This is a genomic window from Acinetobacter sp. GW821-FHT09D10 (assembly GCF_059416285.1).
In genome coordinates this window covers 173,015-634,387 of the sequence record NZ_JBWKOW010000001.1, presented here as the reverse complement: position 1 = coordinate 634,387, position 461,373 = coordinate 173,015, and the positions used below count along the sequence as shown (strand labels likewise).

The window sequence follows — 461,373 nt, the reverse complement described above, 5'->3', positions numbered from 1 at the left end:
CTAAAGTTGCAATTCTAGCTGAATGAATGTCTAAACCTTGCATCATAAATAAGCCACCTACGCGTGCAAGTAGACCAGGGTGATCAAGTGTTGAAATTTCGACCATGTTTTGCTGTAACGCTTCATTCAATGTAACGTCGACTGTATTTTCAATATCAAAATGACGTAGTTGACGTGGAATTCGGCGTTGCATGAGTCCTGGATATTGGTCTGGCTGACTAAGCGCTTTCACTAATGCAGTTTTAACTGTTTCCTCGCGTTCAGGGTCGGTCAGCAATGTACCAAACCGATCAAGTACAACATAGGTATCTAAGCTAAATGCCGTACTTGCCGTGATAATCTTTGCATCTTGAACGTCTAAATTCATTTTGTCCAAAACTGCAACAGTGGTGGCAAAAAGGTTGGGTTGGTCACGTGTATATATAAAGATTTGCACTGCATCTTGGGCAGCTTTACGGTGAGCACGCAACAGTACTAATGGCTCTGGATTATCACCGTGTTTCAAAATTGCTTGAGTGTGCCATGCAATTTCATCTGCTGATTCTTTAATGAAGTATTCATCACCCAGCTCTTGCCATACTTTTTCGACGTCTGCTAATGAGAAGTTATTTACCAGTAATTCACTTGCTGCAAATTTGGTGTCTTCAATCAGCATTTGATAGTCAACAGGACGGCTTAAACCTGTACGAATTACATCACGGGCATGCGTATAAAGTTGGCGCATAAGTGAAGCACGCCATGTGTTCCATAGTTTTGGATTTGTTGCATTAATATCGGCAACCGTTAAGGTATATAGATAATCAAGATGTTCCATATCGCCAAGTTTTTCAGCAAAATCTTTAACAACATCCGGATCGGAAATATCCTTTTTCTGAGCAGTCAGTGACATGAGCAAATGGTTGTGGATGAGCCATGCAATTAATTTGCATTCACGCTCTGTAAAGCCATGCGCACGCCCAAACTCAATCGCATCTTCTGCACCGAGTTCACTATGGTCTCCACCGCGGCCTTTAGCAATGTCATGAAATAATGCAGCGATAAATACAATATCTTGACGTGCGAGACGTTGGAAAACAGAGCTTACAACAGGGAACTCTTTAGCAAACTCAGGTTCTTTAAAACGGTTTAAGTTGCGCAGCAATAATAATGTGTGAGCATCGACTGTATAGATATGGAATAGGTCATATTGCATAAGACCCATAATTTGACCAAATGCTGGAATATAGTTTCCTAAAACACCATAGCGCTTCATCGCAACCAAAGTATCGTATAGGCGATAGGGTGAGCGAATAATAGACATAAACAGTGCTTGATGTTCAGGATTATCTCGATAATTTTGGTTAATCCGTTTTGCAGCAAGAATAAGTAAGCGTAAAGTACGAGCGCGAATGCCTTCAATATCTGGTCGATTAGCCAAAATATAGAATAATTCTAAAATAGCACTTGGATGTTCTGCGAATATTTTGTGGTGCTGTACGGCAAGCTTGTTATCAACGATTTTAAAATGATTATTAACTTCTTCAATTTTACGTTCGTAATTGGGTAAGCGCGGAGTAATAACCGATTCGCTAAAATAGGCCAACAACATTTCATTGAGAGTAGAAACCTGTTGTGCGGTACGGTAGTAGCGTTTCATGAACTGCTCCACACCGTAATTTACAGGTTGACCTTCTTTACGGACATAACCAAATTGAGCCGCAATTTCTCTTTGATGATCGAACAAAAGACGGTTTTCATCACGTTTCGCTAAGCGATGTAAATGGTGGCGAATTTCCCAAAGAAAACTTTCAGCTTCTTCTAAAACTGTTAATTCAAACTCTGAAATAAAACCTAAATGTACTAAGTCATAAATGCGGTTTACGCGGAAATGACGCTTGGCAATCCAGCCAATCTGGTTAATGTCACGAATGCCACCCGGTGCATTTTTAATATCGGGTTCTAAATTGCTTTCTGTATTGTTGTGTTGGTGGTAACGCTTGGCTTGTTCAGCCATTTTTGCATCAAAAAATGTTTTATCTGTCCACGTTTGCGAAACAATACGACGCGGCCATTTTGCAAGTTGACTATTACCAGTAATTAAACGAGCTTCAATTAAAGTCGTTGCAACGGTTAGATCTGTCGCAGCTTGTTCAACACAGCTTTGGATGGTACGAACGCTAATTCCGGGTTTGAAATTACCAACGTCCCATAAAGAGGAAATAAATGTAGAAATACGCTTTTCGTTTTCTTCGTTAATTTCATGTTCTGACAAAATCATGATATCAACATCGGAATAGGGCAACATTTCACGGCGCCCATAACCACCTACTGCAAAAAGACCTAATCCTGTCTGGTCGAGTTCGGCATGTTTCCATAAAAAGATCAGTGCTTCATCAACTAGGTCTGAGCGTGCTTTAATGACTTCCCGAATAGATTGCCCATTTTCATATGAATCCTGCAATTGCTTTTCTACATCCGTTCGCCATTGATTAATGGCTTTAATATCATGATGGCTTGTAACGTAGTTCAGCAATGGCGATGTATTGATCATGAAAATGGGTCTACCAATAAGTAAATATTAAGAGTTGGTTTTTACGCTTACTTGATCAGCGGTTTCTTTCGCTAAAGTACGAGCAAGATCAGTATTTTCTGCACGAGCAGTTGCCACACCCATACGACGTCGTTTGAAACCTTCTGGTTTACCAAACAGGCGTAGGTCAGTATTTGGATTGGCTAACGCCGTATTTAAGCCACTGTAGCTTAAGTTGTTGGCATCTACCCCCGCATAAATGACTGCACTCGCGGCAACACTATGCCGGGCTGTGTTCACTGGTAATCCTAAAATTGCACGAGCATGCAGTTCAAATTCGCTTTGAAATTGCGATGCTAGAGTCACTAGACCTGTATCATGTGGGCGAGGTGATACTTCACTGAACCAGACTTTATCGCCTTTAATAAACAGTTCTACACCAAAAATACCACAGCCACCTAGTGCTGTTGTCACTTTATTTGCAATACGTTTTGCTTCTTCAAGTGCAGCAGGTGTCATTGGTTGAGGCTGCCAGCTTTCTACATAATCACCTGCATCTTGACGGTGACCAATTGGGTCGCAGTAGTGAGTTTCGATTTCACCAGTTTCAGGGTTTTTAGCGCGAACGGTAAGTAATGTAATTTCAAAATCAAAATCAATTTGAGATTCAATGATGACCGTACCTTGGTTAACACGACCACCTTGCATCGCATATTCCCAAGCAGCATCGACTTCATCGAAACTTTTTACACGAGATTGGCCTTTCCCTGAAGATGACATCACTGGTTTTACAAAATTTGGATAACCAATATCATCAGAAGCGGCACGGAAGCTTTCTAATGAGTCAGCAAAGCGATAAGCAGAGGTAGGTAAACCAAGTTCTTCAGCAGCAAGACGACGAATACCTTCACGGTTCATTGTCAGATTTACAGCTTTAGCAGAAGGAATAACTGTTGCAGTTTGGCTCGCTTCAATTTCAACGAGAACTTCTGTAGCGATGGCCTCAATTTCTGGAACAATTAAATTCGGTTTAATTTTTTCGATGAGTTGTTTTAATTGAATAGGATCAGCCATATTTAACACATAAGAAAAATGTGCAACTTGCATGGCTGGCGCATGATCATAACGGTCGGCTGCATGTACTTCTACACCAAGGCGTTGTAAGGAAATTACAACTTCTTTGCCAAGCTCTCCTGAACCTAACAATAAAACTTTAAATGCAGAAGATTGAAGGGGGGTACCGAGTGTCACGCTCATGCGAATCATCCTGACAAAATTATTTTTTTAAGCATAGCAGAACTTATGGTGGAGTTAAGCCTTATAACGCATAAAAAATAAATTTTGTCGGACAATTAAGAATGTACTTTATTTAGACATTAACTTGATAGTTTAAAAGTAGCTCGTCGGCATTTTTACCACGAATACCCCAATTTTCTTTAGGTGTTTCAAAAATCGTAATTTCGATATCTTGAGGTGCTATTTTGCATTGTTCTTCAATATTGCGAAATAACGTTTGGATGAGTCTCTTTTTCGTTTCTGTACTACGGCCTATAAACATTGAAAGCTCAAGGATGATGTAGTGTTGGCTACGGTCAGAAGGATAGATAAAGTTTCCTGGTTTAAGGCTAATAAAACGTTGAAATCTTTTCTCAACCGGATATTTTAATTCTTCAATGAGGGCTTGATGGATTGCATGAGAAAGCAATTCTCGATACTGCATAATGGTTTGTTCATTTGCGTAAATTTTAACTTGTGACATTTTTATCTCTAATGGGTAGATGAAGTTATCTTTTTAATCAATTTAAAAAATTAGTTTTTAAAGCCAGATGTCTAAATAATTCTGGCTGTGATTTATTTTATATAAAGAAGATGAGTTTATCTATTTATAAAGGTAAATAAGTATAGATCAGGCCATAAACAATTGCGGCAGTTAAAGTTGCTGGAACAATTTTCTTTAATTTAAAATAAAGGCCTGCCAAAACTAAAAAGCCAATTAACATTGCCAAGCTTTTATTAGGATCTTCGAGTAATGGTGGAAGAGTGGCAACGACAAGCATGGCACTAATTGCAGATATACCAATACAGCCCAAAGCAATTTTTAACCAGACTGAACCGCGTCTTTGCTGCGTACCTTGCAGCTTTTGTATAACAAAGAATGGTCCAAAACGTGAGGCGAAATTAGCAATACCCACAATTATGCCGACCAGAATAATCTCTAGGTTCATTTTAAACTTCGACCTCTTCTTGTTGTCTTAAAACATAATGTTTAAACAGGCCTGCTAAAATGCCTGAAAGAATACCAATAAAAATGGCAGCAGATAAGTTAATCCAATAGCAGGCTAAAGCTGAAACGACTAAAGATACAGCGACTACAAGGCTATGTTTTCGCTCAAAAGCCGCTAACAAGAAACTCAAAAATAAAGCTGGAAGTAAAAAGTCTAATGCTGCTTGTAAAAATTTTGGAAGATGAGTGACCTGATCTGCAAATAATCCGCCTAGTAAAGAGCCACTTGCCCAAGCCATCCAACTAAATAGGCTAAGTCCTAACATCCAAGATTCAGACCATTGCTGACGACGTTGTGAAAGTTGGATCATGCCACTTGCAAAAACTTCATCGGTTAATCCCCATGCCCAAACCGCCGTTTTTTTTAGATTTAACTTGTTGGGAATAAGGTTATATAGTGCTGGCCCATAAAGCACATGACGAATATCTAGTGCAATGACTGTTAATGCCGTTAACCAGATGGATGAACCACTAGCCAAAAGTGCGACAACCAAGAACTGACTGGCTCCAGCATACATTGAGCAAGATAGGAAAAAAGCTTCCCATGGTGTAAAACCAAACTGAGATGCAGAAACACCGAAGGCAAAAGAAACGGGTAAATAGGTGAGTACGATAGCTTGACTATCTTTGGCACCTTGCCAAAAAGTTGCCGTTTGATCAGCTATCAATTGTTGTTTGGACACAATACACCTTGGCAATAAACCAAATGATAAAAATACTTGAAAGATTGAGTATTGTAGCCGAATTTAATAGCATAGTGCCGAAATGTTTAATCGGCAGTTTGATATGTTCAACGCAAAGATTCGTTTGGTTTATATTGCCATGTTGAGTGCATGTATTTTTGCATTACAGGGTTGTGATAATGGTAATCAGAGTGCAGACAAAAAAGTAGAAATTAAACCAGCACCAAAATTGACTAATGATGCAACTGTATATGCCCAAAAAGCATGGACATTAATCAATACGGTTGATCATTTAGTTTATGAAAAACAGCTCAGCCAAATTAATGACAATGTTCGTAAACCTCTACGTCAATTAAGTACGGACTGGCGTATTAATGTGAAAATGACTGACTCAGTGACAGAAGGGAAATATGCACTTTGTCGTAAAGCATTAACCAGTTTAGATGTATGGGCGCGTGAAACATTGGAAAATAATAATTCAGTTGCTCAGAAGCAAGTAGATTATGAGCGTGATAAAGCTCAGTGTAAGGATGCAATTGATAACCCTAATCTTGGCAATACCTCTCCAAAATAAAAACTTATAAATATAAAAAGCGAGATGATCAGTCTCGCTTTTTTGCTTTTAAACGATAATGAGTGAATGTTAATTATGGTTTGGTTGCCGCTTTAGCTGTGTTAGCAGTTTTTACTGCATCTTGTTTCATTTGATGAGTCATTTGTTGAGATTCATGCTGAGCATGAGTCGCGCTGGTCATTGCATCATGTTTTTGCGTGGTTAAATCCTTTTTCACATCCTGTTTAGTTTTAGTTGCTTCTTTCTTCACTTTTTGAGCGGCAGTTTTTCCATGTACCGCTACACATTTTCCACCTTTGTGATTTGGTCCTGTACCGCCTTGTAATTGAGTTCCTTTAGGACATGCAAATGCCGAAACACTTAACATAGCCAATACGCCTGCTGTAAGAATTGTTGATAATTTTTTCATGTTAATCAGTGCCTTGTTGAGTATTATTGCTCAGCTTGAGTGTAGGGTGAAAATATCTGCTTTAACACATTTATTTTGTGGAAATAGAGTTTGAACAATGTGTTGTTTTGCAGTGTTATCTAATTTTTTAATTTAATTTTAAGTTTTTATTATTTAGCCGCTTTTAAAAAATTAGGATTGTGCTTGAGCAACTACTTTCAATTTCTCAATATCTAGAATCTCAATTTTTCTAAAAGCAATTTTGATGAGTTTCTGTTTTTCGAGCAGACTCAGCTCATGGTTGATAGTCTGTCTAGATGTGGTCAGCATATTTGCCAATTGTTCTTGAGAAATATGAATGTGATGATCTTGAATAAGAATATGATTCCCATATCCTTCTAAAATGAATAAAAGACGTTGAGCAAGCCTTTGAGAAATACTGCGTGTTTGGATAGCAATCTGTTCTAAGAAAACGTACCTGAGTTTTTGGCTGGTTAAACGAGCAAAGTAATACCAGTAATATGGATTGTCTTTGAGTAATTCATTTAATGGTTTTGCAGGAATATGCAGAACGGTACTTTTTTTCAAAGCAATCGCATCGTGCGAACGTGGTTCATGGTCAATGAGGGAGATTTCTCCAAACCACATAATAGGCTCAGCAATAGCAGAAAGAGCTTCATTACCATTTACATCGACATAACCCAAGCTAATTGAGCCTTCAAGCACGGTATAAATGCCATCAAACATATCTTGGGCACGAAAAACATAACTGTTTTTTTCAAAGGTTATTTGCTTACCATGTTCTAGAATAAAGTTTTGGAATGCTTCTGGAAGCGCACTAAACCATGTGTTTTCTTTTAATCGGTTAATATAAATAATATCCAATATTGGGCCATCCATGAAAAAAATCATTACTTTGTCAAATAGCTGACAACTTTAAGTTTTCCTTATTTGTAGAGTATGACTATATGTAGATGAATAGGGAACCACTCATGTCGAATCTGGAGCAACAGCTTAGCAAATATGCGGCTTACCACTTAAATCATAAAAATATTTTGACGCATTTTATTGGTATTCCACTCATCGTGTTTTCAATTTTATGTTTAACAGCAAGAGCTGGGATAGATATTGGTAGTTTTAAACTTACTTTAGCCATGGTGTTGATTGCAGTTAGTACGATTTATTATTTTATTTTAGATAAAGTATTTGGTTTACTCATGCTAATTCTTTTAGTCGCTGTGTATCCACTGGCGAGCCAAATTGCCCAATTATCTTGGGGAGAATGGTTAGCAGCAAGTATTGGTATCTTTGTGGTGGGATGGGTCTTTCAGTTTGTGGGGCATTATTTCGAAAAGAAAAAACCAGCTTTTGTCGATGATGTGATTGGACTTGCGATAGGACCGTTATTTGTATTGGCAGAATTTATATTTATGCTGGGTTTTAGAAAGCCATTGCATGAGCGAATTTTGAAAGAAGCACGTAGTAAACGAGAGATGATGGATCTGAATCATTCCTTATAAATATAAAAAAAGCCCCAATATGTTGGGGCTTTTTCTTAATCTTTGACTTAAACGTTAAAACGGAAGTGCATTACATCGCCATCTTGAACGATGTAAGTTTTACCTTCTAAACGCCATTTACCAGCTTCTTTAGCGCCGTTTTCACCGTTGTATTGTACGAAGTCATCATATGCAACAACTTCAGCACGGATAAAGCCTTTTTCGAAGTCAGTGTGAATCACACCAGCTGCTTGAGGAGCGGTTGCACCAACTTTTACAGTCCATGCACGTACTTCTTGTACACCAGCAGTGAAATAAGTTTGTAAACCTAAAAGTGCATAACCTGCACGAATAACCACATTTAAACCTGGTTCTTCCATGCCCATTGCTTCTAGGAACTCAGCACGATCTTCATCTTCTAATAATGAAATTTCAGCTTCGATCTGGTTGCAAAGAGGAACAACAATTGCGTTTTCTTCCGCAGCTAGTTTTTTTACTGCATCTAAATGCGGGTTATTTTCAAAACCGTCTTCAGCAACGTTTGCAATATACATCGTTGGTTTTAAAGTCATTAAACCAAAACCACGAACTAATTTACGTTCGTCATCAGACAAATCAGCAGCGCGTGCTGGTTTACCTTCGTCTAGTAATGGTTGGATTTTTTCTAAAACTGCTTTAGTTGCAACAGCTTCTTTGTCACCACCTTTAGCGACTTTAGTCAAACGTAAAATTGCTTTAGCAACAGTTTCAAGGTCTGCAAGTGCAAGTTCAGTATTGATGGTTGCGATATCATCTAACGGATCAATTTTACCGTTTACGTGAATCACGTTTTCATCTTCGAAACAACGTACCACGTGAGCAATTGCATCAGTTTCACGAATGTTAGCAAGGAATTGGTTACCCAAGCCTTCACCTTTTGATGCACCAGCAACAAGACCTGCAATATCTACAAATTCCATTGTAGTTGGCAAAATACGTTGCGGTTTAACAATCGCAGCAAGTTTGTCTAAACGTGGATCTGGTACAGGAACAATACCTGTGTTTGGTTCAATGGTACAGAAAGGGAAGTTTTCCGCTGCAATTGCTGCTTTCGTTAATGCATTGAAAAGGGTAGATTTCCCTACGTTTGGCAGACCAACAATACCGCAATTAAAACCCATGAAAACCACTCACAAATGTGTAAATTAAAAATTGTCGCTGATTTTACATGAAAGCCATGACAAAGTCATGGCTAGAGCAGGGTTCTGTTGAGTTTAAACTTTACGTTTATCAAGTTGCTGGGCTAATGCATCACCAGTTGCTTGTACTAACATGACTAAAACAATCAACACTAAAATTACAGCGACCATAATTTGCATATCAAAACGTTGATAGCCATAACGATACGCAATGTCTCCTAGACCACCCGCACCAATAGCACCGGCAATAGCCGAGGAGTTAATCATAGTCACAATAGTCACGGTAAAGCCCGCAACAATACCAGGTAAGGCCTCAGGTAAAAGTACATGCCAAATAATTTGTTTGCGGTTACAGCCCATCGCTTGTGCTGCTTCAATTAAGCCTTGATCGACTTCACGTAAGCTCACCTCTGCAATACGCGCAAAGAAAGGAATTGCAGCAATAGTCAGCGGAACAACCGCCGCCCATACGCCGTAACTTGTCCCGACAATCCAGCGAGTCAGTGGAATCAGGGCCACCATTAAAATAAGAAAAGGTACAGAGCGCGTAATGTTGATTACCCAGCCCAATGCTTGATTAATTTTTTGTGATGGGTGAATGCCATGCTCAGAAGTACTTACTAGAACAACAGCAATCGGTAAGCCAATTAAAAAAGCAATCAATGCAGATGCACCCACCATCAGTAAGGTATCTACAGTTCCACTAATTAATAGATCAATGAGCTGGTCGGGCATAGCCAAGTACCTCAAATTGTGCAATTGCAGTTAATGCGTCTTGTCGTATGGAAGAAATATCAATTTCTACATTAGGAATACCCACTAAAAGTGAGCCAATAATGTGCCCTTGAATGGTGTCGACCTGACTTTGATATAAGTTGACTGGTGCTTTAAACTTAGTAAGTAGTTCTTGTATATCGGGTACTTGATGTGCTTCAGCCTCATATTTAAGTTTTATAATAATATGAGTCGAATTTTCATCGGGTAACGGACTGATCTTAAAAGGCAGGGTGATTTGTTCAAGATTCAGCAATTCTTGAGTAATTTGTTGCTCTGGTCGTGAGAACACAGACCAAACTTGTCCAGTTTCTACAATCTCACCTTGATCAATCACTACGACTTGATCGCAAATTTCTCGAATGACCTGCATTTCGTGAGTGATTAATACAATAGTTAAGCCAAGCTCCTGATTAATCTTTTTAAGCAAAGCTAAAATAGTGGCTGTACTTTCTGGATCAAGTGCTGAGGTCGCTTCATCACAAAGTAAAATTTCAGGGTGGTGAACCAGTGCGCGTGCAATACCGACACGTTGCTTTTGCCCACCAGAAAGTTGTGAGGGATAGTAGTTCGACTTATTTGCTAATCCCACCAGTGCCAAAACTTCATTTACACGTTGGTCGATATCTGGTTTGTTATAGTTCGAAACTTTTAAGGGCAATGCCACATTTTCCCAAACTGTTTTTGCAGACATTAAATTGAAATGTTGAAAAATCATTCCAATCCGTTGACGGGTTTGGATGAGCTCGGCATGACTCAATTCAGCAATGTTTTGTTGATGAATATGAATACTGCCAGTATTCACTTGTTCCAAGCCATTTAAAGTACGGAGCAAGGAAGATTTGCCTGCACCACTTTTCCCAATAATGCCTAAGATTTTACCTTGAGGAACATCAAGGTTAATTTCTTTTAAAGCATGAAGTTTTTGACCTTGTGATTGGTAAAACTTATTTAAACCACGAATTTTGATATGGGGTAGAGAAAAATCAACTTGTGATCCAAAACTCACCATCGTCATTCTCCTTATTTCCAGCCTTGAAACCACATACCTTGGCCAAAGTCTTTATCCAGAATATCCTGCGCTTGTTTTGAGTTCTGGAATGCTTTGACGAAGGTTGCCAGTTTTTGATTTTTATCTTGGTAATCACGACGGGTCACAAACAAAATTGCATATTTTTTATCAATCGGATCTAAAAATAATGCGCTATGCGGGTCGGTTACCTTTGCCATTTTTAAGTAGTGAGGGAAGCCGAAAATTAAATCGACATCGTTATATGCATGTGCTGTCTGAGGGCCTTCAACTTCAACAAAATTTAGCTGTTTAGGATTCGCAATGATGTCTTGGGTCGTTGAAAGTTCATTGTTGCTATCTTTAAGCTGAATTAAGCCAGCACGGTGCAATAAAATTAAAGCGCGAGCTAAATTGACTGGGTCGTTTGGAATAGCAACACGTGCTTTTAAAGGTAAATCATCAAGTGTTTTATATTTTTTTGAATATAAACCTACGTGACTTCCTGAACCCACAGCAAATGCGTGTAAGTCATATCCTGTTTCTTTAACTGCATTACGTAAAAAAACGCTTTGCTGGAAAAAGTTTGCATCAATATCGCCGTTTTGTACGGCAACATTCGGTGCTCGCCAGTCAGAAAATTCAACAAGCTTGACATGAACACCTTGTTTTTCGACTTCATTAGCAACGCTTTGTAGTAGCTCAGCATAAGGTGGGCTAATGCCAATCGTTAAAACATCATCGGTTTGCTTATTTTTAATATAGCGATAACCGACGAGACCCAGAATCACGATTAAAATCGTAATTCCGAGTAACCAAGGTTTATGCTTTTTGAACTGAATAGCCATAATCTTTCCGTTATTACTTCCAGCCAGGGAACCAAAGTGTTGGCCCAATCTCAGCATCTAAGACAGCTTTAACTTTTGGTGAGTTCTGATAAATCTCAACAAATTTCTTCAATTTGTCGCCCTTGTCCTGATAGTCATCACGCACTACAAACAAAATGGCATAACGTTTATTGGTATTGTCATCAAGTAAAAGCGCACTTTCAGGGTCAGCTGTTTTTGCTAAGCGTAAGTAATGTGGGTAGCCAAAGGCCAAGTCAACATCATCAATTGCACGAGCAGTCTGTGGTCCTTCAACCTCGATGAATTGCAAATTTTTAGGGTTTGAAACAACATCTTTGAGTGCAGATAAATGATTGTTTGAATCTTTAAGCGTAATTAATTTAGCTTGCTGTAAGAGTAGTAGAGCACGACCTTGGTTAACTGGATCATTTGGAATGACTACACGTGCATTTTGTGGCAATTCATCTAAGCTTTTATATTTCTTTGAATAAAGTCCCACATGTGATGCTGCACCCACTGCAAATGCCTTTAATTTAAAGCCAGTTTCTTTAATTGCATTATCTAAGAAAGGTTGATGCTGGAAAAAGTTCGCATCAATATCCCCATGATTTAAAGTAATGTTTGGTGTATTCCAGTCAGAAAATTCAACCAGTTTCACATTTAAACCCTGTAGCTTTGCTTCATCGGCAGCAGCTTGTAAAGTTTTTGCAAATGGTGGACTAATGCCAATTACAAGTTCATTTGAGCCACTTTGACGGTGTTTATTCCAAAAGAATAAAGCAACAAAAAGGACTACAACGACTAAGCCTACGCCTAGCCATTTTTTAGAGGCTGTTTGAGCCATGTCTATCTCCAAATTTAAGCGGTTATTTCTTCAATTTTTGTTAAGTTTTTGCTGTTGTTATAGGGACTACATCGGAACGCTTGAACAGGGTGCTGTTTCGGTAATTGATCACCCCGATTAAAGATTTTGTTCCGCAAAGAGCCCGTTTTATATGCAGTTTTATAACGCCCACGTTGTTGTAGCTCAGGAATGACCAAGCGAATAAAGTCGTGGTGAGACTCAGGTGCAACAGTACGTGTCAAATTAAAACCATCAATATCGGTCTCATCTAAAAGATGAATTAAGTATTCAGCAACCTCTTCGCCACTGCCAACAATGAGTGGATAACGGCCGCCTAAAACATGTTGAGCTTTTAAATCATTTTTAGTGATTTGCTGTTCTTTAAATTTTTCGGTAATGGAAACAATGCTGTTACTTTTCTGATAAGGAATAGCTTCATCATCGTCAAACTTACTTAGGTCAATACCAGTTGAACTTGCATAATGAGCTAAGCCTGCTTCAGGACTTGCGTACTGACGATATTCATTAAGTTTTTGTACTGCGAGGTCATGTGTCTCAGCAACAACAACGGTTATGCCGACAAAGATTTTGATGTCATCAGCTGCACGGCCTTGCTGTTCGGCAAGATTACGAATCTTTTTTACTTGCTCACGAATTTTTTCGGGCTTGTCACCACCAATAAATACACATTCGGCATGACGAGTCGCAAACTGCATACCTTTAGGCGAAGCACCTGCTTGGAAGAGCGTTGGAGTGCGTTGCACCGAAGGAGACACCTGAAACACACCTTCACTTTGGTAATATTTTCCATGGTGGTGAATGGTGTGTACCTTAGTTGGGTCTGTAAAAACACGATTTACTTTATCTTTTTTTACAGCGTCGTTTTCCCATGAACCTTCCCAATATTTATAGCAAAGCTCTAAAAATTCTTCGGCTTGTTCATAACGTGCATCGTGGTCTTTCAAACCTTTTTGACCGATAAGACGTTCCGCACTATCTAGATAACCGGTAACAATATTCCAGCCAATACGACCTTGAGTTAAATGGTCAAGACTCGCAAAGCGACGAGCAAACTGATACGGATGCTCATAGCTTAAGTTCACAGTGACCCCAAAACTTAAGTCTTGAGTGACTGCTGCCATAGCTGAAATGAGTGTGGATGGGTCATGGCTCGGGAGCTGAATTGACTCTTTTAAAGTCAGATCAATGCCATTTTGATAGACGTCATACACACCTGTAATATCGGCAATAAACAAACCATCAAACAGACCACTTTCTAAGGTTTTGGCTTGTTCTGTCCAATAGCTCAGTTCATTAAAACGGTGTGACTCATCACGTGGATGTGTCCATAGACCATGATTAATATGCCCAACACAATTCATATCAAAGGCATTCAGCAAAATCTCTTTAGCTTTAAAGTCTGTCATTACAATGTCCCCCGACGAGGTGGTAGAACACCGTTTAAAACATAGTTGCCGATAAAGTAATATTTCCAGCGTGCAGCATCATGCAACGTATGCACGCGTGCATTGCGCCAGAAACGGTCTAAGCCATCTTGTGCTTGACTACCACGGCTACCAGCAAGTTCAATCAGCTTCGACGATGCTTTTAGTGCGATATCACTACTATGAGCACGGACTTTGGCAACATCAATTGAAGCCTTAGCAATCCTTTCAGGTGTGGTTTCAATTTTTGCGGCATCAATTGATTGAGCAGCTTGTTTTAATAAGACTTCACTTGCGCGTACATCTACGGCAATGCGTCCTAATTCATAAATTGTTAAAGGATCTTGGTTTGCCGCTTCTACTTGTGAATCAATCCATGGGCGAGCTTGATGCACTCTTTGCAAGCTTTCCTCAAAGGCTGCACGCGCAATACCTACCTCAATAGAGGCGTGCATAATTTGGGCAAATGGACCAACTAAAGTTGGCTGTAAGAATGCAGTATCAAAAGGAATGACATCATCTGCATCGACAAAAACCTGATCAAACTTGACTGTGCCACTACCTGTAGTTTTTTGTCCAAAGCCAGACCAGTCATCGACAAGTTTTAATCCTTGCGAACCACTTTTCACAAATGCCAGATATTCTCGGCCAGCATCGTCTAGAACTAAAGTTGGAATACGGTGAGCAAATAAGCTTCCTGTGCAATAAAACTTTTCGCCTTGAATGAGATATCCATTTTCGTGAGGACGGATATTGGTTTGTTTGTGAGTCGAAGTTTTTGTTTTAAATTCAGCAAGTGCATTACCAAAGCGAGTGCCATTTAATACTTCGCCATATAAGCGTTGTTTTTGAGCTTCTGTTCCCGTGTTGCGTAAGACTTCCAAAGCATAGAAATGGTTTTGTGGAATTTGACCGATTGAACCATCTGCACCACTTAATAGTGCAATTACTTTAGCTACCGTATGGCTTGAAACTTCGGCACCACCATATTGTTTGGGTACTGTAATTGCCCAAAGCCCAGACTGGCTTAAGGCATCAATTTCGGTATACGGTAAAATTCGCTTGGTATCCCGTTCTACTGCGGTTTTTTTAAATTGCTCAGCAAATTGTTTAGCAATTTCTAAAGCTTCAGCATCATTTTGAATAATGTGTGCTTGGTTAGATGCCGATGTTTGTTTAGTTTGAACCGATTGATATGAAGTCATGACAATTTCTCCTTAAATCCAAGCATGGCGGGCAGGGAAATGACCATTCAGGTAATAATTGCCAATGGCATGTAATTTCCAACGGACAGGGTCGTGTAATGTATGTACACGGGCATTTCGCCAATGTTGATCTAAATTGTGCTGGCTTAAACTTGAGCGACTTCCACCAAGTTCCAGCAATTTTTCAGAGATTTGTAGAGCGGCATCATTGGCATAGACTTTCGCTTCAGCAACCAAAATTGAAGCTTTTGCTACTTGTTCATCAGTCACATTTTGAATTTGGTCAAGTTCATCTAAATATTCAGCAGCTTCATCAAGTAATAAAATTGCAGCGTCGAGCACAATATTTAACTTACCAACCTCTTGTAGGGTGTAATGCTCAAAACTGGCTTTTTCAACATTTGCATCAATAATTGGACGCGCTTTATGAATAGTCGATAAGGTATCTTCAAAAGCGGCTTCTGCAATTCCAACATCAATTGCAACTTGTAATAACTGCGAATAAGCACCGCGATAAGTTGGGACTTGTGTTAATAAGCGTTCATCAAAAATAAGTTCAGGATTAACTTCAACATCATTTAATTTAACTGTGCCGCTCGCAGTTGTACGTTGGCCAAAGCCATTCCAGTCATTAATGACTTCAATGCCTTGGGCTTCTCGGTTAACAATCACTAAAACGACATGGCCTTCAGGATGAACGGCCTTAATTGCAAGCCAGTGAGCAAAACTTGTTCCTGTCGAATAAAATTTCTCACCGTTTAAAATATATTTGCCATTTTCAATGGTGAGCGTGGTTTTTAGTGTTTTTGAGTCATGTGTATTACGTTCTGGGCCACCGTTGGCAAGACGTTTTCCTGCTAATATTTCTGAAAAGATAAATTGTTTTTGTTGTTCTGTACCTAAGATTTCGATCAGGTTTAAAAGGCTAATCTGATTTTGTGGAATCTGACCAACATTCGCATCGCCTTTACTTAAAATACGGAAAACTTGTGCCAAGGTTTTATTCGACACAAAAGCTCCGCCATATTTTTTTGCAATTCGGATTCCGCCTAAGCCTTTTTGGCTAAAGCTTTCGATTTGCTCATGAGGTAATAAGCGTTGTTGATCACGTGTATTACGACCCTCTAAAGCATAATCCGCCACTTGATAAGCGGCATTAATGGCTTGTTGATCATTTTGAATGACTTGGACGTATGCCGTCGTTTTAGATAGAGAATTAGACATAATGACACCTTGTATTGCTGTCATTACCTTACAAAAGAAATATTTTTCCACTAAACGAGGACTTATGCTCAGCTTATGAAATAAAGTGCAAAGCATTTTTTTTGATTTTTAATGGAAAAATAAAGATATTAAAAGTTATTGTAAATCAATTGGTTGTTGTTTTTATGCAAAAAATTAATAATAAAATTAGTTTTAATATGAAAAAGAGCAATAAGTACGGTAAAAAAAGATATAAAAAAATAGACTTAACTGTCAGCAAAAATGAGCACAATATCCATTGTTTTCACTAAAAATAGCTTCTAAAGTATCTACTTACCATCGACCATTTTTGTACAAATAGTCAAATAAAAATAAACGTGGAGATTTTATGCGGGTTTTGTATCAGTTCCCTTTGTCCCATTATTGTGAAAAAGCTCGCTGGTTGTTAGACCATAAAGAACTTGATTATGTGGCTCATAACTTGATTCCAGGGTTTCATCGTGCTTTCGCACAACTCAAAACAGGGCAAAATTTGCTGCCAATTTTGAAAGATGATCATCAATGGATTGCTGAATCAACCAAAATTGCACTTTATCTGGATGATACCTACCCAGAACATGTGCTTTTACGTCGTGATGAGCAACTTAGACAACAAACACTGAAAATTGATAGTTTGGCTGATGATCTTGGGATACATGTGCGCCGTTGGGCATTAGCACATAATTTAGCCCAAGGGGACCATGCTCTAGAAATTATGATGGGTGAACAAGGTTATTTACGTCAGTTTGAAAAAATATCAAAACCTTTTCTCAAAACACTCGTAAAGAAGAACTATAAGCTTGAAGAGGAGTTAGTGAGCCAGTCCAAAGAGCATATGGATGAACTCATAAATGAACTAAACCTGTATCTAATAGAAAATCAAGCGCGCTATATGGTGGGCGATCGATTAAGTCTTGCCGATATTTCTGTCTGTTCGATGCTTGCACCACTATTAGAGGTAAAAGGTACGCCGTGGGAGCGTGAAGAGGCAGAAGAAGTTTCAGTCGAATGGAGCAATTATCAAAAATATTTACTTGATTTGCCTCTAGGCCAATATGTTTTAAGAATATATCAAACCGAAAGAAACGCGCGCGTAGATTGGCGAGGAATTTAAACTTTATAAAATGCCCTGATTTTCTCAGGGCATTTTTGTAATATTTCTAAGGTCACTCATTTATCTAAATATTACTATCAATTTTCTAAATGATTTTTATTAAACCATTTGTATATATTATTTTGATGCTTAAGTTGCTTTTTACAATGTGAATTTAATGTTTAGCTAAATCTTTAATAATTTTAATTTTTATAATTTTCTAGAAAATATAATTTTTCTAAAAACAGTTTTTAGAAGAAGTTAAGCCTCTTTATTGTGCATGTGTTTACAATGTAATCAATAATTGCCACATTTAAGTGTAATTAGGTGAGCTTAATAATAGACAGAAGATTAAAATATAGATTAAAGTAGAAACATGTGAGCAGTTTTAAAGGTATTAATTCTGCAAAACAGATTGAATAAAATAAGTGAAGCAAATGGATGTGTCCTACTTGGAAAAGTTGGCTCGATAATTGCAATTTAATAATAAATCACTCTATTTCTCTATATGAATGATTCTATAGATAAATAGAGAGAATGATCATCAAGGAGTTCTTATGAAACGTTCTGCAACCTCTCTCATTGTTTCAACAGTTATGCTTTGTACGGTTGGTGCTACTTCTCAAATTCAGGCAGCAGATACATTAGCTAAAATTAAAAGCAGCGGAAAAATCGTCATTGGCCACCGAGAATCTTCTGACCCAATTTCATATGTTGTTGCAGGTAAACCAGTAGGTTATGCAGTCGATATCTGTAACCAGTTTGCAAATGACATTAAAAAAGAATTGAAAATGCCTGGGCTAAAAGTTGAATACAAGGCAGTAACTTCATCAACTCGTATTCCTGAACTTTTAGCAGGCAATATCGATATGGAATGTGGTACGACCACAAACTCTAAGCAACGCCAAGAACAAGTTGGTTTCTCAACAAACTACTATGCGACTGAAGTACGTATGGCAGTTAAAGCGAACTCTGGCATTAAGAGTTTGGCAGATTTAAATGGCAAGGCTGTTGTAACAACTCAAGGTACAACATCTGATAAATACATCAAGATGAATGAAAAAGGCCAAGCACTTACTATCCAAAACATCTATGGTAAAGATCACTCAGACTCTTTTGCAATGATGGCATCAGGCCGTGCTGCTGCATTTGTCATGGATGATAATATTTTAGCTGGTTTAGTTGCCAAGTCTTCTACACCTAAAGCTTTCGCAATTGTTGGTCCAGTACTTTCATCAGAGCCTTATGGCATTATGCTTGCTAAAGGTGATACAAAATTTAAAGCGATTGCTGACCGTACTGTAAATAATCTATGGAAAACTGGTCAAATGGACGCTTTATATAAGAAGTGGTTCTTATCGCCAATTCCACCAAAAAATACAAATTTGAACATGCCACAAAGTTCATCTTATAAAAAATTAAAAGCTCACCCAACAGATGCAGGGATCTAACAAGATCTTTTTGTCCTAAATTTACTTAAGCAAGTGAAACCTCACTTGCTTAAGCGGTCTATTTTCCTAAAGATATTCATTTAAGGGGCAAACATGTCAGTCGGCTCGCTAAACTGGACTATATTCTGTGCGGAGTCTAATGAATATGGTGTCGATAAAGCCGCATGGGCAGAATCAGTCTGTAGAGTAATTGGTAGCTCAAGCTACAATGCTCATGCTGAAGCGCCCACATGGTTACAAATGTTAGGTTCAGGCGTCTTTACTATGGTTTGGACAGCTGTTATAGCCTTTCTTATCGCATTTTTATTAGGTTCTCTCCTAGGGGTAATTCGTACATTACCCAACAAACCTCTCGCATTTATTGGCAATTGTTACGTTGAAATTTTCCGTAATATTCCACTTATCGTACAGCTATTCTTCTGGGCATTTGTTTTTCCGGAATTTTTGCCGGATAGCATAAGTGCAGGCAGTGGGGATGTTGTTGCTGGTGGATGGTGGAAAAATCTTTTAAATCAGCAACCTGCGGTTATTGGTGTTTTTGCATTAGGTCTCTACACAGCTGCGCGTGTATCTGAGCATATACGTGCTGGTATTAATACTGTTTCAACAGGACAAAAATTTGCTGCTTCCGCAGTAGGTTTTACCACTGCACAAAGCTATCGTTATGTCATTTTACCTGTTGCATATCGTACTGTGTGGCCCACGATTACTTCTGAAGCAATGAACGTTTTCAAAAACTCAGCTGTTTTATATGCTTTGAGTGTTTTGAACTTCTTCGCTTATACAAAAACCATGCGGGAAGAAACTTCTCAGGACATCATTATTCTTATTCTCTCTACACCTGTTTATTTGATCATTACTTATAGCATTAAATTTGTAATGGCATGGATTGAGAAACGAATGGCTGTACCTGGCTTAGGTTCGGGAGGGAAGTAATTATGGATTTTTCTTTATTACAGAACCCTGACGTGATTGCGGCACTCAAAGAAGGTTTCGTTTTTACCCTTACCGTAACTGTATTGGCGATGCTGGGCGGTATTCTGATCGGAACCCCATTGGCAATGATGCGTTTGTCTAGCAATGCCATCGCAAGTAATTTCGCAAAATTTTATGTCGATCTGTTTCGTGGTATTCCATTGATACAGGTAATCTTTATTTTCTACTTTTTGTTGCCGAAAATATTTGAGTTTCAATCGGATACATATTGGGGACCGTTGTTTTCGAGTGTTGTGACTTTTGCTATTTTTGAGGCTGCATTTTTCTCGGAAATTGTACGCTCAGGCATTCAGTCTATTTCAAGAGGTCAGGTAAATGCAGGTTACGCGCTAGGTTTTACCTATGGTCAATCAATGCGCTATGTGGTTTTACCTCAAGCTTTTCGTAACATGCTCCCAGTATTGTTAACTCAAACAATTATTTTATTTCAGGATATCTCATTAGTTTATGTGATTAGTGCCCCAGACTTTTTAGGTCGTGCAGATACATTGGCTAATACTTATGGTCCTGAAACGAAAGCAACATTCTATTTAATCGTCGCTGTAGTGTACTTCTGTAGCTCGTTTGTGCTATCGCAATTAGTCAAACGCTTACAGCAAAAAATTGCCATCATTCGCTAATTGGAGATTTTAAATGCCAATGATAGACATCCAACATATCTCTAAATGGTATGGTGATTTTCAGGTTTTAACAGATTGCACGACGAGTATTGAAAAAGGTGATGTCGTTGTTGTTTGCGGGCCGTCTGGTTCAGGAAAATCAACACTCATTAAAACAGTAAATGCGTTAGAACCATTTCAACAAGGCGATATTATTGTTGATGGCGTTTCTCTGAAAGATCCAAAAACAGATCTTGCTAAATTCCGTTCACGAGTGGGAATGGTCTTTCAGCACTTTGAACTTTTTCCACACATGACTGTTTTGGAAAATTTAACAATTGCTCAAGTTAAAGTGTTAAAGCGTTCAGTTGCCGATGCTCGTGCAAAAGGTTTGAAATATTTAGAACGTGTAGGTTTGCTTGCGCATAAAGATAAGTTTCCGGGGCAATTGTCTGGTGGACAGCAGCAACGTGTAGCGATTGCGCGTGGCTTGTCCATGGACCCAATTTGTATGTTGTTTGATGAACCAACTTCTGCACTTGACCCTGAAATGGTCGGTGAAGTACTTGAAGTAATGGTGCAACTTGCACATGAAGGTATGACCATGATGTGTGTTACACATGAAATGGGCTTCGCTAAAAGAGTATCTAACCGTTTAATTTTTATGGATGAAGGTAAGATTTTAGAAGACTGCCCAACACATGAATTTTTTGATAATTTAGATGCTCGCCACGAGCGTGCTAAACTTTTCTTAGAAAAAATTCAAGCCATGCATTAATACCGCTAATAAAAAAAGAGCCTTTTGAAAGGCTCTTTTTTTACATCCAATTTTTAGAAACTATATTTTGCTAATAAATTAATACGAGAGTAATCACCCTTATCGCCTGCGAAAGTTTCTCGTTGGCCATAAGTATATTCTGCACCTAAATCAATATTTTTAACTGGATTCCAGATTAAATTGACCAAGGCATTATAAATTTCTTTGTTATAGCTGGTACTGGTTAAATTGCTATTTGCGTAAACGCTATCATCTTTATATTGAATACCGCCTATTGCAAAAGTAGAGCGGAGGATAGGGCTCCATTTTCGTTGATATCCAATCACTGCACTATCAAATTCGCCTAAATTAATATCCTGTGTTGTTGTGTCATAGGCATAAGCAGAATTGCTATAAGATAAATAACGGCCGTCTCCTTTTACATGATAGTAGTTAGCAACCAAGCTATCTTGAGGCGTTAAATCATATTTACCTCCAACGCCTACACCCCAACCAAATTTTTCTTCAGAAGCGCTATCTTTTGGAGCTACACGGTTTTCATGGGCAAGACCATGTAGTTGTAATAGGCCTTTGTTATCAGCAGTTTTAAAATCATATCGGGTTGTTAGAGCAGGGAAGCGACTTCCACCAGCAGCATTACTCACTTTTTCAACATCACCACCTTCTAAAGCAACTAGTATTTTCTGTTGGGCATTAATCGGCTGAGTATAACGAACTTGTACCGTACGTGTAGTGCCTGTACCAACAGCTCCGGTGAAATCTAGAGTTTCGGGTGATGTATCGGTGTTCACAAAAGGTGAAGTGGTTTGACCAGCTAACCATTTTCCTAAAGACATATAGGCATGGCGAACACGGAAGGTTCCATTGCCATTGTCTCCATTTCCACCCATGAAATCGGCTTCAATTTTCCCTGTTAAATCTCCATATTGAGTTGGACGAGTAATATCTAGGCCAATTCGTGAGGTCGCAGCAGATACATTTAAGGAATCTTGTCTTGGATCATCTTTATTTAAGGGGTAGTTAGCGCCATTTGAAATGCTACCATTTGAACCTTTAAAGTCGTAGGTTGCATCTACTCGGACATTACCATAAAGCTTAACTTGGGTTTGACCATCCGTCATTGCCATCCAACCTGGTTTTGATACGGGAGAGGTAGAAGCGGCAGGTGTTGCGGGAGATGCTGGTGGAGCACTGACCGATAAAGCTGTTTTTTGTTGATCAGATAGTTTCTGGACAAGTTGTTTTAATTCCTTTACTTCATCACGCAACGCATTAACTTCAGCATCTGTAGCTGCATGCACAGGCATCGTCACGCTAATTACACCTAAATAACTCATTGCTAGCACTAGTGTTTTGATCTTATTCACAGGAATTCCCCGACATGGATAAAAATTTTCCTGCAAATACATAACAATAATAATGCCAACTTTAAGCATTTAGAAAAATAGTAAAATTTCTATTTTTATCATTGGCTTATGTTAAAATAGAAGTGTAAATAAGCCCCTACATTGAAAAAAATAAATGAGAGCATGAAATTGATTCTCTAAAATGAGTCATATGATCTATTATTTGCACGGTTAAAATGCATAACTGCAATAAAATATGTAAAAGAAATAAATGTTTTAGCTATTTTTAAACCTTCGTATTTTTCAATGCGTCGGAGTTGTATAGGGTATACTGTCCTCATTGTAAAATTCTGGCTGGAGATAGGAATGGAGTTAGATCGTTTTGATAAACAAATTCTAGAAATTTTGTCTCATGAAGACTTAAATTTGAATGAACTTTCAGAACGGATCAATCTGTCAGTCAGTTCTGTGCATCGCCGGATTAAACATCTGATTGAAGCCAACGTTATGGGGCAACTCAAAAGGGAAATTAATTTTAGTAAACTCGGCTTTACCTTGCACATCTTATTGCAAGTTTCATTGAGTAAGCATGACACTGAAACATTTGACAAGTTTCTTTCCGAAATAGAAGCAATTCCAGAAGTGACCAATGCATTTTTAGTGACAGGGCAAAGTGCCGATTTTATTTTGGAACTTGTAGCACGCAACATGGATGACTACAGTGAAATTTTATTAAGACGTATTGGAAAAATTGACAATGTGGTTGCTTTGCATTCCAGCTTTGTTATTAAAAAATATAATGTTTTTAACTGCTATAACCTATTAAATAAACTATAAAAAAACGCACCCAATGGTGCGTTTTTTATTCAAATGTTTGATTTAGGCATCAAGTTGAGCCAAAACCTCATCTGTGAACTCAACGTTGGTATAAACGTTTTGCACATCATCGAGATCTTCAAACATATCAATCATTTTAAGAATTTGTTTTGCTTGGTCGACATCAGTAATTTCGGCTTTTGTTGATGGACTCATAACCACTTCTGCATTGTCAGATTTTAAACCAGCAGCAGTCAGAGCATCTTGAACTTCACCAAAAGTTTCTGGTGAGGTGATTACCAAAATTTCATCTTCAGAAATTTCAATATCTTCAGCGCCAGCTTCTAAAGCAACTTCCATGATTTTGTCTTCTAAAGAAACATCTTCAAAAGTAATTTCACCACGTTTAGTAAATAGATAAGCTACAGAACCCGCAGTTCCTAGGTTACCATTTGTTTTACTAAAACAGTGACGTACATCTGGTACTGTACGGTTTAAGTTATCTGTCATTGTCTCAACAAGAACAGCAACACCGCCAACACCATAACCTTCGTAAGTTACTTCTTTTAAATCATCATTATCTTCACCACCAGCACCACGTTGGATTGCACGGTTGATGGTGTCACGTGTCATATTAACTGAAAGAGCTTTTTCAACTACTGCACGCAGACGAGGGTTGCTAGCAGCATCTCCACCGCCAAGTCTGGCAGCAGTCACAATTTCACGAATATATTTAGTAAAAACTTTACCGCGACTTGCATCTTGTTTCGCTTTACGATGCTTAATATTGGCCCATTTAGAATGACCCGCCATGGACGTGAACTCCAAAAAAGAAAATGCAAAAGTGCTGGAATATTAGCATAGGCTTGGTTTTGTTGAAAACTGTTGCCCTGCGTTTTGTTAGCCAATTGAATAAGAATAATAAACTTAAGACCCAATGAGTAAGATTAGGCCGAATCAAGTCCAATTTGATTTAGTTAATTTTGACGTCTATGTCAAATTTCGCATATAGCTCTTTAATTGTTTCCAAATCTTTTTGTAAGTCTGTTGGGTAAATTTTGCCTAGAATCCCGCCTTGTTTACTTCGCGCGTTAGCATACATGAGTACAATAGGAACATTAGCTGCTTTGGCAATATGCCAAAAACCTGTACGGATAGGTTTACGTTCAGAGCCATCTTTGGCACGAGTAGCTTCAGGAGCAATCACCAAGTTAAAAGTTTCATGATTTTGAAATTGTTCAACCATTTGAGAAACAATATCTTTACTCGCTTTGCGGTCAACGGGAATGCCACCAAGTTTTTCTAGAATTGGCTTAAGGGGACCCTTAAAAAGTTCTTTCTTTATTAAAGTATGAATCTTAATGTCTAAAATTTGGAAGAGAGCAATAGATAGCACTGCATCTAGATTTGATGTATGTTCAAAGCCAATAATAACTTGTTTTTTCTCAAGAATTTCTGGATCTACATTGTAGGTCCAGCCAGCAGCTTTAAAGATAGAGTTACCTAGAAATTTTTTCATAGATCAGTGCAAGGTGATAAATTTTCAGGATTCTAATATGAGTTTGTAAAAAAGCATAGAAAAATTATGAAAGCTAAAGTAAGGCATCAATAATGAAGATTATCTAAGCTGTAGAAGATTTAAAAAGTTCTTTTTATTTTTCTTTTAAACTTAATAAACTTAGATAATTTTAAAATTAAGAGATCTGCTGAGGTATCTCTTCATTAATTAAATATTCAATATATTGCCAAATTTTTTCAGAGTTAATAAGCGCTTTATCTGTTGTTCCATCAATAATCATCCCATCAATAATAGAAATAATGATGTGAGTAAGTGGAGTAGGGTTTTCTATCCCTAATTGAGTGAGCTGTTCTTGTAATAAATGAGTCAACCACTTCGTATATTCGTAAAATGGTTCACGAATTGAAGTATATTGTTTAGATACTTCAATAAATGCTTTTTTAAATAAACATCCATTAAATGTTTCACTATTGATCCATTCAATATACCAATTAAAAATAATATGAATTTTCTCAAGTGGGTTAGTATCTTGATGTAAACTTAGTTGTTCATTAATTGAATTTTGAATATTTAAATTTCGATGTTGCAAGCATTCCATAATTAAATTTTCTTTCGAAGGAAAATATTTATAAAATGTCATCTTTGCAACGTTAGATTCAGCAATAATACGGTCAACACCAGTAGCATTGTATCCAATCTGATTAAATAAATTTAAAGCAGTATTTATAATATCTTCTTTTTTTGACATTACTATTCCATATAGTTAGAACTAATTATAACTTAATCTAAAAAATTAAAATTTTAATATGAATTATCATAATAAAAAAAGGGATTGGATACAAGTTTATATTGTGATAATGATTATCATTATCTGAGTTTTTTTTGAAAATTTCTATTTGATTTCGTACGATTTTAATTCTAATATTGATTGATAAAGGAACATATTTAAATATTAGTTTAAGTCATTGTTTTTATAATAAAATATGTAAAAATCGATCAGGCTTCAATAAATTTAATGAGAGTGGATATGCCTAAGAAATTTGAGAATTTTAATAATCCTAGAAAGAAAGCACTCGCAGGGATGAAGCAAAGCATTTCAGCCGAACTATGGGAAAAAAATTCAGACTTTTTGACCCGTTTAAGAGCAAAAATTGCTAACCATGCCGTGTCAAATCATCCAGCAATTGATATTTTAAATAACGGAAAAATTAATAAAGAAAATTTAAAAAAAATTCACTTAGAATATCGTCACGCAATTGTACAAACTTTTACTGATGCACTGCTCATGGCTCAATTTCAAACTAAACAATTAGAGCCAAGATTGCATGCTGGTGCAAAAATGTTTCCACGTTTTCTTTTAAGCCTAAATATTTTTGATGAGTTTGGATTTCGACCCGGTTTAGACAAAGATGGTTATTATCAGGGAAACCCAGAATATGCTCACTATCCTTTATTTGAAGATGTATTAAATGATTTCGGTATTACGGAAGAAGATCGTCTGACTTTTCAACCAAGTGACATTGCAGATCAAGTTAGAGTATTTTTAGAAAATGCTTATCATGACTATAAAGCTGTTTCAGCCTTATTAGCAGTCGCGGAAGAAGAGGTTATCCTTTACAGTCCACCTTTACGTAAAGCAACTAAAGCCGTCGGTTTGGAGGTGGAGGGTGGTGGTTATTATCATGTACATGGTATTTCTGAGGATGAAAGTGCCGAAGCCGCGGATGATGATCATGAAGAAGACTTATGGTATGTCTTGATGCAAGCTTGTACAGAAGAAGATTATAACTATATTGAAAAGATATGCTTAGAGTATTGTGATTTATGGAAAAAGTTCTGGGATATTCAATTAGAACATTCCGAGCCTATGCGGAAACAAATCTTAGCTTAATAGATGAAGTAGAAATATTCAGTGCACAAAGAAAATTTATTTTAAAAAAGCTGAAAAGTTTGGGGATAAAAATAAATTTTAAAATTTGATAATTAAATTTTAAGTATTCTTTATAACGGTGAACCAAATTCTATTTGAATACATATTAAAAAACCCCATAAACTTTTAGTTTATGAGGTTTGGTATTTGGTGGGCCCACACAGACTTGAACTGTGGACCAACGGATTATGAGTCCGCTGCTCTAACCAACTGAGCTATAGGCCCTATAAGCAAGAAAAGCTTTTAATCTCAAGGCTTTTCAGTGCGTGCAATACTAATCAATTTTTTAATTAAACACAAGTCATTTTCTAAAGTAGGCACATCGTAGCCCAAAAAATATTGTGTTGTTTTGGTTAAATATTACAAGCGATAGTGATTCTAGCGTATGAGTACTTCGTGAGTAAAGTGAACTAAGTTATTTATCGATCAATTAGAACTTATTCCAGCCAGCAACTTATAGTGGTAGAGGCTTAATTGTCTTTTCGATTCGAATTATTAATTCTTTTAAAATATATATTGTTTGAAATACAACCAAGTTGTGGGAGGTTATTTGAATAATACTGACAAGAATAAGTTAGATAGGTTTACCGAAAAATAGTAGAGCACAAGCAGATTTGTGCATGTATGTATCGTGTGCAATTTATAAATTTTCGATCGAAAATTATTTTAATAAAACTATGAGAATGTTTTGAATAAAATTAATTCCTGAAATTATATTTATAGGTTAAATCACTTCTTATCCTAGTCAAGTTTACATCTTTCTAATGGGAATTATTCTTTGGAATTTGATGAAAAACTGTAATAAATATATTGATGATGAGTAAATTTTCTTCTAAGTAATCTAAGTCAGGATACATAATTAATATTTAAAAAAAACTAAGAATAAAAAATGATAATATTTATAGGATTAATTTTTTTAGAATTCATAAAGGACTTGTCCTTTAATTTTTGGAAGTCTGGATATAATCGAAAAATTACTTATAAAATATTGAGAGTCAAAGTAATTCGAAATAAATAATCTAATATATAGGATGAATAAAGCTTTAAAGATGAAAAGCGAAAAGAGATGAATAAAGGTGAGCTTATTTTAAAATTAAGTACTTTATCTAATTTTATTAAAAAAATAGAACTTTTAAGTGGAAAAGTTCGAAATTTTTATCATTGAAATTTCTGTCTTTTTCTAATGTGTTTTCTATATAAAACTTAAAGTGTGATTGCTTTCACATGTAATACAAATGATTGTATTTTATTTGATTTTATTCTTGACTAAAATGCTAGGTTTTAATAAAGTATAAATGTATTTTTCCAAAATAAAAAACTATTGCTTAGTCCTGAAATACAGTAAGAAGCCTGCTTTTTAAGTAGGCTTCTTGCTTTGTATAATATTGACGGAAATAAGGGCTGAACAATAAGCTAAATTTTTAAAGCAAGTATATTTAATTTGAAGTAAAACTATAAAAAGAGATCAGATGTACTCGGAACTAAAGTATAAGAAATTATAAATTTTCTTGAATAATTTGGATGAGTTCTCGAGCCGCTTTAGATAATGGGCGGTCTTGAAGCCAAATTAAGTAAATGGATAGAGGTAAATGATTTTTGGTATTTTTAAAATCTAAAAGAACTAAATGACCTTGATCGATTTTTTCTTGTACTAATGATAAAGGGAAATTTCCCCAGCCGAGTCCTGCTTCAACCATATTAATTGCTGTTTGTAGACTATTCGTTTTCCAGTACATTGCACCAATAATTGAACGAGAATCTGTCATTTCATGGTCACTACTCGCTACTACAATTTGCCTAATATTGATTAACTCTTCAATAGAAAACTGCTTTGTTTTTTCTTTTAGAAGACTATGATTAGACGAAATAGTGGCAACTACTGTTTCAGTCATTACCAATTGCAGATTTTCACGCATTTTTATATTTAGGTCTGACCCCGCTAAACAAAGACTAATTTCTTCCGTATAAAGTAAATTTACGATGTCATCTTGAGGGGCAGTAATAACTTCTATATTAAGTAATGGGAATTTATCGGCTAATTTTTTTATTGAATAGAATAATAATTTGGTATTTACATCAGAGACAACACCAATACGTAATTTACTTTCAAGACCTAAAGAAAGTTCATGGGCATGAGTACTAAATAGCCTAAGCTGTTCAGAAATAATGCGAGCCTGTGGTTCTAAAGCTAATGCTGTAGAAGTTGGAATGACCTTTCGAGGAGTTCGTTCAAATAAGATATAACCCAATTCTGCTTCCAAATTAGCAATGGCCATGCTGACTGCTGAGGGGACCCGATTTAGTTTACGAGCGGCCGCAGAGAAAGATCCCGTATCTAGTACGGTGATGAAGAGTTCAATATTTTCACTGTTAAAATTCATTTTGATATCAGTCAAACTGAAAGCTATTAACTTTATATATGATTTTAACTGAAATTAAAATATAAAGAATTAAGCAGAGTTTATTGATTATGCAAGGTGTAAAGCGTCGAATCGTATATGTTTCTTCTTATGAAGTGATTGGAATGATTATTTCATCAGTAGGGTTAGCTATTTTGGCAGGTGATAGTGTGGAACATACTGGGCCTCTATCTGTCATGATTACGACCATCGCTGTAACTTGGAATTTTATTTACAATGTTATATATGAGAAGTGGGAAGCTAGGCAAAGTAGTAATATCCGTACAGTCAAACGTAGGGTTGTGCATGCAATTGGTTTTCAGCTTACCTTAGTTTTATTTTTGATTCCTCTTATTGCATGGTGGATGGATATTTCTCTGATTGCTGCTTTTTGGTTAGATGTAGCCTTTATTATCATTATTCCCATCTACACTTTTATCTTTAATTGGGGCTTTGATAAATTATTTGGGTTACCTATTTCCGCCCAAGGTAAAGCACTACAAGAATAGCCCTCAAATGATATTAGTAAGCTATCAAGGTATTCGACTTTGATAGCTTATTAAGTTGTGCTATTTGGTTTGATCAATGACGAATTGCTTTGAAAATTTTAGTTGAGCTTTTTTTGCGAAAATATAATAAATCAGTGCTGTAGAGATAAGTCCCACTAACCATGATAGATCTATGCCTCCCAACATTGCCGCGATTTGACCTGTATAAAATTTACTATCAATGAATGGTAGTTGAATTAAAATACCTAAAAAGTAGCAAGTAATACCGATTCGATTCCAGCGGCCATACTTGCTATTTGGATCATAGAGCGCATCTACATCACATTCTTCTTTAGAGATAAAGTAGTAATCAACCAGATTAATTGCGCTCCATGGAATAAAAAAAGTAAGTAAAAACAAAATAAATGCTTTAAAAGCACTTAAGAAAGTGTGCTCGCCAATAATTGCTATAAAAGTCGAGATCACAACCATAGCAAGGACAATGAGCAATCTTGTTATTTTTGAGATTTGATTTGTCGATTTGAAACTGTTCCAAACCGTAGCAACACACATGAAACTACCATAAGCATTTAAGGTCGTCAGAGTAACTTTGCCAAAAGCAATACTAAAATATAAGAAGGTAACAACTAAGGCGATGGGGTTCATTCCAACCACATATTGAACCTCATTTCCAACAAAATTTCCGTTTGCAACCTGAGCAATCAAAACTCCTAAGGTCATGGAAATTTGTGAACCTAATAAAGAACCTAAGCCAACGGCCCAGAAAACGCGAGATGAAGACGTTTTAGTTGGAAGATAACGAGAGTAGTCCGCAACATAAGGTCCAAAAGAGATTTGCCAAGAAGCAGAAAGTGAAACTGCTAACAAAAATGAAGACCAACTAAAATGACGTACTGCTAAGAGTTCTGAGAAATCAGAAAGAGCTAAAATTTGAGTCAGAATAATAACAAAAGCAATCAAGCCAATAATACTGGCTACTTTGCCTACCACATGAATTAAGCGATATCCAATCGTTGCAAATAAGATAATAAAGCAAGCATAAATTAAGATGCCAGTTGTATTGCTGACATGTGTTAGATGTGCAATAGCTTTACCCGCTAGTACCTCACCAGTTGCAGTAAACCCCAGATACATGAGACAGACGAGTATGATTGGAATACATGCGCCATAGACACCAAACTGAACACGACTTGAAATCATTTGGGGAAGGCCTAGTTTTGGACCTTGAGCAGCATGTAGAGCCATGACAGCAGCACCAAAACACTGTCCCACAAATAAACCAATAATCGACCAAAAAACATCACCACCTAATACGACTGCTAGTGCACCCGTCACAATGGCCGTGATTTGCAAATTGGCACCAAACCAGAGGGTGAATTGAGCAAACACTCCGCCATGTCTTTCATTCTCTGGAATAAAATCAATGCTTCGGTTTTCAATAAAACTACTATTTGGTTTCTCAGCCGATGAGTCCATTACACTCTCCTTGTCCTTTAAGAGTCCACTCTATTTTTATTAAGTCAGTATTTGTACAAACAAATACAAACATGTATATACAAGTAATTTTAAAAAGAATCAAATCCTTTTTGAGGCTGTAGAACCTAAAAGTGGCTTAAATATTTCATAGATAAATAAAAAAAATAATTAGACTGATTTTATTTTTTAATAGAGTTAAGTGATAGAAAAATAATATATAAAAAAGCCCTCTATTGAGGGCCTGACTTTATACATTCGTGTCTAAGATAGCTTGAAAAAAAGTTGGAAGTTCAGAAAATTGGACGAGTTGGGTTTTATCTTCTTGTTTATAATAATACTGATAGTTTGGAGCTTCTGAATGATTATCTAAATATTGAGTTGCATCGGTAAATTGTGCTTTTGCAACTGGTTTGTCTTTTTTAAATTTCACAATAATAGGGTTTACTGAATTTAATTTTACCGGAACACCATTCTCAAATTTAGCAGTTTCAATTAATAAAGAAATTTTAAAATTTCCGAATGTTACACAACAGTGGCCTCCATTTTCTGTTTTAATTTCTTGATCATGAAAAAGCTCTTTAAATAAATTCTTTAAAGATTCTCTATGCTTATCTAAAGCGATTTGAAAATCATGATCTTGTTGCCCAATTTTTTCTTGCTCTTCTTGCAACAATTGGGCTTGCTTTTCAATGGTGGTGAAATCCAGCTTCATTTTAATATCTCCTTGGGTTGTTTTAAAACTATATATGGCAATATTTTATTAAGTTTTAGAGAAACATATATTATTTGTTACAACGCAATAATTAAGATGAGCTTTTGTGATAAATAATTGGAAATGTAAAAATATATTTATTAAAAATAAAAATTATAAAATTAAAGAGTTTATTAAGTAAATATTTTTTCTATTTTTTTTATTTGAAAATGCTGCTACATGATAAACATATGATTTTTAATGTAGCAGCAAATTTCCTATTTTGTACAATGTTTCACTATAAGTGGGGTGCCTTTAATTTTAAAAAAACCTCCGCTACTCATTACACCAAACATCACTAAAGCTGTTCCTATCAATTGCCAGATATTGAGAGACTGCCCTGTAAGTAGGGCGATCAGCATACTAAATACTGGTACAAAGTTAAAAAAGACGGAAGCACGTCCGGCTCCTAACTTTTGTATGCCATTAAACCAGAATAGATAAGCAATCATTGTAGAGCAGATAATCACATAACCCATGGCCAGATGTGCATTTACAGGCGCAGAAGTGATGGCTGTAAGAGGATCTTCAAATATCATACTCAACACGCCAAGTGTTATTGCCCCGAACATCATAGAAAAAGTCGTTGTTTCTAAAGGCGTGGCATTTTTTACATAGCGGCGAGATAGAACGTTTGCTAAGCAAAATCCAAAAGCCCCTAATAATATAAATAGATCTCCAATGTCTATTTTCAGGTGAAGTAAAGTTGTTATATGCCCCTGACTAATGACGAGTAACACACCACTTAAGCCGAATAAAACGCCTAAAAATTTACTAGGGGTGAGTTTTTCACCGTTCAAAATAATTGTCATTAATAAGGTCATCAATGGTGTAGTTGCCATAATTAAAGCCCCATTCACGGCAGATGTAGTCTGTAAGCCATAAAAACAACCTATGTTGAATCCTGCAATGCCGACAACCCCAATAATAAGATAGATAAATAAATTTTGACTTAAGGCTGCCCATCTTAGTTTGCCTGTTATTGAAAAGATCAGAAGTAAGCTTAGGCTTGCAATTGAAAACCGTTCAGATGCGGCAGATAGCGGAGGCATATGTTGAATAATATAAGACATTGCATTAAATGCTGATCCCCAAAAAAACATTGTTAATACAACACCAGCATAGGCATAAGCCACCGTTCTGTTCATCGACAGGCTCCCACTAAGAAAGGTTTTATTCTGGGCAATTATATAAAGGTGTACAATTCCGTATTAATACACTTCTAATGTGAAAATTTGCACAATGATTGATTGGGAAAATTTACATTACTTTTCAGTTTTTACCGAAGAGAAATCACTGTCAGCTGCCGCAAGAAAGTTGGGGGTAGACCATGCAACTGTATCCAGAAGAATTGCTCAACTAGAACAAAACTTAAAACTCAAATTAGTGGATCGTAGACCACGGACCTACATTCTTACTCCGGATGGAGAGCGTCTTGCACAAGTAGTCGCTCGTATGATGGAAGAAACGTTTTCTATTGAACGTTTAACTCAGGCTGGCCAGCAAGAAGTGATGGGTAGTGTTTCTATTAGTATGCCTCCTTTAACGGCTGCGCATCTCATCATGCCTCATCTGGGAAGATTTTATCGTCATTATCCCCAATTAAAGTTGCGTGTACTTGGTGATGTTCATTATGTTTCTTTGCAGCATAGTGAGGCTGATATTGCTGTACGATTTGGACGTCCTAAAGATGAAAACTTAGTTGCTCGTAAAGTAGGTGAAATTCCTTTTGGAATATATGCTGCTCCAAATTATTTAGCTTCAACTGATTCTGAAAGTTATGAATGGATCAGCGTAGAAGTCGGGGGTGTACATGGTCAAAAACAGCAGAAGTTAAAAGAAAGATTAGGCAATAAAGAACCTATAATGGTTACAAATCATCCTGAGCTTCAGTGGAGAGCCGCATGTGGCGAAGCTGGATTAGCTGTGTTACCTGATTTTTTAGGCACACTGAGTAACTTGGTAAGATTGCAAGATGATCACCCCATGAGTGCTGAAATCTGGTTGGTAACCCACGAAGATCTAAGACATAGTCCTGCAATACGTGTAGTAATGGATTTTCTGGTGAGTTGTTTCGAGTCTTTTAGAACTTAAACCTGGTTAGTTAAATGCTAACTCTTAGACGTCTGTTTAAAGAAGCTGCCATTTTTCCCGCAGCTTCTTTTGAATTTAGTTAGATCAATACGCTAGGTCAGACTAACTTCTATACCTTCACGTAAATTAGATTGATCTTGACGAGAGTTTAAATCAATTTTGGCAAAAGACTTAGCAAGTAAACGTCTAGCCGCTGAATTAATAGGTTTTTCTACCCATTTAGGTAATTTTATCCCTAAAGGATTAGTTTCGGTTTTAGATACTTCGGTGGTTACTCTTGTTCCCATAATATAGTCAAACCAAGGTCTGGTAACGCACCAATTAGCATTCTGATTACTTGTCATATGGTGATCATAATGCCAAGGAATACGTTTTTTTGCATATTCTGGATATAAGTGAGACTTGGCATGCACGCGCCAATAATTCCATAAACCATAATAGAGTCCAGCTGTAAAAAAAGGAGCTACAGGTAAAAAAATGGTAGCAGCACCTGCTAATCCAATTAAGGCTGTTTTTTCATTATAAATTTCAGCATTTTTAAGCATAGATTCGGCATAGCCTTCATCATGGAAGCCATTTAAACGGGCACGTTTATGATGTGCGATATGGGTGAAAAATGGACTATTACGATACTGGCTTGGAAACTCATGCAGCCAAACTTTATGAAAGTACCATTCCAAGCCATTTGCTACAAAAACACCTACAGGAAATCCAAGCATATTGGTCACTTCTTCTAAATTACAATTTAAAGCCATTGTAAAAGAAGAGCGTTTTATCCCTTTGACCTAATAGGCAGTAGACCAATTGCCTTTAGAATCAATTTGATTGTTTTTGTTTACGTTGTCGATAAGCACTTGGAGTTTCATTGGTCCATCGTTTGAATGCACGTGTGAACGCAGAGGGCTCTGAAAAACCGGTTAAATAAACAATTTGATCAATAGTTTCTTGTGTATTAGCAAGCAAACGTCTGGCAAGTTTTTCTCGATGTTGATTTAGAATCTTTTCATAATTTGTATTAATAGCTTGTAAATCAGCGCGAAGAGTACGAGGGTTGCGGTTTAATTGTTCTGCAATCAATTTTTGATCAAATTGCCCAGATTCAAGTAATCCATTACTAAGTAAACGTTCAATTGCATGAATCAGTTGATGCTTTTCTAATGTTAATAACTGCTGTTCAGCAAGAGTTTCATGGATTTTTAATAATTCTGGCTCAGCAGCTGGTGATGTCTTATTTAATAGTACACTCGGAAAAACTATAGCACCTTTTGTTTGGCCTAAAATGACGGGGCATTCCCACATCTCTTGATAAGTTTCAGTCGAGGCGCCTTGTTGATAAGGTAGAGTAATGTGACTAGGCCTGAACTCATTATTAGTAATATATTTAAAAAAATTAAGAAAAATACCAATTCCACATTCTAAATAATGCCTTACCGGATGCTCAAAACCCCATAATATTGCTTGATCTTCATTAATGGTTAAGGAAAGGCTAAAGACATCTGTAAGTAGTGCTTGATATCTTATCGCGCGCTGCAATCCTTCACCAAATGTAGAGCTGCTCAAAAATAGATATTCAATGACCAAACCCCGGAAAGGGGGCATTTGTTTACCTACATGTAAGCCAATATCAGGATCTTGGCTGATTTCTTCAGCAGCTGTCCAAAAACGGTGTTGGGTAGAATTATCTCTACGAATATTTTTATCAGGTGGGTGATTAGGCAAATTTACACTTGCAAAAATAGATGCTGCATCTAAGCCCATCTTTTGCATAGTCTGGTAAGTCATCCATAAAAAAATTCCAGCGTCTGAAGAATTTTTAGACATAATTTGATGACAACTCTATAAACTATAGCGCATATTCAATCATGATTTTATTGCTGATTCTATATCTCAGAAACTTATATTAGTTTAATTATCAGGAAAGAAACCCGCATCTTCACGTGCTTGTTTTAAAGCTAAGATAAAAGAGGTTAATAAAAGCAAACCTATAAAAAAAAGAAAAAGATCGATGTTACTAATCGCAAAACCTATACTTGTAGCGCCTAGACTTAGTAATAAGATACATAATATTTTCCAAAAAATGAGCATGTTACGTTCTGATAAAAAGTCTAAAACATATTATTTGCAATTGAAGGGGATTTCTAAATTTATTTATGTTTTTTTTATTATAAATTATGTAATTTTTTAAAATTTAAATTTTTATGATTTTAACATAACTATTTGAATTTAAAGTAAATTTAAATTTATCCGACTTGACGAGTGTCTTTTAATTTTTCTTAAAATTAAGTTTTTATTAATTATATAGAATGATAATTCTTTAGAAGCACTATAAAATAGCGTTTATAAATTAAATTTATTTTTTTAATTTATTTAAAACAGTATGTTATGGTGGTTTTTTAAATTTTTGTTAAAAAAAAGACTTGATCTTTAAGCCGAATTTTGAAATTATACCTATGCAAATTGTGATCTATTTCCCACAATTTGTATTTCAGGTTAAGTGGTTATCACTAATGCTCATTTGCTATTTTTGCTTATGAGCATTTTTTTATGTGATTTTTTAATAGAACTACAAAGTTTGAAAAAAATTAGTTTTTTGAGTTCTCTTGGTAGCAGTAAGCTTATTTGTTCTTAGTAGTTTTTTTATAGAGAATAGTTAATCATATTGAATCGTCACCGTCGCTGTGGCTTTAACCTCACCTGCGGTCACATTGGTGGCAGTCTGATAGTAACGAGCAGTTAAAGGTATATCATATTCAACAGTTTGGTTGGAACTCACCATACCTATATTTAGTTTGGTTGATTTTTGAATCGGCTGATTTGCTCCATTCATATTCCATAACAGTTCAACACCCACACCGTTGGCTTTGATTGAATTCGCGGCACTGTTGTTAATCACCTGATTATTGGAGGTATCAGAATTATAATCAAAACTTAAGCTGATCGTATTGCTCGTAGCGATACCAGAGTTGTTTTCGCCACCATTACATAAGATTGATAGATTAAAATTCTGTTCCCCTTGGGTTGACCCAATCGCTCTAAAGCCTGATTTCATCACGGTTGGAAGTTGAACTAGTGAATCTACACCGTTTTGAATTTCACAAGATGAAGACGCAATAAGAATAGGGGCATTACTTAATACGGTAGTAGTTAAAAATGGGCGGTTCTGTTGTCCTGATACGTAATAGGTACTGTAACGGCCTGCGACTAGTGCTCCGGAGCCTGTTGTCATGGCAGTTTTAATAACTTCCATAACAAAATACCCAGGGGAAAGTGTATATGTTTGATTGGGTGTTAATGTACGTCTATAAGGATAATATCCTGAAAAATCTGAAGCATCGGCAGCTTCGCGATAAAGTCGAATACCAATACCCGGAATATTGGTGGCATAAACATTATTACCTATAGGACTAATTGGATAATTTAAGGGGAGAGCTGCAATAATTTGATCACTCGCTCGATTACAAGTTGCAGTCGAATTATTAGGAGATACTGTAAAAGTATTCTTTTGTAAGATCGTTCCTATTGGATCATTTGGTTTTACTACGATTTTACCTATATTCATCGGAATATCGACGGTAGTAAATCCTTTACTTAAATTACAATTTGCATTTGTATGGCTATAAGCAAATAGACTCACTGCCAAAAATCCAATTTTTTTTAAAATATTATTCATTTACAGACTGCCTTTGTCATAATAATTGGTTGGTTGTTTTGCTTTATTTGATCCGCTATATCGTATTCAATTTCACATTTTTCAGTACTCGTATTTCCCCATTTCACATATAAACGGTCATGGGTTAAGGGTGTTCGTAAATAAATGCGACTGCCTTGCGCGACAATACCTATTACTTCGTTATTCTGGTTGTACACTTGTGCGGCAAAAGGTAGATGTGAGCCATCTAATGTTGTTGTACTAATAAAAAGTGCATAACCTTTTTTTGTTGAGAATTGAACTTTAGTGATCGAGCCTGCATAGGGAGCAATCCGTAAACTGCTCTCACCAAGTTCAACTTGTGTGGACATATCTTGTGGATCAAGACTGATGTCATTCATACGATAAGGCGTAACATAAGGAATAACGGCATATCCCTTTTTGTTAATACTGAGCCCTGGTATATTACCGACTTGTGCTCCCGTAGCATCCGGTGCATAGACCAACACCATAGTTTGAGCCTGATCTGGCCCAAACAGAATTCCTTGGGAATGTGCAACAACATTGCCACTGAAGTTAAGCATTTCTTGTTGGTATGAATCTGCGTGACTTAATGAAGCACCAAGTGTTGTATAGTTTGTTTTATAGGTACCATTAATATTCAGGTTGGTTTGACCATGATCCTGATTAGAAATTGATGCGCCGTAGTTTAAGCGACTTCCTGTAAAGCCACTGAAACTTAAAGTCTGGCTATCCTCACCAATAACACTATTAAAAGTCAGAGAATTTTTCTTAAAATCTAATGGAAAAGATAAAGAAGCAAGGTACTGCGTATCTTGACCTGTGCGAGTGCCGCCTTCATTAATCTCACTGCTAATTGCGGATAAACTATAAGTTAAATCTTTAAATTGATTGCTATAACCTAATTGGAACTGTTTATTGGTCGTGGGTTGATTCCAATAGTTTGTCCATGAACCCACTAAATAAAAATTTCCCCATTGCTTTGGAAGAACTTGATTTAAAGTAATCTGGAATTCACTTTTTTGTTTTCCTACGGAAAAGCTATCAATATTTTGTTGTTGTAAATCTTGAATTAAAATTGCATCACGCAATTTGAGGTAGTTCTCTGTTGAATAGCGATAAGTAGCTAATGTTAAATTAGTATTTGTTGGAGAAAATAGTCGACTGTAGCTTAAACGATAACTTTGCCCTGTCATTTTAGATTGATGATCAAACTCAGCTTTTGATTGAGTGGCATCAAAAGAGACAGCTCCAATTGGTGTTGAAAAAGCTGTACCTAGTAATAAAGAGATATATTGCTGGGTCGCTTGAACCGCACTGTAAGTTGTGAGGTAATTATTAATTCCCCGTTGATACTTACCCTGTATCAGCCATGGAGTTAGGCTAAGGTTTGAATCTCGAAGCTGCCCTAAAGTAAAAGAGTATCGACTCATTTGAGGGCGTAGCATTTCGACGACAGAAGCATAGGGAATAGAGAATTTTTGAATTATTCCATTAGATTCAATTACCAAAACTTGTAGCTCGCCTCCAAACCCCGTTGGGTAAAGATCATTAATTTCAAAGTTTCCGGGTGGTACCGTTGTCTGATAAATTAAATTGCCTTGTTGCCTAACCTCGACTTTCGCATTGGTTTTTGCATAACCTCTCACTCTGGGAGCGTAACCGAGCATACTGTTTGGAAGCATTCGTTCATCACTTGAAATATTTACCCCGCGATACGGTAACGAATCGATAAAATCACTATTAGTAAAATAATCGCCTAAAGTCACAACGCCATGAATTTTCGGAAATGCTTTTTGTATATATGTATTCGTTGAAGTATAAGAAGAATTATCAGTTTGAAAATCAGTATGGTCTTGCCATTTCCATTGTCCATTATGGCGAAATTGCCAACTCGCTAAATTTGCTCCAAGATTCGTCCCCATAAAAGCATATGTACTTTCATGTTGTTCGTTAACTATCCGATAAGCAGTTGCGTTATATGTCAAAAAAGCTGCATTAATACCTCGATCCCAAAAATGTGGGTCGATATAGCCTTGTGCATTTTTTTCTAATGTGGCTTGGGGGATAGAAATATCAATTCTTAAACGGGAGCTATCAAATAAATAAAAAGCATTATCTATCCAAGTCCCAAGTGTGTCACAAGAAAGAGATGATGTATGAGAATGTTGGCTAAGCACCTCAGCTTTTACGCCATATTCTAGTAACATGGCTTCTGTGAAACAGGTTTCGGCATTTGCATTGGGAGTGTGTGCGTTAAAGCGCATACGTCGTTTACCCAGCCATTGACCATTAATATAGACATCTAAGCTATATTCACCAGCTAAGATGGGGTTTCCATATTTGAAACGGCCAATATCAATTTTTTGCGCATTACCTACTAAAAAATTACTATCAAACTCTGCTTTTGAGAAACCTGAAACATCGGTACTATTTTCGGCATATGCAGCCAAAGGCATAAATACCGCAATACTTGAGGCCACATAACAAGTAAAAGGGCTTTTTAAACATATATAAGGTATAAACCATTTAGACATAGTTTTAGAGCCTATTCATGATAGGTATTTAGGTTTTCTTAAGTAATACAGTAAGGTTAGAACTTTATTGGGTGCTCAGCTCTTCCACCATAATCATTGATATATACAAAGCTCATGTCTGCTAAATTTTTAGTTTTTAGTTTTATTTTATCTTCGGAAAAAGGGGCAACCATTAATCCTTGCTGTAATAAGTCTGTTTTATGGCCTTCACTTCCTTGAAAAATGGAGCTAATAGTTAGGAAAAAGGGTGTCGGGTTCTTTACTACTAGATATTGATCATTCATTTTCCATTGAACTTTCTCACTTAGTTGTTCAATATTTTCTTTTAGATTTATAGGGCGATAAAAAAATTTAATACGCGAACGAACAGCAAGCTGTAAAAAATTATTAGAAATAGAGGTATTTTGGTCTTGTTGAGTTTTTCCTTCCGGTTTAGGAGGTATATCTAAAACATTAAGCCAAAAAATAGATTCTTGTTGCTGATTTAATTGAGAAGTATTAGGCAGAGCTGTAATTCTTAAGGTCTGGCCTTTATTCGCTTCTACTCGTGAAATCGGGGGAGTAATAATGAAGGGCACATTTGCTTCATCGGGAGTCAACTTTGCATTTCCATCATCGATCCAAGCTTGAACAAGAGAGGGAGCTGTACCGTTATTACTCAGTTGCAAAGTGATCTCACGTGCATTGGAAGGATAAATGACACGAGTTCCATGTAAAACAATTTCAGTATGCCCTGTGGTAGTCAGTGCTACCTGTAGACAAACTAATCCCCAAAAAAACTTACGACCACGAAAAAGCATGAGTCATATTCTCAATAATGAATAATAGATAGGAGATAGCTTCTATCTTTAAATAGAAGCTTCAATTTTAATTTTATTGATAAATAATGGTGTATTTTACTTGCGATGTTACCGCACCCGCAGTTGAAGCACCTGTAGCATAGTATTCAGCATAATAGTTAAGGTCAGCATCACCACCTGCCGAAACATTCACCCATTGTGAGTTGGTCTGAGTCGCATTCGTGCCTGTAGCGAGTACAGGGATTACAGCATTATTACTGCCTAGCAACTGGATATTCACGTTTGTTGCCCCGCCCGAGGTTGCTTGGTTTAATAAACGACCAGTATTAAAATCAACGGTAGCACCAGGCTCAAAATAGGTGGCTACTTTACCAGCCGAAGCACAGTTCGTTAAATTAATTTGAAATGGGGTGCGGCCAGCTACATCACCTGCATTTTTTAAGGTTTGAGATGAAACTGTAGGCAGGTTAATTGTTAGATTTTTATCTCCAGTATCAATCGTACAAGTATTATCCGTGACAAGACCATTAATAGTAATTGTGCCATCTGCAGCTTGTGCATTTGTTATATTTAAGACAGAAACCGCCGCCATAAAAATAAATCTTTTCATAAAATCCCCAGAATAGCCTTTTAAAATAAATTCCATTACTTTTCAGCAAGTTTATTCTGCTTAAGTAAGGCGAAGGAAATATATCACTTTTCAACCAAAAAACAAGAAAAACATTATATTTATATATATTCTGATTGATTATTTTTATTATTTAATATTTTGGAAATATATTTTTTATCAGTTGGTAAAATAATGTGTGATTCATTTTTAAAATAAAATGAAAAAACTCGTAATATTTAAGTAATTGTATTTTATTAAATTAATCTAACTTTAAGACATTTAAGATAAAAGTTGCCCATATGTATGGTATAAATTATTGTTTTTTAACAATAAAATTATTTTTTAATTTATCTTGTGAATATATTTATTTTTTAAGAATTTTTTAAGATTCAATTCCTACTGTTTTAGTTGTAATTTAATAAAAGATAATCTGGAGTTTCGTTCCATGAATAGTATGAAGTATAGCTATAAACCTAATTACTTTTTCTTTGCTCATAAGCTAGTTTTGTTTTTAAAGGATTATCTCATTAAGCACCCAACGGAGCAGCAGACAACGTTTAACTTGCAAACGATTTATGACATCTTTAGTCATGATCTTGCTTCGAGTACAACTAATCTTGAGGGTATCTTAAATATTGCAGATGAATACGTCTTTGAAACAGAAGAAGGTTTACTTCCATTGATCAGTAAACACTCTGTTAATCTCAAGAATCATGTGCTTTCATTGGAGTTTTCACCACAAGCTTTGACAAGCTTATTGTCGGGTCGTTCTTTAGTGAACCCTAAAGCAGCTTAGATTCTCTTTTAAGGTAGAGTTAACTCATATAAAATTCATAAAATTTATTTTTAAGAGTGATTTATGAGTAAAGACTTTAAGGCTTTAACTTATATTGTGGATGATAATATAGCAGATACAGTGATTTGGCTCTTACACCATCAAGATGTTTTCGATTCTTTTAATTTTGATGTGTTGAGCCAAGAGTTGTCTGTAACACATGCAGCAGGAAAAGACATTATTCGAGTCGGGACATTTCTTAATGCCACTTATGGAATTTTAGTTACTTCTGTTTAAATAAAAAAGCCCTGAAGAATCAGGGCTTTTTTATTTTACTGCCTTGAGTTATGCGCTCATAGCATTTACTGATAGATCAGCAACTGTTGGTTTTGGTTTTTCTGCGGTTAAGCCGAGTTTGTTAAACAACGCTTGGTCTTTACCTTCACCTGCATTTGGTGTGGTGAGTAATTTATCACCAGAAAATAATGAGTTTGCGCCTGCCATAAATGCTAATGCTTGATCTGAATCACTTAATGACTCACGACCAGCGGATAAACGAATATAGCTATGCGGCATAATAATACGCGCAACAGCAATAGTGCGGATCCATTCAATTACATCAAGCTTCTCAACATCTGCTAACGGCGTTCCTTCAATTGGAACAAGCATGTTAATTGGCACAGATTCAGGATGAATTGGTAGGGTAGCTAATTCATGTAATAAACCAACACGGTCATCACGGCTTTCGCCTAAACCTACAATGCCGCCACTACAAACTTTCATGCCAGCTTGGCGAACATAATCTAGGGTATTTAAACGATCATCAAAAGTACGCGTGCTAATGATGTGTGAGTAGTACTCACGAGATGTATCTAGGTTGTGATTGTAATAATCTAAACCAGCAACTTGTAGACGCTCTGCTTGAGATTGGTTAAGCATGCCTAACGTCATACAAGTTTCCAAACCCAAAGCTTTTACTTCACGTACCATTTCTAAAACATAAGGCATATCGCGTTCATGTGGGTTACGCCAAGCTGCACCCATACAAAAACGAGAAGAACCTGAATCTTTTGCAGCTTTTGCTTCGCTAATCACTTTTTCTACAGCAATACGTTTTTCTGCTTCTAATTTTGATTCGTAATGTGCTGATTGTGAACAGTACTTGCAATCTTCAGGGCATTTACCCGTTTTAATCGATAAAAGGGTGCTGACCTGAATCGCATTGGCAGTGAAGTGCTCGCGATGTACTTGCTGAGCCTTGAAAACTAAATCCAAAAAGGGTTGTTCATATAAAGCTTGGATTTCTTCACGATTCCAATCATTACGTAGAGTCATTGTCATATCCATGATGATGGCATTAATTCACTACACATAATCATACAGAATTCGTATTAAAGCTATAGGGCAAAAAACATCATTTTTTTAATTTCATGACTGAAGTTGATTAAGTTGCTGTTCAATTGCCCAATCAATATGCACGTTGACAATATCATCATGCAAAATTTTGCCATTTTGTAGTTGAGCTACAATTTCCTTTGAATAAGGAGCATTTCCTAAACCGATAGCAATATTGCGTTTAAAAGATTGATAACCTGTCCGGCGGATTGGGCTGCCTTCCGTATTTGCCAAAAACGTAGTCTCGTCCCACTGCCAGATATCGAGTAGGCTGATGCTGTCTAATCCATTTCTAGGATTGAAATCGCTAATGGACGCAGTTTTGGCAAAACTGTTCCATGGGCAAATTAATTGACAGTCATCACAACCAAAAACTCGGTTACCAATACCGGCACGTAATTCTTCAGCAATAATTCCTTTATATTCGATAGTTAAATATGCAATACAACGCCGTGCATCCAGCATATAGGGTTCCACAATTGCTTGCGTCGGACAAATATCAATACAAGCACTACATGAACCACAATGAGAGGTCGTTGGGCCATCAAAAGGTAAATCGAGTGATGTAAATAGTTCACCCAATACAAAAAAAGAACCTGACTTTTTGTGAATGAGCAAAGTATGTTTACCCGTCCAACCCATTCCAGCACTTTCAGCCAATGATTTTTCAAAAATAGGGGCTGAATCGGCAAACGGACGCGATTCAAAATCACCAACTTTTTCACGAATTCGTGTGGCTAAAGTTTTCAATCGTCCCCGCATTACTTTATGGTAATCACGGCCACGTGCATAACGAGCAATAATCGCAGAATTTGGTTCGAAAGGTACATATCGAGGTTTTGGAGATTCGACAAGATAGTTCATGCGAACGCAGATAATACTTTTTGTGCCAGGAACTAATAATGTTGGATCAGCCCGCTTTTCTAAATTTTCTTCTAAATAGGTCATATCTGCATGATAGCCTCGTTCAAGATACTCTAAAAAACGTGGCATTTGCTCTTGAGCATCTGGTTTTGCAATGACACAATCAGCAAAACCCAAGTCTAAAGCTTGAGCCTTGATCCATGCTTTTAATTCATGAAGATCAAGTTGTTGCAACGCAATGCGTGATGTATCGGAAGATGTCATAAACCAAAACAGAAGAGGATAATAAAATGCAGACAGTAGTTTACCATAGCGATGATATTCAAGCATGGGAGCAACGCTGGTTTGCTGCGCAAAACTCATCATTAGGTTTAATGCAACAAGCGGCTTGGTCAATTGCTCAACAGTTAATTGAACTTTTTAAAGAGCAGTCTGTTAAAAATATTGCTGTTTGGTGTGGGCAAGGCAACAATGCTGGTGATGGATATTTTATTGCAAGCTACCTAAAGCAAGCGGGTTGGAATGTTGAAATCTTTGCTTCAAAAGTAGGAGCTTCAGCAGATTTACATCAAGCTGTGCAATTTGCAAAAGATCAACTGGTGCAAATTCATCAAGGTTTTGAACTTGCAAAGCATTTTGATTGTCATATTGATGCTTTATTTGGTATTGGTTTAAATCGAGAATTAAACACTAATTGGCAACAGGCTATTCAACAATTTAATGAACAAACTGGCCTAAAAATTTCTGTTGATATACCCAGCGGTTTGCAGGCAAATACAGGATGTGCTTTACCTTGTGCAATAAGGGCTGATCATACATTTACAGTTTTAGGGCTTAAAGCTGGATTATTTACAGGTCAAGGCAAAGAATACGTAGGCGAGCTTCATTTAATTGATTTAATTCCTATAGACCAAGAGCTGAAACCATTAGCTTATTTAACATCAACAAATATTAAACTTCCTAAGCGTATGGCATTTGGTCATAAAGGGAGTTATGGGCATGTTTTAGTCGTTGGTGGGCATGAACAAATGGGCGGTGCTGTAATTATGGCTGCCGAGGCTGCTTTTCATGCAGGAGCAGGTAAAGTCACGGTGAGTTGTCATCAAAACCATCATCAGGCTATTTTGTCTCGTTCACCAAATATTATGCTCCGTGATATGAATGCCTTAACTGAAAAGTCTATTAAAGATATTTTATCTCAGGTTGATGCAGTGTGTTTTGGAATGGGGTTGGGGCGTGATGATTGGGCAAAGCAGATCTACCGACAATGGTTTAATTTATTAAATCAGAGTGAACATCTGGAGATTGTTTTAGATGCAGATGCTTTATGGTTTCTAGCAAAGCAACCTCAAAAATTGAATACACATATTTATTTAACACCTCATCCTGGAGAAGCTGCAACATTGCTTGAGTGTTCTACTACTCAGATTGAGAATGACCGAATCTCTGCGATTTATGCCTTACAACAAAAATATGCAGGGCAGTGGGTGCTTAAAGGAGCAGGTAGTCTGATTTTAGAAGATACTCTTTATATTTGTCCCCAAGGAAATGCGGGTATGGGAACTGGAGGAATGGGCGATGTACTTGCAGGCATGATCGCGAGTTTAAAAGCACAGTTCCATAAAACAATTGCATTACATGAAATTGTTACCCTTCATGCTCAGGCTGGTGACCAACTTGCAAAACAAGGTATGCGGGGTTTACAGGCTTTTGAGATGAATCAGACAATTACTCAAGTAGTGAACCAATAAAGCTTTAACGTCTGCGACTGCTAGAGCGGCTTCGTCCACGTGCCATACCACCTAAGGCATTAAGGACCGACAGTTTGCTCATACTTCCAGATGCATGAGCATGGCAAATTGCTGCTGCTAGTGCATCTGCTGCATCTGCCTGAGGTTTAATGGTCAGGTTAAGTAATCGCATGACCATCATTTGTACTTGTTCTTTGTCTGCGGCTCCATAACCTACAACAGATTGTTTAATTTGGCGCGCAGTATATTCTGCAACTTGCAAATCTAAATTAACTAAAGCGGCTATCGCTGCACCCCGTGCTTGACCAAGTTTTAGAGCCGAATCAGGGTTTTGAGCCATAAACACTTGCTCAACGGCAGCTTCAGTTGGACCATGAAATTTAACAATACGTTCAATACCAGCAAAGATACGTTTTAAGCGTTCGGGCATTTCCTTAGTTTCTGTTCGAATAGTACCTGCATCGATAAAACGTAGTTTGCTCCCATCTTTTTCTATGATTCCATAACCTGTTAAGCGTGAACCAGGGTCAATCCCAATAATCAAAGACATGCGAAGGCTTACATAAATAATTTAAAGGTATTGTTACATACCAAAATATGATCTGCATGAGTTATTTAAGCAAGTTACTTATGAATGGTTATTTTTCGTTTTTTTAATAGATTCTATTTTGGTTACTACAAAGAATAGTTTTTCAAGATTTCTAAAAAAGATAAAATTCTTTAATAATTGACAGAATTCTAGTTTAGTGGAATATTTGTCTATAATTTTGGAAATGGAATCTGTGGGTGCATGGAAGATATTAATATTCGCATCGCACAGCAAGTACGTGAACTGCGTTTAGCTCGTGGATATACCCTTGATGTTCTTGCTACACGATGCCAAGTGAGCCGTTCCGCAATTTCGTTAATTGAAAGAGGTGAGGCCAGCCCAACAGCGGTTGTCCTTGAAAAGCTAGCAAATGGTTTGGATGTACCTTTGACTCAACTCTTCGCTAACCACCAAGGTAATCAATCACCTCAGCCCATTGTTCGGCGTAGTCAACAATCAGAATGGAAAGACCCGGAAACTGGCTATATTCGCCGTCAAATTTCACCTCCAAATTGGAAGTCTTCATTTCAGATTGTTGAAATTGAGTTTCCAGCTCATTCACGAATTACTTATGAAATTAGTGAAACCTCTAAGGTGGTACAACAGCAACTTTGGGTAGTCAAAGGGAAAATTGATATTCAATTAGGTGAATCTTCTTATGCTTTAAGCACAGGGGATTGTTTGGCAATGCAACTCAACCAGCCCGTTATATATAGTAATAATTCATCTCAAGTCGCACGCTATATTTTAGTCGTCTCTAGTCAACTCGTCTCTGCTATTCAGGAATCTTTATGACCTTTTCCCTCAATTCCAATTTTCGTTTAATTGATTGTAATGAAGCAGAACATTCAGCGGCTATATTAGAGATTCTGAATGAAGCAATTATCAATTCTACCGCTCTATATGACTATTTACCGCGCTCTGAAGAGTCGATGAAAAACTGGTTCGCAGTTAAAAGACAAAATGATTTTCCCGTCATTGGTATTGTTGATGAGACTGATAAGTTATTGGGTTTTGCGAGCTGGGGAACCTTTAGGGCTTTTCCTGCCTATAAATATACCGTTGAACATAGTATTTATATTCATCATGAGCATCGTGGTAGCGGACTAAGCAAAATTTTAATGCAAGAGCTGATTAAGCGAGCTCAAGAGGCCGAGCTACATGTATTGATTGGTTGTATTGATGCGACCAATCAGGCAAGCATTGGCTTACATGAAAAAATGGGCTTTATCCATGCAGGTACTTTTAAACAAGTCGGTTTTAAGTTTGGTGAATGGCTGGATGCTGCTTTTTATCAGTTAAATTTAAATACGCCATTACATCCAGTTGATGGCTAATAAATTAGGTTCAACTTTTAAAATTAAAGAAATAGCCCAATCTATGCTTGGGCTATAGAGTTCAACTTATAAGATACCCAGTTGTTCTAAGCCTTTATAAGCAATTTCTTTGCGAATAGAGCTAGGAGTTCCTTTTTTCATTTCTAAATTAAGTGAGAATGCGACAATTTCTCCTTGTGGTTGAACGACCCAGCCTGTTAACCAACCAACTTGTGGTTCAACATCCCATCCCCAACCACTTTTGGCATAAATTTTACTTCCATTTTTTTCTTCTATGAACACCATAGATTGAACTTGTTCTTGTACATTTTTGCTAAATGGAAGCGTTTTATGGGCTAATTGATAAGCAAATTGGGTTTCTTGTTGAGGTGTAATTTTTAGAGGGCCAACGAGCCAAAAATTATCTACTTTTGAACCAATGTTAGCATTACCGAAAGCAATTCGTTTCACCTCTTTGGACATAAGATTCAGACCAATTCGTCGGGCTAATTCTTGATAAACTGGAATAGCAGAAGCTTTCATGGCATCGCCTAGTGTCATGTCCTTTTCCCAATCAGGAAATAAACGTTTTTGCCCATCCCATTTAAACACTTCAGTTGTCGTTACCTTATGATGTTCAAGTCCAATCAAAGCATTTAACATTTTAAAAGTAGAAGCGGGAACATATTCGGTTGATGCTCTTTTAAGATCATTGCCATAAATTTCTTCTGTTTGCCCGCGCTTAATCACCAAAACACCTGTGGTTTGTGCTTGATCAAACAGTGATTTAATTTCTTCTGAATTTTTATTGGCAGAAATAGAATGTATTTGATGTTGTTTTACCGAATTGGAAGAACAAGCGGATAAAAATAGGAGGTTTATTGCAACGATAAGGGCTTTTTTATACATAATCTGACTAAATTTAATTTGAAGTATTACTAATTAATTTAACTTGAATAGAGCTGTCTTTAGATAGGTGAAATGTAAGCTATCTATGAAGGTTTATATGTAGGTATTACTTTTAAAGTCCTCCAAAAGTAAAGCATAAACAAAGGAATGCTCCTAACTTTGCTAAGCAAATAAGACTTTATTTGACTAAAGAAGTTCTTTTTTGAACGAATTCTCGCTCAAATAGAGTAAAAAAATTAAAATCTGATTGAAGTGGCACTTGATAAAGTTGATACAGCACTCATTAATAATAAAGCATGTTTGTTTTTATCGAGTTAAAATCAAATATACTCCAGTATTGCAGACTCTTGCCGATGCGATAGTTTTTGTTAATTTTTAGAAATTAGACAGAACAATCGGAACTAAGAGGAATGTTTAATCCTTATTTGAAACTTAGATAAGGTTAGGTCAAATAAAACTGCAATGAATTTTCTTTTTGAGATAGATAAAGTTTTACATGAATTTACTTCTTATTGTAGTTCTGGGCGCGATTGTTGAAATTGCCGTATGGATTGGCGTAGCACAGTTCATCAGTGGATGGTATGTGTTCTTTTGGTTCATTATTGCTTTCTTTATTGGTTTGGGGCTTATTCGCAGAAGTACTGCCGGTATTATGCCTCAATTACAGCAAATGCAGATGACAGGCCAATTAGGTAGTGACCCAACAGTAACTAAAAAACTTGCTTATGCTTTTGCAGGTTTCTTATTAATGTTGCCGGGTCTTGTATCAGATGTTTTGGCTGTTTTAATTTTGATTCCTGGTGTTCAAACCGCATTTCGTAATATAGCGATGAGAACTCTTGCAAAACGCCAGCAAGCTATGATGAATAAAATGATGGGTGGTATGGGGGGTAATGCTTCGGGACAAAACCCATTTGCTGATTTAATGCGTCAAATGCAAGATATGCAGAACCAGCAGGGTGGTGGTCAAGGCCAATACCATGATTCAAACATTATTGATGGTGAAGCGCGCGATGTTACGCCAAACCACAAAAAAATTGAGCATAAAAATAAAGATTAATAAGTGTGCTATGAATATAAAAAAGCTTAAACCTCATGGGTTTAAGCTTTTTTTATTTTTAAATGATTATTTATTCTGGCAATCCGAAGTCGATGAATCAATATCGTCTATTTCTAATTTAGTTTCTTCTTGTGGTTTAGAATGCGGTTGATATTTATTTGAAGGTAGAGCGGTTTGCTTATTTTCAGATTGTTGATAACCTCGACTTCGGTTGGCTCTTTCGCGAAAGCCACCTTTATTAATGAGCTGTGTATCTGACATGCATTTGCCTAAAATGTGAGATTATTCGCTTATTTTAGCAAATTTGGCAAAATATCAAAATAAGAAAAATAGTGCCAAAAAAATAATATTTAACTTATCTTTTTGTATTTTAATAATATTTTTTAATTGACTCAATTGTTCATTCAGATTGAATTATCTTTTCATTTCACATAGGATAAATATAAAGGATGTATAAATTAAAAATGTAGCAAACCTATTAAAACAACAACGGTTGAAATGAGGGAAGGAGGGTTACCTATGCTATATCAATACCATTGTGCGTGTTGCGACAAAGTTGTGGCATCAACTGATAAATCATGTCCACATTGTGGTTCGCAACATATTCGAAGCCCGTATGGTTTGTGGATATTTTGTGTGATGGCTTGTTTAGCAGTTGTCGTGGTATTTAAAGTTGTCCATATATATGTACAGGACCATCAAGATACTCCTACACAGTCAACAATACTTGATGTGCTAAATCAGGATGATAAAACGACAAGACAATAATTTTGTTCAAAGTTATAAATGATATGGCATCAAGGATGGTTGCTAGAAGAGTAAACCCTACATACTATAAAATTTAAACTATAAATAAAAAAGCCCGCTCATTGGCGGGCTTTTTTATGACATTTTCTTAGAGACCAGCAGCATCTTTAAGGGCTTCAACTTTATCAGTTTTTTCCCATGTAAATGCAGAGTCTGATCCTTCGCGACCAAAGTGGCCATAAGCCGCAGTTTGTTTATACATTGGTTGAAGAAGATCCAACATACGAGTAATACCAAACGGTCTTAAATCGAAATGATCACGTACAAGTTGAATAATCAACTCATCAGAAACTTTTGCTGTACCAAAGGTATTAATTGAAATTGAAGTAGGCTCAGCTACACCAATTGCGTAACTCACTTGAATTTCACATTTGTCAGCAAGACCAGCTGCTACAATATTTTTTGCAACATAACGACCTGCATATGCAGCAGAACGGTCAACTTTAGATGGGTCTTTACCAGAGAAAGCACCACCGCCGTGACGAGCCATACCACCGTATGTATCAACAATAATTTTACGGCCTGTTAAACCACAGTCACCCACAGGTCCGCCAATAACGAACATACCCGTTGGGTTAATATGGAACTTAGTAGCGGCATGGAACATTTCAGCAGGAATGATCGGCTTGATAATTTCCTCAATGATCGCTTCTTTAAGCTGGCTTTGAGTAATTTCAGGATCATGTTGAGTAGACAAAACAACTGCATCTAGACGTACAGGTTTGCCATTTTCATATGCAAAAGTAACTTGGCTTTTTGCATCTGGGCGTAACCATGGAAGTGCGCCTGAGCGACGAAGTTCCGCCTGACGTTCCATTAAACGATGAGCATAAGAAATCGGAGCAGGCATTAACACATCTGTTTCACGGCTTGCATAACCGAACATCAAACCTTGGTCACCGGCACCTTGATCTTCAGGTTTTTGACGGTCTACACCTTGTGCAATCTCTGGTGATTGTTTACCAATCATATTGATTACAGCACATGTTGATCCATCAAAGCCAAGATCAGAGTGGTGGTATCCAATACCGTTAACGGTATTACGAACAACAGCTTCAACATCAATATTAGCAGTCGTTGTTACTTCACCAGCAAGTACAACAGCGCCTGTTTTTACCAGTGTTTCACAAGCAACACGTGCGTATGGGTCTTCTTTTAAGATTGCATCCAAAATAGCGTCGCTAATTTGGTCGGCCATTTTATCGGGATGACCTTCGCTTACAGATTCCGAGGTAAAAACAGCGTACTCGCGCATGAAAGTCCTATCTTGGTTATTTCAAAAGACATAATATGTTACATCGACTTGAGCTTGAGGACCAGTTCATACTGACCAAAAAGCATGAATTTGTTTCATTTATACTGTGTTTTAATTGATAAGTGTATTAGTAAAATTGATATAAAGAGTATTTATTTAAAGTATTGGTATTTTAATAATTTGTTGTTAGTACGTTTTTTAGACATATGGTTTAACAAAAAGATGATGTCTTACAAGTTGGATTTTAAAGAAAAGAAACATGATCGATCTAGATAGAGATTTCACAATATTTTATCTATATATCAAAGTCTAATAGAACTGCCTGCTCGCATATGGGAGCAGTATTTAAAAAAATGAGCACTGTTTTGTATAACTTAAAGGTTCAAATGTTTTTTGTGTAACCAAGAAACGGTTAAAAATAAAGAAATATACTATGTTGGGGTTTACCCTCAGCCTTTTTTTTAAGACAATATAGCGGCATTGAATTGTTATTCATCTTCTTCTTTTCATCAATCTATTAAAATTGGATTCTGATCTTATGGCGACCCCTTTAAACGAACGTCGTATTGCAAATGCAATTCGTGTATTGGCAATGGATGCTGTGCAACAGGCAAACTCAGGGCATCCTGGTGCTCCAATGGGGATGGCAGATATTGCTGACGTCGTCTGGCGCGAGTTTTTAAATCACAACCCAACTAATCCACAATGGGCAAACCGCGACCGTTTCGTTTTATCAAACGGCCATGGCTCAATGTTGCAATACGCTTTGCTTCATTTAACAGGTTATGATCTTTCAATTGAAGATTTAAAACAGTTCCGTCAATTACATTCAAAAACTCCTGGTCACCCTGAATATGGTTATGCACCAGGTATCGAAACAACGACTGGTCCTTTAGGTCAAGGTATTGCAAACGCTGTTGGTTTTGCATTGGCAGAAAAGACTTTAGCTGCCCAGTTCAATAAAGATGATTTAAAAGTTGTAGATCATTTCACTTACTGTTTCTTAGGTGATGGCTGTTTAATGGAAGGTATTTCTCACGAAGTATGTTCTTTAGCAGGTACTTTACAACTTGGTAAATTGATTGCTTATTATGATGACAATGGCATTTCAATTGATGGTGAAGTAGAAGGCTGGTTCAGCGATGATACGGAAGAGCGTTTTAAAGCCTATGGTTGGCAAGTTCTTCGTGTAGACGGTCATGATGCTGATGCGATTCGTCAAGCAACAATCGAAGCAAAAGCTGAAACTCAAAAACCAACCATTATTATGTGTAAAACCATTATTGGTTTAGGTTCACCAAATAAGCAGGGTAAAGAAGACTGTCATGGTGCACCATTAGGTAAAGATGAGATTACTTTAACTCGTAAAGCATTAGGTTGGATTGAAGAAGCATTTGTTATTCCTGCTGACATATATGCTGCATGGGATGCCAAAGCAAAAGGTAGTAAGGCTGAAGCAGCTTGGGATGCGGTATTTGCACAGTATCAAGCAAAATATCCAACTGAAGCAGCTGAGTTACTTCGTCGTATTAGTGGTGATTTACCAGCAGAATTTGCAGCACAAGCAGATGCATTCATTCGTGAAACAAATGCGAAAGGCGAAACAATCGCAACACGTAAAGCGAGCCAAAACACATTACAAGCATTTGGTCCTTTATTGCCTGAATTGCTAGGTGGCTCTGCTGACTTAGCGGGTTCTAACTTAACGCTTTGGAAAGGTTGCCAAGGTATTCAAGAGAACCCAGCTGGTAACTACGTATATTATGGCGTACGTGAGTTCGGTATGACTGCAATTGCCAATGGCGTTGCATTACATGGTGGTTTTGTTCCTTACGTTGCAACATTCTTAATGTTTATGGAATATGCGCGTAATGCAGTACGTATGTCTGCATTGATGAAACAACGTGTAATTCATGTTTATACACATGACTCAATTGGTTTGGGTGAAGATGGTCCAACTCACCAACCAATCGAACAAATTGCTTCTTTACGTGGTACACCTAACCTAAATACATGGCGTCCTGCTGATACTGTAGAAACTGCTACTGTATGGAAATCTGCTTTAGAGCGTAAAGATGGCCCTACAGCACTCATTTTCTCTCGTCAAAACTTACCATTCCAAACACGTTCTGAAGAACAAATTCAAAATGTTGCAAAAGGTGGTTATGTTCTTGCTCAAGAAAAAGGCGAATTAAAAGCAATTATTATTGCAACTGGTTCTGAAATTTCTTTAGCAATGGAAGCTTATGCTCAACTTGACGGTGTGCGTGTAGTTTCTATGCCATGTGCAGAAGAATTTATGAAACAAGACGCTGCATATCGTGAAGCTGTATTACCAGCTCATATCCGTGCGCGTGTTGCAGTTGAAGCTGCTCATGTTGACTACTGGTGGAAGTTTGTTGGTCTTGATGGCAAAGTAATTGGTATGACAACTTATGGTGAATCTGCACCAGCAAAAGATTTGTTCCAATTCTTTGGTATTACAACTGAAGCTGTTGTTGCAGCAGTAAAAGAATTAACTGCTTAAATATTAAAGTAGTGTAAAAAAGCGCTTCATAGGGAGCGCTTTTTTCATATCTGAAAGGTTAAATGCTAAGTTCGGTTTGAATATTAATTTGAGAAGTGAGTAACTTATGAATGGGGCAGTTTTCGGCAACTTTTAATAAGCGCTTGTGTTGGTCCTCACTGAATTCACCTTTGAGCGTGATTTTGCGTTCAATATTATTTTGGCCTTTCTCTGGTTCACCATTTGGGTTTAATGTTAAATCAACTTGAACATGATCAAGCTTAATACCTTTAAGATTCGCATACATCTCTAGTGTGATGGTGGTACAAGCGCCTAAAGCAGATAGTAAGATTTGAACTGGGTTTGGAGCAGTATCTAGACCACCTTTGTCTGTAGGTTCATCAGCAAACCATTGGTGACCCGAAGGATCGGTCAGAGTTACTCGATATGGAGTGGAAGTACTTTGTGCTTGAGCAGTATTAGCCATGTTTTACCTTGTTATTGATTAATAAAGTCGAAATAAAAACGAATTAATTTGAGAGTTCGGAAACGGTATGACAACACCGATATCTTATAATATTGTTTTTAAATAATAACTGTAACGCTTTTATTGTTGCATGGATGAAACATATCGTTTTATAAAGAATAGTGAATTAAATTACTTGATGTATACACTAACGACTATATCAATAAAGGATACGAAAAATGCATCTTAAAACACTAAGCTTTGGTTTGGCAGTAGCATTGGCTAGTTCAGTTACTTTAGCTGCGCCAGTGGACTACAAAATTGATCCTACACATACAGCTACTGTTTTCTCGTGGAATCACTTTGGTTTCTCTACTCCAAGCGCTAACTTCTCAGATATCCAAGGTGTAATTAAAGTTGATAATGCTAAACCAGCAAACTCATCTGTAAATGTGACTATTCCTTTAAGCAGTGTAAATACAAACGTTCCTGCTTTGGATAAAGAGTTCCAAGAAGAAGCTTGGTTTAATGCTGCTAAATATCCAAACATTACGTTTAAAAGTACTAAAGTTGAAACTAAAGACAAAAAGCACTTTAAAATTACTGGTGACTTAACTGTTAAAGGTGTAACTAAGCCTGTTGTACTTGATGCTGTTTTAAACAAGCAAGGCGAACACCCAATGGCAAAAGTTCCAGCGATTGGTTTTAATGCTACAACTTCATTCAAGCGTTCTGACTTTGGTTTAGGTAATTACGTTCCGAACGTTGGTGATAAGATCACTGTAAACATTACGACTGAAGCAACTGCCGCTAAAAAATAAGTTTTAAGTTTTCTAAAAGCCCTCATATTTGAGGGCTTTTTTATTAAATTGGTTCTTTTTTATCTGGATCTATAAAGACTAAAGGGACTGAAGGATCAATATTCCTTTTTTCAGATTTTTCTCTAAGAAATTGATAAGTAGGGACCTTCATTTTGGCCTGATCACGTAATTTCTTTTTAATATAAAGAACAAGAGCAAAACATGTCGTTGCAACAGTGAGCATCATCCCATTCATATAACTCATGATTGAACTTAAATAACCAATGGTCGTTAATCGATGCATCATACGTTCAACTTGAGTGCTACTTTCGATTCCGGTAATTGCCCAACTACATAAATGTTCACAGTTATTAATAATCAGATGGTAGTGGTTTTCATGCATACGTGAACGCATCCGGCGCACGACAGCTCTTCCTTTATAGCGTGGCGTGTCATAAGAGCGAATGTGTATTTTTTTGCCATGCGAGAATGCATCTATTGAGGTAATTTCAATGGGACGTTTTTTGATGAAATGCGCTAAGCCTGAATAATGGATGACTCGACCTCTCCCTGCGTATATACCATGATGGCTATAGCCGAGATGCCTTACGATGAGATGAGCCCCTAAAGGGTAGCGCTTATTCGGTTGTTGCATGCTTACGCTGATCCAATAAAGTGTAAATGGCTTTTATTGAAAAGCTGCTAACCATTATAACCAATATAGACATTTTCGAGTGTATTGATTACGTCGAATGGATGAGTTTGGTACATTGCCAATCTATTTGTGTTTATTGTACCTAACTTAAAGATTTAATATGAAGAAAAAATGTCATGTATGGTGGTATTAAATGAAGCGTTTGATGTGGTGCTTAACTATATATGGGCTTTTGATTCAGTCTGTCTATGCGATAGAACACCAGCAAGTTAAAACAGCGGAAGGCGACCAATATGATGTGGTTGCAATTAGCAATTTAAAACAGTTACGTTTGTTTCTTCAGAATTCTAATAATCAGCAGTATTACAAAAGCTTTAATAGTGTGCAGGAACATTTAAAGCAATGTGAGCGACTTTCTTTTGCAATGAATGCTGGGATGTTTCATCCGGGATTTTCTCCAGTAGGGCTGTACATTGAACAAGCTAAGGTGATTCAGCCATTAAATACAAGTAAAGGATTGGGCAATTTCTTTTTACAGCCTAATGGTGTGCTAGGTTGGAATAAAAAACGGGCATTTATTTTAACAACGCAGCAATATAGTCGACGAGATTTCGACGTTGATTATGCGACACAATCTGGCCCGATGTTAGTGATTGATGGAAAGATAAATTCCCTTTTTTTACCAGATTCTCAATCAAATAAAATTCGTAATGGAGTCGGTATTCGAAATAATAAACTCTACTTTGTAATATCGAAGAATAGCGTGAGTTTTTACAAGTTTGCTCAGTTTTTTCACAGAAATCTTAGGGTAGAGCAGGCTTTATATCTTGATGGCTCTATTTCTAGTTTATATGTTCAAAAAGACAAGCGTAATGATCAACAATTTGAAATGGGACCAATTGTTGGTTGGGTAGATCAGACAGAGTGTAGATTAAAGTGAAATATAAAAAAGCCAGTACAAGACTGGCTTTTTAATTAATGGATAGATGGTTTTTGAGTGAGTTCATTTAACTCTTTTCGGCTATAACCACGGGAAATAAGAACTTTCTTTATTCCCTTAATGACATCTTCATCTGTTGCTAGTGCAAGAGCACTTAGAAGTTGTTCATTTGTTTTACATGAGCAGTCATTTTCAACACAAGCAGTTTGGTTTTTATGCTCGTTATGCTGTTGATCTGCTAAGAACAGCTTTTGCCAAAAACTCATAGAGCCTTCATATACAATCTAACATAGCTCGAAATATAGCCAATTTAAAATAAAATACAAGTCTCTATAAGTGATAAATCCATCAATTGAACTCAAGAATTTTCGATAGGAATGCGTGAGTTAAACGAAATTATGACGGATAGATGACTTGATATTTTTTGAAAATTTAAATACTTAAACAAAAAATCATTAAAAAATAAGGAGGTATGTAACCCCCTTTGATTTTAAATTTACAATGAAAGATTTTGTTTAAATCTTCTCAAGTAATACACCCGATTCCACATGATGGGTATATGGGAACTGATCGAATAATGCAAACTTGGTAATACGATGAGTTAAACCTAATATTTTTAAGTTCTCATACAATGTATCTGGGTTACATGAAATGTAGATAATACGTTCAAAACCTTGTAAAAGTTTTAAAGTTTCATCATCGATCCCTGCGCGTGGGGGATCAACAAATACGGTATCAAAGTCATAACTTTGGATATCAATATTCGCTTCTTGTAAGCGGCGGAATTCGCGCTCACCCTGATAGGCTTGGGTAAATTCTTCAGCTGAAAGACGAGCTACTTGAATATTATCAATCTGGTTTTGCTCGATATTCCATTGAGCAGCATAAACGGAAGATTTCGCAAGTTCTGTTGCTAGAACACGTTCAAACTTTAAAGAAAGAGGTAGAGTAAAGTTACCATTACCACAATAAAGTTCTAATAAATGTTTTTTCGATCCTTCAGCTGCATCACACGCCCATTGCAGCATTTTTTTGCAAACTTGTGCATTAGGCTGAGTAAAGCTACTTTCGATTTGTTTGTATTTAAATGAACGATTTAAGAGTTCAAATTCTTCTACGACAAAGTCATCGCCAATAATAATTTTTTGACCACGACTACGGCCCATAATCTTAATGTCTAACTTCTCAGCAAGCGCTTTAGCTGCTTGTTCCCATTCTTGATCAAGTTTACGGTGATAGATTAATGTAACTAACATTTCCCCGCTAAGTGTTGCAAGAAAATCAGCTTCAAATAAACGGCTAGAAAGCTTAGGTTCTGCTTTGAGCTCTTCCAAAAGTTTTGGCATTAAATGATTAATGCTTTGGTCTGCAATAGGGAATTCATCAATGCGTACAACGGTTTTTTGTTTGTCATCATCGTTACGTTCAAACATGGCATAGAACATGTCATTTTCTGTATGCCAGATACGAAACTCAGCACGCATACGGAAATGTTGTTCAGGTGACTCAAACACTTCTAATGCAGGTGGAGTAAATTCAGAAAATTGGGCAGTAATGCGGTCAATTTTAGTTTGAAGTTGTTGATGATAAGAAGAGGTCATAGACAAAGAAAATTTAGACAGAATCAAATAGTGAATGGTATCAAAAAAAAAAGGGTTACAGGAGCCAATTTTAGCTAGATATCAATACCGACACGTAGCTAAACCTTAGGGTGATTTAATACACGGCTAATAAAATCTGATTTTATTGCTCTATATTGATCGGGGTGTAAATGATTACACTGTAATTTTAATTGATTATATTCATCGACCAGTGTTGGAGAGGCGATAAGCTTATTTCTAAATGTTAAGAAAAATGTGAATTTCGAACCTGTGACTACAATTTGAAAAGCAACATCATCGTTATTGAGTGACTCAAGCATACAAAGCTCATTTGTCCTCAGTGTGTTTTGTTTTTCTATAAAGTTTAGCTTTTTTAATTGTTCGATTGCGAATTTGAACTGATCAGGCTTAACTTCAATATAAATATCTAAATCACCCTTTGAAATTGCATTCGGTATTGAAGATGAACCAATATGCTCAATTTTGGCAAATGGTAGTAATGTGGAAATATCTTTGTGATATAAATTAAAAAGCTGAGCGCATTTTTGTTGATATTGTTCTGGTTCTAAAAAGATCATTATTAGAATCTCGAATTGATAAAATTTATATATTTAAGAAAAGATTACTTCATTATATAAAAAAGCCCAAATACTAAGATTTGGGCTTTTTTTTAGAAACTTACGTATTAATCAGCCATTGTCATTAAGCTTGCATTACCGCCAGCCGCAGCTGTATTCACACTAATTGCACGTTCAATTACTAAACGTTCAAGTGGAATAGTCTCATTTGGCTCAACATGGGTAATACCCACAATTGCACCAGAACGAGTAGCAACTTCTTGCTGTAATGAGAAGATTTCTTCGCGGTTACCATGATGTAAAACTGCATCAAAATCATCTGAACTAATGTTTTTAACCGTAGTAATTGCGGCAAGCACATCTTTCGGCAAGGTTTGTTTATATTTTGCCAATAATGGACTATTTGGCATTACCGCAGCTTGACTGCCAACCGCAAAAATTGCGAGCAATTGATGCAATTGATTTTGTTCTGTGTCAGCGATTGAAAGAACACGATGACGTGGCAGAATAATATATTGGTTACTTTCCCCAGTAGGGCCTTGTAACTCATAGAATTTACCAACACCAAATGGTTCAATATCACGATTTGCTTGCGGTAAATGCTGTTTCGCCCAATTTTGTAAGCTCTGATAAACCTCTCGGTTAAAGCCTTCAAAAGCAGTTTGTTCATTTTTCATGGCAAATGGTGTTGCCAATACTTTATTTGAACAATGTTGCATTAAGCGGTACATGTAAAGCGGACCACCAGCTTTTGGACCTGTACCAGATAAACCTTCACCACCAAATGGTTGAACACCAACAACCGCACCAACAATATTTCGGTTGATATAAAGGTTACCAACTTCAGCATGTTGAATCACTGTTTGGATCGTTTGATCAATACGGGTGTGTAAACCCATTGTTAAACCATAACCTTTGGCATTAATTCGCGTGATGAGTTGCTCAAGCTCGCCATACTTATAGGTAATGATGTGTAAAACTGGACCGAAGACTTCACGTTGTAAATCATCAAGGTTAGGTAACTCAATTGCTGTTGGTACAACAAAAGTTCCTTTATCTAATTCATTCTGTCTCGTTGCGCCAAACATTAGCTGATGTACTGGATAGCCTTTAGACTTCATTTTTTGGATGTGCTGATCAATCGTCTGTTTTGCTTCAACATCAATAACAGGACCAATGTCAGTTTTTAAAATGGCAGGGTTACCTACGCTCAACTGTTGCATTGCACCTTTAAGCATTTTAATAACGGTTGCAGCACTGTCTTCTTGCACACATAAAATACGTAAAGCAGAGCAACGTTGACCAGCGCTATCAAAAGCTGAACTTACAACATCAAGTACGACTTGTTCAGTTAATGCAGATGAGTCCACAATCATTGCATTTTGACCACCAGTTTCTGCAATGAGGGGAATTGACTGGCCATTTTCCGATAAACGTTTCGCAACGGTTTTCTGTAAAATTTTTGCAACTTCAGTTGAACCAGTAAACATGATGCCATCGATACGGCTATCTTGGCTGAGTTGAGCTCCAACTGTTTCACCACGACCTGGCAATAACTGCACAGCGCCATGAGGAATACCAGCTTCCCATAAAATTTGCACTGCTTGAGCTGCAATTAATGGAGTCTGTTCGGCAGGTTTAGCAATAACACAGTTACCACTGACTAATGCAGCCGCGATTTGGCCTGAGAAAATCGCAAGAGGGAAGTTCCATGGGCTAATGCAAAGTACAGTACCTAAAGGCTGAATAGTTGTATTAGCTGGAAGGTTCTCAACTTGAGTTGCATAGTAACGTAAGAAATCTACAGCTTCACGAACTTCAGCAATCGCATTGGCATAGGTTTTACCACTTTCACGGCAAAGCAATACCATTAACTCTTCAATACGGCTTTCCATTAGGTCAGCTGCACGTTTTAAGTATTGAGCACGTTGATCTTTAGGAGTATTAGCCCATTCAGACTGAGTTTGTTCAGCTGCATTAAGTGCAACTTCTACATGCTTAAGATCAGCTTCTTGTACATGCCCAACAATTTCATCATTTTGTGCTGGGTTTGTAATTGCAACAGAATGACCTTGCTCTAGAGAACCGTTATCTGCCAATAATGGATGGCTTTGCCAAATACGACTACGCAGTTGTTGAGCTGTGCTGTCTAAAGCTTCAAGTGGAGCATCATTTGCTAAATCATATCCTTTAGAGTTTTTACGGAGCGAGCCATACATGTCTAAAGGTAATGGAATAGACGGGTGCTTTAAGCCAACTGAACCTTCAAGTTTAGCTGCATTGCGAATATCGTAAATTGGAGACTGAATCAGATCTTCAACTTTAAGTGTTTTATCGGCAATACGGTTAACAAATGAAGTATTTGCACCATTTTCAAGTAAACGGCGAACTAAGTAAGCCAACAAAGTTTCATGGTTACCAACAGGAGCATAAATACGGCATGGTACGCCTAATTTATTTTGCTCACGTGGGCCAACAACTTGTTCATAAAGTGGCTCACCCATACCATGCAAACATTGGAACTCGTACTGACCAGCATAATATTTGCTTGGATCAGCTAAGTGATAGATCGTTGCTAACGTTTGAGCATTATGAGTTGCAAACTGCGGATAGATGAACTCTGGTGCTGCAAGTAATTTTTTAGCACAAGCGATATAAGATAAATCTGTATGCACTTTACGAGTGAAGACAGGATAGTCATCCATACCTTCGATTTGTGCTTTCTTGATTTCGCTATCCCAATACGCACCTTTCACAAGACGGATCATGAGGCGCTTTTGGCTGCGCTTAGCAAGATCGATAATATAATCAACCACGAAGAAACAGCGTTTTTGGTACGCTTGAATAACGAAGCCAATGCCTTTCCAATTTGCAAGTTCTGGTTCGAAGCAAAGACGTTCAAGTAATTCAAGAGAAATTTCTAAACGTTCTGATTCTTCTGCATCGATATTTAAACCAATATTATACTTCTTAGCTAAAAGAGCGAGGTCAAATACTTTGCCGTATAGTTCTTGATGAACACGTTCAATTTGCGAGCGTTGATAGCGAGGGTGTAAAGCAGAAAGCTTAATTGAGATACCTGGGCCATCATAAACGCCTTTACCGTTAGACGCTTTACCAATTGCATGGATAGCTTGTGTATAATCATTGAAGTAACGTTCAGCGTCATGCTCGGTTAGAGCAGCTTCACCCAACATGTCGTAAGAATAGCGGAAACCTTTGTCTTCAAGCACTTTTGCATGATCAACAGCTTCTTCAATGGTTTCACCAGTAACAAACTGTTCACCCATCATACGCATTGCAACATCGACTGCTTTACGAATAATGCCACGTCCACTACGTGCTAAAAGCCCAGTAAGTACACTTGAAAGACTGGTTTGCTTTGGAGTTTCCATGAGCTTACCAGTTAACATGAGGCCCCATGCGGCAGCATTTACAAACATTAAGCTGCTTTGGCCAACGTGTTCTTTCCAGTTACCTTGATTGATTTTATCTCGAATAAGTAAATCACGTGTTGCTGAGTCTGGAATACGAAGCAAAGCTTCAGCAAGACACATGAGCGCCACGCCTTCTTGTGAAGAAAGGGAGAATTCTTGTAGTAACCCTTGAACAATACCTGCTTTACCCGAAGAAGTTTTACGTTCACGTAAGTTATGGGCAAGATTAAAGGCAAGGTCATAAATTTTATGATCTAAATCATCAGATACCGCGGCAGCTTGTAATAGCTCTTCTACAGCTTCTGGTTCAGCACGACGCCAAGCTGTGTTAATGCGTTGTTCAAACTCACTTTTATCGTTGAATTCGGTGATATAGCCTTGGTGAGATTTATCCATTTGATGAAAAGTATCCATTGTATTCATATCTGTTTCCGCCAACTAGCTCTCATACTATTTATCTTGAGTAGAGAGGTTTAGATAATTTATCATTACAGAAGAAACACCGAATAACTCACTATATTTATCCCATTTTTTAGAGGAAAATTCAGATGAATGGCCCATTATTAAGCCTTGATCGCACTGATTTAAAAATTTTGGATATTCTTCAAACAGATGGGCGTATTTCGAACAGTAAATTAGCCGAACTTGTGAATTTATCTCCAACTGCTGTGATGGCACGAGTTCAAAAGCTGACGAAAGATGAATTCATCTTGGGATATGAGGCTAAGTTAAACCCTGTTAAGTTAAATGCTAATTTTTTGGTGTTCGTTGAAGTATTACTGGATAAAACGACACCTAATGTTTTAGATGAGTTTATTGATGCCGTAGTTCACTATCCAGAAATTGTTGAGTGCCATATGGTCAGTGGGGGCTTCGATTTTTTAATTAAATTACGAAGTGCCAGTATGGAAGAGTTTAGACGTATTGCAGGGCAAGTGTTATGGCAGTTACCTGGGGTAAAAGAAACCCGTAGTTACCCAGTGATGCAAGTCGTGAAGGATACTTCAAAAATTAAAATCAAAAGTAAAAATAAATAAAGGGGCCGAAGCCCCTTAGTTTATTTAGATGGATTATACGCTTTCTTTGTAGAGTTTATCTGCTTGTTCAAAGCGTCCAGTTACTGTCGTATTTGGCGCTTTAGTTAAAAGACTCACAACAACGATGCTAATAAATGCAAGGATAAAGCCAGGAATAATTTCGTAAACACCAGTGTCTGCGAAAAGATTTTTCCAGCCAATAACCACAACTGCACCAACGATCATACCCGCTAAAGCACCTTGTAAATTCATACGTTTCCAGAACAATGACAAGATGATAAGCGGACCAAACGCTGCACCGAAGCCAGCCCATGCATAAGCAACAAGACCAAGAACCTTACTATCTGGGTTACCTGCAAGAGCAATGGCAAGAACAGCAATAACAAGAACCATGACACGGCCAACCCATACAAGTTCTTTTTGAGATGCATTTTTACGAAGGAAACCTTTGTATAAATCTTCAGTTAAAGCACTTGAACATACTAAAAGTTGACAGCTTAACGTGCTCATAACAGCAGCTAAAATTGCAGCCAAAATGATACCCACAATCCATGGATTGAATAAAATTTTAGTCAATTCCATAAATACAGTTTCAGGGTTTTTGCTCACAACTGCCGCTAATTCAGGGTGTTGCTCAAAATAAGCAATACCAAAGAAACCAGCACCTACAGCACCCATTAAGCATAAAATCATCCATGTCATACCGATACGGCGTGCAGCAGGAATAGATTTTACTGAATCAGCCGCCATGAAACGTACAAGGATGTGTGGTTGACCAAAGTAACCAAGACCCCATGCCATGGAGGATAAAACTGCTACCACACCAAAATCTGAGATGAGATTAAATGCATGCGGACGTGCAGTTTCAATGAGAGTAACAAAATGAGTTGTGTCCCCGATCGCAAGGTAAGTCACGATTGGCGTTAATATCAGGGCAAAAATCATCAATCCAGCTTGGAATGTATCAGTCCAGCTAATTGCTAAGAATCCACCGATACAAACATAACTGATTGTCGCAATAGCACTAAGCCAAATTGCAGTGTTGTATGACATACCGAATAAATTTTCAAATAAACGGGCGCCCGCCACCATGCCTGAAGCACAGTAAATAGCGAAGAAAACCAAGATGATAACGGCAGAGAAAATACGAAGTACTTTTTTCTGGTCATCAAAACGGCTTGTAAAATAATCTGGCAAAGTTAATGCATTGTTTTGAATTTCAGTATGAACGCGTAATCGACCAGCAACCAGTAGCCAGTTAAGCCAAGCACCGATAATAAGACCAATTGCAATCCACGCTTCAGATAGACCAGAAAGATAAATCGCTCCTGGTAAGCCCATGAGTAGCCAGCCACTCATGTCTGATGCGCCTGCGGATAACGCAGTAACGAAACTGCCTAAACTACGACCACCAAGAATATAATCTGAGAAGTCGCTTGTAGCACGGTAGGCAAATAAGCCAATAAGTACCATTGCTACGATGTACACCATAAACATGATGAGGGTGGGATCAAAATAACTCATGATGGATGTGTGTCCTTATATCCATAATCCGTGATTGTAACCTAATCCAGGTCGCTGTTTTCTTGTACGGCATTCAAGAGGTTGAGATTCAACCACAAAAGAATTTTTTTGCTCTGTTATTTTTATATTGTATTTTTGTATCTTTGTGTAAATTGGTGTAGTTTAAATTACAATCTAAAAAATATATTATTAATCATTTACTTATAATTTTTTAATATTTTATTTTTTTGAATTTTCTTGAGAAAAATAAATTTTTTTAAAAAATAACTCTATATTTGGTTACAAAGTGAGTGAAGGGAAAAATTTTATTGCGCGAAATTAGAACAAAATTAGAAAATTTGACAAAATTTTGTCCAAAAAATAATAATTTTTATTCAAATTAAATTGATTTTGTACTTAAAAATAGGAGTCAATTGGTTAAATTCTTAAAAAGTTCATGCATTCCTTGAGTAGCTGACATCTTTAACAATTCGTATTGTTGGGGAACACGCACATGATCTGCTTTGGGATCTATATAGTAAGCTTTACATTGCGCTGCAATTTCATGCACTAAACCTGCAACAGGATATACGCTTAATGTTGACCCGATTACAATAAAAATATCTGCACTTTGCACTAATCTAATTGCTTCTTCATAAGCTGGTACAGCTTCACCAAACCAGACTACATGTGGGCGAAGGGAATATCCATCTGGGCAAAGGTCGTGTTCTAAATCTAATTTCCAACCCTTAATCTCATAAAACTGAGTTGTGAATTGTGCATTTGGGCCCGAACTTTTTGCTAACCGAATGTTTCCATGCAAATGCAAAACGTTGGAACTTCCTGCGCGTTCATGCAAATCATCAATGTTTTGAGTAATAACTTGTACTTCAAAATAATCTTGTAGTTTGGAAATATATTGATGAGCTGGATTAGGTTGAGATTCTAAAATATTTTTGCGTCTTTCATTATAAAAGCGTTGAACTAAAGCAGGGTTCTTTTGCCATGCTTCAGGTGTGGCAACTTGCTGAATGTCATAATTTTCCCATAGACCATTACTGTCACGAAAAGTGCTAATTCCACTTTCGGCACTCATACCCGCGCCAGAGAATACAACGAGTTTTGTCATATAGGTCACCGAATCAGATAACTGATTTTAAATTAACTGCATAAACAAAGAAAAAAACCAGTCTAAATCTAAACTGGTTTTTATTAAATCTTGAAAACTATGCCTATCTTATAAGCCAGCTTCATATTCTGCATTTGTTAAAAGTTTTTCAACATCTGCAATATTGTCTGGTTTGATTTTATAAATCCAGCCTTTGCCGTATGGGTCGTCATTTACAAAATCAGGATCATCTTCAAGGTCAGTATTTACTTCTACTACAGTGCCTGAAACAGGAGCATGGATGTCCGAAGCAGTTTTCACTGATTCAACAACTCCAGCTTGTTCGCCAGCTGTAACTTGACTACCAACTTTAGGAGTTTCGACGTACACCAAATCGCCAAGCTCATCTTGTGCGTGGTCAGTAATCCCTGTAATAACAAGATCACCTTCAATTTTTACCCACTCATGTGTACGTGCATACTTCAGTTCCGAAGGGTGATTCATGGTAACTCCTTAAGCTTGTGTCCAATAGTTTTAAACATTATAAGTATGGGTCTTTACGCCAGTTGCTTGGGCTGCGGCCACTCCAGCGTTTAAAAGCACGGCTAAAATTTGCAACGTCTGAATAGCCAAGTTCATCGGCAATCTGTTCAAGACTATAATCTGTACGCGAAAGCAGAGATGTTGCATGCCGATAACGGACTTCATCAACTAATGTAGAAAAGGAAGTTCCTTCTGCTGCCAATTGACGTTTAAGCGTGCGGTCCGACATATGTAGGCATTCTGCTACATTTTCTATGCTTAAGTAATGTTGTTCAGAATTACTTAAAATATCACGAACTCGCATTGCTAAACGGCGGCGTTCACCCAAAGCGGAAAGTTCAGCTTCACATTGGTTAATGGCAACTTGACTTGCAATAGGGTCGGCGTTGACTAATTTAAGTCCTAAATACTTTTTATCAAAACTGGAAATTAAATGAGGCTGATTAAAGCGAATTGTACTGCTTAGTTTATTTCTATATTTTTCAAAACCTTCTGGCTCTGGGAAATCTAAGTCTACATCTCCAGCTAAATCTTCAATGCCAGTCATAGCTTTCGCCATGCTCATAATACCAATAGTTAAACCTAAAACGATTTCTGTGCGTAAAGGTTCTAGTTCAATATCACATTGTAATTGTAAGGTGGCTTTGGGACCAAAAGTTGAGAAATATAATTGTAAAAAGGGCAAGCGTAGCTGAATAAAGCGTGCCGCAAGGGCAATTGCTTCTGTAATATCTTTGGCTGTCATAATTGCATAGCCAATGAAACCATGAATTGAAATACGCATTTGAGTACCAAGATGGTAACCCAAAGTAGTTTCACCAGTTAGTTTAAGAGCGTGTTTCACCAGTTCATTTGCTACTGGTGTAGAAATACGATAGTCAGGGTCAGCCAGTTGCTCGCTTGTAAGATGAAATGGGGCAAATAATGTTTCATCGTTGTATCCCCAACGTGAAACGACATCTAATAGCAATAAGCCATAGACACCCGGAATACCCTGATCTTGACGAGCTGAGGTAATTTTCATATGCGTTCCATTGCTCTCATCAATTTTTCACATGCATTTCTTACACATCTTGTCATGAAATATAATCTGAATTTATAAAAACTGTTAGACAATCATATCAACCATTTTTAAACATTCTTTTTAAAGACAACAATTTTTGTTGTTGAAATAAGTAAGACATCCCCATGTTGATTTAAGGCTTGTGTAACGTAACTTACAATACCACGATCTAATTTTGTTTTGGATGGTGTGATAGCTGAAATTTCAGTTTCAACATGAATTCTATCACCCGGTCGAGTGGGGCGTGGCCACCGCAAACTAGATTCTGAACCGATCAAACCTCCATGAATAGGCATGCATTCGGTCCATAAACGCATAGTGATGGCAGAAGTGTGCCAACCACTGGCAGCAATCCCTTGAAAAATAGGATCATGCTTAGCTTGCTCTTCATCTATGTGAAATGTTTGAGGGTCATAGGAATTTGCAAATTTTTTGATTTCATCTAAGGTGATTTCATATTCACGACTAATAAAACGATCACCAATTTTCAAATCTTCTAAATAAAGCATTAGTCTTGACCCTGTAAAACTTTTTGTTCAATTAGGAAGCCGCCTGTTTGACGTTTCCATAATTGGGCATATATTCCATTTTGCGCAATTAACTCTTCATGTGTTCCTTGCTCAGCAATTTGGCCTTCATCAAGAACAATTAAACGATCCATTTGTGCAATAGTAGATAATCGGTGTGCAATTGCAATAACAGTTTTATCAACCATAAGGTCATTTAAACTTGACTGGATAGCTGCTTCAACTTCTGAATCTAATGCACTAGTGGCTTCATCTAAAATGAGAATAGGAGCATCTTTTAAAAATACACGTGCAATAGCAATACGTTGTCTTTGACCACCAGAAAGTTTTACACCACGTTCACCAACTTGAGCGTCATATCCATTACGACCCTTTAAATCTACCAATTGAGGTATAAATTCGGCAGCTTTTGCTTTCTTTACAGCATTTTTCATATCGGCATCAGATGCATCTGGACGTCCATACTTAATATTTTCAGCGACTGAGCGATGTAATAAAGAAGTATCTTGTGTTACTAAGGCAATATTCGCTCTTAGACTATCTTGAGTCACATCTTCAATATTTTGCCCATCAATTAAAATTGCACCTTGCTTAAGATGATAAAAATGTAAAAGCAACTGAATAAGCGTAGATTTGCCTGCTCCAGAACGTCCAACAATTCCTATCTTTTCACCAGCTTTAATTTTTAAGTTGAAGTGATTAATCACATTTTTATTGTTATAAGCAAAGCTAACATCTTTAAATACAATCTCACCTTGGCTTACTTCAAGTGTTTTTGCATCAGGTTTGTCTTGAATATTAATTTTTTTACCTAATGTTTGCATACCATCTTGAATGGTTCCAACATTTTCAAATAATGCGGACATATGCCACATCATAAACTCAGCCATACTATTAAGTTTTAAAATCATGGCAGTAGTCGCTGCAATTACACCTAATGCTGCTAAACCTTGAGTCCATAGCCAAACTGAGGTGCCAATAACGCCAATAAATAAGACGGCTGATAGCATGTTGATACTTATTTCAAAAAGAGTGCCTAAACGCATCTGAGCATAGACTGTTGTCATAAACTCTTTCATTGATGCTTTTGCATATTGGCTCTCACGTCCCGCATGAGCAAATAATTTAACTGTTTGAATGTTGGTGTAAGCGTCGGTAACGCGACCAGTCATAATTGATCTAGCGTCGGCTTGCTGCTGAGAAACTTTACTTAAACGTGGAATAAAGAACCACGCACTTAATAAGAATAAGGTTAACCAAACTAAAAGTGGTATCAGCAAAATTGTTGAAATTGAGCCAAGAACAATACTAACGGTAATAAAGTAAATAGCGACGTAAGCCAGCATATCGCCCAAAATAATCCAGAATTCACGGATGGCTAGAGCCGTTTGCATAACTTTTGCAGAAAGTCGACCAGCAAAGTCATTATGGAAAAAATCTAAGCTTTGTTTTAATAAAAGATTATGAAAACGCCAGCGCAAACGCATTGGAAAAGTACTATATAAAATCTGATGTTTTACAATAGATTGAATATTTACAAAAAAGATATTGGTAAATAAAACACCAATTAAAAGTAGTAAATCAGTCGTGTGCTGACTTAAAAAACTTTCAGGGCGACTACTACTTAACCAATCTACGAGTTGTCCAATCTTTGAAAAAAGTAACGCTTCAAAGCTTGCCGCACCTGCTGTAAAAAGAATAAGTAAGAATAAGTAAGGGCGTAAGCCTTCCGTTGCTTGCCAGACAAATGGAAAAAAACGAGTTGGTAAAGGTTCATCCAGACCTTTTGTTGGGTAGGGATCTACAAGTTTTTCAAACCACTTCAGCATGAATTACTACCTTTAAGACAAAAGCCACTTAATTAAGTCTTTGCAATTAAATTTACAAAAAAGTCAGTTAGATCAATATCACTTCGGTTTTCGATCTTTTGAATATGTGCAAATACACATGAACTGATTATGTTGTACGTCATTCATTCGTACATGACGTAAATTTGGATGCCTGAAGAAATCTTCAAGAATGTCGCGAAGACTTAAAAAATTATGATTTATTATATCGGGATTAATAGATAAAGTGGTGAAGGAATTTATTCTTTAAGTATTTTTTCTTACTATTTTGAACAATTGTTAAATTAACACTTTTTAAATCCATTTGAAAAAGGCCTTTATATTTGCATAATAAAGGCCCTTGTATGTCTTACCACATTAAATCATCAGGAATAACATAAGCTGCATATGGATCTTCTTCATCTGTAGTCTGTTCATTGGACTCAGCATTGTTCAATAAAATAAAACCTTTCATCTTCTGATCAATTTTTTCAGCTAATGCTTTAGGTAAGTAAGCATATTGATTTTGATCTTTAGCAATGACTAGACTGCCTGAAACAAGGGCATTATATACTTGCTGAGAAATATATACCTTCTTGATCTTACTCTCATCAATAAATTGATAAACACTATCACCATCAGTATTTGAAATTTTATGATGTTTAATCATTTGAATGATTGATGCTTTGAGGGCTTTTTCCTCAAGTTGTTGTTGTTTTTCTAAGTTTAAAGCCTGATCTTTAGCTAACTTTTCTTGTTGAGCTTTTTCAATATTTGCTTTGATTTCGGCCTCATTACTTTGACCGATACGTTGTTCGTGATGAGCTTGTTTTGTTAATTTTTTTGCTTTTTTATTATCCACTAACCCAGCTTTTAGTAGCTGTGCTTGTAAGGCATTTTTAACCATGACTTAATCCTTATGTGAAGTTGAAGGGCTATAGAAGTAAACGACCCAGTAAGAAATACTTAAGACTAAGCTTAAAGTTGCTGGCAATAAAAATGCTTGTAACTTTAATTGCGGATGTACCAGCGCGGCGAGAATTCCACCCAGCAGAAAACCTGCAAAAATTAGTAAGTGTAAAACTATACGTCGGTTTTCTACAGGTAAGCCTCTAGCTTTATATCCAAGTGCTAAACCAATATCTGTTAAAACGCCAGATAGATGGGTAGTTCGAATAATGGTTCCTTTATAATGGCTAACCATTGCATTTTGTAGGCCCATCGCTGTACAAGCCCATAATAATCCATAGCGTGGAAAATAAGGAAGTAATAGCCAACAAAGAAAAATGAATAAAGCAACAAGACTCAAAGGTAAGCCATAGCGACGACCTAGTCGAAAATGGCTGCTGCCTAAAATAAAACCACTATAAAATGAACCGCAAACATAACAAATGATCACCAGAAGCAAGAAAATGATATGTTCTGGTTGCCACTCTACCAAACTCATAGCTAGGATACTAACGTTGCCAGTCATGTGTGAAATAGATTGATGCAAAAGGGTAATTAACCCTAATACATTAATCATTCCGGCATTGAATGCCAGTAAAAAGGCTCCGAGTTGGAACCAGTTTGGTAGACGTTGAAATGGCATTTCGTTTAGGAAGCTTGTTTCGAACGAATATCTACAGCTGCGGTAAATAAAACGTCTGTAGAAGAGTTAAGCGCTGTTTCTGTAGAGTCTTGCAATACACTAATAATCATACCAATAGCCACTACTTGCATCGCAATTTCAGTTGAAATGCCAAATAAACTACAAGCTACTGGAATCAGAAGCAAAGAACCACCAGCTACACCAGAAGCACCACATGCTGAAACTGTAGCAACAACTGATAAGATGAGCATTGTTGCAAAATCAACATGAATTCCAAGCGTATGAACAGTGGCTAGTGTGAGTACGGTAATTGTCACTGCCGCACCAGCCATATTTACTGTCGCACCTAATGGAATAGAGACACTTGCTGTAGATGGATTAACACCTAAACGTTCTGCTAAATCTAAGTTAACTGGAATGTTGGCTGCTGAGCTTCGTGTAAAGAAAGCAGTAATCCCACTTTCTTTAAGGCATTTAAACACGAGAGGGTATGGGTTCCCACGTATAGTAAGCGCAACAAGAATTGGATTGATAACTAAAGCAACAAAGAACATCGTACCTAACAGTACTACTAATAATTGCGCATAACTTTCAAGTGTTGCGAGACCCGCATCTGCAAAAGTTACTGCAACCAATCCGAAAATACCGACAGGTGCAAAAGCAATTACTTTATGAATAATAGCACTAACAGCATGTGCAACATCCTGCATGACTTCTTTTGTGGTGTCTGAGCTATGGCGCATTGCTAAACCGAGGCCAATTGCCCAAGCTAAAATACCAATAAAGTTTGCTTCGCTAATGGCTTGAACAGGGTTAGCAATAAAGCTTAAAAGCAAATTTTTCAGAATGTCAGCTAAACTTCCTGGCGATTGCAAATCATTATGAGAAACTGTGTTGAGGAACAAAGTGCTTGGAAAAGAAAGACTAACAATCACAGCTGTGAAAGCAGCAAGCAACATACCTACCACATATAAAATCATGATTGGACGTAAATTCGCACTATGGCCCACCTGAAAATTGGCAATAGAAGAAAGTACTAATACAAAGACTAAAATAGGGGCAACAGATTTTAACGCTTTGATAAAAAGCTCACCAAATAAACTTAAATATGGCGTAATGTCTGGAAATAGTAATGCAACGCCAATACCTAAAATAATGGCGATAATAATCTTGGCTACCAAGCTTAATCGAGAAAAGAATTCAAGCATATAAAGACCTTATTAACCTATTCATGGCTAAAGGTTGAACAAGCGGAGTATTTTATACTTAAGTTATGGGAATCTTAAGCTTTTTTATATCAACTAGACGTTTTTATAGTAGATGGTAATATTAAGTCATTGTTTTAGTTTTGGTTAATTTTTAATTTTAAATTTTTTTATTGGAGGCTTTGCTTGTTAATTGTTCGTCAAGAAAACGAATTATATCAAAAGGGGTAAAAGTGCCGAATGAACTCCGAAGAAATAAATTGATAACAGATTAAATGGCATCGGTGAGGCTTTGGAAAAGCTACGCGAATTTTCAAAACTTTGTGCTTCGACTAGGCTCTAAGCTTTCAAGCTGAAAAATCGCATATTTCAGGAAATTACTACTATTATTATAAAATTATAATTTAAAAATATTATTTACTTGCACAGTACAGCTGATGAAGCGTATTTAAAATTGAATGCATATTGTCATCCTTAATAGAATAAAAAATTTGCTTGCCATCACGACGAGTTGATACAACATCACTTTTACGTAACATCATAAGCTGTTGTGAAAGAGTGGGCTGTGTAATTTGGGTCTTCTCTTCAATCTGTGAGACATTTAGCTCCTCGTAAGCTAAGTGACATAAAATTAATAAACGATCTGTATTAGCCAAAGATTTTAGAATTCCCACGACTGAATCAGCCGCATTTTTCATTTCTTCAATTTGGAGTCCATCTTTCATACTTTATACCTATATCAATATAGCGGGCATAGTATAGATTGATCTTGCTCAAATGAATGTAGCAAAACTAATCAATCCAATTGTTTTTGTTGAAAAGCAATATAAGGGGAATTGATAAATAAGTAGTATTTTTAATTAAAAACAGTTGTTTGTATTTCTTTTGTGTTTAAAATGTTGCATTGTGTTATAAGTTTAATTGTTAAGTATAAGTGAATTGAAGTCAACATGAAATAAGCCTTATTTCATGCCGATAAATAGTTAAATCTAATTTATCTTTAAATGAAACAAAAAAAATGATTGAGTTTTTATTTTTTAAATATATAATCTGTTTTGTACAGACAGGTCTGTATATTTTGGTTTAGTAAGGTCGAAAAAAACGTCTAATTTTGAACCAAAATGACTTTCAGACGCAGCGTGATAGATAAGAAGAATATTAATATAAGAAGAAGAATGTCACGCTTTATTTTTAAGCAGCTCTTTCAAAGTCAATTAACTTTTCAACTCGATTCCAATAATCATAAATTTTTATTGAACCATGCTCGACCTGAGCTTGAATGGTCATACCTTCCAATATATTAACGAGTAGTAAAGATAAAGGACCTGGTTCTTTTACATTATATTGGTTGAGAAGGTTTTGCATAAGTTGAGTCAACCAAGCTTTATACAAAGTGGCAGGTTGATGTGTTGATGGATATTGTTTTAAAACCTCTTCCAAAGCTTTTTGAAACATACAGCCATTAAAGTCTTCACTATTAAACCAGTCGGAATACCATAAAAATACTGCTTTAATTCTCGCAAGAGGGTCTAACTCATCATGTTTTGATAAGGCCGAGGTAAGAGAGTTCTGTAAAAGCGTGTTTCGTAGAAGTAGACATTCTTCAATTAATTTTTCTTTTGATGGAAAATGCTTGTAGAAAGTCATTTTTGCAACGCCAGATTCATTAATGATGCGATCCACACCTATAGAATTATAGCTATACGAGTTAAAAAGTCTTAATGCGGTGTTAATAATGTCATCTTTCTTCGACATATTTTTAGCCTCTCACAAATGAATTGCTATTAGCTTGTGAACTGTGATCTGTATTAATGAAAATCTGGATATTTAATTTTACAAGGTATTGTTTGTTATTGATAGAAAAAAGATATTATTTTTTTAAACTGTAACGTTTAAATTTTAAGGAAAAAGTAAGTAAGAAATGTATCGTTTTTTTAATCATGAAGCTTTTCTATTTTTAATTCTCATTTCAAGATTTTTTAAAGTTTAATAATCTTAACCACGTATTATTTAAGATTTTTTTAGATAAATTTAACGAATAATAATTGAATGTATTTTTGAGTTTGCTTGCTAATTTAAAAAGTAGGTTTTTCCACTTTCATGAAAAAACCTACTTTTATTAAAACATTTACTCTGCAGGGGGTAAAAGCATCAGAATAGATTCATTTAATAAGTGAGCAACGTTTTCTAGTGTTTCGTCATCATTAAATTGGCTATCAAATGGCAGACTCTCTCCATTGGCAATCGCTTTTAATTTTGGCTCAAAGGGTTCAGCTATAAATAGAACTTCACCATTTCCCCAAAAGTTTAGGGTTCCGTTTTGTTCTGTATAAAGTAGTCGAGAGGCTGGCTCTAAAAGAACTTCGTATCCTTCTTGTAAAATTTCTTTCAAGTCATCGGCTTCGATTTCATCAGCTTCTGGAATATTATCTGGATATTTAGGTTCACTCATATAAGACATGATAGCGGCGTCAAGTACTGATGAATCTTTTAATTGAGCTAAAACTAAATCTTTTAAGTGGCTCAGTTCAGTTGCGTTAATTTCACCAATTTGCCCCATCTGTTTGCGTGCAATGTCTACAACAGGATTTTGCAATAAAGTATTAGCTGAAAATTGATCACTAATACGTTCCATCATTCCTGCAACGTTTGGCATGCGAAAGCCAAATGAGAAAGTTAAGCAATCATCTTCGGCAACGCCATAATGTGCCATTCCAGGCGGAACATACAGTAAATCACCTGGTGCTAGAACTTCATCAAATTGTACGTCTATTTCTGGTAAAAGTTTTAATGGTTGATTAGGTACAAATGCAGTATTTACATCGCACATTTGTCCTATCTGCCAGCGACGATGTCCGTGACCTTGAACTAAAAACACATCATAAAAATCAAAATGTTTTCCAACTGAACCACCTTTAGGTGCATAAGACACCATAATATCGTCACGGCGCCATTGAGGAATAAAAGGAAATTTTTTCCAAAGCTCAGAAAGGTCAAAAGAGTAGTGGTCTACAGCCTGTACTAAAATAGTCCATAATTTTGGTAGCTTTTGAAAGTCACCTTTGGTTAGAGGTGAAGACTTGACGTGCCATTCATTTGGATTTCTATCTTTTTGGCGAATGAGTCGTGCACTCGCATGTTCCTCCAAAGCAAGTTCTTGCACATCTTGCGGTTCTAAAAGACCTACAATCTCTGGCAATCCGTTACGTACCAGCAAAGGTTTTTTCTGCCAATATTCTGCTAAGAATTGTTCGGCAGTAATACCGCCTAAAACTGCTAAAGGTTCTGTCATGGAAATAACCTATTTATAAAAATATCTAAAATTAAGGAATCTGTAGACCAAGCTGCCTTAAAATATGGCAAAGTTGAATCATGGGTAAACCCATAAGAGTCGTCTGGTCTTGGCCTGTCATTTTTTCGAACAAACTAATTCCTAAACTTTCACACTTAAAGCTACCAGCACAATGGAGTGGTTGATCTAATGCAATATATCGTTCAATTTCGGCTTGATTTAAGGTTCGGAATTTAACTTGATAATGTTCAATAAGCGTTTGTTCAAAATTCATGTCAAGCCATTGCACACTGAGTGCGGTACTAAAGTAGACAGTTCGACCTGAGTTTTCTGCTAACTGTAATTTGGCATTTTCAATGGTCATCGGTTTACCAATAAAGTCATTGGGAGCATGTTCTCGCCATGCGACTTGATCGGAACCAATAATAATTGCATGTGGGTTTTGTGCAGCAATTACTTGGGCTTTTGTGAAAGCCAACCTTTTTGCAAGTTCATCTGCATGGATCTCATCCCGAGGGCTCTCATCAATATCTGGACTAACACAGATATAGTTAATCCCTAAGCGATCCATTAAGGCTTTGCGTGTTTGACTGCTTGATGCCAAAATAATTTGTGGCTGTACCATTACACTGCAAATTCCATTAAAACATCTAAAGGCACATAGCTTAATACAGCTTGATGACATGCATGTATTTTAATGGGAGGGGCTTGACCTGCTTGATAAGCTTCTACCCAACGAGTTACACAGATACACCAGAAATCACCGGGCTTTAGGCCTGGGAAATCTACTTCTGGTAAAGGGGTAATAAGATCATTCCCAATTTTTTGTGAAAAATTTAAGAAATCAGAGGTCATTTGCGCACATACAGTATGCTGACCAAGGTCTGTGACTGCTGTGTGGCAAAAGCCATTTCTAAAATAGCCAGTAATAGGGTCGAAACAACAACTTGCTAAAGGTTCCCCTAAAACATTTAAACGGTTGATTTGTGGATCTGGATGAATAGACATAATGGATGAAATATCAAATGACTATCTCTATCATAATCAAAACTCGGACTTTCTACAGCTTTTATGCAAAAAAACTAACCTTTTTTGATGTAATCATTTAAAATTGGCGCGTTTTTAAAATCATAAAGAGAGCTTTACATGAATTTTCAGCGTATGACTGACCTTAACTTAACAGGTAAACGTGTCCTTATTCGTGAAGATTTAAACGTTCCTGTCAAGAATGGTGTGATTACTAGCGATGCTCGCTTGCGCGCAGCATTACCAACTATTAAAGCTGCTTTAGAAAAAGGTGCAGCTGTGATGGTGTTTTCGCATCTAGGTCGTCCTGTTGAAGGTGAACCAAAGCCAGAACAATCACTTGCTCCAGTTGCTGCTTATTTAACAGAAGTATTGGGCCAAGACGTTAAATTGTTAACAGATTACCTAGATGGCGTAGAAGTTGAAGCTGGTCAAGTCGTACTGCTTGAGAATGTGCGCTTTAACCATGGTGAAAAGAAAAATAATCAAGATCTTGCACAAAAATATGCTGCATTATGCGATGTATTTGTTATGGATGCATTTGGTACTGCTCACCGTGCAGAAGCTTCTACTGAAGGTGTAGCTCGTTTTGCTCCTGTTGCAGCAGCGGGTCCTTTATTGGCAGCTGAATTAGATGCACTTGGCCGTGCAATGCAAACTCCTGAAAAACCGATGGTTGCAATTGTTGCTGGTTCTAAAGTTTCAACTAAACTTGATGTTTTAAACTCACTTTCTAGTATTTGTGATCAACTTATCGTTGGTGGCGGTATTGCAAATACATTCTTGGCAGCTGCTGGTTTTAATGTTGGTAAATCATTATACGAAGCTGACTTGGTTGAAACTGCAAAACAAATTGCTGCGAAAGTAAGTGTTCCACTACCTACAGATGTTGTGGTTGCCGATGCGTCGCAAATTAATTTTGAAGATTTCTTAGGTTCGTTGGCAGCAGCGCAAGCAGTTGTGAAGAAAGTAGAAGATGTAACATCAAACGATATGATTTTAGATGTCGGTCCGGAAACAGCTAAAGCATTTGCAAATATTTTAACAACATCAAAAACGATTCTTTGGAATGGTCCTGTAGGCGTATTTGAAGTTGATCAGTTTGGTGAGGGTACTAAAGCACTTTCTTTAGCTGTTGCTCAATCTGCTGGTTTCTCGATTGCTGGTGGCGGAGATACTTTAGCTGCGATTGATAAATATAACGTTGCTGATCAAATTGGTTATATTTCTACAGGTGGTGGTGCGTTCCTTGAATTTGTTGAAGGTAAGACTTTGCCAGCAGTTGCTGTTTTACTTGAGCGTGCTTAATACTGTTATCTAAAAAATAAGAAGGGATTGGGCTACCAGTCCCTTTTTTCATGGATAGGTCATTAAACTGTCATATATCTGCAATAAAATAGCGAGCATTAAATCACCAACTGTGGACAATAGTGATGAATTTAAAGCTTACATTTGCTGCTTTGTTAATTGTACCGATGATGTTGACTGCTTGTGCTAAGAAAGATGAAGCATCTCAGGCTGGACAAGAATCGGCAGCTTCTACTGCTATTTCTGAAAAAGTAACGCCTGAGCAACAAGCAGCAATTGATGCGATTGATAAGCCAGTTTTAGATGAAAAGAATACCGATGTGGTTGAAGGTAGTGCACCGAGTGAGGCTGCTGCTTCAGAAACACATTAATTTGTTGTTTTTTGTTAAAAAATCCCTGCATATGCGGGGATTTTTTTTGAAATACTGTGATTTGTTGCTGAATTGAAATAAATGAAAGGGTAGAATAACCCGCACTACCTGGGAGGATATTATGGCACTCATTTCAATGCGCCAGCTCTTGGATCACGCTGCTGAACATAACTACGGCGTACCAGCATTTAACGTAAATAACTTAGAACAAATGCGCGCAATCATGCTTGCCGCGGATGCAACCAATTCACCTGTAATTGTTCAAGCATCAGCTGGAGCTCGCAAATATGCAGGCGCTCCATTCTTACGCCATCTTATTTTGGCTGCAATTGAAGAATGGCCACATATTCCAGTGGTAATGCACCAAGACCATGGTACAAGCCCTGATATCTGTCAGCGTTCAATTCAGCTTGGCTTTAGCTCAGTAATGATGGACGGTTCATTAGGTGTGGATGGTAAAACACCTACATCTTACGAATACAATGTTGATGTAACTCGTAATGTTGTTGCTTTAGCACATGCATGTGGTGTTTCTGTCGAAGGTGAGATTGGCTGTTTAGGTAGCCTTGAAACTGGTATGGCAGGCGAAGAAGATGGTGTGGGTGCTGAAGGTGTGCTTGATCACTCACAACTTTTGACATCTGTTGAAGAAGCGACTCAGTTTGTTGCTGATACAAATGTTGATGCACTAGCAATTGCAGTTGGTACTTCACACGGTGCATATAAATTTACGCGTCCACCTACAGGCGATATCTTGGCAATTGACCGCATTAAAGAAATTCATGCGGCATTACCAAATACTCACCTTGTAATGCATGGTTCGAGTTCTGTTCCACAAGAATGGTTAAAGGTAATCAATGAGTTCGGCGGTAATATCGGCGAAACTTATGGTGTACCTGTTGAGCAGCTTGTAGAAGCAATTAAACACGGCGTACGTAAAATCAACATTGATACTGATTTACGCTTAGCTTCAACTGGTGCGATTCGTCAGTTTATGGCTGAGAATCCATCTGAGTTTGATCCACGCAAATACTTTGCTAAAACAGTTGATACAATGAAGCAAATTTGTATCGATCGTTATGAAGCGTTTGGTACAGCTGGAAATGCTGACAAGATCCGCCCAATTTCTTTAGAGAAAATGGTTGATCGTTATAAATAATTCCCGTTAGGGTTTAATTTATAGAAACCGGTTATTTATATAACCGGTTTTTTATTAGTTAAATTTTATTCATAAAAAAACCTGTGATAGACACAGGTTTTGATGACGATAAAAGAACTTATTTCTGTAAGTTCTTTTTGTCTAGACTTGGATCTTTGATTTCTACATATGCATTTGCACGGACTTCACGCAACCAGCTATCGATTTCAGTGTTAAATTGGCGTTCACCTAAAATTTGACGTGCCATACGCTCTTGATATTCGTGAGTCATATCTTTTTCACGTTTTTCAGTTACTTGTAAGATATGCCAACCGAATTGAGTCTGGAATGGTTCGCTGATTTCACCTACAGGAATTTCCTGCATTTTTTTATCAAATTCAGGGACCATCGTACCCGGAGTTACCCAACCTAAGCTACCACCATCGCGCGCTGAACCCGTATCATTTGAATAGGTAGCTGCAAGTGTTGCAAAATCATCGCCAGCTTTTAAGCGTTTATAGATGTTGTCAATAATTTGCTTGGCATTTTCAAGGCTAACCACTTCAGATGGTTGAATGAGAATGTGGCGAGTTTGAAATTGAGGTACTAAAGCTTTTTGCTCATTTTGTTTACGCTCAATAAGCTTTAAAACATGTACACCATCACGTACTGAAATTAAGTCAGTTGTTTGGCCGTCTTGTAATGGAGTAATACGTGCTGCAAGTTCAGCAGGAATGTCTGAAAGTGGACGGAACCCCATGTCAGCACCATCAACTTTTACATTTGCAGTTGAAAGTTTTTTCAATGCGTTTATATCATTACTTTGTGCAAGCTTTGAACGTACTTCTTGAGCCACAGATTGAACTTCCTGTGAATTATCACCAGCAATACGCATATGAATTACATGTGCTTGGTTGCCTAAAGCAGCTTGACCCTGAGGTGATTTTAAGAAGTTTTCTACATCTTGATCACTAATTTTAATACGAGACATGACTTGTTGTTGGCGCAAACGACTAATTGCTAAATCTTCAGCGATTCGACCGCGTAAACTCTCATAAGTCCCTGGTGCCATAGCGTCTAACTTTTGTTGGAAGGCTTCTAAGCTTTTAGTTCCAGATTGACTTGCTACTTTTAATACAGCTTCATTTAAGCTTTTTTCATCAGGTTTGATACCATATTTTTTAACTTGCTCAAGTTGTGCCTGACGCAAGATTAATTGATCTAACACCTGAAATTGTAAATATTGCTGAGGTGGAACCTCTTTTTTTTGTGCTTGTAGTTCGTGAGCGGCTTCAGCCATCCCTTGTTGAAGATCGCTTTTTAAAATTACGCTATTGTCCACAATTGCCACAACTTCATCAGCGGGTTGGGCAAAACTATGCATTGATGAAGAGATTAGGGCAGCAAGGGTAGTTGCTTTAAAAAACTGTTTAAGATGCTTTGTCTTCATTAACGTTGTGTCCAAGATTGATTAATTTTGTTAAAACCTAAAACGCGATTTTCAAGTAAAGACGCGAGTTTATTGTTTAAACCACCTAAACCTTTTAGTGTAATTTCGGCCATAATGGCGCGTTTTTCACTAACATCTGGAGATTTTGGATCATCTAGGTCGTTGTAATATGAGCGGCCATAGACTGAAATACCCCAGCAACATGATTCATAGTTAACGCCTAATAAAAGTTCACGCGCAACATCGTTATCCATGTCGTATTGTACGTGGCCCATAATACGCCAATTGTCTTTAATTGGTTGTATAAACGATGCAACAACCTGATCGTAAGTATCTTGACGGCCAGCAATATCTTTACGATAGAAATAGCCTAAGTTATATAGATTTCCTTTATCTCCAGTATAATAAACCTGAAAATCACGCTGAGCATTATCACCATTAGACATCCATGCTGAGTTGGCTGCGATAGTGAAGTTTTGATTTAACTGGCTTGTTAAACTTACAACCGGACCAGTATTGCGTTCGGTATCAATCTCGTCTTGTTGCTTTAATGTCACACGACGATCTTCAAAATAATAACTTTGACCAACACTTGCACGTAAACGTTCTAAGCCTACTGTGTCAAAGAGACTATAACTTACACCGAGTGATAGAAAGTTGTTGTCTTCAAGACGGTCATGTCCGTAGAAGCGGTAAGGGTTAAATAATTGATCGTAACTTACTGATGCTGAAGTTGAGTCAAAGTTTGGAGAGCTGTCTTGGTTTTTGTATGGAGCATATGCATAAAATGCACGAGGGGTAAGTGTTTGTAAATACTTGCCCTCACGTTCAAAATTCAGTCCAGTGTCCAATGTAAATTGAGGTACAACGACTGATTTATTTTCAGAACCGCCATCTAGACCTTGAGATGCGATACTGTCCTTATCATAGAATGTTTGAATAGAGCGTACGGAAACTTCAGGTATTACAAATGCTGCTGGTGTGCGATAGTTGTAGCGCGTTGCAAACTGGTTGTAGATACGTGTACCACTACTTTCCTGAGCAGAATCATCAGTAATTGATTTCTTGAAGTATGCAGTATCATTATTGAATTCGTATTGTAAGCCTAATGGATTGCCTGTGACATAATTCAATAAGAATTGTGGTAAACGCGCATAAGGCTTATCAACATCCGCAATTTCCGGATCAAGTGTCTGGAAATCTTCGACTTTAAGTTGAGCTTTTAAACCCGGGATACCATGTTGGTAGTTAAGTTCCCATGCTCTACGTAAGTTTAGGTCTGTTTTAGAGTTAGGGCTGCTATCTAAATCTGAAAAATAGTCTTTATCTGAAGCGTAGTTATATTCGAGATTAGTTGACCATTGATCGTTGATATCCCAGTTATGTAAGAAATGGAAATCTTTACGATCTTTATCATCGTATTCTTTGTCAGATGGCAACATGCCACCCCACATTTCACCCGCACCAAAACCATCGGTTAAGTATCGAAAATCACCTTTTAGCATTGCACCGCGGTCTGCTAAATAACGCGGAGTCAGTGTCAGATCATAGTTAGGTGCAAGGTTTAAATAAACTGGAACAGAAAGCTCAATACCACCATCGTTTGAGAAACCAAACTGTGGGTTGAGAATACCTGTAGTTCGGCGATCATCAATCGGGAAGTTAAAATAAGGAACTGCTAGAACAGGAACGTCTTTAACATACAGTTTTGTCCCGCGAGTTACACCACGCCCAGTTTCCTGATTTAACTCAATTTTATTTGCCTGAATTTTCCAGCCCGGTTTTTGGCCTGGTGGGCAAGTCGTATAGGTTGCATCGTTAAGAACCATGACATTTGGCGAGGTTCTTTCGATTTTTCCTGCATGACCATGGGCATGTTGTTGTTCAGAAATATAAAAACTATTTTCTAAATTACCAGTCTGGTTTTTTAGGTTGTAATTAATTTCGTCACTCTGTGAAAGTAACCCGCCTTGAGCGAGTTGTACTCGGCCTTGTGCATGTGCAAAGGTTTGGGTCTTATCAATCGTAACCTTGTCAGCACGAACCGTGCGTCCTTCCTGATCAATAACGACGTCGCCTTCTAAAACAGAGTCACCGGCAGGATTATAATGTCCATAGTTAGCCGTAACGACAGAAGTCGTTTTGTCGGCATCTAGAGCTTTGGTCTCAGGGTTAATCGGTGTAACCCATGTACCCTGGCAAAATGCCGAGCTTAAATACTTATTGTCACGAAGCTGTGCCTCAGGTGCTGATTTATCAACATAATACTGTTGAAAGAATTCTTGACCCGGGTAGGCTTCTTTGATGCTCGCTTTAAGTTGATTATTGTCTATATTGGAGACAACATCAGCTGACTCAGCATAACTTGATTGTATGGAGCCACATAAGAGCGTAAAAATAGCTGTCGCTAAAGGATTAAATTTAAACTGATGCTTCATTGTCTCATTAACCAAGTATGCTAATTCACAATTAATTATTGTCGCATCATAGAGAAAAAGTTTATAAGTGGCTACACTTAACCCTTCAAAAATCTCAGCTTGTTTTAGATTTTATTGCAAATGAATACACAACGTGAACAATTGATATATACATGGCTTACATCTGTTCTTGAAAATGATCAATTTAAGATCGCTTTTTTGGCAGGTGATGCAAGCTTCCGCCGTTATGCGCGTATCCAGTTACAAAATAAAACGTATATGCTCATGGATGCCCCTCCAGAAAAAGAAGACTGTGTTCCGTTTGTGACCATTGACGAATTTTTTGCAGGCCATGGTGTACGCGTCCCTCAGATCGTCGCGAAAGATTTAGCTCAAGGTTTTCTGTTATTGGAAGATTTTGGTGATGTGCTGTTGTCGACATTATTAAATGATGAAACAGTCGATAAATATTATGAACAAAGCTTTAAACAGCTGATTCATTTGCAGTCTGTGAATGGTCAGGAGCAATTTCCAGCATACTCCTATGAGAAATTGTTAACTGAAATGAAGCTGTTGACTGACTGGATGCTGCCATCTTTGCAGATTACTCCGAATGCGAACCAGCAACAGGTGATTGACGATGCTTTCGATGTGTTAGCAAAAACTGCATTGGCTCAGCCGCAAGTGATTGTACATCGTGATTTTCACAGTCGTAATTTGATGAAAATTGCAAATGAACCAGAGCTTGGAGTTATTGATTTTCAGGATGCAGTGATTGGTGCAGATACTTATGATCTAATCTCGATTACTCGTGATGCTTATGTTCAGTGGAATGCAGAGCGTGTGTATCAATGGTTTAGAGTCTTTTATGACTTATTACCAGAGTCTGCGAAACAGAACCGTAGTTTTGAGCAGTTCAAACGTGATGCAGATTTAATGGCTATTCAGCGTCATATTAAAATTTTGGGCATCTTTGTGCGTCTGTTTGAGCGCGATGGTAAATCAGGTTATTTAAAAGATTTACCACGTGTAATGTGGTATTTGATCGAAGAAAGCCGTGGTTATGCTGAACTTGATGAGTTTATGTTATTCATAAATGGCATAGTTATGCCGAAGTTTATCGACAAATATGGTAACTACGAGGTAGCAGCATAATGAAAGCAATGATTCTTGCTGCTGGCTTGGGTAATCGTATGCGTCCACTCACGCTATATACACCAAAGCCTTTGCTTGAGGTAGGTGGTAAGGCGCTTATTGTGTGGCATATTGAAAAACTTAAGAAAATTGGTGTGACCGAAATCGTCATCAATTCTGCTTGGTTGGCCGATAAACTCATCAGCAGCTTAGGCGATGGCTCTCAATTTGGTGTGGATATCCGTTGGACACGAGAGGATGAGGGTTTAGAAACAGCTGGTGGAATTATTAATGCTTTGCCACTGCTTGGAACAGATCCGTTTATTTTGGTAAATGGAGATGTATGGACCACGATGGATTTTGAAGCTCTACGCCATATTAAGCTAAATGATGATTTAGCACATCTTGTGTTGGTTGATAATCCTAAACAGCATCCTGAAGGCGACTTTACATTGTTCGATGGACGCGCTTTTACATTCGATCAAGATGTGACGGGTGAGAATCTCACTTTTAGCGGTGTGTCTGTTATCCATCCTAAGCTTTTTGATGGATTGGAACCTGGTAAACGTCCTTTAGCTCCACTATTGAAGCAAGCGATGCAGAATCAAAAAATATCTGGTGAAAAACTTAAAGGCGCATGGGTAGATGTGGGAACGCCTGAGCGTTTAATGGAGCTAGATTTGCAAATTCGTGAAGGCTTCTACGATTAACTGTGTAATCCCTAATCGTTAACTAGTGTTCCACGATGCATAAATGGGTATACTTTGTTTTAAATTTTACTTAGATGTTATCTGTTTATGCATCCGTTTTTTCAAGAGTTACAACAGGGTAGTCAAAAATTAGGTTTATCGCTTAGCGATGAAGCTTTGGCATTATTGTTAAAGTATCAAGATGCTTTGGTACTTTGGAATAAAGCATATAATCTGACAGCAATTCGTGATCCGAAAGAAATGTTAGTGAAGCATTTGTTGGATAGTCTAAGTATTTTAAATGACTTACCTGAAGGTAGACTGCTTGATGTGGGTACAGGTGGTGGTATGCCTGGCATGATTATTGCTCTTTGTCAGCCACAACGCCAATGTGTTCTTTTAGATTCTAATGGTAAAAAAATTCGTTTTTTGAAGCAATTTATTGCTGATCTTAAATTGAGTAACGTTGTGGCAGTACAAACACGTGTTGAGAATCAAGATACAATTGATGAGCTTGGCCAGTTTGACGTCATAACAAGTCGAGCTTTTGCTTCTTTAACGGACTTTGTAGATGCGGCTCAGCCATACCTTCATCAGAGCAGTATAATCGCAGCGATGAAAGGTGTGGTGCCAGTTGAGGAAATTGAGCAGCTCAAGCAGGACTTTTCATGTAAAGTGATTGAACTGCGCGTCCCAAGACTTGATGAACAACGTCATTTACTTTTACTTCAACATATCTAAATAAAAAGTATTAAGGTTACCATGGCTCAAATTATTGCGATTGCAAACCAAAAGGGTGGTGTTGGTAAAACAACGACTGCAGTAAATCTTGCAGCGTCTCTAGCTGTATTAAAAAAACGTGTATTACTTGTAGATATGGACTCACAAGGTAATGCTACGATGGGGTCTGGTATTCAAAAGAACGATCTTTTGTATTCAATTACAGATGTTCTTCTTGGTGAAGTTCCAATTGAAACAGCCATTCAAAAAGCAGAAGTTGGATATAAAGTTCTAGGCTCTAATCGTGAGCTTTCAGGTGTAGAGCTTGCTATTGCAGAGCAAGAAGGTCGTGAATTCATTCTAAAGAATGCTTTGAATGAAATCAGAAACTCATTTGACTATATCATTGTGGATTGTGCTCCAAGCTTGAGCTTGATTACTGTCAATGCTTTGGCAGCTGTAGATAGTGTAATTATTCCAATGCAATGCGAATATTATGCGCTAGAGGGTTTGGCTGATTTAACTCAGACCATTGATCGTATTCAAAAAGCACTCAATCCCGATTTAGAGATTATTGGTGTACTGCGTACGATGTACGATGCACGAAATGCTTTAACACGTGATGTATCTGCAGAACTAGAGCAATATTTCGGCAAAAAACTTTATGATACTGTTGTTCCACGAAATGTTCGCTTAGCAGAAGCACCAGCACATGGTTTACCTGTTATCTATTTCGAAAAAAGTTCTAAAGGTGCAGTTGCATACTTAAATCTTGCAGCTGAGATGTTAAAGAGAAGTAAAGTGAAGAAAGGAAGTAAAGTATGAGCATCAAAAAACGCGGATTGGCTAAAGGACGTGGTTTAGATGCATTACTTGGTTCAATTCAAAAAGAAAAACTACAACTTGAAGCACAGGCGTTAGACCATGGACAGTTAAAACAAGTTGATGTGAATTTACTGAAACGTGGTGAATATCAACCACGTCGTTTTATTCATGAGCATGATTTACAAGAGTTAGCGTCGTCTATTGAAAAACATGGGGTGATGCAGCCTATTGTAATCCGTCCAGTTGATGATGAAACTCATCCATTTGAAATCATTGCGGGCGAACGTCGTTGGCGTGCAGCACAAATTGCGGGCTTAACTGAAATTCCAGCAATTGTTCGTGATTTAAATGATCAAGTTGCAATTGCATTAGCGTTAATTGAAAACATTCAGCGTCAAGATTTAAATCCAATTGATCAAGCAATAGCTCTACAGCGCTTTCATGATGAATTTGGTTTAAGTCATCAAGAAATTGCTGACACGGTTGGTAAAGCACGTACTACTGTGAGTAATTTGTTGCGATTATTGAGTTTAGCTGATGACATTAAAGATTTCATGCAGCAAGGCCAGCTTGATATGGGGCATGCTCGAGCAATTTTGACATTGAAAGGTAAAGATCAATTAGAAGTTGCTAAAATTGTAATTGAGAAAGGATTGTCAGTTCGTCAAACAGAGCAATTGGTGCGTGATAGAAGTGAGCCTAAACAGGAGAAGGAAAAAATGCCTGTAGCACCAGATATTGAGCAATTGACACAAAAATTATCAGAGCGTTTTGGCGCTAATGTAAAAATTGATCATAACCAAAAGGGTAAGGGTAAACTGGTTATTCATTATCATACCTTGGATGAGTTAGATGGCATTTTAAATATTTGTTTGCCAGAATAATTTGCAGTTGGGTCATGTATTTCTAATTTTATATTCTTGGGGAAGAACATATGTGGGAACTTGTGAGAGCGGGTGGCTGGTTGATGCTGCCTTTAATTCTATGCTCGATTTTAACTGTTGCGATCAGTATTGAACGTTTTGTTCGGTTAAGACGTTCACAAGTTCTACCCGAAGCATTAAGCGGTAAGGGCTCTTTAAGAGCTGAAGATATCGTGGAAAGTTTAGAACAAAATGTAGAAGCGCAAAGTAGCGCATTAGGACACATTTTAAAAGCAGGTTTTGAGCATCGCGAGCATGGTGAGCAATTTGCTCGTGCGCAAATGGAAGTGGCAGCTTCTCAAGAAATTTCCTATTTAGAAAAAAATATTAATTTTTTGGGCACTCTAAGTGCTGTAGCACCGCTGTTAGGGTTGCTTGGTACTGTAGTGGGAATTATTGAGTCGTTTCTTGTTATTGATTTTGGATCGGCTGGCAGTCCAAGTTTAATGATTCCTGGTATCTCTAAAGCACTCATTACTACAGCTGTGGGGATGTTAATTGCAATTCCTGCTTTAATTGCTTATCGCTATTTTCAAAGAGTAGTGCAAGATTATATTGCCGAATTAGAACAGCAATCGACCTTATTTCATGCCTCATTGTTCTATAAGCGTTCTTCGTCTGTAGCTGAACACCGCCGTGTTGGTTAGGAGGTGAAAACCAGATGAAATTTAAACGTTCTAAGGTTGAAGACATTCATATCAATTTAACGCCTATGATTGACTGTTTGCTGTTCATTTTGGTTTTTTTATTGCTGTCGACCACTTTTAATCAGCCAAGTCGCATCAATCTAACATTACCAGATGCACAAGGTGTTCCACCAAAACAGTACGATCATAAAATTGAAGTCGTGGTAGACTCTGCTGGTCATTATGCTGTGAATGGTCAAGCACTTTCGTCTAAAGAGGTTGCTGATCTGAGTACTGCGATTAAGCAAGTTGCTCAAGAGCACCGTGATTTTATGTTCATCATTGCTGCGGATGCCAAAGCGTCTCATCAGGATGTAATTCGCGTTATGGATGTGGCAGGACAACTCGGTTTTGTTAACATCAATATTAGTACCAAAGTTCCTTCTAGAGGTTTTTCTGAGTGAATCAAGATTTTAAGGTTTATAAGCGTCTCATAGCCTATTTAAAACCTTATTGGGGCGCCGCCTTATTAGTACTTATCGGGTTCGGTATAAACTCAGCAACAGAAGTTTCCGTTGCTAAATTGATTAAATTTATTATTGATGCAATCCAAAACAGCAGTAGAGCAGATTTGGATTGGTTCCCGTTATTAATTATTTTATTAGTATTCTTTCGCGGCTTAGGCCTATTTATGGGCGGCTACTATACTGCGGTGATTTCACGCAGTTTGGTTTTTAGTATTCGCCAGGAAGTTTATGCGAAACTTTTAAAACTCCCAGCACAATATTACTTAGATAATTCATCTGGCCATATTACTGCCAAAATTATGTATAACGTTGAACAGCTAACAGCTGCTTCTTCTGAATCATTAAGAACCATCGTTAGGGATGGAATGATTACTATTGGACTATTAGGCTATCTGTTTTATACCAATTGGCGTCTTACTTTATGCGTTTTTGTGTTTTTGCCTGTGATTGGTGTATTGGTACGTAAAGCTTCGAAACGTATGCGAAAGCTTTCATTGCAGGTACAAGATACTATGGGTGATGTGAACCACGTTGTCCAAGAAAGTATTAATGGTAATGCTGTTGTAAAAAGTTTTGCTGGTGAAGAGTCTGAACAAAAACGTTTCTATAAGTCATCGGAAGAGAACTTAAAACGCGGTTTAAAAATGGTAATTGTACAAAACCTGAATAGTCCGGTTGTTCAGGTGGTCATGGCTTGTGCTATGGCTCTTATTGTATGGTTAGCTTTACGACCTCAGATTTTGGGTACTACAAGTGCTGGTGAATTTGTAGCTTACCTTACAGCAGCTGGTCTGTTAGCAAAGCCAGTTAAAAGCTTGACTGATGTTAATGAAAAGTTACAACGTGGTTTAGCAGCAGCTCATTCTGTTTTTGAATTACTAGATTTACCTGAAGAGCAGAATAGTGGTCAACTGAAACCTAAATTAAATGGGGCAATTCGTTTTGATCATGTGACATTGAATTATGCTGATGGCGTAGCAGCTATTAAAGATTTTTCTTTGGATATTCTTCCAGGTCAAACTGTGGCATTGGTTGGTCGTTCAGGGGCAGGTAAAAGTTCATTAGTTAACATGTTGGTACGTTTTCAAGAAGTATCAAGTGGACAAATTTATTTAGATGATTTGCCAATTAATGATATTGAGCTTTCTTGTTTGCGTACGCAAATTGCAATGGTAAATCAACAAGTTATATTGTTTAACCGTACTGTTCGTGAAAACATTGCATATGGTCAGTTGGAAGGCGCATCAGATGAAAAAATCTATGCAGCGGCAAAAGCAGCATATGCACATGACTTCATTATGAATTTACCAAACGGTTATGACACTGTTTTAGGGGCACAAGGTCTAAACCTATCAGGTGGTCAGCGTCAGCGAATTGCAATTGCTCGAGCAATTTTAAAGAATGCTCCAATTCTAATTTTAGATGAAGCTACAAGTGCTCTCGATAATGAATCTGAACATTTTATTCAGCAAGCATTTGATGAAGCAATGCAAGATCGCACAACAATTGTTATTGCTCACCGGTTGTCAACAATTGAAAATGCTGATCGTATTGTAGTGATGGATCAAGGGGAAATTGTTGAGCAAGGTACTCATCAAGAACTTCTTGAAAAACATGGTGCTTATTATCAATTACATCAGCGTAATTTTGAGGATAACTAAGCATGTCATTGGCCCAGCTGATCCAGAATGCATGGAATAAGCAATCGAGTTGGTTGATTGCTTTACGTCCATTATCTTGTTTGTATCGTGCTGGGTTTCTATTAAATCGTAATTTTTATACTGCTGGTTTAAAGAAAGTCTATAAAGCACCTGTACCTGTCATGGTGATTGGTAATATTACCGTGGGTGGAAGTGGAAAAACTCCATTATTAATACAATTGGTGAATTATCTACAACAGCATAATGTCAAAGTTGGGGTAATTAGTCGGGGGTATGGTGGTACTGGTCCTTTTCCAATGTTGGTTACTTCGGGGGCTCAAGCAACTCAGGTCGGAGATGAGCCTGCATTAATTGTTCAATCGACGAGTGTACCAATGGCGGTGGGTCCTAATAGGCAGGCTGCAATAGAGCTCTTGATTGCATCAACACCACTAGATTTAATTATTAGTGATGATGGCTTACAGCATTGGGCTTTGGGACGACAAATCGAGTGGATTGTGCTCGATCAAAATCGTGGTTTAGGAAATCAAAAACTATTACCTGAGGGGTATTTGAGAGAGCCAGTTGAGCGTTTAGAAACTGGAACAGTAATTGAACATGCATATAAACCAACTACAGAATTAAATATGCATCTCGATACAGGGCGGCCATATTTACTCAACCCATCCTCAATGGATGAGCACAATTTCAATCCTCAAAATAGTTATCATGCTGTAGTTGGTATTGGCTTTCCACAGCGCTTTTATCAAACACTTAAAGATTTAGGCCTGAAACAATTTCAAGAGCATGCGTTTCGTGACCATCATAATTACTCAATCAATGATTTAATTTTTAATGATGAACTGCCACTTATTACAACTGAAAAAGATGCAGTTAAATTATTACCATTGCTTGAAAAATATCCGGAATTTAAACAGTCTATTTGGGTTGTTCCTGTTAAAGCTATCCTGTCTGTAGAGTGTTATCAGGTTTTAAAACTGCAATTGCAAGAACTTGATATCCAATTATCTTAGGAAGAAAAAATGAAACACATCGTCATTCCAGCACGCTTCTCAAGTTCGCGTTTGCCCGGCAAGCCCTTGTTGCTTATTCATGATCGCCCTATGATTTTGCGTGTTGTGGATCAAGCAAAAAAAGTCGAGGGCTTTGATGATCTATGTGTGGCAACAGATGATGAGCGTATTGCTGAGATTTGCCGTGCAGATGGTGTGGACGTTGTGCTTACGAGTCCTGATCATCCGTCAGGAACAGACCGATTAAGCGAAGTTGCTCGTATTAAGGGGTGGGCAGCAGATGATATTATTGTGAATGTTCAGGGGGATGAACCTTTATTGCCAGCTCAACTTGTTCAACAAGTTGCAAAACTCTTGGTTGATAAACCAAATTGTTCAATGTCTACGTTGTGCGAGCCTATTCATACCTTAGATGAATTTCAGCGTAATAGTATTGTAAAAGTAGTCATGTCTAAGCAAAATGAAGCGTTATATTTTAGCCGGGCAACCATTCCGTATGACCGTGATGGGGCTGCGCAGGCAGAGCCAAGTTTACATAACCAAGCATTTCGCCATTTAGGTTTATATGCCTATCGAGTGAACTTATTACAAGAATATGTGACTTGGGATATGGGTAAGCTTGAAAAGTTAGAAAGTCTTGAACAATTACGTGTTTTAGAAAATGGACATCGCATTGCGATTGCTGTCGCTCAAGCAAATTTACCTCCTGGTGTAGACACTCAAGCTGATCTTGATCGCTTAAATAAAATGCCTGTCGAATCTTTTGAATAAGCGTTAATTTTTAATGAATCCGAATGTAACCTCAAACATTTATCCCTGGCAAAAAACAACATGGGATACCTTAACAACAAGGTTTCCCAATATTGGACATGGCCTATTATTTTATGGCAAGCAAGGTTGTGGGAAACATGCTTTTGCTAAGCATTTTTTGGCATGGGTGCTTTGCCTTAATAAGCAGCCTCATAGCGCTTGTGGTGAGTGTAGCAGCTGCCAATGGTTAAAATCAGACACTCATCCCAATTATGTCCATATCACAACAGATGAAGAAAATAAAAAGCAGAATGCAAAAATAAAAATCGAAAAGATCCGAGATTTACTACCTTTCGTGCAACAAACTGGAGAAGGCTGGCGCGTTATTCTTATTGAGCCTGCTGAAGCTCTTAACTTGGCATCATCGAATGCGCTACTAAAAACTTTAGAAGAACCTGGTGAACGTGTTGTTTTAATTTTATTGGCTGATCATTACCTTAAATTACCAGCCACTATTCGTAGCCGATTGCAGCATTTTGCTTTAGATCGTATTTCATATGAACAGGCTACTTCATATTTGGATGAGCATTTATCTGAACTTGCAGAAGTACAACCTGATTTATTACTTGGCCTATCTAATGATATGCCTTTGCAAGCCATAGAAATTGCAAAAAGTGATTGGTTTGCTAAACGACAGATTTTCTTAAATGACTGGCTAAAAATTGTAGCTCAAAAAAATATGCCTCTATTTTTCTCAGGAAAATGGCAAAAAGAATTAAGTTTTAATGATTTTATCGTACTTTTTGAATACTTGTTGGGAGATTTAATTTGTGTCAAGCTAAATCAGCCACAAAAAAATACTGATTTAGATTTTGATCAATTAAGTCCATATTATGATTTAGAAAGCTTATTTAATATTTATAGTGAAGTACAACAAGCAAAAAAGCTTGTTGAGCAAAATGTACAAAGTCAACTTATTATAGATCAATTGTTTATAACGTTAATGAATATTTAAGGGGAAGATTATGCAACCGCAAATGGGGGGGATTATTCAGGTAAATATTCCTGATAGAGCTACTTTGCAAGCAAGCTATATGGGATATGTGCAAGGTGGAGGCCTATTTGTACCATCAAAACAAAAGGTAAAGATGGGACAAGAAATTTTCATTTTAGCTACTTTGCCTGAGCAGTCTCAAAAAATTCCTCTCACTGGTAAGGTAATTTGGATATCACACAAGCAAAGTGGATTTAAACCTCAAGGTTTTGCTATTCAATTAAGTGGAGATAAGGGAATTTACTATAAAGCTGAGGCAGAAAGAGTTTTGGCTGGTAGTATGTCTCTAGATCGTCCAAGTTATACCATGTAATCAAATAGGATAGAAAAGTGTTTGTTGATACGCATTGCCATTTAACGATGTTAGATTTAACGCCTTATAACGGTGATCTGGACCTTGCGCTCGCTGCAGCGCGAGCAGAAGGAGTGTCTAAATTTATGGCAATTTCCGTTGATCTTGATGACCATATTTCACTAGCAGAAATTGCAAATAGGCATGAAGACGTTGGTTATACGATAGGTGTGCATCCTTGTGAAGATGTAGATACGATGGCACGTGCAACGACCGAGCACTTGATTGAATTAGCTCAGTCGGAAAAAGTATGGGCTCTGGGTGAAACTGGACTGGACTATTATCACAGTACAGATTTTGTTGAAGAGCAAAAGGCATGTTTTGCAAGACATATCCAAGCTTCGAAAATTGTAAAAAAACCAGTCGTCGTTCATACGCGTTCAGCAAAGCATGATACGGTAGATATTATCCGTGCTGAACATTCTACGCATGGAATTTTGCATTGTTTTACTGAAGATTGGGAAACAGCTAAGGCTGTATTGGATTGTGGCTATTACATTTCTTTTTCAGGTATTGTGTCATTTAAAAATGCACAAGACTTGCGTGATGTAGCTAAACAAGTTCCGCTAGATCGACTTTTAATTGAAACAGATAGCCCTTATTTAGCACCTGTTCCATACCGCGGTAAAACAAATGAACCAAAATATGTGCCTTATGTAGCCAAAGCGCTCAGTGATGTATATGATAAATCGGTTGAGGAAATTGCAATGATCACCTCACAAAATTTTGAGAACTTGCTAAAAGCGATTTAAGTTATAGAAACTATATAAGAGAGTAATTGCGTGAAGATGGATCGTCAGGCTCAGTTCCGAGCAAGAGAAGTATTAATATTTCAGGTTGCGGAGCAATTATTGCTAGAAAATGGCGAAGCCGGAATGACACTTGATGTCTTGGCTGCTGAGCTTGATTTAGCAAAAGGAACTTTGTACAAACACTTTCAAAGTAAAGATGAATTGTACATGCTATTGATTATTCGTAATGAACGTATGTTACTAGAAATGGTTCAAGATACTGAAAAGGCTTTTCCAGAACATTTGGCCTTTTTCATGTTGCATCATTTACATCATCCTGAGCGGACAGTTTTATTTCATCAAATTGAGGAAAAACTTTCGATTACAGCTCAAGGTGTGCATCACCTTTTTAATGAACTTTATCAGGTGCGTAAACAGCGATTACGAATTATCATTCGCATGACAGATCACTATTTAGAATCTATTCAAAGTAATATGACAACTCGAGATTATCTGGCATCTATTTGGTCATTAACTCATGGTGCAGCAGCTATTCTCAATTCAAGTTTTTACCAACGGTATTTAGGTTCAAGGGACACGTTAAGAGTGGCTTATATTGATCAGGCATTAGCCTTACCTAAACAAGCTGTTGAACAATATGCTTAATAGGTCGATATGAAATCTCAATCACCGCCTAAATCACAAAAAGGTTTTACCCTCATTGAAGTGATGGTGGTGATTGTTATTATGACGATTATGACCTCTCTAGTTGTACTCAACATCGGTGGGGTTGACCAAAAGAAAGCGATGCAAGCAAGAGAATTATTTTTGCTTGATGTACATAAAATTGGTAAAGAGTCGCTTGATCAATCTCGTGTTTTAGCTTTATCTACTCTGAGTGAGACTGACGTTTCCCCATTTTCCTATGAACTGTATGAATACCACGATCAGAGTAAATTACAGGTCCAAGATTTAAAAAACCGCTGGCAGAAATACCCAGAATTTACTACGCGCCAATTGCCTAAACATGTATCGTTTACAGTACAACCTCTAGATGGTCAAACCTATTCAAAAGCGACTAATACCGATTTAGTTGGAGGACAAGCTCCTCAGTTAATCTGGTTTGGAAATGGTGAAGCTAAAACAGTTAAAATACAGTTTTACTTTGAACAAAAACCAATTGGTTCAGAAATACAAATTGATCATTTGGGTAAAATAAATGAAATCTAAAGGCTTTACTCTATTAGAAGTAATGGTAGCTTTAGCAATTTTTGCAGTAGCTGCTGTCGCGTTAACTAAAGTGGCCATGCAATATACCCAATCTACCTCAAATGCAATTCTTAGAACAAAAGCTCAGTTTGTGGCAATGAATGAAGTAGCCTTAATGGAGATAAATCAAGAATGGCTTCAAGGCACTCAAAGTAAGCAGGTTACTTCTCAGGGGGAAACTTGGCAGATTGATAAATCTGCTGAATCCACAATCAGCCCGAATGTTCAGAAAGTAGATTTACAAATTAGCTTATATGATTCTGATAAAGGAAAAGTTCAAAATGGTATTACCCATTTGGTGTTTTTTAATTATCCAATGAAAGCAAAATAATGATAAAAAATAAATATTTTTACTCTCGAAGCACAGCTTCCCGTCTTGCGGCACGATCGGAGCGGGTCATGAGGGGCTACTCCGAGCACAGCTCTTCATCTTGCGCTCGGACAAAGCGTTGCTTTAAAGACTCTCACACTCGAAACACAGTTTCTCGTCTTACGGCACGATCGAGCAGTGCTCGATTAACTCGTGCCTCAGGATTTACTTTAGTTGAGCTTTTAGTCGCAATTGCAATTTTTGCTGTTTTATCTTTGTTAGGTTGGAAGATTTTTGATTATTTATTAAAAGTCCGTGATCGTAATGCTCAACATGAAGTGCAGCTATTTGAATTACAAGATGCGTATCAACAAGTTTTGCGAGATACATTACAAATTATACCTTTATCGGCAAATCAAGGGGGACAGCTTCATCCCGCATTAGAACTTGATAACCAAGTACTCTATTTTAGTAAGGCTGGTGTTACTGATCCCTTAAAACAAGGGTTATCACCTTTTGAGCGTATTGAATATCGATATGATCCTGATCAAAAAAAGCTTTATCGTCTTAAATATAGTAATTTAAATACTTCAAACCGAGAGCAACCTTTATCTAGCACTTTGTTGAGTCAAGTTGAACAGTTTCAAATTATGGTGTTAACGCCGCAAGAAGTGACAAAGTGGCCAGAAATTAATCTTGATCCCACAAAGCCCGAAGAGTTTAGAAAGCTACCGAAAGGAATAAAAATACAACTCACGGTTGCTGGTGTAAGTTATGAGTGGATTTATAGCTTAAACCAAGGGAATTTATCGCTCTCCAAAGAAGGAGGGGCATAATGTTGCACTATAAAAAGAGCCAGCAAGGTGTAGCTTTGCTCACAATTTTGATTATGGTGGCATTGGCTACAATTTTAGCTGCCTCTATTGCAAAGCATCAAACCAATACGATGGAAAACACTGGGTATTTAATGCGTCAAAATCAGTCATTATTATATGCCAAAAGTGCAGAAGCTTTTTTTTCTGAGTTATTAATTCAAGATGCAAACAATGCAGGTGGCGTTGATCATTTAAAGGAAACATGGGCACAGCCAATGCCACCTTTTCCCATAGAAGATGGATCTGTATCAGGGCGTTTAATCGAGGAGTCAGGCAAATTTAACTTAAACAATTTAACAACCAATGAAGGTAAGGTAAATGAAGCTGCCAAAAGCTGGTTTGAGCGCTTACTTGTACGTGTAGGCTTGCCAGCAGAGTTAAGTCAAGCAGTTATCGATTGGCAAGATCCAGATGAAGAACCATCTGGACCTATGGGAGCAGAAAGTAGCTATTATGAAAGCCTTGATCCTAGCTATTTAGCTTCAAACGCTAAATTTCATCGTATTGAAGAGTTGAAATTAGTAAGAGGTTTTGACGGCAAGAAATATGATTTAATAGCCCCTTATATTTCGGCATTACCCGAGAATACAAAAGTGAATATTAATACTGCTTCACCATTAGTCTTAGCGAGTATTGATCAAAAGTTGGATGTAGGGGCGGTAGAAAAAGAACTTCAAATGCGCCAACAAAATTTAAAATTCTTTCAAAATGTTGATGAATTATGGCAATTGAATGCTTTTTCAACAGTCGATACTCAAAAGAGAACTGAGGTGAGTAGCCTGTTAGATGTAAAGTCGAGTTTTTTTCAAGCACAAATTGAGGTCATGCTTAATAATAGAAAAAGACAATTTACAAGTGCACTCATGCGTAATGATAAGCAGGTTTATGTTTATTCTAGAAATATGTCACCATTTAACTAGTTGAAAAATTGTAATTTATTTGTTTGGGTCATGTTGTTGAAAAGTCATTTTTAGGAATTTCTCTAATGGACATAATAGAATAAATATAAATTTTCCATATGCTTATCTTCAATATTTCTTCACAAGTCTTATCATACTTTTCGCTAATTGTTTCTAATTGAAAAGTGGTGCGAAGTTTTTGTCTTTTGCTTTATAATAATGTTCTTAGAAGGAATGATCGATTTGGCACATGTTAATTCGCAAGTTATTTAAGTTTGAAAATGCACATGTTGTACGTAACTGTACATCGGATCGTTGTAAGCGATCAATTCATGGACATAGCTATAAAGTCGAATTATTGCTTAAAGCTTCCAAATTAGATCATGGACAAATGGTTTATGATTTTGGGCTTTTAAAAGGCGTAATAAAAGACCTTATTGACAGCTTTGATCATGCAATCTGTTTTTGGGAAAAAGATGATTCTCAATATATTGATGCTTGTCAGACTTTTAGTGCTCGCTGGATTTCTTTACCGGTTTCACCCTCAGCTGAACAGTTTTCTCGTATTTTCTTTTATTTAGCTCAGCAAGTTTTGCAATCAACAATCACTCAAAATGGGGAAGGTGATGTTGAGGTTTATTCAGTTATTGTTCATGAGACCGATACTGGATATGCTCAAAGCTTTATTGAAGATATTCAAAATGAACAAATGGGGATCTTAAGTCTTGATGGAATTGTTTTTTCAGAACAAATTCAGATAGAGTGGGCAAATCCGCAAATGTATGAAGACTTGAAAAAAGGGATGAAATTTAATAATCCTCAAGTTGATTTGCAAGTCGAAGTGTAAATCGAATTACTCTATTTGTAGAATTGAAAATTGATCTAGGATGACATTAATGCAATTAACTGAGCAACAGCAAGATAAACTCAGTAAAGTTCAATTAGAAGAAAGCTGGAAAATATCTTTAGCACCTTTTTTGTTAAGTCCTCAAATGGATAATTTGCGCGATTTCTTATTTCAAGAGAAGCAAGCACAAAAAATAATATATCCACCGAGTAAACAAATCTTTAGTGCTCTAAATACGACACCATTGGCTGATGTGAAGGTCGTTATTCTGGGACAAGATCCATATCATGGACCGAACCAAGCGAATGGATTAAGTTTCTCTGTTCAAAAAGGTATTGCATTACCACCATCTTTACGTAATATTTTTCATGAATTGCATACAGATTTGGGTATTCCAGCTCCTCGCCATGGTGACTTAACGAAATGGGCTAAACAAGGGGTGCTTTTACTGAACAGTGTGCTTACTGTTGAAGCTGGGCAGCCAACTTCACATCAAAAGCAAGGTTGGGAAGCATTTACTGATGAAGTCATTGATGTTTTGAATGAGCAAAGAGAACATGTGGTATTTATTTTGTGGGGTGCTTATGCACAGCGCAAAGGACAACGTATAAATAGAGATAGACACTTGGTTTTAACCGCCGCACATCCGTCACCTCTTGCTGCAAATAGAGGTGGTTTTTTTGGATGCAAAGTGTTCTCAAAAACAAATCAATATTTGAAACAACATGGCATTGAGCCCATAGACTGGCAATTGGACGCATGATGAACTCTCCCAATGTAAATAACTATCACCCGGACTTGGTGGTTGAAGAAGCAAAAAACGGCTGGCGTATAGTACGTTTGAATCGTCCTAAATCATTGCATGCTTTAGATGAATCAATCGTAACGGCATTATTGCGTGTATTTGAAGATTTTCGTGATGATGAGAACGTTAAAGCAATTTGGTTAGATTCAACTACACCAAAAGCTTTTTGTGCAGGTGGCGACGTTAGAAAATTGCGTCAACTTGTTATAAATCAAGAGGTAGATACTGCTAATAAGTTCTTTCAGCAAGAATATGCTTTAGATTTACTTTTACATAATTATGCTAAACCAGTGGTTGTTTGGGGCGAAGGCTATGTTATGGGTGGTGGTTTGGGCTTGTTCATGGCAGCACCATTCCGTCTAGTAACCCCATATTCTCGTTTGGCAATGCCTGAGATTAATATTGGTTTATATCCAGATGTCGGGGCGAGCCGTTTCCTAGCAGATCGTGGTCCAGTAGGTTTGTTTACTGGTTTAACTGGTTCAATCATGACAGCCGCTGGAGCATATAGCATCGGTTGGGCAACACATATTTGTGAAGCACAGCGTGATAATGTTTTGCAAAAAGTTTTAAATATTAATTGGGCTCATTATCCTGCAGGGGATTTCCGCGCAATTGATGATACTTTAAATAGTTTGCATCGCCCTGTTGCGGCAGGTCCGTTGCAAAACTCGCTAGATGTGATTCATAGCGTTTGCCGTGGTTTTAATTTTGAACAAGATTACCAAGCTATTGTTAGCTTGCGTGATGCTAGCAGTGATTGGCTCCGCCAAGCGAGTGAGAACTTGCAAAAAGGATCTCCTAGTACTGCGGCAATTACTTGGTTGCTGTGGCAATGGGGTAAACAAATACATTCTTGGGATGAGGTCTTTGACTTAGAAGCTCAGATTTCTGAGTGGAAAATTCGTCATCCTGACTTTGTAGAAGGTGTTCGTGCACGCTTGGTTGATAAAGATTTATCACCAGAATGGAAACCATGTGAAGACCTAAGCCTAAGAGGTATATTAGCTGATTGTCCACCAGTTACCTCAATAGATAGCTGGAATGCTTTGCTTAGACAACATGGTGTGATCACCTAAAATACATGACTGAATATAGTGATGAATATTGGATGCAGCTTGCTTACGAGCAAGCTGAATTAGCCGCTCAGCAGGGTGAGATCCCAGTTGGAGCGGTTGTGGTGAGCCAAAATAGAGTGATTGGATCGGGATATAATGCTCCAATTAGTTTGTTAGATCCAACTGCACATGCAGAAATTCAGGCTATTCGTGCAGCGTGTTTATCATTAGAAAATTATCGATTACCTGAAGATGCAATTTTATATGTCACTCTTGAGCCGTGTACAATGTGTGTAGGCGCATTAGTACATGCAAGAATCAAACATGTGGTTTTTGGTACAACAGAACCTAAAGCAGGTTCATTGGTAAGCGCTCGTCAATTACTACAACATGGTTATTACAATCACAGATTTACCTTTCAGCATGGTTGTTTACAAGAAAAATGTGCCCAACAACTCAGTCATTTTTTTAAACAAAGACGTGAGCAAAAGAAACTAGAAAAACAACAAAAAACGTCCTTAAATGATTAAAAAGTAACATGAGCTTATGGCAAACTAACGCGATTTTACTGCCATGATTCTATTTAATAAGGAATATTCAATGCGTAATGTAATTACCGTAAAAAAAGAATTTAATGCTCCACTTGGTGATGTATTTAACTTCCTCTCTAAACATTCAACTTATAATACTGCTTTTGCACCGTTACAAGTTGTACGTGTAAAAGACTCAGCAGATTCTAAAAGACCTGATGGTTTAGGTTCAGTTCGTCGTATGGGATTTGGTCCAATCAAGCCACTTAAAGAAGAAATTACATTGCTTGAAGAAAATAAAAGCATTGAATATAAATTAATAGACAATCCTTTGATTAAACACCATTTAGGTCGAATCGAGTTTTCTGAAATTACCCCATATATAACTTTAGTTACATACCGCATCGAGTTAACAGCAAAAGCTCCGGTGGTAAGTAAATTAATCCTTGCACAGCTAAAACTAGCCATTACACTAGGCTTTTCGAGATTAGCTAAAGCAATTGCTTCTTAGTGAGAGTTCAATGACAGTTCAAATTATTACTATTGATGGTCCGAGTGGTTCGGGTAAAGGAACATTGGCCGCAAAACTTGCAGCACATTATCAATATCATTTACTCGATTCGGGTGCCTTATATCGTTTATTAGGGTTGTCATTACATAAACACGATTTATTAGAGAAATTAGACAGTCAGCTCGATGAATGCATTCAATATGCACGTCAACTAGATATTAAATTTGAAACTTCCGCATTAGGGATTTTAGTTTTTCTAGATGGCGAAGATGTATCTCAAACAATTCGTACAGAACGGGTTGGTGAATATGCATCGAAAGTTGCAGCAATTCCAGAACTTAGACAGGCATTATTTGAGCGACAAAGAGCTTTTGCACAAAATCCTGGTTTAGTTGCAGATGGCCGTGACATGGCAACAGCTATTTTTCCTGAAGCAAATGCGAAAATTTATCTAACGGCTTCAGCGGAGTCGCGTGCCGAGCGAAGAGTAAAACAGTTGCAGGGCATGGGCCTAGATGCTAAAATAAACGACATTTTAGCTAATATACAGGCGCGTGACAAAAGAGATATGGAGCGAGAAGTTGCTCCACTCAAGCCAGCCGAAGACGCTTATATCATTGATAGTTCGGAATTAACGATCGATCAGGTATTTAAGTTGATGGTTGATTATGTCGATAGCCGTACCATTTAGCAAATAGAATTATCAGTTGACGCATAGCTTGATCAGTTTATAAAGACTATGTTGATACTTAACTAAACCGGCCTTGTCTGATCCAAGACCGCTGAATTTATCAGGTATATCATGACCGAATCTTTTGCAGCCCTCTTTGAAGAAAGTGAATTAAACCTCAACGTTGAAAAGGGTGCAGTCATCCAAGGTGTTGTTGTAAACATCGATAGCGACTGGGTAACTGTTGACACTGGCCTAAAGTCTGAAGGCATTGTTGACCGTGCTGAATTTTTAAATGAACAACGTGAACTTGAAGTTCAAGTTGGCGATACTGTTGACGTAGTTGTTGAAGCTCTTGACAACGGTATGGGTCAAACAGTTTTATCACGTGAAAAAGCTAAGCGTGCTGAAACTTGGACTAAACTTGAAAAAATCTTTGAAGATGGCGAAATCGTTACTGGTGTTATCTCTGGTAAAGTTAAAGGCGGTTTTACTGTTGACATCGGTCCTGTTCGTGCATTCTTACCAGGTTCATTAGTTGACACTCGTCCTATCCGTGACACTACTCACCTTGAAGGTAAAGAGTTAGAGTTTAAAGTAATCAAACTTGATGCTAAACGTAATAACGTTGTTGTATCTCGTCGTGCTGTTATGGAAGCTGAATCTTCTGCTGACCGTGAAGCATTACTTGCTCAACTTGAAGAAGGTCAAACAGTTACAGGTACTATCAAGAACCTTACTGATTACGGCGCATTCGTTGATCTTGGCGGTATTGATGGTCTTCTCCATATCACAGATATGGCTTGGAAACGTATCAAGCACCCTTCAGAAGTTGTTGAAGTGGGTCAAGAAGTTACTGTTAAAGTACTTAAATTTGACCGTGAGCGTAACCGCGTATCTTTAGGCCTTAAGCAATTAGGCGAAGATCCATGGTTAGCGATCATGAGCCGTTACCCTAAAGGTTCTATCGTTAAAGCTCGTGTAACTAACTTAACTGACTACGGTTGTTTCGCTGAAATCGCTGAAGGCGTTGAAGGTTTAGTTCACGTTTCTGAAATGGACCACACTAACAAAAACATCCACCCATCTAAAGTTGTTCAGATTGGTGATGAAGTTGATGTTATGGTTCTTGAAGTTGACGAAGAACGTCGTCGTATCAGCCTTGGTATCAAACAAACTCGTGCTAACCCATGGGAAGAGTTTGCTAAAGCTCATGAGAAAGGCGAAAAAGTATCTGGTACTATCAAGTCTATCACTGACTTTGGTATCTTCATCGGCTTGAACGGCGGTATCGACGGTTTAGTACACTTGTCTGATATTTCTTGGAACGAGCAAGGCGAAGAAGCTATTCGTCGTTACAAGAAAGGTGACACTGTTGAAGCTGTTATCTTGTCTGTAGACGCTGAAGGTAACCGTATCAGCCTTGGTATCAAGCAATTGAACAGCGATCCGTTCAATGATTTCTTAGCTGCTAACGAACGCGGTGCTTTAGTTAAAGGTACTGTAACTGCAGTTGATGCTCGTGGCGCAACTGTTAAGTTAGCTGACGAAGTAGAAGCTACTCTTAAAGCTTCTGAAATCAACCGTGACCGCGTTGAAGATGCAACTAAATTCTTAGAAGTTGGTCAAGAAGTTGAAGCGAAAATCATCAACGTTGATCGTAAATCTCGCTCTATCAACTTGTCTGTTAAAGCAAAAGACGAAGCTGAAGAGAAAGAAGCAGTTGCTACTTTACGTACAGCAACAACAAGTCAAGAAAATGGTCCTAAGACTATTGGTGACTTGATTAAAGCACAAATGAAGTAATAGGTTAACAAAGTACAGTTTCATGTAACGGAATTGTACTTTTTATACAAATTACTGTAAACGGTAGCGTAGTATTCAACATACTACGCTACCGTTTTGTATTTAAACAGGTTATTATCAGACGACATAGAGTAGCAATAAATAACGAGGTCGTAGATGACTACTGAAGCTCTTAATAAGTCTGATTTGATTGAACGCATTGCGCTAAAAAACCCACACTTAGCTGAACCTTTGGTGGAAGAGGCGGTTAAAATTATGATTGATCAAATGATAGAAGCACTATCAACTGATAATCGAATTGAAATCCGTGGTTTTGGTAGCTTTGCTTTACACCACCGTGATCCAAGAGTTGGTCGCAATCCTAAAACAGGAAGATCAGTTGAAGTGGCAGCTAAAGCTGTTCCGCATTTCAAACCCGGGAAAGCACTGCGTGATGCAGTCAACGAATCCGGAAAATAAATAAAAATTTATAAGTGGGGTGCCTATGCGTTATATTTTAATTGCATTGCTTATTGTTGTATTTGGTTATTCTTTAGCCCTTGTATTGCAAAATCCAACAGAGCTTTCTGTTGATTTGCTATTTACTCAAGTTCCAGCTATGCGATTAGGCTTATTATTGCTACTCACATTAGTACTTGGAACGGTGGTCGGTCTTTTGCTAGGTGTACAGGTTTTCAGAGTGTTTCAACAAAGCTGGGAAATTAAACGTCTTCGTAAAGATATTGACCATTTGAGAAAAGAACAGATTCAAAGTGCTCAATTAGCAGCAGCAGAAGCCGCTGCAAATGTAAGACATGAAAAAACCGTTTTAGATGTTTATCCTCAAGATAAAAACTCTACTCCGCTATAATTCGAACACTACTCTTTATTCACGAATAAAGAGTAGTATATTCCTTAATTTATCAGTGTTTTCTTCTTTTTATTTTTCTAAAAATTAGTCCCCGTGACATTATTGTCTCTAAATTTGAAAGCCTTCCTTATACATTCCTTTATTACTTGATGACTTGTCTATTATAATGACGCTGATTTTATGTGATGGAAGAAAGTCTCTTGAGTATCATTGTTGCGTTAGATGCAAAAAGCCAATATGACGCTTTAAAAATTGTTGAACAACTTGATCCTACTTTATGCCGTGTAAAAGTGGGTAAAGAGCTTTTTACTCATGAAGGCCCATCTGTTGTAAAAAAACTTCAAGAACAAAATTTTGAAGTTTTTCTTGATCTTAAATTTCATGATATTCCAAATACTACCGCTCAGGCTGTTTGTGCAGCAGCTGATCTAGGAGTGTGGATGGTAAATGTCCATGCTTCAGGTGGCCGTAAAATGATGGAAACTTGTGTAGAGCGTTTAAAAGCGGGTAACTATCAAACTCAGTTGATTGCTGTGACAGTACTCACATCAATGGGTCGAGAAGATTTAAAAGATATTGGTTTGGATGTTGAACCTGTAGAGCATGTAAAGCGCTTAGCTAAACTCACTAAAGAAAGTGGCTTAGATGGTGTAGTTTGTTCTGCTCAAGAAGCTAAGATTCTTCGTGAATTAATTGGGCAAGATTTCTCTTTAGTAACACCAGGTATTCGCCCAGAGGGTTCTAATGCAGACGACCAAAAACGTATTGTAACTCCAAAGCAGGCTATGCTTGATGGTTCTACACATCTGGTAATTGGTCGACCGATTACTAAAGCAGAAGATCCAACAGAAATGTTGAAATCTATTCTTGCTTCAATTGCCTAAAAATTTAGAAATAAGCTAATTAATAACGGGGCGAGTAGGCTTAATAATAAGCCACTCATCATGGCATGTGGTACATAATGTGTACCACATGACTGTTTTACCATTGCTAAGGTAGCATCCATTGACGTTGCGCCAGCACTTGAGATAGCAGGGCGAGGAAAACGCCATCCCATGGTATACATTAAAAATATAGCAACAATTTCTCTAAATAAATCAGTCAATAGCGCGATGCCACCTAGTTCTGCCGAATGTAATTGCGTAAATAAGATCCCTGACATTGAGTACCAGCCATAACCTTGTGCTAATGCTAATGTTTCGTTCAGTGCAAAATGCTTGTTAAGCAAAAAGTAGTTGAAGAAGCCAGCAATACATGACCCTATAAAAGCAGCTAAAGGTACAATTAAAACCTTCCAGCTTAACCACGTACGGTTGAAATGAGTGAAGGCAAGTTCAATACCAATTAAGAAAATAAACAGTAATAATAAATACCAACTATTAAATGCCATATGTGAATTGAATTGAGTGACAATAGCTCCCAATAGAACACCGACACCTAAGGCAAGAAAGGCTTTTGCAATATTCTTTAAAGCATTTACAAAAAGTTGAAGTGAGATTTTTCCTTTTACACTTTGTTTATCAAAAATTGTATAAGCCAATAAACATGTAAAAAAAGAACTAAAAGATGTGGTAAGTGCAATGATTATAGCTGGTGGAAGTATGGTAGAAGGGTTCTCAATTTGATCAAGTGCTAGTGTTAATTCTAAAGCCACACTTGCTAAGAGAATATAAGAAAAATAGGGTAGTATTTTAAAAATAAACTGTCGGATATTTAGAGATAGTCTAGGTGCTAGAAAATAGCCGAAAGCAAGTGCTAAAAAAATTTGAATGATAAGATAAAAGGATTGCATATAATAATAGGTGGATTGTTTTTAACCCACCTATTATGTCTTGAACATTTTAAGCTGCATAGCTCTGTGAGCTTTTATTTAAGAGTAAGTAATCTTTAGGATTAACTTTGCGCGTTTCTAACCAATACTTCCATGTATAGGTTGGCCATAACGAAAAGTTTTTTCCATCGGTAGATTGATACCAGCTACTACAGCCTCCAGCTTGCCACACAGTCCCTTGGAGCTGAATTTGAACCCGCTCGTTAAAAGCATCTTGAACTTCTGGTTTGATCTCAATTGCTTTTTGACCGGATTTCTCTACGAGTTGAATCAGTTGTAAAATGTAATTTACTTGAGATTCAATCATAAAAATAACCGAATTATGACCTAAAACTGTATTGGGGCCGACCAATTGGAATAGGTTAGGAAAGTTTTTAGTCATAATGCCATAATAACTTTCTGCACCATCTTTCCATGCCTGTTTCAACTCGATTTGATTGCGTCCAATACAAGTGAAATGTTTTAAGTAAATACGTGGGTCAGTAATAAAACCTGTGCCGTAAATTAAACAATCAATAGGTCGTTCTTTACCATCTTTAGTAATAATACTATTTTCTTTAATTTCTTGAATGCTATCTGTTATTAGCTCAACATTTTTACGGTTAAATGTAGGGAAGTATTTATTTGAAATAAGAATACGTTTACATCCCATCACAAAGTCCGGTGTGAGTTTCTTAGCTACTTCCTTGTCTTTAACTTGGAAGAGAATGAAAGCTTCTGCCAACTTTTGACCATATTTCATAATTTGAGGTTGAACAATAGGTACAACGCGTGACTCATTACTCCAATAAAGACGACTACGATGAATTTGACGATAAAGATTGGAAGATTTGAATAATGCTTTACTCAAACGAGAGTATTTGCGTTCATCTCGTGGTATGACCCATGCTGCCGTTCTTTGAAATACATAGAGTTGCTTAACATCTCCAGCTATTTCCGGAATATATTGAATTGCGCTACCGCCTGTACCAATAGAAGCGACTAATTTACCATTTAGGTTATAGCCATGTTCCCATTGTGATGAATGGAAAACTTTCCCTTTAAATTTTTCAATACCCTGAATATGGGGAATTTGCGGAATGTGTAAAGGACCAGAAGCAAACACAACAAATTGAGCTTCGATCGAAGGCTGATTTTTAAAGTCTAGAGTCCATACATGACGTGCTTCATCATATTGGACATTAGTCACGTCATGGTTGAACTTACAGTAATTTTTAATCTTATATTTTTTTGTAATATCTTGAATATATTGAAAAATCTCTGGTGCTTCAGCGTAACGTTTTGACCAGTCGGTTTTAGGTGCAAAAGAGAGGGAATACATATGAGATTGAACATCACATGCCGCGCCTGGGTAGCGATTTTCCCGCCAAGTTCCGCCAACATCATTTGATTTTTCTAAAATAACAAAGTCTTGCTGTTGATTTTGCAGTAAACGGATTGCCATTGCTAGGCCACCAAATCCAGCACCAATAATAGCGATTTTAGTTTTTTGAATAGCATCTTGCTTTGCGTTTAGCATTGGAAACCCTGCATAAGCTAAAAGGAGGATTACGGGCAAGACTAACGTTTTTTAACCAGTTTAAACATGATTGTATCGACGTGAAAATTGATAGATTCGGCAATTAATTTTCTTTCTTGTTTATAGTAAAACATTTGAGTCTAGGGAAATTGATAGAAGAATGAAACGGTCGATACTTGGTTTAATGTATTTAATTCAAGGAATGCGCAATGCGGGCATTGATGTCGACTCACGTTTGGCTGGTATAGGAATTAAGGTTGATGCTTTAGATCCAAGTTCCACAATTCATGATCGCCTAGAATGGGATATTCAACAAATTATTAGTGAAAATGTTGAGCCTGAAAAAGGCCTATTTATAGGACAGCACTATGCTTTGGCTGGTTACGGACCATTGCTTATGTTGCTTGTCACAAGTAATGATGTTCAAATTGCATTAAATAAAGGGATACAATATCAAAGACTTACTCATTTATTTGGTGCTTTAGGCCTATACGAAACTGATGAACGCACCATTTTAAGTTATTTGCCTGTTGATTTAAAAACACAAATTGGCAAGTTGCGGGCACAATGTGAAGTTTCAGGAACTTATAAATTTATTCAAGATATTTATACGATGATGGGATTACAAATGCCCACTATGCGTATAGAACTTCCATTTGAAAAACCAACTGACTCAGATACTTTATCTCGCTATTTTGCATACTATGGCGATGATGTGCACTTTAATGGTAAATATGCAGCATTTAGCCTAAGCAAAGATGTGCTTGAAATTAAGATCCCCTCAGCGGATATCATTACACATCGTATTTATGAATCAAAATGTATTACAGAAATAACAAGATTAAATCAACAAGATCACCAAACTCCACATATCATACAATGTGTGCAAGATTATCTTGAGTTGCAACAAGGTATTATCCCGAGCATGGCGGAAACTGCTTTTGCATTGAAAATGCCTGAAAGGACGTTAAGGCATCAATTGCAACAGTTAAATACGAGTTATAAGCAAATTCGTGAACAAATCATCAAGAATAAGGCATTAAAGCTTATGGAATATAGGGAATACTCAATAGAAGTTATTGCCGAATTGCTCGGTTATTCTGAACCAGCTGCATTTAATCATGCATTTAAACGATGGTTTGGGCAGAGTCCTCGACAATATGGCAAAGAGTCATCGTCGTAATTCTTGATGCTAAAAGCTAATGTGGTTGAACAAAATGTTCGCTATACTCCTATCAGTTAAAATTGAAATAAAACGATATGTTAAATTTAAAATCTTCTCATAGTACTGCATTCTCACCTTCTTCCCCAGCAGAACGCTATGCTGAGGCTTTAGCTTCAGGCCAGTTTATGGCAGATGAAGCGCAAGCACAGGCAGTGCAAGAATTAGATCGCGTATGGAAAGAACTTTTAAACCGTTATAAAGCCTCTAAAAAAGCTTTCCGTCGTTTTCGCCGCCAAACATCACCTAAAGGTGTCTATATGTGGGGTGGAGTAGGTCGTGGAAAAACTTGGCTTATGGATCAATTTTATGAGTCAGTGCCATTTCGCCGCAAAACACGTATGCATTTTCATCATTTCATGCAACATGTTCATAAAGAGCTAAATAAGCTTTCAGGCCAACGTAATCCACTTGAAATCGTGGCTGACCAAATTTATAAAGATGCAGTCGTTATTTGTTTTGATGAGTTCTTTGTATCAAACGTAACAGATGCAATGATTCTAAGTGATTTATTTCAAAAACTGTTTGTTCGTGGTGTGACATTAATTGCAACATCAAACATTGCACCAGATGGTTTATATAAAAACGGTATTCATCGTGACCGTTTCTTGCCAACAATTGAAATGGTTAAAAAGAACTGCGCTATTTTAAATGTAGATGCAGGTGTGGATTATCGTTTACGCGTATTAAAACAAGCTCAATTATTTAAATCACCATTAAGTAATGAAGTCCAAAACTGGATGTCTGAACGTTTCAGTGCACTAACTCATACACAAGCCCATTCTCAAGAGCCTATTGTAATCAATAATCGTATTGTTGAGACTCTAGGGCATACAGAAGATGTGTTGTGGTGTGAGTTTTCTGAACTCTGCTTTAAACCACGTAGCCCAGCAGATTTTATTGAAATTGCAAATATCTATAATACGGTTTTGGTGAGTAATGTCCCTCATTTAACAGATTTCTTGTCTGAAGGCACACGTCGTTTTATTTATCTAGTCGATGAGTTTTATGACCGTGGAGTAAAATTACTTTTAACTTCTCAAGATAGTATTATTGATATTTATCAAGGTGAAAAGTTAGCATTTGAAATTGAGCGTACTCGTTCGCGTTTATTAGAAATGCAATCTGATGAATATTTGCATTCAGAACATCGTCATATTGATGAAGCTAAAAACGCATAAAAAATAGATATGAAAAGCGCTCTATATAGGGCGCTTTTTTTTACAACAAAAATAGATAAATTTCGTTAAATAGTGCTTTTTCAAGCTGCAAAGTTTGATATAACTAAATACGCTTTAGAAAAATAAGATAGTGAACTTTTTTGTCTGTTAACAAAAAGTCTAGTTTCAGTATCTTTAAATATTGAATAAATTGTTGGGAATCCTAGTTAGAATTTTAATATTTCCTATATAGATAAATTTATCTTTGTCAATAGTTTCACAAGGGAAAATGCTTACTATTTAGGAATGTGATATTAGTATTCAGCTTAATTTAAATCGGTATACTAGGATTCTCTTGGTATAAAAAGTAGCAACTTCAGGAAAGACAATGACTGCACGTATTCAAAAAGGCAAGTTAGCGATTGCTAAAGAACTTTACGATTTTATCGAAAATGAAGCTTTACCAGGTTCTGGTTTAGATAGTGAAACTTACTGGAAGAACTTTGAGCAAGTTGTTGTCGATCTTAGCCCAAAAAATAAAGCATTATTGGCTAAGCGTGATGAATTACAAGCAAAAATTGATGAATGGCACCGTAACAACAAATTTGAATTAGGTGCTTATAAGGCGTTCTTAACTGAAATTGGTTATTTATTGCCAGAAGTTGAAGATTTTCAAATTACAACTGAAAATGTTGATGAAGAAATCGCATTATTGGCAGGACCGCAGTTAGTTGTACCTGTACGTAATGCACGTTATAGCTTAAATGCAGCAAATGCTCGTTGGGGCTCTTTATATGATGCACTTTACGGCTTCGATGTAATTTCTGAAGAAGGCGGGGCTGAAAAAGGTAAAGGATATAATCCTGTACGTGGTGCAAAAGTTATCGAGTTCGCTAAAAATTTCTTAAATGAAGTTTTTCCACTTGCAGAAGGTTCACATGCAGACGCAACAAAATATGCGATTGAGCAAAATAAACTTGTTGTAACTTTGAAAGATGGTTCAAAAACAGGTTTAGCTCATGAAGCTCAGTTCGTTGGTTTCAACGGTGAAGAAGCGAATCCTACAGAAGTTGTACTTCTAAGTAATGGCCTTCATGTCATTATCGAAATTGATGCATCTAGCCCAATTGGTCAAACTGATTTAGCTGGTGTTAAAGATTTAACATTTGAAGCCGCTGTAACCACCATTCAGGATTTAGAAGATTCTGTTGCAGCAGTAGACGCTGAAGAAAAAGTTGAAGGCTACCGTAACTGGTTAGGTTTAATGAAGGGTACGCTTCAAGAATCTATCGAGAAAAATGGTAAAACGATTGTTCGTGATTTAAATAAAGACCGCGAAATTAAAAACTTAATTGGTGGTACAACAAAACTTCATGGTCGTTCACTTATGTTACTTCGTAACGTAGGTCATTTAATGACTAACCCAGCTATTTTAGTAGATGGGGAAGAAATTTTCGAAGGAATTATGGATGCACTGGTAACACCATTATTGTCAGTTGCTGATATCCGTAGTGAAAACGAAAACAAGAACTCACGTAAAGGTTCTATGTATATTGTTAAACCAAAAATGCATGGTCCAGAAGAAGTTGCATTTGCTGTAGAGTTATTTGAACGTGCTGAACAGGCCATTGGATTACCAGCGAAGTCATTAAAAATCGGTATTATGGATGAAGAACGTCGTACATCTGTAAACTTGAAAAACTGTATCGCTGCTGCAAAAGACCGTACTATCTTTATTAATACTGGTTTCATGGACCGTACTGGCGATGAAATTCATACGTCAATGGAAGCTGCACCAGTTGTTCGTAAAGAAGCTGTAAAAACACAAAAATGGATTGCTGCTTACGAAAACCGTAACGTTGCAATTGGTTTGAAGTCTGGTTTACAAGGTAAAGCACAAATTGGTAAAGGCATGTGGCCAAAACCAGATAGCATGAAAGATATGTTGGCAACTAAAGCTGCACATCCAAATGCGGGTGCATCATGTGCTTGGGTTCCATCTCCGGCTGGTGCGGTACTTCATGCAATGCATTATCATCAAGTTAATGTAAAAGCGCGTCAAGATCAGTTAAAAGCTGAAGAAATGTTGTCATTAGACGACTTGTTGACTCCGCCGTTTGCACCAGAAACAAATTGGTCAGCAGAAGAGATCAACAACGAACTTGAAAATAACTGCCAAGGTATTTTGGGTTATGTAGTTCGTTGGGTTGACTTAGGTGTGGGTTGTTCGAAAGTTCCTGATATTAACAACGTGGGCTTGATGGAAGACCGTGCAACATTACGTATTTCTTCTCAACACGTTGCGAACTGGTTACGTCACGGTATTGTGACTCGTGAACAAGTTGAAGAAGTGCTTAAACGCATGGCGAAAATTGTTGATGAGCAAAACGCGAATGATCCATTGTACAAACCAATGGCAGCTAACTTTGAAACCAATATCGCTTTCCAAGCAGCTTCTGACCTCATCTTTAAAGGTTGTGAACAGCCTTCTGGTTATACTGAGCCGTTGCTTCATGCTGCTCGTTTAAAGTTAAAAGGTTATACAGGTGACTAATTTTAACCTGTCATAAAAAAAGCCTCTTCGGAGGCTTTTTTATTTTCGGTATATTTTGTGCTTATAGAAAGTAGATTTATAGCTAAAAGGTTTTAAGTTTGATTAATTTAAAAAATCTCAATCGAGAGAATTGGATTCAATGTACAAGATTATCATTGGATGAATCTCAAAAAGACTATGTTGCCCCAAATGTATATTCTATTGCTGAGTCTAAAGTGGAAGAACATTACTGTCCGCGAGTGATCTGTTTTGATGATGAAGTCGTTGGTTTCTTAATGTATTGTGTCGAAATTGATCCACCTGATGAGACATTGTTTTGGTTGTTTCGCTTTATGATTGATGCAAATAATCAAGCCAAAGGTTATGGTACCGCAGCTTTGCAAATGGCGATTGATGAAATATTCGCAAAAGGAGCTAAACGCATTCGAACTATGTATAAATCATCTAATCACGTTGCTAATAAACTTTATAAAAAAATGGGTTTTATAGAAACTGGAGAACATGATGAGTGTGGAGATATTATTTTAGAGTTGAATATTTCCCTTCAAAAAAACGCTAACTGAAGATTCAAGTTAGCGTAGGAGTTAATAGAATTAAATAGATTTAAAAGCAATATTAGTTACTGCTCACAATTCCAATTTTAGTGACACCTAAACGCTGTGCTGTAGCCATAACCATTGCTACGTTTTTATATTCAGCCATTTGGTCAGGTTTAAGTTTGATCTGGTCTTGATCTTTTTTGGCAACAACACCTTGAAATAAAGTCTCTAGTGCGGTGCGGTCAGAAACCTGTTGGTTATTCCAAAATACTTTGCCTGCTGCATCAATACGAACATCAATCACTTCAGGTGGCTTTTCATTTGTTGGTGGGGGTGTGCCATTTGGCAAATTAATATTAATCGCGTTGTTTGGCGCAGGTATGGTAATAATAAACATAATAATGAGTACCAGCATGACATCGATAAGAGGTGTCATGTTGACTTCTAACATCACGTCATCATCATTATTTGAGCCGACATTCATACCCATAAAATTCTCCTTAAGTTAATTACGGGGAGGCTGGAGGGCTAGTAACAAAGGCAATTTTGCCAATACCGGCTTGTTTGGTGGTGCTAATCACCTGATCTATTGCCTCAAAATGGGTAAGCTGATCTCCACGAATGTGTACCTCTGGCTGAGGTCTTTTTTGTGCAACTGCTTGGAGTTTTGATAACAATATTTCTTTATTAGGCACATAACTTTCGTTCCAAAAAATATCTCCTTGCTTGTTCACAGACAGTTGAATATTTTCAGGCGTGGTTGCGTACGGAGTATTTTTTTCTTCTGGCAGTTTCACTGGAACCGTATGTGTAACTACCGGTATCGTAATAAGAAAAATAATAAGTAAAACCAACATGACATCCACGAGAGGCGTCGTGTTAATTGTGCCAATCATTTCATCATCATCTTCAGAGCCAACACTCATACCCATAATGTTTACTCCTGATTATTTAATGCTGCGGTTAATGGAGTTATTGGTATTAATTTCTCCGCTTAATAAAACCGCATGCAAATCTGAACCAAACGAACGGACATTTTCCATAACTGCTTTATTACGGCGAGTTAGCCAGTTGTAACCAAGTACAGCAGGTACTGCGACTGCGAGGCCAATAGCTGTCATAATTAAAGCTTCACCGACAGGACCAGCAACTTTATCAATAGATGCCTGACCTGAAATGCCGATAGCTGTTAATGCGTGATAAATTCCCCAAACCGTACCAAAAAGACCCACAAATGGTGCCGTTGATCCAACTGTTGCCAAGAAAGCTAAACCACCACCTAAGTGATTTTGTATTTTTTCAATTGCGCGTTGAATTGAAATGCTTACCCATGTATTAAAGTCAATACGTTCAAGTAAAGAGCCGCCGTGTGATTTAGTTGAATTAATGCCTTTTTCTGCAATAAAGCGGTATGCACTACTTTGCTCTAGATTGTCGGCTGCATTATCTAGTGAAGTTGCTTCCCAAAAACTTTTCTCTGCTTCTTTACCTTGGCGCTTTACTTTAGCTTGCTGTAAGAATTTAGAAATAATGATGTACCACGTACCAATCGACATGAGTACTAATATAAATAAAGTAGATTTAGCAACTAAATCTCCCTCACGCCAAAGCGCTTCTAAACCATAAGGATTTTTAACAGTTTCACTTGTTGCTGGCTTTGGTGGTGGAGTAGGAGTTGCAGCATTTGAAGTTGTCTCAGCAGTTGCTGTTGCAACTGGAGTATTCGTTTCTTCTGCAAAAACCGAGCTTAATGGAAGTAAAGAGCATGCTGCGATTAAACTTGCAGAAGCGAAGTGTACTAGGTGTTGAGTTGGTTTTTTCATCATATTATCTCCAATATTTTTAATTTCTTGCTAATTCAGTTGTTTATTCAATTACAAATGGATATTCAATTTCATACCAGTCTTGTTGAGGCACGCCATCTTTCATTGCTGGTTTGAACGTACATAGGCTGTAGGCTTTAGTTGCCGCCTTATCTAAGATTCTGCTACCGCTCGACTTCTTCACCTTTGCTTCGATAACACTGCCATTGGTATCAACTAAAACTCGAATGCGCACAGTACCTTGTTCACCACTCATTTCTGCTTCACGTGGATATTCAGGTCTTTTACAGCCTCCTGAACCTTCCGAAACACCGCGAGTTACGCCCGCAGGTTTTGGTGCTGGTGCTGCAGCAGCCACTGGAGCAGGTGCTGCAACTGGGCTAGGTGATGGAGTGCTAGGTGCAGCAGTTGGAGTTGGGGTAACTTTTGTCGGTTGAGCTACTGGAGTCACTTTTTGTACAGGTGTCGCTTTTTCGACCTGTTTCACTGGCTCGGGTACTTTGGCTACCTTTTCTACCATTTTAGGTGGCTCAGGAGGTTTTTCCTTAGGCTTGGGCTCCTCTGGTTTTGGTGGAGGAGGTGGTTTAATATCCTGAATAATTTGTAATTCCACAGGTTTTTCTGCTGGTTTTTGAATATTGTTTGCTAAACCTGACATCAGAATATAGGCAACAATAAGATGCAGAAAAAGTACTGCGGCAATACCAATAAGGCGCTTTGCAGATTTATTTTCTATGTCTGTAAAAGTCATGCCCATAGTTACTCCTGAAACTGTAGACAAACAATTTTTTTAAATGACTGTTTGGCTAAGAATGGGTATTTGTTCTGCAAACTAACTGTTGAGAGTTATATTTGCAGAACAACCATTTAGAACTTATATGTACCTCGTACAAAGTACGTACGTCCTAAAGGATCTGCGTAACGTGGGTCATATCCCATTTGGAAGTTATCAATTACATTAGAAGCAGGAGGGTCTTCATCAAAAATATTTTTAATACCCGCTGTAACTTCTAGATTTTTAAAGCCTTTGTATGTGCCTGAAATATTGTATGTTGTATAGTCACTGACTCTATGGTTTTGGTCATTAGAGTTTTGATCTTGATACCCACGAGAGAAGTTTTGTTGTAGGTTTAAAGCCCAGTTTTCATAATTCCAATTTAGGTTTGCAGTATGTTTCCATCGCAGAATAATAGATTGATAATCTAAGCCGCTATATGATCCAGCAACACCTATCCATTCTCCATCTGGTTCGGCTTGGTATTTGTAATCTGTTATATATGTACCATCAATGTTGAAACCGAATCGACCTGTAGCAGTCATTGGAGAAACCCAGCTTAAGCCGACATCGAAGCCTGAGGTTTTAATTCCACCTAAATTTTGTTGTGTTGTAATAATATAATCTAATGAGCCATCAGGATTACGTACAAATTTGTCTGCATATTTCACAGGGTCATTAAAAATAGCAGTTTCTGAAAGTGTTGCAATTTGCTTGTCGACTTCGATATTGAAGTAATCAAGAGTAAAGGCTAAATTTTTAATTGGTTCAAATACTAAGCCTGCAGTAAAAGACTTTGATTCTTCTGGATCTAGAGTTTTATTACCCCCATTTTGTCTATCGAATTGCATATTACAATCACGTTCTTTTTGTCCTCCTGGTTGAATAACTCCACCAGGGCAGAGCACTGGATCATTATATGCCGCACCTGTATTGGTAACTGAATTTGCACCATTAACCTCCCAAAGTGTTGGCGCTCTGAAACCTGTGCTATAAGTTGTACGGAACATTAACTGTTTAATAGGTTCCCAACGAAGTGCAAATTTTGGATTAAACGTATCGCCAAAATCATTGTAGTCATCATAACGAGCGGCAATTTGAGCTTCTAAAGTTTTAAGAAGTGGGATATGAAATTCGGTAAATACCGATTTAATATTACGATCTCCAGTATTTACTGGTTCATCAGGATCGACACCTGTACTAGGTGCCACTCGGGCAACATCAGTAACGACTTTTGAAGTCCAATCTTCATAACGATAGCTTGCTCCAACCGCAAAACCAACGTCTCCAGCTGGTAATTTAAATATAGGTCGGCTTGCAGTGAAATCAACGGTAGTTGTATCTAGGTTAGCTTTTAAGTATTTACCTTCAACTCCTAACTCATTCCATACATTAGCATCTTCAGGGTTTTGTGGTCCGAATGGGTTTAAAATACCATTGTTTAAAGCTTCTTGTGTTTTATCAAAGTTTAAATAGCCACTTACGATAGCATCAGAGGCACTGCTATGCGCATAGGTAACGCCTGAATTAATATCCCAACCATGAGTTTCACCCTCAATACCAGCAAACAATCTATGTGATTGGTTAATACTATTACTTATACGATTACCTGATTGTGAACGCAGATATAAAGGAATAGTTCCAGTAGCGCCAGCTAGGGCAGGAGTTATTCCATTTCCCGGATAATATTTACTGCTAGGGTCAAGCGTCAAATCAAAAAATACATCTGGCGCAACTGAAGTAGTGACTTCACTTCTTGCATATAAATATTCTGCAATCGCATTAAAGTTATCGTTCAGTTTAAAAGTAGCTCGGCCCATAGCTGAGATATCTTCTGTTTTTGGAACAATTCCAATTACAGCTTGGCTATTATATCGACAAGTTTCCCCATCGGTGCTCGCTACTAGAGGGTCATTACCACAACCTGTAGTTGCATAGGGATTACCTAAACCAGGGACATTGGCTGGAAAGGAACCGCTACTGGTTCTATTTACACCTAATTCGGGTAATATCCCTCCACGCTGACTGACCTTACGATCTTTGGCCATGACATCATCGCCTTTGCGATAGTCCACAACACCAAAAAAGTTATAGCCATTTTCGTCTAAATCACCAAAGCCACCAAAGATGCTATAGTCTTGCTGTTCACCACCTTTTTGTTCTGGTTTTTGATAACCAGCGGTTAAGTTTAGACCTGTAAACTGCTTTTTGGTAATGAAGTTAATTACTCCACCAATTGCATCTGTTCCATAAATGGAAGAGGCGCCATCTCGTAAAACCTCAATACGGTCTAACATTGCGAGTGGAATAATATTTAAGTTTGTGACGCCACTGTCGTATGCATTTGCAGCCAACCGACGACCATTAAGTAAAACAAGAGTCTTATTGGCGCCTAAAGCCCTAAGGTTTGCCGCCGAGCCTGCTGTTTTGCTTGTACCCACGTTGCTGGCAGTAACAAAGTTCGATTGGTTTGCACTAATTTTGGCTAAGGCTTCTTCAGTTGTAGTCACCCCTTGTTTTAAAATTTCATCAACTTTTACTACTGTAATTGGTGAAGCGCTTTGAGCAGCAACGCCTTTAATTGATGAGCCTGTCACAGCAACTTTTATGACTTTGACTGGTTTGTCTTCAGATGTTGATGATGGTTCGGTTTCTGCTGCTTGTGCCAGGGTAAGACACATCATGCTTAAACTAAGGGTGCTTAATTTAAGAATTGTTTTGCCGATCTTGGGGGTTACCTGAGATCGAACATTGTATTTTTTTTTCATCGTAGATTTGATCCCTTTTTGTTGTAGTTAGCGATATTGCTGAAAAGTGTTTAAGCAAAGCAAGTGCCAACTATATATTTTTCTTTTTTTAGTTTATGCAAAATACTGATAAATATTGATTTTATTATGGTTGAGGCTGTAATTCAGAGAGTGGAATCAAAGAAATTATTTTTCTATTTGGAAAAAAATAATGAGTTGGCGAAAAGTTTCAAATTTATTTGTATAAAAAATAATCATTGTTTGAATCTTCATGTATTAGATATTCATTTTTGTATCTTTTTAGAACTTTATGAAATGTAATTGTATAACGTAACATTATGATAATTTAATATACTTCTATTTATAAATCAAATGGTTGATCTGTTATTTTTTGTGAAAAATAACGATTTTTTCTGAACTAGAATGAAACATTTATGACTTTTAATTGTGCATTATAGGTTAATGATGGATAGGTTATATAAATATAATATTTGGCATAAACTTACTTTTATTTATATAGTCCCAGAAGTTTTAAGTGCCTAATTAAAATGTAAATTTTAAATATTTTTATATGGATTATTTTTGATCACAAAATATGGCATGAAATTCGCTTTATATTAGATAGTTACAGCTTTCTAATTTTATTGTTAGCTTTTCCATTTGATCAAATAAAAGATCGAATAAAACGGTTAGTAATTTACAAAGAAGAAAGTAGTCCGTTGAGAAAGAACTTTTCTTATGCGGATTTAGATGTTACTCAAAAGGATAATATCTTTAAAATATTAATTAAGTAGGTAGGAACTTGAAATTAAAAATTTTTAAGCTCGCCATTTTAAGTCTGGCTATTACATCAGTTTCTTGTGCTTTCGCCCAAACGCCTGCACAACCAAACAAAGTATTATATGTTGCTTATGAAGCGCCTGATGATGGTTTTGACATGGTTAAAACCACTAATTTTTATAGTGGTAGTATTGTGGAAGCTATTTTCGAGCCTTTACTCAAATATGATTATTTAGCTCGTCCAGTACAGTTAGTTCCTTATACGGCTGAAAGCCTGCCTAAGGTGGAACAAGACGGTAAAGTTTATACATTTAAAATTAGGCCAGGTATTTACTTCACCAATGACGCTGCTTTTAAAGGTAAACGCCGTGAGCTGGTAGCCGAAGACTACGTCTATACAATTAAACGCATTTTAGATCCTGAAAATAGGGCACCTTCTGTTTCATTCATTGATGGGAAATTGTTAGGTGCCGATGCGGTTGTAGCTAAGGCAAAGAAAACTGGAAAATTTGATTACGCCGCACCCATTGCAGGAGTGAAAGCGCTTGATCGCTATACTCTACAACTCACTTTAACTCGGCAAGACTTTAATTTTCCTTATATTCTTGCCTATATATCTTTTGGTGGAGTTGCTAAAGAGGTTGTTGATTATTATGGCGACCGTATTGGTATGCATCCGGTAGGTACAGGACCTTACATGTTAAGTAAATATGTACCTCGAAGTAAGGTTGAGCTGGTTGCCAATCCTGATTATCGGGGTTTCGTGTGGAACTTTAAGTCAACAGGAACGCCGTGGGATAACCAGCTTGTTAAAGAAATGAGCGGTAAGAAAATGCCGCAAATTGGTAAAGTTGTAGTCAGTATTATTGAAGAACAACAGTCACGATGGTTAGCTTTTCAGTCTGGTCAATTGGATTTTGATAGACTTACTGCGAATGCAGTTCCTCAAGCTTTAGATAAGGGACAACTTAAAGCATCTTTTCAAAAAAAAGGAATTAAGCATTTCCCTAATAAAGAACCTGAAATTACCTATACGATGATGAACATGCGTGATCCGGTGATTGGCGGTTTTAGCCCAGACAAGATAGCGCTTCGTCGAGCAATTACTTTGGCATATGATCAAAAAGAAAGTATAAGACAGGCTTACAAAGGGCAGGCTGTTAGAGCAGAAATGTTTATACCTGAAGGTGTAAATGGATATAACCCGAAGTACAGAAGTAGCGTAGGATACAATCCGCTATTAGCCAATAAACTACTTGATCATTATGGTTATAAAAAAGGGGCTGATGGTTACCGAAACTTACCAAACGGGAAACCTTTGGTTTTAAAAATTAATAATGAAAATAGCTCAGCATCGGTTATTCATTCTGAACTCTGGAAAAAAAATCTGGATGCCATTGGCATTCGCGCTGACTTCAAGGTGAGTAACTTTGCAGATAACTTAAAAGCTGCAACTCAATGTAAATATATGATTTGGAGTGGAGCATGGATTGCTGACTATCCTGAAGGAGACAATTTTGCACAATTACTTTATGGTCCAAACGCGGGGCAAGGAAACCATGCTTGTTACCAGTCTAAAACTTATGATGCCCTTTATAATCAAGTCACTCATTTGCCACCCCAACAACGTCTACCATATTATGAAAAGCTTAACCGCCAGATTGAAGCTGACAATCCGTGGATTATTCATGTAACTCGAATTCGTAACTGGTTGATACAGCCGCAAGTTCAGGGATTTAAACCTCATCCAATAATGAATACGAACTGGCAATATCTTGATATTACTCCTGTTAAAAAATAATTTTAGATAAAGATAATTATGACTGAAAATTTAATAAAACAGCTCAAGCATTGTAGTGTCAGCCTATTATTCGCCAGTATGGCATTAACTGGATCTACAAGTATTTTTGCGAAAAGTCCCGCCGATCCAAATAAAGTTTTACGTTATGTATTCCCAACAGCTGAAACAGGTTTCGACCCAGCTTATATCCATGATTTATATTCGGCGCATGTAACCACTTCAATATTTGAAACTTTATATACATATGACTATTTAGCAAGGCCCGCAAAATTAGTTCCTCATATTGCTACGACTATGCCCGAAGTAAGTGCAGACGGTCTGACTTATACCATTCACATTAAAAAAGGCATTTATTTTACGCCGGACCCTGTTTTTAAAGGGAAGTCTAGAGAGTTAACAGCCAATGATTATGCGTACTCTTTTAAGCGCTTATTGGATCCGAATTTACGTTCTCCAAATAGCTGGTTGTTAGAGAACAAAATTGAAGGTATGGATGCATTAATAAACGCAGCCAATAAAACCGGAAAATTTAACTATGACCAAAAGGTAAATGGTTTACAAACACCTGATAAGTACACTTTGGTGATCCGATTAGTTAAACCAGATTATAACTTTCCTTTATTACTGGCACATGACCCGACAGGTGCTGTGGCGCGTGAAGTCATCGAAAAGTATAAAGACAAAGCCGGTTTTGTCATGGGACATCCTGTAGGAACTGGACCTTATGTACTCAGTAAATGGGTGCCTGCTTCGCGTATTGTTTTAAAATCTAATCCTGATTATCGCGGCTTTACTTGGAACTTTGCAGCCAGTAGCCCTGAGGATGAGGCAATTGTGAAGCGCCTTAAAGGTAAAAAAATGCCTCAAATAGGCACAATTGATATTCAGGTTATGGAAGAAAACCAATCACGATGGCTGGCATTTCAGCGTGGTGAGATTGATATATTTCAGCTTGAAGGGCAATTGGTCGCGAAGGCGATTAAAGACGGTAAATTAAGACCTGAGCTTGCTAAAGAAGGTGTGCATTTATCTCGTATTGTTGATCCTGAAATTAGCTATATTTATTGGAACCTTAAAAATCCGGTTGTTGGGGGAATGAGTAAAGAAAAAATTGCTTTACGCCGTGCAATTGCAATGTCTCGCTCACTAGATCAAGAAATTAAATTAGTAAGAAATGATGATGCCGAGCGTCTACATTTTCCAGTTCCACCTGGTGTAGTGGGATATGACCCTCAGTATAGAACTAGTACGCCATATTCGGTGAAAGCAGCAAATTTACTATTAGATAGATATCACTATAAAAAAGATGCATCAGGTTGGCGCACACAACCAAATGGGAAGCCCCTTGTAATTGAATATATGGCTCGCAGTGACAGTATTGGTCAGCAAAGTGCTGAACTTTGGAAAAAAAACTTTGATAGTTTGAATATTCGAATGGTGTTTAAACCAATGCTTTTTGCAGATCTAATTCGAGCACAAAAACAGTGCGAAGGTATGTTTGGTGCTTCTGCATGGATTGCTGATTATCCTGATGGTGATAATTTTATGCAGAATTTTTATGGTCCCAATACGCATATGACAAACTGGTCTTGTGGCTCAATTCCAGAGTTTGACCAATTGTATCGCCAAACCCAACAAATGAAAGCTGGCTCTGAACGGAATGCACTTTATCGAAAAATGACGCGTTTGTTAGAAGTCTATATGCCTGTGCAAATGTCCTACGCCCGCTACCGAAATATGTTGGCCCAGCCGCGTGTCATTGGCTATAAAAAGCATCCAATTTTACATGCTGAGTGGATGTACTTTGATATTGATACAAATACTAAATCTAATCATTAAATGAAAAATCTGGAGATATGATGAAGAATAAAACACTAAAAATGACAACGTTATGTATGTTGGCTATAGGTATAAACCAATACGTTTCAGCTGAAACAACTCGTAGTACATTACCACTACTTAAAGCAAAGCAGCTTCCAACATGGTGTGATTCTAATTTAAAAAAAATTCAGCAACAGATTACAGACTTTGAGAAAACACCTGTTAATGCTAACGCAGCAGCGGCACCTATTTTAGCAAAATGGGATAAAATTTTTGCTCATTTTGAAGATTTTTCAGGTCCGATAAGCTTATATAGTAACGTAGACCCAGATGCAAAGTTGCGTAACGCAGCCGAAGATTGTGAAATCAAAATTAATCAATTTCACACTGATATATTTCAGAATACGAAGCTATATAACTTAATTAAAAATACACAAGCAACGGACCCAGTTGATAAAAAATATCGTCAAGATATTTTGAGCCAATTTGAAGATACAGGTGTTCAACTTGAACCTGCAAAACGCGTAAGAATGAAAGCTATTCTGGATGAATTGACTAAATTAGAACAAGAATATGCCCGTAACGTTCGTGATAACCCTGAAAAACTTGAGTTTACTCCTGAAGAGATGAAGGGTTTACCAGAAAGTTATATTTCAGGTTTGAAAAAGAATGCAAAAGGAAATTATTTGGTTGGTTTTGAATATCCAGAATATCGGCCATTTATGGAGTTGGCAGACAATGATGATGCCCGAAAAAGATATCAGATTGCTTTTACAAGACGTGGTACTGAGCAAAATTTAAAATTACTCAAGCAGGCAGTAGATTTGCGTTATGAGTTGGCACAATTGTTTGGAAAAGCAAGTTATGCGGATTGGGTTTTAAAAGATCGTATGGCTAAAACCCCTGATGCTGTAAACCAGTTTTTGGCAGACGTACAAAAAACAGTAGCACCCCTTGAACGTAAAGAAGTCGAAGAACTGAGAGCTTTTAAAGCGCAAACTTTAAAAACGCCATTAGATAAAACTGAGATAACACGTTGGAGTGAAGCTTACTGGAGCGAAAAACTTCGTAAGAGCAAATATCAGATTGATCAGGAAAAGCTTCGTAATTATTTCCCAACTTTAGCTGCTCAAAAGTGGTTGTTTGCCATTTCATCTGACCTTTACGGTATTGACTTTAAACCTGTCAAAGTTAAAGCATGGCAGGACGAAGTTGAATATTACGATGTAGTTGATAAAAAGACAGGAAAACTTTTGGGCGGCCTATATATGGATAAATTTCCTCGTGAGGGGAAATATGGTCATGCCGCGGTTTGGGGAGTATACGGTGGTAGCACTTTAACCAACCGCTTACCAGTTTCAGCATTGGTCACCAATTTTAACCGTAAAGGTTTAAATAGCGATGAGTTAGAAACTTTTGTTCATGAGTTTGGTCATGCCTTGCATGGCATTTTATCAAATACACGTTATGCCAGTCAGTCTGGAACATCCGTAGAACGTGATTTTGTAGAAGCACCTTCTCAAATGTATGAAGAGTGGGCGCGACGTAAAGAAACCTTATCTAAAGTTGCCGATTATTGTGATCCAGCATGTCCACGTGTTGATGATGAGTTAATTGCACGTTTAAAAGCGGTGCATAACTATGGGCGTGGCTTGCGTTATGCACGTCAGACACTCTATGCCCAGTACGATATGTCACTACATACTGCCGATGCCTTAAAAGTGAAACCTTTGGAAACTTGGCAAAAAATGGAAGCCGCTACAGCCTTAGGTTATGTACCAACAACTGAATTTCCTGGTCAGTTTGGGCATTTGATGGGTGGGTATCAAGCAGGTTATTACGGCTATATGTGGTCAGAGGTTTTAGCTTTAGACATGCTTTCTGCTTATGGCGATAATCTAAATAATCCGCAAGTAGGACAACGTTACCGTCAAACGATTTTATCGCAGGGTAGCCAAAAACCAGCAGCTGAGCTAGTGAAAGATTTTCTTGGTCGTGAGCCTGACAATAAAGCGTTCTTTAATGAAATTACCGGACAACGGGTTAAATAAGGAATTATCACTATGCTGGCATATGTTATTCGGCGTTTATGGCAGATGATTCCAACCATGTTGGGAGTAGTCTTACTTATTTTTATTCTTTTTAACTGGGTCGGTGGAGATCCTGCCTATATTTTAGCAGGCAAGATGTCTAATCCTGAGCAGATCGAAAACATTCGTAAGCAGTTAGGCATCGATCAGCCGTATTACGTCCAGCTCTGGATTTTCATTAAACAAATACTGACTTTTGACTATGGCGCAAGTTGGAGTACTGGCGAACCTGTTTCCCAAATTATTCTAACCAGATTAGGGCCATCGCTCACGCTTTTAATTCCGCTTACTATTTTACAAACGGTTATTTCAATTATTTTGGCATTGGCTGTTGCCGCGGTACGAGGTTCTCTAACCGACCGTATGGTCATGATGCTATGTACTATTGCTATGTCAATTAGTATTTTAGTTTACATTATTGTTTTTCAATATGTTTTAGCTTATCAGCTCAGTTGGTTTCCTGTACAAGGCTGGAGTGACACCTTTACCGAGAATTTATTTAAATTTGCCTTACTTCCAATTTTAATCATGTTGGTTGTGAGTATTGCACCGACCTTACGTTTGTATCGTAGTTTTGTGCTTGATGAAATTAATCAGGACTATGTTCGAACAGCACGTGCCAAAGGTGTAGGTGAAAGCCGAATTTTAGGTGTACATGTACTGCGTAACGCTTCAATTCCTATTATTACCGATGTGATGTCAACTTTACCTGCATTACTCATAGGCGCATTTTTAATTGAACGTTTTTTTGGTATTCCCGGTATTGGTCGAGAGGTCATTATTGCAGTTGAACGAAGTGATTTTCCTGTTATTAAGGCAATTACAGTATACATCGCAGCTGCAACCATGATTTTTAACCTGATTGCCGATTTGGTCTACAAAGTGGTTGATCCACGTGTACAGTTGAAGTAGGTGGGCTATGCTGAGCGTTTTATCAAAAAGAAAAGAACAAACAAAAGCCGAAACTCATTCATCTGGCCTGTGGAAACTTGCCATGCGACGTCTTCGGGCTGACAAAATCGCGATGTCATCACTAGTGATTGTATTGCTTTATTTTATTATCTTGATTCTATCAATGACGGGTGTGATTGCATCTGATTGGAATAAAGAAGTTGCAGTGAGTTATGCACCACCCACATTTATAGGTGCAGATAAGACAACAGATGCTGGACAAAATGCAGCGCCGGTTGACGAGGAATTACCGATAAATCCGGTAGACCCTTTAAAAGATGTTATCAAAGAACTGAATGCGCAGATTAAGCAAAGCAAGAGTTCTGGGGACGCGATTGATTACTATGGTGTGGTTGACCCATTAGCTGATGATATGAAAGCGATCGATCAGCAACTTGGCGGACATTTATTAGACCAGCAAGCAGAGCTTAAAAGTACACTTGTGTTTGGTGCTGATAAGTGGGGACAAGACGTTTTAAAGAAAACAATTAAGGGGGCTGAAACTTCAATTATTGTTGGAGTCATCTCTGCTTTACTTGCGGTAGTTATTGGTACGTTATTAGGTGCAATTTCAGGATATTTTGGCGGTTGGGTTGATGATATTCTCAACTGGTTTTATAACATTTTTACCTCAATTCCATATTTATTATTAGTACTTGCTATTGCTGCCGTGCTTCAACAAAAAGGCATTTTATCTATTGTTCTAATTTTAGGTTTAACGGGTTGGACAGGCGTTTATCGCTTAATTCGTGCCGAATATATGAAACATACTGCACGTGAATACGTTCTTGCAGCTAAAGCAATTGGCGTTGGACATTTCCGCCGTATGTTCATTCATATTTTTCCTAATGTCAGCCATATCGCTTTAGTCCAAATGTCGATTTTGGTGGTTTCTTTTATTAAATCGGAAGTTATTTTGAGTTTCTTGGGTTTTGGTGTGCCAGTAGGTGTGGTGTCTTGGGGGAGCATGTTAAATGAAGCACAAAGTGAGCTTCTTTTAGGTAAATGGTGGCAGCTAGTCGCAGCCTCTGTCGCAATGGCTGTTTTGGTTACTGCATTCTCAATGTTTACTGATGCACTTCGTGATGCGTTAGACCCAAAGCTAAAATAAGAGGAAGGTCCAAATGATAGAACAAGAATATAAGAATGCGCCGTTGCTTCATGTTAAAAATTTACGAGTAAGTTTTAAAGGCGAAGATAAGCAATATATTGAAACCGTAAAAGGAATTTCTTTTGATATTCCAGCAAATACTACGGTTGCTTTAGTCGGTGAATCAGGTAGTGGTAAATCGGTAACTTCTTTGGCAACCATGGGATTACTGCCTGTAGGGCAAAGCAAAATTGATGATCAAAGTAAAATTATATTTGAAGGCAAAGACTTACTCAGTTTGTCTCGTAAAGACATGCGGAAAATCTGTGGTAAAGATATTGCCATGATTTTTCAAGAACCGATGTCATCATTAAACCCAGTTTTTACAGTTGGTAATCAAATTGCAGAAGTGTTGTGTTTGCATATGGGATTGAGCCGTAAACAGGCTCGACAACGTGTTTTAGAGTTACTTAAAGAAGTAGGTATTCCTTCACCTGAAATTAAAATTGATGCCTATCCCAATCAGCTTTCGGGTGGTCAACAGCAACGTGTCATGATTGCAATGGCGATTGCTTGTGAGCCTAAATTGCTCATTGCCGATGAGCCCACTACGGCACTTGATGTCACGATTCAAAAGCAGATTATTGATTTACTTGAGTCATTGCGTAAACGTCGTCAAATGTCGATGCTTTTTATTACCCACGATTTGGCGTTGGTCGGTGAAATTGCAGATAAAGTCATTGTGATGCGTCATGGTGAAATTAGAGAGCAAGGCGCTGCTGAACAGGTTCTGGAACAGCCTAAAGATGTATATACCCGAGCATTACTTTACTGTCGTCCACAAATATCACAGCGTCCTTATCGATTACCTGTGACCAGTGATTTTATGTGCCAAGAAGATAATATTTTGGTTGAGAAAAGTTTTGATGCTTCAGAAATCCCGCAGCGCAAACGTGGCTTAAATGGTGATGAGCAAATTATTTTAGAAGTAAAAGATCTGAAAAAAAGCTTTTATAGTCGGAAAGGATTATTTGGCAAAGAAGAGTTTCAAGCCGTAAAAGGAGTTTCTTTTAAACTTGCTAAAGGAAAAACTTTAGGTTTAGTCGGTGAATCTGGTTCAGGTAAAACGACGGTAGGCCTATTGCTTATGCGTTTACATCAAGCTTCAGGTGGGCAGGCTTTTATTGAAGGAAAAGATATTCTTTCATTAAGTGAAAAAGAGTTTGCTAAATATCAACGGAAAATTCAGATTATCTTTCAAAACCCATATGCTTCTCTTAATCCACGCTTTACAGTTGGACAAATTTTATTAGAACCCATGCAAATTCATAACATTGGTAAAGATGATGCTGAGCGTAAACAAATTGCGCTTGGACTGCTTGAGCGAGTGAATTTACCTGAGCAAGCTTATTATCGCTATCCTCATGAATTTTCTGGCGGGCAACGTCAGCGTATAGCCATTGCACGATGTTTAACCCTAAAACCTGAAATCTTGATTTGTGATGAATCTGTTTCGGCGCTAGATGTTTCGGTCCAAGCACAGGTCCTCAACTTATTACAAGACTTACAAGATGAGTTTGGACTCAGTTATATATTTATTTCCCATGACTTATCGGTTGTGAAATATATATCTGATCAGGTCATGGTCATGAATCATGGTGAAGTTGTTGAAATTGCCAATTCGGATGAGCTCTATGCACATCCTCAACATGATTATACCAAACGCCTATTACAAGCCATTCCTCAAGGGATTCACCACGTTTCATAAGCGTAAAGTTATGTCGTTAAAGGCACTTTAGAGTGCCTTTTTATTTGGTTTATCGCGGAAATACTTATAAAATAAGAGAGTAAAAATACAGTAGTTTAGTCTTGCTATGTGTGCCAACTTTAAACCTTTAACTCTTGCCCAATTGCAGCAACTCCAGTTGCCTGTGGTCGGCTTTAGCTATGCCGAAGAGGTTTATCCTGCGGGAACAATGCCGCTATTATTTAAATCACCCCAAGGTCTGGAATGGCGTGAAGTCATGTTTGGCCTAGTTCCAAAATGGGCTGAAGATACAAACATAGCAAAACATACCTACAATGCCCGTCATGAAACGATTTTCCAAAAACCGAGTTTTCAAGAAGCTGCACTTAAATGTAAGTTCGGTGTGATTCCGGTGACTGAATTCTATGAAAGTAAATATATAAATGATAAACCTGAGCGGTGGGGTGTACGCCGTAAAGATGGACAGGCTTTTTTTATTGCAGCAATCTATGAAATTTGCAAAATAAATGAAACGATTATTCGTTCTGCAAGTATGTTGACCATGGATGCTATAGACCATCCTATGATGAAAGATTTTCACGAGCCTGGAGATGTTAAAAGATCAGTTATTGTGATCCCACATGACCGATTAGAAGAGTGGTTGAGTTTGGAATCGCCTGATATTTCAAGCTTTATCGAAGGTTTTCCAGTTGAAGAGTTTGAATGCTCACATGTACCAAAAGAAAAAATTATAAAACCTACACCACAGTTAAGCATGTTTGACTAATCTATCTAAAATAAGATGAGGTTATTGATATCAAATCTGAATCAATAACCTATATTGCTTATTCAATAGTTTTACTTAATGTTTGCACTTCTGAATCTTGAGCTAGATAGCTCAACTCAATTGGTGAAATCACAAAAGTGGTATTGTCTGAGGTCTGTTTAAATACAAAGCCATATTCAAAAGACTGGCTATTTTTACTTGGTAACCAGAATAGATAAGGACATCCTGTGTAACTACCGTCCCAACCCATTTCTCTTGCTAAAGCTAAAGCCGTATCTGATTTCGCAATGATTTCTTTGAGAGACTCTTTATCTCTTGTTGAAACATCACCATCATCATCTGCAAATGTTTGTAGGAACTCATTTAAGGGAGTGAGTTCTTCCCAGTTGTGTTCTATTGTCGAGAAATGATATCCATATAGCATCATGTGCGCTTTCTTCCATCTTGTTATTGTGTGATTGAACATAACAAGAAATACATGAAAAGAAAATGGATAAATCTGATTTAAGTTGTTTATTTTTCATAACTTATAGATTGTTTTTTGTACGAAATAAAGGCTTCTTTTAAACACTATAATTATTCATATTAGCTATATAGCATGCACAGAAAGCAGCGCTTACCTAATGATTAAGATAAATGACTATTTTAGTAAATCAAACTGTTGGCGAATACTGAATTGTTCATAATTCACCTATAATAGAAATGAAACTATGTAGAGCATATTTATGTTTATAACAACTACGCGCCCACAAGATACTTTGATTAATCAGCTTCTTCCAGTTTTGGAACAAGCGAGCCAGATTTTATTACAAGAATATCAAAATTATTCTGCGGGTTATGAGTTTACTATTCACGAAAAACAAGATGATTCACCTGTAACTCAAGCAGATTTAAAAGTGAACCTTTTCTTATTAAAGCACTTGGCAGAGATTACTCCAGACTTGCCGGTTTTGTCTGAAGAAAGTGATTATAGTGCTCGGCATGAGTGGTCCACATGCTGGATGTTAGATCCTCTTGATGGAACTAAAGAATTCATACATGAGCGTGATGAGTTTACGATCAACCTAAGTTTGATTAAGGGTAAAGAAACGATCTTTTCAGTTATTGCTGTGCCATGTGAACAAGTCGTGTACTTAGGATATTTGCAAGATTTACCTTTTAAATATAGTTTCACTCAAAAAAAGTGGTATCAATATCAAATAACTTCGTTTTCGCCAGATGAGCCTATACAAATAGGACTTAGCCATGGCAGTAAAAATCCGAAATATCAAAAATTTATTCAACCTATTGAAGATAAACATAGCATTATTCGACGAGAAGCAGGAAGTGCCTACAAATTCTGCATGATGTTGGAAGGTGAAATCGATATTTACCCGCGATTCCATCCAACCTCTGAATGGGACACAAGTTCTGGTCAAGGTTTATTAGAAAGTATAGGCGGTGGCTTACTTACCCTTGATGGAAAACCTTTTGAATATAATCAGAGACACACGGTTTTAAATAAGGGCTTTATCGCATTTCGTGATCAGGAAAGCAAAAAAATAGCATTTGAAGCATTGGCCCAAGCAGGTGTTATTGATTGAGAGTTGTGCCAGACATGTTATAGTGGCAAAGTATTGAAAAAAGATGACAAGATAAAAATGGCACTCGATTTATTGCCTAAAAGTATGTTTGAAGCAATTGATTTATTGCCTGATGCTTCAACTCCTGTAACCTTATTTACGCGTCATTCTCTAAGAGAACTTGTGGATGGGCAGGGCTTAGCTGGATATGATCTCCAACTTACTCCTCAAGGGCGTGAGCTTGCGCAGGCATGGGGTAACTATTTAATTAAAAATACAGATCGTGTTATTCAGCATTGTATTTCAAGTCCAATACAACGTTGTGTTGATACGGCTGCACTCATGATCGAAGGGGCGGATGCCGTAAGCCCTGAATTTAATACACATACGATTGAAATTATTGAGCAAGGATTACTGGTTGAGCCAGGGAGTTTTGTACTAGACATACAACAAGCTGCCCCTTATTTTAAAAAGCAAGGTGCTTTGGGTTTTATTAATAGTTTTGTAAATAATGCATTACCTGGTATGAAACACCCAATTACTGGTGTTTTAGATGTACTAGAGCTTATTTATCATACGCATCCTAAAACTCAAGGCGGGCTTAGTTTAGCTGTCAGCCATGACACTATTATTGCTGCAATTGTTGCTGTAATTTCTGGTGAAAATGAAATTAAGAAAGAAGATTGGCCTGAAATGATGGAAGGCCTATTTGTATGGTTTGAAGGCGAAGAATTTCCAAATTGCAAATTAAAATGGATTTGGAGAGGTAAGGCCTATGAGCTAAATGTAGCCAAATTTGGAAAAACGCTATAAGCTCAAAAATGATAGATAATAAAAAAAGCCCTATTGGGCTTTTTTTACATGCTTTAATTAGTTAGCTAACGCTTTAACTTGAGCATTTAAACGGCTCTTATGACGAGCAGCTTTATTTTTGTGGATGATGCCTTTATCAGCCATACGGTCGATTACAGGAACAGCTTTTTGGTAAGCTTCTGTAGCAACAGCATGATCACCACCAGCAATTGCACTTAAAGTACGTTTGATGTATGTACGAACCATAGAACGCAAGCTTGCGTTGTGTTTACGTGCAGTAACGTTTTGACGCGCACGTTTTTTAGCTTGAGCAGAGTTTGCCACTCTTGCACTCCTTGAAAATAAGTTGGTCTGGGCGGGCTGTGGTCAATCCAGTAAACTGGTGCAACCATCACCAGCCCGTAAACAAGTGCCATATTGTGATGAATAGACACCGTGAAGTCAAGCCTTGAGAACGTTTTAAGCTGTTTTAGGGGCTGTTAAAACGGTAAGAAAAGGTTAAATTTAAAACAAAGTTAAAGAGGGATGGATAAAAAATGACAGCAAGTAAGAAAAAAGCGATTGTGCTCGGAGCAACAGGGTTGGTCGGATTAGCACTTGTTGAAAAGCTCCAGCAGGCTCTAGAATTTGAAGCCATTACGCTGGTGGTTAGAAAAGAATCTCAAGTATTTAATACATATGACAAAGTTAACCAGCTCATCATAGAAGATTTCTTAATGTTGAATGATGAAGATGTGAATGGTCATACCCATGCATTTAGCTGTCTGGGAACAACATTAAAAAATGCGGGCTCAAAGCAAGGTTTCTACGCGGTAGATTATGAAATCAATGCCCACTTGGCAGATTTGGTACAAGATAAACATATTCACCTTTTATTAGTGAGCGCCCTTGGTGCAAATGCAAACTCACCAATTTTCTACAATAAAGTGAAAGGACAGTTAGAAGATTATATCGAGAGTTTGGGAATTGAAAAATTATCTATTTTTAGACCATCTTTATTGATTGGTAAGCGCAGTGATGTACGCCTTATAGAGGATTTAGGGCAAAGTCTATTTAAATTTATTGAGAATAAATGGCAAAAACCATTCAAATATAAACCTGTGACTGCGGAGCAATTGGCTCATACCATGGTCGTAGCGGCGCTAACGCAAATTGAAGCATTCAAACGATATGATAATCTGAGCATACAGAAAACTCGATAAGGGAGAATAGAAGTGTCGACAGTACCGTTTGTAACATGTGATTTATTAGATGATAACCCTGAAAAAGACTTACAAGTTGTAATTCCCTCAATGGATGGAAAGTTCTTTCAAAGTTATGGGGCGCGTAAAACTTTTGGGGGACAGGTTGTAACAGTAAAGTGTTTTGAAGATAACTCGCGTGTAAAAGAGTTATTGGCAACAGATGGTACAGATAAGGTACTCGTTGTAGATGGTGGTGCATCTATGCGTTGTGCGCTTATGGGTGACCTAATTGCGGAATCGGCAGTTAAAAATAACTGGAATGGTGTTGTAATTTATGGCTGTGTACGCGATGTCGATGCCATTGCTACCCTTGATTTGGGTATACATGCATTGGCAGCAATTCCCCAAAAAAGTAATCGTAAAGGCATTGGCGAAGTAGATACCACTTTGTATTTTGGTGGTGTCACAATTCAATCAGGCGATTATATCTATGCTGATAATAATGGAATTGTGATTTCAAAAGAAAAATTAGTGTAATCACAGTCTATAAAGGATCGCATGATGGTGAATCATCAAATTAAAGTATTACAGGCAGTTGTCTCTGCAATTGCTGAAGGTGGTCGGGGCGTAACAGGTACCGCATTTCCTCAGCAACCTGTAAAAGCCTTGAAGTTATATGAATTTGAAGGTTCACCATTTTGCCGTCGTGTCCGTGAAGTCCTTACACTTTTAAATCTGGATGTAGAAATTTATCCATGTCCTAAAGGTGGGACAAAACATCGTTCGGTCGTAAAAGAAAAAGGTGGCAAATTACGGTTTCCTTTTTTAGTAGATGAAAATACAGGTGACTACTTATATGAGTCACAAGAAATTATTCATCATTTATTTAAACACTACGGTAAGACTGGGAAGACGCCTCAGAAATTTTCGAGTTACCCTAACGTCCCTTATGCTGCATTTGCTGGGACCATATTAAATGGTGCTCGGGGAGTTTGGATAAATAAAAAAATCATTAATAGAGCTGTGCCTGAACAAAAACTTGAGTTATGGAGTTTTGAGGCAAGCCCTTATTCACGAGTTGTAAGAAGTCTACTCTGTGAGCTGGAGCTTCCTTATATTCTGCATAATGTTGCAAAAGAAAGATGGCAAGATCAAGGCCCAGCTATTTTTCGCTTAAAACCAGGTAAATATGTGCCTCTAAAAGGTGGAAAGCGAGAAAAAATATTGCCTGTTATGCAAGGTAAAATGCAGGTACCTTATTTGGTAGACCCAAATACGGGAGTGAAGATGTTTGAGTCTGCTCAAATCGTAAAATATTTAAAGAAGCAATATGGTCGTTGATTAATTAAGATAAGCTTTAGTAAGAGTTTAAGTCAATTTACTTAAACTCTTAGAAAGATCAGATTTCATAAGAACATGAATATGCTAAATTAAAGAGGTTAAATACCCCAATAAGGCATATTTTATGGAATGTATGAGAATTCAACCTGTAACGAGCAGTCCTGGTGAAAATGCACTATTTATCGTATTGGGACTCACTCAAGGTGATTCTGTAATAGAACAAGTAAAAGATTTTGCTAGTAATTTTTCAGCATTAACTAGAAGTCTAACTAATCGTTATCCAGATAGTAAGTTTAATGCCACGCTAGGTTTTAGCTCAAATGCATGGGATATCTTATTTCCAGAGCAAGCGAAGCCTCAAGAATTAGAAACATTTAAAGAACTTAAAGGGCCGAAATATACGGCTGTTTCAACACCTGGTGATCTATTTTTTCATATTCGTGCCGATCGCCAAGCTTTATGTTATGAGCTGGGTAATATAATCAATCAACAACTTGGTAAAGTGACTTATCCAATTGATGAAGTGCATGGTTTCCGTTATTTTGATGGACGGGCAATTATTGGCTTCGTAGATGGGACAGAGAATCCAGAACCAGTTATTGCAGCGCAATGGGCATTAGTGGGCAATGAAGATCCTGAATTTATCGGGGGGAGTTATGCTTTTATCCAGAAATATACACATGACATGGAAAAATGGCGTTCATTAACCGATGAAGAACAAGAAAAAGTGATTGGTCGTAAAAAGTTCAATGATATTGAGTTAGGTGATGATGAAAAGCCACTAACTGCCCATAATGTCGTAAGCAAAGCGCATGATGCGGAAGGTAATGAGCTTAAAATTATGCGAGCTAATATGCCTTTTTCAAACCCTTCAAAAAATGAATACGGCACATTTTTTATTGGTTACTCGCGTAAATTTAGTACAACCCGACAAATGCTTGAAAACATGTTCTTAGGAAATGAGCAGGGCAATCTTGATCGGTTGCTTGACTTTAGTACTGCTCAAACAGGAACTTTATTTTTTGTACCAACGGTCGATTTTCTTGATGATTTAGGTGATGACTAGTCGTTAAGCTAAAAGGCTTAAATGATGGAAGTAACTAGATTACTTCCATTGCTTTAATTGCAAATTAATATGATGTGATGAAATGTTTAAGAAGATAACGCAGCTTTTTCAAGGCTCAAAAGAAACACCAGAAAAAATTTACTTGCGAGAGAATCTATTAAAATTTGATTCTGAACGCGGTCCTATAATCAAGGATATAGTGATTAATGAGAAATGGTCAGAACATCTTGAGTATTTCTCAAACCGTAAATTGCAAAATTTTGATAATCTTCAGAAATTATTCCTAACTACTCCACAAATTAATGAAAAGATTGATCTGGAAATCGCAACCCAACGTTATGTAGAAAGATTGGGAAATACACAAGAAAAGCTACTTCAGCTTAAAGCGATTATACAAATATTAAATCAATATTACGTTTTGTTTTTGCGTGATAAATAATCATAGTTGATTGATTAAAAAATATAAAAAGTAGAGCTAACTAGTAGTTTGATTTTCAAAAAAATAACTCATTTCACTAAAAACATCATGCTACTATTAGGCTCATATCTTCTTAGCTGATAAAAGCCATATACATGTTTCAACAAGAAATCTCTCAATTGAATTTACAACAGCTCAAAGCCGGTGAAAAGCGTTGGGTGGGGTCGTTATTAGGTTCATCTGCTGCATTATTATTTAAAGAAATTGCTGTTCAGCATTCTTCTTTACTTGTTGTGGTCGCTAGAAATAACCAACATGTTGCTCAATTAGAAAGTGAACTTGAGTTTTATGGCATAAAACCGACAATTTTCCCTGATTGGGAAATCTTGCCTTATGATCGTTTGTCACCTCATCAAGATATTGTTTCAGAACGTCTTGCAATTTTATCTAATATGCCTCAGAAGGGTGTATTGCTCATTTCAGCAAGTACTTTAGCTCAAAGAGTTGCACCGTATTCATGGGTTTTGGGTGAACACTTTGATATTCATGTTGGACAGAAATTCGATTTAGAACAGCAAAAGTTACGTTTAGTACAAGCCGGTTATCATTTGGTAGACACTGTTTATGATCATGGTGAGTTTGCTGTACGTGGCAGTATTATGGATATTTTTGCGTCAGGGCAAGAAGCGCCTATTCGTATTGATCTGTTTGATGATGAAATTGATACATTAAAATTCTTTGATCCAGAAACGCAAAGAACAACGAAGCCTTTAAAAAGTTTTACAGTTTTACCAGCAAAAGAATTTCCGCTAAAAGAAGCCCGTTCAATTTTTAGAGATCGGTATTCTGAACTTTTCCCTACGGCTAATCCTAAGAAAAACCCGATTTATCAAGATGTCCTAGAGGGAATTGCTTCACCAGGAATTGAATTTTATTTGCCATTGTTTTTTGATAAAGCACAAATGCAATCGCAAAGTACACTTACAACGTACTTCCCAACGAATTGCATTGTAATTACAACTAATGATATAGATACTGATTTAACTAATTTTTGGAAAGAAGTTTTTCGTCGTTATGAAGACAGACGTCATAACGTAGATCAGCCAATTCTTCCCCCTGAAGAATTATTTATTGCTCCAAATCATCTGCTCAGTGCTTTAAATCAGTTTCCACGGATGTTGGTGAGCGCCGAAATCGTTGAAGAAAAAGCTGGCGCGTTAAATCTTAAGGTAGAGCAGCCACCCAAGTTACCAGTTGATCCCAAAAAAGAAAAACCATTTGCGGTAGTCAAAAAATATATTGATGAAGCAAATCATCCGGTCTTGTTGGTTGCAGAAAGTGCAGGTCGACGTGAAAGCTTAAGAGATGGTTTGCGTGCCAGTTTAGGAGATATCCCAGGCGTAGATAGTTTTGAGCAATTTCAGACTAGTCAGTTTGCGATTGCTATTACAAATGCACCGCTAGACCGTGGTTTACTTTTAACAGACCAATTGTCGGTTATTTCAGAAAATCAGTTATATGAACATCGGGTAGTTCAGCGTCGTCGTAAACGCCAGCAAGAAGTTTCAGAAGAGTTCTTAATTCGCAGTTTGACTGAATTAAGTATTGATGCCCCTGTTGTCCATATTGATCATGGTGTGGGGCGTTATGCAGGATTAGTTACTTTAGCAATTGAAGGGCAAGATTATGAGTTCTTGCAACTAAATTATGCTGAAGGGGCAAAAGTTTATGTGCCTGTGACTAATTTGCATCTTATTAGTCGTTATAGTGGTGGAGACCCAGATTTAGCTCCACTTCATAAAATTGGAAGTGATGCGTGGAGTAAAGCTAAACGCAAAGCTTTAGAACAAATCCATGATGTTGCAGCCGAATTATTACATATACAAGCACGTCGTCAGTCAAAACCCGGTTTTGGCTTTGAACTCGATCAATCGCTTTATATGCAATTTGCCAGTGGATTTGCTTACGAAGAAACACTCGATCAGGCGAATGCTATTGAAGCCACGCTTCACGATATGCAACAAGCTAGACCTATGGATCGACTTGTTTGTGGCGATGTTGGTTTCGGTAAAACTGAAGTAGCAATGCGAGCTGCGTTTGTTGCTGTGCAAAACGGTAAGCAAGTTGCTGTTTTGGTACCTACAACTTTACTTGCACAACAACATTATGAGTCTTTTAAAGATCGTTTTGCTGATTGGCCTGTGCGTATAGAAGTGTTGTCACGCTTTGGCTCAAATAAAGCCCATACAAAAAATATTGAAGATTTAATTGCTGGTAAAGTGGATATTGTGGTGGGAACACATAAACTTTTACAAGAAAATGTGCAATTTCAAGACTTGGGCCTAATGGTGGTCGATGAAGAACATCGATTTGGTGTGCGTGATAAAGAGCGCATCAAAGCATTGAGAGCTGATGTCGATATGTTGACGCTTACCGCAACACCAATTCCACGAACTTTAAATATGGCTTTTTCGGGAATGCGTGATCTATCTATCATTGCTACACCACCAGCTCGTCGTTTAGCGGTTAAAACATTTGTACAAGAACATACGGAAGCTTCTATTAAAGAAGCGATCTTGCGTGAATTGCTACGTGGTGGCCAAGTATACTTCTTACATAATGAAGTCGATACGATTGAAAGGGCTGCTGAAAACATCCGTGTTCTTGTGCCTGAAGCTCGTGTAGCAGTAGCTCATGGCCAAATGAGAGAAAGAGAGCTCGAACAAGTCATGCAGCAGTTCTACCACAAAGAATTTAATGTATTGGTATGCTCAACCATTATTGAAACCGGAATCGATGTTCCAAATGCCAACACAATTTTGATAGAAAGGGCCGACAAACTTGGTTTAGCTCAATTACATCAATTACGAGGGCGTGTGGGACGCTCACACCACCAAGCTTATGCTTATTTACTGGTTCCTTCTATAAAACATCTAAAAGGTGATGCAGAGAAGCGTTTAGATGCAATCCAGCGTGCTTCAACTTTAGGTGCTGGTTTTATGCTAGCTACAGAAGATTTAGAAATTCGCGGTGCGGGTGAGCTTTTAGGTGAGCAACAAAGTGGTTCAATGCAGGCAATTGGATATAGTCTGTATATGGAAATGCTTGAGAAAGCCACTAAGGCAATTCAGCAAGGTAAAACCCCGAATTTTGATGCACCTTTGTCATTAACTGCGGAAATCAATTTACATATTCCAGCGCTTATTCCAGATGAGTATTTGGGTGATGTTCATCAGCGTTTGTTGTTCTATAAGCGTATTAGTAATACAGATACACAAGAAAAACTCGACAATATTCGTATGGAGTTAATTGATCGTTTTGGAGTGCCGCCACAATCTGTAAAACACTTATTTAGTGTTCATCAGATTAGGCTAAAAGCAGAGCAGTTGGGTATTACCAAAATTGATATCAATACACAAGGCGGTAATATTGAGTTTTCACCGGATACTCCAGTTCAAGCCATCAGTATTATTCAGTTAATGCAAAAAAATCCGACCTATTACCGTATGGATGGTGGGCAGCGTTTGAAGGTTATGGTTCAGCTTGAAGAACATGAAAAACGTATCCAGTTCATTAATGATTTGTTAGCGAAATTATTAACTGAAATACATGTATAAATGATGTTTTGAAGCATTTTTTACTGAGTGTAAATTTTATGTAAGTTGATAGCATGGTTTTATGCACGATTTATTCGACCATAAGAGGAATAAGTGCATAAAATCATTGTTATTTGTAATCAAACCAGACACTACCAATACTCACATCAAAACTGATGTGATAGTATTAGCCATTATTGTTTATTGTCATTTATAAAAGATATGTTTAGTTTGCATCCACAACTTGCTCAAGATACTTTTTTTGTAGGCGATTTCCCGCTTTCAACATGTCGTTTAATGAATGATATGCAATTCCCGTGGCTGATTTTAATCCCTCGTGTGCCGGGAATCACAGAATTATATGAATTGAGCCAAGCTGATCAAGAGCAGTTTTTACGTGAATCAAGTTGGTTGTCTAGTCAGCTATCTAGAGTATTCCGTGCTGATAAAATGAATGTTGCAGCTCTAGGTAACATAGTGCCTCAGTTGCATTTCCATCATGTCGTGCGTTATCAAAATGATGTTGCATGGCCTAAGCCAGTTTGGGGCACACCTGCTGTTCCATACACAAATGATGTACTGGCTCACATGCGTCAAACCCTTATGCTTGCTTTACGTGGTCAAGGTGATATGCCTTTTGATTGGCGCATGGATTAAATCAATGCAATGCCACATTTATATGAATGTGGCTACATTGAGGTATGGAGGACAGGGTGCAATTAGAGAGGTTTATCGATAGAGAGCCTAAGCAGTTTGCATATTTTCATCGCTTGATGGGATATTCAATTCTGTCCTTAATTTTAGTGATCTATGCTTTTACCTCACCTAATACAAATTATCAGATCTACGTTCCACCTTTCTTCCTATTTTTGCTTTTTATTAGCTCAAAGTTAGAGCACTGGCTTCAATACCAATTTGATAAGAAAACACAAAAAAGTGTTTTTTTTGCAATTGATGCAATTGTTGTAGCAGTTACCTTAGCGGGTCTGCATCTTAATTTGGTGCCTACATTTATTGCACTTTTTGCATTATTTTATTCTGCAATTAATAGTCGTATTTCTTTCGCAGTCATTTGTTTGACTAGTTTGCTAGGCGCGATTATTTTTTATTTAAGTACTTTTTTCCTATTTGGTTTTTATACATATTTTGAACCTACTAGCCAAGAGTTAACTGTAATTACACTCTTAGGCTTGGTCATGTTTATTACCATTGGAAATTATTACCAACATCGTTGGGTTAAAAAAATTAGTCAGCAGCGTCAACACTACTATGATCAAATGACGCGCTATATTGCTTTTGCTAATCAGTTAAGCCGTTATGCGCCACTACAGTTGTGGCAGTCTATTATGCGCGGTGAAGCGGAAGCAAAAATTGAATATAAACGAAAAAAAATGACTGTGTTTTTTTCTGATATTCAGGGCTTTACAGAGTTATCAGAAACATTAATTCCTGATGATTTGGCATTTTTGCTTAATGATTATTTAAGCCATATGACGGAAATTGCGAAGCAGTATGAAGCTACTGTCGATAAATTTATGGGGGATGCCATCCTCATATTTTTTGGTGATCCGAATTCTCAGGGTGTAGAGCAAGATGCTAAAGCTTGTGTAGAAATGGCAATCGCTATGCGTCAGCAAATGAAATTGTTACGTGAACGATGGAAAAAAATGGGCTATTCAGCCTTACACATTCGTATGGGAATTAGTACTGGTTACTGCCACGTAGGAAATTATGGGGCAACGCATCGTATGGCTTACACCATTGTAGGTCGTGATGTGAATTTGGCAGCTCGTTTACAATATGCTGCTGAAATAGATGAAATCTTAATTTCGGATGATACCTATCAAATAATCAAAAGTGATTTTCTTTGTGCTCCCAAAACGCCAATTTACTTAAAAGGCATTCAAGGTGCAGTAAAGACATGGCAGGTGATGGAGAAGTACACGGGGAATAAGTCAGATCATCAACAATGGTTTGACTATGAGTATAAAGGCTTTCATTTAGTACTTAATTTAGAAGAAGTACAAAATTATGAATATCCAGAATTAGTAGAAGTACTCGAGAAAATGGTTCAACGACTTAAAGTTCAACAAACTTTAATTAATACTCAAGGCATTGCACGGTTAAGGCTTGAAGATGAAGTTAAGCCAGTTGAAATTGATCAACAAGATCAAGTTTAAAAACGTGAAGTAAAAAAAAGCTGCTTTAAAAGCAGCTTTTTTATTTTAATGATTTTCGGAAGCGTGATTGATTGTATATTTAGGAATCTCAATTTCTAAATCTTCATCAACAATCTTCACTTGGCAAGAGAGACGAGAATCTGGTTCAAGACCCCAAGCCCGATCTAAAAGATCTGCTTCAACGTCATCCATTTCTTCTAGACTGTCAAAGCCCTTGCGAACGACTACATGACAAGTTGTACAAGCACACGACATGTCACAAGCGTGTTCAATTTTAATTCCTCGATCAAGCAAACTTTGACAAAGATTTGCATTTTGTTCGACTTCAAATTCTGCGCCTTCAGGGCAGATCTGAGCATGAGGAAGTACTTTAATACGGGGCATATTGATCACCTATACCTTTAGTTTGAATTTGACCAATCTTCAAGTTTTGTACCTTTTAAGGCGTGGTCAATATGTCGATTCATACGTAGTGCGGCAAAAGCATCACTATGTACTTTAAGTTGTTCTACAGCTTTTTCAATCGCTTGAATATCATTGCCTTCAAGTTGTACTTTTAGCAAATTTTCAGCAGTTTTAAGTGCTTCAAGCTGCTCATCATTGAGTAAATCAGCATCAACTTTGAGAGCTTGCTCTAAAGCTTCAAGTTCGCGTTGTGCTTCAACTTTGGTTTCTTTTAAATGACGCAGATTTTTATCTTCTTCTGCGTGCTGGAAACCTTCAATTAATAAGCGTTCAGTATCAGATTCTGATAGGCCGTAAGATGGCTTAATATCAATTTGGGCCTGTACACCTGAAGTTGTTTCACGAGCAGAAACTGTAAGTAAACCATCAGCATCTACCTGAAAGGTAACTTCAATCCTTGCTTGACCAGCAGTCATTGGAGGAATGCCGTGAAGGACAAATCTTCCTAGTGAACGACAATGCTCTACCAAATCTCGTTCACCTTGAACCACATGAATAAGCATGGCAGTTTGGCCATCTTGATAAGTTGTGAATTCTTGACGACGAGCGACTGGAATAGCGGTATTACGTGAAATAAGACGTTCTACTAATCCACCCATGGTTTCTAAGCCAAGTGAAAGAGGAGTGACATCTAAAAGTAATGAGCCATCTTGGCTATTACCAATAAGCTGGTTAGCCGTGATAGAAGCACCAATTGCAACTACTTCATCAGGATTGATCGTACAAAGTGGTTCTTGATTAAATACATTGCGAACTGCTTGCTGAACAGCATAAGAACGGGTAGAGCCACCAACTAAAACAACATTCTGAATATCAGTTAACTCAAGTTTCGCATCACGTAAAACGCGTTTACAAACACTGATTGTTTTATCTAATGCAACCTGAATAATGCTTTCAAAAGTTGGACGATCAAGTGTTAGTACGTTTTCAAGTAGTTTTAACTGAACTGATTCTTGTGTAGATAGTTGTTCTTTTGCTTGACGAGCAGCAACAATAAATACTGCATAAGTTTCATCGTTAAGAGTATCGATATTGAGCTGCTTTTTAGCCCATTTAACAATGAGACGATCTAAGTCATCACCGCCTAAAGCAGTGTGGCCACCTGTAGCTAATACTTCAAAGACACCTTGTGAGAAACGCAAGATTGATACGTCGAAAGTACCACCACCTAAATCATAAATTACATAGTTATGATCTGTAGCTAAATTAGTTTCTTGGTCTAAACCATAAGCGACAGCAGCAGCAGTTGGCTCGTTTAATAAACGTAATACATTTAAGCCAGCAAGCTGGGCAGCATCACGTGTTGCTTGTCGCTGAGCTTCATCAAAATAGGCTGGAACAGTAATTACTGCGCCATTTATTGGATTTTGTAAGCTGGCTTCAGCACGGTCTTTTAATTGCTTTAAAATTTCAGCAGAAATTTCAACAGGGGTTTTACGACCAGCACGTGTTTCAAAAGCTGGCATTTCATTTTCAGAACCCACTAACTCATATGGGTGTTGAAATTTAATATCTGCTTTTGAGCGACCCATAAAACGTTTTACAGAAACAATTGTATTTTTAGGATCGGCAATAAGGAAAGGCTTTGCTTCTTCACCATAGTGAGTTGCATCATTTCCATAGTGCACAATAGAAGGAAGGAGTCTTCTTTCTTTTTCGTCATTGAGTACTTTAGGTTTGCCTGATAACACTGTCGCAACTAAAGAATGTGTTGTTCCTAGGTCGATACCAATCGCAATGCGGTGTTGATGTGGGGCACTGGATTGACCCGGTTCAGCAATTTGCAAAAGTGCCATGAGTTAAATCCCTTGAATATAATTTGGAAAAAGCAAAATTAAAAATCATCGTCTAAATCAAAGTTGTCTTCGTCATCCAACATTTGATCTTCTGCTTTTTCAATGTCGTTAAGAACGCGCTGAAAGAAACGTAATTTACGTACAGTATCTCGAGCTTCACCCCAGTCCTCATCTGCGTAATCAATTTTAAATTCGCGAACTAGGCCATCCATCCATTGAAACACTTCTTGTTTAAGTGTGGTCAGATGCTCTTGTGAAGTTGCTTCATCAAGTTGTTCACGAATTTCTAAAGCTGATTGTAAGAACTCAAAATCGCTAATGGATTGATCGAGGTGGTGATCTTGCTTTTTGAGTGCTAACAGATAAGCAGCGCGGCTATCTACTTGCGACAAAGTTTTAAAAGCTTGATTGATTTCACTTGATTTGATCAACGCCTGATCTTTATCTTCAGCTTTATCTGGATGATACTGCTGCTGCAAATTCAAGAAACTAGATTTTAAGCTCGCCAAATCGATATCGAGTGCTACGGGTAAATTGAACAACTCAAAATGATTCATTGGAAATGAGGTCCACATTAATTAAATACATTAAAACAGTGCTATAAAAAGACACTGTTTTAATGAGAGATGAAAGGAGAAAGCCTAGACAGTGAAAGATTCACCACAGCCACATTCACCTTTTTTGTTAGGATTGTTAAATTCGAACCCTTCATTAAGGCCATTTTTAACGTAGTCCATTTCTAAGCCTTCTAAATACACTGAGCTTTTTGGATCTACAAATACCTTAACGCCAAATTGTTCGAAAACTTGGTCATGTTCATCAATAGAGTCTACAAACTCAAGGACATAGGCCAATCCAGAACAACCAGAAGTTTTCACACCCACGCGAATGCCTTCACCCTTACCTCGATTTTTAAGGTAATTGCTAATATGAGTCGCAGCATTTTCAGTTAAATGAATCATGAAAACTCCAACGTTTACAATGGTAACAAATTACGCTTTAGATTTTTTAGTGCGGTAATCTTCAATCGCAGCTTTAATCGCATCTTCAGCTAGTACAGAACAGTGAACTTTTACTGGTGGAAGTGCAAGCTCAGTCGCAATATCAATATTCTTGATGGTTTGAGCTTCATCAAGAGTCTTACCTTTTAACCATTCGGTTACAAGAGAACTTGATGCGATTGCAGAACCACAACCATAAGTTTTAAAACGTGCTTCTTCGATTACACCGTTATCGTTTACTTGGATTTGTAAACGCATTACGTCACCACATGCAGGTGCACCGACCATACCTGTACCAACATTTTCAGAGTTTTTATCTAAAACACCAACATTACGAGGGTTTTCGTAATGATCAATTACCTTTTCGCTATAAGCCATGTCGCTTCTCCAAACCTCGGGGTCAGCCTAATATTAATATGAGGGTAAAAATACTAATTTCAATGAATTAGTGTTCAGCCCATTCAACTGTAGAAAGATCGATACCTTCTTTATACATATCCCAAAGCGGAGAAAGTTCACGTAATTTCTCAACAGCGGCTTTGGTAATTGTAAGCACATGATCAATGTCTTCTTCAGTTGTGTATTTACCAAAACTGAAGCGGATAGAGCTGTGCGCTAGCTCATCAGATAAACCTAATGCGCGAAGAACATATGAAGGCTCTAAAGTTGCAGAAGTACAAGCAGAACCACTTGATACAGCAGCATCTTTAAGTGCCATCATTAAAGATTCACCTTCAACAAAGTTAAAGCTGACGTTTAAATAGTTAGCAACGTTTTGAGTTGGATGGCCGTTTAAGAAAACCTGTTCAAGGCCTTGTAAACCATTCCAAAGTTTGTCACGTAGTTTACGAATGCGTTCTTGTTCTGCATGCAGTCTTTTGCCAGCAAGTTCAAAAGCTTCACCCATACCAACAATTTGGTGAGTTGCTAAAGTACCAGAGCGCATACCGCGTTCATGACCACCGCCATGAATTTGTGCTTTTAAACGAACACGTGGGCTACGACGTACATATAATGCACCGATACCTTTTGGACCATAAATTTTATGAGCTGAGAAACTCATAAGATCAATTTTCATGGTAGATAAATCAATATCAACTTTACCAGCAGCTTGAGCAGCATCTACATGGAAGAACGTTTTATTGGCACGTGTTAATTCACCAATTGCTGCTACATCTGTAACTGAACCGATTTCGTTGTTTACCATCATAAGAGAAACAAGGACAGTATCAGGACGAAGTGCAGCTTTTACCATTTCAGGGGTAATTAAACCTGTTTGTGGTTCTGGTTCTAAATAAGTAATTTCAAAACCTTGTTCTTCTAATTCACGACAAGGATCTAGAACAGCTTTGTGTTCAATTTTACTTGTAATAATGTGTTTGCCTTTAGAAGCATAGAATTGAGCTACGCCTTTAAGTGCAAGGTTGTCTGATTCGGTAGCACCAGAAGTCCAAACGATTTCACGTGGATCGGCTTTAATTAAATTTGCGACTTGCTCACGCGCATATTCAACTTTTTCTTCTGCCTGCCAGCCATAAGCATGGGAACGAGATGCAGCATTACCAAAGGTACCGTCGAAAGTTAAACACTCCATCATACGTTCTGCAACTTGCGGATCTACTGGAGTGGTTGCTGCGTAATCAAGATAAATTGGACGTTTCATATCAAATACCTGTACCCGATAAAAGAGCTGAATCTGTGCCAGTCACATTTTGGCGCAATGCAACAGTTTGAACGTTGTCTCGGCTAATGAGGTCGGCAAGAGAGATTTTTGCTAAATAGTCGGCAATATGATGAGAGAGTTCTTGCCATAAATCGTGAGTAAGACACATTGCACCATTTTGGCAGTTAGCTTTGTGGTCGCAACGTGTTGCATCAACGGTTTCATTTACGGCTTCAATAATTTCTAACACAGTAATTTCATCAGCGTTTCGAGCCAAATGATAACCACCATTTGCACCACGGACACTAGAAACTAACCCATGACGCTTAAGTTTAGCGAATAACTGTTCTAAATAAGCAACTGAAATAGATTGACGAGCGGCAATTTCGGCGAGCGTGATCGTTTGTTCAGTTGGCTGCAAAGCTAAATCAAGTAGAGCAGTCACTGCGTAGCGACCGCGAGTTGTAAGGCGCATGATTCGATACACATGTTAAGACTAGATAATAGGATTTTATGAATCCCGACTAAAATAGTCAAGTTTTTTTATTTTTAATTCAAGTGCAGGAACAAAATGGAAAAATAATTTAAGCAACCCACAAATTATATATGAAAAAAACAATAAATATCAGGCTAATTATACCAAAGCCTAAGTTAATGTTGCGTTGACGTTGTTGTAAGCGAGTAATTCGATTTTGATATTGTTTGATTTCCACATGAAGTGAATTGATTTCTGAACGTTGTTGATCAATTTTTTCAAGCAATGGAGCAATGCGTTTACGTGAAGCAAGGGTTTCAGCTTCATCATCTGGTGTGTTAAACCATTGCTTCCAGTCGGCTAAAAGTTTAGGTAAAGTAAGATGAGAAATTAAATCTAATAACTCTTTTTTCGTTTCTTCATCACCATCAATACGCATGTTCTTAAGACTACGCTGGTTTGAAAAAGCGAAAATCTTAATCAAATCGATAAGCGTACTATTGATTTCAAGATCAATACGTCGGTCAAAAGAGTGGATATCGAACAATAAACCTTTTTCTGTAAATTGAACATAAAAGTCAAAAAAAGGAAGGTAGCTATTGATACGAATAGTTGTTTTGTTTGAAATAAACTTTTTCGCTTGCAAGCGAAGAACACCATCGTGGGTGAGAATAAATGAAAAGAAAGTTTCTAAAATAATTAGAACAATATTCAGCAACAGACGGGGATGTTTTTGTCTTTGTTGCGTTTCACTCATAAAAGTTTATCCTTACAAATAGCAGTTAACCGAAGAATGGGACATCCTATCCCAAACTTTAATAAATGTCCTGTTAAATATATTTACACGACTTAATTGTTTTGTAGAACAGTTTTGTAAATGGATCAAGTCTTTACTTTGATATTATAGAAATATTTTGTGGTCAAATCAGTCATCATCTCTCTCATCTGATTAGGAGCTTAGATCAATGGATAATGCAAATATAGATACCCCGACAGAAGAGTCAGAAGAAAAAAACAAATTAAAATCAAGAAGTTCAAGAAAGTCGGCTTTGGATTTTAGAAAGTATACCAAGCAAATTTGGTTAGCAGGGCTAGGGGCTTTTTCACGCGCAGAAGAAGAAGGTAATAAGCTATTTGACTCTTTGGTCAAGGTAGGTGAAGAACTGGAATCTAAAACAGTAGACTTAGCAGACACTACTGTTGGTAAGGTCACAGAAAAAGCAAAAGAATCTGTATCTGAAACAAAAGATAAAGTAGAAAAAATTCTTGATACCAGTGTTAACCACTCTTTAAACCGGATTGGATTGGTGACTCCGAAGGATTTACAGCACATTGAACAGCTCTTGGTACAGCTTCATATTAAGGTGGATGCTTTAATAGAAGAAAACCAGCAGTTGAAAGAAAAATTGAATAAAAAGTAAAAAATGTTGGGATTTAGCAAATATATAACAGTTTTTTAGCATTTATTTTCGCTAAAAGCCCTGCTCTAGTATTGCGTTTTCCCCCAAAGCATTGCTATAAAGGCGTCATGGCCTTTTAAACTATAGCCTTGGACCTTAAACAAACGATATTAAGAGGATGTTTTATTCATGAATAAATCAGAATTAATCGATGCAATTGCTGAAAAAGGGGGAGTATCTAAGACTGATGCAGGCAAGGCACTCGATGCGACAATTGCGTCAATTACTGAAGCACTTAAAAAAGGTGACACAGTAACTTTAGTTGGTTTTGGTACTTTCAGTGTTAAAGAACGTGCTGCACGTACTGGTCGTAACCCTAAAACTGGTGAAGAGCTTCAAATTAAAGCAACAAAAGTACCTAGCTTCAAAGCTGGTAAAGGTCTTAAAGATTCAGTAGCTTAATCTTTTAAGATGATTAAACGCGCCAATATAGGCGCGTTTTTTATTAAAAATCTGAATTGACCAATATTGCTCATTCATTGATTGTGGTTTTTCAGTTAAAATTCGCCTCGAAATAAAATATTGGAATACTTATGGAATCGTTTCGTACAGTCATTAAGGGTTGGCTCGGCAAAGTCCTTCTAATTTTGTTTTTGACCCCTTTAGCACTTGTAGGTATTGAAGGATATTTTAATAGGGGAAACAAGGCTGATGTTGCAAAGACAGTAAATGGCCAAGAAATATCTAAAAAAGACCTTGAAACTTTAACTCAGTCTTACAAAGAACAATATTTAGCTGCCGTTAAAGGTGATGAGAGTTTACTTAATTGGCCTGTTATTCAGGCTAAGGCACTCGATATTTTAGTGTCGCGTAATTTACTAATTCAACAAGCTGAAAAACTAGGTATTTCACTGAGTGATACTCAAATTGAGCAGATGTTAGCTCAGCAGCCTAGTTTGCAAGAGAATGGACAATTCTCGCAAAAACTCTATGAAAATTATTTACGTTCTATTGGTATGACAAGTCAGGGCTTAATATCTAACCTTCGTCAAGACCATGCTTTAAAAATGCTAACTTCAACTTTTTCTGATTACTCTTTAGTAAGTAAAGTTGATTTAATGCAAATTGCGAATTTGCAAACTGAACAACGTACATTACATTTGGCTAGTATTAAATTAGATGGTTATAAAACCGGTTTAACTGCTTCTAATCAAGAAGCTACAAATTATTACAACAAACACCAAAATGAGTTTAAACAACAAGCTTCTGTTGACGTGGATTATGTTGTTGTGTCTCCATCACTGATGGCTAAACCAGCTCCTGCAACTGAAGCTGAACTTCAGCAAGCATATAGCAAGTTCGTTGAAACTCAGAAAAAAGATGCTAAACGGACTGTGAAGCATATTTTAATTACTACAGATGCTCGTGATGATGCAGCAGCTCAAAAACTTGCTAAAGAAGTTTATGCGAAAATTCAAGGCGGTCTTACATTTGCACAAGCTGCATCTCAGTTCTCTGAAGATCCAAGTTCGAAAGCAAAAGGCGGTTTAGTTGAAGCATATGCACCAGGTGTTTTTTCCGATGCGTTTGATAAAACTGTAGTGAGCTTAAAAAATGGACAAATTTCTCAACCAGTAAAAACTCAATATGGTTATCATATTATTGAGGCAGAAACTCAAGCTAATCAAATCCCTTCATTCGAAGCAGAGAAGGCGCGTTTAACTGCTGAAGTTGAAAAGAATAAAGTTGCGACTGTTTATTCAGATACCGTAAATGGTTTAAATGAAACGATTGTTGGTAATGATTCTTTAGAAGCTGTTGTGCAAGAAGTAAAAGGTACAAAAGTTGAATCATTAAATGGCGTAACTTTAGCTACACAAAATCCATATTTAAGTGATCCAAACGTTAAAATTAAATTGTTTAATGATGACGTGAAAAATGGTGACCGTAATACATCATCTAATATTCAATTAGCGAATGGTGATACGGTATGGGTTAAAGTACGTGATTATCATGCTGCTGGTGTAAAACCTTTAGCACAAGCGATGAATGAAGCGAAAGCAAAAGTTATCGATGAAAAAGCGCGTAAAGCTGTTCAAGCAAAAATTGCTACAATGTTGGCTGAATTTAAAACTCAACCAGCAGATCAAGTTGTTGCTAAAAATAAAGTAGCATTTGAATCGGCTGGCGTATTTAGTCGTTCACAAGGATTAAAGCGTGAAATTGAGCGCGCAGCATTTAGTGCAGCTACACCTAAGCCAGGTATGTGGTCTGTTTCAACAGCAAATTTACCAAATGAGCTGGTTGTTGTTGCAGTTTCAAATGTAAATTCATCTGCTGCGAATGCTATTCCTGCTGATCAGTTACAGCAGTTAAAGCAACTTTATCGTCAATCGCGTGGTCAACAAATATTAGAAGATTACAGTCAATATTTAAAATCACATGCGAAAATTAAATAATAATTTGATTCAATAAAAAAAGCGCCGAGGCGCTTTTTTTATTGGTAGTTAATCTAAGCTATGTCCAATATATTGCTGTCTATATTGTTTAGGAGATAAATCAAAAATTCGTTTAAATGCCTGACTAAATGCTGTTTCAGATGAGTAGCCGACCTTATTTGATATTTGTTGAATTGATAAGTTGCTTGTGCGTAAATACTGACTTGCTAAACGGAAACGATAATGCTGTAAGTAAGTTAGAGGCGGTTCACCAATAATACTGCTAAATAAGTTTGCAAATTTAGAACGTGACATACAGCATTGTTCAGCTAAAGATTCAACTGTCCATGTGACTTCAGGTTGGCTATGAATAGCAGATAGTGCATTGCTCAGTTCAGGATGAGTTAAGGCACTTAACCAGTTTTGTTGATCTGTCATTTGTTGAATATGATCACGAATGCATTCAATGAGCAAAATACTGACTAAATGATCAATAATTTTGTCATGACCTGGCCTGATTTTTTGAGTTTCGATTGCTAGAAAATAGAGTCCAATTTGTAGCCATTCAGGTGGGTTGGTTTGATTTTCATGCTGAATATGCATGATCGATGGCAGTGCATTAATGAGTGGCCCAGCCATATGAGTATCGATTTGGCAGCGTAAACATAGCAATAATGTATTATCCGGAGATGAAGTACCAAACTCGATTGCATCTTGTCTGTGACCGTTAAAAAGTGAAGTGATATCCAGAGAATCTACCAACTTACTCGCTGTTGATTTTGAGTCAGTCGCACTATGTGCTTTCCCCGAAGGAATTAAAATAATATCACCAGCAGTTGCAGTTATTTTTTCTGAAGCGTTAAGTTGAATATATACTGAACCAGTTAAAACAATATAAGCAAGTAAAGCAGATTGATCTTGTGTTTTAAAAGCCCATTCTCCTTGAGCTTTTAAATAGATGTATTCAGACTTATTAAGGTGAATATCATCAAAAAATTTACTTAGTGCATCCATATTTAAATGATCAATCATTATTTTAATAAAATTATAGTGAGCTATAAGAATAGATCAACATGTGTTTTTAGGACAAAAAAGTGGAAGAAAATGCCAAAGACTTTAACATAGGTTTTTTGGACGGTTACTACTGTTAACTAAACACTATTTCTTTAACTATATAGACATATAGAAAAAGGAAATATAGCTATGAATGCACCAGTAAATGTTCAGCAAGAACTTATGCCAGTGCCTGCGTCTATGCGTGAAATAGATCGCAAACGCTTTTTATGGATGATTAGTCCTGCTTTACCTGCTATCGGTTTAGGTATTTTAGCAGGTTATCAGTTTGGTCCACGCCCTTTAAAGAAAGTCTTTGCTTTAGGTGGTCCACTTTTATTACATGTCGTGATTCCGGCAATTGATACTATTATTGGGAAAGATGCTCGCAATCCAACAGATGAAGAAATTAAGCTTTTAGAAAAAGATCCATACTATTCTCGTCTTGTGAAGAGCTTTATTCCTCTACAGTACGCTGCAAATGTTTATGCATGTTATTTAACAAGTCGTAAAACGACATCTTTTATTGATAAGATTTTACTTGGTATTTCAATGGGTGCAATCAATGGTATTGCGATTAATACAGCCCATGAGTTAAGTCATAAGCATGATCGTATAGACCATATTCTGTCTCATCTTGCTTTAGTGCCTACAGGTTATAACCATTTCCGTATTGAACATCCTTACGGTCATCATAAGCGTGCAGCAACACCAGAAGATCCTGCTTCATCACGTATGGGTGAAACATTCTATGAGTTCTGGCCACGTACAGTTATTGGTTCTTTTAAATCTGCAATAGAAATTGAAAAAAATCGTTTAAAACGTAAAGGTAAAGAATTCTGGTCTTCAGATAATGAATTATTACAAGGCTGGGGAATGACTGCTGCTTTTCATGGTTCTATGGTTGGAATTTTTGGTAAAGGTACAATTCCATATTTAGCGACTCAAGCTTTTTATGGTATTAGTCTTTTCGAAATTATTAACTATATTGAGCACTATGGTTTATTGCGTCAGAAAAAAGCTGATGGTAATTATGAGCGCACAATGCCTGAGCATAGCTGGAACAACAATAACGTAGTAACAAACTTATTCTTGTACCAGTTGCAGCGTCATTCAGACCATCATGCATATCCAACTCGTCCATTCCAAGCATTACGTCATTTTGATGAGGCACCAGAGCTACCAAGCGGCTACGCAAGTATGCTACTACCTGCATTAATCCCTTCATTGTGGTTTAAAATAATGGATAAGCGAGTTTTTGATCACTATAAAGGTGATTTAAACAAAGCGAATATTTCATCAAAGCGTCGTGCAAAAATCTTTAAGAAATTTGGTGTAGTTGATAAAACGTTAGATAGTACAACTACCCAATAAATAAAAATATTAATTCCTGAAATACGAAGCCCTCTAGTTTAATAGCTAGAGGGCTTTTTAAGTTTTGACATAAAGAGCTAATAAAAGAAGGGAAAAATTTCCCTTAATTATTATTTTAGTTCGCTAGAAGATTTACCAAGTTCTCGGCGGGCAATAATCAATTGCTGGATTTGTTGAGTGCCTTCAAAGATATCGAGAATTTTTGAATCGCGTGCCCATTTCTCAAGTAACTCATCTTCGTTATAGCCCATGCTTGCAGCCAGTTCGACACATTTTAAAGTAATCTCGTTACCCACACGGCCAGCTTTGGCTTTCGCAATAGAAGCCTCTTTAGAGTTTGGCTTTCTATTATCTGCCATCCAACAGGCTTTTAGCGTTAGCAAACGTGCAGCTTCCCATTCAGCTTCCATACGATAGATTTGAGCAGCAAGATTAGAAGCTTGTAAATACGGTGTTTTATAGTCAGCATCAAGTTGATCTTTAAAAATCTCTTTAATACGTTCTAAAGAGGCTTTCGCACAACCAACCGCCATCGCTGCAACCAATGGACGAGTGTTGTCAAAAGTTTCCATCACGCCTGCAAAACCTTTAGCCACATCAATTTCAGGATTACCTAGAAGGTTGGCAGCAGGAACACGACAGTCAATAAAACTGATCACGGCAGTATCTGATACTTTAATGCCCAATTTATATTCTAAGCGTTCAACTTTCATACCAGGTGTACCTTTAGGTACAACAAAAGATTTGATCGCAGCACGACCCAGTTTTTTATCTAAAGTCGCCCAAACGACAACAGAGTCAGCACGCTCACCACAAGTTACAAAGATTTTTTCGCCATTGATGACATATTCATCGCCATCTTTGGTTGCTGTGGTACGAATCGCTGCTGAGTCAGAACCACAACCTGGTTCTGTGATTGCCATTGCCGCCCAAGTGTTTTTGAAGCGCTCAAGCTGTTCGTCATTGGCAACAGCAGCAATTGCTGAGTTTCCAAGTCCTTGGCGTGGCATTGTTAACATCATGCCTGCATCGCCATAACACATTTCAATTACGCCAAGGGCAGTTGAAATGTTATTACCATTTTTATTGCCTGTTTCAACATCACCACGTTTTTTACCAACGGCAGCGCCTGCATTAATGCCTTCGCCACCTTCGTTCATACCATCAATGAGTGAAGCTAACATATCGAGCTCTTTTGGATAAGCATGCTCAGCTTTATCATATTTACGAGAAATAGGGCGTAAAACATTGATCGCAACATCATGTGCCTGATCAATCATCATTTTGAATTTTTTAGGATTTTGTAAGTTCATTGTATTATCCTCTGATCATCAGTTATGCATGTAAGCCAGAATGTAAAATTGCAGTAGCTCGTAAATCACGATACCAACGTTCAACAGGGTGTTCTTTTGTGAAACCATGTCCCCCAAGAATTTGCACACCATCTGTACCAATTTTCATGGATTTTTCAGCACAAAGTAAACGAGCAAGGTAGGCTTCACGATGGAATGATTGACCTGCTTCAGCACGGCTTGCAGCATTCAAGATCAACATACGCATTGCATCAATTTCAATTGCCATATCTGCAATCATGAAAGCGACACTTTGACGGTGAGAAATCGGCTCTCCGAAAGCAGTTCGTTCATTGGCATATTTAATACAATAGGCTTTTACAGCGTCACAAGTACCAACAGCCATTGCACACCACATTAAATTTCCCAGATCTAAGAAAGCAGTGTAATCAAAGTCTGTTGCACCTAAGCGTAGAGCAGGAGTGTGATTAAAGCGTAAAGTTGCTGTTTCTGTCGCTTTAAGGCCCATAGCAGGCGTATTTTTGATAGAAATGCTATCGTTGCATTGCACTACAAATATATCTGGCTTGCCATTAAAGTCAGCACTTACTAAAAAGATATCGGCCAGATCACCTAAAATAACAAGTGTTTTTTCACCCTCAATATAGAATTGATCATTTTCAAGTGATGCTTTGGTTTTTAAAGTGTAAGGATTAAATGCTGGAGTTGCTTCTTGTACAGCAAAGGTTGCTGTAATGTCTGAGTCTTCTGCAAAACAAGGTAAGTACATGGACTGAACTTCGGCAGAACCCCAACGTGTAATTGCATTAATGACACTAAATGTACTGAGTAATCCAGCTGTAAGGCTAAAATCGCCTTCAGCCAATTTTTCAGCAATCAATAAGTTACTTACAATATTTTGTTCAGTTGCTACACCGCCTAATGCTTCTGGAAGTGCATAGTAGTTAAGACCTAGATCTTCTACATATTGCCAAAGACTTTCTGGAAACTGAGCAGTCTGATCTGCATCATGAGCTAACCCCAATAGAACTTCTTGAGCAAATTGAGACATTGCTTCGGAAGTCATTTGTTGTTCTTCGGTTAGGTTTAAATCAAACAGATTCTTGTTCTGCTGAGGTAGACGTTGTTGAGATATTGGCTTAGGTTTAAATGCTTTTTGAGTCTGGCTTAACGCTCTAAAACCAGCTTTTGAACCTTGATATAGGGATTTTTCAACAAATTTGCGTAACTTGAGTTGATCAAGTACATCGCTTCCAGCCAATTTAGTGATCAGCGATAAACCCAAACCCTGAGCTTTATTGATCATACTTGTCATGATTATGGTGTCCTAACACGTTGTTATTGTTTTATGCTGACACGCATTATAGTAAAAGACTATGTCGTTACTGACATTCAAAAAATGAGTGGATAAATGGTAGGTAAAAAATAAATGTATCTTAAGTGTTTGATTTTATTTATTTAAAATAATTTGGTTGTTGGGTAAGTAGGGATGTATTGACTAGAATGACATGGAATCATTCTAGCCGTTCACTAAATTAACCGAAGTTACGAATCATACGACGTACATTTGTTTTAGCATCAATGACCGTCATAAACGTATATGCCCCAATAAATTTACGGCTAATAAACATAAATTCTTTTGGAGGTACTGAGAAATAACGTGATGCCATTGATTTACTTGCTTGCTGCATAACACGGCTATGTAACTGACTTTTCTTCCAGTCATAACGCTCATGTTCATCCATAAGGCCAGCGGGCATATCTGGATTATTTGAAGGGGTGCTAAATGCTTCTGTTGCGAGTAAAAAAACATCGGCCATACCTGGCTTAATGCTTTCTGGCATTGCATCAAAAAATTCATAACCAGTCATTGCTTGTACCATCGCATGTTTATCATGTTGATAACCTGCCTGAATTAGATTACGGGCAACAGATAACAAGTGGTCATCAAACTGACGGATAGCACCAAAGTCTAATAATACAATCTTATCCTGAACATCTTGGCCATTACCTAAACGGACAAGGTAGTTACCGAAGTTAGGATCGGTTTGCATTTCGCCCCATTCAAAAATTTCACGAACAGCAATTTCTAATGAAGCTTCACCAAGCTGATTACGACGCTCTTGAGGCAAAGACAACATCACAGGGCTATTGATTGGAACACCGCGTTCGAAAGTCATGCAGAGTACTTGGTTGGTACAATACTCATCTACAATTGTAGGAACAATATAACGCTCGTCATCTTTTAAGCGTTCACCAAAGCGACGAGTAGTGGCAGCTTCAACATCATAGTCAACCTCACGATGCATCATCTCACGCACTTCATCAAACCACTGATCAAATTCACGGGTTTGTGGCACCATACGTGTCAGTTTAAGCATGTTTTTAAACAAGCTCATATCTGAATCAATTGCGTTCGCAACACCTGGATATTGAATTTTTAGAACTAATTCCAAGCCATCTGATTTACGTGTTGCACGGTGTACTTGTGCGAGAGAGGCGGTACCAATTGGCTCATGATCAATCGTTAAATCATTTAACTTAGCGCCCAATTGTTCTTGTAGATGTGGCTTAATTGCAGGCCAATCTAAAGCAACGGTTTGGTTATTTAGGGTATTTAATGCTTGTGTAATCTCTTCTGGTAAAAAATGTTCACCATAAAGAGCCATCATTTGCCCAATTTTAACAATAGAACCCTTAAGTTTACCTATTTCAGAAACCAGATAATTAGCTTGTTCGCTCATCGCTTTTTTACGTTTCTTTTCTTTGTCTTCCTCATTAGAAAAAATAGAAGAAGCACTTGCAGTTGCCCAACGTGTTCCTGCAAGTAAAGAAGCTTTCGCGATTGATAAGCGTCGATCCATGGAAGAAGTTTTTAAACTCTTAAGCTTATCTTTCTGATTTGACATGAAAATAGAATCCTATGCGCATCATGCAGCCAAACGCTGTGATCTAAAATTGTAACGAATATTACATGTTTTGAGCGTATTAAAATAGTTCTCTCAGACTGAATGATAGGTCGAAATCACCATCTTTATTTCATTAACTACTAAATAGCCTAAGCAATTTATAAATTTAAGAAATTAAGAGCATTCAGATGAGTAAAACTAAGATAAAACGGACCTTTGATAACAAAATGGATTACATTTTAAATTGAATCTTTAATTCAGATTTCTGCATCAAATGAAGGCGATTATTCTGAATATGTTGCAATAACATCTGTTTGACTGAATCATGCATGAAACCAAGTGCATGAGCTTTTACGATAATGATGCTAGGCAGGGTATAAAAGAAGTACTTAACATCATCAAGAGTTGCATTATTAAAAATACCTTGTTCAATTAACGTCTGCTGCAAAAACTGCTTTTCGTTTAATACAGAATCTGAAGATTCATCCCAAAAACGGTGACGCATAGCCATCAGATTGTTGTGTTTATAACTCATAAAATTGCCAGCTCAGACTTCAAATCTAAATAAAATATATGGAGTCGAGCAACGAATATCAAGTTGAGATTATTTTTTCTTCAGTTGCTGATTGAATTTTTATGTAAATCTTGTAAATAGCCTAAGCAAATTTAAAATTTTTTTTAAAAAAACTATAATCGAAACAATTTCATCTATAACACCACTTATCATGACTCCTGCATGTAAATTGTTAAAAAGTAATAAAATCGAATTTTCTATTCATGAATATGAACATGATTCAAATGCCAAAAGTTTTGGATTAGAAGCAGCTGAAAAATTAGATTTAGATGTAAACGAAGTATTTAAAACTCTAATGGTAAGTGATGATAAAAATTATTTCGTTGCTGTCTTGCCGGTTAATCACCAATTAAATTTAAAAAAAGTAGCTACGGCGTTTGGATGTAAAAAGTTACAAATGGCTAATCCTAAAGATGCTGAACGTTTAACGGGATATTTGGTAGGAGGAATTAGCCCTTTAGGCCAAAAGAAACGTTTAAAAACTGTCATTGATGCATCAGCACAAAACTTTAGCAAAATTTATGTCAGTGGCGGAAAAAGAGGGCTGGATATTGGTTTAAATCCTAAAGATTTAGCACAGCTTTTAAATGCTCAATTTGTTGATGTGCTTGATCAGTAAGAAAAGTTTAAAGGAATACTCTAAGAACTAATCATTATTTTATCTTTATTGAGAAAATACTTTGTTGGGAGGTATAGCTAATTGCAGATACTTTTTTATTTTTCAAAAAAGAGATAAGCATAAATAATTGCGAAAAAGCTTGAACTATTAAATGAAAATGATTATCATTATTTTTAATGGCGATGTAGTCCTAATCCCGATAAGGGGGAGGAGATTGATTGCAATATAAAGCCCATGTTCTAAGTTTATGCTCATTTTCTAATGAAATTTAGAGTTATACCAGAAGCTTAAATAAGAAGAACAGGAAAGGCGAGTTGATTTCTGGTATGTGACACCTGCAAGACATTATAAAAATATGCGGGTTCAAGCAGCGGTAAATGGAACTAAGAAAAATAAATACTATCAGCGCAATAAAAAGAATAAACCAAGAGTAGCAAGCGAGGATGGCTTGCTACTCTTGTATTTAAAGTTAGTTTCATACTTATTTATATTGTTCAACCTTTTTAGAGTTTTAGCTCTGCTCAGTAACAGATTACTTATATTTTTGATTAAAAAATGACCACTAGTGTTTCATTTATTAACATCCTGTCTTTTTAGCCAATTTTTTGTATACCCTGAATAAAACATGATCAAAAAAGAGGTAAAAGCGTGCTTATTTTTCATGGAAAACCTGTTCATGGAGCAATTTTTGATATGGATGGGACAATGTTTGATACTGAGAGGTTACGGTTTCAAACATTGCAACAAGCATCTCAAGAACTCATTGGACAGGAATTTTCACACGAATATTTAATGCAATGTTTAGGTTTAAGTGCAACTACTGCTGAACAATTGGCTCAACGTTTGTATGGTGTGAATGTTCCATATAAAGAGATACGAAAAAGAGCCGATGAGATGGAGCTTGAATATATACGAAAACACGGCGTTCCTATCAAGAAGGGTTTAGTTCAAGTTTTAGAACGTTTAAGAAAATCAGATTTAAGAATGGCTGTGGCTACTTCAAGTCGTAGAGCAATTGCCGAAGAATATTTAATTAACGCGAATGTTTATAAATTTTTTGATGTAATTACTTGTGGGGATGAAGTACAAAATGGAAAGCCTCATCCTGAAATATTCCTAAAAGCAGCAAGTCAGCTTCATTTAGATGCTAACCAATGTTTAATGTTTGAAGATTCTGAAAATGGCTTAACGTCAGCTCACTCATCGAAAGGTCTAACAATTTTATTAAAAGATATTAAAGAACCAAATGATGAAATGTTGGCAAAAGCCGATTTTTATTACGATCAGATGTATGACTTCTTAACGGATCTCGACCAATTTATTCCTGTTATGGATATGCCACAAGGACAAGAGTCTTTTCCACAAAGCCTAAATCAACTTACCGTTGGCATACACGGTTTTGGTGCTATTGGCGGCGGATATATAGCGCAAATCTTGTCACACTGGGATGGATACACAAAACCAAGACGTATTATTGCTTCTACTCGTAATAGTCTATTCCGTGAAGCTGTAAATGCGTTTGGAACTTATAGCATTCGCTATGGACAGTTTTCTTATGATGAACGCATTGAAAATATGACAATTGTTGATTCTGACAATGAACAGCAAATGTTAGAGATGTATACCCATTCAAGTTTGATTGCACTATGTTTGCCTGAACAAGCTATTGAAGTTGAGTCAAAAACGATTGCAAAAGGTTTATACGCTCGTTTTAACTCGGCACTCGAAACATGTATAGAACCTTTAACTTTTTTAATTATTTTAAATAAAGTTGGCGCAAAATATTTGGTGATGAAGCATCTTAGAGAAGCACTTTTAGAACTAACTAATGATGAAGACGTGACGGAGCATATTTTAAAAGAACATTACTTTTGCGACACCGTTGTAAATCGTATGGTTTCAAAATTGTCTAATCAAAATTTATATCGTCAGCTTCGCATTAAGCATCATTTTCTTGAACAGCATTTATCTGATGTGGAACATGAAGAGCAGGTCGAAATTGAAGATTGCAATAAACTGACTCAAGATCAGCAAAATCAGGCCTCTTTATATGTAGATAACATGCGTCGTAATTTTCAGCCGGGACATATATTACAAAGCATGGATCTAATCTTGTTCCATAGCGAAACTGATATGCCAATTTATGTAGAAAAAGGTAGCCCTTTACTCGAAAAATTGCGCCAAGTTGTGTTGGTTGAGCAAATTACAGATATTCAATTAATCAAAAACCGGCTGTGGAACGGCGTACACGCGATGCTTGCTTGGTATGCATCTTTACTGGGTTATGATTCTATTGGTGTTGCTATGGGTGATAGCTCTGTTAAAGCATTTGCAGAGAATTTGATTACAGAAGTAAAGCAAGGACTTGCAATCGTATTACCTAACTATGCAAAAGATCTAGATCGACTTGCACAGAGTTTTCTAGATTCATGTGAATATGCATTTAAAGATCCGTGTCAGCGTGTTGCGCGAGATCCGCTACGTAAACTTGGTCACAATGAACGGGTAATAGCTTCAATTGTGGTGAATATAGGTCATGATTTACCCTATAAAAACTTATTAAAAGGTGCTGCTTTAGGTTATGCCTATGCAATTCAATTTTTAGAAATTGATGAGACTGATGTGTTTAAACATTTACAGCAGCAAATTCAGAACTTGGACATGAGTACAGTTCAGAAAAGACAGCTGGAAGTTGAGTTGACACAATTAATTCAATATTTATTTTCTGAACAAGGTAAGCAACCTTTGAACATGAATATTATTAACTCCAAAACTACACATACTCAATATGCTTAAATTCGTTCAATGAATTAAGACTCTACAACTAAAAGGCAAACATGCTTTAATACAAAAATTGAATCATTTTGAATTAAAGCTGTGTTGCTAAAACCTTCGACATCCATGGTGCCAACATCTATACGGGACTATCCAGAATGGCACCTTGGGCGTCAAAACTATGCTTTATGGTATCTGGAAATTAATGATCAAAAATTAATTGATTATTTAGATGGATTGCGCAGGCATTTTTCAGATTTTTTGTTAGAACCGAATACTCGCCAATATCATGTCACATTGTTTATATGTGGTTTTTTGACTGATGAATCTAAACTTTATAAAGATGATTTTAGTTTTAGTGAGTTTGAGCAACAGAGAGAAATTTTAAGAAAAGAGGATTTTGCTCCATTTCATTTAAAAATTGGAGCAGTTGATAGTTTTAGTAGTGCTTTATTTGTAGAAATTCAAGATGCCGAAAATATCTTATTTCTAATACGACAAAAGCTAGGCACGGTTTCTAATGAAATTGCGGCTTTAGATTATTGCCCACATATCACCTTGGGTCTGTATAAAGAAAATTATAATAGTGATTTGATTTTGCAAAAAATTTCTGAATTACCTGTACAATATAAGCACGCTGAATTTGAACTTAAAATTGAGCATTTGACGTTTGGTTATTACCAGGCTCAAACTTTACAAGGTAAGTTATATCCATATCAGCATTTATTTTTAGGTGATTCATGTTGCAACTAATTTTGGGTGGTGCTCGTTCTGGTAAAAGTCGACTGGCTGAACAAACGGCAATAGCTACGCAATTAGCTGTGACTTATGTCGCGACGGCGCAAGCGCTTGATCCAGAAATGCAAAACCGAATTGCACACCATCAAAATCAGCGTCCTGCTCACTGGTCTTTGATTGAAGAGCCATTATTTTTGGCAAAAACTTTGCAAAAAATTGATCGACCTAATCAAATCATTCTGGTGGATTGTTTAACGCTATGGCTAACGAATTTATTACTTTTAGATGATCAAAACGTTCAAGAGTTTGAATGTGAGCAACTAATAGACGTTTTACCTAAGCTTCAATCAGAAATTATTTTAGTCAGTAATGAAACTGGTCTGGGGGTTGTGCCGTTAGGCGAGATTAGCCGTCGTTTTGTAGATGAATCAGGAAGACTGCATCAAGCTTTAGGACAAATTGCAGATAAGGTTATGTTTTGTGTGGCTGGTTTTCCAATGATTTTAAAAGGTGAGAAGTAAAATGAACTGGTGGTTAGAATCTGTACAGCAACCTAATTTGGAAGCAAAACAACAAGCTGAGCAACATCAACTCCAACTCACCAAACCTACAGGTGCATTAGGTGATTTAGAGCAGATTGCAATTACACTTGCCAGTTTACAGTCCAATGCTCATCCTCAAGTTAACTATCCATGGATCACAGTTTTTGCAGGCGATCATGGCGTGGTTGAAGAAAATATCTCTGCATATCCTCAAGCTGTCACACGCCAAATGTTGCAAAACTTCACAACTGGTGGTGCAGCAATTAGTGTAATTGCTAAATATCATCAAGCTCATTTGCAAGTCATTGATTGTGGCACAGTAGGCGAAGCATACGAATATGTCGGTGTTGAACGTCATTGTATTCGTGCTGGGACGGCAAATTTTGCCAAACAAGTGGCAATGAATGCTGAAGAATGTCGTGCTGCTTTAGAGTTGGGGAAAAAGAGCGTAGATACAGCTAAAGCCGACGGCGCAGATATTTATATTGCGGGTGAAATGGGAATTGGAAATACCTGTTCTGCTTCTGCCTTAGCATGTCTTTTATTAAATGATACGGCTGAGCAATTAACTGGTGTTGGTACAGGAATTGGTGCCGATCAGTTAAGACATAAAATTGAAGTGATTGAACAGGCAATAGAGCGTCACTACCAACATGTGATTGGGGATGCGTTTAAAATCCTAAGTGCTGTAGGCGGCTTGGAAATTGCGGCGATAACCGGTGCTTACATTCGATGTGCTCAAATTGGCTTACCTGTAATTGTGGATGGCTTTATTAGTTCGGTAGCTGCTTTATGTGCAGTACGAATGAATCCTAAAGTGCGTGACTGGATGTTATTTGGTCATCAATCGGCGGAATATGGCCACCGTCGCATTTTGCAAGAACTCAATGCCCAGCCAATTTTAAAGATGAATTTGCGTTTAGGTGAAGGTAGTGGAGCAGCAGCTGCTTTGGCATTAGTTAAAATGGCATGTGTATTACACAACCAAATGGCTACCTTTGCTCAAGCTGCTGTAAGTGGAGACAAAATTGAGTAAATTGAAAATTGATTTACTCAGACATGGAGAAAGTCAGTTTAGCCATACTTTACGTGGCCATTTAGATGATGACCTAACACCAAAAGGTTGGCAGCAAATGCAGTCAACCATTGAGCAAGACATAAACCAGACATGGGATGTCATTGTAAGTTCTTCGTTAAAACGCTGTGCATGTTTTGCAGAGCAACTTGCTAAAACAACTGAACTGCCTTTGCTTTTAAATCATGATTTAAAAGAAATGTTCTTTGGAGACTGGGAAGGCATTTCAACTCAGCAAATTTATGAAACTTCACCAGAATTGCTGGCAAATTTTTGGCAGAAACCGAGTCAATATTACCCGCCTGGGGCAGAAACATTAATGCAATTTCAAACAAGGGTTCTTAAAGGCTTTCAGGAACTACTTGTAGAGATGCAAAACCAAAACTGGCAACACGCATTGGTTGTTACCCATGGCGGTGTCATTAAGCTATTGGCTTGTTTAGCCAAGCAACAACCTTTAGATGATTTACTTAAAATGCCAGCAGAACTTGGGAAATTATATTCTCTCGAATTTTCTGAAATGGATGGTCAATTAACTTTTATGCTGAGATAGCAAATTTATATTTCTATACACTTGTAAGTTATTATTTTTATAAAGATATTTGAAGTCATGTAATCGTACTGTCATTGCTAAAAATTAAGCTATGGGCATTTCTTATTAATAACTTATCAGACTTATGAATATTTTATTTAAAATGACGATGCTTGCAACATCATTATTTCTTGTGGCCTGCAACAATAATGACGATCAAGATGATCAACCAACGACACCACCTACAACCCAATCAAAGTATTATCAAACCAAAACGCCTTACCAACCACAACAAGATTTAAAAAGCTATGAACAGGCACCAAATGGATTCCAGCCAGTTTTTACAGAGTTAGTGGCGCGTCATGGTTCAAGAGGTTTATCAAGTCTCAAATATGATTTAGCACTTTATAATTTATGGAAGCAAGCAAAAGCAGAAAATGCCTTAACGCCTTTAGGTGAGCAATTAGGTGCTGATTTAGAAGCAATGATGAAAGCCAATATTCTGTTAGGTTATGGAGTCGAAGGCATTCGACAGTATGGTTATGGGAATGAAACCATGACGGGTATTTTAGAGCACCGCGGTATTGCAGATCGGTTATTACAACGCTTACCCAATCTTTTAAATCCGCAAGCAGGTATATTGGTTCAAAGTTCAGGTGTCGATCGTGCGGTAGATAGTGCTAAATTTTTCACTGCTGAACTTATTAAACAACAACCACAACTTAAAGATAAAATTGTTCCAACTTCTTATACCAGTTTATCGAGTGCAAGCATTCCAAGTGTTATAGATGGCGGAGTTGACCGTTTTAAACTTTATTTCCATAGCTTGAATGCAGATGAAGACTTAACACAGCCACTCAGTGCTAGTCAGCAGAAAATTTATGATGCAAGTCAGGCCTATCAAGATTTTGAAGAAAATAATAATGATTTAGCCCAAAAGTTAGATGAGTTATCAAAAAATACTCAAGCTGAAAAAACTGCTCAGACTGTACTCAACCCGATTTTTAAAGCAGACTTTATTAAAAAATTGGGTACAGCGGGTTATAGCTTTAGTAATACAGGGTCTTTTACCGTAACTTCGCCAAAAGGTGAGCAAATTACAGAAAAAGGTAAGGGTAAAAACACTATCGCCAGTGCAGTTGATGCAGCAGCTTATGTGTATGAGCTCTATTCGATTTCTGGTGGCATGAAAGATGAGCTAAAAGGTATCGATTTTGATAAGTATATGCCTGTTGAAGCCGCAAAATTCTATGCTGAATTTAATGATGCCAATGATTTTTACGAAAAAGGCCCAAGTTTCACAGAGTCAAATCTAGTCACGAGTGAAATTGCACAAGGCTTAAAACAAGATATGTTCCAACAAGTTGATGCTGTTGTGAATAAAGCCCAACCTTACAAAGCGGTTTTACGTTTTGCCCATGCTGAAATTATTATTCCTCTGGCCACCAGCCTAGACTTACATAATATGATGCAGCCTTTACCACTTCGCCAGACTTATAACTATTCAACAAGCACATGGCGTGGAGAAGTAGTTTCACCTATGGCTGCCAATGTGCAGTGGGATATTTATCAAAATGGCCAAGGCAATACTTTGGTAAAAATGCTTTATAACGAAAAAGAAACTTTGTTTAAGTCTGCATGTAACTATGCGCGCTATAGCCCAACCAGTTTCTACTACGACTACATAAAATTGAAACAGTGCTATCAAATACAATAGATTTTCAGTTTTCTGAAGTCTTTAATGGGAATAGGGATTGCTATTCCCATTTTTATTTCTTCATAATTCAAAATGTTTTTAAATATAGATCAGTTAGAGATTTGGATATGACACCTTTTTGGATTGCATTGCAATTTTTAACTGTTCTACCGATAGAGCTAAAGACAATGCCGACGGCGCAACAAAATGGTCGAGCTATTTTGTTTTATCCATTGGTTGGACTCATTATTGGTGGCATCCTTTTTCTTATTGCATGTTTGTTCGCAAAATTACCAATTCTTCTACTTACCGCTATCATAATGACTTTATGGATTTGGCTAACAGGCGGTTTGCATTTAGATGGGCTGGCAGATACGGCAGATGCGTGGGTAGGTGGTTTTGGAGACAAGCTACGTACTTTACAAATTATGAAGGATCCAAGTTGTGGCCCAATTGGAGTACTGAGTTTAGTTGTTATATGTCTGCTCAAGTCCGCACTGGTCTATGTACTGATTGAACAACATCAAACGCTATTTTTAATATTGGTTCCTGCACTTGGGCGCCTTGTGCCATCAATTTTGTTTTTAACTACGCCATATGTTCGAGAAAAAGGTTTAGGCCGTTCATTGACTGATCATTTACCCGAAACAGCGTCTTGGATAATAACTGGGTTAGTTTTGCTGATACCTTTATATTGGGGATGGCAAGGCCTAATCGCCGTGATTGGCTTTTTAATGAGCCTTGTTTATTTAAGACATCTGTTTATAAAACGTATTGATGGTATTACAGGCGACACTGTGGGGGCCGCGATTGAGCTTAGCGAAACTGTGCTGCTTTTTGCTTTTGTAGTAAGTTATTTTTATTTATAAATAGTAAAACTTTTAAACGCTATTACGGCTTATCTAGAAATTTCATTAAAATAAAAAGCCCTCAAAAATGAGGGCTTAATCGATATTCTTAAAAAGATGAATTAACGATTTGGTAAAACGTCTTTTAAAGCTTCATGCATTTCAAGTAATGTTTTTTCAGTGGTTTCCCAGTCAATACAGCCATCAGTCACTGATTTACCATATTCTAGGTCACAAAGATTTTCAGGAATATCTTGGCGGCCGCCTTTTAAGTGACTTTCAACCATAAGACCAACAATTGACTTATTACCATCTAAAATTTGTTCAGTAATATTTTTAAGAACAAGTGGCTGTAAGTACGGGTCTTTATTTGAGTTCGCGTGACTCGCATCAATCATGATTTTATTGCTAACTTTTGCTTTCGCTAAAGCATTTTCTGCTTCTTCAACAGAGCCAGCATCATAGTTAGGTTTACCATTACCACCACGTAATACAACGTGTGCATAAGGGTTACCATTAGTATTAATAATTGAAACTTGACCGTCTTCGTTAAGGCCTAAGAAACTATGACCATATTTAACAGACTGCATAGCATTGGTGGCAACAGTTAAACCGCCGTCTGTACCATTTTTAAAACCAACTGGTGATGATAGACCAGAAGACATTTCACGGTGAGTTTGGCTCTCGGTTGTACGTGCACCAATTGCAGACCATGAAATTAAGTCTTGGTAGTATTGTGGAGAGTTAGGGTCAAGTGCTTCAGTTGCACATGGCAAACCTTTTTCATTTAACTCAAGCAATAGTTTACGACCAATACGTAAACCTTTTTCGATGTTAAATGAATCATTCATATCAGGGTCATTGATTAGACCTTTCCAACCAATTGTCGTACGTGGTTTTTCAAAATAAACACGCATAACTAAATACAATGAATCTTTAACTTTTTCGCTTAGCACTTTTAAGCGATCGGCATATTCGTGAGCAGCTTTCGGGTCGTGAATAGAGCAAGGACCAATAACGACAAACAAACGTTTATCTGAACCATCTAAGATATTACGAATAGTTTCGCGACCTTTTAGAACGGTTTGTGAAGCAACATCAGATAAAGGCAACTCTGATTTAAGCTCAGCTGGTGTTACAAGAGTTTGAATGCTTTTAATATTAACGTCGTCGATATCGGGCTTGGAAACGGATTTTGAATTTGTATTCATTGCTGTCACTGGTTCGATCATACTAAAGGTTGTTTTGTGTACTGAATATACCATGAAATAATTATGAAAATCCTACATCTCATGGTATTTCAGTTTGGAAAAATCTTATTGATTTTGCTATCTTTCAGTTGGATTGCTTGTTTTTTCAGCAATCACGGCTTGTTGTTGTACCACAGGGGCTTTTGGTTTTGCTTTGACCGGGTTAACCATAAAATTAACACCGAGAGCAAATAGGGTAATCCCTAAAATTTTTCGGATTAAACGTTCAGGCATGCGAGAACTAATAAGCGTACCTACAATAATTGCTGGAATCGAACCCACTAATAACCACATAAGAAGCGTAAAGTCGACGTTACCAGCACTCATGTGTCCGAGGCCGGCCACTAAAGTAAGCAATACCGCATGTACCACATCTGAACCAATAATTCGAATCATTGGCAAGTTAGGGAACATGATCACGAGTGCCATAATGCCAAATGCACCAGCACCAACAGATGAAAGCGTTACGAATACGCCTAAAATAATACCCATAATAATGATGTAGAGGCGTTTATGGTGAATAGCCAATTGCTCATTTTCTGTTTGGGTTACTTCTTTATTTCTGAATTTATTGAAGAATTTTTCAATACGTGAACGAAAGATAATTGAAACACCAGTCAGAGTTAGCATAAACCCTAAAACCATGGTTAACACAGCTTTATAATGAGTTGACTGACTTAAATAATGTTCAAGTATCCAAGTGGTAGCGAAAGATGCTGGAATACTACCCACTGCAAGCCATAAAACAATTGGCCAGACAATATTGAGTTTTCTAGCGTGAACCATTGAGCCACAAAATTTTGAGATTGCGGCATAAAGTAAATCGGTACCAATTGCGATATGAGGTTCAATTCTAAAAAGGCCAATTAAAATTGGTGTCATTAATGATCCACCACCAACTCCTGTAATCCCTACACAGAAACCAACTAACATACCCGCTAAGATAAATTCAAAAGCACCAGACATCTTTATCGCCACTTATCACGAAACGCCCATATCTTATTCCTTTTAGAGATAAACAGTTGTCATGAATAATGATTTACTTATGCAAAAAAAAGCTAAGCAATCAAAATATTGCTTAGCTTGAGCTATTTTTCATCAAATTATTATAGTCTAAGATTATTTTGATGGTTTTAATGGGTTAAGTAGAAGTATGAGACCAAAAGTTAACGGCGTTGCAAAGATCCACCAACTGACAAAACCAATTGAAAAATTATAATGTCGAATCAGAATATATGCGCATAAAACAAACAATATGAATGCAGCTATCTTAAAGTGCTGGTAATATTTTTGAGCTAATGATTTGAAATGGCCTGTTGATTTTGGCGATCGATATTTTTCACTCGCCATAAATAACAAATACATTCCTACTAAGATTAAGATGAAAGCTATAAAGATCATGAGCTCACCTCAGTATTTAATTTATTCAGCTTCTTTTGAATTTTTTCTACAGCTTTATGCTGAATAGGTTGAATTTTGCAGAATATAAAAATTGCTAAAGCTGCAAAGATCCATAAAAACACATCTATACATGCAAATGTCAAATAGTTATTGAAGCTTTCAACATAATCATGCTTGAGCAAATAAATTAGATTTAAGACTGGAAGCGCCATACAAAGCAGAATAAAAATACTAAGTTGAGTTCGCCATAAATATTGTTTTTTAGTGACTAAAGCAATGATTAAGCTGATTAGCCAGACTAAGAAAAAACTATAAATTTCATAATTGATTGTGGTTGAAGTGACTGTAAATAATCGATTCGCACTTAAATAGGCGACAGTTGCACACGGCAGTCCTACAAAAGTTGCGACATTTAAACGGTCAACTAAATAGTGTCCAAAGTGAAACTTACTGTTCTTATTTTGAATTTGGCGTTTAAGGCTCCAGAGTAGCAAACCAGAGGCAATCATGACACAACCTAAAATGCCCGAGAAAAAGAACCCTAAGCGAAGTAAAGGTTGGGCAAATGTTGCCATGTGTAGACCGTAAACTCCCGCATTCAGTGTTGCAATAGCACTATTATTACGTGTGTCTGCTAAGACTTTGCCTGTTGAAGCATTCAATGTAATTTGAGCCTGATTCCGGGTAATTGAATGATCTTCATTTTGAATAAAGGTAATTTGCGCCTGATTGGTATTTGGATTTTTTACACTAATTGTCGATAAAGTTTGATTTCCCCAATTTTGTTGCACTTGGCTTAATAACTTTTCGATAGATAAGTTCTGAGCTGGCTGTATCGATTGGTTCTCAAGCACATTGTTTGTACGTATTTCGGTAAAATATTGATATGGATTTTCAGGATAAAGCTTTTGCATTCCCCAAGGCAGATACAAATAAAAGAAAATGGCTAGGCCTGTAAATGTAATGGTTAAAAAGAAAGGTAGGGCAATCACCGAAGAAATATTATGAAAGTCTAGCCATGAACGCTGAGACTTAAATGTACGCAAAGTAAAAAAGTCGGTGAATATTTTTTTATGGGTAATAATGCCTGAAACCAAGGCAATCAACATAATAAATGCGGCAAGACATACTATTAATCGTCCAAGTAATATTGGGACGCCAAAAAGTTGGTAATGGAATCGGTAAAAAAAGTCGCCGCCTAACGTTGCCGAAAGTTGAAGCTCTTGACCTGTGTTTGCATCAAGTGTGGTATTGCCATAACCGCCGTCTGATTTTTCCCAATACATGGTGTTTACTGGACTTTCTGGTGTAGCAACAGTTAAATACCAAGATTTGGCATCTGGAGCATGGTCTTGTAAGTATTGATAGGCTGTTTTAATAGCAATATCTTGCTTTACTTCATATTGCGCAAGTGGAGGCTGCATCCATAAATTAATTTCGTGGCGGTAATAAGACAAACTTCCCATTAAGAAAATGGCAAATACGAGCCATCCAAAAATTAAGCCAGTCCATGAGTGTAGCCATGCCATAGATTGACGTATACCTTTATGCATAACCCACCATACGCGTTGCAAAAAAGAAAAGGGCACATAGAACGACTGATAGCCCAGTGAGTTTCAAAAGTGATTGAATGCAAAAACCTATAATCACGAACACTACGTAAAATAGAATTGCTATAAATGATGCGAGATAGATAGCTTCAGCTTTGTCGAGGGTCAAAAGGAGAATTCCAGTGAGTCCAAGACTTAAATACGCCATACAGGCAAAACCCATACCGAAAACCAGCAAGAATCGATAGAAAACTTTTATGCGATATGACACAGGGAGATTTACAGTTTTGGACATCTTTAATGACACATAAACAAAGAGTAATAAGAAAAGCCAATCCCTAAATTGGGATTGGCTACGATATTAATATTTAAACTTTACAGCAACTGTATAGTTCGCTGGGGCTCCATAGTAACCTTGACCACCAGATAAACCTGTCAAATATTTTTCATTTGTCAGATTGTTTCCATTCACTTGGAACAGTACATGTTCGTTTAAATCATAACTGGCCATAACGTTAAGCAATGCATATGCATCTTGTTTTACAGTGGAGTAAGAGGTGTCATGTATATCATCTTGCCATTTAATGCTTGCACCAACTTTTAACTTTGGAATTTCTGGAACAGTATAAGAAGCTAAAACGTTAAGAGTTTGAGTCGGGATATTAGGTCTGCCTCTTTCACCTGTTTCCATATTTTTTAGACTAAATGTTGAAAAACCAAAAACCAAATCTAAGTTATCAGTTAATTTGCCTGTTAATCCAACCTCAACCCCTTGTGATCTAATCGTACCAATTGGTGATGAGTATTTGTTGTAAAGCGGATCCCATAATGGGTTTAGCGCAAAATTATCTTCATCTGTTCTAAATATGGCAATATTTCCTGTTAAAGCACCATCTAACCAAGAGCTTTTTACACCTACTTCATAACTTTCACCCTCTACTGGTACAGCTGTTTGCTTAGTAGAAAGATCGATAACAGTTTGCGGCCTAAAAATAGAGGTATAACTCATATAACCTGTGTATTCAGGAGTAAAGTTATATGTGATACCGGCATATGGAGAAACTTTATTCTTTTTATATTCCAGAGTGTCGATTTCAGTGTAATTGGCACCTAAGATAAATTTGAGATCCTCACCTAAATGAAGACGAGTCGCACCGTAAACAGATTTCATTGTTCTTTCTTCTGGGGCAGCAGAATTGAATTCTCCCCAAGTTGGTTCATCAGGAGTCCAGCTTGGTAAGTCTGTGGTAATAACACCTAAACTGCTACCATAAGAATAAACACTTTGAGCACTATACTTTGACCAGTTATAACCAATATTTGCTTCGTGTTGCTGCCCTAATAAATTAAAGGTACCTTGAATATCTGCATTAGCAGTCGTTTCTTTAAATTTTTGATTATAAATTTCTGGATAGAGTGAAATACCAGATGTATTGTCAGTAGCAGAAGGAAAACCACTGAGATAAAGCATTTTATCTTTAACATCTGATTTTTTTAGGTTATAGCCTAATCTTAACTTCCAGTCTCCCCATAACTTTTGTTCAATATTGGCAAAATAATTATCTATTTCCCAATCGTAGTATGTCCATGACGGTGCATAATTATAGCTACGAGAATAACTTAATGGTTCACCTTTTGAGTTAACCAAGGGTAGTGCACCCCATTGAGAACCATTAGCGTATTGACGAGTTTTCGAATATCCTGCTGAAACATTTGTTGTGTCTGTAACGTCAGCTTCTAAAATTCCTTGAAATCCATTTTTTTCTTCAGAATAGCGGTCTAGATAAGAATCTCCTACTTTCTCATAACCTACGAGACGCCCTCGTACTCGTCCATCTTGTGTAAGAGAACCTGAGATATCAGCTTCATAGCGTTGTGTATCCCATGAACCATAGCTTACCCCAGCATTTGCTTGAAATTCTTTAGTAGGACGTTTACGGATATAGTTAATTGTAGCGCCAGGATCCCCTAGAGCATTTGTTAGGGCATCAGCACCTTTGACAATTTCAACACGATCGTAGAAATAACTATCTGCATCACTATTATTATAGTTATAGCTGTCAACTTGAGGGATACCGATTCCATCAACCAAAATGTTTGAAATATCAAAACCACGAGCAGTATAAGTCGTTCGGTTTGTTTCTAATCCAGTTACAGTTACACCTGGTGTATTACTTAAAATGTCTCGTGTGGATGTTAAACCAAAATCTTCAATTTGTTGACGAGTGACTACGTTAATAGTTTGAGGAGTTTCTTTAGCCTCAATATTAAGCTTGGTTGCGCTACTTGAGTTTTTAACATTGTATGCTTTGGTCTGTTCAGAAGACTGCTCAGCACTTGTGGCTTTAACTTGAATGGTCTGTAAAGCTTGCACAGCAGCTGTATCTTGAGCATAAGAGAGGTTCGCATAACAAATCGCGCAGGCAATTACGGTAAGCTTAAATGGTCGAGGTGGGATATTCATAAGATTAAAGATAATGTAAATAATTCTCATTTATTTTATTGTTTGTGAATGTAAGCTACAATTCAAATTGCATTGTTAATTTAGATTAAAATATGGTGAATGAATGTAATTTTAGATAGTGTACGCAGTGGCCGCTTTTAGTGAGGATGCATCGATCAAGTTCAAGATTGATAAGCCTCTATGCTAGAATGCGTTATTTCAAATTCTTGGGTAAATGGCCTTGGCAAACCGAAAACTTAAAATAGGCATTGTAGTTGGGGAAGTTTCAGGAGATACGCTTGGCGTTAAGCTCATGCGTAGTTTTCGTGAGCAGGGAATCGATGCTGAATTTGAGGGAATTGGTGGACCTCAAATGATTGCTGAAGGTTTTAAAAGCTATTACCCAATGGAAACTTTGTCGGTAATGGGGATTGTTGAGGTATTAAAAGATTTAAAAAAACTATTTGCGGTACGTGATGGTTTAATTAACCAATGGACTGAGCATCCCGTTGATATTTTTATTGGTATTGATGCGCCAGATTTTAACCTCAGACTTTCAAAAAGTATTAAAGAAAAGAATCTTCCAATAAAAACAGTTCAATATGTGAGTCCTTCGGTTTGGGCATGGCGTCAGGGGCGTGTTCATGGCATTAAACAGAGTATAGATTTAGTACTTTGCTTATTTCCTTTTGAAAAAGTCTTCTATGAGCGATATGAAGTTCCGGCGGCATTTGTAGGTCATCCATTAGCTAAACAATTGCCGCTTGAAAATCCAATTCAAATTGCAAAAGAGCAATTAGGTCTTGCTGAAAATCAAAAACATATTGCTTTGTTGCCAGGTAGCCGTAAAGGGGAAGTAGAGCGACTTCTTCCTATGTTACTGGGCGCTGCCAATATTTTGCATACCAAATATCCAGATATTCAATTTTTGATTCCCGCAATCAACGATGCACGTAAACAACAGATTGAGCAGGGCGTTGAACAATTAGCACCTCATTTAAAAGCTGCAATTCATATTTTAGAAAATACAGACGCTGAATCAAAAGTTGGCCGTATGGTCATGAACGCAAGTGACATCATTGCTTTAGCTTCTGGAACAGCGACATTAGAAGCAATGTTAATGCATAGACCTATGGTTACTTTTTATAAGTTGCATTGGTTGACCTATTTAATTGCTAAGTTTTTGGTCAAAATTCCTTACTACTCTTTGCCAAATATCATTGCTGGTAAAAAAGTGATTGAAGAGTTGATTCAGGCAGATGCAACACCAGAAAATTTAGCAACTGAAATAGAAAAACTAATGAATGTTGAAACAGCACAAATTCAAGTGATGCAACATTTAACCATGCATAAACAGCTTATTTCTGGAAATACAGAAGATCCGGTACAGGCAATTTTGCAATGTTTGAATAGCTAATTTTTAAGATTTGATTGGCTAATTGCTTTTAACCCAGCCAATGAAAATTTCTTAAAATGCTCAACTAAATCGTGTAATGGCATCTGGGCGATATTCTTAAGAGGCTCGGGTGCTTGAGCATTCGGTCCGGCAATAATGAGCATCATGCAGGGTGTCATAACACTTAAAATGCAGGGTAAAACAGCCGGATCATTTTCATCTAAGCCAGCGACTTGGCTAATCAACTTACGAATGAGAAAAATTTTTCGCATTCCTGCAAATTCAATAAAACTTAATAAATGCTCTGAAGGTGAAAACAGTTCACGAATAAAGACTTTGCCATGCCAGACATCTTTTTCAGTTAATTTATGCAATAAAGTCTCAAGTAATAAGTTTAATTTTTCTTCTGGAGAGTGAGCGCTTTCAACAAGTTCTAGTAGGTAGTTTTCATCCAGATAGTGTGCGTGAGCTTCCAATAAAACTGCTTGATATAAACCATCTCGACCATCAAAGTGATAATTAATCGCAGCTAAATCGACATTTGCTGCTTTGGCAATTGCTTTGTTTGCTGTCTTTGCAAAACCATATTGGGCTATTAAAGGTCCCGCAGCCTCAATAATTTTAGACTTGGTTAAATCACCATCACTTCGTCTAGATCTGGACATGTTTAAACCTAATTTTAATTCACCATAAAAGTATATCTTTTATTCAAAGAGTAAGGTAATTTAAATTTAAATTGAATTTAAACTAAGAAAATTTGAATTTAATAAAAAGGCCAATAAGATGAATAAAAAAGTGATTGCCGGTGTTTTAGTTATTATAGCTGTGGCTCTAATCGGCTTTTGGGCTTGGAAATATAATGATAAAGAACAATCAGATAGTTTTTTAACTTTGCATGGAAATGTTGATATTCGCCAAGTTTCGCTCGCATTTGAACAGTCTGGCCGTATTCAGAAACTCATGGTCCAAGAGGGCGATAAAGTTCAAGCAGGCCAGTTACTTGCTACTCTTAATACTAATGCATTACAAATTCAGGCAAAGCAGGCGCAAGCACAGCTCAAAGCGCAACAAGAGGCAATTATTAAACAAGAGGTCGGAGCTCGTCCTGAAGAAATTACCCAAGCAAAAGCACAATTGGCTTCTGCTCAAGCAGAGTTAGATAAAACGGATAAAAACTTACAACGGTTACAAATTTTGGTGAGTAGCACAGATGGTCGGGCAATTAGCCAACAAGAGTTAGACTATGCCAAAAGTAATCAGCAAAGTGCTCAAGCAGTGGTGCGGGAAAGACAGGCCAATTTAGAATTATTAATTAAAGGCGCTAGACAAGAAGATCGTGAAGCGACCAAAGCACAATATGAAGTCGCTCAGGCTAATTTAGATTTAATTAACTATAACCTTACCCAGACTGAACTAAAATCTCCTGTAAATGCAGTGGTACGAGCACGTCTACAAGAAGTTGGCGATATGACAACTGCGCAAAAGGCCGTTTATACATTGGCTTTAACCGATCCAAAATGGATTCGTGTGTATGTAAACGAACAAGATTTAAGTTCTATCAAGATGGGTGGCACGGCCCAAGTTATTCGTGATTCTGATCCTAATCAGCCCATTAATGGAAAAATTGGCTATATATCTTCAGTAGCTGAGTTCACGCCGAAAACAGTACAGACCGAAGAGATTAGAACAACACTGGTTTATGAAGTGCGAGTGTATGTAAATGATCCGAATGATCAATTAAAAATGGGGCACCCGTTACTGTGAAAGTTCCACTTGCTTCAAGTGAGAATGCCCATGACCGATGAAAATACAGTGGTTTATGTCCATGATTTGGTCATGACTTTTAAAGCTGAGAGTAAAAAGGCAGCAGATATTACTGCAATTGATCATTTAAACATGCAAATCAATAAAGGAGAACTTACCGCTTTAGTAGGTCCAGATGGTTCGGGGAAAACAACTTTATTACGATTAATGGCAGGATTATATAAAGCCACTTCGGGTTCATTAAATGTACTTGGAATTGACGTGAGTAAAAATCCACAAGCTGTGCAAGACCGTATTAGCTATATGCCGCAACGTTTTGGACTATATGAAGATTTAAGCGTACAAGAAAATCTTGATTTATATGCCGATTTACACGACGTTCCAAAAGAAATTCGTCATCAACGATTTAAACGTTTATTGGAAATGACAGACCTTGCTCAATTCACTCGACGTTTAGCGGGTCAACTTTCTGGCGGAATGAAACAAAAACTAGGGCTAGCATGTACTTTAGTTCGTTCCCCAGAGTTGCTATTGCTTGATGAGCCTAGTGTTGGTGTAGACCCTTTATCAAGACGGGACTTATGGATCATTATTGAACAGCTTGTTCAGGAAGAAAACCTAAGTGTAATTATAAGTACTGCTTATATGGATGAAGCAGAAAAATGTGCACAAGTTTATATCATGCACGAGGGGAAAATTTTAAAGCAGGGCTCTCCAGAGCAATTAAAAGAAATAGCACGTGGGCAAACATGGCAAGTCAAACCTCCTGCAAATATTAAGGCGCGTACTGTACAAGCCCAATTACTTGATAATCATCTAGAGATTATTGATGCTGTTCCAAAAGGTGAACAAGTACGTTTTATTAGTCGCCAGAAAGAATTATCAGCTAGTGCTTTACCTCAGGGGCTAATAGCAAATACACGAGAACCTGAACTTGAAGATGCTTTTATGATGTTATTACAACAGAATCAAAAGCAACGAAAACAAATATCCATTTCTGAACGAGCTTTTGATTCACTGCAAAATCATGAGTTGGAATTAGACCAACCTATCATTGTGGTCAAAGATTTAGTCAGAACTTTTGGAGATTTTACTGCTGTCGCTAACACTTCATTTGATGTGCAGCGCGGTGAAATCTTTGGATTACTTGGGCCTAATGGAGCTGGGAAAACAACGACATTTCGAATGCTGTGTGGATTGTTGCCAGCAAGTAGTGGATATTTGGAAGTTGCTGGTAAAAATTTACGCACAGCTCGAGCTGAAGCTAGGGCTAACGTAGGTTATGTCTCTCAGAAATTTGCACTTTATAGTAATTTAACTGTTTTAGAGAATCTCAAATTTTTTGGTGGAGCCTATGGTTTATCGGGCGAAAAGCTAAAACAACAAATTGATAAAGCGTTACAGCAATACGATTTAAAGCCTCATAGTAAAAGTGGTGATTTACTCGGTGGTTATAAACAACGGCTATCTATGGCTGCTGCACTATTACATGAACCGGAAATTTTATTTTTAGATGAACCCACTAGTGGCATTGATCCACTTGCACGGCGTTCATTTTGGTACAGCATTGGTGAGCTGGCAAATCAGGGTATTACCATCATTATCACTACGCACTTTATGGAAGAAGCGGAATATTGTGACCGGATTGCCATACAAGATGCAGGAAAGTTGTTAGCCTTAGGTTCACCCCAACAAGTACGCGAATTAGCAAGTAAAGATAGATATATCAGTGATATGAATGAGGCTTTTATAGCAATTGTGGAGCAAGCACGTGCATTAAGGCATGCTGTTTAGGAGGTCTACAATGAGTTTTGCATTTTGGAATCGATTGACAGCGCTAGTTCGTAAAGAAACTAAGCAGCTCATTCGTGATAAAAGCAGCCTCGGGATTGGTCTGGTTTTGCCTATCATCTTAATTTTACTATTTGGCTATGGACTTTCCTTTGACTTAAATCAGGCACGAGTTGGTGTTGTAGTTGATCAGTCTTCACCACAGATCAATCAGGTTTTAGCAGGTTTAAATGGCTCGCAATATTTAACGAGTCAGCAATTTCATAATTTGCCTGAAGCAGAGCAAGCCATTCGAGATGGCGAGATTGATGCCATTTTGCATTTCCCTTCAGATTTCGCGAGTCAGGCACAACAAGGTAACGCAAAGGCTCAACTGTTATTAAATGGTACGTCTACCACCATAGCAACAGCTTTGGAAGGATATGTCACAGGTGCTTTGGCTACCGCGCCGTCTATACAAGTTGACCGTAGTCCAATATTAGCAACTTCAAGCGCCGTTAATATTGAACAACGAATATGGTTTAACGAATCTGCTAACAGTACTTGGTTTTTAGTCCCAGGCTTAATGGTATTAATTTTAACTTTAATCGGTGCATTTTTAACGGGGTTACTCATTGCCCGTGAAAGGGAACGGGGAACACTAGAGGCCTTATTTGTGACGCCTGTACGGCCATTTGAAATTGTATTAGCAAAGCTCATTCCCTATGTTGTGGTCGGGATGATTGATATCGTGATCTGTATTATTGCTGCGTATTTTATTTTTGAAGTACCCATGCGCGGTTCATTATTCTCAATTTTATCAGCTTCATTTTTATATTTAATTGTTTCGTTATTACTTGGTTTAACCATATCAGGCTTTGCTCAAAGCCAGTTTCAGGCGAGTCAAATTGCTTTATTGGCAAGTTTTATGCCTGCACTCATGCTTTCAGGTTTTGTTTTCGATACACGAAATTTACCCTTGGTTGTACAAATTGTTAGCCAGTTACTTCCAGCTACGCATTTTATGATTTTAATTAAAACCCTATTTATGGGAGGTGATGATTGGAAGTTATGGTTTAAAGAATGCGGTATTTTATTGGGATATATCGTTGTTTTGATATGTGCTGTGAACTTTTCACTAAAAAAACGGTTGAGATAAAGTTATGTGGCAGCAACTAATCGCTTGGCTAAAACACTTAGGTTTTTTAGTCAAAAAGGAATTCCTGACCATTTTTAGTGACCCTGCAAATAGAGTCATTCTATTTGTACCAGCACTGATGCAGGCACTTTTGTTTGGTTATGCTGCAACTTATGATGTTAACCGTGTGGATTATGCAATTTTAGATCAGAGTAATGGGCAAGTTTCGCATGAACTGATCTCAAAGCTCGATGGCTCTGGTATTTTTAAGCGGATTGCAACACTTCAATATACAGATCAAATCAAACAGGTAATTGATAGTCGTCAGGCATTGGTCGTGATTACGATTCCTTCAGACTTCGAGAGCAAATTAAATAATAACCAAAGCTCTCCTATACAGGTCATTGTTGATGGCAGAAACTCATCAACTGCTGTTGTGGCTGGTTCATATCTAAATAAAATTATTGGTCAGTTTAATCAGCAAAAATTTAACACAGCTTTGCCCATTAGCCTTGAAACAAGAACATGGTACAACCCAAATCAGGAATCTCGTTGGAGCCTAATGCCTTCATTAATTGCGGCTTTAAGTATGATGCAGACATTGCTTCTATCTGCTTTATCTGTAGCACGTGAACGAGAGCAGGGTACATTCGATCAGTTATTAGTTACGCCGTATACACCATTACAAATTATGATTGGTAAGGCCTTACCTCCAATTTTTGTAGGATTGATGCAATCAACCATTATTTTATTGATCATTTTTTTCTGGTTTAAAATTTCAATGAATGGTTCTATTGGACTGCTTTATTTTGGTTTATTAAGTTTTAATGTGGCCGTAGTCGGAGTGGGTCTATCAATTTCGGCTTTATCTTTAAATATGCAACAGGCCATGCTTTTTACATTTTTATTGATTATGCCTTTGATGTTGCTTTCAGGTTTACTTACACCAGTAGAAAACATGCCGAAAGCACTACAAATAGCAACTTACGCAAACCCCTTAAGGTTTGGAATTAACTTGGTACAACGGGTTTATTTGGAAGGTGCGAGCTTTGCACAAGTCAAATTCAACTTTATTCCAATGATCATACTTGGAGTAGTGACTTTACCCTTAGCGGCTTGGCTATTTAGAAACAGATTATCTTAATCATGTTAATTAAAAAGCCCCATTTTAGGGGCTTTAAAACTTACTTAGGCACGTATAATCAGTTGGTAACCCGTATATTTACGGATGTTAATAACACCAATATCAAAAATTAAATATTGACCTTTGATGCCCTGTAATACGCCGCGAATTTTTGGAGTTTTATCCAGATTTAATGACTTAATCTTTTCAGGGTACTGCTCAACAGGGTAAACAAACTCACGTGGTAGCTCATCTTCTAATAATTCAACGGTTTCGTTAAATTCAAGATTTTGGCTAAATTCCTCACGAATCGTTTGAATTTTAGGTGCAAACTCTTCGATTAACTGATCACGTTGCTCAGTTAGTTTTAGAGGTTCAGCTTCTCCCTTAAGGAGTTTACGCCAATCAGTTTTGTCAGCAACTAAAGAACCAAACATTGTTTCAAGTTGACCAGATAAACGACGTGATCCAACTTTCATAATTGGTAAGGCCTGAGTTGCACCTTGATCTAACCAACGACCTGGCATATGGCTAACGCGGGTAATACCAACTTTCAAAGCGCTAGAATTTGCTAAATAAACAATATGAGGTTGGAAACAAACATTGTGGGCAAAGTCATCTTCACGACATGTACCTAAGTGGTAATGGCATGTTTCTGGCCTCATAATGCAGAGGTCACATTCCGCTTTCGTTTTAAAACATTTAAAGCAGTGACCTTGAGAATAAGATTTTGGTGTTTTAGTGCCACAAGAGGTGCAATAAATATTACCTGTCCATTCGATTTCTAGTTCTTGTCCTAAATTAAAAGGAAGATCAATTTCTGAACGGTCTAATACAAATTTGTATTCAACATTTGCCTTGGTTGTCTGTTGATCAGTTACACTAGCATCTTTTAGGCCTGCATGCATTTTATGGCAAATGCCTTGTAGTTCCATAAAGTTTAAACTCACATCTTTCAATTAAGGGTTGCAGTCATGGCTGAACAAAATGTCATCGCTTCTATGCTAGACGATTTATCAAAAGAACAGCCCATTCATACTGCACTTTGTATTGGCCAAAAAATTGACCAGAATAACGCAATTCAATGGCACTATTTTAGCGTAACTGAGCTTTTAAGTCTGCCTTTTACTCAGCGTTATGATTTGGGTTTTGTATTATTTGATACCGATGAAATGCAGAACATCAGTGATATTCAAAAATCACAATTATTAGTAAAACTAAGAGATTTATTAGCAAAACGAATTGTGGTGGTGAGCAAACGACGTGATGAACAGTTATTACGCTCCCTAGGTTTTACTCAACTGATTGATAAGACTTCACATGATAGTGATTTTGCTTTATGGCAATTTAATATATTGACCTATAAACATGTTCCAGATTGGTTTAATTCAAAGTTTTGGGCAAACCCAGAAAACTGGAATAAATTCCGTTGGTAAAAGGCCATTAAATCTCTTTCAAAATTTAACAATTTGGCTTTTGCTGTCTGAATAAGAATCCGCGTATGCTCATGTATAAACCATACATAAGAGTTACACATGACAAATTTAAGCAGCATTGTTGAAGTTTTGGCTAAGCAGGCATTAGGTGGGAACCAGCAAGCATCAGGTCAAGGCGGTTTGGGCGGAATTTTAGGTTCAGTACTTGGACAAATGGGGGGTAATACTTCTTCTGGTACTCAAGGGGGCCTTGGTGGAGTATTAGGTTCTGTATTGGGTCAAGTGACTGGAAATAATAATACGCCTCAAGCAGGTGGTGGTGTACAAAGCTTATTAATTGCGGTTGTGCCTTTAATTTTAGGTTGGGTTCAGCAACAAGGTGGTTTGCAAGCGGCTTTAGAAAAGTTAAAAGGAGCAGGCCTAGGTAGCCAAGTTCAAAGCTGGGTTGACCCAAATCAAAGCAATAGTGAGGTTCCTACTCAGCAATTACAGAGTCTATTTAATCCCGCTGATATTGAACAAGTTGCAGAGCAAGCTCAAGCTCCAAAAGAACAAGTTTACGGTGCAATTGCTTCAGTCTTACCTCAAGTCATTGACTCATTAACGCCTCAGGGTGACAGTACAGACCATCAAGAAGCAAATCAGGACATCCAAAATGTGATGAATCTTGTGAGTGGTTTCTTGAAATAAGATATAGGTTGTTAAAAAAGCCGATATAAAGATATCGGCTTTTTTAATCTGCACAATAAAATAAAAGGGCATTAGCCCTTTTATTTTAGATTTGAATCAAAGATAACTAATTAGAAGTTATATTCGATACCTGTACCTACAACTGTTTGCTTGTCGTCATCATTCAACCAGTCGCGTTTTTGTTGAGCAACAATACCGTAGAAACGAGCTTGCTTGTTGATTTGGTAATCAAGACCTAAACCGTACAAATCAATTTTACGATCAGATTGACCACTTACTTGTGTTTCAGCAGAAGCGTATTCAGCTTTCACTTTAAGTTTAGTATTTGGAATTTTATAAGCAGCTGTTACTGCATATGCTTGTTCCTCTAAACCGCGGTAAGCTTTACCAGCTTTATCAATTGAACCATCTGATTTATATGATTGACCGTATGCAGTCAAATCATCAGTAGGTTCAGCATGTTGCCATAAAGCACCTACAACAAAGCCTGATTTTGCAATGTCATAAGAACCCGTTACACGGTAAGCATCTGTATAAACATCTTTCAGACCGTAAGCAGCATATTTACCTTTAATACCGAAGTCACCAGCAGCAGCCACTGCTAAGCCAAGGTCTTTGTTTTCATAACCAAGCGCAGTTGACACAGAGTCAAAGCTGTCGTTTTTGCTGTCTTTACCAGTTTCACCTTGTTTGCTATCTGAGGTGCTTTCACCAGTTTGAGCCATGATATTGAATGTTAAACCAGCTAATAATTTAGGGTCTAATTCAAAACCAACCACGTTGTCTAAGCGGTTTTCGCCGTACATGATGTTGGTAATATCTAAACGTGTATCGTCATTAAAGATGTCTTGGTTACCACCAGCAGCGGTTTTAAAGTAAGAATCGTACTTACCTACTTTTAATGTACCCACGCCTTCAGTTTTTAAACCGATAAAACGGTTACGAGCGCTAAGATCAGTATCTGAACCTGAACCATCAGTAGAAATTGCCCATTCAGCTAAATAAACAGCAGATAGCTTGTCAGTTAATTTCTCTTCGCCTTTTACCCCAATGCGAGAAGAGTTTGAGTTAACTTCAGTAACGTCACTTTTTCCATCGAAATTTTTATTGTCAACTTGGTTAATAGAAACATTCAGTTTGCCATACAAAGTTGGCGCTGCTTGCACCGCGTTTATGCTCAAAGTTGCAACTGCGGCAGCGAGTAGCAATTTCTTCATTGAGATTTCTCCAAAAGTATTTAAAAATGGCGTATGCCTAGTTAACTATTTATTTTGTAGTTGACTTATGTACAAAAAGTTACAAAAGCTCACCAACTTGCTAAGCAGTATCGGCAAACTTTGTGACAGGGGCGTGAAAAGTAAATGACAGTTTTATGACGGTTAAAATTTAGAAATAAATTAATTATTTTAATTTTTTATAGTTTTTAGACGAAAAAAAGCGGAGTCAAAACTCCGCTTTAATGAATTAAAAATCAAAGAGCTGCTTTAATTTTCTCAGCTAATCCTTTAATTTTTTCTTGATCTCCTAACTCTACAGCATGGCGTCCAAGTTGATGCACATTTGTAGGAATAAGGTGAAAATGAACATGCGGAACAGTTTGTCCTGCCGCTGCTCCAGAAAGTTGCATCAAGACAATACCTTCTAAATTGAGGGCTTTTTCCATTGCTTTCGCAATTTTCTGAACAATTTGTATGGTATATGCGGCTGCTTCTGGAGGTAAATCAAGGAGCGTTACAGCAGGTGTTTTTGGAATAACTAATGTATGACCATCGGCTTGAGGCATAATATCCATAAAAGCTAGAACTTGATCATCTTCATAGATTTTTATCGCTGGAAGTTCATCACGTAAAATTTTTGCGAAGATATTTTGATCATCGTATGCCATGTATTATTCCTTTAAAAATTATTTACACTTCAATTCTTTCTGACGCTCTTTAATAGCATCAAGACGTTGCTGCTCTTTGTCAGAAAACTTTGGTTTTGTCGTATGACAGTTTTCATTACCATATTTTTCTTTTGCATCAGGATCTTTAAAACAAAAGCCTTTTGATGCATAAATCAAATTATAATCGTCTTGCAATTTCTGACATTCTTGCTCAGGCGTTGCAGCTTGAACGCTTAAACCAGCAATACTTACCATGCCAGTAAAGACTGCAACTATAAATTTATTCATGAGCGTTTCCTCAGTTAAAGGTATGAACCTGTACTCAATATAAGGTTTATTACCAATATTTCAATGACTATTAATTACTCAAGTGTCATTTTGGTTGATAATTTGTTCACAATATAAATAAAAACTTTACATATCAACTATTTATAAAAATCAAATAAAAACATAAACTTAAGAAAAATTATATATGTTTTTTCAGAATTTGATTCTCGTTTAATCTACTTTAACTGTTATTAATAAGAGAAAAATATACTTCTGGTTCGGTTGATAATATATAAAAAATTGTAGGAAAAGATGAGATTTTATAGCTTTTTCATTTGCTAAATAGACGGCTTGAGTTTGAAATTGGGTCAATGAAAAAGAAATATATCAATGACATTATAAAAATACAAAGCGTGATAATTATCACATTTTTGTATTTTAGGATTAAGTGGAATTCACAGGGCCCATTTTAATTTAGACGGAAATGGGCTTTTTCTTTTGATATCTAAAATATAAATAAGCCAAAATTAATCTTAGTTTACAATTCAATTGAAAGATGTATTGATTTTACATGTTTTAGCTTCTATTATATTGTCCTTAATTGCTGCGTTTGATAGTTTTTGTAGCCCATTTCTAAAATTGAAATGGGCTTTTTTTTATTAAAGTTATTTCGAATTATATTAATTCGATCTTCTATATTGAGATATATAGTTTGCTGCCGAGCTATATGTTTACAAATCCTTTTCTTTCGATATTCATTATACAGCTTATTAAAATTAAGCATCTTTAATAAGCTGCCATCTAAAAGATTAAATTTATTCCAATGTAATCTTGGTCCATGCTTCATACATTTTAACTGCCGCAGAGAAGTCACTATTGTCTTCAGCAGTTAAATGAGCAGCCTGAATTAAACTTTGTGTTAATGACAAAAGTGGGGCAGGAAGTTTAGCTTGATGGACTAAATCCAAAGCAATTCCTGTGTCTTTGGCAAGAAGAGGTAAGCCAAAGGTCACTGGAAATTCACGACTCAGTACACGCTGTGGGAAGATAGTTTCTGTTACCAAACTTTTACCACTTGAAGCGTTAATACACTCTAATGCTTCGTTCAAACTTACCCCATGTGCTTTGAGTGCACTGAAGCCTTCTGCAACAGACCAAAGGTTGACTGCGAGTAACATATTATTAACGGCTTTTACGGCAAATCCTGAGCCCGATTCACCAACATGTTTAATTAATCTACCTACTGCTTGCAGTGCCGGTAATGCGCGTTCAAAAGCTGCTACATCACCACCGACCATTACAGTCAAAGTTGCATTTTCAGCACCTACTGTTTGACCACTTACTGGAGCATCCAGAAAATCAACATTCAATTGTTTTAATGAGATTGCTAATGTGCGGGCAGAGTCAGGGACTCCACTTGTACAATCTATCCAGATTGCCCCAGATTTAATTTGTACATCATTAATAAGTGCTTCTACATCAGTGCTTGTCGGTAAACATGAAAAGATAATATCTGCTTGTACCGCTTGCTCTAGTGGGGCAGCCTTTGTGCCATATTCTGCTGCATGTTGTTTGGCCTTTTCGAAATTTCGATTCCATACATAGACAGTATCAAAGTGTTTCGGTAAATGTGCTGCCATACGGTAGCCCATTGCACCCAAACCAATAAATGCAACAGATTGACTCATGACCTTGTCCTTAAATTTGTGTTGAACGTTCGGTCAGCCATTTTGCCAGTTGTGGCCAAAACTCCAGAGCACTGGCCTGACTCGACATTAGGCCTAAATGACCGCCGGGGATGAGAGTAAACGTGACATCTTGGCTGCTTGTCAATTGACTTAATGGAGAAGCAGCATCAGCAGTCACCAACTGATCACTACGACCCGCGCCAACTAAGAGAGAGCAATTTATATTTTTTAATTCGATTTTCTTATCTTTTAATTGAATAAAGCCACGTTTTAGTGGATTTTGCAGCCAGACATTAAACAACATGTCCTGATTAATCCCCCCTGGGTAATCAATCATATTATTTAAAAAGCTACTTAAAGTTGCATGCTCTTGTACAAATTGCAGGTCATCAAGATTTTTTAGCAATTGAACATGCCCATCAAACCAGCCTTTAGGATCAAGAATTTTAAAGCCTAATGAATTTAAAATTCCGGGACTATGAATCAGCCGTTTTGGCAATCCAGAATAAATACGGTCCTGAATTTTTTTGTTACGACCAATAAGATGATTAATGTTTCGGTAGAGTTTGCCAATATAGCCAGATGCGTAACTATCTATTGGACTACCAAGAACAATAAGGTTTTTAATATAGTTAGGTTGGTTCAGAGCAGCATATAAAGTGACGAATATGCCAGCCATACTCCATCCATGCAGTGAGATTTGTTCACTTCCGGAATGTGTGCGGACAATTTCTATCGCTTTAGGAATGAAATCTTCAATAAATGATAAAAAGTTAAGATGTCTATCTTTAAACTTTAAACTTCCCCAATCGACCAAATAGACATCGAAACCAGCATTTTGGAAATATTTAATAAGAGAGCGATAAGGATATAAATCGTAAATCGCCATATTAATGGCGAGTGGGGCAACTAATACTAACGGCTCTTTAAATTTTTTTTGTGTTGCTGCGTAATAGCGAATACGGGTTTGATTGAACTCGCCAATGACTTCATAGGGAGTGCTTTGTGACAGAACCAATGTTTTTGGGTGAAATAGTCGGGCAGAAAGATGCTTCATTTGACTTTGTTCAGAGACAAGGGACTTTAAGCGTTTCATCTTGCTTTACCAACTATTTACTAAAGATTGAATAAAGTCTAAGCGATAATTTTAAGGTTTACCTTGACCTTAAATACATTAGACACTCAAAATGATGATAGTTTTTAGTACATGACCAGTAAAGGCGAACATTTAATGAACCAGTCTGATGATTTAGAATACCAACTTGATACTTTAGCCATTCGTACCGGACATACTCGTAGTTTTGAAGGTGAACATGGCGAACCAATTTTTTTGACATCATCTTTTGTATATGAAAATGCAGCTGAAGCTGCAGCAAAATTTTCTGGTCAGGTTCAAGGAAATATCTATTCTCGTTTTACCAATCCGACTGTAGGCATGTTCGAAAAACGATTGGCAGCTTTAGATGGCGCTGAACGAGCTGTAGCGACAAGCTCGGGAATGGGTGCAATTTTGGCAGTTGCTATGGCGTATTTAAAAGCGGGTGATCATGTCATTTGCTCAAGAGCAGTTTTTGGTTCAGTTGTTGCCTTATTTGAAAAATATATTGCCAAGTTTAGTGTAGATATTACATTTGTCGATTTATGTGATTTAGACGATTGGAAAAAGGCAGTACGTCCAGAAACTAAACTTTTATTTGTTGAGTCACCGTCTAATCCTTTAGCTGAGATCGCAAATATTCAAGCGCTTGCAGATATTGCCCATGCGAATGGTGCATTACTTGCGGTTGATAACAGTTTCTGTACGCCTGTTTTACAGCAACCATTAAAGTTTGGGGCAGACCTTGTAATTTACTCGGCGACTAAATATTTAGATGGGCAAGGGCGCGCATTAGGTGGTGCTGTTGTCGGTAATCATCAGTTATTAGAAGAAGTTTTTGGTGTTGTCCGTACGCTTGGACCATCAATGAGTCCATTTAATGCATGGATTTTCTTAAAAGGTTTAGAGACTTTACGTTTGCGTATGAAAGCACACTGCGAAAGTGCTCAAATTCTTGCAGAATGGTTATCTACTCATGAAAAAGTAGAAAAAGTTTACTACGCTGGTTTACCAGCTCATGAAGGTCATGAGCTTGCTACTAAACAGCAAAATGGTTTTGGCGGGATCGTTTCATTTGTTGTTAAAGGCGAACGCGAAGGTGCCTGGAAGGTTATTGATAATACTAAGTTTATTTCAATTACGGGCAACTTGGGCGATGTGAAGTCAACAATTACACATCCTGCAACGACTACACATGGCAAACTTTCTGCTGAAGCAAAAGCTGCTGCGGGCATCCAAGAAGGCTTAATCCGTGTATCTGTAGGTTTAGAAGATATTAATGACATTATTCGTGATATCTCACGTGGTCTTGATCTGATCTAATTAATTCTATCGAAATAACTCTCTTTGGTTATTTTGTTCATGAAACCATCTCTTTAATCGAGATGGTTTTTTATATTTAAATGTTACTCAAATTTCAGAATTGCAATAAAAAACCTACATTTTTGTTTAAATGAGGGCTAAGAGTACAAGGTATAAAGACTTTAAATTTAATTAAAAGAAATGCGAGTTTTAAAATGCTTAAGCCTATTGCTATTGTTGTTGTGGTAGGGGTAATTGGGGTGGTTGGATATAAATTATTGACCAAACCTCATCAACACCCAGTAAATGAAACAACCTTATTGATTAACAATGCAGAGAAATCGGTGCAAGAAGCAGATAAATCTATCGAAGAAGCAAATACTTCCTTTAAGAAAGTCCCTTTAAGTGAATATAAAACAATTGATAAAGGGTTACAGGCATCTCAATAGTGAAATCAATTTTTATCAAACTTTACTGTATAACTTTTAGGCGTTTATGAAGTGGATCTAAGTTTAATCATGCCACTCATGTAGCTACGTGAAATAGAGCTAGAGATACTGATAGAAAACATTAGTCTATTGTGTCAGAATTACGGATTAATTTGAGTTCAATGCGCTAATCTGTATGGATTTTAATCACATGGGTTGGTTCAATGAGATTAAGTTTTTATAAAGTATTACCAGATAACCAATAATACTTTAAAGATTTGATAGAGATACGGAGTAAAGTTATGAATATCAATATGCTCATGCAGCAAGCGCAGCGCATGCAAAAAGATATGGAAACAAATATAAAAAAGGCGAAAGAAGAGCTTGCCCAAACTGAAGTCCAAGCAGAAGCGGGTGGTGGTTTGGTTAAAGTAACCATGAATGGTCGCTATCTTGTAAAACGTATCGAAATTAACCCTGAATTACTTCAAGATGAACCAGATATGATTGAAGATTTGATTGCTGCAGCGGTAAATGATGCTGTGCGTCAAGCAGAAGTTATTTCAGAAGAAAAAATGCAAAAAGCGAATTCTGGTATGGGCTTGCCACCTGGCTTAGCGGGCATGTTCTAAGGAAGTTCTGTGTTTAGTGATAGATTTGAACAACTCGTTCAAGCTTTACGTATATTGCCTAGCGTTGGTCCGAAATCGGCTCAACGTATGGCATTACATCTTTTGATGAAAAATCGAGAAGGTGCGTTCGCATTAGCTCATGCTTTACATGAGGCTTCAAGTTATATTCATGAGTGCAGCGTTTGCCATTCTCTAACTGAAAATGAAATTTGTGATATTTGTGCCTCAACGGAGCGAGAAGATCAACTATTGTGTGTAGTTGAATCACCAGCAGATGTCATGGCGATTGAGCAAAGTGGTAGTTTTCGAGGTAAATACCATGTTTTAGGGGGACATCTTTCTCCTTTGGATGGTATTGGCCCAGAAGAAATTGGTATTCCTTATCTGATTCAGCGCTTAAGTCAAGGCACTATTGAAGAAGTGATTTTGGCAACTAATGCGACTGTAGAGGGACAGGCAACCGCTCATTATTTGGTAGAGGCGACTAAGCACTTACCTATACACATGACGCGTATTGCTCAAGGTGTACCGCAAGGTGGTGAACTTGAGTATGTAGATAGCCATACCTTAAGTCAGGCAGTTCATAACCGTATGAGAATGAAATAAGCATTCCGATGCTTATTTCATTGATGCGATATAAAATTGAATTAAATTTATTAATTTAGCTATTAAAGGCAAATATTATTTTGTCTTTAATTAGAAAAAATCGTTTAAATAAAATATGAAAGCACATAAGAATGAAAAAGATCTTAGAGATTTTAAAGAATGAATATTTGGAGTTAACTTTAAAAGTATAAATAAAAGATCAAAAAATTATCTATTTTCGAAAAATTGTTCAAAAATAGAGTATTCATAAAGGTTTAAGTGGTAATTTCCTACTTCTATGTTATATATACCAGAGTTCTAAGCACTCTTTGCATTTACTTGAGAAAGCATGTTTCAGTTTATCCAACAGCAAACCGAATTGGTTGATGTTCTTCAAAAAATGGATCAATGTTCGATATATGGACTTGATACAGAATTTATTAAGGTTGACACACTCTGGCCTAAACTTGGGGTATGCCAAGTCAATGTAAATGGTAATGTCTATCTGTTGGATGGTGTTTCATTAGATCTAAGTCAGTTTTGGAAAAAAATATTTCTCGCACAGCAGAACATTTTTCATGCATGTGGGGAAGACATCGATTTAATCTATCATTACGCTGATCAAGAAGATTTGCTTAATGTGTTTGATACTCAAGTCGGTCTTTCTTTCTTAGGTCATGGACTACAAGTGAGTTACCAAGGCGCTTTAAAGCTTTGTCTCGACATTGACATTGAAAAAGATCAAACAAGATCTGATTGGTTGGCTCGACCTTTATCGCCTCAGCAACTCTGTTATGCAGCCAATGATGTTCTATATATAATGAAGTTAGCTCATCATATTCAAGAACAACTTAAGCAGAAAGGGCTTTATGACTATGTTCTTGAAGATTGTAGTAGTTTAACTAAAGAAATTATTAGTGAAACGCCTACAGAGTTACTCTATACCGATGTTGGTAATTATCGTCATTCGCGCCGTCAATTGATGCAATTGCAAAATTTAAGTGAATGGCGTGATTACATTGTTAAAGCGACGAACCAGCCACGTAGTTTTATTCTTAGAAACTCAACCATGATTGATATGGTTGAAAAGAATCCACGTAATAGTTTTCAACTTTCGCAAGTTAAAGATATTCGCCCAAATGTAGTTCGTGAATATGGAAAAACGATTCTAGAATTACTTAAAGATTTACCTAATGAAAGTGAATGGCCAACAAGAATTGCCAAACCTTTTAAAGTAACATCTAAAGAAACTTTAAATAAAATGGATATGGTACTTGCCCATGCAATAAGTGAAACTTCTATTCCTAAAGAAGTATTACTGAGAAAAAAATGGCTAAACGCAATTCATCAACATATTCTTTCTCAAGGGGATGAACAAGATTTACCTGATTATCTTTTGGGTTGGCGTTATGAGTTGTTAACTCAACCATTAATTCATTTATTTCAAGAAGAAAAAGAAAGTCTATCAATTTAAAATGAGTTGATAGTTAAAATTTAAAAGGCTCATCTTCGTGATGGGCTTTTTTAATTAAGAATCGTGAATGGCTTAAAGTTTAAATTGAGTAGTTTTTATTTAAAATAATAGATATTTGACGGTAATATTTAATAAAATAAATAATTATATTAGTTATATTAAATAATTAACTTATTTTAAAAGCTAGTAAAGTGATGAATTGAATGGGGTTTAATTTGTAAAAGTGATAATGAATTAAATTAACCGATTCAATGAGAAAAATTCAATTGATTAAACATACAGGTCTGTATATTCTTGGAAACAAGAAAAACAATTTCAATATGAATAATATATAACTATAAGTTTGTTTCAGTGCAGAAATAAGAAAGCCGACCCAATTGGGTCGGCTTTTTATTTTTTAATGATATAGCTCAATTAAAATGTCAGTAGGTTATTAAATTTTAAAAATTAAGTATTAATCTTCTACGGATTTTTTGTGAATGAACCAGCAAGTTCAGCTACAAGTTCTTCAGCTTTTTGAAAAGCATTTTCTAATGACTTTATATGTCGTTCATCTCCAAACTCTTGATATTCTGAGGCAATTTCATAAATTTTCTCTACACCTAAATATTTACTGAGTGTACGCAGGTGAGGTACAAGATGATTCATGTTGTGACGAATACCATCGTTCTTAAGCCCAAACTCCCCACTAGATGTGATAATGATTAAAATTTTTCCAGATAAAAGAGGTTGTAAAGGGAAGTCTCCTCGAGCAAGGTCAAAATCAAATGTCTTATTAATTCGAATAATTTGGTCAAACCATGCTTTGAGTTGAGCAGGCATACCGTAATTGTACATAGGGGAAGAAATTAGAATGATATCTGAACTCGAAACCTCCGCTATTAACTGATCTGATATTGATAAAACATCACATTGAGTTTGTATTCTTTTATTTTCAGGTGTGAATACGGCATCAATCCAGTCCTGAGTAATAAATGGAGGCGGATTCATTCCTATATCCCGATAAATATACTCATCCATAGGCCTTGTATTTTTCCATGAATGGACCAATCGGCTGGCAATATTTTTTGAAATAGAATTATGATTTGGATTGGGGTTAATTGCAGCTCGTACGCTGGCATCTATATGTAACATTTTACTCATCATAAATTCCATAAGGGTTAGGAGTTAATTTATTTTGAGTTTTAAATGAGAAGTAGACAAACGAGAATATTACAGCTATAGATGATTTTAAATCACCTATAACTGTGATTCAGGAGAAAGCATGCAAGTCTCATTGCAAGCACTTAGGGCATTTGAATCAGCTGCTCGACTAGGCAGTTTTAAATTGGCTGCTGAAGAGCTTTCGCTAACACCGACTGCAATTTCACATCATATTGCCAATCTTGAAAGCAGGTTGAATGTTGATTTATTTCATCGACAGGTAAGAAAAATAACGCTTACAACCACAGGTGATAGGCTAGCAGTAGCGATTTCTGAAGGGTTTCGTAAAATTGAAGATGCGCTAGATGAAATAACAGTAAATGGAAATACACTCAGAGTGGCGACAACATCTTCATTGGCAGCAATGTTGTTAATTCCCTCAATAAATGAATTTTATCAATTACATCCTGATATTTCAGTTGAATTTTCTACAGGTGAAGTTTTAGAAAGTCACTTATATACATTGCCTATTCGATATGGTGATGTATCTTTAATACCTTCTAACGATATTCTTAAATATGAGTCTTTTAATGTATTTGGTGCATCTAAACTTGATTCACTAGAACATTCTATTGAGCCAATAACGTTATTCACCACAGAATGGAAAAATAAAGCATTACCAAGTCCGCCACTAGAGACTTGGCTTGAGCTGAATGGATGGGACCGAACGCAAATAACAATTAAGAAGTTTGATCAGGAAATTTTTGGAATACATGAGGCATTATCGGCTAACGGACTCGTATTTTGTTCTTCTACACTTGCCCAGAGATTTATTAAAGCGAATCTTATACAACCTCTTAAGACTAAATCAGTTCAATCTGAGCTGTGCTATTACATCCCTAATAAGGAAGATTTTAAAAATAGAAATGCCAGAAAATTTATTGAATGGATAGAAAGATTATTTAATCAATAAGCTTATATTTCTGATTGGAACTAACTACACAACACCAAAACTATATAAGCTTTTTATGCTATAAAATTAGATAAATTAATAATTAGAGAGATAAATATGCTTAATAACTTTAGTGCTGAACAAGCGCGTCAAAATGCTAAAAATTTTAAAATCAATCAAGAGGCCATGCTGGAAAAAATTTTAACAGGCACTGAAACTGATTCTAAAGCAGGGAAGCGAAAAGCAACTTTCTTGTTTCCGATTGATGCTGTAAGTCCTGATCACCTCACACAAGTAGAAGAGGAACTTAGGGGTAGAGGCTTCAATGTATCAACCAATATTGAACACTCTGGTACTACCATCACGATAGAAATAAGCTTTTAAATATTGATTTTTTGTTAGACCGCTCTTTTAAAGGCGGTCTTTTATATCGTATCAAAAAGGGAATATAAATTTATTTACATTTAAACGTATGTTAATCATGATTTTATTTGACAGATTCTACCATCTTCTGTAGCTTTACTTTTTAAGTGGAATATGGATATGAACTTCCAAACAATACTTTTATCTTTCAAAAATCAATCTACTGGTACAGATGCATTTAAAGATTTAAAAAATGCTTGTGAACAGTCTCTTAAAGAATCTCAAAATACAAAAGAAAAAGCAGCAGTCTATTTGATCTATGGTTTTGCACGTAGCTACGTGATTTTATATGAAGATGAAGCAGTAACAACTGAATTTGCCAACGTTTCTAAGACTACGCTCATAGGTTACATGGAATGCCTCAATGAAGCTCTATTAAGTCAAGATGATAGTGCTATTTTGAATGCCTTAAACCAAGTAACTGATAACTATATAAAGAGTTCTCGAGTCTTCTAAATATCATTAACTTGTTTTGGTAAAATACTTCTTTAGCTTGGGCTAAAGAAGTATTCAAAGTTTGTATTAGTGAGACTTTTTCTTACCGCCGCCATCTTGTTTATTGACGGTAGACCATGCGATTCGTTCAGCTTCTTCTTGAGAATGACCTCTGTCTACTTCACTCTCAACAATATGTTTAGCCTGACGTTTTTGCTTTGCTGTGTAAGCTGTTTTATCGCCACGAGGCATAAGTTCATCCTCCACATCTATTATTAAGATACTTATTATTGAAACATATTGAGAATTTAAACCAGTTAAGTAATGTCTGCTAATGTTTGTTAAGTGGTTAGAAGTTTTACTTAAATGTGAATTTAAAAAGGTAATAGCTAATTTTAATACGATAAATTTCATAGTATTAAAGGGTAAAACTATTAAAAACAGATCACAAAAAGTACTTAGTAACGAACCATTTCTTATTTTTTTCTAAAATTGTTTTTATTTTATCAAAATGAATAATTATGTTTAATGATTTAAAATCAGTAACTTATTTATTTTCTGTGAAAGCTGACTTTTGTCTAGAACAAAGTTATTATCGACCTTAATCAACGTTGTGGGTTAATATTTCCCAAGAATTAAAAAAACGACTGATGCGTAAACAAACCTGCGTGGGTGAGTCGTTTTTTTTCATGTATGCTGTCCTTAGTTCAAGAGTTGATTTGAAATGCACTGTGATATTTATAGATCGAGCAAAAAAGATGAAATGTACATTTATATTGCTCGTCCAAACTATCCTGACGATGCGGAACAAGCTGATCCGTTTGAAAATGTTCCTGAAGCTGTTTTACAAGCGTTTGGTCGTGCAACGTTTGTCATGCATTTAGAATTAGCTCCAACACGTAAATTGGCGCGTGCTAATGTTTTACATGTTTTAGACTCATTACAAACAAAGGGTTTCTTTATTCAGATGCCACCAGAAGGGTTAATTAACCCGAATGCGGTTGAACCAGAGGGCTTACGTGGTGCGTGAAAATCAAACTGGAATAATGAATCAATTATTCTCTTTTTTGGATTTTATTCCTGAAGATGCGATTGCTTTAACAGCTTATGGAATAGGCGCTATTATTGCTTTGTGGTGTTGGTGGCGATTAATGCGCCGTCTTCCTACAACTTTTGGTGCGATTAGCTGGCTTATTGTATTTGCTATTTTAGTCACACCAACAGTGTCTGAAGGTCCGAATGCATCGGTAGCACCTGCTATTTTTGGACTACTTTTTGGTATTTTAACCAAAGATAGTCCTCTAATCTGGTCAAATTTATCTTTAATTCTGTTTGTAGTTGGTCTAGGTTTGGTTATTGGCTATTGTTGGTCAAAATATTCAACAAACAAAAGCATGCGTTCCATCTAACCATTGAAATAGAAAAATAAGGTCTTCACATGTCTGCTGATACCCAACATTTTACCGGTACAGATCAATATATCGCGACTGACAGTCTTAAGCTCGCTGTAAAAGCAGCCCGTGCTTTACAAAAGCCTTTACTGGTTAAAGGTGAACCTGGTACGGGTAAAACTTTACTTGCTGAACAAGTAGCAGAAAGTTTGGGCTTAAAACTCATTACTTGGCATATCAAATCGACAACCAAAGCACAGCAAGGGTTGTATGAATATGATGCTGTTTCTCGTTTACGAGACAGCCAGTTAGGTGATGACCGTGTTTACGATATTAAGAACTATATTAAACCCGGTAAATTGTGGGAAGCTTTCACCAGTGAAGAGCGTTGCGTCTTGTTAATTGATGAAATTGACAAGGCCGATATTGAGTTTCCCAATGACTTGTTGCATGAACTCGATAAAATGTCTTTCTATGTTTATGAAACAAGTGAAACCATTACGGCAACACAACGCCCAATTGTAATTATTACATCGAATAATGAAAAAGAGTTACCAGATGCTTTCTTGCGTCGTTGTTTCTTTCATTACATTGAGTTTCCAGATGAAGTGACCATGCGAGAGATTATCGATGTTCATTTCCCGAATATTTCTGCAACACTCGTCAACGAAGCTTTACAGGTTTTCTTTAAATTACGTGAAATTCCTAATTTGAAGAAGCCACCATCAACTTCCGAATTAATTGATTGGTTAAGCTTGCTCATGGCAGATGATATGCCTGAAGATGTATTGCGTAATCGAGATACATCTAAAGCTATTCCACCGTTATATGGTGCTCTTATCAAAAACGAGCAGGATGTGCAACTCCTCGAACGTTTGGCTTTCATGTCTCGACGTTAAAGGAGGGAATAACCCATGTTTGTGCGGTTATTTTACACCTTACGTAAATACGGTGTTCCAGTTACAACTCGTGAGCTTATTGACTTAAACCGCGCTGTAAGTGAAGGTTTAGTTTTTGCCGATCAAGAAGAGTTCTATCAACTTGCTAAAACTATTTTAGTTAAAGATGAACGCTTTTTTGACAAGTTTGACCGTGCCATAAAAGACTACTTTGATGGTATCGAAACCTTTGACCTGGATGAGTTACTTAAGCAAGTTCAGAAACTACCAAAAGACTGGTTTGATTTAGAGCTTCTAGAAAAACATTTAACTCCTGAACAAAGAGCAGAACTCCAAAAAGCTGGTTCCTTAGAAGAGCTGATGAAAATGCTGGAAGAGCGGTTACGCGAACAGCATAAGAAACATCAAGGCGGAAACCGCATGGTGGGTACAGGTGGTACTTCACCTTTTGGGGCTTTTGGTGATCATCCTGAGGGAGTGCGGATTGGTGGGCCGGGTCGTAAACGTTCGGCGGTAAAAGTATGGGAACAGCGTAAATATCAAAATCTAGATGACGACCAAGTTCTTGGTACTCGTCAGATGCAAATTGCTTTGCGCCGTTTGCGTAAATTTGCACGTCAAGGTGCAGCTGAAGAGTTGGATGTTGACAGTACAATCCGTGAAACAGCCAAGCAAGGTATTCTTGATGTTCAAATGGTACCAGAGCGTCGAAATCGAATAAAAGTGCTTATGTTGTTCGATGTAGGCGGTTCTATGGACGCTCATATTGCCCAATGCGAGAAACTCTTTAGTGCCGCTAAAACTGAGTTTAAGACACTTGAGTACTTTTATTTTCATAATTGTCTCTATGACTATGTTTGGAAAGATAATCATCGCCGCACAGCTACCCGTATGAATACATGGGATCTCTTTCACACTTATGGACGCGACTATCGTGTAATTGTAGTGGGTGATGCCAGTATGGCACCGTATGAGTTGAAATCGGTGGGTGGCTCGGTTGAATATATGAATGATGAAACAGGTGAGGTTTGGTTACGTCGCCTACGTCAACATTTTGATAAAACAGCGTGGCTAAACCCTGAAACAGAAGGGTATTGGCATTATACTCAAACCATTGGTTGGATCAAAGAGATTTTTGAAAATCATATGTATCCAATGACACTAAAAGGCATTGAGGATTTAACGCGTTACCTTTCTCGATAAGCTTAATAACTTTAATAATTTTAAAAAGAGGGATGATATGCAACATCAAATTAACGGTATTGCTTTGCCGAATGAACAAGGATTTTTTGGTGAATATGGCGGACAGTTCATTCCTCCACATTTAAAAGAAGCAATGGATGAAATTAATGTTGCCTATGAAGAAATTCGCCATACACCAGAATTTCAAAATGAATTATCAGACCTCTTTACGAATTATGTAGGCCGTCCAAGTCCCTTATTTCATGCGAAGCGTCTATCTGAACAGTTAGGTGGCGCACAAATTTACTTAAAACGTGAAGATTTGAACCACACTGGTGCTCACAAAATTAATCACTGCTTAGGTGAAGCTTTACTTGCTAAATATATGGGCAAAAAGAAAGTTATTGCTGAAACAGGTGCTGGTCAGCATGGCGTTGCTTTGGCAACCGCTTGCGCATTAGTAGGCATTCCCTGTGAAATTCATATGGGGCAAGTCGATATTGAAAAAGAACATCCAAATGTGGTCAAAATGAAAATTTTGGGTGCTCATTTGGTGGCAGTTACACGTGGTACAGCAACATTAAAAGATGCTGTAGATAGTGCGTTTGAAGAATATTTAAAAGATCCTAAAAACTTTATATATGCCATTGGTTCTGTTGTGGGTCCTCATCCATTTCCTAAAATGGTTCGAGATTTTCAATCTATTATTGGTAATGAAATTAAAGATCAAACGCATCAACGATTTGGGAAAAGTCCTGATTATGTAGTGGCATGTGTAGGTGGTGGTTCAAATGCAATAGGTGCATTTACTGCATTTTTAAATGACTCAGACGTAAAACTTGTTGGGGTTGAGCCAGCTGGACATGGTTTAGAAACTAATATGCATTCGGCAACGCTAACTTTAGGTAAGCCAAGTCAAATTCATGGTATGGCGTGTTATGTGCTTGAAAATGAGGCGGGTCAACCTTTACCCGTGCATTCTATTGCTTCAGGACTAGACTATCCGGGTGTTGGGCCACAACACAGCTTTTTAAAAGATTTAGGGCGTGTTGAATATAGCACTGCAACTGACCAAGAATGTTTAGATGCTTTTATGACACTTTCTCGTGTTGAAGGCATTGTTCCTGCACTTGAAAGCTCACACGCTGTCGCATGGGCAATTCGTGAAGCACCAAAACTGCCGAAAGAAACCATGATTGTGGTGAATCTATCGGGCCGTGGAGATAAAGATTCTGATTATGTTGCCGAAAAGCTTAAGCTTTAAGCCGACTAAACTCGAAAAGCGGTCAATATTTAAAGACCGCTTTTTTTATTTCAAAGACTACATCTAACGCTACTTATAAAGTTCATTATTTCTTAATTAAAACAAAGTATTCTGATTTTAATGTGTGATTGTTAGAGATAGGCATGTAAAACTCCTGTTCACAAGGCAAAGCGTTGCTTTGCTGTACCTCACTCAGTAGAATAGTCACTTTGCAAAATTTGCCTTTGGAGACGCCTAAGTGGAGCGACCGACGATTAGCCCTGAAAATTTACAGGAAGCGGCTGAAAATTTATCAACAATTCGAGATTTTATTCGTTTTGGGGTATCAGCATTACGTCAACATGATGCACATTTAGGACAAGGTACTGAAGATTATTTTGCAGAAAGCTCTGCATTAGTTTTACAAACCTTATCTCTTGAATGGTCAGCAGACGCAGAAATTCTAGATGCGAAGTTATTACCAAGCGAAAAAGCGGAATTTTTAAGCTTATTGGAACGTCGTATCAATGACCGTATTCCAACATCTTATTTATTAAATCTTGCTTATTTCTTTAATAAGCCATTCTATGTAGATGAGCGTGTACTCATTCCACGTTCACCAATTGCAGAATTAATTGAGCAACGTTTTGCACCATATTGTTTAGATGAAAATGGTCAAATGCGCGAAGCTCTTAATAATTTGCCAGAAAATGCAAAACCTAAAACTCCACAACGTATCTTAGATATGTGTACAGGTTCTGGTTGTATTGCGGTTGCTTTGGCTTATGCATATCCAGACGCTGAAATAGATGCAACTGACATTTCTAAAGAAGCTTTAGAAGTTGCTTCAATTAATACTGAACACCACAATAAGCAATATCAAGTTGCATTACTTGAATCTGACTTGTTTGCCAAGATTCCAGCTGAAAATCAGTATGATTTGATTGTAAGTAATCCTCCATACGTTGATGCTGAAGATATGGCTGACTTACCAGAAGAGTTTTTACATGAACCTGAACTTGCATTGGCAGCAGGCCAAGATGGTTTAGATTTAGTTCGTAAAATGCTTGCACAAGCGGCAGATTACTTAACTGAAGATGGTCTTATTGTCATTGAAGTAGGTAATTCTGAATGGTCGATGCGTCAGAACTTTAATACGATTGATTTCAACTGGCTCACTTTCCAAAAAGGTGGTTCAGGTATTTTTGCTTTGACTGCTGAACAATGTCGCCGTTATAGAAAACTATTTGAAGAGCAAATATAAGGAGTTGGGCATATGGCAGGGAATAGTATTGGACAACTCTTTCGTGTAACTACTTGTGGTGAGTCTCATGGCGTTGGCTTAATGGCAATTGTTGATGGTGTGCCACCGGGCCTTGCGTTAACCGAAGAAGATCTACAAAAAGATCTAGACCGTCGTAAGCCAGGGACATCAAAATTTGCGACTCAACGCAAAGAGCCTGATCAAGTTGAAATTATTTCAGGTGTATTTGAAGGTAAAACCACTGGTACACCAATCGGTTTATTGATTCGTAATACTGACCAAAAATCGAAAGATTATGGCAATATTGCCCAAACTTTTAGACCTGGCCATGCCGACTATACCTATACTCAAAAATACGGCTTCCGTGACTATCGTGGCGGTGGCCGTTCAAGTGCTCGTGAAACTGCTATGCGTGTTGCAGCAGGTGCAATTGCTAAAAAATATTTAGCAGAAAAATTTGGCGTTTTGATTCGTGGTCATGTGATGCAAATTGGTAATGAAGTTGCCGAAAAACTGGATTGGAATGAAGTTCCGAATAATCCATTTTTCTGTGGTGATGTAGACGCTGTTTCGCGTTTTGAGGCGTTGGTTACTTCTTTACGTGAACAAGGAACGAGCTGCGGTGCAAAACTAGAGATTTTAGCTGAGAAAGTTCCTGTGGGTTGGGGTGAACCTGTTTTTGACCGTTTAGATGCTGACATTGCTCACGCGATGATGAGTATTAATGCGGTTAAAGGTGTTGAAATCGGTGATGGTTTTGCAGTTGCTGGACAGTTTGGTCATGAAACACGTGATGAAATGACCAGTAATGGCTTTTTAGCGAATCATGCTGGTGGTATTTTAGGTGGTATCTCAAGTGGTCAGACCATACGAGTTGCTATTGCACTAAAACCAACAGCAAGCATTACGACACTAGGTAAAACGATTAATTTAAATCGTGAAGATACAGATGTGTTGACTAAAGGCCGTCATGATCCTTGCGTAGGTGTTCGAGCAACTCCAATTGCAGAAGCAATGTTAGCAATTGTTTTGATGGATCACTTCTTACGCCATCGAGCACAAAATGCAGATGTTATTCCACCATTTGCTCCAATCGAACCATAGTCATAATTTTTGACTAAAGTAAATAAAACCCCATATTTAAATTAAATATGGGGTTTTAAATTTTTATTCCATTAAGTCTGATTAAATTTTAAATTATTTTCTTGTCTTATAATATTTATATAAATATAATATTCTGCGAATTATTTTTGAGTATATTCATCTGTAGAGCTTGGCAATTAAATCTTGTTAATTTTTACTGCAACCGATATTTATCACCGAAAGTTAATTTACTCAAATTGCTTTTATATAAGTTTATTACATATTTAAATTTTTATTACTTTAAACAAAGAATTTTCAAAGTCATCATTGAAATTGGGGAAATATCAATGAATCAGTGCACATATAGAATTGGCTGTATGTCAAAGGATAGGCTATTGCCTAAAAATTTAGAGGCAATGATAAAAGTTATTCATGACTTATCTTTGTCATCTCATCTTGTGGGGAATTGGATATATAGTGAAGACAATCCTGATATACATATTATTGATTTAGATAGTGGTTATACCAATATTCTTATTCCAAAAAAAATTAAGATTGTATTAAGTAATAATCCTGAGCTTTTAAAGGGCTATCAGTATGGTTTGAAGAGACCAATAAGATATCAGGAACTTCTCAATATTTTACAAGATATTGAGAAGAATGAATATTTTAAAACAAGTCATCAAGAACGTATAATAAATAACGAGAATATAGTGTCTAAAGATCATTTAGAGACAAAAATTCTTTATAAGCTTGTCTGTTATCCAAACTTTAAAAACATTCATGCTGAGCAGATTGTTAATGTCACTAGAGTTTGTGCCTTATTATCTATTGAGTCAAAAACAGCCCAAGAAATTAAGAGATTTTTGAATTTATCTATTGATGAAATACAAAAAATTATAGAAATAATAAAAAAAGAAGCCTATCCAAATTATGAAACAATACATGAGAATATTGTTTCGATTTTACCATTTTCAACTGAAGCTATTTCCACAGTACCGCAAAGAATAGAACAAAATTCACTATTTTATTTTTTAATTAAATTTTGGAAGAGGTTGAAAGGTGAGCTCTAATAAAATGGAATTTTTTCTATATTAGATTATCTGAATCTAGTAATTTTTATTACATAAAAATAGGATATTGATGTATTAAAAGTCGCTAAATTTATTAAGTTTATATAAGTCATTTTTAACAGATGGTTTAAATTTAAATAAAATAGGTTTTCGTACTTACTGGTTCTAAATTACATTTTAGCTTTGCCACGGATGGAAAAGCTAATTGTTTTTTTAATTAGGAAATGAGCGATAAAAGAAGTTAAGAGAGATAATAATTAGTCAAAAGTCATTTTGAATGGAAGTCTGACTTTTTAAGTTAAATCTACAATTTGTTCTTCGTTTACAGCAATCTTATATTGATTACGACCATTAGTTTTTGCTTTATACAAAGCATGGTCAGCACGAGCGACAAAAGCAGAAATTGAATCGTTTAGACGAGGAATTGTGGTTGCGACTCCAACACTAATGGTGACATGTGGTGAAACATCACTGCATGGGTGCTCAATTGCAATTCTATCAATAGCATTCATTAAACGTTCAACTTGGATCAAGGCTTGCTGATTATTTGTCATTGGGAATAAGAGTAAAAATTCTTCGCCGCCATAACGAGCAACTAAATCACCACTGCGTGCAGCAATAGAAGAAATAGCAATTGCGATTTCTTTTAAGCATTCATCTCCCTTTAGATGTCCTAAAGTGTCGTTGTATGCTTTAAAATAGTCGATATCGACCATCATGATGGTCAGGGGCATTTCATGTCGTAAAGCACGACGCCATTCATTATCAAGTGTTTCATCTAGATAGCGTCGATTGGCTAAACCGGTGAGTGCGTCTTGTTGTGAAAGTAAAGATAATTGCTGTGCTTGCTGCATCAGTTCAATGCGATTCAGCTCAATCATGCAGTTTTGTAAATAGTTTTCTCTATGTTGACGGTCAGTTGCATAGGCAAGGGTCATTCCTAAAAAACTACTGAAGGTGTAAGTCCGGTTCAAGAAGGTCCAGTCGATCACCCCATTTAAGTAATTACTTGCCAAAATTCCAACAACCCCGCCCATCCATCCAGCAAATATGGCGGTATAAAAGCGCATACCTACCGCACCATAGATAATCACAATCGCATACATCATCGCTGCATGAAAAAGAACATTATCTTGGCCATTTTCAATTACGTTAATTAAAATAAAGGTAATTGCCACAGCTAAAGCTGAACCGACTCCTACATAATAATCAAAATACTGATTTAATTTTTTAATAAATGATAAAATCCAGGCGATAAGAATGATTATACCTACCCAAGAATAATAGCTAAACCAGGGTAAAACTTGCTCAGTTGGTAAAACTTGATATATACCAAAGCTTAAAAATATATATAATATTAAAATAATAGGCGCTCTATAGCGGAACTCATAGGCAGCACCATTTTGGTATTGAAAACGATAAATCGTTTCAAGCTGCTTTGGAAACCATACGAAATTTAATCCTCGTGTGGTTAATAAATCTATTTGTTCCTGTCCCAATATATTGGAACCCTGCAACTTCATAATTAATGCTCACTATATTGGAAGTTGTCATAAAATGAGACTTATTTTAGTAAAGTTCCATCTAAAAATATTGATTATATAATGTGTGATTTATTCAAAATAATAATACAGTTTTTTTAAAAAAGTAATGATTTTTATCTAAGTTAAATGTGATAAAAATCACGACATTTCAACGATTAGCGTAACAATTATCTAAAGATTCACAATCCATCGAAAAAAGTTACAAATGGTCGATTAACGATTGTATCTTTATCATTTTCGGATAGACTTATACGGTGAAATACAGATGATTGCTGTCATATAAATAGGAAAATTAGCAATGACTGCTCTAAATCAATATGGAATGCATTTAGAAATTACACCGCATAATGGATGGTCACAGCAGTTCTGGGATGACCTGCTACCAGCGAAAGAACGGGTGAGTAAACATCCGTTTTTTTCGGAAATGGCCAATGGGGGATTGAGCCTAGATAGTTTCCGTTATGCTTTACTTAATTTCTATCCATTAGTCGCGCATTTCCCGTCATATATGGCAGGAGCGTTAGGCAAAGCAACGGGGTTTTCTGAACCTGGCGTTACAGAAGCACGAGATTGGTTAATCCAGAATATTAAGGTAGAAGAGCGACACTTAAAATGGTATCGCGACTGGGCTGGAGGTTTTGGCTTAACTGTTGATGAGCTTGATCATGTACGACCGCCAGCTGCGATGAATGCAGTGAACCATTTCTTATGGAATATGAGTCATCGTGGTAATTTAGCAGAGTGCCTTGCTGCAACAAATCTGGCAATTGAATGGGCAACTGGGGATTGGTCGATTCAGGTCTATAAGGGTATTCATACCTATACTGATCATCCTGAAGTAACGATTGATAAACGTTCTTTAGCTTGGTTGCGTGCGCATGCTCACTATGATGATCTTCATCCTTATGAAGCCATGGAGCTGATTAAGCGTTTATGTAATGATCGTCCCGACTGGCAGCAAAAAGCTTTTCATGCTGCGGAAGAGGGGCTGCGGTATTATGAATTAGCCTTAGATGATTGTTATAAGGTACAGCTTCAAGCCTCTGCCTGATCTTATCTTAAAAAAGGGAGGATATCGTATGGATATTCTCCCTTTTATTTTATTCGAGTAGCTTTAACAGTTTTGTTCGATAAGGCGTGTCTTCCGGCAATAATTCAAGTAGACGTTCAACTGCGTCTACTCGGTCAGGGACACGACTGACCACTCGTAATAACTGATCAACATCTTCAATCTGATAAATCACATGACTTAAGCGAGCATCAAAACAGTCTCTCCAAGCACATAAAAATGGACTTTCCGATTTAGCTAAAAAACTTCCTCTATAAAGCGTTAGTGTTGTCGATGTGAAGCCTAAATTTAATGCTTGTTCTGCCATTAAAAAATCACATTGAATTTCACAGTTAAGTCTGTAAGGGCGAGACTCGATCACATCGGGAATTAAGTTTCTGAGTTGAGAAAGTTCTGCTTTTAACGTGGTGGTACTTACTGGCCGATCACCATATAACGCATAGTGAAGCTCTTCAAGATTAATACCTTCAGGGCACAATGTCAGAATGCACATAATCTCAATTTGACGTTGAGTTAAAGTAAGGCTGCGTTGGTTATATTGAACTTTTGGAGTTCCAAAGGCCTTAATATATAAAATATTTTTTTGGTGAAGCTGAATTGCTTGTTTCACAATGTCCGCACATCTCTCAACGGCTAAAATTCCCAATGAGTTATGCTTATGGGATTTTGTAGACAAATTCATAATCCCATAAAATTGGCCTGTGTTTGCATCGGTGATAGGTGCTGCGTAACAGACCCAATCTCTTACACTATTCATTTGGTTTTCGTGTGAATAAACGCAGTTAGCTGAATGAGTATTTAATGCTAAACCAATTGCATTTTGCCCTACTGCCTGAGTAGACCACTGACCCCCTTCAACAAAATGAACTTGCTCTGCCGAAGAGCGCATAGGGTGACTGCTCCATGTCCAAAGTAGAGTGCCATGTGGGTCGGTCACACCAATTGCCATATCGGCATCTTCGGCAATGTGCATTAAGTTTCGGTGACACTCATGAATAGAACGTCCGAATAATGAATGTTCCCATTCTTCACTTAGGTCAAATATAGGTGCTGCTTCAAGGTCAACTGATGGCTTTTTTCCTAAATATTGAGAATGAGATGACTTTTCTGGCCGAAATAAAGATGGCGTAGTATCTATAAAAGGCGATGATAATTGTTCTGACATATCCATATCGAAATTCCTTTATCATTGAAATGGCGTATCCGTAGCCGCTCAACCGTTATAACTTTTTTATTGTGACTATTTCCTCGTTATCTCGTTACCTTAAATACTTTTATAAGTCTTGACCATTAGCCTATTGGATAAATTTTGTTAATTACATGATCCTTAAGATAAGACATCTTTTCGACTAAAAGGCTTTGGTACTTCTTCTCCAAAATATTGTCGGTCAGCAAAGTAGCTTGAACGGACCATAGGAGCACTCCAGATATTTTTAAAACCTAGCCGTTTACCATGTCGCGTATATCTTTCAAATTCTTGTAGATTTACAAATCGATGAATGGGTGCATGTGACTTTGAAGGCTGCAAGTACTGTCCAATGGTAATAAGGTCTACCTGATAATCTTTTAAGTCGTTCAGTAGGGCAAGTACTTCTGCTTCAATTTCTCCTAATCCAACCATTAAACCAGATTTGGTTTTGATATCAGGACAATATGCTTTAAAGCGTTTTAGTAGTTCCAATGAGTGTCGATAGTCTGAGCCTGGGCGCATTGCTTTATATAAACGCGGAACAGTTTCAATATTATGATTAAAGACATCGGGAGGAGATAAGCTCAAAGTCGAAAGAGCTGTCTCCAAACGACCGCGAAAATCGGGTACCAAAATTTCAATCAAAGTTTCTGGACAGCGTTTTCTGATCTCTTCAATGCACTTTACAAAATGAGCAGCGCCACCATCATGTAGATCATCACGGTCTACAGAGGTAATCACTACATATTTTAAGTTTAGGTTTGCGACCGTTTCTGCCAAATGTTTAGGTTCATCTTCGTCTAGGGGTTTTGGGCGACCATGCGCTACATCACAGAATGGACAACGTCTGGTGCAGATATCACCCATAATCATAAAGGTTGCTGTACCTCCACCAAAACATTCCGGTAAATTTGGACATGCCGCTTCTTCGCAAACGCTATGTAACTTTTGCTGACGTAAAAGGTTTTTTATACGTTTAATTTCTTCAAAATCTGTAATTTTTGCTCTAATCCACTCAGGTTTAGTTGGCAACTCTTCTGTTGGTAAAACCTTAATCGGAATACGGGCGACTTTATCGGCCCCCCGTAATTTAATACCAGTTTCAACTTGTCTTTTAAAATCCATATTAATAATTCCATTTTATTTAAAACTTACTTAAACTCCTGCTATTTAATTTAAAGACTAATTTAAATTTCCTTAATAAGTCACAATTAATTATAAATACAGGGTGTGGCGAGTATTATAAAATAACAAAGGTTGGTTAAAGGTTTGTTTTACAAGCTAATGAAAATTATAAATTTTTTTTAAATTTATTTTGGGTTGTTAAGTTTTTGAAATTAATAATTTAATTGGAAATATTTTAAATAAAAACTTTTTAGTCTAATAGATCAATTATTGAATTTAAGTTTAAGTATTTATAGCGAATTAGCATTTTCGCTTGAAAATTGGTTGATTTTTAAAATCAAGATAATAAAGGAAAAGGATATGCAATTAACGGAAGAGCAATTACTCGCAGCATATAAAAGCATGCGTGATATTCGTGAATTTGAAGATCGACTTCACGAAGAAAATACCAATGGTGATATTCCCGGCTTTATTCACTTATATAGTGGTGAAGAAGCTGTAGCAGTCGGTATTTGTGAGAATTTAACAGATAAAGATTACATCACTTCAACCCATCGTGGCCATGGACACTGTATTGCAAAAGGCTGTGACATTCACGGCATGATGCTGGAAATTTTCGGTAAAGATGATGGGCTATGCCGAGGAAAAGGCGGTTCTATGCATATTGCCGATTTAGACAAAGGCATGCTTGGCGCCAACGGGATTGTGGGTGGTGGACCTCCTTTGGCAATTGGTGCTGCGCTAACAGCTAAAACCTTAAAGACAGGCGGTGTGGGGCTTTCTTTTACAGGTGATGGCGGTTCAAATCAGGGGCTTACCTTTGAAGCGATGAACATGGCTGTCGTACTTAAACTTCCTGTGATTTTTGTCTTTGAGAATAACGGGTTTGGTGAGGGTACAGGTCATGACTATGCGGTAGGTAGTAAAGACATTGCTGGACGTGCGGCAGGTTTTGGTTTGCCAGCAGTTAAAGTCGATGGTACCGATTTCTTTGCTGTATATGAAGCGGCTCAAACTGCCATTGAACGTGCACGTCGTGGTGAGGGGCCAAGTGTTATTGAAACGATTACTAACCGTTTTTATGGACATTTTGAAGGTGACCCAGGGCTCATTCGCTCAAAAGAGGAAGTCGACTTTGTTAAAGAAAATAAAGACCCTTTGAAAATTTTCAGAGAAAAAGTTAAAGGCAAAATTGATGAAGCTAAATTAGACGAGATTGATGCAGTGTCTAAGGCAAACGTTGATGATGCAGTTGCAAAAGCTCGTGCTGCGGCATATCCAAAACCAGAACAACTCCTTACCGACGTCTATGTCTCTTACTAAAGGAATAGTAAAGATGCCAAATAAAAGTTTTCGTAATGCGATTAAAGAAGCCATTGAATCAGAAATGCGCCGTGACCCAACTGTGTTTGTTGTTGGGGAAGATGTGCGCGGTGGACATGGCGGTAAAAATACCGAAGATAACCAGCTTGAAGGTTTCGGTGGTGTGCTGGGTGTAACTAAAGGTTTATGGACAGAATTTGGTTCGGAGCGTGTTATTGATACGCCAATTACTGAATCTGCAATTATTGGTATGGCGGCTGGCGCTGCTGCAACTGGTTTACGTCCTGTTGCCGATTTAATGTTTATGGATTTTTATGGTGTGTGTCATGACATGCTCTATAACCAAGCGGCAAAATTCCGTTATATGTTCGGTGGAAAAGCAAAAGCACCAATGGTCGTGCGTGGCATGATTGGTGCGGGTTTTTCGGCAGCAGCTCAACATTCTCAGTCACCATATAACGTATTTGCCGCGGTTCCAGGCTTAAAAGTTGTGGTTCCATCAAGTCCATACGACGTGAAAGGACTTTTAATTCAAGCAATTCGAGATGACGACCCTGTCGTGTTCTGTGAGCACAAAATGCTCTATGACATTAAAGGTGACGTTCCTGATGAAGCCTATACCATTCCTTTTGGGGTAGCGAATTACACCCGAGAAGGTACGGACGTGACCATTATTGCTTTAGGTCTGATGGTCCATCGCGCTAATGAAGTAGCAGATAAGCTAGCAAAAGATGGTATTTCGGTTGAAGTTGTAGACCCTCGAACAATTTCTCCTCTTGATGAAGAAGGAATTTTAGAGTCTGTGGCATCAACTGGGCGTGTTGTGATTGTGGATGAATCAGCGGCACGCTGTGGTTTTGGTCATGATGTTGCTGCATTGGTTGCACAGAAAGGTTTCCACTATTTAAAAGCACCTGTTGAACTCGTAACGCCACCACATACACCGGTTCCATTCTCTCCAGTTTTAGAAAAAGAATGGATTCCAAGTGTAGAGCGTATTGAGCAAGCTGTGCGAAAAACATTGGAGGCTTAGGATGAGCGAAATTAAAACGCTGGAGATCCCGAAATGGGGATTATCCATGGAAGAAGGCACGATTGCCCAATGGTTGATTAAAGAAGGTGACAGCTTTAATAAAGGCTATGAAATTTGTGAAATTGAAACCACGAAAATCGTCAATGTATTAGAAGCACCTTTTGCGGGAACACTGCGTAAAATCTTAGCAAAAGACGGTGATACTTTACCTGTAGGTGGTCTTATTGCTGTATGTGCTGAAAGCCAAGTTTCTGATGCAGAAATTGAGAAGTTTATTGCATCATTAGGTGGTTCAGCAGCTAAAGCACCTGAACCATCTCCAGAACAAAGTAAAGCGGAAATATCTGCACCTGTTGTTGAAAAAACGGATCAACTACAGACTGTAGCAGCTAGCGCCTCAGCTCCTTTAAAGGTAGCTAAAGGTGATTACGCTGTACCAGAGTCATTACAAGGCTATCAAGCATCTAATGAGCTTTTTGCAACTCCACATGCCTTAAAACTTGCTGAAAAGCACAATGTTAATTTGGCAAAAGTGGCGGGTTCTGGTCGTGAAGGACGTATCAGTGTTCAAGACATTCAAAAAGCTGTGCAGGCTGCTGGAGGTCAATGGCCTGATGTTAAACAGCAACATCAAGCTAAAGTGGTTAAGTCAACTGCGGATGATAGCCGTGTTTTGGCAACACCTGTTGCACGCCGTTTAGCAAAACAATGGGGCATTAACCTCAATGACTGCCGTGTTTCAGGTACCCGAGGCCGCGTCTGTAAAGAAGATGTTGAAGCGGTTTACAACCGTGACAACCCAACGGCGGTAAATGAACAATCAACTCAGGTTGCTGCTACTCAACCACAGTCGACCGTTACCACTGTCGCGATGAATGGTATGCGTAAAGCGATTGCCTCACGTTTGCAAGCAGCAAAACGTAATGCGCCACATTTCCGTCTTGTAGTCGATCTAAACGTGGAAGCACTTCAAAATTTACGTAAGCAGATTAATGAGAGTGTTCCATATGTGAAACTTTCTATTAATGACATGCTCATTAAAGCGGCGGCGGCGGCACTCATTAAAGTACCTGAAGTGAATGTTCAATTTGATGAAGCCACACAGTCGATTCTGCAATTTTCTCAAGCTGATATTTCGGTAGCTGTGGCGATTCCAAACGGTTTAATTACACCCATTGTGAAAGCCGCCAATCAGAAGTCTTTAGCACAGATTTCTGATGACATGCGAGATTTGGCAACGCGTGCCAAGACTGGCAAGTTACAACCTGATGAGTTTCAGGGCGGTAGCTTTAGCATTTCAAATTTAGGAATGTTAGGTATTAAACAGTTCGATGCCATCATTAACCCACCGCAAGGTGCAATTATGGCATTGGGTGCTTCAGAACCACGTGCTGTCGTTGAAAATGGAAATGTCGTGGTTCGTGAGATTGTCACAGCGACCTTGTCATGCGATCACCGAGTGATTGATGGTGCTGTAGGTGCAAAGTTCTTAGCCAGCTTTAAGCAGTTTGTTGAAAACCCTGCTTTAATTTTGGTGTAGGAGAACCCGCATGTCAGAAGCTCAATTTGATTTAATTGTGATTGGTGCGGGACCGGGTGGATATGTGGCTGCAATTCGTGCAGCCCAGCTCGGGCTAAAAACCGCAATTGTAGAAGAGCAGTATTTAGGCGGAATATGCCTGAATTGGGGCTGTATTCCAACTAAAGCTCTATTGGCTGGCGCAGATTTGGCAACTCAATTTAAAAATGCTGCGCAGTTTGGTTTTCAGGTATCTCAACTGGATTTTGATATTCAAAAACTTGTGCAGCATAGCCGACAAGTTTCGGCACAGTTGGTACAAGGCATTGATTACTTGCTGAAAAAGAATCTGGTGACTGTTTTTAATGGTCGTGCTCAACTTACAGCGAAAGAAAAAATTGAAGTGACAGATGCTCAAGGTAAAAGTCAGGCTTTAAGTGCACCACATATTATTTTGGCAACCGGTGCTAAAGCCCGACATATTCCTCAACTTCCTGTCGATGGAACGTATGTCTGGAGCTATAAAGAAGCGCTTATTCCAGAAGAGGTGCCAAAAAGATTACTCGTCGTTGGTTCTGGTGCAATTGGTAGTGAGTTTGCCAGCCTCTATCAAGACTTGGGGTGTCAGGTCACCCTTATTGATTTAGCTAAGCAAATTTTACCCACTGAAGATGCAGAAGTTGCTCAATTTGTCAGAAAACAATTTGAACAAAAAGGAATGAAGGTCTTAACGGATGCTGTTGTTCAAAGTATTCAAATTGAAAATGGGCAAGTTCACTGTGTAATTGAAACGGCAAATGATGTTCAAACAGTCGTTTTTGACCGTGTGCTTTCGGCAATTGGTGTACAGCCTAATACTACGGGACTAGGACTGGAATGTTTAGGCGTAGAACTGAACCCGCAAGGTTTTGTGGCAATTGATGATTATTGTAAAACCAATGTTGTAGGCCTCTACGCAATTGGTGATGTTGCTGGAGCACCGTCTCTTGCCCATAAAGCAAGCCATGAAGCCATGATATGTGTTGAAAAAATTGCTGGTGTAGCAAATGTGCATTCACTCGACCGCAGTCAGATACCGGGTTGTATTTTTACACATCCACAGGTGGCTAGCATTGGTCTGACTGAAAGTGCAGCAAAAGCTCAGAACTTACCTGTACGAATCGGCAAGTTTTCTTTAACTGCGAATGGCAAAGCTTTGGCAATTGGAGATGCGTCAGGTTTCGTTAAAACGATCATTCATGCAGAAACGGGCGAGCTACTTGGTGCACACATGGTGGGTCATGAAGTGACCGAGCACATTCAAGGCTTTGCAATTGCTAAATATCTAGAAGCGACTGATGAAAGTCTAGCTCAAGTCATTTTCCCACATCCAACTTTATCAGAAGCCATGCATGAATCCATTTTGGCTTCAATGCAACGAGCGATTCATATGTAGTGATTCTGCATTTACAGGAATTGAAAATGGTTAAGGGATTAAAAGATAAAGTCGCATTAGTGACAGGCGCAGCTCAAGGCATTGGCCGTGGGATTGCCCTGCGCTTGGCGCAAGAGGGTGTACACATTGCATTGGTCGATATGAAACAAGATCGACTCAATGCTGTACAGCAAGAGATTCAAGCTCTAGGCGTAAATGCCAGTACGTTTATTGCCGATGTCAGTGACCGAGAGCAAGTTTATGCAGCTATAAATCATACTGAGCAGACGCTTGGTGGCTTTGACATCATGATTAATAATGCTGGAATTGCTCAGGTTCAGGCTATTGCAGATACAACACCAGATGATTTTCACAAAATCGTTGATATCAATATTGGCGGTGTACTGTGGGGAATACAGGCTGCTTCTGCAAAATTTAAGCAACGCCAACATAAAGGCAAAATCATTAATGCTTGCTCAATTGCAGGCCACGATGGGTTTGCTTTGCTGGGTGTTTATTCTGCTACTAAGTTTGCAGTGCGTGCGCTTACCCAAGCCGCCGCGAAAGAATATGCCAGTCACGGCATTACGGTAAACGGATATTGTCCCGGAATTGTTGGAACCGACATGTGGCTTGAAATTGATAAACGTTTTGCTGAAATTACCGGTGCGGCTATAGGTGAGACCTATAAAAAATATGTAGAAGGCATTGCTTTAGGTAGAGCCCAAACGCCAGAGGATGTCGCTGCATTAGTTGCTTTTCTGGCAAGTGAAGATTCAGATTACATTACGGGTCAATCGATTTTAACGGACGGCGGAATTGTCTATCGTTAAAACAACATCCTGATTTGAGGGAGATAATAATGAAAGCAGCGCGTTTTTATGACAGAGGCGATATCCGTATTGAGGATATCCCAGAACCAGAAGTCATTCCTGGCACTGTAGGCATTAAGGTTGCTTGGTGTGGAATTTGTGGTACAGATTTGCATGAATTTATGGAAGGACCGATTTTTATTCCACCGTGCGGACATCCTCATCCTATTTCAGGCGAATCTGCACCAATCACCATGGGTCATGAGTTTTCAGGTGTAGTCTATGCCGTAGGTGACGGTGTTGATGATATTGAAGTCGGTCAGCATGTGGTCGTAGAGCCTTATATTGTGGCGGATGATGTGCCGACTAGACCGGGAGATAATTATCATCTTTCCAAAAATATGAACTTTATTGGTTTAGGTGGTCGTGGTGGCGGTTTGTCGGAAAAAATTGCGGTTAAACGCCGTTGGGTACACCCAATCTCTAATAAAATTCCACTTGATCAAGCTGCCTTAATTGAGCCGTTATCGGTTGGTCATCATGCTTATGTCCGCAGTGGCGCGAAGGCTGGTGATATTGCTCTGGTTGGTGGTGCGGGCCCAATTGGTTTATTGCTTTCGGCAATTTTAAAAGCGAAAGGTCTTAAAGTCATTATTACTGAGCTGAGTGCAAAACGTAAAGAAAAAGCCAAAGAGTCGGGAGTCGCAGATTATATTTTAGATCCATCAGAGGTTGATGTTGTTTCTGAGGTCATGAAAATCACCAATGGTGATGGCGTCGATGTTGCATTTGAATGTAGTAGCGTTAACAAAGTTCTAGATACTTTGGTTGCGGCAGTGAAACCAACAGGCGTTATTGTTATTGTTTCGATCTGGAGCCATCCAGCATCAATTAATGTGCATAGTGTGGTGATGAAAGAGCTGGATGTGCGAGGAACAATTGCCTATGTAAATGACCATCAGGAAACCATTAAGCTGGTTGAAGAAGGTAAAATAAATCTAGAACCTTTTATTACCCAGCGTATTCAACTTGATGATTTGATTTCACAAGGTTTTGAAACCTTAATTCATAACAATGAGTCCGCCGTTAAGATTATCGTACAGCCATAAATAAACCTTTAAATCTAAAAAAGAGCGATAATTCGCTCTTTTTTATTAAAGTAAATTGTTATTTTGGGCTTCAATAATAGGGGGTAATGGCTGCCCTAAAGAACTTAACGACTCTCGTTCAATCAAACGAACAATTGAATCAAGCGGTAAATCATTTTCTTGTAAACCAAAAGGTTCTTCAATTTGGGCACTTAAGGCATCTAACCCTAAAAACATATAAGCAATTAAGCCCACAATAAGTGGTGTCCAAATACCTAAAGCTGCTTCAAGACTAAACGGTAATATGAAACAAAAACAATAAACAGCGCGATGTAAAAGTACTGAATATGAATAGGGTAAAGGTGTACCAGCAATTCGGTCACAACCTGCTTGAATATTACCTAGCTCAACAATATGACGCGTCAATGTGCTGTAGATAATGTCACTAATTTCGCCATCTTTTAAAGCTTTGACTAAATCTTTTTGAATATTTTCGAGTACAAACTGAGGCGCGTTGATATGCTCATTTAAATAATCGAGTGAAGAGTTATTTAAATAGGCATGTTCAAGAAATTTCGTTGGCTCGGCTGTTTGTTGGCGCAAACGGTCGCGTAATAAATTACTAAAAATTAAGACCTGATGAATTAGATGCTCGCGTTGCTCGTTTGATAGAACATGACTATCTCTGACAATATGCCTTGCATTTGCAATTAAAGCGCCCCAAAGTTTGCGCCCCTCCCACCAACGGTCATAACACGCGTTATTTCTAAAACCGGTGCAAATTGAAAGAATCACACCAAAGATGGTAAATCCAATTGCGGGAACGGTAGGAATTTGAATCCAATGATAATAAGAAAGCCAGACTACACATGCTGAAATAAGAACAACAAAACTCAATGCGGGCAAAACTTTGGGTAGAACTGTTCCTTTCCATGCAAATAAGAGTTTAAAAACGCTGTTTTTATCGCGAACAATCATAGAAAGCCTTTGAACTAACGGACCTAACCAAGTGCAGTATGATACGCCTTAGATCAGATAAATACCTACCTAAAGCTTATATTTTTGTCTATATCGCCAAAGCGTAGTACGGCTAATTCCAAAAATATTGGCAACCATATTCAGGTTGTGATTATATTTTTCCAAAGCTGCTTGCACATTTTCTGGACTAAGCTCCGTATTTGTCTCCGTTAATTTAACGTAATCCTCAGCATTTAAGAGTTCATTCGGTAAGTCTTCGACTTCAATTTCGTCCTTACCATTTGCCATTGTTAAAGCATAAAGCAAGGTGTTTTTAAGCTCACGAACATTCCCCAGCCAATCATAATTCAGTAAAACCTGCATGGCTTTTTGATTGACTTGACGAGGCATTGTGTCGAGTTGAGTTGAATTTTCTTTTAAAATCTGATCGACAATGAGTGGAATATCGACTTTCCGTTCTCTAAGTGGTGGTATAAAAATTGGAATTACACGTAAACGATAGAGTAGATCGTGGCGGAAACGCCCAGCCTTAGCTTCTTCACGTAAAGCCTTGTGCGTTGCGGTAATAATACGGACATTGGCCTGAATAGGTTTTTCACCACCGACCGGCGTAAATTCACCAGTTTCTAAAACCCGCAATAATTTAGCCTGAAGTTCTAAAGGAATCTCGGCAATTTCATCTAGAAACAGAGTTCCACCTGCGGCACGTTCAAATACACCTTTATGGTCGCGAATTGCTCCAGTAAAAGCGCCTTTAACATGCCCAAATAGTTCGCTTTCTAAAATATTGGCATTTAGAGCAGCACAGTTAATGGCAACAAAGATCTTATTTTTACGTTGGCTATAATCATGAATAGCCTTTGCCACCAGTTCTTTACCACTACCAGATTCACCGCGGACGAGCACTGGAAACTCAGTAATTGCCACTCTTTGAATAACTGAAAACATGCGGGCCATTTCTGGTGAGCAACTATTAAAAACCTTGGCTAAGTCTTGTAAGTGCTCTGTTAATTGCACTTGATCAGCAATATCATCTTCTGTGCCAACTGGCTGTAAAATATGTAACTTCCCAATAAAATGGTTTTCGCTAATATAAATATCATGTTCTTGATAGATGAATCGCTTTCTCATTTTAGGAGTATTAATTTCGAGATATTGATTGTGATGGTCTTGAGTAAGCGCTGCCATGCTCTCAACGGAAATGTCATCTGTATTAAATTTATAGTGAATTGCGTGAGTCGTTATATCTGCTAAAAATAGACTAGCACTTGGGAATAAAGCCTTTAATTGCTCAAATAAAATAAAAAAATCTTGTTCGGACTCAAAATTTAACTTTGCCATTGTCTGCGTTTCATCATTGTTTCATTGAAACATACTAAAGTTGCATAGAAACATCAAGTAGTGCTTATTTTCCGGACATAAATTTAATTATTAATTTAAATATTTGATTTTTATTCCTATTATTTAAATTAAAGAAATTGGCATCTTATTTGCAAAATATAGGAAAGAAATAAATTTTTAAGGTATAAATCATGTTCTTTAAACAGTTTTTTGAACAAGAAAGTTCGACTTATACTTATATGCTTGCATGTGAAGAAACATTAGAAGCCGTTTTAATTGACCCAGTCGCATCAGATATAGAACTTTATACAAAAGAATTAGAACAGCATCAATTTAAGCTCGTCTATACCTTAGACACCCATGTACATGCAGACCATATTACTGCTGCAAATTTGCTGCGTGAACGCTTTCATTGCAAATCAGTTTTACACCGAAATTCAGGTGTAAATTGCGGAGATATTTTAATCACTGATGGTTGCACGCTTAAATTGGGCAACCTCAGTATTGAAGCGCGCTATACACCAGGTCATACCAATGCTTGTACGAGTTATCTGGTTGGAAACATGGTTTTCACTGGCGATGCATTATTAATTGACGGCTGTGGTCGAACTGACTTCCAAGCGGGTAATGCTGGAATGCTCTATGACAGTATTCATAAACAACTTTTCAGTTTGCCTGACCATACAATTGTTTATCCGGGACATGATTACAAAGGTCGTCTCTCTTCAACCATTGGAAATGAACGTTTATATAACTCACGTTTAGGCCAAAAACGCTCCCGTGAAGATTTTATTAAATTAATGAATGACTTAAATCTGCCATATCCAAAACAGATCGATAAAGCATTACCAGCTAATCAAGCCTGTGGCTCAACTTCGCAATCTTAGGGTGGCAATATGGAACTCAAACGAATTAATCAAGATTTTTATGTTGCCGGTCAAATCACTGCTGATGATTTCGCAAAAATTGCAGATCAGGGAGTAAAAACTCTGATATGTAACCGTCCAGATGGAGAAGGTCCGGATCAGCCGAATGTGATTGAAATTGAAGAAGCAGCTCAGCGACATGGCCTAAATGTAATTTATCAACCTATTACCAGTGGCAAAATTACCGATCAGCAAGTTACCGAGTTTAAGCAGTTTTACCACAATACTCAGAAACCCATTTTAGCGTATTGCCGCTCTGGCATGCGTGCCATCAGTTTGTGGGCTTTAGCGGAAGTTGCCCCAAAAGATGCAGCACTTTTAGTCGAAACAGGTAACAAACTTGGTTTTAACTTGAAAGGCTTAGTGCCACGTATTTTAAAACGTGATCATGAACCAGCAACGATTCCTTGCTATAGCGTTGTGATTGTGGGTGCTGGTGCAGCTGGAATTTCTGTTGCATCTAGTCTCTTATGCCGTGAACCGAACTTAGATATTGTCGTTATTGATCCGGCAGATACGCATTATTATCAACCCGGCTGGACCATGGTAGGGGCTGGAATTTTTAAGCCGCAAGTGACAGCACGCTCAATGGCCAGTGTGATTCCATCCAAAGTTAAATGGATGAAAGCTGCTGTTGCCGGATTCGACCCTGAGCACAATCAGGTTATTTTGGAAGGATGCCAACCGATTCAATATAAAGCGTTGGTCGTATGTCCCGGTTTAAAACTGAATTGGCATGGGATTGAAGGTTTAGTCGAAACCTTAGGTAAAAATGGGGTGACGTCTAACTATCGTTATGACTTAGCACCGTATACATGGGAACTGGTACAACAACTAAACGGTGGAAAGGCGATCTTTACCCAACCACCTATGCCGATTAAATGTGCGGGTGCTCCTCAAAAAGCGATGTACCTCTCAGCCGACTATTGGTTAAAGCAAGGCAAACTTAAAGATATTTCTATCCATTTTTATAACAGCGGCGGTGTTCTATTTGGTGTGAAAGAATATGTGCCTGCACTGATGCAATATGTCGAAAAATATGGTTCTGAACTGCATTTTAATCATCAACTTGTCAAAGTAGATGGGCCTGCGAAGAAGGCTTGGTTTAAGGTAGTGAATGATGAAAATACAGAACTAGTCGAAACCGATTTTGACATGTTGCATGTTGTTCCACCACAACAAGCACCTGATTTCATTCGTGCCAGTACTCTCACAGATGAAGCTGGATGGGTGAGTGTTAACCCGCAAACCTTACAACACACCGAACATGCCAATATTTTTGCTCTAGGTGATGTGATGAATGCACCTAATGCCAAAACTGCTGCTGCGGCACGGGCACAAGCTCCAATTGTCGCTGTGAATGTTCTTACGAAACTAAAAGGTGAGCAAAACTTCTGTGAATACAACGGCTATGGCTCGTGCCCACTGACCGTAGAACGTGGAAAAATCGTTCTGGCTGAGTTTGGCTATGGTGGCAAGCTGCTTCCAAGTTTTCCAAAATGGGTGATTGATGGGCAGCAACCATCTCGCTTGGCATGGTTACTCAAAGAGCAAATCCTCCCTCCAATTTATTGGCAAGGCATGCTCAAAGGCCGCGAATGGATGGTCAAACCTGAGCTAGGATAAGTAAAGCAACGCTTTACTTGAGCGGAAGAGGCTAAACAAAGCAACGCTTTGTACGAGCGCAAGGCGAAAGCTGTGCTCGAGTTAAGAGGATAAGCAAAACCATGCTTTGCCCTGAGAAGTGACTAAGGCTTCGCAAGAAGACGAGATCTACTCACTCATTAACCAGCAGTCTACTGTAAATGATGTATATGTAATTTTAGGCTTTTGATATGTTATTACTTGTCGTTGAAGGCATTGTGATTGGCTTTTTACTTGGTCTTACTGGTGCAGGTGGGGGTATTCTTGCTGTACCTGCACTAATTACAAGCCAAGGCTGGAGCGTAGCTCAAGCAGCACCGATTGGTTTATTGGCAGTTGCGCTATCTACACTCATTGGAACCATTGAAGGCTTATTTAAAAAGATGGTTCGTTATCGTGCTGCAATCTGGATCGCCCTTATTGGCGCACCTATGGCACATATCGGAATTTTAATAGCCAACACCATTTCTCCTGTTTGGCTCATGCTCATGTTTAGCTTAGTTATGTTTACAGTGGGCTATCGACTCATCAGTAACCGAGTATCAGATTTTCATAATCCGCCGTGTCAGGTTAACCCAAGTACGGGGCGCTTTATCTGGAATTTTAAAACGGGAAGCGTTCTTGCGAGCATCGGGATTATTACTGGACTTTTAACGGGAATGTTAGGGGTTGGCGGCGGCTTTGTGATTGTACCTGCACTTAGAAAAGTCACTAACCTCGACATGCATAGTATTGTTGCAACCTCACTCATGATTATTTTTCTCATTAGTGGAATGAGTATTGTGATGCATATTGCAGAAGGTTTTCACTATCCAATAGGTATTACCAGTGCGTTTGCACTCGCATGTGCATTCGGTATGCTATTAGGGCGCAGAGCCATTCGTTTTATTCCGGCTGCAATTGTACAAAAAGTCTTTGCATTAATGGTGTTTGCTGTCGCAATTTATATGGTAATTAAGATTATTAATCTCACAAATATCTAAGTGATATAGTATTTTAACTTACCTTTATAAATACAAAGTTTCCAAATGAAGCCTTAACATTAACTTTGGAAACTTTTGGATTTAAACCATTTAAGTTTTTTGAGAAAACGATATGAAGCGAATTAACGTAGCAATTTGTGGTTTTGGACGGATTGGGCAACAAATTGCAGAGCTTCTTTTAAATCGATCGGCATACTATAAAGAAAAATATCAAATTGATGCCCGTTTAGTAGGTGTCTGCAACTCATCATCAGGCTTAATCGACCAAGACGGTTTGCAAGCTGCCAAATGGCTAGATAAAACTCAATATCAAGCAGGCCTCACTGAACAAAAGTTTTTACAACAGGTACAAGCGGATGTCATTATTGAGACTGGGCCAAGTGATTATGTGACAGGAGGCAAAGGCCTGTTTTATTTAAATTATGCTTTAACACATAACATGAATGCGATGGCAGTATCTAAAGGTGCTTTAGTCGTAGAAGGTAAAAAATTAATTAACTTGGCGCATCAACACAATAAAAAATTATTTTTTAGCGGCGCGACGGCTGCGGCTTTACCGACAGTTGATTTGTTTGAATATAACTTGGCTGGCTGTCAGATTTTAGAAATAGAAGGTGTTTTTACTGGAACCACAAATTTTATTTTAAATGATATGTTGCAACATGAATGTGCGTTTGCAGAATCTCTTGAAAAAGCCCAAGCAAAAGGTATTGCCGAGCCTAATAGTTCTTTTGATGTAGATGGATGGGATACTGCTGCTAAAATTACCATATTGGCAAATACTGTTTTAGGAGCTGATGTAAAAATTCAGGATATTCCAAAACAAGGAATCAGTCATGTTACAGCCGATCATATACATGATTGGAAAAAAGAAGATCTAATTCCTCGTCTGGTCGGTTTTATTCATATTGAAAATCAGCAAATTCAAACAGGAGTTGAATTACGTTTAGTCCCAGCAAATCATCCTTTTGCCCATCTTCAAGGTTCAAATAAATGCATTCGGGTGCTAACGCAAGAAATGGGGGAACTTGTTGTAAGTGGGGGAGCATCTGCGCCTTTAGCCACAGCAGCCGCAGCTTTAAAAGATTTCGAGTTGATGCTAAAAACGGGCTGCTAAAATTAATCATGATTTATAAAAAAAAGCAGGCTTTTAGGCCTGCTTCTCACAATTTTTTTGAGTATTAAATAACTTTTTTCCAATTTCAAACTTACTAAACATTAAGTAGTTGCCGAGTAAGATTAATAAAATTCCGAATAGAGCGTTTAGGGTCCAGACATATCCTTCAAAGAAGGTAGAAACAGAAAGCGCTACTAAAGGGAAAAGTAAAGTGCTATATGCTGCTTTTGAAGCGCCAATTCGCCCAACCAATGAAAAATAAGCAGAGAAGCCAATAACCGTACCAAATACAGCTAGATAAAGTACTGAACTTAAAAATGGAAAATTCATCGGAGGCATTAAATCTTGGCCAGTAAATAAAGCTAGACTTAACATTACCAATGCACCGTAAGTCATGGCATAACAGTTTGTTGAAAAAATATTTAGGCTACGTTTCTGATGTCTAACACTAATCATGTTCCCTAAAGAAAAACCGTAAGTACCTATTGCACACAACCCAATTCCCATTAATAACTGTGCATTAAACTGGCTATTAATGAGGTCATGCCAAAAGAGTAAAACAATACCACCAAGTCCTAAAAGTGCAGCTGGGGCAAAGTTTGGGGAAGGTTTTTGCTTAAAAAAGATAAGCGCATTAATGGCATTAAAGAAAACGGCCATCGAAAAAATGACAGATTCTAAACCGCTATTTACATATTTAACCGCCGTATAAAAACAAATAAAGTTTAGGCCGAAAACACAAAGCCCTTGCAGCATACAAAACAAGTGATCTTTTAAAGCAATTCGTTGTAATTTTCCTGAAAATAGTAAAACAACCCAAAGTAATAAGGCCGAAATGGCAAAACGCCATAAAATTGCGACAACGGGTGTTGCATAATGACTTTGAACGGCAATTCCAATCCATGTTGTTCCCCAAATCAACACCACCGCAACATAGAGTAAAATATTCATAAATTCATCCTCGATTACCAAGCTTAAGTATTGAGGAATGCTTCATTTTTCACGTATATATTCTTGTGTTGTACATGCAAGATCTTGCGTTTTTTATAGATCTAAACTAGCTCAATTTTACTGAATATGTTTAACTTAAGCTCAATGATATTCGTTTTAATTTTGCATGGCCTATCAAACTTTAGAACAGCTACAGCAATCTAAAGCCAAGCTTCACGAAACCGTGGTGCTTGATGAAAATATGCAACTTGCATTTTGGTCTAATGAGCAAGATCGTGTAAGTGTCTGTAGCGACCACCATACTTTGAGTCTCTATATTCAAGATGGCTATGAAAGCTATCAAAAAACACCAGTAGGCTGGAAAAATGGCGGTGGGCCGGGTCGTTTTTGTTTATTACCTGAACATCAGGAGTCGACTTGGGATATACGAGGTGGTCTCAAATTCGTTCATTTGTATTATACCGACCAACATTTGCGTGATGTTGCTGAAAAAATATGGGACAAAGAGCCTAATCAAATTGAACTAAATGAAGTTGTCTTTAATGACGACGAACGGATTCGAGCTTTATATCAGTTTTTCTTACTCGACTGTGACTGGCAAGATTCTTCAAACCATTTACAAATGAGTACAACCGCCAGTTTATTGCTAAATCATTTAATTCGAAGATATAGCAATGTTAAATGGCAACAGCCTGTTATTAAAGGCGGGCTTGCGCCTCATAAGCTCAAATATATTCAAGAATGGATTGAAGATCATCTCGATCAAGCTCTGACTTTGTCAGATTTGGCAAATGTCGTGAACTTAAGCGAATATCATTTTGCCCATATGTTTAAACAATCTATGAATATGGCACCTCACCAATATGTCATGCAAAGACGTTTAACCAAGGCAAAAGGGCTAATTCAGTCTTCACACTTTTCTTTACAAGACATTGCATTGGTATGTGGCTTTAGTTCAGCAAGCCATTTGAGCCATCGTTTTAAACAGTTTTATGGCATGAGTCCTTCACAGTTACGTTAAAGGACTCATGATTAATTTTCTATAAAAGATAAATCAACAGGCCAATAAGGGCAGATGTAAAAATTACGTATAACACATTAATTTCAAAACGGAACAAGGCAATAAATGCTGCAATGGTAATTAAAGCCGCAACAACATCAAAGTGACCAGAAAAACCTTGTGGCCACAAAACATGGTAGCTAAAAAATAGTGCCAGATTTAAAATAACACCAACCACAGCAGCTGTTATTGCTGTTAAAGGGGCAGTAAACTTAATTTCATTATGTGTAGATTCAATGATGGGCGCACCAGCAAAAATAAATACAAATGAAAAGAGAAAAGTAAACCAAGTCACAATGACAGCACCTAATGCACCAGCAAAGAATAGATGTTCTGGACCAAGTAGTGCATGATTCACACCGCCTAAAAAACCAACAAAAGCAACAACCATAATCAGTGGACCCGGTGTGGTTTCACCTAAAGCGAGTCCATCAATCATTTGAGTAGGTGAAAGCCACCCAAAGCTATTAACCGCACCTTGATACACATAAGGTAAAACGGCGTATGCACCACCAAAAGTAAGTAAGGCTGCTTTAGTAAAAAACCATGCCATTTGAGTATAAGAGTGGTGCCATCCAAAATATGAGCTTAAAGCTAAAATTGGTAATAACCATAAGCCGATAGCCACAAAAACAAGCTTAGCTAAGCGCGACCATTGGAATTTAGCATGCTCTGGTGTGGGCGTATCATCATCAATAAATGCAATGCCATAATCTTTTTGGCTAGCTTTATGACCAACCGCTGAAGAAAATAGCTCAGGATATTTCTTACTCGTTAAATAGCCAGCAATACCTGCCGATAAAACGATAAGCGGGAAAGGAAGTTTTAAAACAAAAATAGCAAAGAAAGCAGCAATTGCAACGCCCCATAAAAACTTATTTTTAAGTGAGCGACTACCTATACGGTAAGTTGCATGGAAAACAATTGCGGTGACAGCAGGTTTAATCCCATAAAAAATTCCCGCAATAACCGGAACATCTCCAAATTTTATATAAACCCAAGACAGTCCAATTAAAATAAATAAAGAGGGCAATACAAATAGAATACCTGCAACTAATCCTCCAGCCGTTCTGTGCATAAGCCAACCAATATAAGTTGCCAATTGCTGTGCTTCAGGGCCCGGTAACAACATGCAGTAGTTAAGCGCGTGTAAAAATCTTTTTTCGGATATCCAGCGTTTTTGTTCAACTAGTTCCTGATGCATCACTGCAATTTGTCCAGCTGGTCCCCCAAAACTAATAAAACCAAGCTTGAGCCAAAATAAAAAGGCTTGCCAGAAGGTGACCTGTTCCACTGAATCATCATTGGTATTTTGTTGTTTTTGTTGCATGTCCATCTCTTCAAAAATAGAACTTAATTTATAAAAATATCTGCTTTAGAAAGGCCAAATTATTTTTAACAGCATAGCAAAGCCAAATGTACTTTTGATGATAATTTCTTCAATATTACGTTTTTGCACATATCAATACTTTGAAATTAATAGAAATTATTTTTTAAACTAAAGTTATCGCTTTAAATTATTTCCAAAGAGGAAACATTTTAAACATTATTTGCTCAAGTTGTTATAACAGGTTGCAAGTCGTGAGCCAGCTACCCCAAGATCAAAAAAATCATAAGCCTCTTTACGATCAATTAAGGGAACTCATTCTCAATAAAATCGTAAATGGTGAATATGCTGTGCTGAGTCAAATTCCATCTGAAAATGAGTTTGCTGAACAGTTCGGTGTGAGTCGAATTACAGTTCGCCAAGCACTCAACCAATTACAGTTAGAAGGCTATATTTTTAAAGTTCCAGGTAAAGGGACTTTTGTAAGTAAGCCAAAAACCTTTCAGAACATTTCAAGTTTACAAGGCTTTGCTGAAGCAATGTCATCTGCTGGACATGAAATTTTGAACAGGGTCATCTCAGCTGAACTTAAGCAAATTCCGATGCATGTCGTGCCGAAATTGAAACTACCGGTTAAAGCCAATGTGTATGAAATTCAGCGTGTTCGTTTGCTAAACCGTCAGCCTGTTTCTTATGAGTTGACTTATTTGCCAGAACACATTGGTTTGAAACTTAAAGAAAAAGCGATTGATTTACGTACTACCGATATTTTTAAAGCCCTAGAGGAAGAATGCAAAATCCCTTTGGGTCACGCAGACTTAAGTATTGATGCAACCGTAGCAGATGAAGAATTAGCTGCTTTGCTACAAGTCGAAATTGGCACTCCGGTATTACGGGTCGAACGTTTGACTCATGATGCAAATGGCCAACCGATTGACTATGAATATCTCTATTTTTCGGGCGATACCTTCCAGTACCGTTTACGTATTCATCGTTAAGAACAGAAATAAAAATAAGGAATATACAATGGAAACTAAATATCTTGAGTTTGATATTGTGGTTATTGGTGGTGGAACTGCTGGGCCAATGGCAGCAATTAAAGCAAAACAAGAAAATCCCAATTTAAAAGTTTTACTCATTGAAAAAGCGAACGTAAAGCGTAGCGGTGCGATTTCAATGGGAATGGACGGGCTTAATAATGCCATCATTCCGGGGTATGCAACACCAGAGCAATACACCAAAGAAATTACGATTGCCAACGATGGCGTTGTGAACCAGGCAACCGTATATGCTTATGCCAAGCATAGTTTTAAAACGATCCAACAGCTTGATCAATGGGGCATTAAATTTGAAAAAGATGAGACTGGCGAATTTGCAGTAAAAAAAGTACATCACATGGGGGCGTATGTTTTACCAATGCCCGAAGGCCATGATGTTAAAAAAGTTTTATATCGTCAGTTAAAGCGTGCTCAGGTCAAAATTAATAATCGGATTGTCACCACGAAGCTTTTAAAAAATGAACAGGGTGCAATCAATGGGGTATTAGGTTTTGACTGCCGTAGTGGCAATTTCTATGTCATTAAAACTAAAGCTGCCATTTTATGTTGTGGTGCAGCAGGGCGTTTAGGTCTGCCAGCTTCAGGCTATTTAATGGGAACTTATGAAAACCCAACCAATGCAGGCGATGGTTATGCCATGGCATACCATGCAGGAGCTGAGCTTGCCAATTTAGAATGCTTCCAGATTAATCCGCTGATTAAAGATTATAACGGCCCAGCTTGTGCCTATGTAACTGGACCATTGGGTGGATATACCGCCAACAGTAAAGGTGAACGTTTCATTGAGTGCGACTACTGGAGTGGTCAAATGATGTGGGAGTTTTATCAAGAATTAGAAAGTGGTAATGGTCCGGTTTATTTAAAAGTAGATCATCTGGCTGAAGAAACGATTCAGACCATTGAAGAGATTTTACATACCAATGAGCGCCCAAGCCGTGGTCGTTTCCATGAGGGCCGAGGAACCAATTACCGTCAAGATATGGTCGAAATGCATATTTCAGAAATTGGTTTTTGTAGCGGACACAGTGCTTCTGGTGTATGGGTCAATGAAAAAGCAGAGACTTCGGTTAAAGGTTTATATAGTGCTGGCGATATGGCGGCTGTACCACATAATTATATGCTTGGTGCATTTACCTATGGCTGGTTCGCTGGAGTAAATGCCGCGCACTATGTGAATGAAATTGTAGATAGTGAATTGAACCAAAGTGAAATAGAAGTAGAGAAAGCACGAATATTTGCGCCACTTGACTGTTCTGAGGGCTTACCAGCGGAACAAGTCGAATATAAGCTGCGCCGTTCTGTAAATGACTATTTGCAGCCCCCTAAAACTCGCCAAAAAATGGAAATTGGGCTCAAACGTTTTGAAGAAATAAAACAAGATATTAAGCGAATCTCTGCCAGAAATCCGCATGAACTGATGCGTGCTGCTGAGGTTTCTTTTATTCGAGACTGTGCGGAAATGGCAGCCAGAGCCTCACTGTTTAGAGAGGAAAGCCGTTGGGGCCTTTATCACTACCGAGCAGATTTCCCTCAAAAAAATAACTCAGATTGGTTCTGCCATGCACATTTGAAAAAAGATGAACAGGGCAACATGACCAGTTTCAAAAAAATAATCGAGCCTTATGTGGTTCCAATTAATCAAGATGAAGCTGTGTCTTATGACCGTTTACGCATTCAAAAAGATGTTGCACTTGCAGACTAAATAAATCAGGAATTCAAACAATGGCTTTTATTTTTAAAGAAGTTCAGCACCGTACTGTCGCACCCGTCATTATTGATGAAGATAAATGTATTGCCGATAAAGGATGCACAGTCTGTGTGGATGTTTGTCCAATGGACTTATTGGCCATCGATCCTCTAACTCAAAAAGCTTATATGCAATTTGATGAGTGTTGGTACTGCATGCCTTGTGAAAAGGACTGCCCCACGGATGCAGTCAAAGTAAATATCCCATACCTACTCAAATAATTAATTTGGAATACTCAACATGAGACAAAATAAATTGATCAATAGAAAACTATTACTCAGTAGCTTAATTGGTGCCATTGTACTTGGCACTTTGGGGTGCGGCAGTAAAACAGAAACTGTTCGTGTAGCGATTGGTACACAAGACACAACCATTAACTGTGCGGCGGGTGGATTACTTGTTCGTGAACTGAATCTATTGCCAAAATATTTACCTAAAGATGGTGAATACAAACACGTTAAATACGACATTCAATGGAAAAACTTTACCTCAGGTGCGCCACTAACCAGTGAAATGGTAGCCGGACGTTTAGATTTGGGAGCGATGGCTGACTTTCCTGCGGTTAATAATTTAGCGGCATTTAAAAAAGCTGGGAAAGAAAGCATATTTTTAGCGCCATTGTCAGGCAGTATTAATGGTAGCGGTAATGCGATTGTTGTTCCAATTGACTCAAAAGTAACTTCACTCAAAGAACTAAAAGGACAAACCATTTCTGTACCTTTTGCCTCAACTGCTCATGGACTCTTACTGCGAGCGATTCAAGCTGAAGGTTGGCAACTTGATAAAGATATTAAAGTGATTGCTCAGGCTCCTGAAGTGGCAGGGCCTGCATTAAAAAGTCATAAGATTGCTGCACATGCTGACTTCGTACCGTTTGGAGAGTTATTTGCCTACCAAGGTTTTGCCAAAAAAATCTATGATGGTTCACAAGCAAAATCACCGACATTTCATGGTTCACTTGCGAGCAAGGATTATGCACAGCAACATCCTGAAGTCATAAAAGCTTATTTACAAGCAACCATTGAAGCAAATCGTCTGATTCGAGAACAACCTGAAAAATATAGTGAATTTATTTCTGAAAAAACAGGTATTCCTGCCGAGGTGGTCTATCTGTTTCATGGTCCATTAGGTCTACAAACCCGTGACTTGACTTGGAAACCTGAATATCGAAAAGCAACTCAAATCGCAGTTGATACTTTAAAAGTTCTAGGCAAAAACGATGGCACTCTCGATGTAAATAAATTTATTGATGATCAATATATTAAAGATGCATTTCAGGCTTCTGGGCTAAATTACAGCCAGCAACTCGCTGACTATGCAAAATCACCTTTGGTTGTAAATGATGCTTTAACGGGCCAACCCATCAAAACGTTTAATCGGGTCACTCAAATTTGGGTAAAGGGTGAAGAAAAGGTTCGTAGCTATGAAACACCTGAGCATGCTTTTTCCGATTTAAAGAAAATTCAAGCGGCAGGAAAAACGGTGCGTGTGGTTTATAGCCAAGATCATCAGTCCGATATTAAGCTGCTTGCCAATCTAGCATGGTATGCCACAGATAAAGCAGGACAAATTGAAGCATTTTTATTAAAAAATGATGCTGAAAAATGGGCTAAACAACAAGGTGGAAAAGTATATGACTTTAAAGCTATTCAGCTTGTAACACAGAGCTGATGTGTTGTCTTAGCTAATGATCAGGAGGTGACAAATGAGTAGTTTAGTCCACACAAAACCTAAAAACCAAAGTACATTTTTGATTAATTTTTTTCAGCAGTTGGGAGCATATAAGACATATTTTAAAAACTATGTCATCGCTTTTACATCTATAGCTTTTTGGATAGTAATTTGGCAAGGACTTGCTCAGTTTAAAATAAATTTAGGCATTGTGAACTTTAGCAATGTACCGACACCTTTGGATGTCATACATGCATTGTGGTCATTTTTTCAACTCAGCACCGCATTTGAACATGTTGAATCTAGTATTTTTCGAGTTGTAATTGGTTTTGTGTTGGCTGCACTGATTGGCGTAGGCATTGGTTTGTTAGCTGGACGTTATCAAAAACTCGCTGCATTTTTAATGCCGCCATTAGAGGTTTTACGTCCAATTCCAGCAGTTGCATGGATTCCTTTAGCGATCCTGATTTTTCCATCGTCAGAGGCATCCATGATTTTTATTACTTTTATTGGTGCATTATTTCCAATTTTATTAAACACCGTACATGGCGTTGGCGCAGTTGACCCAAGATTAATTGCATCGGCAAAAAGTTTAGGAGCTTCCGATATTGCCATTATTCATGAAGTCATTATTCCGGGGGCATTACCGAACATTATTACGGGTTTATCCATTGGAATGGGCACGTGTTGGTTCTGTTTGGTCACCGCTGAAATGATTTCTGGTCAACATGGAATTGGATATTTCACTTGGGAATCGTTCACCTTGCAAAACTATAGCAATATTGTGGTTGGCATGGTGCTGATTGGAGCGTTGGGTATGTTCAGTAGTACCTTAGTTCGTGTGATTGGAAGCCGATTTACACCATGGTATCAACTGAGGAAGTCTTAAAATGTCGATTAAACATGGTCATGTGCGCATTCAAAAACTATCTCTACATTTAGGACAAGGCAAAAATCGCTTTCAAGCATTAGATCGGGTTAATTTCGAAATACAACCTGGTGAGTTTATTTGTCTACTTGGTCCTTCAGGTTGCGGAAAATCAACATTACTAGGTGCTTTGGCAGGGCATTTACCCATTAGTTCAGGGGCTTTAACGGTCGATAATGAATCTATTCTGGAACCGCATCCAGACAGAGGGTTAGTGTTCCAGCAACATACGTTATTTCCGTGGAAAAGTGTGCTTGAAAATATTGCTTTCGGTTTAAAAATGAAGGGTGTTGGTAAACAAAACCGTATAGATCAGGCAAAGAAAATGATTGATCTGGTGGGGCTCAAAGGTTTTGAGCAGAAATTTCCAGCTGAACTTTCAGGTGGTATGCAGCAAAGAGTTGAAATTGCACGAGTACTTATTAACGAACCTCGCATCTTATTAATGGATGAACCTTTTGGTGCGTTAGATGCGCAAACCCGTTTGAAGATGCAAATGCTATTGCTCGACATTTGGCAAGAAATCAAAACCTCGGTTTTATTTATTACCCACGATATTGATGAAGCACTTTTTTTAGCTGATCGAGTACTGATTATGAGCCATAGACCGGGCCGAATTATTGAGGAAATCAACCTTGATTTTGAGCGTCCACGTGATATCGAACTTGTTACGAGTAGTGAATTTACAACCATTAAAAAACATTGCATGCAAACTTTAAAGGAAGCCACTCAACAAGAAGAGTTAAGCCGCTTAAACCCTTTAGGGCTTGGAAAGAAAGCACAAATCAAGGAATACGAATGAGTTTTTATCAAACTTTAGATGAGCAAGATGAATATAATCAAGAATTTCTTGGTCAGTTGAACCATCCAGATGAGAAGGTTCGTTTTGTTACTTTAATGAATATCGGTGACGAAGAAAATCCAGATTTACTACCTTGGTTGCATGCAGCACTGCAACATGACCCGTCTGCTTTGGTGCGTGAAGAGGCCGCAAAAAAATTAGAAAGTTGGGAGGACCACGTCAGTTTGGAGGTATTGGCTCAGGCTTTAAGTGATTCCGATCTTAATGTGCGTCTCGCAGCAAGCCAGAGTTTAAGTGAAATCAAAGAAGCTGCATCAGCCGATGTACTTGCACCATATTTACAGCATGAAGATACTTTTGTACAAAGTGCAATCTTACGCGCTTTAAAACCTTTACGAGCGCAGCAGTTCTTTACAGAAATATCAGCTTTGGTACAGCATCAAGATACTCTTGTACGCCGTGAAGCTGTGAGTGCTTTAAGCTGGTTGCAACAAGATCAAGCCATTGCAATATTGGCAAAAATTGTTGAAACAGATATAGATGACGAAGTACGACGTATTGCAACAGGTAGTTTGGCTTATAGTAAAAAATTATCAATTGATGTGATTCAAGCACTTAATCATTCACTAAATGCTGAAAGTTGGCAGTTAAGAGTGGAGTCTGCATTAACTATTGGGAAATTACGTATTTCCGAACTGGAAGCGCCATTGAATAAGGCATTAGTGGATCCTTACTGGCAAGTACAAATAGCAGCTGTACGCAGTTTGGGATTGTTAAAATCGAGTTTGGCAGTTGCTCATTTAGCTACTAATTTTAAACATGAAATTAGTAATTTACGTAAAGAGGTAGCTTTAGCACTTGGAGAAATTGGCACACCAGAAGCTCAAATGCTATTAGAACAGCATCAACATGATTCTGATCCAGAAGTTCGAAAAGCAATTCGTATTGGATTAAATCAAATTGGTGAGGTGAAGTATGCAAACCAGACCTGATATCCGTGTCGATACTGTTAAGAAACAGGTCCATTTTGTATGGAGTGATGGCTTAAGTGTATGTCTGAGTCATCAAAATCTAAGAGAAGTTTGCCCATGCGGCTTTTGCCGAGCCAAGAGGATTAAACAAATTAAAATTGAGCATCAAAATATTGAAGTGACAGCAATGTTCGATCAAGGATATGGCGCCCAAATTTGTTTTAGTGATGGGCATGATAAAGGGATTTTTCCGTGGGCTTTTTTAAAAGAATTTGCTAAGGGTTAAAGATGCCTTCTGCTTGGGACAAAAGGCATCTATTTTAATTAATGGTCATGTTCTAAATAATCTGGTTTTTTCGGCAGCGCAAGGCTACATAAGAAACAGATAATGAGCATGACAATCACATAAATAAAGAACGTATTTTCAATTCCAGCAGCTTTAAACTGCAATGCAACCGAAGGTGCCGATCCACCAAAAATGGCATTACCTACCGCATAAGAGAACCCTACACCTAGTGCACGCACATGAGGAGGGAACATCTCTGCTTTGACTAAGCCACTAATAGATGTATAGAAGCTCAAGATCATCATCATAAAAATGAGTAGCAAGGTGATGATAATCGGTGAATCTATATAATTAGGCATTCCGATCGCCATAATTGGATAGATAAAAATCGCAGATAACAAGCTAAATGCCAGCATTGAAGCACGTCGCCCAATACGGTCAGAAATTGAACCAAATACAGGTTGGGCACACATATAGACAAATAGCGCGAAGGTCATAATATAACCAACGGTTTTTCCATCCATACCTAAGTTAGTTAAATAGGTTTTTGAATAAACAGTTTCAACATAGAAAGTTAATGAACCAGCAGATGTATAACCAACCACCAATAAAAAGGTTTTCCAATGTTTTTTAAAGAGTTCTCTTAAGCTACCAGATTCTTCACGTTCACTATCTTGATGGGAAAGGGTTTCTTCCAAACGACTACGAGCAAGTAAAGATAAAATTGCAGCAAAACCACCAATAACAAACGGAATACGCCAACCGCCGTCATGTAATTGTTGCTCACTTAAAAATGCTAATAAAATTACGCCGAGCAAACTTGCCAGTAATTGACCACCAGAGAGTGTGACGTATTGAAAAGAGGAGTAAAAACCACGTTGACCTTTTAATCCTAATTCACTCATGTAGGTTGCTACGGCACCATATTCACCACCGACTGATAAGCCTTGAAGCAAGCGCACAACGAGTAAAAGAAAAGGAGCAAATAATCCGACTTGATCGTAAGTAGGCAAGGCCGCAAATAAGAAGGAACTCAATGCCATTAAGCAAATAGAAATGACCATTGATTTTTTTCGACCATGTCGATCTGCAATGCGCCCGAATATCCAACTACCAATAGGACGCATGAAAAAACTTGCAGCAAATACACCCCAAACATAAATAGCTTTGGTCGAACTATCCATGTCGGGTGCAGTTAAGGCTTGTGTAAAATAGGTAGCAAAGACTGCATAGATATAAAAGTCAAACCATTCAACAAGGTTACCAGAGGCCGCACCAACAATACCGCGTATTCTGCTACGTTTTTCATCCTTAGTGTATGTCATATATATTCCGTCAGTTAGCAGAAAAAAATAGAAATTTTTAGGTGTACTGGACAGGAAATAGCATGAGTTTTTAAATATCACTCAATCCTGAGTACTTACCTTAGAATTCCTCTCCATGCATTTTTTATAATTTTAAATTTCCATTCTAGTGATTCTATGATCTTTTGTTCGATTTAAAGATATTTTTATCGATTATCGAACATTTCCTTAATTTAGTTGGATGATCAATACACCATAAACTTTATTTAAAATCAGACATCTAATTTATCAACCATATTCTTTATTGTATTCCTCCTTGGTTTTAAGCCTATTTTGAGCTTAGTTTTATTTTGACTATTTGGTAATACTTAAAAAGTTATAGTACCAATTTCAAAGAAAATAAATGAAATTTATATAATGATGACGCTTTATTACATAAAATTTACTTGATCTGAAAATTACATAATTTGTTGTTTCTCGATATGTGTCACTGTATTCTTTCGAGGCTAAAAAATATGGAAGATCTCCGACTTTTAGCATACTTATATTATGCACGGTATGGGCAGGTAGTTATTCAATGGACAGACACTCGTTAAATCTTCACTTAATTACATGTTCTAAAACAGCATTAGCATCATCTATTGCACTGATGACGTCTGTTGTCTATGCAAATGAAGCGGAAGTTTCTCAACTACCTACAATTACCGTGAATGCTACCCAAAACACTGACGATTTGTATTCCTCAAAAAAAGTTGATTTATCTGGTTTTCAAACAGGCGATATTAAAAAGATTCCTGCATCTATCACAACAATTACATCTGAACGTATAGCCGATCAGCACGCAAAAACACTGACTGATGTTGTTAAGAATGATTCATCGTTAGGAGATGGTTATGCTGCAATTGGTTATTACCCTAATTTCGTAGCTCGTGGTTTTTCGCTCGATTTGGGTTCAAGTTATCTTATTAATGGCCATAACATTCGTGGTGAACAAAACGTTGCTTTAGAAAATAAAGAGCGAGTAGAAATTTTAAAAGGGATTTCTGCAATTCAAAGTGGAATGTCGACTCCAGGTGGTGTTGTCAACTATGTAACCAAACGACCTGCCGATGTTAAGAGTGTAACCGTCGATGCAAATTCAGAAGGTGGTTATACACTTGCAACGGATGTAGGCGGTTTTTTGAATGATAAATTTGGATATCGAATTAATTTAGCCCATGAAAGTATTCACCCAAATGTCGATCATGCAAATGGTAAACGTGAGTTTGGTTCAGTTGCTTTAGATTGGAAAATTAATGATCGTTCTAAACTACTGTTTGATATTGAAGCTCAGCATCAAAGCCAACGCTCAGTACCGGGCTATCAACTGCTTGATGGACAAGTACCAACAAATGTTGATGAAGACCGTTTGTTGGGTTATCAGTCTTGGAGCAAACCTGTTGTAAATAACAGCGTAAATGCAAGTTTGAAATATCAATATGCCTTTAACGATCAATGGAATGGCAGCTTAAGTGCATCGCAAAGCCGTGTTGTGATTGATGATAATAGTGCTTTTCCTTGGGGATGTTATAACGATATTTGTGAGTATTCTGGTTTAGGCAATACTTTTGATAAACACGGTAATTACGATATTTACGATTTTCGTAGCCCAGATGACACACGTATTACTAATCAATTTGCAGCTGGGTTAAATGGACAATTCAACACTGCTAATATTCAACATCAAGTTGCTTTGGAACTACAACGTACTTATAAGACCTTAAAGCACCATACACCTCTTAATGTAGCGGTAGGAACAGGCAATATCTATCAGGATACGATTGACTACATCCCATCATCAGACAGCTTAGGCGATCGTTACAAAGCTCTAGAAAGTGATCAGACTGCTTTCACGATATCTGACCGAGTTCAATTTAACGAGCAATGGTCAACTTTACTGGGTGGAAAACTTATTCATCTTGATGAACAGGCATATAAGCCAGATGGGCAACAAAGCCGAGATACAGACCTAAATAAATTCTTGCCACAGTTAGCAATCATGTATAGCCCAAGTGCTACGACCAATTTGTATGCTTCATATGCCAAAGGATTATCGGACGGTGGTGAAGCACCTTGGTTTGCTAATAATGCTCTTGAAATTTTAGCACCTAGAAACTCTGAACAATTTGAACTTGGTGTTAAGCAACAAGTTCAAAATTTCTTACTAACGGCTGCTGTCTTTGATTTAAAACAGGATAACCAATATAGCAAAGTCAATGCCGATGGATCTTTCGATTTTGTTGAACAAGGTGAACAACACAATCAAGGTATTGAATTAGGCTTGACTGGTGCCTTAACTGATACAGTTGACGTAAGCTCAGGTATTACCTATACCAAATCTCGCCTTGTTGATGTTGATAGTGACAGCTACAAAGGTCATCAAACTCAAAATGTACCGAAAGTACGCGCAACTGCCCAGTTATCTTATAAAGTACCATCAGTTGAAGGTTTAAGACTGTTAAGTGGCATGCAATATAGTACTAGTAAATATGCAAACAAAGAGGCAACTGCAAAAGTAGGTGGATATAGCGTCTTTAATATTGGTGCTGCCTATAAAACAAATTTTGCTGGGCATGACACGACGTTTAGATTCAATATTGACAACTTATTTAATAAGAAATATTGGCGTGATGTTGGTCCATTCATGGGGGATGACTATCTATTCTTGGGTAATCCTCGTACAGCTCAATTCTCTACAACTTTTAATTTTTAAAATTTATAACACAAATAAAAAAGGAGCTTATAAAAGCTCCTTTTTTATTTCAGGAATTAAGCCGACATTTTTGGTTTAACCATATTATTAATCGACAAGATATCATCAAGCACTTGTGCCGATAATAAGCCTTCGTTCTGAACTAAAGCCAATACGCTTTGCCCAGTTTCGTTTGCAGTTTTAGCAATACGAGTTGTAGTTTCATAACCTAAATATGGGTTAAGTGCAGTCACAATCCCAATTGAGTTTTCAACTAAAGCTTTGCAATGTTCAGGGTTCGCCGTAATCGTATCAATACATTTTGACTGGAACATTGCCATCGCGTTACCAAGCAAATCCATCGATTCAAATAGTTTGAATGCAATAAGTGGTTCCATTGCATTCAACTGTAGTTGACCAGCTTCAGCAGCTAAAGTTACAGCCAAATCATTTGCAATAATCTGGAAGCAAGCGAGGTTCATTGCTTCAGGAATAACTGGATTTACTTTACCCGGCATGATCGAACTACCAGGTTGACGTGCTTCTAAATTAATTTCATTGATACCAGTACGTGGACCACTTGAAAGTAAGCGCAAGTCGTTAGCAATTTTTGAAAGTTTAGTTGCAGTACGTTTTAATAAACCAGATAAAAGAACAAAATCGCCCATATCTGAAGTTGCTTCGATTAGATCAGGAGATGACTTAATTTTCTTACCAGAGATTTTTGCAAGTGCTTGAATCGCAAGTTCACGATAGTTAAATTCAGTGGTGATACCTGTACCAATCGCTGTACCACCAAGGTTCATGTAAGCTAAAACATTTGGAATAAGCGTATTAATTTGCTCAAGGTCTTTTTGCAAAGTTACAGCGAAAGCACCGAACTCTTGACCCAATGTCATTGGCACAGCGTCTTGTAATTGAGTACGACCCATTTTTAAGATGTGAGCAAATTCTTGAGACTTATTTCGGAAGCTTAAGATCAAGTTATTAAAAGGGAGATTCAATTCGTCTAAATTTAATAATAAGCCTAAACGAATTGCAGTAGGGTACACGTCATTTGTAGACTGTGACATGTTGATATCATTATTAGGGTGTAAATATTGATATTGGCCTTTTGCATGCCCCATATATTCTAAAGCAACATTCGCCAATACTTCATTTGCATTCATATTGGTTGAAGTACCAGCACCACCTTGTAACATATCGATCGGGAATTGATCGTGAAAATTACCGCGAATAAGTTGATTACAACTATATTCAATTGCTTCAAATTTAGTTTGATCTAAGCTTTTAAGATTATGATTCGCTTCAGCACAAGCAAGTTTTACCATTGCTAATGCTTTAATTAAATGAGGGAAATTTCCAACTTTGCTTTGGGTTAAGTTAAAGTTTTCTAGAGCACGTAATGTTTGAACTCCGTAATAATCATTATTGTTGATTTCTCTATAACCAATAAGATCCTTCTCAATACGGGTGGTAATTTCAGCGTTCATCATTAAACTTCGAATTAGTAGAGTAGATAATTCATATTAGATTTCGAAATGCTTCACTTCTAATGCATTTATCAAGTTAATTATGCATTTTTTGCATATCAGTTTTCTTCTTTTCCAAATCTAAAAATAAAAAATTCTTTTTCCTGCACTAATTAAATCTAAATTTTATTTTTTAAATTAACAGTTTACTGTGTAGATAAATTTAATATGCAAAAATTCTTTGATGAACAAAATGGCCATGTAATTAAAAAATAACCGAATACGAAATTATAGATTCATTAATTTAAGTGAAATATCAAGTAAATTAATAAGGTTTACAGGATGATGAGTGTAGCTTATCTAACAAATTTACATAAAAATGTGATGCATTTCACATAAAAATCACTATAATACGAAAAAATCCTAGTTTTAAGTTTATGTTAAAAGTCACAGCTGCATTAATTATTTTGGGTAGTTTTACATACTATGTACTTTTTCAGGGTGAAGAGAAGAGAGAGTCAAAAACTTCTCGTCTGCTTAAAGAAGCCGAGCAATCTATTGCTTCTGCGGAAACCTCTGTAAACAAGGCAAATAGTATCGTAGCAATATCTTATAAATAGCCACGGTTACTCAGCCTAACTATTTTACATTATCCATCAAAATATTGTTTTACCTAAATTTTATTAAACTTTAGGTAAAAGACTGTATGTATAGAGACAAAATTCATGAGAATGAAGTTTATCGCCTATGATCCCAATTCTGGGGAAAAAGTAAGCTTAAAAGAGCATATCCATCAAATGGACAAATACACCACTTATATCTTTTTTAGCGATGAAAAAGATAATATGGTGTTTAACCCACAGAAAAAGCAAGTTTTTGAAATCACTCAATATACTTCTAATATGATGGTTGAAATTTCAAGAAAGCTATATTATCTCATTGGTGAATATTAGAAATTTGTTTCAGCTCAATCTCGGATAGATACTTTAGTAGAATAGTCAGGTTTATTTAGTTGAATTATACTGCAAATATATCTTCTGATTTGAATGATTTTATTAGGTCAGAAAGCTTAAATCCTGAAATAATCAAAATAGTAACATTTTAGTTTTACAGTCCGTATTCTTCCCCAAGGTACGGACTTTTTTTTATCAAAATTAAAAACATGATGAAAACATAAGATTATTTTTATTTTTTATTAAGATTGAAGTGTTCATTTACTTAGGTTATGTTTAATTTAATTATTGATTTAAAATAATTTTTACCTCAATAATTTTATATTTGTATGAGTTGATGAGTTAAATCAAAGTCTTTTATTCTCTTACACTCTTTTCTATGTCAGAATTATTAAATACATACTTTTTATCGTTTGGCCTTGCCATTCTTCCATCGCATTTTTGCAGGTACTCCCATGTTTTATATTTTTCATTCATCTATTCAGCTATTTATCCAGCTTCCCAACAAGACAAATTAAGGACATAAATATAAAAAGGGAATGCATAAAATGAACTTAGAAGTACGTTGGGTAGAAGATCTTTTGACATTAGAGCGCGAGCGTTCTATTTCAAAGGCAGCAGAAAAGCGATTTATTAGTCAATCCGCTTTTACGCGTAGAATTCAGCAATTAGAAGAGATGATAGGAGCTGAAGTTATTATTAGAAATAATAAAAATAATATTGAATTTACAGACATCGGGCGAATTATGCTGGTTATGTCTAAAAATATTGAAAAGCAGGTGGAAGAGACCGCTAAGCTGATTAAAAATATTAAAAATGAAACCGAATCTACTATTCGTTTTTGTGTTGTTCATTCATTAGCTTCAGGTTTTTTAACGACTTTTTTGAAAAAATTTCCAACATTTATGCGTGATCTAAAAATTGAAATTGTAGCGACCAATAGTGGTGAGGGGTTGTCTCTTTTAAAAGAAGGTGCCTGCGATTTTATGATTTGTTATGCAGACCGATCTCATATTAATCGTGTTGGTGATGATATTTTAAGTGGAATCAAGATTGCTGAAACAGAGATTGTTCCTGTATCAGCTACCGAAGCCGACCATACATCTAAGCATACAATTCAGAATAATTTTTCATTGCTTGCTTACAGTAAACACGCTTATTTGCGAAAATTAGTGGACCAATTAATCGAAGGTAAATTGATCTATAAAACCTTATACGAGACTGATAATGCAACTAATTTGAAAGAGCTGGTATTGCAAGGACTAGGCGTCGCATGGATTCCAAAAATTAATGTAGAGGAAGATCTTGCTAACGGAAAACTGGTCATGTTGGATCATCATGAATATTGTCTTCCCCAAGATATTTACATTTTTAAAAATAATTTGAGTGATAACAAAGCAGTCCAGCAAATCTGGAAGGGCTTCCAAACTCAGCCTGATTAAAATTTATAAAAACTTATAAGGATATGTATTGTATTCAACATATTTACATACAAAGTAATCAATTAAAGCGCCCATACCTTTGTCTTTATGATGAAAGGCTTTATAAAGCATTGCTCATGGTCTAGATTCTTTGTTAATTTAGACCATATATCAATAATTCAAAAATCTAGTGAGCATTTTTATATATGCTGTGCCTGATTTCATTCCTTTTGAATGGATTATTTGATCCAGACGGAGACAATTTTGTTTGATCTAGATAGTAGATTACTAAATATTTTTTATCATATTTATCGGTTTAAAAGCGTTTCAATGGCTGCTGATGCTATTGGTCTTACTCAACCGAGTGTTAGTAATGGACTAAACAAAATCCGTCAGCATTTTAATGACCCACTTTTTATTCGTGTTGGGAATGAAATGATTCCAACCGAATTGGCTAAAGAAATCTTTCCGCTCATTAGTGAAGTGATTGATAAAGTTGAAAGTATTAACAACTTTAGTGTGAACTTTGACCCACTTACTTCTGATCAACTTTTTACAATTGCGATGACGGATGTATCTCATCTGGTCTTATTGCCGCAATTAACAAACTATTTAAAAGAGAAAGCTCCTTTAATTCGTTTGAATATTCGGCCGATTACACCAGAAACTAGCTATCAAATGGCAAATGGTGAAATTGATCTTGCAATTGGCTTTTTACCCCAATTAGAAGAAGGCTTTTATCAACAGAAATTCTTCAAACAACATTATGTGGTGATTAGCTCAAAGAGCCATCCTCGTTTAGACCCAAATAATTTTACTTTAGATGATTATATGCGGGAATATCATATCGATATTGATGCTGGAATCGGGCACTACCACATTAAAAATGAATTACAGAACAAAGGATTGGATAGAAATATTCTAATCCGCTTACCAAGTTATCTAGGAGTGGGCTTAGTCGTTCAAGAAACAGATGCGATCGCAACCGTACCGTATTATTTGAGCCAAGTCTTATTGGTCAGAGAAAATTTACAGATTTTACCGGCACCTCTCGACTTCCCAACTTATGATGTTAAACAACATTGGCATATGTCTTGTCATCATAAAAGTAGCCATAAATGGTTCCGCCAAACCTGTTATGAACTTTTTAAAGTCTAAAAAAGAAGATGTAAGAAAAACTCCTACATCTTCTGTGTGGTTTGATTTTTAGATTTCAATTGCGACCGCTGTAGCTTCACCACCACCAATACATAACGCAGCAACACCTTTCTTTTTACCTAGACGTTTTAAAGCATAGATAAGAGAAAGGATAATTCTTGAACCAGTTGCACCAATTGGATGTCCTAAAGCACAAGCACCGCCATGTACGTTTACTTTTGCTTCATCAATGCCGAGCTCATGAATTGGCGCCATTGCGACCATTGCAAAAGCTTCATTAATTTCCCAAGCATCTACCTCGTCAACAGACCAACCAGCACGTTCAAGTACTTTTTGAATCGCACTAATTGGAGCAATTGTAAACTCGCTTGGATGCTGTGAATGACTAGAAGTCGCCACAATTTTTGCTAAAGTATTTAAACCATGAGACTGAGCATATTCTTCAGTGGTGAGTACTAACGCAGCAGCACCATCAGAAATTGAGCTTGAGTTAGCCGCTGTAATTGTACCGTCTTTACTAAAAGCAGGGCGTAAAGTTGGGATTTTTTCAAGATTCGCTTTTAATGGTTGTTCATCTTGATCAACAACTTCAACACCTTTACGTGTTTTTACTTCAACAGGAACAATTTCTTCTTTGAAGTAACCTTCTGTAATCGCAGTTTGGGCTTTTTTAAGTGAAGAAATCGCGAAATTATCCATTTGCTCACGTGTAAAGCCTTTGGTATTTGCCATGTCCTGAGCAAAAGAACCCATTAAGCGGCCTGTTTCTGCATCTTCAAGACCATCTAAAAACATGTGGTCTTTAATTTCACCATGTCCCATGCGGTAACCACCGCGAGCTTTAGGCAAAATATAAGGTGCATTGGTCATAGATTCCATGCCACCCGCAACAATAATGTTGGCACTACCAGCTTTTAAGGTGTCTGATGCCATTAACACCGCTTTCATCGCAGAGCCACAAAGTTTATTAATGGTGACTGCACCTACATGATCGGGTACACCAGCTTTACGCATAGCCTGACGAGCTGGTCCTTGGCCTATACCTGCACTTAAGACGCAACCAAAAATAACTTCATCTACTTGGTCCGGTGCAACACCTGCACGTTTAATCGATTCACGGATTACTGCAGCACCAAGCTCTGGAGCAGTTAAAGAAGATAAACTGCCCTGAAAACCGCCCATTGCAGTACGACTACCTGAAACTATAACAATTGAACTCATCTTAATATCTCTTATTGGTGTATTTGCTAAATTTGCCTCTAGCCGAAACTAAAAGCGCCAGTAAATTAAAAAGTAGGTGGGGTGTAGCTAAGCGTTCTTCCAAAGAACCACAATAAAAATAAAACTAAGGGAAAATGTACGACGAGCTGAGTGACTGTAAAACCAATCACATCTTTTGCTTTTAGTTTTAAAATGCCCAACATTGGAAGCATGAAGAATGGATTGATTAAGTTTGGTAAAGCTTCAGCTGCGTTATAAATTTGTACTGACCAACCCAAATGAACTTTTAAATCATTTGCCGCTTGCATGACATACGGGGCTTCAATAATCCATTTTCCACCGCCAGAAGGTACAAAGAACCCGAGTATGGCAGAGTAAATTCCCATCACAATCGCAAAGGTTTCTTTTGAAGCGATAGAGACGAAAAACTCGGCAACATAGTGTGACAGTGATAAATCTTGGCTATTTAAAGCTTGCGTCATAATGAAGGCGATACTTCCGTACAGCGGGAATTGAATTAAGATTCCTGATACAGCTGGAACTGCCTTTGCAACAGCATTTAAAAAGTTTCGTGGCGTTCCATGTAATGCTAGACCTAGCATTAAAAAGACAAAGTTGTAGGTGTTTAGACTTGAAATGGCAATGATAGGATTACTTTTTGAAAATTCAAAAAACATCCAAATTAAACCTAAAGCCACCACAATAATCGTTAAAATAGGTGAGTTTTCTAACCAGTCACCAGGACGAGTAGATTTCTCCTCATGAGGCTTTTCTTCTTCAAATTGCACATTAAAACTATCAATCGTTTTAACGTTATCACCTTTTGGAGCTGACCAATATGCGATTGCGATTGAAACAATCACCAAAATAATGGTCATCGCAATTGATTGCCAAAGAAAGATCGTTTCTGTAAATGGAATAACACCGGTCAAATTATAAATCGACTCAGGCAAACTGCTTTTATTCGCTTGAAGCTGTGCTGCTGACGAACTAATTCCCAACGCCCAAGTTGCACCCATACCAATAATCGCAGCCGCTGCGGCAGCACGATAATCCATATTGAGTTCTTTACGTTTTGCCAATGCGATCACCAAAAGTGCAGTAAGGATGGTACTTACCGCCCAATTGACCAGCGAAATTAACAAGCTGACGGTCGCAACCAAAACAATAGCACCACGTCCAGAATTTGGAATACGCGCCATTTTTTGAATCAGGAATTTTACAGGCTTAGATACGGAAACGACATAACCCACAATAATTAGCATGGTCATTTGCAAAGTAAATGGAATAAGACTCCAGAAACCATTACCAAATGACGTCGCTACATCTTGAATAGGTGCACCAATACCCAAAGCGGCAATAGAGACAATAATGACGCCGAGTAGAGCAAAAATATATGAATCTGGAAACCACTTTTCAGACCAGTCACTAATCCGAAGGGCAAATCTTTCAAAAATTCCTTGCTGTTTTTCCATAGCTGAAAAAATCCTTCTCGTTCTTATTCGTTGACAGCACATCCGGTGCTTAAAAGGGCTAAGACTTAAGCTCACTTTCTAGCTTAAGTCTTGTCTGGCTAACTAAAAATTAAAATTTAAGCAACTAAGGTTTTATAGAATTCGACACCTGTAACAGCTTGAATTTGTTCTAGAGTGACATCTTTAGCAAGTTCAATCAGTTCAACACCTTGTGGGGTAATGTCCATTACACCTAAGTCAGTAATTACGCGGTGAACCACACCTTTACCTGTTAAAGGTAAACTACAGTTTTTCACAATTTTTGGCGTACCATCTTTTGCACAATGTTCCATAAGAACTACAACTTTTTGGACACCAACAACCAAATCCATTGCGCCGCCCATACCTTTTACTTTCTTGCCTGGGATCATCCAGTTAGCCAAGTCACCATTTTCGGAAATTTCCATTGCACCTAAAATTGCAATGTTTACATGGCCGCCACGGATCATGGCAAATGACGCTGAGCTTGAGAAAAAGGCAGCACCAGGGCGAGCAGTAACAGTTTGTTTACCTGCATTAATTAAATCGGCATCAACAGTTTCTTCAGTTGGAAACTCGCCAATACCCAATAAACCGTTTTCAGACTGAAGCCAAACATTAATATTTTCAGGAATATAGTTAGCAACAAGGGTAGGTAAGCCAATACCCAAATTGACATAAAAACCATCTTCAAGTTCTTTTGCAGCACGTTGTGCCATTTCATTGCGTGACCAAGCCATTTTATACTGCCTCCGTGCTTAAAGTTTTATGCTCAATGCGCTTTTCAGGTGATGCATTCAGTACAATACGATTTACATAAATACCCGCTAAATGGATTTCATCCGGATCCAATTCACCAATTTCAACAACCTGTTCAACTTCAGCAATTGTAATTTTTCCAGCCATCGCACATTCAGGATTAAAATTCTGAGCAGTTTTACGGAATACTAAATTACCTGCTTTATCTGCTTTATAGGCCTTAACAAGAGCAACATCTGCTGTTAAAGATTCTTCTAAAATGTAGTTTTTCCCTTTAAAGGTACGTTCTTCTTTACCTTCAGCAATCAGTGTACCTACGCCAGTTTGAGTATAAAATGCAGGTATTCCAGCACCACCAGCACGTAACTTTTCAGCTAAAGTACCTTGTGGGGTGAGTTCTACATCAAGTTCACCATTTAAATACTGACGCTCAAATTCTTTGTTTTCTCCAACATAAGAAGAGATCATTTTTTTGATTTGTTTGGTTTGAAGCAAAATACCTAAGCCAAAGTCATCTACACCTGCGTTATTAGAAATACAAGTGAGACCAGTTACACCACTTTGCTTAACTGCAACAATCAGTTTTTCAGGAATTCCGCATAAACCAAAACCGCCAACGGCAAGTGTTTGATTATCTGCAATAACATCTATCAGTGCTGCCTCTGCACTAGCATAAACTTTATTCATTCTATTGTTTTCCTATATCCCTTAGTGGTTTTAGTTTTAGCATCTAGCTTTATGTTATAGAAGTTAATTTTTTAAAAGGATTAATAAGTATAATCAATGAATCGCATCAAATTAACAACAAAAGATAAGAAGCACAAAAGCAAAAAATCTTAAAAAAAGTATTTCATTACATTGAAATTTATCATAATTAAGAAATTCACCTTAGCCGTAAGCTTAGCTCATCCTAAAATACAGTATTTAATTTTTTAAAATTTATATTGAAGCAATGCCTCAATAAATTGAGCTGAAATATTTGAAATTTCAAAGTTCTTTTTATAGACAATTCCAACTGTTTTATGAATAGCCTCGTCTTGTAGCTCAATTAATACATTATGTTCTTTATCAATGTGAGACGCAAAATGTCTTGGGATTGCACTTACACCAATTCCATAGGCCACAAAACTTGAAAGTGATGAAATTTGATGACATTCAACTTTCAAATCGAGCGTTATATTATTTCGTAAACAATTTTGCTCAACCAAATAACGAACAATTGAAGGTTTTTGCAAAGTGACAAATGGGTTAGAACAAAGCTGCTGCCAAGTAATTGATGAGGCTTGGGCAAGGGGATGAGTCTTTGGTAATAGAGCTAAAAAATCTTCTTCAAAAAGCGGTTTAAACTCTAAACCTTCAGTCAGATCCGGCTCAAAACATAGGCCAAGCTCAAAAATACCATCCTGTACTTTTTCAATGATGGTTTCATTAGGAATATCATGAATTGAAAAGTTAATGTTTGGGTGGAGACTCAAAAACTCATGAATGACTTTAGGCAAAATTGCATGAGTCACAAATGGCATAGAGGCAATACTTAAGGTTCCACGATTAAGCTTAAACCTTTGTTTAACATCATTTTCCATTTCATCCCAATTGGCAATTAATTTTTTTGCATAGGGAATAAGTGATTTGCCTTCCTGAGTAAGTTCAACACGGCGTGTATTACGGTTAAATAGTTTCCCACCTAATTCTTCTTCTAGGCTTTTGATAGTGAGACTTAAAGCGGACTGGCTAAGATGTAAATCTAAAGAGGCATTGGCATAGTTAAGCGTACGAGCAAGGGCCAAAAAAGCTTTTAGTTGTTTAAGCGTCATTTCGTTCCTTTAGATTACTGTTCCCGCCTAGTGCTGTAATTTATACGAAAATTTGTCTAATAAGATGTTTTTTGACAAAAATTTAAGAAAAAGGAATGAGCGGACGAGCTATTGAACTACTTTAGTAAATTCTCCCAACAAAATTCATCTCTGTTATTTGCAAAATATAGAGCCATTCCAACTCCATGGAAAAATAAATGACCTAACCAAATTACTTGAGGAGCAACTTTTAAACCTTCTAATAAAATAGTTGTTGAATAAATTGCTAATAAAAAGGTGAAGATGATGATGTAAGTAGCACTTGCTACAAATTTATATTTCGGTGCTAATTGAGGAATTTTATATCCAATCAAAATTTGCATACAGCAATTTATGATCAATGAAAGTATAGCTACAAGGACTTGTGGCATATTTAGATATGTTAAAGAGAGTTGCGTAATTATGAAAATAATTTGCCACAGTAGAAACATGCCCAGAGGGTACAATACAAATTTAACCCACATCATATTTTGTTTTCTTATCAAGCCTTTATAAGGGTATTCTATTGAATAACAAAGATTAAATAAATACTGTTTTTCAAAAAAAACTATATCTCAATATAAAGCTAGTCTTAATTCAATTAAAATATTTGTGAATTTTAAATTCATTAAAACTTAATTTAAAAGATAAATGAGATTATGTAAGGGTAAAATTAATGAATAAAACTATTCTTGGTTTAGTACTGGTGCCACTCATATTAAGTGGCTGTGTGAAAAAAGCTGAAGAAAAACCTGTAGAAAAAACAGAAAATGCTTCAACTATAAAAACGACCGAACAACCCCAAACAAAAGAAAATCAAATTCCTGCAATAATAGCGCACAGTTTTCTTGTGAGGTTTGAACAACCCAAAATTTGTGGGCCTAATCCAGATGTCGAGGGTATTGTATGTACTTCTAAAGAAGCCATTGCACTTAAAAGTAATATTGACTGGATTGATCAAGTAATCGATAAGGAAATCCGTAAAAATTATGCAGATGCTCTTACTCCTGCATCAGAACAGCAAAAACAGTTAAATCAAACACAAGCTGAGGGGCTTAATAACTGGTCAGATAGTGTGGTTTATCGCTTTAATGGACAGTTTGGTCAATATGTGCAAATTTCAAAAGTTAGCTCAGAATATTCTGGCGGAGCACATGGTATAGCAACTTTTGAAGATTATGTTTTTGACTTGAAAAGCAAAAAACGCATTGGATTAAAAGATATTGTAGTGAATGGAAAAATGAATGCGCTTAGAGATGCTTTATGGAAACAGTACGAATATTGGTGCCAAGAAAATGATATGCAGCCCTTTATTAGCAAAGAGGACTTTAAAGTAAGTGAAAATTTTTATATCAACCAGTCGGGTGGGGTGACATTTGATTTTCAGCTTTACGAATTGGCTCCATATGCCGCAGGTCCTGTGAGTTTAGAGCTCTATGATACGAATCAGCTGATAAAACCAGATTTTTTACCGCCAATGCCTACTTTAAAAACTGAAATGTAAGAGCAATAAATACTAAATAAATTACTTAGGCCACCTTCGGGTGGTTTTTCATTTTCTGAACTGTTAAATTTTACTCATTATTAAAATGGATAATTTCATGAAAAAAATAATTTTATTAGGAGTGGTGGTTTTATTTGGTTGGTGTGTAACTCCCGCTACTCAAATGATTAATAATAAATTTAGTGAAGTACAACCTTCAATACCTTCAGTGTCAGGTATATGGACGATTTCGATCGGCCCAAACATATCAACAATAAAACTTGATTCAGATGGCAATGGAATACTTTGTGACGATACTAATGGGCATGTTGTATTCAACAAAGTTAAATATGCAAATAATATGATTTACATTCAAAATGGTATGGCTCTTGAAGTGAAGCTTCTAAACAAAGATATACTCGAATCTAGAATAACGTTAAGTGCTTCCACTTCAAATATGGTCTATAAAGCCGATAATGACTTAAAGTCAGCATCATTGAAGTGCGCCAAAGAATTATAGATAACTACCTTATAAGTTAGCAGAGGTGTTGACATGATGAAATGTTAGGAAGGCTGGTGCAGAAGTTGATAGGTATTTCATCTTTTATGGAAAAAACTTCCTACTTATAGATTTTGAAATGACTTTTCCGCATTTGTAATTATATTTTCTTCTCTCTTAGATTGGACTTCATCTAACTATTATCTTTATTTGTATAATGTTGTTGATATATAATTATTTTTTAATATCTTTAAAACTTAAAAAAATGAACTTAAAATATATTTTGATTGCTTTTGGTCTAGTATTCTTTGTACTAACTATCGTTAGTGCCTTGATTGGCGGGTTAGTGAGGATGATATTTCCACGTAACATTGCTATGGCAATTTTCTACGCAGCAGCCATCCTTATAGTCATTTGGATCGGTTACTATAATACTAAGACCGCTGTAGGTTTTAAGGTGAAGACAGCCTTCAAGTTACATTTACTTATAGCCTTTTTTCCTCTTATTGGTTTATTAGTAGGACCTGTAGAGAAAGTTGTATTAAATATTGTGACTCTATTTATAAGTCTTAATATTGGAACAGCTATCTATTACTTTAAAGGTAAGAATCTAGTATCTGCCTAATCCATTTCAGCTTCTTTTATACGGCTCAAGATGTAGTTAATTACGTCTTGTTGCCCTAGATTGAAGGCTGTCTGTGTTGCTGAGTCTTTATCGCAAGGAAGCTTAGTATGGAATAGCTCTATTAGCTCATTCAATAATTGTAATCCTTCACCATCACTAAAGACATTGTTGTATTTGTTATTCACTGACCATTGCTCCTATGATTTGATCAGTAGTCGTATTCTTAGCTTGATCCTTAGACCTGTAAAACCTACTTACTACATCATCATTTGTTAAAGGTAATTTATTGGTAACGTATTGGAGTAGTCTATTTAGTAAGTTTGATAGAATACATTTTTGAGATAGCGAAAATTTTATGAATAATAAGAAAATAAGTCTATTAAGATAGCTTTCTTAAATTAATTGAGTTGTTTGCAAAATTTGTACTGTTGGATAGCTTTTAAGCTATTTAAATGTGGTTTATATTTTTTAGTTAAAATATATGGACCTATATTAATTAGGATTAAATGAAATTCATTATGAAAATTTTAATAAAATTTATCTTAAGCTTTTTATTTTACTTTGCATTAAATACGTATGCGCAAGAAGCTGGAAATTTTAGAGAATTGCGATATCAAAAGGTTAAGTGGATTCAACCTCCAAGCATTAGCATCAGTAATGATGAGCTACAAGGATATGATAGAAATGTTGTGATAGCAGCAGAAACTAATATAAGTGGTAAAATTACAGCAATTAAATTGATGCAAAGCAGCGGGATTAATAGTATAGATTTAAAGTTAATAACCGCAGTGGAAAACGCTAGATTTTCACCTTATCAAGAAAATGGAGTTTTCTATCCAGTCAGATTTGTACAACCCTTCCACTTAGAAGCATCTAGAGAACCTGAATTCGAGGTCTATCCGGAAATAAAAGTAAATGACGAAGATCTGTATGGTCAAAATAGATCAGTATCTATTTTTACAGAAGCTGATGTGAACGGAATTCTAACTAGATCTGAAATTCAAAAAAGTAGTGGGCTTATTAAATTAGATAATTTCGTGCTTGATGAATTTCGTGAACGTGCAAAATTTTTTCCATTAAATGTTAATGGAAAACCTTATCCTATTCGTAAAACTGTTGCTTATAATTTTCCCTCATCTATTACCTCAAGTGAAGCTGAAAGATATAAAAAGGAGTACCAGTTAAAAATTTTTAAAGCTTGGGATGTTCCTCCTAACTCAGCGGGAACTAGTGCAAGAGTTAGGGTTTTATTAACGGATAAAGGTGAGGTAAATCAAATAATATTTTTGAATGAAGTCTCTAAAGAATTTAAGTTAAGTATTGAGCGAGCGATTAAAAAATCAATTCCGTTTACTTTGCCTGAAAATACTGATGTTAGAAAAATAGCAAGAAATTTATCAATTAGCTTTAAGGCAACATAGTTATTTGATATTAATTTAAAATAAAGAACTCATTAGTGTTTTTTTTGAGCTGTTAAATTTTACTTAATTGGTTACTTTTATGAAAAAGATTATTTTAACTAGCTTGTTCTTTATTTTATTGGGGTGTGCAAGTAAACCTGTAGAAAGTTTAAATAGAAACTTAGATTTAGATGTTAAAATTCCTCCAAATTTTGATTCAAAAAATTCTTACCATAAGGTTCCGGAATCATTTAAAGTTTATTGGTTCAAAGCCCCATCGATTACTATTTCGGGAGTAGAGCTTGCAGGAAGAAATAGACTTGTGGTTTTAGATGTTAAAGCTGATGAACGGGGAGTAATTACAGAGGTGGTTTTAAATCGAAGCTCTGGATTAGTAGAGCTCGATCAAAAATCGATCAATGCTGTCAAGTTAGCTAGATTGAAGCCTTATAAAATAAATGGAAAACATGTTCGTTTCGATGTAACTCTACCTCTGTTATTAACACTTGAGAACTAGTCTAATATTAATAAGTTTTCATAAAAAATTAATTTATTTGTTTAAATAGAATGAAAGGCTATTCACATGTATTTAAATAATTGTATAAACTTTTAAACCATGTAGCTGGGTATTTCTTTATATGACATTTAGTAAATAATTTGTTAAATTATGTGAACTTTATAACAAACGGTTAAAAACTCATGATGAAAATACTGGCTACAAGTTTAATTGCTTTAAGTTTAATGGGGTGTGCAACATCAAGGGGCTTAATTGAAATACCTCAAGGTCAAAAACTAAATCAACCCCACGAAATAGTAGCGAAAGGCAAATCGATCATAGTGAAAGTTGAGGATGATAGAAAATTTCAAGATAAACCCGCATCAGCTGATATTCCATCTTTAAAAGGTGAGCAATCTAATGCAACAGTAGAAGAAAAAGCCCGAGCTGTTGCTCGTAAAAGAAATGGATATGGAAAGGCTTTAGGGGATATCCTTTTAAAGGATGAGACTGTATCGCATTTGGTTGATAAACGTGTTTCTGAAGCATTGCAGCAGTCGGGATATAAAGTTCTTGCTAATAACACCACTAATGAAGCCAATGCCGATCTGATACTCAATATTAAAATTAATAAATTTTGGTCATGGTTCCAGCCTGGATTTGCCTCAATCAAAATCAATTCTGAAATTGATACCGAAATTTTAGATGCCAAACACCCTAATCGCCCACCATTTAAAATCTATAGCAAGGTAACTAGATCAGCACAGGTAGCGAACGAGTCGAAATGGGTAGAGAATATTGACAAAGTACTCAATGACTACGAGGAAAAGTTAATTATTGAAATTTCTAAGCAAAGTCAGTAGTTTTTATTTAAATCTTTGAAATATATTTAAGTTTAAAAAGCACCCTAGGGTGCTTTTTATGTCTCATCGTTGTTTGTTCACCAGTTGCATTACCATCAATTGATTTAGAAAAGTAATTAAGTATTCCAAACAGCTTTTGTAATAAATTGTGGTAGATTATTAACAATTAAGGTTTTGACAGTATTTTCATGTACCATTGCGGGATTAAAAAAATAAAATCTCTAAGGTAAAATGAAATGAATAAGATAACCCTAATTTTGCTAGCCGCTCTTCTTTTTTGTATTTTAGCGAACTATGAAAGTTTTAACTTATTAAAACCTCAAGAAACTGCAAGTAGTGAAATTAACAAAACTCTTCCCAAAAACTAATCCACCTAAGGGTGGTTTTTTTATACCCTAAGCTCTTAAATTTTAATTATTAATAATAAAGGGTAATTTTATGAGAAAAACTTTAATTGGAGCTTTATTCTTAACATTTGGAGCCTCGGTAAGTGCAGCATCGAAAATTGAAAAAGAGGAAACAAAAAAGTTTTCAACAATGAAGCAATGTATTGAATGGCTAGATTCTAAATATCCAAATAGCAAATGGCATAAAGACAGAGGTGCCTCGTGGAGTTTAGAAAATAATAATTCAAATTTTTTATCTGGAATTACACATGTTCCTAGTGACGAAAATAAAAAACTGACACATCCAATTGCGATTTATTGCAAATTAAAAGAAACAAGTACCGAAGGCGTCTTCTATGAAGGAAAGTATATCGTCATAGAAGCTATTTAATCTCAAATTCTGATTGATCAAACCCACTCAATGAGTGGGTTTTTTATAGCTGAAGAAAATCAACAAACTCATTGCCAAGAACAATTTTTCTATGATTAGCTTGCTAATCAAGTAGGGATTTAAAAAGCTTGAATAATTCCCCTTTTCTTAGCTTCCATCGTATGCGTATAGCTATATGTCATGAGAGCATGACTTTAGTTTTCTTTGTCAAAATCTTGATAATTTTAAAAACTTTATTACCCATCTTTATCTTTTGATGAACAGTTGCATTGTCGAGCTGATCCCACAACTCAAATGGGAAAAACTCTGAACTATGATCAAATACCCATAACCATTGATGACTATTGTTAAGCGTATTTACATCAAAACGTACATCCTGAACTTTGACAATCTTAAGTTGTTTATGATGTTCATCTTGAAGAATAATTTCATGGTTCTCCATTAGACATCCACAAATTAAAGACAATTTTCAATTTTACTGAAATTGATACTTTCTTGTGAGTTTGTTAGTTGGCTTTAATTTACAAAAGATTTCTGGTTGTTAAAGTTTGTCATTTTCAAAATGATAATAATCTTTACTCTTGAAATACAAGGTTTTAAATAGGTTTGGTTGTAAGCGATAGGCGTAAATGTCAGAATGCCTAGCTGACATCTATCTTCGAGTTATCGCTATGAGTTTAATAGGGTTTATCTATGCAAGTAAAACCAATAGTGAACATAGTCAAGTAAAACAAGATTTAATTGATATCCTCACAGAAGCAGTCAAATTCAACTCTTATAATGATATTACGGGAGTACTTTACTATGGTAATGGATATTTCTTGCAGTATTTGGAAGGCGAGAAAGAACAAGTTGAATCACTATTTTATAATTCAATTTTGAAAGATTCGCGGCATCAGAACTGTGAAATCATCTTTTCGAAACCGTCCGAACAGCGGTTGTTTAAGCATTGGAGTATGAAATTTGCTCCTATAAATACGAAAATAAAAGATTTCTTTTTTCATCATCATGTCGATGAGTTTAACCCGTATTTGCTTAACACTACATCAATTCCATCTTTTATTGAATTGCTTGTAGATCAACCAAATCTTAAAGCTGATCAATATCAAATTTAATCAATGATAGGATCTGAATTAGAGTAGTTTTTTCTACTTAAAAATATAAGCCCTCTAAAGAGGGCTTTTCTTAGTTAAGTGACGATTGGATATAGAGTTAATTAAATAAATGAAGAAAATTTTAATTTTATTACTTACATGTTTACTATTATCAAATGCTGCTTATGCAATTTCTGAAAATGAGGCATTACATACGCACTTTACGTATACTCAAAATGAAAAATATTGTACGGAATTAAGACGCTACGCATTTACATTTATGCATGTTAGGCAAGAGGATATACCTCTCGATGATCTTCTTGGATATATAGAAGTTGAAAAGAGTTTTTATAATAAGAAAGAAGCGAATCGGATTGCTAAACTTGCATATGAATGGCCAATTCCAGAAACTTATGATGAAAATGAACTACCTCCGATTCTTAAGTTTGGTGACAGTATCGAAAACACATGCTTAGGAAAAGAGACAACAAATGAAGAAGAGTAAACACTTTTTATAATGTTTTGAAAATAATTAAACCGCCTTATAGCGGTTTAATATTTATTGCCATTAGACCATTGATTATATAGGCCGATTTTTATTTTTAATTACACTCTGTTACAGTAAGGAAAATATAAAATAAATGGTAAAACATGAAAAAATCAACTTTAGGCTGGTGTGCCGCAGGAGTTATAGCATTAGGAATCTTTGGTTCAGGTAACGACAATACTTCAAGAAATAACTCAAACAATGAGGAAGCACAAAGTTCAGTTGAATAGGTTATAGAGTCAAAATATATCAATACCAATACACTTAATATTAGAGACAAACCTAACGGTAATGTTGTAGCAAAACTTGGACGGGGTAAGAAAGTTGATATTTATGAGAAAAAAGGAAACTGGGTACGTATTTCTTTAAATTCGACATCACCTCAATGGATCTCCGAGAAACTTTTGTGTGAAACTGAAGATTGTTTTAAACAAAAGATGAGAACATCTAAATCTCATAATTATCAGGCTTTAAAATCACAATCTCATCATTCAGAAACTAAAAAATCTAAAACATTCTATGACAGTGATTGTTCTTGTGCCGTAGTTGACTATTGTGTAGGACCAAGAGGTGGACACTATTGTATTACTAGTGGAGGTAATAAGAGATATAAGCCAAGGTATTAACAAATTTAGATTTATTAAATTATTTAAACCTCCTTTTTGGGTGGTTTTTTATTTTTATAGGAATCACTTATGGGCAATGATGAATTTCTTAAAAAAGAAAAATTCTTTCTTCTGATAATCAATAGTAAGCCTTATCCGATCAGTGATACTATAAATTTAACACTAACCAAGTTTTTTACTCTTCACTACTAAAATATCATTAAGTTTAAAGCCACCTTTGGGTGGTTTTTCGTTTTCTGAACTGTTAAATTTTACTCACTATTAAAATGGATAATTTCATGAAAAAGATTATTTTTTTAGGACTAGTTCTGGGTTTAATTGGGTGTTCAACAGCTCCAGTTGGTTCAAATACAGCCAAGCCAGTACCTAATGAGAGAGTATACGATCAGAACTATTTAAAGAAACACACTCCTGAACAAGCAAAAGTTACTTTTTTAAGAGATAAAGGTTTTTTAGGATCTGGCTGTAGTCATGATATGTATGTTAATAACGAGAAAGTATTCTCAATTCGTTCAAATGAAATAGCTACTATTTATCTTGAGCCCAAATATTATATTTTTAGATTAGAAACAGGTGGAGGGATGTGTCCAAATATTGCCACTTCTCAAGAAACGGAAGTCAAACCAGGGGCGGAGATAGAATATCGAATCCTACTTCCATCTGACTTTAATTTAAGACTAACTCGAATGAAATAAAAGCGTAAGAGCCTGCCTCTAAGGCCGTCAAACAATGTTAAATTTTAATTGAACCCACTCATCATTAAGTGGGTTTTTTCTTACTTACTAATAGATTACTCAGTTCACCAAAAATATTTCTTAAATTATTTTAAAAATATATTATTTAATTGCCTTTATTAAATAATATAGAGATATTAATTTAATTTTCTCAATAATTAATAAGTTTTATAAAATAATGAAACTTTAAAAATAATAACTTCTTACCAAGTAAACAACATATCTATATGTAAATTATAGGTATTTTAAAAATTAAATAAATTACATTGTTTTTAAATATTTTAGTGATATTTTATTTTTAGGCACATTTACCTATTACCAAGCATAGATATTGTGATTTTTATCATTATAGGTTTGGGATAACCTAAATATCTTTTGGTAATTTTAAACCTAATATTTATTCTTTAGGGAGAAAGAATATATGTGGGAATTATTTGTAATTCTACTTTCGCTTGGGCTGTTAATGTACACAGCTTACAAGGGCTTTTCTGTCATTTTGATGGCACCAATTTGTGCCTTACTTGCAGTTTTACTCATTAATCCAGCCAATGTTTTACCATTTTATTCGGGTGTTTTTATGCCCAAAATGGTGAACTTTATTAAAGATTACTTTCTTGTATTTTTGCTTGGGGCAATTTTCGGTAAAGTCGTTGAAATGTCAGGAATTGCCGAGTCTATCGCTCGAACCATTGTGAGATGGATTGGGGCAAAAAAAGCGATTTTAACCGTTGTGTTATTAGGTGCAATTTTAACCTATAGTGGTGTCAGCTTATTTGTTGCAGTATTTGCAATTTATCCTTTTGCAAACCAGCTTTTTAGACAAGCTAATATTCCAAAACGCTTAATTCCGGGAACTATCGCGCTTGGTGCATTCACATTTACCATGGATGCATTGCCTGGTACGCCACAAATCCAGAACGTAATTCCAACCACATTCTTTGGTACCAATATTTATGCTGCACCATTTTTAGGGATTATTGGCGCTATTTTTGTTTTATGTGCAGGTTTAGCTTATTTGGAGTGGCGCCGTCGCGCTGCTGCAAAAGCGGGTGAAGGCTTTTCTGGTTTTGGTATAGATAATACGCCGTCTCAAGAAATTGAAGCTGATATGAACTTGCAAAATAATGGAAGTACGGCTCGCCAGTTTTTAGCGTTTGTCCCCCTCATTCTTGTTGCTGTAATGAACAAATATTTGTCTAAAGCAATTAAAGAGTGGTATCCAAATGGCTTTGATTTTGCCACTGTAGGTTTAGCCGATTACACCGTTGATGTTGCAAAAACTGGGGCGATCTGGGCTGTTGGTTTAGCACTTATTGTCGGAATTATTGCTGCAATTTTATTTGACTACCAACGTGTAGTGACGAACTTTAAAGAAGGTGTCAACGCGAGTATTGGGGGCTCACTTTTGGCAGTGATGAATACTGCTTCTGAGTATGGCTTTGGTGCGATTATTGCGTCATTACCGGGCTTTGCCATGATTAGCCACGCAATGAGTAGTACCTTCACGAACCCATTGGTAAACGGTGCGGTAACCACAACGGTTTTAGCGGGTATTACTGGTTCAGCTTCTGGTGGTATGAGTATCGCTTTAAGCGCGATGGCTGAACACTATAACGCCGCGATTTTAGTAGCAGGTATTCCGCCAGAAGTCATGCACCGTGTGGTTGCAATGGCATCGGGTGGTATGGACACGCTTCCGCATAATGGCGCCGTGATTACCTTACTTGCTGTTACAGGTTTAACCCATAAACAGTCGTATAAGGATATTTTTGCAGTCACAGTAATTAAAACGTTAGCGGTATTTGTGGTGATTACGGTCTTTACAGTGACTGGTATTGTTTAAACCAACAAGTTAAAAATATTAAGGAGTAAATAGATGACTAAACTTTTAGACGGAAAAGTAGCCTTTATTACGGGCTCGGCAAGCGGGATCGGTCTAGAGATTGCTAAGAAATTTGCTCAAGAAGGTGCAAAAGTTGTTATTTCTGATATGAATGCTGAAAAGTGCCAAGAAACAGCAAAGCTGCTAACAGAACAAGGCTTTGAAGCACTATCTGCACCATGTGACGTAACTGACGAAGATGCTTATAAACAAGCGATTGAACTGACTCAGCAGACTTTTGGTACAGTAGATATCTTAATTAATAATGCTGGTTTCCAACATGTTGCACCTATTGAAGAGTTTCCAACGGCTGTTTTTCAAAAACTAGTTCAGGTCATGCTCACTGGTTCGTTTATTGGTATTAAACATGTCTTTCCAATTATGAAAGCTCAGAAATCGGGCCGTATTATTAATATGGCTTCAATTAATGGCTTGATTGGTTTCGCTGGGAAAGCAGGTTATAACAGTGCTAAACATGGTTTAATTGGTCTGACAAAAGTTGCCGCATTAGAATGTGCAAGAGATGGCATTACAGTCAATGCACTCTGCCCGGGTTATGTCGACACACCATTGGTTCGCGGTCAAATTGCAGATTTGGCTAAAACTCGTAATGTGAGTCTAGACAGCGCGCTTGAAGATGTAATTCTGGCAATGGTTCCTCAAAAACGTTTGTTATCTGTTGAAGAAATTGCTGATTATGCAATTTTCCTTGCGAGTGACAAAGCAGGTGGGGTAACGGGTCAGGCTGTAGTTATGGATGGTGGTTATACCGCACAATAAGTTAGAGTTTTATAAAGACCGCTTATTTTTAATAGGCGGTCTTTTGTGAATAAAAAGATATATAAGTTTAGTGTTCAAAACGATGATTTATCTCTACTATAGTTGCTTATAAAAATCTAATAAAATAAGTTTGTTAAGGTATGAAATTATACTTTAAAGGTATTTAACTTATTTCCAATTTTAAAATCTAATAGAGTATGAGAAAGTAATCTTTACTCTCTTTCTTGATTAGATATTTTTCAGGAAAACTCGTCAATTAAAGGATATTAATTGGCATACAAGTTGCTTTTTTAGCAATAAGTTATTAGCTAGGTGAAAAGGATATGATATCACTCAGCCAACAGATGGAACTCAATCATTATTCGCGTAAAGCTGAATTTGCGCAGAATTTGATGTCCACAATTTGTGGTGAACACCGTCTAGACACAATTTACAAAGACACTCTCGATTTTCACTATGATGGAATGCGCCTGCCTAATAAAAAAATGGCAATTGGCACCATCAGTTATGGTGCAAATGTTGCCATTAACATCTCTAATCTAAAAGCTTATAGCATTAGCTTACCGATACAAGGTCGACAAGCTCTCAACATTCGTGGTGCTCATTATCAGTCTGATGAAAACAGAGGGCTTATTGTTTCAAATAACGATCAGCAAGATTTGATTATTGATAAAGATTGTCGAAAATTTCAGGTGGTTATTCCAGAACGAAGCATGCAAATTGTTCTTGCAGATCTATTGAATAAACCGGTAGATGCCCCCATCATTTTTAATCCAGAAATGCATCTGGACTCTGAGCAACTGATTGGTGCATGGTGGAAAAATATTCAGAATTTTTTACAGTTAAAATCACAATATAGCAATTTTTATGGTTTGCAGATGTTATCTGAAGACTATGAAAATTTTGTAATTAAAGCCTTACTTTTATCTCAAGAAAATAATTATTCCGAAAGTTTAAAGTTACTTTCGCATCAGGATGAACCAGCCTATATCCGAAAGGTGCGGAATTTCATTATTGAACATGCCCATGAAGAAATCTGTGCAGAAGATTTGCAACGTCTAGCTGGGGTTTCAAAATCCAAGTTGTATGACGAGTTTCAGCAGTACTACGGTACAAGCCCAATGTCCTATTTGAAAAAGTATCGTCTACAACAAATTTATAAGATTTTGAGTACAACTAGCGCTGATAGAAAAGTGTCTATTTCAAAGCTTGCTTATGACTGGGGTTTTAATCATTTAAGTCGGTTTTCTCAAGAATATCGCGAGGAGTTTGGTGAAAAACCAAGTGAAACGAAGGGCAAAATTTTTTAATTATTTAATCTTTTAAGCAATAAAAAACCTGATTGAATTAACTCAATCAGGTTTTTTATTTATCTCTATATTTTAAATACTATTTTCAAGATTCAATACTTGCTTACTTTTAGATTTTTCATAAATGACTTTAAGACTAAGGGCAATAAATGAAATGAAGGTCGGTAATGCCAGAATAAAGAATATACCGCTTAAACTTAAGTTAAAAGTGAAAATGAGTGAGCCAAAGAAAGCGCCTAAAATTGCACCGATACGACCAATACCATGCATCCACGAAACGCCAACCGCGCGGCACACCGCTGGATAGAAAATGGCCGCAAGTGGTAGTAAAGAAGATTGAGCGCCAGCAAGTAATGCACCAATTAAGAAAATGGTAATGCCTAATAGGAAGATATTTGAACTGACTAAGCCCGCGACAATAAATAGCCCAAAAGCAATTAAATAAGAGTATTTAATGACTGTGGTTGGGTTCAGTTTATCCATGTACCAACCCATAATGGTTGCACCAATCACACCACCAAAAGGGAAAATAGCTGCAATTAAACTAAATTGTTGCGTCGTAAACCCAGCTGTTTTTAAAATTGTTGGCATCCAGCTTGTTAAAAGATAAAACACTAAAAGACTCGTAAAGCAGCACAGCCAAAGCATGCTTGAACCCCACAGGTATTTTCCTAAAACGATTTTAACCGGATTTTCCTCTGATGCTGTTTCTGTTTGGGCTAAGACAAGTTTTACTGGTTCTTGGAATGGATGCCCTTGAATATCTTCTAAAATTCGTTGTGCTTTATCTTGTTGTTGGCGCGTAATTAAGTATTGAGTTGATTCAGGTAATTTAAGTAATAAGGCAACCACTAAAATGAGGGGAATACTTCCACCAATAATAATGACCTTAGCCCAACCATAACTTTCTAACAGATAAGCTGACAACACACCGCCACAAGAAATACCCAGCATAAAACCGCAACCTGCTAATCCAGTTAGGAATGCTTTACGTTTTACAGGCATATATTCAGAGACAATGGTACTGATGTTTGGCATGGCTGCGCCTAAACCCACACCTGTAATAAATCGGTAAATCATTAAATCTTGGGTCGAGTCGGCAAAACCACACAAAATCGTAAATATTGAAAATAATAGGCTCGTAAAAACAATGACGCCTTTACGCCCAAACTTATCGGACAAAGGCCCTGAAATGATGGCTCCGATTGACATGCCGACTAAAGCGGCGCTTAAAACCGGCGCAAGCTGAGGCTTGGTAATTCCCCAGTCATCAAGTAAGGCAGGAGCAATAAAACCAATAATTCCTGTGTCTAAGCCATCACAGAAGAAGACAAAAAAGCCGAGTATAAAAACCATCCACTGTAAGGGGGACAGTTTTTCGCGGTTGATTACCGAATTTGCATCTATCGTTTTCATATGTATTCCCTAACTCATTAAAATTTTCTGCTGTAATTAACAAAGAAACGATTTTCCGAAAAATCGTTTCCATGCTTAACGTCGTAATTGATAAAGATGTACTGAAGGGCTAAACCTTTGAGAAAAGGCTGTTGAAGGGCATAATTGACAATAACGTTTGCTTCACTTTCTTTGTTTTTTAAGCCATCTGCTGTTTTAAAGTGATCGCCATATACATATTTCAAAGTTGTATTTAAACCGGGTACATAATCTTTAAAGTCATAGCCATAAATGAAGTGATAAGACTTTTCATCTTGTTTGAAGAAACCGGTCGTGTTCCAGTTAATAAAATAAGTTTCAGGCAAGAAACCATCAGGTAGTGGGTAGGCAGACTCGCCAATAATTTGTTGATAACCTAAACCAAAGCTGTGATTTTTTACTTTGAGCGTTTCTAATAAACCTACATTTTGCGCATCGATGTCGAAAAGATTTCCATTATCTTTGGCATTGAAATATTTGAATTTTGAATTGATCGAAAAATTGGAATTCTTCCATACGTGGTCCATTCCCACATAATGCTTATTGTATAAATCTTCCATATTCCCGAAGTAATATTCGCCCTTCAAATTAGGCGTAATTTGATAGCGCAGGTCTATGTAGTTAAGGCCATCAGAGTAGCCAGTCACACCTTTTGAAGTAAAAGAAAATCGATGAAATTCTTCTTCATTTCGTGGCGATACTTTTTCGATTCGACCAATTTCAGCAAAAAGCTTATCGCTTAATTGAGACTTAAGATTGGTTCCCCAATAAGAGGTTAGGAGTTGACGGCTTGCATCTACAGTGGTTACGGGTAAATCTAGCCATAATTCACCAATGCTCAGTAGAGTCTTGTTATAGCCTAACTTTAATGTCGCACCATATTTTAAATAATCAGGTGCTTGGGACTGAGTTGCTTTATCAAAAGGCAATACCGTATCTGCAACATGTTTATCTTGGCTTAAACGAACCGCATATTGTGCTGAAGCATTTGCGCCAATTTGAATCGGAGTTCCACCAATTTCTAACGGCGTGTCGTGCATATTAGAGTTATAAAATAGGGAGACGGATTGTGACCAGCTACCCGTGTCTTTTACATCTGGGTTGTCATAGTTTCTATCTATATATGCATTTTTTAATGTAAATTTCCATTCTTCATCCGCTGAATAAGCCTGAGTAGAAAATGCACTACAACATAAAATGTTGATGAGCATTAACGTTTTGTTGTGTCCATAAATTGGCTTTGGTCGATGCATAAATAAAGTGCCTTAAGTTAGAAAATGACTGAGCTTTTCTTATGTAATCAAAGTAATTACATGACTTTGATTGAACTATTTTTAGCCAGTAGTCACTATCCAATAAGTCCTAATCTTCATCCATTTTTTCCAAATTAGATAAAAAGTATTAATTTAATTTTTTGATTTAAAGTTTTGAAATATAGGTGTTTCTTGTTTTTTGAATTTTTATCCAGTTTGATTAATTTTCATAATTGCGCACAGATTGGATAGTGCTTGCAGCTTTTGGACAGTCTAAAAAAATATTCGGATAGAAGATAAAGCCATAACAATGTCAGGAGTTGACACTATGGCTGGTCAAACCGTTCAAATTAAAACTGCATCTGGAAAACAGTTCAGTGCGTATCTAGTGACACCAGAAACAGGAAAAGGGCCGGGCGTCGTACTTTGTCAGGAAATTTTTGGGGTGAATGCAGCCATGCGGGAAAAGGCAGATTTTCTTGCAGAAGAAGGCTATACCGTTTTAGTTCCTGATTTATTTTGGCGTGTAGCACCTAATATCGAATTGGGTTATACCCCAGAAGACTTTCAAAAAGCTTTTGAACTTTATCAGCAATATGACGAGAACCTCGGTGTTGAAGATATTCAAGACAGCTTATCTTTTTTAAAGACTCGACCAGAATGTGACACCTCTAAAGGCCTTGGTGTGGTGGGCTATTGTTTAGGTGGAAAGCTTGCTTATCTTGCAGGCTGTCGACTTTCGGAAGTGGCATGTGCCGTAGGTTATTACGGTGTAGGCATCGAAAAAGCGTTGGATGAATTAGCCAACGTAAAAGGATGTTTGGTTTTACATATTGCAGAACTGGACCAATTTACACCGCCAGATGCTAGGCAAGCCATTGTCGATGCAGCTAGCCAATATTCAAACGTACAAGCTTATGTTTACGAAGCTGTTGATCATGCTTTTGCACGCCCAAAAAGCAATCATTACCACAAACCTTCTGCACGTTTTGCTCACGGGCGCACAGTAACAGCTCTACATGACACGATTGGGCCGAAATATGACCTAGTTGCGCTATGGGAAGAGCATATTCGTCATGAGTTTGATACACGTGACGTACCGGCAACCATGGCGACTATGGTTGCCGAACCTTATGTCAACCATATCCCAACGTTGACTGGCGGTGTAGGCCAAAGCCAGCTTGCCCGTTTTTATCAGTACCATTTTGTTCACCAAAACCCGAAAGATATGAAGATCACCTCGATCTCTCGTACGGTTGGCTCAACGCAAGTGGTGGATGAGTTCATTATGAGCTTTACCCACGACGCTGAAATTGACTGGTTACTACCGGGTGTAAAGCCAACTGGCAAATATGTCGAAATTCCAATGTTAGGTGTGATCCAGTTTAGAGGGTCAAAGTTGTGCCATGAGCATATTTATTGGGATCAAGCATCGGTGCTCGTTCAAATTGGTTTATTAGACCCGACAGGCTTACCAGTTGCAGGTGTAGAGACAGCCGGAAAACTTCTTGATGAAGATCTTCCTTCAAATACTTTGATGCCGTCTTGGTCAAGTAGTGAAAGCAAGCCAATCAATTAAGGAGTAGCTGCAATGAATATAGATTTAAAAGGAAAAGTCGCTGTGGTGAGCGGTGGTGCAACACTGATTGGTAAAGCAGTTGTGCAAGCCTTAGTTAGTGCAGGTGCTCATGTCGCTATTTTAGATATTGATGCCAAAGGTAAGGCGATTGCAGAAAGCTTTAACCATGATGTGATGTTTATTCAAACCGACTTAACCAGTAATGCGGCTATTCAACAAGCTGTGGCAGATATTCACCAACATTTAGGCGAAGTAAGTTACTTGGTCAATCTAGCATGTACATATTTAGATGACGGTTTTAAATCTTCACGTCAGGACTGGTTACAAGCACTCGATATTAATTTGGTCTCTACAGTTGAGCTGAGCCGTGCTTTTTACAATGACTTAAAAAAGCAGCAAGGTTCAATCGTTAACTTCACTTCCATTTCAGCCAAAGTGGCACAAACAGGGCGCTGGTTATATCCAGTTTCTAAAGCAGCGATACGTCAACTCACACAAAGTATGGCAATGGATTTTGCCGTCGATGGTATTCGCGTTAACTCTGTCTCACCGGGTTGGACATGGTCTCGTGTGATTGCAGAAGTCAGTGGCAATAACCGTGAAAAAGCCGATAGCGTGGCAGCCGATTATCACTTACTAGGCCGATTGGGTCATCCCGAAGAAGTCGCCAATGTTGTTTTGTTTTTATTGTCACCCGCTGCGAGTTTTGTCACTGGAGCAGATTATGCGGTCGATGGCGGATATTCAGTGATGGGCCCTGAAGGATCACAGCCCGCTATTCCACGTTTAGCCGAATAGCACAGCGTTTTAAAGCACATTTAGAAAATTATGGAGAAGATTATGCGCCGTATTGCAATTGTTGGAGCAGGACAGTCTGGTTTACAGCTTGGTTTGGGCTTATTAGATACAGGTTATGACGTGACCATGATCACCAACCGAACTGCCGATGAAATCCGTCAAGGTAAAGTCATGTCAAGCCAGTGTATGTTTCATACCGCTTTACAAACTGAACGTGACTTAGGTTTAAATTTTTGGGAAGAACAATGTCCAGCGGTAGAAGGCATTGGGCTGGCTTTAGTCAATCCTGAAAATGGTGGTAAAGCATTTGAATGGAGTGCTCGTCTTGAGCGCTACGCTCAATCGGTCGATCAACGCGTCAAAATGCCATATTGGATGGAAGAATTTGAACGCCGTGGCGGTCGCTTGGTTATTCAAGATGTGGGTATTGAAGAATTAGAACAACTCGCAAACGACTACGAGCTTGTATTACTCGCGGCTGGTAAAGGTGAAGTCGTTAAACAGTTTGAACGTGATGATGCACGTAGTGTTTTTGATAAACCGCAGCGCGCTCTGGCATTAACTTATGTCAAAAACATGAAGCCGATTTCACCTTACTCTCGTGTGACTTTTAACATTATTCCCGAAGTGGGTGAATACTTTTCATTTCCGGCACTCACCGTAAATGGTCCTTGCGACATTATGGTGTTTGAAGGAATTCCAAACGGGCCAATGGACTACTGGCAAGATGTCAAAACACCTGAACAGCACCTGCAATGTAGTTTGGACTTACTCAAGAAATTTGTGCCTTGGGAATATGAACGTTGCGCAAATGTTGAGTTAACCGATGCAGGCGGTTATTTGGCAGGGCGTTTTCCACCGACCGTACGCAAACCAATTTTGACATTACCCTCTGGCAAGCAAATTTTTGGTATGGCAGATGCCTTAGTGGTCAATGATCCAATTACCGGTCAGGGCTCAAACAATGCTGCCAAATGTAGCAAGATCTATTTCGATGCCATTTTAGCCAATGATAATCAAAGCTTTAGTGAACAATGGATGATTCAAACCTTTGAACGTTATTGGACATATGCAGAAAAAGTGGTGGCTTGGACTAATAGCTTGCTCTTACCACCGCAACCTCATGTTGTTGAGCTATTAGCAGCTGCAAGCCAAAACCAGAACATTGCTTCAATTATGGCCAATAACTTTGATGACCCACGTGCTTTTGCTCCTTGGTGGTTTGATGCAAATCAGGCTCAAGCATTCATGGCTTCAAAAGCCCCAGCAAAAGTTGCCTAAGGTTATATAGCAAAGGGAGATATGAAAATGGACACAATTGAAACTCAAGGCTTACAAACCATCAATGCTGAAAACCCAAGAGAAATCCGTAACTTGCTTGGGCAATTTGCAACTGGCGTCACTGTGATTACCACACGTGGTAAGGATGGTCGCAAAATAGGAATGACAGCTAATTCATTTTCCTCACTGTCTTTAGATCCACCATTAATTTTGTGGAGCCTTTCAAAAACGGCACCCAGTTTGTCTGATTTTGTAGAAGCTGAATACTTTGCCATTCACATGTTGGCACAGGAGCATCATCAGCTTTCAGGGCATTTCGCTCGAGGTGCTGAAGATAAATTTGCAGGCGTTGCACATCAGCAATGTAATGCAGGCGTTCCAATTTTGTCCGATGCACTCGCAACCTTAGTTTGCCGCAATGTAAATCAGTATGAGGGCGGAGATCACTTAATTTTTATTGGTCAGATTGAACAGTACCAACAACGCCAAGGTGAACCATTGGTATTCCACGCAGGAAAGTATCGGATTGCCGCTGAACATCCAGAATTAGCACATTAATTCACCATAATCACGATCAATCCGGTCGTGATTTTTTTTATAGGAAATAAGAAGATGAAAAGCACTTTAATTAAACATGGCTTTTTAGCAGGGACATTGTTGGGTTTGCCGTTAGTTACACATGCATATGATTTACCGACCGTAAACTTAGGTATGACCAGCTTTCTCGATGGCGGATTACCCGCAGGACCCGGCTGGTATGCTCAAACCTACTTTCAAAATTACGATAGCAATAAACTCGTCGATGCCAATGGACAAAAATTAGGTTTGCCTAAAACAGATTTAAATTATCAAGTACTGGTTGAACAGATCAGTTATTTATCGAATGTCCGAGTAAAAGATAAAGCCAGTCTAGGGATGAATTTTTTAATTCCCTTTGTCAGCAAAATGGACATGGATGATGGCTTGAATAATGCTGCAATTAAAGCCCAAAGCGGTTTTGGCGACCTTATGATCGGACCGTTTATTCAGTTCGATCCAGTCATGGGCGCACAAGGGCCGAAGTTTGTACATCGTTTTGAGTTTCAGGTAAATTTACCTACTGGCGAATACGACCAGCAAAAAGATATTAATCCAAGTAATAACGCTGTTTCTTTTGACCCTTATTGGGCAGCTACATATTGGTTTAGCCCCAAATGGACAGCTTCAACGCGTATCCATTATCTCTATAACTTTAAAAATGATGACCCAAGCTATGCGTTTGCAGGTGCAAATGATATGCAGGCAGGGCAAGCATTTCATGCAAACTTTGCAACGGACTATGCCATTACCGAACAGTTCCGTTTAGGACTAAATGGCTATTGGCTAAAACAAGTGACTGATACTGAAGTCGATGGTGAAAAAGTCAAAGGTCGACGTGAACAAGTGTGGGCAATTGGTCCGGGCGCCATGTATAGTTTCTCTAAAAATGATCATTTAGTTGCAAATGCTTATTTTGAGCAAGATGCTGAAAACCGCCCCGAGGGAACACGACTACAAGTTCGCTATGTCCATCATTTCTAAATCATAAATAAAGCCTTTTATATCAAGAAATATAAAAGGCTTTTATCTATTTATTTTAAGAAAAAATTGAGGTAATTAAGCCTGAGCCTTCACTTTGACTAGATCGACGAGTAGAAGAGGGTAACTCACCATAACGGCGTTTATATTCTTGAGAAAAACGGCCTAAATGGGTAAATCCCCATTTAAATGCAACGTCTGTGACTGATAGATTTTCATTGTGCATGAGCTCTAAATGGGCTTGTTCAAAACGTAATTCTTTTAGATAAGACATTGGGGTGGTCCCCAAATAATTTTTAAAACCGGTAAATAACGTTCGAACACTCACACCTGCATGTTCAGCCAAAATTTCGACGTTAAGCGGCTCATGTAAATGTTCTTTAATATAGGCTTCTGTGCGTTTCACAAAATAAGGAGAGACAGTTTTTTCTTTATAATGATCAACTCTATGTAATGCATTATTAGGTTGACCATAAATCAGTGCATTAAACAGGTTTGACTCAAATTGTTTAAAGGCTAGAGGGTGATGGAGAGGGTGTTGCTCGCATGCTAAAGCATCCATCAATGTTCTAACGAGTTGTAAAAAATAGGCTCCACTTTGGGTAGCAAAGTCTAATTTGGGGTCAAAAACGAGTAAGTTGTTTTCTGAATCAGCAATGTGCTGACGGCAATGGTAAGTAAAATCATCCTTTGAAACTTTTAGAATGAGCTGCGGTGAGTTCGCGTGCCAGCGCATACGTAAAGATTGCTGAGGGGAAATAAGAGAAGCAACTTGAGAATAAGAAATAAACTTTTGTGAACCAAACTCGATTTCTGCATAGCCTTGAGTTGGAATTTGAATTAAGTAAAAGTTATCAAGGTGATCTGGTTCAATAATGACATCTGCGCCATATTCCAAGCGACTAATAGACAGGGCACCTGTTTTAACATGGTGCATGGTTGCACTGAAATCTCGCTTCTGTTGAGAGATTTTAAGATCATGCGGTTTAAAAATCTGCCCAACATTTCGGCAGGTTTCACTTAAATCTTGGTGATCAAACACCAAATTATGATTGGTAAAGATAGACTCATTTTGAAAATGACGCCCACTGAGTTCCGGGGAGTTGGCTTGGTTCATATTTATCCCTTTTGGCTCACTCCTGTATTTACTTGTGTTGTAGAAGCTCTAAAACTTCGCTGTGCAGCAAGTAAATACGGCACTTAAAAAAATTAAGTTACTCGCAAATTACAATAAGATATAAGCAAAATACAGACCAATTTAACCGCTAATTAATGTGATTTTCTCAAATTTTTAATTCGGATTTTGTCCATCAATTTAATAAATTTGAGAAATAGAATAGAGGGATATAAAAGGCGCTATAAGTTAATCTCATCGTGATCTTATTCCTTAAGATCTATCAAAATTTATAGCAAATCAGAGTGCGCCGGTCAATTTATTTTGTCGGAATTTATTATTTTATATTATTGATATATAAAAACTTTTAATTTAAATGTAAAAATTCAATATACCCCTTACAGAGTATATTGAATCATTTCAGGTTTTAGTGGTTTTTAAATTATTTATACTTTTAACGTGGGGTATTGCTCTGTAAAAACTTCTCGCTGTAAATACGATAGTTTTGCAAAGATTGTTCATCTAACCAATTTTTTACGGCTTCAATCATCGGTGGTGGACCACATAAATACATATCAAAAGCTTGCTCAGCCAGTTGATCTTTATTTAAGTGCTCATGAATATAACCCGCTTTACCTTGCCAAGCTTCGGTTGCTTTAGTCACAATTGGGTGATAGCTAAAGTTTGGAAGCTGTTCTGCGTAGGCATGTAAACGCTGTTGTTCACATAAATCAGTTTCACTATTTACGCCGTAGTACAACTGAACTGCAGGTGAGTTAGGCTGCTCAACCAAGTTATCTAGCATTCCCAAGAAAGCCGATAATCCTGTTCCACCTGCCACAAAAACCAATGGTCGCTGTACTTCGCGCAAATAGAAACTACCAAGCGGTGCTTCGATGAATAGGGGTTGTCCAACCTGACATCGATCACGCAAGTAATTGCTCATCACACCGTCTGGTAAAAGACGAATTAAAAATTGCAATTGATTGGTTGAGTTCGGTCTATTGGCAAATGAATAAGAACGCCAATCTTCAGTATCTGGAATTTGCAAACGAGCATATTGACCAGGCAAAAACTGAAGTTGTTCAGCATGACTACTCGCGTCAAGATGCAAAATTGCTGTCGTTTCAGAAACCAGCTCAACCGCGGTAACTGTGGTTTCAATTTTTAAGGTATCACCAGCATTGCAAATGGCTGAATCATGATCGAAATAGAAAGCTGCATCCGATTTTACTCGTGTCTGGCAAGCTAACATTTTTCGCTCGGCCAAATCACGTTCACTTAAGGCATCTTCATCGACATATTCTTGTTCATAGATGCCTGTTTCACACTGTCCCTGACAAGTGCCACAAACACCTTCACGGCAGTCTAACGGTAAGTTAATTCCTTGGCGAACTGCTGCATCGAGCAACAATTCGTCGTTATTTACCGAAATGAAAAAGGTTTTGCCATCGGCAAAGTTAAGTGCAACTGAATGTCCCATTTTCATACCCCTTAAACGTGATAGAAGTCTAAAACGGAATCAATCTTGTCATTAAGCAAAATGCTGTGCTGACGACGAATGCGGAAACCATCTGCTGTTTGGCGTAAAAGATAAGTAGCGTGTCCGTAAAAACAACCTTCTAATCCTTGACGATTATAAAGCGTTTGCCATGCAACTTTTGCTTCAATTAATCCATCATCCAGTGTTTTAACTCGAATGTTATTCATGCTGTGTAACGTACGTGGTAATGGCGTTGCAGAAGCTGCTTTTCCTGTACGAATACGGAATACACGGTCTTCGAGTCCAGTGCGGTCTGCGTAATAAATATAAGACAAGCCCTGATTCGGATCTTGAACATAGTTATGGTCATCAATCCACTGTGGAATATGATATTCACTATCTTCATCGTAAAGTTCTAAATAGGTATCCCAGTCATAAGCATCACAAAGTTCTGCTTTTTTGTACAAAAACTGAGATACAGCGAAATATAGTTCTTGTGACATGGTTACACCTCATCCATTACGGCATTGTTTTCGAAAGTAATATCCTGCATTTTCAGCACTTTCTTGTTTAAGCCATCGAGCATTAGACGTTGCCAGTGTCCATGCTGGTTTACATAGAGTCCTTCATGGGTAAACTCACGGCCAGTAATAACGGGTTGAATGCCTAAATCTTGTGAGTTTTTGGTTGCACCGTATTCCCAAGACTGACAGCCACGAGAAATATCGCTCCAGCGCTCAAGTCGTGCCTGAAAACCTTTTTGCTGTTCACGGAATTCGACTAAATCGTCTGGTGTACCAAGGCCTGATACATTAAAGAAGTCTTCGAACTGACGAATACGGTTACGGCGCGCTTCCACAGATTCGCCTTTAACACCAATACATTGACTGATGACTTCAGTTTTATTCCATGCCACAGGGCGAATAATACGAAGCTGAGAACTAATTTGATCCATAAAGAATAGGCTAGGGTACAAGTTCAAGTTTCTTAAACGATGCATTGCCCATTCAGCATATTTGTCGCCATATTTTTCGACTAAATAAGGCATAACGGTGCTGTAACCCGGACGAACTGTTGGATTCGGCATATCACTAAACAGCACACTATGACCATTTTTAAAGCTGAACCAGCCATCATCAGTCTCGGAATCACCCGCACCTAACTTGCTGTAATCTAGTGTGTCGAGTTCTGCACCTTTAGAAGCATTGACTTGTTGGCGATGTTGGACTGTAGATACATAGTTGTAGTGAACGGTACTGACGTGATAACCATCTAGGCCATTTTCATTTTGTAGCTTCCAGTTACCTGCAAAGGTATAAGATGATTTGCCTTGCAATACTTCGAGTTCACCTGTTGGAGACTGGTTAACCATTAAATCAAGAAACAGTTTTGCATCGCCCAAAAAGTCTTCTAGCGAATCTGTTGCTTGAGTATCAAGGCTTACAAAGACAAAACCACGATAGCTAGCAATACGGCCTTGCTTTAAGCCACGGCTTGATTTATCAAAATCTTCGCAATATTCACTCGGTGCTTTTACTTTGACCAAACGGCCATCTGACTTGTAGCACCATGCGTGGAATGGGCAAGTAAATGTAGATTGGTTGCCTTTAGCAACGCGTGTTAATGTCGCGCCGCGGTGCTCACAAGCATTGACCATGGCGTGTAATTCGCCTTTACCATCACGGCTCACAATAATCGGCTGACGACCAATTTGAACCGTTAGGAAATCATGATTGTTTGGAATTTCACTTTCGTGACATGCATAAATCCAAACCTTTTCAAAAATGAATTCCATTTCCAAATCAAACAGCTCAGGCTCAGTAAACATATTACGTGCAATACGGAATACGCTATCTTTAGGACGGAAGTCGATACATCCATCTACAAAATCATTCCATTGTTTTAAATTAGATGAGGTCATTTGCTCAATCCTATTCATTCAGCTTTTAATTGATTGAACCGCGATTAAGCCTTTACCTCTATCCGTTTTTTCCAGATCTTTATCCACTTTGTGCAGTTTTGATTTTTTAATAAAATTATTTTCAAGGGAATAATGAGGATTCTAAATTTGTATGGTGTCTTATCTTCTTAAACTTCCCTATAATCCTAAAGAGCATAAAGTGAAACCTTGTGAGTTAAGCCTATGAAAGAACACAAATTAAAATTACAAATCAGAATTCTTTCAGAGCAGAACATCGCATTGGGTCCGGGTAAGGCAGACTTACTTGAGGCAATTGAGAGAACTGGTTCGATCTCACAAGCGGCAAAATCTATGAATATGAGCTACCGCCGTGCATGGCAGTTGGTAGACACCATGAATCAGTGCTTCGAAACAGCCTTAGTTGAAACTCAAACGGGTGGAACACATGGTGGTGGGGCAGCAGTCACAGCTTTAGGCTTGAGAGTCTTACAACATTATCGTCAAATGGAAATCAATGCTCGACAAGCCTTAGAACATGATTATCAAATTATGAGTAGCTATTTAAAATAGCTAAATTAAAAGACTTTTTAGTGACTGAATCTTTTAATTTGGTATAGCTTTTGCTTAATAAAAAGTGCACGCTGAAAAAGCACTGCTGCAATTTTCAGTTACACAGACAATGGCGTCTATTCTGTACTATCGTAAAAGATGGTCAGGAATAGGCGTTTTTTATTGTGTATCTAAAAAAGTGGCTGGCATAAACGACTGATCTGTTTACAGATCTTTATGGTCATCGCTATGTGCTTCTTGGCATGGTGATGACCATAAAACTAATCAAGCTATTAACCGACACTGAAAGAAAATGGGTTTTAAAAATAGGGTATCTCGATAGATAAACTTTCAGCATATTGCACCAAAATGAAGTTTAAAATGAGAAATGCACCATCTACCTACATTTAGGTCCTCTATATTTAACTGATTTCTGCTTTTCATCATCTACGTATACCGCTATATTCTAGGATATATATCGCTGTATAAATCGATAAAAAAAGGAAAAACAATGGTAAATCCTGTACAGATAAAAAAAATCGCTATAGTCAGTTCAATCATAAGTCTTGGGTTATCAATCAGTCTCTCTGTAAAGGCCGAATCGGTTACTGTTTATGCAGCAGCAAGCTTGACCAACGCGATTAACGATTTAGAAAAAATTTACGAAAAACAGAATAAAGTAGAAGTTAAGACTTCATATGCAGGATCATCGACCTTAGCTAAACAAATTGAAGCTGGGGCACCCGCAGATATCTTTATTTCAGCAGATACACAGTGGATGGATTATCTACAAAATAAAAAATTAGTCGCAGCAAATGATCGTTTAAATTTATTAGGTAATCGATTGGTACTGATTACCCCGAAAGGACGATCATTAAAGATTAAATTGGATAAAACTACCGATCCGAATAAAGTGTTTACAGGGAAGATTTGTACAGGGGATACCAAAAGTGTGCCTGTAGGCAAATATGCTAAACAAGCATTTACCAATTTAAGTTGGTGGAATCGTATTGAGCCAAAATTAGTTGAAACAGAAGATGTGCGAGCTGCATTAAACTTTGTGGCACGTGGTGAATGTCAGGTGGGCATTGTTTATGCAACAGATGCTGCCATTAGTAAAGATGTAACAGTGGTGGGCGTATTTCCTGAAAATACTCACTCACCAATTATTTATCCAGTAGGGATGGTTAAAAAGAATCCTGACTCAGCAAAGTTTTATCAATTTTTACAAAGCAACCAAGCCAAATCAGTCTTTAAAAAATATGGCTTTAGTGTGTTAGCTCCAGTTAAACCATGATGTTTTCTTTAACCCCAGAAGAACTTAGTGTTCTGCAACTTTCTTGTAAGGTTGCGGCAAGTTGCCTAATTATCAGCCTTGTTCCTGCAATTTTTGTAGGTTGGGTATTGGCGCGTAAAGAGTTTTGGGGTAAGTCATTCATTGAAACATTAGTCTTTTTACCATTGGTACTGCCTCCAGTTGTACCAGGTTATTTGCTATTACAAGTCTTTGGAAACCACGGCATTATTGGGCAATACTTAGCGCCTTTAGGATTAGAGTTCGCATTTAACTGGAAAGGAGCAGTTCTTGCTTCGGCAGTGATGGGTTTCCCACTCTTGGTGCAATCAATTCGCCTAGCGATTGAGCTGGTCGATCAGCGTTTAGAAATGGCAGCAAAGACATTAGGTGCTTCATCTTTTGGGGCATTTTTTCATGTCACGTTGCCACTTGCTAGTAGTGGTATTTTAATTGGTACCATTTTATGTTTTTGTCGTAGTTTGGGTGAATTTGGGGCCACCATTACCTTTGTTGGCAATATCTCTGATGAAACAAGAACCTTACCATTGGCTATGTATAGCCTAATGCAACAACCAGATACAGAAGCTGCTATTCAACGACTGATTGTCTTATCTTTAAGTGTCGCTTTTTTGGCATTATGGTTTGCACAGTGGTTTCATCGTTATCAAAAGAAACGGTTAGGGCGGTAGAGTTATGTTGATTGATTGCCACTTTCAGCTACAAATGGGTCAATTTCTTATTGAACCTAGTTTCCAGTCAGATACTTTAGTTATTGGTTTATTTGGTGCCTCTGGTTCTGGTAAAACTTCAATATTACATGCCATTGCAGGATTAAATACACCACGTAGTGGACTAATTAAGATACAGGATCAAACATGGTTTGATTCGGATCAAAAAATTAATCTCAGCACGCAAAAGCGCCATGTTGGACTGGTTTTTCAGGATGCTCAGCTTTTTCCGCATAAAACGGTAAAGCAAAACTTATTATTTGGTCTTAAACATCTTGCACAACAAGAACGTCATTTTGAAGCTGATTACATTATTGAATTATTAAAGTTAGAACACTTGCTACAACGTATGCCAATCAAGCTCTCAGGTGGTGAAAAACAGCGAGTAGCGCTCGGACGGGCATTGTTATATTCACCTAAGCTGTTATTACTTGATGAACCTTTATCGGCATTAGATGCCGCACATAAAGCTGAAATTATTCCTTTTTTTCAAAAGGTCAAAGAGGAAATAAAAATTCCCATGATTTATGTGAGTCATGATATTCAAGAGATTAAACAACTGACCGAAACAATGTGGGTTTTATAATTTTTCATATTTCACACATTATTTCAGTCTTGTCGATTTATGGTTGTTAGCTAGCCCATAAACTGCCCAGTGGAGCAGCTTTCAAGCGATCTTGGGCTTGTTGATAAAAACGCCAGAAGGCCAAAGCAAAAATGATAGCCAAGAAATCAACGACTAAGATTTCGCCACCATGTACCCATAAGCCGCTTTGTGGAATGAAGTAGGCCACAAGAGACGTAAGAGGAATCGCAAATAAGACAAAGACTAAGGTTAATAGCAGTTGCGGTAAAGCTTTTGCATAGCCAATGACAAAGGTGTAAATCAAAGTCAGTAGGAAAATTGCATAATAACCATACATAAAGAGGTGATTCATGCTTTCAATATTGAGTGCTGCGAAGAGCCAACGACTGGCCAACATTGTGCCCACTACAGCTAAAATACATCCTAAACAGGCACCAATAGTTAAGTTCGCAAGGAACACCACATCTTTACGCTGCACGGGAACAGGATCTTCAGCACGCTTTTGCTTACGTGCACGAGTTTCAACCCAAAGAATGTTGCCCGTATAAAATAAGAAAGCACCACCAACACCTAAAACAAAATAGATCCAACGTACGCCCGTACCACCAAAACTTCCAAAATGTAGACTAAACATTGCATTAATCAATTTATTGCCCGCATCAGTCTGCGTATTAATACCTTTATGATTAAAGTGCTCAACCGCGTAAGGGTTCATACGCATAAAGTCTTGATTCGCACCGCGTAACATCTGATCTGAACTATATAAAGCTATACGTGCATTGGCTTTTTCAGGTTTATCTAGGCCACTGAACTGGATATAGTCAACTGAATATTCAGGCGCAACTTTTTTGGCTTGAGCTAATATTTGCTGCACATCAATCTGTGTTTGTTTAGGTTGAATAAGCGCTGGGGGAGAACGTTGAAAAACAGGTTGTCCTTTGAGTGCAAGTTGTCCAATTGCATCATAAAAAAAGTCATGAAAAGCAAAGACAATAACGCTAATACTAATAATGATGTGGAACGGTAAGCTCGTAATTCCAATCACGTTATGCGCATCTAACCAAAAGCGCTTTTTATTCTTACCAGGGCGAATAACAAAGTAATCTTTCACTAATGTTGGTAAAAGTATAATTACGCCTGAAAGTAAGGCAAGAAAATATAAAATTGAAATCACACCCATCACATAGAGACCCAATCCGTGATGGCCTGCCATGCCCGGTATGCCTGCGGTTTCATGTAGCTGTTCTATCAGCCAACCTGCTTTAGATAAGTTTTCTTGAGCAACGATTAACTGACCTTTTTCATCTAAGCTGGCCATCCACGTGGACTGAGCAGTATTAAAACCATCTCCACGCTCATGTTCACTCCATGTAATGGGCGCATAGTGAAATTCATTCGAAGATAAATTCAGTGTGAAGTTCTTTTGTGCAGCAGGATAGGCAGTCTGTACTTTCTGAATAAGCTCATTATATTGGTCGGGTGAGACTTTAGGTATAACTTGCTGCGTTGGCGTGGCCCATTTACTAATATGGTGCTGAAACATGCTGAGGCCACCAGCAAAAAAGCAGATAAAAAGCAAAATCCCTGCACATACACCCACCCAAGTATGCATGCTTTTTGCAAGTTTCATGATATCCGAACGTACTTTCATTGTTTAACTCCGAATTAGAAACACACAGCTATAAGCCAGTACGTTGGCAACAAATAAATAAACCATTGCTTGTCTTCCTGTCACAAAGAAATAGGTGCCAAACATAATTGGCATCCAAACCCAAGGAACACTCCACATGCCTAATTGGGCCAATAAATCCATGGCAATATAAGGCTGACCCAATAAAACAATCAGGTTGCCAAAAGCAATAGCAAGGCTTAACCCTAGAACACCACCAGCAAAGGTTTTACTCCACCAGTCTGGCTGAATAGGAGACTGAATTTTAGCTTTCATGAAACCAGTTTCCGTTTAAAAAGCGCCATAAAAGGAAGGAACGACCATGCAAAAATGATAAGCATGAACCAACAAAAAGCGGCAACAACTTTCGGTAAGCTGGCAAAGAGTGCAATTAATCCAATGACTAAAAACAAGAGGCCTAAATACTTAAATAGAGTGGGAAGATGTTGAAATAACAGGTTTTGGTTGCTATGGCTACAATAGACACTGACCGCTCCCAACAGGGTCAAAAAAAGTCCTATAAGTTTCATGATCAATATTTTTAAATAAATTAAGGGGAAAATTTATCCAACAGTATAAGTAAATAATAATTATTATCAAATGATAAATATAATTATTTATCGATGTGTTGCCATACGATAAGATAGGACATAATTCGTTAAAAATTCTTTATTTGATGTCAAATGCTGTAAGTGATTATTTATATATTCCTGAGTCTCTTTGTGGCTTGATTTTCGAAATTTCTAAACCAATTTTATTTAAAATGCCGTTCGATTGTTATGGTTTAGATTTATCAAAAACACTGCATTTACATATAGATCAGCAATTAGAGCATCCCAAAAAAATTATTCAAGCCCATCCTAAACGTCAACATGAATATTTATGTGGAAGGATACTGGCTCAGGCTGTTTTAAGTCATCATTTTGGTTTAGATCAACCACTAACATCTATGCACGAACATTTGCCCGTCTGGCCACCTCATGTTTTGGGTAGTATTAGTCATTCACAAAATAAGTTGATCGTTGCGCTATCCGACAAAGCTGGTTATTTAGGAATTGATATCGAGCACTGGGTAAGCTCTGAATTTGCTCAAGAGAGTGCAGATCTTATTTTAACGCCTTCTGAACTTGAACTCTGGAAGGTTAAAGCTTCTAAATTTTTTGATTTTTCTCAATTTGTAAGCTTAATCTTTTCTGTTAAAGAAAGCTTATATAAAGCTGTATATCCTATAGCTAAACAATACATCGACTTTTTAGAAGCTTCTGTAGTCGATATTGATTTTGAAAACCAAACATTAACTTTGGCTTTTACACCGGAAATACGAAATCGCCATCAACTCTTAGAACACTATCAAGGTGGCTGGAACGTGGAACAGGACTACATTATGACTTGGGTCTTTGAAGTCTATAGTTCTGCTTAAAAACAAAAGAAGGCAATAAATTGCCTTCTTTTAAGATATGGCTTAATTTTCTTGTAATTTAGGATCTTGAAATCCTGTTTCACGCATATCTTGAGAATTGAATAAGAACATAAATCCTACCGCAAAACTTAATATGCCGAAGAAGAGAATGCTTCCTGATATTGGTAAAAACCTAGTTAAAAGACCTAAAGTTGTTGTGGCAATCGAATCTCCCAAAGCATCTTGAGCAAGCCAGATTGCATTAATACGGCCTAGATATTCATCAGGCGTATGTCCTTGCACAATGCTGTATTGAAGCAAGTTAGCAATCGACATCAAATATCCGAAAACACATAAAATTGGCAAAGTCATGATTAACCAAGGTGAAAGCCCAATCATAATCATGCAGCTAAAGACACCTAAACAAGTATAGAGCATGACTAAGCCGGGTCGCAGTAATCGTGTTGTCCATCCACTGAGTAAGGCACCTAAAGTCGAACCTAAAGGTACAGCCGAGTACATAAGCCCGAGCTCAAATGCACCGCCGTGAAAGATTTCATCTGCCATTTGTGGAAAAATAATGCGAATAGCACTGCTAAAACTAAGCAAGGTTCCAATTAAAATCGTGCTGCCAACCACTTTGTTTTTTAAAACGAATTTAAACCCTTGGACTAATTGGCGAAGAGGACTCTCACCATTAGCTGCATGTTGTGGTTTAAGAGCAGGTAACCCTATTAATAAAAACACGGTAAGTAAGGTACCCACTGTTGAGACCCAATACACGGTCGCAACCCCACTAACCGCTATTAAAATACCACCGATTGCTGGTGAAATAACGGTAGCAAGTCGTACGGATACCATACTAATTGCACGGGCTTGTACGATATTTTCACGTCCTACAATCACAGGCATAATCGCCATCATTGCGGTTACACCTAGTGCACCAAAGAAGCCATCCCATGCTGAAAGGAAATAAATAGCATAGAGCGAAGGTTGTTCAAACATGGCATTGATCGCAAGCCCCGCAAAACCTAAACCACAGATACTGCGCGCCAGTAAAATCAGCCATTTTCTATCTTTTCGATCTGACAATAAACCACCGAGTAACAGACCAATAAACATGGCAACGCCTTCAAAGGCCATTGCAACAGCAACATTTAACGAACTACCCGTTAAGTCATAGACTTGTTTGGGAATAGCAACCACAAGCATGCCAATAGTTAGCAGTGACAACGTGCGTGCAATAAATACATGTCGAAAATGAGCATTACGTTTTAAAAGACTGAAATCGGTAAATATTGATTTAAAACTCATGGCATTTGCTCCTCTAAACCGCGCGCCTGACAAATCATGCGGTTTAAAATTGGGCCAAGTGTTTCAAGCTGCTGCGGAGACAATAAATCAGTATGATCAGCATCACTTAGTCGAACAATATTGAGCTTTTTAACTAAAGGCGACCATTGTTGTTCTGGTTGGATATATGGAAGTAAATCTTTTTCAGCAACAACCAAGTGTAGCTCACCGTCAAAACATGGCATTTTATAAGGTTTTAGTAAACGTACTGCATCGCGATAGTTCGCAAAAATATCCTCTTGTAAACGGCGTGTTTCTTCGTTTAGCGCCGTATCTGCATCGGCTAAAATATCATTGAAGAATTGAAGCTGTTCCTGTTCTGCTTCAGCATTCATTTCTTCTACAGATAAATCTAACCACTGATGAATTTCGGCAGGATAAGTGTCTAACAAGCCCAGAAAATCAACCTGTTCACCTTGTTCAGTTAACTTTGCAGCAACCGCATAGGCTACAGTGCCACCAAGTGAATAACCTAATAAGGTATAAGGTCCTGTTGGTTGTTGCTTACGAATAATCTCAAGTTGTTTTTCAACCAACTCATCCATATTAGTACTATTTGCCAATAGGCCATCTGGTCGAGGTGACTGCAACCCGATAATAGGTAAGTCAGAATGCAAATAACGATTCAGTACCGTATATTGCCATGCCGAACCAGAACCCGGGAAGAAGCAGAACAATGGATGCCCAGAGCCAGAACGGATGGGTAAAACAGGTTGCATACCAGTTTGTTCAACTTCTTCCAAACGTTCTTGTGTAAGAAGCAAAGCCGCTAAACGTTGAATCGTGACATGACTCATTAACTGACCAATTGGAATGGTCCGCTTAAATACTTTTCGGATTTCAATTGCAAGCTTCATGACCAAAATGGAATGTCCACCAATGGCAAAGAAATCTTCGTTTATGCCAATATTTTGTTCTGTATTTAAGATTTTCTGGAAAATACCTGTGAGCTCATGTTCAAAGGCAGTTGTGGCGTACTGTTTTTCTGTATTTGAAGTATCAAGTTGTGGCCGCGGTAGTACTTTACGGTCCAGCTTACCATTATGACTTAATGGGAACTGCTCAACTAATACATAGTGTGTAGGCACCATATATGTAGGAAGCTGTTTCGCCAATTTTTTCTTTAACTGATCAATGTCCACAGATGCTGTTGTTTGCAAATAAGCAACCAACTGAACGTCTGCTTTATTTTGCTCAGAAACAATAGGGTGGACAATCACATCATTTAACCCACTTGCTAAGCGTAGCTGTTGCTCAATTTCACCCAGTTCAATACGTTGACCCCGTATCTTTAGCTGATCATCTGAACGGCCCATATATTGAATACTACCATCTGCATTCCAACGAGCAACATCTCCGGTGCGATACATTCTTTGACCTGCGACAAACGGGTTTGCCACAAAACGAGTTGCTGTTAAGTCTGCACGATGTAAATAACCCATGGCGAGTTGATGGCCTGCCAAATAAAGTTCACCATCCACTCCAATAGGAACAGGACGTAAATATTGATCTAAAATATAAAGCTGGGTATTCCACACAGGATAACCAATTGCTACGCTACTTTCTTCAGGATGTAATCCCAACGTTGCATCCATATAACTCACATCTACCGCAGCTTCTGTTGGGCCATATAAATTATGCAACTCACAGCTAAAGTGCTCGGTAAATGATTTTGCTAAAGCCGTTGGTAAAGCTTCACCACTACAGAACACTCGGCGGATTGGCAAGCTTTGGCGCTGAGCAGTTGATAAAATTTCGGTAGCAGCATTTTCAAAGACAGCCAGCATTGAAGGTACAAAATGTAATGTGGTTACCTGATATTTTTGAATAAGGTTTAATAATGCCAACGGGTCACGGTGTGCATCCACAGGTGCCATAACCAATCGAGCACCGACTAAATATGACCAGAAAAATTCCCATACAGAAACATCAAAAGTACATGGCGTTTTTTGCAAAATCGTATCGGCTGCTGAGAGTGGATACTCTGATTGCATCCATAAAATACGGTTCACAATCGCTTGGTGAGAAACCATCACACCTTTTGGTTGGCCAGTTGTACCGGAGGTATAGATTAAATATGCCGGATGTTGTGGGGTAATGACTGTAGTTTTATAGCTGCTTAAATCAACTTTTGTTTCATCAAACAATTGATCGAAAGCAAAGGTGGCTATTGATGGTTGAGCAATAGCGGTTAGATCTTTTTGTTCACCAATCAAAAGTTTAGATTTAGCATCTTGCAACATAAACTTGATACGTTCAGTCGGGTGTTGCAAATCGAGTGGCAAGTATGCTGCACCTGCTTCAATCACTGCTAAAATAGCAATACTCAGTTTGACCGACCTTGGTAGGGCAACCGCAACAATATCTCCAGCCTGTACACCTGCAAGTTGCAATTGCTGTGCTAAAGCACAAACTTGTAATCGGACTTCACTAAAACTGAGCTGATGAGTTTCATCACATAACGCCGTTTGTTCAGGAGTAATTCGAGCTTGCTCTCTGAGTAACTGCTGTAATGTTGTTGGGCGAACATAATATTGAGTTTGATTCGTTTTCTGGATTAATTCACGCTCTTCGGCAAGTTGTAGACGGTAATGGCCTAAAGCAGTTTCTGGTTCATTTAATGCAATTTCAATAAATTGAACCATTCGCTCTAGGAAATGTTCAGACTGATCAATTACACCACGTTGCTCGAGTAGTAATTCAATTTGATGATCAGGAATGACCAACAAGGCAAGCGGGTAATGGCTATAACCGCGATTTGTGAGCTTAGAAATAGCCGCATCGCCAAGTTTTTGCTGTAAATATTGGTTATCTGGATAGTTTTCTACGACTAACAAACTATCGAAAAGATTACCTTGAGCCATCAATTGCTGAATTACACTTAGTCCTAAACCATCGTGTTCTAAATGTTCAACATGCAATTGCTGTAACTGAGCTAATTGTTCCCAAAGTGTTTGCTGCATGTTCAACTGTACACGTACCGGAATCGTATTTAAAAACAATCCGATTTGTTGCTCTAAACCATTGATAGGTGCTGAACGACCAGAAACAGGTGTGCCAAACACAATGTCTTCTCGGTGGGCATAAATATTTAAAGTCATTGCCCAAATCATTTGCATGAAGACATTTAGCGTGATGCCTTGTTGGCGTAATTTGTGTTGAAGTTTCGCACCCAACTCAGCACTTAAACGATAGGAAGTTTCCTGTACAGCTTGCTGTGGTTGATTAAATAAAATAAGTGGCTGCAAATCAGCTAAATCACGTTGCCATATTACTTTTGACGTTTCATGGTCACGTCCAGATAAGGCTTTAATCACTGTTTCATAGCTATGTTTAAGCACTGGCAATTGTTGGTTAGTTTGCTGATAGGCCTTAATAAAGTCTTGTAAGAACAATGGAGTTGACCAGCCATCAGTTAGCAAGTGATGCACCATAATCAATAGTTCTGATTGTTCAGGAGCATGTTGAATTAACGTTGCCCGAATCAGACCATAGGGTTGGTCGAGTTGAATCGGTTGTTGTAATACCTCTTGAATGGTTTGCTCAAGCAAATCGGGAGTGACCGAACAAAATTGAACTGGCCAAGCTTGGGTAGGGTGTAATGAATAGATAAAAACAGGTTCTTCAGCTAATTCGCTATCAAAATGTCCACCTAATTGAGGGTGACGTTTTAGTACGGTAATCAGCGCTTGCTGCAAACGTACAGGATCAATGTCTCCATTTAAGCTAAGACGAGTAAAGGCATTATAATTCGATTTATTTTCTACTTGAGATAAGAACAGCATGCCTTTTTGCAAAGGAAGTAAAGGCAGAATCGTGCTATGTTTTCCATATTTTTCTTGAACCTTTTGTTCTAGGTCTGCTGAAAATAAAGGTTTTGAAATAGCCGTTTGTTGCTCATCTAAACGTGTCAGATGAGGTACCAAAGCAGCAACTGTTTTGAATTGGAATACATCACTTGGTCTTAAGCTGTAACCATGCTGCCGTAGTTGAGTACACACCATGATGGCAGAAATGCTATCACCACCTGTCATAAAGAAGTCGTCATCAATCCCTATAGAATCTAGTTTCAGCACAGATGCGACAATCTGACATAAAAGCTTCTGTTCAGGTGTTTCTGCCATACGACTATGACTGCGAACCTTCGGACGCGGTAGGGCCTTTTTATCAACCTTACCACTTACATTTCGGGGAAATTCAGCCATGACTGTGAGGGCTGAAGGCACCATATATTCAGGTAGGTTTTGACGTAACTGACTTAAATACTGCTCACTTATTTTTTCATCAAGTTCAATGTCTTTGACCACGCAGTAACCGAGCAAACGGTGGCTGTTATTAATTGGCTCTGCAATGACGACAACACTTTCAATATTAGGTAAAACGGAAAGCGCATTTTCTACTTCACCAATTTCAACCCGATAACCACGAATTTTAATTTGGTCATCGCAGCGTCCCATAAACTCAAGTTTACCTGCACTATTCCAACGCACTAAATCACCCGTACGATACATGCGTTGCCCATATTCAAATGGATTGGCAACAAAACGGGCAGCACTCAAGTCAGCACGGCCTAAATAACCATTAGCAATACCAAAGCCAGAAATATAAAGCTCACCAATCACACCAGTCGGGCATCGTTGCAAGTGACGATCTAATACATAAGCCTGCGTATTGCCAATAGGGTTACCAATCACAGGGCGAGCTGTCTGTTTTAGCTCTGCACGGAAAGTATCAACCGTATACTCTGTTGGGCCATATAAGTTATGAGCAAAAAGCGCTGGCTGAGCATTAAGCTGTTGCCATAAAGCTAACGGTGCAGCTTCACCACCAATCAAAATCAGACTTGGATGATGCTGACCATCTGCAAATAAGCCATTGGTAATCATTTGCGCGCAAAAAGACGGCGGTAAATCTAATGTATCGATTTGCCTTTGTTGAATTTCCTGAACTAAGCCAAATGCATCACGGCGCATGTTTTCATCAAAAATATGTAGCTCTTGTCCCCATAACATCCAGAAAACTTGCAACCAAGATGAATCGAAAGAAAAAGAATGTGTATGTGCTGCGCGTAATGGACGATCAGGAAAACGCTGCTCTACGGCATTAAGTACAGGCCAATAAATTGTAGGTTTATGCGATAAAATCAGGTTGAGTAGCGACCCATGTGTGTTCATAACACCTTTCGGACGCCCTGTACTGCCTGATGTAAAAATCACATAAGCCACATCCTGAAAATCGAAATTACGACTCTGGGTAGGAATATCACTCGTTTCTTGTTTTTGAATCTGCTTTTGAACATCAATATGGTCAAGATGTACTTGCTGAATATTTTGAGGCAATTGGCTTGAAAGAGCCTGCGTTGTAAGTACAAACAATGGATTGGCATCTTCACACATCATTTGCATACGATCGATTGGATAATCTAAATCGAGTGGTAAGAAGCTTGCACCCGAATTTAACACCGATAGCATCACAACCACTGAATCGATAGAACGGGGAATAGCACCAGTAATAACCGTGTGTTTCTTTGCTCCATTTTCCTGTAAAAAACGGGTAAGTTGATTCACTCGAATTGCAAGTTCAGAAAAACTAAGTTGTTGTAGATGCGGACGTTCACCACTAATAATTGCAATACGTTCCGGATATTTTTGAACTTGTTCATAGAAGATATCTAGAACATTATTATATTGTTCAGGATGGTTAACGCGAGGACCTATACCGCTTTTTGTCAGCGCACTAAGTTCTTGTGGTGTAGTAATATTAAAACTGCTACATGGATGCTCTGGTTGTAATAAAGTCTGCTCTAATAGCAGCGTTATACGCTGACCATGCATGAGTAACTCATCTTGAGTATAACGCTGTGCATCGGCACGTAATTCGATAATGAGTTCATGATCTTGAACAATAAAAGAAAACTCAAAATCATCAATTGGTCCTGTTGAGATATGATGTGTTTTGACCTTTTCACCATCTAAAGTGAGATCTTGGTCAAAAGCTTTATAATTTAAAATAGGACCATACATCCGTTCATGAATGTCGATACTGTTTAAATCTCTTAAAATTTGTTCAGCATCGTATTTTTGATGTGGCCGAACTTGTTGTAATTGTTTTTGAACATGTTGAGCCAAGCTCACCCAACTGTCTTTTTCAGCAACATTAAACTTCACAGGCAATACATTTACGGTCGGTAATGTTGAGCGAATCGCCTTTGAGCCTAAACGGCGCATAAATGGAATGCCATTAACCAATTCGGCTTTATCTGTCATTTTGTAAATATAATGTAATGACAATGACATCATCATGTCATTCAAAGCTAATTTAGATTGCGCAGCTAAAGCCTGAATTTGCTCTAAAATTCCTGTAGAAAAACGCAGCTGATGCTTAACAAATTGGGCTGTTGTTTTCGAGGCTAAGTGGTGTGTACTTAAACTAATAGGACTAGGCAAGTCTTCACAGTAAGCCTTCCAAAAAGCTTGGTCTATCTTAAATTGATGGCTATTTTCATAAGCCTGACGTTCTAAGATGACATCATTAACATCAATAAAAGGTGAAGAACTAAGGTCTTTTCCTGCTTGTAATTGTTGATATAACTCAACTATTCGTTTTGTGAGGTTAATCATGCTAAAACCATCAAGCATGATGTGATGATAGCGTTGATACCAATACACTTTGTCGTGTGTAGTAAACAGTACTTGACGGAAGAGTTGAGATTCACCAGCTTTAAGTGATTTAGCGCATTGGCGGTCAGATGGCATCCAATCCCATAAGCGTTGCTGAGCTTTTTGAGGGGTTAAATGGCAAAAATCAAATTCTTCGATTCGAATCTGCACTTGGTTATTAAGCTCAATAAAGGGCTGTGCCGGATCAGATGAATATGAAGAAATCACAGTGTCAGCTTCATTTAAACCCATTTGAATTGCTTGCTTAAATATTGAAATATCAATAGATTTTGGTAATTCTAAGCAATGGGCAATCGTATATAAATCTTCAATAGAACTTAAATGATCGGCAAGAAAAATACCGAGCTGGGTAGAGGCCAATTCAAAACGAGCTGGTTGTGAAATATCGGAAGTAAATTCATTATTTAATGCTTGATTCATGACAATACTCCTTTACGCTTGCTGAAAGGGGTTAATCGCAACCCAGTGCTTTTCTACATACGCAATACACGAAGCCCGTGTATCTGGACCATGTTGAACGTCCCAACCTGATGGCACCTGATGTTGGGCCGGCCATAAACTGAACTCACCTTGCTGATTTTTTAAAACCTGAAAAGACAAACTTTCATTATCGAAAGGATTAATATAGTTTTCCTGTAAGTTGCTCATGATATTGTTATCCTTGATGAAACAAATGGTTATAGTGAAAGAATTTTTTGCAATGCCTTAAGCAAGTCTGCACGCCAGTTCACCGCATCGTGGCCGCCTGAAAAAGTTTGAAAACTCACTTGATTGAATGATTGCAATTGTTGATAAAGTTGGTGGGCATCGTCCCGCATATCGGTTTCATACGTGCCTGCACTGATATAAATTTGAGTTGTTTTTGGTAATGGATGAGATAAATTTAGTAGTTCTAAAAGGTTACCCGTATGGTTTCGTCCCAAAGCGCTGTTAGAAAAATCTGACCACCAATAAGAGCCAGACTGCAAAATCAGCGATGTAAAAACTTTTGGGAAAAGCAGTGCGCTATGCAAAGCACATAAACCACCTAAACTTTGACCACATAAGGTAATGTTCGTTGCTGAAATAAATGAATATTGTTCTAAAAGAATTTCTAATAATTCGTTTACAAGTGCCTGACTAAATACATCATGGCAACCATAATCTTGTCGACGTTGTTGGCTGTTTAAACTATGGATAAATACGTATACAGCTGGACGGATCTTTTTTAAATCGGTTAAATCGCGAATCTCGGAAAGAATCGAAAGCTCTCGACTCCAGACTTGGCCATCAAGAAAAATAACGAGTGGTAATGTTTTTTGAACTGCCTGACCACTAATAAAAACATCGACTAAATAGTCTTGTTGACATAACACGCTTGACCACTGAAATGTCTTTGTAATAGGGCAAAGGCTGGTGGGTAATTGTTTTGTCTTTTCGAGTTGAACTTGATTGATGTAACGAGCCAAGTGTCCGCTATAAAACTGCTGATGACTTAATGAATCAATCTGAACATTCTGTTTAAGCTGGGTTTGCCACCATGAGCGTCGCGTTGCCGCACAGTTTGTTTGTGGTGCTTCCCCATCAGCGGTAACTACAACATAACTACCAGCCCAAGCTACAGGGAGTTCTATTTCAAAAAAGTACACATCTGTCCCAGCTACATGGCTAAAACGATTCCACTTTTGATAGATAGATGGGCTTTGTGAATAGACATCGATATAAACGAAGCAACGCTCTTCGTGCTTGGGCTTGCGCCAAACAAAAGTGCAAGAAGTTTTATGATTTGTTTGCACAGTAACAAGGGGATTACCTAATTTTTTAACGGTATTCCACCAAGTTTCACATCCAACATTTGATTGTTGAAATAGTGGATGTAAAGGATGAGAAAATGGCTTCATTTTGAGTCCATCTCGACAAGAAAGCGCGGTCAAATTATCAGAATGATTCTCATTAGTAAATGAAAACAATTATCATTATAATCAATAAAAAAAGATGAGTTTTATTAATATTAATTAAAAACAATAATTTAAGTTGAAATTGTGGTTAATAAATAACTTAATTTAGATTGTAATCTTATGTTTGATATTTATCGCTCTTGATAATAATGATAATTATTTGCAATTATGTTGCGCAATTTAGTGATCAAATCAGACGGGAGTAAGAACATGAGCTCTACCATCGTAGTCACAGGCGCTGCAAGAGGTATCGGAGCTGCTATTGCAAAGCAATTATTGCAACAAGGGTATCAAGTGATCGGTATTGATCAGCAGGAAAACCCAGAACTATGGGAAATCAATAAAAACCTGACATCAGATGAATGTTTACGTTGGCAAGGCATTTCACAGGACATTACACAGCAACAAGCCACTCAAAAGCTTATTGCCGATCTTTTAGAAAAGCACAACATTACAGGTTTAGTGAACGCCGCAGGTGTCTTGATTATGCGTTCTATGCTTGAAGCAAAAACAGAAGACTGGGAAACACTTTTTGCGGTAAATGTCATGGCTCCTATTGCGATTAGTCAACAACTTGCCAAACATTTTTGTGAGAAAAAACAGGGGAGTATTGTCACGATTAGCTCAAATAGTTCACGTATGCCGCGTATACAACTTGGCATGTATGCAACTAGTAAAGCTGCACTCAGCCACTACTGTCGTAATCTTGCGCTTGAAATCGCACCTCATCAGGTACGGCTCAACATTGTTTCACCAGGCTCAACTTTAACTCAAATGCAGCAGCAGTTGTGGACGGACAATACACCGCCACCAGCGGTAATTGATGGCGATTTAAGCCAATATCGAACAGGCATTCCTTTAAGAAAATTAGCCCAGCCTGAAGACATTGCGAATACGGTCAGCTTTTTACTTTCCGATCAGGCAGCACAAATTACCATGCAAGAAATTGTGGTTGATGGGGGAGCCACTTTAGGCGTTTAAACACTCATTCATTACAACAAAATAACGGTATAAGGAGTCACGAGATGTCGGCACAGCATCCGTATTTTATCCAACGAGAAAATTTTACTGAAAGCCACGTTGCACTTGCTCAAGAGGTTCTAAAGTGTGGACATGATGCTGGTTTTATTTTTACCACGCCAGAATACACAATTAATAGTCATCAGAAATTACAAGACATTCAGGTCGCTAAAAATAGCCTTTTAAAAGATTGGCTACAAGAAGCTCGAATTCAATTACAGCAAGCGATTACCGATGGTTATAAAGACGTCAAAATTATGGGCGGACTGCCGTTTTGCTCGACAGCAGATGTCAATTTAATGCTCATGCAAAATGCAAAAATATGTCAGAAGGTACTCTATGCACAATCTGATATAGATCTTAGTTCTTTAAAATTAAACAAGGCTGATTATTTCCCATTAGGTGAACATTATCAGCAGCAAGTTGAATATCTGGTTCAGCAAATGCAGGCAAAGAAACTGGATAAAGCCGTTCTAGCCCGTATTTTACAACTTGAATTTAAAAAAAATATTCCAGTCTCAGACTTATTTTATAATTTAGCGAAGCATAATCCTGAAGGCTATAACTATGCAGTCGCAAGGCACCCTCAAAGTGAGGGATGGTTTGTTGGTGCAAGTCCAGAACTTTTAATTGCAAAGCAAAATACAAAAATTTGGAGTAAACCGGTTGCGGGTACATTGGCTCGTGATGATGATCCGACTATAGACCAAAACAATGCTAGAGCTTTACTTGCCTCACAAAAAGATCAACATGAACATGCACTTGTGATCGAAATGATTGCAGATGAGCTCACACCTTTTTGCAAACAATTACATGTTCCTAAGCAACCATCTCTCATTCGAACCAAACGTCTTTGGCATTTAGCTTCACACATTACTGGTGAACTTAAGCAAGCCGATACTCACGTTTTCGACTTAATTGAACGCCTTCACCCAACACCTGCAATTTGTGGCGAGCCTAGTCCAATTGCTAAAGAATTAATTCAGCAACTTGAACCATTTAACCGAGAATTATTTGCAGGAACTATGGGATGGGCAGATGAACAAGGTAATGGTGAATGGTCGGTGACTGTCCGTTGTGCCCGAATTTATCAGAATATTGCGCGTTTATTTGCTGGTGCAGGCATTGTGGAGGCTTCTCGTCCGCAAGCTGAACATGCTGAAACTGCCGCAAAATTCCGTACTGTGCTGGACGGATTCCACATTTCACCAAACCAATTACCAATACAGGGATCAAACATATGACAACACAGGTTTATTTGGATGGTGCCGTGCCATATCCAGCAGAGTTCGCTGAGATTTACCGTAAAAAAGGTTATTGGATTGGGCAAAACTTGAGTGACTTCTTGCGCGAAAGTGCTCAAAAATACCCGAAAAACATTGCAATCTATGATGGTGAAAAAGCCGTTAGTTACTCTGAGTTTGATTATTTAGTCGATTGCTGTGCCAGCCATTTATATCAACACGGCTTACGTGCGGGTGACAAAGCAGTTGTACAAATGCCGAACCACTATCAGTTTTACGTTTTGTTTTTTGCACTGATTCGGCTTGGTGCACTACCTGTAATGTCTTTGCCTGCACATCGCTATGCTGAACTCAGTAGTTTTTTCAAACAAACTCAAGCAAAAGCTTATTTCTGTGCTGATTTTGGTGCACAAAAATTTGACTACCGAGAGCTTGCCGAAAAGCTTCAGCAAACAGCTTCTTGCTTACGACATGTATTTGTACTTGGAAATGCAGGTAACTTTGTTGCCATTCAAGACCTATTTAAAGAAACCAGTATTTTGGATGAAGCCATCTCGCCGACTACGGCAGATCAAGTTGCTTTTTTACAGCTTTCTGGTGGAAGTACTGGGGTTCCTAAGCTTATTCCACGTACCCATGACGACTACCTATACAGTGTTCGTGAGAGTGCCAAAATCTGCTGTCTAGACCAGTCATCACGCTTACTTATGGTTTTACCCGCGGCCCATAACTTTTCAATGAGCTCAGCTGGTTCTTTAGGTGTTTTTTATGCAGGTGGTGCGGTTGTTTTAGGAACTGATCCAAGTCCTGATACGGCATTTCCATTAATAAAAAAACATGGCGTAACTGATGCTTGCCTAGTTCCTGCATTAGTTCGACCTTGGATGGATAAAGCTGCAAAAGATCAAGACCCAATCTTATCGACTTTACGTTGTCTGCAAGTCGGTGGAGCACGTTTACCAGATGCGGTTGCCTTACGTCTGATTGATGAGTTTCAAGTTAATTTACAACAAGTCTTTGGAATGGCTGAAGGGCTTGTGAACTACACCCGTTTTGATATGACGAAAGAACAAATCATCCATACACAAGGCTTAAAAATTTCAGAAGATGATGAAATTTTAGTGCTAGATGATAACGATCAACCAGTAGAAGCTGGGCAAGTGGGGCATTTGCTTACACGCGGCCCATATACCATTCGCGGTTATTACCAAGCACCAGAGCACAATGAGCGCTCTTTTACTCCCGACGGTTTTTATCGTACTGGCGATTTAGTTCGTATTCGTGAAGATGGCTGCATCGTTGTCGAAGGCCGTTCTAAAGAACAAATTAATCGTGCTGGGGAAAAAATTGCGACCGAAGAAGTTGAACAAGCTCTACTAACCCATCCGCAAATTCGCCTAGCGGCTCTAGTTGCTATGTCTGATGAGGTCATGGGTGAAAAAAGCTGTGCCTTTGTTGCGTGGCAATCTCAAAGCGATGATCCAAGTCAAATTCGTCTTGCGATGTCAGTACGCCAACACCTTAAAGACTATGGACTTGCGACCTACAAAATTCCAGATCGCGTGGAATTTATCGAGCAATTTCCATACACAGCCTTTGGAAAAATCGACAAAAAAATATTGCGTCAACAACTTGAAACTAAAACCAATGTTCTTGCTTAAAGATAAAAAAGGAAAAATTTGATGAGTATTCCAAAGATTGCCAGTTACAGCATGCCCCAAGCACACGAATTTACGGCGAATAAAACACATTGGCAGCTACATACCAATCGTGCTGTTGTACTAGTGCATGATATGCAGCAATATTTTTTAGACTTTTATGATCAAACCCAAGAACCAATTCCAGAATTGATTAAAAATACTAAAGAACTGATTGAAACTGCACGCAAGTTTAATATCCCTGTGGTCTATACAGCCCAACCTGGTAACCAGACGCCAGAACATCGCCAGTTATTAACTGATTTCTGGGGAAATGGTCTAAAAGATGATCCAAATATTACCCAAATTTTGCCAGAAATTACGCCTCAGAAAAATGATACTGTTTTAACAAAATGGCGTTATAGCGCATTTAAGTTTTCTCCACTCGAACAACTCATGCGCGATTCTGGTAGAGATCAGCTCATTATCTGTGGTGTCTATGCACATATTGGTTGTCTCATGAGTGCTGCGGAAGCCTTTATGCTAAACATTCAACCATTTTTATGTGGTGATGCACTTGCTGACTTTAGCCGTGAAGAGCACGATATGGCTTTGAAATATGCCAGTACACGATGCGCACAAGTCATGACGACCCAACAAGTCACTCGTGCTTGGGAACTTGAACAAGCAGCATCGCCGTTAACCCAAGAAGGTATTGTTTTGGCGGTAAGTGAACAGCTACAGATTCCTGTATCAGACATTCAGTTAAATGATGATTTACTCATGCTTGGGCTTGATTCAGTACGCCTTATGACACTGGTAGGTAAATGGCAAGCTTACGGCGCTCAGGTGAGCTTTGAAGATTTAGCCGAACAACCAACCCTAGAAGTTTGGATTGATAAGCTTGTAGCCTAAATCTAAACAATAAAAAAATGGCAGATTTAATATCTGCCATTTTTTTATTTTAACTTTTAAAAGGATGTATTGTCCTTTTTAATACGGCCGTTAAATTTCAAAGTTCGAGTAAACCTAAGTTTGCTGATAGACCACCGAAAACTTGGCACACTATGAATCATAACAAAGAAAAACACCGTAAATAGCGGTACAAGGAAGGTGCCAAATACAACACTTCCAAATACACTCATGCCAATTTCATAACGGCTAGCAGCGCCTGCACCAGTTGCAAAGATTAAAGGAATAACACCCGCACCAAAAGCCAGAGAAGTCATCAGAATCGGACGTAAACGCAACTTTAAAGCCTCACTTGCTGCGTCGATTTTACTTTTTCCTTGTTTGAGTGCTTGAGTCGCAAACTCCACAATTAGAATTGCATTTTTACAAGACAAGCCAATACCCGTTAATAGGGCAATTTGAAAATAAACATCATTAGGTAAGTTAAAGAACTTGGCAAAAATAATAGTGCCCGTAATTCCTAAAGGTAAACCTAATAAAATAATGAAAGGGACTTTCCAGCTTTCATATAAGGCTGCCAAACATAAGAAAATAAATAAAATAGAAATGACATATAAAAAGATAGCCTGCCGATTAGACTGCTGCTCTTGTAACGAGAGGCCACTCCATGCAACGTCTACACCAGATTGTTTGGCAACCATATCCGTAAGTTCTTGCATGGCTTGTCCTGAACTAAAGCCCGAACTGATATTCGCTTCAAGTTGTATGGCAGCTAATCCCATAAAGCGAGTTAAAGCTTCCGGTCCACCAGTCCACTGACTTTGAGCAAAATGGGCGAGGGAAAGCATTCCACCTGTATTGTTTCTTACATGCCAGTAAGCTAAATCTTCGGGTTTAGAGCGAAATTCAGAGTCACCTTGCATAATAATTCTTTTAATTCGACCTCTTTCAACAAAATCACCAACATAGTTTCCACCCCAAGCGGTAGATAAAGTTGAACGTATCGCTTGCTGATCAATTCCCAGCATTTTTGCCTTATTTTGATCGAGTTGGATAAATACTTCGGCTTTATCTTCACTCACAAGGGGACTTAGATTTTCAAATGCTGAATAGTTCCGCGCCTCTTTTTCTAAGGCTTTATATTGTTTGATTAATTCATCGCGTCCTTGACCATTTATATCTCTAAGCCAAAGTTCCAAAGCATCAGATTGACCTAAACCAGATACACTTGGTGGCATTCCTACCATGACTTTGGCTGGCAAGTTTTTTTGCAAATAAGTTTGAGCACGTTCACGAATAGCACTTGCCGTATTGGCTTCACCTTTACGCTCATTCCAATGTTTAAGCGAAATAAACGCCATACCTAAATTTGGCCCACTTCCTGAAAAATTTTGTCCATTCACCACAAGTACGGTATTAATATTTTTGGCTTCATGTTCAAAAAAATAATTATTGACGAGCTTTCCAACTTCTTCGGTCTGACTCATCGAAGCACTATTATGCAAACTATATGGAACAGCGAGTAGTCCTTGATCTTCATTAGGAATAAAGCTTGTAGGTAAACCACGGTAAATCATAAATAAAATAACCGCTATGCCCACAACTAACAGACTGGAAAAAACTTTGAACTGCATTAGGCGAACGGATAAAAAACTAAAAGTTGATCTAACTTTTTGAAGAATCAGCTCGAATGCTTGTCCCCATTTTGGCTTTTTATTGTGTTTTTTTAATAAAACTGCGCACATTGCTGGTGTAATGGTCATAGCTACAAATAGCGATAACAACATGGCTGCTGCCAAGGTAATAGAAAACTGACGGTAAATCATACCCGTTGAACCACTGAAAAAGGCCATTGGAATAAATACCGCGGTTAAGACCAGCGTAATACCAACCAATGCACCGCTAATCTCTTGCATCGACATTAAACAAGCTTCACGCACGCTAAGCTGTTGTTCATGCATAAGTCGTTCAACATTTTCGACCACGACAATCGTATCATCCACCAACAACCCAATCGCTAAAACCAGTGCAAATAGGGTAAGGGTGTTAATACTCATTCCAAACAAATACAACACCACAAATGTCCCACTAATGACGATAGGAACCGTAATGGTTGGAATCAGTGTCGCGCGCCAATTTTGTAAAAAGAGATACATCACAATAACAACAAGTACAATCGCTTCAAGCAAAGTGATAATGACTTGCTTAATTGACTCTTCAATAAAGGGGGTATTGTCTCTTGGATAGACAATTTTATATCCGGCTGGTAAATGCTGGCTAAGCTGAGCCATTTTTTCTTTAATAAGAGCAGAAGTCTCAATTGCATTGGCATCAGGACTTAAAGAAATACCTAGGCCTGCCGATGGATAGCCATTAAGCGTATTAATGCTTTCATAATTTTCTGCACCTAATTCGACTCTCGCGACATCTTTTAAATAAACAAGGCTTCCATCAATATTCGCTTTAACTACTACCGACTTAAAATCATCTATTGTTTTTAAACGTGAGCCTGCTTTTACTTTTGCATAAATATTCTGGTCAGAAGCAGAAGGCATTGCACCAATCGAACCCGCAGCAATCTGAGTATTATAATCTTCGAGCGCCTGTTCAATATCACTCGGCACAAGTTGATAATTTCTAAGCTGATTTGGGTTTAACCAAATTCGCATGGCATAACTCGAACCAAAAACATCAACCTCACCAATTCCTTGTAACTGGCTTAAAGGTTGTTCAAAGTGATTCACCATATAATCAGACAACTCAATATTGCTGGCTTTTCCTGTTTCATCATATAGCCCAACAATAAGCAGCATATCACCCGTGGTTTTCCATATGTTTACGCCTTGTCTTTGAACTTCCTCAGGCAAACGGTTTAACGCACCATTAATTCGGTTTTGTACTTGTAACTGTGCTTTATCAATATCTGTTCCAATTTTAAAGTGAATATCAATGCTACTCGTTCCCGATGATTCACTATAGGACGTAAAGTAAAGCAAATTATCCAGACCTTTTATTTGTTGTTCTAAAATTTGGGTCACGCTTTCTTCTACAGTGTCAGCAGCCGCACCACGGTAGTTTGCAACAACAGTGACACTGGGCGGAGCAAGGTTTGGATACCGTTCAACAGGCATTGCCAAAGTGGCAAAAAAACCAAAAATAAGAATAGTGATTGCAATGACAGAAACAAAGATAGGGTGATATATAAAAAATCGAGAGAGCATTGTTATGTCTACTTTAAGCTTGTTTTAAATAGGTTTTTAGGCACACGAAGGTGTAATGGTAACGCTTTTTTACAGCACAAACAATAATGATTATCATTATATAACTAATAATTATTTTTATCTTGATCAGTAAAAGTCATAAGTATATGATGCTCGGCACATCATAAATGATAATAATTATCATGTGGTAATCATTATCCAAAAACAAGGGCCGAGAAATGACGTTAACGAAAAAGGCGCTGGTGGTCGCCATCTCAACACTGCTTCCATGCGCCGTTCAAGCAAATGCAGATAGTGAACAGCAGGGCAATAACGAACCAGTTCAAAAACTTAAAACTATTGTGGTTTCAGCAGCATTAAAAGAACAAGATGTTGATAAAGCACCCGCATCAATTAGTGTGATTACTAGCGAAGAGATTGAGCGTAGTGCAGCACTTAGTCTTGCTGATGTTTTACAAAAACAAGCTGGGGTTTATAACTACAATAGTGGGCAAGATAAGATTGTTATACGAGGAATGCTCAACACATCGGGTAACTACACCCTCATCTTACTCAATGGCAAACGCATGTCATCGAACGGAGCAATGTGGCGAGGTAATGACTTTGACTGGAGTGCAATTCCTTTAAATAGTATCGAACGTGTTGAAGTGATTCGTGGGCCGATGTCATCGCTCTATGGAGCAGATGCCATGGGTGGTGTAATCAATATTATTACCAAGAAAGCTGAAGACGGGCAGCTTCATGGTTCGATCTTTGGGCAATATAACCGAGCAGACCGTGGAAATGGTAAAGATCAATTTCGTTACGGATTTAATCTATATGGGGGTTTAACCGATAATTTAAGTTTTACTTTGGCAGGAGACGCTTATAACCGTGATGCATGGTACCGAAATGGCAAGCCAGATCCAGATGGCGCGTACTTTGTAGAGAAAGATACGAAAAACGTAAACGGTACTTTAAGCTGGAATATTAGTGACCAACAAACTTTGGACCTAGATTTGGGTTATAACAACGATAAACGACCACTGACCCAAGATGCCGCAACTTCCATTCAAGAATCAGAAATGAAACGTACCAATGTGGGGATTGCGCACCGCGGAAAATGGGGATGGGGTAAAACAGAAGCTTATATTGGTAAAGAAACAGCCAAAATTTATGATTACGATAGCGAGTATGACGCACCGCAAAGTCGCCAATATAAGCAAGAGAATCTAATTGGGCGTGCTTTTGCTAACTTTGATTGGCTGATGAATAACACCACAGCAGGGTTTGATTATAAAGACCAGAAAATTACCGATGTTGTGAGCTATATTGGCACTGGAAAAAACCAGCAGAAGAGCTACGGTGTATTTGTTCAAAACGACACCCATATTAACGATGCACTGACATTAACTTTAGGTGGTCGTTATGACGATTTTGATGACTTTGATGGCAAATCGACGGGTAAAGCGTATTTAACATATGAGTTAGCAGAAGGTGTCATCCTTAAAGGTGGTGTAGGACAGGCATATAAGGTTCCATCTCCAGCTCAGCTAGATATCAATTATTCAATGATCTCATGTGGTGGTAGTTGCCATATTCGAGGTAACCCTAATTTAGATCCTGAAGAAAGCACCAACTATGAAGCTTCTTTAATTGTGACTCGACCAAATTGGAATGCTGGAGTTACAGTTTTCCAAAATGATGTGAAGAACCTGATTGAAGCGATTACCCTAAGTGATGGAGATCCTCGTTTAGAAGGCGATTTTAGAAAAATTTGGACCAATGTAAGCCGTGCAGAACTCAAAGGGGTTGAACTCACTGGTGGTTATGACTTCACCGATAATTTAGGTGTTAAGGCAAATGCAACTTACTTAGATGCAAAAAATAAAACTACAGGTAAAGATTTAACTGAGCGACCAGAATGGCTTGCTAATGGTTCAATTTCTTGGGCGCCCGTTGAAGATTTCCGTGTAAATGCTGGCGTAAGTTATGTGGGTAAACAGATGTACTCAGCAACTAAAGAGTTACCAGCTTATACAACTTACGACGTTACCTTTACGTCACCACTTTCACCACGTTTAACATTGGATTATGGTATAAAAAACCTGACCGATGTTGATCTTGAAGATAAAAATAAAACCTTTAATACCAAACTGTATGGTCGCAATTACTTTGTAAAAGCGACTTATAGTTTCTAAGGTAAAGCTAAGCTCAGAGCCTATTCATAGGGGAATAGGCTTTGTTTTTTTAACAAATACCCATAATTTTCAAGCAAGTATAGACAAAATAATTTTAATAAATCTTATACTTCTAAACATTAAGGCTAATTAATCATGACGACAACTTCAAAATCATTATTAAACGGACTACCGATAAAAAAATCGAGAATACATGTTTTTGAAATCTTAAATCAGAATCCACAAGGTTTAAGCGCAGACAATATTTATGCTCAAATTAAAAATGAATATAAAATAACGTTAGGAACGATCTATAGAATTTTATCTGAATTTGAAAATCGAAAACTCATCAAAAGAGTATTCTTAGGGAAAAGCAAAAGTATCTACAAAATTAGAAAAGATAAAATGAGCTGTAATCTGATTTGTCTTAAAACATCAGAAGCCTCTAACTTTGAGCATGAGAAAGTTAATGAATTACTTCATGAAGTTATGGAGATTATTTTTGCAAATACTGGAGCAGATATTAGTAGTATTGAGCTTAACCTTTATACTGAATAAAACCTTTATATAGAAAAATAAAGGACAGCTTTTACTGTCCTTTATTCGACGAGTCTTATTATTTAATTACTTTAATTCGAGTTGTAGCCGGAATAATTAACGGCGAATTCTTAGCGACATAGCTTTCAAGAGCATCAATATCTTGACCACCGCCTACACGGTTTTGGCCTTCTTTTAATACCGTAAAGTTATCGCCGCCATCTGCCAAAAAGCTATTTACCGTTACACGATATACTTTACTGTCAACCAGCGGTGAACCAGCAACCATGATGTTACTTGCTCGCGGTGAAACAGAAGTATTTGCCGCATATTCATAAGTGAATTCTTTAGATGGTTGTAAAATTCTAGGTGAGTTTGCATTTGCGCCGGACCATTGCTGCTCAAGTACATCTCTAATTTGCTTACCAGTTAAGCTCAAAGTCACAATCGAATTACCAAAAGGTTGAACTGCAAACACATCGCCAAAGGTAATCTGATTACTGCTATTGATGAGTAGATCAGCACGTACACCACCTGGGTTCATTAAGGTAAAGTCAGAACCTTGGTTACTTGCTTTTAAAGCAAATGCTTGCTGAGCATCGGCAATCATAATACCGAGCGGACTTTCACCACTCTCGACTTGAGTACGACTTACAACCGCTGTTGCAGTTCCAACCACACGACTTGAAATGGTGGTCACAGCTTGGCGGTACTTATCTAAAATTGCTTCAATACTTGGGGTCTTACTAAATTTTTGATAGAGATCCGTAAGGCTTACCGTGGTTGTTCCAGATGTGTAGGCTTCACTTTGTATAGGAACCTGTTTAGCATCCTTTTTAATCACATTACCGGTTTTACCATCAAGTTCAATCTTGATGTCTGTAATAAGCGTGCCATATTGTCCAGCTGAAGTAAGTAAGAATGGTTTTGCCGGATTTTTTGTAGCATAGTCACAAATATAAGATTGATGTGTGTGCCCCGAAACAACAATATCAACGGCCGGATTTAATTTATCTAAAATACCCAAAATCGGGCCGCTTAAACCATCACATGTTTTTTCATTAAACTTAGTACTTGGTGCTGCGCCTTCATGTACCACAACCACAATTGCTTCAATTCCTTGCTTCTGTAACTCAGGAATCAAGGCATTTACCGTATCTGCTTCATCACGAAATTCCACGTCTTTAATGCCCGCAGCGGAAACAATACTCGGCGTTGCTTTAAGCGTTAAACCAATAAATGCGACTGGAATTCCACCATAAGTTTTGATTTTATAGGCAGGAAAAATCGTTTTGTTCGCATCATTTTTCATTGCTACGTTAGCAGCAAGAAAATTAAATTTTGCACCACTAAAGTTTTTATTAATTTGGCAAGGTGCTGTACTTGTATATTGTTGACATCCACCATTTTGCAAACGGCGTAACTCATCTGTACCACGGTCAAATTCATGGTTACCTACAGCATTAAAGTCAATTTGAATATCATTCATTACTTCAATGGTAGGTTCATCTAAAAATAAAGAAGAGGTCAGTGGGGAAGCACTAATTAAATCGCCAGCCGAAACCACTGCATTATTTGGATTTTCAGCTTTAAGTTTTTTAATTGCATCGGCAAAGTAACTTACCCCACCAACAGGAATACGAACAGATTGAGCAGCATCGTTTGGATTTGGTGCCTCGACATAACGCTTAGGTGGCTCAAGATTTCCGTGAAAGTCATTAAAAGCTAAAATATTTACGGTCTGATTGCTTCTTTGGGCGGGTGCTGTGTCATTATCATCGTCATTACAACCAGCTAATAACGTTATTGTCAGTGAAAGTGTTGTTACTTTAAAAAGTGTTGTTAAATTTGTCATTTTTTTATCATTTGATCAATTAAGACGGATAAAAAATACGCTTTTAGTATGAATATTTGATGAAACGCTCAATAAGCAAATATGTTCGAAATATTAAAATTTGGACAAAAAACACAATTATCGAACAATATCTTAGCTAGAGGTTGTCTACAAACCCCAATTTTTTATTTAGAATAAATTTTTAATTGCCTTATAAGATTTAATCAAGTGATTCATTTCACAAGATTAATATGAACCGGAGATAATTTATGCAATGGACTAAACCCGCTTTTACTGATTTACGCATTGGTTTTGAAGTTACAATGTACTTCGAAGCACGTTAATCAGCTTCATCCAAATATGTCATAAGCCCTAGTCTTGTTCTAGGGCTTATCTCTTTCTAATAAGATATTAATTTTATGTATATTTATGTTTTAGGTTCAGCTGCCGGAGGCGGGTTCCCGCAGTGGAATTGTAATTGCCCGAATTGTCATGGTGTGCGCGCAGGTACAATCCAAGCCAAACCTCGTACTCAATCATCAATTGCTGTTTCTGAAAATGGAACAGACTGGGTTTTATTAAACGCATCACCTGATATTCGTCAGCAGCTTTTCGAATTTAAAGCAGCTCAACCAGCGCGTAAATTGCGTGATACAGGAATAACGAGCGTTATTTTAATGGACAGTCAGTTAGACCATACCACTGGGCTTTTAACCTTACGTGAAGGTTGCCCGATGAATGTGTGGTGTACAGAAATGGTCCACCAAGATTTAACGAGCGGCTTTCCAGTTTTTAATATGCTCAAACACTGGAATGGTGGTCTTCAATATCACGAGATTAACCCTAAACAAGCTTTTAAAATTGATGGTTTTGAAAATTTAGAATTTATTCCACTCATCATTAAAAGTGCGGCACCACCATATTCACCACATCGAAATGATCCACATGATGGCGACAACATTGCCTTAATTATCAAAGATTATAAAACACAAAAGCAGTTGTTCTATGCGCCGGGTCTTGGAAAAATTGATGATCAAATCATGCAGATTATGCAAAGTTCAGACTGCGTCATGATTGATGGAACGCTCTGGACAGATGATGAAATGCAACAAACAGGGGTTGGTAAAAAAACTGGTCGTGAAATGGGGCATTTATACATTAGTGGCGAAGGTGGTTCGCTGTCTTATTTAAATCAGCTGAGTACACCTAAAAAAGTGCTTATTCATATTAACAATACCAATCCAATTTTAAATGAAAACTCTAGCCAGTTTGCTGAGCTTAAAGCAAATGGTGTAGACGTTGCCTATGATGGCATGCAGATTGAACTCTAAGGTGAAACATGACTCAAACACCTGAAGCTTTAACGACCGAACAATTCAAACAAGCCATTATCGATAAAGGTCAGTATTATCATATCTATCATCCATTTCACGTGATGATGTATGAAGGCAAAGCAACTCAACAACAAATTCAAGCTTGGGTTGCAAACCGCTATTACTATCAAATTAATATTCCGCTTAAAGATGCAGCCATTATGGCGAATTGCCCAGACCAGCGCGTCCGTCAAGAATGGATTCAACGCATGATCGATCAAGATGGTGAATATCCTGATGGCGGTGGTCGAGAAGCATGGTTACGTTTAGCCGAAGCTGTGGGTTTGAGTCGTGAACAAGTGATTTCTGAAGAACTGGTATTACCAGGGGTTCGATTTGCTGTAGATGCCTATGTGAACTTCGCACGTCGTGCCTCATGGCGTGAAGCAGCAAGTAGTTCTTTAACTGAGTTGTTTGCTCCAAAAATTCATCAATCACGTCTAGAGTCGTGGCCACAACACTACCCATGGATTGATGATAAAGGCTATGAATATTTCCGTTCACGCTTAAGTCAGGCCCGCCGTGACGTTGAACATGGCTTAACCATCACGCTTGATTCATTTACGACTCATGAACAACAAGAACGAATGCTTGAAATATTGCAGTTTAAGCTGGATATTTTATGGAGCATTTTAGATGCTTTAACATTGGCATATGTTCACAATGAAGCACCGTATCACAGTGTGACTAGCAAACGGGTTTGGCACAAAGGACTATTTAAATGAATAAAGAACAGTTTGATTTAAACCTTGTGCCGACATGGCGACAAGGTTACCGTTTTCAGTTCGAGCCAGCTCAAAATGGTTTTGTGATTTTATATCCGGAAGGCATGATCAAGTTAAATGAGAGTGCAGGGGCAATCGGGCAATATATTGATGGGCAGCAAAATGTTTCCGCAATTATTGCCCAGTTAAAGCAAAAATTTGGTGATATTGCTGAGATTGATCAAGATGTAATAGATTACATGCTGGTCGCAAAGCAGCAACACTGGATTGATTTAGTATGACAGAAGGTGTTGGCCTACCTTTATGGTTATTAGCGGAACTCACTTATCGTTGTCCGCTACAATGTCCATATTGCTCAAACCCATTGGACTACGCTCAGCATAAAAATGAACTGACCACTCAAGAGTGGTTTGATGTTTTTGATCAGGCACGTCAGATGGGTGCTGTTCAACTTGGTTTTTCTGGTGGTGAACCACTGGTACGCCAAGATTTAGAAGAGCTGGTTGCACATGCTCATCAACAAGGGTTTTATACCAACCTGATTACCTCGGGCATGGGACTCACCGAAAAGCGCATTGCCGATCTAAAACAAGCAGGATTAGATCACATTCAAGTGAGCTTTCAAGCTAGTGATCCTGTGGTAAATGATGCCTTAGCAGGTTCAAAACATGCTTTTGAACAAAAGTATGAAATGTGCCGACTGGTTAAAAAATATGATTATCCGATGGTGCTTAACTTTGTTATTCATCGTCATAACATTGACCAGATTGAACAAATTATTGAACTTTGCCTAGAGCTCAATGCAGACACAGTCGAGTTAGCAATTTGTCAGTTTTACGGTTGGGCTTTTTTAAACCGCCAAGGTTTGCTACCAACACAAGAACAACTGATACGTGCGGAACGGATTACCAATGAATATCGAGAAAAATTAAAAGCGCAAAATCATCCCTGCAAACTCATTTTTGTAGTGCCTGATTATTATGAAGAGCGACCAAAAGCCTGTATGAATGGCTGGGGTAAAATCTTCTTTACAGTTGCTCCAGATGGTATGGCGCTGCCTTGCCATGCAGCACGGCAATTACCAATTTCATTTCCAAACGTCCGTGAACATAAATTGTCAGATATTTGGTACAAGTCAACTGGATTTAATCATTTCCGTGGTGATGCATGGATGCCTGAAGGCTGCCGCAGTTGCCCCGATAAAGATCGTGACTTTGGCGGATGCCGCTGTCAGGCCTATATGTTGACCGGCGATGCTGCTAATGCCGATCCTGTATGTGGGAAATCGCCGTATCATCAAATGATTGAACAAGCACGTACGGAAAGTCATGTAGCAGCTCCACTACAACAACTTGTGTTTCGGAACAGTAGAAATTCTAAATCTTTAAGTGCTTCACAAAATATTCCAGTCCACATGATTACAGATAACTAGCAAGCAGCGGGAATCTTATGAAGCCTAGCCATATTCCAGTTTTTGATGGACATAATGATGCATTAACGCGTTTATGGCTAAGTGATTATGCAGATCCCGTATATGCTTTTCTGCACGAACGTTTAGCAGGTCATCTTGACTTAAAGCGCTGCCAGCAAGCAGGCTTTGTTGGTGGAATGTTTGCCGTTTTTTTACCTCCATTTAGCTATGTTCAACAACATCATCCCAATAAATTATTTGATCAAAATGCTTCTGATTTTACACAACAGCAAATTGAAAAGATTTGCTTACAGCAACTTGATATAGCTCACCAACTCGCACAACGTTCTACAGACATTCAAATTTGCACATCAGTTCAGGATATTCAGAGCTGTGTAAACACGCAGAAACTTGGAATTGTGCTGCATATGGAAGGTGCAGAAGCTTTACAACAAAACCCCGATTTACTAGATGTATTTTATGATAAAGGTCTGCGTAGTATCGGCCCACTTTGGAATAGGCCCAGTCGTTTTGGACATGGTTTAAATGCTAAGTTTCCTCACTCACCTGACACAGGAGCTGGTCTTACCCAAGACGGCAAAGCCTTTATAAAGCGATGTGCTGATAAAAAAATGGTGATTGATGTTTCCCATATGAATGAACAGGCTTTTTGGGATACTGTAGTTCTATTGCAACAGCCAATCGTAGCAACACACTCTAATGCACATGCTTTATGTCCTCAAGCCCGCAATTTAACTGACCAGCAGCTTAAAGCTATTCGAGACAGTAAAGGTATAGTTGGGGTGAATTTCGATGTCGCTTTTTTACGCTCAGATGGACAACGTAATGTAAATACATCTATAGATGTAATTTTAGACCATCTAGATTATTTGATAGATCGACTTGGCGAAGAGCATGTAGCTTTTGGTTCTGATTTCGACGGCGCACTCATCGGGACTGAGCTTGAAGATGTTATGGGTCTACATAAACTTATTCATCGCATGCAACAGCGAGCCTACTCAAGCGAACTCATTGAAAAACTATGTTTTACGAATTGGATAAACGTGCTTTATCGGATTCTGGGTGAATAGTTTTAGAGCTAAACGTATTGAACATAACTAATTATTTGCGTTTTTTGATTGGCTGAAATGACTAAAAAAAATACAAATGGTTTAATTGTCAACCATTCGGTAAATTCACTAAACTCAACCTTACTGAATGTAAGAACATTTAGTATTTCAGGTCTTTTGTGGTTTTCACATTACCCATTTCTTCATGAGAAGTAGAAATGGGTTTTTTCTTATCCAAATTATATAAATGTGATTTCCGTCACAATAACTACTAATTATTGGCAAAACCCTTCAATCCCATCTTGACTAAAAGTTCAGCATTAAATACATTTGTAGTGTATTTAAAGATAATAAGATTGTTTTAAAGCAATTCATAATACTGCTTAATCCTGAAATACAGTAAAAGCCTATTCAAAAACAGAATAGGCTTTTTACTTTGTATCAAAATTTATTTTTTTAACTATTACACTATTCAATTAACATAAAAATTAAATACCTTACAAAAGCGGAGCAAATGAAAGCCTTTAAATAACAAATTATGTGCTATTAATTTAAGTTGATTTTTCAAAAAATACTCCGTTAATCGAAGAGGTGCAAAATGTTAAAGTCAATTATAGTATTGGGAACAGGTATTGCGATTGGGATGTGTGTCTACAAGAAAAAGCAAAAAAACAGTAAGAGTTTTAACACAGATAGCGATACTGACTCAGTGATTAGTAAAGACAGTGCTAAAAATCAAGATGATGGCCAGCTTGATAACGCTGTAAAAGTTTAGAGTTAAATAAAAAGGGGTTCAGATAATGAACCCTTTAATTTTTATTAAAAATAAAGATTAATGATTATCTTGAATAGATTAACTTAAATATAATATTTAAATTAAATAATCACTCAACTATTCATTTAATTATTTCAAAAGTATGATTAAAATAAAAAAACACTTTCATTATTAAAATTTACATATTGTATCAGAGGAATCTTTATTATTTTTGATACGAATAATAAAAATGGAGACTAGAATGTCAAAGCGCCATATTTTAAAAGAAGTAAATGCCAAAAGTATGTGTGGTATGGAAATTGTGGTTGAACAAATTTACGAAAATATTGATGAAAGAAACTTTGTTGAAGCTGGAATAGAGCAAAACTGGTTGCCACTTTCTAAAATTGTGATTTCGGATAAAGTCATTAACTTAGATCAAGATAATACCTTTGCTCATCCTAGAACAGGAAAGGTCTTTAAAATCCTTAACTCTTAGTCGATTCTTACTTTTCTATTACAGTTTTATATTTCTAAGTTATTGAGGCGAAACACAGATAAGTTTCGCCTCAATGCATTTAATTAAGAGCTAATTTTCTTCTTAGAGAAGAATTTTTCTGCTGCGCCCAACACAAATATGAAGAATACTGGGACAAAAAAGATTGCCAGAATAGTGGCAGATATCATCCCTCCAAATACGCCTGTACCTAGCGCATGTTGAGTTTCTGAACTCGCTCCACTTGCAATCACTAATGGGATCACACCACAAGTAAAGGCAAGGGAAGTCATTAGAATTGGGCGTAAGCGTAACTTCGCTGCTGCAACGGCTGCTTCAACTAAACTCATTCCTTCTTCTTTGAGCATTTTTGCGAACTCAACAATTAAGATCGCATTTTTGGCAGATAGACCAATAATGGTAATCAGACCAATTTTGAAGAAAATATCATTTGGTATTTCTCTTAAAATAATGGCTAAAATTGCACCAAATATTCCTAAAGGAACAACCAGCATAACTGATAACGGAATTGACCAACTTTCATAAAGTGCAGCTAACACTAAAAACACGACCAACATCGATAAAGCAATAAGAAATACCATTTGAGATTCAGACTGTTTTTCTTGCAAAGAAATACCTGTCCACTCATAACCGATTCCTTGAGGAAGCTTGGCAAAAAGGTTTTCCATTTCTCGCATCGCATCGCCAGAAGATACACCCATGTTAGGAACACCAGCGATACTTAATGAAGGACGGCCATTGTAGCGATTATATTGCTGCGGCAATTTGTTCCACTGAGGAGTTACCACTTCTGATAGAGAAACCAGTTGTCCGTTTGCGCCCGCAACCTTCAAACTTAAAATATCTTTTAAGTGCATTCGTGATTTTGCATTAGCTTGAACAATAACTTGCTGCATTCGTCCTTGGTTCGGAAAATCATTGATATACATTGACCCCATTGAAGTCGAAATAATATCTGAAACGGAAGCAAAGCTTACCCCTAGAGCACTTAACTTCTCACGGTCTATTTTCAAGCTAATATTGTCACCTTCGGGCAAACCTTCAGGATAAACCATATAAAACTTTTTGTTTTGAGCAGCCATTTCCATAAGTTTTTCTTGTGCAGAAATTAAGGCAGGCATTCCTAAATTTGCTTTGTCTTGTAAGCGCAAGCTAAAGCCTGAAGATGTACCTAATTCATCAATGGCAGGAGGAAGTACAGACATCGTTGTACCTTCTTTACTATTCGCCATTTCTGCATTAATGAAGTTTGTATAGTCAGTGGTGGATTTATCACGTTCACTAAAATCTTTTAAGGTTGTAAAAGCAAGTGCTACGTTTTGTCCAGCGCCACTAAATCCCCAGCCCATAATTGAAATATTGCTTTTTACATCTGACCGCTCGTTTAAATGGTCTTCAAATTCTTTGACGATTTTTTGAGTTCGTTCAGCTGTTGCATCCGATGGTAACTGGAATGAAGTTAAAAACCAGCCTTGATCTTCTTCAGGCATAAAAGCAGTTGGCCAGTATTTCATTCCTGCAAAAGTTAGTCCCGTAATCACCACAAAAATGATTAAAGTCGGAATAGTATGTTTAACGACTTTAAGTAGAAGAACTTCATATTTTTTTGTGACTTTGTCAAAGCTACGATCAAACCATGCATAAAATCCTTTCTTTTGATGATGTGCATCAATCGGTTTTAATAAGGTTGCGCAAAGGGCGGGTGTGAGAGTGAGCGCTAAAAATGCCGAGAATAAAATTGAAACCGACATGGTAATAGTAAACTGGCGATAGATAATGCCGACCGAACCACTCGCCAAAGCCATGGGTAAAAATACTGCTGCCAACACCAAAGTAATACCAATAATCGGGCTGGTAATCTCAGTCATGGCCTTTGAAGTCGCTTCTTTAGGCGCTAAACCTTCAGTTGCCATAATTCGTTCGACGTTTTCGACCACGACAATAGCATCATCAACAATAATCCCGATCGCAAGCACCATACCAAACATGGTTAACACATTAATTGAGTAACCCGTCAAAAGCATGATGGTAAAGGTACCTAGCAGGGCAATTGGAGCCACAATCGCAGGAATTAAGGTGTAGCGAACATTATGAAGAAATAGATACATCACAATAAAAACTAAAACCATGGCTTCAATTAATGTATGAATTACTTTCTCTATCGAAATTTTAACAAAAGGTGCAGTATCGTATGGAACACTAAATTGCATACCTTCGGGTAAATTTACTTTTAATTCTTCGAGTTTCTGTTTGACACCTTCCGCTGTTTTTACCGCATTTGCACCAGGGCTAAGTTGAACCGCGGCAGCTGTTGCAGGTTTACCATTTTCTAAAATGGCAAAGTTATAAGATTGAGCACCCATTTCTACATCAGCCACATCGGACAACTTAATATTGGCACCACTAATGTTGCTCTTTAGACTAATATTTTTGAACTGCTCAACATTTTCAAGCTGTCCTTGAGCTGACAAAGGTATGGTAATTAATTGACCGTTAATTAAAGGCCTATCGCCAAGCCGACCTGGTGCAATATCAATATTATTGTTCCGAATTGCATTGTTTACATCGCTTATTGATAATCCATAAGAGACTAACTTGTTTGGATCTACCCAAATCCGCATTGCTTTCTCAGCACCGAAGGATTGAATTTTTCCAACACCTTCAACACGTTTAAGCTCTTCAACCATATTGCGTACCAGATAATCACTTAAATCCACTTCTGAATAGCGGTGATTAGGTGAGTTTAAGCCTACAAGCATTAAAAAGCCTGATGAAGATGCTTCTACAGATAAACCTTGTTGGCGGACGACTTGTGGTAATCGTGCTTCAACAGCCTTAATTTTATTCTGTACATCGACTTGAGCCATATCGACATCGGTACCAGGTTTAAAAGTCGCGGTAATTTCAGCAGTACCAGATGAATCGGTTGTCGCACTATAGTAGAGTAGATTTTTTACCCCTGACATTTCTCGTTCAATGAGGGTAATGACGCTATCATTAATAGTTTTTGGAGTAGCCCCCGGATAACTTGCTGTAATGTTGACTTCAGGTGGGGCAACACTCGGAAAGCGGGCAATCGGTAACTTTGGAATACTGAGTACACCAAATAAAATAATAAAAATCGCAATCACCCATGCAAAAATAGGACGACGAATAAAGAATTGAGACATCATTTCGTGTCTCCTTGCTTCGCCGTATTTTCTGCTGAAGCTGCTTTCCATACGGAAATCGCCAGCTTCTGGTTTGGCTGAATACGTTCTATACCTTCAACAACAACTTTGTCACCTGCTTTAAGTCCTTTATTGATGAGATAAAATTGCTCATATTGTTGCCCCAATTCTACAGAGCGAACATCTGCACCACCTTTGGCATTTACAACATAGACTTGCGGATCGCCGTTCATATTGCGCTGAATTGCTTGCTCTGGAACGAGTAAAGCCTGAGGAACCGAAGCACGTTCAATAGTGACGCGAACATACATACCCGGTAATAATTTTCTTTCAGAATTATTTACTTCAATACGAATGGTGACATCGCCAGTTTCAGGGTCAACATTAATGTCTTCAAAAAGCATTTTTGCCGAGACGTTATAGGGTTGTCCTAAACTATTTAGAATCTGCACATCTTTTTGATTGTTGGCAGACAGCTCTCCACTTTGTAGAGCTGCCTTTAAGCGTTCATATTCACCAATAGACTGTTTTACATCGACATAAACACGGTCAATTTGTTGAATTGTAGCCATGGTATTGCTATCACCCTGGCTAACTAATGCACCTTCAGTCACAAATGATTTACCAATACGCCCAGAAATCGGTGCTCGCACTGTCGCATACTGTAAATTAAGATTTTGGCGAGCCAATAGAGCTTTCATTTGGGCAACATCTGCAATCGATTGCCGATATTGCGCTTCGGCGTTACTTACTTCTTGCTTACTAATTGCGTTACTTGGTAAAAGTTGCTGATAGCGTTCGAGTTGTATTTTTAAACGACTTACTTCCGCTTCCGCTTTATTTAGCCCAGCTCGATTACTATTTACATCTGCCTCAAATGTCTCTGAGTTTATTTTATATAGTGGTTGTCCAGCTTTAACTTCACTACCTTGAGCAAATAAAACTTTTTCGATAATGCCACCAACTTGAGGACGAATTTCGGCAGTCCTGAAAGCTTGAACGCGTGCAGGTAAGTTTTCGCTAAAATTAATCGGCTGTGGTTGAACTGAAATAACGGTAGCTTTTGCCGTAGGTACTTGTGTTTGATCACTTGCTTGTTCTGTACCACAGCCATGTAACACAAGACTGAAAGATAAAACGAATGGAACTAAAAAATGCTTTTGCACTTTTGTAACACCTAATGGACTTCTAGATGCTGACATTATTTTTGATATGTGTGTAATGAAAATCACTAATATGTGGAAAAAGTGTGGAGATTTACCAAAAAATACGCGTATGATAAATCAAATTTTTCTCGCGTTTTATTAATATGTTCGAGCCAAGCTTTACGTTCAACTGTCAGGATAAGCTTATTCTTGTCGTAGAAGATGAATATGATATTGGCGATATTATTGAACATTATCTTAAGCGCGAAGGCATGCGTGTTGTAAGAGCCATGAATGGTAAGCAGGCGATTGAAATACATGCAACGCAGCCCATTGATCTGGTCATACTCGATATAAAAATGCCCGAATTGAGTGGGTGGGAAGTACTCAATAAAATTCGGCAAAAAGCAGCTACACCTGTAATTATGCTGACCGCTTTAGATCAAGAAATCGATAAAGTCATGGCTTTACGAATTGGTGCGGATGACTTTGTGGTAAAACCATTTAATCCAAATGAAGTGGTAGCACGTGTACAAGCGGTACTACGACGTACTCAACAAAATCAGCAAACGCCTAATCGGAACTTAATTTATAAAAATATTGAAGTGAATACAGAAATTCATACTGCATATGTTCATTCGGGTGATAAACAGCAAGCGCTCAATTTAACCTTAACGGAGTATAAGATTCTGTTATTGATGTTGCCTCATCCTCATAAAGTTTTTACCCGCTCGGAACTAATGAATCAGTGCTTACCTGATCGAGATGCTCTAGAGCGTACTGTCGATAGCCACGTTAGTAAGCTACGAAAGAAAATAGAAGATCTGGGCTTACGCAATATGCTCATTAATGTTCGTGGCGTAGGTTATAGGCTGGACAATCCTCATGAAAAATAAAACAGGCATTAGTAAACAACTTATTATTGCACTGAGCTTTACCAGTCTAAGTGTTACATTGAGTTCGCTCATTTTAGGCTACGGCACCTATTATATTGCAATTGAAGTGGGGCTTATTTCTCTTGAAAAACTCAAAGAAAGTGATGAGTTTTTCCACTATTTAGATGGCATATGGTTATTTGCCGTGCTTCTGTTTGGTACAGCATTATCAATTATTTTAGGCATAAAGCTTGCTCAACGTTTTATTGTGCCCATTAATCTATTAGCAGATGCAGCAAAAAAAATTAGTCATGGGGATTTAACTGCACGAGTAGAAAAACCGACGCATCATTCTTCTGAAATTGCAGAGTTGATGGACAATTTTAATGATATGGCTCAAAAGCTCGAAACCTCAGTTGAAAACGCTCATGTCTGGAATGCTGCAATTGCACATGAGTTACGAACTCCAGTCACTATTTTACAGGGCAGGTTACAGGGGATTATTGATGGTGTTTTTGAAGCAGATCCCATCTTATTTAAGAACTTACTTAATCAAGTTGAAGGTCTGTCAAATCTAGTTGAAGACTTACGTACATTAAGCCTTTTTGAAAACCAGCAGCTCAGGCTTCATCTTGAAACGATTCATTTTAATGAAACTGTCCACAAAGTCGTGCACATGTTTCAAGAAAAATTAGAAAAAGCTCACCTTAAAGTCATTTTTGACATTCAAGCGCCAGAAGTTAAGTGTGATCAACGGCGAATAGAACAAGTTTTAATTGCTTTACTTGATAATGCTACCCGATATGCAAATCCGGGGAAGCTACTTGTTTCAACAAGACAAGACCAATTTAACTGGATTCTTGAAATAGAAGATGAAGGGCCGGGCATTTCAGCGGAGCATCGCAAAGATTTATTTAATCCTTTCTTTAGGTTAGAACAATCAAGAAATAAAGAATTAGGCGGTACTGGTTTGGGTCTTTCAGTTATACAAGCCCTTGTTATTGCCCATAAAGGTCAGGTCGATTATCTCAATCAACATTCACATAGTATTTTTAAAATAAGCATTCCTCAAGAATGATCGCTTTAGTAATCTCCCTTAACGATTTAATGAAGAGAAATTGCATTTCTTGACTCGTGATTAACTCGAAAATAGGTTAATTTATTTATTTAATTTTTAATTAAATACTGATTTTTTATGACAATTGAGATAGAAACACATCCACTTGAACCATTTTTACCCGAAAATGCCCGTTTATTAATGTTAGGTAGTTTTCCACCACCGCGTAATAAATGGAAGATGGATTTTTACTATCCAAATTTCCAAAATGACATGTGGCGTATTTTCGGTTTAATTTTTTTCCAAGACAAAACCCACTTTTTAAGTGAAAACCAGAAAAATTTTAATGAAGAACGTATTCGAAACTTCTTGATTGAAACAGGTATTGCAATCTTTGACACGGCTTACCAAATTAAGCGATTGAAGGGGAATGCTGCAGATAAATTTCTTGAAATAGTAACGCCAACAGATCTTGCTGTGTTACTTCGGCAGATTCCTCTATGTCAGACCATCATGACCACAGGCGATAAAGCGACTGATACTTTAATTTCTGTTTTACCAGAGCATACTGAAAAACCACTTATAGGAACATCTACATCAACTTGCTTTGCTGGGCGAGATATTAATTTATACCGCTTACCATCTTCCTCTAGAGCTTATCCATTAGCACTAGAGAAAAAAGCAGAGGCTTATCAAAAATTCTTTAAAGAAATTGGCATATTATAAAAAGAGGTAGAGCGCTCTTACATCATCCATTCAACGGGTAAATATGAAACGGCTTTAATCATTGTGCGTTGGAAAAGGCTCGTATCTGGGTCTTTTTGATATTCAATAACTTTTCCATCCGACTGATAATCTAACCAAATGATCTTTCCTTCATTATTTAACTTAAGCTGATAAGCAACTTGTGGTAAATGTTGATCAAGCATGACCGAAATTTGCGCTTGTAATTGACTCGACTCAATAACAAGACCAACCTCAGTGTTTAAGTAAGTCGAACGCGGATCAAAATTAAATGAACCAATAAATACTTTACCGTCTACGTCAAAAAACTTGGCATGTAAACTCGATTTATTTTTACCTTTTGCAGGGATCACACTTCCAGTCACCACCTCATACCATGTTCTACGTCTACGTTCTAAAAATGGCTTAAACTCAAATAGTTCTACACCGCTTTTAAGCATTTCGACTCGATATTGACTATAAAATGCATGCACAATCGCCACATCATTTGCAGCAAAAGAATTAGTTAAAACCCTGACTTTAACTCCTTGCACCTTTAGCTGTTTTAAATAATACGCGCCCTGTTGTGTAGGAACAAAATAAGCAGAAGCTAATTCTATATGCTGCTTTGGTTCACCCATAATCCTCATGACTTGCCCATAAAGCATCTCTTCTTTAGAGGCTACTCCTAAGATTTTTTTAGGTGAATCTGCAACAAAATACGCTTTTGACCATTGAATGGGATAGTGCTCTAAAAGTTCTTTTAAATAGCTTTGAGCATCGTAAAGCTTATCTTCGGTTTGAGTATGATTTTCACTTTCATGAATTAGATCATGATAGTGCTGTCGTAACGATTGTAAGTGGTGGACAGCACAAGTTCCAATAAGCTCAGTAGCATCTTGGCTTAGCTCGCTTTGCCAGAAATCATTAAAGACAGTCTGGGCATGCTGTACCGTATGTCCATAAAATAAAATATCTAGGTCAGTAAATTGAAACTTACTACTTGCATCAAAATATTCACTACTGATATTTCGACCACCTGTTACGGCAATCGCTCCATCTGCAATAATTAATTTATTATGCATGCGATGGTTTACTTTTTTGAACCGAAAAATATAGTCTAAAATTCTTAAATATCTAAATTTATATGGATTAAATAATCGAATTTCAAAATTAGGATGGTGGAGAAGGCTTCTGAGAACTCCGTCAAGTTTTACTCCATTTTGATCATCGATGAGTAAGCGGATTTTTACGCCACGATCTGCCGCCGTTAGTAACTCATGCAGCATTAAGTTTCCAACAAAATCGTTTGTCCAAATATAATATTGTAAATCGATTTTTTCTTTTGCATTTCGAATCAGATACATACGAGAAGCTATGCTAATAAAGGCATCATCCAATGCCACAAAAGCAGTTAATCCTTGTTCTGTTTTTTCTGTAGCTTGCTCATCATTCAACCAATTAAAGCTATTCGTCACTGTATCATTCTCATTAGGATCGTATGTATCTGTATAAGAGGGTAAATCAGTAAAGCCCCAAGCACTTGAAGCCATAGTACTGTACTGCTTATATAGCTGATTGATCATGTAAGCATTTAATCTGCATCCAAGTTAAACCTATCAGAGCATTCTTATATTCAATTTATATGTCAAAATTCATATTAAACCTTATAAATGCATTCTGCCAAGCCTCAACGCTAGCAATTCCTTATTTTTATAGGTATTTCTAAGAAAAAATAGCCTTTTAAAAATATAAAGTTAAATTTAACCGTTTTAAACCTAATGCTATATTCAATATTATTTTTTAAGGATGCTCGAGATGAGTCATGTGGGTTCTTGTCTATGTCATGAAGTCAAATTTTCAATTACCAACGAGATAGAGACTATCTATCACTGCCACTGTAGTCTCTGCCGAAAGCAATCGGGAACGGGATCAAATGCGGCCACTTTGGTCGGCAAAGACAAATTTAAATGGTTATCAGGTTTAGAACTTATTCGTACTTATAAAAAGGAAACAGGTTTCACATCTTCATTTTGTAGTAAATGTGGATCGCCAGTACCCAACCTAGTTGGAAATACACATTTTATGTGGATACCATTAGGCTTATTAGATCAAGACATTGTTGTGCTAAAAAAACTTAATTTTTGCGTGTTTTCAAAGTCAAACTGGGCTAACACAATAGAAGCAGATGAATCTTATAACCAGCTTCCAACTTTAGATGAACTAAAAATATTTTTTGATTAGAATAATTTTCTCTAAAAAGAGACTTGCTTTGCGTTATCTTTAATTTTTAGGAATAGCTATGCTTTCAGATTTCACAAATACACATTAATTACAATTGGCAGTACAACAATTACATTAGAAAACATGATATCTATCATACTTCCTTAAAAGGCTGAGTGAGTAGCTAAAGTATAAAAGGGAGAAAATAGAGATGCCACAATATTTAATCATCGCTGAGAATGTGTACAAAAAGATTGAGGACAAAAATTTATTTTCAGAAAGCTCAGCAGAGACCTTAAATCATTTGGTTGGTGTAATTCGTAAGGAAATTAAAGGAACCAAGTTTAAACTTAAATATAATTTTATAGATTTTGATGAGTGCTTAACCAAGCCGTTAGAAGAGTGTGCGATTAAGTTGGATGTGAGCCTCATGCCTAACCATAAAAATAAAGATGAATATATTCTTTGGCTCGCAGGTTTTATTGAAAGAATTACAACAGGAGGAGAGGCCAAGCTTCCACCGATCTCACAATTTATCCCTCCAGACTTTAAGTTTAACTATGAAGAGCCTCCTAAAGTATCCTCATCTACAGGTGATGATGGAGAGATGATTATTAATTATTTCAAGTCAGATGCCTTTACTAAAATTATAAAAGAAGAAAAATAAGTTTAAAAAAATATAGAAGTGATCGTCCACTACACTTCTATATATCGCTGTAAATTCAGCAACCGCCTTCTGGGGCGGTTTTTTAATAGTGATTTTTAAAATGTTTAATATTTTAAAAATATAGAGTTTATTAAATATAAATTTTTAGCTGACTGTTAAAATACCTACCAATTTAATCGGAATAAAATTAAAACCAGATCACATTATTAAAACAATAAATAGTTATGATATTCATAATTTATCAATTAAAATTAAAAAACAGCAACAATCTTAATAAAAATTATAAATTTATTTTACAACTACAATCTTATACTTATATTTTATAAATAATTAATAAGGAGATAAAAATGCCAAAATACTTATTATTAGCAGAAAAAATTAATAAAAATATTAAAAACAAACATTCAAGCAATTACTTTAAAGACTTAAATAATTTAATTATAGAAATTGAAAAAGCCATTTCAGGCACAGAATTAAAATTTTTATATAACTTTGTGAACTTCGAAGGGGCTGTTGTTAGTGTGCAAATTGAATTACTCATTAGAGTAGATACAAGCTTGATTCCAAAACATAAAAATGAAGATGACTTTATTTTATGGCTGGCAGATTTCATTGATCGAATCACCATAGACACCAGTAAAAAAGTCATTAAATAAAAAAATTGCTCCTAGTAAGACAAGATTACTTAAATGTTAAACCGAGGGGAATAGGGTATTTAAGGCTCTTGTCTAGGTGCAGAATTCATATCATGTCGAACCCTGCTTATATTTTCATAAATGACTTTACGCATTCGGTTTACTGCACCTAGTGGCTTATGTGCAGGTAAGGCATGCCACGGCGTAAAAGACAAATTTTCACAGAACTTATTTTGCTCGGGCGTATCAAAATTCTGCTTTGGAATATGAATAGTCGCTACTTGATAAAAAGGAGCCGCTTTCTCATCCCATTCTGTCATCGAATCTTCTACTAACATTTGACTTGAAGTTCGTGGCTGAATAAGGAACTCCATACAGGCGTCGGTTTGCTGTAAAGTATTTTTTAAAGCTTCTCTTAAAAAATCATGACTAGGATTTTTAGGTAGATTATTTGCTGTCACTGAGCAAGCACGTACCGAATATTTAACCGCTTGTCGATCATTACCAAGCCCTAACTGATAGGGAACCATAGACCAGTAACGCGCATAGAGTGGGTTTGCGATTTGTGAATTACGTGCTCCGAGTGCATTCATTGTTCCTTTAAAACCTAAGGCAAATGGAATATGAAGTTTTCTAATCATATTATGGCTATTCACATCATTTATAAAAGAAAGGTATCGTTTAGCATCATTCGCAAAAAAGACAGGGTGATTAATCATAATAAAATCTTGGGTAGTTGCTTGCTTTTCACTTTCTAAAATTTTCTCTCCAGATACACCTAAAAGTTTTATCGCTATGCCACGTGCATCTTTGTCAATGTCAGCACTAGAGGCATCATTAGAAGCGTTGGAAAAGCGAATCCATGCTTGATAACTTCGATCTGGTATAAAAACCCCTTTAGCGAACTGAGCAGGTATATTTTTTGAGACATGAAATTCAGCTCGAACACACCCATGTGCTTTAGGATGCGCATCACGTAAAGCATTTCCCGCCGTATATTGTTCACGAATTGACTTTTCAATGACTTGAGCTATGTTCTGGGCTAACACATCCTCATTAGGCTGTAACTTTTCCCCTAAAACGGTATCAACTTCTGGATAAGCGATACTTTCTGAAGAGGTCTTTATTGGTATGGTTCTTTGGGAATGTAAAGTTTCACTACAACCTGTTAGTGCAAACACAAGAGGAGTAAATACAAACAATACCCTAAAATGTATAGGCTGCATAAAATTTGACATTTATTATCTCCTTGGGGCAAAAATATTTTAGGATGATATTAAGAATTCTTGTTTAAGTTTATTTTGAGCTTTATAAAAAATATTAACTGTAAATAATTTAAACGTCATTGTTACTTATCCGAACAATAAAATAAAAATTATTATTTAATATAAAACTTCTTAATACATTAAGAGAATGACAACATGATAACTAATCGACAAAATGTGCAAAATAATTCTAATTCATCACCCCATCCAATCACTCAAAATACACTTATTGATCGATTTAGTCCTATTTATTGGAGAATAGACGGCCCACAAACGATGTCTTTCGCCATTACAAATTATGGAAATGGCTTTGAAGCATCTTTTAGGTCGCGCATGGTAAACGATTTAGTTGGAATTACGTGGAATTCTTATGACGCTAAAGATCATAAGTTCCTAGCCTATGAAACCAAATATAATTACTCGGGGGTAGTCTGGGATTTTGATCTTGAATTATCAGCCTCTATGCCTGTTTTGAATAATCCGACTTTAACTCCAACTTTAACGGTGTACTATAATGCCAATGGTGTAGATAAAATTGCATATGTAGTCTTGTTTAACTACGCAAATAATCCTTCATCTCGCACGGCGCATATTCATATTAATTGGGATACGGTGAAAGCTGGTTTTTCTGCGACAGATAGCTTTCCCGTCACCAATATTCAGCGAATTTCATTTTCTGGTTTTACCAGTCAATATAATGGCCAATCCGCTACACCTTTAAGTCAGCCCCAAGATGGTTATATTCGACTAACCAACTCGGTTGTTACGGGAGCAAATGCGAAGTTAAATTTGAGCCGTGTGGTTGTACCTCAGCACAATTATGGCATCTGTACCAGCTATGACGACCATTACGATTTAAACCCGCAGCGTATAGTCAACAATATGGTCACTTTGGGATATCAAGGTTTGGTTAACCATTATTGTGGAATGTCGCATTATCCTGAAATGAAATGGAAAAGTGATATTAATAAATGGCAAATACCAGATACTTTGGTGACGGGCGAAGCTGTTGTTAACTCATGTACTCGTAAATGGCATGAGAAATATGCTCAGGCTTTACATAGCGCCAATATGCAGCCCATCTTTGGGGTCAGCTTTGAAATGTATTCCTTGGGGGCCAATGAGTATTGGGCACAGCGTGACTGGAATAGTAATTTGGGTAAAACAGGCTACCAACCACAGAGCTATTTTTTTAGTTTAAGTGACCAAAATGCATTGGCATATCTACATAAAGTCTTTATTGAGTTTGCAGATGCAATGGTTGTCGGGGGATGTGATGTAAACATGCAGATTGGTGAACCTTGGTGGTGGTACAACACTGACACGAATCTACCTTGTGTGTATGACTATCCAACAAAACTGGCCTTTAATGCAGATACAGGTTTATATGCACCAGATTTAGGTACAATTTATGAGGCCATGAATAAAACAGGAACTCCTTATGATGAGTTTAAAACATGGCTTAGAAATAAATTAGGACAAACCTGTCAAAACATTCGTACTGTTATCAAAGCAAAATATTCAACAGCCAAAGTTAGCCCACTTATTTTCTTTCCTTCTATTCAGTCTCCAATTCAAACACTAGCCACTTATATTAACTATCCAAGCACGCACTATTCATATCCTAATTTTGACTACATGATGACTGAAGCTTATGACTGGCTATTAGAAGCTCGCTTAGACTTGGCACATCAGGCAGTTTCCCAAATACCTATACAAGGTTTGGGCTATCCTGCAAATAAAGTCGTTTATTTATCAGGATTTGTTCCTGATGCATCTATTGCCTATATTTATGGCTTCGATAAAAACAAACCATATCGAACACCCATCTGGCAACGAATTTTTGGTGACATGAAAAATAATGTTTCTCTGGGTTTGATGAAGCAATTTATCTGGGCATACCCACAAGTCATGTTTGATTCGATTACAATCGATACCACTCAAGCGCCAAATGGTTTCTTTGTTGAAAATACGCTTTACTCACCAATTAGTGATAACACACCATATCCACCAGATATTTACCTATAAGTAAACATAAACCGTTTTAAGATAAGTGATTTGATAGAAAACCTCTTCAAGTAAGAGGTTTTCTTCTTTTTGAAACATGGGCTTGCTTAGACTTACTTGACTGGCTATGCTGTGATGGATTGTCATGAAAGCCAATTTTAATTTAAGCAAAATTAAACTCTTGTATTACTGTTACATAATCTATTTTGCTCGACTATAAATACCGAATGATTTAAAGGAAACCCAAAGATGAAATCTCGTGCAGCTGTCGCCTTTGCCCCAGGAAAACCTTTAGAAATTGTTGAAGTTGATGTTGCACCACCTCAAGCGGGTGAAGTTTTAATAAAAATTACCCATACAGGGGTATGTCATACCGATGCTTTTACATTATCCGGCGATGACCCAGAAGGTGTTTTCCCTGCCATTTTAGGTCATGAAGGTGCAGGTGTTGTGGTTGAAGTCGGTGAGGGCGTAACGAGCGTTCAACCTGGTGACCATGTGATTCCACTTTATACAGCTGAATGTAAAGAATGCTTATTCTGTAAATCTGGAAAAACCAACTTGTGTGTTGCAGTACGTGCAACACAAGGTAAAGGTGTAATGCCAGATGGCACCACACGTTTTTCATATAATGGCGAACCGATTTACCACTACATGGGGTGTTCAACTTTTAGTGAATATACAGTAGTCGCAGAAGTATCTTTAGCTAAAATCAATCCTGAAGCGAATCACGAGCAAGTTTGTTTACTAGGTTGTGGCGTAACTACAGGCATTGGAGCCGTACATAACACAGCTAAAGTACAAGAAGGTGACTCTGTTGCCGTATTTGGCCTAGGCGGTATTGGTTTGGCTGTTGTACAAGGTGCACGTCAAGCGAAAGCAGGACAAATTATTGTGGTAGACACAAACCCAGATAAATTTGAACTTGCTAAGCAGTTTGGTGCTACAGATTTCTTAAACCCTAAAGATTACGATAAACCAATTCAACAAGTCATTGTAGAAATGACAGGCTGGGGCGTAGATCATTCATTTGAATGTATTGGTAACGTCAATGTTATGCGCTCGGCTCTAGAATGTGCTCATCGCGGTTGGGGACAATCCGTTATTATTGGTGTTGCTGGTGCAGGTCAAGAAATTTCGACTCGTCCATTCCAGTTGGTTACCGGCCGTAAATGGTTAGGTACTGCTTTTGGTGGGGTAAAAGGCCGTTCACAACTTCCAAAAATGGTCGAAGATGCCATGAAAGGTGAAATTCAACTTGAACCTTTTGTAACACATACCATGCCTCTACAAGACATTAATACCGCTTTTGATTTAATGCACAAAGGTAAATCAATCCGTACAGTCATTCATTTCTAAATGAAATAAAAAAAGGGCTGTGATTCAGCCCTTTTTTACGGTTTATAGTTTTATATCTTAAATGGCATTACCACACATGTCTGTTGTGCCCTGAGGGTAGCTAAACTGTAGCGCATTACGGTCAGTAATAAGTTCATTAGACAATTCTTGCCCAAATAATTGATTAGAATATATTCCTATAGCACTTGCTACAGAAAAACGTATATTCTCAAGTGAGGCAGGCAAAGTAGATTGATACCCCTGATCAACACCATTTACAATAAAGCCAACCTGCTTAGTGTTCTGATTAATATACATCCCTAATCTTTGGTATCCATTTGAATTATTTGTCATGTTTTGACCTTTATAATATGGATTGTCAGGGCCGCTGTTATCACTAAGTCGGTAGGCTACATAATAGTGTAATCTAGCAGGATTCTCACCAAAATCTGGATCATACCCCCCCATATCAAACCAATAGTTGGATCTAATTGTATAACCATTATTTGTTATGCCACTAAATCCAATGCTAGAGGAATGATAAGTAGAATTTCCAAGTGATGAACTCCCAAGAGTTGATGTTGGAATTTTAAGTTCCATTTCAAATGCAATAATACCTGTGTGAGGTATCGTTAAATCACCAATTTCATTAATCGAATTCGGACTATCTACTTTACTTGTAGCTACATAATCTACGTAGCCATACTCACTTTCTGGCGTAGGTTCCACTTTAAAACCAAATTTTTGACCATTTATCGATGGGAATATTTTCGTAGGAAAATCAGGGTGTTCATTATTCCATAGATCGAAATCTTCCTGAGTCGCGTTAAAATTATATTGGCAGACTGGGGCAGAATTAAGGGAATTTGTTTTAGCCAAGAGGGTTTGAGACGCTAATTTTTCATTCTTTGCGGTTGATGAAATGGTTTTAGATGCTACTTTTTGACCAGATTCATTACGCGATACGGTACTCGTATTGTCAAAAGATACTTCATACATTGCCCAACATAATGTAATAGCGCTAACGGCAACTATGCCTATTTTTTTCATAAAATATTCCTATCGCGTTAAGTATTAAATTTTGAGAAAATATTGATAAAGTAAAACTTATTATTAATTTTTAAATATTTGAAATTATTAGGTTTATAGACTATTGAATATGATTAATCATATTCAATAGTTACAGTAGCCATTGCACGAACTTTACCAGGCGTAACATTTGCTGCCGTTTGATAGTAACGAGCTGTTAAAGGAACATCATATTGAATGGTTTGATTTGATTTCACAGTTCCTAGTTCTAGTTTATTACCTAAGCCAATAACTTGATTCTTATTTTGATAATTCCATACAAGTTGAACCCCAACACCATTTGCTTTAGTTGCATTTGGTTCAAGATTTTTTAAAACTTGGGTATTCGTGCCGTCTTGTTGATAATCAAAACTCAAGCTAATGAGGTTTTTCTCTTCATAACCAGTTGGGTTGATACCACCATTACACAAAATATTTAGATCGAAAGATTGATCTCCCTGAGTTGAACCAACACCTTTAAACCCAGCTTTTGTAACTGTTGGTAGTTGTACCTGCTTATTAATAGCGCCACGCCATTCACAAGAAGAAGAGGCGATCGTAATTGCATTAGCATTAACCGTACTAGTTAAAAAAGGACGATCACTTCGGCTTCCGGCATAATAACTACTATAAACACCAGGGACTAAAGTTCCAGATCCAGTATTTTCAGCCGTTTTTACAATTTCTACAACAAAATAGCCTTCTGCAAGGGTGAAACGAGTGCTTGGGACGCGACGAGTATAAGGATAGTAACCAGAGAAATTTCCAGCATTAAACGCTTCGCGATAGAGACGAATACCAATCCCTGGAATATTAGTTGAATAGATGCTATTACCAAGTACGCTAAGTGGATAACTTTGTAATAACTGTGCCGTCAACATATCCGAGGTGCTACAGGTATACATAGTATTAGGATCTGGTCTGATCTCAAAAAGGGACTTAACCAAAACTTTACCTACAGGATCACTTGGGCGAACTACAACTCGTCCAACTTGCATCGCAACATCAATTGTTCTGAAACCGTTGCTAGTCGTACATGCTGCTTGAGCACCTGTATTAATACAAAAACCTAATACAACTAAAGCACCACTATTTAAGAGTAATTTTTTCATTTGCAGACAGCCTCAGTCATTACCATGCTTTGTTGCTTATTTTGCAACTGATTACTGATATTGTACTCAACCGAACAACGCTCATTGCTTTCATCGCCCCATTTCACATAAAGACGATCTTGAGCAAGTGGGGTACGTAAGTAAATCATACTACCTTGAGCAACAATACCTACAGCTTCATCTTTTTGGTTAAAGACTTGAGCTGCAAACGGTAAACTGTTGCCATCAGCAGTTTTGCTATTAATGTAAACTGCATAACCAGTCTTAGTCGCAAAATCAACTTTAGCAATTGCGCCAGCAAAAGGTGCAATTCGTTGACTTGTTTCTTCAAGCTCTACTTGGCTCGACATCTCTTGTGGGTCAAGGGTAATGTCATTAAGGCGGTACGGAGTAACATACGGAATAACCGCATAACCAGCCTTATTCACACTTAAACCAACGGTATTATTAACTTTTGCACCAGCAGCCTCTGGAGCATGCACAAGTACCATGGTTTGGCCTTGCTCAGGTCCAAATAAAATACCATCTGAATGTGCAACTACACTACCACTTAAGCTAACCATTGCTTGTTGGTAAGAGTCAGCAATACTATAAGAGCCGCCAACAGTTGCATAGTTAGTACGATAACGGCCATTTGCGTTAAATGATGGATTTGCATAGTCTTGATGCGACACCGAAGCACCATAACTAAAGCGATCACCCACCATTCCACTTGCACCAACAGTACGACTATCTTCAGAGGCACTCACGTTAACGTTAACTGAGTTCTTCTTAAAGTTAATTGGGAATGAAAGCGTCATTAAATATTCAGTATCATGCGACGCATCATTTGAACCATACTCAACCTTACGGTTAATTGCAGATAAACCATAAGTTAAACCATGGTAGTTATTGCTATAACCAATTTGGTACTGTTTAGTACTTTCGCTACGGTTCCAATAATCAACCCATGAGCCAACCACATAGAAATTACCCCAACCTTCTGGAAGCCCTTGGTTTAAAGTAATTTGGAATTCACTGCGCTGATGACCAGCTGCAGCATAGGTATTTACGCCTTTTTCTTCTAAATCGTGAATAAGCAAAGCATCACGTAATTTATAGAAGTTTTCTGTCGAATAACGATATGCTGCCAGTGTTAAGTTTGTGTTGGTTGGAGTAATTAACTTACTATAACTTAAACGGAAACTTTGCCCAGATTGTGATGACTGCTTTTCAAAGTCAGCTTCAGAGTGGGTAACATCTAACGCAACAGCACCAATTGGTGTAGCAAAAGCAGCACCTAATAACACAGCAGCATAATTTTCCGTTGCTTGTAGGCCCGTATAACCTGTTAGGTAGTTGTTAATACCCTGTTGGTATTTACCTTGAACCACCCAAGGATTAAGATCGATATCTTGATCTCGGAACTGACCTACAGTTAAAGAATAACGGTTTACACCTGGACGTAACATTTGTACAACTGAAGCATATGGAACCGAAAATTTTTGTATTTGGCCATTTGCTTCAATAATAGAAACTTCAATCTCGCCACCAAAACCAGTAGGGTAAAGGTCGTTAATTTCAAAGTTACCTGGCGCAACAGTTGTTTGATAGATAAGTTGGCCTTGTTGACGAACTTCAACTTTTGCATTGGTTTTTGCATTACCACGAATACGAGGGGCATAGCCCAACATACTATTTGGTAACATTCGATCATCGCTTGAGAAATCAATACCGCGATAACCAATAGAATCAAATACTTCGCCGTTTGTAAAACTATCACCTAGCGTTAAAACACCGCGGTATTTAGGAAAGGCTCTTTGTAAATATGTACTTGTTTCTTGATAATCAGATTTAGATTGATTTTCAGCAGGGGTATCTTGCCATTGCCATTGGCCATTATGACGTAATTGCCAACCTGCTACATTTAGTCCAGCAGTCACGCCCATAAATGCGTTTGTTGTTTCGCTTCGGTCACCAGACTGATTAAATGTTTTATAGGCACTACCACTATAAGATAAAAAACCAGCATTAATACCGCGATCCCATACGCTTGGGTCGACATAGCCTTGCGCATTTTTTTGCAAAGCAACTTGCGGAATCGAAATATCTACACGTAAACGAGATGTATCAAACTCATAAAATGCATTTTCAACCCACTCTTCAATTTTATAACAACTATTATTCTCTTTTTGAAGGGTCGTATGCTTAGACAAAACGTCTTGTTTAACGCCGTACTCAAGCAGGTTCATTCCTGTAAAACACGTTTCTGCATTTTTATTAGGGTCTAATGCTTTAAAGACCATACGACGTTTACCAAACCATTGACCATTTACATATAGGTCAACGTTATATTCACCTGGTAAAACAGGGTTGCCATATTTAAAACGAGAAATATCGACTTTTTGTGCATCCCCAATTAAAAAAGCAGAATCGAATTCAGCCTCTACGGGAGCACTCGTAGCTGTTTCTTCAGCATGCACGAATACAGGCATTGTCATTGTGACAACACCAGAAGCCAAGTAGTAACAAATATGGCGTTTTAATAATTTATAAGATTCTTGCCTTTTTTTTGGCATAGCTAAGTCCGCCTACACATATAGGTGCTTAAATTTATTAAAAAGATAAATCTGATTACTAAAGTTTTATTGGGTGTTCAATTCGACCACCGTAGTCATTGACATTAATAAAACTCATATCTTGAAGATTGCCATTCTTAAGTGGAACGGACGCTTCAGAAAAAGGCTTAATCATTAGCCCTTGAGGTAGTAAATCAACTTTTTTATCACCTGCCTTTTGGTAAACAGAAGTCAGCGTGATATGAAAAGGGGTAGGATTTTTTACCATTAAATTTTGACCAGATTTAACCCATTGAAGCTTATCTGATGCTAAATTCGCATCTTCTTTAATCGATGAAGGACGATAGAAGAATTTAATTCTTGAACGAATTGCAAGTTGCAGGAAATTATCAGGTGTCGTATCTTCACTTTTTGAAGTAGGTCTAGGTGGAATATCTAAAATATTCAACCACAAAACCGTTTCCTGCTTCTGATTTAATTGAGAAGCATTTGGCAAAGCGGTAATACGAAGTGTCTGACTTTTTGTAGCTTCAACACGAGAAATAGGGGGAGCAATCATAAAAGGAACTTTAGATTGGTCTGGTGTACTTTTTGGGTCACCTTCGTCAATCCAAGCTTGGACAAGTGCTGGCTTTGAACCGTTATTGCTAACTTGTAGCGTAACTTCTCTAGCATCCGACGGATAAATTACACGAGTGCCATGAATTACAATTTCTGCTTGAGTAGCAGGTGCGACAACCGCTGAAGCAAATGCCAAACCTAACAAAAAATTATAACTGTTCAATTTCATTTCAGAATTCTCAACCAAGAAAGATTCGGGAAGGTGTTACACAAAACAGGGCTTCCATGCGAACACAGAAACCCCGCTATCAACTAATTATTGATAGATAATTGTGTATTGAACAGAAGTAGTTACTTTACCAGCAGTAGAAGCGCCAGTTGCATAGTATTCAGCATAGTAGTTAAGGTCAGCACTTGCGCCTTCAGCTACGTCAACCCATTGAGAGTTAGCTTGAGCACCATTTGCACCCGCAGCAAGAACTGGGATGAAGTTGTTGTTGTTACCTAAAAGTTGAACGTTAACGTTTTTAGCACCAGTAGCGTCTTGGTTAAGTAAACGACCAGTATTAAAGTCAACAGTTGCACCTGGTTCGAAGTAAGTAGCTACTTTACCTTGTGAACAGTTAGCTAAGTTGATTTGGAAAGGAGTACGACCAGCAACATCCCCAGCAACAGCTAAAGTTTGTTTAGAAACAGTTGGAAGAGTAACTGTGAAGTCTTTACCAGCTGGGGTAACGATGTCACAAGTTTTATCTGTAACTAAACCATTAATTGTAATTGTACCATCAGCAGCTTGAGCATTCGCAATCCCTACAACCGAAAGAGCAGCGATCAAAGCAAGTTTTTTCATAGTGTTTTCTCAAAAGTCTGGATAAAAGTTTATTTCCTTACTTTTCCAGTGTTTGACATCTTGAAAAGTAATGCGGCGATCTTAACACTTCTTAAACAAAATGCAAACTAGATCACATTATTTTTTCATAAATTTAATTAGGTCACACTAAAAACAAATGCTTGAAAGCTACCGTTTACAGTCTATATATCTGTTTATTAATATTTTTTTATTTTTCCAGAAAGCGGAACCGCAGAGATAAGCAAGTTACATAAGAACACTATGCAAATAGAGAAGAATTAAACAATTTATGTGAAAAATAAGCTTAAATTATTACAATACAATTATATAGAATAAATTACGTATATGTATATAGAAAAAACATACAAAATAGTCATTTTATAAAAAAAGAGTGACTCATCCTTTATTTCATCAAAATATGTGATGAATTCGACAAGTCACTCTTTAATCAAGCTTATTGCAGGAATCGACTCAAATGCTATGCCTAATAAGTCAATGATAGTTGATAAGCACGACTTTGCGATTAGAACTTATGCTTTCAATGCTAGTGTCCATTTTCTCAGTATGTTGAGCTAAGTTAGAAATACTATTTTTATTTAAATATTCACTATCAAGTTTAATATTTAAATTATTTACCTCAACACATTCTATCTCGCTATGTTCTGTTGAACATGTATCTTCAACAATATTTCCTCTTATCATTATTGTGTTATTTGCATAACAAAATAATGGGGAAGTGGAAAGCACCATCAGAATAAGAAGTTTAAATATATTATTTTTCATTTTGTATGCCTATTTATAAAATAGTTTATATCTATTTGATACAATATTTTTAATTTAAAAACAATCATTAAGTTTAAATGAAGAAAAAATATTAATTTTGACGTGACGAAAATCACATTAACTGTTTTAAATAATGTAATAGTTAGAATTTTAAAAACATATTAAGAAACATAATAATTACAATACTTTAAAAATTATTTATTTCAATCCAAGTTATTGATATTTATAAGATAAAATAAAACAACGCAATAGGGTAAAATTAAAATAATTAATAATATATAATTAAATATTTAATAAATATGTAATTTATTTTTGTGATTTTAGTATTTACATTGCAAGATAATTACAGAGAAAAAAGATACTAATTTTATTTAAAATGTGATTTATTTAACCTTTTATTTATAAATTAAAAAATAAATTCACTTTATTTATTAAATGCAACTATTACACCATCAATAAGTTGAAATTCATCACACATTTTAAATATATTGAGGCACAAAAGATTATTTTAGTTTTTAAAAGTTTTTGCAACAATTTAAGCGTGTACGATCTTTTCAAGATCAAATTATATAAAGTAGAAATATGAATTATAGAAAACATAGTAATATTTAAACTTGATGAAAATTCTCTTTTAATTGAGTTTTATAAATATTATTTGATTGCTGAAAAATTTATTCTAGAAAAAATATCTTAAGAAAGTAACTAGAGCATTATCTACAAGATCTAATACAGAAGATACCATCTGTAGACTCAGCTCTACTCCAGCAATAAATGCTCAACTTTCAAACAGAACGAGTTCTAGGGTGGCTGATTGCATTATTCTGCATTTTGTAAGTTGTATCTGTCGGAGGTAAGTGCTGATAAAACAACACTGACATTGAAAAATGATGAAATATAAACATTTCCAACCCTAATGTTTTTGCATAAATTATTGAAAATAAAAAACAAATTAAATTGGCATAAAAGCTGCTCAATGTGACTGATGAAAGTGGAATTATCCTAAGGAATCCGTATGTCACTTGTAGTAGATAAAAAAGAAAATTCTAAAGAATTTGTAAAAAACATCCTGTCTGAAATTTGGGTTACTCGATGTCCTGTACCCACAGCAACAGGTATTTCTTTAAAGCGCGGCACTCTGGTTAAAAAATTTGAAAAGCACGGCATTGATGTCGCTGTCTTGCAAGATGCGCGTAAGGGTTTGTCGGTTCATCATTTTGATCATCAATTACCCGCGTTGTTCAGAGAAGGTGGAAATGTACCTGCATTAGCTGCACGCTCTGAAGGAGCACCCAGCCGACTCATTGGATTGACTTGGATAGATGAGTGGCAAGTCATTATTGTTCGACCTGATTCAAACATTAGCCAGCCAGAACACCTAAAAAATGTGAAAGTTGCGTTACCAGAATATGCCGACAAACGTGCTGGTAGTATTTTTAGAGCCATGTCATTGCAAGGTATTCGTGGCGCGTTACAACTTGCCAACCTCACTTTCCGAGATGTCAATTTTATTGAAGTACCTGAGCGTGCAGGGCCTAAAGAGAATCGTGATGCGAGTACGTATTGGTCAGGCCTTGATGCATTAATTACAGGTGAAGTTGACGCCGTTTATGTAAAAGGAGCTTCTGCTGTTGAAGCTGCAACTAAACGCGGCCTTAAAGTTGGGATTGATTTAGATAAATTTGAAGATGTGACTTCTCGTGTAAATAACGGAACGCCTCGTCCAATCACAGTCCATGAAGATTTATTAGAAGATCATTTTGATGTGGTAGTCGATTTTCTTGAAGAGCTATTTGATACGGCGGATTGGGCACAAGATCATTTAGATGAAGTGTTGGTGATTCTTGAAGATGAAACGATTGCAGGGGCAGAGAGTGTAGCGACAGCCTACCGTAATAATTTTCATAAGTCTTTACATCCATCATTAAATGAAGAGCGTTTAGAACTTTTAAGACAACAAAAAGATTTCCTTTGGTTACATGGCTTTTTAGAGCGAGATGTCGATATTGAAACATGGGTTGATCATCGTCCTTTGCTCGAAGTTTTAAAGCGCCGTCAAAATAAAAAATTTTAAGAGGATTTGATCATGACAACACTTACTCAAACGCCATTGTCTCGTGAACTCAATGACTTTATCGAATTGAACCGAGAAAAAGCTGAATTTGCTTTTGAAGTGTTCCGTGAAACAGGAACAATCACAGCAAATGGAACGGTTAATTTTGTAGAACGTGGGCCTGAAAATACCTTAGTCACTTTTAACTATGCAGGGCCGTGGTCTAAAGATAAAAAAAGCAAAGTGCTTGTGGAGACAATTGATGGTGAAGTTTTATTGGGGAGAAAAAGTGCGGGTGGACGCTATAACAAGCTTTTTAAAGAACATGCAGATGTCACCACAATATCTCATGTACACGCGCCGAATTTAGGTGCTTGGGCTCAAACCCATCGTACTTTACCGATTCGTTATGTGCCTGTGCAGCGTTTCCATTTATTTAAAGAGTTGCCGATTTATATTGATCGCCGTCAGGCAGAAGTCGATTTCATTTTAGATCAACTCAAAATTGATATTGAGTATCGGGCCATCTTAGAAGCCAATGGTGGTGCAACCGTATGGGGTCGTCAAGGTCTACAGGAAACTGCTGAATTTATCTTGTTGCTAGAAGAAGGGGCTCAAATTCAGCTTCTCGCAGAGTTAGTAGGCGGTAGCCGGGAATACGGGCAAGGGGTTTTACATCAGCAATGGAAAATGAGCGGTTTGACTGAAAAAGCAAAATCTCTTGGATTGCTCCCCCTCAATTAGATAAAGATTTAAAAAATAAAGATCGAGAATATTATGGCTGTAAAACTTTTATGGTATCTCACGTCTCCAGATGGGCCATATCCTTGGTTGGAATCAGGGCGGTGGGATACCGATTATGAACACTTGCAACAGATTGCGATTACCGCAGATCGACTTGGTTTTTACGGTTCACTCATGGGTACTAGTGAGTATGAAACACTTGCTGTTGCTGCAAGTTTAATTCCATTTACTGAACGTTTAAAATTTCTGGTTGCACAGCATCCTGGAGAAGTGCAGCCAGCAGTTTTGGCAAAATATGCGCAAACTTTTGATGCATTTTCTAAAGGGCGTTTGTTATTTAATGTCGTTAATGGAAATGATAAAGGTTTGGCAGCTTTAGGTATTCACTATACTCATGATGAGCGTTATGACTTTAGTAAAGAATACTGGACTGCATTTCAGAAAAACTATGTAGGTGATACATCTGGGTTTGAAGGGGAGTTTATTCAAATTGCCCCACGCTTAGAAGGTGGATCTCCAATGTCAAAATGGCGTGGTCCCACTCAAAAACAAGGTGTTCCTTTGTGGGGAGCAGGAACTTCTGCCAAAGGCGTTCAGCATTCTGTTGAACTACTGGATGTGTATTTAAGTTTTGCGAATACGCCGCCATTACTTGGAGAAAAGTTTAGCAAGGTTGCGGCTGAGGCTGCAAAAATTGGCCGAACTTTAGAATTTGGCACTCGATTACAAATTATTGTGCGGGAAACAGAAGAAGAGGCTTGGCAATATGCTCAGTCGTTACTTGACAAGATTGATGTAAATTATGCAATCGAAGCTGTTAAACGACAGCTTCCTCCAAATGAAAGTTTTGAGAGTTATCAAAGTAACAATCCATCTATTCAAAAGAACTTAGAACAATTACGTCGAGGTATTTTGCCTCAAGCTAAAGATTTTGAAATTTATCCTAATGTTTGGACTGGCCCATCTTTATTTGGTTTCGATATTTTAAACCCAGCCGCAGGGACAGCCTTAGTGGGAAGTGCTGAAAATATTGCCAAACGAATTAAAGAATACGAAAGCTATGGCGTATCAGCGTTTATCTTGTCTGGTTTCCCTTTAATTGGAGAAGCCTATCGGGTAGCAGATTTATTGTTTCCGTTATTGGAACTCGATCATGGCTTTGAGTTACCTAAGCTCAATAAAAATTCATCCATTGATTCCCTTTTGAATCAAGAAGTCGTGGTTTAAGGGAGAAGGCATGAATAAAATTACACGTAGAGAACTAATTAAACAGACTGGATTCGGTGTTGGCGCTTTTGCTGCAATTAGCCTTGTCGGGTGCTCTAAACCAGACTCATCGTCTGAGAGTGCTACTGCTGGTACAGCCCAAAATGATACGCCGAAAAAAGGTGGTGTTATCAAAATTGGGGTGATCAATGGTAATCAAGCTGGCAATTTAGATGCACATAAACCTATTGGTATGTCCAGTGCGTTCAGAGGTTGGCCTTTGTATGCAAAATTATGGGAATGGGGCAGAGATATTCAGCCTAAACTCGCACTTGCTGAATTTGCTGAACCCAATAATGACGGAACGAAATGGACCATTCGCCTAAAAAAAGGACTTGAATTTCACCACGGTAAAACCATTACTGCCGATGATGTTATTTTTTCTTTACGGCGCTTAACCGACCCCAAACTTGCCTCACCATTTGCAGCTTATCTTTATTCTTTGCAAAGAGATGCAATTAAAAAGCGCGATGAATACACCGTTGAAATTCCTTTTACTCAAGGAAAAGGGTTGGTTGCTTTACCTGAAGCATGGATGAGCTGGGGTGGCATTGTTCCTACAGATTATGACCCAGTTAAAAATGTCGTAGGGGCTGGACCCTTTAAGCTTGAAAGTTTTACACCGGGTCAGCGTTCACGCTTTGTTCGTTTTGAAAATTACTGGAAAGAAAACCAGCCTTACGCCGATGCGATTGAAATCATTGATTTTAAAGATCAGACAGGGCGTCTTGCTGCCTTGCAATCAGGTCAAATTGATATTGCTTCAGGTGTAAGTGCGGAGCACATTGCTTTAATTCAAGCCAATAAACGACTAAATCTGGTTTCATCTGAAACAGATGCTTGGCAATCATTTGATATGAATACGTCTAAAGCACCGTTCAATGATCCTCGGGTACGACAAGCTTTTCGATTGATTGCTAATAGAGACGATTTGGTGAAACGCGCTTTGGCTGGTCAAGGGCGAGTTGCAAATGACCTTTATTCGTTTAGTGATCCTGTATATGACCATAGCATTGCTCAGCGTAAGCAAGATTTAAATAAAGCTAAAGCTTTACTCAAAGAAGCTGGTTTTAATAACAATTTAACTATCGATTTATATACAGGCCCAGATAGCAATGCGGCATTGGTTTTTGCTCAGCATGCTGCTCAGGCTGGAGTCATCGTTAATGTTAAACAGGTTGAAGCTGCTACTTTTGCGGATGCAGTAAAACAAGATTGGGCATTTAGTACAGGCTCGAACGTTTCACGTCCTTTCTTATTAACAGTCTTGCAAATTGATGGGCCGGGTGCGGCAAATAATAAAACTCGTTTTAAGAACGAGCGCTTTACAGAATTAGTGCATGCGGCATTGCAACAACCCGATTTGGAAAAACGAAAAGTTCTTGTTCATGAAGCACAGCATATTCAGCATGAGCAAGGCGGTTTACTCATTTGGGGCTTTAATAATGTACTTGATGCACATTCGAGCCAAATTGGTGGTGTAACACCTGATCGCACTGGCTTTGCTGCGTGGCGTACAGATGAATTTTGGCGTAGAGGGTAACCGATATGACAATTCAATCCAGTAAAATAGAGGCATCAATCCAACATCCGACAATTGCCAAGTCATTTGAATTTCCTGCGTGGTTACCTTGGTTTTTCACACGTTTGGTATCAGGGGCATTGGTTGTTTTTGTTATTAGCCTCATTGTATTTATTGCCACACAGGCACTTCCATCGGATCCGGCTCGCGTCATTTTAGGTCCAGAAGCACCTGAAGCCACGGTTCAAATACTTCGTGAACAATTAGGCTTGAATGATCCGATATTGGTTCAATACTGGCATTGGTTAAGTCAATTATTAGAAGGGGATTTTGGGCGCTCGATAGATTCTAATGTGCCTGTTTTACAAATTATTCAGAATTATTTTGGTAATACAGTTGCACTCACGAGCCTCGTGATTGTAATTACTGTACCACTTTCAGTCGTGCTGGGTGTGTGGCTATCGCTCCGCCGTGACAGCAAGTTAGATCGGATTATTGTCTCCAGTTCGATTCTGTTTAAAGCAGTGCCGGGGTTTGTGATTGCGATTTGGTTAATGATGTTTTTTTCAACATCGGTTTTACACATATTACCAGCAGCATCGTTATTGATTCCTAATGAGTCGCCTTATAGCCAACTAGAATTTTTAATTTTACCAATTTTCACTTTAGCTTTATCACTCATTCCATATCTGATGCGTTTAGTGCGTGGTTCTATGATTGATGCGCTAGAGTCGGAATATGTGACCTCTGCACGGCTGCGTGGTATTCCTGAGCGACGGATTATCTGGAAACATGTTTTACCGAATGCCTTAGTTCCGGTTGTGCAGGGAACAGCATTGACCATTCGAGTTTTGCTAAGTGGTGCTTTAATTATTGAGGTGGTTTTCAGTTATCCCGGTATTGGTAATGCACTCAATGCAGCAATCGAAATGAGGGATATTCCGACCATTCAAGCGATTGTTTTATTGCTCACCATTTGTGTGGTAGTTGTTAATTTAATTGCAGATTTAATCACGACTTTACTTACACCCAAAATACGAACTGCAAAAAGACATAAAGCACGTTCGCCGGGACGACGTCAGGCGTTACGTTTATGGAAGTCAGGTCGACCAATTACGGTAAAACCTGTCGACCGTCGCAATGCTTTAAAGAATATTCAGCAAGGAGGTGGCAAATGAGCTCACTTCACTGGTACCAAAGAAACTTTTTTCAAACATTAATTCGTGAAAGACAAGTACGTTTTGGATTTGTAGTCACTGCTTTGGTTTTGATTTTTGCACTGGTTGGACCGTTATTTGTTCCATTTGAGCCCACTGCGTTGGTCGGCATGACTTATGGTTCCCCTGAAGGGCGTTCATTTTTAGGTTATGACTATATTGGTCATGATGTTTGGTCACGTGTACTTGCTGGCGGTGCTTCTATTATCTGGATGACGCTAGCCGCTAGTCTGGTTGCATTAATTATTGGTTCTAGTTTAGGCATATTCGCTGCTTTTGCCCGCAATAAGATTGATCAGTTTGTAACTTGGCTGACTGATGTGTTTATGGCCTTTCCAGATCTCATTTTAGTCTTACTTATTGTTTCGATGTTAGGTCGGCAACCTTGGTTGATTGTTTTAACGGTTTCAATTGCTTTTATTCCCGGAGTTATACGTCTTGCGCGAAGCGTTGCAATTAACCTAGTGGAACAGGAATATATCGAAGCTGCCCGAATTCTAGGTTACTCAAAAACCTATATTTTATTTCGTGAAATCTTACCCAATATGTTGACGCCGTTATTGATTCATCTTGGTGTGATGCTGACTTGGGCGGTGGGTATGTTATCGGGTTTGGCTTTTCTTGGTTATGGGGTGGCACCTCCAGCAGCAGACTGGGGACTCATGATTAATGAGAACCGTGCTGGTTTATTAGTTCAACCGTGGGCCGTATTTGCTCCTGTCATTTTAATTGCTTTGTTTGCGCTCGGAACGAATGTATTGGCTGAGGGTGTTGGACGTGCAGCAGCTCGGATTGAGGAAAAATAAGCATGGCAGATACATTTAAAAATACAGTATTGACCGTAACAGATTTAACAGTTGCATTAGTAAACACAGGCAATCACATCGTTTCTAATATTTCATTTAGCTTAAAAGAAGGTGAGGTTCTAGGGCTGGTCGGAGAAAGTGGTTCGGGTAAAACGACATTATCGAGCGCCTTATTGGGCTATGCACGGCATGGCGCCAAAATTATTCAGGGCATAATTGAGTTAGATGATCAAAATATTCTCAGTTTAGATGATCATGCTTTACGTCAGGTTCGTGGTCATAAAATTAGTCATGTTGCCCAAGATCCTGGAACAGCGCTTAACCCAGCATTAAGTATTGGTCAACATTTATTTGAATTATTAGAAGTCCATCAGACACAGTTATCGAGCGCTGAAAAATACCAGAAAGTAGCCAAAATTTTAGATGAAGTGGGGTTACCTCATGATGAGCTATTTCTCAAGCGTTATCCCCATCAACTTTCAGGTGGACAACAACAACGAATTTTATTGGCCTTGGCGTTTTTGCTCCAGCCACGTTTAATTGTTTTAGATGAGCCAACCACCGCCTTAGATGTGACGACGCAGACCTTGGTATTGAACATTATTCGTAAATTATGCCGTGAATATAATGTTGCTGCTATTTATGTATCGCATGACTTAACGGTTGTAAAAGATATTGCAGATCGGGTAATTGTTTTATATTCAGGGCGAATCGCTGAAGATGCAGTATTAACCCAACTATTTGAAACCCCTAAACATCCTTATACGCAAGGTTTACTTAACGCCATTCCAGATGTGGCTATTCGTAAGTATTTATCTCCAATTGAAGGTCATGCTCCTTCACCAAATGAGCGTCCAGCGGGATGTGCTTTTGCAGTACGTTGTGCTTTCGCTACCGAAATATGTCGCCAAAAACAACCCGAATTAACTCAATTAAAAGATGAGTTTGACCCGCATTTTGTTGCTTGTCACCATTCAGATGAAGTCGGTGTGATTAATTTTAAAGAGATTGATCATCCGGTACGTGAATTAGAAAGTGACACAGAAGCATTGTTAAAAGTTGAACATATTAATGCATGGTATGGGCAGCAACAGGCACTTTTTGATATCTCATTTCAATTAAAAAAAGGCGAATGTTTAGCATTGGTCGGCGAGTCGGGGTCGGGTAAAACCACGTTATCCCGTGTTATTGCAGGGTTGAATGAAAATGCAGATGGCCAAATTACATTAGCGGATGAAGTCTTGTCATTGCGCGGGCAACAGCGTCATTTGCAGCAGCGGCATAAACTGCAATATATCTTTCAAAATCCTTATAAGGCCTTAAATCCAGCGCATACGATTGGGCAGACTTTAATAAAGGTGGTGCAGCATTTCTTTGCAGCATCTCGACAAGAAGCCATAGAAAAAGTCGCACAGGTCCTTAAACAAGTCTCTTTGCCTTTACAAGTTCAGGAACTCTATCCAAGAGATTTATCTGGTGGAGAACGACAACGTGTGGCTATCGCACGAGCTTTGCTGTGCCAACCCGATGTTTTGATTTGTGATGAGATTACATCTGCTTTAGATGTTTCCGTTCAGGCATCCATCTTGAAATTACTACAAGACCTTCAGCAGCAAGGTGTGACCTTATTATTTGTGACTCATAACCTAGGGGTTGTTCGTGCAATCGCCGATCGGGTCGCCGTATTAAAAAATGGACATATTGTTGAATACGGTGAAACGGACCAAGTACTCAGTCATCCTCAACATATATATACCAAAACTTTGCTTACACATGCGCCGAGCTTGTTTAAAAACAACGTGCTTGAAGTTTGCGCATAAAAAAAACAGATTTTTCGGAGTTAAAAATGAACGATATTAACCAACGTAATTTTTTAGAATTAGGTAGCGTAAGACATATTCAAAGCGAGCAAGAAGCACTTGATATTGCAAAAGAGGTGGCAAATCAACTGAATCAATTTGCTCAAGACCCAAGTTATAACAAAACGGTGCCTTATGATCAGGCTCGCTTAATTTCAGAAGCTGGTTTAACTGCGATTATTGTACCCAAACAATTTGGGGGCTTAGGCGCCAATATTTCAACGTTGGTCAATGTAGTGAAAATTATTTCATCCGCCGATGGTGGTGTAGGGCAGTTATTACAAATTCACTTCACCATGTTTCGAGGAATTTTAACGGGCTATGACGATGAAATTCGTGATCAATTACTTGCCGATGTATTAAGTGGAAAACGTTTAGGCAATGCACTTGCAGAAGTGGGGGGCAAAGATAAGTTTCAGCATAAAACACGCGTAGAACGAAATGCGGAAGGACGATTAATTTTAAATGGCAGTAAGTTTTACTCTACAGGCTCTTTACTCGCGGAATGGATTTCTTTATTTGCTGGTAGTGATGATGGACCAGTCTCGATTTTAATTCATCGAGATACAGAGGGAGTAGAGTTGCTTGATGACTGGGATGCAATGGGACAAAATAATAGTGTTAGTGGCACTGTTAATTTTAAAGATGTAATTGTTGATGAACGTTATGTTGCTAAGCGAAATACAGGTGGTTTAGGCACGGTTTTACGTACAGGTCTTACTTGGCCTCAGATTTTACATGCTGCAATGGACACAGGAATTGCCAAAGGAGCATTACAAGGCGGGATTGATTATTTACAACATCATGCTCGTCCTTGGGTGGAAAGTGGCGTCGATTCACCGACACATGAATCTCATATTATTAAACAAATTGGTGAGTTTGCTGTTTTGGTCCGTTCGGCTGAGGCATTGTTAGATCGTTCAGCACAGATTTTTGAACAGCATTTGGCAAATGTAGAAGATGAAGACTTACAAACTGAACTGATTTTATCGGTTGCTGCTACACGAAGTCAGTCTGATCATGCATCTTTAAAAATTTCGAGTGAAATTTTTGGATTACTCGGGGCAAGTTCAACCTTGTCAAAGTGGAATCTAGACCGTTTCTGGCGTAATGCACGAACCCATACCACTCACGACCCAATTCGCTGGCGGTTATATCATGTTGGAAATTATTATTTAAATAATATTCCACCTGGTGAATATAATTCTGTGCTTTTAAAGAAGCAGGCGGAGAATGTGACTAAATTTAATAAATAATCTAAATATAGGAATTAAATTTAGGGCTGGTATGTAAAGAGGTTAATACTGCCTCATAATTTAAGATTATTCAGAAGTTTTTTTGTATAAGTTATGCCTTACTTTTCAGGGATGAAAAGTAACAAAAATCCTTTGTTTGGCTGATGGAACATCCATGTTGCCACAGCCAAACGGACGGCATCCATGCCGCCTTTGCACCAGTAAATGTTTTCGTGAGTTTAGATTTTGAGTTGACGCAAGCAAAGGTAATTAATGGTTTAACTAATCTGAGTTCGATCAGAAATATGGTACTCGGAAACGTCATCCTCAATTGTTTGAGACAGGACTCCATTAATAGCGTATTGTTTCTGCGATTCATTAAATGAGCTGATGGTAGTCAACGAGTTTTGCGGTGAGCAGCGATAGCTGCGCAAGATGCCTTTCTTGCGAAGCGTTGCTTCTCATTTGGGCGAAACCAAAGTAACTCCAGCTGAAAGCTAATCCTGAAATTGGGTAAAAACTCGATAAGACTCCGTTAAGATTATTGTTATTAAAGAGATTAATATTATCCATACTGCCTACTACGATAGTTTATGATTACTTGAATTTGGATGCTGAAAATAAAAAAGGCTGTCATCACGACAACCTTTTTTATTTTAAAGTATTAAGCCACTTGAGCTTGAATAGAAATATCCTGTGCAAGCCATTCACGAACATTAATTTGTGCAGGAATAAAGTTCCAGCGATAGAGAAAATCACTCAAGTCTTGTAAGGCAATAATAGAAGTCTCATCAAAGTTAGTGTTCAATTTCAGATGTGCATCTGAACCATAAGCAGCATGAACCCATTGCTCACTACTATTACATTCTTTTGCTAGATAACGATGGGTTTCATCGGCGTGTGCATGTGCCCATTGTTCTGCTTGTAAAACAGCATCGACAATCGATTGTGCTTGCTTTGGATAGTGCGTTAGAAAATCTTCATCGACAGTAAGTGTTCTTGGTGTGCCATTATTGGAGCGTAGAATAGGGTCTGGATGTGAACCAATATCAATAATGGTATGTAGGGCGAAATCATGAGCAATTTGCGCAGCATGTGCACCTTTTAGAAAAATAGCATCGACATCACCTTTAATTAATGCCACGATCTCTGCACTTGCATTAATTTTGTTGCGATTGCCATAAAAACTAGAATCATTTTCTGTAGGCTGTTGTTGCTGTGCGGATAAAATATCTGCTCGTAAACAATCGACTAATTCAAGATCGCTCACCTCCAGATTTACTGTTTTTAAGGCATTTTCTAAACCACGAATAGCCTGTGCACGCGAGAAGTCAATAATTGCATCTTGATTCAGTGGAATTCCAAAACGTTTGCCTTTTAGGTCGGCAACAGTTTTGATGTTTGAATCATAGCGTGTTAACAACAATTGAACTTCATCAGCCCAAGATAAGCCAATCACTTTAGTTTTTTGACCAGATGCATATGCCCAGATTGCAGGAATACTGCCACCATGTCGAACTGAGTTGGCAAGGGTATGGTTAAAATGAGAGTTACGAATATCTTTGGAATTTGATTCCCGAATTGATTTTATTTCAATCTGTTGCTCATTAAACTTTTCTTTGAGCCAACCTTTTTGAATTGAAATGCCTAGGCCTGTTGGTACAGGGCAGCGAGTATACCAAAGTGTGTTTAATGGTTGAGTTTGAAGTGTTGTCATCGTGACATCCTTTTGTGGTTTTTATGCTTTAAAGCAAAATTGATGCCACTCAATAATTTATTGATATTTAATGATTATTTTTGATATCGTTTTTTATGATGTTGATATATCAAATTTTGTTGCGATTACAGCAAATCATTTACGCTAATGTTTTAAAATCAACACCCCCATAAATAGTGAACTATAAAATTGATATAAAACAATAATTTAAAATCTTTTTAGAGATCATTAATTTGGCATGAATCTCGCAATAAAACGGAATCTTAAACTTTTACTATCTTTTATGTTTAAAAATTATCCATTATTACGAAGTTTGGCTTTATATCGTTTTATGCCATTTCGTTTCTTATTGACGGCGACCTTATTTGTGATTGCAAATATAGGGTTAGCACTCCAACAATATTCAATCGGACATGCGATTGATACCTTAAAACACAGTGAGCGAGAAACCTTATTTCAGCATGCTATCTCTGATCCATTAAACCCTTGGTTCTGGTTCATTCTACTTGCGAGTATTGCTGGCATTAGGGCTATTATTCAGTATCTGGCAGGGCTAAGTGCTTTAAGCATTGGTCAGCAATTACTAAGTATTTTAAGAGAAAGAATCTTTAGCCAAGTGCAGCATTTAGATGTTTCATGGCACTGGAAACATGGGTTAGGAGAGGTACTATCTCGAACAACACGTGATTCAGATAAATTAAAAGAAGCTCTTATTAATTTTTGGCGGCAAGTGTTTGAATCAAGTCTTGTTGTGTCGGTAACAGTTGGACTCTTGTGTTGGTATCACCCTTGGCTTGGCCTAGTTCCCTTATTATTTATTTTTTTAGGACTTTGGGTTCTATTTAAACTGACCAATCAATTGGTGGTGCTGGATCATCAAGTCGCATCCGCCTACGAAAAAGTTAGCGATAGCTTAGCAGAAAGCGTGAATGGAATTCGGGTAGTCAAAGCGTTCCAACTCGAAGAAAAACTCTTACAGCGTTTTAATCATGCCGTAGATCTATTTATTCATCACTCTATTCAAACCATAAGCACAAGTGCGAAACGCTTGCCCATTCCTCAAGTGATTATTGCGTGTTCTTATTTATGGGTGATTGGCTTTGGTGCTTATTTAATTGGCCAAAACGAGTTGCAGGTAGGGCAGTTTGTAGCTGCGATACTCATGGCAAATTTATTGGTGTTTCGTATTGAAAGTATTGGGCAGGTCTTACAAATTTTTGCTGATGCTCGCTCTTCGGCAACAAGAATATGGCAAATGCTCGATGAAAAGTCTGTAATTGAAGATCAACCATACCCTTTGCCGTTGCAATGGAGTGATGGGTTAAATATTAGATTAGAAAATGTAAGCTTTCAGGATAAAACAACACAAAAGTTTATTTTAAAGCAGTGTCATGTTGAATTTCATGCAGGTGAAATCGTCACTGTTGTAGGTAAAACTGGCTCAGGTAAAACGACTTTGATGAATTTACTCAATCGGTTTATTGACCCAACAGAAGGGCAAGTCCTGATTGGTTCTGAGCAACAGGGATGGGTCAATATCAAAGATTTAAGCCTGTTTGAATTACGCCATTTGATTCAGATTATTCCCCAAGAAAATTTCTTTTTCAGTGGCACATTGGCAGATAACCTAAGAATTGCTAAGCAAGATGCAACTGAGCAAGAGATGCGAGATGCTTTACATTTAGCTTCCGCATCAGAACTATTACAACGGCTTGATGATGGATTAGGCACTTTGATTGGAGATAAAGGCGTTACTTTATCTGGAGGACAAAAACAGCGGATTGCTTTGGCTCGTTCTATCTTAAAAAACTCGCCAATTTTAGCCTTAGATGACTCAACCAGTGCTTTGGATTCGACTACAGAAAAACAGGTTTTACAACGACTATCAGCGCTTTCTGATATGGGAAATCATTTTAAGAAAACCATCATTATCAATTCTAATAAACAAACCACGATTGCGTTATCTGACCGAATTATTGTTCTAGATCAAGGGCAAATTATTGCCCAAGGCACGCATACTGAATTAGTTCAAGATTGTTTGTTTTATCGAGAGTTGATGGGTTTTGAGTTGCCACAACAGGAGATTGAAGCATGAATACAAGTGTTAAAAATTTCCGTCCATTCGCAAAATCAGCCGATCTACAAATCGAAGAAAATTTGGCAAAGACCTCAATTCATAGAGGGATGTTAACAAAACTTATTCCTTTAATTTATCCCATCCGTTACTTGCTGCTTGCTTTGATTGCAGTAGAAATTTTGCAAGTGATGAGCGTTTTTGTTCGGCCTTGGGTTGTGAAATATATTTTAGATTCAGGCTTTCAACACATTGCTGGGAAAATGGTGCTACATCAGCCCGTTTTATTGATTGCGATTAGCATTTTAACGTTGAGTTGGATTTTTCGTTTTGCCTTAGCGGGGGTATCAAAATATTTGTCAGGTCGAGCAGCTTTGAAAGTTATTAATGGTTTAAGACGTTCTTTGTTCCAGCATATTCAAAGTTTAAATATTGGCTATTTTGACCGTACTAAAGCTGGCAGGATTATTTCACGGGCAGATCGTGATGTGGATACTTTAGAACCTGTTTTAATACAAGGACCACCCGAATTACTTTCAGCAATTTTGCGTTGTGGTCTGGCTTCAGTTCTTCTTTGGCATATCTATCCACCATTTTTCTGGTGCTTATTTGCAACTTTACCAATCTTATTTGGAATGACAGCCTTTTTTAAAAAGTCATCGCAAAAACACTGGGGACGAGTTGCCGAAGAACGCAGTCGATTTACTGCCCATTTGGTTGAAACTGTAAATGGCGCAAAAATCATTCAGCAGTTAAATTACACCGAAACAAATCAATCCCGTTATCAGGATTTATTAAAAGACTTTAATCACTCTATTATTTATGGCAGCAAGCGGACCAGTTGGTTTGCACCCTTTACAGGGTTACTTTCGACTGTAGCCACGGCTGGATTTATTGTCATTGGTAGTTATGCCTATAGTGGTGGGATGATTAGTATAGGGCAGTTTGCAGAGAGTATTTTCTATGTGTTTTTATTCTTGGCTCCCTTACAGGAACTTACCGATCTATTTGAACGTTATGCAAATGGGGCCGCATGTGCGCAACGAATATTTTTACTTTTAGATACGCAATCTAGCATTCAAGAACAACCAAATGCTGTGAAGCTTGAACAATTGAATGGTCATATTCGATTTCAGTCGGTAGATTTTGCCTATACCCATAAGCCCGTTTTACAAAATTTTAATTTGGAGATTGAAGCTGGAAAAATAATTGCGATTGTAGGGCCAACAGGACATGGCAAAAGTACGATTGTTCAGTTGTTAACACGGTTTTATGAACCTCAACAGGGCGGAATTTTTCTAGATCGTTACCCCATCCAAAATATTCATCTTGCCAGTTTAAGGCAGCATGTGAGTATTGTTTTACAAGATAATGTTTTATTTAGTGGAACGATTTTAGATAACTTGCGTCTAGTTCAACCTAATGTTTCAGATCAAGTGCTTATCTCGGCAATTGAAGACTTGGGGGCAGATGAGATTTTGCAACAACTTCCACTAGGGTATTTCACTGAAGTAGGAACCCTCGGTAAAAACCTAAGTCATGGGCAAAGACAGTTGGTTTGTTTGGTTCGTGCATATTTAGCAAATCCTAAAATATTAATCTTAGATGAAGCTACTTCAGCAATCGATATTTATACCGAGCAAAAAATACAATATGCGCTCAGACGCTTATGCCAAAATAGAACATGTATTGTGATTGCACATCGGCTGAGTACGATTCGTGAGGCCGATAAAATTGTCGTGATCGAAAACGGTCATGTTGTAGAGCAAGGTTCACATGAACAGTTAATACAGCAAGAAACAGCATATTTTCAGTTATATCAGTCGTATCTTCAAAATCAACTGGTCTAAACATCTTCGAAATTTGAAACTGTAGTTTTATAAACATTTTTTTGAATCATTGTTTAAATTTAAACAATGATTCTTTTGTTTTAATTAATTAAGTTATTGATAATGAAATATAAAATATTTGGCATTGGCTTTGCTATATCGGTCTAGATCGTTAAGGAAGCTCATATGCGTACATATTTTTCTCAATTTATTATTCAGTCCTCACTTTTTGCACTGAGTGCACTTACTGCTTCAATTGCTTTGGCAAACGACCAAAAGAATTTGTCAGAGAAAGAGGATGTCATCACATTACAATCTGTCGTTGTCACAGGCTCTAGACGGGCAATTAGCAATTCTCTCGATGCACCTGCACCCGTTGATATTTTAACTGCCAAAGAGTTACAAGAGACTGGTGCAACTGATCTTGCAGCAGCATTAACACGATTATCTCCTTCGGTGACTTTACCGAGTTCTCCAGCAGGTGGGTTTGGGGCATCGGTTCCGCCAAGTATTGCACTTAGAGGATTATCTGCTGATCAGACTCTAATTTTAATTAATGGAAAACGTCGACATACATCAGCGTATTTCACCCGTCAAGCCTATGCAGGCGGAAGAGGCGCGGCGGTAACTGACTTAAGTTTAATTCCAGTAAGTGCGATTGAACGTATAGAAATTTTACGGGATGGTGCTGCTGCACAATATGGTTCAGATGCAATCGCCGGCGTGGTTAATATTATTTTGAAATCACGAGATCATGGCGGTGGAGTGAGCTATCAAACAGGTGGCTATACTCAAGGAGATGGTGAACAACATAAAGTTAATCTTTGGAAAGGTTTTGCATTACCTAATGATGGTGCGTTGACGGTTGCATTAGATTTAGGCAAACGTGAAGCTGCAAGTAACACGGCCCCAGATACGCGAACTTTTTATGATGGTTCAACCAAGGCTCAATATACAGAACAAAATACACCCTATAGAACTTGGAAATTTGGTTCACCAGAACAAAAAGATCAAATCAATCTGACTGCCAATCTAGATTTACCTTTGACAGATGACGTTGCACTTTATGGCTTTAGTAGCTACGGACACCGTAAAACGATAGGGGAAAACTTTTATGAGCCGCCAACAACCAAAACAGTACTGAATCAATCCAGCTATTTTAAAGAACGTTATCCAGATGGGCGCTCGCCATTAAGCTTAGTCACTGTAGATGATTTTGCAACCACAGTTGGAGTTAAAAAGGGAGAGCAAGCGTCAGGTAAATATGATCTTTATGCGACCTATGGACAAAATAAAGTCAGCACAGAACAAGGCAATGGCATTAACCCAAGTTACGGGCCAAATTCTCCTTCAAACTATGACTTGGGTGAAAATATTTTTTCGCAATTAAATACAGGGCTAGATTATAGCCGTGATATTGCAATTGATTGGTTAGCAAGCCCACTCACGTTGTCTACAGGGGTTTTATATCGTTGGGAACAATATAAGCAAAATGCAGGTGATCCAATTGCCTATACCCGAGGCCCATATTTCAATCCAAGCACAACGTTAGGAGTTGGTGTTCCGGGAATATATGCCGGAATTACAGACCAAGATGAACGAAAAATTAGTCGCGATGTTTACGGTATCTATCTAGATTTAGAAGCTGATATTATTAAAAACTTGAATGTCGGTGCCGCTGTTCGAAGTGAAAAATATTCAGACTTTGGTTCGACAACAAACGGAAAATTATTTGCCAAATATGATGTATCACCTAAATTTACGGTACGTGGTTCAGTAAATACAGGCTATAGAGCGCCGTCATTGGCACAGCAGGGATATTCAGCTTATAGCGTACAAACGGTACAGACCCCTTCAGGTTGGCAAGATGTGCAACAAAGAACTTTAGTTGCGGGCAGTGAGGCAGCTTTACTGATTGGTGGAACTTCTCTTAAACCCGAGAAATCGACGAATTACTCTTTAGGTTTTGTTTGGAAGCCTCTTGCCAATACATCGGCAACTTTAGACCTTTATCAAATCGATATTAAAAATCGTATTTTGCTTTCAGACAATATTACTGGAAGTGTAATTACCAATGCTTTTGCCAATACACCGTATTCAAATATTGCCAATGTGGCATTCTTTAATAATTTACTAGATACACGTACTCAAGGCTTAGAGCTCGCACTTAAGCATGATTTAAACCTTGAACAATATGGCAAGTTAAATCTGAATCTCGGTCTGGCATATAACAAAAATGAAATTACCGAAAGTAGAGATTCTATTACCGCAAAAGGTGAACGAATTCCTGTTTCAAGCATTGCAGGACGAAATACACAAAGCCTTATTGAATCTGCTGCACCGAAAACAAAGCTAACGCTTGGCGCATTTTGGTCAAATCAAGCATGGAGCGTGAATACAGCAGTCCGTCGCTACGATAAATGGACCACTTTAAATAATACCAATACTGCACTGGACCAAACCTTTGACCCTCAATGGATTGCAGATTTGGATATTGGCTACAAAGCGGATGCATTCGTGAAAGGCCTGAAATTCAATTTAGGGGCGATCAACTTATTTAATAGCCATCCTGATCAAGCCAAAGATTCCTCGGTCGGCAACATCGTCAAATACAGTTTTAATGCGCCTGAAGGAGCATTTGGAACATATTTATATGGCCGAGTAAGTTACGAATTTTAAATCAAAAATGATGAAACAAATTTTAAGGTAAATGACAATGCAACATACTTTTTTATCAACGTTATGCAAGTTTTCTTTAATCACAACGGTGTTAACTTCGAGTTGTTTGGCAAATGCTCAACAAGCTCCAGCGCCTAAAGATCAATATGGAGATGGCCGAGTTTCTGAGTTTTACGCATGGAAATCAATTATTCCAAATCAAGCTGGAAAATTATTAAAAACAGAAGCTATTCATAATCCTTATATTCGCTTGGCAAATGACAGTCAGGCTATCCGGATCCTCTACAGTTCTACAAGTGGTAAAGATAGCAAAACACCTATTGTGGTTTCAGGAAGTATTCACTTACCAAAAGGAACGCCTCCTAAAGAAGGTTGGCCAGTGGTGTTATGGGCACATGGTACGGTCGGTTTGGCAGATGCTTGTGCGCCGTCTTGGAGTGGACGATCATACCGAGATGTACAATATCTAAACCGTTGGCTTAAAGAAGGATTTGCTGTCGTTGCCACAGATTATGAAGGGTTAGGTGTTGCAGGACCGCATTTGTTAATTAATAACCCAATGCTGGCTTATAGTATTTTAGATAGTGGTAGAGCTGCTTTAAAAACCAAGTTACCCCTTGCAAATAAGTTTGTGATTGTTGGTCAATCTCAAGGAGGTGCTGGAGCTGTTGCGGCTTCCTCTTATTCGGCAACGTATGCACCTGACTTAAATATTAAAGGTTCAATTGGTACAGGCGTGATTTATCAAGATCCTGAAGCGACGCCTGAAAAAAATCAGTTAAAGTTAAATCCTTACGAAGTGAGTCCATCACTCGCTTATGGCATCTATAGTTTTTTAGTGACACAAAGTTTATATCCAGAAATTAAAACAGAAGATATTTTCACGCCTGAAGCTGCTCCTTTAGTTGAACAAGCAAGAAATGCCTGCTTAACAAGTTTTATGGGAGATATTCAGACCGTAGGACTTTCGCCAGCACAAGCATATAAACCTAATCCGCCTGCAAGCTATAAAAAGCTGCAAGAGAAACAGTCAAATGATTATGGTTATTACCTTACATTAAAAATCAGTCACCCATTATTTATTGGAACAGGGGCAAATGACCGAACACCAGATGCTCGTTCTCAAATGAAGCTGGTGGCAGATGCTTGTAAAGCAGGTACAGTAGTCGAAGGTCATTTGTATCATGGCCTAGGACATAGCGAAACTGTTAATGCCTCATTAAAAGATTCAATTCCGTTTGCTAAAAAGGTGATTGCGGGAGAGAAAATTCAGGCTATTTGTAAACCTGACTTGCAATAAAAGATGGAATAAAAATTTTCTCACTAAAGAAAATCCTTATTTTAAAAAGCCGCTCTTTAAAAATATTGAATGAGCGGCTTTATGCTTTAAATATTTAAGCGATTTATTTTAATCTTTTGGCTGCCTCTTCACGTACAGCGGGGATGATATAACGACCATAATCGACCGTATCATAGATAGGATCGTAGCCACGATTTAAAAAGGTCGTCACCCCTAAATCTACATAATCAAGCAATGATGCAATAATGGTGTCTGGCGTACCAACTAGGGCAGTCGTATCGCCATAAGCCCCTACAGCAGTTGCAGTTGGCATCCATAATGCGCGGTCATGTCGATCACCTTGCTGTGCAGCTGCCAATAAACGCTGTGAACCGATGCCTTTGATTTTATGTCCTGATAATGTGCCGTTATTTTGAAAAGTAGGATTATTTTGAATGTCTGCAAGAATCTGTTCTGCTCGTTGCCAAGCAAGTTCTTCGGTTGCACCAATAATAAGACGTACAGATAAGCTAACAGGAGGCTGCGGTTTATTGGCTTTTTCTGCTGCGAGCTTCAATTTAGTAATTTGCTCTTTTACTCCAGCCAGTGGCTCACCCCATAGTGAATACAGGTCTGCATGGCGGACTGCAATATCATAAGCAATATCTGATGAGCCACCGAATGAAATCGGGATTGTACCGTTGACTGGCTTTAACGGGCAAAAAGCATTATCTAACTTAAAGTATTTACCTTCATAGCTAATCGGTTGATCGCTTTTCCAAAGTTTCTGGATGATATCTAGATATTCACCCGTCCGCTCATAGCGCTGAACTTTATCAACAATATAATCGCCCTCTTGAGGCTCAGCTGTAATTCCAGTAATTGCATGTAAACGTATTCTTCCACCGCCCGTAGTATGGTCAAGCGTAGCAAAAGAACGCGCAGCAAGATTTGGTGTTACAAGTGCAGGACGATGGGCAATCATAAACCCGAGTTGCTCAGTATGCTGTGCCAGATAAGCTGCGATTTGCGCGCTATCTGGACTGCTTGGCCCGCTAGCAATTAAGACTTTATCAAAACCCGCATATTCATGCGCACGTGCATGGTAACGTAAATATTCGAGGTCAATTTTATGGCCAATACGTGTTCCTTTGGTTTCAGACCATTGGTTGGGAAAAACCATACCAACAAATTCGATGCTCATTATTAAACCTATTTTGTGAATTTTAAATGAATGAGCAAAATAAATGCCAAGCTTTATGCCTATATAAATCAAATATTGTAGTGGTTTATAATTATTTTAATGTTTGGATTTAATCAAAAAGATAACATTGTGTTTGAGAAGCAACATATCATAAAAAGAGAATTGTGTTGATTTTTAATTTATAAGAGAAAATATTTTTAGAATAAAATAGGTGAATTTTGGATTAAATATCTTTATTTATTATTTATTAAAAAACACCCTGAAATGTAATATAGCCTTTTAGAATGCTTATATCATAAGTTTTATGGGGCAATTATGAAGACCTTTTTAGATAATGATTATAAAGTAATTACTTTGCCTGATAATGGTGTTCCTGTAAAACCAATAAGAGCAAAAGCAATTATCTTTTCAGATCAGAACTCCCGTAAATTATTAAATCAAGTGGAAACGATTGCTCCAAGCTCTGCCAGTGTCATCATTCAAGGTGAATCTGGAACAGGTAAAGAGTTAATTGCACGTGAAATTCATTTGAAAAGTGATCGTAAAAATAAGCCTTTTCTTGCAGTCAATTGTGGTGCTTTAGTCGAGACCCTTGCTGAGTCTGAACTGTTTGGCTATGAAGCTGGGGCTTTTACGGGTGCAAACAAAACACGAGCTGGTATTTTTGAAACGGCGGATGGTGGCACTTTATTTTTAGATGAGGTGGGTGAGTTACCACTATCCTTACAAGTTAAGCTGTTAAGGGTATTGCAAGAAAAAGAAGTCGTACGTGTGGGTGGTCGAAAACCGATCCCAATTAATGTCCGTATTTTGTCGGGGACGCATGTCGATTTACGTAAAGCTGTAGCAGAAAATAAGTTTCGTCTAGATTTATATTATCGCTTGAATGTTGTCGTGCTTAATATTTTGCCATTGCGTGAACGTAAAGGAGATATTTTACCTCTGGTTGATTTCTTCTTAAGTTCATACTCTCAAAAGCTCATTACCACTAAGCCGAATATCAGTGATAGAGCAAGAAATGCGCTGCTGAACTATAGTTGGCCTGGCAACATTCGTGAGTTAGAAAACAATATCCATTATGCTTTACTCGTGAGTGGCGGTAAAACAATTGATCTTGAGCACTTAAGATTTTCTGAGGAAACGGGTTCCGCTGTGTTAGCAGACAATGATCTTATTCAAGAATTTGAGAATATCTTAAAGCGTCTTTTTCAGGAATATGATGGGGAAGCATGGCATATTATTGAAGATAAAATTGTAAATACTGCATTTTCAAGTTGCTGGAATAATCAGGTTAAGACCGCAAAAATGTTAGGTTTATCGCGTAATGTTTTGCGTAATCTTTTATCAAGATATAACTTACTACCTAATAAGAATGAAAATGAAATCGCTTAATGATTTTACATAGAAAAAACATCCATTTTTTAATGGATGTTTTTTTGCGTTGTGAATTTTGTGACCCATAAACCCAATTCAAAAAGCAGCCACATTGGGACTGCAAGAGCAAGCATGCTAAAAACATCAGGAGGGGTAATAAACATTGCAATAAAAAAGAAGAATACAATGATGTGTTTGCGATGCGCTTCTAACTGTTGAATAGAAATAAGGCCAATAAAAATAAGAATATAAGTTAAAACTGGAATCTGAAATGCCAGACCAAAAGCAAGAAATAGCTTTAAACAAAAATCTAAATAGCTATTAATGTCCGTCATGGGTAATACATTGTCTGGTGATGCCAATACGAAAAACTTTAAAGCGAGTGGCAAAATTAAAGTATAGGCAAACACAATTCCTAAATAAAATAGAAGGTTACTCGAAAGCACAAGTGCTATACCGAATCTTTTTTCTTTTTGATAAAGTGCGGGAGCAACAAATTGCCAAAATTGATAAAGAATAAAGGGAATACTTAATAAAATCGCAAAATAAATATTGAGTTTAAAAGGTGCTAAAAATGTACTCATGACATCTGTTGCAATCATGGAGGAATTGCTAGGAAGCAATGAAATTAAAGGGTGAGCAAGAAAATGATAGTTCTTCTGAGCAAGCGGAAGTAATAATAAAAAAATCGCTAAAACAATACTAATGCTATAGATCAGCCGTTTTCTTAATTCTTTTAAATGTTCGCTATATTTCATTTCAGTGAGGCTTTCACTGACAATATGTTCCGTCATGCGGCTTGGTCCTCACTGAATTTATTGGCTGTTTTTTAAAATGAGCTAAAAATGGTGTCTTTAACTCATCTGAACGGGTATAGATATAGTCATTGATGCGCCGTGCTTTGTTTTTTTGTTCCACAGAAACAGATGTTTGTACATTTTCAATTTCTTGTTGCATAAGAGCGAGTTGTTGTTTGAGCTGCTCTTCATTTTGTTTTATTTTTTGCAGCTCTTCTTGCATGACTCTTTTAAGCTCGATTAGGTCAAGTTCGTTTTCAATATCATTTTGAATTTTACTAATTTGGTTTTTAACTGCTCTATATTTTAGGAGGACTGATCTTAACGTGTGAGGAAGCTTTTCAGGTCCTAAAATAATAAGCGCAATAATCGCAAAAGCTAATAACTCTCCAAAACTGATATTAAACATAATAATAAATCACTCATATTTTATTTTGTTTTTCATTATGTGATTCGAGTGGGCTAATATCTTTGTATTGCTGGTTTTGCAATAATTTTTGATCATCAGAATTAACCGAGTCTTTAAAATCTTTAATTGCACCACCTAAGTCTTTACCTAGATTTTTTAACTTTGAAGTTCCAAACAATAAAATAACAACAACTGCGAACAGTAAAATATGCCAAATAGATAAACCCATTTTCTTCATCCTATATTATCTAAAATAAAAAATATTAATATCACGATATTATCTGTTTCCTAAATCATATTAATATCGATCAATATTCAAATTAATTATGCAGTGTGATCCAGCATATTAAGTGCCTGATTACGGAAACCAAATAACAGCTCACTTTCTTTATGTCGAGGATGAGCTAACGGAACAGGAATAATTTCTTTAATTTTTCCTGGTCGAGCCGACATCACAATCACACGATCTCCGAGATAGACAGCTTCTTCAATGTCATGAGTCACTAAAATCATGGTGATTTTTTCGTGTTGCCAAATACGTTGAAGTTCAGCTTGTAAATGACTACGTGTTATCGCATCTAAAGCGCCAAAAGGTTCATCCAAAAGTAAAATATCAGGTTTATTGACGAGTCCACGGGCAATTGCAACACGTTGTGCCATGCCACCCGAAAGCTCATGTGGATAAGCCTTTTCAAAACCCTTTAGCCCGACAATTTCTATGTGTTCATTTACCCGTAAATTTCTCTCTTCACGGGTGAGAGGAGTTTCTTCAAGCGCTAAATGGATATTTTCAAAAACAGTAAGCCATGGAAGTAATCGGTGTTCTTGAAAGATAAGACCTCGCTTTAAATCTGTGCCTTTTATCTGAGTTTGATTCAGTAAAATTTCACCCTCATAGTCCTGATCTAATCCAGCAATAAGACGTAGTAGTGTTGATTTTCCACAGCCACTACTGCCAACAATTGAGATAAATTCGCCTTGCTCAATGTTAAGATTAATACCATCTAAAACGGTCAAAGTATTTTGATCACGCTGAAAAGATTTATTGAGTTTTTTGATAGAAAGTAGAGAGAAAGACATATTAATTTCCGATGTTATTTTTTAAATTAAAGATTAGGCACGCCATTGCAGAAGGCGTTTTGAAATAAGATGAATGATTGTCGTCATAAAGGCCCCGCAAAGGGTAACTGTGATGGCGCAAACCAACAAAATATCCATTTCAGCATTAATCTCGGCTTTCATCATTAAGTTGCCTAGACCTGCACCGGCATTGAATAGCAACTCACTTGCTGTGGTGGTGATCCAAGTAAATGGCACAGCTAAATTTAAGCCGGTTAAAATATGGGGTAGCGCTTGTGGAAGGCTTATTTTTTTAAATTTGCGCCAGAATGAAAATTGATAAATACGTGCGATCTCATCGTATTTTGTATCATTGTGGCTAAGGCCCTGAAACGTATTGATCACTAATGGAAAAAACGAGGCAAGCGCGATAATAAAGATTTTTGCTTCTTCTCCATTGCCAAACCATAAGGCAATTAAGGGTGTTAAGCCCAGTAACGGTACTTGGCGAATACTGTTAAATATTGGAGAAACTAAAGCATTTAAAACTTTTGAATAGGCAAGCAAAGTCCCTAAAATTAAACCGCTTATCGAACCTAAGATAAATCCTATTCCAGCTTTTTTAAGACTTCCCCACGTGTTTAGCCACAATTCACCGGTTTCAAGCAATTTAATAAATGCGAAATAAATGTTTTGTAAGGGAACAAATGCATAGGCATGACTGGCGCCTAAGCTTGAGTTGTATTGCCATAAGCCTAATAAAAATAATGGCAGTACCAAGCCTTGTACTAAAATAATTGGCCGTTGCCATGTTTGTTTCAAAGTAATTGAACGTTGAGACATTATTTATCCCTCGAACTGAGTGCAGGTGAGATAAAGCATTGTTCTACTAACCGTAAAACTTTATCTAAACCAAAGCCGACCACACCTGTGATAAACACACCGACCATCACGACATCCAAGCGCAACATTTGACGTCCTAGCTCCATCATTTGCCCAATACCCGTTCCAGCAGCCAGTAGTTCAACGGCAACTAAAATCAACCATGCACGACCAAGTGCAATTCGTAGCCCACTAATTAAAGGTGGGAGTATTGATGGAAGAACAATAAGCCTGAGCCAAGCACGTGTTTTAAGTTGGTAGATTTGCCCTAATTCAATATATTTTTTAGGAATATTCTTGACTGCATCAGCAGTTGCTAAAGCAATTGGAAAAAAGCAGGCTTTAATAATCAGTAAAATTTTAAATAACTCCCCAATTCCAAAAACTAAAATAAAAATGGGAATAAGGACAAAGATCGGAATTTGATAAAGAACGTTGAATAAAATATAGGTGTAATTACGGAACGTTGTGTTTGCTCCATAGGCAATACCAAAAGCAATTGCACTGATTGCGGCGATAGAAAATCCCAAAAACAGACGAGAAAGACTATCTTTGAGATGCATTTGAAGCTCACCACTTTGTAACAACGCAATGAAGGTATTCCAGACAGTTTTAGGCGGCACCAAAATTTGGGTAGGGAAAACTTGTAAAGAACTAATCAACTGCCAAATGAGTAATACTAATAAGGGTGAAATCACAGAGAGCAGCCCGTACACTTTTTTAGAAGAGAACTTGTTCCGAAGTGGGGTTTTAAATAAATCATTATTTTGCTCAATAAGTGGCTTTACTAGTATTTTCATGGTCTAGTTTCCCTGCTTATTGGAGGCATGATTAGATTGTAAATTTTGAATCGCTTGGCGGGTAAACTTCGGATTCAACAGCTCATCTGCTTTGATTGGTGTTTGAATAAGCTGATTTTTCACAGCATGATCAATGACTTTTGAATAATGCTGTTTAAGAAAGTCAACTTGATAGTCTGGAGACCAGTCTTGTTGCCATGTGCTTGCCGTGTTCTGGCTTTCACGTTGAATCACACTAAGCGGTTGACCAAACTTAGTTTGGCTTTGCTGAAACTCATCTTGATGGTGCGCAATCCAATCCATTGCACGTACTGTCGCATCAGCAAGTAATTGTGTGGTATCTGGATGTTGCTCAATATAACTTTTGCTACCCCAGAGTTCGGCACGCATTTTCCAATCTGCGGGCAAAGATTGTGATGACCAAATAATTTTACCCAAATGGCGGTCTTGTAAAGTAAGCGCATCGCTTAAGGTAAAAAAGGCATCTACACTTTTAGCAGATAAAGCAGCAGCCCCAGCTTGCGGGTTTAAATTCACAATTTGAAAGTCTTTTAGGCTTAATCCTTTACTTTGTATGAGTTGCCCAAAGTTAATTTCCCACGGGCGGCCACGATGTAATGCAATTTTTTTACCTTTTAATTCTTCAATAGATTTAATAGGTGAATTTTCTGGAACAATAAGGTAGACGTTATTACCGATACCTCCGGGTACAACAATTTGTGTTTTAACGCCTGTGGCATTAAGGACTACAGCAGGAAGGTTTCCATAAAAAGCAAAATCGATTTTATTATTTAGAAAACTTTCATTAACCAAAGTCGCTACAGCAGCAGTGGTCACTGGTTCCCATTTCAATTCAATGTGATTTTGCTTTAATGCTTTTAGAAAAATTTGATCTTGTGAAATCAGTTGTGGCACACCAATAAAGTCCAAACTACCCGAAGTGCCATTGGCAACGACTGCAATTCGGAGTTGTTGCTGTTCAGACTGTTTTGGGGTGGACTCTTCGGTTTTTTGTGCGCCACAAGCAACAAGACCCAAAAAACTGAAACCTAAAAGTAGACGTGGAAAAATACGCATATCATCATAAGAATTAAAAAATATATGGGTATAGAGCAAAAACCAAGCCAATAAAATTATTGTAAATAAATCAATAAATTATATTTTTTTTAAAACTATTATTGAGGTTAAATACCGTAGTTATGTTGTGATTGGGACACTTGTTATTGTTTAAGTGTTGGAATATCAACACAGCATTTAAACTCATTTTTTTAATATTTATATAAAACAGCACCATAGCTGAAAATTAATTTAAAAAAATATCGGCATGATTCCTGCTCTAAGACCTCTAACGAATTAAATATCGTCAAATCTTTAAATTATCGAGATTCATTATGTCAGTTGAGTTTTTATGGAGAATCCCTGTTCATGGGGATGGTCGTCGAGCACATCAGTTACACACACGCGGTGAATGGAATCAATTAACCCCATCAGTTCAATCTCCACAACGTGTTGCGCCGCAACATGAAGATCAATTATTTGCTTACTATGATTATGTCCAGCAAGTGGCGAAAGCAGCCGATATTGTTGGTTTTCACGGTGCACTCATTCCTGCTTTTCCACATACTGAAGAGCCATGGGTGTTGGCGTCTGCGCTTGCAAGAGAGACAAAAAGACTTCGCTTGCTCATCGCAATTCAGCCTTGGTTTATTCATCCGGCCTATGCAAGCCAAATGGCTGCAAGTTTGCAGCGCTTAAGTCAGGGACGAATAGAGTGGAATGTGATTTCAGGGGGAGGCGGCGCGCAGCAACGCGCATATGGCGACTTTATCGAACATGATCAACGCTATGCGCGGACCAATGAATTTTTAGAATTTGTGAAAGGTTACTCGCACCATGCACCTTTCAATTACGATGGAAAGTTTTTCCATGTCGAACAAGGTGGCCTGAAATACCCAATGAACCAATATGACGTTCCGCGCTTGTGGTTAGCAGGTGCGAGTGACGCCGCTTTACAAGTGGCAGGACGTCATGCAGATATTCATTTAACTTGGGGCGAGCCTGTAGACCAACAAAAGAAAGTGATCGAACAGGCCCAAAATTTCTTTGAGAAGAATTCGCCGGAACGAAAAGTTAAATTTGGCATGCGTATCGATATTTTGGCAAGACCTACTCAAGAACAAGCATTCCAAGAACTTAAACAAATGTATGAAACCATTGCCGTTGATGGTAATGCATTTGAACGAAAAGATACCGAATCTGTTGGAGCTAAACGTCAGCAAGCATTAGCACAGGGCAATCGTTTTGAAGACTTATTTGTAAGTCCGAATGTTTGGGCGGGAATGTCAAATGTACGAGGTGGCCCAAACTGTATTTTAGTAGGGAGCTATGAACAGGTTGCAGAGCGTTTGCAAGAGTATATTGATATTGGGGTTGGACATTTTATTTTAGCCAGTAACCCGCATTTAGAAGAAGCATATCGGGTGGCTGAAGAAGTCTTACCCTTAGTAGGATATAAATTAAAATAATAAACTTAGACCTCTTTGAGAAATCAAAGGGGTCTTGTTGTTTGAACAGCATAACACTGTCTGAAAACCAACATCTTTTAAATGGTTTATTTAAATAATTTTTATTAAATATATTAAAAATAATAACTTAAGTATTTGGCATGGCTTGTGCAACTTACTACTTAATCTTTTATTTTTAGTTTAAGTTGCTATGCGTGAACAAATCTTTAATCCACATAAGCGGGCCTTGCTCTTTGAGCAATATGCGACAGTTGCAGCCTCAACTGAAATTGCAGATCCGTTTGCACGGCATGATCAAGAAGCCATTCAACCTGCTCCAGAGAAGTTGAATAAAGTCTTAATCGCAATTATTGCCGTTGCTTCAGCACATCTTGGAATTTGGTATATCGCGAAACAATTACCGACACCGGCTTTAGATATTCACAAACCCGAACCTGTGGTAATTGAAATCGTAAAACCGGTTGAACCACCTAAAGTGATTGAACCCAAAATTCCACCGATTACTGAAAAACCTAAAGTTCCACCTGTGGTGGAAAAGCCCAAGCCAATTCCCAAACAAGTTGAACAGCCAAAACCTGTCCAAAAGAGTGTGGAGCAACCTAAGCCTGTTGCAAAAACAGTAGCTGAGCCAACTCCTCAAAAAGTTGCAACACCTGTGGTCGCAAAAGAAGTAGTCGCAGAACCAGTAAAAAAAGTTGCTGAGCCTGTAAAAGCTTCAGATGACAACTTGCCAGTGACTGAAGCCAAAGGTTATGCCGGATATCTCAGTAATCCTGCGCCTGAATATCCTGACCAAGCTTTAGAACGGGGTTGGGAAGGCTCAGTCATTTTACGGGTCAAAGTATTAGCAAATGGCAGCCCTGATACGGTCAGTGTCAAGCAAAGTAGCGGCAAAAAACTTCTAGACAGTGCTGCTGTAAGAACAGTAAAGCAATGGAAATTTTCACCTGCGCTAAAAGGGAAAACACCTGTAGAAGGCTGGGTCGATGTTCCAATTCATTATCAATTACCGAAATAAAATTTAAATTAAGAGGATATTTTCATGACAGATATTAATTCATTGATCCATGACGGCACGATCTGGTTATTGGTTGCTTTCTCAATTGTGACTTGGGTGTTGATTGTAGTTAAGGTAGTCCAGACACAGCGGGCGACTAAACAAAGTAAGCTTTTTGTAGAAGAGTTTTGGAAAGCGAAAAATTTATCAGATGCAGTGACTAAGTCAGAACTTGGTGAAGGTCCAGCAGCTCGGGTTGCTAACACAGGTTTTCAGACATTAATTGAAGCAGATGAAAAAACACATCAAGACTTACAAAACAGTTGGAGCCGTCAGGACTTATTAGAACGCCATTTAAGTAAACAAGTTCTAACTGAGCGCCGTCAATTAGAAAAAGGCTCGGCTTTACTGGCTTCTATTGGTAATAACGCACCTTTCATTGGTCTGTTCGGTACAGTATTTGGGATTATTCATGCATTACAAGCGATTGCTCATTCAGGCAATGCGAGCATGGATGTAGTAGCTGGCCCAATTGGAGAGGCTCTGGTTGCGACTGGTATTGGTATTGCGGTTGCTGTACCTGCGGTGCTTGCCTATAACTACTTTGTACGTAAAGTAAAAACAATTGGCGCAGATCTTGATGACTTTGCAACTGACTTCGTGAGCCTGAATCAAAAAGCAGGTTTCCAACTACCAACTGCTAAAACCAAGGGTACGACTGGAAATACAGCACTTAAAGATAATTCTGTTAAAGAAGTGAAAGAGAAAGGAGTGTTTGCATAATGGCAATTTCTACTTCTCAAGAAGACGATGTCGTCAGTGAAATTAATATTACGCCGCTGGTGGATGTCATGTTGGTTTTACTTATCGTATTCATTGTGACGGCTCCTTTGTTAACAAATACGGTGAAAGTTAATTTACCAAAGGCGGCACCGACTCAATCTACAGACCAGAACAAAGCTGTGGTGATTAGTGTAAACCCACAAGGTGAAATATTCCTTGATAAAGATAAGGTGACACTTGCGAACTTTGAACAAGAAATAAAGTCACGTAAAAGCAGTAACCCTAAATTAGCATTAAATTTAAATGCTGATGAGACCGTACCTTATGGAACAGTCGCAAAATTATTGGCAAGTATTGAACGTGTAGGCGTAGATAAACTCTCTGTGATTACAGTGCCTAAATAATTATGCCCCCCATAAAAAAAGCTGCTTCGGCAGCTTTTTTTATGTAGTGAGTTTACAGAGAAGTATTAAGCTTTCCAGAGTTTTTCAAAGCGCCATGTCGGAAAAATCGTATGTTCAGGAGCTAAACCACCAATATTTTTAGCTGCGGCATCAATCGTATGGCTAAATCCCCAAATGAGCATTCCACCACGCTCATGTTGAATTTTTTGTGCTTGCGCTAAATGGATTTTGCGTTTGGCTAAATCAGGCTCTGCCAGGGCTTTAAAAAATAACTCACTATATTCAGGGTCTTTAAAGTTCACACGATTGGTCGTGGAAATTGGGGCATCGTTAACAACGGCCGTCGATAAATATGGCGTGCCGACATTTGTCGCATTACTCGATAACTGCCATTTACTGCGGTCAGGGCCATTAAACGTTGCAAAATCCACTTGTTTAACTCGAATATTCACATTGGCTTGTTTCGCTTGCTCGGCAAAAATTAATGCAGGTTGAGCGCTACTCACTGGGGTAACAAGCTCTACACTCAAACCATCTTTAAAACCTGCTTGCGTTAATAGATTTTTTGCCTCGGCAATATTTTGCTGACGTTGCGGCAAATTAAGAAAGGCAGGGTCTTGCGGCGAATAAAGATCGTTGGCGATTCGACCTTGTCCATTTAAGCCTCGTTGTACCAACTCTTCTCGGTTTGCAATCAAACGAAATGCCTGACGCACTCTAGGATCATTAAACGGCGCTTGTTGAGTATTAAAGTCAAAACTATTATGCGTATTGGTCTCAGAGCGTATAGTTTGAATGTGTTTTGCTTGTTCCAAAATTTTAATATATTCGGGTGAAATCGCATTTGCTACGTCAATTTGTCCAGCCAACAAAGCATTTAATCGAGAGACCTGATCTTTAAAATCAATCACTTCAAAACTATCTGCATAAGGTTTGTCTGCTTTAAAGTAATTATTAAAACGAGTAAAAACAGAACGCTGCCCCGGAATAAACTCTTTGACTTTATATGGACCAGCTCCGACTGGATTATGAATAGGGTCGAAGTCAGTCGGTACAATTCCTCCAAAGTTTACCCAAGTTTCGGGCAATGCAACAAAGCCGGGAATGGTACTAATAAAGGGAATACGAACCGTATATTCATCTAGTTTTTGAATACGATTTCGGTCAATCCACTGCACCAGATTACGAAATGGTGAAGCGAGTTTAGGATCTGTTAGACGTTTCACTGAAAAAATCACATCATCTGCCGTAATGGTTTTACCATGATGAAATTCTAAGCCTTTGCGTAAACGGATGGTCCATTCACTTGCATTGTGATTAGGTTCTGCAAACTCCGCTAAAGCAAGTCGGGGCAGCATATTTTCATCCCATTCCCATAACTTATTATAAATAGCGAAACCTCGTGTAATACCACTTCCCGATGCTGAAAGATGAGGATCTAGACTGCCTGATTGTTGTCCTCCAATGAGCCCCAAGCGTATAACTCCTCCATGCTTAGGTGCTACCGAAGAAGTACTGTTTGATTCGGTACTATGGTCTGGAGAGGGGCCACAACCTGATAAACTACCCACTATAGAGACGCCACCTAGCGCCGTGAGACTTTGTGTTAAAAATTTTCGACGTGATAACAGAAATGTTTGATTTGTCATTATAAATACCTGATTAGATCTTCATCTTCTAAGGTATTGCAGAATAAATGCCAATATTTTTGTGTAATTTTACTATATTTATCAAAATCTTATAAAATTATTGTTTTTATTGAGTGTCTCTATTTCAACAGCTTTGTTGAAAAAATAAACATGAATAGAACTGATAAATAAACAATAAGAAATTAAAAATAAATAAATCAAATGGTTAGGGGTAATTATTTGACTTTTTAATGGTTGGCATAGGCTTTGCGTAACGCATTGTAAATTTACATTACTGAGTGTGATATGAGACAGCCTTTTCAATTAAAACCTTTAGTTATTGCGCTTAGCGTATTAGGGGCGACTTTACCGTTATATGTTTTTGCCGAAGAAACGCCACAACAAGCAGGTGATTCTGAAAGTGATGTAATTACTTTGTCCGATGTAGTCGTTACTGGAGCAGCCAAGAAAACTACCGTTGTTCCCAAACGCAAAGTGACCTCAATTTATGGAACGGATAGCTCTGTATTGGATACCCCGCGTGTAGTATCCCAAGTATCAGAACAACAATTTAGAGAAGATGTTATTCGTAGTGCGGATGATCTCGTCAAATACGCGCCTAGCATTACGCGAGGCGGGGGACAAAATGCTAACTTTGCTCCACAAATTCGTGGACAGAACTCGGAAGTTTTTCAAGATAGCCAACGCATTTACAGTACCCGCCATCCAACCAATCTCAATGCTTATGAAGCAGCCGATATTGTAGCAGGACCAACTGGTGTAATTTTTGCGCCGACTTCAGGTTCTGGCGGATATATTAACTACCTAACCAAAAAGCCTAATTTTAATAAAGCCGAAACCAATATTTCTGGGACTGTAGGTTCCATTTACTCAGGTAAAGGTGCAGAGCCTAATTTCTCTGTCAGTATTGATCATACGGCCCCAATTTCAAAAGAGTTAGCATTTCGCGTGAGCGCAACAGCACAAAAGACAGATGACTATTATGACAATGTAAAAAATAACTTTAATGCATTTTATGGAGCAATTGCTTGGCGTCCAAATGATCGTTTAAGGGTAGATTGGAATATCAGTTACGATGACTATTACGATTTTAATGTGACACATGGCTGGAATAGAGCATCGCAACAATCGGTGGATAATGGCCTTTATTACAAAGGTAGAGCTACGCCTATTATTCAAAACGGTTCGACTTTTTGGTCTCCTGTATTTGAATCTGGTGCGGCAAATTCTAAAGTCATTGGTTGGCAAACTCGTCAGAAGAACGATAAAAACCAATATGTTGCTGTTGGTGGAGTTCAGACCACGCCATTACCGAACTCAACTGCCGATCAAGCAGGAACCATTAAAGGTTGGGTCTATGATCCATCAATCCTCGGTAATGAATTGGTCAAGCTAGATGATAATATTTCAGGACGTAGTGAAGATAAAAATAGTGCCAAGCGATTTAGCACTCAATTAAAAATAATTAAAGATTTGAATGACCACTGGTCTATTGCAAATAGTACGCTTTATCAAAATAACAAAGATTTAGGCGACTCTGTGGGAAGCTTCTTTACAGATTTAGATCATGAGTTAATTGATAACCGACTAGAGTTTTTAGGCGACTATGATTTTGAAATAGGTGGCGTAAAAATTAATAATAAAAGCAGTACAGGAGGAACATATCGTCATGAGAAGTTTACCTCTTTAGCTGCAAATAATAGTTTTAATATTAATCCATATGATTTAACCAATGATCCATCGTATAAGAACCCTGGTGATTTACTGGGGTTAATTAACAATAGCGGCTCAACAGGAGGTTGGATTGGACAAGCCGGAGTGCCTCAATATTCTCAATATTTTGGATATTTAAATTTACCGCGCATGTACCCAATTGGAAATGGTTTATATGCAGAAAAAGGTGGCTTTCCACCTAATGGAGGAGGTGCTGTCTATACCGGATCTGGTTTTTGGGATACGTTAAGCGTATTCACCCAACAAAATTTTACCTTTAACGATGTATTTGGTATTAACTTAGGAATTAACCATAGTTCTGTAAGAGCGAAACTTGAGAACCCACTTGTCTTAACCCCAACAGATATACGTTCATCGAGTGATAAATATAGTCTATTAAGCTATCAACTCAGTACGTTTATTAAGCCTACTGCGAAAAGCACACTCTATTTTACCTATGATAAAAGCACCGCATTAAATACAGGAGTATTTGGGCCTTTCTTGATTTGGGGTGCTGGCAATCAACTCAATCCTTTAGCTTTTGACAGTCAAAGTGAGCTAAAAGAAATAGGGTTTAAATATGAACCTATTACTGACCAATTATTTTTAACCCTGAGTGGATTTGAACAAAAACGAGATTTATCGCCAGATACGAACGGCAATATGGCTCGCTTTGAAGTAAAAGGCATGGAGTCATCATTAAGATGGCAGCTACAAAAGAATATAGCAATTGGGGGTAATTTCACTTATTTGGATGCTGAATACAGTTCTATTATACCTGCTGGTTTTTCACCATTTGGCTTTCACGCAGATAATGCTACGGTTTGGGGAGACAATAACGCTTTAAACCAACGTAAAGCTGGCCGCTATGATGCAGCAGGAATTCCCCAGTACTCTGCAAGTGCTTATGTAGATTACCAACATCAGTCTGGTTTTGGGGCCAATCTATCAGGATGGTGGACAAGCTACTGGTACACAAACTTAAGTCAAACCGTGAAAGTACCTAATAACTATAATCTGGACTTAGGTCTTTATTATCGCCAGCCACAGTGGACGGTGGGCCTCAATATTCTCAACCTAACCAATGAACGAAATTTTGTGAATGGTTTAGCAGGTGCGAATAGCGAGTTTCTACAACCTATGCGTCCTCTGACTGTACAGGGTCAGTTTAGTTATAAATTTTAAAACTCATCCGCTATTTCTAACAAACTTAAAAAGCCATACGTCTGTATGGCTTTATTATTAATACGGGATATAAAACACATTAAATCGTGAATGTTGAAATAACAACAATAATACCTTTCAGATTGTCTATCTATCAGCAGTTTTTACACGCTTTATTCTTGGTTTTTAAATAAGTATTTGAAAGTATTTAAATAAATTTAATGGCATGGAAGTTGCCAATATAAGAATAGATTTATTTAAATGGAGTCACCATGTTTAAGGTTACAAAAATTAGGCAGAGTATTTTAACTGCTATGTGGGGAGTAACGGCGAGTGTTTCGACATTAGCTTTAGCGAACGATGATGCTGATACAATTCCTGCTGAGCAACAAGCTCAGGTGGTAAATGCAAAAGATGTAAAAAAACTAGGCGATGTCATCGTTACTGCACAATATCGTGCACAAAACATTCAAAAAGTTCCGACTGCAATTACAGCAGTTTCGGGCAAAGATTTAGCTGCAAAAGGCTCAACATTTATTGGCGATGTTTTAACTTATACACCCAATGCAGCAGCCGAAAACCCTGATGGCGATAGCCGTCCACGTTGGTATATTCGTGGTCTAGGAACTGGCGATGTTGCAGCCTCTACAGTTTTCCCAGTCGGTATATATGCAGATGGGGTTTATTTAAATGCGCCTGTTGCTGGTGCTGGAGACCTATTCGATTTAGAACGTATTGAGGTTCTACGCGGTCCGCAAGGCACCCTCTACGGTAAAAATACCACGGCTGGTGCAGTAAATTACATTTCACGGAAACCCGTATTTTCAGACAAACCGACTGGTTATGGAACTATAGGAATAGGCGACCATAATCTTCGTACTTTTGAAGGCGCCGTGAATGGAGCAATATCAGATAACGTTGCAGTAAGGGGTTCATTCTATTCAGAAGACCGCGATGGTTATGCAAAGAATTTAGCCAGTGGAGAAGACTACGGAGATGTTGATAAAAAATCATTCCGCTTCCAGATATTAGGAAAAATTAATGATGATTGGAATGCTTTAGTCAATCTTCATAGTCAAACATATAATGGGCTCGGCAATAATGGTTCGTTAAGTATTGGAAAATACTGGGGTGTTTATGAGAGACCAGAAGGCCGAGATACAAATTTAGATTTAGCTGAGAGCAATAAAATTCAACATGATGGTACATCGCTCACATTAACAGGAGATTTAGGGGGCAGTCATACTTTTACATCCATTACAGCGTTTGATAAAACCACTCAAAAATCCATTTCTGATGGTGACTACACGCCATATGATGTAGCACGAAGCTATAGTGATAATGAGTGGCGCCAATACAGCCAAGAGTTTCGCATTTCATCCGATGCTGAAAAAAGACTCAGTTGGATTGCAGGTTTTCACTTCTTTAATGAAGATTTAGACTCAACAAGCGTAAGTGCGCGAGTAAATAAAACATTACCGAATGGCGCTCCAGCCCAAACGGCGGGAACACCAGCTTTTAGGGATATTACCTATAACCAGACCACCCAAAGTTTTGCCTTGTTTGGAAACAGTACCTATAAATTTACCGACAAATTTAAGGTGACAGGTGGTCTACGTTGGACAAGTGAAGAAAAAGACATTGATCTAGACCTTGTTCAAATTACCACGGGCGATTACACCAAAGGCAGTTGGTGGCAAAAGGATGGGTACAGTAATGCAGTTTATAATCCAGCACCTAACGCAAATGGTTCAACAAGCCGTAAAAAGAGATGGAATGAGCTGACCTACGATATTACGCCAGAATATGAAATCACGCCTGATATCAATACATACTTCCGTTTTGCTCGAGGTTTCCGTTCAGGCGGTTTTAACACCGGTCTTTCAAGTAGTCTGACTCAACTTGCAGATGTTAACCCAGAATATTTAAATAGTTATGAGCTAGGTTTGAAGTCTAGCTTGTTACAAGGCAATTTAACGGCCAACGCTAATATTTTCTATTATGACTACAAAGATATTCAAACAAATCTATTGGTTGCGACCGAAGGACAGGGTGGAGGAGTAACCTCAGTTCTAGCAAATGGACCTAAGGCAGAAGTAAAAGGTGCAGAATTAGAATTAGATTATTTAGCGACCGATAATTTACGCCTACGCTTTGCCGGGGCTTATTTAGACAGCGAATACACCGACTTTGTTGATAAAAACCCAGTAACCAATGTCGTAAATGCTGACAATACAGGTAACCGCTTAGTTCGTTCTCCAAAATACACCGTAGGCTTAGGCGGTGAATATACCTTTAATCTTGATAGTGGAGCACGAGTCATTGTGGGCACTGATGCAAGTTATCGTGACCGTGAATTCTTCTTAGTAAACCGTCAGGATTATTCTGTTGACCCAATCTTAAGTCAAAAAGCTTATACCTTATGGAACGCTAACGTTGGGTATCACAGCGCAAATAATAAATATCAAGTTAATGCTTACGTTAAAAACCTATTAGATGAAGAATATCAAGTTCATGGGCGACCAAATGGTCCTGCTGGACAATATGTCTTAACCTATGGAAACCCACGTCAAGTTGGTGTTTCTCTCACTGCAAAATTCTAAGCTTTGCTTTACGGAGAAAATAATGGGAATTGAATTTTTTACACGTTTGCCGCTTCATGGCGAAACAGAATTTTTACCTGGTGATCCACGTAATCGCGGTGATTGGGCCAATATTGAAAATGTTGAAAATACCGGAGCGGTTTCTAATTATAACGTAGGTGATGATTTTACCTATATTGATTATCTAAGCCAGATCGCACGGGCAGCAGAAATTAATGGGTTTGCTGGTGCGCTCATGGTGAATGCGCCAACGGGTGAAGAGCCTTGGACTGTATGTTCGTTACTTGCTCGAGAAACTAAAAAACTTAACTTTGTGACGGCATTCCAGCCTTATCATTTTAGTCCATATAATGCTGTACAAACTGCGGCAACTTATCAGCGTGCAACAGGTAATCGGCTGGTTTGGAATATTATTAATGGCGGTTCGGAAGTGATTCAACGTCAAGTAGGTGATGATTTACCTCATGACGAACGTTATGCACGTGCTACAGAATTTCTAGATGTTGTAAAAGGATATTGGAATAATCCTTCATTTCACTATCAAGGAAAGTACTATTCGGCAGAAGGTGGTGGTCTAAAATATCCACTGAATAAAGCAAGCCTTCCAATTATTTGCACAGCAGGTTCTTCGGAAGCTGCTCGCGAGTTTGGAGCCAAACATGCCGACTATTATTTAATGCGAGCTGAAAAACCAGAAGAAATTGCCGCATTGATTGCAGACGTACGTGCTCGTGCAAAAAAATATGGCCGTGAAAATATAAAATTTGGTCTATCAATCGATACCATTGCTCGCCGTACTGAACAAGAAGCGTTGGCAGAGGCACAGCGTTTTCTCGATGAAGCTGCTGAAAAGCAACGTTTACACGCGGCAGCAGCCCATGCGGGTTTACGTTCAGCGCGCGTATTAAGCTTCGAAAAAGAGTACGCCGAAAAAGACGGCAGTAAAAATGTTAGCGACTTTTTTATCCATCCAAATGTTTGGTCGGGGTTTGGATACATTGGTGTGCCACCAGGTGTTGCTTTAGTGGGGAGCTACCAACAGATTATTGAGCGTATTGAAGAATACAATAGCATTGGCATAGAGTTGTTCTTTCTTGCAGGCTATCCACATCTTGAAGAGTCCTACCGTCTTGGTGAACATGTTCTTCCTCACTTTAAAAAGCAACGTGCTCGATTACAGCCTACAGCAGCTACACCAGAGTTTGATATTGCGCTTTAAAGTTTAAATGTTCTTTAAATAAGCCTGATTAGTAAGCTAGTTGGGCTTTTTTAATTTTTGTTCCTTTTACGCGTTTGATCTTTTATGAAAGGTCTATACAAGAATTCTTATCTTTATCTCTTATTTATAAATATAAATATTTTCTGATCTTTGTACCTGTGTAGACAGTTAAACAAAACATTTCTCTTTACTCTCATCCAGAGCATAACACCAAAGATGATCACAACACGCCTCATATTAGATCTGCATGACGTGGATAGATCATCAGGTATAGGTTTAGTTAAACATTCTGAGAGATCTATAACAGCAGAATGTATGGATATATATCGAGATATGAAAGAAATAATTTCGCAAAAAAATTCATCTGGCATTGTCTGGAAAAGTACCAAGAAACCATGGTTCATTTCTGTTGGGTATTTTAACTCGCTTGCGATCTATTGGATTGTACCTCTTTGTTTATTCTTACTATGGTGGGTAGCGTCAAACGAGCAATGGATGCCTGCTCAAATTTTACCTACCCCAAAAGACACGTGGAATTCTTTCGTTGAAATAGCATCTCAAGATCTATGGTTACAGCTTGCGATCAGTCTTGAACGCTTTGGTCTTGGCCTATTATCAGGTGTGTTAGGCGGCGTATTTCTAGGTGTTTTACTGGGTTATAGCCGCATTGCCGAACAATACCTATCTGCAACGTTTTATGCGTTGGTCATTATCCCAACATTGGCTTGGTTGCCTTTACTCATGATCTGGCTCGGCATCGAAAATAGTTTAAAAATTTTCATAATTTTTAAGGCCACAATGGTGCCGATTGCCTTACATACTCAGGCAGGGGTACGTGACATTCAACCCAAACTCAAAGAAATGGCAGCAATCTTACAATTTAATCGGCTAACCTTGCTCACAAAACTTGTACTGCCAGCCACACTTCCATATTTCTTTACTGGTTTAAGACTAGCTGTTGCAGCAGGCTGGACGAGCTTAATTGCTGTTGAATTGTTGGCTTCATCGGAAGGCATTGGATATTTGATGGTGACAGGCCGTCAGCTATTTCAGCTTGATATTGTCTTTGTCACGATTTTTGTGATCGCGTCTGTAGGAATTATTTTCGATTTTATTCTACATCGAATTGAACGTAAGTTTGTGTTCTGGCCACATGCTGCTTTGAGTGCTCATACTTTCCACAAAAAAAACAGAACCGATGTTTTCAAGTCATGGGTTTTACCTTTGAGTTTAGTGGTGCTTTGGGCAATAAGCAGTTGGTTTAACTTGATTTCGAGTCAAATCTTGCCCGCGCCGTGGAAAGTATTAGAGGCGCTGTGGTCAGGCATTCAAGATTTCTCACTCACTACTGCCATCTATTACAGCCTTTATCGTGCAATTTTGGGCTTGATTATTGGCGGACTAATTGGAGCTTCAGTAGGAATTGTGGTGGGGCTATTTAAACCTATTGAAAATCTGTTGGCACCTACACTTAACACATTACGTCTCATTGCCATTTTTGCTTGGATTCCGCTACTGACAGCTTGGTTTGGACTCGAAGATCTATCAAAAATTGTTTTCATTTCAATAGCGACATTTTTTCCGATGTTTATCGCGACATGGAAAGGCATGTCCAGCATTCCAATGCAGCTCGTTGAAGTCTCAAGCACCTTAAGAATGACATTGCTTCAACGCTTAACGCTTTTGATTTTACCTAGCATTGCACCTTCAATGTTCGCTGGGTTTCGACTGGCATTACTTTATTCGTGGATGGCATCTTTTGGAGCTGAATACTTGATGGGCTCTGGAATTGGCATAGGTAGCTACATGATGGCTGCACAGCAAAACTTTGAAATGGACCGTGTAATAGCAGCAACCGTTTTGGTCGCTGGTTTGGGCGCGATTCTGGCATGGCTGGGCAACATAACTGAAAACTACGCAACATCTTGGCGAAAAAATTGAGGTCAGACCATGACGATTACACTTAATACAAATACTGAAAAACATCACCATTCATTTCAATCTAATGCTCAAACACGTGTGGCATTTCACCATGTTCATAAGTCTTTTGTTGTTAATCAACAACTTGTCAAAGTCATTCACGACTTTAATCTAGAAATTAAAGAGGGAGAGTTTATTGCGATTGTAGGCAGCAGTGGTTGCGGTAAATCTACGCTCTTACGTCTTTTGGCAGGACTAGACCAAGATTTTGATGGTCGAATTTTAATTGATGGTGCCGATGTAAGCGGCATTGGCGGCGATCGAGCGGTAGTCTTTCAAGAACATCGCTTATTTCCTTGGCTTACCGTTGAGCAAAACATTGAACTGGGTTTATTAAATGAAGCATTAACTGCACGTGATAAAGATATTCTGGTACAGAAAGCAATTGAGTTAATTGGCTTAAATGGCTTTGAAAAGGCATATCCACATCAACTATCTGGGGGGATGTCTCAACGTGTAGCCATTGCACGTAGTCTTGTTGTGCAGCCTCGTATTTTTCTGTTAGACGAACCGTTTGGTGCCTTGGACGCATTAACACGGCATCAAATGCAAAATGAATTGCTACGCATTCAATCCCAACAAAAAATGACCACTGTTTTTATTACGCATGACGTGGAAGAGGCTGTAACTCTGGCAGATCGTGTGGTGATTTTAAAACCCAAACCTGGTCGTGTTGAACAGATTATTCCTGTCAACTTACCGCGTCCTCGAAATCGTTCAAGTTTTGAATTGCATCAACTAAAAGAACAGATTTTTCGGATTTTGACCGAAGACAAAATTGGTTAATAGGAGTTATTGATGAGTGAGTTTAGTCAAGGCTCGATCAAAAAAGCATTTTTATTTGAGCAATTATCCAATCAGGTCACCCATACAACGACGGTTAATGATCCTTTTAGACATAACGTAGATGTTGGAAATGATCCTGCTGGGCCAAAAAAGAATGCTTTGGCAATCGCGATTGTGGCTGTTGCTGCGGCACATTTGGGAATTTGGTATATCGCCAAACAACTTCCTACGCCTCAGCTTGACGTTAAAACACCTGATCCGGTGGTAATTGAGATTGTCAAACCACCTGAGCCACCCAAGGTGATTGAACCTAAAATCCCTCCAGTGGTGCAAAAGCCAAAGATACCACCTGTTAGCCAAAAACCTCAGCCTGTACAAAAACAAATAGAGCCACCAAAACCAGTACAGAAACACGTTGAGCAGCCTAAACCTGTTGAACAGCATAAGGCAGTAGAGCAACCGCGACCTGTAGCAGAACCGCTAAGTAAAAATGTGGTGGCGGCTCCTGTTCAGCAACCAGTTTCAAAACCCGCTGATGTACCTGCGAAAGCTGCTGATGACAACTTGCCTGTTACAGAAGCAAAAGGCTATGCGGGTTATTTGAGTAACCCAGCACCTGAATATCCTGAACAGGCTCTTGATCGAGGCTGGGAAGGCTCAGTTATCTTGAGGGTAAAAGTCTTGCCAAATGGCAGTCCTGATAGCGTGACTGTCAAACAGAGCAGCGGCAAAAAAATACTCGATAGTGCGGCGATTAGAACCGTAAAACAATGGAAATTCTCACCCGCCTTAAAAGGAAAAACACCAGTTGAAGGTTGGGTCGATGTTCCAATTCACTATCAACTCCCGAAATAATTTTTTAACTTAATATTGATCTATAAGGAATTTTAACATGAGTGATATCAACTCCCTGATCCACGATGGGACTATCTGGTTATTGGTTGCTTTTTCAATTGTGACGTGGGGTTTGATTGTCATTAAACTGGTTCAAACCCAAAAAGCCGACCGCCAGAGCAAAGCCTTTGCAGAAGAATTCTGGAGTGCCAAAAATCTTCAAGATGCCATTCAAAAATCGGAAGTAGGACAAGGACCTGTGGCACGCATTGCACTTACTGGTTTTAAAACACTTGCCGATGCAGACGATGATACGCATCAAGATTTACAACATAGCTGGAGCCGTCAAGATTTACTCGAGCGCCATTTACGCAAACAAATTTTATCAGAACGTCGCCAGCTAGAAAAAGGCTCTGCCTTACTCGCATCAATTGGTAATAATGCACCTTTCATTGGGCTATTTGGTACCGTCTTTGGGATTATCCATGCTTTACAGGCGATTGCACATTCGGGTAATGCCAGTATGGATGTCGTTGCAGGGCCGATTGGTGAAGCGCTAGTTGCAACAGGCATCGGGATTGCAGTGGCTGTTCCAGCGGTACTGGCATATAACTATTTTGTGCGTAAAGTAAAAACTATTGGCGCAGAACTGGATGACTTTGCAACCGACTTTGTCAGCCTAAACCAAAAATCAGGTTTCCAGCTTAAGACAGTCAAGGCAAAAACAACAAACACGAGTACTCCAACCAGCGAGTTAAGCCATACCCACAATAAAGATAAGGTATATGCATAATGGCAATTTCAACATCGGAACAAGATGATGTGGTCAGCGAGATCAACATTACCCCTTTAGTGGATGTGATGTTGGTTCTGTTGATTGTGTTTATCGTTACGGCGCCCTTACTGACAAACACTGTTAAGGTAAACTTACCTAAGGCTGCACCAACGCAGGTGACAGATCAAACCAAGGCTGTGGTCATTAGTGTTAATCCAAAAGGGGAAATTTATCTGGACAAAGACCAAGTCAGTCTTGAACACTTTGAACAGGCCATTCAAACGCGTAAGGCGGCCAATCCTAAACTGGCTCTGAACCTGAATGCAGATGAGACGGTTCCATATGGTACAGTTGCCAAGTTACTGGCCAGCATAGAACGGGTAGGCGTTGATAAACTATCAGTCATTACATCGCCTAAGTCTTAAGTTCTATCAAAATAAACAAGACGAAAGAAAATCAAGATCCAAATTTGAGATCTTGATTTTTATATAATTGTTTAATCTAAATTTATATTAAACTTGAATTTCACGATTAGGTTGTATGGTCTATTTTAGAGCTTCAATTTGATGGTGAGATGGCGAATGACAACACTTGTTTACAACGATAAAAGAAGAAATAACTATGATCATTTTTTAGATTTATTAGATCAAACTCATATCAATCGTTATCAAGATTTCAACATTACCTTTGAATATAAAAAACTGGCTGAACAAATGCTGTCAGAATGTGAATTTATGGACGCGTGTTCGCTTGAAGAAAAGCAGAAATTATTTAATGAAATTAAGATAAAGCATCTTTATCAGGGGCAAGTGCTATATTCGAGAAATCAAGACTGTCGTGAACTGATCATTGTTTTAAGTGGTGTACTCAAGTTAGGCTGGAATTCATACGATGGGAAATATCTTATTCATCGTTTTATTCCTACAGGTGCACTATTAAATATTGTCTATCTTATTTCTGAATCTGCCTTAGAGCATGAATATGTTGCACACGAAGCAACTGTGATCGCAACCATTCCAGAGCATATCTTTAAGCACACCATACAGCACAATTCACGCATGCTATATCAGGTTTTAAAACTGGTATGCCAGAGAACACGGCTTTTAGACAATGATATCTATCACACATCTACGCAACCTTTAAAAGTACAAATTGCGCGACAGCTCATCTATTTAATCGAATTTTTTTCAACTCAGACTCAAAAAGGCATTGAGGTTTTGTTAAAACTCTCACAAGAAAATTTAGCTGAACTTTTAAAGATATCGAGACAAAGTATCAGAAAGGAAATTCAGTGGTTTGTTGAAGAAGGCATTATAGAAACAAAATACAATCATATCTCTGTCAAAGACATCGACAAATTAAAGGCCTTACTGCACTAAAGCGATTATGACGAATTATGAATAATTTTTCATAAATGCAGAAATGCTATGTAATTTTTGTTGCAGAATTTAAAAGGGGTAATTTCTAAACTCATATCATCAATGACGAGAAAGATGATATGGCAGATTTATTAATAAAAAAACCAGTGAGTAAGTTAATCGAAGTGATCCCTTTAGCAGGTCGTATCGGTGCACAAATTAATGGTGTTGAATTATCTTCAAACCTTAACCCTGAGGTCTTGAATCAAATTAGGCAATCATTGCTTGAACATAAAGTTATTTTTTTCCGTAATCAGGAACATTTAACCGATCACGAGCAGGAAAAATTTGCCGAATTGCTTGGGCAACCTATTTCACACCCTACTGTTCCAGTGGCAGAGGGTTCGACTTATATATTTGAACTTGATTCCCGTCATGACGGCCGTGCAGACGTTTGGCATACCGATGTCACCTTTGTATCAAATTATCCCAAAATCAGCATTCTAAGAGCGGTAACTACGCCCAATCGAGGAGGCGATACCACATGGGCAAATACAGAAGCAGCCTATGATGAATTGCCAGAGCCGCTAAAGCTCCTTGCCAATCAGCTCCGTGCAATTCATACCAATGATTTTGATTATGGTGGTTTTCGGCCTTCTGCAAGTGATGAAGTCGTAAAACGCCATCAAAAAATCTTTGCTTCAACTGTCTATGAGGCAGAACACCCATTGGTCAGAGTACACCCTGAAACAGGTAAGCGAACCTTAATTTTAGGCCAATTTTTTAAACGATTTGTAGGTCTGACTGCTAAAGAGTCCAACAAGCTGTTTGAAATTTTTCAAGATCGTATTACCAAACCAGAAAACACGATTCGCTGGACGTGGAAGGACGGAGATGTCGCTATTTGGGACAACCGTGCCACTCAGCATTTAGCCGTCAATGATTATGGTAATGCATTGCGTATCATGCGACGCGTTACGTTGGCAGGCGATGTTCCTGTTGATATCGATGGCAAAGCGAGTAAGCAAATTAAGCCATCTACGTCTTAAGCGTCTAAGCAATACAACGCTGATTTATCAATAAAAATGTGGAAAATATAATGAAACCATCAATTTTTAAAAAATTGATCTTGCTGAGCTTATTGGCTTTTGGAGATGCCAGTTATGCTGAAAGCCTTAAAACAATCCGAATTGGTTCTCCCGATTTGACTGCTGGTCAAAAACACGCGGGTGGTGGAGTTGTTGATGTGCTTTACAACAAAAAATGGCTTGAGCAAGAACTTGCAAAAAACAATGTCAAAGTGGAATGGCACTTTTTTAAAGGTGCTGGGCCAGCTATTAATGAAGCATTGGCCAACAATCAACTGGATTTTGCCTTTTTAGGGGATTTACCTCCAATCATTGGTAAAGCCAATGGATTAGATACCCAATTACTTGTTCCAACGGCGCGCGGCATCACCAATTATCTGGCGGTAAGGTCTGATCTTTCAATCAAAAATTTTGCTGAATTAAAAGGAAAACGCGTTGGTTTGTTAAGAGGAACAGCAGATGAATTGTCATTTGTGAATGCATTGAACAGCCAAGGTTTAAAGCTCAGCGATGTGCGAGTGGTCAATTTAGACTTTAACGCCGTCAACGCTGCTTTGGCCGCAAAAAAAATTGATGCGTCATGGGGACCTTCTCGATTTTTTGCTTTACGTGACAAACACATCGTTAACTTGCCCATAAGTAGTCGTCAATTAAATGGTGCAGGATCTACTCAAGGTGTGTTTTTAGGTCGTCAATCGTTTATTCGACAACACCCAAATGAAACACAACAAGTTGTGACTCAGGTTGTAAAAGGACTGAACTGGCTCTCAAATGAGCAAAATCGAGTACCACAAGTCGCACTCTTTTTTACCCAATCTGGCTATCCCGCATCTATATATGCTCAGGAACTCAATGGTGTAAATCTGAAGTTTTTATATTCACCGTTATTTGATGGCTATTACACCCAACAATTGCAGCAAAAAATTATTTTGGCTACGCAACAAGGGTTGATACGCAAAAATATTGACGTCAAAAGCTGGATTAATCCGTCATTTGTAAACCAAGCACTTGAACAATCAAATTTAAAGACCTACTGGAAACCAACTCAGCAGTACGAATATTTGAAATCACTGAAATAAGCACCGTCTTTTAAAACTTAATTATGGGGTAAATAATGGCGATACATTCGAAAAATGTAGCGCGTGATCCGTTCACGTCAGCAACCAAACAAAAAATTTTAAATTTAAGTCTGCTTTCGCTGAGTATCTTGTCAGTTTGGGGACAAGCTCATGCAGAAACAGTCTCAAGCACCGCACGTTCTTCAGAGGATGTGGCTCAGTTAGAAACTGTTGTAGTAACAGCAACACGCCGTGAAGAATCACTCCAAAAAGTACCCGTTGCCGTTTCAGTCATTAGTGGAAAAGAACTCGATAAGCAACAGCGAAACTCACTTGAAACATTGGTAACACAAGTACCGAGTGTTAACTTTCGGGCTGGAGCTTCCAATAAGGATACTTCTTTATTTGTTCGCGGTATTGGAACTGTTACCACTTCACCGGGTGTTGAGCCTTCTGTCTCAACAGTGATAGATGGCGTTGTTTACAGCCGACCAGGGCAAGCAACACTTGATTTGTTAGATGTGGATCGTATTGAAGTCCTTCGTGGTCCGCAAGGAACACTTTTTGGTAAAAATGCATCGGCAGGTGTAGTCAATATTGTGACCAAAAATCCAACCAGTGAAACCTCTGGTTATATTGATGCCTATGCCACTAACGATGGTGAACAACGAATTAAACTAGGAGCATCTGGTACATTAATTCCTGAAAAATTAACTGCCAATGTCTCGGCGCTATTAGGTAATTTTGATGGCAATGTAGACAACCTTACAACCAATCAAGATGTTAATGGCTATAAAAATTATGGTTTTAGAACCAAATTTGAATATACGCCTACCGATAGTTTAGTGTTGGGCTTTACTGCTGATTATCTGCATAAAAAAGGGAGTGCCCCGACAGGTATTGTGGTTAAAAATACCGATGCCAACTATGCAGCGGCATTATCGCCTGTTGTTGCATCTCCAACCAATCGGAGTACTGTTGAAAATACTCAAGCCTCGACTGATGATACTAATCAGGGTGTAGCACTCACCGCAGACTGGACATTAACCAATCATCAATTATCATCAATTACAGCCTTTCGCCAATGGAAAAACACACAGATTGGTGACAGTGATCAGCTTGCTGCTCCGACACCAAATTTTGCCGGAATTGCCGATTTAGGCCATGTTAACAGTAAGCAATTTTCTCAAGAGATTAGAATTAAACCGCTCGATCATGGTTTTTTTGATTATGTCGCGGGTCTATATTTTTCAAAGAACAAAAATGATGAGACTTATCAACGTGAGTCAACTTGGTATAACAATGCCTCGAATGCCTATGTCGTAGATTTTGGTAAGGCAATCTATAACACAGACAGCACCAACTATGCTGCATTTGGTGAAGGTACCTTTCATTTCACAAATCGGTTGAGATGGATTGCAGGTTTACGTGTTACTCGAGATGAGTTGTCTTATGATCACAGCCGAGTTTCAACTGTTCCAAGCAGTGTAGGTGTCCGAAATGCCATTCGCTCTTCATTTAGCAGTGATGGATCGACCAGTGAAACTGGAGTTTCAGGCCGCATAGGACCTCAATATGACTTTACACCGAATATATTGGGCTATTTTACCTATTCGCGAGGTTATAAAGGGCCTGCATATAACGTTTATTTTAATATGCAGCAAAATGATACGCCTGTCATTGATCCTGAAACGGCTAACTCTTACGAACTTGGTCTCAAATCTCAATGGTTAAATAATCGTCTGCGTGTCAATGTAGCGTTATTTAATACTGATTATGATAACTATCAGGCAAATTTTAGAACTCTCGACCCAAATGGTTTTCCGATAACACGCTTGGTTAATGCAGGAAGTGTCTCTACCTATGGTGCTGAAATTGATTCGGTATATAAGATCAATCCAAATTGGGCACTAAACTTTTCAGGTGCCTATACACATGCACGAATTGATGATTTCAAATGTCCTGCTGCCGATACTTCATGCCCCAATGTAAATGGTAAACCACTGCCATTTTCACCGGATTGGAAATTTAATACGCAGCTCGATCGCTATTTTACTCTGGCAAATAACAAGCAAATTGAACTTTCAACTCAATATGCATGGCAGAGCAAAGTGCAGTTCAGTCTCGACCAAAACCAAAACACCATTCAGGGTACATATGGGCTTTTGAACGCGAGCATTGCTTTAGCTGATACTGCCTCTGACTGGCGATTGGCATTGAATGTACGGAATATAACGGATAAATCATACGCAACTCTGCTGAGCACAAATGGTAGCCGTATTAATCGTCAAGTCCCTCGAGATGATGAACGCTACTTTGGTATTTCATTTCGTAAAAATTTCTAAAAAGTATGTCTAGTACGCCTCGTTTTTTACGAGGTGTACACCAATCAATTGGACTGATTAAAATGAGTAATCCTTTAAAACCTGTAAGGTCATCTCAGGTTCAACATTCGTCTACAAGAAAGCTTCACCTTAATTTATTTTTAGACGGTTATGGCCATCATTTGGCCAGTTGGAGGCATCCAGCGAGTCAATTAAACCTAAGTCCCTATGAACGCTACTTAAGTGCAGCAAAAATAGCTGAAGAAGGGAAATTTGATGCCATTTTTTTTGCCGATAGTTTGGCTGTTGATCCAGCAACTGCGACATCAGGCAAAATTCGTGGTAACGAGATTGAACCCCTCACATTACTTTCGGCAATTGCGACACAAACCCGTCATATTGGACTCATTGGAACAGCCACGACAACCTACAATGAGCCATATCATCTCGCAAGAAAGTTTGCCTCTTTAGACCAGATTTCTGCTGGACGTGCAGGCTGGAACCTCGTCACCACCGATTTTGCGCTTGAAGCGAAAAATTTCAGTACAAAGGAACATGTCAAACATCAAGACCGCTATGCACGTGCTGAAGAATTTCATGATGTCGTAAAAGGACTTTGGCGTAGTTGGGATGAAGATGCAGCTATTCATGATAAAGCCAGAGGTATTTTCTTTAATCCAGATAAGGTACATACGCTCAATCATTGCGGTGATATTTTTCAGGTAAAAGGTCCACTCAATATTAGCCAAAGCCCACAGTCTCACCCTGTGGTTGTTCAAGCCGGTAGTTCCGAACGAGGTAAAAATCTCGCAGCTCGTACGGCAGATGTCATTTTTACTGCCCAATCCAACTTGGCAGCTGCACAGCAGTTTTATAGTGATGTAAAGCAACGTCTTGAAGACTTTGATCGCCAAGAGCATGAGTTAGTGGTCATGCCCGGTGTATATGTGCTTGTTGCTCATACGAATGAAGATGCTAAGAAGCAGCAACAGCTTTTAGATGAACTCGTTGATGATGACATTGGCCTTGGGCTTTTAGGCAGAATGTTGGGTAATTTTGATTTAAGCGGTGTAGATGTGAATCAGACTTTAGCTTCGTTAGATTTATCCGAGACGCAAACGGGGCAGCAAAGTCGCCAGCAATTAATTCAGGCACTCGGGCAAGAGCAGGGTCTAACCATTAAACAGCTCTACCAACGTATTGCATCGGGACGAGGGCATTTTTGTTTGGTTGGTACGCCAGAATATATCGCCGATCAGCTTGAAGAATGGTTCGTTAGTAGAGCAGCAGATGGATTTAACATTATGCCGGCCGTCATATCAAACGGAATTAGAGACTTTGTCGATCTAGTTATTCCCATCCTTCAACAGCGTAATTTATTCCGCAAAGAATACGAAGGTCAAACATTAAGACAAAACCTCGGCCTCTTCGCTGCTGCCAAATAAAAGGACAAAGTATGTATTTCGCAAATTCAGAACGATATCAATCATTTCAATATCGAAAAATTAAAAATAGTGGTTTGGTATTACCACCATTGTCACTCGGTTGCTGGCATAATTTTGGCGATGACACCCCAATTCAGCAACAAAAATCGGTACTTTACACGGCGTTTGATCATGGAATTAATCATTTCGATCTAGCCAATAATTATGGAACACCCTTTGGAAGTGCAGAGAAAAATATTGGGCACTTTTTAAAAAATGACTTCAAGCCATATCGAGACGAACTCATTATTTCGACAAAGGCAGGCTGGGACATGTGGCCTGGACCTTATGGACAAGGTGGTAGCAGCCGAAAATACCTAATGGCTAGTCTTGATCAAAGCTTACAGCGACTGGGGCTTGATTATGTCGATATTTTTTATTCACATCGTTATGACCCAGAAACACCTCTTGAAGAAACAGCCAAGACACTTGCCGATATTGTGCAACAAGGTAAAGCTCTCTATGTTGGGATTTCTTCTGGATATACACCAGAATTAACTTTACAGTTAATAGAATTGCTTCAAACCTATCATGTTCCACTTACTTTGCATCAACCGATTTACAATTTTTTTGAACGCCAGATTGAGCAAGGTTTAACGGAGACTGCTAAACAAGAGGGTTTTGGTGTAATTACGTTCTCACCACTGGCTCAAGGCCTATTGGCTGGACGATATCTTAATGGTGTACCTGAAGATTCACGTATCGGACGTGGTAGTCGTTATTTACAGTCAGAGCACCTCGTTGCATTGAAGCTACAGCAAATACAGCAGTTAAATGAAATAGCAAAGCGCCGAGACCAAACACTGGCTCAATTGTCATTATCATGGGTTTTACGTGATGAATGGATTACATCGACAATCATTGGTGCTAGTCGTCCAGAGCAGATCATCGAAAACTTAAAAGCATTGCAAAATACGACGTTTAGTGCAGATGAGTTGACTCAGATTGACGCTATTCTAAATACGCCATAACTCTATACAAAATTTGCAGCATGGCTTTTTAGGAGCCAATGCTGCAATGATTGAGCATTTTATTTGTTAAAAGCTAAGTTTCACGGTTGCACCAATGGTACGAGGCTGACCTAAACTAGCGAGAACAATACCATTAGAAGAATTCCATGTATTGGTCACATAGGTTTCATTGGTGAGGTTTTTTACCCATAGCGCAACATCCAGTTCATTTTCACCAATACGATGTCGTGCACCTAGACTCGCATTTGTTAATCCATAGGCTTTGATGACACTGTACGGGTTATTATCTAAAGAGCCATATGACCAATCTCGCCAAGCATAACTTCCTGAAACATAGGGCTGCCAGTTATTGTGCTCAGCTAAGTCATAACGGAAATTGAAATTTGCAATCCACTTCGGTACGCCATATACACGTTCTCCAGACAGATCTTGTGTGTTTACGCCTGTTGGAATGCTGATATTGGATGGAGCAGGGGCATTTTTATATTCTGTATAGGTAGTATCGTTAAGCGAACCATTAAAATTAAGTGTAAGGCGACGAATAGGTTGATAGGTTGCATCGAGTTCAATCCCTCGGCTGCGTACTTTACCTGCATTTGCCAATACACTCACGACAGAGTTGCCGACTTGTTCATAGCTTGTGGTTTGATAGTCAGAAACATCAATCCAGAATATATTGCTATTGAGCTGTAAGGTATTATTAAGAAAATTCTGTTTTAACCCAATTTCATAGTTATCTGCTTTTTCAGGATCAACCTTTAACGAGTTAGCACCTGCTGCTGGTGCAGAACCAATGCTTAGGTTAAAGCCACCTGATTTCTCGCCGTGCGAATACGTTGCATAGGCCAGTGTACTCGGATTTAAACGATAGCTGCCGGTCAGTAAGCCAGAGTAGCTTAAACCATGTTGCTTCAGTTCACCCGAGTCGTATGCGCCGAGCTGGGCATTTAGTAAATTACGCTCTGCCGCACTTAAACCCGAAACTGGAGTACCCCCAATAGGGTCGGTTCTATAGATACTGGCAGATTTATCTTCATAGGTGACTCGTGCACCTGTGGTAATGTCTAACTTCGGTGTCGCATGCCATGTACTTTGACCAAATAATGCTGAGCTTTTTGTCTCAGTTGTTCCATATGAATACGAATCTCGATTATTCAAAATATTCGATTGACCATTGGCAATTAAGGTTCTCACGCTCGGTACGTTATAAAGATAGAAGGCGTCCGCCGTATCTCCATATAAAGAGAAAGTCGTATTGTCTAAATGTTGCTGAAAGTAATATAAGCCTGTCACCCAATCTATTTTCTGATTCCCAGCCGATGTTAGACGTAGCTCTTGAGAGTACTGTTTATCTCGAACCGAAACACCACCATTAATCAAGGCATTTGAGCTAATAAAATCACTGTTGGTTGGAGTGAAGTTCCAAAAGCGGTATGCACTAATCGACGTAATTTTTTTACCACTATCTAGCGACCAATTGGCTTCTGCTGATCCACCACCTTGCTCAACAGACATGTGTTGTGGGGCATCTGAATGAATCTGTTTGTCTTTCCAGTTGGTATAAAGATTTTTGGCACCTGACTGTGTGGCATTTTCTAAGTAACGATTGTAGTTATTTCCATATACGGTACTGTTAAACGTTGGCCCAGCGTAGTACACAACCATCGCGCCTTGATCATCATCTTGTTTGTTGTAATCTGCAATTAGACGTAAATTAAAATTCTCTTGCGGCTTCCAGAGAATTTGACCGCGGACACCTTCGCGGTCTGTATTGTTATAATCTTTACCATTATAGGTATTATGAATAAAACCATCTTGAGTTGTTTTATAAAAAGAGAGTCGGCCTGCTACATTTTCAGATAAAGCGTCTGAAAACGTTCCTTTAGCCTGCAAATAATTGCGTGAGCCAAAAGAAATTTCAGCAGAATGGTCTGGGTCGAAGGTAGGCTGTTTTGAGCTAATGTTCAATAAGCCCGCCGTAGTATTTTTACCAAATAATGTCCCTTGTGGCCCGCGTAATAATTCGAGTTGAGCAATATCTAATAAATCAAATACAGCCATGCCGGGGCGACCTAAGTAAACATTGTCCAAATAGACCCCAACACTAGCTTCTAAACCATCACTGGCTGGGTTATTACCCAAACCTCGAACAGCTACACTCGATTGACGTGGATTTAAGAAAGCAACATTAAGGCTGGGTAGGGCTTGTTGTAGATCTTCAAGTTTACTGAGTTTTTGTGTTTCTAGTGTTTTGGCACTTAAAATACTAATGGGTGTTGGAACATTTTGCGCTTTTTCTTCACGTCTTCGTGTCGTCACGATGACATCTGCAAGCTGAATGACATCCTCTGCTTTACTGTTTGACTGTGAATTTGATGTACTGGCTGCCGTTACCGCTGTACCTGAAGTAGTGGGAGTATCTTCGGCATAGACAATAGATGAATATCCTGCACACCCTATAAGTGAAATAAACAGACTTTGCGTGATTTTATTTAAAACTAATCCTTTTCTCTTGAAATGAAAGGTGTGCTTTTGAACTGACATTAATGACTCCATTTGTGTTTTCTTTGTGATGATTTTAATTTTTATGTAATTGAACACTGTCATTATCAGTACAAACTTAAGTTTATATTTTGATGATCTTATCTTTATATTTAATAGTAATTTTTTAAACATAGCCTTTTAAAATATTGTTCAGGCAGCAAATTTAAAAGCCAGCATTAGGTGCTGGCTTAGTTCAATCTAAAGACTAATCTGTTCGTTATTTTTATACTTCAAATGGTTCTAGCTGATCATTTTGTAATAATCTTCGTTGTTGCACATTTTCAATCACACCATTTTCTTTGACATAAGTTGCCCAGTCTTTAAGTAATTCATCGAGCTTTTCTGGATATTGTTTTGCCAAATCCTGAGTTTCGCCTTTATCATCTTTAAGGTTATATAGCTGCCAGCGATTTGGGCCATTTGGCGCAGGAATAAAGAGCGCTTTCCATTCTCCTTTGCGCAGAGCCTTTTGACCAAATAACTCCCAGCCTGTGACATGATCTTCATTGTGAATATGGTCTTGTTGTACTTGTAAATATGGCAAGATAGAACGACCACGTAGGGGCACCAATTGATGACCTTTATACACCTGACCAGGGTGCTGAATATTTAAATAATCTAGTAGGGTAGGTAGTAAATCCATAACTGTCAAAAACTCGTGACTGATCTGATTTTGGCGTTTAAACCCTGCGTAGTGAATGAAAGAAACTGTTCTAATTCCACCTTCGCTAGTATGCGCTTTATATAAGCGAGCAGGAGCGGTGGCTGCTTGTGCCCAATGTTCTCCGTACCAAACATAAGAGTTTGCTCGTCCAATATTATCAATACTGTTGTCGTAATATTGCTCGATAATTTCATTAAGTTGACCGCCAAAGACGGGCAGAGCTTCAAGTTGAGCACCTTCTGCACCATTGTCTGATAAAAAAATAACAATGGTATTGTCCAATTCCCCTCGATCTTTGAGGTATTCGACTACACGTCCAACGTTTTGGTCCATACGATCTACCATGGCCGCATAGACTTCCATAATTCTTGAGGACTTGTCACGTTGCTCTTGAGTAAGATTTTCCCAGAATGGAGTTCTAGCGAGGACAGGGTGAATCGTTGTTTCCGCATCTACCAATTGAAGTTGCTTGAGTTTCTCAAGACGCTGTTCACGCAATTTAACGGGGCCATCCGCATAACGTCCTTTATATCGATCGATATCTTCCTGAGGTGCCTGTAAGGGCCAGTGCGGTGCTGAGAAAGGTAAGTATGCAAAAAAAGGACGTCCTTGGCGTGCTTCATCATCTTGTAAAAAGTCTAGAAGGCGAGTGGTAAAATAATCGGATGAATAAAACCCTTGAGGCAGTTCTTCCGAAAACTTATCATCTTCTGCATAAAGTCCTTTTGTTGACTTAAGTAAGCGCGGAATTTGGTCTTCTGGAATATCCGCTTCAAATAGATAATGATTGGCTGCACCAGGTAATAATGCAAAAGAACGTTCAAACCCTTTTTTAATTGGAAAATATTCTGGTTTTAGTCCCAAGTGCCATTTCCCAGACATAATTGTGTAATATCCCGCATCTTTTAATAACTCTGGTAATGCGGCAACTTTGTTATTTAATACACCTTCGTAGCCTTCTTTACCTTCGAGTTCTGGGGTAAGGGCCTCTGCCATGGTTCCTAAACCAGCTAAATGATGGTCAGTACCTGAAAGTAACATCGCACGAGTGGGGGAGCAGGTTGACGCCGTATGAAAATTAGTAAGTCTTAAGCCGTTTAATGCTAATTCATTCAAATGAGGTGTATTGATTTCTCCGCCAAAAGCACCTAAATCTGAAAAACCTAAATCATCTGCCACAATCAATAAAATATTAGGTTGTTTTTTGATATTTACATCTGTCATGTTTTATCCAACAAAGCGACTAAAATGCTTAGTGTAAATATGACAAATTTTTATTCTGTTTCTATTCTGACAGTTATCTCCTAATAAAATCATATCATTATGACAAAAGCAGATATATCAAAGAAACTTAGTGGTACTGTTGAACTGATGAGTCTGTGCAATATCGCTTAGCTTTTCAAAATCCAAAATAAAGATTTGATTGTATTTAACCTCAATGATGTTTTGGTTCGAAAGCGCTGCTAGTTCTTTATTAATGCTTTGTCTTGAGGTCTGCAAAAGTTCTGCTAGATTTTCCTGACTCAATTTGAGATTCAGTAAAATTTTATCTTTGTCCTGATAGGAATGATAATCCACTAGAAAAACTAGTTTTTTAGCAAGACGAGTTTGCAATGTTTCAGTTGAATAAATGAAATTTTGTTCACGATTTAGCTGTGTTCTTACACAGATTAATTTCAACACCATAAACAAAGCATCTGCGTTATTTCTGATGACATCCATAAACAATTGGCCAGGAAGGTTGGCAATTACCGTTCTACCTTGTGCAATGTGGTCGTGAAGGAGGGGTTGACCCGTTACGATCGGGACAATATTGATTAATGTACCTGAGGGCACAAAAATATCAGTGTGATATTTGCCTTGAGATGTGCTCCAGCCAAGTTTAAGCGCTCCTTCAAGCAAAATATTGATATCCGTGCACGGATCATTTTGATTGTATATCGTTTGATTATGATAATACTTTCTTATTTTTAAATGCTGAATAAGCGTAGATTTCTCTGTATTAGATAAAGATTGAATAACCTGATAATTTTCTAAAATACGAATACTTTTATGAATAAATTCATTCGTTATAATTTGATGATCCGAAGATTGTCCGCCGTCAAAATCATTCTGATATTTTGAGATAGGATTCCTGAACTCGATAATTGATGATGCTTTCATAATAAATCAGAGATATAAACTAAGATTTTAAACAGCTTATCAGAGTTAAAATTTATTCAAATTTCAAAAAAATATAATTTCATATTTAATTTTCATATGTGTGTGTTATTAATTATTTAAATATAAAAATAATTTTTTACGTGATGGATTGTCTCTGAAATAACAGAATAAGCCGCCGTTTCTGATAAAAATTCAGTCATATATTATGACAGGAAATTAAAATGACTACATTTATTCAGAAACCAGCACAACAACTTCACGTTAAAAAATTAACTGGTCGAATTGGGGCTGAAATATCAGGCATTCATTTAAGCTCTGAGCTTGATTCATCTACAGTTCAGTTTATACACGATGCGCTACTAGAGCATAAAGTACTCTTCTTTCGTGGCCAGCAACATTTGGGAGACACAGAACAAGAGAAATTTGCAGAATTGTTTGGTTCACCCGTTAAACATCCAACAGTACCTGCGGTGGATGGCACAGATTTTATTTTTGAACTTGACTCACAAAAAGGTGCACGAGCCAATTCTTGGCATACTGATGTTACTTTTGTTGATGCTTATCCTAAAATTAGTATCTTGAGAAGCCTAATCATCCCTGAAACAGGTGGTGATACAACTTGGGCAAATACGGAAACTGCTTATGAAGATCTTCCTGAGCTTTTAAAACAATTTGTTGAGCAATTGGTAGCTGTACACTCTAATGAATATGATTATGGTGGACCAAAACAAAATGTTGAGCCAGAACAACTCGAAAGGCTGAAGAAAATTTTTGTATCTACCAAGTATGAGACAGAGCATCCAGTAGTCGTATTACATCCAGAAACTGGCAAGAAAAGCCTCTTACTTGGGCATTTTTTCAAACGACTTGTGGGATTCAGTCAAAGTGATTCACAGCTTTTATTTAATATTTTACAAGAAAAAGTAACGCGACCAGAAAATACAGTGCGTTGGCAATGGCAGGAAGGAGATGTGGTGATTTGGGATAATCGCTCTACACAGCACTACGCGGTTAACGATTATGGCGATCAACATCGCGTTGTACGCCGAATTACACTTGCCGGTGAAGTAACGACTGGTGTACATGGCTTAAAAGGTAAAACCACATTACCCAAAGATTTATCAGTAGAACAACTCGAAAAAGCCAAGCTTCACGCCGTTTTAAATGCCAACTAAAGACTATTTTAAACATGCAAAACGTCACTGTCGTTAAGCAGTGACGTTGTATATGTTGTTGAGAAAAACGATATGGCTACACTATCAAAACGTAATCGATTTATCTGGATTGTTCCTGCGCTTATTTTTATCGCTTTACTACTGTTTATTTTCAAAGCATCTTCATCAGCACCATCAAAAACAACAAATCAGACTGAAAACATTGTAAAAATTCGAATTGCTGTACCTGATCTAAGCAGTAGTGAAAGACACAGCAGCGGCACACCATTAGTTGATTATATATATTTAAATCAGTTACTTGAAAAAGAATTCGCAAAGAAAAATATTCAGGTTGAATGGCAATTTTTTAAAGGTGCAGGGCCTGTAATTAATGAAGCCTTAGCCAATAAGCAATTAGATTTTGCTTTTTTAGGCGACTTAGCCGCTATTATTGGTAAATCGAATCAAATTGATACTACTTTATTGTTAGCGACTGGACGGCATATAGATGCTTATTTGGGTGTTTTGCCAAATAAAGGATATACCAGTCTCGAACAGTTAAGAGGTAAACGAATAGCAATTTTTCAAGGAACTGCTATGCAATTGTCGTTTGATCAATATATCGAGCGATATGGCTTTACTGAAAAAGATTTCCGCATTATTAATTTAGATCCTGCTGCGGCCAATGCAGCACTTGCAGCTAAGCAAATTGATGCCAGCTGGGGTTTAATGCCAATTCTAGCGCTCAAACAACAGAAAATTGTAGAGGTTCCTCTGAGTACTGGGCAGAGACAAGATGGAGCTGGCACAATTCAATCAGGTTTGGTGGGTCGTAGTGAGTTTATTAAACAACATCCTGAAATTGTCCAAACATTGGTCAATACGGTTTTACAATCAGCACATTGGGTTTCACGGCCTGAAAACCGCGATAATGCCATTCAACTTGTCACTAAAAATGCAGGATTACCAACAGAACTCTATGCATTGAGTCTACAAGACAAAGCCTTAAAAACAGTTTTTTCACCGCTTTTGGATGAATATTATCTAGGGCATCTACAAGAAGGTGTACAGACAGCATTAAAGGCCAAACTGATAAAACGCGATGTTGATGTAAATCAATGGCAAAATGCTGAGTTTGTCGAACGAGGGATTCAACAGTTGAATTACGTCAATTATTGGAACTCTTCAAAATAAAATTATTGAATTAATTTAGCTGTGCAAAAAGACCTTTGTTAAGGTCTTTTTTTATAAACTTCATAATATGCCTCTAAAATAATTAATGATTCTTTGTAGAGGCAACAAGTATAGCTAAACGTACAGTAAGCCAAGAAAAAGACTATATTATTGAATTATATAATTGTTCGTATAATGTATATTATGTTAAATAGAAGATTTGGAAACCTACCATATATAAGGCTCTGGCTACTCTGCATTGTTACTACGCCGTTTATACTTCACTACACTGAATTATTAAAAGCTTGCCCAACTGTATCTGTTGCTCAAGCAACTTACTAGGCCTTAGCGCGCTTAGCGACTTAAACTGACTAACCCTATTTCTAATTCTAGCTAGAGTAATTCTCTACACAGCTTACTATAATTTGTAATTACACTTTTATATTTACTCTAGTGAACTGCACATCAGCTTTACGAACTATATTTTCTGACTACTACTGGCTGCTATATAGATTTCTTTTTCTAAATCGCCTTTTAAACATTTATGTCTGGAAAATGGCATTTTAGACTAAAACCAGAAAAATTCTTGGTCTCCTTAAGCTCTTGGTTAATACTTCAATAACGACATATCCTATTGAAATTTAACTAAAAAATATTTAAAAAACTATACACATTTAAAAAAAACTTATATAATTTATGTGTGCAGCTATTCTTTAGATTTCCATCACCACAATACATACAGTATTTCAAATACTCACACCAACTGCATCAAAAAATACTCAAGCAATCTTTCCTGCTCATTAGGTTTAAATTCAATCTCTCTCATTTTCCAACTAGCTCAGGTTATAATAATGGACTCCCAAAATATTGTTGATCTATTATGAACGCCTCCAATGACCCTTTACACGGCAAAAAGCTTGCTGACATTTTAGATGAATTATTGGATTACTACGGTGGATTTGAAGGCTTAAGTCGTAAAATTGAAATTAGATGTTTTTGCATAGATCCAAGTGTTAAATCATCATTGCGATTCTTACGTACCACACCATGGGCACGTGAAAAAGTAGAAAGCTTATATTTGTATGTCTTACGCCAAAAAGCCAAACAGAAATCATAGCTGTCAAAATCCTAGCCTCAGCATTTTAATTAGTGGTGGACTGCCACCACTTTCCTAGACAAACCCTATTTCTAGTCTTAGCTAGAATGATTCTCTAGACAGCTTCCTAACAATTAAGCCCTATAAGTTGAATATTTAAACTATTTACTTAAGAAACATATACATCCTTTACATAAATTTTGTTTTACCTTTACCCTAAATCTTTAATTTCAAGTGATTACACATGACTAAAAGAACAATAAATATTTACGGAGCCAGACAAAATAATCTTAAAAATATTTCGTTGAAGATCCCTAAACATGAAATCGTTGTTTTTACTGGAGTCTCTGGTTCAGGTAAATCTTCTTTAGTTTTTGAGACTATTGGCGCAGAAGCTCAAAGACAAATTAATGAAACTCAAGATAGTTTTGTGCGCAATCGTTTACAGCATTTTGGGGTCGCTGATGTTGATAAAATCGAGAATTTAAATGTACCTGTCATTATTAATCAAAAGCCTTTAACGGGTAACATCCGCTCAACCGTTGCAACAATTACAGATATTTACGCCAATCTTCGCTTATTATTTTCACGTATGGGTGAACCATTTGTTGGTTACTCGAATGTTTTTTCTTTTAATCATCCCAATGGCATGTGTCCACAATGCGAAGGTATTGGTCTAGAGCAAACAATTGATATTTATAAAATATTAGATTTAAATAAATCCTTAAATGAAGAAGATGCTATCAATTTCCCTACCTATCAACCTACTGCATGGCGTTGGACGCGATATGCAGATTCAGGTTATTTCGATTTAGATAAAAAATTAAAAGATTATAGTGAAAAAGAATGGGACTTGTTTTTGTATGCTCCTCAGCACAAGCCTTTAAATCCAACAAGTAAATGGAGAAAAACAGCACTTTATGAAGGACTGGTGACCAGATTTGAACGTAACTTTTTGAAAGGTGAAGCGCAGGAAAGAAATCGTTATCGAAATAAACTTGAAGAGATTATTACAACCAAAGAATGTTCTTTATGTAAGGGACAACGACTTAATCAAAAATCTTTATCTTGTAAGATTAACGGTAAAAATATTGCTGAATGCACAGCCCTATCCGTATCAATGCTTTTAGAATTTATAGAAACGATAAAAAGTGAAAAATTTGAAACTGTTCTGCATGAAATCATCAATAAACTAAGCAACTTAAACTTGGTTGGTCTCAGTTATTTAAACCTTAATCGTGTGAGCAATACATTATCTGGTGGTGAGTCACAACGAATCAAGATGGTTAAACATTTGGGTAATAGTTTAGTTGACCTACTCTACATCTTTGACGAACCAAGTATCGGTCTTCACCCAAAAGATTTAGATAATATTATTAAAATCATTCAAAAGATTAGAGATAAAGGAAATAGTGTTTTATTGGTTGAACATGACCCTGATCTTATTAGAACAGCTGACCATGTCATTGATATGGGCCCTCTTTCTGGTAGCAACGGTGGTCAAATTATTTACCAAGGGACTTTCGCAGAATTAAAGAACTCATCAGGTTTAACAGGCCAGTTTTTTAGAAGACCAAATGTCTATAAGAAAACACCACGCATGAGTAATCAATGGATTTCAATTAAAAATGCCCATTTATTTAATCTAAAAAATATTGATGTCGATATTCCTAAGAACTGTCTAACCGTTATTACAGGAGTTGCAGGTTCTGGAAAAAGTACATTAATCAGTAAAGTCTTACCGCAACAATATCCTGAAACAAAAGTCATTGATCAATCTGCAATTACTGCAAGTATTCGGTCAAATTTACTGACCTATCTAGACCTGCTTGATCCGATTCGTCAGCTATTTGCAAAAACAAATAAAGTGAGTGCCAAGCTCTTTAGTTTTAATAGCGAAGGTGCTTGCCCTCAATGCAAAGGATCAGGTATGGAAAAAATTGAACTCGCATTTTTAGATGACGTTGAAATGACGTGCGACCTTTGTCATGGCTCAGGATATGACCCAGAGGTATTAAAGTATCATTACAAAGATAAAAACATTGCTGAAATTCTGAAAATGACGGTTACAGAAGCAAGTAACTTTTTTGAAGATCTAACTTTACAGCAGCAATTTAATTCTCTGGTGAGCTTGGGATTAGACTATATTGCAATCGGCCAACGCTTAAATACGTTCTCTGGTGGTGAGCGTCAAAGATTAAAACTATCAAAAGAACTCAATGAAACAGATAATATTTTTGTATTAGATGAACCGAGTACAGGCTTACATCCTTCTGATACTGAAAAATTGATTAGTTTATTAAATAACTTAGTTGAAAAAGGCAACACGATCATTGTTATTGAACATAATTTAGACATTATAAGTCAAGCTGATTGGATTATTGATATTGGTCCATTGGCTGGTGACAAAGGTGGTGAATTGGTGTTCTCTGGAACAGTTAGTGGTTTGCTTTCAGCAGAAAAATCTTTAACAGGTCATTATTTGAAAAAATATCTAGAGCTGTAAAAATTTGATTTATCTAAGTCTTAGGCTATATATTTTTCAACTTTTCGATAGCTTGGTCACGGCCTCTCTTAGCTGTCTTTTGACTTTTTCCCTTAAAATTTTTATTGAAATGCCATATCTAATCTGGCCCATATTTATAAAATAATTTTTATAATTTAAATAATGGATAACTAAATATGGATCGTTTTAAAACTATTTTATTTATTGCAAGCACATGTTTAACAACAACTATTTACGCTAAGCAACAAGCCGTCTGTGTTTTTGACCCAGTTGGTAAGTCGGGAGACGCATTCGCTTTGGCCAAAGATTATGCACTCGAAGCCAAAAATTGGGGAGCAGATATATCTTTAAAAGCATATGTTGATGAACGAGTCGCAGCTGAAGATTTAAAAGTTGGAAAATGTGATGGTGCTATTATTAGTGGCTTACGTGGGCGTCAGTTCAATAAATATACAGGATCTTTAGATGCTGTTGGCGCATTAACAAATATGAAAACAGCAATTAATGCCTATAAGCTATTGTCCTCGCCTATGGCAGCAAAAAACATGGTTGTAGGTCCTTACGAAATTGCAGGCTTAGGAACAATTGGTCCCGCATATTTATTTGTAAATGATAGAAGTATAAATACTCTCGCTAAAGCTGCTGGTAAAAAAATTGGGGTATTTAAATATGATGAAGCCCAACCTAAGCTTGTTCAACATGTTGGAGGTCAGGCTGTATCTGTAGATGTTACCAATGCGGGTGCGAAGTTTAATAACCATGAAATTGATATTGTGCCCGCTCCTATTGTTGCATTTAAACCTTTTGAGCTATACAAAGGTTTAGGTGAGAAAGGAGCAATCATTCGTTTTCCTTTGACTCAAATTTCGGCAAATTTCATTATTCGTAAAGACCAATTTCCAGCAGGTTTTGGGCAAAAGTCGCGGACTTGGGTAGCCAGCCAATTAAATAGAACATTTGGCATTATTGCTAAATATGAAAGTGATATTCCTTCAAAGTATTGGATGGATATTCCTAAAAATGAACAATTGAATTATATGAAAATGATGCGCGAGGCACGAATACAGCTAACCAAGGCAGGTATCTACGATCCTAAAATGATGAATTTTTTGAAAAAAGTAAGATGTAAAGAAAACCCAAGTAATTTTGAATGTGCATTAAATGATGAATGAATACTTCCGCCGCCTTTCTCTTTCATCATTAATCTAAACTAATTTTCTAACACGGATGTTGTCGAGATATCCGTGTTTAACTTAATTAGCAGCGAAGATCCAATTATTGACTCAAACCATACATCTTACTACGCGTTATTTTTATTAAAATTTTCTTTTAACGCATTGATTAAGATATTTAACAAAGGTGCTTGCTCTCGTCTATGTGGATAGTACAGGTGATAAGGTTCATAGCTATGTCGCCAGTCCTTAAGTGTTTCTTCTAACTCACCACTTTCAATATAAGGCTGAACCATATCAATAGGTAGATAAGCGATTCCTACACCACTTCTTGCTGCTTGAAGCACTGGAGATAAGGTTGTAAAAACAACTTTAGCGTTAACGGTAACTGTCTGAGTTTTACCATGTTTGGTAAATTGCCAACGATAGAGTTCACCATGCGTGGGTAATCTCAGATTAATGCACTGATGTTCAACTAAATCTTTTGGTTGCTTAGGGTGACCATAACGAGCCAAATATTCTTTAGTCGCAACCGTTAACATTTGTATGGGCTCACTCACCTGTAAAGCGATCATATCTTTAGAAACCAAACCGCCTCTTCGAAGTCCTGCATCAAAACGTCCTTCTACAATATCAACAAGACCATAGTCAGAGATGATTTCTACTGAAACTTTAGGAAACAGTTGAATTACTTTTTCAACTGCTGGCCATATAACACTTTGGATTCCATATTCATCTGCACTAATACGTAATGTTCCTGCTGGATCATTTTTTAAAGCACTGATTTGATTTATGCCATGCTCTATTTCTTGTATTGCAGGTTGAAGCAAATTGAGTAGATATTCACCTGCTTCCGTAGGCGCTACGCTTCTTGTAGTTCGTGATAATAGTTTTATACCAATTCGGTCTTCTAAGTTGCGGAGTGTTTGGCTAATTGCTGACTGGGATGTCCTGAGTTTTGCAGCCGCCCGCGTGAAACTTCGTTCTTGAGCAACGACCATAAAAGTGTGCAAATCGTTTAAATTTTCTTTCATTATTTATAAGTATTCAATATAAGTGCTATCTAATTATAGTGGATTATCATAATAAATCACTACAGGTATATTGATTTCATCGACCTAGTTTCTCTTTCGGAGATAAGATGATGAAAACTGTAACCTTCAAAAATAAAAATATCGATGTTTCTGCAACTATTCGTTTTCCAAAAGATTTTGATGAAAACAAAACATATGCAGCCATTGTATGTGCTCACCCCATTAGTAGTTGTAAAGAACAAACTGCTGGCAGCATCTATGGTGAAAAACTGACTGAAGCTGGATTTATTACTTTAGCGTTTGATGCATCTTATCAGGGTGCAAGCGGTGGTGAACCTCGTTTTCTTGAAGACCCAGCAACACGTGTAGAAGATTTCCGCTGTGCAGCCGACTATTTAACAACGCTTACTTATGTGGATGAAAACCGTATTGGCGTATTAGGTGTATGTGGTGGCGGTGGTTATGCTGTCAATGCGGCTATGACTGAACGCCGTTTTAAAGCGGTCGCAACTGTTGTGGCAGCAAACTATGGTCGTTTAATGCGTGAGGGCGATCAGACACCAGAAGCTGCCATTAAAACTTTAGAAGCCATTGCTGCACAGCGAACTGCCGAAGCGCGTGGTGCTGAACCTTTTATTACGCAGTACATTCCAAACTCACAACAAGAGCGTGAACAAGCTGGAATTAATGATATTGATATCAAAGAAGCGATTGATTATTACAAAACCTCTCGTGGTCAGGCAGAAGGTTCACCGAATAAACTCCGTTTTTCAGGTTTAGCCGCTGCTGTTGGATTTGATGCGTTTCATTTGGCAGAACACCTACTCACTCAACCCTTACAAATTGTGATTGGTGAAATTCCAGGCGGGTTTGGTTCTTATCGCGACGGTTATGAGCTATATAGCAAAGCTGCATCTAAAGATAAAAACCTTTTTGTGGTGAAAGATGCGAGTCATTATGATTTATACGATCAACCTGAGCCTGTTGCTCAAGCTTTAGAAAAAATTATTCCGTTCTTTCAAAAGCACCTTTAAGTCATATATTGGAAAGTTTCTCAATTGGGGAAACTTTCCATTTTTTTATAGTCAGCTAAAAAGCTTTTACAGAGACTTCTTTATTTTTCATTGTTATATAAAGGAGTAATGTCATAAAGGCTGCTAAAAAGAGGATACATCCCATAATCATAAATCCACTTGTGAAGGAACCCGTTGCTGTCTTTAAATAGCCCATTAAATAAGGTCCAACAAATCCACCAAATGCACCAATTGAATTGATTAAAGCGATCCCCCCTGCGGCTGCCTCTCCTGAAAGAAATTTACCTGGAAGTGTATAGAAAATTGTTTTAGCAGAAATTGTTCCCACTAAAGCAAATGTAATACCAATTAATGCTGGAACTAATCCAGATAAATTTAAAGCAATAATTAGAGCAACCCCAGCAAGTACTAGTGCAACAACTAAATTACGAATAGGTTTACCTGTTCGGTCTACATGTTTTGCCCATATTAATAAACCAATTGTGGAGAAAAAATACGGGATTGCGGCAACCCAACCAATTAAACTTAATTCAACGCCTTGGGCCTTTAACATCTGAGGTAGCCAAATCCCTATTCCATAAGTTCCTAGTGTGAAGCTGAACGTAATAGAACCAAGTATCCAGACTCGAATATCTCTTAATGCGTCTTTGAAATGATGGTTACCTGCTACTTTTTGCTTTTCATTTGCTAACACATTTGTTAAAGCATTACGCTCTTCATTTGTTAGCCAACTTGCATCTTTAGGACTATTTCTTAAAACCTTATAAGTAATAAAACCTAAAATACAAGCTGGTAAACCTTCTACCAGAAACATCCATTGCCAGCCCTCTAGCCCCATATGTCCATGAAAACCTAATAACCATATAGATAAAGGACCACCTACTAAAAATGAAATAGGTGTAGCAATTGTAAATAAGGCAAGAATATGAGTTCGATATTGTAGTGGGAACCAGACTGTCAAGAAAAAAATAACACCTGGGAAAAACCCTGCTTCCGCAATACCTAATAGAAAACGAATAAAATAAAAGCTATAAGGCCCAACAATAAAAGCAGTCGCAGCCGCAGCAATTCCCCAAGTAATCATAATTCGGGCCATCCACACTCTGGCTCCAAATTTATACATTGCTAGATTACTTGGGACCTCACATAAACAATAACCTACAAACATAATTCCTGCTCCCAATCCAAATTGAGCAGCAGTTAAACCTAGTGAATCAGTCATCTGTAAGGCAGCATATCCCACACTAGTGCGATCTAAATAATTAAAAAAATATGCAAGGGCCAGCAATGGAATAAAACGCCATGTCGCCTTTTTAATTGCACTATCACATAAAGCAGACTGATTATTGATAGCAATGTTCGAAAGATGATTTGAAGAATTCATATATGCAGTCCTTGCATAAAACATCAATAAAAAAACTAATGCTTTAAAAGCATTAGTTAGATTTAATAATTTGAGAATTAGTGAGTTCTTGGACTTTGGCTTCGTCATATCCCAAAGAAGTAAGAATCTCGATCGTATTCGCGCCTACTTCAGGTACATTCTCACGGACACCAAAACGCTGTCCATTCATCGTAAATGGTAGTAAAGGAACTTTTACTTGCTTACCATTTTCGAGAACTACTTTCCCCATCCCACCTGACTGATTTAAGTGAATATCTTCAAATAAATCTTCTGGGCGTTGGATTGGAGAAAAAGGTAAACCCGCTTGTTCACATAGTTCCATTACTTTTGTTTTATCTAATTGGCTAAGCGTCTCACGAATAATTGGATGGATTAGCTCACGTGCTTTTACACGTTGGTTATTTTGAGCAAATTCAGGATTATTTTTTAGAGTTTCTAAGCCAAAAGCATCACAGAATGCGATCCACTGCGAGTCCGTAACAACACCAATAAATACTTGTTCATTATTTTTAGTGTTAAAAACGTCGTATACAGCCCAAGCCGAAACACGATTTGGCATTGGAGCGACAGGCTTATCTGTAACTGCCCTTTGCATCATGTGCTGAGCAACTAAAAATGCAGAGTTTTCGAATAAACCAGTTTCAACAAGTTGACCTTGACCAGTTAATTGACGTTGGTATAAAGCTGCAACGATTGAATAAGCACAAAACATTCCGCCCATCACATCATTAACAGATGCTCCAGCACGTAATGGACGCCCTACAGGACCCGTCATATAGGCAAGCCCAGTCATCATTTGTACGACTTCATCTAAAGCAGTTCGATGCTCATAAGGACCAGGTAAAAAACCTTTCATTGAACCATAGATAATATCGGGCTTAATTGATTTAACCCCTTCATAATCGAGTCCTAGTTTTTTCATCGCTCCGGGTCTAAAGTTTTCAATCATAACATCCGCAGTTTTGATTAAGTCCTTAACAAGCGACATTCCTTTTTCACTTTTAATATCAACTGACAAACTTTTTTTATTACGGTTATAAGTCATCCAGTACCCCGCACCTGAACCCATAAGTCTGCGAGTGTTATCACCTTGAGGCAATGGTTCAATTTTGATGACTTCAGCACCGAGATCAGCAAGGAGTAAACCACATGCAGGACCCATTACCATATGTACGAATTCTAAAACTCGGATTCCAGCCAGTGGTAGTTTCTTTTCATCTTTCACGTTATTGGTCCTTTGCATATTTAAAATTTTTACCGACGCCTGCATCTGGAATAAATCCGTAGAGTGGCTCTCCTGGTATTCCTTGATTTAACCATTCGCGAGCTTCAATCAACTTTTCAATATCAATACCTGTACGTAAGCCCATGCTTTCAAGTAAATAGACTAAATCTTCAGTAACAATATTCCCTGATGCTCCTGGCGCGTATGGACAACCACCAATACCACCTAGCGATGCGTCAAAAGTCGTAACACCCACTTCAATTGCGGCTAAAACATTAGCCAGACCTTGCCCGCGTGTATTATGGAAATGTGCACTACCCGCTAAATTTCCGACTTCCAGTTTTAATTTTTTAAATAGACTCCGTACTTGGACAGGATTTGCATATCCAACCGTATCTGCCAAACCAATCTCATCTACGCCTAATTGGGCCATTCGATGGGCCATCGTGAGGACTTCATTTTCAGTAACAACACCCTGAATTGTGCAGCCAAAAACAGTTGATAACCCTGCTTCTACCAATACATTGGGGAAATTTTGATTACGGAATTGAATAATCGAATTCACTTCTTCATAAACTTCTGCATGCGTTTTACGAATATTTGAGAGTGAATGAGGTTCGCTCACGGATACGGGAACCGTTATTTTTTGGGCTCCTGCTTTGAATGCATTTTCTGCACCTTTTAGATTAGGTACTAATGCGGTAACGAATACATTTTTTAAAGTTAGTGCATGTTTAACAACCTCCCCACAATCCGCCATTTGAGGCAGCAATTTTGGAGATACAAAAGATCCAACTTCTATTTCACTTAATCCTGCTTGAGCTAAAGCTGAAATCCATTTTTTCTTCATATCAGTTGGCATGGTTTGTTTAACACTTTGCAAACCATCACGAGGTCCAACCTCACTCACCAATATATCGATGTCCTTTGAATGGCTCATATCTTTACATTTCCTATTGCACAAGAATATTTATTACAGCAACGCAAGAGCGTTCTATTCAATAGAACACAGTTCTATTTTTAATGCAAATACTAATTTTTAAGCTTTTGAGTAAATAAGGAATGTTTAGAAAAGACTTGACAGAGGACAAAATAAGCTAAAAAATAAAATTAAATAGAACATCGTTCCGTAGAACAGAACAGCAAGGAAGCTTAAAATGAGTCTTTTCGCCCCCCCGAAAGAGATACACACTGAAATTTTTAGTCAAATTCCTGAAATTTATTTAAAACAAAAAGAATCTGATTGGGTTCGAGCCAATAAGCCTGGTCAAAAAGTAACGAGCTTTTTAGAAGGTCCATCTTTTGACAAAGAAGGCAATCTATTTGTTACTGATATTCCTTTTGGACGGATTTTTAAAGTTTCTCCTGATGGTAAATGGGACCTTATAGCCGAATATGATGGTTGGCCAAATGGGTTGAAAATTCATAAAGATGGGCGAATTTTTATTGCTGATTATAAAAATGGAATTATGCAACTAAATCCGAATACCGGAGTTGTTAGCCCATTTTTAACCCATCGAAAAAGTGAAAGTTTTAAAGGAGTAAATGATCTATTTTTTTCTGAAGATGGAAAACTTTACTTCACTGATCAGGGGCAAACTGGCATGCACGACCCCACTGGACGTGTGTTCAGTTATGACATGAATAAAGATCATCTTGAATGTCTTATTAATAATGGTCTGAGTCCTAATGGTTTAGTCATGGACTATGAAGAAAAAGCTTTATTTGTCGCAATGACCCGTGGCAATGCTGTATGGCGTTTGCCAATTCAAAAAGACGGTTCTACCACGAAAGTCGGGATATTTACTTCCTTAGCTGGTGGGTTGAGTGGTGCTGACGGACTTGCTCTAGATGCCGATAAAAATTTGTATGTTTGTGATGCTGGTCAAGCATGTGTATGGGTATTTAATCAATATGCAGAACCACTTTATCGAATTAAATCTTGTGCTGGCAGAACTATTACTAATCTAGCTTTCGGTGGTAATGAAAATAAACAACTATTTATGATCGATTCATCTACAGGTTCTATCTTAACCACGAATTTAGAACATTCTGGTAAGCCAATGTTTTCTCATCATTAATTTCTACTTAAAGTTTATTTCTTAAGTAAATCAAGGATTGATTTATGTTAGTCTTTTTAAGTTACAGCATGATCGCTGTATTTATGTATGCTGTTATGTCAAAACGCTTATCTGCGCTTACAGCATTAGTTCTTATTCCTGTAATTTTTGCTCTTTTGACTGGTCATGTGGCCGACATGAGTAGCATGATGATTGACGGGATTAAGTTACTTGCTCCCACTGGCATCATGATCACCTTTGCAATTTTGTATTTTTGCATGATGACAGATGCTGGCCTATTTAATCCGCTCATTCAATTCATCATTAAAATCGTTAAAGGCGATCCGCTAAAGATTGTTGTGGGCACAGGTATTCTTGGAATTTGTGTCGGGTTAGATGGTGATGGTGCAACGACTTATATTATTGTTGCAACAGCATTATTGCCTTTGTACAAAAAAGTTGGAATTCGACCACAAATCATGGCAACTGTTCTATTGCTTTCAATTGGGGTAATGAATATTTTACCTTGGGCTGGCCCGTTTTCTAGAGCTGCGAGCGCACTTAAAGTCGATCCGACTGGACTCTTTTTACAAATGTTGCCAGTAATGTGTGCTGGTCTTATTTGGGTGATATTTGTCGCTTTTTATCTTGGCTTAAAAGAAAGAAAGCGCTTAGGTATTCATGAAATTACACCAGATGACGACCTTATACATGAAGAACCAAATACGAAAAGTTGGAAATCATGGTTTAACTTGATACTTACTATTCTTCTCGTTTTTTCAATGATTAAAGGTTATTTACCTTTAGCTCCTCTGTTCATTTTGGCATTCTGTATCGGTTTAGTGGTTAACTTCCCTGAATTATCTGAACAGAAAAAATTAGTCGCAAAATATGCCGATAGTGTTTTAGCAGTGTCTTCTCTGATCTTTGCTGCTGGTATTTTTGTAGGAATCATGACAGGTACAGGCATGATTGAAGCTATTGCTCAGCATCTCATTTCAGTTATTCCTGAAACGTCTGGATCTTATCTGTCATCGATTACTGCTTTTATCAGTATGCCATTTACCTACATTTTGACGAATGATGCTTTTTATTTTGGGATTTTACCTATTCTTGCTGAAACAGCTTCACATTATGGTATCAGTGCGAATGAAATGGCTATCGCAAGTTTAATCGGACAACCTATTCACTTGTTAAGTCCAATGGTCGCTTCTACTTATCTATTATGCTCTTTAACCAATGTAGATTATGGTGAAAATCAAAAGGCATCCATACTCTGGTGTACTGGAACCTGCATAGTGATGTATCTTGCTGCTCTAGTTATCGGACTTATATAAATCAATAAAAGTGCTTTCAATATTTGAAGGCACTTTTATATTCTTCTATGTTTTATCTCACTGCATACTGACATTCACTAAAAAATCTATTTCATCTTTTAAATTACAGCTATACTTATTTATTCCTAAAACACTTAAATTTAATTGAGTTTTTATATTTTTGTATGACGAAATCAACACAAGATCCTGATAGCCAAATGGATAAGCAAAATTCAGGTGTAGCTGCCGTAGATAGAGCATTACTGATTTTAGATGCTTTTGATATAGATAGCCCTGTCTTATCTCTCGCAGAAATTTCACGCCGTACAAAGCTATATAAAAGTACTATTCTTAGATTACTGAGTTCATTAGAACGTCATGGTTATGTCGTCAGAAATGAAGATGGTCAATTTTCTTTAGGTATAACTCCTTTAAAACTATCAAGAATTTATCAAAATTCTTTTAAGCTTAAAGATGTCCTTTACCCTGTATTAGAAAGAATTACAAAAGAAACTGGTGAAACTTCTTCATTTTATATTTTAGATAACGATAAGCGCGTGGTTTTATTTCGCATTGAACCAGCCCGTTCTGTAAAAGTTTCTATCTCTGAAGGAGATACTTTTCCAGTCAATGTTGGGGCTTCGGGTAAAATTCTTCGTGCATTTTCTCAAACTGAAGTAGATGAAAATCTACAACAAATCCAAAGTCAGTTTTGGGCAAGTTCATTTGGAGAACGTGACCCAGAAACGTCCTCTTTGTCTGTCCCTGTATTTAGCAATGGTAGACAGTTACAAGGCGCGCTTACCATTTCAGGTCCTTCTGAACGTTTAACCCAAGAAAAAATTGCCGAAAATACTTCTCTTTTACTTGAGTGCAGCATCCAAGTGTCAAAGTATTTGGCAGGAAGTATTTATGGTTTAGAAGATGCTTTAAAACTTTTAAAAGCGCCTAATTAAAATTTTTCTTATTTCAGGCAGTTCTTTTTTAAAGTAACTGCCTATTATTTCCAAGCTAATTTCAAACAAGCCTTTTATAATAAATCGCTGTGCCGTCATAGTTCCCGTTTGAACTTAATGCGAAACTTGGAATTACACCCACTCGAACAAATCCAATTTTGCTATATAAAAGCTCGGACACATCACCTTCACGCGTGTCTAAGACAAGTAAGTGCAGACCTTTTTCTCTTGAAAAATTTTCTAGTTCATTCAGTAGTAATGTCGCTATTCCTTGTTTTCTTGCTGTTGTCAGAACCATGAGTTTTTCAACTTCTGCTCTATGAACTCCGTTCTTTTTACTCACCAAAGACAATTGAACACTACCTACAATCGTTCCTTTTTGAATGGCAATCCATAGACGGCTATTACCATGTGCTAATTTATGGTTGACCTCACGCCAATAATTTAAGACTTCGTTCTTTTCTATAGGAGCTAAGAAACCTATTGAGGCTCCGCTATTGATAGAATCTTCTAACAATAACGATAGGCCTTCTTCATAATCGCCAATTGCATTTATTTCTAAAATTTCAATATCTTTCATATTTCTTCACAAATTTATTTGAATAAAATTTCATTAGATCTTATTTAGAAAATCATTAAAAGCAAAGTATTCAATTATATCAATTACTCGATAGTAAAGGTATTCTAAATAACTTAGAACTTATTTAATAAGTCAAACATCCAGTGCCAACTAATATATGAAAAAAACCAAAGATGATAATTTTTTGAAAATACTTTGAATATAAAAATTAAGTGATCAATTCAAATACTATTAGAATATTATCTTTTTAAGAAAGTATTTTTCAAAAATGAAAAGAGTCCAATATTAATTAAATAGTATGCAATCTTTTCATAATCTTATTGAGTTAGCCATTGATCAAATGTTAAATTTGACCATCCACCTAATGGGGTTAGTGGTTTTAATGGACGAAGTGGTCTTAGTGGACGAAGCGGTCTTAGTGGACGAAGTGGTCTTAGTGGACGAAGTGGTTTTAATGGGCGCATAGTACCGACTGGACTAGAACCTTGAAGCCATCCTATTGGTTTACCATTAATGTCTAACAAGCTACCTTGATGAAATACACCCAACCAATTCAAATTTTCAGAAGAAAAACAGTTTCCCGAACTAAAAAAAGCAACCCAGTTAATATTTTCATCAAAAAAATTAATTCCATCAAACCATGCAATTACATTACAGTTTTTATCAAAAATAGGAGTCATATTTTTATTTACCTAACCCAAAGTTGTCGCCGTTAGTATCTGTTCGTACAATCAACTTCCATACTACTTTACCCTGCAAAGCAGTATGTTGATGTTTATTTTGTGGTGGAAATGGATCATCCTTATTACTTGTAATTTCTTTATTACAGCCTTGGCATTTATAAATTCCAGATACAGGAACCGTATCACCAATAGTATAAGAATCCGTCCACCATTTTGATGAATGAGCAAACCTCTGTAAATATTTTTCAGTTTGACTAGTATATCCAGCCATAAAAACTCCTAGTTAAAAATAAAGAATCTCTTTTATATCTAAAAACTATTTTTATTTCAGTAGATTAAAATAGTTTTTAAGTCATTCTGAAGTCACAGAACTAAATATAATCTTTAAAAACTATATGAGGTATAATACGTTAGTACTATATTTTCATTGATTTATCTTATGAAGAATAATTTAATAAAAATCTTTCAATATCACTAATCATTCTTTCTACATCTTCTTTGGTGAACTCATCATAATTCCCATGAGCAGCGTTATTTCTTATGTCAGCTAAAGCTGTAATTTGCTTTTGCTGTAGTTTGTTATAGACACTATTTTTTGCTAAATCATCATTTAGCTGAGTTAACTTTTTACGTTCTATATCTATATTGTTGTTTAAACATAATTCCTTAATTGCTGTTTCTAAAACTACACCTGCAATTACAGCAGCAGCATTTTTATAACCACTCTCAAGAAGTGATTTAGCCTGCTCAAGCTCACTATCAAAAACTTCTGCTTGAACGATCTGCTTGAAAGTGATTAAAAAACCATTTTTCAAATCATCATAAGTTGCTTTTATCACAGGCAATAAACGGTTTAAAACAACCGCATTTGTATCATAAAACTGGTATTTTTCAGCATTTAAAAAAGCTTCATAATGAATTGAATTATTTCCACAAATCAATTTTAAAAGATGCTTAATTTTGATTTTCCATTCTACATATTGTGCGTCTCCATCTTTTCCCAAACTTTCATGTTCAATATTCTTATTACCTGCTGGAACTATGTGCGTTAAGGAGTTTAATTCAATACCATCATTTAAAAGTTGCTCCAAACGCTTTAATATTTTTGAATCCATAATTTCTCTACACTGATTTTGTTGAGTTTTTCATTAAAAAATAAATTTCTCCTATGAGGACATTTTTTGTAATGAGGCAGCTATTTCCTTTAATGATTTTCTTACTTCTCTTTGAAAAGTTGATTCACTAATATCAACACCACTAAATGCATTGATATCTACTGTTACCACATTCTTAATTTTTCTTTTATAAGGATATAAGGCAATCTTACTATGGAATGTAATAGAAATCTTTAAAGGATGATCTGGCAAGGATTTCTTTAATGTAGGGTATGTACCCAAGCAATAAATTAACTTTTCATCAGGAAAAAGTATGGGGGTTCCGACTTTAAATGCACCTATCTCAATATCTGCTGCATTTTTTAAAATAAAATCTGTACCTGAAAATTTTATATCTTGAGCTATCCCCTTACCAATATTGTGAATAATTAATAAAATAACACCTTGTCTACTCATATCAACTTTAGCATATACAACTACATCTCCTTTTGAATTATTAAAATATACTATATATGCAATAATAAAAGTTAACAACCCTATGATAAATGTAGAAATTGTTAGTATTTCATTCATTTTTTCCTCTTATTTTTAATTGTCATTTTAAAATTGTACAACAACATTTTATATGAAAGAATATCCAAAAACTGCTCTATAACTTAAAGTATAATTATCACCACCTCAACCAAACCCCAACAAAAAATACTCAAGCAATCTCTTCCGTTCATCTGGTTTGTTTGGGTCTAAAAGCTGAACCATTGCCCCATCAATCACAAACAAAAACATGTGTGCATCTTGTTTTGAGGCATTTTCGTTGAATGTTAGAAGCAAATGATAAATTTCTTTAATAAGCCAATTTCGATAGTCAATTACTGTCCCATAAGCCTTGGGATGTGTTTTAGCAATCTCAAAAATCGCTTTAAAGGGCAAATGGTAAAGCCCCTCTAAGTCGGCATGTAAGAAGTAAATCTTTCGGAGTTTCTCAACTAGCGTTAAGTCTTTCTGGACATAGATGATTGAAAGTACCTTTTCTTTTAAACCATCTTTTTGAAAGGTTAGGCTCATTTCAATGAGACGTTCTTTTGAATGGAAGTAATTATAAAAGCTAGCTTTAGGGATGTTTGCCGACTCAATAATTCGGTCTACTCCGACGTTATGAAAACCGTGTTTATTAAAAAGATAGCGAGAGGTATGAAGCACGCTTAAAGCACGAAATGGAAGATCTGAATGTGGCATATTTTTACCGTTATAAAAAATTATTGTTGTATATAAATGAGATAAAAAAGGCATAGCAAAGCCATAAAGACTATGCTTGGCACATCTCAAGTTTAATTGTCTAAGTTTTAAGTAATAACGAGCTAAAGCCTGAAAAACCTTACGGCGATCAAGCTGCGTTCAATGTTTTAAGCTGTGTCGTTATAGCTTTTGGCAATGGTTGCCAAGAAATAATGGATGTGCAAAGCCAACTCCTTATATATGGAGTTCTGCCAAGACATTAGAATTATGGTGGCAGAACGAAAGGGGTTCGCAGACTGGCTTCAAGACCCAGCACACCCGAAGGTGTCCCCCTCCGTTCCGCCATAGAGGGGGCACGAGGGTATACACACTAAAAGAAGAATCTTTTAATGCTCTTGAAGAACGGTCTGCGACAACCGACTGGCAATGTAGGCCAGCCCGCAAATGGTAATCTTCAATATTTAAGGTGTCAATGTGAAATTGGCTAGAAATTATTTAAATAGTTATTATTTTTCATTTAATTAGATAATTAAGAAAATTCTTAAGTAATATTTACCATCTACTTTTATATCATTAAGTTAAAGTTCAAAATCACTAGAACTTAAGGTTTCATTTGACTTAAATATTGAACAACTCTTTTTTATAAATCTATGGAAGCAAGTAAAAAACAATCTGCTCTCTTTAAGCAATCAATAATCAACTCTGATCTCTTCATGACATAATTGATAAAATTTTAAGATATTAAATATTTTTATTATTATGGCACTAATATTTATAAATATTTCCACCAAAATAATTGCTTTATATAAAATACCTATTATTTTCAGTAATTAATATTTATTATAAAGACAAACCACCAAAGCTTAAACAAACTTATCCATTAATTAAAAAGTTAATATAACTTAATAATATTATTTTTAAATTTAATTAAACTAAAATATAATATTTATATTAATAATTACAACAACCTATATAAAAATATAGAAATATGTCTATTTTTAATTAAGTGCCTTAATTAACACTATTAATCACATTTCAATTATGAGTTATCTTTCTCCTTAAAAAATAAAAATATTTCCACATCTAAAAACAATATAGTGTAAAAATGCCAGTAAAATATAATTTGTATCAAAAACGATTTAATTTTTAATAAATATATTATTAATAATTCAACTCAAATGATATTTTAATAAAGAGAAAATATAAGTCTAAGATATATAAATAAATCATACTTTAAACGTTTTATAACCAATGGTATTTAAAATACCAGACAAAGCATCCAACGCGATTACTTTTATAAACAATAAAATAAAGCGATTGGATAAAACATAATTTAAGAGGATTTAATCATGTCAACTTCATCAAACACTGTTGTTATTACTGATGATACTGGGCTATTAACCAATATCACATATATTGATGGTTCTGTTGTATATACAGACGGCGAAACCTGTGAACCGCCCCCCTCTATTACTAAAAAAGGAAATGTTTGGACTATCACTTTAGACTGTGACCGTAGCGGCTCTTCGCAGGTTGCTGATAGTTATGTTGAACTATTACAAAAAGGTAGTCATATGTTTGCTGATAGTCAAAGTAGTGGCGACACTCCTAGCAAGCTTAACTTCTACTTTGGCGTTAATTTGCAAACTTCGTCGGCTTCCATTCCCGTATATCTCGCTCAAGGTCACTATGTTGGACATAACAATTGGTGGTTTGGTAGCTTAGCCGTAACCAATATTGGTGGAAATAAACCTGTTCTATTAATCAATGGTACCAACGTAGCTCTAACAGGAGGTAATAGCTCATTCACTTTATCAAATATTTAAAGCTTATGAAGAATACGCCGATTCATCGTTCACTTAAAAATGAGCAGTCTCATTTCGAGGCTGCTTTTTATATATACCTCATTTGAGTATTCAGTATAAACTTGTTATTTAAGCGACCAATCTCACACATTAGGCCGTGTAATATACTTAAAGTGATAAGAGCAAAAAATGACTCAAAATGAAGTTGAACTAGCAGAGAAATTGTCAAAAGAATCTCATAAAGGTCAAAAGTATGGTCCCCATGATTACTTTGATTACCATATTAAAGGTGTAGTCAATTCATTAATTGAGCATCGTTTTTCAGAAATCTATATTATTACAGCCCTTCTCCACGATAGTGTTGAAGACACACCTCTTACGCTAGACAAAATCGAAAGTTTATTCGGAAAAGAAGTCCGTGATGCCGTTGATGCATTAACTAAACGGGAAACTGAAACACGCGAAGAATATTTAATTCGTTGTAGTTCGAATCCGATCGCTCGAGTTGTTAAACTTCATGATGCAGCTTTTAATGCACATAACTCACATAAGGACAATAATCACTCACGTGTAGATTATTATCTTCAAACCATGTTAATTGTTTCAACGGCGCAAGATAGGTTGGAATGAAAAGGTCGAATTAGCTAGGTTTATAAAATATAAAACGATCAATTTGATTTTGTAACGTAATCAAAATTACCATCAAAAAAGATTTTTGCTCTAGCTAACATTCACCATTTTGCGCATATATTTGCTCAATCCTATTTAACTTACCTAAGAATTGAGCAAATTTTTGCTCATTTATGATCTACGGCGCACCTATCCCAAGGTTAAATACGCCCGACTTCTAAATATGGAATCAGGTTTTTATCAAAATGTGGTCTTGGGTCGCCTTCATAGCTAATAAAACCATGCATGCCTGTTAAACGCTCACCTTTATAAAACTGGTTTAACTGATAACGCGGGTCTTTATGTGAAAGCGTAAAGCTCACCACACCAACGCCCTGCTGTTTTGACTTGTTATAGGCGTCTTCGAGCATTTTATGATGCAAAGCCAAATCTTGTGGATGGCACATTAAGGTGTGTAGCACATGGTACTTTATTGAATCACCGAGTTTAGGCAAACGCATGCCTTTGGTCAGCGGAGTCAATAAGTTATAAACGGGTCTAAAAATTCCAATGACTGAACTGTAATGCAAAATTTTGGTTTGCTTAATACTATGTTGATCCCACAAGCCAAACATCCCAACCAGTTTTTCATCCTTAAAATAAAGTGAAAAGTCTGAGAGTTTTATCCCCGAAAAATATTGATGCCCTTGGGCGAGTTCTTCAAAGTTATAGGCTGGAATAAAATTATAAAACTCCGCCATGTCGGCAATAAACTGATTCATGGCTTCCACATGTCCAGCTTCGGCTATACATGACTGAATTTCTTGTATGTCACTTTGATTAGCCTGCTTTAAAAAAGCCGTGATTTTTCTTTTTGTACCAGTGTCGGTCAGGCTTAATGTCTCGATGAGTCCTTCATCATAATAATCAGGCATTCCCGTTTTGCCTGTTTGTATAGCTGCTCGTGCTGCATGGTTATCATCAAAAATAATCATTTGGCTGTAGTTCGGTTCATGCATGGTTTGTTTTACATGCTTTGCTAAAACCTTAACCAGTGATTTTCCCCGATAGTTGTGATCTACCCGTAAATCACCCGCGTATCGTAAGTTTTGAACGTTTCGATCGACATAACATGGGCGGTAACCATTGCTATAACAAGCGACATGCTTCTGACTCTCGGTATCTTCAATCACGACATGCAGTTTATGTCGATACACAATGTCAGACGCTTGAAAATAACTGGGTTCACGCTGAAAGCTAATTTGTATCCCTTTGGTGGTCATGGGTACGGCAATTAAGTCCCTTAAAGCCTGATCATCTGCCAAAGTGGCTTCACGGGTAATGAGGGTATTATCAGCAAGTGGTGGATTTATTTTCATTCATTATTCACCTGTTGTGCAGTTTGTACGGGCACCAAATTATTTAAGCGCCCCATTTGGTCGAGTAACTGATAGACAAACACGACTTCGTCTTGGTCATTCACTGTTTTCTGGGTTTGTACATCAAGTAACTTCTGCTCGGTATTCAGCAAATCAAATGTCGTTTTGGTGCCGACATCAAACTCTTTACGTGTGTAGACAAAGGCAATAGATGCTGCCTCTATGGCATTTGCCAGTGCTTCTTTATTTTGTCGAATGGTTTGAAGCTGCGCATAGCTGGTACGGGTACGCTTATTCAAATCCAGTTCAAGACTGCGCGTTTTTTGGTTAGCCAAATCTATATCGGCCTGTGCTTTTTTGACATTGGCCCGATTTAGTCCATCGTCATAGAGCGGTACATTGAGCTGTACGCCTACCATATAGTTATTACTTTCGGAGCCAATATAGCTTGCTTCATCTTGCTTTCCGGCACGGCTAGTAAGCATGACCGTTGGCCAGAGTTCACGTTTGGTTAAAGCATATTGTTTTTCTGCGGCCTGTTTTTCGTATTTGCTACGCATTAAAGCCGGATGGTTTTTGGTTTGAGCCAAAATTTCATCTAAGTTAGCTGGAATAGCGGGTAGTTGTTTAATGGCAACAAGGTTATCAGGCGTTATACCCGTTACTTGGTAAAACTGTGCTTCACTTACGGTCAAGTTCGATTGAGCCTGTGTAATATCGGCTTGGCCTTGTGCAACTTGTGCCAAAACCTGAGCTAAGTCCGCACGGGTAATCATGCCCACATCAAAACGGCGTTTAGATTCATATAAAGACCGTTGCAGATTTGCCATGGTCTTTTGTCTGAGTTCTAAAATCGCTTTCTTCTTTAATACATCCGTATAGACCATGACGGTATTTAAGATAGTTTCCGATCTTTGATCTGACAAACCTTGGTTTTGTGCAGAGAGCTGACTTTCGGCAATATCAATTCCTAAGCGGTGTCGCCCAGAGGTATAGATCGGATAATCTGCCTGCAATTGCAAACTTCGTCCTTTACGGTTTCCTTCTGTTGGAAAAAGGACTTGTGAAGGCGTATCTATTCTTTCATAGTCAAGTTGCCCCACCAAATTGACTTTGAGGCCATCACGCTGTTTGGCCTGTTCAAGCATAGCGGTTGACTGGTTCACGCTTAACCGGCTGACCTCAAGCTGACTTTCATGTCTTAAGCTGGCAGACAAAGCCTCATCTAAAGTCATGGCATGTGTATTCGACACAACTAACACGCCAAGATACAAGGCGTGTCGAAGTGTTAAAAACCGAGTATTAAATGTCTTCATCCCTTTCATAGTTGTTCCAAACTATTGAGGGTGACTTTTTTGAGTGGTTCAGGCTTGATATTACCTTCGATAATGCCATCAAACATGACCAGTTTCTTGTAAGCATTCCAACCATTATTGGCCTGACGAATCTGAGGCTGGTCGAGCTGTCCCAAGTTTCGAGCAAGTTCGTAATGGAAGTTTTGTCGCAAGATACTGTCGATATATTCATTGTTAATGCTGTGATGGATTTCGCCTTCAAAAAGCACGCAATAAAACGGCTTAACGTGTTGCTCTGTATCAATCGCCAGTAAAGAAATTGCTTTCGATTCCGTTTCATTTAACTGTGACAACAACTCTTGAGCGGTTTCAGGTGCGAGTTTTTCACCGACCAGATCTACACCAAAACGGCGGCCTTGGAACTCAAAACACGGAATTTGTTCTATAAAGCCAGTTACGCGTAAGCAATCATCCATACAGTAACGAAGCAAACCATTGCCCGATGTAATGAGCGGGCTCACCACATCGCCTTGTTTCAGTTCCCACGACGGAATGATCTGACCTTGTTTTTCACCCTCTAAATATTCAAATTCATAGAAGTGACTTTGATACGCCAGTGGGTATTGGTCGTTATAGGGAATAGTGACTACACCTTCCGTCGCCCACAGACCTTTGCCTTCAAACTGAACACTGGGTAATTTTTCTTTTAATTTTTCGGCCCAAGCTTTTGAACCTGCGGTATCCCAACTCGACACTAGGCTTAACTTTGGCCATAGCTGTTTGAAGTCAATCTGTTCGCCGTTTGAACTGTCAATTAAAGCTTGAGCGCTTTCAGTACTATGCGGTGCATTTACTTCTCTTAATGAACTTTGGCGATGTCCCCATAAACCAGTCTCTAAAACCTCAATAACTTCCTGTTGCATCGACTCTAAACGTTCAAGTAATTGCAATGCAAACGTTGGGCTCCATACAGAAATCATGGCTAAGTTACGGTTTGCCACCAAATAGCAAATGGTTGCAAAGAGTGCATCGTCGGCATTTGCTGCAAATGCAACATTACTTGGAACCGCTTGGGTAAACTTAGATAAAATTCGCTTACCCACACCCAGTAGCGCACTATCATCATTTAGGTTTTTATCTTTTAAAACTTCACGCTGACTTTCAGGTAACCATGACACCGACCAATAATGTGTTCCCGAACGAAGCTGCGGACATTTACGGTATAGACTCGCCATCCAAGGTGCTATTGCATGATCGAGCTCATCTAAAAACAGCTTGGTATAGGGAATAAACTTAATCTGTTCACTCGAGCCACTGGTCGGCTGGAAACGAACCAGCTTACTACTAGACAGTGCAAGTTTCTGATCTCGATAGCGCTGAATGTCTTCTCGCCACGCGCCGTAACGTGTCGCAGGAAATGATTTTACAAACTGCTCATAGTTTTGAACTTTTTTGTCTTTAGCAAACGTAGAGGTCTGTAAAATCGAATGCAGGATTTGACGTTGTGTTGCTTCTAACGCATTAAACCGTTTTTGAAAATTACGATCGGATGCATCACACCATTTTTTTAAAATAAGATGTGAACCCGTGGTCAGCCATTCATTAGATTTCATTGGATGGCCTCTCTACGTTTTGTTTTATGTGTTACACAGGCTTCAAATTTTCCCTTACTCGTGGGTTTGGTGATGAGCTTTACTGGGAAACGCGCAAGATCTTTCCAGCCTAATCGACCAATACACGGTAATTCCGTACCCGCACTCCATGTTGGATTCATTTGCTCAAAGAAATGAATATTTGGGTTCTTTTGTCTCATTTCGGCAGTAATCGGTGCGACTTCACCTTTTAATGGTTGATAGTCATCTCCAAAATTTAAGAGGCCCGCATCTTTATCATAATATTCCCCAAAGAATTTCTCACAGTAGTGCTCAACGACTTCCGAGAGATGCTGATTTTCATCTTTAATATTTGGATAGTACACATAGTAGTTATTGGCGAGTAAGAGATAGGTTTTGTAGCCTTTAGAAATCAGTAGCCAATAGAGTTCGTTAAATGGATATTTGATTCGAAGCTTGATCATGAGTTTGAGCATGGTACTTTGCAGACTACGCGTGCCCCAAAACTTCTTCAAAATGACCGTATCACCACTAAATAACACGGTGTAGTCTTTACCGTTTAAGTAAAAGTGCTGCACAACAACAGTCGAGAACCCCACAATCTCATCTGTTTCCGAGTCAAAAATTAAGATTGCACCACTTTTATTTTTAAAATCATCTACGAAAATAGAAAATCTCGTATTTTCATAATACTGTTCGTAAATGGAATACATCACTTTTAATCGGTCAGTATCGATTTGCTCTTTTTCAAAATATTGACCATAAGTCGTGTTTTTCAGGTTCAATTTTGAAATCAATTTATACGTTGTATTAATCATAATCCTTTAACCTTCCACCTCTAATTTGCGAGTTCCCCAATCTCATCTACCGATATTAGAAAACTCTATCAATGTTCTTTTTCTATGAAGGGATATGTTTTGATATGCCCTATTGTTTTTCATTCTTTGAAAGCTGCCCTTTATTTCTAAATAGCTACATATTCATTTTCTTCCCCCGATCCATAAAGATGGTTAAAAAGGCCGTCACAAACATGATGATTGCGAGCATGCGTAATAAATCATTAAAACTAGATGTAAGTGCTTGAAAATGAATGTCACGATAGATCACGCTAAGCGCGATTTGCTGTGCATTTGAGCCGACCTCTTGATATTGCGCCGTGAGTTGATCGAGTCTTTCTGTAAAGATCCAATTCTGCGGTGTCATCGACTGATTAATCTGGGTGACATGTAGCGCAGTCAACCAGTCTAATGATGAGTTAATCAGTGCCAGTCCAACCGCTCCGCCGATATTACGCATCAGGTTATAAATACCGCTGGCATCGGCAACTTTACTCAGCGGCAAAGTGCTCATGGCTAAATGCGAAACCACAATCAGGCAGATCATGAGGCCAATGCCACGGTAAATTTGCGGCCAGAACATAAAGTCATAATCGCTGTGAATGCTCAAATGTGAATTGAGCCAAACACCAAAACCAGCCAGAATCATTCCAATAAACACAGTTTTGCGGGTATCAAAATTAGGAATGAGCCACGCTAGGAACGGCGCAAAGCAGAACATGACAATGCCCGTCACCATCATGACGTGACCAATTTGGCTACTGTTCATTTCACGGACTTGCCCCAGAAACACGGGAATCATGTAACCCAAGCCATAGAGCGCCATCCCAATCACAAAAGTCGTGATGGCACTTAAGGTAAAGTTTTTATTCTTAAATACTGATAAATCGAGCAATGGCTTAGGCTGGGTAAAGCTTCTAGAGAAGAAAATCATGCCGCCCACAACACAGATCATAAAAGCAATCCGAACCCCAGTGTCTGCAAGCCAGTCATGACGTGCGCCTTCATCAAGGAAATATTCAAGCCCACCCAGAAACATCGCCATACCAATCAGGCTGAGCCAATCCATGCTTTTGATAAGTGAATGATTCGCACGGTCGATATTTGGACCTGAATAGATGACCGTAGCGATGATAATGCCCGGAATGATGTTAATCAGGAACATCCAGTGCCATGAGAAGTTATTGGTTAACCAGCCGCCAATGGTTGGGCCGATGGCTGGACCTAAAGTACTGATCATTCCAAACATGACCAAAGGCAATGAACGTTTTGCTTCGGGAAAAAGTAAGTACAATGCCGTCATGGAGGTTGGAATCATCCCGCCGCCCATAAAGCCTTGAATGCCACGGAAAACCAGTAAACTCTCTAAGTTCCATGCCAAAGCACATAGTAAAGAACTGATGGTGAAGCCAATTGCACAGATCGTGTAATACACCCGTGTTGAGAGCACGCGTGAGACAATACTCGACATTGGAATCGCAATAATTTCGGCAATTAAGTAAACCGTTTGCACCCAAGTAACTTCATAGCGGCTTGCACTCATGCCGGCTTGAACTTCGTTTAGAGAACTCGCCACAATCTGAATATCAAGAATCGCCATAAAGTTGCCAAAAATCATGGCAGCAAAAATTGCCCAAGCCGTCTTTGCAGGAAACTTCCACTCAGCGTCAATATGCTTATTCATTTCTTATTACCTAAAATTTTATTATTAAGTTCTTAGGTCAACCGTAGCGCTAACCGACATTCCGGGTTTTATAAGATCAATATGCGGACTTGAGTCTATGGCAATGCGTACAGGAATACGTTGTACAACCTTGTTAAAGTTGCCTGTGGCATTGTCTGGTGGCATGAGTGAGAAAGTTGCGCCTGAAGCTGGAGAAAAGCTTTCGATTGTCCCGCTGTAAGTCAGGCTTGGGTAAGCATCAAGTTTTAATTTAACTTTCTGACCAATATGCATTTTTTCAATTTGGGTTTCTTTGAAGTTCGCTTGTACATACAAACTATTTTCAGGAATGATCGCCATTAAGCGGGTTTGCGGAGAAACACGCGAACCTTTCTGGATCGCAAGGCTTCCTATTTTCCCTGCGACTGGGCTCACCACTTTTGATGAAGCCAAATCAATTTGATAAAGGTTTAAGTTTGCATTGGCACTTTGAATATCTGCCAAAAGTTGTGCTCTACTGGCCTGTAAACTACCCAACTGGGCTTCTGCTGCATTTACGGCGGCTTGCGCTTTGCTTAACTGTGCCTGAGCAGTTAAATACTGAGATTGAACCCCTTCAAAGTTTTGACGGGTAATTACCCCATCTTTTAATAAATCTTGATAACGTTCAAAATCTTTTCTTAAGCGAGATAAGTCTGCTTGTGCCGCAACAACGCCACTATTTGCTTCAATAATTGATGACTTGGCAGACTTTTCATTTTGTTGTTGTACGCCTAGCGCTGCTTCTTTTAAGCTCACGACAGAGCTAGCTTGATCGTAACGGGCTTGGTAATCACGATGGTCTAATACAGCTAAAGTTTCCCCTTTTTTTACAAACTGATTATCGTTAATTAATAACTCCATCACTTCGCCTGAAATCTTTGGCATTACCCAAGTAACATCAGCTTGCACATAAGCATTATCAGTAGATTGATAAAATCGGTATACAAAAAAATAATATATAATGCCCGCGACTAAAAATAACAGCAGGACACTAAAAACACCCCAAGTTATCTTTTTTCGACTTTGGAAATTAGTATCAGTTTCTAGCTGAGCTACGTTATCCATATTCATTCCGTTTATTTGTAATATTCGATTTTTTATTTACACCAATAAACTATTAGCGTCTTTTTTACGTAACTTTTCACTTGGTTTATTCAATGAATCGTGACAGCGTAAAATTTGGTGCAAATTATGATTCTTAAATCGATTAAATATCATTGACCGTTTTGACATATATTTTTTCTATTTACGCCAATAGATTGCATGCTATAAAAAATATGTTTAAAAATTATGTAATTTTATATTTTTTGAAATTTCTATTTATAACCCATTATCTAAAAATTTAATTTATTAATTTAAATCAATAACTTAATGTGGTTATTTTTCTTATCAAAGTGATTAATTGACAGGAAAATTCATTGTACTAATATTAAAAATCAGCCTTCAATTTGTAGTACTTATGTAGAATTAATTAAGGTAATATGTAATTTAAAAAAGAGTTATCGATAAGTTTTATAATATTTATAGAAACATAAAATATAAATGTTCTTATTTATCAAAATAGTTAAACAAAACTTATTAAAGATGTATTTTAATAAATTTATGATTAACTATATTAAGTGGAATAACATGAAAAATTCCAGACCAAATCCAACTTACCCTTAAGAAACCAAGCATTATTAACAAATAAAATTAATCTTAAAAAAGAGTTACTTTTAACTCTTTTTTATTTAGAAAATGGAGGATTTTCGGTTTATTTTTTTACTTATTTAAATCCCTAAAAATTTCTTCTAAATTCACTCCAATCGCAAGTATTTCACTATCTTGATGAGGTAAACCATCAATCTCCAAACCAATTGGTAGTTGCGATTTCGCCCCCTTTCCAATCGGTAAACTCAGTCCAGGTAATCCGATATTACTTCCTGGATCTGTATTTCGAATCAGGGTTTGGAAATTTTCAATTGAACTGACTTGCTCGCTTGCTAGTGGTGCAACAATGGATGATGTCGGGAACAATAAAGCATGTAAGTTATGCGCTTTAAATGTGTTTTGATAGAGTTCAAGCAATTGTGGACGAGCTTCATTCATCGCTTTTTCATACAAAGGTAAAACAGGAATAAGTTGACCAGTCTGATCTTGAATTAATTGGGGAAGGATATTCTGTTTAAAAAGTGCCTTTACATCTGGACTTGAGATCTGATCGATCACCGATTCTAAGTTCAGGTCTATATAATGATGTTTTAAATATTGAATAAGGTCATATTTGCCCTCGTAGATGACCACCGGAAATGAAATAGCGTGATTAAGTTGTTCCAAATTCGGCATATCGACAGGAATAATTTCGATTCCTGCATCTTTTAAAAGTTCAAGTGCAATATGAGCTTGTTGATGAACGTCTTCATCTAAATGATTCCAAAAATATGGATTTATACCGAGTCTAATTTGATGAGGCTGTAATGGTTTTTTTCTTGGCTCTTGAGTAATGAGCTGATCAATTAAGATAATGTCAGATACTGTATGTGCCATAGGGCCAGCGGTATCCCGCGTATGTGAAATTGGGGTAATACTGTCTTGTAAATATCTTCCTACCGTTGGACGAAAGCCGACACAACCATTTAAGGCACTTGGCAATCGAATAGAAGCACCCGTATCTGTACCAATCGCAATCGGAACCATTCCCGCGGCGACAGCCACCGCACTACCTGAAGAGGACCCGCCAGCAATGTGTAATGGGTTTACCGCATTTCGTGTACCGACAACACCCTCTATATGCATAGCAGTATTATAACCTGTTACCCCAAAGGCCAATTCGTGCATATTGGTTTTACCCACGATGATCGCGCCGTGATCAATGAGCTTTTGAATAATCGATGCGGAGCTTTGAGGTTTAAAATCAGCTAAAGCTGGTGTACCTGCACTATTAGGAAAACCTGCAACATGAATATTATCTTTAACCGCAATTAAAATCCCCATTAAGGCTGGACACGGTTTTCCACTAAGTAGGTATTTATCCCAATACTGAGCTTGTTGAATTGCTGAAGTTTTATCTGTGCTAATAAACGCATTTAAAGATTGCTGTTTTTCAATAGTGGCGAAGTAATGATGAACAAGTTCTTCGCAAGACACTTTTCTCTCATGAATCAATTGAGTGATTACATCTACTGAAGCATTTGCTAAATCGCGTGACTCAATCCCGTTATTTTTTTCATTGGCATTCGACATGGTGACTTAAAATCCATTTAAGTTGTGATCTTAAGAACTTAGTACAAATTGCTCGATAATTCGTATCCTCAAAATTGAGGATTGCTTTGCTTTAATGTTGAATGAGTAAAGCCATTTCAGTGCGATTATTACAGCCTATTTTTCTCATAGAATTATTCAGATGAGTTCTTAATGTGGTAAAGCTTATACCAAGTAAATTTGCCACATCTTTGTCACTTAAGCCTTTAGAGACCAAATGAACCACTTCTTGTTCACGTGGGGTAAGACCGTATTGTGTTGATAAATCAATGGGTAAGGCTTGAGTAAAATAAGGTTCAAGCAGATTTAATATTCTTTTTTCACGCTCACCAAACATGCCAGCGTCTTGTGCACGCCAAATGCGTAAATCACCAATATCCATGCCATTCCGAACAAAATAAACATTTACGCCGTGGTACAAACCATAAGCTCGTAAAAACTCATTGTAATAGGTTGTTTTTTTAAGGTCTTCAAGAGGCATAACTTCATTTACAAACGTCGGTTTCTGAAATTTACGAAGCTGTGTGGTAATTGGATCAGCAAATTGCCAAACACGATCATAGTCCTCCATCGCTTTTGGGTCGATTTTCCATATCACCCCTTTTTTCGATAAGTTATGCGTTGAATCCCAAATATACGATGCTGCAAAATCAGCCCGTAATAAGGTGGCAATATCTACAATGATATTTTCACGTAAAGTACATTGCCCTTTCCCTGAGCCAAGTTTCCATAATATTTCAGAAAACAACGTAAACTCAGATGGACTGAAATCCTTTTCTAAAAGTGCGGTCATAGTCTACCTATTTAACGCAAGCCATCGAATTTTAAGAAGATCGGTTCAGTGCTTCCTTTGAGCTTAATGCCAATCCCATCCTTTTCTATAACATATCCATTTTTTTATTTGGTAGGTAATAGCTATATTTTGTCCGTAAAAATATTAATCTTCTAGTTTTTATATGTTCATTATATAAAAAGCCCACCGAAGTGAGCATATTCTTTAACAATCAATTTCAACAGAGTAGTTCATTTATTTAAAAAGTTATATCCACTAAGAATCCTTACTTTACTTTTCGGTAGCCAAAATTGAATACATCTATCAACCAATTGCGTCTTTATATGGTGCTCTTTTAACTGTTGATATGCCTTTTGTGAAATTACTTATCTAATAGGTACAGAAGGGTTCGATCAACTTTTCTCTCTTTTCTTTTTTGCTCAAGTTCCTGTTGATATTCTTCTTCTGAAATTACTTTTCTATTAGGTGTAGATTCAATGTATGGTGAATAACCCCTATTATGAGCATACTTATTTTCTCTGTAATATTGTGATTTATCATAATCAGTCATATTCGCCGTTTGGAATAGAGCGTCATTACCTCGCTCTGCCCTTTTAAAAATTTGATTTGTACGATCTATTTTTTGTTGATTTGATAACTCAAAAAAATCTACTTTCTCACGACTGTTATTATTTTGAATCCCTTCATCCTTACCAATTAAAATAGAAGGTTTTTTTTCGAAAAAATCAGCAGCACTGTACACTGGACTAATAATCAATAAACTTGTAAAAGATAATAATATTCTATTCATAAAATTAATTTGCTCATTACAAAATAGTGGAATACGTAAATTTTATATAACTTAAATAAAAAAACTATTGCTCCATATCTTATTATTTTAGTGTTTAATCTACTACTAAATAAACTCATTTAGCTTTCAATAACAGCGTATCTTTTCAACTGAGATGTTAGAAACCGACTTTATAGATCACAAAGATACCCTTTAAAAAAACCTCCGATGAGGGCATATCTATTCTTCACTAATAATCGTTATTTAGCAGGGATTTCCAAAGTTTGCTCTATCTATCGTGGAAGGTATCTTTTAGAACCCGTGCTATTAAGGCAATAATGTCCACCTCTAGGCCCAACACAATATGTACCAGAAGTACAATAACAAGAATTATTAGTAGTTTGACTATAGGTTCTTGAAGTATGAGTAGTAGAGGTATTTCTAGTTTTACTATTGCTATACCTTTTAGGCTCTCGTTGTTGAATTGAGTAAATAGATTCCCTGTTATTAAAACTACTTTTAGCATTTCTATAAACAATTGGTGGAGTATAACAACCAGAAAAACTACATAAATACTTAGTATCAATCCACTGTTGTCTATTAGAATTTGGATTTATTAATGCCCATTCATCTTGATATCTGAACACATAAACTTCGCTCCCACCTTTCAACTTAAAGATTTCATTACCATTAGGTATATCTTTAACTGACGCAGAATCTACACTAATCCAATTCTTAACTGGATTAAACCGTTCAACTTTTTGCTGTGAATAGTCAATGTTTGGTAATGCCACACATCCAGTTAAACCTAAAGCAATAAATAACCCTATTAAATAATTTTTCATTTTATTAACTTCTAAGAAGGAATATTTTTCTAATGAAGTAAACAATAAGCTAACTTATAAATGCAATATATACTTTTAGCTAATTCATATAAATAAACACGGAATTAAAAAACCCGCTTCTAAAAGCCCCCCCCCTGCAAAAGGTATGAATCTGTTTGTTACACAACTGGTATGGTGCGCTTTTTAACACTAAAACCCACTCATTGAGTGGGCTTTTTTATTACTAACCGTTTTGCCTGAGGTGATCTTGGAACTCTTGGTCGTGTATTTTGTCGTAATTAACAGGGTCGTAAACGCATCCAGTTAAAACAACAATTACAGTAAGTACAGCAACCAACTTTTTCATTGAGACAGCCTTTCTTTTAACGCAAAAGATTTGCTTTAAGTATACTCCTAGGTAATTATTTTGATTGGACATAATTAAGACAAACAATTGTTATTTTTAAATTATCGCCGTGTTTTAGCCACCCATTTGATTGTTTAACAAAATCAAATCAAGGGGTAATACAAAACTTAAGCCTCAGTCGCTAAATACCAATTTTTCCAAGAACTGGTTCCTCTAGTTTCAATTGGTACAGTTGGAATCAGTTTTTCTTTTAATATTTCAGTTTGTTCAACCGCTTTTGCAAGTCTTGCTTTAACGGAATGAATGCATTCACGGTCACCAAATTCACAGCGGTCTAACGTTGTACCGCCACAAGGCCCATTGGCTAAACCTTTTGGACACGTTTCAGGGCAAATATATAAAGTATCGCTTAGACGGCACTGACCACAGCTTTCACAGCCGACTAGGCTATGTTTACTTAGCACTTCTGTTTTGAGTAATACTTTGGCGACTAAAGCATTTTCCCAAAAAGATGCTTTAAAAATAAAACGTCCAAGCCCTTTGGCAATTTTTGATCCAAACAGCGCCTCATGCATAACATGCAATTGGCGATATTTAATTAATTGTTTGGAAGTGGGCTGATGCGAAAAAATAGCAATTTCAGGCGAAAACTCTTTACCTGTGGTCACTTGCCAAAGTGAATTCCAAAGCTCTTCTAAGGCATCAAGCTTAAGGTATCTGTACTGCTCAATATAACTTTCAAGCAGCATTTGTTCTGCTGGCTTATGACAGGCAGATAAATGAATGCCAGCAAACCCTAAGTGTTTACAAATCAAAATCTGTAAAGCACATCGTAAATAAACGCGGTCTGTATGCCCTGCCTTTTTTTCTTCTGCCAAGACTTTTAGCATGTGCGGGGTAATCACAATACCTGCCACTTTATGCTTCACCATAAAATTGGCACGGGCTAAAGTCAGTGGCATTACACAAGCCAGTATTTGCTGCGAATAGTCGTAATTGGTTAAAAATGATTTGGCTTGCTTTAAGGCTTCAATGTCATAGCCCAATTGCGTAATGATAAAGTCAGCACCTGCTTTAATTTTCTTATGCAGTTTTAAGTACTGGGCATCACGCTCAGCTTCGACATATTTAAATGGGTTAAAAGCAACCCCAATGCGAAAACTGCCATGTTGCTTGGCAGCCATCACGGCGTTTACCGACTCTAGGTATCGACTACGAGGCTGCCCATCTCGACCATTATGATGTTCTTTGAGTTTATCGCCTGTAAGCAATAATAAGTTTTGAATATTAGCTGCTTGAACTTGCTCTAAAAACTGCTCAAAGTCTTGTATGTCTCGGGCCTTACCCGAAAAGTGTAAGACTTTATCGACTGAGTCAGGGTAACTTTTGCTGACTTCAAGCGGCGCGATATCATGATCTGAATGTACGCGATCTGCCAATGTCATTGCCGCCGGATATCCCGCAAACTCATGTTTCACAGGATAAATTTCATGTAGTGAAGTGAGATATTCCACCAACACAAAAAACTGGTTTTGCTGGAAGCAGGGAGAAACGTGTGACATAGGCAAAGTGCTGATCAAAACATGACATCAATCATAAGCGCGGCATTATAAATCAAAGCGCATCAATATGCGCTAGTCAGAAAGCTCAATGTTTTGCTTGTCTTCACCTTCTTTATTTCTTGGTAATTCGAGTGAACGTGGGAATATAAAATCAAAAGAATCGAGTGCATAGCGGTAAAGCTGAGCTGGTCGTTTGCCCACAATTTTACTGTGGTTGGTTTCTTCAACTGCGCCAGCTTCTATCATACGTCGTCTAAACGCTTTTTTATCTAACGATTGCCCAAGAATAATTTCATAAATAGTTTGTAGCTCAGTTAGCGTAAATAACTCAGGCATGAGACTGGCTGGCAACGCGGTATAGCGAGTTTTATTGGTTAAACGTTCTAATGCCAAACTGAGTAATTCGTTGTGATCAAAAGCCAATGCTAAGTCTTGTGCTTTTGCTACAGACACCCATTCGCTATATTCAGCCAATGCTTGCTGTTGGTAGGCATTAAAATCAATTAAAGCAAAATACAAAATGGTCACGGCCCAGCCACGTGGGTCACGTTTCGCGTTACCGACAGAGGCAACTTGCTCCAAGTAAGGTGAAGCAATCCCTGTCTTTTCGACCAGCTTACGATAAGCCGTTGCCATCAAGTCTTGATCATGGGTTAAATCGGCAAAACCGCTCGGTAAAGCCCATTGGTCTTTGGCTGGAAAGTTTGGTCGTTTAATGAGTAATACCTGCAACTGATCATTAAATACCGAGAAAATAGCCATATCGACAGTGAGTAAAGGTGCGTCATAATCTCGGCGATCATAACTGGCAAGGAATTCTTGTTCAGTTTGAATAGTCACGTTCAGTCTCTCAATAAAAACGATGAGCCGATACCCATGTAACGACTCATCTAAACTCAGTTATGCGATGGATAAACATTCGCGAATTTGATCCAACGTACACTCATATTCAAGTTTACCATTTTCAAAGACTGTTTTTAGTGCTCCGCCTTGTTCTTGTTCTGCTGTTTGCTCATCAAACAAGGTAAAGCCAGTTTCACTTTGTTCGATGCGTAATAGACCTTTAGCAGATTTTTTTACACCTGAGTCAGTAATTGGGTCTTTAAATAGCTCTCGACCTACACCATTTACTTGCCCCCAAGTCGCTTTCACAGCAAACCCAAAGGTATCGCGAGTTAAATAGTTATAGGTAAAGCTGCCTATACCAAACACCAAGTTGTTTGATGCAAAACCTTTGGCTTCAAGTCCTTCCAAAATGCGCTGCGCACGGTCTAGTGTAATCGAGTCACCGTAAATTAGACCAACACGTTCATTCAGTACTTTATAGCCTTGGTCTGTCGTTGTACCGCCAAACACTTCCCATAAACACTCAACCGCACCTTTGTACGCTGGGCTGCCGACTTCGGCGTCTGGGTCACCACAAATAATTTTGACAGGGTCGCCAGAGTCTGGACGAAAAACCAATTTAGCCAAGCCCAAAGCATTGGGTTGTCTTGCTAGAATTTCAGGTTTTAAAGCCACCGTAAACTCTGTAATCACTCGCCAAAAATCCCAAGTATCAGACACAATGCTGACAACACCAGACGGATAAAGCTCACAGATTAAACGCTTAAATGTTTCTAGCTCACTGTCTTCTGTGCCCATACACATCACACTGTGTTCGGTTGCTGGTACAGAGACACCAATCACACCAGTTGCATTGTAATATTCTTCTGCGTAGTCAATTGAAGCAACCGAGTCTGTTCCAATAAAACTGGTTAAGTGCCCAACACCTGATTGCGCTGCATCATAAATTCCACTCATGCCCCGACTACTAAAATCGTGGCCTTGCACAGGTACAAAATCAAGTGGTGCACCAGTTTTTACAGCATATTGCGTTAATAAGCGTTTGTACTCATAGGCAATCGTCGCGGTAGTACAGCTTTTCCAAAGCTCAGCACTTAACACAGTTTCAATATAGTTGGTTAACCAAAAGAAACGCGGGTCGGTATTAATTACGGTAAGCACTGGTACACGCATATTGACACGGCTGCCTTCTTGCAATGCTTTAATGCGTAATGGTAAATAGCCCAAGTCGTGTAATGCTTCAATGTGATCAACAGGTACTGCGCCTTCACCTAATGAAGTGTCCATACGGCGTTTATAAGCAGTCACCACTTTATCTTTAGGTTGTTGAAAAAAACCTTCATTCCACGTATCTATCAAAAAGTGTTTGATAAAACCCTGAAGACCAAAGAATACGACTTTGTCATCAAAGTCAGGCAACATTTTAGCGAGTCGAGATGAACGCGGTGTAAAGTTGGCGTATACGTACTCTGTGCCTACTGGATACTGACGTCTGTGATCAGCTTTATAAAAATCGATAGCGTTTAGAGGGTTAAGTTTAATAGTCATCTTTCTTCTCTTTATTTTGTTGCAAAAGCAATTACTGAAATTTTTTCTGTTGGTTGTTGTGGAAAGCTGTCCGAGGTAAACAGTTGATTTAGCAGCCCATCAAAAACCTCTAATCCTTTACTAAAAATACCGTGCGTCACGTATAGAACGACCTTATTGCAATTAAGGCGACGCAGTTCTTTGGCAATACCAATAAAGGTTGCACCACCGTCACAAATGTCATCGGTAATGACCGCAGTTAGCCTAGATAAATCAGTCGCATGTACATGCGTACCTAAAATTTTGCCAGTCACTGGGTCACGTTTTTTATCACACTGAACAATAGTGATAGGTTGTTTGCGCTCAATATTAAAAGTGTCTGCAACCATTTGTGTACGGGCTTTTGCACCTTTGTCTGGACAAATCAGTACTGTTTTTTCATCTTTTAACAGTTCACTCAGCGCTTCACTCTTTTTGATGATTTCTACTGAACTCACATTTACAACTTTACTAAAAGAAGTATTGGCACGGAGTAATGCGGTAGTAACTTCACTATGGCAATCCCATACCGTCACCTTGCCTTGTTTGCCCGCTTTTTTGTCTGCATTAATGTTGAGTAGTTTCGTCATCATATCAAGTGAGAATGCTTGGCCTACGGCACAAATACGGTCCTGACGTGCGTATGGAAAATACGGAATTTCTACGTCAACTGTTAAACCCTGATTCAGCAATATATTTTCAAGTAGTAAATAGTCCATCACATCGTGACTTGAGGTCATTTGCGCACGGACCAATACCGTGCCAGATAAAGAAGCTAAGGTTGTCCCATCAATCTGAACATGACGCTCTCCACCAGAAAACTGCGTGAATTTCACTGGAATTTCATTTCTTGCCGCATCTAAAAGCTGGATAGTCATATCATCCTCTTTTTGTCTGATGACCTTCGATGAATATATAGTGGCATAAAGCCACTATATATTTCAAGTCTATTTTCCAAACTTTTTTCAAAGCCATTTAAGACATAAAAATTTGCAGTTTTAGAGCAGTTAGAGATTCGATATTTAAGAAAATTATTCTTTAACCAATTGAAATAAAAAATCAATTTACAACAAGCATTACCAGTAGAACTATGATTAAAAGTAGCGGATACAACTTTGCCCGCCATAAATCAGGTAGTTTTGAAATAAATTTTTCTGAAAAATATAGCCCAATCCATGTTCCCGCAACTAAGAATAAGGCAGCTTCAAACCAGATTAGACCGATAAATCCGTTGGGAGCCCATGTAGATTGCCAAAATGACAATACACAATAGGTCAGCGTTGCAGTTAAAGACAACGGTAAGGTGAGAATGTTTGCCATAGCCACAGCCTCTGCCATTGAACTACCCCGCCGCCGTAATAAAGGAACTGTCATTACGCTTCCTCCTACACCTAAAAGTGCCGCAACCCAACCAATAATTCCCCCTTTAATGAGTTCACTGTTTTGTCCATAGTTTTGCTTTTGCACTGATGCCACCATAAACCCAGGTCGGTAATAACAATCAATAACTGTTACGAATACATAGCCCATAAATATCCAGCGAAGCCAATTTCCATTAAACAATGAGGCCATTACCGCACCAATAACTCCACCAAGTGCGATTCCACCCCATAAAAAACGGATCTTTTGCCAATCTATATGCCCCGAACGATAGTGTCGAAAAGTTGCAAAACTTGCCGAGCACAACATGACAAATGCTGATGTGGCCACGGCGATTTGCATAGCATCTATTCCAACACTGCTTTCATTGCCCCACTTGTGAATAATGACGGTGTAAAGCAAAGGCACAGCAACAAAGCCGCCGCCAAAGCCAAATAACCAAGTGGTTACGCCCGAAAGTAGTCCAAATAAAAATAGCTCATATAGCATGATCATCTTCCTCATATTTATAGAGGCATGATATAAAATAGCTCTATGGCAAACTAACGTAGAAAAGCCATCTTTTTATTCTTTTCAGCCAAAAATATATGCGTAATATTCCAATTAACGATGTAGATCATCTACCACAAGCAGTACTAGCATTAGGATCAGATTATCCTGCTGATACCTTATTAGATACGCATAGCCATCGCCGTGCTCAGTTCTTATATGCACCTGAAGGCCTCATGAAAGTTGAAACCGAAGATGGCCAATGGCTCGTGTTGCCATATAGTGGTGTATGGATACCCGCAGGCAAACCACATCGGGTATGGCTATCTAAAGTCAGTACTTATAGTTTGTATATAAAAGCCAGCAATGCCCCCAGACAGGAAAAATACTGCGAAGTCGTGCAAGTATCACCGTTACTTCATCAACTGCTCATTCAGGCAAATCAGCTACCTGTTGATTACTCGCATTCAGGCCGTGACGGCGCTCTTATTGATTTTTTATTATATGAATTAGAGGCTGCACCAGCCCTGCCTCTGTTTATTCCGCTACCTCACAATCAATTGTTATCTAAACAATGTGCTGAGTTTATGAAACACCCTGATATTCATAGTAGCCCTAAAGATTGGGCACATAATCATAATAAAAGTGAACGGACTTTCCATCGCTGGTTTAAGTCAGAAACTGGCATTTCCTTTCAGGCTTGGCGTAATCGGGTCTGCATCATCTATGCTTTAAATGCATTAAAAGAGAATATCTCGATTACTGAAATTGCATTTAGTTTGGGCTATGAACACTCGGCAGCTTTTACAGCAATGTTCATCAAAATTATGGGCTATCCGCCTACCCACTTTCTAAAAAGATTTCATACGCATGATGAAACGCTATAAAGATTTACTCATGTGAATGGTGTCATACGTCTCGATCCATTCCCGTTTAATGACTTCAAAGCCCTGTAGCGCCCAGAACTCTTCTGCCGCAGGCAAAAATGGATGAGTATGCAAATACAAAGTGGCAATTCCATTCTTTTTTGCATGGCTAAACAACATGTCACATAGTTGAGTTGCGATGCCATTACGGCGGTATTCAGGCAATACAAATAACTTAACCACTTCTACCGTCTTAGATGGCAAATTTAGATCAAAACGATGGTCATACGCCCGATATGCAATGGTGCCAATAATGCGGTTTTTATCTTTTACGGTAATGAAGCAGCCCAATGAATCATTGACATAATATTGGCCAAAATTTTTTAAATCTTTGGGAACTTGCCCATGATAGATTTCTGGGAATAAAAGCTGTCTAGTATAAAGTGCAAACTCTACCGCAGATGCATAGTCTGATTTGTCGGCTAGCTGATAGTGAAGTGTCATATTTATAGCCAAGAATGATCAGGGATAACAATGGTTTTGTCTTGAATCATGGCTTCATGGAACTCGACATCATAGACACTTTTTAAAAACTTCGGATCGGTGATTCGAGTTTTTGACTCAGGCTTAACTACCTCATGTTCGCGCATGAAAAACAGCTGGTCTGCAAATAAAAAAGCCAAGTTTGGATCATGCATAATCGCAATCACCGTAAAATTTTGCCGCGACAACTGACGCAATTTTTTCATTAAATAAGACTGATAATAAACATCGAGATGGTTAGTTGGTTCATCAAGCAAAATGACTTTCGGTGCTTGCACCAAAATACGGGCAATCATGACCAATTGCCTTTCACCACCCGATAGCTCGGTATAAGGACGATCACGCAAATGCTCAATGTCTAAATCAAGCAAAGCTTGGTCAACACGTTCCCAATCTGACTTTGAAGGACGATATCGGCTAAAAGCTGCACGTCCCGTAATCACGACATCTTTAACCAAAAATGGAAATACGGTTTTATGAAACTGCGGTAAAAAGCCGAGTAATGCGGCCCGATCTTTCCCTTTAAAGTCTGATAATGGTTTTCCAGAGTAACGGATTAATCCATCTTTTACGGGTTCTAAGCCTGCCATCAATTTAAAAAGTGTTGATTTCCCACAGCCATTACGCCCTAAAATCACTGAAAATTGATTTTCAGGAAATTCCAGATGAATATTTTTAAGAACCTGTTTGTGCCCATAGGCATAATTTAACTGATCAATTTGAATCATGCCCAATGAGTCCTCTGTGTTTTCATTAATAATAAGAAAAATGGCGCGCCAAGTAGCATGGTAAAAATACCAATCGGTATTTCAAAGGTAAGTAAAACCCGAGAAAAATTATCAATCAGGAGTAGAAAACTACCACCCAGTACCATATTGGCAGGAATGCTATAGCGGTGGTCTGGCCCAACCAACATTCTCACAATATGCGGCATAAAGAGTCCATATAGACTAATAATGCCTGCCGCAGCAACAGAAGTTGATGTACAAACGGTCACCAGAGCAATTAAAAGAAGCTGTTCCCACCGAGGGTTAACACCTACAGCCTGCGCCTCTTCAGCACCAAGTGCCATCAAGTTTAAACGCCAACGCATAGCAAATAATCCAGCAAGTCCAATACAAATTGGTAGCACAGCATATTGAACCTTTTGCCAAGAAGCCTGATGCAAGTTGCCCATGGTCCATTGCACAATTGCTTGCAGTTTAAATGGATCACTTAAGTATTGAATAACTGTAAGTCCTGCCAAAAACAGCCCAGAAACAATCATGCCCGATAAAATTACCATCACTAAAGACGTCTGGCTTTCATGTTTTTGATGTGCAAATAAATACGTTAAGGCAACGGCGCAAACACCAAAAATAAAGGCGGATAGATTGGGCGAAAGCCAATTTAAAGAAAGTGCCAAAGCCGCACCGAACGCCGCCCCAGATGAAATACCAAGTACATAAGAGTCGACTAATGGGTTACGAAACAATGCCTGCAAGCCATTACCGGCTGTTGCTAATGCAGCACCCACCATAAAGGTCAGTAAAATTCTAGGTAGCCTGACATTCACTAAAATGTTTTGCATGAGTCTAAATTGTTCAGCATCAAAATATGGTGTACCGAAGACCGCTTGCACACCCCACCGCAAATAGTCCCATGCACTCAATGTTTGAGTTGGTCCTATGAGTAACGAGATAAAAATCATGACGAACGGTAACGGGTAAAACCAATAATACTTCAGCTTTTGCATATTCATTGCACCAACGCTTTGGCAAGGTGCTCACCATACAACTCGGTTAAAATACGCTGTTGTAAAGCACTTACAGGTAAATCCGACTGTTCAGGATAAATACTATGATTCAAATAAATCGCCGTAATAATGATTTTGATGGTATGGGGGTTATATATAAATGCGGGACTCAAATTAAAGACCTTACGGTTTTGTACAGCGCTTAAGCCTTGTAATTCTTTTCGTTCATAAATCAGTTTTGGATTGGTATTCCAAAGCACAATATTGTCTGGGTTCCATTCAATTAATGTTTCGGGGTTTACATTGGGTTGGTTGGTGTCGGTCTGAACAATATTGTAAGCACCCGCCAGCTCAATAAAATCGTTAGTAATAGACTGACGTCCAGAAGTAGAAAAAATTCGCCCTCCTGACCATGCATAATAAATCGATTGTTTATTTGGCTGACGTACTGTTTTTGCTGCGACCTCCGCCACAATTTCATCCGAAAAACTTAAAATTTCTTGGGCACGTTTTTGGGCACCGCTCAGAACAGCAATTTCAGAAAGTTCTTCTTTCACTTGCTGGTAGGTACTGGACTCCATGACATATACAGCAATGCCAAACTGCCTTAATAATTCAATCGTCTGAGTTTGGCCACTCCCCACAATCACCAGATCTGGTTTTAACAGCACGAGACTTTCAATATTGGTGGCATTTGCACCTTGCGAAGGTGTAGCAAGCTCTCTATTGGCAATTCGCTTATCTATTTTTGAATAGGCATTAAATAGTAAAGGCTGTATGTACACCTCAGCCGGTATACCAATCACTTTATGGCCTTGCCCTAGCATGTAGAGACCATCTAAGCCCGACTCAAACAAAGAAACAATTCTTTGTGCTGGTTTATCTACACAGACTTTTGTATTTGTACTATCAAAAACACATATCGAATGAGCCCCTAACTTTTCTTGTGTTTTTGCCTTTTGTTCAGCTGAAGAACATCCAAATAGAATGAGTAAAGTGAGTATTGAAACCAAAAACTTCATTACAGTACCCAATGCACAAATACAGTGCAAAATAAAAAGATGTATCTATTTGGTGCATTTTTCATGTGAAAAACACACTATAAGTGATCAAGAATATTTGAAGCATAAGTAATACGGCAGTCAAATCAAGTGTTGTACTGAAGATAGGAGTAATTAAGCAATAAAAATGCCAGAATTACAAAATAAACTTAATAATCATGTGATTGTGATTTTTAAAACTTAGAAGATAGATAGTCATTTCTAAATTCTTTAGAATTTTCTTTACAACCGTTCAAATAAAATTACTCACTTTCCAATATTTAAATTTAATCAGAGGGTTTTAGCTTTAATATTCTAGATAATAATGAGACTTTAGACCTATAAATTTAAAAAAACAAAATACATTACACAAAAATATAATTAACTTTATTTTAACTATCTTTTAAATTTCAATAAAAACAAAATATTAAATAATTAAGTTTTTCTAAAAAATTACAGGATATAAAATTAACTTTCATCATTATTAATATTAAATATAAAACTTTAATAAAAACTATTTTATATGCTAGATTAGGTTAAGAATTATCCAAACCAAGGGTAAATTCATACATTACAAATAATCAAATATAAGAACATTAAACATGACAAGGATTTAAAATCATGAAGAGAAATTATTATATTTTAGGCACTCTATTATTTAGCATGAGCTTAACAACCCATGCTGACTCACTACGAATGAGTGCGACGGAGTTTGCAAAAGATCCAGCTAAAGTAAGTGCATTACAAAAAGGTTTGGAAAAAATGCGGGCAAATAATAATGCTCCCCCCTTATCACCCGAGTTTCGTACAAGCTTTAATTACTGGGCCAATACGCATGGCTATTTTGGCACAGGTACACATGCAACAGACAAAGATTATTATGTTAATCAATACCGTATGCCACAGTGCTTACAGATATATAGTAAAGCAGTATGTGACAGTTACTATAAACATATTCAAAATTCAACAGTCCCAAATGATGGCTTTACCGACGAAGTTTGGGGCACCTGCCAACATAGCACTCCAACTTACGACAATCTAAACTTCTTACCGTGGCACCGTATGATGCTTTATTTTTACGAGCGAACAGTACGTAAATATGTGGGGCAAAATTACTCCCTTCCTTATTGGGACTATTACGAAGAAAAAGCGGCTAATGGTAAAGGGTTAGCACTGCCTCAATTGGTCCGCGGTAAACAAGCAGGTACTTTATATGATCAGTTCCGTACCCCAGGTTTAAATACCAACATCAGCGCCATAGATCCAGATAATGCCAGCGCTGCTCAAGCATTTAAATCTGATAATTTTCAATGGTTTTCGAAACAGTTACAATCTCAACCTCATGGGATAATGCACTGTGCAGTCGGTAAAAACTGTGTGCTACCAGATATGGGGTTTGTGCCTATTGCAGGTTTAGACCCCGTATTTTATATGCACCATGCCAATATAGACCGTTTGTGGCAGTGCTGGCTAAATAAAAAAGCGAATGGGCAACCGATTACACTTGAGTGGGCAAAGAAAAATTTAGGTATGCCAGATAGTTGGTATGACACTCGATATACATTTGCAGATGAAAACGGCAACAAAGTCACCATGACCATTGCTGATGTATTCACCCCTGGTAAAATCCCAGTGCGATATACCAATGAAAATGCTTGTAAAGTTGAAGCACCTGTCATGAGTAGTCAAAGTGCAGGAAAATCAAACTTATTTAAAATGAATCATAAACCAGTCAGCAGCAATAAAACCATTAAACTTATGGGTGTAACTCAAAAAGTAGCCTTAGACCCTCAAACTGCGACTTTCTTAAAAAACTCTAGTCAACTTTCTCAAACAACGCTCTCATCGGGACAAACCTATTTAATATTAGACAATGTTCAAATGATTGGTACTCCAAATCTAACCTATAAGATTTATCTATATCCTAAAAATAAACCTGAGCAAAAGGTTTACGTCTCTACAATTAACTATTTCGGTGTACTAGATCATGGACACGGCGAACACTCGAGTAATGGCGCTATGGGACAACTGGTCTATCAAGTCAGCGATCAGGTTAAGCAATTAGGCATGCCTGCTGAAGACTTAGAAGTTCAGTTTGTTGCTACTGATTTAACGCTTGATCAAGTGAAAGAAAAAGTAAGCTCTCAAGGACTTAGTATCTCTCAAGTTCGCTTAGAAACGACAAAATAATAATTAAGGGAGAGGCCTGATCTTTTCAGGCCTATATTCATTATGAAAATAGCTCATTTAATATTATGTACGCCCCTAACTTTAGTGAGTTGGTGTGTATCAGCAAATGATTCTTCTGAACGTGTATTAGAAGACCCACCCGATATGGCTGTTGCGCGTAATCATGTTGCATTACTTGCCGCACCGAATCCTACTATGTCATTAACAAATGCACCGCAAATGCAATCTTCAAATGAGGCATTGTTTACTTGGGAAGTTAAAAAAACGAGGAACAGACTATGGAACCCAGCGACAAATCGTTATGACGAAGTTGTTTTACGTAGTTATCAAGGTACAAATACGCAACCCAATACACCTTATATTGCTCCGACGATTGAAGTATTTCCCGGAGAAACTGTACGGGCAAATTTAGATAATCAACTTGATATAGACCCGATTACTCACAAAAAATTTCCTAAGGACCCAAGTTGTACTGGCGATCATTTTGATGTGAATAAACCACATTGTTTTGATGGCACTAACATGCACACTCATGGTTTATGGATTAACCCAGCCGGAAATAGTGATAACGTTTTAATTTCGATTAATCCGGGTGTTAATTTCCAATACGAATACAACATTCCGCCCGATCATCCAGCCGGAACGTTTTGGTATCATCCACATCGACATGGTTCAACCGCAATTCAAGTTGCAAGTGGTATGGCAGGCGCTTTAATCATTCGTGGATATCGCCAGCCTACCCAAAATAAGACAGGTGATTTAGATTTACTCACTTACGGGTTTAAAGAAAGAACGTTGGTTTTTCAGCAAATCCAGTATGCTTGCTACGATGCTAACGGAAAAATCGAAACCGATCAAAATGGCAACTATATTTGCCAAAACAATCAAATTGGTGAAATTAGAGATTATCAAGGTTTTGGCCCTGGCGATTGGGGAAAATCAGGACGATATACGAGCATCAATGGAGAAGTTCAACCCTTCATCACTCAAGCGGTTGCAGGACAAGTTGAGCGTTGGCGAATGGTACATGCAGGTGTACGCGACAGTATCAACCTGAGCGTTCGTCAAATGCAAAATATTCCATCCAAACTCAATTTGACACCAATGGGTGAAAAGAAATTATTAAGTGAGAGTTGTACAGGACCTATTGTGAGTCAACACATCATCGCAGCCGACGGTCTAACCCTCAAACAAGTTATGGACAAAACAGTAACCGTCTTTCAACCGGGTTATCGTTACGATGCATTAATTCAATTCCCTCAAGAAGGTCGTTATTGTTTAATTGATGAAGCGGCTTCGGCTTCGGCTAACGTGGACCGTACATTTTCACAGAAACACTTACTCGGTATAGTTCAAGTCAATAAAGCCAGCTCTGCAATGCAGTCTTTAACAACGGCTTTAAGCAATAATGCATACCGAAATATTGCCCCAGATATGCGTCCCGCAGTTCTTCAAGATTTACAACAAAATCTCAAGCTTAGTCATTTTGTTCCTCATCAGGATTTACCAGCAACATCGAATAGACAATTTTTAGAATTTAATATTGATACTAAGGCTAATCCAACTCAGTTTCAGGTGGATGGAAAACCATACAAACCAGACCGAATTGACCGTACGCTCGAGTTAGGCAAAACCGATGAATGGATACTCACCTCTAAATTAGCCAGCCACCCATTTCATATTCATGTAAACCCATTTCAAGTGGTAGCAGTGTATGACCCTAACGGTAAAGATGTCAGTGATATAAATGCCGTTGATGACTATGACAAAACGGCTGCTCCTGACCCACAATATCGTGGTCTAAAAGGTACATGGAAAGATACAATCTGGGTTAAAAACGTACAAGGAGCCAGTTATAAAGTCATTGTGAGAACCAAGTACCAACGATACATCGGTGACTTTGTATTGCACTGCCATATTTTGGATCATGAAGATCAAGGCATGATGCAAAATATTCGAATTAGTCTTCCTGATGGGAATGGTGGCGTTTCACAAGGCCATCACTAGTTTTGGACTGCAATAAAACTTTATTCTAATAAAACCGCTTATTTTAATATAAGCGGTTTTATTAATACTAATAAAGAAGCAAAATAGTTTGAATCGTAAGTTGTAGAGTTATCAAATAAGGTCTTAAATAGTAATAAAAAAAATGTATAAAATTTACCAAGCAATAAAAACTGTTTAATTGTTAGGCCAATTTGTCTGCATATGAGCCACTCAAATAATTTAATAGCGGTTACAGCTCAATCAACATTAAGAGAAATAAGTCGTTATAATCCGCCCAACACCTGATAGACATTATCTTCTGATGCTGACCCATTCATCCTTCTGGCGTAGTCTTTATCGTTTAATTCATATTTATGCTGGTATTTTTATTGCACCCTTTATATTAATCGCGGCATTTACCGGTTTACTCTATGCAATTACACCTCAACTTGAACAAGCTATTTATAAAGATGTTCTATATGTTGAGCCATTGAACCAAGCGCAATATAAGCTCAGTCAGCAAATTGAAGCCGCAAAGCAAGTAATGCCCAAGTCTGCACAGGTAATTGAAGTTAGACCAGCCCCAAGCTCTGATCAGACAACTCGTGTCATTTTCTCAGACCCAATCCATCATTTTACCAGTGAAGCTGTTTTCATTGATCCTTTTACCCTTCAAGCCAAAGGCCACCTAGCTGTCTATGGGACCAGTGGAGTTCTACGGTTTCGAACTACGCTCGACCAATTACATAGCAACTTATTACTAGGGAAATGGGGTCGTTTTTATAGTGAACTAGCAGCAAGTTGGTTAGCCATTTTGACTTTAACTGGACTGTATAATTGGTGGAAGCGCCGTCAAAATCTTAAAATCAGGCAAACACAAAAAAATAAATTATTAAGATGGCATAGCGCGCTTGGTTTAGTTTTATTTCCACTTTTATTATTCATTGCCATTACGGGTCTTACATGGTCCGAGTGGGCTGGAGATAATATTCGGGTTGCTCGCCAATGGCTCAACTGGCAAACCCCAACATTAGCAACTTCTCTTCAGACAGATAATTTACCTACAGTCATGCATCATGAACATCACGAGATGCCACACAGTGAAAATCTTAATTTAAATATTGTGTCAGGTGAGTACGATATGGTCCTCTCAATGGCCAGAGCACATGGCATTGATGCGGCACAAATACAAATCAAACCACCTACCAGTGGAAATCAAGCTTGGACAGTAGCCGAAATTCAGCGTAAATGGCCAACTCAAGCTGATAGCATCGCAATTGATATGGAACAACACAAAGTCATCGATCAACTTGCTTTTAAAGATTACTCACTGGTTGCTAAGCTGACTCGTTGGGGAGTTGATGCGCATATTGGTATTTTATTTGGCTGGATAAACCAACTGGTACTGGCTCTTTACGCGCTTGCGCTGTGTATCATGATTATTTATGCATATACGGCTGCGTTTAAAAACTCAAATTTAAAACTCATGACAACTCACTTTATTGGTCAAAGCTTATTTATTTGGAAGCGTGCAACTGACCCACAAAAAGTATTGTTAATGCTGGCTGGCATTGTCTTAGGGCTCAGCTTACCTGTGTTCGGTTTTAGCATATTATTTACGGTATTCTTTCTTGCAATGCGTAAATATATTCCTTCTAAATCATAAATCTTCATTTGATTAAGGAGTTAGACTCAAATTTTGCCTAACTCCTTTTTTAATCAAAAGTTCCAAGTCAAAGATAAAGTTGCCTTTAACGGCTCTCCGGGTTGTACCCATTCATCGGTATAGCTCGAAACGTAATAATCCTTATCGAACACGTTATCAATATTTAATTGCGCCCGCAGATCAGGACGAACTTGTACATAGCCCCCAACATTCACCACCGTAAATTCTGGCAAACTGGTTCCATTATCTATGTAGTTCGCACTGCGTTTGCCAAAATAGTTGATCGTTCCTACCAAGCCCGCTTCTCTGCCCAATAGTTCAAACTGGTAGTCCGCATTTAAATTTGCGGTATGCTTGGGAATGTTTTTAAGACGAGCACCTTTTGTATCAACTTCGCTTTCAATGACAGAAGCCTTTGTAAAAGTGTAATTAGCTCCCACACGAAGATGATCACTGAATTGATGTTTTAACTCGACTTCTACACCATGGCTCTGTACACGGCCACTATCTACATAAGTATCGGTAATACCTTCAGTCAATAGATGTTGTTTATCTAAATCAAAATAAGTTAAACCCAACCAGCTTTGCGGTAGATACTCGTATTTGGCTCCAATTTCCCAACTTTGAGTTTTCTCTGGGTCATAAAGTTGATTGTCTTTATTGAGTCCCGTATTTAACTCAAAAGCTTTACCCCAGTTGCTATAAAAGGAAAGCTTTGCCGTAGGCTGGTAATTCACACCCACGCGTGGACTAAACGGCGTAAAGTCCTGTTGATCAGAAAGACCTGATTTATAATCATCAATTTGTTGTTCCAGACGATTAAAACGTCCACCAATCAGTACATTCCATTGAGGATTTAAAAAGATCTGATCTTGTAAATTTACTCCCAGCATATTTTGAGTTTCTTTAGAGTTTTTTGTGGTTCTAGCCAGCGCTAAAATATTTTGCCCATATACTGGATTGTAAATATTAATCGGGCTTGATGTACCCACAGCATTACGCAGTTGAATTTGATCTATGGTGTAGTGGCCAGCCTCAACATTTGCAACGAGTTCGTGCTTTACCGCCCCCGTATTAAACTTCCCGCGCAGAATTGACTGAAGCTGAAATGTATCTGTTTCAAATTGACGGTAACGTCTAAAACGGTTTGCGGTTTGTCCATCTGCGGCAATGCTTGAAATTTCAGTTGAGGTTCCTGCCCGCTCCCCATGGTTATAGCTAAGAGCAGTGGTGTTATTCCAATTTTCATTGAATTGGTGATTCAAACGTAACTGATACATCTGATCTTTAACCTTAATGTCACCATCCGATGGTTCGCCTAAAAAGGTCTTCTTGTTGACAACAAACTGCCCATTAACCATCGGAATACCACGGTCAAATACACCTTGATGTTCTGAAAACTCGGTGTCGAGATTTAATTGTGTTTGATCCGATATTTTCCATGCGAGCTGTGGAGCAACAAAGTAATGCTGACTATCGACATGATCTCTAAAACTCTGGTTATTTTCATAAGCCAATCCCAAGCGATAAGCCAGTGCATCGTTTAATGCTCCCGTACTGTCTAGAGAAGCCCGATATTCTTCTAAGGTACTACCACTTAAGCTCACCTCATTTTTTTGTGTCCACTCGGGTTGTTTAGTCGTAATATTCATAATGCCACCAATAGCACCTTGTCCATACATGGCAGCCATTGGCCCTTTTAAGAAATCAATTGCTTGGACATTGACCATGTCTCTTGGAGTATGGATGCCACTTAAAGAACTCAAACCATTACGTAAATAGCTGGTTCCCATATTTGGATCAGTACTAAAACCACGAAATGAGTAGTTGTCCCAGAAACCTCCACCATAACTATCCTGATAAACCACCCCATTCACTCGTGATAACGCATCACTCACCCGCTGAATATTATTGTTCTTAATATCTTCTGCCGACACATGAGACTTGGTAAATGGAACACTCAATAAGCTGTGTTCAAATTGAGTTAATCCTGTTGAAGAAAAGGAAGTCTCGGCAACATCTTCAGCCTTAATCGTAATTTTCTCTAATTCAGTCGTCTGACCATGAGATTGGCTTTGTGCCATTGCCGACATCGAAAATTGAGCAAACAAGATACTCCACGCAAGTGGATTGAGTAAAAATTTAGACATGACAAACTCTGTTTAGTAATGAATGAGGGACTTATCTGTACCCATTAACCAATTAAGCAAAACATAGTTGTTGAGGTGGAGCGCGGCCTTGGGGCGAGAGAAATAAACGCCGTAAATAAAATAATATATAAGTGAGGGTTGCCAAGATGATTAAGCGAACAGTCACTCCAATTTCAAACAGAGATAATTTGAAGCCATCAATTGTTGCAATGTGACTATACAAATAACAAAAATGGCAGCTTGGGCTTGAATCGTGTTGAGCGCTCTTGTTTGAAATTTTTTTATTTACATGCGTTGATAGATGATGAGATGAATGTGGTTCCGAGCTCATTTTAGAATGGTGCATTACTTCTACAATTTGAGCACATACCAACTGCTGATGCATTTCATTGGGCAATAGGCTTTGCCAGAACACAAAGTTCTGTAGCAATATTGCTAGCAAGCCTATTATGATCCCAAACCGGTACATGAAAACTTATTCTCATCAATGTAAGCCGGAAAATAACATAATTTCATTCAAATCATTAGCGTTTTCTTAAATGCAGTCTTTCTGATTATTAAAATTTAAAGCTTAAGCAGAAAAATTAAAGAGTCTCGATCTGGATAAATATAGTTAAATGGAAGATCACTTTTTGCAATTTCTATAAAACCAGCTTGTCGATAAAATTTATGCGATCTAGTGGCCTTTGAAGGAGTATCAAGAACAATCGTTTCAAATTTCTTGTTTTGAGCAAATGCTATAAGTTCATCATACAAAGCCTTTCCAACTTTTTCCCCTCTTAGCTCTGAGTTAACAAAGAATTTTTTCAAAATTGCTGATTTGGAATCATAGGCTTGGAGTCCCAAGGTGCCAACAACTTCATCTTGGTCATTTAAAGCTAACCAGAAATTTCCTCCAGATTGAATATAATATCTTGTGATATCAAGCAGATCAGGTTGTTCATCTAATTGTATATCTACTTTAAACTCATCATTTTGAATTTTCAAAATTAGATTAATCGCCTCATCCTGATACTTATTTGTATATTCAACAATTTTCATTTTTCAAACACCATAAGAACTAAAAAATACGGGTATATACCCGCATATTAGTAAAAATATATACTCCTTACAAGAATTACGCTTTGTGGCAAAATAGATTTAACTTGATAAAAGCAACTGAAATTATGATTTTACCTTGTTACAGCGCCATTCTACGTAGTGCTTCACGACGCTTAAGCCATCAATACAATACTGCTCTCGCCGAGTTTGGAATTAATATTACCCAATTTTCGCTTTTATCAATGATTAAAAGAATGGAACCGATTAGCCTTTCGACTTTGGCCAAAATGATGGAGTTAGAACGATCTACAATGGGAAGGAATGTAAAGGTTCTAGCTAAAATGAAATTGGTTGAGTTATTACCCGGAGAAAGCGATCAAAGAGAAGTTACCTTAAAGCTAACGCAAGAAGGCCATCAATTATTGAAAGACTCTTATCCTCACTGGAAGAAAGTTCAACAAGAAATTGAAAATAAAATCGGCAAAGATCAGATATCAGTTTTAATGGATATATTAAATAAAATTTAGTTAAAAAGTTCTAACTCACTAGAGAAGTTAGAATGTTAAGCCCATTAAAGGGCTTAAGTCGGTTTATAGAAAATTTGGATTCAGTAACACGAAGATAGAAAACCTAAGAAATATTCAGCTCTCTTGCATTGTTTCCAACTGTTGCGTCAAACTTTAATTTACACAAACCCTGCCAAAAAATAATCTAGCAACCTTTCCCTGTCATCCACACTATTTACATCTAAAAGCTGAACCATTGCCCCATCAATCACAAATAAGACTATGTGTCCATCTTGGTACTTTTGCAGATTCAACAATTTGATCAATACCAACACAATGAAAAACCATATTTATTAATTCAATTATTTAGATTACGCATACGTTTTATATCCCTGAGCGGTGGTTCCCCAAACATTCGAGCATACTCTCTATTAAACTGAGTAACACTTTCATAACCAACACGTATAGCAGCACTACCCGCATCCATATCCTCATATAGCATCCAATGCCGTGCATCTTGCAGACGTAAATTTTTTAGATATTGCAAAGGGCTTAACCCTGTAATGGTCCGGAAATGTTGCCTAAAAGTAGATGAACTCATGTGTGCTTTTGCTGCTAATTCATCAACTGAAATATTATTTGTATAGTTTAATTTAATCCAAGCAATGACTTTGGAAATTTGTTGACTAGGTGAGCCTACAGTTGCGAGGTGCTGGAGCATAGGTCCATGCTCTCCGTCTAGTAACCTGATAATAATTTCTCGTTGAATTAATGGCGCAATAAATGGAATTTTTTTTGGTTCATTTAAAAGTTTAATTAACCGTGTTAAAGCATCAAGTAATTCATCATCTAACTTTACAATCGACATCGCTCTTGAACAGCCACCTTTGCAAGCTCTTGAAGCATCCATTTCCGTAGCAATTTGCACAATTAAATTTGCATCCAGATCCAAACGCAACCCTAAATACGGCTCTGCTATTGTGGCCTCCGTTACATAAGATACAACTGGTAAATCAATCGAATTAATAAGTGCTTGTCCAGAGCCATATTCAAAAACCTCTTCTCCAAGTGTTACGCTCTTTCCACCTTGTACTGTTACACCTAAACCTAGGCCAAAGATACAAGGCATTGGATCAGTGACTGTACTACGCCGAGCTATCGCCAATATCGGAAGCTCTGTATTGTAATCGCCGTCGTTTTGAGCAATATCTTTAACTAAAGATATGAGATAACTATGTACACTGGACTTGTTCATTTTTACTCTATGATCATAAAATCAGGATTTCAATATCCTATTTAAGATTAACAGATTAAAAATTGATTATTTATTTTTTTGTCGCTCCTCATCATATTAGGCAAGAATTAAAGCAGATTTGGCAATCAAGATTGACGTTCTTCCATGCAAACTAATGCCTTAATTTATGCGAATAAAATTAGGCAAAGTCTGATGAAGAAAGTATTGATTATTAATACACATCAATTCTATGAAGGTATTTCTACTGGTACATTAAATAATTCAGTAGTTGAAATCATGAAAGAAACGATGACCAATCTAGGGTGTGAAATTCAGCTTACTCATGTTGAAAAAGGCTATGATATCAACGAAGAAGTGAATAAACACTTATGGGCTGATTTGATTATTACTCAATCTCCTGTGTATTGGTTTGGTTCACCTTGGATCTATAAAAAATATGTTGATGAAGTTTTTACTGAAGGTTTAAAACAAGGAACCTTCTTAGCCGACGACGGACGTACTCGAAATGATCCATCTAAGCAATATGGTACAGGTGGAAAGCTCTTTGGCAAAAAATATATGCTATCGCTAACTTGGAATGCACCACAAGAGGCCTTTGATAACTCTGAGCAAAAGTTATTTGATGGTAGATCGGTTGATGATGTCTTTATTCACAATACATCAAACTACAAATTTTGTGGTGTTGAAGTATTACCAACATTTTCATTCTTTGATGTATTTAAAGATCCACAAGTTAGCAAAGATATCGAGACTCTAAAACAGAAACTCATCCAAATTTTTGATTAATTTCCAATGAAACCAAAAATATATCGCTACACTCTCATAGTGTGGAATATTTAACCAATTAAAAATATTTAGAGGATTCCTAATGAGCGAAGTATCTAATGAAGAACTGGTCGCAATTGAAGCGACAGCGATAGCTTATTTGACCGCCTTCAATCGTGCAGATGTCGAAGCTGTGATAGCAACATACGCAAATGAAGGTGTCCTAATGGGACCTGGAATGCCAGCGGCTGTGGGCAAGGATGAGCTTGCAATAGTCTATCCTAACGTTTTTAATGAAGTCGGCTTTGATATGGCCTATGAAATTAAAGAAGTCGTGCAAACCAGTGCTGACTGGGCCTTTGTTCGAAGCGCCACTGAGGGTACAGAGACAAACAAATCAACTGGCATTATAACCCAAGCGAAATATCATGAGTTATTCCTGCTAAGTAAATCAGCAGATGGAAAGTGGCAAATTGCACGATATTGCACATCTAAGATTAGTCCTGTCGCCTGAGTTGCATTTGAACAGAAAATTATTTGATCCGCACTTTGTTGCACAAACCTTTTTTTTATAAAGGCTTGTGCATTTTAAACAACTATCTTAATGACCAAAACTAAATTTTGGATAAAAAACTATAGCAATATAATCAAAGAATTACATAGTCTGTGCCAAAAAATAATCTAGCAACCTTTCCCTGTCATCCACGCTATTTACATCTAAAAGCTGAACCATTGCCCCATCAATCACAAACAAAAACATGTGGGCATCTGGCTTTGAAGCATCTACATTAGCTGTTAAAAGTAAATTATAAATTTCATTGATCAGCCAGTTTCGATAATCAATGACGACCTGATAAGCCTTTGGATGTGTTTTCGCAATTTCAAAAATGGCCTTAAATGGCAAATGATAAAGCCCGTCCAAATTTGCATGTAAAAAGTAAATTTTGCGAAGTTTTTCAATTACGGTTAATTCTTTTTGAACATAGATAATCGAAATGACCTCATGTTTAAGTCCATCTTTTTGAAAAGTTAGACTCATTTCAATGAGCCTTTCTTTTGAGTGAAAATAGTTATAAAACGTGGCTTTCGGCATCTTTGCAGTTTCAATAATTCGGTCTACCCCGACATTATGAAAGCCATAATTGTTAAAAAGATAACGGGATGTATGAAGCACGCTTAAAGCACGAAATGGGAGATCTGAATGTGGCATAGTTTTACCGTTATAAAATAAATTCTTGTTGTATATAAATGAGATATAAATTTCTTCGCTCTTTTTTAGCAAATAAAAGGCATAGCAAAGCCACAAAGACTGTGCTTGGCACATCTCAAGTTTTATTGTTGATGCAAGTTTTTGAGCCGTAATGACTTAAAGCCTGAAAACCCTAAAGGTAATCAAGCTGATAATATGATTTAAGTTGTATCGTTATAGCTTTTGGCAATGGCTGCCAAGAAATGATGAATGTACAAAGCCAACTCCTTTTTATTGGGAGTTCTGCCAAAACATTAGAAATTATGGTGGCAGAACGAAAGAGGGTTCGCAGACTTGGTAATACACAAGCACACCCGTGGGTGTCCCTCTCCCGTCCTACCGCTACGGGAGGAGACTAGGAGCTTACACACAAAACTATCCCTCAGAAAGGAATAATTCTGATGCGGTATTACATGCGGTCTGCGACAACCGACTGGCAATGTAGGCCAGTATGCAAATGGTAATCTTCAATATTTAAGGTGTCAATGTGATATTGGCTAGAAAATATTTAATTAATTATTGTTTTTCATTAAATTACACAATTAAGAAAAACCTTAAATAATGGCTTAACAATTTACTTTTACAACAGTAATTTAATTAGTGTTTATGAGGAATAAACGCCATTACTGCACTCAGTACTGTAAAAATTGTCATAATGACAATCATGGTCGTAGGTGTGCCCGTAGATAGCCATGCAAGTAATAATGAAGAAATGATTCCACTTCCATATTGCAATGAACCAATCAGTGCTGATGCCGAACCAGCCATTTCAGGTACACCATCTAGTGCTGCTGCTGTTGAGTTAGCTGCAATCATGCCATTCATAGAAAAGAAGACGAAAACCATTGCAATAATGCTATAGATTCCGCCTATTTGGGCATAGAACAAAACGCAAAGGGTTAATAGCGCTAACATGGCAATTGCAGTGGTAAATTTGAGTAATTGATCGAGGCTAAATCGTTTGACCAAGTTTCGATTTACAAAACTCAATCCCATCACCCCAATGATATTAATCGCAAATAACCAGCCATAATGTTGTGCATCTACGCCATAAAAAGAAATATAAACGAAGGGTGAGCCAACAATAAAAGTAAAAGCAGCAACATAGAAAAATGTCACACACAATGTATAACGCATAAACTGCCTATTACCGAGTAACTGACGGTAATTCTTAAACGTATTCAGCACTGAAGTCGTGGTTCTTTTTTCGGGAGCATGAGTTTCGGGCAAAAAGAATAACGATATAAACATTACTGCACCAATCATTGCTAACAACCAGAAAATGCTATGCCACGTACTAAACTTAATGATTTGCCCACCTAATAATGGCCCAGCAATCGGAGCGATTGCCATAATAATCATTAGAGTTGAAAGCATTTGAGCAGCTTGGGTCCGAGCATACAAATCTCGAATCATAGCGCGACCAAGCATAGGACCTGTGCATGCCCCAAAAGCCTGAAAAACTCGCCAAAATACGATCTGTTCAATTGATTGTGATAATGCACAACCAATTGAACCAATTACAAAAAGAATCATGCCAATGAATAAAGGAATCTTCCTTCCGATACGGTCGCTCATTGGGCCCCATATTAACTGCGCCAATGCGAAGCCACCCAGAAACCCTGTAACTGTCAGCTCAACATTCCCATTTAATTCATGTGCCATTTGTGGCATGGCTGGTAAGTAAATATCTGTAGAAAGTGACGTAAATGCCATTAATGCACCTAAAATCATCATAAAGAACCAACTTGAGGTCTGTATGGTGTTTTTAGAATGTGAGATGGGGGCAGATGATGTTGGCATTTGAGAAACTCTATAAATTTTGCTTAGATAAAAATGAATTAGTCCAGTTTATTTTGCTTAAGCCATTCTGAAAGCAGTTGTGCAATTTGTCCGTTGTTTAGATCAGAAAAAGGAAAATGAGTATTTCCATAAATACCAATTTCTGGCAAATGGACTAATTGAGCATGTCCACCATGTTGATTAATCTTATCAACCCAAAGCTGTGCCATTTTTAAACGCACACGCCAATTGTCTTGCCCTGCATTTTGCTGGCCTGCATAGCCATTTTTTTCAGTGGGAATGTTGTCGCCATAATAAATAATGATTGGCATTTTGGTCAGCTTCTCGAACTGTGCCATTTTTACAGGGGTCGGAGCCAATGTTCCTGTAGCACTCGACATCGGCTCAGGCAGTTCATTTTCAGGAAAAACAAAACCACTGCCTGGTTCATACGCCACGATGCCTTTAACCTGACTAGATTTGATTGCTGTCCACCAACCTGGTCCACCACCTTGTGAATGGGTAATGAGTACGGCATCTCCCGATTTCTTCAAAACCTCAACCATTGCATCGCTAATTACTTGTTCATCATAAGCTCCAGTATTTGGAGTCATTTGACGGAAATATTGATTTAAAGCTTCTGGATTTTTTGAAAACTGTACACCATTAAAAAAATTAGGATATTGCCCTATACGAAACATATTAAACCAAGCTTGGTCGTTAGTCGTTGCAGGTAGTTCCGCCGCTACAGTCGATTGGCCTGCTTGTCCACGGCGTGGCTGATCTACTACATAAATCGGGAAATTCTGACGTAGAAAAATTGTTTGAAATCCCTCTCGACCATCGGGGGTAGTTCCCCATGTTTTGGCCGACTGGCCTGCACCATGTAAAAAAACCAGTGGATGAGGACGGGCATTTTCGGGAATTTGATAAAATACTGAAGCATGGTCACCATGCAAAGTTTGACCTTGAGGGGTAAACAATTGTTTATCATCAAATTGACCCGCAGTTTGGATCACTTTCCCACCCGCTGCAAAATTACCTTGCTGGGCAATCTTTAAAATATTTGATTGCAGAGGGTTGATTGAGCAGGCTGAAATTGAAGCCGCAATACAGATTGAGAGCAGCACTTTGCCGAACATCGAGTTGGTATTCATCATTTCTTTCTCATCTCAATTATTTTAATTGCTGTACAACACTTTGAGCATTGTTTGCCAAATCATTGCCCACGGCTTGCTGTAAAGTCGTCATAATTTTCTGCATTTGAGTAGCATCTACACCAAGATTTTGAGTAATTCTTAAATGCGAACGTAATTGCGCATTAACATCTCCTAACGCAGATAGCGTGCTCACAACAACTAATTCACGTTCTAAAGGAGGCAAGTTATCTCGGCTAAACAGATAACCAAACAAATGGGCTTTCAAAGCGTGATCCATCGTAGGTGAAAAATTATCGAACAGCGGTTTTGAATTGTCTTCGATAGAGGTGTTATTCAGATAAGCGAGTCGTTCTATACCAAGCTGATAATAATCGGTATTACTTGGTAAAGTGCTTGGCATTGCGCCCTGTGTATCTTTGATACCCTTTTTCTCACGCTCTTCAAGTAGGCTTTTAAAAGTTAGCATCCCGTTTAACGCGCGTGGAAAACCTGCATAAGCATATTGATGCGCAAATACTTCTTTAATTTCATTGACCGTTAAACCACTATTCAACCCACTAACTAGTGCTGGCTTGAGTTTTTCAATATCTCCTCTTGCAGTAAATGCAGCAATTGGAATCAAACTTAATTGTTTTTGATTTAACACTACTGATTTGCTGTTTTTGGAAGATTCTGATGTTGGTTTAGCATCAGTTAAATTTACTTTTTCTAACCATGTAACACTTTTGCCATCGGTAGCCACAGGACTCATGGCGATGTGCGACATTGGGCTATGTTCACTTGCTCCATGCCAATGTTTAACATTGGGTGGACACCAGATCACATCTCCCTTATGAATGGTTTGAATAGGCTTACCCCATTCCTGTGTACGCCCTTCGCCCTCAGTCACAATTAAATATTGACCATGAGGATGTGTATGCCAGTGAGTGATAGCTCCTGTTTCAAAACTAACAATCGCAGGAGCAACATTACCTTTGGAAGGCATTACAGGGAAACGTGAAAATTCAGCTTTACCTGAAAAGTTATTGTCTGTAGCAGATTGAATAGCAAGCTGCTCTGCTCGAGTAATCTGCTGTTCTATCTTGTCTTCAGCCCAGACCATTCCCGAAAGAGAACTCATTACAAGTAAGGCATTCACCTGATTTTTCATCATATTTCCTATCATCCTATAATATGCAAATCACAAAGTTTTCTATTTCAAATTTTTGCTATAGAAAGCGGTCAACTGACCCATTGCCTGTTTGACATATTCAGGCTTCCAATATGTTTCGATATGCGTCGCATTTGGAATTTTGAATAAGGTTTTATCTTTTGTGCCTGTGGCTTTTGCAAAAGCATCTTCAGTCATATAAAGGCTATCGGCCTTACTTCCTGCGATCATTAATAAGGGCTGATTGATCAACTCGATTTGATCGGTTGCATCCCAACGCATCAGATCAAGCAAACTGCTCATGGTATATTTAAAAGTCGAATTTGGATGAGCATGTGTTCTCCAATAATATTCATAACCTTGGCGATACATCTCAAATGGTAATTTGGCAATCTGCTCATCAGTCATATCGGCATCACCTGCATAGAGAACCGTACCTCCTGCCGCTTCCTGAGCACGAGCATCAGAGGCTTGTTTTAAACGCTGTTGAATCGTGTCTAACTGAGAATCTGCAAAACCATTACGGCGAACTCGTCCTGAGTTGAACATACTTAAGGTAGCCACTGCTTTAAAACGTTTGTCCGTTTCCGCTGCTGCCAAGGAGTAGCCACCCCCACCGCAGATTCCAAGTAAACCTAAACGGCGACTATCTACACCTGCATATTGGGTAATAAAGTCTGCCATGCCATGCACATCTTCAATACGATTTGCGGGTTTATCTACACTACGCGGTTGACCACCACTACCACCTTGATAAGCAGCATCGGCCGTAATAGTGATATAACCTTGTTCAGCTAGACGTTGTGCATATAATCCAGCAACTTGTTCTTTGACCCCACCATTTGGGTGTGCCACTACAACTGCGGGATATTTCTTATTGGCATCATAATTAGCTGGGGTATAAACATTGGCAACAATATCCAAACCATTAAGCTTATAAGTCACAGGATGAATATTGACTTGCCCTTTAGCGTTTTTAGTAATTGCACCGCCATACACGAGGCCAAAGGGGTTATCTTTTTTATCTGCTGCAAAAGCAGCACCAGAAGTCGTAATTACTGCTGACATTAAAATGGTATTTAAAATTTTCATCATCATTCCTCATCTAAACTTATACATCTATTTTTCGATGGGCTAACCACTCAATCATGGCTGGATCACGATGTGAGAAAAATGCGCTGGTTGCTGTATCCATTGCTGCAATTTGGGTCATATCTTCAGTTGATAATTCGAAATCAAAAATATCGATATTTTCTTGCAAGCGTTCTTTGCGCACAGATTTGGCTAAAGACACAATATTTCGTTGAAATAACCAACGTAAAACCACCTGTCCTACAGACTTACCGTATTTCTGCCCAATCGTTACCAGTACAGGTTGATTGAATAAATTATTACGGCCTTCAGCAAAAGGTGCCCATGCTTCTGGTTGAATATCACGAGATTTCATCCATGGCACAGCATGCAATTGTTGGTTAAATGGATTGACTTCAACTTGATTGACCGCAGGTTTTACCTTATTAAATGCGATAAGATCGGCTAAACGATCAGGATGAAAATTACTGACACCAATTGCACGGATTTTACCTTCAGCATATAACTCTTCCATTGCTCGCCATGCGCCATGCACATCACCAATTGGTTGATGGATGAGATAAAGGTCAAGATAATCCAGCTGCAAACGGTTCAATGAACGTTCAAATTGTGCTTTTGCGCCTTCATAACTGGCATCTTGTAACCATAACTTTGTGGTGACAAATAATTCATCACGAGCGATTTGACTTTGGCGAAGTGCATTACCCACTTGCGTTTCGTTTTGATAAGAGGCTGCCGTATCAATCAGTCGATAGCCTGCTTCTATCGCATGTAATACAGCTTGTTCACATTCCACAGGATCTGTCATTTGAAACACGCCAAAACCAACAAGAGGCATTTCAACATCATTATTTAATCGAACTGTTTTCATCGTTATCTCTCACCACGTACATACAAGGTATTGGTTAAAAAATAACTATAACTCGACAATAAGGAATGTATTAGCTAGGCAATTTCGATTACATTTATATGAATTTTTGATTAATAAAATTCTATTAACAAAAAAAATAGTATTTTCGAGGTGCCGCATGTCTGAAAATTTAGATGATTTAAAATCTTTTATTATTGTTGCTCAAACAAGGAGCTTTACCAAAGCAGCGGGACAATTAGGTGTATCCCAATCTGCCTTAAGCTATACGCTTAAAATGCTTGAACAAAGGCTTGGCATTAAACTATTGAATCGAACAACTCGAAGTGTTTCCCTCACACAAGAAGGTGAGCAACTTCTTAATGATATTGAACCTCTCATCACAGGCATTGAACAAAAGCTCTATAACTTGAATGAATTTCGGGATTCACCCCGCGGCAAGTTACGAATTAATGGAACCGAGATAAGTCTCAACTTTTTATTATGGGATAAATTATCGAAATTTTCACATGACCATCCCAACATACAACTTGAACTGACCATGGACTATGCCTTTACGGATATTGTTAAGGATCGCTACGATATTGGGATTCGATTGGGAGAAAATGTCCATAAAGATATGATCTCGGTTAAAGTTAGTCATGAATTAGAAATGATGACTCTGGCTTCGCCCGCCTATTTGCACACATACGGCGCTCCTCAAATTCCTGATGATCTACACCAACATCGATGTATTGGATTGCGCTTACCCAGTCATGAACGTATTCAATCATGGGAGTTTAAAAACTCTCAGCAAAACTCAGAAATTCAAACGCTATCTCCCGAGTTTTCAATGGTTGTTAGTCATGCCAGATTGCAGTTAAAAGCAGGTTTAGATGGGTTAGGGATTGTCTGGCTACCGAAAATTATGGTTGAGGCCGAAATACAAAAAGGTAATCTTGTGACGGTATTAAAAGATTGGGACATGAGTTATTCAGGTTACTACATGTATTACCCGAGCCGTCGTGAGTCTTCACCCTTATTTCGGTTATTAGTAGAAGCATTACGACTGTAATTTTAACTGTAAATATCAGGCACAAATGTATAGTTTGGCTAGAAAATATTTAATTAATTATTGTTTTTCATTAAATTACATAATTAAGGAAATTCTTAAATATCAACTTAATAATACTGTCCCGTTTAGAGACTTTTTTGAGCTGTGCACCCTAAGGCAGAATGCACAGTCAAGATCAAACTAGCTTAATGATCAGATAAAGTTTTCATATCAATCACAAAACGATATTTCACATCACTCTTTAACATACGCTCAAAAGCGTCATTGATATTTTGCATATCAATCATCTCGACCTCAGAAACGATGTTATGTTCACCACAGAAATCAAGTAACTCTTGTGTTTCCTTAATCCCGCCAATCACTGAGCCAGCAATTGATTTTCTACCCAAAATCATTGGCATTGAATTTGCGCTAATTTCACCCAAATATCCAACCAACACAATTGTTCCATTTAAAGCTAACGTTGGAATATAAGGCTTAAGATCATGGTCATAAGGCACAGTATCAATAATTAAATCAAACTGATTTAACACTGATTTCATTTGAGCTTCATCTGTTGAGAGCACAACATGATGCGCACCGAGCTGTTTTGCATCTTGTTCTTTGTTAGCTGAGCGGGTAAATAAAGTCACTTCCGCACCTAGAGCATTTGCAAGTTTAATGGCCATATGTCCCAAGCCACCTAAACCAACGACTGCAACTTTACTGCCCTTTCCAATATTCCAATGGCGAAGTGGTGACCATGTGGTAATCCCCGCACAAAGTAACGGCGGTACAGCTTGAGCATCTAGGTTTTCAGGTATTTTTAATACAAAATCTTCACTACAAGTAATTGTTTGAGAATATCCGCCGTAAGTCGGTCGTTGGTCATGACGATCTACAGCGCCATAAGTTTGGATGTTGCCTTGTTCACAATACTGTTCTAGTCCTGAATGGCAAGCTGAACAAGTACGGCATGAATCGACCATACAGCCAATGCCCACCAACTCACCGACTTTATATTTTGTGACTTTGGGGCCAATTGAGGTTACGCGCCCTACAATTTCATGACCCGGAACTAACGGATAAGAACTGAATCCCCAATCGTTTTTGGCCTGATGTAAATCTGAGTGACAAACACCACAATATTCAATTTGAATAACGACATCATCTTCACGTGGAGTTCTACGTTCAAACTTAAATGGAACTAAAGGGGTTTCTGATGACAGCGCTGCATATCCTAGAACTTCAATTGTCATATTTTTCTCTCATGTTTAATGTTTAAATAAAGACGATTTCTTGGCTGGACCTTCATTGACGGCTATTAATTTTGAAAAACCGTGAATACGTTGTGGGAACGGTGAATCAACAGGCTTTAATCAATCGACTTTTTTGCCATGTTCATCAGTATAAAAATGAAAGCAGTAAGGTGTTGTTCTATTTCTCTTGCAGACTTGCCTAATCCTCCGAATTGTTGCAATTCTCTCTATTTTTCTTATTTGAAATGCCTACAATAAAAGCACAGATGACAATAGGTGAAATCTGAATGACGAATATGTCTCTAGGCAATAATGAAACACTGGCTCAACTTATCGATCAATGGACCCGTGAAAAAGGTATATCCGAAACGCCTATTATGGGACTGACTTTATTTCGTGCGGAAACATTGACCCAACCAACGAGCTGTATGATGGATGCCAGTCTATGTATGATTGCTCAAGGGAAAAAACAGGTTATTCTTAGTGAAGAAACCTATACCTATGATTCTAATCATTTCCTTTTTACTGCAATTGACCTGCCATTAATTGCTCAAGTTCTGGAAGCTTCGGTTGAACAACCTTATCTATCAATAGTGCTACGACTAGACCCCTATGTACTTGCCCAAATTATGCTTGAAGCCCATATTCCTTTTAAAGATACAAATAATGAAAAAAAAGGAATGGCTGTTGGAGTGGTGAGTTCAGAACTGAATGATGCTTTTATACGGTTATTAAAACTACTAGACACACCACAAGACATCCCAATCTTGTCTCCCCTTATTATTAAGGAAATTTTTTATCGTTTATTGATGAGTCCACAAGGTGATCGACTTAAACGCATTGTAGCGGCAGGAACTACAGGCCATCGAATTGTGAAAGCGATTGAATGGCTGAAAACAAATTTTGCAAAACCATTTAGTATCGAGGAACTGGCAAGCACAATGGGGATGAGTGCATCAAGTTTTCATCAACATTTTAGGGATATAACTTCAATGAGTCCCTTACAATATCAAAAAAGAATGAGGTTGACCGAAGCACGGCGTTTATTAATGACCCAAGAATATGATATTTCATCTACCAGCATGCAAGTAGGCTATGAAAGTTTGTCGCAATTTTCTAGAGAATATAAACGCTTTTTTGGGGTTCCACCTTCGGTGGATATAAAGAGCGTATAAAAATAGACAAGCATTTAGCAGATAGCAGATTAATTTTTTATAACCTGAATTACCTTAAAAATAACTCAGGTTTGTTATGTCAGTATTTCTACACCGAACACCACTAGAAAAATAAAGATAATTAGTTAGCTTTAGATATTATTTCAATCATCTCTTTTGTTGGTCGCAAGTGACCTAATTGCCATTGTTCAGGAGGATATTCATCAATTCGTATCCAGACATGCTCCCGAAAAGCCTCATTTCCCTTTCCTTCAATCTCTACAAATAAATCAGGTAAAAGTTGATTCACAATAAATAAAAAAAGCCCTGATTATTCAGGGCTTTTTTTATTTATCGCTTATTACTGTGGAATAATATTCACAGCACTTGGACCTTTTTGGCCTTGAGCGATATTAAAAGTTACTTGCTGACCTTCATATAAAGTTTTGAAGCCAGAAGAAGCAATTTCTTTAAAATGGGCAAACACATCTGGACCAGATTCTTGTTGAATAAAACCGAAACCTTTAGTTTCGTTAAACCACTTTACTGTACCATTACTTGTATTAGACATAATATATCCTTTGATTTTAATAATTTGAGTCATTTTAAAATGACAAATATAACTTTGAAAAAATAATAACGAATTGAGCTTAAGATCTGAAAAAAACGAAGGATTATGACTAAAACTGCGATACTTAAAGAAGATTTACTACAAGTCTTTTTTCTAGTTAAATTAAGCATACAGGAAATTACTATTTATTCAAGATATTTATATTCAATATTTATTTTTTTTATATTAAGGAAAAATACCTCATCTATGGAGTAAAGATAAATGCCTATTTTACTTAGACATTTATCTCTCACGAGCCAATGTGGGGCCTCTTCAACTATATTTTTTAAAAGCCAATATATAAGAAAACTACATTGGACTTGCGCCTACAGGTTGAGCATTCGGATGTAAGATATGAAATTTATAATCTTCCACAATGTTCTTTAATTGATTTTTTATAGATGCATTTTTATCTTTATAAAAATGATTATTGCGATTGTCACGAGGTTCTATATTGCTAAAAGTAAGCTTAGCTTGATGATCTTTAACTTCTATTTTCAAAATATAATTAAAAGAATCGTCTGCTACCTTAATCATATTTCTGCTTAGGCAGTCCATACAGTTATCAAATTTTAGCCCTGCATGTCCTTTAATGGTCAGTACTTTATTTACTTCATCTGCCTGAATAATCTTTCGACTTGAAACATAATCCACCACATTGTTTCGCCAATTTTTAGAAGCATCATAAATTTGCGTTTGACTTAACCCTTTGAACTTAACAATTTCTGAAAAATACTCGTTTTTCTTTTCAGCAGGTTTTTCATCAACTTTATTAGGCAAAGAAAGACAACCTTGCATACCTAGTACGGCAAAACTTAATGTAGCAGCTAAAATTACTCTTCTCACGTAACGCTCACTTTTTAAAGAGACTAGAAGTTAGAACCTCCAAATTTACACCAGCCCATCTCATAATTTGGTTTATATAAAGTTAAAAATGCAGTACCTGATTGTCAGGTATATCAGGTACTGCCAGATCTAGATCAATTGAAATCATTGCTAAAGGATGCTTTAGCTTAAGTTTCCTATGAATCTATCTTTGATCTTTTTAATTTTCTGGACGAGTCACTATTGGAAACCCATTGCTAGACTTTTTAAATAAAGAAAAGAATTTTCCAATTTTTAAAGGATTGCCCTTTATTTCGCTGTCCTTAGAAAATAAAACTTTCGAAGCATCTACTTCACCTGTAATTAACTTTAAATATAAAAGTTTAGTCAGCTTCAACGTTGGACAGCTTGTCGGTAGATTACCGCTGTCATATTTATCAAAGAGCATGACCGAGTTTTCAATACGTAATGAAAAATTTTCTTGTGTATCGGTCAATACTAAGTTCATACACTGATTTTCATTTTTTAAATTTTCAACATCCAGATTGGTTGCCATCGCTTCAAGAAATCTTTCAGTCGGCGTATGAATAAGTAAACCTAAACGACCAGAGGTATTCTTAAGTGGAGTAACACCTTGTAATTCTTGTGCGCCCGATAAATAGAAATTACGCCAAGTCGAAGCTTCCGCTGAATATCCTAATTGTCGATAAGTTTTTGCCAGCAATTCTTTGGCTTGAAAATTCTTTGGGTTATTAAATACTAAATGTTTTAGAACTTCCGCAGCCCATCTGTATTCAGCCTTGTCGTAAGCTTGCTGAGCATTTTTTAAAGCATTCGCCTCCCCACCTGCCAGTTCAATATATTTCTTTGCAGCATCTTTAGGCGGTAATGGGTCTAAATTTGACGGGTTGGCATCAAACCAACCCATGTAGTATTGATATACAGCCTTCGCATTATGTTTTAAGGTTCCATAATAGCCGTGAGCATATAGCTTTTGGTCTAACTCAGGTGGCAGTTTAATCTTCTCTGCAATTTCAGCACCATTTAAACCAGAGTTCATATAACGAACTGTTTGATCATGAATAAATTTATAGATATCTCTTTGTGTCTTAATAAAGTCTTGAATATTTTGTTGCCCCCAAACTGGCCAATGATGTTGGGCAATAAAAACTTCTGAGTTTTGGGTTTGCATTAAAGCTTGGTTAAGATAACCGACCCACTTTAACGTATCGCGTACTTTAGCACCCCTTAAAGTGTAAAGATTATGTAGCGTATGGGAGAGAATCTCTGCGCCGTTATAAAGCTTAAGTGACGGAATGGAAAAAGTTAATTCTGACGGCGCTTCTGAACTTGGAACGTTATAGAATACAAAATCCAAACCATCGATATTTAATTTTTGCTCTTTCTGCGTAATCAACTGATTCGGTTCTAAAATTCCGATTTGTCCGACTGCTACAGCTTTACCTAAACCATTATCCACCAAACCTTCTGTATTTTTAGGCAAATACGTACCATACATATACGTTGCTCGGCGAGTCATGGCTGGTCCCGCCATAATGTTCTCACTAGTCGCTTCTTCCATAAATCCTTCGGGAGCAACAATTGGTATTTTTCTTTGCTTCAATTCTTCAGCAGAGAGAACACCGAGCGCCCCACCAAAATGATCAATATGGCTATGTGTAAAAACAATCGCTGAAATTTTCTGGTCACCTAAATGCTGTCTTGCAAATTTGATAGCCGCTTCAGCAGTTTCTTTAGATGTTAAAGTATCAACAATGATCCAGCCTGTATTACCCTGAATAATGGTCATGTTTGCCAGATCAAAGCCTCGAACTTGCCAGACACGGTCCGTCACCTTAAACAAACCAACATTATTATTTAATTTTGCTTGTCTCCACAGGCTTGGATTCACAGTATTGGGAGCTTGATCTTTAATAAAATTAAATGCATCAAAATCCCAAATTACATCTCCTTGCTCATTTTTTATTTGGCCAGTAGGTTTAGCGATAAAACCCTTTTCAGCATTTTTAAACTCATCAGCATCTTGTAGATTGTACTTACTACCATAAGAGGCATTTGAGTCAATAACGGCCTTCTCTACTTTATTTTCTGCAAATGCATTGAGAGAAAAAATGGATAATAATGACACCGTTAGTACTTTAATTTTCATAAAATTTCCTTAATGTTTTATATGCTTTTTATCCCTTAGAGATTGGGAATATTTTTATTGAATTAGAACTTTTTAGCGTACTAAAGAAAAAACCAATCTTTCATTAAAAGATTGGTTTAGATTCTTTAACTCTATATTTTAAGAGCATCCCTTGGTTTCAAAAGCGTCTTTAGAGGTGTAGCGAATATCTGGCAAATAATCACCCATTACTGCTTTTTCTTCACCCGGTACTTTCACCTTCTGAACGGCGTGAGCAAAGGCATTATCAGGCAATAAATTACGCATAATAAATAAACCAAAGTCTGAGTGACCGAAAGCTTTACCATCTTCGGCTGTATAGCCTGAACCACGAGGGCTTAGCTCAAGGAAATATACGCCACACTCTTCTCGTGCGTTCGCTGGTCGATCTTCTGGTAACGAAGCAACAATGGTATAGAACCCGTCTTTGTCTACTTTTTGAATATTTTCGTCATAGAGACAATAATTTGTCGCGGTTGAAATCACTTCATTTGTACAAATTGACCAATAACGTACATCTGTTTTTTGAACAAACGGATCATTATTAAAGGTTTTTTCTGTAGTTGGAACTTTACCTCGAAGTTCTATCACTTTCCCTAATCGTCTACTCACCGCCGCATAAACATAT

Annotated in this window: 419 protein-coding genes, 1 tRNA gene and 6 pseudogenes (2 of these 426 only partly in view); 231 read left to right on the top strand and 195 right to left on the bottom strand. The window is 37.7% G+C overall.

Features of this window, described 5'->3' with window-relative positions:
* From glnD to AC07M3_RS02940, 5 genes are all read right to left on the bottom strand, one after another.
* Positions 1-2,530, bottom strand: partial view of a [protein-PII] uridylyltransferase gene (glnD, locus tag AC07M3_RS02960; protein ID WP_133746220.1) — the 5' portion only. Its footprint begins 134 nt before the window's first position; the window shows 2,530 of its 2,664 coding nt (coding positions 1-2,530); the start codon lies at positions 2,528-2,530; its stop codon lies beyond the left edge, outside the window.
* Between the two features lie 27 nt (positions 2,531-2,557).
* A complete protein-coding gene (gene purT / locus AC07M3_RS02955; RefSeq protein WP_080026832.1) occupies positions 2,558-3,775 on the bottom strand; it encodes a formate-dependent phosphoribosylglycinamide formyltransferase in 1,218 nt (405 codons plus the stop codon).
* Between the two features lie 103 nt (positions 3,776-3,878).
* Positions 3,879-4,268 carry a tautomerase family protein gene (locus AC07M3_RS02950; RefSeq protein WP_209733398.1) on the bottom strand — a complete coding sequence of 130 codons (390 nt, stop codon included), beginning with the start codon at positions 4,266-4,268 and terminating at the stop codon, positions 3,879-3,881.
* Between the two features lie 124 nt (positions 4,269-4,392).
* Entirely contained in the window at positions 4,393-4,734 is a 342-nt protein-coding gene (gene ygaH, locus AC07M3_RS02945; protein WP_494566459.1) for an L-valine transporter subunit YgaH, read from the bottom strand.
* 1 nt (position 4,735) lies between these two features.
* Positions 4,736-5,458, bottom strand: a complete 723-nt coding sequence (locus AC07M3_RS02940) for an AzlC family ABC transporter permease (RefSeq protein WP_209734249.1) — start codon at positions 5,456-5,458, stop codon at positions 4,736-4,738.
* Between the two features lie 121 nt (positions 5,459-5,579).
* Between AC07M3_RS02940 and AC07M3_RS02935 the strand changes: the two genes are divergently transcribed.
* Complete coding sequence (locus AC07M3_RS02935) at positions 5,580-6,050, top strand: hypothetical protein (protein WP_209733400.1); 471 nt, start codon at positions 5,580-5,582, stop codon at positions 6,048-6,050.
* A 73-nt stretch (positions 6,051-6,123) separates the two neighbouring features.
* On the opposite strand, the gene AC07M3_RS02930 is transcribed toward AC07M3_RS02935, so the two are convergent.
* Positions 6,124-6,459: a hypothetical protein gene (locus tag AC07M3_RS02930; RefSeq protein ID WP_494566458.1), complete on the bottom strand. Its 336-nt coding sequence runs from the start codon at positions 6,457-6,459 to the stop codon at positions 6,124-6,126.
* Positions 6,460-6,630: 171 nt separating this feature from the next.
* Positions 6,631-7,338, bottom strand: coding sequence for a Crp/Fnr family transcriptional regulator (locus AC07M3_RS02925; protein WP_494566457.1), 708 nt, complete (start codon positions 7,336-7,338; stop codon positions 6,631-6,633).
* A gap of 92 nt (positions 7,339-7,430) precedes the next feature.
* Here AC07M3_RS02925 and AC07M3_RS02920 point away from each other — a divergent pair, with 92 nt between their 5' ends.
* The gene (locus tag AC07M3_RS02920) at positions 7,431-7,958 is read left to right on the top strand and encodes an Mpo1 family 2-hydroxy fatty acid dioxygenase (protein WP_199990662.1); all 528 of its coding nucleotides are present in this window, start codon (positions 7,431-7,433) and stop codon (positions 7,956-7,958) included.
* Positions 7,959-8,005: 47 nt separating this feature from the next.
* Here the strand turns inward: AC07M3_RS02920 and ychF are convergent, their stop codons facing one another.
* The 8 genes from ychF to AC07M3_RS02880 all read right to left on the bottom strand — a co-directional run bounded on the left by ychF (position 8,006) and on the right by AC07M3_RS02880 (position 16,488).
* Positions 8,006-9,097, bottom strand: a complete 1,092-nt coding sequence (ychF, locus tag AC07M3_RS02915) for a redox-regulated ATPase YchF (RefSeq protein WP_017390507.1) — start codon at positions 9,095-9,097, stop codon at positions 8,006-8,008.
* A 93-nt stretch (positions 9,098-9,190) separates the two neighbouring features.
* Positions 9,191-9,850, bottom strand: a complete 660-nt coding sequence (locus AC07M3_RS02910) for a methionine ABC transporter permease (RefSeq protein ID WP_003651328.1) — start codon at positions 9,848-9,850, stop codon at positions 9,191-9,193.
* Positions 9,831-10,907 (bottom strand): methionine ABC transporter ATP-binding protein, encoded by a 1,077-nt coding sequence (locus tag AC07M3_RS02905; RefSeq protein WP_494566456.1) that lies wholly within the window; start codon positions 10,905-10,907, stop codon positions 9,831-9,833. The genes AC07M3_RS02910 and AC07M3_RS02905 overlap by 20 nt, the downstream gene beginning before the upstream one ends.
* A gap of 5 nt (positions 10,908-10,912) precedes the next feature.
* Entirely contained in the window at positions 10,913-11,746 is an 834-nt protein-coding gene (locus AC07M3_RS02900; protein ID WP_307010132.1) for a MetQ/NlpA family ABC transporter substrate-binding protein, read from the bottom strand.
* Positions 11,747-11,759: 13 nt separating this feature from the next.
* Positions 11,760-12,590 (bottom strand): MetQ/NlpA family ABC transporter substrate-binding protein, encoded by an 831-nt coding sequence (locus AC07M3_RS02895; protein ID WP_005041242.1) that lies wholly within the window; start codon positions 12,588-12,590, stop codon positions 11,760-11,762.
* Positions 12,591-12,604: 14 nt separating this feature from the next.
* Positions 12,605-14,017 (bottom strand): LLM class flavin-dependent oxidoreductase, encoded by a 1,413-nt coding sequence (locus AC07M3_RS02890; protein ID WP_494566455.1) that lies wholly within the window; start codon positions 14,015-14,017, stop codon positions 12,605-12,607.
* Positions 14,017-15,240: an SfnB family sulfur acquisition oxidoreductase gene (locus AC07M3_RS02885; RefSeq protein WP_199990658.1), complete on the bottom strand. Its 1,224-nt coding sequence runs from the start codon at positions 15,238-15,240 to the stop codon at positions 14,017-14,019. The genes AC07M3_RS02890 and AC07M3_RS02885 overlap by 1 nt, the downstream gene beginning before the upstream one ends.
* Positions 15,241-15,252: 12 nt before the next feature.
* Positions 15,253-16,488 carry an SfnB family sulfur acquisition oxidoreductase gene (locus AC07M3_RS02880; protein WP_494566454.1) on the bottom strand — a complete coding sequence of 412 codons (1,236 nt, stop codon included), beginning with the start codon at positions 16,486-16,488 and terminating at the stop codon, positions 15,253-15,255.
* A 343-nt stretch (positions 16,489-16,831) separates the two neighbouring features.
* On the opposite strand from AC07M3_RS02880, the gene AC07M3_RS02875 reads away from it, so the two are divergent.
* From AC07M3_RS02875 to AC07M3_RS02855, 5 genes are all read left to right on the top strand, one after another.
* Positions 16,832-17,596, top strand: a complete 765-nt coding sequence (locus tag AC07M3_RS02875; RefSeq protein WP_309950442.1) for a glutathione S-transferase family protein — start codon at positions 16,832-16,834, stop codon at positions 17,594-17,596.
* 536 nt (positions 17,597-18,132) lie between these two features.
* Positions 18,133-19,026: an amino acid ABC transporter substrate-binding protein gene (locus AC07M3_RS02870; RefSeq protein ID WP_092705553.1), complete on the top strand. Its 894-nt coding sequence runs from the start codon at positions 18,133-18,135 to the stop codon at positions 19,024-19,026.
* A 93-nt stretch (positions 19,027-19,119) separates the two neighbouring features.
* Positions 19,120-19,962: an amino acid ABC transporter permease gene (locus AC07M3_RS02865; protein WP_004642555.1), complete on the top strand. Its 843-nt coding sequence runs from the start codon at positions 19,120-19,122 to the stop codon at positions 19,960-19,962.
* Between the two features lie 2 nt (positions 19,963-19,964).
* Positions 19,965-20,642, top strand: coding sequence for an amino acid ABC transporter permease (locus AC07M3_RS02860; protein ID WP_005047524.1), 678 nt, complete (start codon positions 19,965-19,967; stop codon positions 20,640-20,642).
* A 13-nt stretch (positions 20,643-20,655) separates the two neighbouring features.
* Entirely contained in the window at positions 20,656-21,399 is a 744-nt protein-coding gene (locus tag AC07M3_RS02855; RefSeq protein WP_042896581.1) for an amino acid ABC transporter ATP-binding protein, read from the top strand.
* Positions 21,400-21,452: 53 nt separating this feature from the next.
* Here the strand turns inward: AC07M3_RS02855 and AC07M3_RS02850 are convergent, their stop codons facing one another.
* Complete coding sequence (locus tag AC07M3_RS02850) at positions 21,453-22,766, bottom strand: DcaP family trimeric outer membrane transporter (protein ID WP_494566453.1); 1,314 nt, start codon at positions 22,764-22,766, stop codon at positions 21,453-21,455.
* Between the two features lie 345 nt (positions 22,767-23,111).
* Between AC07M3_RS02850 and AC07M3_RS02845 the strand changes: the two genes are divergently transcribed.
* Positions 23,112-23,582, top strand: coding sequence for an Lrp/AsnC family transcriptional regulator (locus AC07M3_RS02845; protein WP_004642558.1), 471 nt, complete (start codon positions 23,112-23,114; stop codon positions 23,580-23,582).
* Between the two features lie 42 nt (positions 23,583-23,624).
* On the opposite strand, the gene AC07M3_RS02840 is transcribed toward AC07M3_RS02845, so the two are convergent.
* The 3 genes from AC07M3_RS02840 to AC07M3_RS02830 form a co-directional block, all read right to left on the bottom strand.
* The gene (locus AC07M3_RS02840) at positions 23,625-24,374 is read right to left on the bottom strand and encodes a YebC/PmpR family DNA-binding transcriptional regulator (protein ID WP_003651352.1); all 750 of its coding nucleotides are present in this window, start codon (positions 24,372-24,374) and stop codon (positions 23,625-23,627) included.
* 160 nt (positions 24,375-24,534) lie between these two features.
* The gene (locus tag AC07M3_RS02835) at positions 24,535-25,080 is read right to left on the bottom strand and encodes a 1-acyl-sn-glycerol-3-phosphate acyltransferase (RefSeq protein ID WP_005047522.1); all 546 of its coding nucleotides are present in this window, start codon (positions 25,078-25,080) and stop codon (positions 24,535-24,537) included.
* A 175-nt stretch (positions 25,081-25,255) separates the two neighbouring features.
* Positions 25,256-25,828, bottom strand: coding sequence for a TetR/AcrR family transcriptional regulator (locus AC07M3_RS02830; RefSeq protein ID WP_494566452.1), 573 nt, complete (start codon positions 25,826-25,828; stop codon positions 25,256-25,258).
* Positions 25,829-26,107: 279 nt separating this feature from the next.
* On the opposite strand from AC07M3_RS02830, the gene AC07M3_RS02825 reads away from it, so the two are divergent.
* Complete coding sequence (locus tag AC07M3_RS02825; RefSeq protein WP_494566451.1) at positions 26,108-26,971, top strand: hypothetical protein; 864 nt, start codon at positions 26,108-26,110, stop codon at positions 26,969-26,971.
* A gap of 187 nt (positions 26,972-27,158) precedes the next feature.
* On the opposite strand, the gene AC07M3_RS02820 is transcribed toward AC07M3_RS02825, so the two are convergent.
* A tRNA-Ile gene (locus tag AC07M3_RS02820) sits at positions 27,159-27,235 on the bottom strand.
* A 1,271-nt stretch (positions 27,236-28,506) separates the two neighbouring features.
* A complete protein-coding gene (locus AC07M3_RS02815) occupies positions 28,507-29,391 on the bottom strand; it encodes a LysR family transcriptional regulator (RefSeq protein WP_494566450.1) in 885 nt (294 codons plus the stop codon).
* An 89-nt stretch (positions 29,392-29,480) separates the two neighbouring features.
* On the opposite strand from AC07M3_RS02815, the gene AC07M3_RS02810 reads away from it, so the two are divergent.
* On the top strand, positions 29,481-29,918 hold the full coding sequence (locus tag AC07M3_RS02810) for a PACE efflux transporter (RefSeq protein ID WP_494566449.1): 438 nt from the start codon (positions 29,481-29,483) through the stop codon (positions 29,916-29,918).
* Between the two features lie 60 nt (positions 29,919-29,978).
* On the opposite strand, the gene AC07M3_RS02805 is transcribed toward AC07M3_RS02810, so the two are convergent.
* The 3 genes from AC07M3_RS02805 to AC07M3_RS02795 form a co-directional block, all read right to left on the bottom strand.
* Positions 29,979-31,394 (bottom strand): purine-cytosine permease family protein, encoded by a 1,416-nt coding sequence (locus AC07M3_RS02805; RefSeq protein WP_494566448.1) that lies wholly within the window; start codon positions 31,392-31,394, stop codon positions 29,979-29,981.
* A 247-nt stretch (positions 31,395-31,641) separates the two neighbouring features.
* On the bottom strand, positions 31,642-32,106 hold the full coding sequence (locus AC07M3_RS02800; protein ID WP_003651360.1) for a hypothetical protein: 465 nt from the start codon (positions 32,104-32,106) through the stop codon (positions 31,642-31,644).
* 257 nt (positions 32,107-32,363) lie between these two features.
* Positions 32,364-33,293 (bottom strand): DMT family transporter, encoded by a 930-nt coding sequence (locus AC07M3_RS02795; protein ID WP_494566447.1) that lies wholly within the window; start codon positions 33,291-33,293, stop codon positions 32,364-32,366.
* Positions 33,294-33,387: 94 nt separating this feature from the next.
* Here AC07M3_RS02795 and AC07M3_RS02790 point away from each other — a divergent pair, with 94 nt between their 5' ends.
* Complete coding sequence (locus AC07M3_RS02790; protein WP_005041209.1) at positions 33,388-34,239, top strand: LysR family transcriptional regulator; 852 nt, start codon at positions 33,388-33,390, stop codon at positions 34,237-34,239.
* A gap of 92 nt (positions 34,240-34,331) precedes the next feature.
* Here the strand turns inward: AC07M3_RS02790 and AC07M3_RS02785 are convergent, their stop codons facing one another.
* The 7 genes from AC07M3_RS02785 to AC07M3_RS02755 form a co-directional block, all read right to left on the bottom strand.
* The gene (locus tag AC07M3_RS02785; protein ID WP_494566446.1) at positions 34,332-34,958 is read right to left on the bottom strand and encodes a sterol desaturase family protein; all 627 of its coding nucleotides are present in this window, start codon (positions 34,956-34,958) and stop codon (positions 34,332-34,334) included.
* Positions 34,959-35,055: 97 nt separating this feature from the next.
* Positions 35,056-36,060, bottom strand: coding sequence for an AraC family transcriptional regulator (locus tag AC07M3_RS02780; RefSeq protein WP_494566445.1), 1,005 nt, complete (start codon positions 36,058-36,060; stop codon positions 35,056-35,058).
* Between the two features lie 84 nt (positions 36,061-36,144).
* Positions 36,145-36,324, bottom strand: coding sequence for a hypothetical protein (locus tag AC07M3_RS02775; protein ID WP_017390526.1), 180 nt, complete (start codon positions 36,322-36,324; stop codon positions 36,145-36,147).
* Positions 36,325-36,889: 565 nt separating this feature from the next.
* Positions 36,890-37,909, bottom strand: coding sequence for a fimbrial protein (locus AC07M3_RS02770; protein ID WP_494566444.1), 1,020 nt, complete (start codon positions 37,907-37,909; stop codon positions 36,890-36,892).
* Complete coding sequence (locus AC07M3_RS02765) at positions 37,906-40,446, bottom strand: fimbria/pilus outer membrane usher protein (RefSeq protein WP_494566443.1); 2,541 nt, start codon at positions 40,444-40,446, stop codon at positions 37,906-37,908. Before AC07M3_RS02765 ends, AC07M3_RS02770 begins: the two co-directional genes overlap by 4 nt.
* 56 nt (positions 40,447-40,502) lie before the next feature.
* On the bottom strand, positions 40,503-41,246 hold the full coding sequence (locus tag AC07M3_RS02760; protein WP_494566442.1) for a fimbrial biogenesis chaperone: 744 nt from the start codon (positions 41,244-41,246) through the stop codon (positions 40,503-40,505).
* Positions 41,247-41,319: 73 nt separating this feature from the next.
* Complete coding sequence (locus AC07M3_RS02755) at positions 41,320-41,856, bottom strand: fimbrial protein (protein ID WP_494566441.1); 537 nt, start codon at positions 41,854-41,856, stop codon at positions 41,320-41,322.
* A gap of 445 nt (positions 41,857-42,301) precedes the next feature.
* On the opposite strand from AC07M3_RS02755, the gene AC07M3_RS02750 reads away from it, so the two are divergent.
* On the top strand, positions 42,302-42,652 hold the full coding sequence (locus AC07M3_RS02750) for a hypothetical protein (protein WP_133746198.1): 351 nt from the start codon (positions 42,302-42,304) through the stop codon (positions 42,650-42,652).
* A 63-nt stretch (positions 42,653-42,715) separates the two neighbouring features.
* Complete coding sequence (locus AC07M3_RS02745; RefSeq protein ID WP_494566440.1) at positions 42,716-42,928, top strand: hypothetical protein; 213 nt, start codon at positions 42,716-42,718, stop codon at positions 42,926-42,928.
* A gap of 48 nt (positions 42,929-42,976) precedes the next feature.
* On the opposite strand, the gene bioB is transcribed toward AC07M3_RS02745, so the two are convergent.
* Both bioB and queG read right to left on the bottom strand, forming a co-directional pair.
* Positions 42,977-43,966 carry a biotin synthase BioB gene (gene bioB, locus AC07M3_RS02740; RefSeq protein ID WP_004642579.1) on the bottom strand — a complete coding sequence of 330 codons (990 nt, stop codon included), beginning with the start codon at positions 43,964-43,966 and terminating at the stop codon, positions 42,977-42,979.
* Between the two features lie 93 nt (positions 43,967-44,059).
* Positions 44,060-45,154 (bottom strand): tRNA epoxyqueuosine(34) reductase QueG, encoded by a 1,095-nt coding sequence (gene queG, locus AC07M3_RS02735; RefSeq protein ID WP_494566439.1) that lies wholly within the window; start codon positions 45,152-45,154, stop codon positions 44,060-44,062.
* 26 nt (positions 45,155-45,180) lie between these two features.
* Between queG and AC07M3_RS02730 the strand changes: the two genes are divergently transcribed.
* Positions 45,181-46,641: an NAD(P)H-hydrate dehydratase gene (locus tag AC07M3_RS02730; protein WP_494566438.1), complete on the top strand. Its 1,461-nt coding sequence runs from the start codon at positions 45,181-45,183 to the stop codon at positions 46,639-46,641.
* Between the two features lie 4 nt (positions 46,642-46,645).
* Here the strand turns inward: AC07M3_RS02730 and ruvC are convergent, their stop codons facing one another.
* Positions 46,646-47,191: a crossover junction endodeoxyribonuclease RuvC gene (gene ruvC, locus AC07M3_RS02725; protein WP_003651385.1), complete on the bottom strand. Its 546-nt coding sequence runs from the start codon at positions 47,189-47,191 to the stop codon at positions 46,646-46,648.
* A gap of 240 nt (positions 47,192-47,431) precedes the next feature.
* On the opposite strand from ruvC, the gene AC07M3_RS02720 reads away from it, so the two are divergent.
* Positions 47,432-48,025: a helix-turn-helix domain-containing protein gene (locus tag AC07M3_RS02720; RefSeq protein WP_494566437.1), complete on the top strand. Its 594-nt coding sequence runs from the start codon at positions 47,432-47,434 to the stop codon at positions 48,023-48,025.
* Complete coding sequence (locus tag AC07M3_RS02715; protein ID WP_494566436.1) at positions 48,022-48,567, top strand: GNAT family N-acetyltransferase; 546 nt, start codon at positions 48,022-48,024, stop codon at positions 48,565-48,567. Before AC07M3_RS02720 ends, AC07M3_RS02715 begins: the two co-directional genes overlap by 4 nt.
* Positions 48,568-48,633: 66 nt before the next feature.
* Here AC07M3_RS02715 and blaOXA read toward each other — a convergent pair whose 3' ends face one another.
* A complete protein-coding gene (gene blaOXA, locus AC07M3_RS02710; RefSeq protein WP_494566435.1) occupies positions 48,634-49,455 on the bottom strand; it encodes an OXA-213 family carbapenem-hydrolyzing class D beta-lactamase in 822 nt (273 codons plus the stop codon).
* A gap of 496 nt (positions 49,456-49,951) precedes the next feature.
* Here blaOXA and AC07M3_RS02705 point away from each other — a divergent pair, with 496 nt between their 5' ends.
* Positions 49,952-50,515 carry an FxsA family protein gene (locus tag AC07M3_RS02705; protein WP_049836499.1) on the top strand — a complete coding sequence of 188 codons (564 nt, stop codon included), beginning with the start codon at positions 49,952-49,954 and terminating at the stop codon, positions 50,513-50,515.
* 66 nt (positions 50,516-50,581) lie between these two features.
* On the opposite strand, the gene AC07M3_RS02700 is transcribed toward AC07M3_RS02705, so the two are convergent.
* Positions 50,582-50,776, bottom strand: coding sequence for a hypothetical protein (locus AC07M3_RS02700; protein WP_494566434.1), 195 nt, complete (start codon positions 50,774-50,776; stop codon positions 50,582-50,584).
* A 258-nt stretch (positions 50,777-51,034) separates the two neighbouring features.
* Here AC07M3_RS02700 and AC07M3_RS02695 point away from each other — a divergent pair, with 258 nt between their 5' ends.
* Positions 51,035-51,283, top strand: coding sequence for a hypothetical protein (locus tag AC07M3_RS02695; RefSeq protein WP_199990636.1), 249 nt, complete (start codon positions 51,035-51,037; stop codon positions 51,281-51,283).
* A gap of 127 nt (positions 51,284-51,410) precedes the next feature.
* Here AC07M3_RS02695 and metK read toward each other — a convergent pair whose 3' ends face one another.
* Positions 51,411-52,577: a methionine adenosyltransferase gene (gene metK, locus AC07M3_RS02690; protein ID WP_092705570.1), complete on the bottom strand. Its 1,167-nt coding sequence runs from the start codon at positions 52,575-52,577 to the stop codon at positions 51,411-51,413.
* Between the two features lie 538 nt (positions 52,578-53,115).
* On the opposite strand from metK, the gene tkt reads away from it, so the two are divergent.
* Positions 53,116-55,104 (top strand): transketolase, encoded by a 1,989-nt coding sequence (tkt, locus tag AC07M3_RS02685; protein WP_494566433.1) that lies wholly within the window; start codon positions 53,116-53,118, stop codon positions 55,102-55,104.
* A gap of 58 nt (positions 55,105-55,162) precedes the next feature.
* On the opposite strand, the gene AC07M3_RS02680 is transcribed toward tkt, so the two are convergent.
* Entirely contained in the window at positions 55,163-55,570 is a 408-nt protein-coding gene (locus AC07M3_RS02680) for an OsmC family protein (RefSeq protein WP_133746191.1), read from the bottom strand.
* 218 nt (positions 55,571-55,788) lie between these two features.
* On the opposite strand from AC07M3_RS02680, the gene AC07M3_RS02675 reads away from it, so the two are divergent.
* A complete protein-coding gene (locus AC07M3_RS02675) occupies positions 55,789-56,370 on the top strand; it encodes a YceI family protein (RefSeq protein ID WP_133746190.1) in 582 nt (193 codons plus the stop codon).
* 43 nt (positions 56,371-56,413) lie between these two features.
* Here AC07M3_RS02675 and AC07M3_RS02670 read toward each other — a convergent pair whose 3' ends face one another.
* On the bottom strand, positions 56,414-57,004 hold the full coding sequence (locus tag AC07M3_RS02670) for a lecithin retinol acyltransferase family protein (protein WP_494566432.1): 591 nt from the start codon (positions 57,002-57,004) through the stop codon (positions 56,414-56,416).
* Between the two features lie 193 nt (positions 57,005-57,197).
* Here AC07M3_RS02670 and AC07M3_RS02665 point away from each other — a divergent pair, with 193 nt between their 5' ends.
* A complete protein-coding gene (locus tag AC07M3_RS02665) occupies positions 57,198-57,944 on the top strand; it encodes a phosphodiester glycosidase family protein (RefSeq protein WP_494566431.1) in 747 nt (248 codons plus the stop codon).
* Between the two features lie 35 nt (positions 57,945-57,979).
* Here the strand turns inward: AC07M3_RS02665 and AC07M3_RS02660 are convergent, their stop codons facing one another.
* The 4 genes from AC07M3_RS02660 to putA all read right to left on the bottom strand — a co-directional run bounded on the left by AC07M3_RS02660 (position 57,980) and on the right by putA (position 63,983).
* Complete coding sequence (locus tag AC07M3_RS02660; RefSeq protein WP_003651412.1) at positions 57,980-58,210, bottom strand: hypothetical protein; 231 nt, start codon at positions 58,208-58,210, stop codon at positions 57,980-57,982.
* Positions 58,211-58,459: 249 nt separating this feature from the next.
* Positions 58,460-59,545 carry a tRNA (uridine(54)-C5)-methyltransferase TrmA gene (gene trmA / locus AC07M3_RS02655; protein ID WP_307010079.1) on the bottom strand — a complete coding sequence of 362 codons (1,086 nt, stop codon included), beginning with the start codon at positions 59,543-59,545 and terminating at the stop codon, positions 58,460-58,462.
* A gap of 98 nt (positions 59,546-59,643) precedes the next feature.
* Positions 59,644-60,123, bottom strand: coding sequence for a GrpB family protein (locus tag AC07M3_RS02650; protein ID WP_494566430.1), 480 nt, complete (start codon positions 60,121-60,123; stop codon positions 59,644-59,646).
* 107 nt (positions 60,124-60,230) lie between these two features.
* Positions 60,231-63,983 carry a trifunctional transcriptional regulator/proline dehydrogenase/L-glutamate gamma-semialdehyde dehydrogenase gene (gene putA, locus AC07M3_RS02645; protein WP_494566429.1) on the bottom strand — a complete coding sequence of 1,251 codons (3,753 nt, stop codon included), beginning with the start codon at positions 63,981-63,983 and terminating at the stop codon, positions 60,231-60,233.
* Positions 63,984-64,108: 125 nt separating this feature from the next.
* On the opposite strand from putA, the gene AC07M3_RS02640 reads away from it, so the two are divergent.
* Positions 64,109-64,597, top strand: coding sequence for an Lrp/AsnC ligand binding domain-containing protein (locus AC07M3_RS02640; protein WP_494566428.1), 489 nt, complete (start codon positions 64,109-64,111; stop codon positions 64,595-64,597).
* Between the two features lie 33 nt (positions 64,598-64,630).
* Here AC07M3_RS02640 and putP read toward each other — a convergent pair whose 3' ends face one another.
* The 14 genes from putP to AC07M3_RS02570 all read right to left on the bottom strand — a co-directional run bounded on the left by putP (position 64,631) and on the right by AC07M3_RS02570 (position 78,263).
* A complete protein-coding gene (gene putP / locus AC07M3_RS02635) occupies positions 64,631-66,121 on the bottom strand; it encodes a sodium/proline symporter PutP (protein WP_092705579.1) in 1,491 nt (496 codons plus the stop codon).
* A gap of 409 nt (positions 66,122-66,530) precedes the next feature.
* Positions 66,531-67,238: an SIR2 family NAD-dependent protein deacylase gene (locus tag AC07M3_RS02630; RefSeq protein ID WP_494566427.1), complete on the bottom strand. Its 708-nt coding sequence runs from the start codon at positions 67,236-67,238 to the stop codon at positions 66,531-66,533.
* 99 nt (positions 67,239-67,337) lie between these two features.
* Positions 67,338-67,712: a glycine cleavage system protein GcvH gene (gcvH, locus tag AC07M3_RS02625; RefSeq protein ID WP_092705581.1), complete on the bottom strand. Its 375-nt coding sequence runs from the start codon at positions 67,710-67,712 to the stop codon at positions 67,338-67,340.
* Positions 67,713-67,749: 37 nt separating this feature from the next.
* A complete protein-coding gene (locus AC07M3_RS02620) occupies positions 67,750-68,775 on the bottom strand; it encodes an AraC family transcriptional regulator (protein WP_017390547.1) in 1,026 nt (341 codons plus the stop codon).
* Positions 68,776-68,882: 107 nt separating this feature from the next.
* Positions 68,883-69,323, bottom strand: coding sequence for a MaoC family dehydratase (locus AC07M3_RS02615; RefSeq protein WP_199990628.1), 441 nt, complete (start codon positions 69,321-69,323; stop codon positions 68,883-68,885).
* Positions 69,323-71,170 (bottom strand): ABC transporter ATP-binding protein, encoded by a 1,848-nt coding sequence (locus AC07M3_RS02610; protein WP_005041140.1) that lies wholly within the window; start codon positions 71,168-71,170, stop codon positions 69,323-69,325. The genes AC07M3_RS02615 and AC07M3_RS02610 overlap by 1 nt, the downstream gene beginning before the upstream one ends.
* Before the next feature lie 367 nt (positions 71,171-71,537).
* A complete protein-coding gene (locus AC07M3_RS02605; RefSeq protein ID WP_003651432.1) occupies positions 71,538-72,074 on the bottom strand; it encodes a DUF2058 domain-containing protein in 537 nt (178 codons plus the stop codon).
* Positions 72,075-72,077: 3 nt separating this feature from the next.
* Positions 72,078-72,758, bottom strand: coding sequence for a YoaK family protein (locus AC07M3_RS02600; RefSeq protein ID WP_307010068.1), 681 nt, complete (start codon positions 72,756-72,758; stop codon positions 72,078-72,080).
* Positions 72,759-72,763: 5 nt separating this feature from the next.
* Positions 72,764-73,966 carry a serine/threonine transporter SstT gene (gene sstT / locus AC07M3_RS02595; protein WP_092705585.1) on the bottom strand — a complete coding sequence of 401 codons (1,203 nt, stop codon included), beginning with the start codon at positions 73,964-73,966 and terminating at the stop codon, positions 72,764-72,766.
* Between the two features lie 410 nt (positions 73,967-74,376).
* Positions 74,377-74,688 carry an ArsR/SmtB family transcription factor gene (locus AC07M3_RS02590; RefSeq protein WP_002121379.1) on the bottom strand — a complete coding sequence of 104 codons (312 nt, stop codon included), beginning with the start codon at positions 74,686-74,688 and terminating at the stop codon, positions 74,377-74,379.
* 466 nt (positions 74,689-75,154) lie between these two features.
* Positions 75,155-75,718, bottom strand: a complete 564-nt coding sequence (locus AC07M3_RS02585; RefSeq protein WP_092705586.1) for a TetR/AcrR family transcriptional regulator — start codon at positions 75,716-75,718, stop codon at positions 75,155-75,157.
* A gap of 373 nt (positions 75,719-76,091) precedes the next feature.
* Positions 76,092-77,255, bottom strand: coding sequence for a ribosomal protein uL16 3-hydroxylase (locus AC07M3_RS02580; protein WP_494566426.1), 1,164 nt, complete (start codon positions 77,253-77,255; stop codon positions 76,092-76,094).
* A 31-nt stretch (positions 77,256-77,286) separates the two neighbouring features.
* Complete coding sequence (locus AC07M3_RS02575) at positions 77,287-77,880, bottom strand: Maf family protein (RefSeq protein WP_092705588.1); 594 nt, start codon at positions 77,878-77,880, stop codon at positions 77,287-77,289.
* On the bottom strand, positions 77,880-78,263 hold the full coding sequence (locus AC07M3_RS02570) for a DUF2237 family protein (RefSeq protein ID WP_003651438.1): 384 nt from the start codon (positions 78,261-78,263) through the stop codon (positions 77,880-77,882). Before AC07M3_RS02570 ends, AC07M3_RS02575 begins: the two co-directional genes overlap by 1 nt.
* A 138-nt stretch (positions 78,264-78,401) precedes the next feature.
* Between AC07M3_RS02570 and AC07M3_RS02565 the strand changes: the two genes are divergently transcribed.
* From AC07M3_RS02565 to fba, 3 genes are all read left to right on the top strand, one after another.
* Positions 78,402-79,589: a phosphoglycerate kinase gene (locus AC07M3_RS02565; protein ID WP_209733437.1), complete on the top strand. Its 1,188-nt coding sequence runs from the start codon at positions 78,402-78,404 to the stop codon at positions 79,587-79,589.
* A gap of 125 nt (positions 79,590-79,714) precedes the next feature.
* Complete coding sequence (locus AC07M3_RS02560; RefSeq protein ID WP_199990621.1) at positions 79,715-79,960, top strand: hypothetical protein; 246 nt, start codon at positions 79,715-79,717, stop codon at positions 79,958-79,960.
* Positions 79,961-80,081: 121 nt separating this feature from the next.
* Entirely contained in the window at positions 80,082-81,119 is a 1,038-nt protein-coding gene (fba, locus tag AC07M3_RS02555) for a class II fructose-bisphosphate aldolase (protein WP_003651441.1), read from the top strand.
* 118 nt (positions 81,120-81,237) lie between these two features.
* On the opposite strand, the gene AC07M3_RS02550 is transcribed toward fba, so the two are convergent.
* Together AC07M3_RS02550 and AC07M3_RS02545 are read right to left on the bottom strand one after the other, a co-directional pair.
* Positions 81,238-82,548 (bottom strand): peptidylprolyl isomerase, encoded by a 1,311-nt coding sequence (locus AC07M3_RS02550; RefSeq protein WP_494566425.1) that lies wholly within the window; start codon positions 82,546-82,548, stop codon positions 81,238-81,240.
* On the bottom strand, positions 82,548-84,986 hold the full coding sequence (locus AC07M3_RS02545; RefSeq protein ID WP_494566424.1) for an LPS-assembly protein LptD: 2,439 nt from the start codon (positions 84,984-84,986) through the stop codon (positions 82,548-82,550). The genes AC07M3_RS02550 and AC07M3_RS02545 overlap by 1 nt, the downstream gene beginning before the upstream one ends.
* Positions 84,987-85,106: 120 nt before the next feature.
* Between AC07M3_RS02545 and AC07M3_RS02540 the strand changes: the two genes are divergently transcribed.
* From AC07M3_RS02540 to pyrF, 28 genes are all read left to right on the top strand, one after another.
* Complete coding sequence (locus AC07M3_RS02540; protein ID WP_494566423.1) at positions 85,107-86,120, top strand: aminoglycoside phosphotransferase family protein; 1,014 nt, start codon at positions 85,107-85,109, stop codon at positions 86,118-86,120.
* Entirely contained in the window at positions 86,120-86,809 is a 690-nt protein-coding gene (murU, locus tag AC07M3_RS02535; protein ID WP_133746174.1) for an N-acetylmuramate alpha-1-phosphate uridylyltransferase MurU, read from the top strand. The genes AC07M3_RS02540 and murU overlap by 1 nt, the downstream gene beginning before the upstream one ends.
* 87 nt (positions 86,810-86,896) lie before the next feature.
* The gene (rsmG, locus tag AC07M3_RS02530) at positions 86,897-87,529 is read left to right on the top strand and encodes a 16S rRNA (guanine(527)-N(7))-methyltransferase RsmG (RefSeq protein ID WP_092705594.1); all 633 of its coding nucleotides are present in this window, start codon (positions 86,897-86,899) and stop codon (positions 87,527-87,529) included.
* Positions 87,530-87,550: 21 nt separating this feature from the next.
* On the top strand, positions 87,551-88,333 hold the full coding sequence (locus AC07M3_RS02525; protein WP_003651453.1) for a ParA family protein: 783 nt from the start codon (positions 87,551-87,553) through the stop codon (positions 88,331-88,333).
* Positions 88,330-89,217: a ParB/RepB/Spo0J family partition protein gene (locus AC07M3_RS02520; RefSeq protein ID WP_133746173.1), complete on the top strand. Its 888-nt coding sequence runs from the start codon at positions 88,330-88,332 to the stop codon at positions 89,215-89,217. The genes AC07M3_RS02525 and AC07M3_RS02520 overlap by 4 nt, the downstream gene beginning before the upstream one ends.
* Positions 89,218-89,267: 50 nt before the next feature.
* Positions 89,268-89,903, top strand: a complete 636-nt coding sequence (locus tag AC07M3_RS02515; protein ID WP_005041113.1) for a MotA/TolQ/ExbB proton channel family protein — start codon at positions 89,268-89,270, stop codon at positions 89,901-89,903.
* Positions 89,904-89,917: 14 nt separating this feature from the next.
* Complete coding sequence (locus AC07M3_RS02510; protein ID WP_133746172.1) at positions 89,918-90,346, top strand: ExbD/TolR family protein; 429 nt, start codon at positions 89,918-89,920, stop codon at positions 90,344-90,346.
* Entirely contained in the window at positions 90,343-92,070 is a 1,728-nt protein-coding gene (gene msbA / locus AC07M3_RS02505; RefSeq protein ID WP_375038541.1) for a lipid A export permease/ATP-binding protein MsbA, read from the top strand. Before AC07M3_RS02510 ends, msbA begins: the two co-directional genes overlap by 4 nt.
* Before the next feature lie 2 nt (positions 92,071-92,072).
* Positions 92,073-93,083, top strand: coding sequence for a tetraacyldisaccharide 4'-kinase (gene lpxK / locus AC07M3_RS02500; RefSeq protein WP_494566422.1), 1,011 nt, complete (start codon positions 92,073-92,075; stop codon positions 93,081-93,083).
* Positions 93,084-93,092: 9 nt separating this feature from the next.
* The gene (gene kdsB / locus AC07M3_RS02495; protein ID WP_309950553.1) at positions 93,093-93,854 is read left to right on the top strand and encodes a 3-deoxy-manno-octulosonate cytidylyltransferase; all 762 of its coding nucleotides are present in this window, start codon (positions 93,093-93,095) and stop codon (positions 93,852-93,854) included.
* A gap of 13 nt (positions 93,855-93,867) precedes the next feature.
* Positions 93,868-94,848 carry a DNA polymerase III delta subunit-related protein gene (locus AC07M3_RS02490; RefSeq protein WP_494566421.1) on the top strand — a complete coding sequence of 327 codons (981 nt, stop codon included), beginning with the start codon at positions 93,868-93,870 and terminating at the stop codon, positions 94,846-94,848.
* Between the two features lie 10 nt (positions 94,849-94,858).
* Entirely contained in the window at positions 94,859-95,200 is a 342-nt protein-coding gene (locus AC07M3_RS02485; RefSeq protein ID WP_003651467.1) for a PilZ domain-containing protein, read from the top strand.
* A 17-nt stretch (positions 95,201-95,217) separates the two neighbouring features.
* Positions 95,218-95,991 carry a TatD family hydrolase gene (locus AC07M3_RS02480; protein ID WP_494566420.1) on the top strand — a complete coding sequence of 258 codons (774 nt, stop codon included), beginning with the start codon at positions 95,218-95,220 and terminating at the stop codon, positions 95,989-95,991.
* Positions 95,992-96,027: 36 nt separating this feature from the next.
* Complete coding sequence (locus AC07M3_RS02475) at positions 96,028-96,636, top strand: TetR/AcrR family transcriptional regulator (RefSeq protein WP_005041096.1); 609 nt, start codon at positions 96,028-96,030, stop codon at positions 96,634-96,636.
* A 9-nt stretch (positions 96,637-96,645) separates the two neighbouring features.
* On the top strand, positions 96,646-97,200 hold the full coding sequence (locus AC07M3_RS02470) for a type II secretion system protein (RefSeq protein ID WP_005047450.1): 555 nt from the start codon (positions 96,646-96,648) through the stop codon (positions 97,198-97,200).
* Entirely contained in the window at positions 97,190-97,570 is a 381-nt protein-coding gene (gene gspI, locus AC07M3_RS02465; RefSeq protein WP_003651473.1) for a type II secretion system minor pseudopilin GspI, read from the top strand. The genes AC07M3_RS02470 and gspI overlap by 11 nt, the downstream gene beginning before the upstream one ends.
* The gene (gspJ, locus tag AC07M3_RS02460; protein WP_494566419.1) at positions 97,570-98,385 is read left to right on the top strand and encodes a type II secretion system minor pseudopilin GspJ; all 816 of its coding nucleotides are present in this window, start codon (positions 97,570-97,572) and stop codon (positions 98,383-98,385) included. The genes gspI and gspJ overlap by 1 nt, the downstream gene beginning before the upstream one ends.
* A complete protein-coding gene (gene gspK, locus AC07M3_RS02455; protein ID WP_494566418.1) occupies positions 98,385-99,344 on the top strand; it encodes a type II secretion system minor pseudopilin GspK in 960 nt (319 codons plus the stop codon). Before gspJ ends, gspK begins: the two co-directional genes overlap by 1 nt.
* A 229-nt stretch (positions 99,345-99,573) precedes the next feature.
* Positions 99,574-100,170 carry a 6-pyruvoyl trahydropterin synthase family protein gene (locus tag AC07M3_RS02450; protein ID WP_003651480.1) on the top strand — a complete coding sequence of 199 codons (597 nt, stop codon included), beginning with the start codon at positions 99,574-99,576 and terminating at the stop codon, positions 100,168-100,170.
* Between the two features lie 49 nt (positions 100,171-100,219).
* Positions 100,220-100,933, top strand: coding sequence for a uracil-DNA glycosylase (ung, locus tag AC07M3_RS02445; protein WP_005041081.1), 714 nt, complete (start codon positions 100,220-100,222; stop codon positions 100,931-100,933).
* A complete protein-coding gene (locus AC07M3_RS02440; RefSeq protein ID WP_080026950.1) occupies positions 100,930-102,054 on the top strand; it encodes an enoyl-CoA hydratase/isomerase family protein in 1,125 nt (374 codons plus the stop codon). The genes ung and AC07M3_RS02440 overlap by 4 nt, the downstream gene beginning before the upstream one ends.
* A gap of 5 nt (positions 102,055-102,059) precedes the next feature.
* A complete protein-coding gene (tadA, locus tag AC07M3_RS02435) occupies positions 102,060-102,563 on the top strand; it encodes a tRNA adenosine(34) deaminase TadA (RefSeq protein ID WP_151744057.1) in 504 nt (167 codons plus the stop codon).
* Between the two features lie 70 nt (positions 102,564-102,633).
* Positions 102,634-103,074: an SRPBCC family protein gene (locus tag AC07M3_RS02430; RefSeq protein ID WP_494566417.1), complete on the top strand. Its 441-nt coding sequence runs from the start codon at positions 102,634-102,636 to the stop codon at positions 103,072-103,074.
* Positions 103,075-103,084: 10 nt separating this feature from the next.
* Positions 103,085-103,765 carry a (d)CMP kinase gene (gene cmk, locus AC07M3_RS02425; protein WP_494566416.1) on the top strand — a complete coding sequence of 227 codons (681 nt, stop codon included), beginning with the start codon at positions 103,085-103,087 and terminating at the stop codon, positions 103,763-103,765.
* Between the two features lie 111 nt (positions 103,766-103,876).
* Positions 103,877-105,550, top strand: coding sequence for a 30S ribosomal protein S1 (rpsA, locus tag AC07M3_RS02420; protein WP_005041073.1), 1,674 nt, complete (start codon positions 103,877-103,879; stop codon positions 105,548-105,550).
* 156 nt (positions 105,551-105,706) lie between these two features.
* On the top strand, positions 105,707-106,009 hold the full coding sequence (locus AC07M3_RS02415; RefSeq protein WP_003651488.1) for an integration host factor subunit beta: 303 nt from the start codon (positions 105,707-105,709) through the stop codon (positions 106,007-106,009).
* 25 nt (positions 106,010-106,034) lie between these two features.
* Positions 106,035-106,400, top strand: a complete 366-nt coding sequence (locus AC07M3_RS02410) for a lipopolysaccharide assembly protein LapA domain-containing protein (protein WP_005041071.1) — start codon at positions 106,035-106,037, stop codon at positions 106,398-106,400.
* Positions 106,401-106,585: 185 nt separating this feature from the next.
* On the top strand, positions 106,586-107,284 hold the full coding sequence (pyrF, locus tag AC07M3_RS02405) for an orotidine-5'-phosphate decarboxylase (RefSeq protein ID WP_005041069.1): 699 nt from the start codon (positions 106,586-106,588) through the stop codon (positions 107,282-107,284).
* Here the strand turns inward: pyrF and AC07M3_RS02400 are convergent.
* Positions 107,281-108,192 carry a LysO family transporter gene (locus AC07M3_RS02400; RefSeq protein WP_494566415.1) on the bottom strand — a complete coding sequence of 304 codons (912 nt, stop codon included), beginning with the start codon at positions 108,190-108,192 and terminating at the stop codon, positions 107,281-107,283. The two genes, pyrF and AC07M3_RS02400, sit on opposite strands and share 4 nt — an antisense overlap.
* A 49-nt stretch (positions 108,193-108,241) precedes the next feature.
* Positions 108,242-109,750: a flavin-containing monooxygenase gene (locus AC07M3_RS02395; protein WP_494566414.1), complete on the bottom strand. Its 1,509-nt coding sequence runs from the start codon at positions 109,748-109,750 to the stop codon at positions 108,242-108,244.
* Positions 109,751-109,910: 160 nt separating this feature from the next.
* On the opposite strand from AC07M3_RS02395, the gene AC07M3_RS02390 reads away from it, so the two are divergent.
* The 4 genes from AC07M3_RS02390 to AC07M3_RS02375 all read left to right on the top strand — a co-directional run bounded on the left by AC07M3_RS02390 (position 109,911) and on the right by AC07M3_RS02375 (position 115,249).
* Positions 109,911-110,933 carry a helix-turn-helix domain-containing protein gene (locus AC07M3_RS02390; protein WP_494566413.1) on the top strand — a complete coding sequence of 341 codons (1,023 nt, stop codon included), beginning with the start codon at positions 109,911-109,913 and terminating at the stop codon, positions 110,931-110,933.
* A 77-nt stretch (positions 110,934-111,010) separates the two neighbouring features.
* Positions 111,011-112,153 carry a cell division protein ZapE gene (zapE, locus tag AC07M3_RS02385; RefSeq protein ID WP_003651500.1) on the top strand — a complete coding sequence of 381 codons (1,143 nt, stop codon included), beginning with the start codon at positions 111,011-111,013 and terminating at the stop codon, positions 112,151-112,153.
* Between the two features lie 367 nt (positions 112,154-112,520).
* Complete coding sequence (locus AC07M3_RS02380) at positions 112,521-114,686, top strand: malate synthase G (protein WP_494566412.1); 2,166 nt, start codon at positions 112,521-112,523, stop codon at positions 114,684-114,686.
* Between the two features lie 98 nt (positions 114,687-114,784).
* A complete protein-coding gene (locus tag AC07M3_RS02375; protein ID WP_494566411.1) occupies positions 114,785-115,249 on the top strand; it encodes a GNAT family N-acetyltransferase in 465 nt (154 codons plus the stop codon).
* Positions 115,250-115,301: 52 nt separating this feature from the next.
* On the opposite strand, the gene AC07M3_RS02370 is transcribed toward AC07M3_RS02375, so the two are convergent.
* The 5 genes from AC07M3_RS02370 to AC07M3_RS02350 form a co-directional block, all read right to left on the bottom strand.
* A complete protein-coding gene (locus tag AC07M3_RS02370; RefSeq protein WP_005041054.1) occupies positions 115,302-115,715 on the bottom strand; it encodes an ExbD/TolR family protein in 414 nt (137 codons plus the stop codon).
* 19 nt (positions 115,716-115,734) lie between these two features.
* A complete protein-coding gene (locus AC07M3_RS02365; protein ID WP_003651506.1) occupies positions 115,735-116,157 on the bottom strand; it encodes an ExbD/TolR family protein in 423 nt (140 codons plus the stop codon).
* 15 nt (positions 116,158-116,172) lie between these two features.
* A complete protein-coding gene (locus tag AC07M3_RS02360) occupies positions 116,173-117,051 on the bottom strand; it encodes a MotA/TolQ/ExbB proton channel family protein (protein ID WP_494566410.1) in 879 nt (292 codons plus the stop codon).
* 40 nt (positions 117,052-117,091) lie between these two features.
* Positions 117,092-117,805 (bottom strand): energy transducer TonB, encoded by a 714-nt coding sequence (locus tag AC07M3_RS02355; RefSeq protein ID WP_494566409.1) that lies wholly within the window; start codon positions 117,803-117,805, stop codon positions 117,092-117,094.
* A 110-nt stretch (positions 117,806-117,915) separates the two neighbouring features.
* On the bottom strand, positions 117,916-120,591 hold the full coding sequence (locus AC07M3_RS02350; protein WP_494566408.1) for a TonB-dependent receptor: 2,676 nt from the start codon (positions 120,589-120,591) through the stop codon (positions 117,916-117,918).
* A gap of 781 nt (positions 120,592-121,372) precedes the next feature.
* On the opposite strand from AC07M3_RS02350, the gene AC07M3_RS02345 reads away from it, so the two are divergent.
* The 7 genes from AC07M3_RS02345 (at position 121,373) to AC07M3_RS02315 (ending at position 131,637) form a co-directional block, all read left to right on the top strand.
* Positions 121,373-123,151 carry an ABC transporter substrate-binding protein gene (locus AC07M3_RS02345; RefSeq protein ID WP_494566407.1) on the top strand — a complete coding sequence of 593 codons (1,779 nt, stop codon included), beginning with the start codon at positions 121,373-121,375 and terminating at the stop codon, positions 123,149-123,151.
* 15 nt (positions 123,152-123,166) lie between these two features.
* On the top strand, positions 123,167-124,990 hold the full coding sequence (locus AC07M3_RS02340; RefSeq protein WP_494566905.1) for an ABC transporter substrate-binding protein: 1,824 nt from the start codon (positions 123,167-123,169) through the stop codon (positions 124,988-124,990).
* 20 nt (positions 124,991-125,010) lie between these two features.
* The gene (locus AC07M3_RS02335) at positions 125,011-127,023 is read left to right on the top strand and encodes a M3 family metallopeptidase (RefSeq protein ID WP_494566904.1); all 2,013 of its coding nucleotides are present in this window, start codon (positions 125,011-125,013) and stop codon (positions 127,021-127,023) included.
* A gap of 12 nt (positions 127,024-127,035) precedes the next feature.
* The gene (locus tag AC07M3_RS02330; RefSeq protein ID WP_494566406.1) at positions 127,036-127,974 is read left to right on the top strand and encodes an ABC transporter permease; all 939 of its coding nucleotides are present in this window, start codon (positions 127,036-127,038) and stop codon (positions 127,972-127,974) included.
* Positions 127,975-127,981: 7 nt separating this feature from the next.
* On the top strand, positions 127,982-129,124 hold the full coding sequence (locus tag AC07M3_RS02325; protein ID WP_307009999.1) for an ABC transporter permease: 1,143 nt from the start codon (positions 127,982-127,984) through the stop codon (positions 129,122-129,124).
* 13 nt (positions 129,125-129,137) lie between these two features.
* A complete protein-coding gene (locus AC07M3_RS02320; protein ID WP_307009997.1) occupies positions 129,138-130,871 on the top strand; it encodes an ABC transporter ATP-binding protein in 1,734 nt (577 codons plus the stop codon).
* A 106-nt stretch (positions 130,872-130,977) separates the two neighbouring features.
* On the top strand, positions 130,978-131,637 hold the full coding sequence (locus tag AC07M3_RS02315; RefSeq protein ID WP_003651527.1) for an SOS response-associated peptidase family protein: 660 nt from the start codon (positions 130,978-130,980) through the stop codon (positions 131,635-131,637).
* Between the two features lie 58 nt (positions 131,638-131,695).
* On the opposite strand, the gene AC07M3_RS02310 is transcribed toward AC07M3_RS02315, so the two are convergent.
* On the bottom strand, positions 131,696-132,064 hold the full coding sequence (locus tag AC07M3_RS02310) for a hypothetical protein (RefSeq protein ID WP_127491629.1): 369 nt from the start codon (positions 132,062-132,064) through the stop codon (positions 131,696-131,698).
* 298 nt (positions 132,065-132,362) lie between these two features.
* Between AC07M3_RS02310 and AC07M3_RS02305 the strand changes: the two genes are divergently transcribed.
* Positions 132,363-133,220 carry a 3'(2'),5'-bisphosphate nucleotidase CysQ family protein gene (locus AC07M3_RS02305; RefSeq protein ID WP_494566405.1) on the top strand — a complete coding sequence of 286 codons (858 nt, stop codon included), beginning with the start codon at positions 132,363-132,365 and terminating at the stop codon, positions 133,218-133,220.
* A 57-nt stretch (positions 133,221-133,277) separates the two neighbouring features.
* Entirely contained in the window at positions 133,278-134,012 is a 735-nt protein-coding gene (locus tag AC07M3_RS02300) for a histidine phosphatase family protein (protein ID WP_004642661.1), read from the top strand.
* A gap of 57 nt (positions 134,013-134,069) precedes the next feature.
* Here the strand turns inward: AC07M3_RS02300 and rpsT are convergent, their stop codons facing one another.
* Positions 134,070-134,336, bottom strand: a complete 267-nt coding sequence (gene rpsT, locus AC07M3_RS02295) for a 30S ribosomal protein S20 (protein WP_003651535.1) — start codon at positions 134,334-134,336, stop codon at positions 134,070-134,072.
* A gap of 212 nt (positions 134,337-134,548) precedes the next feature.
* On the opposite strand from rpsT, the gene AC07M3_RS02290 reads away from it, so the two are divergent.
* The 8 genes from AC07M3_RS02290 (at position 134,549) to AC07M3_RS02255 (ending at position 143,797) form a co-directional block, all read left to right on the top strand.
* Positions 134,549-135,214: a Rossmann-fold NAD(P)-binding domain-containing protein gene (locus AC07M3_RS02290; protein ID WP_209733469.1), complete on the top strand. Its 666-nt coding sequence runs from the start codon at positions 134,549-134,551 to the stop codon at positions 135,212-135,214.
* Positions 135,215-135,226: 12 nt separating this feature from the next.
* Positions 135,227-135,733 (top strand): ribonuclease E activity regulator RraA, encoded by a 507-nt coding sequence (gene rraA, locus AC07M3_RS02285; RefSeq protein WP_045432975.1) that lies wholly within the window; start codon positions 135,227-135,229, stop codon positions 135,731-135,733.
* Positions 135,734-135,754: 21 nt separating this feature from the next.
* On the top strand, positions 135,755-136,537 hold the full coding sequence (locus AC07M3_RS02280) for a glutathione S-transferase N-terminal domain-containing protein (protein ID WP_080758433.1): 783 nt from the start codon (positions 135,755-135,757) through the stop codon (positions 136,535-136,537).
* Positions 136,538-136,670: 133 nt separating this feature from the next.
* Entirely contained in the window at positions 136,671-137,603 is a 933-nt protein-coding gene (locus AC07M3_RS02275; protein ID WP_494566404.1) for a Dyp-type peroxidase, read from the top strand.
* Positions 137,604-137,685: 82 nt separating this feature from the next.
* Positions 137,686-138,042, top strand: coding sequence for a hypothetical protein (locus tag AC07M3_RS02270; protein ID WP_494566403.1), 357 nt, complete (start codon positions 137,686-137,688; stop codon positions 138,040-138,042).
* A 134-nt stretch (positions 138,043-138,176) separates the two neighbouring features.
* Complete coding sequence (mfd, locus tag AC07M3_RS02265) at positions 138,177-141,638, top strand: transcription-repair coupling factor (RefSeq protein ID WP_494566402.1); 3,462 nt, start codon at positions 138,177-138,179, stop codon at positions 141,636-141,638.
* Between the two features lie 201 nt (positions 141,639-141,839).
* Entirely contained in the window at positions 141,840-142,274 is a 435-nt protein-coding gene (locus AC07M3_RS02260) for an HIT domain-containing protein (protein WP_003651547.1), read from the top strand.
* A 56-nt stretch (positions 142,275-142,330) separates the two neighbouring features.
* The gene (locus AC07M3_RS02255; protein WP_004642669.1) at positions 142,331-143,797 is read left to right on the top strand and encodes an adenylate/guanylate cyclase domain-containing protein; all 1,467 of its coding nucleotides are present in this window, start codon (positions 142,331-142,333) and stop codon (positions 143,795-143,797) included.
* A gap of 45 nt (positions 143,798-143,842) precedes the next feature.
* Here AC07M3_RS02255 and fdx read toward each other — a convergent pair whose 3' ends face one another.
* The 8 genes from fdx to AC07M3_RS02215 form a co-directional block, all read right to left on the bottom strand.
* Entirely contained in the window at positions 143,843-144,181 is a 339-nt protein-coding gene (gene fdx / locus AC07M3_RS02250; RefSeq protein ID WP_003651552.1) for an ISC system 2Fe-2S type ferredoxin, read from the bottom strand.
* 17 nt (positions 144,182-144,198) lie between these two features.
* On the bottom strand, positions 144,199-146,058 hold the full coding sequence (gene hscA / locus AC07M3_RS02245) for a Fe-S protein assembly chaperone HscA (protein WP_005041014.1): 1,860 nt from the start codon (positions 146,056-146,058) through the stop codon (positions 144,199-144,201).
* 38 nt (positions 146,059-146,096) lie between these two features.
* On the bottom strand, positions 146,097-146,615 hold the full coding sequence (gene hscB, locus AC07M3_RS02240) for a Fe-S protein assembly co-chaperone HscB (RefSeq protein WP_307009975.1): 519 nt from the start codon (positions 146,613-146,615) through the stop codon (positions 146,097-146,099).
* A gap of 84 nt (positions 146,616-146,699) precedes the next feature.
* Positions 146,700-147,020, bottom strand: coding sequence for an iron-sulfur cluster assembly protein IscA (gene iscA / locus AC07M3_RS02235; RefSeq protein WP_003651558.1), 321 nt, complete (start codon positions 147,018-147,020; stop codon positions 146,700-146,702).
* Positions 147,021-147,050: 30 nt separating this feature from the next.
* Positions 147,051-147,437 carry a Fe-S cluster assembly scaffold IscU gene (iscU, locus tag AC07M3_RS02230; protein WP_003651560.1) on the bottom strand — a complete coding sequence of 129 codons (387 nt, stop codon included), beginning with the start codon at positions 147,435-147,437 and terminating at the stop codon, positions 147,051-147,053.
* Between the two features lie 67 nt (positions 147,438-147,504).
* Positions 147,505-148,722: an IscS subfamily cysteine desulfurase gene (locus tag AC07M3_RS02225; protein ID WP_307009973.1), complete on the bottom strand. Its 1,218-nt coding sequence runs from the start codon at positions 148,720-148,722 to the stop codon at positions 147,505-147,507.
* Between the two features lies 1 nt (position 148,723).
* A complete protein-coding gene (locus AC07M3_RS02220) occupies positions 148,724-149,197 on the bottom strand; it encodes an Rrf2 family transcriptional regulator (protein ID WP_003651563.1) in 474 nt (157 codons plus the stop codon).
* A 109-nt stretch (positions 149,198-149,306) separates the two neighbouring features.
* Positions 149,307-149,954 (bottom strand): hypothetical protein, encoded by a 648-nt coding sequence (locus tag AC07M3_RS02215; protein ID WP_005041007.1) that lies wholly within the window; start codon positions 149,952-149,954, stop codon positions 149,307-149,309.
* A gap of 208 nt (positions 149,955-150,162) precedes the next feature.
* On the opposite strand from AC07M3_RS02215, the gene AC07M3_RS02210 reads away from it, so the two are divergent.
* The 3 genes from AC07M3_RS02210 to AC07M3_RS02200 all read left to right on the top strand — a co-directional run bounded on the left by AC07M3_RS02210 (position 150,163) and on the right by AC07M3_RS02200 (position 153,056).
* Positions 150,163-150,618 carry a phasin family protein gene (locus AC07M3_RS02210; RefSeq protein WP_307009970.1) on the top strand — a complete coding sequence of 152 codons (456 nt, stop codon included), beginning with the start codon at positions 150,163-150,165 and terminating at the stop codon, positions 150,616-150,618.
* 168 nt (positions 150,619-150,786) lie between these two features.
* Entirely contained in the window at positions 150,787-151,059 is a 273-nt protein-coding gene (locus AC07M3_RS02205; RefSeq protein ID WP_001043034.1) for an HU family DNA-binding protein, read from the top strand.
* A 131-nt stretch (positions 151,060-151,190) separates the two neighbouring features.
* On the top strand, positions 151,191-153,056 hold the full coding sequence (locus AC07M3_RS02200; protein WP_307009966.1) for a SurA N-terminal domain-containing protein: 1,866 nt from the start codon (positions 151,191-151,193) through the stop codon (positions 153,054-153,056).
* A gap of 48 nt (positions 153,057-153,104) precedes the next feature.
* Here the strand turns inward: AC07M3_RS02200 and AC07M3_RS02195 are convergent, their stop codons facing one another.
* On the bottom strand, positions 153,105-154,049 hold the full coding sequence (locus tag AC07M3_RS02195; RefSeq protein ID WP_416201904.1) for a cupin domain-containing protein: 945 nt from the start codon (positions 154,047-154,049) through the stop codon (positions 153,105-153,107).
* A gap of 189 nt (positions 154,050-154,238) precedes the next feature.
* Between AC07M3_RS02195 and AC07M3_RS02190 the strand changes: the two genes are divergently transcribed.
* Complete coding sequence (locus AC07M3_RS02190) at positions 154,239-155,462, top strand: alkane 1-monooxygenase (protein WP_017390594.1); 1,224 nt, start codon at positions 154,239-154,241, stop codon at positions 155,460-155,462.
* 110 nt (positions 155,463-155,572) lie between these two features.
* Here AC07M3_RS02190 and AC07M3_RS02185 read toward each other — a convergent pair whose 3' ends face one another.
* The 4 genes from AC07M3_RS02185 to AC07M3_RS02170 form a co-directional block, all read right to left on the bottom strand.
* A complete protein-coding gene (locus AC07M3_RS02185) occupies positions 155,573-156,775 on the bottom strand; it encodes an acyl-CoA dehydrogenase family protein (protein ID WP_056479709.1) in 1,203 nt (400 codons plus the stop codon).
* A 22-nt stretch (positions 156,776-156,797) separates the two neighbouring features.
* Positions 156,798-158,081 (bottom strand): acyl-CoA dehydrogenase family protein, encoded by a 1,284-nt coding sequence (locus tag AC07M3_RS02180; RefSeq protein ID WP_171493664.1) that lies wholly within the window; start codon positions 158,079-158,081, stop codon positions 156,798-156,800.
* Positions 158,082-158,310: 229 nt separating this feature from the next.
* The gene (locus AC07M3_RS02175) at positions 158,311-159,684 is read right to left on the bottom strand and encodes an ABC1 kinase family protein (protein WP_494566401.1); all 1,374 of its coding nucleotides are present in this window, start codon (positions 159,682-159,684) and stop codon (positions 158,311-158,313) included.
* A gap of 232 nt (positions 159,685-159,916) precedes the next feature.
* Positions 159,917-160,219: a hypothetical protein gene (locus tag AC07M3_RS02170; RefSeq protein ID WP_005047401.1), complete on the bottom strand. Its 303-nt coding sequence runs from the start codon at positions 160,217-160,219 to the stop codon at positions 159,917-159,919.
* Positions 160,220-160,409: 190 nt separating this feature from the next.
* Between AC07M3_RS02170 and ybaK the strand changes: the two genes are divergently transcribed.
* From ybaK to AC07M3_RS02130, 8 genes are all read left to right on the top strand, one after another.
* Entirely contained in the window at positions 160,410-160,877 is a 468-nt protein-coding gene (gene ybaK / locus AC07M3_RS02165) for a Cys-tRNA(Pro) deacylase (RefSeq protein WP_424612327.1), read from the top strand.
* Between the two features lie 648 nt (positions 160,878-161,525).
* On the top strand, positions 161,526-163,673 hold the full coding sequence (mtlD, locus tag AC07M3_RS02160) for a bifunctional mannitol-1-phosphate dehydrogenase/phosphatase (RefSeq protein ID WP_494566400.1): 2,148 nt from the start codon (positions 161,526-161,528) through the stop codon (positions 163,671-163,673).
* A 105-nt stretch (positions 163,674-163,778) separates the two neighbouring features.
* Complete coding sequence (locus AC07M3_RS02155) at positions 163,779-164,405, top strand: 2'-5' RNA ligase family protein (RefSeq protein WP_494566903.1); 627 nt, start codon at positions 163,779-163,781, stop codon at positions 164,403-164,405.
* The gene (gene cobU, locus AC07M3_RS02150; RefSeq protein WP_494566399.1) at positions 164,393-164,911 is read left to right on the top strand and encodes a bifunctional adenosylcobinamide kinase/adenosylcobinamide-phosphate guanylyltransferase; all 519 of its coding nucleotides are present in this window, start codon (positions 164,393-164,395) and stop codon (positions 164,909-164,911) included. The genes AC07M3_RS02155 and cobU overlap by 13 nt, the downstream gene beginning before the upstream one ends.
* A 1-nt stretch (position 164,912) precedes the next feature.
* The gene (gene cobT / locus AC07M3_RS02145) at positions 164,913-165,968 is read left to right on the top strand and encodes a nicotinate-nucleotide--dimethylbenzimidazole phosphoribosyltransferase (RefSeq protein WP_494566398.1); all 1,056 of its coding nucleotides are present in this window, start codon (positions 164,913-164,915) and stop codon (positions 165,966-165,968) included.
* Positions 165,961-166,560, top strand: coding sequence for a histidine phosphatase family protein (locus AC07M3_RS02140; RefSeq protein WP_494566397.1), 600 nt, complete (start codon positions 165,961-165,963; stop codon positions 166,558-166,560). The genes cobT and AC07M3_RS02140 overlap by 8 nt, the downstream gene beginning before the upstream one ends.
* 124 nt (positions 166,561-166,684) lie before the next feature.
* On the top strand, positions 166,685-168,256 hold the full coding sequence (locus tag AC07M3_RS02135) for a histidine-type phosphatase (RefSeq protein ID WP_494566396.1): 1,572 nt from the start codon (positions 166,685-166,687) through the stop codon (positions 168,254-168,256).
* Between the two features lie 107 nt (positions 168,257-168,363).
* Complete coding sequence (locus AC07M3_RS02130) at positions 168,364-169,104, top strand: adenosylcobinamide-GDP ribazoletransferase (protein WP_494566395.1); 741 nt, start codon at positions 168,364-168,366, stop codon at positions 169,102-169,104.
* 101 nt (positions 169,105-169,205) lie between these two features.
* Here AC07M3_RS02130 and AC07M3_RS02125 read toward each other — a convergent pair whose 3' ends face one another.
* The 6 genes from AC07M3_RS02125 to AC07M3_RS02100 form a co-directional block, all read right to left on the bottom strand.
* The gene (locus AC07M3_RS02125; protein WP_045432956.1) at positions 169,206-170,294 is read right to left on the bottom strand and encodes a 3-deoxy-7-phosphoheptulonate synthase; all 1,089 of its coding nucleotides are present in this window, start codon (positions 170,292-170,294) and stop codon (positions 169,206-169,208) included.
* 117 nt (positions 170,295-170,411) lie between these two features.
* Positions 170,412-171,299, bottom strand: coding sequence for a sulfite exporter TauE/SafE family protein (locus AC07M3_RS02120; protein WP_494566394.1), 888 nt, complete (start codon positions 171,297-171,299; stop codon positions 170,412-170,414).
* 153 nt (positions 171,300-171,452) lie between these two features.
* Positions 171,453-171,734, bottom strand: coding sequence for a DUF1634 domain-containing protein (locus AC07M3_RS02115; RefSeq protein WP_347018346.1), 282 nt, complete (start codon positions 171,732-171,734; stop codon positions 171,453-171,455).
* Positions 171,731-173,287, bottom strand: coding sequence for a PepSY-associated TM helix domain-containing protein (locus tag AC07M3_RS02110; protein ID WP_494566393.1), 1,557 nt, complete (start codon positions 173,285-173,287; stop codon positions 171,731-171,733). The genes AC07M3_RS02115 and AC07M3_RS02110 overlap by 4 nt, the downstream gene beginning before the upstream one ends.
* On the bottom strand, positions 173,280-173,579 hold the full coding sequence (locus AC07M3_RS02105; protein WP_244524324.1) for a hypothetical protein: 300 nt from the start codon (positions 173,577-173,579) through the stop codon (positions 173,280-173,282). The genes AC07M3_RS02110 and AC07M3_RS02105 overlap by 8 nt, the downstream gene beginning before the upstream one ends.
* Positions 173,580-173,645: 66 nt before the next feature.
* Positions 173,646-175,748 carry a TonB-dependent siderophore receptor gene (locus AC07M3_RS02100; RefSeq protein WP_307009939.1) on the bottom strand — a complete coding sequence of 701 codons (2,103 nt, stop codon included), beginning with the start codon at positions 175,746-175,748 and terminating at the stop codon, positions 173,646-173,648.
* A gap of 220 nt (positions 175,749-175,968) precedes the next feature.
* On the opposite strand from AC07M3_RS02100, the gene lpxB reads away from it, so the two are divergent.
* Complete coding sequence (gene lpxB / locus AC07M3_RS02095; protein ID WP_494566392.1) at positions 175,969-177,144, top strand: lipid-A-disaccharide synthase; 1,176 nt, start codon at positions 175,969-175,971, stop codon at positions 177,142-177,144.
* Here lpxB and eppR read toward each other — a convergent pair.
* Entirely contained in the window at positions 177,141-177,788 is a 648-nt protein-coding gene (eppR, locus tag AC07M3_RS02090; RefSeq protein ID WP_494566391.1) for an error-prone polymerase regulator EppR, read from the bottom strand. The genes lpxB and eppR overlap by 4 nt on opposite strands.
* A 118-nt stretch (positions 177,789-177,906) precedes the next feature.
* On the opposite strand from eppR, the gene AC07M3_RS02085 reads away from it, so the two are divergent.
* Genes AC07M3_RS02085 through AC07M3_RS02070 form a run of 4 tightly spaced genes read left to right on the top strand, consistent with a single transcriptional unit; the run spans position 177,907 to position 182,939 of the window.
* Positions 177,907-178,887 carry an HlyD family secretion protein gene (locus tag AC07M3_RS02085; protein ID WP_494566390.1) on the top strand — a complete coding sequence of 327 codons (981 nt, stop codon included), beginning with the start codon at positions 177,907-177,909 and terminating at the stop codon, positions 178,885-178,887.
* Between the two features lie 30 nt (positions 178,888-178,917).
* Positions 178,918-180,681 (top strand): ATP-binding cassette domain-containing protein, encoded by a 1,764-nt coding sequence (locus AC07M3_RS02080; protein ID WP_209733493.1) that lies wholly within the window; start codon positions 178,918-178,920, stop codon positions 180,679-180,681.
* 10 nt (positions 180,682-180,691) lie between these two features.
* Positions 180,692-181,816, top strand: coding sequence for an ABC transporter permease (locus AC07M3_RS02075; RefSeq protein WP_494566389.1), 1,125 nt, complete (start codon positions 180,692-180,694; stop codon positions 181,814-181,816).
* Positions 181,817-181,820: 4 nt separating this feature from the next.
* Positions 181,821-182,939: an ABC transporter permease gene (locus AC07M3_RS02070; RefSeq protein ID WP_494566388.1), complete on the top strand. Its 1,119-nt coding sequence runs from the start codon at positions 181,821-181,823 to the stop codon at positions 182,937-182,939.
* A gap of 44 nt (positions 182,940-182,983) precedes the next feature.
* Here the strand turns inward: AC07M3_RS02070 and AC07M3_RS02065 are convergent, their stop codons facing one another.
* Complete coding sequence (locus tag AC07M3_RS02065; RefSeq protein ID WP_494566902.1) at positions 182,984-183,853, bottom strand: DUF2797 domain-containing protein; 870 nt, start codon at positions 183,851-183,853, stop codon at positions 182,984-182,986.
* 39 nt (positions 183,854-183,892) lie between these two features.
* On the opposite strand from AC07M3_RS02065, the gene AC07M3_RS02060 reads away from it, so the two are divergent.
* Positions 183,893-184,354 carry a DUF6231 family protein gene (locus tag AC07M3_RS02060; protein ID WP_494566387.1) on the top strand — a complete coding sequence of 154 codons (462 nt, stop codon included), beginning with the start codon at positions 183,893-183,895 and terminating at the stop codon, positions 184,352-184,354.
* A 99-nt stretch (positions 184,355-184,453) separates the two neighbouring features.
* Positions 184,454-185,044: a YidB family protein gene (locus AC07M3_RS02055; protein WP_494566386.1), complete on the top strand. Its 591-nt coding sequence runs from the start codon at positions 184,454-184,456 to the stop codon at positions 185,042-185,044.
* Between the two features lie 110 nt (positions 185,045-185,154).
* On the opposite strand, the gene AC07M3_RS02050 is transcribed toward AC07M3_RS02055, so the two are convergent.
* The 5 genes from AC07M3_RS02050 to AC07M3_RS02030 form a co-directional block, all read right to left on the bottom strand.
* A complete protein-coding gene (locus tag AC07M3_RS02050) occupies positions 185,155-186,261 on the bottom strand; it encodes a porin (RefSeq protein ID WP_132070023.1) in 1,107 nt (368 codons plus the stop codon).
* A 254-nt stretch (positions 186,262-186,515) separates the two neighbouring features.
* Complete coding sequence (locus AC07M3_RS02045; protein ID WP_004642705.1) at positions 186,516-186,929, bottom strand: HIT family protein; 414 nt, start codon at positions 186,927-186,929, stop codon at positions 186,516-186,518.
* Positions 186,930-186,947: 18 nt separating this feature from the next.
* Positions 186,948-187,217: a YARHG domain-containing protein gene (locus AC07M3_RS02040; protein WP_092705654.1), complete on the bottom strand. Its 270-nt coding sequence runs from the start codon at positions 187,215-187,217 to the stop codon at positions 186,948-186,950.
* Positions 187,218-188,011: 794 nt separating this feature from the next.
* Complete coding sequence (locus AC07M3_RS02035) at positions 188,012-188,884, bottom strand: NAD(P)-dependent oxidoreductase (protein WP_494566385.1); 873 nt, start codon at positions 188,882-188,884, stop codon at positions 188,012-188,014.
* Between the two features lie 10 nt (positions 188,885-188,894).
* Positions 188,895-189,980 carry an alpha/beta fold hydrolase gene (locus AC07M3_RS02030; RefSeq protein ID WP_494566384.1) on the bottom strand — a complete coding sequence of 362 codons (1,086 nt, stop codon included), beginning with the start codon at positions 189,978-189,980 and terminating at the stop codon, positions 188,895-188,897.
* A 135-nt stretch (positions 189,981-190,115) separates the two neighbouring features.
* Here AC07M3_RS02030 and AC07M3_RS02025 point away from each other — a divergent pair, with 135 nt between their 5' ends.
* The 5 genes from AC07M3_RS02025 to AC07M3_RS02005 all read left to right on the top strand — a co-directional run bounded on the left by AC07M3_RS02025 (position 190,116) and on the right by AC07M3_RS02005 (position 194,401).
* Positions 190,116-191,303, top strand: coding sequence for an O-succinylhomoserine sulfhydrylase (locus AC07M3_RS02025; RefSeq protein WP_494566383.1), 1,188 nt, complete (start codon positions 190,116-190,118; stop codon positions 191,301-191,303).
* A gap of 194 nt (positions 191,304-191,497) precedes the next feature.
* Complete coding sequence (locus AC07M3_RS02020; protein ID WP_004642710.1) at positions 191,498-191,731, top strand: hypothetical protein; 234 nt, start codon at positions 191,498-191,500, stop codon at positions 191,729-191,731.
* A gap of 281 nt (positions 191,732-192,012) precedes the next feature.
* On the top strand, positions 192,013-192,342 hold the full coding sequence (locus tag AC07M3_RS02015) for a YbaB/EbfC family nucleoid-associated protein (RefSeq protein ID WP_004642711.1): 330 nt from the start codon (positions 192,013-192,015) through the stop codon (positions 192,340-192,342).
* A gap of 9 nt (positions 192,343-192,351) precedes the next feature.
* Positions 192,352-192,948, top strand: a complete 597-nt coding sequence (gene recR / locus AC07M3_RS02010; protein ID WP_017390620.1) for a recombination mediator RecR — start codon at positions 192,352-192,354, stop codon at positions 192,946-192,948.
* Positions 192,949-193,276: 328 nt separating this feature from the next.
* Positions 193,277-194,401 (top strand): ribonuclease D, encoded by a 1,125-nt coding sequence (locus AC07M3_RS02005; protein WP_494566382.1) that lies wholly within the window; start codon positions 193,277-193,279, stop codon positions 194,399-194,401.
* Positions 194,402-194,863: 462 nt separating this feature from the next.
* Here the strand turns inward: AC07M3_RS02005 and AC07M3_RS02000 are convergent, their stop codons facing one another.
* Positions 194,864-195,547, bottom strand: coding sequence for an FMN-dependent NADH-azoreductase (locus AC07M3_RS02000; protein ID WP_494566381.1), 684 nt, complete (start codon positions 195,545-195,547; stop codon positions 194,864-194,866).
* 118 nt (positions 195,548-195,665) lie between these two features.
* Between AC07M3_RS02000 and AC07M3_RS01995 the strand changes: the two genes are divergently transcribed.
* The 3 genes from AC07M3_RS01995 to AC07M3_RS01985 all read left to right on the top strand — a co-directional run bounded on the left by AC07M3_RS01995 (position 195,666) and on the right by AC07M3_RS01985 (position 197,375).
* Positions 195,666-196,517 (top strand): LysR family transcriptional regulator, encoded by an 852-nt coding sequence (locus AC07M3_RS01995; protein WP_494566380.1) that lies wholly within the window; start codon positions 195,666-195,668, stop codon positions 196,515-196,517.
* A 96-nt stretch (positions 196,518-196,613) separates the two neighbouring features.
* Positions 196,614-196,880 (top strand): hypothetical protein, encoded by a 267-nt coding sequence (locus AC07M3_RS01990; protein WP_004642715.1) that lies wholly within the window; start codon positions 196,614-196,616, stop codon positions 196,878-196,880.
* 159 nt (positions 196,881-197,039) lie between these two features.
* Complete coding sequence (locus AC07M3_RS01985) at positions 197,040-197,375, top strand: hypothetical protein (RefSeq protein ID WP_005047367.1); 336 nt, start codon at positions 197,040-197,042, stop codon at positions 197,373-197,375.
* Positions 197,376-197,441: 66 nt separating this feature from the next.
* Here the strand turns inward: AC07M3_RS01985 and AC07M3_RS01980 are convergent, their stop codons facing one another.
* Positions 197,442-197,606, bottom strand: coding sequence for a hypothetical protein (locus AC07M3_RS01980; RefSeq protein ID WP_002113596.1), 165 nt, complete (start codon positions 197,604-197,606; stop codon positions 197,442-197,444).
* Positions 197,607-198,078: 472 nt separating this feature from the next.
* On the opposite strand from AC07M3_RS01980, the gene AC07M3_RS01975 reads away from it, so the two are divergent.
* The 8 genes from AC07M3_RS01975 to AC07M3_RS01940 all read left to right on the top strand — a co-directional run bounded on the left by AC07M3_RS01975 (position 198,079) and on the right by AC07M3_RS01940 (position 205,489).
* Positions 198,079-198,384, top strand: coding sequence for a YcgL domain-containing protein (locus AC07M3_RS01975; RefSeq protein ID WP_003651616.1), 306 nt, complete (start codon positions 198,079-198,081; stop codon positions 198,382-198,384).
* The gene (locus AC07M3_RS01970; protein WP_198078567.1) at positions 198,377-198,763 is read left to right on the top strand and encodes a hypothetical protein; all 387 of its coding nucleotides are present in this window, start codon (positions 198,377-198,379) and stop codon (positions 198,761-198,763) included. The genes AC07M3_RS01975 and AC07M3_RS01970 overlap by 8 nt, the downstream gene beginning before the upstream one ends.
* A 29-nt stretch (positions 198,764-198,792) precedes the next feature.
* On the top strand, positions 198,793-199,644 hold the full coding sequence (locus AC07M3_RS01965; RefSeq protein ID WP_004642719.1) for an AAA family ATPase: 852 nt from the start codon (positions 198,793-198,795) through the stop codon (positions 199,642-199,644).
* 15 nt (positions 199,645-199,659) lie between these two features.
* Positions 199,660-200,847: a vWA domain-containing protein gene (locus AC07M3_RS01960; RefSeq protein ID WP_494566379.1), complete on the top strand. Its 1,188-nt coding sequence runs from the start codon at positions 199,660-199,662 to the stop codon at positions 200,845-200,847.
* Positions 200,848-200,884: 37 nt separating this feature from the next.
* Positions 200,885-202,090, top strand: a complete 1,206-nt coding sequence (gene trpB / locus AC07M3_RS01955; RefSeq protein ID WP_494566378.1) for a tryptophan synthase subunit beta — start codon at positions 200,885-200,887, stop codon at positions 202,088-202,090.
* A gap of 238 nt (positions 202,091-202,328) precedes the next feature.
* The gene (gene prmB / locus AC07M3_RS01950; RefSeq protein ID WP_004792537.1) at positions 202,329-203,333 is read left to right on the top strand and encodes a 50S ribosomal protein L3 N(5)-glutamine methyltransferase; all 1,005 of its coding nucleotides are present in this window, start codon (positions 202,329-202,331) and stop codon (positions 203,331-203,333) included.
* A gap of 12 nt (positions 203,334-203,345) precedes the next feature.
* Positions 203,346-204,437, top strand: a complete 1,092-nt coding sequence (gene aroC, locus AC07M3_RS01945) for a chorismate synthase (protein ID WP_494566377.1) — start codon at positions 203,346-203,348, stop codon at positions 204,435-204,437.
* A 326-nt stretch (positions 204,438-204,763) separates the two neighbouring features.
* On the top strand, positions 204,764-205,489 hold the full coding sequence (locus AC07M3_RS01940; RefSeq protein WP_004642725.1) for a hypothetical protein: 726 nt from the start codon (positions 204,764-204,766) through the stop codon (positions 205,487-205,489).
* 293 nt (positions 205,490-205,782) lie between these two features.
* Here the strand turns inward: AC07M3_RS01940 and AC07M3_RS01935 are convergent, their stop codons facing one another.
* Positions 205,783-207,012 carry a GGDEF domain-containing protein gene (locus AC07M3_RS01935; protein ID WP_494566376.1) on the bottom strand — a complete coding sequence of 410 codons (1,230 nt, stop codon included), beginning with the start codon at positions 207,010-207,012 and terminating at the stop codon, positions 205,783-205,785.
* Positions 207,013-207,331: 319 nt separating this feature from the next.
* On the opposite strand from AC07M3_RS01935, the gene AC07M3_RS01930 reads away from it, so the two are divergent.
* The gene (locus AC07M3_RS01930) at positions 207,332-208,084 is read left to right on the top strand and encodes an iron-containing redox enzyme family protein (protein WP_003651630.1); all 753 of its coding nucleotides are present in this window, start codon (positions 207,332-207,334) and stop codon (positions 208,082-208,084) included.
* A 49-nt stretch (positions 208,085-208,133) separates the two neighbouring features.
* On the opposite strand, the gene AC07M3_RS01925 is transcribed toward AC07M3_RS01930, so the two are convergent.
* Both AC07M3_RS01925 and lipA read right to left on the bottom strand, forming a co-directional pair.
* Positions 208,134-209,273 (bottom strand): AfsR/SARP family transcriptional regulator, encoded by a 1,140-nt coding sequence (locus AC07M3_RS01925; protein WP_307009902.1) that lies wholly within the window; start codon positions 209,271-209,273, stop codon positions 208,134-208,136.
* 156 nt (positions 209,274-209,429) lie between these two features.
* The gene (lipA, locus tag AC07M3_RS01920) at positions 209,430-210,416 is read right to left on the bottom strand and encodes a lipoyl synthase (protein ID WP_307009900.1); all 987 of its coding nucleotides are present in this window, start codon (positions 210,414-210,416) and stop codon (positions 209,430-209,432) included.
* 360 nt (positions 210,417-210,776) lie between these two features.
* On the opposite strand from lipA, the gene AC07M3_RS01915 reads away from it, so the two are divergent.
* From AC07M3_RS01915 to AC07M3_RS01890, 6 genes are read left to right on the top strand one after another with little or no spacing between them, the layout of a single operon-like run.
* Entirely contained in the window at positions 210,777-211,739 is a 963-nt protein-coding gene (locus tag AC07M3_RS01915) for a thiamine pyrophosphate-dependent dehydrogenase E1 component subunit alpha (RefSeq protein WP_004642729.1), read from the top strand.
* A gap of 13 nt (positions 211,740-211,752) precedes the next feature.
* The gene (locus AC07M3_RS01910; protein WP_005047350.1) at positions 211,753-212,772 is read left to right on the top strand and encodes an alpha-ketoacid dehydrogenase subunit beta; all 1,020 of its coding nucleotides are present in this window, start codon (positions 211,753-211,755) and stop codon (positions 212,770-212,772) included.
* A gap of 1 nt (position 212,773) precedes the next feature.
* Complete coding sequence (locus AC07M3_RS01905; protein WP_494566375.1) at positions 212,774-214,312, top strand: dihydrolipoamide acetyltransferase family protein; 1,539 nt, start codon at positions 212,774-212,776, stop codon at positions 214,310-214,312.
* Positions 214,313-214,322: 10 nt separating this feature from the next.
* Positions 214,323-215,726 carry a dihydrolipoyl dehydrogenase gene (lpdA, locus tag AC07M3_RS01900; protein WP_494566374.1) on the top strand — a complete coding sequence of 468 codons (1,404 nt, stop codon included), beginning with the start codon at positions 214,323-214,325 and terminating at the stop codon, positions 215,724-215,726.
* A 26-nt stretch (positions 215,727-215,752) separates the two neighbouring features.
* The gene (locus AC07M3_RS01895) at positions 215,753-216,538 is read left to right on the top strand and encodes an acetoin reductase (protein WP_494566373.1); all 786 of its coding nucleotides are present in this window, start codon (positions 215,753-215,755) and stop codon (positions 216,536-216,538) included.
* Between the two features lie 29 nt (positions 216,539-216,567).
* On the top strand, positions 216,568-217,626 hold the full coding sequence (locus AC07M3_RS01890; RefSeq protein ID WP_494566372.1) for a 2,3-butanediol dehydrogenase: 1,059 nt from the start codon (positions 216,568-216,570) through the stop codon (positions 217,624-217,626).
* 45 nt (positions 217,627-217,671) lie between these two features.
* On the opposite strand, the gene AC07M3_RS01885 is transcribed toward AC07M3_RS01890, so the two are convergent.
* Positions 217,672-218,583 carry a bestrophin family protein gene (locus AC07M3_RS01885; protein WP_045432537.1) on the bottom strand — a complete coding sequence of 304 codons (912 nt, stop codon included), beginning with the start codon at positions 218,581-218,583 and terminating at the stop codon, positions 217,672-217,674.
* 69 nt (positions 218,584-218,652) lie between these two features.
* Positions 218,653-219,924, bottom strand: coding sequence for a sigma-54 interaction domain-containing protein (locus AC07M3_RS01880; RefSeq protein WP_494566371.1), 1,272 nt, complete (start codon positions 219,922-219,924; stop codon positions 218,653-218,655).
* A 191-nt stretch (positions 219,925-220,115) separates the two neighbouring features.
* Between AC07M3_RS01880 and AC07M3_RS01875 the strand changes: the two genes are divergently transcribed.
* The 4 genes from AC07M3_RS01875 (at position 220,116) to AC07M3_RS01860 (ending at position 224,594) form a co-directional block, all read left to right on the top strand.
* Entirely contained in the window at positions 220,116-220,811 is a 696-nt protein-coding gene (locus AC07M3_RS01875) for an MBL fold metallo-hydrolase (RefSeq protein WP_494566370.1), read from the top strand.
* A 9-nt stretch (positions 220,812-220,820) separates the two neighbouring features.
* Positions 220,821-222,476, top strand: a complete 1,656-nt coding sequence (locus AC07M3_RS01870) for a bifunctional protein tyrosine phosphatase family protein/NAD(P)/FAD-dependent oxidoreductase (protein ID WP_494566369.1) — start codon at positions 220,821-220,823, stop codon at positions 222,474-222,476.
* Between the two features lie 209 nt (positions 222,477-222,685).
* Positions 222,686-223,477 carry a sulfite exporter TauE/SafE family protein gene (locus AC07M3_RS01865; RefSeq protein ID WP_494566368.1) on the top strand — a complete coding sequence of 264 codons (792 nt, stop codon included), beginning with the start codon at positions 222,686-222,688 and terminating at the stop codon, positions 223,475-223,477.
* Between the two features lie 112 nt (positions 223,478-223,589).
* Positions 223,590-224,594, top strand: a complete 1,005-nt coding sequence (locus tag AC07M3_RS01860) for a homoserine dehydrogenase (RefSeq protein ID WP_494566367.1) — start codon at positions 223,590-223,592, stop codon at positions 224,592-224,594.
* A 33-nt stretch (positions 224,595-224,627) separates the two neighbouring features.
* Here AC07M3_RS01860 and AC07M3_RS01855 read toward each other — a convergent pair whose 3' ends face one another.
* Positions 224,628-225,545, bottom strand: a complete 918-nt coding sequence (locus AC07M3_RS01855; RefSeq protein ID WP_494566366.1) for a DMT family transporter — start codon at positions 225,543-225,545, stop codon at positions 224,628-224,630.
* A gap of 166 nt (positions 225,546-225,711) precedes the next feature.
* On the opposite strand from AC07M3_RS01855, the gene AC07M3_RS01850 reads away from it, so the two are divergent.
* Complete coding sequence (locus AC07M3_RS01850; protein WP_133746091.1) at positions 225,712-226,566, top strand: helix-turn-helix domain-containing protein; 855 nt, start codon at positions 225,712-225,714, stop codon at positions 226,564-226,566.
* A 19-nt stretch (positions 226,567-226,585) separates the two neighbouring features.
* Here the strand turns inward: AC07M3_RS01850 and chrA are convergent, their stop codons facing one another.
* Positions 226,586-227,935, bottom strand: a complete 1,350-nt coding sequence (gene chrA, locus AC07M3_RS01845; protein ID WP_494566365.1) for a chromate efflux transporter — start codon at positions 227,933-227,935, stop codon at positions 226,586-226,588.
* 251 nt (positions 227,936-228,186) lie between these two features.
* Here chrA and AC07M3_RS01840 point away from each other — a divergent pair, with 251 nt between their 5' ends.
* Genes AC07M3_RS01840 through AC07M3_RS01805 form a run of 8 tightly spaced genes read left to right on the top strand, consistent with a single transcriptional unit; the run spans position 228,187 to position 235,395 of the window.
* Positions 228,187-228,930: a GntR family transcriptional regulator gene (locus tag AC07M3_RS01840; RefSeq protein WP_494566364.1), complete on the top strand. Its 744-nt coding sequence runs from the start codon at positions 228,187-228,189 to the stop codon at positions 228,928-228,930.
* A gap of 28 nt (positions 228,931-228,958) precedes the next feature.
* Positions 228,959-230,692 carry a fumarate reductase/succinate dehydrogenase flavoprotein subunit gene (locus tag AC07M3_RS01835; RefSeq protein ID WP_494566363.1) on the top strand — a complete coding sequence of 578 codons (1,734 nt, stop codon included), beginning with the start codon at positions 228,959-228,961 and terminating at the stop codon, positions 230,690-230,692.
* Between the two features lie 20 nt (positions 230,693-230,712).
* Positions 230,713-230,958: a 4Fe-4S dicluster domain-containing protein gene (locus AC07M3_RS01830; RefSeq protein WP_056479873.1), complete on the top strand. Its 246-nt coding sequence runs from the start codon at positions 230,713-230,715 to the stop codon at positions 230,956-230,958.
* 19 nt (positions 230,959-230,977) lie between these two features.
* Positions 230,978-232,408 (top strand): ABC transporter substrate-binding protein, encoded by a 1,431-nt coding sequence (locus AC07M3_RS01825; RefSeq protein WP_494566362.1) that lies wholly within the window; start codon positions 230,978-230,980, stop codon positions 232,406-232,408.
* A 34-nt stretch (positions 232,409-232,442) separates the two neighbouring features.
* Positions 232,443-233,297, top strand: coding sequence for an ABC transporter permease (locus AC07M3_RS01820; RefSeq protein WP_494566361.1), 855 nt, complete (start codon positions 232,443-232,445; stop codon positions 233,295-233,297).
* A 1-nt stretch (position 233,298) separates the two neighbouring features.
* The gene (locus tag AC07M3_RS01815; protein WP_494566360.1) at positions 233,299-234,138 is read left to right on the top strand and encodes an ABC transporter ATP-binding protein; all 840 of its coding nucleotides are present in this window, start codon (positions 233,299-233,301) and stop codon (positions 234,136-234,138) included.
* Positions 234,135-235,130, top strand: a complete 996-nt coding sequence (locus AC07M3_RS01810; RefSeq protein ID WP_494566359.1) for a HEAT repeat domain-containing protein — start codon at positions 234,135-234,137, stop codon at positions 235,128-235,130. Before AC07M3_RS01815 ends, AC07M3_RS01810 begins: the two co-directional genes overlap by 4 nt.
* Positions 235,114-235,395 (top strand): DUF971 domain-containing protein, encoded by a 282-nt coding sequence (locus AC07M3_RS01805; RefSeq protein ID WP_494566358.1) that lies wholly within the window; start codon positions 235,114-235,116, stop codon positions 235,393-235,395. Before AC07M3_RS01810 ends, AC07M3_RS01805 begins: the two co-directional genes overlap by 17 nt.
* Before the next feature lie 38 nt (positions 235,396-235,433).
* On the opposite strand, the gene AC07M3_RS01800 is transcribed toward AC07M3_RS01805, so the two are convergent.
* Complete coding sequence (locus AC07M3_RS01800) at positions 235,434-236,720, bottom strand: MFS transporter (protein WP_092705688.1); 1,287 nt, start codon at positions 236,718-236,720, stop codon at positions 235,434-235,436.
* 528 nt (positions 236,721-237,248) lie between these two features.
* Between AC07M3_RS01800 and AC07M3_RS01795 the strand changes: the two are divergent.
* Positions 237,249-239,451: pseudogene (locus AC07M3_RS01795) on the top strand (TonB-dependent siderophore receptor).
* Positions 239,452-239,507: 56 nt separating this feature from the next.
* Here the strand turns inward: AC07M3_RS01795 and AC07M3_RS01790 are convergent.
* Positions 239,508-240,926, bottom strand: a complete 1,419-nt coding sequence (locus AC07M3_RS01790; RefSeq protein WP_080632067.1) for an aspartate ammonia-lyase — start codon at positions 240,924-240,926, stop codon at positions 239,508-239,510.
* Positions 240,927-241,339: 413 nt separating this feature from the next.
* On the opposite strand from AC07M3_RS01790, the gene AC07M3_RS01785 reads away from it, so the two are divergent.
* The 4 genes from AC07M3_RS01785 (at position 241,340) to AC07M3_RS01770 (ending at position 244,434) form a co-directional block, all read left to right on the top strand.
* Complete coding sequence (locus AC07M3_RS01785) at positions 241,340-241,522, top strand: hypothetical protein (protein ID WP_004642753.1); 183 nt, start codon at positions 241,340-241,342, stop codon at positions 241,520-241,522.
* 111 nt (positions 241,523-241,633) lie between these two features.
* Positions 241,634-241,855, top strand: a complete 222-nt coding sequence (locus AC07M3_RS01780; RefSeq protein ID WP_080028261.1) for a hypothetical protein — start codon at positions 241,634-241,636, stop codon at positions 241,853-241,855.
* 548 nt (positions 241,856-242,403) lie between these two features.
* Positions 242,404-243,297, top strand: a complete 894-nt coding sequence (locus AC07M3_RS01775) for a LysR substrate-binding domain-containing protein (RefSeq protein WP_494566357.1) — start codon at positions 242,404-242,406, stop codon at positions 243,295-243,297.
* A 243-nt stretch (positions 243,298-243,540) separates the two neighbouring features.
* The gene (locus AC07M3_RS01770) at positions 243,541-244,434 is read left to right on the top strand and encodes a LysR family transcriptional regulator (protein WP_003651675.1); all 894 of its coding nucleotides are present in this window, start codon (positions 243,541-243,543) and stop codon (positions 244,432-244,434) included.
* 48 nt (positions 244,435-244,482) lie between these two features.
* Here the strand turns inward: AC07M3_RS01770 and AC07M3_RS01765 are convergent, their stop codons facing one another.
* The 6 genes from AC07M3_RS01765 to AC07M3_RS01740 all read right to left on the bottom strand — a co-directional run bounded on the left by AC07M3_RS01765 (position 244,483) and on the right by AC07M3_RS01740 (position 250,227).
* Positions 244,483-245,655 (bottom strand): thiolase family protein, encoded by a 1,173-nt coding sequence (locus AC07M3_RS01765; protein WP_132069951.1) that lies wholly within the window; start codon positions 245,653-245,655, stop codon positions 244,483-244,485.
* 65 nt (positions 245,656-245,720) lie between these two features.
* Positions 245,721-247,130 carry a short-chain fatty acid transporter gene (locus AC07M3_RS01760; protein ID WP_198308057.1) on the bottom strand — a complete coding sequence of 470 codons (1,410 nt, stop codon included), beginning with the start codon at positions 247,128-247,130 and terminating at the stop codon, positions 245,721-245,723.
* A 116-nt stretch (positions 247,131-247,246) separates the two neighbouring features.
* Positions 247,247-247,888 (bottom strand): 3-oxoacid CoA-transferase subunit B, encoded by a 642-nt coding sequence (locus AC07M3_RS01755; protein ID WP_494566356.1) that lies wholly within the window; start codon positions 247,886-247,888, stop codon positions 247,247-247,249.
* Between the two features lies 1 nt (position 247,889).
* Positions 247,890-248,594 carry a CoA transferase subunit A gene (locus tag AC07M3_RS01750; protein ID WP_494566355.1) on the bottom strand — a complete coding sequence of 235 codons (705 nt, stop codon included), beginning with the start codon at positions 248,592-248,594 and terminating at the stop codon, positions 247,890-247,892.
* Between the two features lie 245 nt (positions 248,595-248,839).
* Positions 248,840-249,721, bottom strand: coding sequence for a LysR family transcriptional regulator (locus AC07M3_RS01745; RefSeq protein ID WP_494566354.1), 882 nt, complete (start codon positions 249,719-249,721; stop codon positions 248,840-248,842).
* Positions 249,722-249,837: 116 nt separating this feature from the next.
* A complete protein-coding gene (locus tag AC07M3_RS01740) occupies positions 249,838-250,227 on the bottom strand; it encodes a hypothetical protein (protein WP_494566353.1) in 390 nt (129 codons plus the stop codon).
* A 188-nt stretch (positions 250,228-250,415) separates the two neighbouring features.
* Between AC07M3_RS01740 and AC07M3_RS01735 the strand changes: the two genes are divergently transcribed.
* Positions 250,416-251,243, top strand: coding sequence for an RsiV family protein (locus AC07M3_RS01735; protein ID WP_494566352.1), 828 nt, complete (start codon positions 250,416-250,418; stop codon positions 251,241-251,243).
* A 97-nt stretch (positions 251,244-251,340) separates the two neighbouring features.
* Positions 251,341-251,742: a J517_1871 family lipoprotein gene (locus AC07M3_RS01730; RefSeq protein WP_494566351.1), complete on the top strand. Its 402-nt coding sequence runs from the start codon at positions 251,341-251,343 to the stop codon at positions 251,740-251,742.
* Between the two features lie 600 nt (positions 251,743-252,342).
* Here AC07M3_RS01730 and AC07M3_RS01725 read toward each other — a convergent pair.
* The gene (locus tag AC07M3_RS01725) at positions 252,343-252,531 is read right to left on the bottom strand and encodes a Bbp19 family protein (RefSeq protein ID WP_080027026.1); all 189 of its coding nucleotides are present in this window, start codon (positions 252,529-252,531) and stop codon (positions 252,343-252,345) included.
* A 333-nt stretch (positions 252,532-252,864) separates the two neighbouring features.
* On the opposite strand from AC07M3_RS01725, the gene AC07M3_RS01720 reads away from it, so the two are divergent.
* The 4 genes from AC07M3_RS01720 (at position 252,865) to AC07M3_RS01705 (ending at position 255,882) form a co-directional block, all read left to right on the top strand.
* Positions 252,865-253,767: a hypothetical protein gene (locus AC07M3_RS01720; protein ID WP_494566350.1), complete on the top strand. Its 903-nt coding sequence runs from the start codon at positions 252,865-252,867 to the stop codon at positions 253,765-253,767.
* A 79-nt stretch (positions 253,768-253,846) separates the two neighbouring features.
* The gene (locus AC07M3_RS01715; protein WP_494566349.1) at positions 253,847-254,263 is read left to right on the top strand and encodes an energy transducer TonB; all 417 of its coding nucleotides are present in this window, start codon (positions 253,847-253,849) and stop codon (positions 254,261-254,263) included.
* 182 nt (positions 254,264-254,445) lie between these two features.
* Positions 254,446-255,105: a YajG family lipoprotein gene (locus AC07M3_RS01710; RefSeq protein ID WP_494566348.1), complete on the top strand. Its 660-nt coding sequence runs from the start codon at positions 254,446-254,448 to the stop codon at positions 255,103-255,105.
* 438 nt (positions 255,106-255,543) lie between these two features.
* Positions 255,544-255,882, top strand: coding sequence for a hypothetical protein (locus AC07M3_RS01705; RefSeq protein WP_092705700.1), 339 nt, complete (start codon positions 255,544-255,546; stop codon positions 255,880-255,882).
* Positions 255,883-256,060: 178 nt separating this feature from the next.
* On the opposite strand, the gene AC07M3_RS01700 is transcribed toward AC07M3_RS01705, so the two are convergent.
* Entirely contained in the window at positions 256,061-256,324 is a 264-nt protein-coding gene (locus AC07M3_RS01700) for a hypothetical protein (RefSeq protein ID WP_494566347.1), read from the bottom strand.
* 229 nt (positions 256,325-256,553) lie between these two features.
* On the opposite strand from AC07M3_RS01700, the gene AC07M3_RS01695 reads away from it, so the two are divergent.
* The 7 genes and pseudogenes from AC07M3_RS01695 (at position 256,554) to AC07M3_RS01665 (ending at position 262,855) form a co-directional block, all read left to right on the top strand.
* Positions 256,554-256,997 carry a BLUF domain-containing protein gene (locus AC07M3_RS01695; RefSeq protein WP_494566901.1) on the top strand — a complete coding sequence of 148 codons (444 nt, stop codon included), beginning with the start codon at positions 256,554-256,556 and terminating at the stop codon, positions 256,995-256,997.
* A gap of 109 nt (positions 256,998-257,106) precedes the next feature.
* Positions 257,107-257,481, top strand: coding sequence for a hypothetical protein (locus tag AC07M3_RS01690; protein WP_494566346.1), 375 nt, complete (start codon positions 257,107-257,109; stop codon positions 257,479-257,481).
* A gap of 146 nt (positions 257,482-257,627) precedes the next feature.
* Positions 257,628-258,149, top strand: a pseudogene (locus AC07M3_RS01685) (SH3 domain-containing protein).
* A gap of 278 nt (positions 258,150-258,427) precedes the next feature.
* Positions 258,428-258,844 (top strand): hypothetical protein, encoded by a 417-nt coding sequence (locus AC07M3_RS01680; RefSeq protein ID WP_045432460.1) that lies wholly within the window; start codon positions 258,428-258,430, stop codon positions 258,842-258,844.
* A 460-nt stretch (positions 258,845-259,304) separates the two neighbouring features.
* Positions 259,305-260,726, top strand: a complete 1,422-nt coding sequence (locus AC07M3_RS01675) for a GntP family permease (protein WP_494566345.1) — start codon at positions 259,305-259,307, stop codon at positions 260,724-260,726.
* A gap of 33 nt (positions 260,727-260,759) precedes the next feature.
* Positions 260,760-261,545: a 3-hydroxybutyrate dehydrogenase gene (locus AC07M3_RS01670; protein ID WP_416657757.1), complete on the top strand. Its 786-nt coding sequence runs from the start codon at positions 260,760-260,762 to the stop codon at positions 261,543-261,545.
* A 323-nt stretch (positions 261,546-261,868) separates the two neighbouring features.
* On the top strand, positions 261,869-262,855 hold the full coding sequence (locus AC07M3_RS01665; protein ID WP_494566344.1) for an AraC family transcriptional regulator: 987 nt from the start codon (positions 261,869-261,871) through the stop codon (positions 262,853-262,855).
* 72 nt (positions 262,856-262,927) lie between these two features.
* On the opposite strand, the gene AC07M3_RS01660 is transcribed toward AC07M3_RS01665, so the two are convergent.
* Positions 262,928-264,271: an MFS transporter gene (locus tag AC07M3_RS01660; protein WP_092705781.1), complete on the bottom strand. Its 1,344-nt coding sequence runs from the start codon at positions 264,269-264,271 to the stop codon at positions 262,928-262,930.
* A gap of 17 nt (positions 264,272-264,288) precedes the next feature.
* The gene (locus AC07M3_RS01655; protein ID WP_494566900.1) at positions 264,289-265,500 is read right to left on the bottom strand and encodes an OprD family outer membrane porin; all 1,212 of its coding nucleotides are present in this window, start codon (positions 265,498-265,500) and stop codon (positions 264,289-264,291) included.
* Positions 265,501-265,870: 370 nt separating this feature from the next.
* Between AC07M3_RS01655 and AC07M3_RS01650 the strand changes: the two genes are divergently transcribed.
* The 5 genes from AC07M3_RS01650 to AC07M3_RS01630 are packed head-to-tail and all read left to right on the top strand — an operon-like array spanning position 265,871 to position 270,760.
* Positions 265,871-267,121: a dienelactone hydrolase family protein gene (locus AC07M3_RS01650; protein ID WP_494566343.1), complete on the top strand. Its 1,251-nt coding sequence runs from the start codon at positions 265,871-265,873 to the stop codon at positions 267,119-267,121.
* 12 nt (positions 267,122-267,133) lie between these two features.
* Positions 267,134-267,919, top strand: a complete 786-nt coding sequence (locus tag AC07M3_RS01645) for an SDR family oxidoreductase (RefSeq protein ID WP_494566342.1) — start codon at positions 267,134-267,136, stop codon at positions 267,917-267,919.
* A gap of 42 nt (positions 267,920-267,961) precedes the next feature.
* Positions 267,962-269,200 carry a styrene monooxygenase/indole monooxygenase family protein gene (locus AC07M3_RS01640; protein ID WP_494566341.1) on the top strand — a complete coding sequence of 413 codons (1,239 nt, stop codon included), beginning with the start codon at positions 267,962-267,964 and terminating at the stop codon, positions 269,198-269,200.
* A 27-nt stretch (positions 269,201-269,227) separates the two neighbouring features.
* Positions 269,228-269,758, top strand: a complete 531-nt coding sequence (locus AC07M3_RS01635) for a flavin reductase family protein (protein WP_174749172.1) — start codon at positions 269,228-269,230, stop codon at positions 269,756-269,758.
* Between the two features lie 54 nt (positions 269,759-269,812).
* Positions 269,813-270,760, top strand: coding sequence for a SphA family protein (locus AC07M3_RS01630; RefSeq protein WP_494566340.1), 948 nt, complete (start codon positions 269,813-269,815; stop codon positions 270,758-270,760).
* A gap of 55 nt (positions 270,761-270,815) precedes the next feature.
* On the opposite strand, the gene AC07M3_RS01625 is transcribed toward AC07M3_RS01630, so the two are convergent.
* The 4 genes from AC07M3_RS01625 to antA all read right to left on the bottom strand — a co-directional run bounded on the left by AC07M3_RS01625 (position 270,816) and on the right by antA (position 275,275).
* Positions 270,816-271,874 carry an AraC family transcriptional regulator gene (locus AC07M3_RS01625; protein ID WP_494566339.1) on the bottom strand — a complete coding sequence of 353 codons (1,059 nt, stop codon included), beginning with the start codon at positions 271,872-271,874 and terminating at the stop codon, positions 270,816-270,818.
* Positions 271,875-272,325: 451 nt separating this feature from the next.
* Positions 272,326-273,360, bottom strand: coding sequence for an anthranilate 1,2-dioxygenase electron transfer component AntC (antC, locus tag AC07M3_RS01620; protein WP_494566338.1), 1,035 nt, complete (start codon positions 273,358-273,360; stop codon positions 272,326-272,328).
* A gap of 5 nt (positions 273,361-273,365) precedes the next feature.
* Positions 273,366-273,857 (bottom strand): anthranilate 1,2-dioxygenase small subunit, encoded by a 492-nt coding sequence (gene antB, locus AC07M3_RS01615; RefSeq protein ID WP_426453776.1) that lies wholly within the window; start codon positions 273,855-273,857, stop codon positions 273,366-273,368.
* A 2-nt stretch (positions 273,858-273,859) separates the two neighbouring features.
* Entirely contained in the window at positions 273,860-275,275 is a 1,416-nt protein-coding gene (gene antA, locus AC07M3_RS01610; protein WP_494566337.1) for an anthranilate 1,2-dioxygenase large subunit, read from the bottom strand.
* A 222-nt stretch (positions 275,276-275,497) separates the two neighbouring features.
* On the opposite strand from antA, the gene AC07M3_RS01605 reads away from it, so the two are divergent.
* From AC07M3_RS01605 to AC07M3_RS01590, 4 genes are all read left to right on the top strand, one after another.
* The gene (locus AC07M3_RS01605) at positions 275,498-275,845 is read left to right on the top strand and encodes a winged helix-turn-helix domain-containing protein (protein ID WP_494566336.1); all 348 of its coding nucleotides are present in this window, start codon (positions 275,498-275,500) and stop codon (positions 275,843-275,845) included.
* 490 nt (positions 275,846-276,335) lie between these two features.
* Complete coding sequence (gene modA, locus AC07M3_RS01600; protein WP_494566335.1) at positions 276,336-277,121, top strand: molybdate ABC transporter substrate-binding protein; 786 nt, start codon at positions 276,336-276,338, stop codon at positions 277,119-277,121.
* A complete protein-coding gene (gene modB, locus AC07M3_RS01595; protein WP_494566334.1) occupies positions 277,118-277,810 on the top strand; it encodes a molybdate ABC transporter permease subunit in 693 nt (230 codons plus the stop codon). The genes modA and modB overlap by 4 nt, the downstream gene beginning before the upstream one ends.
* Before the next feature lie 4 nt (positions 277,811-277,814).
* On the top strand, positions 277,815-278,435 hold the full coding sequence (locus AC07M3_RS01590; RefSeq protein ID WP_494566333.1) for an ATP-binding cassette domain-containing protein: 621 nt from the start codon (positions 277,815-277,817) through the stop codon (positions 278,433-278,435).
* 46 nt (positions 278,436-278,481) lie between these two features.
* Here the strand turns inward: AC07M3_RS01590 and AC07M3_RS01585 are convergent, their stop codons facing one another.
* Together AC07M3_RS01585 and AC07M3_RS01580 are read right to left on the bottom strand one after the other, a co-directional pair.
* A complete protein-coding gene (locus AC07M3_RS01585) occupies positions 278,482-280,086 on the bottom strand; it encodes a PepSY-associated TM helix domain-containing protein (RefSeq protein ID WP_494566332.1) in 1,605 nt (534 codons plus the stop codon).
* 3 nt (positions 280,087-280,089) lie between these two features.
* Positions 280,090-280,380, bottom strand: coding sequence for a hypothetical protein (locus tag AC07M3_RS01580; RefSeq protein WP_209733559.1), 291 nt, complete (start codon positions 280,378-280,380; stop codon positions 280,090-280,092).
* 400 nt (positions 280,381-280,780) lie between these two features.
* Between AC07M3_RS01580 and AC07M3_RS01575 the strand changes: the two genes are divergently transcribed.
* Positions 280,781-281,524: a 4'-phosphopantetheinyl transferase family protein gene (locus tag AC07M3_RS01575; protein ID WP_494566331.1), complete on the top strand. Its 744-nt coding sequence runs from the start codon at positions 280,781-280,783 to the stop codon at positions 281,522-281,524.
* A gap of 42 nt (positions 281,525-281,566) precedes the next feature.
* On the opposite strand, the gene entS is transcribed toward AC07M3_RS01575, so the two are convergent.
* Genes entS through fes form a run of 4 tightly spaced genes read right to left on the bottom strand, consistent with a single transcriptional unit; the run spans position 281,567 to position 291,416 of the window.
* Positions 281,567-282,817: an enterobactin transporter EntS gene (gene entS / locus AC07M3_RS01570; protein ID WP_494566330.1), complete on the bottom strand. Its 1,251-nt coding sequence runs from the start codon at positions 282,815-282,817 to the stop codon at positions 281,567-281,569.
* Entirely contained in the window at positions 282,814-289,956 is a 7,143-nt protein-coding gene (locus AC07M3_RS01565; protein ID WP_494566329.1) for an amino acid adenylation domain-containing protein, read from the bottom strand. Before AC07M3_RS01565 ends, entS begins: the two co-directional genes overlap by 4 nt.
* Before the next feature lie 12 nt (positions 289,957-289,968).
* Positions 289,969-290,184 (bottom strand): MbtH family protein, encoded by a 216-nt coding sequence (locus AC07M3_RS01560; protein ID WP_003651732.1) that lies wholly within the window; start codon positions 290,182-290,184, stop codon positions 289,969-289,971.
* A 29-nt stretch (positions 290,185-290,213) separates the two neighbouring features.
* The gene (fes, locus tag AC07M3_RS01555) at positions 290,214-291,416 is read right to left on the bottom strand and encodes an enterochelin esterase (protein WP_494566328.1); all 1,203 of its coding nucleotides are present in this window, start codon (positions 291,414-291,416) and stop codon (positions 290,214-290,216) included.
* A gap of 267 nt (positions 291,417-291,683) precedes the next feature.
* Between fes and AC07M3_RS01550 the strand changes: the two genes are divergently transcribed.
* The 5 genes and pseudogenes from AC07M3_RS01550 to AC07M3_RS01530 all read left to right on the top strand — a co-directional run bounded on the left by AC07M3_RS01550 (position 291,684) and on the right by AC07M3_RS01530 (position 296,289).
* Positions 291,684-292,454, top strand: a complete 771-nt coding sequence (locus AC07M3_RS01550; RefSeq protein WP_494566327.1) for an SDR family oxidoreductase — start codon at positions 291,684-291,686, stop codon at positions 292,452-292,454.
* 44 nt (positions 292,455-292,498) lie between these two features.
* Complete coding sequence (locus AC07M3_RS01545; protein ID WP_494566326.1) at positions 292,499-293,737, top strand: isochorismate synthase; 1,239 nt, start codon at positions 292,499-292,501, stop codon at positions 293,735-293,737.
* On the top strand, positions 293,734-295,398 hold the full coding sequence (locus AC07M3_RS01540; RefSeq protein ID WP_494566325.1) for a (2,3-dihydroxybenzoyl)adenylate synthase: 1,665 nt from the start codon (positions 293,734-293,736) through the stop codon (positions 295,396-295,398). The genes AC07M3_RS01545 and AC07M3_RS01540 overlap by 4 nt, the downstream gene beginning before the upstream one ends.
* A gap of 21 nt (positions 295,399-295,419) precedes the next feature.
* Positions 295,420-296,070: pseudogene (locus AC07M3_RS01535) on the top strand (isochorismatase family protein); the annotation flags it as partial.
* A gap of 24 nt (positions 296,071-296,094) precedes the next feature.
* Positions 296,095-296,289, top strand: coding sequence for a phosphopantetheine-binding protein (locus tag AC07M3_RS01530; RefSeq protein WP_373456843.1), 195 nt, complete (start codon positions 296,095-296,097; stop codon positions 296,287-296,289).
* 56 nt (positions 296,290-296,345) lie between these two features.
* Here the strand turns inward: AC07M3_RS01530 and AC07M3_RS01525 are convergent, their stop codons facing one another.
* Complete coding sequence (locus AC07M3_RS01525) at positions 296,346-299,507, bottom strand: multidrug efflux RND transporter permease subunit (RefSeq protein ID WP_494566324.1); 3,162 nt, start codon at positions 299,505-299,507, stop codon at positions 296,346-296,348.
* A 218-nt stretch (positions 299,508-299,725) separates the two neighbouring features.
* Here AC07M3_RS01525 and AC07M3_RS01520 point away from each other — a divergent pair, with 218 nt between their 5' ends.
* Together AC07M3_RS01520 and AC07M3_RS01515 are read left to right on the top strand one after the other, a co-directional pair.
* The gene (locus AC07M3_RS01520) at positions 299,726-301,687 is read left to right on the top strand and encodes a TonB-dependent receptor plug domain-containing protein (RefSeq protein WP_494566323.1); all 1,962 of its coding nucleotides are present in this window, start codon (positions 299,726-299,728) and stop codon (positions 301,685-301,687) included.
* Positions 301,688-301,822: 135 nt separating this feature from the next.
* The gene (locus AC07M3_RS01515; RefSeq protein ID WP_004642804.1) at positions 301,823-302,224 is read left to right on the top strand and encodes a transcriptional repressor; all 402 of its coding nucleotides are present in this window, start codon (positions 301,823-301,825) and stop codon (positions 302,222-302,224) included.
* A 58-nt stretch (positions 302,225-302,282) separates the two neighbouring features.
* Here the strand turns inward: AC07M3_RS01515 and AC07M3_RS01510 are convergent, their stop codons facing one another.
* Positions 302,283-304,058, bottom strand: a complete 1,776-nt coding sequence (locus tag AC07M3_RS01510) for a bifunctional metallophosphatase/5'-nucleotidase (protein ID WP_494566322.1) — start codon at positions 304,056-304,058, stop codon at positions 302,283-302,285.
* 248 nt (positions 304,059-304,306) lie between these two features.
* On the opposite strand from AC07M3_RS01510, the gene pqqA reads away from it, so the two are divergent.
* The 8 genes from pqqA (at position 304,307) to AC07M3_RS01470 (ending at position 309,869) form a co-directional block, all read left to right on the top strand.
* On the top strand, positions 304,307-304,381 hold the full coding sequence (gene pqqA / locus AC07M3_RS01505) for a pyrroloquinoline quinone precursor peptide PqqA (protein WP_001982218.1): 75 nt from the start codon (positions 304,307-304,309) through the stop codon (positions 304,379-304,381).
* A gap of 75 nt (positions 304,382-304,456) precedes the next feature.
* Complete coding sequence (gene pqqB / locus AC07M3_RS01500) at positions 304,457-305,368, top strand: pyrroloquinoline quinone biosynthesis protein PqqB (RefSeq protein ID WP_494566321.1); 912 nt, start codon at positions 304,457-304,459, stop codon at positions 305,366-305,368.
* 8 nt (positions 305,369-305,376) lie between these two features.
* The gene (gene pqqC / locus AC07M3_RS01495) at positions 305,377-306,135 is read left to right on the top strand and encodes a pyrroloquinoline-quinone synthase PqqC (RefSeq protein ID WP_092705809.1); all 759 of its coding nucleotides are present in this window, start codon (positions 305,377-305,379) and stop codon (positions 306,133-306,135) included.
* Entirely contained in the window at positions 306,132-306,416 is a 285-nt protein-coding gene (gene pqqD / locus AC07M3_RS01490; protein WP_003651748.1) for a pyrroloquinoline quinone biosynthesis peptide chaperone PqqD, read from the top strand. Before pqqC ends, pqqD begins: the two co-directional genes overlap by 4 nt.
* Positions 306,413-307,567, top strand: coding sequence for a pyrroloquinoline quinone biosynthesis protein PqqE (gene pqqE, locus AC07M3_RS01485; protein ID WP_494566320.1), 1,155 nt, complete (start codon positions 306,413-306,415; stop codon positions 307,565-307,567). Before pqqD ends, pqqE begins: the two co-directional genes overlap by 4 nt.
* A gap of 17 nt (positions 307,568-307,584) precedes the next feature.
* Positions 307,585-308,637: a dipeptidase gene (locus AC07M3_RS01480; protein WP_494566319.1), complete on the top strand. Its 1,053-nt coding sequence runs from the start codon at positions 307,585-307,587 to the stop codon at positions 308,635-308,637.
* A 577-nt stretch (positions 308,638-309,214) separates the two neighbouring features.
* Positions 309,215-309,391: a hypothetical protein gene (locus tag AC07M3_RS01475; protein ID WP_003651752.1), complete on the top strand. Its 177-nt coding sequence runs from the start codon at positions 309,215-309,217 to the stop codon at positions 309,389-309,391.
* Positions 309,392-309,632: 241 nt separating this feature from the next.
* Positions 309,633-309,869, top strand: a complete 237-nt coding sequence (locus tag AC07M3_RS01470) for a hypothetical protein (protein WP_209733575.1) — start codon at positions 309,633-309,635, stop codon at positions 309,867-309,869.
* An 83-nt stretch (positions 309,870-309,952) separates the two neighbouring features.
* On the opposite strand, the gene AC07M3_RS01465 is transcribed toward AC07M3_RS01470, so the two are convergent.
* Both AC07M3_RS01465 and AC07M3_RS01460 read right to left on the bottom strand, forming a co-directional pair.
* Positions 309,953-313,060: an AdeB/AdeJ family multidrug efflux RND transporter permease subunit gene (locus AC07M3_RS01465; RefSeq protein WP_494566318.1), complete on the bottom strand. Its 3,108-nt coding sequence runs from the start codon at positions 313,058-313,060 to the stop codon at positions 309,953-309,955.
* Positions 313,057-314,223, bottom strand: a complete 1,167-nt coding sequence (locus AC07M3_RS01460) for an efflux RND transporter periplasmic adaptor subunit (protein ID WP_494566317.1) — start codon at positions 314,221-314,223, stop codon at positions 313,057-313,059. The genes AC07M3_RS01465 and AC07M3_RS01460 overlap by 4 nt, the downstream gene beginning before the upstream one ends.
* A gap of 143 nt (positions 314,224-314,366) precedes the next feature.
* Between AC07M3_RS01460 and adeR the strand changes: the two genes are divergently transcribed.
* The 3 genes from adeR to AC07M3_RS01445 all read left to right on the top strand — a co-directional run bounded on the left by adeR (position 314,367) and on the right by AC07M3_RS01445 (position 316,860).
* A complete protein-coding gene (gene adeR / locus AC07M3_RS01455) occupies positions 314,367-315,098 on the top strand; it encodes an efflux system response regulator transcription factor AdeR (RefSeq protein ID WP_494566316.1) in 732 nt (243 codons plus the stop codon).
* Positions 315,088-316,155 carry a two-component sensor histidine kinase AdeS gene (gene adeS / locus AC07M3_RS01450; protein WP_494566315.1) on the top strand — a complete coding sequence of 356 codons (1,068 nt, stop codon included), beginning with the start codon at positions 315,088-315,090 and terminating at the stop codon, positions 316,153-316,155. Before adeR ends, adeS begins: the two co-directional genes overlap by 11 nt.
* A 117-nt stretch (positions 316,156-316,272) precedes the next feature.
* On the top strand, positions 316,273-316,860 hold the full coding sequence (locus AC07M3_RS01445; RefSeq protein ID WP_494566314.1) for a uracil-DNA glycosylase family protein: 588 nt from the start codon (positions 316,273-316,275) through the stop codon (positions 316,858-316,860).
* 17 nt (positions 316,861-316,877) lie between these two features.
* Here the strand turns inward: AC07M3_RS01445 and AC07M3_RS01440 are convergent, their stop codons facing one another.
* Positions 316,878-318,443, bottom strand: a complete 1,566-nt coding sequence (locus tag AC07M3_RS01440) for a phospholipase D family protein (protein WP_494566313.1) — start codon at positions 318,441-318,443, stop codon at positions 316,878-316,880.
* A gap of 223 nt (positions 318,444-318,666) precedes the next feature.
* Here AC07M3_RS01440 and AC07M3_RS01435 point away from each other — a divergent pair, with 223 nt between their 5' ends.
* The 3 genes from AC07M3_RS01435 (at position 318,667) to AC07M3_RS01425 (ending at position 320,403) form a co-directional block, all read left to right on the top strand.
* Positions 318,667-319,101, top strand: coding sequence for a GFA family protein (locus AC07M3_RS01435; protein WP_494566312.1), 435 nt, complete (start codon positions 318,667-318,669; stop codon positions 319,099-319,101).
* Positions 319,102-319,291: 190 nt separating this feature from the next.
* Complete coding sequence (locus AC07M3_RS01430) at positions 319,292-319,747, top strand: hypothetical protein (RefSeq protein WP_494566311.1); 456 nt, start codon at positions 319,292-319,294, stop codon at positions 319,745-319,747.
* A 347-nt stretch (positions 319,748-320,094) separates the two neighbouring features.
* Positions 320,095-320,403, top strand: coding sequence for a hypothetical protein (locus tag AC07M3_RS01425; protein ID WP_494566310.1), 309 nt, complete (start codon positions 320,095-320,097; stop codon positions 320,401-320,403).
* Positions 320,404-320,462: 59 nt separating this feature from the next.
* On the opposite strand, the gene AC07M3_RS01420 is transcribed toward AC07M3_RS01425, so the two are convergent.
* Positions 320,463-321,620 (bottom strand): catalase family protein, encoded by a 1,158-nt coding sequence (locus AC07M3_RS01420; RefSeq protein WP_494566309.1) that lies wholly within the window; start codon positions 321,618-321,620, stop codon positions 320,463-320,465.
* Between the two features lie 183 nt (positions 321,621-321,803).
* On the opposite strand from AC07M3_RS01420, the gene AC07M3_RS01415 reads away from it, so the two are divergent.
* Together AC07M3_RS01415 and AC07M3_RS01410 are read left to right on the top strand one after the other, a co-directional pair.
* Positions 321,804-323,675 (top strand): non-contractile tail sheath protein, encoded by a 1,872-nt coding sequence (locus tag AC07M3_RS01415; protein WP_494566308.1) that lies wholly within the window; start codon positions 321,804-321,806, stop codon positions 323,673-323,675.
* A 228-nt stretch (positions 323,676-323,903) separates the two neighbouring features.
* A complete protein-coding gene (locus AC07M3_RS01410) occupies positions 323,904-325,013 on the top strand; it encodes an S-(hydroxymethyl)glutathione dehydrogenase/class III alcohol dehydrogenase (protein ID WP_494566307.1) in 1,110 nt (369 codons plus the stop codon).
* Positions 325,014-325,070: 57 nt separating this feature from the next.
* Here AC07M3_RS01410 and AC07M3_RS01405 read toward each other — a convergent pair whose 3' ends face one another.
* The 6 genes from AC07M3_RS01405 to AC07M3_RS01380 form a co-directional block, all read right to left on the bottom strand.
* The gene (locus AC07M3_RS01405; protein WP_494566306.1) at positions 325,071-326,042 is read right to left on the bottom strand and encodes a DUF4882 family protein; all 972 of its coding nucleotides are present in this window, start codon (positions 326,040-326,042) and stop codon (positions 325,071-325,073) included.
* 113 nt (positions 326,043-326,155) lie between these two features.
* Complete coding sequence (locus tag AC07M3_RS01400) at positions 326,156-327,172, bottom strand: fimbrial protein (protein WP_005305233.1); 1,017 nt, start codon at positions 327,170-327,172, stop codon at positions 326,156-326,158.
* Complete coding sequence (locus AC07M3_RS01395) at positions 327,169-329,730, bottom strand: fimbria/pilus outer membrane usher protein (RefSeq protein WP_494566305.1); 2,562 nt, start codon at positions 329,728-329,730, stop codon at positions 327,169-327,171. The genes AC07M3_RS01400 and AC07M3_RS01395 overlap by 4 nt, the downstream gene beginning before the upstream one ends.
* 58 nt (positions 329,731-329,788) lie before the next feature.
* Entirely contained in the window at positions 329,789-330,520 is a 732-nt protein-coding gene (locus tag AC07M3_RS01390; RefSeq protein ID WP_166645292.1) for a fimbria/pilus periplasmic chaperone, read from the bottom strand.
* A gap of 87 nt (positions 330,521-330,607) precedes the next feature.
* Positions 330,608-331,141 (bottom strand): fimbrial protein, encoded by a 534-nt coding sequence (locus AC07M3_RS01385; RefSeq protein ID WP_003651778.1) that lies wholly within the window; start codon positions 331,139-331,141, stop codon positions 330,608-330,610.
* A gap of 492 nt (positions 331,142-331,633) precedes the next feature.
* The gene (locus AC07M3_RS01380) at positions 331,634-331,924 is read right to left on the bottom strand and encodes a hypothetical protein (RefSeq protein ID WP_494566304.1); all 291 of its coding nucleotides are present in this window, start codon (positions 331,922-331,924) and stop codon (positions 331,634-331,636) included.
* A gap of 1,012 nt (positions 331,925-332,936) precedes the next feature.
* Here AC07M3_RS01380 and AC07M3_RS01375 point away from each other — a divergent pair.
* Genes AC07M3_RS01375 through AC07M3_RS01340 form a run of 8 tightly spaced genes read left to right on the top strand, consistent with a single transcriptional unit; the run spans position 332,937 to position 342,644 of the window.
* Positions 332,937-333,995, top strand: a complete 1,059-nt coding sequence (locus AC07M3_RS01375; protein WP_198495798.1) for an ABC transporter substrate-binding protein — start codon at positions 332,937-332,939, stop codon at positions 333,993-333,995.
* Between the two features lie 12 nt (positions 333,996-334,007).
* Positions 334,008-334,718 carry a class II aldolase/adducin family protein gene (locus AC07M3_RS01370; RefSeq protein ID WP_045432357.1) on the top strand — a complete coding sequence of 237 codons (711 nt, stop codon included), beginning with the start codon at positions 334,008-334,010 and terminating at the stop codon, positions 334,716-334,718.
* Positions 334,719-334,751: 33 nt separating this feature from the next.
* The gene (locus tag AC07M3_RS01365) at positions 334,752-335,945 is read left to right on the top strand and encodes an LLM class flavin-dependent oxidoreductase (RefSeq protein ID WP_494566303.1); all 1,194 of its coding nucleotides are present in this window, start codon (positions 334,752-334,754) and stop codon (positions 335,943-335,945) included.
* Positions 335,946-335,955: 10 nt separating this feature from the next.
* On the top strand, positions 335,956-337,527 hold the full coding sequence (locus AC07M3_RS01360; RefSeq protein WP_494566302.1) for an ABC transporter substrate-binding protein: 1,572 nt from the start codon (positions 335,956-335,958) through the stop codon (positions 337,525-337,527).
* A gap of 5 nt (positions 337,528-337,532) precedes the next feature.
* Positions 337,533-338,684: an ABC transporter permease gene (locus tag AC07M3_RS01355; protein ID WP_494566301.1), complete on the top strand. Its 1,152-nt coding sequence runs from the start codon at positions 337,533-337,535 to the stop codon at positions 338,682-338,684.
* Positions 338,681-339,529, top strand: a complete 849-nt coding sequence (locus AC07M3_RS01350) for an ABC transporter permease (RefSeq protein WP_416715446.1) — start codon at positions 338,681-338,683, stop codon at positions 339,527-339,529. Before AC07M3_RS01355 ends, AC07M3_RS01350 begins: the two co-directional genes overlap by 4 nt.
* 2 nt (positions 339,530-339,531) lie before the next feature.
* Positions 339,532-341,349 carry an ABC transporter ATP-binding protein gene (locus AC07M3_RS01345; RefSeq protein ID WP_494566300.1) on the top strand — a complete coding sequence of 606 codons (1,818 nt, stop codon included), beginning with the start codon at positions 339,532-339,534 and terminating at the stop codon, positions 341,347-341,349.
* 26 nt (positions 341,350-341,375) lie between these two features.
* A complete protein-coding gene (locus AC07M3_RS01340; protein ID WP_494566299.1) occupies positions 341,376-342,644 on the top strand; it encodes an acyl-CoA dehydrogenase family protein in 1,269 nt (422 codons plus the stop codon).
* 643 nt (positions 342,645-343,287) lie between these two features.
* On the opposite strand, the gene AC07M3_RS01335 is transcribed toward AC07M3_RS01340, so the two are convergent.
* A complete protein-coding gene (locus tag AC07M3_RS01335) occupies positions 343,288-344,340 on the bottom strand; it encodes an ABC transporter substrate-binding protein (protein WP_494566298.1) in 1,053 nt (350 codons plus the stop codon).
* Positions 344,341-344,623: 283 nt separating this feature from the next.
* On the opposite strand from AC07M3_RS01335, the gene AC07M3_RS01330 reads away from it, so the two are divergent.
* The 4 genes from AC07M3_RS01330 to AC07M3_RS01315 all read left to right on the top strand — a co-directional run bounded on the left by AC07M3_RS01330 (position 344,624) and on the right by AC07M3_RS01315 (position 352,222).
* Positions 344,624-346,435, top strand: coding sequence for an ABC transporter ATP-binding protein (locus AC07M3_RS01330; RefSeq protein WP_494566297.1), 1,812 nt, complete (start codon positions 344,624-344,626; stop codon positions 346,433-346,435).
* Entirely contained in the window at positions 346,432-348,264 is a 1,833-nt protein-coding gene (locus AC07M3_RS01325) for an ABC transporter ATP-binding protein (RefSeq protein ID WP_494566296.1), read from the top strand. Before AC07M3_RS01330 ends, AC07M3_RS01325 begins: the two co-directional genes overlap by 4 nt.
* A 165-nt stretch (positions 348,265-348,429) precedes the next feature.
* Entirely contained in the window at positions 348,430-350,922 is a 2,493-nt protein-coding gene (locus AC07M3_RS01320; protein WP_494566295.1) for a TonB-dependent receptor plug domain-containing protein, read from the top strand.
* 37 nt (positions 350,923-350,959) lie between these two features.
* A complete protein-coding gene (locus AC07M3_RS01315; protein WP_494566294.1) occupies positions 350,960-352,222 on the top strand; it encodes a lipase family protein in 1,263 nt (420 codons plus the stop codon).
* Between the two features lie 103 nt (positions 352,223-352,325).
* Here AC07M3_RS01315 and AC07M3_RS01310 read toward each other — a convergent pair whose 3' ends face one another.
* On the bottom strand, positions 352,326-353,405 hold the full coding sequence (locus AC07M3_RS01310) for an LLM class flavin-dependent oxidoreductase (RefSeq protein WP_494566293.1): 1,080 nt from the start codon (positions 353,403-353,405) through the stop codon (positions 352,326-352,328).
* A 315-nt stretch (positions 353,406-353,720) separates the two neighbouring features.
* On the opposite strand from AC07M3_RS01310, the gene AC07M3_RS01305 reads away from it, so the two are divergent.
* Positions 353,721-354,797, top strand: a complete 1,077-nt coding sequence (locus tag AC07M3_RS01305) for a sigma-54 interaction domain-containing protein (RefSeq protein ID WP_465082423.1) — start codon at positions 353,721-353,723, stop codon at positions 354,795-354,797.
* Positions 354,798-354,826: 29 nt separating this feature from the next.
* Here AC07M3_RS01305 and tatC read toward each other — a convergent pair whose 3' ends face one another.
* From tatC to AC07M3_RS01270, 7 genes and pseudogenes are all read right to left on the bottom strand, one after another.
* Positions 354,827-355,573, bottom strand: a complete 747-nt coding sequence (gene tatC, locus AC07M3_RS01300) for a twin-arginine translocase subunit TatC (protein WP_494566292.1) — start codon at positions 355,571-355,573, stop codon at positions 354,827-354,829.
* Positions 355,570-355,985 (bottom strand): annotated as a pseudogene (gene tatB / locus AC07M3_RS01295) (Sec-independent protein translocase protein TatB). Before tatB ends, tatC begins: the two are co-directional and overlap by 4 nt.
* A 13-nt stretch (positions 355,986-355,998) precedes the next feature.
* Positions 355,999-356,214: a Sec-independent protein translocase subunit TatA gene (locus AC07M3_RS01290; protein ID WP_494566291.1), complete on the bottom strand. Its 216-nt coding sequence runs from the start codon at positions 356,212-356,214 to the stop codon at positions 355,999-356,001.
* Positions 356,215-356,309: 95 nt separating this feature from the next.
* A complete protein-coding gene (locus AC07M3_RS01285) occupies positions 356,310-357,065 on the bottom strand; it encodes an ABC transporter ATP-binding protein (protein WP_494566290.1) in 756 nt (251 codons plus the stop codon).
* Positions 357,066-357,098: 33 nt separating this feature from the next.
* Entirely contained in the window at positions 357,099-357,887 is a 789-nt protein-coding gene (locus AC07M3_RS01280) for an ABC transporter permease (protein WP_494566289.1), read from the bottom strand.
* Positions 357,887-358,726, bottom strand: a complete 840-nt coding sequence (locus AC07M3_RS01275) for an ABC transporter permease (RefSeq protein WP_494566288.1) — start codon at positions 358,724-358,726, stop codon at positions 357,887-357,889. The genes AC07M3_RS01280 and AC07M3_RS01275 overlap by 1 nt, the downstream gene beginning before the upstream one ends.
* A 3-nt stretch (positions 358,727-358,729) precedes the next feature.
* Positions 358,730-359,803: an ABC transporter substrate-binding protein gene (locus AC07M3_RS01270; RefSeq protein ID WP_494566287.1), complete on the bottom strand. Its 1,074-nt coding sequence runs from the start codon at positions 359,801-359,803 to the stop codon at positions 358,730-358,732.
* Positions 359,804-360,117: 314 nt separating this feature from the next.
* Between AC07M3_RS01270 and AC07M3_RS01265 the strand changes: the two genes are divergently transcribed.
* The 4 genes from AC07M3_RS01265 (at position 360,118) to AC07M3_RS01250 (ending at position 363,435) form a co-directional block, all read left to right on the top strand.
* Positions 360,118-361,251, top strand: a complete 1,134-nt coding sequence (locus tag AC07M3_RS01265; protein ID WP_133746005.1) for an LLM class flavin-dependent oxidoreductase — start codon at positions 360,118-360,120, stop codon at positions 361,249-361,251.
* Between the two features lie 190 nt (positions 361,252-361,441).
* Entirely contained in the window at positions 361,442-362,269 is an 828-nt protein-coding gene (locus tag AC07M3_RS01260; RefSeq protein ID WP_198495781.1) for an energy transducer TonB, read from the top strand.
* A 24-nt stretch (positions 362,270-362,293) separates the two neighbouring features.
* Positions 362,294-363,031, top strand: coding sequence for a MotA/TolQ/ExbB proton channel family protein (locus tag AC07M3_RS01255; protein WP_494566286.1), 738 nt, complete (start codon positions 362,294-362,296; stop codon positions 363,029-363,031).
* Positions 363,031-363,435 carry an ExbD/TolR family protein gene (locus AC07M3_RS01250; RefSeq protein ID WP_001018517.1) on the top strand — a complete coding sequence of 135 codons (405 nt, stop codon included), beginning with the start codon at positions 363,031-363,033 and terminating at the stop codon, positions 363,433-363,435. Before AC07M3_RS01255 ends, AC07M3_RS01250 begins: the two co-directional genes overlap by 1 nt.
* A gap of 65 nt (positions 363,436-363,500) precedes the next feature.
* Here AC07M3_RS01250 and AC07M3_RS01245 read toward each other — a convergent pair whose 3' ends face one another.
* On the bottom strand, positions 363,501-365,084 hold the full coding sequence (locus tag AC07M3_RS01245) for an ABC transporter substrate-binding protein (RefSeq protein ID WP_494566285.1): 1,584 nt from the start codon (positions 365,082-365,084) through the stop codon (positions 363,501-363,503).
* Between the two features lie 285 nt (positions 365,085-365,369).
* On the opposite strand from AC07M3_RS01245, the gene AC07M3_RS01240 reads away from it, so the two are divergent.
* The 14 genes from AC07M3_RS01240 to mgrA all read left to right on the top strand — a co-directional run bounded on the left by AC07M3_RS01240 (position 365,370) and on the right by mgrA (position 384,441).
* Positions 365,370-367,982 carry a TonB-dependent receptor gene (locus AC07M3_RS01240; RefSeq protein ID WP_494566284.1) on the top strand — a complete coding sequence of 871 codons (2,613 nt, stop codon included), beginning with the start codon at positions 365,370-365,372 and terminating at the stop codon, positions 367,980-367,982.
* A gap of 251 nt (positions 367,983-368,233) precedes the next feature.
* Positions 368,234-370,564 (top strand): TonB-dependent receptor, encoded by a 2,331-nt coding sequence (locus AC07M3_RS01235; protein ID WP_494566283.1) that lies wholly within the window; start codon positions 368,234-368,236, stop codon positions 370,562-370,564.
* Positions 370,565-370,586: 22 nt separating this feature from the next.
* Positions 370,587-371,783: an LLM class flavin-dependent oxidoreductase gene (locus tag AC07M3_RS01230; RefSeq protein WP_494566282.1), complete on the top strand. Its 1,197-nt coding sequence runs from the start codon at positions 370,587-370,589 to the stop codon at positions 371,781-371,783.
* A gap of 315 nt (positions 371,784-372,098) precedes the next feature.
* On the top strand, positions 372,099-373,724 hold the full coding sequence (locus tag AC07M3_RS01225; protein ID WP_494566281.1) for an ABC transporter permease: 1,626 nt from the start codon (positions 372,099-372,101) through the stop codon (positions 373,722-373,724).
* A 9-nt stretch (positions 373,725-373,733) separates the two neighbouring features.
* Positions 373,734-374,549 (top strand): ABC transporter ATP-binding protein, encoded by an 816-nt coding sequence (locus AC07M3_RS01220; protein ID WP_494566280.1) that lies wholly within the window; start codon positions 373,734-373,736, stop codon positions 374,547-374,549.
* A 12-nt stretch (positions 374,550-374,561) separates the two neighbouring features.
* On the top strand, positions 374,562-375,404 hold the full coding sequence (locus tag AC07M3_RS01215; protein WP_494566279.1) for an energy transducer TonB: 843 nt from the start codon (positions 374,562-374,564) through the stop codon (positions 375,402-375,404).
* A 37-nt stretch (positions 375,405-375,441) separates the two neighbouring features.
* Positions 375,442-376,176 (top strand): MotA/TolQ/ExbB proton channel family protein, encoded by a 735-nt coding sequence (locus AC07M3_RS01210; RefSeq protein ID WP_494566278.1) that lies wholly within the window; start codon positions 375,442-375,444, stop codon positions 376,174-376,176.
* Positions 376,176-376,583, top strand: a complete 408-nt coding sequence (locus AC07M3_RS01205; RefSeq protein ID WP_494566277.1) for an ExbD/TolR family protein — start codon at positions 376,176-376,178, stop codon at positions 376,581-376,583. Before AC07M3_RS01210 ends, AC07M3_RS01205 begins: the two co-directional genes overlap by 1 nt.
* Positions 376,584-376,739: 156 nt before the next feature.
* On the top strand, positions 376,740-377,537 hold the full coding sequence (locus AC07M3_RS01200; RefSeq protein WP_014206770.1) for a Crp/Fnr family transcriptional regulator: 798 nt from the start codon (positions 376,740-376,742) through the stop codon (positions 377,535-377,537).
* 119 nt (positions 377,538-377,656) lie between these two features.
* On the top strand, positions 377,657-378,565 hold the full coding sequence (locus tag AC07M3_RS01195; protein ID WP_494566276.1) for a TauD/TfdA dioxygenase family protein: 909 nt from the start codon (positions 377,657-377,659) through the stop codon (positions 378,563-378,565).
* Positions 378,566-378,615: 50 nt separating this feature from the next.
* Positions 378,616-379,683 carry an ABC transporter substrate-binding protein gene (locus AC07M3_RS01190; RefSeq protein WP_494566275.1) on the top strand — a complete coding sequence of 356 codons (1,068 nt, stop codon included), beginning with the start codon at positions 378,616-378,618 and terminating at the stop codon, positions 379,681-379,683.
* A 128-nt stretch (positions 379,684-379,811) separates the two neighbouring features.
* Positions 379,812-382,007 carry a TonB-dependent receptor gene (locus AC07M3_RS01185; protein ID WP_494566899.1) on the top strand — a complete coding sequence of 732 codons (2,196 nt, stop codon included), beginning with the start codon at positions 379,812-379,814 and terminating at the stop codon, positions 382,005-382,007.
* Between the two features lie 62 nt (positions 382,008-382,069).
* Positions 382,070-383,431, top strand: a complete 1,362-nt coding sequence (locus AC07M3_RS01180) for an LLM class flavin-dependent oxidoreductase (protein WP_494566274.1) — start codon at positions 382,070-382,072, stop codon at positions 383,429-383,431.
* A gap of 11 nt (positions 383,432-383,442) precedes the next feature.
* Positions 383,443-384,441 carry an L-glyceraldehyde 3-phosphate reductase gene (mgrA, locus tag AC07M3_RS01175; protein WP_494566273.1) on the top strand — a complete coding sequence of 333 codons (999 nt, stop codon included), beginning with the start codon at positions 383,443-383,445 and terminating at the stop codon, positions 384,439-384,441.
* Between the two features lie 66 nt (positions 384,442-384,507).
* Here the strand turns inward: mgrA and AC07M3_RS01170 are convergent, their stop codons facing one another.
* The 3 genes from AC07M3_RS01170 to AC07M3_RS01160 form a co-directional block, all read right to left on the bottom strand.
* Entirely contained in the window at positions 384,508-386,997 is a 2,490-nt protein-coding gene (locus AC07M3_RS01170; protein ID WP_494566272.1) for a TonB-dependent receptor, read from the bottom strand.
* 211 nt (positions 386,998-387,208) lie between these two features.
* Entirely contained in the window at positions 387,209-388,873 is a 1,665-nt protein-coding gene (locus tag AC07M3_RS01165; RefSeq protein WP_494566271.1) for an arylsulfatase, read from the bottom strand.
* A 117-nt stretch (positions 388,874-388,990) separates the two neighbouring features.
* Positions 388,991-389,812: a Crp/Fnr family transcriptional regulator gene (locus AC07M3_RS01160; protein WP_004701544.1), complete on the bottom strand. Its 822-nt coding sequence runs from the start codon at positions 389,810-389,812 to the stop codon at positions 388,991-388,993.
* Between the two features lie 221 nt (positions 389,813-390,033).
* On the opposite strand from AC07M3_RS01160, the gene AC07M3_RS01155 reads away from it, so the two are divergent.
* From AC07M3_RS01155 to adeT1, 5 genes are all read left to right on the top strand, one after another.
* Positions 390,034-390,987: a TauD/TfdA dioxygenase family protein gene (locus tag AC07M3_RS01155; RefSeq protein WP_494566270.1), complete on the top strand. Its 954-nt coding sequence runs from the start codon at positions 390,034-390,036 to the stop codon at positions 390,985-390,987.
* A gap of 72 nt (positions 390,988-391,059) precedes the next feature.
* Positions 391,060-392,160 carry an ABC transporter substrate-binding protein gene (locus AC07M3_RS01150; RefSeq protein WP_494566269.1) on the top strand — a complete coding sequence of 367 codons (1,101 nt, stop codon included), beginning with the start codon at positions 391,060-391,062 and terminating at the stop codon, positions 392,158-392,160.
* 859 nt (positions 392,161-393,019) lie between these two features.
* Entirely contained in the window at positions 393,020-393,256 is a 237-nt protein-coding gene (locus AC07M3_RS01145) for a VF530 family protein (RefSeq protein WP_003651786.1), read from the top strand.
* Positions 393,257-393,479: 223 nt separating this feature from the next.
* Positions 393,480-395,741: an ATP-binding cassette domain-containing protein gene (locus tag AC07M3_RS01140; RefSeq protein WP_494566268.1), complete on the top strand. Its 2,262-nt coding sequence runs from the start codon at positions 393,480-393,482 to the stop codon at positions 395,739-395,741.
* A 176-nt stretch (positions 395,742-395,917) separates the two neighbouring features.
* Entirely contained in the window at positions 395,918-396,913 is a 996-nt protein-coding gene (gene adeT1, locus AC07M3_RS01135) for a putative multidrug efflux protein AdeT1 (RefSeq protein ID WP_309951022.1), read from the top strand.
* 128 nt (positions 396,914-397,041) lie between these two features.
* Here the strand turns inward: adeT1 and AC07M3_RS01130 are convergent, their stop codons facing one another.
* Positions 397,042-397,947 carry a LysR family transcriptional regulator gene (locus tag AC07M3_RS01130; RefSeq protein ID WP_494566267.1) on the bottom strand — a complete coding sequence of 302 codons (906 nt, stop codon included), beginning with the start codon at positions 397,945-397,947 and terminating at the stop codon, positions 397,042-397,044.
* A 110-nt stretch (positions 397,948-398,057) separates the two neighbouring features.
* Here AC07M3_RS01130 and AC07M3_RS01125 point away from each other — a divergent pair, with 110 nt between their 5' ends.
* The gene (locus AC07M3_RS01125; protein WP_199991445.1) at positions 398,058-398,981 is read left to right on the top strand and encodes an alpha/beta hydrolase; all 924 of its coding nucleotides are present in this window, start codon (positions 398,058-398,060) and stop codon (positions 398,979-398,981) included.
* Positions 398,982-399,036: 55 nt separating this feature from the next.
* Here the strand turns inward: AC07M3_RS01125 and AC07M3_RS01120 are convergent, their stop codons facing one another.
* Genes AC07M3_RS01120 through AC07M3_RS01110 form a run of 3 tightly spaced genes read right to left on the bottom strand, consistent with a single transcriptional unit; the run spans position 399,037 to position 402,551 of the window.
* The gene (locus tag AC07M3_RS01120; RefSeq protein ID WP_494566266.1) at positions 399,037-400,365 is read right to left on the bottom strand and encodes an MFS transporter; all 1,329 of its coding nucleotides are present in this window, start codon (positions 400,363-400,365) and stop codon (positions 399,037-399,039) included.
* A 52-nt stretch (positions 400,366-400,417) separates the two neighbouring features.
* Entirely contained in the window at positions 400,418-401,611 is a 1,194-nt protein-coding gene (locus AC07M3_RS01115) for a CaiB/BaiF CoA transferase family protein (protein ID WP_494566265.1), read from the bottom strand.
* Position 401,612: 1 nt separating this feature from the next.
* Positions 401,613-402,551, bottom strand: a complete 939-nt coding sequence (locus tag AC07M3_RS01110; RefSeq protein WP_494566264.1) for a hydroxymethylglutaryl-CoA lyase — start codon at positions 402,549-402,551, stop codon at positions 401,613-401,615.
* A gap of 217 nt (positions 402,552-402,768) precedes the next feature.
* Between AC07M3_RS01110 and AC07M3_RS01105 the strand changes: the two genes are divergently transcribed.
* The 3 genes from AC07M3_RS01105 to AC07M3_RS01095 all read left to right on the top strand — a co-directional run bounded on the left by AC07M3_RS01105 (position 402,769) and on the right by AC07M3_RS01095 (position 405,943).
* Complete coding sequence (locus AC07M3_RS01105; protein WP_307009661.1) at positions 402,769-403,692, top strand: SMP-30/gluconolactonase/LRE family protein; 924 nt, start codon at positions 402,769-402,771, stop codon at positions 403,690-403,692.
* Positions 403,693-403,736: 44 nt separating this feature from the next.
* Positions 403,737-405,008, top strand: a complete 1,272-nt coding sequence (locus tag AC07M3_RS01100; protein ID WP_494566263.1) for a CitMHS family transporter — start codon at positions 403,737-403,739, stop codon at positions 405,006-405,008.
* A 164-nt stretch (positions 405,009-405,172) separates the two neighbouring features.
* A complete protein-coding gene (locus AC07M3_RS01095; RefSeq protein WP_494566262.1) occupies positions 405,173-405,943 on the top strand; it encodes an IclR family transcriptional regulator in 771 nt (256 codons plus the stop codon).
* 61 nt (positions 405,944-406,004) lie between these two features.
* Here the strand turns inward: AC07M3_RS01095 and AC07M3_RS01090 are convergent, their stop codons facing one another.
* From AC07M3_RS01090 to AC07M3_RS01065, 6 genes are all read right to left on the bottom strand, one after another.
* A complete protein-coding gene (locus AC07M3_RS01090; protein ID WP_494566261.1) occupies positions 406,005-406,523 on the bottom strand; it encodes a GNAT family N-acetyltransferase in 519 nt (172 codons plus the stop codon).
* A gap of 317 nt (positions 406,524-406,840) precedes the next feature.
* Positions 406,841-407,203, bottom strand: a complete 363-nt coding sequence (locus AC07M3_RS01085; RefSeq protein WP_494566260.1) for a 4-fold beta flower protein — start codon at positions 407,201-407,203, stop codon at positions 406,841-406,843.
* Positions 407,204-407,207: 4 nt separating this feature from the next.
* The gene (locus AC07M3_RS01080; protein WP_130625869.1) at positions 407,208-407,477 is read right to left on the bottom strand and encodes a protein L; all 270 of its coding nucleotides are present in this window, start codon (positions 407,475-407,477) and stop codon (positions 407,208-407,210) included.
* A 166-nt stretch (positions 407,478-407,643) separates the two neighbouring features.
* Positions 407,644-408,321: a HEPN domain-containing protein gene (locus AC07M3_RS01075; RefSeq protein WP_494566259.1), complete on the bottom strand. Its 678-nt coding sequence runs from the start codon at positions 408,319-408,321 to the stop codon at positions 407,644-407,646.
* A 51-nt stretch (positions 408,322-408,372) separates the two neighbouring features.
* The gene (locus AC07M3_RS01070; protein WP_494566258.1) at positions 408,373-408,894 is read right to left on the bottom strand and encodes a DUF8453 domain-containing protein; all 522 of its coding nucleotides are present in this window, start codon (positions 408,892-408,894) and stop codon (positions 408,373-408,375) included.
* A 105-nt stretch (positions 408,895-408,999) separates the two neighbouring features.
* Positions 409,000-409,554: a TetR/AcrR family transcriptional regulator gene (locus AC07M3_RS01065; RefSeq protein ID WP_494566257.1), complete on the bottom strand. Its 555-nt coding sequence runs from the start codon at positions 409,552-409,554 to the stop codon at positions 409,000-409,002.
* 1,349 nt (positions 409,555-410,903) lie between these two features.
* Between AC07M3_RS01065 and AC07M3_RS01060 the strand changes: the two genes are divergently transcribed.
* Positions 410,904-411,380 carry a hypothetical protein gene (locus AC07M3_RS01060; protein ID WP_092705864.1) on the top strand — a complete coding sequence of 159 codons (477 nt, stop codon included), beginning with the start codon at positions 410,904-410,906 and terminating at the stop codon, positions 411,378-411,380.
* A 168-nt stretch (positions 411,381-411,548) separates the two neighbouring features.
* The gene (locus AC07M3_RS01055) at positions 411,549-411,989 is read left to right on the top strand and encodes an HD domain-containing protein (protein ID WP_494566256.1); all 441 of its coding nucleotides are present in this window, start codon (positions 411,549-411,551) and stop codon (positions 411,987-411,989) included.
* Positions 411,990-412,189: 200 nt separating this feature from the next.
* Here AC07M3_RS01055 and AC07M3_RS01050 read toward each other — a convergent pair whose 3' ends face one another.
* The 15 genes from AC07M3_RS01050 to AC07M3_RS00980 all read right to left on the bottom strand — a co-directional run bounded on the left by AC07M3_RS01050 (position 412,190) and on the right by AC07M3_RS00980 (position 430,632).
* Positions 412,190-413,347 (bottom strand): hypothetical protein, encoded by a 1,158-nt coding sequence (locus AC07M3_RS01050; protein WP_494566255.1) that lies wholly within the window; start codon positions 413,345-413,347, stop codon positions 412,190-412,192.
* Positions 413,344-414,672: a TolC family protein gene (locus AC07M3_RS01045; protein WP_494566254.1), complete on the bottom strand. Its 1,329-nt coding sequence runs from the start codon at positions 414,670-414,672 to the stop codon at positions 413,344-413,346. The genes AC07M3_RS01050 and AC07M3_RS01045 overlap by 4 nt, the downstream gene beginning before the upstream one ends.
* Positions 414,669-416,255: a GH3 family acyl-acid amido synthetase gene (locus tag AC07M3_RS01040; protein WP_494566253.1), complete on the bottom strand. Its 1,587-nt coding sequence runs from the start codon at positions 416,253-416,255 to the stop codon at positions 414,669-414,671. Before AC07M3_RS01040 ends, AC07M3_RS01045 begins: the two co-directional genes overlap by 4 nt.
* Positions 416,252-417,040 carry a hypothetical protein gene (locus tag AC07M3_RS01035; RefSeq protein WP_170834031.1) on the bottom strand — a complete coding sequence of 263 codons (789 nt, stop codon included), beginning with the start codon at positions 417,038-417,040 and terminating at the stop codon, positions 416,252-416,254. Before AC07M3_RS01035 ends, AC07M3_RS01040 begins: the two co-directional genes overlap by 4 nt.
* 187 nt (positions 417,041-417,227) lie before the next feature.
* Positions 417,228-418,775 carry a DHA2 family efflux MFS transporter permease subunit gene (locus AC07M3_RS01030; protein WP_307009630.1) on the bottom strand — a complete coding sequence of 516 codons (1,548 nt, stop codon included), beginning with the start codon at positions 418,773-418,775 and terminating at the stop codon, positions 417,228-417,230.
* Positions 418,776-418,799: 24 nt separating this feature from the next.
* Positions 418,800-419,861 (bottom strand): HlyD family secretion protein, encoded by a 1,062-nt coding sequence (locus AC07M3_RS01025; protein WP_092705870.1) that lies wholly within the window; start codon positions 419,859-419,861, stop codon positions 418,800-418,802.
* A gap of 696 nt (positions 419,862-420,557) precedes the next feature.
* Positions 420,558-422,018: an indoleacetamide hydrolase gene (gene iaaH, locus AC07M3_RS01020; protein ID WP_494566252.1), complete on the bottom strand. Its 1,461-nt coding sequence runs from the start codon at positions 422,016-422,018 to the stop codon at positions 420,558-420,560.
* A gap of 91 nt (positions 422,019-422,109) precedes the next feature.
* Entirely contained in the window at positions 422,110-422,829 is a 720-nt protein-coding gene (locus AC07M3_RS01015) for a response regulator transcription factor (RefSeq protein ID WP_494566251.1), read from the bottom strand.
* A gap of 361 nt (positions 422,830-423,190) precedes the next feature.
* Positions 423,191-423,619 carry a hypothetical protein gene (locus AC07M3_RS01010; protein WP_494566250.1) on the bottom strand — a complete coding sequence of 143 codons (429 nt, stop codon included), beginning with the start codon at positions 423,617-423,619 and terminating at the stop codon, positions 423,191-423,193.
* Between the two features lie 272 nt (positions 423,620-423,891).
* The gene (locus AC07M3_RS01005) at positions 423,892-424,443 is read right to left on the bottom strand and encodes a hypothetical protein (protein WP_494566249.1); all 552 of its coding nucleotides are present in this window, start codon (positions 424,441-424,443) and stop codon (positions 423,892-423,894) included.
* Positions 424,444-424,956: 513 nt separating this feature from the next.
* Positions 424,957-426,351, bottom strand: coding sequence for a methylenetetrahydrofolate reductase C-terminal domain-containing protein (locus AC07M3_RS01000; RefSeq protein ID WP_494566248.1), 1,395 nt, complete (start codon positions 426,349-426,351; stop codon positions 424,957-424,959).
* 72 nt (positions 426,352-426,423) lie between these two features.
* Positions 426,424-427,191 (bottom strand): ADPR responsive transcriptional repressor NtrR, encoded by a 768-nt coding sequence (gene ntrR, locus AC07M3_RS00995; protein WP_494566247.1) that lies wholly within the window; start codon positions 427,189-427,191, stop codon positions 426,424-426,426.
* A 60-nt stretch (positions 427,192-427,251) separates the two neighbouring features.
* Entirely contained in the window at positions 427,252-428,745 is a 1,494-nt protein-coding gene (locus tag AC07M3_RS00990; RefSeq protein ID WP_494566246.1) for a nicotinate phosphoribosyltransferase, read from the bottom strand.
* Between the two features lie 11 nt (positions 428,746-428,756).
* Positions 428,757-429,641 carry a phosphoribosyltransferase family protein gene (locus AC07M3_RS00985; protein ID WP_494566245.1) on the bottom strand — a complete coding sequence of 295 codons (885 nt, stop codon included), beginning with the start codon at positions 429,639-429,641 and terminating at the stop codon, positions 428,757-428,759.
* A gap of 181 nt (positions 429,642-429,822) precedes the next feature.
* A complete protein-coding gene (locus tag AC07M3_RS00980; RefSeq protein WP_494566244.1) occupies positions 429,823-430,632 on the bottom strand; it encodes a sulfite exporter TauE/SafE family protein in 810 nt (269 codons plus the stop codon).
* 98 nt (positions 430,633-430,730) lie between these two features.
* On the opposite strand from AC07M3_RS00980, the gene AC07M3_RS00975 reads away from it, so the two are divergent.
* Positions 430,731-431,519 carry an AraC family transcriptional regulator gene (locus AC07M3_RS00975; RefSeq protein WP_494566243.1) on the top strand — a complete coding sequence of 263 codons (789 nt, stop codon included), beginning with the start codon at positions 430,731-430,733 and terminating at the stop codon, positions 431,517-431,519.
* Here AC07M3_RS00975 and AC07M3_RS00970 read toward each other — a convergent pair.
* Genes AC07M3_RS00970 through AC07M3_RS00955 form a run of 4 tightly spaced genes read right to left on the bottom strand, consistent with a single transcriptional unit; the run spans position 431,514 to position 434,798 of the window.
* The gene (locus AC07M3_RS00970; protein WP_494566898.1) at positions 431,514-432,008 is read right to left on the bottom strand and encodes a GNAT family N-acetyltransferase; all 495 of its coding nucleotides are present in this window, start codon (positions 432,006-432,008) and stop codon (positions 431,514-431,516) included. The genes AC07M3_RS00975 and AC07M3_RS00970 overlap by 6 nt on opposite strands.
* Positions 432,005-432,769: an ABC transporter ATP-binding protein gene (locus tag AC07M3_RS00965; RefSeq protein ID WP_017390800.1), complete on the bottom strand. Its 765-nt coding sequence runs from the start codon at positions 432,767-432,769 to the stop codon at positions 432,005-432,007. The genes AC07M3_RS00970 and AC07M3_RS00965 overlap by 4 nt, the downstream gene beginning before the upstream one ends.
* Complete coding sequence (locus tag AC07M3_RS00960) at positions 432,766-433,776, bottom strand: FecCD family ABC transporter permease (protein ID WP_494566242.1); 1,011 nt, start codon at positions 433,774-433,776, stop codon at positions 432,766-432,768. The genes AC07M3_RS00965 and AC07M3_RS00960 overlap by 4 nt, the downstream gene beginning before the upstream one ends.
* Before the next feature lie 2 nt (positions 433,777-433,778).
* On the bottom strand, positions 433,779-434,798 hold the full coding sequence (locus tag AC07M3_RS00955; RefSeq protein WP_494566241.1) for an ABC transporter substrate-binding protein: 1,020 nt from the start codon (positions 434,796-434,798) through the stop codon (positions 433,779-433,781).
* Positions 434,799-435,437: 639 nt separating this feature from the next.
* Between AC07M3_RS00955 and AC07M3_RS00950 the strand changes: the two genes are divergently transcribed.
* The 3 genes from AC07M3_RS00950 to AC07M3_RS00940 all read left to right on the top strand — a co-directional run bounded on the left by AC07M3_RS00950 (position 435,438) and on the right by AC07M3_RS00940 (position 440,658).
* Positions 435,438-437,006: a tyrosinase family protein gene (locus tag AC07M3_RS00950; RefSeq protein WP_494566240.1), complete on the top strand. Its 1,569-nt coding sequence runs from the start codon at positions 435,438-435,440 to the stop codon at positions 437,004-437,006.
* A gap of 42 nt (positions 437,007-437,048) precedes the next feature.
* Entirely contained in the window at positions 437,049-439,013 is a 1,965-nt protein-coding gene (locus tag AC07M3_RS00945) for a multicopper oxidase family protein (RefSeq protein ID WP_494566239.1), read from the top strand.
* 301 nt (positions 439,014-439,314) lie between these two features.
* A complete protein-coding gene (locus AC07M3_RS00940; RefSeq protein ID WP_494566238.1) occupies positions 439,315-440,658 on the top strand; it encodes a PepSY-associated TM helix domain-containing protein in 1,344 nt (447 codons plus the stop codon).
* A gap of 53 nt (positions 440,659-440,711) precedes the next feature.
* Here AC07M3_RS00940 and AC07M3_RS00935 read toward each other — a convergent pair whose 3' ends face one another.
* The gene (locus tag AC07M3_RS00935; RefSeq protein WP_494566237.1) at positions 440,712-442,808 is read right to left on the bottom strand and encodes a TonB-dependent receptor; all 2,097 of its coding nucleotides are present in this window, start codon (positions 442,806-442,808) and stop codon (positions 440,712-440,714) included.
* A gap of 564 nt (positions 442,809-443,372) precedes the next feature.
* Positions 443,373-443,849, bottom strand: a complete 477-nt coding sequence (locus AC07M3_RS00930; protein WP_494566236.1) for a GNAT family N-acetyltransferase — start codon at positions 443,847-443,849, stop codon at positions 443,373-443,375.
* A 125-nt stretch (positions 443,850-443,974) separates the two neighbouring features.
* Here AC07M3_RS00930 and AC07M3_RS00925 point away from each other — a divergent pair, with 125 nt between their 5' ends.
* The gene (locus AC07M3_RS00925) at positions 443,975-444,376 is read left to right on the top strand and encodes a MarR family winged helix-turn-helix transcriptional regulator (RefSeq protein ID WP_092705890.1); all 402 of its coding nucleotides are present in this window, start codon (positions 443,975-443,977) and stop codon (positions 444,374-444,376) included.
* A gap of 158 nt (positions 444,377-444,534) precedes the next feature.
* Here AC07M3_RS00925 and AC07M3_RS00920 read toward each other — a convergent pair.
* Together AC07M3_RS00920 and AC07M3_RS00915 are read right to left on the bottom strand one after the other, a co-directional pair.
* A pseudogene (locus AC07M3_RS00920) lies at positions 444,535-444,648 on the bottom strand (TetR/AcrR family transcriptional regulator); the annotation flags it as partial.
* A gap of 65 nt (positions 444,649-444,713) precedes the next feature.
* Positions 444,714-445,610, bottom strand: coding sequence for an AraC family transcriptional regulator (locus tag AC07M3_RS00915; protein ID WP_092705891.1), 897 nt, complete (start codon positions 445,608-445,610; stop codon positions 444,714-444,716).
* 192 nt (positions 445,611-445,802) lie between these two features.
* Between AC07M3_RS00915 and AC07M3_RS00910 the strand changes: the two genes are divergently transcribed.
* Positions 445,803-446,396: an NAD(P)H-dependent oxidoreductase gene (locus AC07M3_RS00910; protein ID WP_092706136.1), complete on the top strand. Its 594-nt coding sequence runs from the start codon at positions 445,803-445,805 to the stop codon at positions 446,394-446,396.
* Between the two features lie 82 nt (positions 446,397-446,478).
* Positions 446,479-446,889: a YybH family protein gene (locus AC07M3_RS00905; protein WP_174746296.1), complete on the top strand. Its 411-nt coding sequence runs from the start codon at positions 446,479-446,481 to the stop codon at positions 446,887-446,889.
* Positions 446,890-447,030: 141 nt separating this feature from the next.
* Here the strand turns inward: AC07M3_RS00905 and AC07M3_RS00900 are convergent, their stop codons facing one another.
* The 6 genes from AC07M3_RS00900 to AC07M3_RS00875 form a co-directional block, all read right to left on the bottom strand.
* Positions 447,031-447,585 (bottom strand): TetR/AcrR family transcriptional regulator, encoded by a 555-nt coding sequence (locus tag AC07M3_RS00900; protein WP_494566235.1) that lies wholly within the window; start codon positions 447,583-447,585, stop codon positions 447,031-447,033.
* 636 nt (positions 447,586-448,221) lie between these two features.
* Complete coding sequence (locus AC07M3_RS00895; RefSeq protein ID WP_494566234.1) at positions 448,222-449,427, bottom strand: multidrug effflux MFS transporter; 1,206 nt, start codon at positions 449,425-449,427, stop codon at positions 448,222-448,224.
* Between the two features lie 38 nt (positions 449,428-449,465).
* Complete coding sequence (locus AC07M3_RS00890) at positions 449,466-450,566, bottom strand: alpha/beta hydrolase (RefSeq protein ID WP_092705895.1); 1,101 nt, start codon at positions 450,564-450,566, stop codon at positions 449,466-449,468.
* A gap of 16 nt (positions 450,567-450,582) precedes the next feature.
* Entirely contained in the window at positions 450,583-451,719 is a 1,137-nt protein-coding gene (locus AC07M3_RS00885) for a cupin domain-containing carboxymuconolactone decarboxylase family protein (RefSeq protein WP_494566233.1), read from the bottom strand.
* Positions 451,720-451,758: 39 nt separating this feature from the next.
* Positions 451,759-452,808 (bottom strand): alpha/beta hydrolase, encoded by a 1,050-nt coding sequence (locus tag AC07M3_RS00880; RefSeq protein WP_092705897.1) that lies wholly within the window; start codon positions 452,806-452,808, stop codon positions 451,759-451,761.
* Positions 452,809-452,827: 19 nt separating this feature from the next.
* Positions 452,828-453,679: an aldo/keto reductase gene (locus AC07M3_RS00875; RefSeq protein WP_092705898.1), complete on the bottom strand. Its 852-nt coding sequence runs from the start codon at positions 453,677-453,679 to the stop codon at positions 452,828-452,830.
* A 157-nt stretch (positions 453,680-453,836) separates the two neighbouring features.
* Here AC07M3_RS00875 and AC07M3_RS00870 point away from each other — a divergent pair, with 157 nt between their 5' ends.
* Positions 453,837-454,730 carry a LysR family transcriptional regulator gene (locus tag AC07M3_RS00870; protein WP_092705899.1) on the top strand — a complete coding sequence of 298 codons (894 nt, stop codon included), beginning with the start codon at positions 453,837-453,839 and terminating at the stop codon, positions 454,728-454,730.
* Between the two features lie 185 nt (positions 454,731-454,915).
* Here the strand turns inward: AC07M3_RS00870 and AC07M3_RS00865 are convergent, their stop codons facing one another.
* Positions 454,916-455,968 carry an NAD(P)-dependent alcohol dehydrogenase gene (locus AC07M3_RS00865; RefSeq protein ID WP_092705900.1) on the bottom strand — a complete coding sequence of 351 codons (1,053 nt, stop codon included), beginning with the start codon at positions 455,966-455,968 and terminating at the stop codon, positions 454,916-454,918.
* 287 nt (positions 455,969-456,255) lie between these two features.
* Between AC07M3_RS00865 and AC07M3_RS00860 the strand changes: the two genes are divergently transcribed.
* Positions 456,256-457,143: an AraC family transcriptional regulator gene (locus AC07M3_RS00860; RefSeq protein WP_494566232.1), complete on the top strand. Its 888-nt coding sequence runs from the start codon at positions 456,256-456,258 to the stop codon at positions 457,141-457,143.
* A gap of 121 nt (positions 457,144-457,264) precedes the next feature.
* On the opposite strand, the pseudogene AC07M3_RS00855 reads toward AC07M3_RS00860, so the two are convergent.
* From AC07M3_RS00855 to AC07M3_RS00835, 5 genes and pseudogenes are all read right to left on the bottom strand, one after another.
* Positions 457,265-457,420 (bottom strand): annotated as a pseudogene (locus AC07M3_RS00855) (tautomerase family protein); the annotation flags it as partial.
* A 63-nt stretch (positions 457,421-457,483) separates the two neighbouring features.
* On the bottom strand, positions 457,484-457,693 hold the full coding sequence (locus AC07M3_RS00850; RefSeq protein ID WP_005040451.1) for a cold-shock protein: 210 nt from the start codon (positions 457,691-457,693) through the stop codon (positions 457,484-457,486).
* Positions 457,694-458,041: 348 nt separating this feature from the next.
* Positions 458,042-458,578, bottom strand: coding sequence for a DUF4468 domain-containing protein (locus AC07M3_RS00845; RefSeq protein ID WP_494566231.1), 537 nt, complete (start codon positions 458,576-458,578; stop codon positions 458,042-458,044).
* A gap of 199 nt (positions 458,579-458,777) precedes the next feature.
* The gene (locus tag AC07M3_RS00840; protein ID WP_494566230.1) at positions 458,778-460,727 is read right to left on the bottom strand and encodes an alkyl/aryl-sulfatase; all 1,950 of its coding nucleotides are present in this window, start codon (positions 460,725-460,727) and stop codon (positions 458,778-458,780) included.
* Positions 460,728-460,865: 138 nt separating this feature from the next.
* On the bottom strand, positions 460,866-461,373 hold the end of the coding sequence (locus AC07M3_RS00835) for a hypothetical protein (RefSeq protein ID WP_494566229.1). It continues 887 nt past the right edge of the window; only the last 508 of its 1,395 coding nucleotides appear in the window; its start codon lies beyond the right edge, outside the window; it ends in the stop codon at positions 460,866-460,868.

Bases quoted from the DNA above. Each gene is read 5' to 3' on its own strand.
- purT (WP_080026832.1), bottom strand. From the start codon at position 3,775: ATGATTCGCATGAGCGTGACACTCGGTACCCCCCTTCAATCTTCTGCA.
- AC07M3_RS02950 (WP_209733398.1), bottom strand. From the start codon at position 4,268: ATGTCACAAGTTAAAATTTACGCAAATGAACAAACCATTATGCAGTAT.
- ygaH (WP_494566459.1), bottom strand. From the start codon at position 4,734: ATGAACCTAGAGATTATTCTGGTCGGCATAATTGTGGGTATTGCTAAT.
- AC07M3_RS02935 (WP_209733400.1), top strand. From the start codon at position 5,580: ATGTTCAACGCAAAGATTCGTTTGGTTTATATTGCCATGTTGAGTGCA.
- AC07M3_RS02930 (WP_494566458.1), bottom strand. From the start codon at position 6,459: ATGAAAAAATTATCAACAATTCTTACAGCAGGCGTATTGGCTATGTTA.
- AC07M3_RS02925 (WP_494566457.1), bottom strand. From the start codon at position 7,338: ATGGATGGCCCAATATTGGATATTATTTATATTAACCGATTAAAAGAA.
- AC07M3_RS02920 (WP_199990662.1), top strand. From the start codon at position 7,431: ATGTCGAATCTGGAGCAACAGCTTAGCAAATATGCGGCTTACCACTTA.
- ychF (WP_017390507.1), bottom strand. From the start codon at position 9,097: ATGGGTTTTAATTGCGGTATTGTTGGTCTGCCAAACGTAGGGAAATCT.
- AC07M3_RS02910 (WP_003651328.1), bottom strand. From the start codon at position 9,850: ATGCCCGACCAGCTCATTGATCTATTAATTAGTGGAACTGTAGATACC.
- AC07M3_RS02905 (WP_494566456.1), bottom strand. From the start codon at position 10,907: ATGACGATGGTGAGTTTTGGATCACAAGTTGATTTTTCTCTACCCCAT.
- AC07M3_RS02900 (WP_307010132.1), bottom strand. From the start codon at position 11,746: ATGGCTATTCAGTTCAAAAAGCATAAACCTTGGTTACTCGGAATTACG.
- AC07M3_RS02895 (WP_005041242.1), bottom strand. From the start codon at position 12,590: ATGGCTCAAACAGCCTCTAAAAAATGGCTAGGCGTAGGCTTAGTCGTT.
- AC07M3_RS02890 (WP_494566455.1), bottom strand. From the start codon at position 14,017: ATGACAGACTTTAAAGCTAAAGAGATTTTGCTGAATGCCTTTGATATG.
- AC07M3_RS02885 (WP_199990658.1), bottom strand. From the start codon at position 15,240: ATGACTTCATATCAATCGGTTCAAACTAAACAAACATCGGCATCTAAC.
- AC07M3_RS02880 (WP_494566454.1), bottom strand. From the start codon at position 16,488: ATGACAGCAATACAAGGTGTCATTATGTCTAATTCTCTATCTAAAACG.
- AC07M3_RS02875 (WP_309950442.1), top strand. From the start codon at position 16,832: ATGCGGGTTTTGTATCAGTTCCCTTTGTCCCATTATTGTGAAAAAGCT.
- AC07M3_RS02870 (WP_092705553.1), top strand. From the start codon at position 18,133: ATGAAACGTTCTGCAACCTCTCTCATTGTTTCAACAGTTATGCTTTGT.
- AC07M3_RS02865 (WP_004642555.1), top strand. From the start codon at position 19,120: ATGTCAGTCGGCTCGCTAAACTGGACTATATTCTGTGCGGAGTCTAAT.
- AC07M3_RS02860 (WP_005047524.1), top strand. From the start codon at position 19,965: ATGGATTTTTCTTTATTACAGAACCCTGACGTGATTGCGGCACTCAAA.
- AC07M3_RS02855 (WP_042896581.1), top strand. From the start codon at position 20,656: ATGCCAATGATAGACATCCAACATATCTCTAAATGGTATGGTGATTTT.
- AC07M3_RS02845 (WP_004642558.1), top strand. From the start codon at position 23,112: ATGGAGTTAGATCGTTTTGATAAACAAATTCTAGAAATTTTGTCTCAT.
- AC07M3_RS02840 (WP_003651352.1), bottom strand. From the start codon at position 24,374: ATGGCGGGTCATTCTAAATGGGCCAATATTAAGCATCGTAAAGCGAAA.
- AC07M3_RS02835 (WP_005047522.1), bottom strand. From the start codon at position 25,080: ATGAAAAAATTTCTAGGTAACTCTATCTTTAAAGCTGCTGGCTGGACC.
- AC07M3_RS02830 (WP_494566452.1), bottom strand. From the start codon at position 25,828: ATGTCAAAAAAAGAAGATATTATAAATACTGCTTTAAATTTATTTAAT.
- AC07M3_RS02825 (WP_494566451.1), top strand. From the start codon at position 26,108: ATGCCTAAGAAATTTGAGAATTTTAATAATCCTAGAAAGAAAGCACTC.
- AC07M3_RS02815 (WP_494566450.1), bottom strand. From the start codon at position 29,391: ATGAATTTTAACAGTGAAAATATTGAACTCTTCATCACCGTACTAGAT.
- AC07M3_RS02810 (WP_494566449.1), top strand. From the start codon at position 29,481: ATGCAAGGTGTAAAGCGTCGAATCGTATATGTTTCTTCTTATGAAGTG.
- AC07M3_RS02805 (WP_494566448.1), bottom strand. From the start codon at position 31,394: ATGGACTCATCGGCTGAGAAACCAAATAGTAGTTTTATTGAAAACCGA.
- AC07M3_RS02800 (WP_003651360.1), bottom strand. From the start codon at position 32,106: ATGAAGCTGGATTTCACCACCATTGAAAAGCAAGCCCAATTGTTGCAA.
- AC07M3_RS02795 (WP_494566447.1), bottom strand. From the start codon at position 33,293: ATGAACAGAACGGTGGCTTATGCCTATGCTGGTGTTGTATTAACAATG.
- AC07M3_RS02790 (WP_005041209.1), top strand. From the start codon at position 33,388: ATGATTGATTGGGAAAATTTACATTACTTTTCAGTTTTTACCGAAGAG.
- AC07M3_RS02785 (WP_494566446.1), bottom strand. From the start codon at position 34,958: ATGCTTGGATTTCCTGTAGGTGTTTTTGTAGCAAATGGCTTGGAATGG.
- AC07M3_RS02780 (WP_494566445.1), bottom strand. From the start codon at position 36,060: ATGTCTAAAAATTCTTCAGACGCTGGAATTTTTTTATGGATGACTTAC.
- AC07M3_RS02775 (WP_017390526.1), bottom strand. From the start codon at position 36,324: ATGCTCATTTTTTGGAAAATATTATGTATCTTATTACTAAGTCTAGGC.
- AC07M3_RS02770 (WP_494566444.1), bottom strand. From the start codon at position 37,909: ATGAATAATATTTTAAAAAAAATTGGATTTTTGGCAGTGAGTCTATTT.
- AC07M3_RS02765 (WP_494566443.1), bottom strand. From the start codon at position 40,446: ATGTCTAAATGGTTTATACCTTATATATGTTTAAAAAGCCCTTTTACT.
- AC07M3_RS02760 (WP_494566442.1), bottom strand. From the start codon at position 41,246: ATGCTTTTTCGTGGTCGTAAGTTTTTTTGGGGATTAGTTTGTCTACAG.
- AC07M3_RS02755 (WP_494566441.1), bottom strand. From the start codon at position 41,856: ATGAAAAGATTTATTTTTATGGCGGCGGTTTCTGTCTTAAATATAACA.
- AC07M3_RS02750 (WP_133746198.1), top strand. From the start codon at position 42,302: ATGAATAGTATGAAGTATAGCTATAAACCTAATTACTTTTTCTTTGCT.
- AC07M3_RS02745 (WP_494566440.1), top strand. From the start codon at position 42,716: ATGAGTAAAGACTTTAAGGCTTTAACTTATATTGTGGATGATAATATA.
- bioB (WP_004642579.1), bottom strand. From the start codon at position 43,966: ATGACTCTACGTAATGATTGGAATCGTGAAGAAATCCAAGCTTTATAT.
- queG (WP_494566439.1), bottom strand. From the start codon at position 45,154: ATGACATCTTCCGATACATCACGCATTGCGTTGCAACAACTTGATCTT.
- AC07M3_RS02730 (WP_494566438.1), top strand. From the start codon at position 45,181: ATGCAGACAGTAGTTTACCATAGCGATGATATTCAAGCATGGGAGCAA.
- ruvC (WP_003651385.1), bottom strand. From the start codon at position 47,191: ATGTCTTTGATTATTGGGATTGACCCTGGTTCACGCTTAACAGGTTAT.
- AC07M3_RS02720 (WP_494566437.1), top strand. From the start codon at position 47,432: ATGGAAGATATTAATATTCGCATCGCACAGCAAGTACGTGAACTGCGT.
- AC07M3_RS02715 (WP_494566436.1), top strand. From the start codon at position 48,022: ATGACCTTTTCCCTCAATTCCAATTTTCGTTTAATTGATTGTAATGAA.
- blaOXA (WP_494566435.1), bottom strand. From the start codon at position 49,455: ATGTATAAAAAAGCCCTTATCGTTGCAATAAACCTCCTATTTTTATCC.
- AC07M3_RS02705 (WP_049836499.1), top strand. From the start codon at position 49,952: ATGAATTTACTTCTTATTGTAGTTCTGGGCGCGATTGTTGAAATTGCC.
- AC07M3_RS02700 (WP_494566434.1), bottom strand. From the start codon at position 50,776: ATGTCAGATACACAGCTCATTAATAAAGGTGGCTTTCGCGAAAGAGCC.
- AC07M3_RS02695 (WP_199990636.1), top strand. From the start codon at position 51,035: ATGCTATATCAATACCATTGTGCGTGTTGCGACAAAGTTGTGGCATCA.
- metK (WP_092705570.1), bottom strand. From the start codon at position 52,577: ATGCGCGAGTACGCTGTTTTTACCTCGGAATCTGTAAGCGAAGGTCAT.
- tkt (WP_494566433.1), top strand. From the start codon at position 53,116: ATGGCGACCCCTTTAAACGAACGTCGTATTGCAAATGCAATTCGTGTA.
- AC07M3_RS02680 (WP_133746191.1), bottom strand. From the start codon at position 55,570: ATGGCTAATACTGCTCAAGCACAAAGTACTTCCACTCCATATCGAGTA.
- AC07M3_RS02675 (WP_133746190.1), top strand. From the start codon at position 55,789: ATGCATCTTAAAACACTAAGCTTTGGTTTGGCAGTAGCATTGGCTAGT.
- AC07M3_RS02670 (WP_494566432.1), bottom strand. From the start codon at position 57,004: ATGCAACAACCGAATAAGCGCTACCCTTTAGGGGCTCATCTCATCGTA.
- AC07M3_RS02665 (WP_494566431.1), top strand. From the start codon at position 57,198: ATGAAGCGTTTGATGTGGTGCTTAACTATATATGGGCTTTTGATTCAG.
- AC07M3_RS02660 (WP_003651412.1), bottom strand. From the start codon at position 58,210: ATGAGTTTTTGGCAAAAGCTGTTCTTAGCAGATCAACAGCATAACGAG.
- trmA (WP_307010079.1), bottom strand. From the start codon at position 59,545: ATGACCTCTTCTTATCATCAACAACTTCAAACTAAAATTGACCGCATT.
- AC07M3_RS02650 (WP_494566430.1), bottom strand. From the start codon at position 60,123: ATGATCTTTTTAGAACCAGAACAATATCAACAAAAATGCGCTCAGCTT.
- putA (WP_494566429.1), bottom strand. From the start codon at position 63,983: ATGAATACAATGGATACTTTTCATCAAATGGATAAATCTCACCAAGGC.
- AC07M3_RS02640 (WP_494566428.1), top strand. From the start codon at position 64,109: ATGAATGGCCCATTATTAAGCCTTGATCGCACTGATTTAAAAATTTTG.
- putP (WP_092705579.1), bottom strand. From the start codon at position 66,121: ATGAGTTATTTTGATCCCACCCTCATCATGTTTATGGTGTACATCGTA.
- gcvH (WP_092705581.1), bottom strand. From the start codon at position 67,712: ATGAATCACCCTTCGGAACTGAAGTATGCACGTACACATGAGTGGGTA.
- AC07M3_RS02620 (WP_017390547.1), bottom strand. From the start codon at position 68,775: ATGAAAATTACCTCAGCTCGTCAAGATCAGGGTATTCCGGGTGTCTAT.
- AC07M3_RS02615 (WP_199990628.1), bottom strand. From the start codon at position 69,323: ATGCTTTATTTAGAAGATTTGAAAATTGGTGATCGTTTTATTAGTCGT.
- AC07M3_RS02610 (WP_005041140.1), bottom strand. From the start codon at position 71,170: ATGCTGAAGTGGTTTGAAAAACTTGTAGATCCCTACCCAACAAAAGGT.
- AC07M3_RS02605 (WP_003651432.1), bottom strand. From the start codon at position 72,074: ATGGTTAAAAATGCCTTACAAGCACAGCTACTAAAAGCTGGGTTAGTG.
- AC07M3_RS02600 (WP_307010068.1), bottom strand. From the start codon at position 72,758: ATGCCATTTCAACGTCTACCAAACTGGTTCCAACTCGGAGCCTTTTTA.
- sstT (WP_092705585.1), bottom strand. From the start codon at position 73,966: ATGCTTGAATTCTTTTCTCGATTAAGCTTGGTAGCCAAGATTATTATC.
- AC07M3_RS02590 (WP_002121379.1), bottom strand. From the start codon at position 74,688: ATGAAAGATGGACTCCAAATTGAAGAAATGAAAAATGCGGCTGATTCA.
- AC07M3_RS02585 (WP_092705586.1), bottom strand. From the start codon at position 75,718: ATGTCGAAGAAAGATGACATTATTAACACCGCATTAAGACTTTTTAAC.
- AC07M3_RS02580 (WP_494566426.1), bottom strand. From the start codon at position 77,255: ATGACAGAACCTTTAGCAGTTTTAGGCGGTATTACTGCCGAACAATTC.
- AC07M3_RS02575 (WP_092705588.1), bottom strand. From the start codon at position 77,880: ATGGTACAGCCACAAATTATTTTGGCATCAAGCAGTCAAACACGCAAA.
- AC07M3_RS02570 (WP_003651438.1), bottom strand. From the start codon at position 78,263: ATGTCTATTCATCCAGATCCACAAATCAACCGTTTAAATGTTTTAGGG.
- AC07M3_RS02565 (WP_209733437.1), top strand. From the start codon at position 78,402: ATGAATTTTCAGCGTATGACTGACCTTAACTTAACAGGTAAACGTGTC.
- AC07M3_RS02560 (WP_199990621.1), top strand. From the start codon at position 79,715: ATGAATTTAAAGCTTACATTTGCTGCTTTGTTAATTGTACCGATGATG.
- fba (WP_003651441.1), top strand. From the start codon at position 80,082: ATGGCACTCATTTCAATGCGCCAGCTCTTGGATCACGCTGCTGAACAT.
- AC07M3_RS02550 (WP_494566425.1), bottom strand. From the start codon at position 82,548: ATGAAGACAAAGCATCTTAAACAGTTTTTTAAAGCAACTACCCTTGCT.
- AC07M3_RS02545 (WP_494566424.1), bottom strand. From the start codon at position 84,986: ATGAAGCATCAGTTTAAATTTAATCCTTTAGCGACAGCTATTTTTACG.
- AC07M3_RS02540 (WP_494566423.1), top strand. From the start codon at position 85,107: ATGAATACACAACGTGAACAATTGATATATACATGGCTTACATCTGTT.
- murU (WP_133746174.1), top strand. From the start codon at position 86,120: ATGAAAGCAATGATTCTTGCTGCTGGCTTGGGTAATCGTATGCGTCCA.
- rsmG (WP_092705594.1), top strand. From the start codon at position 86,897: ATGCATCCGTTTTTTCAAGAGTTACAACAGGGTAGTCAAAAATTAGGT.
- AC07M3_RS02525 (WP_003651453.1), top strand. From the start codon at position 87,551: ATGGCTCAAATTATTGCGATTGCAAACCAAAAGGGTGGTGTTGGTAAA.
- AC07M3_RS02520 (WP_133746173.1), top strand. From the start codon at position 88,330: ATGAGCATCAAAAAACGCGGATTGGCTAAAGGACGTGGTTTAGATGCA.
- AC07M3_RS02515 (WP_005041113.1), top strand. From the start codon at position 89,268: ATGTGGGAACTTGTGAGAGCGGGTGGCTGGTTGATGCTGCCTTTAATT.
- AC07M3_RS02510 (WP_133746172.1), top strand. From the start codon at position 89,918: ATGAAATTTAAACGTTCTAAGGTTGAAGACATTCATATCAATTTAACG.
- lpxK (WP_494566422.1), top strand. From the start codon at position 92,073: ATGTCATTGGCCCAGCTGATCCAGAATGCATGGAATAAGCAATCGAGT.
- kdsB (WP_309950553.1), top strand. From the start codon at position 93,093: ATGAAACACATCGTCATTCCAGCACGCTTCTCAAGTTCGCGTTTGCCC.
- AC07M3_RS02490 (WP_494566421.1), top strand. From the start codon at position 93,868: ATGAATCCGAATGTAACCTCAAACATTTATCCCTGGCAAAAAACAACA.
- AC07M3_RS02485 (WP_003651467.1), top strand. From the start codon at position 94,859: ATGCAACCGCAAATGGGGGGGATTATTCAGGTAAATATTCCTGATAGA.
- AC07M3_RS02475 (WP_005041096.1), top strand. From the start codon at position 96,028: ATGGATCGTCAGGCTCAGTTCCGAGCAAGAGAAGTATTAATATTTCAG.
- AC07M3_RS02470 (WP_005047450.1), top strand. From the start codon at position 96,646: ATGAAATCTCAATCACCGCCTAAATCACAAAAAGGTTTTACCCTCATT.
- gspI (WP_003651473.1), top strand. From the start codon at position 97,190: ATGAAATCTAAAGGCTTTACTCTATTAGAAGTAATGGTAGCTTTAGCA.
- gspJ (WP_494566419.1), top strand. From the start codon at position 97,570: ATGATAAAAAATAAATATTTTTACTCTCGAAGCACAGCTTCCCGTCTT.
- gspK (WP_494566418.1), top strand. From the start codon at position 98,385: ATGTTGCACTATAAAAAGAGCCAGCAAGGTGTAGCTTTGCTCACAATT.
- AC07M3_RS02450 (WP_003651480.1), top strand. From the start codon at position 99,574: ATGTTAATTCGCAAGTTATTTAAGTTTGAAAATGCACATGTTGTACGT.
- ung (WP_005041081.1), top strand. From the start codon at position 100,220: ATGCAATTAACTGAGCAACAGCAAGATAAACTCAGTAAAGTTCAATTA.
- AC07M3_RS02440 (WP_080026950.1), top strand. From the start codon at position 100,930: ATGATGAACTCTCCCAATGTAAATAACTATCACCCGGACTTGGTGGTT.
- tadA (WP_151744057.1), top strand. From the start codon at position 102,060: ATGACTGAATATAGTGATGAATATTGGATGCAGCTTGCTTACGAGCAA.
- AC07M3_RS02430 (WP_494566417.1), top strand. From the start codon at position 102,634: ATGCGTAATGTAATTACCGTAAAAAAAGAATTTAATGCTCCACTTGGT.
- cmk (WP_494566416.1), top strand. From the start codon at position 103,085: ATGACAGTTCAAATTATTACTATTGATGGTCCGAGTGGTTCGGGTAAA.
- rpsA (WP_005041073.1), top strand. From the start codon at position 103,877: ATGACCGAATCTTTTGCAGCCCTCTTTGAAGAAAGTGAATTAAACCTC.
- AC07M3_RS02415 (WP_003651488.1), top strand. From the start codon at position 105,707: ATGACTACTGAAGCTCTTAATAAGTCTGATTTGATTGAACGCATTGCG.
- AC07M3_RS02410 (WP_005041071.1), top strand. From the start codon at position 106,035: ATGCGTTATATTTTAATTGCATTGCTTATTGTTGTATTTGGTTATTCT.
- pyrF (WP_005041069.1), top strand. From the start codon at position 106,586: ATGGAAGAAAGTCTCTTGAGTATCATTGTTGCGTTAGATGCAAAAAGC.
- AC07M3_RS02400 (WP_494566415.1), bottom strand. From the start codon at position 108,192: ATGCAATCCTTTTATCTTATCATTCAAATTTTTTTAGCACTTGCTTTC.
- AC07M3_RS02395 (WP_494566414.1), bottom strand. From the start codon at position 109,750: ATGCTAAACGCAAAGCAAGATGCTATTCAAAAAACTAAAATCGCTATT.
- AC07M3_RS02390 (WP_494566413.1), top strand. From the start codon at position 109,911: ATGAAACGGTCGATACTTGGTTTAATGTATTTAATTCAAGGAATGCGC.
- zapE (WP_003651500.1), top strand. From the start codon at position 111,011: ATGTTAAATTTAAAATCTTCTCATAGTACTGCATTCTCACCTTCTTCC.
- AC07M3_RS02380 (WP_494566412.1), top strand. From the start codon at position 112,521: ATGACTGCACGTATTCAAAAAGGCAAGTTAGCGATTGCTAAAGAACTT.
- AC07M3_RS02370 (WP_005041054.1), bottom strand. From the start codon at position 115,715: ATGGGTATGAATGTCGGCTCAAATAATGATGATGACGTGATGTTAGAA.
- AC07M3_RS02365 (WP_003651506.1), bottom strand. From the start codon at position 116,157: ATGGGTATGAGTGTTGGCTCTGAAGATGATGATGAAATGATTGGCACA.
- AC07M3_RS02360 (WP_494566410.1), bottom strand. From the start codon at position 117,051: ATGATGAAAAAACCAACTCAACACCTAGTACACTTCGCTTCTGCAAGT.
- AC07M3_RS02355 (WP_494566409.1), bottom strand. From the start codon at position 117,805: ATGGGCATGACTTTTACAGACATAGAAAATAAATCTGCAAAGCGCCTT.
- AC07M3_RS02350 (WP_494566408.1), bottom strand. From the start codon at position 120,591: ATGAAAAAAAAATACAATGTTCGATCTCAGGTAACCCCCAAGATCGGC.
- AC07M3_RS02335 (WP_494566904.1), top strand. From the start codon at position 125,011: ATGAAGAATAAAACACTAAAAATGACAACGTTATGTATGTTGGCTATA.
- AC07M3_RS02330 (WP_494566406.1), top strand. From the start codon at position 127,036: ATGCTGGCATATGTTATTCGGCGTTTATGGCAGATGATTCCAACCATG.
- AC07M3_RS02325 (WP_307009999.1), top strand. From the start codon at position 127,982: ATGCTGAGCGTTTTATCAAAAAGAAAAGAACAAACAAAAGCCGAAACT.
- AC07M3_RS02320 (WP_307009997.1), top strand. From the start codon at position 129,138: ATGATAGAACAAGAATATAAGAATGCGCCGTTGCTTCATGTTAAAAAT.
- AC07M3_RS02315 (WP_003651527.1), top strand. From the start codon at position 130,978: ATGTGTGCCAACTTTAAACCTTTAACTCTTGCCCAATTGCAGCAACTC.
- AC07M3_RS02310 (WP_127491629.1), bottom strand. From the start codon at position 132,064: ATGATGCTATATGGATATCATTTCTCGACAATAGAACACAACTGGGAA.
- AC07M3_RS02305 (WP_494566405.1), top strand. From the start codon at position 132,363: ATGTTTATAACAACTACGCGCCCACAAGATACTTTGATTAATCAGCTT.
- AC07M3_RS02300 (WP_004642661.1), top strand. From the start codon at position 133,278: ATGGCACTCGATTTATTGCCTAAAAGTATGTTTGAAGCAATTGATTTA.
- AC07M3_RS02290 (WP_209733469.1), top strand. From the start codon at position 134,549: ATGACAGCAAGTAAGAAAAAAGCGATTGTGCTCGGAGCAACAGGGTTG.
- AC07M3_RS02280 (WP_080758433.1), top strand. From the start codon at position 135,755: ATGATGGTGAATCATCAAATTAAAGTATTACAGGCAGTTGTCTCTGCA.
- AC07M3_RS02275 (WP_494566404.1), top strand. From the start codon at position 136,671: ATGAGAATTCAACCTGTAACGAGCAGTCCTGGTGAAAATGCACTATTT.
- AC07M3_RS02270 (WP_494566403.1), top strand. From the start codon at position 137,686: ATGTTTAAGAAGATAACGCAGCTTTTTCAAGGCTCAAAAGAAACACCA.
- mfd (WP_494566402.1), top strand. From the start codon at position 138,177: ATGTTTCAACAAGAAATCTCTCAATTGAATTTACAACAGCTCAAAGCC.
- AC07M3_RS02260 (WP_003651547.1), top strand. From the start codon at position 141,840: ATGTTTAGTTTGCATCCACAACTTGCTCAAGATACTTTTTTTGTAGGC.
- fdx (WP_003651552.1), bottom strand. From the start codon at position 144,181: ATGCCCCGTATTAAAGTACTTCCTCATGCTCAGATCTGCCCTGAAGGC.
- hscA (WP_005041014.1), bottom strand. From the start codon at position 146,058: ATGGCACTTTTGCAAATTGCTGAACCGGGTCAATCCAGTGCCCCACAT.
- hscB (WP_307009975.1), bottom strand. From the start codon at position 146,615: ATGAATCATTTTGAGTTGTTCAATTTACCCGTAGCACTCGATATCGAT.
- iscA (WP_003651558.1), bottom strand. From the start codon at position 147,020: ATGATTCATTTAACTGAAAATGCTGCGACTCATATTAGCAATTACCTT.
- iscU (WP_003651560.1), bottom strand. From the start codon at position 147,437: ATGGCTTATAGCGAAAAGGTAATTGATCATTACGAAAACCCTCGTAAT.
- AC07M3_RS02225 (WP_307009973.1), bottom strand. From the start codon at position 148,722: ATGAAACGTCCAATTTATCTTGATTACGCAGCAACCACTCCAGTAGAT.
- AC07M3_RS02220 (WP_003651563.1), bottom strand. From the start codon at position 149,197: ATGCGCCTTACAACTCGCGGTCGCTACGCAGTGACTGCTCTACTTGAT.
- AC07M3_RS02215 (WP_005041007.1), bottom strand. From the start codon at position 149,954: ATGAGTGAAACGCAACAAAGACAAAAACATCCCCGTCTGTTGCTGAAT.
- AC07M3_RS02210 (WP_307009970.1), top strand. From the start codon at position 150,163: ATGGATAATGCAAATATAGATACCCCGACAGAAGAGTCAGAAGAAAAA.
- AC07M3_RS02205 (WP_001043034.1), top strand. From the start codon at position 150,787: ATGAATAAATCAGAATTAATCGATGCAATTGCTGAAAAAGGGGGAGTA.
- AC07M3_RS02200 (WP_307009966.1), top strand. From the start codon at position 151,191: ATGGAATCGTTTCGTACAGTCATTAAGGGTTGGCTCGGCAAAGTCCTT.
- AC07M3_RS02195 (WP_416201904.1), bottom strand. From the start codon at position 154,049: ATGGATGCACTAAGTAAATTTTTTGATGATATTCACCTTAATAAGTCT.
- AC07M3_RS02190 (WP_017390594.1), top strand. From the start codon at position 154,239: ATGAATGCACCAGTAAATGTTCAGCAAGAACTTATGCCAGTGCCTGCG.
- AC07M3_RS02185 (WP_056479709.1), bottom strand. From the start codon at position 156,775: ATGAACTTACAAAATCCTAAAAAATTCAAAATGATGATTGATCAGGCA.
- AC07M3_RS02180 (WP_171493664.1), bottom strand. From the start codon at position 158,081: ATGATCAATAAAGCTCAGGGTTTGGGTTTATCGCTGATCACTAAATTG.
- AC07M3_RS02175 (WP_494566401.1), bottom strand. From the start codon at position 159,684: ATGTCAAATCAGAAAGATAAGCTTAAGAGTTTAAAAACTTCTTCCATG.
- AC07M3_RS02170 (WP_005047401.1), bottom strand. From the start codon at position 160,219: ATGAGTTATAAACACAACAATCTGATGGCTATGCGTCACCGTTTTTGG.
- ybaK (WP_424612327.1), top strand. From the start codon at position 160,410: ATGACTCCTGCATGTAAATTGTTAAAAAGTAATAAAATCGAATTTTCT.
- AC07M3_RS02155 (WP_494566903.1), top strand. From the start codon at position 163,779: ATGGTGCCAACATCTATACGGGACTATCCAGAATGGCACCTTGGGCGT.
- cobU (WP_494566399.1), top strand. From the start codon at position 164,393: ATGTTGCAACTAATTTTGGGTGGTGCTCGTTCTGGTAAAAGTCGACTG.
- cobT (WP_494566398.1), top strand. From the start codon at position 164,913: ATGAACTGGTGGTTAGAATCTGTACAGCAACCTAATTTGGAAGCAAAA.
- AC07M3_RS02135 (WP_494566396.1), top strand. From the start codon at position 166,685: ATGAATATTTTATTTAAAATGACGATGCTTGCAACATCATTATTTCTT.
- AC07M3_RS02130 (WP_494566395.1), top strand. From the start codon at position 168,364: ATGACACCTTTTTGGATTGCATTGCAATTTTTAACTGTTCTACCGATA.
- AC07M3_RS02125 (WP_045432956.1), bottom strand. From the start codon at position 170,294: ATGAATACAAATTCAAAATCCGTTTCCAAGCCCGATATCGACGACGTT.
- AC07M3_RS02120 (WP_494566394.1), bottom strand. From the start codon at position 171,299: ATGTCTGGTGCTTTTGAATTTATCTTAGCGGGTATGTTAGTTGGTTTC.
- AC07M3_RS02115 (WP_347018346.1), bottom strand. From the start codon at position 171,734: ATGATCTTTATAGCTTTCATCTTAATCTTAGTAGGAATGTATTTGTTA.
- AC07M3_RS02110 (WP_494566393.1), bottom strand. From the start codon at position 173,287: ATGCATAAAGGTATACGTCAATCTATGGCATGGCTACACTCATGGACT.
- AC07M3_RS02105 (WP_244524324.1), bottom strand. From the start codon at position 173,579: ATGTCCAAAACTGTAAATCTCCCTGTGTCATATCGCATAAAAGTTTTC.
- AC07M3_RS02100 (WP_307009939.1), bottom strand. From the start codon at position 175,748: ATGAATATCCCACCTCGACCATTTAAGCTTACCGTAATTGCCTGCGCG.
- eppR (WP_494566391.1), bottom strand. From the start codon at position 177,788: ATGTCCAGATCTAGACGAAGTGATGGTGATTTAACCAAGTCTAAAATT.
- AC07M3_RS02085 (WP_494566390.1), top strand. From the start codon at position 177,907: ATGAATAAAAAAGTGATTGCCGGTGTTTTAGTTATTATAGCTGTGGCT.
- AC07M3_RS02080 (WP_209733493.1), top strand. From the start codon at position 178,918: ATGACCGATGAAAATACAGTGGTTTATGTCCATGATTTGGTCATGACT.
- AC07M3_RS02075 (WP_494566389.1), top strand. From the start codon at position 180,692: ATGAGTTTTGCATTTTGGAATCGATTGACAGCGCTAGTTCGTAAAGAA.
- AC07M3_RS02070 (WP_494566388.1), top strand. From the start codon at position 181,821: ATGTGGCAGCAACTAATCGCTTGGCTAAAACACTTAGGTTTTTTAGTC.
- AC07M3_RS02065 (WP_494566902.1), bottom strand. From the start codon at position 183,853: ATGGAACTACAAGGCATTTGCCATAAAATGCATGCAGGCCTAAAAGAT.
- AC07M3_RS02060 (WP_494566387.1), top strand. From the start codon at position 183,893: ATGGCTGAACAAAATGTCATCGCTTCTATGCTAGACGATTTATCAAAA.
- AC07M3_RS02055 (WP_494566386.1), top strand. From the start codon at position 184,454: ATGACAAATTTAAGCAGCATTGTTGAAGTTTTGGCTAAGCAGGCATTA.
- AC07M3_RS02050 (WP_132070023.1), bottom strand. From the start codon at position 186,261: ATGAAGAAATTGCTACTCGCTGCCGCAGTTGCAACTTTGAGCATAAAC.
- AC07M3_RS02045 (WP_004642705.1), bottom strand. From the start codon at position 186,929: ATGGCATACGATGATCAAAATATCTTCGCAAAAATTTTACGTGATGAA.
- AC07M3_RS02040 (WP_092705654.1), bottom strand. From the start codon at position 187,217: ATGAATAAATTTATAGTTGCAGTCTTTACTGGCATGGTAAGTATTGCT.
- AC07M3_RS02035 (WP_494566385.1), bottom strand. From the start codon at position 188,884: ATGAGTCAATCTGTTGCATTTATTGGTTTGGGTGCAATGGGCTACCGT.
- AC07M3_RS02030 (WP_494566384.1), bottom strand. From the start codon at position 189,980: ATGAAACGCTTAAAGTCCCTTGTCTCTGAACAAAGTCAAATGAAGCAT.
- AC07M3_RS02025 (WP_494566383.1), top strand. From the start codon at position 190,116: ATGAACCAGTCTGATGATTTAGAATACCAACTTGATACTTTAGCCATT.
- AC07M3_RS02020 (WP_004642710.1), top strand. From the start codon at position 191,498: ATGCTTAAGCCTATTGCTATTGTTGTTGTGGTAGGGGTAATTGGGGTG.
- AC07M3_RS02015 (WP_004642711.1), top strand. From the start codon at position 192,013: ATGAATATCAATATGCTCATGCAGCAAGCGCAGCGCATGCAAAAAGAT.
- AC07M3_RS02005 (WP_494566382.1), top strand. From the start codon at position 193,277: ATGTTTCAGTTTATCCAACAGCAAACCGAATTGGTTGATGTTCTTCAA.
- AC07M3_RS02000 (WP_494566381.1), bottom strand. From the start codon at position 195,547: ATGATGAGTAAAATGTTACATATAGATGCCAGCGTACGAGCTGCAATT.
- AC07M3_RS01995 (WP_494566380.1), top strand. From the start codon at position 195,666: ATGCAAGTCTCATTGCAAGCACTTAGGGCATTTGAATCAGCTGCTCGA.
- AC07M3_RS01990 (WP_004642715.1), top strand. From the start codon at position 196,614: ATGCTTAATAACTTTAGTGCTGAACAAGCGCGTCAAAATGCTAAAAAT.
- AC07M3_RS01985 (WP_005047367.1), top strand. From the start codon at position 197,040: ATGAACTTCCAAACAATACTTTTATCTTTCAAAAATCAATCTACTGGT.
- AC07M3_RS01980 (WP_002113596.1), bottom strand. From the start codon at position 197,606: ATGCCTCGTGGCGATAAAACAGCTTACACAGCAAAGCAAAAACGTCAG.
- AC07M3_RS01975 (WP_003651616.1), top strand. From the start codon at position 198,079: ATGCACTGTGATATTTATAGATCGAGCAAAAAAGATGAAATGTACATT.
- AC07M3_RS01965 (WP_004642719.1), top strand. From the start codon at position 198,793: ATGTCTGCTGATACCCAACATTTTACCGGTACAGATCAATATATCGCG.
- AC07M3_RS01960 (WP_494566379.1), top strand. From the start codon at position 199,660: ATGTTTGTGCGGTTATTTTACACCTTACGTAAATACGGTGTTCCAGTT.
- trpB (WP_494566378.1), top strand. From the start codon at position 200,885: ATGCAACATCAAATTAACGGTATTGCTTTGCCGAATGAACAAGGATTT.
- aroC (WP_494566377.1), top strand. From the start codon at position 203,346: ATGGCAGGGAATAGTATTGGACAACTCTTTCGTGTAACTACTTGTGGT.
- AC07M3_RS01940 (WP_004642725.1), top strand. From the start codon at position 204,764: ATGAATCAGTGCACATATAGAATTGGCTGTATGTCAAAGGATAGGCTA.
- AC07M3_RS01935 (WP_494566376.1), bottom strand. From the start codon at position 207,012: ATGAAGTTGCAGGGTTCCAATATATTGGGACAGGAACAAATAGATTTA.
- AC07M3_RS01930 (WP_003651630.1), top strand. From the start codon at position 207,332: ATGACTGCTCTAAATCAATATGGAATGCATTTAGAAATTACACCGCAT.
- AC07M3_RS01925 (WP_307009902.1), bottom strand. From the start codon at position 209,273: ATGGATATGTCAGAACAATTATCATCGCCTTTTATAGATACTACGCCA.
- lipA (WP_307009900.1), bottom strand. From the start codon at position 210,416: ATGGATTTTAAAAGACAAGTTGAAACTGGTATTAAATTACGGGGGGCC.
- AC07M3_RS01915 (WP_004642729.1), top strand. From the start codon at position 210,777: ATGCAATTAACGGAAGAGCAATTACTCGCAGCATATAAAAGCATGCGT.
- AC07M3_RS01910 (WP_005047350.1), top strand. From the start codon at position 211,753: ATGCCAAATAAAAGTTTTCGTAATGCGATTAAAGAAGCCATTGAATCA.
- AC07M3_RS01905 (WP_494566375.1), top strand. From the start codon at position 212,774: ATGAGCGAAATTAAAACGCTGGAGATCCCGAAATGGGGATTATCCATG.
- lpdA (WP_494566374.1), top strand. From the start codon at position 214,323: ATGTCAGAAGCTCAATTTGATTTAATTGTGATTGGTGCGGGACCGGGT.
- AC07M3_RS01895 (WP_494566373.1), top strand. From the start codon at position 215,753: ATGGTTAAGGGATTAAAAGATAAAGTCGCATTAGTGACAGGCGCAGCT.
- AC07M3_RS01890 (WP_494566372.1), top strand. From the start codon at position 216,568: ATGAAAGCAGCGCGTTTTTATGACAGAGGCGATATCCGTATTGAGGAT.
- AC07M3_RS01885 (WP_045432537.1), bottom strand. From the start codon at position 218,583: ATGATTGTTCGCGATAAAAACAGCGTTTTTAAACTCTTATTTGCATGG.
- AC07M3_RS01880 (WP_494566371.1), bottom strand. From the start codon at position 219,924: ATGGCAAAGTTAAATTTTGAGTCCGAACAAGATTTTTTTATTTTATTT.
- AC07M3_RS01875 (WP_494566370.1), top strand. From the start codon at position 220,116: ATGTTCTTTAAACAGTTTTTTGAACAAGAAAGTTCGACTTATACTTAT.
- AC07M3_RS01870 (WP_494566369.1), top strand. From the start codon at position 220,821: ATGGAACTCAAACGAATTAATCAAGATTTTTATGTTGCCGGTCAAATC.
- AC07M3_RS01865 (WP_494566368.1), top strand. From the start codon at position 222,686: ATGTTATTACTTGTCGTTGAAGGCATTGTGATTGGCTTTTTACTTGGT.
- AC07M3_RS01860 (WP_494566367.1), top strand. From the start codon at position 223,590: ATGAAGCGAATTAACGTAGCAATTTGTGGTTTTGGACGGATTGGGCAA.
- AC07M3_RS01855 (WP_494566366.1), bottom strand. From the start codon at position 225,545: ATGAATATTTTACTCTATGTTGCGGTGGTGTTGATTTGGGGAACAACA.
- AC07M3_RS01850 (WP_133746091.1), top strand. From the start codon at position 225,712: ATGGCCTATCAAACTTTAGAACAGCTACAGCAATCTAAAGCCAAGCTT.
- chrA (WP_494566365.1), bottom strand. From the start codon at position 227,935: ATGCAACAAAAACAACAAAATACCAATGATGATTCAGTGGAACAGGTC.
- AC07M3_RS01835 (WP_494566363.1), top strand. From the start codon at position 228,959: ATGGAAACTAAATATCTTGAGTTTGATATTGTGGTTATTGGTGGTGGA.
- AC07M3_RS01830 (WP_056479873.1), top strand. From the start codon at position 230,713: ATGGCTTTTATTTTTAAAGAAGTTCAGCACCGTACTGTCGCACCCGTC.
- AC07M3_RS01825 (WP_494566362.1), top strand. From the start codon at position 230,978: ATGAGACAAAATAAATTGATCAATAGAAAACTATTACTCAGTAGCTTA.
- AC07M3_RS01820 (WP_494566361.1), top strand. From the start codon at position 232,443: ATGAGTAGTTTAGTCCACACAAAACCTAAAAACCAAAGTACATTTTTG.
- AC07M3_RS01815 (WP_494566360.1), top strand. From the start codon at position 233,299: ATGTCGATTAAACATGGTCATGTGCGCATTCAAAAACTATCTCTACAT.
- AC07M3_RS01810 (WP_494566359.1), top strand. From the start codon at position 234,135: ATGAGTTTTTATCAAACTTTAGATGAGCAAGATGAATATAATCAAGAA.
- AC07M3_RS01805 (WP_494566358.1), top strand. From the start codon at position 235,114: ATGCAAACCAGACCTGATATCCGTGTCGATACTGTTAAGAAACAGGTC.
- AC07M3_RS01800 (WP_092705688.1), bottom strand. From the start codon at position 236,720: ATGACATACACTAAGGATGAAAAACGTAGCAGAATACGCGGTATTGTT.
- AC07M3_RS01790 (WP_080632067.1), bottom strand. From the start codon at position 240,926: ATGATGAACGCTGAAATTACCACCCGTATTGAGAAGGATCTTATTGGT.
- AC07M3_RS01785 (WP_004642753.1), top strand. From the start codon at position 241,340: ATGTTAAAAGTCACAGCTGCATTAATTATTTTGGGTAGTTTTACATAC.
- AC07M3_RS01780 (WP_080028261.1), top strand. From the start codon at position 241,634: ATGAAGTTTATCGCCTATGATCCCAATTCTGGGGAAAAAGTAAGCTTA.
- AC07M3_RS01775 (WP_494566357.1), top strand. From the start codon at position 242,404: ATGAACTTAGAAGTACGTTGGGTAGAAGATCTTTTGACATTAGAGCGC.
- AC07M3_RS01765 (WP_132069951.1), bottom strand. From the start codon at position 245,655: ATGAGTTCAATTGTTATAGTTTCAGGTAGTCGTACTGCAATGGGCGGT.
- AC07M3_RS01760 (WP_198308057.1), bottom strand. From the start codon at position 247,130: ATGGAAAAACAGCAAGGAATTTTTGAAAGATTTGCCCTTCGGATTAGT.
- AC07M3_RS01755 (WP_494566356.1), bottom strand. From the start codon at position 247,888: ATGGCTTGGTCACGCAATGAAATGGCACAACGTGCTGCAAAAGAACTT.
- AC07M3_RS01750 (WP_494566355.1), bottom strand. From the start codon at position 248,594: ATGAATAAAGTTTATGCTAGTGCAGAGGCAGCACTGATAGATGTTATT.
- AC07M3_RS01745 (WP_494566354.1), bottom strand. From the start codon at position 249,721: ATGACGCTTAAACAACTAAAAGCTTTTTTGGCCCTTGCTCGTACGCTT.
- AC07M3_RS01740 (WP_494566353.1), bottom strand. From the start codon at position 250,227: ATGATGTGGGTTAAATTTGTATTGTACCCTCTGGGCATGTTTCTACTG.
- AC07M3_RS01735 (WP_494566352.1), top strand. From the start codon at position 250,416: ATGAATAAAACTATTCTTGGTTTAGTACTGGTGCCACTCATATTAAGT.
- AC07M3_RS01730 (WP_494566351.1), top strand. From the start codon at position 251,341: ATGAAAAAAATAATTTTATTAGGAGTGGTGGTTTTATTTGGTTGGTGT.
- AC07M3_RS01720 (WP_494566350.1), top strand. From the start codon at position 252,865: ATGAAAATTTTAATAAAATTTATCTTAAGCTTTTTATTTTACTTTGCA.
- AC07M3_RS01715 (WP_494566349.1), top strand. From the start codon at position 253,847: ATGAAAAAGATTATTTTAACTAGCTTGTTCTTTATTTTATTGGGGTGT.
- AC07M3_RS01710 (WP_494566348.1), top strand. From the start codon at position 254,446: ATGATGAAAATACTGGCTACAAGTTTAATTGCTTTAAGTTTAATGGGG.
- AC07M3_RS01705 (WP_092705700.1), top strand. From the start codon at position 255,544: ATGAGAAAAACTTTAATTGGAGCTTTATTCTTAACATTTGGAGCCTCG.
- AC07M3_RS01700 (WP_494566347.1), bottom strand. From the start codon at position 256,324: ATGGAGAACCATGAAATTATTCTTCAAGATGAACATCATAAACAACTT.
- AC07M3_RS01695 (WP_494566901.1), top strand. From the start codon at position 256,554: ATGAGTTTAATAGGGTTTATCTATGCAAGTAAAACCAATAGTGAACAT.
- AC07M3_RS01690 (WP_494566346.1), top strand. From the start codon at position 257,107: ATGAAGAAAATTTTAATTTTATTACTTACATGTTTACTATTATCAAAT.
- AC07M3_RS01680 (WP_045432460.1), top strand. From the start codon at position 258,428: ATGAAAAAGATTATTTTTTTAGGACTAGTTCTGGGTTTAATTGGGTGT.
- AC07M3_RS01675 (WP_494566345.1), top strand. From the start codon at position 259,305: ATGTGGGAATTATTTGTAATTCTACTTTCGCTTGGGCTGTTAATGTAC.
- AC07M3_RS01670 (WP_416657757.1), top strand. From the start codon at position 260,760: ATGACTAAACTTTTAGACGGAAAAGTAGCCTTTATTACGGGCTCGGCA.
- AC07M3_RS01665 (WP_494566344.1), top strand. From the start codon at position 261,869: ATGATATCACTCAGCCAACAGATGGAACTCAATCATTATTCGCGTAAA.
- AC07M3_RS01660 (WP_092705781.1), bottom strand. From the start codon at position 264,271: ATGAAAACGATAGATGCAAATTCGGTAATCAACCGCGAAAAACTGTCC.
- AC07M3_RS01655 (WP_494566900.1), bottom strand. From the start codon at position 265,500: ATGCTCATCAACATTTTATGTTGTAGTGCATTTTCTACTCAGGCTTAT.
- AC07M3_RS01650 (WP_494566343.1), top strand. From the start codon at position 265,871: ATGGCTGGTCAAACCGTTCAAATTAAAACTGCATCTGGAAAACAGTTC.
- AC07M3_RS01645 (WP_494566342.1), top strand. From the start codon at position 267,134: ATGAATATAGATTTAAAAGGAAAAGTCGCTGTGGTGAGCGGTGGTGCA.
- AC07M3_RS01640 (WP_494566341.1), top strand. From the start codon at position 267,962: ATGCGCCGTATTGCAATTGTTGGAGCAGGACAGTCTGGTTTACAGCTT.
- AC07M3_RS01635 (WP_174749172.1), top strand. From the start codon at position 269,228: ATGGACACAATTGAAACTCAAGGCTTACAAACCATCAATGCTGAAAAC.
- AC07M3_RS01630 (WP_494566340.1), top strand. From the start codon at position 269,813: ATGAAAAGCACTTTAATTAAACATGGCTTTTTAGCAGGGACATTGTTG.
- AC07M3_RS01625 (WP_494566339.1), bottom strand. From the start codon at position 271,874: ATGAACCAAGCCAACTCCCCGGAACTCAGTGGGCGTCATTTTCAAAAT.
- antC (WP_494566338.1), bottom strand. From the start codon at position 273,360: ATGAAAATGGGACATTCAGTTGCACTTAACTTTGCCGATGGCAAAACC.
- antB (WP_426453776.1), bottom strand. From the start codon at position 273,857: ATGTCACAAGAACTATATTTCGCTGTATCTCAGTTTTTGTACAAAAAA.
- antA (WP_494566337.1), bottom strand. From the start codon at position 275,275: ATGACCTCATCTAATTTAAAACAATGGAATGATTTTGTAGATGGATGT.
- AC07M3_RS01605 (WP_494566336.1), top strand. From the start codon at position 275,498: ATGAAAGAACACAAATTAAAATTACAAATCAGAATTCTTTCAGAGCAG.
- modA (WP_494566335.1), top strand. From the start codon at position 276,336: ATGGTAAATCCTGTACAGATAAAAAAAATCGCTATAGTCAGTTCAATC.
- modB (WP_494566334.1), top strand. From the start codon at position 277,118: ATGATGTTTTCTTTAACCCCAGAAGAACTTAGTGTTCTGCAACTTTCT.
- AC07M3_RS01590 (WP_494566333.1), top strand. From the start codon at position 277,815: ATGTTGATTGATTGCCACTTTCAGCTACAAATGGGTCAATTTCTTATT.
- AC07M3_RS01585 (WP_494566332.1), bottom strand. From the start codon at position 280,086: ATGAAAGTACGTTCGGATATCATGAAACTTGCAAAAAGCATGCATACT.
- AC07M3_RS01580 (WP_209733559.1), bottom strand. From the start codon at position 280,380: ATGAAAGCTAAAATTCAGTCTCCTATTCAGCCAGACTGGTGGAGTAAA.
- AC07M3_RS01575 (WP_494566331.1), top strand. From the start codon at position 280,781: ATGTCAAATGCTGTAAGTGATTATTTATATATTCCTGAGTCTCTTTGT.
- entS (WP_494566330.1), bottom strand. From the start codon at position 282,817: ATGAGTTTTAAATCAATATTTACCGATTTCAGTCTTTTAAAACGTAAT.
- AC07M3_RS01565 (WP_494566329.1), bottom strand. From the start codon at position 289,956: ATGAATCAAGCATTAAATAATGAATTTACTTCCGATATTTCACAACCA.
- AC07M3_RS01560 (WP_003651732.1), bottom strand. From the start codon at position 290,184: ATGAGCAACTTACAGGAAAACTATATTAATCCTTTCGATAATGAAAGT.
- fes (WP_494566328.1), bottom strand. From the start codon at position 291,416: ATGAAGCCATTTTCTCATCCTTTACATCCACTATTTCAACAATCAAAT.
- AC07M3_RS01550 (WP_494566327.1), top strand. From the start codon at position 291,684: ATGAGCTCTACCATCGTAGTCACAGGCGCTGCAAGAGGTATCGGAGCT.
- AC07M3_RS01545 (WP_494566326.1), top strand. From the start codon at position 292,499: ATGTCGGCACAGCATCCGTATTTTATCCAACGAGAAAATTTTACTGAA.
- AC07M3_RS01540 (WP_494566325.1), top strand. From the start codon at position 293,734: ATGACAACACAGGTTTATTTGGATGGTGCCGTGCCATATCCAGCAGAG.
- AC07M3_RS01525 (WP_494566324.1), bottom strand. From the start codon at position 299,507: ATGCTCTCTCGATTTTTTATATATCACCCTATCTTTGTTTCTGTCATT.
- AC07M3_RS01520 (WP_494566323.1), top strand. From the start codon at position 299,726: ATGACGTTAACGAAAAAGGCGCTGGTGGTCGCCATCTCAACACTGCTT.
- AC07M3_RS01515 (WP_004642804.1), top strand. From the start codon at position 301,823: ATGACGACAACTTCAAAATCATTATTAAACGGACTACCGATAAAAAAA.
- AC07M3_RS01510 (WP_494566322.1), bottom strand. From the start codon at position 304,058: ATGACAAATTTAACAACACTTTTTAAAGTAACAACACTTTCACTGACA.
- pqqB (WP_494566321.1), top strand. From the start codon at position 304,457: ATGTATATTTATGTTTTAGGTTCAGCTGCCGGAGGCGGGTTCCCGCAG.
- pqqC (WP_092705809.1), top strand. From the start codon at position 305,377: ATGACTCAAACACCTGAAGCTTTAACGACCGAACAATTCAAACAAGCC.
- pqqD (WP_003651748.1), top strand. From the start codon at position 306,132: ATGAATAAAGAACAGTTTGATTTAAACCTTGTGCCGACATGGCGACAA.
- pqqE (WP_494566320.1), top strand. From the start codon at position 306,413: ATGACAGAAGGTGTTGGCCTACCTTTATGGTTATTAGCGGAACTCACT.
- AC07M3_RS01480 (WP_494566319.1), top strand. From the start codon at position 307,585: ATGAAGCCTAGCCATATTCCAGTTTTTGATGGACATAATGATGCATTA.
- AC07M3_RS01475 (WP_003651752.1), top strand. From the start codon at position 309,215: ATGTTAAAGTCAATTATAGTATTGGGAACAGGTATTGCGATTGGGATG.
- AC07M3_RS01470 (WP_209733575.1), top strand. From the start codon at position 309,633: ATGTCAAAGCGCCATATTTTAAAAGAAGTAAATGCCAAAAGTATGTGT.
- AC07M3_RS01465 (WP_494566318.1), bottom strand. From the start codon at position 313,060: ATGATGTCTCAATTCTTTATTCGTCGTCCTATTTTTGCATGGGTGATT.
- adeR (WP_494566316.1), top strand. From the start codon at position 314,367: ATGTTCGAGCCAAGCTTTACGTTCAACTGTCAGGATAAGCTTATTCTT.
- adeS (WP_494566315.1), top strand. From the start codon at position 315,088: ATGAAAAATAAAACAGGCATTAGTAAACAACTTATTATTGCACTGAGC.
- AC07M3_RS01445 (WP_494566314.1), top strand. From the start codon at position 316,273: ATGACAATTGAGATAGAAACACATCCACTTGAACCATTTTTACCCGAA.
- AC07M3_RS01440 (WP_494566313.1), bottom strand. From the start codon at position 318,443: ATGATCAATCAGCTATATAAGCAGTACAGTACTATGGCTTCAAGTGCT.
- AC07M3_RS01435 (WP_494566312.1), top strand. From the start codon at position 318,667: ATGCTCGAGATGAGTCATGTGGGTTCTTGTCTATGTCATGAAGTCAAA.
- AC07M3_RS01430 (WP_494566311.1), top strand. From the start codon at position 319,292: ATGCCACAATATTTAATCATCGCTGAGAATGTGTACAAAAAGATTGAG.
- AC07M3_RS01425 (WP_494566310.1), top strand. From the start codon at position 320,095: ATGCCAAAATACTTATTATTAGCAGAAAAAATTAATAAAAATATTAAA.
- AC07M3_RS01420 (WP_494566309.1), bottom strand. From the start codon at position 321,620: ATGTCAAATTTTATGCAGCCTATACATTTTAGGGTATTGTTTGTATTT.
- AC07M3_RS01415 (WP_494566308.1), top strand. From the start codon at position 321,804: ATGATAACTAATCGACAAAATGTGCAAAATAATTCTAATTCATCACCC.
- AC07M3_RS01410 (WP_494566307.1), top strand. From the start codon at position 323,904: ATGAAATCTCGTGCAGCTGTCGCCTTTGCCCCAGGAAAACCTTTAGAA.
- AC07M3_RS01405 (WP_494566306.1), bottom strand. From the start codon at position 326,042: ATGAAAAAAATAGGCATAGTTGCCGTTAGCGCTATTACATTATGTTGG.
- AC07M3_RS01400 (WP_005305233.1), bottom strand. From the start codon at position 327,172: ATGAAAAAATTACTCTTAAATAGTGGTGCTTTAGTTGTATTAGGTTTT.
- AC07M3_RS01395 (WP_494566305.1), bottom strand. From the start codon at position 329,730: ATGCCAAAAAAAAGGCAAGAATCTTATAAATTATTAAAACGCCATATT.
- AC07M3_RS01390 (WP_166645292.1), bottom strand. From the start codon at position 330,520: ATGAAATTGAACAGTTATAATTTTTTGTTAGGTTTGGCATTTGCTTCA.
- AC07M3_RS01385 (WP_003651778.1), bottom strand. From the start codon at position 331,141: ATGAAAAAACTTGCTTTGATCGCTGCTCTTTCGGTTGTAGGGATTGCG.
- AC07M3_RS01380 (WP_494566304.1), bottom strand. From the start codon at position 331,924: ATGAAAAATAATATATTTAAACTTCTTATTCTGATGGTGCTTTCCACT.
- AC07M3_RS01375 (WP_198495798.1), top strand. From the start codon at position 332,937: ATGTCACTTGTAGTAGATAAAAAAGAAAATTCTAAAGAATTTGTAAAA.
- AC07M3_RS01370 (WP_045432357.1), top strand. From the start codon at position 334,008: ATGACAACACTTACTCAAACGCCATTGTCTCGTGAACTCAATGACTTT.
- AC07M3_RS01365 (WP_494566303.1), top strand. From the start codon at position 334,752: ATGGCTGTAAAACTTTTATGGTATCTCACGTCTCCAGATGGGCCATAT.
- AC07M3_RS01360 (WP_494566302.1), top strand. From the start codon at position 335,956: ATGAATAAAATTACACGTAGAGAACTAATTAAACAGACTGGATTCGGT.
- AC07M3_RS01355 (WP_494566301.1), top strand. From the start codon at position 337,533: ATGACAATTCAATCCAGTAAAATAGAGGCATCAATCCAACATCCGACA.
- AC07M3_RS01350 (WP_416715446.1), top strand. From the start codon at position 338,681: ATGAGCTCACTTCACTGGTACCAAAGAAACTTTTTTCAAACATTAATT.
- AC07M3_RS01345 (WP_494566300.1), top strand. From the start codon at position 339,532: ATGGCAGATACATTTAAAAATACAGTATTGACCGTAACAGATTTAACA.
- AC07M3_RS01340 (WP_494566299.1), top strand. From the start codon at position 341,376: ATGAACGATATTAACCAACGTAATTTTTTAGAATTAGGTAGCGTAAGA.
- AC07M3_RS01335 (WP_494566298.1), bottom strand. From the start codon at position 344,340: ATGACAACACTTCAAACTCAACCATTAAACACACTTTGGTATACTCGC.
- AC07M3_RS01330 (WP_494566297.1), top strand. From the start codon at position 344,624: ATGTTTAAAAATTATCCATTATTACGAAGTTTGGCTTTATATCGTTTT.
- AC07M3_RS01325 (WP_494566296.1), top strand. From the start codon at position 346,432: ATGAATACAAGTGTTAAAAATTTCCGTCCATTCGCAAAATCAGCCGAT.
- AC07M3_RS01320 (WP_494566295.1), top strand. From the start codon at position 348,430: ATGCGTACATATTTTTCTCAATTTATTATTCAGTCCTCACTTTTTGCA.
- AC07M3_RS01315 (WP_494566294.1), top strand. From the start codon at position 350,960: ATGCAACATACTTTTTTATCAACGTTATGCAAGTTTTCTTTAATCACA.
- AC07M3_RS01310 (WP_494566293.1), bottom strand. From the start codon at position 353,405: ATGAGCATCGAATTTGTTGGTATGGTTTTTCCCAACCAATGGTCTGAA.
- AC07M3_RS01305 (WP_465082423.1), top strand. From the start codon at position 353,721: ATGAAGACCTTTTTAGATAATGATTATAAAGTAATTACTTTGCCTGAT.
- tatC (WP_494566292.1), bottom strand. From the start codon at position 355,573: ATGACGGAACATATTGTCAGTGAAAGCCTCACTGAAATGAAATATAGC.
- AC07M3_RS01290 (WP_494566291.1), bottom strand. From the start codon at position 356,214: ATGGGTTTATCTATTTGGCATATTTTACTGTTCGCAGTTGTTGTTATT.
- AC07M3_RS01285 (WP_494566290.1), bottom strand. From the start codon at position 357,065: ATGTCTTTCTCTCTACTTTCTATCAAAAAACTCAATAAATCTTTTCAG.
- AC07M3_RS01280 (WP_494566289.1), bottom strand. From the start codon at position 357,887: ATGTCTCAACGTTCAATTACTTTGAAACAAACATGGCAACGGCCAATT.
- AC07M3_RS01275 (WP_494566288.1), bottom strand. From the start codon at position 358,726: ATGAAAATACTAGTAAAGCCACTTATTGAGCAAAATAATGATTTATTT.
- AC07M3_RS01270 (WP_494566287.1), bottom strand. From the start codon at position 359,803: ATGCGTATTTTTCCACGTCTACTTTTAGGTTTCAGTTTTTTGGGTCTT.
- AC07M3_RS01265 (WP_133746005.1), top strand. From the start codon at position 360,118: ATGTCAGTTGAGTTTTTATGGAGAATCCCTGTTCATGGGGATGGTCGT.
- AC07M3_RS01260 (WP_198495781.1), top strand. From the start codon at position 361,442: ATGCGTGAACAAATCTTTAATCCACATAAGCGGGCCTTGCTCTTTGAG.
- AC07M3_RS01255 (WP_494566286.1), top strand. From the start codon at position 362,294: ATGACAGATATTAATTCATTGATCCATGACGGCACGATCTGGTTATTG.
- AC07M3_RS01250 (WP_001018517.1), top strand. From the start codon at position 363,031: ATGGCAATTTCTACTTCTCAAGAAGACGATGTCGTCAGTGAAATTAAT.
- AC07M3_RS01245 (WP_494566285.1), bottom strand. From the start codon at position 365,084: ATGACAAATCAAACATTTCTGTTATCACGTCGAAAATTTTTAACACAA.
- AC07M3_RS01240 (WP_494566284.1), top strand. From the start codon at position 365,370: ATGAGACAGCCTTTTCAATTAAAACCTTTAGTTATTGCGCTTAGCGTA.
- AC07M3_RS01235 (WP_494566283.1), top strand. From the start codon at position 368,234: ATGTTTAAGGTTACAAAAATTAGGCAGAGTATTTTAACTGCTATGTGG.
- AC07M3_RS01230 (WP_494566282.1), top strand. From the start codon at position 370,587: ATGGGAATTGAATTTTTTACACGTTTGCCGCTTCATGGCGAAACAGAA.
- AC07M3_RS01225 (WP_494566281.1), top strand. From the start codon at position 372,099: ATGGATATATATCGAGATATGAAAGAAATAATTTCGCAAAAAAATTCA.
- AC07M3_RS01220 (WP_494566280.1), top strand. From the start codon at position 373,734: ATGACGATTACACTTAATACAAATACTGAAAAACATCACCATTCATTT.
- AC07M3_RS01215 (WP_494566279.1), top strand. From the start codon at position 374,562: ATGAGTGAGTTTAGTCAAGGCTCGATCAAAAAAGCATTTTTATTTGAG.
- AC07M3_RS01210 (WP_494566278.1), top strand. From the start codon at position 375,442: ATGAGTGATATCAACTCCCTGATCCACGATGGGACTATCTGGTTATTG.
- AC07M3_RS01205 (WP_494566277.1), top strand. From the start codon at position 376,176: ATGGCAATTTCAACATCGGAACAAGATGATGTGGTCAGCGAGATCAAC.
- AC07M3_RS01200 (WP_014206770.1), top strand. From the start codon at position 376,740: ATGACAACACTTGTTTACAACGATAAAAGAAGAAATAACTATGATCAT.
- AC07M3_RS01195 (WP_494566276.1), top strand. From the start codon at position 377,657: ATGGCAGATTTATTAATAAAAAAACCAGTGAGTAAGTTAATCGAAGTG.
- AC07M3_RS01190 (WP_494566275.1), top strand. From the start codon at position 378,616: ATGAAACCATCAATTTTTAAAAAATTGATCTTGCTGAGCTTATTGGCT.
- AC07M3_RS01180 (WP_494566274.1), top strand. From the start codon at position 382,070: ATGAGTAATCCTTTAAAACCTGTAAGGTCATCTCAGGTTCAACATTCG.
- mgrA (WP_494566273.1), top strand. From the start codon at position 383,443: ATGTATTTCGCAAATTCAGAACGATATCAATCATTTCAATATCGAAAA.
- AC07M3_RS01170 (WP_494566272.1), bottom strand. From the start codon at position 386,997: ATGGAGTCATTAATGTCAGTTCAAAAGCACACCTTTCATTTCAAGAGA.
- AC07M3_RS01165 (WP_494566271.1), bottom strand. From the start codon at position 388,873: ATGACAGATGTAAATATCAAAAAACAACCTAATATTTTATTGATTGTG.
- AC07M3_RS01160 (WP_004701544.1), bottom strand. From the start codon at position 389,812: ATGAAAGCATCATCAATTATCGAGTTCAGGAATCCTATCTCAAAATAT.
- AC07M3_RS01155 (WP_494566270.1), top strand. From the start codon at position 390,034: ATGACTACATTTATTCAGAAACCAGCACAACAACTTCACGTTAAAAAA.
- AC07M3_RS01150 (WP_494566269.1), top strand. From the start codon at position 391,060: ATGGCTACACTATCAAAACGTAATCGATTTATCTGGATTGTTCCTGCG.
- AC07M3_RS01145 (WP_003651786.1), top strand. From the start codon at position 393,020: ATGAACGCCTCCAATGACCCTTTACACGGCAAAAAGCTTGCTGACATT.
- AC07M3_RS01140 (WP_494566268.1), top strand. From the start codon at position 393,480: ATGACTAAAAGAACAATAAATATTTACGGAGCCAGACAAAATAATCTT.
- adeT1 (WP_309951022.1), top strand. From the start codon at position 395,918: ATGGATCGTTTTAAAACTATTTTATTTATTGCAAGCACATGTTTAACA.
- AC07M3_RS01130 (WP_494566267.1), bottom strand. From the start codon at position 397,947: ATGAAAGAAAATTTAAACGATTTGCACACTTTTATGGTCGTTGCTCAA.
- AC07M3_RS01125 (WP_199991445.1), top strand. From the start codon at position 398,058: ATGAAAACTGTAACCTTCAAAAATAAAAATATCGATGTTTCTGCAACT.
- AC07M3_RS01120 (WP_494566266.1), bottom strand. From the start codon at position 400,365: ATGAATTCTTCAAATCATCTTTCGAACATTGCTATCAATAATCAGTCT.
- AC07M3_RS01110 (WP_494566264.1), bottom strand. From the start codon at position 402,551: ATGAGCCATTCAAAGGACATCGATATATTGGTGAGTGAGGTTGGACCT.
- AC07M3_RS01105 (WP_307009661.1), top strand. From the start codon at position 402,769: ATGAGTCTTTTCGCCCCCCCGAAAGAGATACACACTGAAATTTTTAGT.
- AC07M3_RS01100 (WP_494566263.1), top strand. From the start codon at position 403,737: ATGTTAGTCTTTTTAAGTTACAGCATGATCGCTGTATTTATGTATGCT.
- AC07M3_RS01095 (WP_494566262.1), top strand. From the start codon at position 405,173: ATGACGAAATCAACACAAGATCCTGATAGCCAAATGGATAAGCAAAAT.
- AC07M3_RS01090 (WP_494566261.1), bottom strand. From the start codon at position 406,523: ATGAAAGATATTGAAATTTTAGAAATAAATGCAATTGGCGATTATGAA.
- AC07M3_RS01085 (WP_494566260.1), bottom strand. From the start codon at position 407,203: ATGACTCCTATTTTTGATAAAAACTGTAATGTAATTGCATGGTTTGAT.
- AC07M3_RS01080 (WP_130625869.1), bottom strand. From the start codon at position 407,477: ATGGCTGGATATACTAGTCAAACTGAAAAATATTTACAGAGGTTTGCT.
- AC07M3_RS01075 (WP_494566259.1), bottom strand. From the start codon at position 408,321: ATGGATTCAAAAATATTAAAGCGTTTGGAGCAACTTTTAAATGATGGT.
- AC07M3_RS01070 (WP_494566258.1), bottom strand. From the start codon at position 408,894: ATGAATGAAATACTAACAATTTCTACATTTATCATAGGGTTGTTAACT.
- AC07M3_RS01065 (WP_494566257.1), bottom strand. From the start codon at position 409,554: ATGCCACATTCAGATCTTCCATTTCGTGCTTTAAGCGTGCTTCATACC.
- AC07M3_RS01060 (WP_092705864.1), top strand. From the start codon at position 410,904: ATGTCAACTTCATCAAACACTGTTGTTATTACTGATGATACTGGGCTA.
- AC07M3_RS01055 (WP_494566256.1), top strand. From the start codon at position 411,549: ATGACTCAAAATGAAGTTGAACTAGCAGAGAAATTGTCAAAAGAATCT.
- AC07M3_RS01050 (WP_494566255.1), bottom strand. From the start codon at position 413,347: ATGAAAATAAATCCACCACTTGCTGATAATACCCTCATTACCCGTGAA.
- AC07M3_RS01045 (WP_494566254.1), bottom strand. From the start codon at position 414,672: ATGAAAGGGATGAAGACATTTAATACTCGGTTTTTAACACTTCGACAC.
- AC07M3_RS01040 (WP_494566253.1), bottom strand. From the start codon at position 416,255: ATGAAATCTAATGAATGGCTGACCACGGGTTCACATCTTATTTTAAAA.
- AC07M3_RS01030 (WP_307009630.1), bottom strand. From the start codon at position 418,775: ATGAATAAGCATATTGACGCTGAGTGGAAGTTTCCTGCAAAGACGGCT.
- AC07M3_RS01025 (WP_092705870.1), bottom strand. From the start codon at position 419,861: ATGGATAACGTAGCTCAGCTAGAAACTGATACTAATTTCCAAAGTCGA.
- iaaH (WP_494566252.1), bottom strand. From the start codon at position 422,018: ATGTCGAATGCCAATGAAAAAAATAACGGGATTGAGTCACGCGATTTA.
- AC07M3_RS01015 (WP_494566251.1), bottom strand. From the start codon at position 422,829: ATGACCGCACTTTTAGAAAAGGATTTCAGTCCATCTGAGTTTACGTTG.
- AC07M3_RS01010 (WP_494566250.1), bottom strand. From the start codon at position 423,619: ATGAATAGAATATTATTATCTTTTACAAGTTTATTGATTATTAGTCCA.
- AC07M3_RS01005 (WP_494566249.1), bottom strand. From the start codon at position 424,443: ATGAAAAATTATTTAATAGGGTTATTTATTGCTTTAGGTTTAACTGGA.
- AC07M3_RS01000 (WP_494566248.1), bottom strand. From the start codon at position 426,351: ATGTCACACGTTTCTCCCTGCTTCCAGCAAAACCAGTTTTTTGTGTTG.
- AC07M3_RS00990 (WP_494566246.1), bottom strand. From the start codon at position 428,745: ATGACTATTAAACTTAACCCTCTAAACGCTATCGATTTTTATAAAGCT.
- AC07M3_RS00985 (WP_494566245.1), bottom strand. From the start codon at position 429,641: ATGACTATCCAGCTTTTAGATGCGGCAAGAAATGAAATTCCAGTGAAA.
- AC07M3_RS00980 (WP_494566244.1), bottom strand. From the start codon at position 430,632: ATGCTATATGAGCTATTTTTATTTGGACTACTTTCGGGCGTAACCACT.
- AC07M3_RS00975 (WP_494566243.1), top strand. From the start codon at position 430,731: ATGCGTAATATTCCAATTAACGATGTAGATCATCTACCACAAGCAGTA.
- AC07M3_RS00965 (WP_017390800.1), bottom strand. From the start codon at position 432,769: ATGATTCAAATTGATCAGTTAAATTATGCCTATGGGCACAAACAGGTT.
- AC07M3_RS00960 (WP_494566242.1), bottom strand. From the start codon at position 433,776: ATGCAAAAGCTGAAGTATTATTGGTTTTACCCGTTACCGTTCGTCATG.
- AC07M3_RS00955 (WP_494566241.1), bottom strand. From the start codon at position 434,798: ATGAAGTTTTTGGTTTCAATACTCACTTTACTCATTCTATTTGGATGT.
- AC07M3_RS00950 (WP_494566240.1), top strand. From the start codon at position 435,438: ATGAAGAGAAATTATTATATTTTAGGCACTCTATTATTTAGCATGAGC.
- AC07M3_RS00945 (WP_494566239.1), top strand. From the start codon at position 437,049: ATGAAAATAGCTCATTTAATATTATGTACGCCCCTAACTTTAGTGAGT.
- AC07M3_RS00940 (WP_494566238.1), top strand. From the start codon at position 439,315: ATGCTGACCCATTCATCCTTCTGGCGTAGTCTTTATCGTTTAATTCAT.
- AC07M3_RS00935 (WP_494566237.1), bottom strand. From the start codon at position 442,808: ATGTCTAAATTTTTACTCAATCCACTTGCGTGGAGTATCTTGTTTGCT.
- AC07M3_RS00930 (WP_494566236.1), bottom strand. From the start codon at position 443,849: ATGAAAATTGTTGAATATACAAATAAGTATCAGGATGAGGCGATTAAT.
- AC07M3_RS00925 (WP_092705890.1), top strand. From the start codon at position 443,975: ATGATTTTACCTTGTTACAGCGCCATTCTACGTAGTGCTTCACGACGC.
- AC07M3_RS00915 (WP_092705891.1), bottom strand. From the start codon at position 445,610: ATGAACAAGTCCAGTGTACATAGTTATCTCATATCTTTAGTTAAAGAT.
- AC07M3_RS00910 (WP_092706136.1), top strand. From the start codon at position 445,803: ATGAAGAAAGTATTGATTATTAATACACATCAATTCTATGAAGGTATT.
- AC07M3_RS00905 (WP_174746296.1), top strand. From the start codon at position 446,479: ATGAGCGAAGTATCTAATGAAGAACTGGTCGCAATTGAAGCGACAGCG.
- AC07M3_RS00900 (WP_494566235.1), bottom strand. From the start codon at position 447,585: ATGCCACATTCAGATCTCCCATTTCGTGCTTTAAGCGTGCTTCATACA.
- AC07M3_RS00895 (WP_494566234.1), bottom strand. From the start codon at position 449,427: ATGCCAACATCATCTGCCCCCATCTCACATTCTAAAAACACCATACAG.
- AC07M3_RS00890 (WP_092705895.1), bottom strand. From the start codon at position 450,566: ATGATGAATACCAACTCGATGTTCGGCAAAGTGCTGCTCTCAATCTGT.
- AC07M3_RS00885 (WP_494566233.1), bottom strand. From the start codon at position 451,719: ATGATGAAAAATCAGGTGAATGCCTTACTTGTAATGAGTTCTCTTTCG.
- AC07M3_RS00880 (WP_092705897.1), bottom strand. From the start codon at position 452,808: ATGAAAATTTTAAATACCATTTTAATGTCAGCAGTAATTACGACTTCT.
- AC07M3_RS00875 (WP_092705898.1), bottom strand. From the start codon at position 453,679: ATGAAAACAGTTCGATTAAATAATGATGTTGAAATGCCTCTTGTTGGT.
- AC07M3_RS00870 (WP_092705899.1), top strand. From the start codon at position 453,837: ATGTCTGAAAATTTAGATGATTTAAAATCTTTTATTATTGTTGCTCAA.
- AC07M3_RS00865 (WP_092705900.1), bottom strand. From the start codon at position 455,968: ATGACAATTGAAGTTCTAGGATATGCAGCGCTGTCATCAGAAACCCCT.
- AC07M3_RS00860 (WP_494566232.1), top strand. From the start codon at position 456,256: ATGACGAATATGTCTCTAGGCAATAATGAAACACTGGCTCAACTTATC.
- AC07M3_RS00850 (WP_005040451.1), bottom strand. From the start codon at position 457,693: ATGTCTAATACAAGTAATGGTACAGTAAAGTGGTTTAACGAAACTAAA.
- AC07M3_RS00840 (WP_494566230.1), bottom strand. From the start codon at position 460,727: ATGAAAATTAAAGTACTAACGGTGTCATTATTATCCATTTTTTCTCTC.